Origin of the sequence: Stutzerimonas chloritidismutans (assembly GCF_051486945.1) — a bacterium.
Taxonomy (GTDB): Bacteria; Pseudomonadota; Gammaproteobacteria; order Pseudomonadales; family Pseudomonadaceae; genus Stutzerimonas; species Stutzerimonas chloritidismutans_B.
This window is the reverse complement of the sequence record NZ_JAHVDX010000001.1, coordinates 631,886-1,083,982: the sequence shown is the minus strand read 5'-3', so window position 1 is coordinate 1,083,982 and position 452,097 is coordinate 631,886. Positions and strand designations below refer to the sequence as shown.

Sequence of the window (452,097 nt, the reverse complement as noted above, 5' to 3'; positions counted from 1 at the left end):
TCGAATTCTTCAACAGGCGCCTGCAACGGATGGGCGAGAAAGAACGGGTAGGGCTGGCCGCCGCGCTGGGCGTGCTCGTGTTCGGATTCGTCGGCGATCAGCGCGCGGTAGCCCTCGGCGCTCGGGCGGTGCGACAGATCGGTATAGCCCACCAGCCGCTGCGCCACGCGCTTGGGGTCGAGGTCGACCAGCGAGGCCAGCGCGCGGGTGACCAGCAGCTTCGACACGCCGACGCGAAAGGCGCCGGTGATCAGTTTGATGCAGACCATCAGGCTCAGGCGGTCCAGCTGTTTCCACAGCGCGGGCAATCGCTCGGCCAGCTCGTCCGGTGGCAAGCCGCGCAACGGCAGCAACTTGTCCTGCATCCACACGGCGAGCCCGTCATCGGAGCTGTGCTCGGCTTCCGGCATCAGCAGCGAGATGGTTTCGGCCATGTCGCCGACTGCCTGGTAGCTTTCCTCGAACAACCATTCCGGCAGTTCAGAGGCCTGCATGGCGGTTTCCCGCAGTACGCGGGTCGGCACCAGCTGGCGCGGCCGACCACCGGCCAGGAAGTACACGGCCCAGGCCGCGTCGGCCGGATCGGCGTCGCGGAAGTAGTCGCGCATCGCCGCGAGTTTGGCGTTGCTTGAGGTTGTCGCGTCGAGGCGGCTGTAGAGGGTGGCGAAGGCTTTCATCTCGGTCCACCTTCAACTGCGGTGACAATCCGCTCGTGAGTAAGTCCGAGTCTGCGTTGTGATTCCGGATCGCGAGCAAGCTCGCTCCTACGGGGTAGGTGTTGTGCCCCAGCGCGGATGCTTTTCTGTAGGAGCCAGCTTGCTGGCGATCCGTGGCGGCGTGGCGGTCCTGGATCGCAAGCAAGCTCGCTCCTACGGGGCCGGTGGTGTGCCCCAGCGCGGATGCTTTTCTGTAGGAGCCAGCTTGCTGGCGATCCGTGGCGGCGTGGCGGTTTCGGATCGCGAGCAAGCTCGCTCCTACAAGGACGGTTGTGTCGAATCTCGACGCTGAAGCCTGTGAGTGGGACGCCTATGGCATGGCTGCGGGTCATTCGGCCTCCTGCGTGGGGGTGTCATCCTCCTCGCCATACTCGGTCTCGAACGCCTGCGCATCGAGCCCACGCATCTCTCGCAGGTAACGGACAAGGATCGGCACCGAACCGTGGGTGACCATCACCCGCTCGGCGCCGGTCTGTTCGATGGCCCAGAGCAGTCCGGGCCAGTCGGCGTGATCAGATAGCACGAAGCCGCGGTCCACGCCGCGCCGCCGACGGGTGCCGCGCAGCATCATCCAGCCGCTGGCGAAGGCATCGGCATAGTCGCCGAAGCGGCGCATCCAGGTGCTGCCACCGGCTGAAGGCGGCGCGAGGATGATGGCCTGCTTCAAACGGGGATCGCCTTTTTTCAGGTCACCGGCATAGACGGTCGGCGGCAGGTAGATACCGCCCTCGCGGTAGACCTTGTTCAGCGGCTCCACTGCGCCATGAACCACGATGGTGCCGATGCTCTCATCGAGTCCGTGGAGGATGCGCTGCGCCTTGCCGAAGGCGTAGCAGAACAAGACGCTGGCGCGACCGGCTGCGGCGTTGGCGCGCCACCAGTCGTTGATCTCGCGGAATACCTCAGCTTGCGACGGCCACTTGTAGATCGGCAGGCCGAACGTCGATTCAGTGATGAAGGTATCGCAGCGCACCGGCTCGAACGGCGCGCAGGTCCCGTCCGGCTCGACCTTGTAGTCGCCGGAGGCAACCCAGACTTCACCCTTATATTCCAGCCGCACCTGGGCCGAGCCGAGCACGTGACCGGCCGGGTGGAAGCTGAGCCTGACGCCGTGATGCTCGATGGATTCACCATAAGCGAGCGTCTGCAGGGGCATGTCCGCGGCGATGCGCGAGCGCAGGATGCCTTCGCTGTCGCGCGAGGCCAGGTAGTGGCCCATGCCCCAGCGCGCATGGTCGCCGTGGGCGTGGGTGATGACGGCGCGGTCCACGGGCCGCCAGGGATCGATGTAGAAATCACCGGGCGGGCAATAGAGGCCTTCGGGGCGGGCAACGACGAGGTCCATGGGTACAGGCACTTTGCGGGCTTGTAGGGTTGGAGCGCATCGGCCGACGTGGAGTTCGGGCGGGTCGCACCCGAAGGGTCAGTCCACCAACTTCAGGTGCGAGGTGTCGGGTACGGGCGCATCGCTGGCGCGACGGCGCTCGCCCATGTCGCTGCCAACCGGGGCGAGGCTGAATTGGGTCAGGTCGACCGCGGGCGGTTCGGTAGCAGGCCGGGCATCCTGCAAGTCGGTGCCGGCTGGCGCGACGCCAAAATCCGGTGCCTCGACGTCGACGAAAGCTGCCATGTACTCATCACGCGGCGCGACCTTCAACGGCCCAGGCCGAGTTCCACTCGTAGCCACGGATGGCGCGGGCGGCGCTGTGGTTTCAGGCGGTGGGGGCGCCAGTTCGATTTCCTCTACCTCGACCGGCATGGGACGCACTTCGGCGATCGCGCCCGCACGGGCCATGGCCTGTCGATACTTCTCGACGCTGGCGTGGTCGAGGTCCTGCTTGATTACCACCCGGCGTCCGGAAAAGAGCGCGGCGATGCGCTGGGCGTCGGCCTGGAACAGCTTGGCCAGGTTGGCTTCGACTTGTTCGAGCGTAGCGCCAGGGGCTAGCTCCCCGGAAAATGCGATTTCGTAGCGACTCATCTTTGTTCAGGCCTCTGGCGCGGAGCGATGGGCTGATCATAGGAAGTCGACCCGTCGTTGGAAAGCGGCGGTTTCGCGCTTCGAGCACCAAGCGGCACTGGCAAATGCGCACTCGACCGGATGCGCGCCACGTGCCGTCGGTCGGCGAGGTCGAGTGGTCATGCGAGCGGGGCGAACAGCGCCTCGATGTCCGCCTGTTCCAGCTGCCAGTTCGCGGCCTGGCCCGCATCCAGCACGCCGGCGGCCAACTCGGCCTTGCGAGCCTGCAACTGCTGGATTTTTTCTTCGACGGTGTCGCGAGCGATCAGCTTGTAGACAAACACAGGCTTGTCCTGGCCGATGCGATGCGCGCGGTCGGTTGCCTGGTTTTCCGCCGCCGGGTTCCACCAGGGGTCGTAATGAATGACGGTGTCCGCGGCGGTCAGGTTGAGCCCGGTGCCGCCGGCCTTGAGGCTGATGAGAAACAGCGGTACTTCGCCGGCCTGGAAGCGTTTCACCGGGGTGCGGCGATCCTTGGTCTCGCCGGTGATCTGTACATACTCAATGGCCCTGGTGCGGAGCTCATCTTCGATCAGTGCGAGCATTGACGTGAACTGGGAGAACAGCAGAATGCGCCGGCCTTCGGCCAGCTGCTCGGTGAGCAGGTCCATCAGGCTGTCGAGCTTGCCCGAGGCGCTGGCGCGTGAAACTCTAGCGTCGCGCTTGACCAGGCGCAGGTCGCAGCAGACTTGGCGCAGTTTAAGCAGCGCATCGAGGATGACGATCTGGCTGCGCGCCAGGCCTTTGCTGTCGATCTCCTCACGCACCTTGTCGTCCATGGCCAGCCGGACGGTTTCGTAGAGGTCGCGCTGCGCCGGGCTCAGCTCCACCCAGTGAGTGATCTCGTTCTTGGGTGGCAGTTCATGCGCGACCTGTTCTTTGCGCCGCCGCAGCAGGAAAGGTCTGATTCGCGCGGTCAGGTGCTCGAGCCGGTCGCTATCGCCGTTCTTTTCGATTGGATGGCGATAGTCACGGTTGAAACGCTTGGTGTCGCCCAACCAGCCGGGCATCAGGAAATGAAACAGCGACCAAAGTTCGCCCAGGTGGTTTTCGAGCGGCGTGCCGGTCAGGCATAGGCGCTGTCGGGCATCGAGCCGCCCGGCGGCTTGTGCGGCTTTGCTGCTGGCGTTCTTGATGTTCTGCGCTTCGTCGAGCACCAGCAGGTGCAGCGGGATCTCGATCAAGCGCTCGATGTCACGCGGCAGCAGGGCATAGGTCGTGAGCAGCAGGTCGCAGTCATCCAGGCGCTCGTATTGCTGTTGCCGGGCTGTGCCGTGCAGCGTGACGACTTTCAAGTCCGGGGCGAAACGCGCCGCCTCGTCCTGCCAGTTGGGGATCAGGCTGGTCGGCATGACCACCAGCGAAGGGCGGTCCATGCGCCCGGATTGCTTCTCCAACAGCAGGTGCGCCAGGGTTTGCAGCGTCTTGCCGAGGCCCATGTCGTCGCCGAGCACACCGCCCATGCCGAGCGCGCGCAAGGTCTGCATCCAGCGCAGGCCATCGAGTTGGTATGGCCGCAGCTGGGCTTTCAATGCCGTCGGCGGTTCGACCGGCTGCTGCTGGTAGTCGCGCAGCCGCTGGGCGAAGTCGCGCAGTTGTTCGCCACCGCTCCAGCGCAGGTCGAGTGCATCGAGTTGGGCCAGGCGGGCGGCATCGGCGTGGCCGAGGCGCAGAGGCTCGGCCGCGGCGTGCTCGGGAAGGTAAAGCTCGGACAGGGTGCCGAGGATTGGCTTCAAGCGGCCAAAGGGCAGCAGGACTTGCAGCGGCTGGCCGTCATCGTCGCGGCGCTTGTCGAGTTGAACACGCAGGGTTTCGCCGTCGGCTCGCTGCGAGAGGGCCGGCGGGGAAAGCATTGCCGGGTTGCGCCGGATCAGGCCCAGCAGGACGGGCAACAGGCTGATCCGTTCGCCCTCGACGATGATGCCGAGTTCGAGATCGAACCAGCTGTGCTCCGGTGACTCATCGACATCGACGTACCAGGCTTCCACGGGCGTGAGGTCATAGGCGAAGCCAGGTTGCAGGATGATTTGCCAGCCTTCCTCGCGCAGTGCCTGCAGGTGCGCCTGGGAGAACTGCAACCAAGCCGCCTCGTTGGCCAGTTCGAACATTTCCGCGGAATCCTTCGGCAGTGCCTGGCTCTGGCGCAGCGCCGGGCGAAAGCCGAGGTCTTTCATGCGCTGGCGCAGGGCCTGTTCCGCATCCGGTTGCCGCGCAATGCTGCGTACCTGCGCGCCCTTGGTTTCGCGTACGCGCTGATCAGGCCGAGCCTTGCCGTGAACGCTGGTCCTGCCGTAGAGAAAAGTCAGGCCGGCGCGGTGCTGGTGGTCCGCGACCATGCGACCGCTGCCTGGCTGGTAATTCACTGCATGGTGGCTGCCGAGGGTCAGGCGAGGGGTCGGCTGCACATTGTCCACCACGATTTCTTGCGGCCTTGGGGGCGCGGGCAGTTGCGGCGCGATCTCGTTGAGCGTCAGGCTGAACCGCGCGGCCTGGGCCGAGGGCACAGATGGGGCCTCAAGCAGGTGACGCGCAAGGGGCGCCGGCAGCCCGTGGTCGATGAGGCCGAGCTCGCCCTTCGTCTCGTCGATGTAATAAAGCGGGTCGAGCGCGTGCAGCGGTCGGGCCTGCGCGTCCGCCATCTCCAGCTCGGCGTCGTAGCTACCGTCGGGCTGCTGCTTCCAGTTGAAGCGGGCCTGGCGTGCATCGGCGAGCGTCAGCGCGGGTTGCCGCCAATCAAGAAAGGCCCGGCCGGTCTCGAGAATCAGACGCAGGGTTTCGCCACCGTTTTCCCCACCGAGCAGGAACCCGTTGCCGCTGGGTCGGCACAGGCCGAGTAGCGCGGCGATGCGCAGGTCAAGCGGCTGCATGAACGCGGGCTTGCGAAAACTGGCCTCGCGCATTCCATAGTAAGGCTGGTGCTCGCCCCAGGTACCGTCCTTGCGCAGGCGGCACTTGAACGCTTCGACCAACAGGTCCGAGCGAAGCCGGTAGTGGACGCACCAGCCGTGCTCTGCAGGAAGCGCGTCGCTCAGCGCTTGAGGCAGTTGTGACAGCCAATGTTCCAGCGTGCCTGGAAGGTTGGCGTCATCCGGCTCGCAGGTGTTGGGTGCACGCTCGGCCTGCTCTTCGATCGTCAGGATGAGCGCGACGCAATGCTTGCAGTTCAGGCCTACCGGGCAGTTGCAGACGCAACTGAGCGTGCCGTCACGGGAGAGTTGCAGGGATTGCCGGTACGTCGCACCGCCTGTTCCGGCACAGGTGCCTTCGACGAACTGCTCCGTGTCGCGCAGCACCCGGGCGCGCCGCTCGGCCGCATAGCGCTGGCCGCGAGCGAGCGCGTTATCGGAAAACGGCAGGCGCCACGCCGGCGGCAGGGCGGGGAGGAACCTAGCGGCCATCGTGCGGCCATTCCAGGTCGCGCGCCTGGTGGGCTCGCCGCATCAGGGAGTGCCCGCCGCCAGGCGTTCGAGCAACGCTTCGAGGGTATTGAAGCGTTCCTCCGGTCGCTCCATCGGCACCTGGAATTTGAACACCGTCGCGCCCTCGAACTTGTAGCGGTTGGGCTGGCTCTGGATCAGCTTGATGAGCACCATCGGATCGACTTTGGTTTCGGCCGCAAACTCGATGCGACCGCCCTGCGGGCCGGCGTCGATCTTGGTGATGCCGAGCTGTTCCGCCTGCAGCTTGAGCAGTGTCAGGCGCACCAGGTTTTTAGTCGGGTCGGGCAGCAGGCCAAAGCGGTCGATCATCTCGACCTGCAGCTCCTTGAGCCCATCCTCGTCAGTGGCGTTGGCGATGCGCTTGTACAGGATCAGCCGCGCATGGACGTCTGGCAGGTAGTCCTCGGGTATCAGCGCCGGCAGGCGCAGGTTGATCTCCGGGCCGCCGCCCAGCGGCTGATCGAGGTTGGGCTGCTCGCCTTTCTGGATGGCCTTGACGGCGCGTTCGAGCATTTCCATATAAAGGGTGAAACCGACGGCCTGAATCTGGCCGCTCTGGCCTTCGCCGAGCAGTTCGCCCGCGCCCCGGATCTCCAGGTCGTGGGTCGCCAGCACGAAGCCGGCGCCCAAGTCCTGCGCATTGGCGATCGCTTCCAGACGCTTCTGCGCATCATCGGTCATGCCCTTGCGCGGCGGCGTAAGGAGATAGGCGTAGGCCTGGTGGTGACTGCGGCCGACACGGCCACGCAACTGGTGCAGCTGGGCCAGGCCGAACTTGTCGGCGCGTTCGATGATGATGGTGTTGGCGCTGGGCACGTCGATGCCGGTCTCGATGATGGTCGAGGCGACCAGCACATTGAAGCGCTTGTGATAGAAGTCGCCCATCACCTGTTCGAGTTCGCGCTCGCGCATTTGCCCGTGGCCGACGCCGATGCGCGCCTCCGGCACCAATGCGGCGATGTCGGCGGCGCACTTCTCGATGGTTTTGACGTCGTTGTGCAGGTAGTAGACCTGGCCGCCCCGCAGCAGCTCGCGCAGCAGGGCTTCCTTGATGACCGCGTCCTGCTGTTCCATGACAAAGGTGCGTACCGACAGCCGGCGCGCCGGCGGGGTGGCAATGATCGACAGGTCGCGCATGCCGGCTACAGCCATATTCAGCGTGCGCGGAATAGGTGTCGCGGTGAGAGTGAGGATGTCCACCTCGCTGCGCAGCGCCTTGAGTTGCTCCTTCTGGCGAACACCGAAGCGGTGCTCCTCGTCGATGATGACCAGGCCCAGGTTGGTGAACTTGACGTCATCCTGCAGCAGCTTGTGGGTCCCGATGAGGATGTCGACCTTGCCTTCGGCCAGCTCCTGCACCGCGCCCTGGATTTCCTTGGCCGATTTGAAGCGGCTCATTACCTCGACGCGCACCGGCCAATCGGCGAAGCGGTCGCGGAAGCTGTTGTAATGCTGCTGGGCGAGCAGGGTGGTCGGCACCAGTACGGCGACCTGCTTGCCGCTGTGCACGGCGATGAAGGCGGCGCGCATGGCCACTTCGGTCTTGCCGAAACCGACATCGCCGCAGATCAGGCGATCCATCGGCTTGGCCGCGAGCATGTCGCTGCGTACGGCCTCGATGGCTGCCTGCTGGTCCGGCGTCTCCTCGAAGGGGAAGCCAGCGCTGAAGGTTTCATAGTCAACCTGTGGGTCTTGGAATGCATGACCCTTGCGTGCGGCGCGGCGGGCATAGATGTCGAGCAACTCGGCTGCCACGTCGCGGACCTGCTCAGCGGCCTTGCGCTTGGCCTTCTGCCAGGTTTCCGAACCCAGGCGGTGCAGCGGGGCCAGTGCATCGTCGCTGCCGGTGTAGCGGGCGATCAGATGCAGGCTGGAAACCGGCACATAAAGCTTGGCTTCGTCGGCGTACTGCAGCATCAGAAATTCGGCCGACTGACCTTCGATCTCCAGCGTCACCAGGCCCTGGTAACGGCCGACGCCGTGGTCGATATGCACTACCGGCGCGCCTTCGCGCAGCTCGGTGAGATTCTTGATGACGTTCTCGCCGGCGTCGCGGGTCTTCTCGCGGCGGCGACGCTGCATGATGCGCTGGCCAAACAGCGGGCTCTCGGCGATCAAGGCCAGCGCCGGGTCCTGCAGTAGAAGGCCATCGTCGAGCGGGGCGATGGAGATCGCCAGGCGCTCCTGACTAGCGACGAATTGCGGCCAGCCACCGACCTCTTGCGGGCGCAATTTGAGCCGGGCGAGCAGCTCGAGCAATACCTCGCGACGGCCGGCGGATTCGGCGGTGAACAGCACGCGGCCCGGGAATTCCTCAAGGAAGCGCCTCAGCGCGCCCAGCGGCTCGCTGGCCTTGGCGTCGATGGCCAATTCGGGAAAGCGGCTCGCGGCGAAGCGCTCGCGGCCAATGCCGGGCTCAACGTCATCCGGGCCGGCGACCACCCGCGGCCAGGTCTTGAGCCGGGCGAAACAGTCTTCCACCGGGATGAAGAGTTCAGCGGGCGGCAGCAATGGGCGTTCGGGATCGACGCGGCGGTCCTCGTAACGCGTGCGCACGTCCTTCCAGAACTGCTCGGCGGCCTGCTCGATACCGGGGAGCGAGAACACCTGGGTGTCTTCCGGTAAATAGTCGAAGAGCGTGGAGGTCTCGTCGAAGAACAGCGGAAGGTAGTACTCGATCCCAGCCGGCGTGATACCCGTCGACAGGTCCTGGTAGACCGGGCACCGGCGGAAATCGACGTCGAAGCGCTCGCGAAAGCGGGCGCGAAAGCCGGTCACCGATTCCTTCCGGACTGGAAACTCGCGTGCAGGCAGCAGCCGGATGGATTCGACCTTGTCGATCGAGCGTTGGTTTTCGGGATCGAAGGTTCGCAGGGTTTCGATCTCGTCATCGAACAGGTCGATGCGATAGGGGAGGGTGCTGCCCATCGGGAACAGGTCGATCAGGGCGCCGCGGACGGCGAACTCACCATGTTCGTAGACGGTATCGACGCACCGGTAGCCCGCCGCTTCCAGACGGCTGCGCATCTGCTCGACGTCGAGCTTCTGGCCGATGTCCAATACCAGGCTGGAACCGAGCAGAAAGCGCTTGGGCGCCAGCCTGTGTAGCGCCGTGGTGATGGGGACTACCAGTACGCCGTGGTCGAGTTCCGGCAGCTGGTAGAGTGCTGCGATCCGCTGCGAAATGATGTCTTGGTGAGGTGAAAAGACATCGTAGGGCAGGGTTTCCCAATCCGGGAAGTGAAGCACTGGCAGCTCGGGCGCAAAGAAGGCGAGCTCTTCCTGCAGACGCTCGGCGCTCTGGCTGTCGGCGGTAAGGAGAAGGGTGAATCGCTTTGCGTTGCTGGCTGCTTCGGCAATCGCCAGGCTCAGCGCGGCTCCGGGAAGGTTGCCCCATTGTTGCTTGCCGCTGGCGGCAGGCATGGGCGGAAGGCGCAATACGGACACGGGTGGGCGTGGCTCCGGTCGTTAAAAATGGACCGCGAGGATTGTAACTATCCGCGCGGGACGCTGTCAGTGTTTCCGCTGCACAGATTGCCCGCGCTAGGGTGCGCCGGCATAATGTAGCCCCTTTTCTCAGCCCCTACATGTTGGAAGGAACTGCCCGTGACTCAGAAGCCCGACCAGTGTCTTGGTGAATGGATTGATCGAGAAGCCCTCGCCGAAGCGATGATTCCGCTGATTGGTCAGCTGTATCGTAACAACAACGTGGTGACTTCCATCTATGGTCGCGGCCTGATCAACCGTTCGGTGATCGCGCTGCTCAAAGCTCATCGTTTCGCGCGCCATCGCCAGGCCGATGAGGCCGAACTGTGCGTCAACGAAACCCATCAGATTCTCACCACTATGAGCAAGATGGAGCTGGGCGCCGCGTCGGTTGACCTGGGCAAGCTGGTCGCCAAATTCAAGGCCGAGGGCAATGGTCGCAGCCTCGATCAGTTCGTCCGTGACGAACTGGCTGAAGTGGCTGGCAAGCGCAACACCACGGGCGTGCATAAAGGGACCGATGTCGTGCTCTATGGCTTCGGTCGTATTGGACGCCTGCTCGCCCGCATCCTGATCGAGAAGACCGGTGGCGGCGACGGGCTGCGCCTGCGTGCGATTGTCGTGCGCAAGGGCGCCGAGAACGACCTGGTCAAGCGCGCCAGCCTGCTGCGTCGCGATTCGGTGCATGGTCCGTTCGACGGCACCATCCACATCGATGCGGAAAACAACACCATTACCGCCAACGGCAGCCTGATCCAGGTGATCTACTCGAACGATCCGTCGACGGTCGACTACACCCAGTACGGTATCGAGAACGCACTGCTGGTCGATAACACCGGTAAGTGGCGCGATGCCGAAGGTCTCAGCCAGCATCTCAAGTGCCCAGGCGTTGCGCGCGTGGTGCTGACTGCGCCTGGCAAGGGCGAGCTGAAGAACATTGTACATGGCATCAACCATGACGAAATCACGGCAGATGACAAGATCGTCTCGGCTGCCTCATGCACCACAAATGCCATCGTGCCTGTGCTCAAGGCAGTCAACGACCAGTACGGCATCGTCAATGGTCACGTCGAAACCGTGCACTCCTATACCAACGACCAGAACCTGATCGACAACTTCCACAAGGGCAGTCGTCGGGGTCGCAGTGCCGCGCTGAACATGGTCATCACGGAAACGGGCGCAGCCACGGCTGCGGCCAAGGCCCTGCCGGTGCTCAAGGGTAAGCTGACCGGCAACGCCATTCGTGTACCGACGCCGAACGTCTCCATGGCCATCCTCAACCTGAACCTGGAAAAGGCGACGTCGCGCGACGAAATCAACGAATACCTGCGCCAGATGGCGATGCATTCGGATCTGCAGAAGCAGATCGACTTCGTCAGCTCGCAGGAGGTCGTCTCGACTGACTTCGTCGGCTCGCGTTATGCCGGCGTGGTGGATGCCGAGGCGACGATTTGCAGCGACAATCGTGTCGTGCTGTACGTCTGGTATGACAACGAGTTCGGCTACAGCTGCCAGGTGGTTCGAGTGATGGAAGACATGGCCGGGGTCAACCCGCCTGCATTCCCTCGCTAAGCGAATCGCTGCAATAAACGGGAGCTTCGGCTCCCGTTTTGCGTTTTTTGGGTTCGATGGACTGGCGAAGACGTCTTGCTGGCGTCACCCGCGCCATAGATGGTCAATTCCTGCCGCTTGTCCTCAGTCAAAATTTTGAAAGACCTTGGGTGGTCAGTGGCGGGTCACGGCCTCTATAATCGGGCGGATTTCTACCTGGGCCCGCGGCATAGCGTCGCGCTGATATCGCATCAGCGCGTGTTGTGCAATTCAACTTTGCGCTAGACCGCGAGGCTCGTAAAAAAAGCATTCAAAATCAGTGGTTAGGCGAACCGATGATCAATATAAAACGTGGGCTAGATCTGCCCATTGCAGGTGCGCCGGCGCAGCGTATCGAGGCCGGCAGGCCTGTGCGAAGCGTCGCCGTAATAGGGTTTGACTACCCGGGTATGAAGCCGACCATGGACGTCCAGGTCGGCGATCGCGTCAAGTTGGGGCAGGCTTTGTTTTCGGACAAGAAGACCCCCGGCGTGACGTTCACGGCGCCTGGCGCGGGTGTGGTAAGTGCCATCCATCGTGGCGAGAAGCGCGTCCTGCAGTCGGTTGTGATCGACCTTGAAGGCAACGACGAGCTGACATTCAGCCAGTATGCCGAGGCTGAACTTGAAGGCCTGAGCGATGCCCAGGTGCGTGAGAATCTCCAGCAATCAGGGCTCTGGGTCGCCTTGCGTACCCGTCCGTACAGCAAGGTGCCTGCGACCGACGCGGTGCCCCATTCGATCTTCGTTACGGCAATCGATACGCATCCGCTGGCTGCCGATCCTGCTGTGGTGATCGGTGAGCGCATCGCTGAATTCGAAGCCGGTCTGAAGGTGCTTGCACGCCTGGGCAAAGTCTTCCTATGCAAGGCTGAAGGTGCCTCGATCCCCGGTCAGCAGATTGCCAACGTACAGGCCGAGAATTTTGCCGGCCCTCACCCGGCCGGTCTCGCCGGGACCCACATTCATTTCCTCGATCCGGTCAGTGCCAGCAAGAGCGTCTGGACAATCGGCTACCAGGACGTCATCGCCGTCGGTGCGTTGTTCACGACGGGGCATCTGTCTGTCGAGCGAGTGCTTTCGCTTGCGGGCCCCGTGGTCGAAAAACCTCGTCTGATTCGTGCTCGTCTGGGCGCTAATCTTGACGAACTGACGGCCGGCGAACTTCAGTCAGGCGCCAACCGGGTGGTGTCGGGCTCCGTGCTGGGCGGTCGTACCGCGCATGGTGCCTTCGCCTACCTGGGGCGATACCACCAGCAGATCTCCTGCCTGCGTGAAGGCAAAGAACGCGAGATGCTGCACTACCTGCGTGCCGGTGCCGAGAAGCACTCGATACTCAACATCTATATCTCCAAGTTGATGGGCGGCAAGAAGTTTGCCTTCTCGACTTCCACCAACGGCAGCCCGCGGGCGATGGTGCCGGTAGGTAACTACGAAGAGGTCATGCCGCTCGATATCCTGCCGACCCAGTTGCTGCGATCGCTCATCGTCGGTGACACAGAGGTGGCGCAGAAGCTCGGCTGCCTGGAACTCGACGAGGAAGACCTGGCGCTGTGCACTTATGTTTGCGCCGGCAAATACGAATACGGCCCGATCCTGCGGGACAATTTAACCCGTATCGAGAAGGAGGGTTAAGGCATGGGCATTCGCGCATTCCTCGACAAGATCGAGCATCACTTCGAAAAAGGCGGCAAGTATGAAAAGTGGTACGCGCTTTACGAAGCGGCTGACACCTTTCTCTACCGCCCTGGCAGCGTAACCAAGACCACCGCCCATGTGCGCGACGGCATCGACCTCAAGCGGATGATGATCACCGTCTGGCTCTGCACATTCCCGGCGATGTTCTTCGGCATGTGGAACACCGGCTACCAGGCCAACCTGATCTACGCGCAGAACCCGGATCTGCTCGCCGCTCAGGCGGGCTGGCACATGGCGCTGATCAGTGCACTGGCGGGCTTCGACCCGAACAGCCTGTGGGATAACTTCATACAGGGCGCCGCCTACTTCCTCCCGGTGTATGCGGTCACCTTTATCGTTGGTGGGTTCTGGGAAGTCCTGTTCGCCTCGATCCGTAAGCACGAGGTCAACGAAGGATTCTTCGTCACCTCCGTGCTGTTCGCGTTGACGCTGCCCCCGAGCATTCCGCTTTGGCAGGTCGCGCTAGGCATCAGCTTCGGTATCGTGATTGGCAAGGAAATCTTCGGCGGTACCGGCAAGAACTTCCTCAACCCAGCGCTGACGGGGCGTGCCTTCCTCTTCTTCGCTTATCCGGCGCAGATGTCGGGTGACGCGGTCTGGACCGCAGTCGATGGTTTCGCCGGTGCTACGGCCCTGAGCCTGAGCTTCGCTGGCGGCATCGAGAATGTCGTGCAGAGCGGGATTTCCTGGATGGATGCCTTCGTTGGAACCATCCACGGTTCGATCGGCGAGACCAGCACCCTGGCGATCTTCATCGGCGGTGCGGTACTGCTGGCAACCAAGATTGCCTCGATGCGTATCGTCGCGGGCACCATGATCGGTCTGATCGCGCTCAGCACGTTGTTCAACCTCATCGGCTCCGACAGCAACGCGATGTTCGCCATGCCTTGGTACTGGCACATGGCGGTCGGTGGCTTTGCTTTCGGCCTGATCTTCATGACTACCGATCCGGTATCGGCGGCCATGACCAATACCGGTAAATGGGTCTATGGCATCGTCATTGGTGTGATGGTCGTGCTGATCCGTGTCGTCAACCCGGCCTTCCCGGAGGGCATGATGCTGGCGATCCTGTTCGCCAACCTCTGTGCACCCTTGATTGACCATTTTGTCATCCAGGCCAATATCAAGCGGAGGCTGGCACGCAATGTCTAGTCAAAAAGAATCCACTGCCCGTACGCTGGTAGTGGCCCTGTTGGTCTGCCTGGTGTGCTCGGTATTTGTTGCCGGCGCAGCGGTCGCGCTTCGCCCGACTCAGCTTGAAAACCGCCAGTTGGACAAGCAGCGCAGTATCCTGGCAATCGCCGGTCTCGGTGAGGTCGGCATGTCGGCCAATCAGGTCAAGACCTTGTACAGCGAGCGGATTGTGGCTCGCCTGGTTGATCTGGAAACCGGCGAGTTCAGCGATGAGTTCGATCCGAACAGCTTCGACCCACTGGTCGCGGCAAAGGACCCAAAGCTGTCTCAAGCGTTGCCAAGCGAGGAAGATATCGCCTCGATCAAGCGGCGCGAGCGGTACAGCGTTGTCTATATCGTCGAAGAGAATGATTCGATCGATACGCTGATCATGCCCATTCGTGGCTATGGGCTCTGGTCCACGCTGTACGGTTTCATCGCGGTCAAGGGCGACCTAAACACTGTGGAAGGCCTGGGCTTCTACCAGCACGGCGAGACCCCGGGTCTTGGCGGCGAGGTCGATAACCCGAAATGGCGTAGCCAGTGGCAGGGCAAGGAGCTCTTCAACGACGACGGCAAGCTGGCCATTCAGGTGGTCAAGGGTGGCGTCGATCCGCAAAGTCCGCGTGCCGACCACCAGGTCGATGCACTGGCCGGTGCAACCCTGACCAGTAACGGTGTGAACAACCTGTTGCGCTTCTGGCTGGGTGAAGACGGCTTCGGTCCATTTATCGCTAACCTACGCGATGGGGAGGCTTGATCATGTCGCAACCCACTATTAAGGAAGTCCTGTTCAATCCGGTCTTCAACAACAACCCCATCGGCTTGCAGATCCTCGGGATCTGCTCGGCCCTGGCCGTTACCTCCAACCTAAAGACAGCGTTGGTCATGTCCGTTGCGCTGACGCTGGTAGTGGCATTCTCCAACCTGTTCATCTCGATGATCCGCAGCCAGATCCCGGGTTCGATCCGCATGATCGTGCAGATGGTGATCATCGCTTCGCTGGTAATCCTCGTCGACCAGGTCCTGAAAGCCTATGCCTTCAGTCTGTCCAAGCAGCTTTCGGTGTTCGTTGGTCTGATCATCACCAACTGCATCGTAATGGGCCGCGCCGAAGCATTCGCTATGCAGAATCCGCCCATGCTGTCGTTCTTCGATGGGCTGGGTAACGGCCTGGGATACAGCGCTATGCTGATTGCTCTGGGGATCATCCGAGAGTTGTTCGGCGCCGGCAAGCTGATGGGCTACACCATCCTGCCGGTTGTCAACGACGGCGGTTGGTACTTGCCCAACGGCATGATGCTGCTGCCGCCTTCGGCCTTCTTCCTTATCGGCCTGTTCATCTGGGGCATTCGCAGCTGGAAGAGGGAGCAGGTCGAGAAGCCTTCCTTCAAGATGGCCCCGCAAGTCTCGAACAAGGAGGCTTATTAATGGAGCATTACATCAGCCTGTTCGTCCGCGCCGTGTTCATCGAGAACATGGCCCTGGCGTTCTTCCTCGGCATGTGTACCTTTATCGCAATTTCGAAGAAGGTCGAAACGGCGATCGGTCTAGGCATCGCGGTAATCGTGGTGCAAGCCATCACCGTGCCGGCCAACAACCTGATCTACACCTACCTTCTGAAAGCCGGTGCGCTGTCCTGGGCCGGCCTGCCCGAAGTCGATCTCAGTTTCCTTGGGTTGCTTAGCTACATTGGCGTTATCGCCGCCATCGTGCAGATCCTCGAAATGACGCTCGATAAGTACGTGCCGAGCCTCTATAACGCGCTCGGTGTGTTCCTGCCGCTGATCACCGTTAACTGCGCCATCATGGGCGGCACGCTGTTCATGGTCGAGCGTGATTACAACCTGGCCGAGAGCGCCGTGTACGGTGTCGGCTCCGGTTTGTCATGGGCGTTGGCGATCGCGTTGCTGGCCGGCATCCGCGAGAAGCTCAAGTACAGCGACGTACCGGATGGTTTGCAGGGGCTCGGGATCACCTTCATCACCATCGGACTGATGTCGCTGGGCTTCATGTCTTTCTCTGGCGTACAGCTGTAAGGACGGGATGAACTGATGAGTTACGAAATTTTCCTCGCCATCGGCATGTTCACCGCCATCGTGCTCGCGCTGGTAGTGATCATCCTCGCGGCGCGCGCCAAGCTGGTCTCCAGCGGTGATGTGAACATCGAGATCAATGGTGAACGCACCATTACCGTTCCGGCTGGCGGCAAGCTGCTGCAAACCCTGGCCGCGAACAATATTTTCCTTTCATCTGCCTGCGGCGGTGGCGGTACCTGCGCTCAGTGCAAGTGCGTCGTCGAAAGCGGCGGTGGTGAGATGCTGCCGACCGAGGAGTCGCACTTCACCCGCCGCGAAGCCGGGGAAGGCTGGCGCCTGTCCTGTCAGACTCCGGTCAAGGCAGACATGAAGATCGAGGTCCCGGAAGAAGTCTTCGGCGTGAAAAAGTGGGAATGCACGGTGGCGTCGAACCCCAACGTGGCCACCTTCATCAAGGAGCTGACGCTGCGCCTGCCTGAAGGCGAGAATGTCGACTTCCGCGCGGGTGGTTATGTACAGCTCGAATGCCCACCGCACACCGTCAATTACAAGGATTTCGATATCCAGCCGGAGTTTCGCGGCGACTGGGACAAGTTCAATCTCTGGAAGTATGTCTCCAAGGTCGACGAAACCACGATTCGCGCCTATTCGATGGCCAACTACCCCGAAGAAAAGGGCATCGTGAAGTTCAACATCCGCGTGGCTTCGCCGCCGCCGGGGCGTGACGAGCTGCCACCGGGCAAGATGTCGTCCTGGGTGTTCGGTCTCAAGCCGGGCGACAAGGTCACCGTATATGGTCCTTTCGGTGAGTTCTTCGCCAAGGACACAGACGCCGAAATGGTCTTCATCGGCGGCGGCGCGGGCATGGCTCCGATGCGCTCGCACATCTTCGATCAGCTGAAGCGCCTGAAGTCCAAGCGCAAGATGAGCTTCTGGTACGGTGCGCGCTCGATGCGCGAAGCGTTCTATGTCGACGAGTACGACCAGCTCCAGGCCGAGAATGAAAACTTCAAGTGGCACTTGGCGCTGTCCGACCCGCTGCCAGAAGATAACTGGGAAGGGCCGACCGGCTTCATCCATAACGTGCTGTACGAGAACTACCTCAAGGACCATCCGGCACCTGAGGACTGCGAGTTCTACATGTGCGGCCCGCCCATGATGAACGCCTCGGTGATCAAGATGCTTACCGACCTTGGCGTCGAACCGGAAAACATCCTGCTTGACGACTTCGGCGGATAGCATGGTTCTTGCGTCACTACGGCCCGTCATCGTTGTCGCTCTTGCGACAGCCCTGACGGGCTGTCTTTTTCAAGACAAGCTCGAAAGCTTCTCTGGCCCGACGATGGGCAGTACGTACACCGTGAAATACGTGGCCGGCTCTGGGACACCGGACAGGGCGACGTTGCAACGGGACACCGAGGTCATCCTGGCGGATATCGACAAACAGATGTCGACCTACCGTGCGGACTCTGACATCGAGGCCTTCAATGCTTTACCAGCGGGCACCTGTAGCGCAATGCCTGCGGGTGTGCTCGAGCTGGTCCAGGTCGGGCGGCAGCTGTCGGAAGACAGTAAGGGTGCCTTCGACCTGACCGTAGAGCCACTTCTCAACCTTTGGGGCTTCGGTCCACAGGGCAAGGGCGAAGTGGTCCCGACAGCAGAGCAGATTGCAGAAACCATGCAGATCGTCGGGCAGCATCACCTTCGCGTCGAAGGTGGAAAGCTGTGCAAGGACGCAGCCGTCCAAGTCGACTTCAACAGCATCGCTGCCGGTTATGCGGTGGACAGGGTGTCTGCCAACCTGGAGGCTGCGGGCGTGACGAGCTACCTGGTCGAGATCACAGGTGAACTGAGGGCTCAAGGTCACAAGCCCGACGGTATGCCTTGGCGCGTGGCTATCGAAGCGCCGCACGATAATGAGCGCGTGGCGCAGCGGATCATCGAGCTGGACGGCCTGGGCGTCTCGACATCTGGAGACTACCGCAACTACTTCGAGCGTGACGGCAAACGCTACTCGCATACGCTCGACCCGCAGACAGGCGCACCGATCGAGCATCGGCTGGCTGCGGTGACGGTCGTGAATGAATCGACCTTGATGGCGGACGGATTGTCTACCCTGCTCATGGTCCTTGGACCCGAGCGTGGCTTGGCTTACGCGTCCGAGCGGGATTTAGCGGCGTTCTTCGTGATTCACGAAGGGCAGGAATTCATCAGTAAGAGCACCGGCGCCTTCGACGGGTTGTTCGGTGCGGGAGCAGAGCAATGACCTGGTTACTGGTATTCATGATCATGCTGCTGGTGGTCTTTGGTATGGCCATAGGCGTGATCATGGGGCGCAAGCCTATCGCAGGTTCCTGTGGTGGCATCGCCAATCTTGGGATCGAGAAAGAGTGTTCGATCTGTGGCGGCAGCCGCGAGAAATGCGAGGAAGTGAACGAACAGGCGAAGCAGGGCGCTAAAGCAGATCTCGCATACGACGCGACCAGACGCTGAGCCTTGGCTCGAATCATCGCCTCCAGTGATCGAGGCGTATCGCGATGCGCTGGCATGTCCTTGTGTTGGCGCACAAGCGTTGCCTGAATCAATCGATTTTTGATAGTTGCGGCAGTAATGCCTGCCGCGTCAGGGGTGAATATGGCGGTTTACAACTACGACGTGGTGATACTGGGTTCCGGACCTGCCGGAGAAGGGGCCGCAATGAACGCGGTCAAGGCGGGGCGCAAGGTAGCGGTCGTCGACAGCCGCCCCCATGTTGGCGGCAACTCAACTCACCTCGGCACCATTCCGTCGAAAGCGCTGCGCCATTCGGTGCGGCAGATCATGCAATACAACACCAACCCCTTGTTTCGGCAGATCGGCGAACCGCGCTGGTTTTCCTTCCCAGATGTACTGAAAAGCGCTGAAAGCGTTATTGCCAAGCAGGTCACCTCGCGCACCGGTTACTACGCGCGTAACCGAATCGACCTCTTTTTCGGCACCGCGAGCTTTGCCGATGAGCAGACCGTTGAGGTCGTCAGTGCCAATGGTATGGTCGAAAAGCTTGTAGCAAACCAGTTCATCATTGCGACAGGCTCACGTCCCTACCGCCCGAACGACATCGATTTCACGCACCCGCGCATCTATGACAGCGACACCATCCTGACCCTTAGTCACACACCGCGTCGGTTGATCATCTACGGAGCAGGCGTCATTGGTTCTGAATATGCTTCGATCTTTAGTGGTCTTGGCGTGCTGGTCGATCTCATCGACAACCGTGACCAGCTGCTTAGTTTCCTCGACGACGAGATCTCCGATGCGCTGAGCTATCACTTGCGCAATAACAATGTACTGATTCGCCATCGCGAGGAGTACGAGCGTGTGGAGGGTGTCGACAACGGGGTGATCCTGCACCTCAAGTCAGGCAAGAAGATCAAGGCAGATGCGTTTCTCTGGTGCAACGGTCGCACCGGTAATACTGACAAGCTGGCACTCGAAAACATTGGGCTGAAGGTGAACAGTCGCGGGCAGATCCATGTCGATGAGCATTACCGTACCGACGTCGGCAATATCTATGCGGCGGGGGACGTGATCGGTTGGCCGTCACTGGCAAGTGCGGCTTATGACCAAGGCCGCTCCGCGGCGGGAAGTATTGTGGATAACGACAGCTGGCGCTTCGTCGATGACGTTCCGACTGGCATCTACACCATCCCGGAGATCAGCTCGATCGGCAAGAACGAGCGTGAGCTCACCGAGGCCAAGATTCCTTACGAAGTTGGCAAGGCATTTTTCAAGAGCATGGCCCGGGCGCAGATATCGGCCGAGCCGGTTGGAATGCTGAAGATCCTGTTCCACCGCGAATCCCTGGCGGTGCTGGGCGTGCACTGCTTCGGTTACCAAGCTTCGGAAATTGTCCATATCGGTCAGGCAATCATGAACCAGCCCGGCGAAGCCAATACCATCAAGTACTTCATCAATACGACGTTCAACTATCCGACCATGGCCGAAGCCTATCGCGTCGCCGCGTTCGACGGCCTCAACCGGCTTTTTTGAGCGGCTCCGACCGGTGGCCTGAGCCGGTCGGAGATGATCCCCGGACGTGGCGCTGGCCCAACCGGGAAAGTTTCTAGTTCAGGTACGCAAGCCGCCTCCATGCGACTGGTCCGGTTCAGCCCCTGCTGCGCAGGGTGCTGACCGCCAGTTCAGGGTAGTCGGTGATCAGGCTGTCTACGCCAAAGTCGGAGAGTCTGCGCATGAGCGCAGGCTCGTTGACCGTCCAGACCGAGACGTGCAAGCCATGCTGCTGCGCCTTGGCGATGCGTTCCGGCGTGCACAATGTCCATTTCAGGACAAGGTATTCGCACCCGTATTGCTTGGCCACCTTGATCGGGTCGAGCCAGGCGTACTCCGCGACCAGTCCGCATGAAAGCTCTGGTGCCAGCCGCTTGAGCGCCCTGAGCACCTCGCGTGAGCCGGAGGTGACGGTAATCTTGTCAAGCAAACCGTAGTGGTTGGCAAGCGCCCGGATCGCCTGTACCGAGCGTGCGGCCCGTACGCGCGAGGCGCTCTTGACTTCCAGTTGCCAGTGCTCGAAGTCACACTCTTCGAAGAGCTCCGCCAAGCGCGGGATGGGGCAGGGCTGCTTCCAGCCGGGGCCGCCCTGGCGTGCGTCATAGCGGACCAGGTTGTCGGCCTCCTGCTCGGCGACTTTGCCGCGTCGACCGGTCGTGCGTTTGAGAGTGGGGTCATGAATCACCATCAGCTCGCCGTCCTTCGACAAATGAAGGTCCAACTCGCAACGGCGCACGCCGTCCTCAAGGCATCGCTTGAAACCGATCAAGGTATTTTCGGGGGCTTCGCCCTTGGCGCCTCGGTGGCCATAGATGAGTGTCACGATACGTTTCTCGCTGTACTAGGGGTGCTGGCCCGCGGTGACGGGTTGACGGTGTCGAACGCTGTCGATGACCCGGTCGCCTTCGAAATAGACCGAAAATTCCCGATAGTCCCACCGGGTGATCGGAGGCCGGCCGACGGCTGGATGCTCTTCGTCCGCGAGGCCAAAGTGATCCAATACCCGGTTCTTTGAATCCCCACGGGCGGGCATCTCGATATTCGGTAGTCCTTGCTGGCCGACCGGTATTCGGACGACCTCGGCGTTGGCTGCAGTGCAGAGCAGAAGAGCGATCAAAGAGGGGAGGAAGCGCATGTTCAGGTTCCTTGCAGGGTTTCTCTAGCCAGGCGCCGTTGTGTCGCCTGTTTCTGCAGGATATGGCGCGCCAGGAGTTGTCGCTGTGCATCAGTCAGCGCTTCGAAAGACGTACCGATGGTGAAGCGTCCGTCACCCATTGCCTGGCAGCTGGCAATCCGCGCTCGCAGCAGCATGCCAAGCCCCTGCGGCATCAGCATGAACTTGAGTAGCCAGATCGAATCTTCTTGCAGCGGTTGATCATGGACGAAACTGATGCCGCCTTCTGAGAGGATTACCTCTCGTGTCGAGTCGATGTCGTTCAACAGCGTCTGAGCCAGCGCCTGGCCAACGAGATCGATACGCTTGTTCTGCACCTTGAGATAGCTCGCCAGGGTGCGGTTACGTTCGCTAATCTGGCGTATCAGATGCTGCGCCTCGAACTCCAGTTGATTGAGTTCGGCGAGCAGGTCGAACAATTTTTCGGACCCACCCTGAACGGCTGTCATAGCCCGGTCCGGAGGCAGGATTTCCAGTGCGATGACGTCCTCGATGCGATAGTATTCGCGTCGATCTTCAATGTCTTCGGTAGGCATGTCAGTCCCTGGGCTGCAGTGATGGCTTGATTGTATCAGCCTGCGTTGCCGCGTCATTCAGCTTGTTCCTCGTCAGCGAAAGCGAACCCGTCGATTTATGTTCAGACCGCTGTCCGTGTATATCGGGGCGCGTTACACACGCGCCAGACGTCGCAGCCTCTTCGTCTCCTTCATCTCATTCACGTCCATGATCGGATTGGCGCTTGGTGTGCTGGTGATGATCGTCGTTCTCTCGGTGATGAACGGCTTCGATCATGAAATGCGAACGCGCGTGCTGGGCATGGTCCCGCATGCCACGATCGAAAGCCCGGTGCCGATCGACGACTGGCGTACCTTGGGCGAACGATTGGCAGCGCATCCCCAGGTCGAAGCGGTGGCGCCTTTCATTCAGATGCAGGGGTTGTTGACCAACCAAGGCCAGGTCAGCAAGACCCTGATCAATGCGGTTGACCCGCAGCTTGAAGGGCAGGTTTCGATCATCGGGCAGTTCTTTCAGGAAGGCTCGCTCGAAGCGCTCGAACCCGGCGAGTTCGGCATCGTGCTGGGCGATAATGCCGCACGTAAGCTCGGCGTCGGCGTTGGCGACAAGGTGACGTTCGTCGCGCCGGAGGTTTCGGTCACGCCCGCTGGCGTGTTTCCCCGCATGAAGCGTTTCACTGTGCAAGGCATCTTCCATGTCGGCGCTGGCGAGATCGACGGCCACGTAGCGATGGCCAACATATCGGATCTGGCTCGGCTGCACCGCTGGCGGCCTGACCAGGTGCAGGGATTGCGTTTGCGCTTCGCCGATCTGTTCCAGGCGCCGCGAATCGCCTGGGAACTGGCGGGCGGTCTCGGCGAGGATTTCTACTCGCGTGATTGGACCCGAACGCACGGCAATCTCTACCAGGCGATTCGTATGGAGAAGGCCATGATCGGCCTGCTGCTGTTGCTGATTGTCGCCGTCGCTGCGTTCAACATCATTTCGACGCTGGTGATGGTCGTCACCGACAAGCGGGGCGATATCGCCATCCTGCGGACGCTGGGAGCGACGCCACGGCAGATCATGGCGATCTTTATGGTGCAGGGCACTGTGATTGGCGTCGTCGGCACGCTGGTAGGGGCGCTGCTTGGTATTTTCGCTGCGCTGAATGTCAGCGGGTGGATAGCGGCCCTGGAGCGCCTGATCGGCCATAAATTTCTCAACGCCGATGTCTATTTCATCGACTATCTACCGTCTCGGGTGATGACGGCGGATGTCGTCCAGGTCTGTGTCGCAGCTCTTGTCCTGAGTTTTCTCGCCACCCTGTACCCGGCCTGGCGCGCAGCGCGTACCCAACCGGCCGAGGCGCTACGTTATGAGTGAGCTGGTTATGAACGAGTGGTCACCGGAACAGGCGGTGCTCAGCTGCCGCAACCTCGGCAAACGCTACGAGCAAGGCCCCGAGTCGGTCAGTGTGCTGTCTGATCTGCAGCTCGAGCTCTACCCGGGCCAGCGAGTCGCCATTGTCGGTAGTTCTGGTTCCGGCAAGAGTACTTTGCTCAACCTCCTGGGTGGTCTCGACACGCCCAGCGAAGGAAGCGTCTGGCTGGCCGGTGAGGAGCTGTCCGCGTTGAGCGAGAAGGATCGCGGTCTGTTGCGCAACCGTGCGCTGGGATTCGTTTATCAGTTCCATCACCTGCTACCCGAGTTCACCGCGCTGGAAAACGTCTGCATGCCGTTGCTGATCGGCAAGGTGCCGATCCCCGAAGCGCGCCGCCGATCAAGCGAACTGCTCTCGCGCGTCGGCCTCGGGCATCGTCTCGCCCACAAACCCGCCGAGCTGTCCGGCGGCGAGCGCCAGCGTGTGGCCATTGCCCGGGCGCTGGCGAACCAGCCGGCCCTGGTCCTGCTGGATGAGCCCACCGGGAACCTCGATCACCATACGGCACAGGGCATACAGGACCTGATGCTCGAACTGAGCGTGTCGTTGCGTACCGCGTTTCTGGTCGTGACACACGATCCACAGCTCGCCGGGCAGATGGACAAGGTACTGCGCCTCGAAGATGGTCGCCTGGTGGAGGCGTGATGTTCAGACCCTTGAGCCTCTTCATTGGCAGCCGCTACACGCGCGCCAAACGTCGTAATCACTTCATTTCGTTCATCTCGTTGACATCCATGATCGGTCTGGCGCTTGGGGTGCTGGCGATGATCATGGTGCTTTCGGTGATGAACGGCTTTCAGCGTGAGATGAGCAACCGCATCCTCGGGATGGTGCCTCACGCCGTAGTTACAGGGGCAGGGCAGCCGCTGGACGACTGGCGGGCCATAGCCGAGCGACTCGATACCCATCCTCAGGTCTTGGGCGCGGCGCCGGTCACCCAGCTCGAAGGGATGTTGTCGTTCAAGGGCAACATGCAGCCCATCGAGATCAACGGGATCGATCCGCAGGCCGAAACGCAAGTCTCGATCTTAGGATCGAAGATGGTTGGAGGGCGTCTGGACGACCTTCGTCCCGGTGAGTCCGGCGTCATCATCGGCCTGATGACGGCGCGTCGGTTCGGTTTGAGGATTGGCGACAAGCTGACGCTCATCGTGCCGGAGCTTAGCGATGCGCCGGGTGGGATCACGCCGCGCATGCAGCGCTTAAACGTGGTCGGCGTGTTCAAGGTCGGTGCTGAACTGGACGGTAGTCTGGCCATGATCCATCGTGCCGATGCCGCGCGCATCCAGAAGTGGAATGCCGAGCAGGTCGAGGGCGTCCGGGTCCGGCTGGCCGATCTCTACCGAGCTCCAGAGGTGGCGGGTGAGCTGGTGGCGATGATGGGTGAGGGATATGGCGCGCGTGATTGGTCGCTGACTCAGGGCAGCTTGTTCAGCGCGATGAAGATGGAGAAAACCATGATCGGCCTGCTGTTATTGCTGATCGTTGCGGTGGCCGCGTTCAACATCATTGCGACGCTGATCATGGTGGTCGCTGACAAACGGGCTGATATCGCGATTCTACGGACGTTGGGCGCAACGCCACGCCAGGTCATGACCATTTTCATGGTACAGGGCAGCATCATCGGTCTGACCGGGACGCTCATCGGCACCGTGCTTGGCGTCATGGGGGCACTCAACGTCAGCGCGCTCGTCGGCTGGTTGGAGCGCGTCACCGGGCAGCACATCTTCAGCTCGGACGTCTACTTCATCAACACGCTGCCATCCGAATTGCGTCTTGAAGATGTCGTGCTGGTGACACTGGCGGCCTTGCTGCTGAGCTTCCTTGCGACGCTCTATCCCGCTTGGCGCGCGGCCCAGACACAGCCGGCCGAAGCCCTGCGCTACGAATAGGCCTAGCGGCGCGATCGCTGGCGCCTGCGCCAGTTTCGCGCCACCCACCAGCGCCAGTACGCCTGTGTCGCGACATAGCCAAATACGGCCACGCCGATCCCCACGACGAGCGAGCCGAGAAATAGCGGCTGCCAGTGGCTTTCCAGCATCTTGGTTACCCAGGCTAGGCTGAGCTCCATCGGCATGGGCGAGACGGGCGTGTCCATCAACCAGGCCCCCACCTTGTAGTTGCAATAGAAAACAGGCGGCATGGTCAGGGGGTTGGTCAGCCAAACCAGACCAACGGCGATGGGCAGGTTGGCCCTGGCCGGTACGGCGCACAGCGCGGCGACGAGCATTTGCATTGGCATCGGGATCATGGCCCAGAACAAACCGATCGCCATCGCGCGGGCCACCGAGTGTCGGTTGAGATGCAGCAGGTTGGGATCATGTATCAGCGTGCCGAGAAAGCGCAGGGATTTATTGGCCTTAATACGGTCCGGGTGCGGCATGTAGCGTTTGAAAAAACGACGCGGCATGAAGGTTCTCTGGCAGGCTGAGCGGGCGATTATGCCTGAAACGAGAAGCGTCGCTGGGCGCTGATTTTGTAACAGCTGCTACTGTCGACAGGCGACAGGAGGTCGCACGGTGAGCCTGGCGGGCTTACCTTGGAACGGAATCCGGGAGATCAGATGCGTTCAGCATTGCTGTCGCTTGCAGCGGGCCTGCTTTTGCTGCGTTTCCTACCTCAACTACCTCCGCTGTGGGGTGTTGCGTCACTGCTGCTCCTTGGTCTGGCGTTGCTGCGTACTCGCCTGTGGCTGGTGGCGTTTCTTGCGTTAGGTCTGGGCTGGGCGTGTTTGCAGGCGTATCGGTCGTTGGACGATCGTTTACCTCCCGGGCTCGACGGCCGAACGTTCTGGGTCGAGGGCACCGTGGTCGGGCTGCCCAGCACCCAGGGTGCCGTGGTGCGGTTCGAGTTGGAGCAGGTCACCTCCCGACATGCGGGGCTGCCGACGCGTATTCGGCTTGCCTGGTACGGCGGACCGTCGCTGCGATCGGGTGAACGATGGCGTATGGCAGCAACGCTCAAGCGTCCCCGTGGGCTGGTTAATCCGCATGCGTTCGATTACGAAGCCTGGCTGCTATCCCACCGGGTCGGTGCTACCGGGACGGTCAAGGCCGGCGAGTTGCGCGCTTCCCCGCCATATGCCAGCGGTTGGAGGGATTCCCTCAGGCAGCGTTTGCGGCAGGTGCCTGCGCAGGGTCGCTCCGGGGTGATCGCGGCGCTCGTCGTCGGTGATGACAGTGGGTTGTCCCAGACAGATTGGCAGGTGTTACAGGCCACAGGCACCGTCCACCTGATGGTCATCTCTGGCCAGCATGTCGGCATGCTCGCCGGGCTGCTCTACGGTTTCGTTGCCCTCCTGTCGCGGGTCGGGTTCTGGCCGGCTCGCTTGCCATGGCTACCTTGCGCTTGTTTGCTGGCCGGTTTCGGCGCCTTGGCCTACGGCTGGCTTGCCGGTTTCGACGTACCCGTGCAGCGTGCCTGCCTGATGGTGGTGCTGGTGCTGGCGTGGCGCTTGCGCTTTCGTCACCTGGGTGTCTGGTTGCCGCTTTTGATCGCGTTGAATGCGGTCTTGCTATACGACCCGCTGGTTGCCCTGCAGTCTGGGTTCTGGCTCTCCTTTCTGGCGGTGGCCTTCTTGGCGCTGGTGTTCCGCTGGCGCTTGGGCGTGCTGCCCTGGTGGCATACGCTCGGCCGCGCACAGTGGAGCATGTCTCTCGGTTTGCTGCCGATTCTCCTGGCTCTGGGCTTGCCGGTGAGCCTGACCGCTCCCTTGGCGAACCTGCTCGCCGTACCGTTGGTGAGCCTGTTGGTCGTGCCCCTCTCCCTGTTGGGTACGTTGCTGCTGGCGATTCCCTGGATAGGTGAAACGCTCCTTTGGATCGCTGGTGGCCTGATCTCACTGCTGTTCGAAGTGCTCGGGCTACTCGCGGCCTGGCAGCCGGCGTGGCTGGCGCCGGCCATGCCGCTCTGGGCATGGGCGATGGTCATGCTGGGTACGCTGATCGTTCTGCTCCCCGCCGGTGTACCGTCGCGGGCGTTGGGTTGGCTGCTGTTGGCACCGTTGCTTTTCCCGCCTGTTGAAAAGCCGGGCATCGGTGAGGCCGAAGTCTGGGTACTCGACGTAGGGCAGGGGCTCTCCGTGCTGGTTCGTACCGCCGAGCACGCGATGCTCTACGACGCCGGACCCCGCCATGGCGAATTCGACATCGGTGAGCGTGTCGTGCTCCCGTCGTTGCGCGGGTTGGGTGTCACGGGGCTCGACATAATGCTGTTGAGCCACGCCGACAGCGATCATGCCGGAGGGGCAGAAGCTATCCAGCGGGGGCTGGGACCGAGGCGGGTCATCAGCGGCGAACCTGGGCGACTCCCGGCCCCTCTCGGTGCCGAGCCGTGCCGCTCGGGTGAGCAATGGGAGTGGGATGAAGTACGCTTCAGCTTATGGCATTCGAATGCGAGCAAGGGCAATGCAGCGTCCTGCGTGCTGCTCATAGAGGCGAACGGGGAGCGCCTGTTGCTGACCGGTGATATCGATGCCGGCGCCGAACGGGCGCTGGTGGGCAGTACGATGCCGATCCAGGCTCGGTGGCTTTTGGTCGCGCACCATGGCAGCCGCAGCTCATCTTCGGCAGCCTTGCTCGACGCGGTCGGTGCCAGCGAGGCGCTCATTTCTCGCAGCTACCATAATGCGTTTGGCCATCCACATGCCGACGTTGTGGCGCGTCTGGCTCAAGCAGGTGCACGTATCCATGACACGGCGCTATCGGGTGCGTTGCGCTTGTCGCTTGGGCGTTTCGAGCCCGTCTCAACATCCCGCGACGAGCAGCGATTCTGGCGGGAAAAATGAGAACCCGCGCCGTCGGCGGCCTGCCGACCCTATGCTAGAGTGGCGCCACTTTTTAGTGGGGGATTCGTCTCGTGTGGGAGCTGGTCAAAGCAGGTGGCTGGATTATGCTGCCAATCATTCTTTGTTCCATCGCGGCTGCTGGCATCGTTGCCGAGCGCCTCTGGACTTTGCGGCCCAGCCGCGTCACCCCTCCGCATCTGCTCGGCCAGGTGTGGAAGTGGATAAAGGAAAAGAAGCTGAGCAACCAGAAGCTCAAGGAGCTGCGAGCCGATTCGCCCTTGGGTGAGATCCTTGCAGCCGGCCTGGCCAATTCGAAGCATGGCCGCGAAATCATGAAGGAATGCATCGAGGAAGCGGCGGCGCGCGTCATCCACAACCTCGAACGCTATCTGAATGCTCTTGGAACCATCGCCGGCATTGCGCCTCTGCTCGGGCTGTTGGGAACGGTGCTGGGCATGATCGAGATTTTCAGCGCCTTCATGGGCTCGGGGATGGCCAACGCTCCGCTGTTAGCTTCAGGTATCTCCAAAGCGCTGATCACGACGGCAGCAGGGCTGATGGTGGGCATTCCGGCGCTGTTCTTCCATCGCTTCCTCCTACGCCGGGTCGAGGAGTTGGTTGTCGGTATGGAGCAGGAGGCTATCAAGCTGGTCGAAGTCGTGCAGGGCGACCGTGACGTCGATCTGGGCGAGGGCAAAGCGTGAAATTTCGACGCAAGGTGCGGGATAACGTCGATATCGGGCTGGCACCGCTGATCGACGTGGTCTTCATTCTGCTGTTGTTCTTCGTGGTAACCACCACCTTTACTCGCGAAACGCAGTTGAAGGTTGACTTGCCCGAAGCGGCCAGCGGTACCCCACCGGATCAGGCGGAGAAGAAGCAGCTCGAAGTGGTGATCGACGTCGACGGTACGTTCTCGCTCAATGGCAAGGCCCTGATCAAGCACGATCTGGATACCCTGATGGCCGCACTGGCCAAGGAGTCTGCAGGCGACACCAGCTTGCCCATGATCATCAGTGCCGACGGGAAAAGCCCACACCAGGCTGTCATCACTGCCATGGATGCCGCCGGCAAGCTGGGCTTCGCCCATCTGCGTATCACCACCGTCGAGGCGCAGCCGGAGCCCTGATGTCGTTCGCTGATCGTCTCCAGCGCGCCTGGTACCAGGGCCATTCCGCCCTTTCGGTGTTAAGGCCGCTCGAGGCACTGTACCGCCACGTAGCCCGGCGACGCCGACAGCGCTTCCTGGACGGAGCCGCCCCTTCGTACAAGGCGCCAGTTCCGGTCATCGTCGTAGGCAATATCACGGTTGGCGGTACTGGCAAGACGCCGATGATCCTCTGGTTGATCGAGCACTGCCGAAGTCGTGGCTTGAGGGTTGGGGTCGTCAGCCGTGGCTATGGAGCCAAGCCACCTTCGCTGCCCTGGCGAGTGCAAGCCGAACAAACCGCCAGTGAAGCGGGCGATGAACCCTTGCTCATCGTCCAGCGCACGGGCGTTCCGCTGATGATCGATCCTGACCGGGCGAGAGCCGTGCAGTGCCTGTTGGCCGCCGAGCCGCTTGACCTGGTGCTGTCCGATGATGGACTTCAACATTATCAACTTGCCCGAGACCTTGAGCTGGTGTTGATCGACGCCGCGCGCGGGCTGGGTAATGGGCACTGCTTGCCAGCGGGGCCGTTGCGTGAGCCTGTTGAACGCCTCGAGGCGGTCGATGCCGTACTGTTGAACGGGGCGACCAGCGATTGCAAGGAGGGCTACGGCTTTGCCTTGCAGCCCTCGAGTCTGGTCGAACTAGCTTCCTTGCAGGCTTGGCCGCTGGATCATTTCCCGCCGGGGCAATCGCTCCATGCAGTGGCTGGTATCGGCAATCCGGAGCGTTTCTTCGCTACGCTCGAGGCGCTACACTGGCGGCCGATTCCGCATCCGTTCGCCGATCACGCCCGCTATAGCCTCGAGCAGCTGACATTCAGCCCTTCGCTGCCGTTGGTGATGACCGAGAAGGACGCGGTCAAATGCCGGGCATTCGCGCCTTCCGGCTGGTGCTATCTGCAGGTACAGGCCAAGCCTTCCCAAGCCTTTGTTGCCTGGTTTGACGCTCAGTTGGATCGGCTACTGCCCGATCACCCATAAGCCGCTCGCCTGCAACGCAGTCGGCTGCTTTCAAGGACTGCGCATGGACACCAAACTTCTCGATATTCTCGCTTGCCCGCTTTGCAAAGGCCCACTGAAGCTCGCTGATGACAAGTCTGAACTGATCTGCAAGGCCGATGGCCTGGCATTCCCGGTGCGTGAAGGGATTCCAGTGATGCTCGAGGGTGAGGCTCGTACGCTGGATGTCGATGAGCGCTTGGACAAATGAGTGCACCTTTTACTGTCGTCATTCCTGCTCGCTATGCATCGAGCCGCCTGCCAGGCAAGCCGCTGCTGGATATAGCTGGCAAGCCGATGATCCGCCGCGTTTGGGAGCAGGCCTGCCGCAGCGCCGCTGAGCGCGTTGTGATCGCCACTGATGACGAGCGCATTATGGCGGCGTGCAAGGAGTTCGGTGCCGATGCGGTTCTGACCAGCGCCGAGCACAACTCGGGGACCGATCGTTTGGCTGAAGTGGCGCGAGTGCTTGGGCTTGCGAGCGACGCAATCATCGTCAATGTGCAGGGCGACGAGCCGCTGATTCCGCCGGCCGTAATCAACCAGGTCGCAGAGAATCTGGCAGGTCATCCCGAGGCGGCTATTGCAACTCTCGCTGAGCCTATCGAAGACGCCGGTGCGTTGTTCAATCCGAACGTGGTCAAGGTGCTTGCCGACATCAACGGGCTTGCGCTTACTTTCAGTCGCGCGCCGCTGCCCTGGGCTCGTGACGAGTTCGCACAAGACCGTTCCATGCTTGCGGTGAACGTGCCGTATCGACGTCACATCGGTATCTATGCCTACCGTGCCGGATTTCTTCAGGACTTCGTCGGCTGGGGACCTTGCTGGCTGGAGAACACCGAATGCCTCGAACAGTTACGGGCGCTCTGGAATGGGGTCCGCATTCATGTCGACGATGCTGTCGAGGCGCCGCCAGCGGGCGTTGATACCCCCGAGGATCTCGAGCGCCTCCGGCAACTCCTGGGGGCGCAGGGGTGAGGGTACTGTTCGTTTGCATGGGGAACATTTGCCGTTCCCCTACTGCCGAAGCGGTCTTTCGTGCTCGGGTCGATGCGGCAGGTCTCGATGATCGTATCGTTATCGACTCGGCTGGTACGGGCGGCTGGCATGTTGGCAAAGCGCCAGATCCGCGTGCGTGCGAGGCAGCAGCGAGCCGTGGCTATGATCTTCGAAGCCTTCGCGCGAGGCAGGTGACGCGTGACGACTTTCATCGATTCGATTTGATTCTGGTAATGGATCACGACAATCTGGCCCTCTTGCAAGCAATACGTCCAAGCGACGCGACCGCAGAAGTCGATCTGCTACTTAGGCGCTACGGTGTCGATGAAGAAGTAGTCCCGGATCCCTATTACGGCGGGGCAGAGGGTTTTGATCATATGTTGGAATTGGTTGAGCAGGCTGCCGAAGGGCTGCTCGATGAAGCCAGGAGCCGCCTGTGAGCCTGTCGATCGAAACCGACCGTTCCTTGCAGCCCTTCAACACCTTCGGTATCGATGCGTCCGCGGCTCGCTACGCCGAGGCTAGGTCCGATGCGGATGTGCGTGACGCCATCGCTGAGGCGCGCGAACTCAGCCTGCCGTTGCGCGTCATTGGTGGTGGCAGCAACCTTGTCCTGACTGGCGACGTCGATGCGATGGTCCTGCGGATGGCGAGCCGGGGCATACGAATTCTGTCCGATGACGGTGATCAAGTTGTGGTTGAGGCTGAGGCGGGCGAACCCTGGCATCCTTTTGTAGGGCACTGCCTCGCGCTGGGCCTCGGGGGACTTGAGAACCTAAGCCTGATTCCAGGCACAGTCGGCGCGTCGCCGATCCAGAACGTCGGCGCCTACGGCGTGGAAATCAAGGATGTGTTTGCCGGATTGACCGCAATGGACAGGCAAACCTCCGAACTGCGCGATTTCGAACTGAGCGACTGCGAGTTCGATTACCGGGACAGCATTTTCAAGCGCGAACCTGATCGCTACATCATCCTGCGTGTCCGTTTCACGCTTAGACGAACACCAGTGCTCAGGCTGGACTATGGGCCGCTTCGTCTACGTTTGCAGCAGGAGGGCATCGAGACACCAACGCCCTCAGACGTCGGTCGCGCCGTGTGCGCGGTGCGTAGCGCAAAATTGCCCGATCCGGCGGTCCTCGGTAATGCCGGCAGTTTTTTCAAGAATCCGGTGGTCAGCCAGGCAGTTGCGGAAACGCTGCGTGAGCGCTTTCCTGATCTGGTCGCCTATCCGCAGCCGAACCGTCAGCTGAAGCTGGCGGCTGGTTGGCTAATCGAGAGGGCGGGCTGGAAAGGTTTTCGCGATGGCGCGGTCGGCGTTCATGAGCACCAGGCCCTAGTGTTGGTTAACTACGGCGGCGCAGAAGGGATGGAGGTTTTGCAGCTCGCTCGGCGGATACAGGCTGACATCTCCGAGCGTTTTGGCGTGCAACTCGAGATCGAACCGAACGTCCTCTGATGCAGAGCGGCGGTAGATCGCTATCGACATTTTCCATTTCCATGTGTCGCGAAAACAAAAAAGGGATGCCGCGAGGCATCCCTTTTTGCTTGCAAGGGCTTGATCAGTCCTGGTGCTTGCGCACGCTGTCCTGATCATCGGCCTCGGCGGGAGATTCGACCTGCTGGTCGTCGTCACCGGCCGGTGCCTTTGGCTCCTCTGGTGCTTGCTCCGCCGCTTCCCTCGCCGCTGGCGCTTCGATGATCTCGGCTACTCTGCCTTGTTCACTCAGCGTCGGCTCGGCTCCGGGTTCGTCCACCGTCAACGGCTGCTCGATTGCTTGCGCTTGTTGACGTTGTTCTGGCGTGAACGAGGTGGCCGGTGCCTGCTCTGGTGTCCCTGCCGACGGTTCCTGCGCATCGCCAGCTACGATTTCGGGACTCGCCAGCGGCTGTTCGGCGGCCAGCTTGGCTTCAGCGTCCGCTTTTGCCTTCGCTTCGGCAGCTTCTTTGGCAAGCCGCTCCTGCTCCAGGCGACGGCGGCGAACTTCGCGAGGATCGTTCGGTGCGCGGCCCGATGGCGTTGACACGGGCGTGGCCGGTTCAGCAGCGGGTGTCGGTTCGGCTGGCGCGTCACCTGCAGGCTCGCTGGACGCGGGCAGCGCGACAGGCTCGACGGTTACCGCCGGTGCAGGGGCGCGTACTTCCTGCTTGGTTTCGCTGATGTCGGTGGCCGCTGGCGCTTGGATCTCTTCGTCAGCGGATGGCGCTTCAACAGCCTGGGCAGCGGCTGGAGCCGGTTCGCTGGCGACAGGCGTCTGCTCTGGGGCGGGCTCAGCAGGCGTCTCGGTATCCGCAGTGTTCGCCGCCAAGGCCGCAGCGGTGGCGGCGATCGCAACCTGCTCCGACTTCACTGGCGCATGGCTTTCAGTGCCTTCAGCGACATTCGCAGCGGTGGCTTCACCTTCCTCTTCGATCTCGTTGCCGTTGGCATCACGTTGGCGGTCGCGGCGGTTGCTGCGACGGCGCTGACCACGGGAACGGCGACGCGGACGTTCGCTGCCCTCGGCATTGTCCTGATCGTCCTGGCTATTTTCGAGAGACTCTTCGTTCTGCTGCAGCCCGTCATCGGCTAACGCCTGCTCCACGCGAGGCTTGCGCTCTTCGCGTGGCGGGCGCGCCTTGCGCTCGATGGCTTCTTCAGCGACCGGAGCGGGGGTAGCCTGTGGCGCTTCATCCAGCGGGGCGCGGAGCTCGCGCTTACGCTCTTCGCGAGGCTGGCGATCTTCGCGTGGCGTGCGCTCGCGGCGAGCCTGCGGCTGAGGTGCGGTATCCGTGTTATCAGGCTGGGCTTCGCGCGGTTCACGTGGCTTGCGCTCTTCACGCGGTGGGCGTGGCTGGCGCTCTTCGCGTGCTGGGCGCTCTTCACGAGCTTGGCGTTCTTCGCGCGGGGCGCGCTCCTCGCGCGGCTTGCGCTCTTCGTCGCGATTGGCGCGCGAGTCCCGGCGGCGGTTCTGTTGGCGGCCGCTGCGGCGTTCATCATTGCGCTGCGAGCGATTACCGCCGTTGGCGGGCTTCTTCTCGGTTTCTGCCTGGGGCGTTTCCTGCTTGCCTGCGAACAGGCCAATCAGTGACTTGACCAAACCTTTGAACAGGCTGGGTTCTTGCGCGGCCGGAACGGCGACCGAGGCGGTCGGCACAGGTGTCGGAGTCGGGGCGGGCGCGGTACGCTGCGGCGCGGTCTTGACTGCGGCCTCCTGGCGAACAAGCGTGCGGGTGGCGCTGACTGGTTGGGCTTCTTCGGCTTCGCTCGGGCTCATCTCATAGCTGGCCTGGCCAGCGATGATGTCCGGGCTGTCGTCGCGTAGGCGCTGCACCTCGAAGTGCGGGGTTTCCAGATGATCGTCCGGCAGGATGAAGATGCGAGCACGGGTGCGCAGTTCTATCTTGGTAATCGCGTTGCGCTTTTCGTTGAGCAGGAACGCGGCGACCTGGAAGGGCACGCGGGCGCGGACTTCGGCGGTACGGTCTTTGAGGGCTTCTTCTTCGATCAGGCGAAGGATGGCGAGCGAGAGCGATTCGACGTCGCGAATGATGCCCTGGCCGTTGCAGCGTGGGCAGACAATGCCGCTTGTTTCGCCGAGAGATGGCCGCAGGCGTTGGCGGGACATCTCCAGCAGGCCGAAGCGCGAGATGCGACCGACCTGGATGCGTGCACGGTCGGCCTCGAGGGCTTCACGTACCTTTTCCTCGACAGCGCGCTGGTTCTTGGCTGGCGTCATGTCGATAAAGTCGATGACGATCAGGCCGCCAATGTCGCGCAGGCGCAGCTGGCGAGCGATTTCCTCGGCGGCTTCGAGGTTGGTATGCAGTGCCGTTTCTTCGATGTCGCCGCCTTTGGTGGCGCGCGCCGAGTTGATGTCGATAGACACCAGCGCTTCGGTCGGGTCGATTACGATAGAGCCGCCGGACGGAAGCTTCACTTCACGTTGAAAGGCGGTCTCGATCTGGCTTTCGATCTGGAAGCGGTTGAAGAGGGGAACGCTGTCTTCGTACAGCTTGATCTTGCTGGCGTACTGAGGCATGACCTGCTGAATGAAGGATAGTGCTTCATTCTGCGCTTCCACGCTGTCGATCAGCACTTCGCCGATGTCCTGGCGAAGGTAATCGCGAATGGCGCGGATGATGACGTTGGATTCCTGATAGATCAGGAAGGGCGCTGCGCGGTCCTGCGAGGCTTCCTTCACAGCGGCCCAGAGTTGCAGCAGATAATCCAGGTCCCACTGCAGCTCTTCGCTGGACCGGCCAAGGCCGGCTGTCCGTACGATCAGGCCCATGTCTGCCGGAATGTCCAGGCCATTGAGGGCTTCGCGAAGTTCGTTGCGCTCTTCACCCTCGATGCGGCGGGAAATGCCCCCGGCGCGAGGGTTGTTCGGCATCAGGACCAGGTAGCGACCGGCCAGACTGATGAAGGTAGTAAGGGCTGCACCCTTGTTTCCACGTTCTTCCTTCTCGACCTGGACGATAACTTCCTGGCCTTCGCTCAAAACATCCTTGATGTTGACCCGGCCTTCAGGCGCTTTCTTGAAGTATTCGCGGGAAATCTCTTTGAGCGGCAAAAAGCCGTGGCGGTCGGCGCCGAAATCAACGAAAGCGGCTTCGAGGCTCGGCTCGACGCGAGTGATCTTGCCCTTGTAGATATTCGCTTTCTTCTGTTCGCGTGCGCCAGATTCGATATCAAGATCGAACAGACGCTGGCCGTCGACCAGTGCGACACGCAACTCTTCGGGCTGAGTTGCGTTAATTAGCATTCTTTTCATGTTGTACCGTCGGTTTCCAGTGAGGCGGAAACAACGCTCGGCACACACGACTCTCGCGGTCGGTGTCAGGTGAGTCAGGAATGGTTGTGAGGCACTCCAGTGTCCAGCGATGTGAGGCCGACAAGGCCAGCGTCGCGACGACGTCTCCTGCATGCTGCCGAAACAGCTGCAATGGTTCGGGAGGAGGAATCAGCAAACGGTTGCGGACGAAATGATGCGTCTGCGAAAGCCTGTGCTACGCAACCGGTGGCTGTGCATCTCCACCCAACACTCATACTTTGAAAATCGGGTGCCGCTCGCAGAATCCGGGAGCGGGTTGTCGATTTCGCGATTCCCCATCGGGGGCACGCATCATGTCTTCAAGGCTTGTTTCGGTGCTTCACCGCTACTGAAGGGAAGCGCCGTCGGACGGCCTCACGTCCTCGAACATTGCTGGGGCGGGAATGGCGGTTTCGCTTGCATTCCGCAACCAGGCCACTTTTGGCGGCGCTCGGGACTATAACAGCAATGTTTAAGTGCTTCAAATCCATGAAAATTGATATGATCCGGCGATGACCAATATCCCTTCCCAGACCTCCGGCGTACAGATGCTCGAGGTCTCGCCGGAGCTTGCCGGCCAGCGCATCGACAACTTCCTTCGTACTCAGCTGAAGGGCGTGCCGAAGACCTTGATCTACCGCATCCTTCGTAAAGGAGAGGTGCGTGTGAACAAAGGGCGCATCAAGCCCGAATACAAACTACAGGCAGGCGATGTGGTGCGGGTGCCGCCATTGCGGCTGGCCGAGCGCGACGAGGTCGTGCCGCTGGCGCAGGGCCTGCTCGAGCGGCTTGAGGCGGTGATCGTCTACGAAGACAGGGCGCTCATCGTGATCAATAAGCCCGCAGGCATCGCCGTGCACGGTGGGAGCGGTTTGAGCTTCGGGGTGATCGAGGCGTTACGGCAGTTACGGCCGGACTGCAAGGAGCTCGAGCTTGTTCATCGCTTGGATCGCGATACGTCCGGTCTGCTGATGGTGGCGAAGAAGCGCAGCATGCTACGCCACCTGCACGAGCAACTTCGTGGTGACGGCGTCGACAAGCGCTATATGGCGCTGGTGCGGGGCCGCTGGGAGTCGGGCAAGAAACAGGTCAACGCGCCTCTGCTGAAGAACACGTTGCGCTCGGGCGAGCGAATGGTGGAAGTCACCGAAGAAGGCAAAGAAGCTTTGACGTTGTTCAGGGTGCTGCGCCGATTCGGTGATTTCGCGACGCTTGTAGAGGCCAAGCCGGTCACCGGGCGCACGCACCAGATCCGCGTGCACGCCCGTCACGCCGGGCATGGGATCGCCGGGGATAACAAGTATGGCGACGAGGAGTTTTCTCGTCTGATTCGAGAGCTCGGTGGTAAGCGGCTCTTCCTTCACGCTTATGCCTTGAAAGTGCCGCTGCCAGATGGGGCGGAACTGTGTCTCGAAGCGCCTGTCGATGAGCTCTGGGCTAAAACCCTGGAGAAACTGGGTGAGTAAGTACAAGGTACTGATCTTCGACTGGGACGGAACGCTTGCCGATTCGATCGCGCGTATCGTCCAGTCCATTTCCCTGGCAGCCGCAACTTGCGGGCTGCATCCGCTGGATGACGACTCGATCAAGGGCATCATTGGGCTTGGTCTGCCCGAAGCTATTGCCATGCTGTATCCGGACGTAACGGATGTCGCGATGGTTGAGGCGTTTCGTCGTGCTTACGCGGATCATTACCTGGCCCTTGAAACCGAACCGTCTGCGTTGTTTCCAGGTGTGCGGGAGGGGCTCGACCAGTTTCGCGAAAAGGGCTACCTGCTGGCGGTCGCCACCGGAAAAGGACGCCGGGGCCTCGATCGAATTTTGAGTGCGCATGGGTGGGGTGACTATTTCGATGTCACCCGTTGTGCGGATGAGACGGCCAGTAAGCCGGATCCGCTGATGCTGCGAGAAGTTCTCACACATTGCGGCGTGAGGTCGGATCAAGCCTTGATGGTGGGTGATTCGGTCTTTGATATAGAAATGGCGCGGCGTGCCGGTGTCGACAGTGTTGCGGTCTCGTATGGTGCTCAGTCGGCGGCGGTGCTTGGTGCCTGCAAGCCGAACGTAGCCATCGAGTGTTTCTCGGAACTTGGGGAGTGGCTATTGGCTCCTCGCATGGTCAAAGCAGGTGCGCATGTCTGATCAATGGAAAGAGTCCGTGCGGGATGAAAGCGAAGAGCGCAACAGCTGGCGGCTGCTCGAAAAAACGTTGCTCGCCAGTGTGCAGGAGCAGCGGCGAGCCAGGCGCTGGGGGATTTTCTTCAAGTTGCTGACGTTTACCTACTTGTTCGTTGCGTTGGCCTTGTTTTCTCCCTTGCTTCCCTTGGGGGGTGAGAAGCAGGCAGATGGCTCGCATACCGCTGTGATCAACGTCCGCGGCATGATTGCTGATGAGGAACCGGCCAGTGCAGACAATATCGTCGGCGCGTTGCGCGAGGCTTTCGAAGACGAGAGTACGAAAGGCATTGTGCTTCGAATCAACAGCCCCGGCGGAAGTCCGGTGCAGTCCGGTTATATCTTCGACGAGATTCGCCGACTGCGCAGTGAGCATCCGGATATCAAGGTTTATGCCGTTATCACTGATCTAGGTGCGTCAGGCGCCTATTACATAGCCAGCGCTGCGGATGAGATCTATGCGGACAAATCCAGTCTCGTTGGGTCGATAGGTGTCACGGCAGCCACGTTCGGGTTTGTCGGGACGATGGATAAGCTCGGCGTCGAGCGGCGGGTCTATACCTCAGGCGAGCACAAGGCTTTTCTAGACCCGTTCCAGCCGGAAAAGCCAGAAGAAACGGCGTTCTGGAAGGGGGTGCTCGGCACCACTCACCGTCAATTCATTGAAAGCGTCAAGCTCGGGCGTGGCGACCGGTTGCAGGTCGATGGGCATCCCGAGCTTTTTTCAGGCCTGATCTGGTCGGGCGAACAGGCGCTTGAGCTCGGTCTGGTCGACGGTTTGGGTAGCACCAGCTTCGTTGCGCGCGAGGTGATAGGCGAGCCGGAGCTGGTGGACTTCACTGTAAAGGATTCTCCCCTGGATCGTTTTACCAAGAAGCTCGGCGCAAGCGTAGGGGCTCAACTGGCGATGTGGATGGGGCTGCAGCAAGGGCCATCGCTGCGCTGACCTGGTCAGGGGATATCGAGGCCTGCCTTGTGAAGCATGCTGACGAGGCTTATCAGGGGTAGGCCGACCAGGCTGGTCGCGTCAGGACCGTCGGTCGATTGGAAAAGGCTGATGCCGAGCCCCTCAGCCTTGAAGCTGCCGGCGCAATCGAGCGGTTGCTCGGCTTGCAGGTAGCGCTCTATCTGCTTATCGCCCAGGTTGCGAAAATGCACCTTGAAACTTACGCAGTCGAACTGCTCACTGCCGTCGCGGCTGTCCAGCAGAGCAAGGCCGGTCAAAAATTCTACGGTTTTGCCACTGCTCGCCTTTAATTGTTCGGCAGCTCGGTCAAGCGTGTGTGGCTTGCCAAGTATGTGGGTGCCGAGTACTGCTACCTGATCAGAGCCGATGATCAGGTGATCCGTATAGCGGCCGGCGAGCGCGCCGGCCTTCAGTCTGGCGAGGCGGGTCACCAGGTCCGTCGGTTGTTCATCTGGCAGCGCGCGCTCATCAATATCGGGTGCGACACACTCGAAGGGGAGGCGCAGCCGTGACAGCAGTTCGCGTCGATAGGTCGAGCTGGATGCAAGTAGCAATTGACGCATTTTGTTCTTCCTTTATAAGGTTGCCGCTACCTGTCGGGTGGCGCCTTGGTGTGGGATGGAATTCCTTTGACAGTCGAGAGGTGCATCCCTAGAATGCCGCGCTTATGTTGAAAGGACCAATACCTCCGCACGTTGATCCGCGCAAGCTTGCAGACCGTGCAGCTCGCCTTGAGGGTGAGTTGCAGCTGTCGGAGCTAAAGCGGCTAGTCGATCCTCTCGAGGATGATCAAGGTGCGGTGCTCGCCAGTTTCGAGTTCGGGCGTGACGAGCAGCGGACCGTGGTGATCCATAGTCAGCTGGATGTTGCGGTCACAATGATTTGCCAGCGCTGTCTGGAGCCCGTTGTTCTTCCCATTCACAGCGAGTGTGATTACGCCGTGGTGAACGAGGGGGCGAATACCGAGCATTTGCCCAAGGGCTATGACGTGCTGGAAGTGGGGGAAGATCCTTTGGATCTGCTGGCGCTGGTTGAAGAGGAGTTGTTGCTCGCTCTTCCGATTGTTCCACTCCATGACCCAGAAATTTGCCAGCCGCCGACCGGGCCGGAAGTGTCCGAGTCGCGTGAGAACGAGGTATCGCGGTCCAACCCGTTCAGCGTCCTGGCGCAGTTAAAGCGTGACCCAAACGTTTAGGAGTTGTTTCAATGGCTGTTCAGCAGAACAAAAAATCCCGTTCCGCCCGCGATATGCGTCGCTCGCACGATGCGCTCGAGCCGAACGCGCTGTCCGTGGAAAAGAGCACCGGTGAAGTCCACCTGCGTCACCATGTGTCTCCGGAAGGCTTCTACCGCGGCCGCAAAGTGATCGACAAGGGCGCTGACGAGTAACTCTTGTCCGCTCCGATCATTGCGATCGATGCAATGGGTGGGGACTTCGGTCCCCACTGCATTGTTCCGGCCAGCCTCGACTGCCTGGCTGAGTCTCCCTCGCTTCACCTGGCCCTTGTCGGTCATTCCTCCATACTCGAAGAACTTGTGTCTCATCAGCGAGGCGTTGATCGCTCACGTCTGCAGATTGTGCATGCAGAGGAAGTGGTCGGTATGGACGAAAAGCCTGCTCAGGCGCTTCGCGGCAAGCCATGCTCATCGATGCGTTTGGCGCTTGAATTAGTCCGCGACGGCCAAGCGCAGGCATGTGTCAGTGCAGGTAACACTGGTGCGCTTATGGCGTTGGCGCGACTCGTGCTCAAGACGTTACCCGGCATTGATCGACCTGCAATGATGACGGCCCTCCCTACAAGCAAAGGTCCGTGCCTGCTGTTGGATCTCGGTGCGAATGTCGATTGCTCGGCCGAACAGCTTTATCAGTTTGGCGTAATGGGTTCAGTGGCGGCGCAGAGTCTGGGTATTGCCTCGCCTCGCGTCGCCTTGCTCAATGTCGGGATCGAAAACATCAAGGGTAATCAGCAGGTTAAAGGCGCGTCGCTCTTGCTGCAGGGCGTTCGTGACCTAAACTATCAAGGGTTCATCGAGGGCGATGGCCTTTTTCGTGGTGATGCTGACGTCGCGGTTTGCGATGGTTTCGTTGGCAATGTCTTGCTTAAATCCAGTGAGGGGCTGGCGCAGATGGTCGCGATGCGCGCCGAAACGTTGTTTCGCCGATCGTTGAGTTCCCGCGTCATCGGTGCGCTGGCGCTGCCACTGCTGCGGCAATTGCGGGCGGACCTGCAGCCAGCACAATACAATGGTGCGTCTTTTTTAGGGTTGCAGGGCATCGTGGTTAAGAGCCACGGTAGCGCTGGGCGTGAGGGCTTTCGTGCTGCCGTGCGGCGAGCGACCGACGACGTCCGTCAGAACCTGCCGGCACGCCTGCACGATCGTCTCGAGGCGTTGTTGAGGGTGCAGCGGGCTGGCGCCGTACAGGACGATGTGACTGCATCCCGGGGATCGCCATCCAACTGATTCGCCGCGCCGTTCAGGCGTGTTCTTCTGATCACAATCAAAAGAGAGCAGTTCATGTCCGCATCACTTGCATTCGTCTTCCCGGGGCAGGGCTCCCAGTCCCTGGGTATGCTAGCCGAGCAGGGTGCACAGCAGTCGGTTGTGCTCGACACCTTCGCCGAAGCATCTTCGGCGCTGGGCTACGATCTTTGGGCGCTGTGCCAGCAAGGCCCGGAAGAAAGCCTGAACCAGACTGACAAGACGCAGCCGGCGATTCTTGCTGCTTCGGTAGCCCTGTGGCGGCTCTGGCTCGCAGCGCAGGGAGCGAAGCCGGCGTTTGTCGCGGGCCATAGCCTGGGTGAGTATTCGGCGCTGGTCGCGTCTGGTTGCTTGTCGTTCGCCGATGCGGTGAAGCTGGTCGAGTTGCGTGGTCAGCTCATGCAGCAGGCGGTTCCCGCCGGTAGTGGCGCGATGGCTGCGATTCTGGGGCTGGACGATGCTGAGGTTATTGCAGCCTGCAGCGAAGCAGCGCAGGGCGAGGTCATCAGTGCGGTTAATTTCAATGCGCCTGGGCAAGTCGTTATCGCCGGCACTGCGGGTGCGGTGGCACGAGCCGTCGAGGTGTGCAAGGCCAAGGGCGCCAAGCGCGCCATGCCGCTGCCGGTCAGCGTGCCGTCTCATTGTGATTTGATGCGCCCTGCCGCGGAACGCTTCGCTGACGCTGTTAAATCGATTGCCTGGCAAGCGCCGGTGATTCCGTTGGTGCAGAACGTCAGTGCTGCGATCGTCACTGAGCTCGATACGCTGCAGGCGGATCTGCTGGCGCAGTTGTATAGCCCGGTGCGCTGGGTGGAAACGGTCGTGGTGCTCAACAACCACGGCGTGACCGAATTGGTCGAGTGCGGCCCGGGCAAAGTGCTCTCCGGCCTGAACAAGCGTTGTGTCAAAGGCATCAATACCTACAATCTCGATACCCCCGAGGCCTTTGCGGCGGCTCGTGACGCTCTGGTCTGAATCAAGGAGAACTAATATGAATCTTCAAGGCAAGGTTGCGCTGGTAACGGGCGCAAGCCGTGGCATCGGGCAGGCAATCGCGCTCGAGCTCGGGCGCCAGGGTGCCATCGTCATCGGAACGGCTACATCATCGGCTGGGGCGGAGCGGATTGCCGAGACCCTTAAGGAAAATGGTGTCGAGGGTGCCGGCCTGGTGCTTGATGTGAGCAACGACGAATCAGTCGCAAGCACGCTGGAACACATTCAGCAACATCTCGGGCAGCCAGCGATTCTGGTGAATAACGCTGGGATCACACGCGACAACCTGATGTTGCGTATGAAGGATGACGAGTGGTACGACGTCATCGATACCAATCTGAGCAGCCTGTATCGGCTGACCAAAGGCGTCCTGCGCGGCATGACGAAAGCGCGCTGGGGGCGGATCATCAATATCGGGTCGGTAGTGGGTGCCATGGGCAATGCGGGGCAGGTAAACTACGCCGCGGCCAAAGCCGGTCTCGAAGGTTTCAGTCGCGCATTGGCGCGTGAGGTCGGGTCGCGTGGCATCACGGTCAACGCCGTGGCGCCCGGGTTCATCGATACCGACATGACGCGCGAGCTGCCCGAGGCGCAGCGTGACGCGTTGCTTGGCCAGATACCCCTGGGGCGTCTGGGGCAGGCCGAGGAAATTGCCAAGGTCGTCGCTTTCCTGGCGTCTGACGGTGCTGCCTATGTCACCGGGGCTACGGTTCCGGTCAATGGCGGGATGTACATGAGCTGATGTGACGCCTGGCGCATCGAAGTAGTCAAACGGCAGTTTTGTTCAGTTATAAAACGGCGGCTGGTTTATAGACAGAAGGTTGAAAGCGGCATCATGCTTGCCTGCTTTCAGCTTGAAATGCGGAAAACGCTTTCTATACACTACCGCGCAGACCAGCTGCCTGGATTTTTCCATAGGAGTGAAAACAAGGTATGAGCACCATCGAAGAACGCGTCAAGAAAATCGTTGCCGAGCAACTTGGCGTTAAAGAAGAGGAAGTTACCAACAGCGCTTCCTTTGTCGAAGACCTGGGTGCCGATTCCCTTGACACCGTTGAGCTGGTGATGGCTCTGGAAGAGGAATTCGAGACCGAGATTCCGGACGAGCAAGCCGAGAAGATCACCACTGTTCAGGAAGCTATCGATTACATCAACGCGCACGCGCAGTAAGTTGTAATCCCGCTTCGAAACAGTAAAGCCGCACTGCCTTTGACAGGTAGTGCGGCTTTTGTTTGAGAATGAACACAATGCGGCGGGCCGGTTGCTCCGGCTGATGTCTGCGATGACTCACTTTTGGCGCTTTGCGTCGTCAGCTTCGGTGTGGGTCCAACCTAAGGGTAAGGAGAATTTCTGTGTCGCGTAGACGCGTCGTAATTACCGGGATGGGGATGGTCTCGCCGCTGGGTAACGATGTGCCAAGCAGCTGGCAGGGAATTCTCGCCGGCCGCAGCGGCATCGGCCTGATCGAGCACATGGATCTTTCCGCCTATTCAACGCGCTTTGGCGGGGCGGTCAAACACTTCGATGTCGAGCAATACTTGCCGGCAAAAGAAGCCCGCAAGCTCGATCTGTTCATTCAGTACGGGCTTGCAGCTAGCTTTCAGGCCGTCCGCGATTCCGGCCTGCAGATCACCGACGCCAATCGCGAGCGGATCGGTGTCGCCATGGGCTCGGGGATTGGCGGCCTGACCAATATCGAAAATAGCTGCAAGGCGCTTATCGAACAGGGTCCGCGGCGCATTTCGCCGTTTTTCGTGCCAGGCTCCATCATCAATATGGTGTCGGGTTTCCTGTCGATCCATCTCGGATTGCAAGGCCCCAACTACGCCATCGCAACGGCATGCACCACGGGTTCTCACTGCATTGGCATGGCTGCGCGCAATATCGCCTATGGCGAGGCCGACGTCATGGTTGCGGGCGGTTCGGAAATGGCCGCTTGTGGACTTGGCATCGGCGGCTTCGCAGCTGCCCGTGCGCTGTCTACCCGTAATGACGATCCGGCCGCGGCGAGTCGTCCATGGGACAAGGGGCGTGACGGCTTCGTGCTCTCTGACGGCGCTGGGGCAATCGTTCTGGAAGAGCTCGAGCATGCCAAGGCTCGAGGTGCGCATATCTATGCCGAGCTGATTGGTTTCGGTATGAGTGCCGATGCGTTCCATATGACGTCACCACCGGATGACGGTGCAGGCGCCGCACGTTGTATCCGCAATGCGCTGCAGGACGCCCGGATCGATCCGCAGCGCATCGATTATATCAATGCCCACGGCACCTCGACGCCGGCGGGTGACAAGGCCGAGGCAGCGGCAATCAAGAGCGTGTTCGGCGAGCATGCATACGAGCTTTCGGTCAGTTCGACCAAGTCGATGGTGGGCCACCTGTTGGGTGCTGCCGGGGCCGTTGAAGCGATTTTCACCGTGCTCGCCATTCGCGACCAGGTTGCGCCGCCGACGATCAACCTCGACGAGCCTGACGAGGGTTGTGATCTCGATTTCGTCCCACACGAGGCCAAGCCTCGCAAGATTGACGTGGCGGTGTCGAACTCGTTCGGCTTTGGCGGCACTAACGGCTCTCTGGTGTTCCGCCGGTTCACCGAGTGATTCTGAGCTGGGTAAACGGGCAGCCCAGTGCTGGAGTGCCCGTCCAGGACCGCGGTCTTGCCTACGGCGATGGCTTATTCGAAACCATACGGGTCCTGGGCAAGCAGCCGCGTCTGTTCGAGCGGCATCTGGCTCGGCTTGCGGCTGGATGCGAGCGCCTTGGTATCACAATCGATAGGTCGGTTCTGGCCCGAGAGGTGTTAGCGTTTTCCTCTCAACTGGAAAGCGGCGTCGTTAAAGTGATAGTGACTCGAGGTGACGGGCAGCGAGGCTATGCGCCGCCCAGTCTCGATGCGAGCGCCAGGCGCATCCTGCTAGGGGCGCCAGCGCCGGCCTACCCGGCTGAGCATGCCTGCTCGGGAATTCGGCTTCATGCGTGCGCAGTTCGGCTTGCAGAGCAGCCAGCGCTTGCAGGACTGAAACACCTCAATCGGCTTGAGCAGGTGATGGCGCGTGCTGAGTGGTCTGACGCCTCGTTCGCCGAGGGCTTGATGCGGGACACAAGCGGGCGAGTGATCGAAGGTGTATTCAGCAACCTCTTTTTAGTCGAGCCGAGCGGCTTGATCACGCCGGCGTTACATCGCTGCGGCGTAGAGGGTGTGATGCGCGCCGAGTTGATCGAGCGCGCGCGGCGGGACGGTATCGCTGTACGAATCGAAGACGTCACGTTCAGCCGGTTACTGGCTGCAGAGGAAGTGTTCTTCTGCAACAGCCTGTATGGGATATGGCCCGTGGTCGCACTGGAAGGGCATCGCTGGCCCCTAGGGCCGCTCACACGTAAACTTCAGGCCCTGATTTCCGACCTGTCGAGTGATGCGTGATCCGCAAATTGAATTTAGCGCTTCTGGCGGTCCTCCTGTTATGCGCTCTGAGCGCAGGCCTAGTCGCGTGGAAGCTACACGCATCTCTTGAGCAGCCGCTGCGGATCGAACAGGAAAGACTGCTCGATGTACGTCCGGGTGATACGCCCAGTGGCCTGCTACAGCGCCTCGAGCGAGAAGATGCCTTGGATGGCGCATTCTGGTTGCGTCTTTATTGGCGCTTGAAACTGTCCGGGCAGACGTTGCACAGCGGCGAGTACCGCCTGCAACCGGGCATGCCTGTCGCGGATATGATTGGCTTGTGGCAGCGAGGGGAGGTGGTCCAGCACAGCCTGACCATCGTTGAAGGCTGGAACTTCCGCCAGTTGCGCACGGCTCTTGGCAGTTTGGACACGGTCAAACAGACCATTGCCAGCTTGTCGGACCAGCAGGTAATGGAAAAGCTTGGGCATGCGGACCAGCATCCAGAGGGTCGATTCTTCCCCGACACCTACAGCTTCACGCGCGGCGTCACTGACCTCGAGCTATTGCAGCGCGCCCATGCGCGGCTTGAGTCGGTGCTGGCCGAGGAGTGGCAGCAGCGCAGTGAAGGCTTGCCCTACACCGCCCCCTACGAGGCACTGATCATGGCCTCGATCATCGAGAAGGAAACCGGCGTGCCGGCCGAGCGTGGCGAGATCGCGGGCGTCTTCGTCCGCCGCCTGGCGCAAGGCATGTTGCTGCAGACTGATCCCACTGTGATCTATGGCATGGGCGAGCAGTACCGCGGACGTATCACTCGCAACGACTTGCGCAGGCCGACACCCTATAACACCTATACCAACGCCGGACTGCCGCCGACGCCGATTGCCATGGTCGGGCGCGAGGCGATCCATGCCGCGCTTCATCCGGCGGATGGCACTAGCCTGTATTTCGTCGCACGCGGAGATGGTAGCCATGTCTTCAGCGATTCGCTGGAGGCCCATAACCGCGCCGTTCGCGAGTACCAGCTCAAGCGGCGTGCGGACTATCGCTCCAGTCCACCGCCCCGGCAAAACGCGCCGGCACCCGCCGAGACTCAACAGTGACAGGACTTTTCATCACCCTGGAAGGCCCCGAGGGGGCAGGCAAGAGCACCAATCGGGACTTCCTTGCCGAGCAACTGCGCGCGCGTGGGATCGACGTCGTGCTGACCCGCGAGCCAGGGGGAACACCGTTGGCCGAGCGTATTCGTGAACTGCTGTTGACGCCTACGCGCGAAGTCATGAACAGCGATACCGAATTGCTGCTGGTTTTCGCGGCACGCGCACAGCATCTTGCCGAAGTCATCCAACCGGCACTGGCTCGAGGCGCCGTGGTGATCTGCGATCGCTTTACCGATGCCACCTATGCGTACCAGGGCGGCGGGCGCGGCCTGTCTGTCGAGCGGATTGCCCTGCTCGAGACTTTCGTTCAGGGCGAGCTGCGCCCGGACCTGACCCTGATATTCGACTTGCCTGTGGAAGTCGGTCTCAGTCGCGCGGCAGCGCGTGGGCGGCTGGACAGGTTCGAACAGGAGGCAACGACCTTCTTCGATGCGGTCCGTCAGGCCTACCTCGCTCGCGCCGAGGGCTGCCCGCAGCGATACAGGATCATCGATGCGGCGCAACCGCTGGGCACCGTTCAGGCTGATCTCCAAGCCTTGCTACCCGAGCTCGTGGAGCGCGCCCTTGGCTGACGGCATTCTTCCGTGGCAAAAAGCGCTCTGGCAACGCTTGGCCGGGCGCGCCCAGCATGCTCACGCTTACCTGTTGCACGGGCCGGCCGGGATCGGCAAGCGTGCATTGGCTGAACATTTCATGCGATTCCTGCTGTGTCAGCAGCCGTCCCCAGTAGGCGCATGCGGTCGCTGCAAGGCTTGCCTGCTTCTTGCGGCGGGCACCCATCCGGATCACTGCGTCATAGAGCCTGAAGAGGCGGACAAGGCGATACGGGTCGACCAGGTGCGGCAGTTGGTGGGTTTCGTAACCCAGACTGCCCAACTCGGCGGACGCAAGGTGGTTTTGCTCGAGCCCACCGAATCGATGAACCTGAACGCGTCCAATGCCCTCCTCAAGAGCTTGGAGGAGCCTGCCGGCGACACTGTCCTGCTGCTGATCAGCCATCAGCCCAGTCGCCTGTTGCCGACTGTCAAGAGTCGCTGCGTCCAGCAGGCTTGCCCGCTTCCAGGGCGTGAAGCGAGCATTGCCTGGCTGGGCGAGCATCTCCCGACGTTAACTTCCGAGCAGCGCGAGGAGTTGCTTGCGCTTGCGGCGAATTCACCTTTGGCTGCCGTCAACTTGCATAGCCAAGGTGTGCTTGATATGCGCGCTCAGGTCGTAGACGGGGTAAAGAGGCTGCTCAAGCAGCAACAATCCCCCAGCCAGCTGGCCGAGTCGTGGAACCCGGTGCCCCTGATCCTGCTGTTCGACTGGTTCTGCGAATGGGCTCATCTTGTGCTGCGGTATCAGATGGCCGGTGATGAAGCTGGGCTCGGTTTGGCCGATATGCAGAAGGTCGTGCAATACCTGGCTCAGAAGAGCCCATCAGCGCGCGTGCTCTCCCTGCAAGACTGGTTGTTGGCGCATCGGCAGAAAATCCTCGGCAAGGCCAACCTCAACCGTGTCTTGCTTCTCGAAGCGTTGTTGGTGCAGTGGGCAAATCTGCCTGGGCCCAGCTAGAATCCACCGGAAACGATGTTAGGAATACCGCATGAGCCTGCCTGCAAATCTCGGTCCGCGTAATGGCATTCTGTCGCTGACGATCAAGGACAAGTCGGTGCTCTACGCGGCTTTCATGCCGTTCATCAAGCATGGCGGCTTGTTCATCCCGACGAACAAGAGCTACAAGCTCGGTGACGAAGTGTTCATGCTGCTCAGCCTGATGGATGAGCCTGAAAAGATTCCGGTTGCTGGAAAAGTGGTTTGGATCACACCGAAAGGCGCCCAGGGCAACCGTGCAGCCGGTGTAGGCGTGCAGTTCAACGAGGGCGACTCCACAGCACGCAACAAGATCGAGACCTATCTGGCCGGTGCCATGAAGTCGGACCGCCCGACCCACACGATGTAACAGCTTTCTCTTCGCCCCAAACCGTTACCTGTTCTGATTTTCCGCGACACTGCGAGCCCGGTCATGATTGGTCTACAATCGCCGGTTTCGCATCTGGACACGATTTCATGCTGGTCGACTCTCACTGCCACCTTGATCGTCTCGATCTGGCCGCGCACGGCGGTTCGCTCGATGCAGCGCTGGCGGCTGCGCGAGCGAGGGGCGTCGGGCATTTTCTATGTATTGGCGTCAGCGCTGACAACGCAGCGGCCGTGAAGGCCCTGGCGCGGCGCTATGACGATGTCGACTGTTCTGTTGGTGTGCACCCGCTCGATCTCCAGCCTGGTACCGAGCCAGCGCTCGATTGGTTGCTGGCAGAGCTGGACGATCCAAAAGTGGTCGCAATCGGCGAGACCGGGCTGGACTACCACTACGAGCCTGAAGCCGCCACGCTCCAGCAAGACTCCTTCCGGCTGCATCTGCAGGCGGCGGCTGTGTGTGGAAAGCCTGTGATCGTGCATACCCGCGCGGCGCGTGCCGATACGCTGGCATTGCTGCGCGAAGCCGCGTTGCCTCAGGCGGGCGTACTGCATTGTTTCACCGAAGACTGGGACATGGCCGCGGCCGCGCTCGACCTAGGTTTTTATATTTCACTTTCGGGGATCGTTACCTTCCGCAATGCCGAGGCCTTGCGTGACGTAGCGCGCCGGGTACCTGCCGATCGCCTGTTGGTTGAAACCGACTCACCCTACCTGGCCCCTGTGCCGCACCGGGGCAAGCCTAACCTGCCGCAATATGTTCGGGAGGTGGCGCAGTACCTGGCCGAATTGCGTGGCGTCTCGTTCGAACGGCTCGCCGAGCAGACGACCGAAAACTTCACACGCCTGTTTCCCCTCGCGCGGGTCAGGTTCTGAAACGCTGCTGCGCGATGCCACAGGCGGGCCCGTGACTGGGCGTGTACAATTCGCGCCGCTTAGCGCCATGGTGCCGGCCCAGTGCCATTCGCTCATGATTAGCGCCTGTTTTCTTTCCACCCGTTAGCGCGCTGCGATTTTCACCGTCACAGACAGTACCGAGGCGACGTGATGTCCCAAGACAGGTTGCACACCGGCCCGCTTCAGCGCGGCTTGAAGAATCGGCATATCCAGCTCATTGCTCTGGGCGGTGCCATTGGTACCGGCTTGTTTCTCGGCTCAGCAGGTGTGCTACGCAGCGCGGGACCCTCAATGATCCTAGGCTATGCGATCGGCGGGCTGATCGCGTTTCTGATCATGCGGCAGCTCGGTGAGATGGTCGTCGAAGAGCCGGTCGCCGGTTCATTCAGCCATTTCGCCCACACCTACTGGGCGCCCTATGCAGGCTTCCTGTCGGGTTGGAACTACTGGGTGCTTTATGTGCTGGTGGGCATGGCGGAATTGACCGCTGTCGGCAAGTATGTGCAGTTCTGGTGGCCCGAGGTGCCGACCTGGGCGACAGCCGCGGTCTTCTTCGTGCTGATCAATGCGATCAACCTCGTCAACGTCAAAGCGTTTGGCGAAACCGAGTTCTGGTTCGCCATCATTAAGGTCGCCGCCATCGCCGGGATGATCGCCCTGGGGCTGTACCTGCTGGTGAGCGGAGCCGGGGGCGAGCAGGCCTCGATCAGCAACCTCTGGGCTCACGGGGGGTTCTTTCCCAACGGTATAAGCGGCATGGTCATGGCGCTTGCCATCATTATGTTTTCCTTCGGCGGACTAGAGCTCGTCGGGATCACCGCGGCTGAGGCGTCGGATCCGCGAACAGTCATACCAAAGGCGATCAACCAGGTCGTCTATCGCATCCTGATCTTCTACATTGGCGCGCTGTCGGTGTTGCTCGCGCTTTATCCTTGGGACAGCCTGCTCGAAACGCTCGGCTCAGCAGGCGATCCCTACAGCGGCAGCCCGTTCGTGCAGATCTTTTCCTTGATCGGCAGCGATACCGCAGCACACGTGCTCAACTTCGTGGTGCTCACTGCGGCGCTGTCCGTGTACAACAGTGGCGTTTACTGCAACAGTCGAATGCTCTACGGGCTGGCAGAGCAGGGTGATGCACCGAAGGTGCTGATGACCGTGACTCGCCGGGGCGTACCTGTGTTGGCGATTCTTGTCTCAGCACTGATGACGATGCTCTGTGTTCTGGTCAATTACCTGCTGCCACAGAGCGCGCTCGAATTGCTCATGTCACTTGTCGTCGCGGCGCTATTGATCAACTGGGCGATGATCAGCCTGGCGCATCTCAAGTTTCGCCGCGCTCTAGTGGCTCGCAGGGTCGAGCCCAATTTCAAAGCGTTTTGGTATCCGCTGAGCAACTATCTGTGTTTGGCGTTCGTCGCCTTGATCGGGGCGATCATGCTCTCGATGCCCGGGCTGCGGGTTTCGATCATCGCAATGCCGTTCTGGATCGCGTTCATCTGGGTGTGCTTCCGCGTTCGTCTGGCGCTGCGCGGCCGTTGATCGACCGGTCGGCCGGGCAAAAAAAACCCGACTGCCAAGAGCCGGGCCAAGACCATTAGGAGTAAAAATGAGGTCGCGTTCCTCGCTGCCTCAGCTGGCCAGGCATTGGGGGGATTGCCTGGCCAGTGCTTTGAAGTATTGGTCTGGATCGACGACTTTGCAGAGCGAATCCGTGGCTTTTTAAAACGGATTTGGAATAGGCATCCGTACCTTGATCGCTCAGGCTTCGAGTACTTGCCGAACGGCCGCCAACGCATCATCCAGCACGCGGGCCGGCGTATAGAAATGCGGCGAGAAGCGAATCCCCCCTCCGCGTAGCGCGCAGACGACCTGTTGTGCTTTCAGCTGCTCGAACACCTCGGAATGGTCTTTGCCATCAGCGCTGAATGTGACGATGCCTGCTCGGCGTGCCGGGGCCGTGGGGCTTAGCAGGCGAACGCCAGGCATGCGCGCCAGTTCTCGCTGAAGATAGTCGACGCGCTCGGCGAGCCCTTTCCCGACCTGTTCAAGGCCTACCTCCTCGAGAAGCGAAAGGCTGGCCTCCAATGCGACCCCCCCGATCATGTTGGGGCTGCCGCATTCGAATCGCCGTGCGCTGCGTGCCGGCTGCCAGTCCGTTCGTTCGTAGTCGCCCGCGTGCTCAAGCATGTGCCAGCCGTATTCGTGCAGCGTCAGGCGTTCGCGAAGGTCGCTGCGACAATAAAAGGCGCCGAGCCCTTCTGGACCCAGCATCCACTTGTGTCCATCGGCCATGGCGAAGGCACAGCGGCTCTCCTGTACATCGAACGGCAATGCGCCCAGCTGTTGTATGGCGTCGATGCAGAGCAATACGTCGCGCCTTTCGCAGGCTTCGCCTAGTCGCGGCAAGTCCAGGCGCAGTCCGCTGGCGTATTGCACCGCGCTAATTGCCATAAGGCGTGTTTTTGGCCCGCAGGCGGCGATCAGTGCCGCTTCGGGGTCGTCGCCAGCCAGGCTCACCTGTACTACCTCGACGCCGCGCGGGCGCAACGCCTCCCACACCACGCGATTGGATGGGAATTCTTCGTCGCTGATGACGATTCGATCGCCAGCCTTCCAGTCGAGGCCGAAGGCAACGAATGAGAGCGCTTCGGAGGTGTTTTTGACGAGAGCGATGTCGGCGATCGCTGGTGTATTGAGCAGACGCGCAAGCCTTGCTCGCAGGCTGCTTTCTATCTTGAGCCACCGTGGGTAGTCGCGAGCGCCAATCGTCACATTCTCCCGGGCGAAGGCCGCTACGGCTTCTGACGCGCGGCGCGGCCAGGGTGCAACGGCGGCGTGATTGAGGTAGCACAACCCATCGGCCTGGGGAAATTCGTCATTCACTGAACTCATGCGTGTCGCCTCGTGCTTTTTCTGACCGGATAGGCATAATGGTCCGCTTCGAAACCTCGGCCGCAGCCCCTTATGCAAAATGAACCCCGCAAGGTTCGCGAGTTTCGCCGTCGCGAACAGGAAATCCTCGACACCGCGCTCCAGCTGTTCCTCGAACAAGGGGAAGACAGCGTAACTGTCGAGATGATCGCCGACATGGTTGGCATCGGCAAAGGCACCATCTATAAGCACTTCAAATCCAAGGCGGAGATCTACCTGCGCCTGATGTTGGACTACGAGCGCGACCTCAACGAGTTGCTTCATTCACCCAGCGTCGACCGCGACAAGGAAGCCCTGTCGCGCGCCTATTTTGAATTCCGCATGCGTGACCCGCAGCGTTACCGGCTGTTCGACCGACTGGAGGAAAAGGTGGTCAAGGGTAATCAGGTGCCCGAGATGGTCGAAGAGCTGCATCGGATTCGCGCATCCAACTTCGAGCACCTGACGCAGCTGATCAAGGGCCGGATCGCCGAAGGCAAGCTGGAGGACGTACCGCCATACTTTCACTACTGTGCAGCCTGGGCGCTGGTACACGGCGCCGTGGCGCTCTATCACTCGCCGTTCTGGAGCAACGTGCTGGAAGATCAGGAGGGGTTCTTCCAATTCCTCATGGACATCGGCGTGCGCATGGGCAACAAGCGCAAGCGTGACTAGGTGGCGACGGTAGCGGGGTAGATGATGCAGCAAGCGCTTCTGCGGGTTGCGGGCGCACTGCAGGAGGCAGATCGCATCCTGGTGATTACCGGTGCGGGCCTCTCGGTCGACTCCGGGCTGCCAACCTACCGGGGCGTCGGGGGCCTCTATAACGGGAGCACAGAGGAAGGTCTGCCGATCGAGACTGCATTATCCGGCCCGGTGCTGCAGCGTGACCCGGCGCTGTGCTGGAAGTATCTCGCCGAGATCGGTCGAGCATGCCTTGCCGGTCGACCCAATGACGGGCACATGGCGATTGCTAGCTTGCAGCAGCAAAAGCCTGAGTGCTGGGTGCTGACGCAGAACGTGGACGGCTACCACCTCGCCGCTGGTAGTCCTCGAGCGCGTGTGATCGAACTCCACGGCACCCTGGCGCCGCTGTATTGCGTCGACTGTCATGCCCATGGCGAGGCGCTGGCAGCGGTCTTGACCCGACCGCTGCCGCCTCGGTGCGACAGCTGTGGTGGCGTGCTAAGGCCGCCCGTGGTGTTGTTCGAAGAACGGCTGCCAGAGGCGGCGCTTGGAGTGTGGCGGGCGCAACTCGCGAGGGGCTTCGATGCGGTGATCACCGTGGGCACCTCGGCAAGTTTCGCCTACATCATCGAGCCCGTGCTGCAAACGCGCGCCGCTGGTGGCTTTGCTTGCCAGATCGATCCGGTAGAAAGCGAACTGTCCCGTCTGGTGGATGTGCATCTTCAAGCGGGCGCATCAGACGTTTTGCCACAGCTAATCCGTCACATTTTTTCCGATTGAATTTGCTCATCGGCGCAACGGCAGGCATAGTTCGGCCACTTCTCGCTTCGAACCTATCCGTGCCATGCGCCAACGCCTCGCACCCCTGCTGCCGATTTTCCTCGTTACGCTGCTGAGCGCCTGCGCCAGCCAGCCGCAACCTGCCGAGCCGGTCGTGGCCCTCGAAGGGTTTGGTTTCGAGCTGCCTCCGCTCAACGTGAGCGAACAGGGTGCCTACGATGCCGAGGCGGAGGCCTCGCTCGGGGCCCTCACCGATGACACCCGCTATGCCTTGCCCGCCTTGGCGGACAGCGTGCTCGAACGCGGTTTCAAGCTGGTGGGTACGCCATATCGTTATGGTGGTCGTTCGACCCGTACCGGCTTCGACTGCAGCGGCTTCGTAGGCTTCGTGTTCCGTAAGGAGGCCGGCATCGAACTGCCGCGCTCCACCCGTGAGATGATCAATCTCGACGTGCCCAAGATCAAACGCAGCGACCTGCAGCCGGGCGACGTAGTCTTTTTCAATAATCGCGGTCGTGGGCGGGTCAGCCACGCCGGTATCTACATCGGCGAGCATCGCTTCATACACTCGTCCAGCTCGCGCAGTGGGGGCGTGCGGGTCGATAGCCTCGATGATGCCTACTGGCGGTCCAGCTTCATGCAGGCCAAGCGTGTACTCGTGTTGGCCGGCGAGACGAAGGTAGCTGCCAACCACCACTGAGCGGCTCCGCGCCGAGCGGGGTTGCATCCATGGCAGCGTACCGGCAGAGTGATGGCTCGTTTCCCCGGACTGCTCTGCGATGCCCGTTCTGGCCCGCTCGATCCTGATTTCCTTCATTGGCCTGCTGGCCGCCTGTGCAGGCGACCCGCCCCGGCACGCGCCTCTCGTCCACGAGCCCATAGCGATACCGCAACCCTCCGGAACAGCTGAGGACGTGCTTTTCACTGCGCTGGGGCTCGTCGGTACCCCGTATCGCTACGGTGGCAACACGCCGTCCAGCGGCTTCGACTGCAGCGGCCTGATCGGCTATGTCTACCGGGGTGCAGCCGGCCTGGAACTGCCGCGTACCACCCGCGAAATGAGCGGGATGCGCGGTGTCGGGGTGCGGCGCGACGCTCTGCAAGCCGGCGACCTCCTATTCTTCGCCACGGCAGGCGGCCGGAAGGTCAGCCACGCAGCGATCTACGTCGGCGAAGGACGTTTCGTCCACGCCCCCTCGTCTGGCGGCACGGTTCGGCTCGATCATTTGTCAGATCGATACTGGCAGCGTGCATACCTCAGCGCCAAGCGCATCCTCGATACCGAGCAGTGGGCGAGCACGCGCTGACAGATGAGTTAACGCGTCTATCGACAGGCTGTTCAGCCACGCGGGCGCGGCCTGTATGGTTGAGCTACTGCCATGGTCACCGGGATCAAGCTGTGAAGCCTCTGCTGCGCCTGCCTGAACCGCCCGCTGCGTGCGAACTCTGTCAGCGGGCTGCACGGCTTACCCGCCATCACCTGATCCCCCGGGCGGTTCACAGCAAGAATTAGTCCGCAAGCGTTATTCGCGCGAGGAACGGATCACAGCAGCACTCTGGGTCTGCCGGCCTTGTCACGACGAGATTCACCGGCTATTCAGCGAAAAGGAGCTGGCGCTTAACTACAACTCCCGTGAGGCCTTGCTAACCGATTCACGTCTTCGCGCTTTCGTGGACTGGTTGGCGGCCAAACCGGCGGGCTTCGTACCGCGACATTGAGCGATCTGGGTGCTCGTCGGAATATTTGGAAATATTCCGCGGGTTGACTTTGGACAGGTGTCGAAATGTCGCACCTCGGCTATGATCGGCACCCCAAACTTCTCGGGTGCGCGTCCTGCGCACGAACCGTTTCCCCTTTTGCGTTAGGTGCCTTATGCCTGAAGTACTTCAGTACGTGCTGATCGGCCTCGCCGTGGCCGCTCTGCTCGGTGTCGTTCTTGAAGAGATCACTCACGTCAACAAAGCCAAAGTCACGCTATTCTTCGGCACCCTGGCCTGGATGCTGCTGTTCGTATTTTCTCCAGAAGGCGCCGAGCGTGAGCGGGTGCTCGAAAGCCTTAACGAAAACATCGCCGAGATCGCCGGGCTCTGGATCTTCCTGGTCGCTGCGATGACGTTCGTCGCTTACCTGAACAAGAAGGGCCTGATCGAAAACCTGATCTACCTCGTGCTGCCGCAGCGGATTAGTGAACGCGCCTTGTTGTTTCTCACAGCGACCTTCTGCTTCGTGTTCTCCTCCCTGGCAGACAACATCACCGCGACGCTGGTCTCCATCACCTTGATCATGTCGCTCAAGCTCAGTGCTGAGAAAACCATCAAATACGCCGCATTGGTGGTGTTCGCGGTCAACTCTGGTGGTGTTGCGCTGATCACCGGTGATGTCACGACGTTGATGATCTTCCTGGCTGGCAAGGTGAAGATTCTGCAGCTGCTATTGCTGGCAATTCCGGCATTCCTTGCCGTCATGCTGTTGGCGGCGATGCTCTCGGTCGGCATGGGCGGGCAGGTAGTCGTCGAGCGCAAGCGCACCGAGGTGCGGCGTGTGGACATTGCCATCGCGATGATTTTCCTGGCGACCATTCTGTGCACCATTGCTGGGAATTTCCTGTTCCAGATTCCGCCGGTGCTGACCTTCCTGACTGGCCTGTCGATCATGTTCCTGGTGGCACGCTTTTTCAGTGATGACATCGAGACGGATCCCATCCTCGAATACGTCCGCCAGGTTGAATTCGAGACCTTGCTGTTCTTCCTAGGCATCCTTCTGCTCGTCGGTATGCTCAAGGAGATCGCGGTGCTCGACGGTCTGGTGCGTATCTATGATCAGGTTCCGGCTGTCATGGCCAACTACTCGATGGGCGTGCTTTCCGCGGCAATCGATAACGTCCCTCTGACGGCCGCGCTGCTTAAATCGGGTTTGCAAATGGGCGTGGCCGAGTGGATGGTGCTGACCTATGCCGTCGGCGTCGGCGGCTCGCTGCTGGTGATTGGCTCTGCAGCCGGCATCGTGGCGATGAGCAAGGTGCGTGGGCTTACCTTCGGCAGCTATTTGAAGTACTTCGTCTTCCTGTTCATCGCATTCAACGCCGGTTTCGCAGGGGTGTACCTCATGGGGCGCACGATTGCCGGCTGAGCGCGCAATGGCCCGCCGCCGGCAACCGGCAGGCGGTTAGGGCCAATGCAGGTTGAAATGCGAGCCCAGGACGAAGCAGCCGTCCAGCAGGTCCCAGCGCTCGACGCATGCGTGTTTGTTCGGCCCGGCATGCAACTTCAATCGATTGAACGAATTGGGTGAGGTGCCACGCACCCGCGAGGACAGGGTGGTGCCCGCCTGGACCATCCAGATCTCACGCGACAGCGCGGTGTATTGCTTGGACAGCGGCAAGACGTAGGGCAGGTGGATATGCCCGCCCATTACCAGGTCAAGTCCTTCATCGGCCCAGCAATGCAGGGCTGCATCGGCACCGTGCTGCAAGTTGCTCAGATCGCTCAGCACCATGGCGCCGAATGGCTGATGGGCGACCACGATGCGTAGCTTGTCCCGGCTGGTCTGCCTCAGCCGCTCACGCACCGCTCGTACCTGCTGATCGGTGACCAGCCCGTCCTTATGGCGTCTTGGATGCGTGGTATTCAGGCCTATCACCAGCACTTCGCCATTTTCGAAGGTCGGCTCCAGGTCGTCTCCAAAATGCCTGCGGTAATTGCGGTAGGGCGTCAGGAAGCGTGCAAAGAGGTTGTACAGGGGGATGTCGTGATTCCCGGGAATCACTAGCGTCTCGGGAATGCCATGAGCGAGCAGGCGCTCGACGAACGCCTGCGCCGCTGCGAACTGGCTGGCACGGGCGCGTTGCGTGATGTCACCGGAAAAGACCAGAAGGTCCGCCCCGTGCTCGCGTACGTGGCTTTCCAGGGCCTCGACGACACCGGATTGCTCGGTGCCGAAATGGGTGTCGGATATCTGCACGATGGTCGTCATTAGGCTGGCGTCTTCTCGTTGGGATGCCGGGTTCGAAGGCACGTTACCTTATTCGAAGCCAGGATCGCCGAGGCGTTCCGGTAACGTCTCGTGACGAGCTTGCGGCGACGCTTCCGGTTGCGCCGCGCAGGGCCTTGGACTAACCTCCGCGCTGCTTCAGGTGCCCCCTGGCATAAAGCCAGTCGGGTGAAACAGGGAAGCCGGTCCATTCGTAGAAGATTCCGGCGCTGCCCCCGCAACGGTAGGCGAGATTGAGCCGCACAAAGCCACTGTGCTCCAGGCACGGGAAGGCGCGGCTTACAGGACGTTCGTCCACTCGCAAGCCCGGAGACCGGCCTGTCGCAATCCACGGCAGTGCGGCGGGCGCTGATCGGGGTGCGGCTGCTTGCACCTGCGCTCCCTTCGTATCCTCCGTCTGCCCTTATCGACTGTTGTCGTGCGGCGGGCACGACGGAGACCCCACCTTGATCTGCAAGACCCTCACTTCAACCGCGGCGTTCGCGCTGCTCGGCCTGGCTCCCTTTGCGCTCGCGCAGGCTGCGCAAGGCTCACTCGACCTGGATTCGACCGTCGTCACGGCGACGCGCGTCAACACGCCAACGCCAGCGCTGGCGGCAACCACCGTCATCGATCGTGAAGAAATCGAGCGCAGCCAGGCGACGTCGCTGCCTGATCTGCTGCGTCGTGTGCCGGGCTTGTCGTTAGCCAACAACGGCGGGCCAGGCAAGACGACCAACCTGTTCCTGCGCGGCACCAACTCGGACCACACCATCGTGCTGGTCGACGGGGTGAAGGTCGGTGCCGTCAGCAACGGCGCTGCCGCTTACCAGGATTTTCCGGTCGAGCTGATCGAACGTATCGAAGTGGTACGGGGACCGCGCTCGAGCCTCTATGGCTCCGAAGCCATTGGCGGCGTCATTCAGATTTTTACCCGTAAGGGCGAGGTGCACGGCATTCGCCCATTCTTCTCGGCAGGCTACGGCACGCATGACACCGCCACCGGCAGCGCCGGTGTCAGCGGCGGCGATGGCCAGGGCTGGTTCAACCTGGCGGTCAATAGCGAAGATACCGACGGTATTGATGCAACCAACCACAACAGTTTCTCCAACGACCCGGACGCCGATGGCTATCGCAACCTGGCCGGTTCGTTGAATGCCGGCTACCGTTTCGACAACGGGCTGGAGCTGGCTGGCAATGTGCTGCGTGCCAAGATGCACAACGAATATGACGGCGGCGACGATGCGTACATGGACGGCGAGCAGCACGTGGTGGGCGGTAGCGCGCGCTATGCCCCCGTCCAGAACTGGCTGGTCACCCTGCAGGCTGGGCGCAGCCAGGACAAGAGCGACGCGTACAGCGACGGCAGTTTTTCGTCACGGTTCGATTCGCGTCGCGACCAGTTCTCCTGGCAGAACGACATCCAGCTGGCGGAGCGGCACACCCTGACCCTCGGCTACGACTATCTGCAGGACGAGCTCAGTAGTGACTCGAACTATCAGATGAATTCACGACACAACAACGGCGGCTTCGCCCAGTATCTCGGCAGCCATGGGCGCCTGGACTGGCAACTCAACGCGCGCCGGGACGTTAACGAAACCTTCGGTGGGCACAATACCGGCGCGGTCGCATTGGGCTATGCCTTGACTGACGATGTGCGTGGCTATGTCAGCTACGGTACTGCGTTCAAGGCACCGACCTTCACTCAGCTTTACTACCCGGGATTCTTCGGCATGTATGAAGGCAATCCCGACCTGGACCCGGAGGAGTCCGAGAACCTCGAGGTCGGATTGGAAGGTCAGCCAAGCTGGGGTAGCTGGAGCGTCAATCTGTTCCGCAACGAGATCGACAACCTGATCGCCGCCACCGGCCCGAACAATGGCTATATAAACGTCGACGAAGCGCTGATCCACGGCGCCGAGCTTAATGTCGCGAGCGAGTGGCTTGGCTGGTTCTGGAATGCCAACGCGACGCTTCTTGAGGCCGAAAATCGCTCGGATGGCGCCAACAACGGCCGGAACCTGCCGCGTCGGCCACAGCAGCTGTTCAACCTGGAAATGGATCGCGCATTCGATCGCATCAGCGTAGGCGCTACGCTGCATGCCGAAGGCGCACGCTACAACGACGCGGCAAACCAGACCGAGCTGGGCGGTTTCGCTACGGTTGACCTGCGTGCTGAGTACCGCATCGATCAAGAGTGGCGCGTGCAGACGCGGGTCGCGAACCTGTTCGACGCCAACTACCAGACGATTGACGGCTACAACCAGCCTGGCCAAGCGGTCTATTTCACCGTCCGTTATCAGGCCCTCTGATTCGGACTCAACGGCGCACCTCGAAGGAGAACACGCATGATCAAACTGTCCCCACGAGCCCAAATGGCTGTCGGCGTTGCCCTGGTGGCGCTGATGGCGATGACCCGCGGGCAGCATCTTGCCTCGGTCAACTTGCCGAGCGCCTCTTGGGCGGTGTTCTTCCTGGCTGGTGCATTGTTAGCGCCGCGCTGGGTCTTCCCGGGGCTATTCGTCGAGGCTTCGCTGCTGGACCTGGCCTCGATGGGCTGGGAAGTCGCCGGTAGCTATTGCATGTCCCCGTCGTATTGGATGTTGCTGCCGGCCTACGGTGCGCTCTGGTGGGGCGGACGCACCTATGCGCGGTTGCACCAGCCACACTGGCGCAGCCTCGCGGTGTTGGCGGCCTGCATGGCAGCCAGTGCGTTCGTTTGCTATCTGTTCTCCGGCGGTGGCTTCCTGTTCTTCTCCGGCCGTTATGAAGAGCCGTCGTTGGCGCTACTGGTCGAACGTATCGTGCACTACTACCCGCGCAACCTTGGCACCATGGCGGCGTATGTGGGTATGGCGGCGCTGCTGTTCGTCGGGCTGCGGGGCTTTAGCGCTGAGCGCGCTGAGGCTCGGGCATGAGCGAATCGACTGAGCGCGACGCCCGGCACCGCGCACGTATGCAGCGCAAGAAAGCGGTGGTCGACGAAAAAATCGCCGCCGCACAGGACGAATACGGCCTTCTGTTAGTGCACACCGGCAACGGCAAGGGCAAGAGCAGCTCCGCCTTTGGCATGGTCGCTCGTGCGCTCGGCCACGGCATCAAGGTCGGCGTCGTTCAGTTCATCAAGGGTGCGGCCAGCACCGGTGAGGAGAATTTCTTCCGGCGCTTTCCTGACGAGATCCGCTATTACGTAATGGGCGAAGGCTTCACGTGGGAAACTCAGGATCGTCAGCGCGACATTGCCAAGGCCCAGGAGGCCTGGGCGGTTGCAGCGCAGCTGTTGGCCGATTCGAATGTCGGTCTGGTCGTGCTCGATGAACTCAACATCGCACTCAAATACGGTTATCTCGAGTTGGAGACCGTACTGGCCGACATCGAATCGCGGCCGCTATTGCAGCACGTGGTCGTGACCGGCCGAGGCGCCCCGCCTGCGCTGATCGACGCGGCGGATACCGTGACCGAAATGAACCTGGTCAAGCACGCCTTCAAGGCGGGCGTCAAAGCGCAAAAAGGAATCGAATACTGATGCAGGGGCTTGCAGCCGGCGCCGGGCGACGCGGGGCTATGGATGACTGAAGTGCGTCAATGTCCTGCATTGCTCATCGCCGCGCCGGCATCCGGTCAAGGCAAAACCACCGTGACGGCTGGCCTGGCCCGACTCCATGCCCGGCAGGGGCGACGGGTTCGGGTCTTCAAGTGCGGCCCCGATTTTCTTGATCCGATGGTGCTGGCGCGGGCCAGCGGCCACCCGGTCTACCAGATCGATTTGTGGATGGTCGGTGAGGCGGAAAGCCGGCGGCTGCTCTGGGAGGCCGCGCGCGACGCCGACCTGATCCTTATCGAAGGAGTCATGGGCTTGTTCGACGGTACGCCATCTGCAGCTGATCTGGCGCGCAGCTTCGGCGTGCCGGTGCTGGCGGTGGTGGACGGCTCCGCCATGGCGCAAACGTTCGGGGCGTTGGCGCATGGCCTGGCGAGCTACCAGCCGGACCTGCCGTTCGCGGGCGTGCTGGCCAACCGCGTCGGTAGCTCGCGTCATGGTGAAATCCTGCGTGATTGCCTGCCGGCGCACATCGACTGGTACGGAGCCATGCCGCGCAGCGAGCAGGTTGGGCTGCCCAGCCGACATCTCGGCCTGGTACAAGCGCAGGAACTGGCTGACCTGGATGCACGGCTGGATGCTGCAGCGGACGCTCTGGCCAGCAGTGCTGATAGCGAGCTGCCGGCACTGGTGAGCTTCGCGCCACCCCGGCAGGAAGCCATCCCGCGTTTGCTAGAGGGCGTTCGCATCGGTGTAGCGCGCGATGCCGCGTTCGCATTCGTTTACCAGGCCAATCTCGATCTCTTGCAGCAGCTTGGCGCCGAGCTGCTGTTTTTTTCCCCGCTCAGGTTCGCGCGGTTGCCGGCGGTGGACAGCCTCTATCTGCCGGGTGGTTACCCGGAGTTGCACCTCAAGGCCCTGGCTCGAAACCGCGCCATGGGCGAGGCAATCCGGGCGCACCACGAAGCGGGCAAACCGACACTCGCCGAGTGCGGCGGCATGCTTTATCTGATGGACGGGCTCACCGACCGCGATGGCCAGCGAGAGGCCATGCTTGGGCTGCTGCCTGGCGAGGCGCGCATGCAACCGCGCCTCGCCGCGCTGGCCTTGCAAGAGGTTCAGTTGCCGGAGGGCCGGTTGCGTGGCCACACGTATCACCATTCCGCCCTCGATACGCCGATGCGGCCGCTGGCACGGGGTGAGTGTCCAAACTACAAACGCACCGCCGAGGCGGTGTATCGTCAGCACCGCTTGACGGCTTCCTACATTCATTTCTACATGCCATCCGATCCGGTGGCCGCTGCGGCATTGCTGACTCCATGACTGATTCTGCGTTTACTGATGAGCAGCGCGCCGGCGTCTATCGTGCTATCGCCGAGCGGCGTGACATGCGCCATTTCTGCGGTGGCTCCATTGCGCCGGAATTGCTGGCGCGGCTGCTCGAGGCCGCGCACCAGGCGCCCAGTGTGGGGCTGATGCAGCCGTGGCGTTTCCTGCGTATCAGCCAGCCGGACCTTCGCAAGGCAATCGCTGATCTGGTGGAGAATGAGCGCCTGCAGACTGCTGAGGCGTTGGGCGAGCGCAGCGACGAATTCATGCAGCTCAAGGTCGAAGGCATCCGCGAATGCGCCGAGGTGCTGGTCGTCGCCCTAATGGACGGCCGCGAGCGGTACGTGTTCGGCCGGCGTACCCTGCCGGAAATGGACCTGGCTTCCGCATCCTGTGCGATCCAGAACCTTTGGCTGGCCGCACGGGCTGAGGGGCTCGGCATGGGCTGGGTGTCGCTTTTCGATCCGGAAGCGCTGGCCCAGTTGCTGCAAATGCCCGAGGGCGCCAAGCCGATCGCCGTGATTTGCCTGGGCCCCGTCGAGGCGTTCTACTCTGCGCCCATGCTGCAGCTCGAAGGCTGGGCCGAACCACGGCCGCTGGCTGAATTGAGTTATCTCGATCGCTGGGGCAACCCGGCGTGAGCTTGGCGCTGTCCTGCTTGGCCGGCATCGGCCTCGATGCTTGGCTCGGTGAGCCGCGGCGTGCTCATCCCTTGGTTGCGTTCGGTCGCTGGGCCGATACGTTGGAACGCCATTTCAATGGGCCGGATGGGCGCGGCTGGCGTAGCCACGGCGTTACCGCATGGTGCCTGGCAGTGCTGCCACTGACGGTGCTGGCCTGGCTGCTGGCGTGCCTGCCAGCTATCGGTGGGCTGGTCGAAATCGCGCTGCTTTATTGCGCGCTGGGCTTGCGCAGCTTGGGCGACCACCTGCTGCCAGTGGCGCGGGCACTGCGCCAGGGCGATCTGCATGAAGCACGTCGACGAGTGGGTTTCATCGTCAGCCGCGACACCCGCAACCTGGATGCGCAAGGTGTCGCCCGCGCGGCCACCGAATCGGCGCTTGAAAATGGCAGCGATGCGGTCTTTGCAGCGCTGTTCTGGTTCGCCGTGGCGGGCGCACCCGGAGTGGTGCTGTATCGCCTGAGCAACACGCTCGACGCCATGTGGGGTTATCGCAGCCCGCGCTTCGAGCGTTTTGGCTGGGCCGCGGCACGCATCGACGATCTGTTGAATTTCTTTCCGGCGCGGCTGGTGGCGCTCACCTATGCGTTACTCGGTCGTACGCGTCGCGCACGGTACTGCTGGCGAACGCAGGCGCCACAGTGGGACAGCCCCAACGCCGGCCCGGTGATGGCGGCAGGCGCCGGCGCACTTGGCGTCACGCTCGGCGGTGCAGCGATCTACCACGGCGAGGTGCACCCGAGGCCGATCCTGGGTGAGGGCCCAGCGCCAGAGGCGCGCGACATCGAGCGGGCGCTGGACATGGTGTGGGCGGGCGTCGGGCTCTGGCTGCTAGCGCTGCTGCTCGGAGGTTGGTTGCATGCTTGAGCACGGCGGACGTCTACGCGCCGCAGCGCGCGATTTCGACATCCCGCTGGCCGATTGGCTTGACCTCTCTACAGGTGTCGCGCCCTACGGCTTCGAGCTGCCGCCGGTCCCGGCCGAAGCCTGGCTCCGCCTGCCAGAGGTAGACGATGAGCTCAGTGCGGTTGCGCGTGGCTACTACGGTGTGGCCTCGCTACTGCCGGTGGCCGGCTCGCAAGCTGCAATCCAGGCGCTGCCGCGATTGAGGCTGCGTTCGCATGTGGGCATCGTCTCGCCGTGTTATGGCGAACACGCGCAAGCCTGGCGCCGCGAGGGGCATCGGCTCTATGAGTTCAGTGAAGGCAGCGTGTCGCGCGCGCTCGATCAGCTCGATGTGCTGGTGGTGGTCAACCCGAACAATCCTACCGGTCGCCTGTTGCCGGCCGAGCAGCTGCTCGACTGGCATGCGCGCCTCGCGGAGCGTGGTGGCTGGTTGGTGGTCGACGAGGCGTTCATCGATGCGACACCGGAGCATAGCCTGGCCGCGCATAGCCATTTGCCGGGGCTGGTGGTGCTGCGCTCGTTCGGTAAGTTCTTCGCCATGGCAGGGGCGCGGCTGGGTTTTGTATTGGGTGAGGGCGAATGGTTGCAGGTGCTAGAGCGTTCTCTGGGACCATGGCCAGTAGCCGGCCCATCGCGCTTCATCGGTGCCGCATTGCTTGCCGACCGGGATGGCCAAACGCGCCAACGCCAGCGCCTGCAGGCCGATACCGATCGGCTTGCGGCATTACTGACGGCAAACCGATTGCCGCCCAGTGGAGGCTGCGCGCTGTTCCAGTGGGTGCTGACCGAGGAGGCGAGCATGCTGCGTGAGTTCCTGGGTTGCCAGGGCATCCTGGTGCGTCACTTCGGACACCCATCGAGCCTGCGCTTCGGCCTGCCGCCAGACGAGGCGGGCTGGGCGCGTCTCGAGCGGGCGCTGACGCACTACCAGGCGCTGCGCGCATGACCAGTCTCATGGTTCAGGGCACGACCTCGGATGCTGGCAAGAGCACGCTGGTGACGGCGCTGTGCCGCTGGCTCATGCGCCAGGGTGTCGGGGTCGCCCCGTTCAAGCCGCAGAACATGGCGCTCAACAGTGCGGTGACGGTCGACGGTGGCGAGATCGGTCGCGCCCAGGCCGTGCAGGCGCAGGCCGCGGGGCTGGCGCCGCACACCGACATGAATCCGGTTCTGCTCAAGCCCAACAGTGACATCGGCGCCCAAGTCATCATTCATGGTCGCGCTGTGACCAGCATGGACGCGGCGGCCTACCACGATTACAAACGTGTCGCCCTGCAAGCGGTGCTGGAATCGCACCGGCGGCTGGAAACGGCCTACGACGTCGTGATGGTGGAGGGCGCCGGGTCGCCGGCCGAAATCAACCTGCGCGCTAACGACATCGCCAACATGGGCTTTGCCGAAGCGGTCGATTGCCCCGTCATCCTTATCGCGGACATCGACAAGGGCGGCGTATTCGCACACCTCGTGGGCACACTGGCGCTGCTGTCACCGAGCGAGCAGGCTCGTGTGAAGGGTTTCGTGATCAACCGTTTCAGAGGTGATATCGCGCTCCTGCAGCCTGGGCTGGACTGGCTCGAGGCGCGCACCGGCAAACCGGTGCTCGGCGTGCTGCCGTACCTGATGGATTTCCATCTCGAAGCCGAGGACGCCGTGGATGTACGGCAGATCGCCAAGGCCGAGCAGACCTTGCGCGTGGTGGTGCCGGTACTGCCGCGCATCAGCAACCACACCGACTTCGATCCGTTGCGCCTGCATCCTCAGGTGGACCTGCGCTTTGTCGGCCCGGGGCAGGCGATTCCCCCAGCGGACTTGATCATCCTGCCAGGCTCGAAAAGCGTTCGCGCCGACCTCGCATGGTTGCGCGAACAGGGATGGCCGCACGTGATCGAGCGGCACCTGCGCTACGGAGGCAAGCTGCTCGGTATCTGCGGCGGGTTGCAGATGCTCGGCCAGACCGTCGCCGATCCGCTTGGTCTGGAAGGCCCTGCGGGTACCAGCAATGGCCTCGACCTGTTGCCATTGAGCACAGAGCTCGCGGCTCAAAAGCAACTGCGTAACGTGCGCGGGCGGCTCTGCCTGGATGGCGTCGAAATTGCCGGATATGAAATTCATGCGGGCGTCACGCAGGTGGCCGACACTGCGCACGCTGCGGTTCAGCTGGATGACGGTCGCGCGGACGGCGCCGTCAGCGCGGATGGCCAGATACTCGGCACCTACCTGCATGGCCTGTTCGAGCTACCCGAAGCATGCGCGTCGCTGTTGCGCTGGGCCGGCCTGGACGAGGTCGAGCAGGTCGATTACCACGCCTTGCGCGAGCGTGACATCGAACGGCTCGCCGACTTGGTGGACGGCCACCTCGACACCCGTCTGTTGCGCCAACTCTGCGGCCTCTGAACTGCAACGCTGGAGACCCCTATGCTTGATCTGATTCTCGGCGGTGCCCGCTCCGGCAAGAGCCGGCTGGCCGAGCGCCTCGCCAGCGCGAGCGGCCTGGCCGTGACCTACATCGCCACCAGCCAGCCACTCGACGGCGAAATGGCGGCGCGCATCGCCCAGCACCGCGCCCGCCGGCCGGCTGCTTGGGCGCTCGTCGAGGAGCCGCTGGCGCTCGCGACAACCTTGCGCCAGCACGCCCATCAGGATTCCTGCCTGCTGGTCGACTGCCTGACGCTGTGGTTGACCAACCTGCTCATGTTCGAGGATTCGGCACGCCTGGTCGAAGAGCGTGACGCGCTGCTCGACTGCCTGGCTGCGCTGCCTGGGCGCGTAGTTATGGTCAGCAACGAAACCGGACTTGGCGTGGTGCCCCTCGGCGAGCTGAGCCGCCGTTATGTCGATGAGGCAGGCTGGTTGCATCAGGCCATTGCAGCGCGCGCTGATCGGGTCGTCTTCACCGTGGCCGGTCTGCCGATGATTTTGAAAGGAGAACCGCTGTGAACGAGCTTTGGTGGCAGTCGGCCTGCCGTATGCCGAATGCAGAGGCGCGGAAGGCCGCGCAGCTACGCGATGCCGAGCTGACCAAACCGCTCGGTGCGCTCGGTCGCGTCGATGCGCTGGTGCCGACGCTTGCCGCCCTTCAGGGCCAAGAGCGACCCAGCCTCGATCGAGTCTGGATCAGCATTTTTGCGGGCGACCACGGTGTCGCCGCGGAGGGCGTTTCCGCGTTTCCGCAATCGGTGACCGGGCAGATGCTGGCCAACTTCGTCGGTGGGGGTGCAGCGATCAGCGTGCTGGCGCGGGAGCTGTCGGCCGTACTCGAAGTCATCGACCTGGGCACAGCTCACCCGGTCGGGCCACTGCCGGGCGTGCGTCACCTGGCGCTTGGCCCGGGTACGGCGAATTTCGTCGAGGGCGCAGCGATGACCGCCGAAACCTGCCATCAGGCGCTTGCAGCGGGCCGTGAGAGCGTATGTCGAGCGCAGGCGGAGCAGGGCACTGAACTGTTCATCGGCGGCGAGATGGGTATCGGCAACACCACCACGGCGGCCGCCCTGGCGTGCGCCTTGCTCGGCTGCGGCCCGCACGATCTGGCCGGCCCTGGGACCGGGCTGGATGCGGCAGGAGTTGCACACAAACGCGCCGTGATCGAGCGGGCGCTGGCGCTTCACGCTGGTCCGCATGATGCGTTTGGCTGGTTGCAGCGCCTCGGTGGTTTTGAACTGGCTGCGCTGACCGGGGCCTACCTGGCCTGTGCGCAGCAGGGGGTGGTCGCGCTGGTCGACGGGTTTATCTGCAGCGTCGCTGCGCTCTGTGCGGTGCGCCTGAATCCGGGTTGTCGCGAGTGGCTGCTGTTCGCTCACCGCTCAGCCGAGCCCGGTCACGTTGCGGTGCTCGAAGCACTCGACGCCAAGCCTTTGCTGGACCTAGGCCTGAGGCTGGGCGAGGGCAGTGGCGCGGCGCTCGCGGTGCCGCTGTTGCGCATGGCCTGTGCGCTGCATGCCGGCATGGCGACATTTGCCGAAGCAGCGGTGGCTGGGCAGCACGCATGAACCTGCACCTGGACATGCTGCGTCACGGCGAGACGGTTTCCGGTGGCGGCTTCCGTGGTCGCCTGGACGACGAGCTGACCGCCGACGGCTGGCAGCAGATGCGCCGCGCTGTGATTGGGCAAGCGCCCTGGTCGCGCATCATCAGTTCGCCATTGAAGCGATGCGCCCGGTTCGCCGCCGAACTGGCCGAACAGCATGGCGTCGCGCTTGAACTGGAACCGGGCTTCCGCGAGCTGGATTTCGGTGAGTGGGAAGGGCTGACCGCAGCCGCCCTGATGGTCGACCGGAGCGAGCAACTGGGGCGCTTTTGGCAGGACCCGTATGGTTTCACGCCGCCAGGTGGCGAGCCGCTCGTCGATTTCGAGGCGCGAGTTTTAACGGCCCTTGAGCAGGTCACCGATCGGTGGGCCGGGGAGCAGATCCTGCTGGTAACGCATGCCGGTGTGATGCGGCTGTTACTTGCCGAAGCACGTGGCCTGCCGCGCGAGCGGCTGCTCGACGTCGAAGTGCGGCATGGCAGCCTGTTCGGATTGAAGGTGGGTTTTCGCGACGCCACGCTTTGGCTGGAGGAGACATGCAACCAGTCCTGATCGCGCTGCAATTTCTCACCTGCCTGCCCATTCGCCTGCGGCAGATGCCCTCAGCCCGCGCCATCGGCCACTCGCTCCCTTTCTACCCGCTGGTAGGGCTTCTACTGGGGGGTGTGCTCTGGCTCCTCGCCGCACTGCTCGACACCTCGGCGCCGCCTCTGGTGGCGGCGTTGATGCTCGCTGTGTGGGTTGCGCTGACGGGCGCGCTGCACCTCGATGGGCTGGCCGACAGCGCTGATGCCTGGCTTGGTGGGCTTGGCGATCGCCAGCGGACGCTGGCCATCATGAAAGACCCGTGCAGCGGACCGGTGGCCGTCGTGGTGCTGGTCCTGGTGCTGTTGCTCAAATTCATCGCGCTTTGGGTACTCCTTGCCGAAGGTGACCGGTCAGCCTTGCTGCTGGCTCCGGTGCTTGGCCGTGCGGCACTGCCTGCGCTTTTCCTGCATACGCCTTATGTGCGGCCAGGCGGTTTGGGCCAAGCGCTCGCCGAGCACCTGCCGCGGCGGCAGGTTGGTTTGGCTTTGCTCGTGGTGGTGACCGGCTGCGTGCTGTTGGGCAGCGACGGCTGGCTGGCGCTGGCCGTGGCCTTGCTGGTCGGCGCGTTGGTACGGCGTGCGATGTACCGCCGGCTGGGCGGCACGACTGGCGATACGGCAGGCGCCCTGTTGGAGCTGGTCGAATGTGCCGTGCTGGTCGCGCTGGCGTTATGGGCCTGACCTTCAGCCAAGCAGCGCAACCGATTTGATCTGTGCCCACATCGGCTTGCCGGGGCCGATCTCAAGCTGATCGGCCGAGCGTCGCGTGATCCGTGCAAGCAGAGGCGTGCCCTGCGCATCGAGCCGTACCAGCACATGAGCGGGCGTGTCGGCGTCGGCCAGTTGCTCGACGCGAACAGGCAGCAGGTTGCTGATGCTGGTGCCCTGCGCCCGCTCCAGCGCAAGGCTGACATCCCGGGCATGCACGCGAAAGCGTAGGGGGTGGCCGATGGGTTCGTCCCGCAGACCGACCAGCACCTCGCCGCCGCTGAATCCGAGGCGGGTCAGGTGGTAGTGCGCGTCGTGCTCGGTAATCCGCGATTCGATGACCACACCGGCGTCGTCGCCGAACGCGGTCGGCAGGTCAAGGCGCGCCAGGGTTTCCCTTAGTTCGCCGTGCGCGATGACTCGCCCGTTTTCCAGCAGCACCAGGTGATCGGCCAGCCGCGCCACCTCATCCGGTGCGTGGCTGACGTAGAGCATGGCGATATCCAATTGGGCGTGCAGTCGTTCCAGGTACGGCAGTATTTCCGCCTTGCGCCCGGCATCCAGCGCGGCCAGTGGTTCGTCCATGAGCAGCAGCCGCGGGCTGGTCAGCAGGGCCCGGGCGATGGCGACGCGCTGGCGTTCGCCTCCGGAAAGCCGGTCGGGCGCGCGCTCGAGCAGGTTGCCGAGCCCGAGCAAATCGACCGCCTGGTCCCAGACCACGCGGTGTGCCTTGGTCGGCACCCGCTTCATGCCGAACTCGAGATTGCGACGCACGGAAAGATGGCTGAAGAGATTGGCCTCTTGGAAGACATAGCCGATTGCCCGCCGATGGGGTGGAACAAGCACGCCGCGCGTGGTATCCAGCCAACAGGCGCCGTCGACTTCCAGGTATCCGCGGGCATGCCGCTCCAAGCCGGCGATGCAACGCAGCAGGCTGGTCTTGCCGGAGCCTGAGGCACCGAAGAGGGCGGTTACGCCACGTCCGCTCAGGTCAAGATCCACATCGAGTTTGAACCCTGGGTAATCCAGTCGCAGCTTGGCGCGTATCGCGCGGGTCGTCTGGTTCATCCGCGCCACACCTGAGCGCGGCCGCCCCCGTAGAGCATCAGCAGTACGACGAAGGCGAAGGCCAGCATGCCGCCGGCGAGCCAGTGCGCCTGGGCGTACTCCATCGCCTCGACATGGTCGTAGATCTGTACGGACACCACGCGCGTCTTGTCCGGGATATTGCCGCCAATCATCAATACCACCCCAAACTCACCCACCGTATGGGCGAATCCCAGCACGCTGGCCGTGACGAACCCGGGCCGGGCAAGAGGCAGTACGACGTGAACGAAACGGTCCAGCGGGCTGGCGCGCAAGGTGGCGGCTGCTTCGAGCGGTCGATCGCCGATGGCCTCGAACGCGTTCTGCAGCGGCTGGATGACGAACGGCATTGAATAGAACACCGAGCCCACGACGAGCCCGGCAAAGCTGAAAGCCAGCGTACCCAAACCGAGCCATTGAGTGAGCTGGCCGACCGGACCGTTTGGCCCCATCGCGATCAGGAGATAAAAGCCCAGCACGCTTGGCGGCAGAACCAGCGGTAGCGCGACCACGGCACCGACCGGGCCACGCAGGGGCGAAGCGGTGCGCGCCAGCCACCAGGCAATGGGGGTGCCGATCATTAGAAGGATCAAGGTGGTGACGCTGGCGAGCTTGAGCGTTAGCCAAATCGCTGCGATCCCAGCGTCGTCAATCGGTAGCATCGGCGGCGTCCAGTTCGTAGCCATAGGTTTCGATCAGCGCTCTGGTCGACGGACGTTGCAGGTAGGCGAGCAGGGCGCGGCCTGCCGGGTTGTCGGCACTGGCTTGCAGCAGCACGGCATCCTGCCGTATCGGTGGGTGCCGATCCGGCGGCACGACCCAGGCGGAGCCCGCGACGTTGCCAGCGCTGTCGATCACCTGGGACAAGGCTACAAAGCCCAGCTCGGCGTTGCCGCTGGCGACGAACTGATGGGTCTGCGCAATGTTTTCACCCTGCACCAGCCGGCCCTGCAGCCTGGATTCGAGCCAGAGCGACGCCAGGGTCGCTATGGCTGCCGCGCCATAAGGCGCCGTCTTGGGGTTCGCCACCGCAAGGTGTGCGAACCCCTGCTCGCGGAGCACGTGGCCCTGGTTGTCGACGTAGCCGACGCGGGGCGACCACAGCACTAGAGTGCCAATGGCATAGGTGAACCGGCTACCTGCGGCGACCAGGCCATCCTGCTCGAGTTGCGCCGGGACTTTCTCATCGGCGGCCAACAGCACATCGAACGGCGCGCCATTGCGAATTTGCGCGTAGAGCTTGCCGGTCGAGCCAAAGACGAGTCCTACCCGGTGGCCGGTGTCGCGCTCGAAGCGCTCGGCGATAGCCTGCATGGGCGTACTGAAGTTGGATGCAACGGCGACGCGCACCTCGGCGGCATGGCTGACCCAGGGCAGGCAGATCAATGCGAGAACCAGCAAAAGGCGAAACGGCATGCGGGGCTCCTAGTCGACGGCGATGATGACGTGCGAGGCCTTGATCAGCGCCGTACAGGGCTGACCGAGCGCCAGGCCCAGCTCGGCGGCGCTTTCGTTCGTGATCACGGCGCCCAGGGTGCGATTGCCCGCCAGTGCAAGCTTGACGTCGCAATTGACGGCGCCGGGCGTCAGTGCGCTGATGGTCCCGGTGAGTCGGTTACGCGCGCTGATCCGAATGTCCGGGTCGGGAGACAGCAGGACGAAGCTGGCCTTGATCAGCGCAATTGCAGGCTTGCCGGGGCTGAGCTGGAGCTCGTCGATACTGTCATTGGTGAGCGTGGCGGTGATGGTCTGCCCTTCACCGATGTCCAGCTGCAGGCTGGCGTTGACCGCACCTTTCTCCACATGGGTGATGCGGCCTCGAAACTGGTTGCGCGCGCTGGTTTTCATGGCGATGGCCTTGAGCAATCGGTCGATGTCATCGAACCCCTCGATACCCCGCGATACCTCAGCGAGAAAGCGTTCGTATTCGTGCTGCATGCGGCGCCAAACGTGCAGCATCTCGCGGCCGAAGTCGGTCAGCTGCGTACCGCCACCACCCGCTCCGCCAGCTGCACGCGTAACCAGCGGGCGCTCGGACAGGTTGTTCATCGCATCGACCGCATCCCAGGCGGCCTTGTAGCTGAGCTTGGCGGCCTTGGCGGCCTGACTGATCGAGCCGGTGGCTTCGATCTGCTCCAGGAGCTCGATGCGCTTGCCGCCGAGATAGCCCTTCTCGCCCCGGTTGAACCAAAGGTGGCCATCGATGCGTAGCGAATCGAGCGGAGGGGAGTGGCTCATGGTGCGCTCCTTTGTCGTGCGGCCATTCTGCCAAGCGCTATATGTTTTTGTATATAACGCTATTCGACCGAATCGTTGCCGAGCCGCCAGCGGCGGAGTAGCGTGGCGGCGATCAGTCCAGGAGAAATGCCATGAAGCGTCACCTGCTTGCTGCGCTGTCCGTTTTATACGCTGGCTCGCTGCTGGCGGCCGAATGCCCGGCCGTGCTCGATCATGAGCTGCCAACCTTGCGCGCCAAGGGGACGGTTGACCTTTGCGAGCGATACCGCGGCAAGGCCTTGGTTGTCGTGAATACAGCCAGCTATTGCGGCTTCGCGCCGCAGTTCGAAGGGCTCGAGGCGCTCTACCAGCGCTACAAGGACGAGGGGCTGGAGATCCTGGGTGTGCCTTCAGATGACTTCTTTCAGGAGTCGGACGATGCCGCTGAGACCGCCGAAGTTTGCTACGTGAACTATGGCGTGACCTTTCAGATGACCCAGACGCAGCCGGTGCGTGGCCGTGATGCGACGCCGTTGTTCAAGGTGCTGGCTGAGCAGGCGGGTGGCGCGCCGCGCTGGAACTTCTACAAGTACGTGGTCGATCGTGAGGGGCGGGTCGTCGAGTACTTTTCCAGCAAGGTCGAGCCGGACGATCCGGCGTTGATCGCGGCAGTGGAAAAGGCGTTGGAGAAATAGGGAGAGCCCCGGCCGATCGGCCGGGGCGGGGTGCATCAGAAGCGGTAAGTCAGCCCGGCACCGAAGCCGTGGGCGCTGTTCTTGAAAGTCGCGTCGTAGTTGGCTACGAGCGCACCACCCTGGTAGGAGCGGCTGCGGCTGATGTCGACTTCCTCTTCCCGTAGGTAGGAGTAGGCCAGGTCGAGCGTGACGTCGTCCGTAGGATTCCACGCCAAGCCGAAGCTGATCGCGGTGCGATCGCCCGTTGGAATACGCGGCGAGCGATGGACATTGTTGGTCGGGCTCTGGTCAAACGCGAGGCCAGTGCGCAGCGTCCACTCCTTGTTCAGCTTGTACGCCGCACCGATCGCGTAGGACCAGGTGTCGTGCCAGTCCTGCTCTTCGACGATGGGAGCAAGATTGCCCTGCAGCGCCAGCGGGATGCCGTCGTTCTCGATGACGATGGCTTCGAAGCGGCTCCAGCGGGTCCACATGGCGCCTGCATATACCGTCCACTGGTCGTTGAGGTCGTGCGTCACCGACATGTCAACAGACTCGGGCGTATCGAGTTCCAGCGAGGCGTCGTACTTGCCCGAGGCACCAGACAGATCGAAGCTGCCGCCGGAGAGCTTGGTGTCACCCTCGAGCTTGTAAGCGACTTTCGAACGGTAGGTGATGCCAGCACGGGTGCTAGGCGTGAACTCGTAAAGCAAACCCGCGTTGAAACCGAGGGCGGTATCGTCGCCTTGAACCTTGACCTGACCATCGTTCGAGCCAAGCGGACCGAACGGGTTCGGGGACGCGCTGCGCAGCTCGCCGTCGATGCGGTTGATCGTCGGGCCGAAGCCAACGGACAACTTTTCATTGAACCGGTAGCTGACAGTGGGCTGTACGGTGATCACGCGTACTTCGCTGTAGTCACCAAAATAACGGCCCTGGTAGCCGCTTTCGTAATCGGTTACCAGACCGAACGGCACATAAATGCCGACGCCCACGGCCCACTTGTCGTCGACCGGCTTGACGTAATAGCCCATCGGTACGGCGGTGACCGGCACCATGTCGCCGTCGTTGCTGCCGCCATAGGGCAGGTTCAGGCCGCCCAATGCAGGGCCGGAGAACGAGCCCGAATTATCCTTGATATCCGTTTTGGCATTGATCGCGGCCATGCCGAAGCTGACTTCTTCGCGCTTGAGGCGGGACATGCCGGCCGGGTTGCCGAACAGGGTGGTAGCGTCGTCGGCGGAAGATGAGCGGCCGGCAAAGGAGGTGCCCATGCCGCTGATGCTTTGTTCGTTGAGGGCGAAGCCGGCAGCCATGGCCTGGGTGGAAAGGGCGCCTACGGCTACGGCGATTGCAGTCTTCAACCAAGTTGTTTTCATTGTTGTACTCCGGGGGAAAAAGCGGCTCGGACCCTATCAAGCTTCATTGATTCGCGGCAAACGAAAGAGTGCAATTTTTCGTAAAGCACGACGATTGGCGCCGATAAACGGTTTAACGCGCAATAAAACCATCCAGGCGAGGGCTGACCGATCGGTCAATTGCAGGGTCAGGCGACCGGGCGCTGCGGGTCTGTGATCCACTCGCTCCACGAACCCGGATAAAGGCGTACAAGCGGATGACCGGCGAGGCATAAAGCGAACAAGTTGTGGCAGGCCGTGACGCCCGATCCGCAGTAGGCCACCAGGCACTCGGGTGAGCCTCCGGCCAGCACGGGTGCGAAGCGCTCGGCGAGCTCGTGGGGCGCGCGGAAGCGGCCATTGGCGTCGAGGTTGTCGGTAAACGGCATGCAGTGGGCGCCGGGGATGTGGCCGGCGACCGGGTCGATGGGTTCCACTTCACCCAAAAAACGCGGCAGCCCACGGGCATCGAGCAGCCTGTACGTCTGGGATGCGAGTCCGGCGCGGATGCGTTCCGCATCGATGGTAAGCGTCTCGTCCGGCTGGCCAGCGAAATCACCGGCCGCTGCCTCGGTCTGCTGCTGCTCGATGGGCAGCCCCGCCTCGCACCAGGCCTTGTAGCCGCCATCCAGTATGAACAAGCCGTCGCGTTTGCCCAGCCACGCCAGCAACCACCAAGCCCGCGCGGCAAAGGCACCCGGGCCGTCGTCGTAAAGCACGACGGTGCTGTCACTGCTGATACCCCACTGGCGCAATCGGTCGATGAGGGCTTGCGCTTGTGGCAGTGGATGTCGCCCCGTCTTGCCGGGAACGACCGGGCCGGACAGGTCACGCTCGAGGTCGGCATGCTGCGCACCTGGGATGTGGCCGTCCCGGTAGCACGCGCTGCCCTGGGTCGGGTCATCCAGCGCGAAACGGCAGTCGAGAATGCGTAGATCGGGCTGGGACAGGCGCGTGGTCAAGGCGTGTGCGTCGATCAGTTGCGCGAGTGGCATGTGGAGGGCTCCTTTCGGTGACGCGGCACGTTAGCACGCCGGCGAGGGGCGCGATGTTTGCGCGGCGAACCGGCGGTCGCGATATATACTGCGCGACTTTCGATCGGAAGCCGGTCGCAAGCCGATAACCAAAGGAGGGCCTAGTGGCCATCGAAACTCAATGGGTCCTGGATGACGCGCACCTGGCCAGCCTGTGCGCCGAGTGGCGTCGGCTGCCGTATGTGGCGCTGGACACCGAGTTCATGCGGGTCGATACCTTCTACCCGATCGCGGCCCTGCTCCAGGTTGGCGATGGGCGCTGCGCCTACCTGATCGACCCCCTGCGAATCGAGGATTGGTCTGCTCTAGCCGATCTGCTGGAAGACACCGCGGTCGTCAAGGTGCTGCATGCCTGCAGCGAAGACCTGGAAGTGTTGTGGCGGCTCACCGGCAGCCTGCCCACGCCCTTGTTCGATACGCAGCTGGCGGCTGGTTACCTGAACATCGGTTTTTCCATGGGCTATTCGCGTCTGGTGCAAGCCGTGCTCGGGCTCGAGTTGCCCAAGGGCGAGACCCGTTCTGACTGGTTGCAGCGGCCGCTCAGCGAGACGCAAATCCAGTACGCGGTAGAAGATGCGCAGCATCTGGCAGAGCTTTACCAGGCGCTGGTGCCGCGCCTGTCGGACGACAAGCGTGCCTGGGTGCTCGATGATGGTGCCGAGTTGGTGGCCAACCTGCAGCGAGAAGTCGATCCCGACGAGGCCTATCGCGACGTCAAGCAGGCCTGGCGGCTAAAACCTCGCCAACTGGCGGTGCTTCGCGCGGTTACCGCCTGGCGTGAGCGGCAGGCGAGGGCGCGCAACCAGCCGCGCAACCGCGTCCTGCGCGAGCCCAGCCTGTGGCCGCTGGCGCGCACCCAGCCTGCCGATCTGGTCTCGCTGGCGCGGATCGACGACATGCATCCACGTACTGTCCGCCAGGACGGCGAGACACTGCTTGAGCTCATTCGCACCGCGGCAGCGCTCCCGGAGTCGCAATGGCCCGCGCCGCTGCCCGAGCCGCTGCCGCTGGAATGCTCGTCGCTGCTCAAGAAGCTGCGCGCCGTCGGTCAGCGCGAAGCGGAGAAGCTCGATATCGCCCCTGAGCTGATGCTGCGCAAGAAAGTGCTCGAAGCGCTGCTCAAGACCGGTTACCCGGACGGCCCGTATTCACTGCCCGATTCGCTGCGCGGCTGGCGCCGTGAACGCATGGGCCAGGCTCTGCTCGACGCTCTGGAAGGACAGCCATGAAACGCATCTGCTCGATCTACAAAAGCCTTCGCAAGAATGAAATGTACCTCTACGTCGACCGTGCCGAGGCGCTGACGCGCGTCCCTGAAGGCCTGCTCGCTGCCTTCGGCCCGCCCCAGCATGCCTTCGATCTCGTGCTGACGCCTGAGCGCAAACTGGCGCGCGAAGACATCCATAAAGTGCTCGAAAACATCGAGGCTCAAGGTTTTCATCTGCAGATGCCGCCGCCTGACGACGACTACATCGAACACCTTCCAGAAGAGCTGCTCCGTCGCAACGACCCCGCCTGACGGAAGCCTTCGTGCCGACGGTCGGCGGTGGATGGCCGCAGGCCCCGGGATGCTTGGCCGCCCCTGTGGCAATGGCTAGACTCGCGTCTTTATTCAAGGCAGCACGATTCATGGCGGCGAAAGTCGAACCCTTCTGGAAGCGCAAGACCCTGGCCGAACTCGATGCCGAGGAATGGGAGTCGCTATGCGACGGCTGCGGCCTGTGTTGCCTGCAGAAGCTTGAGGACGAGGAAGACGGCAGCGTCTACTACACCCGCATCGCCTGCAAGCTGCTTGACCTGAAGAGCTGCCGCTGCAGTGACTATTCGAACCGCCGTGCCAGCGTGCCCGATTGCGTGCAACTCACTGCCGCCGATGCCGCGCAGTTCAAATGGCTGCCGCCGACTTGCGGCTACCGCCTGGTTGCCGAGGGCAAGGATTTGCCGCTCTGGCATCATCTCGTCTGTGGCGATCCTGACGCCGTGCATGCCGAGCGCATTTCACAATCCGGGCGGATGCTCGCCGAAGGCACCGTCGCGGAGGATGACTGGGAAGACCACCTGATTTTCCGCGCCGGCTGACGCTGGTTGCCGAATCGTCGCACCGAACCTGACTTGGAGACGCCTGATGCCCCTTCGCCAGCTTCTGCTGTTTGTCGTCCTGTCCTTTGCCGTTGGGCAAGGCCACGCTGCCAAGCGGGTCGATCTGGACATCAACGTCAAGTTCGTACCCGACGAGGACATAGCGGAAGTGGAGCTAGTTCTGGAAGAGGGCACGGCGGTCCGTTACGTCAACTTCAACCTGGGCGACGACGCGCTCTACAGCGACTTCGACGCCGATTCCGAGGCTGCATGGCAAGTTGAAGACGGGCGAGGTGTATGGCGGCCTGGCGAAGGTGAGGCCCGCTTGTCCTACCGGGTGAAGATCAGCCATCAGCGCAAGAGCGGGCGTTTCGATGCGCGCATGACGCCGGACTGGGCGCTGGTTCGCGGAGATGATCTGGTGCCGGCGGCGCGAATCGACCAGCAGGATGGCGTACGCCTGGTATCCCGGTTGGCCTTCTCGTTGCCCGACGGCTGGAAGAGCGTCGAAACCGGCTGGCCGCGCATCGGCAAGCATCGTTTTCGTATCGACAACAATGAGCGGCTGTTCGACCGCCCAACCGGTTGGATACTGGCTGGCAAGCTGGGCACGCGTCGAGCGCGGCTCGGGGAAACCGATGTAACGGTAGCCGCCCCAGTTGGCGAAGGCGTGCGGCGCATGGATATCCTCACGTTGCTCACGTTCGTCTGGCCGGAAGTACAAGGCGTCTTTCCGCGCGACCCGAAGAAGTTGCTGATCGTCGGTGCGGGCGATCCCATGTGGCGAGGCGGGCTGTCGGGTCCCAATTCGCTGTTCATGCATGCCGATCGACCGATGGTCAGCGAAAACGGCACGAGCTCTCTGGTGCATGAATTGGTGCACGTGTTCAGTCGGATATCCGATGCCGATCGCAGCGACTGGATCAGCGAAGGGTTGGCTGAGTACTACGCCATCGAGCTGATGCGGCGTGCAGGTGGGCTCAGTGAGGACCGCTACCAGCGGGTCCGCGAGCATCTTACTGAGTGGAGTCGAAAGGTCGACAGCCTGCGTGGGGAGCGATCCAGCGGGCCAGTCACGGCGCGCGCGGTCTTGCTGCTCCAGGAGCTCGACAAGGAGATTCGTCAGCGCAGCAAGAGCCGGCATTCGCTCGATGACGTGGCGCGCGGCCTGATGCGACTCGATCGCGTCACCACGAAGGATTTCATCGACATCACTGAAACCCTGCTTGGTGGTGCGTCGTCGGTGCTCGATACACGGCTGCTGCGCTAACCGGCGCGCGCGTCGGCGCTTTCGGCGCACGGCGTGACGCGCCATGTCCGATCTACTGGTGGTCCTGCTGTCAGCCCCTGGCCCTTGGCCTAGGCACGGGGCGGAGTCAGTGTCGAATAGCTTGATTCAATCTTATTTATCCTCTATGCGGGCGGCGTCGGCCCGATATAATGCGGCCCTTTGCCGGCGATCTGTTCGGTCGTGGCGAACCGGCTCCCGGTATCGCGTCGCCGCGTCGATCTTGCAGCTGTTCGGCCGCAGTCTTCTGGAAGAAAACTATGAAAAGCGCTGAAATCCGTGAAGCCTTCCTCCGATTCTTCGAAGAGAAGGGCCACACGCGTGTGGCCTCCAGTTCGCTGATCCCCGCGAACGATCCGACCCTTCTGTTCACCAATGCCGGCATGAACCAGTTCAAGGACTGCTTCCTAGGCCTGGAAAAGCGCGCCTATACCCGCGCCACCACCAGCCAGAAATGTGTACGCGCGGGCGGCAAGCACAACGACCTGGAAAACGTCGGCTACACCGCGCGCCATCACACGTTCTTCGAGATGCTGGGCAACTTCAGCTTCGGCGATTATTTCAAGCGCGACGCCATCGCCTACGCCTGGGAGTTTCTCACCTCGGATAAGTGGCTCAACCTGCCCAAGGAAAAGCTTTGGGTTACCGTCTACGCCAGCGATGACGAGGCCTACGATATCTGGACCAAGGACGTCGGAATCCCGGCTGAGCGCATGGTCCGCATTGGTGACAACAAGGGTGCGCCCTATGCATCCGACAATTTCTGGGCGATGGGTGACACGGGGCCGTGTGGCCCGTGCACCGAGATATTCTTCGATCACGGTGAGCACATCTGGGGCGGCCCGCCCGGCTCGCCGGACGAAGACGGTGACCGCTACATCGAGATCTGGAATAACGTCTTCATGCAGTTCAACCGCACGGCCGATGGCGAGTTGCATCCGTTGCCGGCGCCCAGCGTCGATACCGGCATGGGGCTCGAGCGCATCAGCGCGGTGTTGCAGCATGTCAATTCGAACTACGAAATCGATCTGTTCCAGAGCCTGCTGAACGCCTCTGCCGAAGCCATCGGCTGTCAGAACGAAGGGCAGGCCTCGCTCAAGGTCGTCGCCGACCACATCCGCTCCTGCGGCTTTCTCATCGCTGATGGCGTGACGCCGTCGAACGAAGGCCGTGGCTACGTGCTGCGTCGCATCATTCGCCGCGCTTGCCGACACGGCAACAAGCTCGGCGCGAAGGGTAGCTTCTTCTACAGGATTGTCGCGGCGCTTGTGGCCGAGATGGGCGACGCGTTCAGCGAATTGAAAACTCAGCAAGCGCACATTGAACGCGTACTGAAGAACGAGGAAGAGCAATTCGCCAAGACCCTGGAGCAAGGCTTGAAGATCCTCGAGCAGGATCTGGTCGAGCTGGAGGGCGGCGTCATCCCTGGCGAGGTCATCTTCAAGCTGTACGACACCTACGGCTTCCCGGTGGATTTGACCGGCGATATCGCCCGCGAGCGCGAGCTGACGCTCGACGAGGAAGGTTTCGAACGCGAGATGCAAGCGCAGCGCGAGCGCGCCCGGTCCGCCAGTGCGTTCGGCATGGATTACAACAGCTTGGTCAAGGTAGAGGGCGAGACCCGCTTCATCGGTTACCAGGGGACTCATGGCGAAGGCAAGGTGCTGGCCCTGTTCAAGGAAGGGATGGCCGTCCAGCACCTCGGTGCGGGCGAGGAGGGCGTGGTGGTTCTCGACCAGACACCGTTCTATGCCGAGTCCGGCGGGCAGATCGGTGATTGTGGCTTCCTCTCGGCCGAAGGGTTGCGCTTCGATGTGCGCGATACCAGCAAAGCGGGGGGCGCTTTCCTGCATCACGGGGTTCTTGATTGCGGCCAGCTTGTGGTAGGTGCCGCCGTCACGGCGACCGTCGATGCTTCGGTTCGCCAGGCGACTGCGCTCAATCATTCGGCCACGCACCTGCTGCATGCGGCCTTGCGTCAGATCCTCGGCGAGCACGTCAGTCAGAAAGGCTCGCTAGTCGACAGTCAGCGGCTACGCTTCGATTTCAGTCATTTCGAGGCCATCAAGCCCGAGCAGCTCAAGGCGTTGGAAGACAAGGTCAACGCCGAAATTCGTGGCAACTCGGCGGTGGAGATCGAGGAGACCGACATCGATACGGCCAAGCGCAAGGGCGCGATGGCGCTGTTCGGTGAAAAGTATGGCGATCAGGTTCGCGTATTGACGATGGGCGGCGGATTCTCGGTCGAGTTATGTGGCGGAACGCACGTGAAGCGGACCGGCGATATTGGTCTGTTCAAGATCATTAGCGAAGGCGGCGTTGCTGCGGGTGTCAGGCGTATCGAGGCGCTGACCGGCGATGCTGCGTTCGCCTATCTCGTAGGCGCCGAGGAGCAACTGAAGGAAGCGGCGGCGTTGGTCAAGGGCAGCCGCGACACGCTGGTGGACAAGCTCAACGGTGTGCTTGAGCGCAATCGCCAGCTGGAGAAAGAGCTCGAGCAGTTGAAGGCCAAAGCAGCCAGCGCGACCGGCAACGATCTCGCCGGCTCCGCGGTCGAGATCAATGGCGTGAAGGCATTGTCGGCGCGGCTGGACGGCCTCGATGGCAAGGCACTGCTTGCGCTGGTCGACCAATTGAAGAACAAGCTCGGCAGCGGCGTCATCCTGCTTGGCGGTGTGCACGATGAGAAAGTCGTTCTGGTTGCAGGTGTAACCCAGGATCTGACCAGTCGCTACAAGGCGGGTGACCTGATGAAACAGGCAGCCGCGGCCGTCGGCGGTAAAGGCGGCGGTCGCCCCGACATGGCTCAGGGGGGCGGCAGCGACGCGAGTCAGCTGGACGATGCACTGGCACTGGTCCGTTCGTTCGTCGAAGGCCAGTAGCGCCGGGCTGGCGGCTGCCCGAGCGGGGTGGCCGCTGGGGTCGAAAGTATCAATGAGCGCCCGTGACGGGCTTAGGCGGCAATGAAATGGCGTTGATCGTACAGAAGTTTGGAGGTACCTCGGTGGGCTCTGTAGAGCGCATCGAGCAGGTGGCTGCGAAGGTCAAGAAGTTCCGCGACAACGGTGACGACATCGTTGTAGTGGTTTCGGCCATGAGTGGTGAAACCAACCGGCTGATCGACTTGGCCAAACAGATTAGCGAGCAGCCCGTTGCGCGCGAGCTCGACGTCATGGTCTCGACGGGCGAGCAGGTAACCATCGCCTTGCTGGCAATGGCGCTCATCAAGATTGGTGTTCCGGCCGTGTCCTATACCGGCAGCCAGGTACGCATCCTCACCGATAGCGCTTTCACCAAGGCGCGAATTCTTCAGATCGATGCGCAAAACATCCACAAGGAGCTCAGGGCCGGCCGTGTGGTGGTCGTGGCGGGATTCCAGGGTGTCGACGAGGCCGGCAACATCACCACGCTGGGGCGTGGGGGCTCGGATACCACCGGCGTTGCGCTGGCGGCGGCGCTGAAAGCGGATGAATGCCAGATCTATACCGACGTGGACGGCGTTTACACTACTGACCCGCGTGTGGTGGCCAAGGCCCAGCGGTTGGACAAGATCACGTTCGAGGAAATGCTCGAGATGGCCAGTCTGGGCTCGAAGGTGCTGCAGATTCGCGCCGTGGAGTTCGCCGGCAAGTACAGCGTGCCGTTGCGCGTGTTGCACAGCTTTCAAGAGGGTCCGGGAACCCTCATTACCCTAGATGAAGAGGAATCCATGGAACAGCCCATCATTTCTGGCATCGCTTTCAATCGTGACGAGGCCAAGCTGACCATCCGTGGGGTGCCGGATACGCCCGGCGTTGCGTTCAAGATCCTCGGCCCGATCAGTGCGGCTAATGTCGAGGTCGACATGATCGTGCAGAACGTCGCGCACGATAACACCACCGATTTCACCTTCACCGTGCACCGCAACGACTACCATAACGCGCTGCAGGTGCTTGAAGGTATCGCTCGTGAAATGGGCGCGCGCGAAGTCATCGGCGACACCGACATCGCCAAGGTGTCGATCGTCGGCGTAGGCATGCGCTCCCATGCAGGTGTCGCTAGTCGCATGTTCGAAGCCTTGGCAAAAGAAAATATCAACATTCAGATGATTTCGACGTCAGAGATCAAGGTGTCCGTCGTGATCGAAGAGAAGTACCTGGAGCTCGCAGTGCGCGCGCTGCATACGGCTTTCGAACTGGACGCTCCCGCCGGGAAAGTGGAGTGATCATGCAGGAGAGCAGCCTGAACCGGCACCATCTGTCGATTCGGGCGGCATAAAAGGAACTTTAGGCTCTCGCAAGCTGGTCAATAGCTGGTGAAAGGCTCTAGGCTCAATGTCTTACGGAACATTATCCGTCTTTATCTTTGCAGACTGCTTACTGAACTGAATCCGTTTTTAAGGAGAAAGGAATGCTGATTCTGACTCGCCGGGTCGGAGAGACCCTGATGGTCGGTGACGATGTGACGGTCACTGTACTGGGTGTCAAGGGAAACCAGGTGCGCATTGGCGTTAATGCACCAAAGGAAGTCGCGGTGCACCGTGAGGAGATTTACCAGCGGATCCAGAAAGAGAAGGACTCGGAACCAAACCATTAATTTTGTTTGATTTTTGGCTTTGCAAACGGGGTGAAGATGGGTATGATGCGCCCCGTGTTGCGGAGAGGTGGCCGAGTGGCCGAAGGCGCTCCCCTGCTAAGGGAGTACACCTCAAAAGGGTGTCGGGGGTTCGAATCCCCCCTTCTCCGCCATATTGCATTGTGTGGTTGTGGTGGTTTTGCTGTAGCGGATGTGGTTGAAATCATTGAAGCAAATAGCTTGACCGAGAAAATCGCGAACATATAATGCGCACCCTCAGCGCACTCATAGCTCAGCTGGATAGAGTACTCGGCTACGAACCGAGCGGTCGGAGGTTCGAATCCTCCTGAGTGCGCCACACTGGAAGTTGGTTGCTGTCAGGCAACAAGCTTTTGAAACCAGAAGCGATCTGGTCTACCAAGCGCTAATGCACTCATAGCTCAGCTGGATAGAGTACTCGGCTACGAACCGAGCGGTCGGAGGTTCGAATCCTCCTGAGTGCGCCAACTAAAAGAAGGGCCTGCAGCGATGCAGGCCCTTTTTCATTTCGGATTATTTCCGCACGCAACCTTGTTCATCGAAGCTTACGGTCTTGCTGCCGCCTCGCTCGGCCTGGTAGCGATACTGGACGCGTCCGTTGCGCTGAGTGATGCCATCTGGCTTGCCCAGGGCGCTTTCCACATCCATGCGGGTCATGCCTGGCTGCACCTTGCCAGCAATGATCGCGCTACGCCGTTCGTTGCCGGTCACTCGGTTGCCGCAGCCATCGTCGCGCTCTCCAACCACTACAACCGAATCCTCGGACGAACGCCTGCGTGCTGTCTTGGGTACGGCGAGTGGTGTCATCCGTTTCGTACTTGGCGTTGGGTTACGGGCGTCCTGCAGGGCAAGCGCTTGATCGGTCGGGCAGCCCTGGCGGGTGAACGTCGTGTGGCCTGCACTGTCAACGCAGCGGTAGACCGTTGCAGCGGTTGCAGGTGTATTGCCTATCAATAGGGCGCAGAAGCACGCCGTAGCCATGGCCTTCATCAATGTCGTCCTCCTTGACGATTGAGGGGCCAGCCTAACCGACAAATTCGTCCTGTGCTTCCGTGCCTTCTTTCAACGTGAAGGCGTCGACAATGAGGATGTGCGGGTGATCACCACGCATCTTGTGCAAGCGGTTGTATTGCCGTGCATTTCGTGGGCTGATCAAGTGCGCGGTGTTAATATGCCGCCGTCCGCCCGTCCGGGTTTGTGGATTTCCCTCATGGACTTACCCAGTAGATACAAGAACAGTTTCGCTAGCCAACCGCGTATCGAATGATTGATCCCTGGCGCACGCCTGTTGCTGGGGTGGAGTGCGCCATGACCGAAGTAGAAGCAAAGAAGCCGCAGGAAAGTCTCCAGGATCGCCTGGCACAGGTCGTCGAGCTGCTCCATCGACACAAAATCGTCGAAGATCTGGCTCACCGTCAGAGCCAGGAGGGCCAGCATCAGGAGCTGGTCGATCAGCTGGTGCACCGGCAAAACCTGGTTGAGCTACAACGCCGCCTCGAAGTTCTTCACCCAGCTGATATCGCTCACATTCTCGAGGCGCTACCGCTCGATGATCGCCTGACCGTCTGGCAACTGGTCAAGTCGGAGCGTGACGGTGACATCTTGCTCGAGGTGTCCGACGCTGTGCGCGAGACGCTGATCGCCGATATGGACGATCACGAGCTGCTTGCCGCTGCGAAAGAATTGGACGCTGACGAGCTTGCCGACTTGGCCGCCGAGCTGCCGCGAGATGTTGTCCATGAGTTGATGGAAACCCTCGATGCGCAGCAGCGCGAGCGTGTGCGCTCCGCCTTGTCGTATGAGGACGATCAGGTCGGCGCGTTGATGGACTTCGAGATGGTGACTATCCGGGAGGATGTCAGTCTCGAGGTGGTGCTGCGTTACCTGCGCCGCCTGAAAGAGCTCCCCGGGCACACCGACAAGCTCTTCGTGGTCGATTACGACGGCGTTCTCAAGGGCGTTCTGCCGATCAAGCGGCTGCTCGTGAACGATCCGGACAAGCAAGTGGCCGATGTCATGGCCAGTGATCCGGTCACCTTCCACCCGGATGAGGATGCTTACGAGGCCGCGCAGGCCTTCGAGCGTTATGACCTCGTTTCCACGCCGGTCGTGGACAAGAGTGGCAAGCTGATCGGGCGCTTGACCATCGACGAGATGGTCGACCTGATCCGCGAGGAGAGCGAGAGCGAAGTCCTCAACATGGCCGGCCTGCGCGAGGAGGAGGATATCTTCGCCTCGGTTTGGAAGTCGCTGCGTAACCGCTGGGCCTGGCTCGCGGTTAATCTGATCACCGCCTTCGTGGCCTCGCGCGTGATTGGCCTGTTCGACGGTTCGATCGAGAAATTGGTTGCGCTGGCCGCCCTGATGCCTATTGTCGCCGGGATCGGCGGTAATTCGGGTAATCAGACAATCACAATGATCGTCCGGGCCATGGCACTCGATCAGCTTGGTACCGGCAACAGCACGAGATTGCTGCGCAAGGAAGCAGGCGTCGGCCTGCTTAATGGCCTGATATGGGGCGGCGTCATCGGGTTCGTTGTGTATTGGCTTTACGGAAGCTGGTCGCTCGGCGTGGTCATGACAGCGGCGATGACGCTCAATCTGTTGCTTGCCGCGCTTATGGGCGTGTTGATTCCGATGACGCTGGCGCGCCTGGGCCGCGATCCCGCGCTGGGCTCAAGTGTGATGATTACGGCTGTGACGGACAGCGGGGGGTTTTTCATATTCCTTGGGCTGGCAACGCTGTTCCTGCTCTGATTCTTGACGGGGTGCGTCCCCTTGACGTTTGCCTTGGGTTCGTAGTTCGGGCTACTGTTCTCGGGTTTCGCTTCTGGCGAGACCCAAGAACATGATGCGAATAACAGGCGGCCCGAGCTGCTGATCTAAAAGGGAAAGCCCAATGACCCCTAGCGAACTCCTGCTTGAAGGCGTCGAACTGATGCTATTCGGCCTGGGCTCTGTCTTCATCTTCCTCGTTCTGTTGATCGCCTGCATACGCCTGATGTCGTCGCTGGCAAGCCGCTTCGACACGGCAGCCCGTGCCCAGCCGCACAGTCCGGTGCCGGTTGCGGCAGCATCTGACGTAGATGCCGACGTTCTCGCTGCCATCCAGGCTGCCATCCATCAGCACCGCGCTCGTCGCGGTTGACCCGGAAAGGGAGTTCCCTTCGATGAATCCTGTATCCAAACCGCTCGGCATCACCGACGTGGTGCTTCGTGACGCCCATCAGTCCATCCTCGCGACGCGGGTGCGGCTGGAAGATATGTTGCCTATCGCCGCCAAGCTCGATCAGGTTGGTTTCTGGTCGGTCGAGTCATGGGGTGGGGCAACCTTCGATGCTTGCATACGCTACCTTGGCGAAGATCCGTGGGAGCGGATTCGTGAACTGAAGAGAGCGATGCCCAACACGCGTCAACAAATGTTGCTGCGCGGGCAGAACCTTCTCGGCTATCGGCATTACGCCGATGACGTGGTGGAAAAGTTTGTCGAGCGGGCTGCAAGCAATGGTGTCGACGTCTTCCGTGTGTTCGATGCTATGAACGACCCGCGAAACCTCGATACCGCGCTCCGTGCCGTGAAGCGGCAGGGCAAGCATGCGCAGGGCACCATTTCCTATACGACCAGTCCCGTTCACACGCTGGACATGTGGGTCGACCTGGCTAAGCAGATCGAGGACATGGGCGCCGATTCGGTCGCTATCAAGGACATGGCAGGCATTCTGGCGCCGTACACCGCGTACGAGCTGGTGTCCCGTCTGAAGACGAGCCTGGCGATCCCCATCCACATGCAATGCCATGCGACTGCCGGACTGTCGACCGCTGCGATCGTCAAGGCGGTGGAGGCGGGCATCGATAACGTCGATACGGCCATCTCGTCGCTCTCGATGACGTACGGGCATTCGCCGACCGAGTCTGTGGTCGCCATCTTCCAAGGCACCGAGCGTGACACGGGGCTTAACCTAGATCTGCTGGAAGAGGTTGCTGCGTATTTTCGTGAGGTGCGCAAGAAATATGCGAAGTTCGAGGGGACGCTCAAGGGCGTAGATTCCCGCATTCTGGTCGCACAGGTGCCGGGCGGCATGCTGACCAACATGGAAGGGCAACTGAAGGAGCAGGGCGCGCTTGGAAAGTTCGATCAGGTGCTGGCTGAAATCCCACGGGTACGTGAGGATCTTGGTTTCATTCCGCTCGTAACACCGACCTCGCAAATCGTCGGCACCCAGGCCGTCATCAACGTACTGACTGGCGAGCGCTACAAGTCGATCACCAAGGAAACGGCCGGGATATTGAAGGGTGAGTACGGCGCTGCGCCGGCGCCCTTCAATGCTGAACTGCAAGCGCGCGTGCTCGATGGCGCTGAGGTCATAAACTGCCGTCCTGCCGATCTGTTGCAGCCCGAAATGGACAAGCTCACCGCCGAGCTGCGTGGGCTGGCCAAGGAAAAGGGGATCAAACTGGCCGCCGACGAGCTCGATGACGTGCTGACCTATGCACTGTTCCCTCAGATTGGTTTGAAGTTTCTGGAAAACCGTGGCAATCCCACAGCCTTCGAGCCTGCACCTGGCAATGAGCCCGTAGCGTCGCGCGAAGCTGACAAGCCTTCGGTCTACACGGTGGAGGTCAATGGCCGCTCCTTCGTGGTTCAGGTCAACGAGGGCGGCGATATCGATGGGATCAAGCCCGTCGGTTCTGCTAGCCCCTCTTCAGCCGCAGCGCCAGTATCAGCGCCTGCGGCGGGCAGCGGTGCACCGCAGGCGGCCCCGCTTGCTGGCAATATATTCAAGGTGTTGGTGCAGCCAGGTCAGGTGGTGCAGGAAGGTGACCTGGTGATTATTCTGGAAGCCATGAAAATGGAAACCGAAATTCGGGCGTTCAAGTCGGGCACCGTCTCCGGCGTCAACGTAAAGGTCGGGGATGCGGTGGCTGTAGGCGATAGCCTGCTGACCATTGCCTAAGGGGGCGACATGGATAAGTTGCTCAAACTATGGCACAGCACAGGGCTTTATCATCTGGAGCTGGGCCAGCTTTTCATGATCGTGGTTTGCCTGGGGTTGATCTATCTCGCGGTTCGAAAGGGTTTCGAACCGCTTCTATTGATCCCGATCGGATTTGGCGGGGTGCTCGCTAACATTCCCGTCGCCAATATGGCCGACGGCGCCGGCATTCTGCATCTGTTCTACGAGGTCGGCCTGCCTACCAGCGTGTTCCCGTTGCTCATTTTCATGGGCGTCGGGGCCATGACCGATTTCGGCCCAATGCTGGCCAACCCCAAGACGTTGCTTCTCGGTGCGGCTGCGCAGTTCGGCATCTTCGCAACCCTGCTCGGTGCGCTGGCGTTGGCAGCTGCGGGCATCCCGGGTATGGAGTTCACGCTGCGGGAAGCGGCATCCATCGCCATCATTGGTGGTGCGGATGGCCCGACCTCCATCTTTGTCACGGCGAAGCTGGCACCTCACCTGCTTGGCCCGATTGCAGTGGCCGCGTACTCCTATATGGCTCTGGTGCCGCTGATTCAGCCACCGATCATGCGTGCACTGACGAGCAAGCAGGAGCGGATGATCGTTATGCAGCAGCTACGGCCGGTGGGTCAGATCGAGAAGATCGTGTTCCCGTTGGTGTTGGCGCTGCTGGTCGGCTTGCTGTTGCCGGATGCCGCGCCATTGGTGGGCATGTTCGCGTTCGGCAATCTGCTTCGTGAAAGCGGTGTGGTGGAGCGCCTGGCCGATACGGCACGCAACGCGCTTATCAACATCGTGACGATAGCACTGGGATTGACGGTCGGCTCCAAGCTGTCCGCCGAAGCATTTCTGCAAATGAAAACGCTTGGGATCCTGGTGCTCGGGATGGTCGCGTTTTGCGGGGGTACAGCGGCAGGCGTGCTGATGGCTAAGGGTATGAACCTGTTCAGCGCGAACAAAATCAACCCGTTGATCGGTGCGGCCGGTGTCTCGGCAGTGCCGATGGCTGCTCGCGTGGCCAATAAGGTGGGGCTCGAGGCCAATCCGCAAAACTTCTTGCTGATGCATGCGATGGGGCCGAACGTGGCAGGGGTCATCGGTTCGGCAGTAGCCGCGGGTGTCCTGCTGAACTTCGTTGGGTAATTGCACGCTTGCGTCGAATGCGATGCAGGCAAAGCGATTTCGGAGTTCTACCAGTCCGCTGCCACGCTCCACGCGCCAATAATGAAAACGCCTCGACAAAGCGAGGCGTTCAGATCGCGCAAGCAGGGTGGTTGCCAGAGTTACTCTTCGTCCCGGGCGGCCTCGGTATCCTGGGCGATCAATGCGATCAGAGCGTTCTGCTGCCGGTGCGCTAGTTGACGGAAGCGTTGGAGCAGCTCTCGTTCATGAAGCGTGAGTTCAGGGCTATCGAGTCGCATATTCAAGTCGTCATCCAGCGCGCCTTCTTGAAGCAGGCTTTGCTCCAGTCGCGCGATGATTTCCGAATTCATGCTGCGATGGTGGTTGCGAGCAACCTCAGCGATGCGTTCGCGCATCCCGTCCGGTAGCCGAACCACGAATTTGTCAGCCGTGCGGCTGGAATAAACTGCCTGCTTCATTGGGCGCATAGTTAACCGGTTAGTCAGGTGGACGATGGTGGCTCATTGCCGTTCTAGTCACGGTCTGACAACCGAACAGCGCCTGCTGTTCCGCGACCTGCAAAAAAGTTGCGAGACGGCTTAATGGCGCCAATCATACGTCGTTTAGCGTGGCAGTAAAGCTGCTTGTGATGGCAAGATGCCTCTAGTGTGACATGCGCCTTGTCTTGGTCTTCGACCACGTCATATTAGCGAAGGACGGGATCGAACTTGATTCTGCGCCCAAGCATCAGCGAAACGATGAAGAGCAAGCCAAACACGCCGCTCCCGCTTTTAAGTGCAACGTCCCATATACCGCTGGGGTCGAGGGTAATGGAAACGGCAATACAGGCGGAGCTCAACCCGAACCAGCAGAACGTTAGCAGTGACATATGAATCTCTCTGACAGGGCCTAGCGGTGGTCTTTTCGTCCTTAAAATACCCAACGCTGCGGCTGCGCAGGCGCAACGACTTGGCTGTGGTTAATCGTCTGGGCAGCTGGCAATGCTGGACGGCTGATATATGTGGGCATAACCAATTGACTGGCGGTAGCCGTTGAGGCGGCGTTATCCACACCATTTTCATTGAACTCAAGCGCGGCTAGCGCAATCAGTATCGATGTGCTCAACAAATAAGCCGGGCGTTGCATGGGCGTCTCCTTCGCGTTGCGGGATAGTCCTATCTATAGCATTCGCCGTGCCAGGCTTGATGGCGGATTAATTACTTAAAAATCAATCACTTAGATTCCATCGTATCTAGGGTTGCAGTGCGCTTTGCATGGTTGCCGGTCGGAAGTAGTGCAAATTGCAATGCGGAAGCCTCGTTGTCATTTTCGGTCGGTTCGCTGGTGAATGCGGACTCGACTGACGTGTGACAAAGCGGGCAGGGACGGCTAAGATGCTGCGCCAGCCGATTTGTCCCAGTAGCTCAATTGGATAGAGCATCCCCCTCCTAAGGGGAAGGTTGTGAGTTCGAGCCTCGCCTGGGACGCCAGATTCTATGCGGTTTTCGGCGATTTAGAGCCTGCATCGGTTCTCCTCCATGGGTGCAATGTGGGTGCAGGCGTAGGCTTTTCACAGCCCCATTTGGCTCACGATTACTGCGGGGTCTGTGCCTCGTTGCAAGGCGCGCCGCACGTCCCGGGTCATCTGGTCGATTGCCTCGTTCTCCAGCTTCTCTGCTAACCGACACGCCTTTTTCACGATTAGGACCGCGAGTTCTGCCGGAATCTTGATCGTTTCTTGCGCCGGTCGGCCGTATGCGAGTGACATCTGCTGTCCCTAAATTGTTGCGGTTAGTGAAAGCTGACTTTCGGAGGCGGTCTTGGAGCGGGGCGGTTTTGAGGATCGGGCCGCCCCTCCCTGGGTCACTCGGACAGGGCCTGCCGCAGTTCCCCACCGACGCCGAACAAGCGTCCTGCCGCAGCTACAAAGCGCTCCTTGCCTTGCTGCTCGTTGACTCGGATATCAAACGCCAGGTCGGCCGTGATCGGCCCGCTGTGAAGCGCGGCGGCCAGCATACGGCCGAACATCATTCCAGCTTGCTCAGCTATTGCTCGGATCTCGTGCATAGGTGTGGCCGCTGTAATCGTTGCGTATCCGCTCACCTCAGTTGCCAAGCGAGCCAGCTTCTCTTCTAGTTCAGTCACATCGTAATCAATCATCTCAACCTCCATTGGTTATCTACCGGCTGGGCTTAGGCCGAACTTCTGCGCGATTGCTCTGGCTCGCGGGCCATCGCCGAAGATATCCGACACGAATACGTTCACCTCTTCACGTCCATCTGCACCGGTGCGCCGTTCTGTTGTGCCGCGCTTGCTGGCGTCCTCGATCACGTTAACGGTGGTCCCGCCGCCAGTGTTCCCGCCTTGGATGTCGCTCAGCGTCTTGTCGAGCTTTGCGCTGGTTTCGGCCGTAGTGACACGCTCGCCCTTTTCCAGCAGCCAGGTTCCGGTCTGCGGAATGGAATCGATGCCCTCGTGCGCCATACCGATCGCGCCGATGTTGCTAACGATATTGGCTGTCGCCGCGGCTACAGACGCCATCGCGGCCAGGTTGGCAGGCCAAGGATTTGCCGCAGCCATCGCTATGCCTTGCTGAATGGCGACTGCAGATTGAGCGATTGCCGCGGCCTTCTGGACCGCAAACATAGCCTTGTAGAGCCCTGACTGCTCGCCGGCAAAGGTCTTTGTCAGTCCTGCCAGGTCTCCGAAGATGCTTTCTGCCGATGCCAGCTGCGCCATCTGGCGGGCCTGTTCGATCCGGGCAAGCTCGTCTTCGTGCTGCTGCTTAAGTGCTAGCTCTTCCTCATCCCACACTGCGGAGAGGTCGGCGCGGTCCTGGCGAAACTGTTCAAGCATCTCAAGCTGCGTGTCGTACCACTCCTGCAGCTTCTCCTCAGCCTCGTCGATCTTCAGCAGTTCGCCAAACGGGCCGCCCACAGCAGCATCTAGCCCGCCGAACTCTGGCGCGTCAGTTGTTGCGGCTCCGGCGATCCGGCCGGCAACCTTCATTCGCTCATCAGGCTCGATGCCCTGCATCGCGTCGAGCACAGCCAAGCGCTCGCGCATCTGGTCGGTTAGCTGTTCCTCGTCTGTTCGCAGCTCAGCTATCAGGCGCTGATAGGCCTCAAGCGCCTTGTTCTGCTCCTTGACCGCTTCGTCCTGGCTCTCGATGGCCTTGGTTGTGCTCGTGATAGCAGCCGGCAGAGCGCCGGGGGCCATAGTGGTTTGCAGCTCGTTAAATAGCTCGGTGAGTGTTTCCAGGCGGGTTGATCCGCCACCGCCGTTGCCCTGGCCGTCGAGCTTATTCAGGAACTCGCCGTAACCCTGCGCAAGCTGGTCGAGACCAGAGACGCTATCGCTAAAGGTCTCCTTGATCTCGTCCATACTCTCGAAGGCGCGGTAGATCCGTACCGGTGGCAGGTAAGTCTCCCACCAGGAACCGCCACCCTTGGACGCCTCGTTCAGGTCGTAGAGGTCCTTCAGTGCGCTGCCGGCAATGTGGATTGCTGCCACTGCGCCGACTGCTGCCTTGCCAACCGCTCGAAGCGATCCGGCCAGGTCTTCCGAAACGGTAGCGGCAAGGCTGCCATCCACAGTGACGCCGGAAAGCCCGTCTGCGAAGTCGCCCAGGACGGGTATCAGCGCGCTGCCTATCTGGTTTTTCAGACCTGTCGTTGCCTGGTCCATCAGGAACATCGCAGCCCGGAGCTTGTTGGCTTCCGCGATGGTCTGTTCACTCAAGATGGCGCCGGCGCGCTCGGCCTCATCGGCGAAACCCTTCATGGCTGCGCCGTTGTCCTTCAGTAGCGGAATCAGCGCAGTGGCATCAGATGCCAGGCTTTCCATATAGAACGTCATCTGCTGCTGACTTACGCCGGCCTTCTCCAGCGTGTCGACGTACAGGCCAAGCGCCTGCGGGCCGGATAGGGCGGCGAACTGGTCAGCCGTGACGCCAACCTGCGGGGCGATCTGCTCGAAAAAGTCTTTCATGCCGCCGCCGCCAGTTGCCGCGAACTCGCCGGCCTTGTCGGTTACGTCCTTCAGGATATCGGCGAGCTTGTCCTGCTCGATGCCGACGAGCTGAGCGCCGGCTGCGAACTTCTGGAACTCAGTGGACGACGAGCCAGCGATGGTCGATAGCTTGCTGATCTCAGCCGCTGCGTTCACCGTCGATACGGTGATGGCGGTGAGGCTTGCGATCGCCGCGGCAGATCCAGCGCCAAACGCTGTGCCGACTGCCTTCGCGTTCTTCTCTACTTCCTTGCGCCACTTCTCGGAGCTGCGTTCGGCCTTGTCCATACCACTGACAAACGAGCCGGTTCGGGCTACGAGATCGAGCGTCAGGGTTCCTAACGATTTACTCATTTGGGCCACCGATGGTGTTTAGTCTGTTAACGGGTTGGTTAACGTCTTCGTTAACAGGCAAAAAGTCTGCGAATGGGAGGGGGCGCGGTTTCCTGCACGGTTGAGCGCTAGGCTTTTGACCCACCCCTACCACCTGGCGGGCCATCGCTTGAGCTCGCTGACGGCCTTTGTGGATGGCGCGTAGTGGTACGCCTTGCCGTCCTGCTTGGGTGCCTTGGGCAGCGTCCTGGCGCGGTAGATACCGAGGAAATCGATCAGGTCTTTCATGGCTGCCTCAAGTGAATTAGTTGCCTGCCACCGTCTTGCGAGAATCTGAAGGAGTTGACGCGCAGGCTGTCGCGGTTCTTTCATGACCTGGTGACTCACGACTATACCCAGGGCCGGACTTTCCCTTACGGGCCGCTCCGGCAGCGGGACATCACCGTTTAAACAACAGCGTCAACGATCTTGCGAACGGCACCGGTAGCGAACACGGCCAGGCCATAGCGGGCTTCCGCCAAAATAGTGGTCTGGTTCGTGGTGAAGTTGGTCCCATCCTCACGGCTGGCCATCACGGTCACGCCTTCACGGTTCAGCACAGCAACTTGCGACTGATCGAGAATCAGCGTGGTACCAGAGGCGATGGCCGGGGTGGTTAGGACAGGAACGCCCCACAGGCTCGGACCGGCCGGGTCGCGCGGGCTGCCCAGAACATACTGCTCATCGGTGGCGCGCTCGGAAGCAACCACGAACCAGTCGGCCGGGTTCATCACGATCAGGCTCGGAACCCAACCATCGGCTTCCATTGCGGCCTTCGCTTCGCCGATCTTGTCTGCCTTGGCGGTCAGGGTCGGAACGAACGCTGTAGCCTGAGGCACGAGGCCCAGGATCTTGCCGGCACCGCCTGCGCCGTTGATAAGCTCGCTTTCGAGCCTGGCGGTCACGCCGTAGCGCAACAAGTTGTCGATCTGCATCGAGAGGGCGGGGGCGTCGGCCAAGATCTGGTTCGATGCCTTGATCCAGTGCGCGATGGTGCTGATGTTGGCCTGCACGATCTGGGTCGGCAGCGATGCCTCTGCCTTCACGTCGCCTTCCAGCACCTGCACGGCTGCAGCGTTGACGTAGCCGTTGAGCTGCATGAACTCGAACACGCCAGTGTTGACGGCCAGGCTCGGCAGAACCGACAGCAGAGACAGGGCGCGCTGCGGGTTGTTGAACAGGCCCGGTGCGCGTTCTGCCTGCACGTCATGGGTTGCGCTGGTGATGGTTGCCTTCACTTCCACGCGGCCAGTGGTAGGCGCGCCGGTCAGCATCGACTTGAACTGCGGCGATTGCACGAACTGCGCTGCGACCGACTCGTTATTGGCCTTCACGCCGAAACCGTTCGGAATTCCGCCTTTCTGCGCCAGGTCGATCATCTGCTCGCGCAGAGTCTTGATTTCGCCGTCGACTTTTTCCAGGCGGTTGGTGGCGAACTCGTTGATCTCCGCCAGTTTGCTTTTTACCTGCTCAACATAATCAGTCATTTGGTGTTCCTCGAAATTCTGTTGTGCCGCTGATGCGGCCGGATGCTCGTTGCTTCGCCGTGCCCCGAATCACTCGGCTTACGGGAAGTGCCGCCAATCAGGGGAGCTAGTCCTGCCAGGCGGTGTGAAAACCCACGAGCATCACGCACAGGGCTTTCGATGGTTCGTTTCATCGCAGATCGCTCTCCAGCAGATAGGCGAGATCGGAGACGCGAAGGTCTGACCTCGGCCCTTTAACGTGCCACCCGCCTGGGATGCGTTCAGCGGTTGCGCGGTAGCGCTTCAGCATCTCAGCGGCTTCCTCGCGCTTCTTCTGGTTCGACGGGCTGTTGACGGCGCTCATTTGGTTTCGAGCTCCTGTGCGGCCTGTGCGCGGTCCAGGGCTGCGAAGACCGTGCTGCGGAAACTGCCGATCGCGGCGTTCATGTCTTCTTGGGTTTGCCGCAGACGCTGGCGGGACGCCTCCGCCTCAACAGTGATGGTCAACCGGCGAATCTGTTTGCCGATTTCCTCGGTCGCTTCGATCTGCTCGGAGAGCTTGGTCAGGAACAGTGCGGACGCCATCGCGCTAAGGTCGCCCCGGTCAGCAGCCTCACGGATGCTTTTAAGGTAGGCGCGCTGCTCCGGCTGAGTTGGGAGAAGCTGGCGGCCGCGTGGCGGGGTGGTGTTCATGGGGAGCCCTCAATATGTAAAGTGACGCGACGTGACGTCGTAATGGCTACATATTAGGGGCTTTTTTGGTGCTGGCCAGCGCTGATTTATGGCTAATCCCGCTCTGCCGTCCGGGTTCGTTCGGTTTCGTTTTTGTCTTGAAAATTCCCGACGAACGGTCATCCGTTGTACGGCGAGTGAGCCGTTTTGGTCTCAGTGAGACGGTTCGGTCGCGGTGAGATATCCCCAGTTGTGGGGAAAACCCGCTGCCTTGATAGTGGGAAACCCCCGGTCTTGATCGTGGGAAAACTGCCGATCTGGTCCGAGTCGGACAGGTTGGTCTGTCTCGCGTGTCGATAACGACACAGTGTGTTGATTCCTACACAGTGGAAACCCAGCGATAACCCTGCCGGTTAGGGTTGGGTTTCAACGGGTGTTGAACAGTTGTTGAACGATCGGTGAACGCTTGGTGCACGAAACGTGCTCAGTTCTGAGCGCATTAAAAACCCCGCTCGGTGGCGGGGCTGGCGAGAGAGATACGCCGCGCTGATTTTACCGCGCGGTGCCGCGACGAACTGGACGGCGAATACTGCGAAAGTTTCGTAGTAAAGAATCCCCGCGGCCCGGCCTCTGAGGGGCTTCGCTTGGTGGGTCAGTGAATGCGCCTGGTGTCGAGTGTCGCCAGATCCTCGTCACTGAGCACGCCGGCAGCGAACAGACCCTGTAGGAATCCCGACAGCATCTTGGTATCTAGCTCGCCCCGGTCGGCGTCGGCCTGGTACATCTCCAGCGCGGCGACCGCTCCGTCACAGTGGGCGACCATTGGCGCGATCTTGGTGAACAGCGTGCGCTCCACGGCCTTCATGGTTCGTAGCGCTCCAGCAGCTTGCCCAGGCGGCTGGCGATCCCGTCCAGAGATACGGCCAAATCTGGACGCATCTCGCCGCCACGTAGCTGGCAGAGGTCGGAGAAGATTCCGAGCAGCATCACTTGGCCGAATGCGTCGATGTGCGCGCCTTGGTCGTCGACCACGATTCCGCAGTCAGGGTCGATATGAACGATGTTGGTCATGCGTGACGCTCCTCGTTTGTAGCCACTTGCTGCCCTGAATATCAGTAGATACCTGGCAGAATCTAAAAGGGTGTTCACTTTCTGAACACGTAGAACAGCGATTACGGTTCGGTTTCTGAACACGTAGGCAAAAGCGCCAAACGCAACGGGACAAAACCATACGAACCAATTTGTCTATGTGTTCACTAACTGAACCGGTACGTGTTCATTTTCTGAACAGGAAGAAATCGAATTGAGTAGTGTCGGCAAAGGGCGCAGCGGCGCCCTCGTCGGGCCTACCTCAAGGTCTTTGCCGGGGCACTCGTTTACCGGAAGCCAGGACAGTGCGTAGAGCGCGCAGCGGGCGCCGTGCTTGTTGAACAGACTGCTACGGGTCTGAGTGATCCAGCCTGCCGACTCCAGATCGCAGAGCGCCTTCTGTAGCGTCGATGGTGATCCGATGCCCCATTCCCTAGCCATCGTGCGCGTGGCTGACAGGTCGCCATTGTTGCCCCCGTTGTACTGCGACATGAGCTCTTGCAGCACCACGCGGGCAACGAAGCTCAACGCTCGATGCCCGGGCGATTGAACTAGGCGCCGCTCTAGCCGGAAAAAAGGTGGCCCCGATTTGGGCTTTGATTTGCCTGCCATATCGAACTCGCGCAATGGCTGGCAGGGCAGGGGCCCCGCCAGCGTTATGGCCGTTAGGCCGCCGCTTCCTGCATCAGGACGTACTGCCCCACACGGTGGGGTGGTCTGCCTGGCTCGGTGGCCTGATAGGCCCATTGCGTGCGGATATCAAAGCCACGCCGACGCAGACGGCGAACCGTTGACGGCGGGTGGACGATATCCAGGTCATTGGCTGCTTCGATGGTCGTCACTGGATGAATTCTCAGTGCTTCCAGAAGGCGCCGGTCTTGCTCGGTTGCGGAGTGTGATGGCATAGTTCAGTCCTCACTTGGTGCAGTCCAATGTGTTTGCCCTTGGCGGTGTTGGCGCACCGCTTCGGGTTTCCTTCCCGCTTCCTTTCTCATGTCCATTCGTCCCTGTCCGGGGCGGCGTAGCCCCATGCTTCGTTGGCGGCTGCGTAGATCATCGAGCCCAGGGCGGCCACTGCATACGCAAGGCTGCTCCGGTCGTCGTCGCTTAGGTGATGCTCCGATTCGTCGGCACCCAATAGCCGGCCGATACCTTCCAACCCTTTGCCGGCGTTCGTCAGCACCGCGGTGTTGCGCTGGATCATCTCGAACGCCTCGCGATCAGTGATGCGGCTCATTGCAGCCCCTCCACACGCTTGATGCGCTCCGCTTCGCAATCCATGTGGTTGCTCAGATCGTCGGCGAGGTACTGCGCAAGGTTGGCGAGCTCTAGCGCATCGCGGCCGTTCTTGTGCGCGCAGTTGAGCTGGATCGCTCTTGCTATCGAGCCAAGCCACTTGCCGTGTTCGCGCGCATAGGTCGCCAGGTCGTAAGCGTCGATCGCGTCCACTGTTTCAGTCGTTGCGGTGTTCATTTCGCTAGCTCCAGTCGAGAGGCGCCAAGGTGGCGCAGGTGTTCGAGGTCAATCAGTCGGGTATTGGTTGGCAGTGCCAGCCACCCAATGACTTTGCCGCTGCGGTCGATTAGATGGAAGGCCCGTTCCAGGGCCTCAAAACGGGCGCTCATCGTGCGTTGTCCTTCGCCATACGGTTCAGCCAGGCGCGCAGTTCCTCTACGAGAATCAAACGGCGCTTGCCTGCCTTGAACGACACAAGGTCGCCGCGGGCAATGGCTTCATAAACAGCGGAGCGGCTTGTGCCGGAAGCGCGGGCGGCTTCATCGGTGCCTACCGCAATTGGTTGCAGGCTTGCGATTTGGATCATGGTTTGCTCTCCATCTGGCCGGTTGTGTTTGGATAGCGGGATTGTCGACCAGATGTGTGCATCCTAGATGTAAGTAACAGTCATCGCAAGCATAAGTTGATACTTTCGTTAGCGTCGCTTACTGTGGCGCCATTAAGGAGACGGTGATGGCTAACAGATCAAAGAAGACAGTGCTATCGGTCAGGGTGTCGGGCTACGCCAAGTCATGCTTGGACGTGCTCGCTGCGATCGAGCAGAAGAGCCTTCCGGACACTATTGAGGGTTTGCTTGAGCACGCTTTCGACCGAAAGTCGATCGCGCCGCCGGCTTTCATCCGGCAAGACAAGCTCACAAAACAAGGCGAGCCGCGGATTTTGCTGGGCGAGCTTATGCGAGCCCTTTGGACGGAGGATCAGGAGCTTTTCAAGCTAAGGCTGCATTTGATTGAGCCTGCAGCGCTCAATGACCGAGACCAGGTCGTTACCGGAACAGTATTCAAGAATCTCGACATCTTCGCGGGTGATGACGATCTGTTCGATAAGAAGGCTCGTGAGCTGGTTGTGGAAAGCCCGGCAATTCCTAAGCTCAGCCTTTCGCTGGTCAGCATTTACTGGCCTTTGTTGAATGACTACGCGCGCTTTCTGGCGAACAATTCGCTCAATCTCAGCTTCCCTGACTATGTCGATATGCTTCGTAAAAGCGGTGAGCTCGACGAAATTTTCGAGGTGCTCTAGAGAAGTTCCACTGCGGCCGCCTTGCTGTCGGGTGCAAGGTGGGCATAGCGGAGCGTCATCTTGATATCCGCGTGCCCCAGCAGATCGCGCACCGTGTTCAGCGGTACGCCAGCCATCACCAGCCGCGATGCGAAGTCGTGGCGCATATCGTGCCAGCGGAAGCCGACGATGCCGGCGTTCGTCAGCAACTCCAGCCAGGCGGTTTTCACGTCCGTCATGGGCTTATTGTCTTCACCCGGGAAGATGTAGCCGTTACCGCTCGCCTGGTCGTACCATCCCTGAAGAGTGGCCAGCGCCTCGGCGTTCAGTGGGATATGCCGTGTCTCGCTGGTTTTTGCGCCTTCGCCGGCTACCGTCAGGGTCTTGGCTTGCAGGTTGGCGTGATGCCAGCGCAAATTGAACAGCTCGCCGCGCCTCATTCCAGTGTTGAGCGATAGCAGAACCATCGGCTTCAGGTGATCGGCGAAGGCGAGGGCGCGAAGGTCTGGCAAAGCCCCTCTGCCGCGTTTTGCGCGCCATTCGTTTGCGCTGTCACGCTCTGCCCTGATTCGCTCCTCGCGTGCGTCTAGCGCGTCCCTGAGTGCTTTGGCTTCGTCTTTCGAAAGGTAGCGGATGCGGCCGATTGAATCGACCTTCAGTTGCTTGACCTTCTCCAGGGGTGAGGCGGGCAGGTAGGCCCATTCCACGGCTCGGCTGAATACGCCGCTGATGCTGCCCATCTTGCGGTTAGCGGTGGCGGGTTTGTTGCCACCGTTGAGCCAAGCGGTTCGGATCTGCTCCAGATCGCGGCCGGTTATCTCATCGAGCCGGCGGTGCATGATCGGCTCGAAGCTGGTATCGAGCGTGTGCAGCGTCTTATCGTGGCCTTTGTGATGGGCCTTGAACCACGGCATATAGTGGTCATCGATGAAGCTGCGCAGGGTAGGGGTGCCGGCACCGCGGCGGCCTTGGGTGACTGCCAGCGGTTCGCCGTGCTTGCGGGCCTCATTGAGGTACTGCAGCGCCTCTTCGCGGGCCTGCTCAAGCGTCAGGATGCCGACACGGCCGAGCGTCTTCTTGCGACCGCGTGCCCAGGTCACAACGTAGGACTTCGCACCGGCCGCCGTCACGCGCACGAACAGACCGGGCACGGTGGTATCGTGGATTTCGTATTCTTTGCCGGTGACTTCCAGGCTGTTCAGTCGGCGCGCCGTTAGCTTCTCTCGCACGGTGTTCCCATGGGTGCAGTGTGGGTGCAAAAGTGACTATACGGGGCTGATTTACCGGATGCAACGGGACGCTAAGTGCCTGATTTATAACGTAAGTGCTTGATTTGGAAGGGGCTTGTTTGCCCCTCCTAAGGGGAAGGTTGTGAGTTCGAACCTCGCCTGGGACGCCATGGCCCTCCCTATCGAAGCGACTAGCTGCCGCCCGCTTCGCCTTAGTCCTATGTTTTTGCGATCGCCGTAGCCGGCTATAGCGTCTTACTACCCGTTGGATGCCGCATTTCGCTTCGGGATCGATTATGGAACGGCCCAACGCCCGCTTGGATGCGACGCCGTTAGACGTTGATGCGTTAGTGTTTGGCAAGCCAGTTGTCTGCGTGCTGCGGGTTAGCGGTTCACGTCGCGCTGGGTATCGCTGAAGGACGCTTTCCGCGTGCAGCTATGAAATAGCGTAGCGAGTGAGGCAATCACTGTGTTTTCGATCAGACTTGTTAGCTGAAACGATCCGACACCTGGTCGCGACGCGCCTCACGCTGGAGCTGATAGACGAAACGCTCAATGTTGCGCTGCGGCAAGCCGCTCAAGCGATAGAAGCGCAAGCCGCAATAGGTAACGTTGTTCTTTTCGTCATGGGAAAGGTGGCGTAGTTCGACGGCGGTTGTGATGTTGCCGATCGGTAAGGCTGCCGAGAGCTCGTACACCTGCCCGGTTTGTAAGCCACTCGGGATTAGACCGCCCAGGCTGATTTTGCAGCCTGTGGCTGACATGTCCAGCAGGCGGCCATCAAGGGGTTTCTTGATGATTTTACCGCTCAGCGCAACATTGACCGCTGGGCCGGAAATCGGTGCCCGGAATGCGTTGCGGCGTTGGTGATATAGCATTTCCGTCGGGACGGCGATCCAGTAACAGCGCGCATCGTCGAGTTCGCCGGCGTGGATGGGCAGGTCGTTTTGCCACGCGATGCGCACCCCGTCGTGGAAACCCTCCACTGAAAAGGGTTCGCCAGTCATCAATAGCCGCTCGCCATCGTTGGGTACGAGCTCGTCCAACGCAATCCAACCCTTTTCCGGGGCGAGATCGACCACGTAAGTCTGGTAGCGAACACTGCGTCCGGCGAAGTGGACCAGCAAAGGGGTGCGGTTTTCCTGTAACAACCGTAGATTCGAATGGATCTCTACGGTTGTCTTAAGAATCTTGGGCGGCTGCGGACCGTCGTCCTCGACGAAAAGGCTGGACACTTTGCTTGGCTCTCCGGCACCTGACGAGATGAAGGTCGCATAATAGCACTAGGCCATCAAAGGCCGTGCGTATGGTTCAAGCCTGACTGAGCGGGCGGTGATAAGTGCTCCGGGAGGCCGAGCCACGGCGATCGTACAGATCGGGGGTGTCGGCGCTGCCCTTGAGAATGCGCAGCATGCCCCCAACGGCCGTTTGGTTGGCACGGATGAGCTTGCCGTTGCGTTCATTCGCTTGGCGGCAGGCTTCCAGCAGCTGCTCGAGTCGCTGTGCACTTTCGAGCAGAGCCTCGCCGTTGGAAGCGTGGGCCGCATAGGCAGTCATGCCGTCCAGATCGGCGGTCAGGCCAGCCTGCCGAAGGGTCTGGCTGCGGAGCGCACCGTGCTGCCCGAGCAGCGCAAGCATCGTCTGTTTCTGCGTCAGCAGGGCCTCGAGGCCGGCCAGGTCGCGGTCGGCCAGCGCCTTGTATTCCTGGTCGATGAGCTCAAGAAGCTTTTGCGCATGGCCGATATCGTCTACAAGCTGCGCGAGTAGCTGGGAGTCTTGCATAACCGCCCCTGTAACGCTGTTGCCGCCGCGTCAGGTCAGCGCTGGCTCTCGAAAGCCAGAAGCTTGGACGCGACGCGCTTGCTGTCAACCTCATAGCTGCCATCGGCGATGGCCTGCTTGATTTGCGCGACGCGCGCCTGATCGACAGACGGCTGTTGATTCATTTTTTCCGTTGCCTGTTGAAGACGCTGCGCTTCAGGGCTGAGCTGGACGTTTTCGCCTGCCGCCGCGCTGCTCTTGCTGGCCTCGGTTGCTGGTGCTTGTGGAGCTGCGGGCCGCTCGGCATTCTGAACGCCGGAGGTACGCCCGCTGTTGGGCGCATTGGTTGGCCCGTTCGGTCGATTGAAGTCGATAACCATGATGAACCTCGAATAAGTCAGGTCGCTTGCCTGCTTTTCGGCAACCCTGGAAAAAACTTTAGCGTTTTTTTGGCGGGGCGCTATCGAGGTGACTACATCATGACTTCTACCTGACCCGGTCCAGTCACCCGAGCCTTGACCACACGTCCCGAGCTCTGATTCTTGACGCGGATCTGGATGCCGATGGCGCCGTCCGATAACGCTTCGCCGGGCATTCTGACATTAATGGCCGAATTTTTCGCGCTGATCACCACTTGGTCGCCTTTGCGAATGACATCGGCGAGCGATACGTAACTTTGTGGAACCACCTGGTCGGCGAGCAGCGGTCGCGACAGTTTATTGCCAACGACCTGGTCGATCGCGGTGAGATAACCCTGACTAAGCAAACTCACGTCTCGCTCGGCCAGGCTTACGTCTGAACTATCGACAAGGCTGTCGCGCTTGAGAGGGCGCAACGTGACGACCACCTCACGATAGAGATGCACCTGCCCCGGGACGAATACTGACCAGGGCGCAGAGCCTTCGCAGCTCACCCGGACCGTCGCGCGGCCGACCGGCTGCGCCGGGCTTTCAAGGCGCGTGCTCAACGGCTGATCACAGGCAGCCAGGCGCAGGCGAGGATCCAGCCGATTGACTTCCACCTGGTAGCGCGCCTGGATTTGGCTACGCTGCAGGTATTCCGTCACCTCACGCTCAAGAAAGGCTTGGGTCGCGTCGATAAGTTGTTCAGGGCGGGTTGCGGCTGTCGCCCCTGCACCCTCGGCCAGCACGCCTAAGGCGGGTAGGAGGGCTGCAAGGGCAATGCAGGAACGCCGGAAAAAAGTCATCAGTTCGCTCATGACCAACGATAAAGCAAGGGGCGTGCCGTCACGCCCTGGCTCACAACTGACTCAGCGCCTATCTGGCAAGCAAGAGGAACCTGGCATGGCCGGTGTATTGGATTCCGTAAACCAGCGTACGCAGCTGGTCGGGCAAAACCGTCTGGAGTTGTTGCTGTTCAAGCTCGATGGCAAGCAGCTGTACGGGATCAATGTGTTTAAGGTCAAAGAGGTCCTTCAGTGCCCGAAGCTGACCGTTATGCCTCGATCGAGCCCCGTGGTGCGTGGCGTCGCGAATATCCGCGGCAGCACGCTGTCGATCCTTGACCTGTCACTGGCCACCGGCAAGCCGGCCCTGGAAGACATTTCTAATAGCTTCGCGATCATTGTCGAGTACAACAACAAGGTGCTGGGCTTCCTGGTGCGCTCCGTCGAGCGCATCGTCAACATGAATTGGGAAGCCATCCTGCCACCACCCAAAGGGGTAGGGCGCGACCATTACCTTACTGCTGTCACCCATATCGATAGTCAGATGGTGGAAATCATCGATGTCGAGAAGGTGCTGGCCGAGGTTGCACCGGTGTCCGAGGCCGTTTCGGTCAGCATCACTGACGAAGAAACTCACACCAAGGCTGCGCTGTGCCGCGTATTGATCGTCGACGATTCTTCCGTTGCGCGGAAACAGATTATCCGTTGTCTACAGAACCTCGGCATTGAGGTCGTGGCCCATAACGATGGCCGCCAGGCGCTGACCTACCTTAAGGGCTTGGTGGCGCAGGGCAAGAAGCCGTCCGAAGAGTTCATGATGATGATCTCGGATATCGAAATGCCGGAAATGGACGGCTATACCCTGACGACTGAGGTTCGTCAGGACCCGGATATGCGGGATATGCACATTCTCCTGCATACTTCGCTCTCCGGTGTGTTCAACCAATCGATGGTTAAACGAGTCGGTGCGGATGATTTTCTTGCTAAATTCCAGCCGGACGATCTGGCGGGTCGAGTCATACAGCGTGTCCGGATGACGGATGGAAAATGAGGCGCGAGCCTCTCAACAAAACGACCTGTGGGGCGTGATTAGTGTCAGGTGATCTGGATTTCGATCAGTTCCGGGTATTCCTGGAAAAGACTTGCGGCATCTTGCTGGGCAACAACAAGCAGTACCTGGTGTCCAGCCGGCTTAATAAGCTGATGGAGCAACAAGGCCTCAAGACGCTGGGTGACCTGGTGAGGAAAATCCAGGCGCAGCCTCGTAGCGGCCTGCGCGAGCAGGTTGTCGACGCCATGACGACCAACGAGACGTTGTGGTTTCGCGATACCTATCCGTTCGAGGTCATGAAGAGTCGCGTCTTGCCGGAGCTGCTCAAATCGGCGCCAGGGCAGCGACTGCGCATCTGGTCGGCGGCTTGCTCGTCTGGTCAGGAGCCATATTCCCTATCAATGACGGTCGACGAGTACGAGCGCAACAGCCCGAGCCAACCGAAAACTGCCGTGCAGATCGTCGCGACGGAGCTGTCCGGCGCGATGCTGACTGCAAGCAAGGCGGCCGAGTACGACAGTCTCGCGATTGCTCGGGGATTGTCCACCGATCGCCTGCAGCGTTACTTCGACGTCAAGGCGCCTGGGCGCTGGGCCGTCAAACCGGCCATCCGCAGCCGCGTCGAATTTCGTGTGCAGAACCTGCTCGACAGCTATGCCGCGCTGGGCAAGTTCAACGTGGTGTTCTGCCGCAACGTGCTTATTTATTTCTCCGCGGATGTGAAGAAAGACATTCTTCGCCGTATCCATGCCACGCTCAAACCGGGCGGTTATCTCTTCCTCGGCGCGTCCGAAGCGCTGAACGGCCTACCTGAGCTGTACCAAATGGTGCAGTGCAGCCCAGGCATCATCTATAAGGCCAAATGACGGCCTGAGCGGCGGCGGTTTTCTGTCGTCACGCGGCGAAACAGCGGCAATGGAATCGGAAAAAACTTGCCGCTTTTGACGCCCTTGCCGCGACGTGTGCTCTGAATCCCTTGTAGATCAGTCGTTTGAACAAGTGGCACGCCCTTTGCTGATGTTCTGCCAGGCAGACTTGTATCCGGCAAAGGTCCAGATCATGAGCATCAGTTTCGACAAGGCACTCGGCATCCACGAAAAAGCGCTCGGCTTCCGCGCGCAACGTGCTGAAGTGCTGGCTAATAACATTGCCAACGCAGACACCCCCAACTACAAGGCCCGTGACCTCGATTTCGGCGCCGTGCTGGCTGCTCAACAGAGCAAGACCGAGGGTGGCTTCGGGGTGAGCGTCACCAACGGCAAGCATATCGCTGCCGAGGGGATGGAAATTGCCGATCCCGGTCTGCGCTTCCGCACGCCGGCGCATGCTTCGCTCGACCAGAACACTGTCGATGCCCAGGTGGAGCAAGCCGCTTACGCCGAGAACGCCATCGACTTCCAGGCCAGCTTCACTCTGCTCAACAGCAAGTTCAGGGGGCTGATGAGCGCCCTGCGCGGCGAATAAGAGGAGCCATTTCCATGTCCCTTAGCAACGTTTTCAATATCGCAGGTAGCGGCATGAGTGCGCAGAGCACTCGGCTGAATACCATTTCCAGCAACATCGCCAACGCCGAGACGGTGTCATCCAGCGTCGATCAGACGTACCGCGCACGTCACCCCGTGTTCGCGACCATGCTGCAACAGGCCAGCGGCGCGCCGAACGATTCACTATTCGCCGAGCAGGACCAAGCCGGCGCGGGTGTACAGGTGCTAGGCATCGTCGAAGACCAGAGCGAGCTGCAGGCCCGCTACGAGCCCAATCATCCCGCTGCGAACGCCGACGGTTACGTGTACTACCCGAACGTCAACGTGGTCGAGGAGATGGCCGATATGATTTCGGCCAGCCGCTCATTCCAGACCAATGCCGATTTGATGAATACGGCCAAAAGCATGCTGCAGAAAGTCCTGACCCTCGGTCAGTAATCGCTACGAGAGATCACCATGACCACGACAAGCGGCGTCAGCGGTACCGGTTCGGTACTAGACCAGTACCAGATCAAGGATCGCGAGGTTAAGAGCAACGACCTCGGCAAGAATGAGTTTCTCGAACTGCTGGTCACCCAGCTGAACAACCAGAACCCGCTCGCGCCCCAGGAAAACGGTGAGTTCATCGCCCAGTTGGCGCAGTTCAGTACGGTCGAAGGCGTAGAAAAGCTCAACAGCAGCATGGAAACAATGCTCTCGGGCTACCAGTCGTCCCAGGCGTTGCAGGCGTCTTCGCTGGTCGGGCGCAAGGTCATCGTGCCGACCGACAAGGCGGTGGTAGATACCAGCGAAACCTTCAAGGCAAGCCTGGTGTTGCCCACGACCAGCAGCAACGTGGCGGTCAACGTCTATGACAGCAGCGGTACCGTGGTGAACCGCATCAACATGGGCCAGCAACAAGCGGGCAACGTTTCGTTCATGTGGGACGGCAAGGATTCGAGCGGCAAGACTTTGCCGCCGGGCACCTACCGTTTCGAAGCACAAGCGACCTACCAAGGCGAGACCAAGGGGCTCTACACCATGCTTCCCGCCAACGTAGACAGCGTCACTCTCGGACAGAACGGCGGTGAGCTGATGCTCAATCTGGCCGGTGTCGGCAGCATCGGGCTGTCAAAAGTCCAGGTCATCGGTCAATAACCGCCGGCACGTCCCGGTAACAGGAGCTTTTCATGTCGTTCAATATCGGCCTTAGCGGCATGCGCGCCGCCAGCAAAGACCTCAACGTCACAGGTAACAACATCGCCAACGCTGGTACGGTCGGCTTCAAACAGTCGCGAGCGGAATTTTCCGACGTGTACGCTGCCTCGATGCTGGGCTCCGGCAAGAACCCAGTTGGCAGCGGCGTCCTGCTGTCGGACATTTCCCAGCAGTTCAATCAGGGCAACATCAACTACACGCAGAACGCCCTGGACCTGGCCATCAACGGCAATGGCTTTTTCCAAGTCAGCAATAACGGCGCGCTGAGCTATACCCGTGCGGGTTATTTCGGTACTGACAAGGAAGGCAATTTGGTCGATAACTTCGGTTATAACCTTCAGGGTTATGGTGTCGATGACAACGGCAACATCCGCACCGGGCAGGTCAGCGATCTGAAGATCCAGACCTCCAGCCAGGAGCCAAAGGCCACGACCAAGATCACCCAAGGGTTTAACCTGAATTCGACGAACACCGAGCCGGTCAACACTCCGTTCAATCCGTCTGATCCGTTGAGCTACAACTCCTCGACCTCGACCAACGTCTACGACGAGCAGGGCAACGCCCACGTCATGACCCAGTATTTCGTCAAGACCGGTACCGCCAACACCTGGCAGATGCACGTGCTTGTCGACGGTCGCAATCCGGCCGACCCGGTCAACAGCACTGCGCCGAGCACCACCAATCTGCAGTTCAGCCCCTCCGGCGCGCTGATCGACCCGGCCAGTGGTACGTCTGCCATTACCGGTTGGCAGCCGGCCGTAAAGAATACTGACGGCACCTGGTCGTTGAACAATGCTGCGCCGGCGGCTGGTTTGAACATGACACTCGATATGCGTGGCTCGACCCAATACGCCAGCGCGTTCGCCGTCAATAGCGTCAGCCAGGACGGTTACACCACCGGTGAGTTGGCAGGTCTGGAAATCAGCGAGACCGGCGAGATCTTCGCGCGCTACACCAACGGGCAATCGAAGGTGCAGGGGCAGATCATCCTGGCTAACTTTGCCAACGTCCAAGGCCTGACCCCGGTCGGCAAGACGCAGTGGGTGCAGTCGTTCGAGTCGGGCGAGCCGGTTCGCAACCCTCCAGGCAGTGGCACCCTGGGTTCGTTGCAGGCAGGTGCCCTGGAAGATTCCAACGTCGAACTCTCCGACCAGTTGGTCAACCTGATCGTTGCGCAGCGCAACTACCAGGCAAACGCCAAGACCATCGAAACCGAAAGCGCCATTACCCAGACGATCATCAACCTGCGCTGACGGCGCGCCGGCAACGGCAACGGCGGCGGGAAACTGCCGCTTCGTCTCAAAAGGGCCCTTCGGGGCCTTTTTGTTTTTCTGAAAAACCTTTTATTTCAATGGTTTGCGTATCTGTTTCGCCTGTGGCACGTGCTTTGCTTTGTCTCCTTCCGAAGATCTATCAAGCGTCAATTTGCGCGGCTCGGAGGTTCGATGGACAAGATGCTTTATGTGGCGATGACGGGGGCGAGCCAGAACGCTCGAGCCCAGCAGGCGCACGCCAACAACCTGGCAAACATCTCGACTACGGGCTTCCGCCGCGATTTCGAACAGGCGCGCTCGATGCAGGTGTTCGGCGATACCTTTCCCGCCCGCGTCTATGCAATGACGGAGCGGCCGGGCACGGATTTCAGTTCCGGCACCTTGCAGGAAACTGGCCGTGACCTGGACGTAGCCGTCGAGGGCGAAGGCTGGATCGCAGTGCAGGCGCCGGACGGCAGCGAGGCCTATGCCCGTACCGGCAGCCTCAATATCGACACCCTCGGCATGCTGCGCACCGGCGACGGTTTGCCGGTGCTCGGCAATGCGGGGCCGATTGCCGTGCCGCCGGAAGAGAAGGTCGAGATCGGAGCCGATGGCTCCATCAGCATTCGCGCGCTGGGCGAAGACCCGAACGTGGTGGTGACGGTCGACCGGCTGAAGCTGGTCAATCCCGATCCGAAGCAGCTGGAGAAAGGCACCGATGGCCTGATCCGCATGAAGGACGGCCAGCCCGTCGAGGCGGACGCCGCGGTTCGTGTCACATCCGGCTTCCTCGAGGCGAGCAACGTTAACGCCGTTGCTGAGATGACTTCGATGCTCGCGCTGTCCCGGCAATTCGAGCTTCACGTGAAGATGATGCGCACGGCAGAAGAAGACAGTGCCGCAGCGGCCCGAGTCTTGCAGAACAGCTAACAAACTAGGCGGCGTGCCTGATTTCCGGCGCGCGAGGAGAAGATCATGCTTCCAGCACTGTGGGTGAGTAAGACCGGTTTGTCCGCCCAGGACATGAACCTGACCACCATTTCCAACAACCTGGCGAACGTGTCCACCACCGGCTTCAAGAAGGACCGCGCCGAGTTCCAGGACCTGCTCTACCAGATCCGTCGCCAGCCTGGCGGCCAGTCCAGCCAGGACAGCGAACTGCCATCCGGCCTGCAGCTCGGTACCGGTGTGCGCATCGTCGGCACGCAGAAGCAATTCACCTCCGGCAGCCTGCAAACAACCGAGCAGCCGCTGGACATGGCCATCAATGGTCGCGGGTTCTTCCAGGTCTTGCTGCCGGACGGCACCGTGTCCTATTCGCGTGACGGCAGCTTCCACCTGAACGCGGACGGCCAGATCGTCACCTCCAACGGTTATTCGCTGGAGCCCGCCATCGTCGTGCCGCCGGAAACCCAGACCTTCACCGTGGGCGAGGACGGCACCGTGTCCGTCACCACGCTGGGCAACCCGGCGCCACAGGTCATCGGCAACATCCAGACCGCCGACTTCGTCAACCCGGCCGGCCTGCAGGCAATGGGCAGCAACCTGTTCCTGGAAACCGCCGCCAGTGGCGCGCCGCAGGTCAGCACCCCGGGCCTCAACGGCTTGGGCACGGTACTGCAGAACACATTGGAAAATTCCAACGTCAGCGTCGTCGAGGAGCTGGTGAACATGATCACCACCCAGCGCGCCTACGAGATGAACTCGAAAGTCATCTCCACGGCCGACCAGATGCTGTCTTTCGTTACCCAGCAGCTGTAACAGCCGTCAGCCGCTGGATTGAGGTGTATATGCGTCGCTTGTTGAATGTCCTGCCGCTGGTGCCTGCCATGATCCTGTCCGGGTGCATGGCGCCGGCTCCGAAACCCAACGATCCGTACTACGCGCCGGTGCTTCCACGCACGCCGCTGCCTGCTGCGCAGAACAACGGGGCGATCTACCAGGCGGGTTTCGAAACCAATCTGTACGACGACAGGAAGGCTTATCGGGTCGGCGACATCATCACCGTCACGCTCAACGAGAAGACCCAGGCGAGCAAGAACTCGAACTCCAAGATATCCAAAGAGAGCAAGGCCGATATCGGCCTCGGCTCGCTGTTTGGCGGCGCCGTCTCGATGGCCAACCCGCTGACCGGCAACAGCATGAGCCTCGGTGCCGAGTACGACGCGTCACGTGATACCTCCGGCTCCGGGCAGGCAGGGCAGAGCAACAGCCTGTCCGGCTCGATCACCGTGACCGTTTCGGACGTGCTGCCCAACGGCATCCTGGCGATCCGTGGCGAAAAGTGGATGACGCTCAACACTGGCGACGAGCTGGTGCGGATCGCGGGCCTGGTGCGTTCGGACGACATTGCGACCGATAACACCGTGCCTTCGACCCGTATCGCCGACGCCCGCATCACCTATTCCGGCACCGGCGCGTTCGCCGATGCCAGCCAGCCGGGTTGGCTGGACCGTTTCTTCATCAGCCCGTTGTGGCCGTTCTAAGCAGGTGTCGGCAATGAAAATGTTCAGCTCCGTATTGATTGCCCTGTTGTGCCTGGCTGGCGCGCCGGTGCATGCCGAGCGTCTGAAGGACATCGCCAGCATTCAGGGCGTGCGCAGCAACCAGCTGATCGGTTACGGCCTGGTCGTCGGCCTCAATGGCAGCGGTGACCAGACCACCCAGACGCCGTTCACCGTGCAGACCTTCAACAACATGATGGCGCAGTTCGGCATCAAGGTGCCTGCGGGCGGCAATGTGCAGCTGAAGAACGTCGCGGCCGTATCGATCCATGCCGAATTGCCGCCCTTCGCCAAGCCGGGTCAGACGATCGATATCACTGTCTCGTCCATCGGTAACGCCAAGAGCTTGCGCGGCGGCAGCCTGTTGATGGCGCCGCTAAAAGGGATCGACGGTAACGTCTACGCCATCGCTCAGGGCAACCTGGTCGTCGGTGGTTTCGATGCAGGTGGTGCTGATGGGTCGCGCATCACCGTCAACATTCCTTCGGCCGGGCGTATCCCGAACGGTGCGACGGTCGAGCGGCCGGTGCCGAGCGCGTTCAACCAGGGCACCACCCTGACGCTGAACCTCAACCGCCCGGATTTCACCACGGCGAAGAACATCGTCGATCACATCAACGAGTTGCTTGGCCCAGGCGTGGCTCAGGCGCTCGATGGCGGCTCGATCAGCATCACCGCGCCGCTGGATCCGAGCCAGCGCGTCGATTACCTCTCGATTCTGGAAAACCTCGAGGTCGACGTTGGCCAGGCGGTCGCCAAGGTCATCATCAACTCGCGTACCGGGACCATCGTGATCGGCCAGAACGTGCGCGTTCAGCCTGCCGCCGTGACACACGGCAGCCTGACCGTGACCATCACCGAGGATCCGCAGGTCAGCCAGCCTAACCCGCTGTCCGACGGCCAGACGGTCGTGGTGCCGAACTCGAAAGTGAAAGCCGAGCAGGAAGCCAAGCCGATGTTCAAGTTCGCCCCGGGGACGACGCTCGACGAGATTGTCCGTGCGGTGAACCAGGTTGGCGCGGCGCCGAGCGACTTGATGGCCATTCTCGAAGCGCTCAAGCAGGCCGGTGCGCTGCAAGCAGACTTGATCGTCATCTGAGGACCGGGACATGGAAAATCGTCTGGGAACGGCTCGGCGTACGCCTGACAGTGGCAGCTACTCCGACCTGAATCGCTTGAACCAACTCAAGGTGGGCAAGGACCGTGACGGCGCCGAGAACGTGCGCAAGGTCGCGCAGGAGTTCGAGTCCCTGTTCATGAACGAGATGCTCAAGTCGATGCGGTCGGCCACCGAGGTCATGTCCCAAGACAATCCATTCAACAGCCAGGCCAGCAAGCAGTACCAGGACATGCACGACCAGCAGCTGTCGGTCACCTTGTCCAAAGAGGGCGGCGGCATTGGCCTTGCTGATGTGCTGATTCGCCAGCTGAGCAAACAGCAGGAACCCAGCGCGAAGCCCAATCCTTTCGCCCAGGTTGCGCAGACACAAGGCTCGAAGTGGTCGAGCAGCCCCGACGCGGCCGTTGCGAAGGTGGACCCGGCGCGCAACGACGTGCAGATGCTCAATCAGCGCCGCCTGGCCCTGCCGGGCCGGCTAATCGAGCGCAACCAGGCGGATGTCGCCGCGGCCGATGCGCCTGTCGGGCAGACGGCTCAAACCGCGCAGGCCGAGGCGGCCAAGCCGCTGGTCAACCTCGACTGGAAACCGGCGATCGCTTTTGCAGCACCGGCTGAGGCGCCGTTGACGATCAATGGCGTCGAGGCGAGCGTACCGAGCGCGCCGAGCAAGACACGCTTCAGTTCGCCGGCCGAATTCATCGCGACCATGTTGCCCATGGCCGAAAAGGCCGCCAAGCGGCTGGGCGTCGAGGCGCGCTTCCTGGTGGCACAAGCCGCGCTGGAAACCGGATGGGGCAAGTCGATGATCAAGCAGAAGGACGGCAGCAACAGCCACAACCTGTTTGGCATCAAGGCCACCGGCTGGCAGGGCGAGTCGGCGAAGGTCACCACCACCGAATACGTCAACGGCAAGGCGACCAAGCAAGTGGCAGGCTTCCGCGCGTACGACTCGTTCGAGCAGAGCTTCAACGACTATGTGCGATTGCTGGAAAGCAACGATCGCTACAAGCCCGCCGTTCAAGTGGCCAGCACCTCGGGCGACTCCGAGCGTTTCGTCAAGGAATTGCAGCGGGCCGGCTATGCCACCGATCCGCAGTACGCGAGCAAGATCAACCAGATCGCCCGCAAGGTTCAAACCTACCAGACCATCGCCGATGCCAGCACGGCGCCCACGACACGGACTAGAGGCTAATCATGGCTGACCTGTTGAATATCGGCCTGTCCGGGCTAAGCGCCAGCAAGACCCAGCTGTCCATCACTGGCCATAACATCAGCAACGTCAACACACCCGGCTTCAGCCGCCAGGACGCCTCGCAGGCGACTCGCACCCCGCAGTTCAGTGGTGCGGGGTACGTCGGTTCGGGTACGACGCTGGTGGAAGTCCGCCGCAGCTACAGTGAATTCCTCACTGCTCAGTTGCGCAGCAGCACGTCGCTGAGCAGCGACGTGGAAGCGTACAAGAGCCAGATCGACCAGCTCGACTCGTTGTTGGCCGGCAGTACCACGGGGATTACGCCATCGCTGCAAAAGCTGTTCTCTGCCTTGCAGACGGCCGCTGAGGATCCGTCCAATATCCCGGCACGCCAGCTCGTACTGGCAGAGTCCGAGGGCCTCGCGCGGCGATTCAATACGGTTTCCGATCGGCTGACCGAGCAGAACAATTTCACCAACAAGCAGATGGCGGCGGTCACCGATCAGGTCAACCGCCTGGCCGGCAGCATCGGCAGCCTGAACAACGCCATCGCCATCGCGGCGGCCAATGGGAAACAGCCCAATGACCTGCTCGATGCGCGGGACGAAGCGGTGCGCCAGCTGTCGACTTACATCGGCGTGACCGTCACGCCGCAGGACGACAGCAGCTTCAACATTTCCGTCGGCACGGGCCAGCCCCTTGTCGTTGGTGCCACCGTCAGCCGGTTGGAGGTCGTCCCCGGCCAGAGCGACCCGAACCGTCACGAAATCCAGTTCGTCAGCGGCAGTTCCCGCCAAGGCATCACCTCGCAGATCACCGGAGGCGAGCTCGGCGGATTGATTCGCTATCGGGAAGAAGTGCTGGACCCCACCCTGAACTCGCTGGGGCGCTTGGCGCTTGCCGTGAGCGATCAGCTCAATTCACAACAGACCCAGGGGCTCGATCTCAAGGGGCAGGTGGGTGAAGCGATCTTCGGCGATTACAACGCCGCGTCGCTGATGGGGCTGCGAGCAACGCCGTTCAGCAGCAACACGTCGGCCGCGGATGCCTCGTTGCGCATTACCGATACGCAGAACCTGACGGCCAGCGACTACCGCATGGAGTTCGACGGCACGAACTATACGGCCCGGCGGCTGAGCGACAACGCGAACATCAGCGTCACGCAGAACGCGGGGCCGCCCGCATTCCTTAGCTTTGCCGACAGTGCGGGCAAGGATCAGGGTTTCACCGTAGCCATCAGCGGAGCGCCGGCTGCCGGGGACAGGTTCTCGCTGCAGCCCACCCGCCGTGGCGCGACAGATATCAAAGCGGTGCTGGATCAAGCCGATCAGCTTGCCTTCGCCGCCCCAGTGCGCGCAGGGAGCAACCTGCAGAATGTTGGGACCGGCGTCATCAGCCAGCCTGGCACGACTGAGAGCGTCGATATGGCGGCCTTAAAGGCGGCCTTGGGTAGCGACATTACCTTGACCTACAACGCCGGCACGCCGCCGAGCATTACGGGAGCAGGGGTCACGCAGGTAAGCCCCGCCACGTTCACGCCGGGGCAGACCAACGAGCTCGCCATCGAAATCGACGGGCGCAGCTTCACCTTTACCGTGAGTGGCCGGCCACAAGCTGGCGACACCTTCACCATTGGCTTTAACAGCAATGGCGTCTCGGACAACCGCAACGCTTTGAACATGGTCAACCTGCAAACCAAGCAGACCATCGGCGCGGACCCGAGCGTGCCAGGGTCCGGCAAAAGTTTCACGGACGGTTATGGCGAACTGGTCGAGCGCGTCGGCACGCTGACGGCGCAGGCACGTATGGACAGCGAGGCGACGGGGGCAATACTCAAGCAGGCCACCGATAATCGTGACTCGCTGTCAGCAGTCAACCTGGATGAGGAGGCGGCTAATTTGATCAAGTTCGAGCAGTACTACAACGCCTCGGCTCAGATCATTCAAGTTGCGCGCACCATGTTCGATACATTGATCAGCACCTTCAGGTAAAAGGCCGGCTTATGCGCATCTCGACCTTGCAAGCATTCAACAACGGCGTGAACGGTATCCAGCGCAACTACGCCAATGCCACGCGCACCCAGGAGCAGATCAGCACCGGCAACCGGATTCTCACGCCAGCGGACGACCCCGTCGCTTCGGTTCGCCTGCTGCAACTCGAGCAGCAGCAGAGCGTGCTTGGCCAATACGATGCGAACCTGACGGCGGCCAAGAACAGCCTGACCCAGGAGGAGGTAACCCTCAATTCGGTCAACACCGTGCTGCAGCGTGTGCGCGAGCTGGCCGTGCAGGCCGGCAACGGTGCGTTGGATCCGCAGGATAGGAAGTCGATTGCCGCGGAGCTGGGCGAGCGCGAGGACGAGCTGCTGGCGTTGATGAACACCCGTAACGCGCGCGGTGAATACCTGTTCTCTGGGTTCCAGGGCAAAACTCAGCCCTTCGTCCGCGCCGCTGATGGCAGCTACAGCTACCAGGGCGATGAAGGGCAGCGCAAATTGCAAATCGCGAGTTCGCTGAACATCCCGATCAGCGACAGCGGTAAAGCCGTGTTTCAGGCCGTGACGAATGCGGGGCGAATCTCGATGAGCCCCGCTTCGAGCACCATCACAGCGCCTGCGGTCCGGTTGTCCGCACCGTTGGTTGACGATGAGGTCGCCTTTGCCGCGACAGATTTCCCTGCTGCTGGCTTCGAGGTGCGTTTCGATGCGACCGACCCGAAAGCGTACGAGGTATGGGAGGTGGGCGGCACCGTAGCGCTGCAGAGCGGTCGCCTGGATGATGACGATAAAAACAGTGACAAGCTCGTGTTTCGCGGCATGACCATTCAGATCGACGGCGCTCCGGCGGGTGGCGAAACCTTTACGTTCGCGCGCAACGGCGAGGAAAAGCAGGGCGTTCTCGACACCATTGCCAACCTGCGCAAGGCGCTCGAAGCGCCGGCAACCGATAACAATGGCGTGCGTGATGCCGTTGGCGTCGCCCTGACCAACCTTGATCACGGCATAGTTAGTGTCGACGCTGCGCGGGGAAACATTGGGGCGCGGTTGAACGTCATCGAAACCACCCAGACCGACAACCAGGACGTGACGCTCGTCAACAAGGACGTCCAGGCTGAACTGCGTGAGCTGGACTATGCCGAGGCGCTGTCAAGGCTGTCGCTGCAGACCGTGGTGCTCGAAGCGGCGCAGCAGAGTTACGTAAAGATCTCGGGGTTGAGCCTGTTCAATGTCATGCGCTGACGGAACATGAATCCCGGCGGGGGCCGGTGTTGATGCCCGTCAGGTGACCGATTCGGTACGTTGCCCACAATTCGATCTAGTCATGGTTCACATTACGAAGCATGCCGTTTGACTTAGTACGCCCAGCCCTTACATTGGCCGGGCGGCGCATGGAGTACCGCGCCGGTTAATTCCGACTTTCAAAAGGATGTGAAGCATGACCAAGTCTTTTCTTACTGCAGCATTTTTTGCCTTGTTCGCCAGCGTCTCGGTGGGCGCCAGTGCCGCTGATGTAGCGTCCGCCAAGCCGGCCGCCGTTGTGGCTCAGGTGGCAACCATCAACCTCAACGCAGCCGACGCGGATACCCTGACCCGTGAGTTGAACGGCATTGGTGCTACCAAAGCCAAGGCGATCATTGACTACCGCGATGCGCATGGCCCATTCAGCTCGGTGGACGAGCTGCTCGAGGTCAAAGGCATTGGCGCCGCCACCCTTGAAAAGAACCGCGGCAAACTTAGCGTCAATTAAGCCTCAGCAATGCCAAAGGCCGGTCATATGACCGGCCTTTTCGTTTCTGCGCGATAGGTCCTTCCATTTGCGATCACGAACGACTCGCCTGCTTCCGTTGTCGTTGTTAGAACCCTGGCCGAACGCGTATGGCTGGCGCAACGCTAAAATCGCATGAAAAATGGATTGACAGGCGCCGGTTATACACATTTAGGTTGCATGCGATGCAGTGCTATTCCATCTGCGTTGTGGTCGCGTACCGTTTTAACTAAGGCATTGTTTATAAAAGACTTTTCTCGACTGGATAAGAAACCGCCGATTTAACGGAAGGCCCCGTGACACGGGCGTTCGAGCCAATCATCCAATCTCTGTTCACAGACTTATCCACAGGATCTGTGGATAAGATCCCAGCCCAGACGGGCCGGTTGTTAGCGAGGATTCGACATGCCTGCACCTTGGACATTCTTCCGATATTTGCCACTGGCCAGCCGCGTGATTGCAAAGGGCAGGCTGCCAGCTGTGCTGATCGCTGTAGCGCGCAAGCGGTCATCCAAGGGCGGACTTTTAAAAGGGCTACGGGAAGACTTAAGTCTTTTGCAGGCGCTTTGCCTCGCCTGGTGGCGAGGTGAGTATCGGTCAGTTAGCCGGCCGGCCTTGATCGCAGCGGTGGCTGGGCTGCTGTATTTTCTGTCGCCTATGGACGCCATACCGGACTGGCTCCCTGGGTTGGGCTTCGTTGACGACTTAGCCGTGCTGGGTTGGGTGATGCGCAAGTGGTCCGGTGAGCTGGAGGCGTTCAAAGCCTGGCGAGCCAGACAACCCGCTAGCGTGCGAGAAAGCTTGGCGCACATGCCAGACACGAATGAATCGCTCGATGACGAATACGTCAGCCCTGGAAAAGGGCGCTAACGCGACGCGATCTACAAGGATTAATACCTAACTGGTCGATAAGCGGAGCTTTCCGGCTTTCGCCAAGTGAGGCCTCCTTGGCTAAAAATCTCTGCCCAGGCTGTTAACATTCCGCTCATCAATTACGGCAATCGGAGCGGAGAAAGCGGATGAGCGTTCAGGTCATCATGCGGGATGGGTCGCCGGAATATGCAGTGTTGCCCTGGGACGAGTACCAGGCGCTTTTAAGTGCAGTGGGGCAGCGTCAGGAGGTGTCTCAAGCAACCCCCGTTTCGATGCCTCCCTTCCAACAGCTGGCGGCGCTGCGGGAGACGCGTCAGCTCAGCCAGGCTGACCTGGCGCGCGCGGTTGGCATCAGTCCGGCTTACCTGGCGCTAATCGAATCTGGTGAGCGCGACCCTGGCGATGCGATACGCAGCGCTCTGGCGCGCGCCCTACAGATTGGTGGGTGGGAGCAGCAAGCGTGAGCGACGCCGCTTCCTCGATCCGGATCAGCCGTTCACACTGGCAGGCGCTTGTTCATGAACTGTCCGAAGCGAGGCGTCAGCGCCACCTGGTGACCTACAGGGCGCTCGTCGAGCGACTTCAATTACCAACGCCGGCCATGCAGACGCTGACAGCAGCGCTCGAACACTTGGCCGCGCTCGATGCCCGCGCCGATCGCCCGTTGCGCAGCGCGCTGGTCATAAGCCAGGGTGCTGACCGGCTGCCGCGTACCGGGTTCTTCGAGTGCGCCACGCGCCTGGGCCGCTTCTCCGGGCCAGTGGATGGGCCGGTAGCAGCGTCCTGGCACGCCGGTGAGGTGGCCAGAGTTTTCGAGTTCGACTATCCCGAGGTTCCATGATGGTGTTGAAGCTACGAGCGCGCCTCGGCTATTGGACTGCGCGAAAACTCATGGCATCTCGCTGGGCAGTCCAGCAGCCCAAGCTGTGGCGCTGGATGGAAGGCCAGTTTGCGCGCAAGGCAGCACTGGGTGATCGCGCCGCGCAAAGTTTCTATGGGCATATCTTGCTTTTCCGAGGGCAAGGGTCCGGGGCCAGGCGAGAGGGCATCCGCCTGCTGCGCTTAGCCGCCGAGGCGGGCGATGGGAAAGCGGCGTACCAGATGGGGGTCGTTGCGCTAAGCGAGGACGCCACGCACGGGCCGGACGGCGCCCAGGCTGCTCGCTGGTGGAAACTGGCACTCGATGCCGGTCACCCACTCGCGGCGACGCGGTTGGCTCAGTTGTATCAGGCCGGAGGTCACGGGCTGGAAGCGGACCGTGACCAGGCGGAACGCTATAGGGCCAGCGCGGCGCGGGTCGGGCTTTGAAACGAGTGCTGGGCCAGGGATTGGGTGTCGAGCACGTGCATGCTGAACCCTGGCTTCTGCTTGGCGCTGCGCTTGGCCTCCGAGGCGAGTGCCGCCAGGCGGTCAGCATCCATATTCGTCCTGCTGCCAGGCCGCAGGCTGACAGCGCCAACGGATAGCGAAAGCAGCGAAAACTGCTCCTCACCCCCTTGGCGGCCCTCCGCTACGAAGCAGCCAGCGGCCAGATGGTCCTCTCGATAGAACGGCCTGCAGCGTTTTTCGAATGCCTCGAACAATTGTTCGATCCGGATCGACCAGTCAGTGGATTGCATCACCAAAAGGAAGTCATCCCCACCGATATGGCCCACGAAATCGCAACCGGGATCGATCTGTTCGTCGAGGCAGCGAGCCAGGCACAGCAACACTTCATCGCCCTTGGCGTAGCCGTAGAGGTCGTTGAAGGGCTTGAAGTGGTCGATGTCGACGTAGCAAATGACCGCCTCGCGGTCTTGCCTCAACAGGCGTGTGAGGCATTGCTGGATCGGGACATTGCCCGGGAGCAGGGTGAGCGGATTTGCATGGCGCGCCTGTTGGATCTTCATCTCGGTGATCAACTTGAGTACGTCGATCACCCGGCCAAGCCCGTGATAGCGGCCTTCCTGAGTGATGACGAAATCTTCTTCGATACGTTGCCGGGCGCGGCTGGTCAATAGGCGGCTGACCTGCTGAAGTGACTGGCTCGACTCCACGGCGAGAAAGTCATGGCTCATCAAGCGGCTGATAGGTTTGCGCGCGAGCAGGTCGGTTGCGAACGGCTTGAGCAGGGCGTCGGACAGTAGGTTTCGGTGCACGATGCCGACCGGCACCTCCATGGCGTCCAACACGGCGACTGAGTTCAGGTTGGCCTGCATGCGAAACAGCGTCAGCACATCGGCAATCGGGCACGTGGCCTGGACAGCTAACTGTTTGAGCACCAGGACCGAAAGATCCGGCTCGTCACTGAGCGATTCATCCCGTTCAGCGCTAGACGGCAAGAGCTTGACGAAGCCGGTATCTGGCTGCTCTACCGGGCGGCCGAGCAGGTAGCCCTGAACCAGGTCGATACCCATGTCAGCAAGCACGCGCAGCTCTTCGTGTAGCTCGATGCCTTCAGCGATAACCTGAGCTTGGGATGTTCGTGCGATTTTCAGAATGGACCCAACGAACTCACGCTTTACGGCGTCGCGGTGGATGCCGTCTATGAAGTAGCGATCGATCTTGACGTAGTCCGGCCGCAGTTCCGACCACATCCGCAGGCTGGAGTAACCGGCGCCGAGGTCATCCAGAGCGATGGAAAAACCCATGTCCCGGTAGTGGTGGAGCGCCGCGTCGAGCAGTTCGAAGTCATCCGTTGGGGTCTGTTCGGTCAGCTCGATGACGACCTGTGACGGTGCGATTCCGTACTGCTCCAATAGCTCCAGGGTGCGCCCTGGCTTATGGGTCACGTCGAGCAGCGTCTCCGGCGATACGTTCAGGAACAGCTTCCCTTGGAGATCGAGCTGGCTGTAGCGGCGCGAGGCGCATTCGCGGCAGGTCATCTCAAGCTCATTGAGGCGCCCGGCATGGCGCGCGGCTGCCAGCAGGTTGATCGGGGAGTGCAGCGAAGTGTTGGAAGGCCCGCGGCTCAATGCCTCGTAGCCGAGGATGCTACGACCTGAAAGCGAAACGATGGGCTGGAAGAGGGTAGTGATGTCGCCGTGAGCCAGAATGCCATTCAGCGTGCTCAACTGCTCGGTGACGGTCATGATCATCTCGATATGCGTGAAATGCGAGGGGCCGCACATGGCGGCCCCCGTATTTACGACGCAAATGATGTCACTTTGATGACAGTCTCGTGTTACGGCTCGCCAGTGTTGTTCTTGGCCATGGCGTGCTCGAGGTTGAGGTAGTCCAGCAGGATGTGGCCGCTCTCGGTGAGGTAGGCATCATCTTCCGGCTTGATTTTCTCCTCGTCATGCGGGGTGTTTTCATCCTCGCGCTCGAGTTTCGCCAGTGGCTCCTCACCCTTCGCCTGCCGCCGTGCATTCTCGAGCGTGAGCTGTTGCTGTTCGATGCGCTCTTGCTGCGCCTTGCGCTTTTCTTCGTTCAGGGTCACGGACGTTTCAAGGGCCAATTCCTGCGCAAGTGCCAGACGGTCACGGGTAAAGACGAAATCGGCATTGTCACCTGTCCGCTGGTCATGGCGAGACTTGAGCTCCGCCAGGAAAGGCTTGAAAGGATTCATGTCAGGCGTAATGGCGGCGCGAATGCTGTCCCAGGGCATGGCCTCGGGCAGTGCGCTCTCGCCGATTTCCTTGGTATCGACATCCGCTGGATATGAGATATCCGGAATCACACCCTGATGCTGCGTACTCTGTCCAGACACTCGATAGAACTTGGCCAGGGTCAGTTTGAGTTCACCATGGTTCAACGGCTGCACGGTCTGGACGGTGCCCTTGCCGAAGGTTTGACCGCCGAGGATCAGGGCACGGTGGTAATCCTGCATGGCGCCAGCAAAGATTTCCGAAGCGGAGGCCGACAGGCGATTGACCAGTACGGCCAGCGGGCCCTTGTAGAAGGCCCCCTTTTGCTCGTCAGCCAGCACGTCCACACGGCCGTCGCTGTTGCGGACCAGGACGGTTGGCCCTTGGTCGATGAACAGGCCGGTCAGCTCGGTAGCTTCCTGAAGCGAGCCGCCGCCGTTGTTGCGCAGATCAATGACCACGCCATCGACCTTTTCCTGCTCCAGTTCGGTAAGCAGCTTCCGCACGTCGCGCGTTGTGCTCTTGTAATCCTTGTCACCGGCGCGCAGCGCTTTGAAGTCCAGGTAGAAGGCCGGGATCTCGATGACGCCCAGCTTGAAGTCCCGCCCTTCATGCGTCAGGTTCAGCACCGACTTCTTGGCCGCCTGTTCTTCCAGCTTGACGGCCTCGCGGGTTATGGCAACCACTTTGCTGCTCTGGTCGTTGGGCGCATTGCTGGCGGGGATGATCTCCAGGCGAACGACCGAGCCCTTTGGACCGCGAATCAGCTTGACGACCTCGTCGAGGCGCCAGCCAATCACGTCGACCATTTCGTCGCCGCTCTGGCCGACGGCGATGATCTTGTCAGCGGGCGCGATCTGCTTGCTCTTCTCGGCCGGGCCAGCCGGCACCAGGCGCACGACCTTGACGTGTTCGTTGTCGCTCTGCAGGACTGCGCCGATGCCCTCCAGGGACAGGCTCATGTTGATGTCGAAGTTCTCAGCGTTGTCCGGCGACAGGTACTGCGTGTGCGGATCGTAAGACTGCGCGAAGGCATTGATGTAGGTCTGGAACACGTCCTCGCCGCGTGTCTGCTCGAGGCGTGACAGCTGCGCCTTGTAGCGTTTCGTCAGCAGTTCCTCGATCGCCTTGGGTTCCTTGCCGGCGAGTTTGAGGCGAAGGACCTCGTCTTTGACGCGCTTGCGCCACAGGTCGTCCAGCTCCGCCTCGTCCTTTGGCCAGGCAGCGTTTTCGCGATCGACCAGTAATTCCTCGTCAAGGGTGAAATCGAAGCTGTCGACGCCTTTGTCCAGCAGGGAAAGCGCGTACTGCAGCCGGTCGCGCAGCCGCTCGAGCTGAACCTTGTAGATGGCAAAGCCGGGCTCAAGGTTGCCGTTGCGCAGGAAATCATCGAACTGAGTGCGCCAAGCCTTGAATTGCTCGATGTCGCCAGCGGTGAAGTAGCTGCGCGCGGGATCGAGCATCTCGATATAGCTGTCAAAGATCTTTGCCGAGCGTGCGTCGTTCAGCGGCGGCTTGTTGTAGTGGTGCCGCTTGAGCAACTCGACGACGTTGAGGCTGGCGATGACCTGATCGCGGTCCGGCTGCAAGTAGTCCCAGTGTTGGCCCTCGTTGGGCTTGGCTAGCGTGATCGAGGCCTGCAGGCCCATCAGCAGCGCGAGTGCGCCTGCCGTCAAGCTGCGTTTCAGTTCGAAGGTACGGCGCGTGGCTTGGTTATAACGCATATAGGGCCATCATGTTCAGGGGCCGGGACGAGGTGTCCGACGGTAATAACAACAGCCCGATGGTAACTGCCCGCTGGCTTGCATGACAGATCGCGGTTCACAGTTGCAGGCAGCGTTACCTGAAGACACCGTGCCCCTCACCGAGGTTTCACGCGGGAGGATCGGCAGGTAGCCTTGTTCGGGCGATCTATCGAAAAGCCTGCATCGCCAGCGTAAAAGCGGTTGGGCGGGCACAGGTACGAATCACTATGGAGGCAGCATGAAGGCATTGCAAGGCATCGAAGGGCAGCTGGAGTGGACCGAGCGCAGCGCTCCGGAATGCGGGGCGGGGCAGGTTCGCATTCGCGTCGCGGCGGCCGGCCTCAACCGGGCCGACCTGTTGCAGCGGGCTGGGCATTACCCGCCGCCGCCAGGCGTTACCGATATCCTTGGGCTGGAATGTGCGGGCGTGGTCAGCGAAGTCGGCAGCGGGGTGACGCACCAAGTGGGCGACCGGGTGTGCGCTCTGCTGGCTGGAGGCGGTATGGCTGAAGAGGTCGTGGTCGATGGCCGTCATGCACTGCCGGTGCCGGAAGGGCTTTCACTGACCGAGGCTGCCGTGATTCCGGAAGTCTATGCAACCGCCTGGCTGAACCTGTTCCGCCTGGGAGCCATCCAGCCCGGCGAGAAGGTGCTGCTGCATGCGGGTGCCAGTGGCGTCGGGTCAGCGGGTATCCAATTGTGCAAGGTGTTCGGCAATCCGTGCTGGGTCAGCGTGGGGTCGGCAGAGCGGCTTGCGTACTGCGAATCCCTTGGTGCCCAGGGCGGTGTCCTGCGCGAAGAGTCCTTGGATGCACTCAAGGATTTCGGACCGTTCGACATGATCCTCGACCCGGTCGGCGCCAAATACGCCGCGCTGAACACTCAGCTGCTCGCCGTTGACGGGCGTTGGGTGATTATCGGTTTGATGGGCGGGCGCAAGGCCGAAATGGATCTGGCTGGGCTGCTCGCCAAGCGCATCCAGGTCATTGGCTCGACGCTACGCAGTCGTGACGCTGATTCCAAGGCTTCGCTGCTGGCCGAGCTGAAAGACAAAACCTGGAAGCTGTTCACCGACAAGACCCTCTCGACCCGACTGGAACGCAGCTTCGCGATCAAGGATGTCGAAGCTGCGTTCGCCGCGCTGGCAAGCAATCAGGTTTCCGGCAAGGTCGCGCTGGTCATCGACGACAGCCTCTGACGGCGGGGCGAGCCCGCCGCGGTGACTCAGGGCAGTTCGGCGCTCGAATAGAAGGCGCCGAGCACCTTGACCAGCTGCGCTAGATCCTGGCTGCCGGCCAGCTCGCGGATCGAGTGCATGCCAAACGTGGGCAAGCCTATGTCGACCGTGCGGACGCCGAGCTGGCTAGCCGTGATGGGGCCGATCGTCGAGCCGCAACCCATATCGCTTCGGGTCACGAAGCTTTGTACCGGCACTTCGTTCTCCAGGCATAGGTGACGGAAGAAACCGGCGGTTTCGCTGCTGGTGGCATAGCGCTGGTTGCTGTTGACCTTGATTACCGGGCCGGCGTTGAGTTTCGGGCCGTGATTACCGTCATGTTTGTCAGCATAGTTCGGGTGTACGGCGTGGGCGTTGTCGGCCGAGATGAGCAGCGAGCGGTTGATGCTGCGCTGGAAGCCATCGCCATCGGGCAGTACGCGACGCAGGACTTGTTCGAGAAACGGGCCGTCCGCACCGCAAATGGAGGCCGAGCCGACTTCTTCATGGTCGGTGCAGACGAGCACGCAGGTCTCTTCCCCGCCAGCACGCAGTAAGGCTTGGAGACCGGCAAAGCAGGACAGCAAATTGTCCAGGCGCGCACCGGCAATGAAATCACGGTTCAGTCCGACGACCGCTGCCGGCTGGGTGTCATAGAAGCTCAGTTCGAAATCCAGGACGACGTCAGCAACCAAGCCGTGCTCACGGCTCAACTGATCGGCGAGCAGCGCGCGGAAGTCCGGGCGCTCTTCGCTGGCTACCTGCGCGAGTACCGGTGGCAGCTCGTTCTGGGCGTTGATCGCCCAGCCCTGATTGGCTTCACGATTGAGGTGGATGGCCAGGCTCGGAATCACTGCGATCGGCAGCTGGAAGTCAATCAACTGGCTTTCGATTCGGCCATCGCGGCTGTAGGTGACGCGCCCGGCCAGTGATAGGTCGCGGTCGAACCAGGGCGCGAGCAGGGCGCCACCATAGACTTCGACGCCAAGCTGCCAAAAGCCTTGGCGTTGTAGCTCCGGCTGCGGCTTGACCCGAAGGCAGGGGCTGTCCGTGTGCGCGCCAACCAGGCGAACCCCGTGCTCGGTGACCGGCTTGGTGCCCAGTTGAAAGGCGATGATTGCTGAGTCGTTACGTGTGACGTAATAGCGGCCACCGGCTTCGGTCTCCCAGGTGTCCTTTTCGTCCAATGCCTTGAAACCGGCCGCCTGCAGGCTGCGAGCGAGGCTGCGTGTGGCATGGAAGGGCGTTGGGGACGCCTTGAGGTAGTCGATCAGACCCAGGTTGAGTTCGTCGCGCATGAGGAGCTCCTGACTGCAAGGCTTGAAAGTCTATCCCATTGGCTGTCGCTGTTGCTGCGGCGGACTGCATCGAGATCGCTCATCCATTGCGGCGGGCAATTACTTCGAAGAGATGCCAATGTTTGGCATGGCCCACGGCGGTTTTGCCGTCATATTCGAACTCGTTCAGCTCCAACACCGTCCAGCCTGCTGTCAGCTCCACCAGTTGGTCGCGGCTATGAATGATTAGGCCTCTTCCTGCCCAGTCATCACGCGGACCAAGAAAGTGTCCGCTGAACAGTCCCTCAGTGCGTAGAGCCGTGGCGATTCGTTGCCACACGCCTGAAAACTCATCGGGTTGGCAGAACGGCAATGCGAAGCTTGCATTGATGAAATCTGCCGCCGGTAGTGCCGTGCTGTCTTCAAACTCTCGGCAGAGCGTAGTGAGCATCTGGTCCTGATGGGCTGGCGCCTGCTCTCGAAGCGCCGCTAAAGCCCGTGGGTCCCTGTCGAGGGCAGTGACTTTCCAGCCGGCTCTGAGCAGCGCCAGGCTGTCGCGTCCTGCTCCGCAGCCGAGATCGAGCGCTCGACCTGGGGGTTGCGTCCATAGATGGAGCGCCTTGCGTAGGGTGGGATGCTCTGGGGCACCTCGAGTCGCATCCAGAAAATCGCGCATCAAAACGGCGCCGGGCACTCGAAACGCAGACGCTCGCCCGTTCCTGGGTGGGTCAGGGTGAGCATGCTGGCATGCAGGCAGAGCCGGTCATGCGCGGCGAGGGCCTGCTCATGAGCGTAAAGGCGATCGCCGAGCAACGGGTGGCCGATGGACAACATGTGAACACGCAATTGGTGCGAGCGCCCGGTGATGGGCGTCAGCTCGACCCGGCTGTAGTGACCCTGGCGTTCCAGCACGCGCCAGTAGGTGAGGGCGTGCTTGCCCAGTTCATGGTCGACGACATGGCGTGGCTTGGTTGGAGGGTCATAGCGCAAGGGCAAGTCGACACTGCCGCTGTCCTGTTCCGGCTCGCCCCAGCACAGGGCGGTATAGGCTTTCTCGGTTTCCCGGTCGTGGAACTGGCGAGACAGCTCACGATGGCTGTCGGGGTCACGGGCGAGGACGATCAGGCCGGATGTTTCCCAGTCCAGGCGATGCACGATCAGCGCTTCGGGAAAGCCGTTTTCCTGCAGGCGGGTAACCAGGCAATCCCTGTTGTCCTCGGCGCGGCCGGGAACGGAGAGCAGGAGTGTGGGCTTGTTGATCACCAGCAGGGCAGGGTCCTGGTGGACGATCTGGATATTGCTCAAGGGCATTTGGAATCCCAGAAACGAAATCGGCGACCGGGCAGCAATGCCCTGGTCGCCGATCAGCCGCAAGGCCGGTCTGTCAACGATCCGGCAAGGTGATGTTCAGCTCGAGGATCGAGCAGCTGCCTTGATCTTCGAGGGCAACCTGCACCTGGTCGTTGTCGATGTTGACGTATTTGCGGATCACCTCGACCAGCTCCTTCTGCAATGCTGGCAGGTAGTCTGGCTGAGTACGCTGGCCGCGCTCGTGCGCGACGATGATCTGCAGGCGTTCCTTCGCGATGTTGGCTGGCGTTTCCTTCTTCTTGCGTTCGCGGAAGAAGTCGAGGAAGTTCATTCGCGACCTCCAAACAGCCGTTGCAGGAAGCCCTGCTTTTTCACGTCAAGGAAGCGATGGCTGACTTCCTTACCCAGGAGACGGTCAACCGCGTCGCTGTAAGCCTGTCCGGCGTCGCTCTGGTCATCGAGGATGACCGGCACGCCCTGGTTCGAAGCCTTGAGCACGGCCTGGGATTCAGGAATGACGCCCAGCAGACGGATCGACAGGATTTCCTCGACGTCCTCGACGCCGAGCATCTCGCCCTTGACCACGCGCTCGGGGTTATAGCGGGTCAACAGCAGGTGCTCCTTGATCGGCTCTTCGCCGTTCTCAGCGCGGCGCGACTTGCTCGCCAGCAGGCCTAGCATGCGGTCGGAGTCGCGTACCGAGGAGACTTCCGGGTTGGTCACGACGATGGCTTCGTCGGCGAAGTACATCGCCAGGTGGGCACCTTTCTCGATGCCGGCAGGCGAGTCGCAGATGACGTATTCGAAGCTTTCGGCGAGCTCGTCGATGACTTTGCCAACGCCTTCCTGGGTTAGCGCGTCCTTGTCGCGGGTCTGGCTGGCGGCCAATACGTACAGGTTCTCGAGGCGCTTGTCCTTGATCAGGGCCTGGGTGAGCGTAGCGTCGCCCTGGATCACGTTGACGAAGTCGTACACCACGCGGCGCTCACAACCCATGATCAGGTCGAGGTTTCGCAGGCCGACATCGAAGTCGACGATGACGGTCTTGTGGCCGCGCAGAGCGAGGCCGGTACCGATGGCGGCGCTGGAAGTGGTTTTACCGACGCCACCCTTGCCGGAAGTGACTACGAGGATCTTGGCCAAGGTGATTCACCCTAAAAATGGAGGTCGGGTCCCGTGCCGTTTCGGCCTTGAGGATGCCCGTTCTGGTGCTTGAAAAATTGCGGCAGTATCCGTTAAAGGCGGGTGATGTTCAACACATCGCCGGATAGCTTCATCTGTACGGCTTCGGCCCAAAGAGGGTCCCGCCTGAGGTCCTCGGCGACCTTGTACTGCCCGGCAATCGAGACCATTTCCGCCGCCAGTTGCTGGCAGAAAATGCGTGCATTGACGTCGCCCTTGATACCGGCCAGGGCGCGCCCGCGCAGCGGACCGTACACATGGATATTGCCGTCGGCGAGAAGTTCCGCGCCGGGACTGACGGCGGATAGCACGATGAGGTCGCCGCCCTGGGCGTAGACCTGTTGCCCGCCGCGGATCGGCGTTGTCACCACGCGAGTCGGACGATACACCGGTTCGGCGGGCTTGGGCGGCTCCGCGGCGGCCTTGAAGATGTCGAGTTTGCGTTCGCGCGCGCCGGACGGGGGCAACACGGGCAGGTCCAGCCCGCCGGCGGCCTCGATGACCTTCGGGTCGCCGGCACGCAGCGCCAAGGTGCGCAGGCCGTGCTTGCGGCAAAGCGCGATGAGCGCCGGCAGGTCAGGCGTGGTATCGGCGGGCAACTTATCCAGCGCCAGCACGAGCGGCGTATTGTTGAAGAAGTCCGGCGCCTGCTCCACCTTCAGGGTCAGCTGCTGGTCGAGGCGTTCGAGGTCGTGTTGCGCGAGCTCCAGCACGGTGATGGCGAGCATGCTGCCCTTGAGCTGGAACACGGGCGTCTGGTCGTTGGATTCGGCTTGGCTCATGGTCTGCCTGCTGCGGTAAATGGCGAGGACTTATAACGGGGGTGACGATCGCCTGCAAGCCCACGCGCGGCAAGCGCAGCGCTGCCACGCATCGAGACGCAGCGGCATCGCCGGCTGGTTTGCCGCTAGAATGTCCGCTTTTATCGGTTCGAGCTTGCTGATGGATCGTCCCCGCTTCAGTACATCCTTCCTCCATCCACGCTTCTGGCTGCTATGGCTGGGGTTAGGCCTGCTCTGGCTGCTGGTGCAATTGCCTTATCGGGTACTGCTGGTGTTGGGGCGAGCGGTGGGGGCCGTCATGTACCGCGGCGCTCGATCGAGGCGCCACATCGCCCGGCGCAACCTGCAACTGTGCTTTCCAGAGCTCAGCGATGTGCGGCGCGAGGCTCTGCTCAAGGAAAACTTCGCCTCCACCGGCATCGCTCTGTTCGAGATGGCCATGAGCTGGTGGTGGCCCCGCGCCCGCCTGCAGCGCTTGGCACATATCGAAGGCCTTGAACATCTGCAGAAGGCTCAGGCGGAAGGGCAGGGCGTGATCCTCATGGCGCTGCACTTCACCACGTTGGAAATCGGCGCCGCGCTGCTTAGCCAGCGGCACACCATCGACGGCATGTACCGCGAGCACAAGAACCCCTTGTTCGATTTCGTCCAGCGGCGCGGCCGCGAGCGGCATAACCTGGACGCCAGCGCCATCGAGCGCGAGGACGTGCGAACCATGCTCAAGGTTCTGCGTGCCGGGCGCGCGATCTGGTATGCGCCGGACCAGGATTACGGTCGAAAGCAGAGCCTGTTCGTGCCCTGGTTCGGCATCAACGCCGCGACCGTGACGGCGACTACCAAGTTTGCCCGCTTGGGCCGTGCGCGGGTGATCCCCTACACCCAGGTGCGGCTGGCCGATGGAACTGGCTATCGGATGGTCATCCACCCGCCGCTCGGCGACTTTCCGGGCGAGAGTGAGGAAGCAGATTGCCGACGCATAAACGAATGGATCGAGGATGCGGTCAGGCAGCATCCCGAGCAGTACTTGTGGGCGCATCGCCGCTTCAAAACCCGGCCAGAAGGCGAGCCTAACCTGTACCGCAAATTGCCGAAGAAGCCGCTCAGCTTGTAAAGACGCCGTCGCGAACGTCGCGCAGGGCCTGCTCGATCTCCTCGCGGCTGTTCATCACGAAGGGGCCGTACTGCACGACAGGCTCGCCGATCGGCCGCCCGGCGATCAACAGAACCCGCGCTCCCGTGTCGCTCGAAAGCCTGAGCTCGCCTTCGTCGCTCAGCCGCGCCAGCTGGCGCGTGCCAACCCTCTTGCCGGCCACGGTCAAAGCGCCTTCGAATACGTAGAGCATGAGCCGGTGCCCTTCAGGAACCGCCGGCGATAGCGCCGCGCCGGCCGGCAAGGCCAAGTCAAAAAGCTGCGGTTCGGTATCGGGACGCTGCACGGCGCCGGGTTGCTCGACGCCCTCAGCGGCGAAAGTGCCGGCGACAACTACGGCCTCCACGCCATTGGGCAGGCTGATGCGGGGGATGTCCTGCGGGGCATAGTCTCGGTAATCCGGGGCCTGCATTTTGCTTTTTGCCGGCAGGTTGAGCCAGAGCTGAAAGCCGCGCATCAGGCCTTTTTCCTGTTGCGGCATTTCGCTATGGATCACGCCGCGGGCTGCGGTCATCCACTGCACGGCGCCAGGTTCGAGAAGCCCGACGTTGCCCAGATGATCCTCGTGGCGCATGCGGCCTTCGAGCATGTAGGTCACCGTCTCGAAGCCACGGTGCGGGTGAGGCGGAAAGCCGGCAATGTATTGGTCGGGATCGTCCGAGCCGAACTCGTCGAGCATCAGGAAGGGATCGAACCGCTCCAGGGCCGACCCGCCGAACACGCGAGTCAGGCTGACGCCAGCTCCATCAGAGGTGGCTCGACCAGTTTCGATGGCTATCACTTCGCGCAGGGACATGGATTTACTCCTCTATCGATGCGCGCCAGCCTAACGCGAGGCTGTCGATGCATTAGCGCGATTTCAGGATGTAACGCATCGAGCGGCTCGATCATTCGCTGATCTGCAATTCCCTCGCACGGGTGTAGACGTAGCGCACTTTCTCGTACTCGAACGGAGAGTTCAGTTGGCCATAGCGCAGGCTGGTGGTGTGCCGGATATCGATCAGGCGCAGCGCCGTAAGCCCGAATTCGCCGCCGCTGGCGTCGGCATAGCTGAAATAGTCCACCTGGCGCTCGATGCCGAAATCGGCGACCTGGCCAGTGGTGTCCCTCAGGTTGGACGGCCCCAGCGCCGGCAAAATGATGTAGGGGCCGTGTGGCACGCCATAGAAGCCAAGGGTCTGGCCGAAATCTTCCCGAGCACGTGGCAGGCCCATGCGGGTGGCCGGGTCCCAGACGCCACCAACGCCGAGGATGGTATTGAACAGCAGCCTGGCCGTGGTGGTCATCGCGCGTTCGCCCTTCAGTTGCGCAAGGCTGTTGAACAGCGTCGGGATCTCGCCCAGGTTGTTGAAGAAGTTGCTGACGCCAGTGCGCACGACCCTCGGCGTGACATAGCGATAGCCACGAACTGCCGGCAGCATCACCAATTGGTCCAGCCGGTAGTTGAAGTAGTACATCCGCCGGTTGAACGACTCCCAGGGATCATAGATGTTCAGGGCATCGAAGGTGGCGCGCTCGAATTCGCGCTGGTCCAGGCCGGGATTGAATTCCAGCGTGCGCAGTGGATGCGTGAAGCCGTCTTCGTCGGCGTTCGGCGTCTGGCCATGGGCAATGCTGCTGGCTAGCAGCAACAGGGCAAGCAGTTGACGTCTAGCCACGAAAGAACTCCAGCATGTGTTGAACGTTGACGCGGTAGTCGAGGTTGCCGCAGTGGCCGCCGCGCGGGTAGAGCGTCATGCGGTCGCCGAAGGTGCGCCGCAGGAACCCGAGGTCCCCTGCGCCCAGGATGATGTCGTCGGCGTTGTGCATGACGGCGATTTTCGGACTGTTGCGCAGGTAATTCTCCAGCGCGTATAGGCTGACCTGGTCGACCAGTTGGGTCAGGCTGCCCCCATCGGTTTGCGCCCGCCACATGGGGATTAGTTGCTCGGTGAGGTAGCAATCGAAGTCGCACTGTAGGGCGCGGCGGAAGAACGGCTCCAGGCTGGTGCCTTCATCGATCGGGTAATCCGGCGGCACGATCAGCCCGCGCCGATTAATGAGGTCGGACGTGAAGGCGATATCGGCCGCCGAGAAGCGAAATACCGAGCCGATCAGCATCGCCATCTGTTCATCGGTCAGGCGTAGCTCCGAGCGCTGGAAGTCGAACAGCAGGGCCGCGTCGAGGTCGATGCGACCTTGCTGATGGAAGTAGCGCGTCAGCTTTTCGAAAATCAGTTCGTAGAATGTCGTGGTGCTGTCCACGTCGGCGACGCGGGTCTGCACCAGTTTGTCGAGATTGTTGATAGACGTCTGCAAGTTGACCGGAGGGTTGATCAGCAGCACGCGATCGAAATCGAAGCTGCGCCGGGTTTCGTCGAGCTGGCTCACGAAGGCCGCGTTCAGCGCGCCAAGGCTGTAGCCGACAAGGTTGAAACCGGTCACGGGCAATTCATGCTGCTGCGCCCGAATCGCCTGCATCACGCGGTACATGTCCTTGGCATCGTTGGGGCTGTAACCGGGCGTGGCGTAGCGTGAGGCCGAGGCGATGAAGTCGAAGCTGGTCGGCGATGACAATTGCACGACGTGATAGCCCGCTCCATAGAAGATGCGCTTGAGCGTTTCGCTCTTGCCGGCCGAGTAGCTGGCGCCGGTGCCGGCAATGATGAACATCAGCGGGGCAGGGCCGCGCTGGCGGGCCAGCCGGTAGGTCAGCCGCTTAACGGCCCAGAAGTTGTCCGGCAGAGTGAATTCGCGCTCGGGGCGCAGCCGCAGGCTGTAGTCGCGCTGGTCGATATCGTCGTCGGTAGGGGTCTCGGCGCGCAGCTCGACAGGTGTCGTGGCAATGGTGGCTTCGAACGGATTACTCAGTGGGTAGCCGTAGTCTTCGACGCTGATGTCCGCCGCGAGGGTGGGCAAGCTCAGCAGCGCGAGCAGGGCCGTCAGGCACAGCGACAAACGCATGGATGTTCTCCGGGTGGCGGGTGGGGTATCCGGCGCGGCCGGATGGGCACGTCTGGGTATAGGCTCTATCGTCGTCGTCCTCAGTTTCCCTTGTGTTCGACCGCGCGCTGGTTGCAGCGCGTTTGTCGCTTGCAACGGCGCCGGGCTCGATTATGCTGAGCGCCGCCTGACTCCTGGAGCCTTCACGTTGCGCCTGTCCCCTTCGCTGATGCTGGTCCTGCTGCTGGTGGCCTGCATTGCTGCCAGCTACGAAGTTCGTTTCGCGCTGATGGAAGACCCTCGCTGGGTTGGGCTCTGTGCCGAGTCCGCAGCGCACTGGGCGTGCCAGGTACGGGCCGGGCTCGGCTGGCTCATCCACATGCGGGTGCTGGCCTGGTCGGCGCTTTCGCTTGCTGTGCTGGCGTTTTTCCTGCCACGGCGCACCGGCTGGTGGTTGGCCGCGTTGGGATTGCTGCTGGCGGTGCCTGCGTTGGTCCTCTACAGCGCCAGCCTGGCCGTGTTCGCGGTGGTCATCGCGGCGCTTCGGTTGGTCCGGGCGCCACGTGCTGCGCTAAGCATTGACCACGGCTAGGCCGTCTGGTTGCGTGAATCGGTCGCAGCGATAGCGATTTGCCGGTTTGACTGGTGCAGGCTTCGCCACAGCGCCAAGGTCACGAGTACGCAAACCAGCGCCCAGCCTATCGCCTGCTCGTTTTCCAATCCTTCCTGATAGAGCTGCGGCGCAATACAGGCGGCAATCAGGGCGGCCAGAAGGGTGGTCTCCCTGCGGGGCGCGATCGTTGGGCGGGCCAAGTAGACCAACGCCGGATAGAACAGCGCAGCGCTTGGAAAGCTTCGGTAACGCGCATCGAACACCAGCGCCAGGGCCATGACCGCGCCAGCAAAGCCGGTGGCCAGGAGAACGAGGCCGGCGTGGCGGTCCAGCCAAGCGCATGCACGGCGGCGCCACAGCGTGTCGTTGCCGAGCATCAGCGCCACATGCGCCAGCGCGACAGCGTTGAGCATCAGCAGGGCACCCGTCCAGAACCACTCGCCCAGGTAGCGGCTGGTTACCACGCCAAGTTCCAGCCAAAGCCCCATGCAGGCAGCGCCGGCGGCTGTCGCAAGCGGGAGGACGATGGCTGAGCGGCGTCGTGTCGGCTGGCCAGCTACAACTAGCGTAACCAGCCAGGCAACCGTGCTGATCGCCAGCCAGCGTGGCCAAGTCGGCAGGTTCGACACGGGGCCTGTGAGAATGCCTTTGTCTTGCCGATCGGCATCGAACAAGCCCCAGTAGCCGCCCACCGCACCTTCGCTGGCGCGCTTCCAGGGCTGGTCGAAGGCTTCGATCAGGTTGTATCGCCAACCGTTCGCTTCGGCCAGTTGCACGAACTCGCGGATGAAGCGGGCCTGGTTCTCTCGGCTGGGTACCGCGGTCTCCCGCTGACGCCCTTCGCTGGGCCAGCCGGTTTCACCGATCAGGATGTCCTTCGGCGCGTAACTGTTGCCGAACACCTGGCGTACCTCGGCGACTTCGCGTAGCGCGTGCTCGATTCCAGCGGGCTCGTCTTCCCAATAGGGCAGCAGGTGGATGGTCAGGAAGTCTACCGCCGGGGCGACTTCCGGATGTCGCAGCCAGAACTCCCAGACGTCGGCATAGGTCACCGGGACCTCGACACCGGCGCGCACCCGCTCGATCAGCGCGACCAGTTGCGCGGCTGTGGCTTCCTTGCGTAGCAACACCTCGTTGCCGACGATCACGGCGTCGACTACGTCCCGGTTGGCGTTGGCGCTGCGGATCAGCGCATCGATCTCCGCACCCGTCTGGACCGGATCCGCGCTAACCCATGCGCCCATCAACAGCCTAAGGCCGTGCTTGCGTGCCAGTGCAGGCACGTCTTCCAGGCCAGTCATCGAATAGGTCCGCACGCAGTCGAAGCGTTTGGCCAATAGCGCCAGATCCGCATCGATGCGTTCGGGGCGCAGCTGGAACGGCTGGTCGAATGGCGACTGGTCCTTGTCGAAGGGGCTATACGAGGCGCACTGCAGCTTTTCGCCCGGCGCGCTGGCATCGGCGATCGCGATCGGGCGGCCAAGGCCGTACCAGAAGGCGATCATGGCGGTCAGGGCGAACAGGCAGGCAAATGCGTAGGGCAGCAGGAAAGGGCGCGAGCGCGACGTCATTACAGCGATCTGCAAGGGGGCGGGGCGCGCATCTTAGCCGAGCGGCGGGCGGTTCGACAGCGGCCCTTGCGGGCCGGCGACGGTCAGGCCTGGTGGTGCAGCCAGGCATGAGGTGGGATGTCCTTCTTCGGTGTGTGCCGCCTGTCGAGGCGCTGCCAGATCTTTTCGTGAAAGTAGAACCCGACCGAGTTGCACAGCGGCTCGATCGCAGCGACCAAGCCACCGGCGGCCACGCTACCGGTCAGGGCATAAGTCACCGAAAAGGCGATGCAGAAATGCATCAGGGTGAAGGTGACGGTCTTGATCATGTTGGGCTCCGCTGAAACGAACAGGAATTGTTCTCCGTTGCGAATGGAGTTTGGTCATGCGGAGCGAGGCTGTGAAATGGCCGTCTTGCATGGTGCGCATAGCAGGCATCTATGGTCTGCCGAGGTGCGGCGAATTGACGCTGCAGCGGCTCTAGTCCGGTACTTTGATGCGATTGAGTACCAGACCATGGTCGAGTGGCGTTCGACCTCGGCGGCACTAAAGTAGCCGCCCTGTCCGCATGTGTGGGCAGTGATCGTGTGGAGACAATCCAATGAACAATGAAAACCTGTACCGGCAGATCGACGCCGACCCGCGCTTCCAGGATCTGGTCGCCAAGCGAGGCCGCTTTGCCTGGTTGCTAGCGACCATCATGCTGGCGGCTTACTTCGCATTCATCCTGATCATCGCATTCGATCCCGCCGTGCTCGGCACGCCGTTGACGACGGGCGCCGTGACCACTTGGGGCATTCCGGCCGGCCTCGGGTTGATCTTCCTGTCTTTCGTGCTAACCGGCGTGTACGTCCGGCGCGCCAATGGCGAGTTCGACCGCATCACCCAGGACATCCTCCAAGAGGCGCAGAAATAACATGCTTGCACGCTTGCTGACCGCGGCCGTCCTGATGACGGCTGCCCCGGCGCTGTTCGCCGATGCCCTGACCGGCGATGTTCAGAAACAGGCCACCAACTGGACCGCGATCTCCATGTTCGTGGTGTTCATCGTCTTCACGATGGGCATCACCAAGTGGGCGGCCAAACGTAACACCTCCACCTCCGATTACTACACTGCTGGCGGCAGCATTACCGGTTTCCAGAACGGCCTGGCCATCGCCGGTGACTTCATGTCGGCGGCGTCCTTCCTCGGCATTTCCGCGCTGGTTTTTACCAGCGGCTATGACGGCCTGATCTACTCGATCGGCTTTCTCGTCGGCTGGCCGATCATTCTGTTTCTGATGGCCGAGCGCCTGCGTAACCTGGGCAAATTCACCTTCTCGGACGTCGCCTCCTACCGCCTGGGCCAGACGCAAATCCGCATCCTCTCGGCATTCGGTTCGCTGATCGTCGTGGCCTTTTACCTGATCGCGCAAATGGTCGGCGCCGGCAAGCTGATCCAACTGCTGTTCGGCCTGGATTACCTGGTCGCGGTGGTCATGGTCGGCGTACTGATGGTGATGTACGTGATGTTCGGCGGCATGCTCGCCACCACCTGGGTGCAGATTATCAAGGCGGTTCTGCTGCTCTCCGGCGCAAGCTTCATGGCGATCATGGTTATGTATCACGTCGGATTCGACTTCGGTCGCCTGTTCTCCGAGGCCGTTGCGCTGCATCCGAACCACCAGGCCATCATGAGCCCGGGCGGTTTGGTGTCCGACCCGATTTCCGCGATTTCCCTCGGCCTGGCGCTGATGTTCGGTACGGCGGGTCTGCCACATATCCTGATGCGCTTCTTCACCGTCGCTGACGCCAAGGAAGCGCGCAAGAGCGTGTTCTACGCCACTGGCTTCATCGGCTACTTCTACGTCCTGACGTTCATCATCGGCTTCGGCGCGATCCTGCTGGTCAGCACCAATCCGAGCTTCAAGGACGCTTCTGGCGCCATCATCGGCGGCACCAACATGGTCGCGATTCACCTGGCCACAGCGGTGGGCGGCAACCTGTTCCTCGGCTTCATCTCCGCGGTTGCCTTCGCCACCATCCTGGCGGTGGTATCGGGTCTGGCACTGGCCGGCGCCTCGGCCGTGGCTCACGACCTTTACGCCTGCGTGATCAAGAAGGGCAAGGCCAAGGAAGAGGACGAGATGAAGGTCACCAAGCGCACCACGTTAGCGCTCGGCGTGTTGGCCATCCTGCTCGGCGTCGCCTTCGAGAACCAGAACATCGCCTTCATGGTGGGCCTGGCCTTCTCGGTCGCGGCCAGCTGCAACTTCCCGATCCTGTTCCTTTCGATGTACTGGAAGAACCTGACCACCCGCGGCGCGCTGATCGGCGGCTCGATGGGCCTGGCCACGGCGCTTCTGCTGACCATCCTCAGCCCGACTGTGTGGGTCGACGTGCTGCACTTCGAACAGGCGATCTTCCCGTACAAGTACCCGGCGCTGTTCGCCATGATCGCCTCGTTCGCCGGCCTGTGGTTCTTCTCGGTCACTGACAAGTCGAAGACGGCAGCGGAAGAGCGCGCACGCTTCTTCCCACAGTTCATCCGTTCGCAAACGGGCTTGGGCGCTACTGGCGCGGTCGCCCACTGACCGAACGCACAGCGGTACGAAAGGCAGCCTTCGGGCTGCCTTTTTTGTTTGCCACGGCTGCCAGATCGGGCCTGGAGCAGGGCGGTCATTCAGCATTTCGATAGAGGCCGGTTGTGGCTGTGGCTTTCGCTAGACTCGCCGCAACCCAACGAACAAAAGGTTACAAACGATGCAGAACCGCATGATGGTCACGGGGGCCGGTTCCGGCCTCGGGCGTGAAATTGCCTTGCGCTGGGCGCGTGAGGGCTGGCAATTGGCGCTTTCGGACGTCAACGAGGACGGCCTGGCCGAAACGCTGAAGCGGGTGCGCGATGTCGGCGGCGACGGCTTCACCCAGCGGTGTGATGTACGTGACTACAGCCAGCTCACGGCGCTGGCCCAAGCCTGCGAAAGCAAGCTCGGCGGTATTGACGTAGTGGTAAATAATGCCGGTGTGGCTTCGGGTGGCTTCTTCGAAGAACTGTCGCTCGAAGACTGGGACTGGCAAATAGCGATCAACCTGATGGGCGTCGTCAAGGGTTGCAAGGCCTTCCTGCCATTGCTGCAGCAGAGCAGGGGGCGGATCATCAACATCGCCTCGATGGCTGCCTTGATGCAGGCACCCGGCATGAGCAATTACAACGTGGCCAAGGCCGGTGTGGTGGCCCTGTCGGAGAGCCTGCTGGTCGAACTGCGACAGCAGGAAATTGGGGTTCATGTGGTCTGCCCGTCGTTCTTCCAAACCAACCTGATGGACTCCTACCGGGGCCCTACGCCGAACATGAAGGCGCAGATCGCCAAGCTGCTCGAAGCGTCGCCCATTACCGCGGCGGACATCGCCGATTACATCCATCGCCAGGTTGCCGAGGGCGTGTTCATGATTCTGCCCCACGACGAAGGGCGTATGGCTTGGACGATCAAGCAGCAGAATCCTCAGGCGATTTACGACGAGATGGCTGCGCTGGCAGAAAAGAAGCGCAACAAAAGTAAAACCTGACTGAAAGGTCCGAAAAACTTGCCGGAGCCGGCGCGGCGGGAGTAGGGTGCAGTCCCGTTTCGCTGCCGGTTCCCGATCGTGACCAATCCTGCCCGCTGGCTGCTCATGCTGGCCCTGGTGCTCGCCGCCATCAACTTGCGCCCTGGTATCACCTCGTTCGCGCCGCTGATCGAGCGTATCGCCGCCGATCTTCACCTCAGCCGAGGGCTGATCAGCCTGACCACCGCGCTGCCCGTCCTACTGATGGGATTGCTGGCCCCGCTGGCGCCACGTCTGGCGGTTCGTTTCGGTTTGGAGCAGACCATTCGTTTGTGCCTGGCCTTGATTGGGCTGGCGCTGATTTTGCGGCTGGTAGGTGATAGCGCCTGGCTGCTGATCGTCACCGCAGCCATGGTCGGGGCCGGTATTGCGGTGGCCGGTCCGCTGATTTCCGGCTTCATCAAACGCTATTTCCTCGATCGGGTGGGCCGGACGGCAGCGTTCTATTCGTTGAGCATGGCGGTCGGTGGCACGCTCGGCGTCGTATTGACCGCGCCGGCGACAGCGGTTTTCGGACAGCGCTGGACGCTGGGCCTGGCGCTGTGGGCGATTCCTGCCGTCCTGGCGCTGCTGGTCTGGACGCGCTTGCCCAATCGGCCGGAACCCGCCGCCGAGCGCAACGCCGGCTTGCCCTGGCGAGAGCCGCGGGCCTGGCTGGTGAGTATCTACTTCGCCCTACAGGCCGGTTTGTTCTATGCGCTGGCGACTTGGCTGGTGGCGCGCTACCACGAAGCGGGCTTCAGCACCGTGCAGAGCAATGCCTTCTTCAGCGGCTTCATGCTGATCGGGCTGCCGAGCGCTTTCCTCATGCCCTGGCTGGCGCAGCGATTCGGCAAGCGTCACCTGATGATGGCGGCGTGCAGCGCCCTCGCGACGGCCGCGCTGTTGGTGATCGCGCTGCTGCCGCAGGTCCAGCCCCTGCTGATTTGTATGCTGTTGGGCGTGGCCCTCAACGGCACCTTTTCCATGTCGCTGGTGCTGCCGATGCATGAGGCCACCACACCTCTGGCCGTCAGCCGATTGACCGCAATGATGCTGTGCACCGGCTACTGCTTGGCCTGCTTCGCGCCAGTGCTGACCGGCATCGGGCGCGACCTGGCCGGGAGCTACCAGGGACCTTTCCTTGTGCTGGCATCGCTCGCAGCCGTGATGTCGCTGCTAGCGCTGCGCCTCGCACCGCGACCTGACGCTGGCCGCGTGTCCTGACCGCCTGTGGCACAGGTCACCGCGTGAATGTGTGGCGCGTTGCAGAGCGGCTGAGAAGGCTAGCACGGCATCTCGATTTGGTTGAACATGTGCGGCCTTTCGCCCGGAGAGCAGCCTGTGGAGCAGGAATCGATCGTCTACGGCAGCATTCGTGACTGGCCGGCCGCCGACCTCGACGAGTGCCGCCGGCGTCGTGCCGTCAACCGCCGCGCGCTGGGCAACCTACCGCAGGGCGAAGGCTGGCCCTTCATCGGTCGCGAGATGTTTTCTTTCTGCACGGATGAGGGGTTATACCAAACCCAGGTCATTCATTTCGGCGCCAGCTACCGCGCCGTCGAATACGAATGGTCATTGTGGGTTCGCAGCTTCGAAGCGCTGCTCGACGAGCTCTACTGGACCCGCGCCGTGGTCCACCTCGAGACCGAGCTCAACGGCACGCACACCTTTCGTTGGGAAACCGAGAGTGGCAGCCATAGCCCCCGCCAGCGCGACGTGCGCATGCGTTGCGCCTGGGAGCGCGAGGGTGGCGTGCTGGGCTGATCAGTCTTGCAGCCACTCGCGAGGCACGTCGCGTCGTAACGCCAGCTGGCACTGCTGGCTGTCCGGGTCGAATACGATCACCGCTACGCCTTTGGTAAGTGCCTGGCGCACACGCTCGACACGCGTCTCAAGAGGCGTCTCGTCACCGTTGTCGGTGCCGTCGCGGGTCACGAAGTCCTCGATCAGGCGAGTGAGGGTGTCGGGTTCGAGCTGGTCGTGGGGAATAAGCATCGGCTGTCAGGTCGGCTGGGGCAGATCGGGTGTGAGTGAACCTTGCGGGCTGGCTTCGAGAAAGCGGTCCAGGCAGGCATAGAGTTGCTCGCTGTCCAATGGCTTGCCGATGAAGTCATTCATGCCCGCTTCGCTGCCCAGGCGGCGATGTTCCTCCAGCACATGGGCAGTCAGCGCGACGATAGGAACCGCAGCAAGGCCGTTTTCGGACTCGAATTGGCGAATTCGACGGCTCGCTTCGAAACCGTCCACTTCCGGCATTTCGCAGTCCATCAGGATGAGGTCGATGGCGGCCGGGTTCTGGCTGTAGGTTTCCACCGCGCGGCGACCGTTGTCGGCGATCAGCACGTCGTAGCCGCGCTTGCGCAGCAAGCTGGATACCACCATCTGGCTGACAGGATTGTCCTCGGCGGTGAGGATGCATGGCTGCGGCGCGCCTTCGCTAGGCCGCGTGCCGTTGCCCGGTGCCGTGAGGCTATTCGGCGCATAGAGGGCCTGTAGGGCTTCGCGCAAGGCGCCAAGCAGCAGCGGCTGATGCAGGCTGGTCAGGTTGACCTTGGAGGCCGACAGCACCGGCGTGACCTGGGGCGGCGTCACCAGCATCGTCGGCTGGCGAGGGTGGAGCTGATCCTTGACGGCCGACAGCCATTCCTTGGGCGTACCCGGCCAGGGCGCCAGAATCATCAACAGCGGAACGTTCGGCTGTTCGCCCAGGTGGCGAGCCAGGCGCCTCGGATCCTCACAGCGAACCACGCGCATGCCCCATCGCGCGAGCAGCTTGGCCATGGCCTCCAGGGCGGCGCCATCCTGCGAGGCGACGATGGCGGTGCGCCCTTCGAGCAGCGGCGTCAACGGGTCGCGGAAATCCCCCGCTTCGCGCAGCGGAATGTCGAAACTGAAGCGGCTGCCCTGGCCGGGTGTGCTCTGCACGCCGATCTGGCCGCCCATCATCTCGACCAGTTCCTTGCTGATCACCAGCCCCAGGCCACTGCCGCCATAGCGGCGTGTCGTGCTGGAATCGCCCTGGCTGAAGGATACGAACAGTTGGTTCAGCACCTCGGCGCGCATGCCGATGCCGCTGTCGGTGATGGAAAACAGCAAGTTGCGCGACTCGTCAGGACCTTGCGGCGAGACGTCCAGCACCACACAGCCGCGTTCGGTGAATTTCAGCGCGTTGCTCAGCAAATTCATCAGCACTTGCTTGAGGCGGGTCGGATCGCCGCGCACGTACCGTGGTACGCCGGGTGCGAGGCTGACGTGCAGACCGAGCTGTTTTTCCAGCGCCTGAGCGGTCAGCAAGCTCAGCGTTTCGGAAATCAACGCCTCCAGATCGAACTCGATGTCTTCGAGCACCAGCTTGCCGGCGCCGATGCGTGCGTAGTCGAGAATGTCGTTGATCACTGTCATCAGCGAGGTACTGGAGCTGGAAATCGTGTCCAGATAAAAGCGCTGCCGACGATCGAGGGAGGTTTCGCGCAGCAGTTGCAACATGCCCAGCACGCCGTTGAGCGGGGTCCGGATTTCATGGCTCATCTTCGCGAGGAAGCGGCTCTTGGCCTGGTTTTCGCTCTCGGCGCGCTCGGCGGCCTGGCGAGAGCGAAAGCCTTCTTCCTTGAGCAGATTGATCCGGTCGGCCAGACCGATCGAAAGGGTGATCAACTCGAATGCAATACCGATCTTGACTACCGGTGCGCCGTATAAGCCGAGCAGGTTGAAGCCCAAGGAGCCGGCGGTCACGATCACGAAGGTCGCCAGCAGCACCCCCCACGCGAGCGTGTAGTACAGGCCATAGCGTACGCCGCGGCTCCACACAAAGGCACCGGTGAACAACAGGCCGATCGACGAGCCGATCACCATGATGCTGGCGAGGATGCTCCAGACCTGCAGGTCGAGAACGAAACCGGATAGCAGCGCCCCAAGCGACAGCAGCAGGGCCACACGCAGGGTGAAATCGAGCCGGGGGAAGTATTGGCGCGTGTGCAGGAAGTGCCGGCTGAATTGGATAGAAATCAGGCAGTGGCTGAGCATGAGGGCGTAGATGCCCATGGCCACCGCGCCGCCGGCACCGCTCAGCCACTTGACCAGCATGCCGTCGAAGCTGAGCGCGAAGAGGCCGACGTTAAGGTTGTAGATCAGGTACCAGAAATAGGCGGGTTCGCGTAGCGAGAGAAACAGGAAGAAGTTGTAGCAGAACATCGCGAAGAGCACGCCATAGAACGCGCCGGCGAGCCCCGCACTGTCCTCGAGTGCCGCGACGTTGGCCGTGTGGGTGCTGAAGTACAAGGGCATGAACAGCGTGCTGGTGCTCTTGACGCGCAGCACTAGTGTCGAGACGCCCGGTTCGAGCTCGACGGGAAACCAGAAGTTAGCGACCTTGACCGCCCGCTCGGCAAAGGGATGGTCATCGCCCGAACGTTGGCGGCTCAGCCGGCCATCGGGGTGCTGCAGATACAGCTCGATGTCGTCGAGTAACGGGTAGTTGATCTCGAATACGCCGCTGACCGTTTCCGGCAACTGGTTATCCAGCTGCACCCGGAACCACCACACTGAATCGTTCTTGCCCTTGTTGGCGTGCTCGCCGGACACCTGCTCGAAGACCTTTTCCGGCAGCGTCATCACCTCGGCGGCATTCAGCTCGGCGCCAGGGTCACGCAGGAAGTAAGTCCATTGGCCCAGCGGTTCGCGGAAGGCGTCGGAGTCGATCGGAACGGTAGAAAATGCCCAGATCGGACCCGACAGGCAGTACAGGATGATGGCCAGGCAAAGACGCAGCAGCATGAAAAGACCCGGGTATGCGGCAGGGCGAGCCGATCGGGAGGGCTGTCAGCGCGACCTCGAACGGCAAGCCGGAACGCCTGTGCCCGGCTATGGCGGGCAGACAAGTTTTTCGGATGCCTGCGACTTTGCCTTGATCGTTGCCGCCTCGCAATCGGCAATTGCGTCAAGTTGGCTACGGATCATGAAACGCGGCGCTCACTTGCCGGTTTCGTCGTTCTGACGCTCGAAGATCTCGTCTACGGCGGGCACTCGCGTGTCGTTTTCCATCTGCGTGACATGCTCCAGTTGGTGGCTGAAGTTCTCCAGCGAATCCTTGCCGCTGCTCGCGTCGCTGGCAAACACCGGCGGGCTCAGCAGGTAGGCGCTGATCAGGCGCGTCATCGCGGTCAGGCTGTCGATGTGAGTGCGCTCGTAGCCGTGCGTAGCGTCGCAACCAAAGGCCAGCAGGGCAGTGCGGATGTCATGCCCGGCGGCGATCGCCGATTGCGCGTCGCTGTGGTAGTAGCGGAACAGGTCGCGGCGCACTGGGATCTCATTGCTGGCGGCGAGCTTGAGCAGGTGGCGCGAGAGATGGAAGTCGTAAGGGCCGCCTGAGTCCTGCATGGCCACGGTTACCGCATGTTCGCTGGACTCCTGACCTTTGGCGGTGGGTGCGATGTCGATACCGACAAACTCGCTGACATCCCAGGGCAGCGCGCCGGCCGCACCGGAGCCGGTTTCCTCGGTGATGGTGAACAGTGGATGGACATCGATTGGCGGTTCGCGCCCGCTTTCGACGACACCCTTCAGCGAGGTCAACAGCGCGGCGACACCCGCCTTGTCGTCCAGGTGACGGGCACTGATGTAGCCGCTGTCGGTGAACTCCGGCATCGGGTCGAAGGCGACGAAATCGCCCACGTTGATGCCCAGGGCGACGGTGTCCGCGCGGCTCTGCGTATAGGCGTCCAGCCTCAGTTCGACGTGATCCCAACTGATCGGCATTTCATCCACGGCGGTGTTGAAGGCGTGCCCAGAGGCCAGCAGGGGCAGTACGCTGCCGCGGAACACACCGCTGTCGGTAAAGACACTGACCCGGCTGCCCTCGGCAAAGCGGCTCGACCAACAGCCCACCGGCGACAGGCCCAGCCGCCCGCTGGGATGGATCTCACGCACGCTGGCGCCAATGGTGTCGAGGTGCGCGGCGATGGCGCGGTCCGGGCTGTAGCGTCGCCCCTTGAGCGTCGCGCGGATGGTGCCACGGCGGGTCAGTTCGAAGGGGATGCCCAGCTCCTTCAAACGTTCGGCGACGTAGCGCACGATGGTATCGGTGAAGCCCGTAGGGCTTGGGATTGCGAGCATTTCCAGCAGCACGCGCTGGAGGTAGTTCAGGTCCGGTTCGGGGAGCTTTGCGGTCATGATCTCTCCTCGGCGACGGATGAAACGGTCGCCCACGTCGGTGAATGGAGTCGAACTGCGTCCGCGTCGCCAGAAGGCGACACCGGGCGACGGGGTCGCCGCGGTGCGGGGAGGGCCTAGTTGGCGTTGTGGCTGAGCGGGAACAGCAGGTCGATGAAGCGTTCGGCGGTCGGTTGCGGATGGTGGTTGGCCAGGCCGACGCGCTCGTTCGCTTCGATGAACACGTACTCGGGCTGATCCGCTGCTTTGACGAGCAGGTCCAGGCCGACCACGGGGATGTCCAACGCACGGGCGGCGCGCACTGCGGCGTCCGTCAGGTCAGGGTGCAACTGGTCGGTGACGTCATCCAGCGTGCCGCCGGTGTGCAAGTTCGCCGTCCGCCGTACGGCAAGGTGCGTGCCCTGTGGCAGCACGCTGTCGTAGTCGTAACCGGCATCGACGATGCAGCGTTGGGTCTCGTTGTCGAGCGGAATCCGGCTTTCTCCACCGGTTGCCGCTTGGCGACGGCGGCTTTGCGCCTCGATCAGCTCGCGAATGCTGTGGCTGCCGTCGCCTACCACTTCGGCGGGGCGGCGAATGGCGGCAGCGACGACCTCATAGCCGATTACGACGATGCGCAGATCCAGGCCTGCATGGTAGCTCTCGAGCAGCACGCGCTGGTCGAACTGGCGGGCCCGCGAGATGGCGTCTTCGACATCGGCGGCGGTGCGCAGATCGACCGAGACGCCATGGCCCTGCTCGCCGTCGACCGGCTTGACCACCACGCTGCCATGCTCATCGAGAAACGCGGCGTTGTCTTCCGGCGCGCCGGCCAGCTGCTGCGCGGGGAGCTTGAGCCCTGCGCGCGCCAGGGTGCGGTGGGTCAGGCTCTTGTCCTGGCAGAGCGTCATGCTCACGGCCGAGGTGAGGTCGGACAGCGATTCGCGGCACCGGACCTTGCGCCCGCCTTGCGTCAGGGTGAAGAGGCCGGCTTCGGCATCGTCGATGTCGATCTCAATGCCACGGCGGCGTGCCTCGTCGACAATGATGCGGGCATAGGGGTTGAGCTCCGCTTCAGGGCCGGGACCGAGGAACAGCGGCTGATTGAAGGTGTTCTTGCGCTTGACGGTGAAAGTTTGCAGATCGCGGAAGCCGAGCTTGGCGTACAGCGCCTTGGCCTGCTTGTTGTCGTGCAACACCGAGAGGTCGAGGTAGGCGAGGCCGCGCCCCATGTAATGCTCGATGAGGTGGCGCACCAGGGCTTCGCCAACACCCGGGCGGGTGCAGCTTGGCGCGACCGCGAGGCACCACAGGCTGGAGCCGTTTTCAGGGTCGTTGAAGGCCTTGTGGTGGTTGATGCCCATCACGCTGCCAATGATCTGGCCGGAGTCGTCGTCCTCGGCGAGCCAATAGACCGGGCCGCCGTTCTCGCGTGGCGTGCACAGCTCGGGGTTGACCGGCAGCATGTGTCGCGACTGGTAAAGGGCGTTGATCGCCTTCCAATCCGCATCGCTCTGTGCCCGGCGGATACTGAAGCCGCGGAAGCTGCGGCGGGCAGGGCGGTAATCGGTGAACCAGATGCGCGAGGTGTCGGATGGGTCGAGGAACAGCTGTTGCGGCGCGTAGGCCAGCACCTGGTGCGGCGCAGCGACATAGAGGGCGATGTCACGTTCGCCGGCTTGCTCATGAAGCAGGTCGGCGGCCAGGTCTGCTGGGTCACTGTAGGTGTGGCCGATGAGAATGCGGCCCCAGCCACAATGCAAGGTGACCGGGCCCTTGGATTCGCCCTGGCCGTCTTCGGCCAGCCGGGCCTGCAGGCGTTCGTAGGTCGGTGTCTGCCCGCGCAACAAGCGCTGTCCGTAAGCCTGAGACTTCTGCATGGTGCTTTCCTTCGAGCTAGTCGTGCCACCGACGGGCGCAGCGCGCAGGGCCGGTGGCTTGATCGGTTCTTATAGACCCTGTTCGGTCAACCAGAGATTGACTGCCGCCAGCTGCCAGAGCTTGGAACCACGCAGCGGGGTCAGTTGGCCTTCAGGGTCATTGAGCAGCTTGTCGAGCATGGCCGGGTTGTAAAGGCCACGATCCTGGCTCGGGTCGGTCAAGAGTTCGCGCACCCAGTTGAGCGTGTCGCCCTGCAGGTGCTTGAGACCGGGCACCGGGAAATAGCCCTTCGGCCGGTCGATCACCTCGGCGGGGATCACCTTGCGTGCGGCTTCCTTGAGCACGTACTTGCCGCCGTCGGGCAGCTTGTACTTGGCCGGAATGCGTGCCGAGAGCTCGGCTACGTTGTGGTCGAGGAAGGGCACGCGCGCTTCCAGGCCCCAGGCCATGGTCATGTTGTCGACACGCTTGACCGGATCGTCGACCAGCATCACGGTGCTGTCGATGCGCAGCGCCTTGTCGACCGCGGCTTCGGCGCCAGGCTGGGCGAAATGCTGGCGCACGAAATCGCCAGAGAAATCGCCTTTGGCCCATTGCTGCTGCACGGTCTCGGTGTATTCCCCGTAGCTGCGGTCGCGGAATGCCTGGAGGTAGGCCGCCACCGGATCCTGGGCGCCATCGACTTGCGGATACCAGTGGTACCCGGCGAACAGTTCATCGGCGCCCTGGCCGCTCTGCACCACTTTGCAATGTTTGGAGACTTCCCGTGACAGCAGGTAGAACGCAATGCAGTCGTGGCTGACCATCGGCTCGCTCATTGCCCGGAACGCGGCCGGCAACTGCTCGAGAATTTCCTTTTCCTGGATACGCAACTGGTGGTGGCGTGTCTGGTAGTGGTTGGCGATCAGGTCGGAATACTTGAACTCGTCGCCGCGCTCGCCCCCGGCATCCTGAAAGCCGATGGAGAAGGTCAGCAGGTTGTCCGCCGCGCCAGCCTCGCGCAACAAACCGACCAGCAGGCTGGAATCGACCCCGCCGGACAGCAGTACGCCGACATCCACCGCGGCGCGCTGGCGCAGAGCGACGGATTGGCGTAGCGCACTCAGGGTGCGTTCCTGCCAGTCCTCGAAACTGTAGTTTTGTTCGTCAGCCCGCGCGCCGAACTCCAGCTGCCACCAGCGGTGCTGGCTGGCGTTGCCCTTGGCGTCGATACGCATGAAGGTGCCCGGGGGCAGCTTCTCGATGCCGGCGATGAGAGTGTCGGGGGCTGGCACCACCGCATGGAAGCTCATGTAGTGGTTAAGCGCGACCGGGTTCAGTACCCCGGCGATGTCGCCGCCCTGCAGCAGCGCGGGCAGTGTCGAAGCGAAGCGCAGGCGGTCGTTGGTCTTGGAGAAATACAGCGGTTTGATGCCCAGGCGATCACGGGCGACGAACAGTTCCTGGACGTCGCGCTGCCAGATGGCGAAGACGAACATGCCGTTCAGGCGCGGCAACAGGGCCTCGCCCCACGCGTGGAAGCCTTTGAGCAGCACCTCGGTGTCGCCGCCGGAGAAGAAGCTGTAGCCCAGCGCTTCGAGTTCGGCGCGCAGTTCAGGGTAGTTGTAGATCGCGCCGTTGAAGACCATCGACAGGCCCAGTGCCGAGTCGATCATCGGCTGCCCCGATGCCTCGCACAGGTCCATGATCTTCAGCCGCCGGTGGCCGAGCGCGACCGGACCTTGGCTGTTGAAGCCGCAGGCGTCAGGGCCGCGGGCAGTGAGATGTTGAGTGATGCGTTCAACCGCGGCCAGATCGGCCGGTTGATTATCGAAACGAAGTTCGCCAGCTATGCCGCACATAGGATCCTTACCGGGTTTTGCCAATGAGGGTGTGACTGGCAAGCGGCGGGTGAGTTCAGGTTTTTCGGCCCGGCTGCACCGTCCCGGAGCATCGCCTGGGAGCGCGGGTTACAGGCGAAAACCCTCGACAATGTGCTCGGCCAGGGCCTCGCTGACCTTCGACGGGTTACGCTCGCTACGCAGCAGCACGATACTGCTCAGCGGCAGTTCCGGCAGGCCTTCGGCTTCGCCGAGGATGCGCATGTCCGACGACACCAGGCTCTGGAATTGCGCCGTCACTGCCAGCCCGGCGCCGACGATCGCCATGAGCGCCGACAGGCTCGGGCTGGTATAGGCGACCCGGTAGGCAATGTCCCGGCCGTCCAGCGCGTTGCAGGCCCAGGCGCGGCAGAAGCATTCGGTGTTGAACATCGCCAGTGGCATCGGGCGCTGCTCGTGCGTGTTGAAGCCCGGCGCCTCGGCCCAGACGAAGCGCTCTCGGCGCAGCAGTTGGCCAATCTCGGTGCCCGGTTCGCGGGTGACGATGGTCAGGTCCAGGTCGCGACGTTGCAGTAGCTGGTAGGACGGCTCGCAATGCACCTCGACCTGGACCAACGGGTACGCTTGCGCGAAGCGCGACAGAATGCCCGGCAAGAAGCGCATCACGTAGTCGTCTGGCGTGCCGATACGCACCGAGCCGACCATGTGCGGCTCGCGCAGTGTCGTCAGCACCTCACCGTGCAGCTTGAGGATGCGCCGCGCATAGCCGAGCAGGACCTGGCCTTCGGCGGTCAGCCGCACCTGGCGGCCTTCGCGCTCGAACAGCGGGCGCTGTAGCACGTCTTCCTCGAGGCGTTTCATCTGCATGCTGATCGCCGACTGGGTGCGGTTGACGGCTTCGGCGGCACGGGTGAATCCGCCGTGATCGGCAATGGCGACAAAGCTGCGCAGTAACTCTGCATCGATGCTGGGGTAGTGGGCCATTCATCAATCTCCAAGATGGACGCCATCAGAAACATTCGTTGGATTGATCATAAGCCGGGCGGGAGACTGGCGCCATCCACCAGGAGGTGCCGTCATGAAAAGCCAGACGTTGGTCCACAATTGCCTCGATGCCCCGCGTGTTCGCTCGCCACTGGCTCTGGCGCGGGCGGTCGCCCAGCTATTGCGGCGCTGGTCGGCACTGTCGCGTCAGCGTCGGCAGCTGGCTGCGCTCAGCGACGATGCGCTGAAGGACATCGGCCTCAGCCGCGCCGACATCGAAACCGAGATCAACCGGCCCTTTTGGGACGAACCCTTTCGCTGCGGTTGAGTGCGCGTCCAGGCGTCTTCACTCGCGGCGAATCACTCGGCGCAGCAGGAAGCGATTGGGGTGACACGCCTCGGCAATGTCGCGCGGTAGCGGCAGCGGGCCGCCGTCGACCCAGGCGGCCAAGAGTTCGCCGGACAGCGGCGCGGTGATCAGGCCGCGCGAGCCGTGGGCGGTATTGATGAAGAGCCCGTCGAGCCAGGGGCAGGGCAGGTCCGGCACCTGGCGGGCGTCCTTGCCGAGGATGGCATAGTGGCTGGCGAAAGGTTGCGGGTCGGCTAGCGGCCCTACGATTGGCAGGTAATCGGGGCTGGTGCAGCGAAAGGCGACACGCCCTTGCAACGCCTCGACGGGCATGTTGCTGGTATCCAGCCGATCGCTCAGCTCGGCGGATATCTCGTCGAGCATGGCGAGGTTGGCACGGTGTTCGGCCTCACTCGGCTCGGGATGGGCGTCGGCGAAATTGAAGCTCGCCCCTAATGTATGGACCCCGTCGCGCGGCGGCGCGACATAGCCTTTGGCGCACAGCACGGTGCCCAGCCCTGCGCTGCGTGCCGTGGCAGGCAGAGCAGTGATCTGCCCGCGGATGCGCTTGAGCGGCAGCCAGGCGGCCTGGCTGAAGCGGGCTGCGTCGGCAGCGCCGCTGATCACAACCACAGGCGCTTCGGCGAGCACATTTCCGTCATCGAGGGCTTGCCAATGGCCACCTTCTCGTCGCAGTTCGAGCGGCTCGTGATGGCGCAGCACGGTGATGCCCGGCTGTTTCACGAACCATCGGCACAGCGCCGGCGGGTGTGCCCAGCCGGCATCGGGAAAGTGCAGGCCGCCGCTGCCGAGCGCCACGCCGGCGAGCCGCTCGGCCTCGTCGCGTTCGATGCGGCGTAGTAGACCGGGTGGGAAGGCGCCGGCCAGTTCGGCCTGGCGCGCCGCTTCCTTTTCATCGAAGGCCAGTTGCAGCACGCCGCAGGCGTCCCAATCGCGCCCTTGCTGCAGATGCTCCAGCAATCGGCGGGTGTAGCCGAAGGCGCTGACGACTAGGCGTGACAGTGGGGTGCCATGCGCCGAGAGTTTGAGATAGAGCACGCCCTGCGGATTGCCGGATCCCTCGGCGGCGATATCGGCATGCCGTTCCAGAACGGTGACGTCCCAGCCACGTGCCGCCAGGCTCGCCGCGCTTGCACATCCAGCCAGTCCCGCTCCGATGATCAGGGCCTTGCGCGGCCCGGGTTGACGGGCCGGCCGGGCGAACCAGGGCTTCTCCGCCTGGGGAAGCGCATCGATCCGCGCACCGCGAAGGCTTTCGCGCTTATGGCCAAAGCCCTGAATGCGCTCCACCTCGAACCCCACCGCCTGCAAGCCGCGGCGTACCAGCCCTGCGCTGGTGAAGGTAGCGAGCGTGGCACCCGGTGCGCTCAGGCGTGCCAGTTGATTGAAGAGTGCCGGCTGCCACATATCCGGGTTCTTTGCTGGGGCGAAGCCGTCCAGAAACCAGGCATCGACCTGGGCGTCCAGTTGCCCGAGCATTTCCAGCGCATCGCCGACCAGTAATGTCAGCACCACTGGACCGAATCGCAGCTGCTGAAAACCCGGATTGATCGCGACGTACTGGTCAAGCAGCTGCTCGGCCAATGGCGCGAGCGCCGGCCATAGCGATAGCGCGCGGCGCAGGTCTGCAGCGGTCAGTGGGTGCTTTTCCACACTGATGAAGTGCAGCGTGGCGCCGACCGGTGCGAGGCGTTCGAAACGCTGCCAGGCGCAGAGAAAGTTGAGGCCAGTGCCAAAGCCCGTCTCGCCGATCACCAGCCGTTCGCCTGCTCGCAGCGCCGTGAAGCGCTCTTGCAGGCGGTTCGGCTGGATGAAGACGTGGTCCGTCTCCTCGATGCCGGACGCTCGAGAGAAATAGACATCGCCATAGTGGCGGGACTGGGGCTGGCCATTCTCGTCCCATTCGAGTTCAGCGTGCTGGAAGTCGGCGGAGGAGGGAGCGGGCATCGGGCGCGTCCTGAAGCGAAAGGCGGCGATTCTATCAGCCGGCGGAAACCTCCTGCGGGCGCGCTTTGTCGCATCGCCAGCACGATGTAGAAAATCAGCATGCCCTGGCCAACTGCTAGGGTTAGCGCAACCACCGTCCGGGAGAATGCGATGTTCGAGTCTGCGGAAATTGGCCACACCATCGACAAGGACACCTACAAATCCGAGGTTCCCGCGCTGCGCGAGGCCTTGCTGCAGGCTCAGTACCGTCTGCGCGAGCAGGCACGGTTTCCGGTGCTGATCCTGATCAACGGCATTGAAGGTGCAGGCAAGGGCGAAACGATCAAGTTGCTCAACGAGTGGATGGACCCGCGCCTGATCCGCGTCGACAGCTTCGACGTGCCGACTGACGAGGAGCTGTCCCATCCGCCGGCGTGGCGCTACTGGCGCAAGCTACCGCCCAAGGGGCAGACAGGCATCTTCTTTGGCAATTGGTACAGCAAGATGCTGCAGGATCGCGTCCACGGACGCATCGGCAAGGTCGACCTGGAGCTGGCCACCGATCGCGCCCAGCGGCTCGAGCGCATGCTGTGCAATGAGGGCATGCTGATCTTCAAGTTCTGGTTTCACCTGTCGAAGAAGCAGATGTTCAAGCGCCTCGACTCGCTCAAGGACGACCCGCTGCACAGCTGGCGCATCAGCCCGCTGGATTGGCAGCAGTCCAAGACCTACGACAAGTTCGTGCGCTACGGCGAACTGGTACTGCGGCGCAGCAGCCGCGACTTCGCGCCCTGGTACGTCATCGAGGGCAGCGACGAGCGCTACCGCAGCCTGACTGCCGGCCGCATCCTGCTCGAGGGTTTGCATGCGGCGCTCGAGGCCTGCGAGCGGGGGCAGCCGGCGCAGCCACACACGGCCTCGCTTGACCTTAACCTCGATCGCCTCAGCCTGCTCGGCAGCCTCGACATGGAGCAGCGGCTCAGTAAGGACGATTACAAGGCGCAGCTGTTCGACGAGCAGGTGCGGCTGTCCCAGCTGTTGCGTGACCGGCGCATGCGCAAGCGCGGCGTGCTGGCGCTATTCGAGGGCCACGACGCGGCTGGCAAGGGCAGTGCCATCCGCCGCGTCACGGGTGCGCTCGATCCACGGCTCTATCGCATCGTGCAAATCGCCGCGCCCAGCGAAGATGAGCTGGCGCAGCCCTGGCTATGGCGCTTCTGGCGCAACGTCCCGGGGCGTGGCGAATTCACCATCTTTGATCGCTCCTGGTACGGCCGGGTGCTCGTCGAACGGGTCGAGGGCTTCTGCTCGCCGGACGAGTGGCTGCGCGCCTACACCGAGATCAACGAGTTCGAAGAGCAGCTCGTCGAGGCCGATATCGTTGTGGTGAAGTTCTGGCTATCGATCGACCAGGATACGCAGCTCGAGCGTTTCAAGGCCCGCGAGGAAACGCCGCACAAGCGCTTCAAGATCACCGAGGAAGATTGGCGCAACCGCGACAAATGGGACGACTACGATCACGCCGTCGCGGACATGGTCGATCGCACCAGCACCGAAATCGCGCCCTGGACGCTGGTAGAGGCCAACGACAAGCGCTTCGCCCGGGTCAAGGTGCTACGGACCCTCAACGACCGGCTGGAAGCGGCCCTCAAAGACGGCTGAAATCAGCCGCCATGGCCGGCCATATCCGCGCTGAATGGTCGTCGCGCTGGGCGATTGGCTGGAACTATGCTCCGGTCACAATCCAACAGACGGCCCATCGCCCGCGGTGCGGCGTCCGACACCTATCCGAGGTATGCCATGCGTGAAGTAGTGATCGTCGACAGCGTACGGACCGGCCTGGCCAAGTCCTTCCGTGGCAAGTTCAACATGACCCGTCCCGACGATATGGCGGCTCATTGCGTCAACGCGCTGCTGACGCGCAACGACCTCGACCCGGCGCTGGTCGAAGACTGCATCGTTGGCGCCGGCTCCAACGAAGGTGCGCAGGGCTACAACATCGGCCGCAACGTGGCGGTGTTGTCGAACCTTGGCATCCAGTGCGCAGGCATGACGCTGAACCGCTTCTGCTCCTCGGGCCTACAGGCCATCGCCATCGCGGCGAACCAGATCGCTTCCGGTTGCAGCGACGTCATCGTGGCCGGTGGCGTCGAGTCCATCACGCTGACCGCCAAGAGCAAAAACACCGACAACCTCTTCAACCCGATCCTGCAGGAGCGCGTTCCCGGTCTTTACCACAGCATGGGGCAGACCGCCGAACTGGTCGCCCGTCGCTACAACGTCACCCGCGATCAGCAAGATGCGTATTCGCTGCAAAGCCAACAACGCACTGCACGTGCCCAGGCCGAGGGGCTGTTCCAGGACGAAATCGTGCCGATGAACGTCCGTTACTACACTGAAGACAAGGCCACGGGTGCGCGCACCGAGCACGACGGCGTCGTCGACCGCGATGACTGCAACCGCGCGGACACGACCCTCGAGAACCTGGCGGCGCTCAAGCCAGTCTTCGCCGAAGACGGCTCGGTTACCGCTGGCAACGCTTCGCAATTGTCGGACGGCGCCTCGATGACGCTGGTCATGAGCCTGGACAAGGCCATCGAGCTTGGCCTTAAGCCACGCGCCTTCTTCCGCGGCTTCACCGTGGCCGGATGCGAGCCCGACGAAATGGGTATCGGGCCGGTGTATTCGGTGCCGCGTCTGCTTAAAGCGCGCGGGCTGCAGGTGGGTGACATCGATCTGTGGGAACTCAACGAGGCCTTCGCTTCGCAGTGCCTGTACTGCCGCGACACGCTGGACATCGATAACGAGAAGTTCAACGTCAACGGCGGCTCCATCTCCATCGGCCACCCGTTCGGTATGACGGGTTCGCGCACTGCTGGCCACCTCATCCGTGAACTGCAGCGCCGCAACCTGCGTTACGGCGTGGTGACCATGTGCGTTGGCGGCGGCATGGGCGCGTCCGGTCTGTTCGAAGCGGTGCGCTGACGGTTGTGAAGCGCTGCCCTGCAGCTCATGCCGCAGGGCAGGCGATCAGCCGTGCTGGCCTGAGCCCAGCATGGTTTCCGGCCGCACCCATTGATCGAATTCCTCGTCACTGAGATAGCCCAGCCCCAGCGCGGCCTCACGCAGCGTGATGCCTTCGCCGTAGGCTTTCTTGGCAATTTCGGCGGCTTTGTCATAGCCGATGTGCAGGTTGAGTGCGGTGACCAGCATCAGGCCGCGCTCCAGATGTTCGGCCATGCGACCGGCGTCCGGCTCCATGCCCACTACGCAATGGGTGTTGAAGTTGCGGCAGCCATCGGCCAGCAGCCGGATCGACTCCAGCATGTTGTGCACGATGACCGGTTTGAAGACGTTGAGCTGAAGGTGGCCCTGGCTTGCCGCAAAGCCGATGGTCACATCGTTGCCCATCACCTGGCACGCCAGCATCGAGAGTGCTTCGCACTGCGTCGGGTTGACCTTGCCTGGCATGATGGAGCTGCCGGGCTCGTTGGCCGGCAGGCGCACCTCGGCGAAACCGCCACGCGGGCCGGAGCCGAGCAGGCGAAGGTCATTGGCGATCTTCATCAGCGCGGTGGCGAGCGTCTTCAGCGCGCCGGATAGCGCCACCAGCGGCTCGTGCCCCGCAAGCGCCGCGAATTTGTTCGGTGCCGAGACGAACGGCAAGCCGGAGAGGGCGGCCAGCTCGGCAGCAATCGCCTCGGCGAAACCATGCGGTGCATTGAGGCCGGTGCCGACGGCGGTTCCGCCTTGAGCCAGTTCATAAACGGCCGGCAGCGCCTGGCGGATCGCTCGCTCGGCAATGTCGATCTGCGCGACGAAGGCCGACAACTCCTGGCCGAAGGTGACGGGTGTTGCATCCATCATGTGTGTACGGCCGGTCTTGACCAGCCCGTTGTGCCGCGCAGCCTGTTCGGCCAAACCGCCGGACAGCTCGGTGATCGCGGGCAGCAGCTGCTCGTGGACCGCTTTGGCGATGGCGATGTGCATCGCCGTCGGGAAACAATCGTTCGAGCTCTGCGCGCGGTTGACGTGGTCGTTGGGATGCACCGGGCTTTTTCCGCCACGGTTGCCTCCGGCCAGTTCGTTGGCACGGCCGGCGATCACTTCGTTGACATTCATGTTGCTCTGGGTGCCGCTGCCGGTTTGCCAGACCACGAGGGGGAACTGGTCGTCGTGTTGGCCGTGAAGGATTTCGTCGGCGGCCTGTTCGATCAGCCGGGCAATTTCCGGTGGCAGGTCGCCGATGCGGTCGTTGACCCGCGCCGCGGCTTTCTTGATGAGGGCGAGGGCGTGGCAAACGGCGAGCGGCATGCGCTGGTCGCCAATGGCGAAATTACCGAGTGAACGCTGCGTCTGTGCGCCCCAGTACGCCTGTTCCGGTACTTCAACTGGGCCTAGGCTGTCGGTTTCGGTGCGTGTCATGACCTGCTCCATCGCTGAGATATGCCTGTTAGGTTTCCGCTCGACGGCACAGGTTCAATCCGCCCGGCCGCCGATGTTGAGGGTTCAGAGCCTGGCGCGCAGAATGCGCGTCGAGCCCACTTGCCAGACATCAAGGAACACCTCATGCATCTCGTTCGTAAAATCGGCCTCTGCGGCGCGCTGCTGCTGCCGATCTTCAGCACGCAGGCCAGCGCTGACCAGGCCGGCCACGCGGCCAAGGCCGAACAATTCCTCGAGCTGGTCAATGCCGATCGCCTTTCCGTGCCGGTCTATGCCCAAGTCCAGCAGATGTTTGCAGAGCGTTTCGCTCAAGCCGGCGCGCCGGAAGACAAGCGTGCCTTGCTCGAGCGCTACCAGTCGCAGGCTGACGCTGCGCTTGATAAAGCGATCGGCTGGGAGCAGGTTAAACCCGACCTCGTCACGCTCTACACCGAGGCCTTCACCGAACAGGAGCTGGCCGACCTGAACGCCTTTTACCAGTCCGAGCTCGGACGCAAGATGCTGAGCCGCCTGCCGCAACTCAATGCCCGCTCGGCCCAGGTCACCCAGGCCAAGCTGGAGAGCGCAGTGCCGCAGGTGAACAAGCTGCTCACCGACATGACCAACGAACTCGCCCCCAAGAAGCCCTGACGGAGCACGCGCTCGATGAGCAAACTCGCCACCATTGAAACCACCCTCAACGCAGCCTTGGCCCCTCAGTTCCTGGACGTGCAAGACGAAAGCCACATGCACAGCCGCGGACAGGAAACCCACTACAAGGCGGTCATCGTCAGCGAGCAGTTCGCCGGGCTGAACGCCGTCAAGCGGCACCAGAAGGCGTACGGTGCCATGGGCGATCTGATGCAGCAGATCCACGCGCTGGCCCTGCACACCTACACGCCCGCCGAATGGGCAGAACAAGGCAGCGCACCGGATTCGCCCACCTGCCGCGGTGGCAGCAAGCACGATCTGTGATCGTGCAGCGGTAAGCGGCGCTGGCACTCGCGGTACGAGCTCAGTGCGCCCCGATAGCAGGTGCCTTCGGCTTGGAACCGCCTTTTGCTAGAATTCGCGCCCCGGCCGTATGGCCGGTTTTTCTTTTTCCCAGTCCGCCCTTTACGTGGGCGACTACTGCAGGATGAATTCATGACCCAGAAGATCGTCGTCGCGGCGCTCTACAAGTTCGTTTCGCTGCCGGACTATGTCGAATTGCGCGAGCCGTTGCTGGCTGTGCTCGAGGCCAATGGCATCAAGGGCACCTTGCTGCTCGCCGAAGAAGGCATCAACGGCACGGTGTCGGGCACTCGCCAGGCCATCGATGCATTGTTCGCCTGGTTCGCCCAGGACGCGCGCCTGGCCGATATCGACCACAAGGAGTCCTTCTGCGACGAGCAGCCGTTCTATCGCACCAAGGTCAAACTGAAGAAAGAGATCGTCACCCTCGGCGTTCCAGGCGTGGACCCCAATCAACGCGTCGGCACCTATGTCGAGCCGCAGGACTGGAACGCGCTGATCGAAGATCCCGAGGTTCTGCTGATCGACACCCGTAACGATTATGAGGTGGCCATCGGCACCTTCGACGGCGCGATCGATCCGCAGACCAAGTCCTTCCGTGAGTTTCCCGACTACATCAAGGCGAATTTCGACCCGGCCCGGCACAAGAAGGTCGCCATGTTCTGCACCGGCGGCATTCGCTGCGAAAAGGCGTCCAGCTACATGCTCGGCGAAGGCTTCGAAGAGGTCTATCACCTCAAGGGCGGCATCCTCAAATATCTCGAAGAGGTACCGCAGGAGCAGAGCCGCTGGACGGGCGATTGCTTCGTGTTCGACAACCGGGTGACGGTCCGCCATGACCTTAGCGAGGGCGATTTCGACCAGTGCCACGCCTGCCGCTTGCCGATTTCCGCCGAAGACCGCCAGTCGGAACACTATGTCCCTGGCATCAGCTGCCCACACTGCTGGAATACGCTCAGCGAGAAGACGCGCACCAGCGCGCGCGAGCGGCAGAAGCAGATCGAACTGGCGCTCCAGCGCAACCAGCCGCATCCGATCGGCTACAACTACCGAAAGCAGGACGCTTGATCCCATCCGCCTGACGCCTACCGGAGCCGCCATGAGCACTCGACTGATCTACGTGATGGACCCGATGTGCTCCTGGTGCTGGGGCTTCGCCCCGGTCGTCGATGCGCTCATGGAGCAAGCTGCTTCCCAGGGCGTATCGACCGACCTGGTCGTCGGCGGCCTGCGACACGAGCTTACGGCGATGGACCAGGCCGGACGGGACCGCACGGCGTCCTACTGGCGCGCGGTGCACGAGGCGACCGGCCAGCCGTTCAACTTCGAAGCAGGCCTGCCCGACGGGCTGGTCTACGACACCGAACCAGCCTGCCGGGCACTGGTGGCCGCCCGCCGGCTCGATCCGCACAGCGCCTGGCGCCTGGTCGGCCTGATTCAACAGGCGTTCTATGTGCAAGGGCGCAACGTGACGCTGCCACCCGAGCTGCTGGATCTGGCCGAGTCCGCTGGCATACCGAGGATCGAATTTTCCGAGCAGTTCAGCTCGCAGCCCGCGCGTGACGAGACCGCTGCCGATTTCGAATGGGCGCGTAACCTGGGCATCGCTGGCTTCCCGACGCTGCTCGCCGAGCATCAGGGCCAGCTCGCATTGCTCACCAACGGATATCAGCCGCTCGAGGCATTGGCGCCGCTGCTACAGCGCTGGCTGGAGCACAACCTGAATGCCTGACCAGCTCAGCTGGGCGGAGATCCGCCGTCTCGCGCTGCGCCATCGCCGGTCGCTGGTACTGGCGAACCTGGTGGCGGTGCTGGCGACGCTTTGCAGCGTACCGATCCCGTTGTTGTTGCCGCTGCTCGTCGACGAGGTGTTGTTGGGGCAGGGCGATACCGCGTTGCGCGTGATGGACCGCTTCCTGCCGGCCGGCTGGCAAACGGCGATCGGCTACATTGCCCTGATGCTCTGCGTCACGCTGCTGCTCAGGGCTTGCGCGCTGGTTTTCAACGTGCTCCAGGCGCGGCTGTTCGCACGGTTGTCGAAAGACCTCGTCTATCGCGTGCGCATTCGGCTGATCGAGCGGCTCAAGCGCATTTCCCTGAGCGAATATGAAAGCCTTGGCGGCGGTACCGTAGCCGCGCACTTGGTCACTGATCTGGAGACGATCGACAAATTCATCGGCGAAACCCTGAGCCGGTTGCTCGTCGCGCTGCTGTCGATCGCCGGCACGGCGGCCATCCTGATCTGGATGCATTGGCAACTGGCGATGCTGATTTTGCTGTTCAACCCGCTGGTGATCTATGCCACGGTGCAGCTGGGCAAGCGCGTCAAACACCTGAAGAAACTGGAAAACGACAGCACGTCGTTGTTCACCCAGGCACTCACCGAAACGCTGGACGCGATCCAGGAAGTGCGCGCCGGTAATCGCCAGGGCTTCTTTCTCGGCCGGCTCGGCCTGCGCGCGCGGGAGGTTCGCGATCATGCCGTTGCCTCGCAATGGAAGACGGACGCCTCGAACCGCGCCAGCGGGCTGCTGTTTCAGTTCGGCATCGATATTTTCCGCGCTGCGGCGATGCTCACGGTGCTGCTTTCGGACCTCTCGATTGGCCAGATGCTCGCCGTATTCAGCTACCTCTGGTTCATGATCGGCCCGGTCGAACAACTGCTCAATCTGCAGTATGCCTATTACGCCGCCGGCGGGGCTTTGGGGCGTATCAACCAGCTTCTGGCGCGCTCGGACGAGCCCCAGTACGCCGGCGGCCGGGACCCCTTCGCCGGGTGCGATACCGTGAAGATCGAGGTGCGGGATCTGCGCTTCTCCTACCAGGACGAACCCGTGCTGGAAGGGCTGGATCTGACCATCGAGGCGGGAGAGAAGGTCGCCATCGTTGGTGCCAGCGGTGGCGGCAAGAGCACGCTGGTCCAGCTGCTGCTGGGCCTCTATCAGCCCCAGGCCGGGCAGATCCACTTTGGGGGTGTGCCGATCGAGGCAATCGGTCTGGGCACGGTGCGCGACAACGTCGCCGTGGTACTGCAGCACCCAGCGTTGTTCAACGACAGCGTGCGCGCCAATCTGCTGATGGGCCGTGAGCGCGACGACCAGGCGTGCTGGCACGCGCTGGAAATAGCGCAGTTGGCCGACACCATTCGTCAATTGCCGGCTGGGCTGGACAGCATCGTGGGGCGCTCCGGGGTGCGCTTGTCCGGCGGCCAGCGCCAGCGCCTGGCCGTGGCGCGCATGGTGCTGGCCGAGCCCAAGGTGGTGATTCTCGACGAAGCCACCTCAGCGTTGGACGCGGCGACCGAATACGCATTGCATCAGGGACTGAACCGCTTCCTGCAAGGCCGCACGACGCTGATCATCGCCCATCGCCTATCAGCGGTGAAACAGGCCGACCGGGTGCTGGTGTTCGATGCCGGACGCATTGCCGAGCAGGGTGATCACCAGCAGCTCATCGCCGACGGCGGGCTCTACGCCAGGCTTTATGGGCATTTGCAGCAGCATTGAACGCATCTTCCTGCACGGCCTGTGACTGTCGATACGAGTTGCCGGCACTGTGCCATCAATGCCTGATTAAATCTGTCTGAATTCTTGTTCAACTTTCTCCGCCACCTGCCGACTCCTTGGGTGCGCCTCCCTTCAACTAGGAATTTCAGATGCAGTCCGATCTCTTCGCCAACCTTTCCGTAGGCAAGAAGCTGTTGCTTGGCTTCGCCATGGTCTTGTTGCTGACCCTGGGTGTCGCCGGCACCGGCTTCTATGCAGTGGACTCGATCCTGTCCCGTTCGTACCAGACGAACCAGCTCTCGCGCATCAACGCGGCGATCCTCGAAGCCCGCGGCCTGGAGCGCGACTACGCGCTGACCCGCAGCGAAGCCTCCGCGACAGCCCTGCGCAGCACACTGGACCGGCTCAACAACGAACTTGATGAGCTGACCGAGCGCTCCGACGAGCACGAGCAGGAACTGTTGCAGCGCATTCGCAGCGACGCCGCCGAATACGCCACGGAGTTTTCCGACTACGGCCGGCTGATCGACCGCGGCGCCCAACTGCGCGAGCGCATGGCCGAGGCGGCCCAGAAGAGTCGCGAAGAATTTGAATACATCGAGCTGGACATGTACGACGCGGTACGAGTGCTGCGTCTTGAGGGCGACCGCCTCAGAGGTAGCGACCCATTGACCATTGCCGAAGCAGCCTCAGGCCTGACCAAGAAAATCCTCGACCTGCGGACCTTCGAAAACGTCTTCATCGCCAACAACTCTGAGGAAGCGATCACCCGGTGGAGTGAAGCCTACGACGATGTGACCACCATCGGCACCAGCCTCAAGACCTGGCTCGACGACGACCAGAAGGCCACGATGGATGGTGCAATTGCCGCACTGGCCAGCTACAAACAGGCCTTCGACGAATTCCGCAACAGCCGTGCTTCGCGCATCGCGTTGGAGCAGGACATGGTCCGGCAGGCCCAGCGCATCCTCGATACCGCTAATGAGGCGCTTGGCGAGGCGACCGAGGCGATGCAGGCGCAGCGCAGCAACGCCTACATGCTGCTCGCCGTCATCGGGCTATTGGCGGTCGTCATCGGTATCGCCGCGGCGACGCTGATCTCGCGCATGATCGTCGTGCCGCTTCGCTACACCGTGCAGCTGGCGCAGCGCGTGGCCGATGGTGATCTGACCCAATCGCAAAAGGTGAGCCGTCGCGACGAGCTGGGCCAATTGCAGCACGCTATGTATGGCATGACCGACAGCCTTCGTGGATTGATTGGCCGAATTGGTGGCAGCGTTAGCCAGATCGCGACGGCGGCCGAGCAGCTGTCGGCTGTCACCGCGCAAACCAGCGCAGGCGTTCAGAAGCAGCGTGTCGAAACTGAACAGGTCGCCACGGCCATGCATGAGATGGCCGCGACTGTGCAGGAAGTCGCGCAGAATGCTGAGCAGGCGTCGCTGGCAGCGCGCGAAGCCGACCAGCAGGCTCGCCAGGGCGACCTGGTGGTGCAGGAAGCGATCGGCCAGATTGGCAGCCTGTCCGGTGAGGTCGAGCATTCGGCCCAGGCTATCGAGGAACTCAACAATGAAAGCGGGCGCATCGGCACTGTGCTCGAAGTGATTCGCGCCGTGGCCGAGCAGACCAACCTGCTAGCGCTGAACGCTGCGATCGAAGCGGCGCGTGCGGGTGAACAGGGTCGCGGTTTCGCCGTAGTGGCGGACGAGGTGCGCGCACTGGCGCGGCGCACGCACGACTCGACCGAGGAAATCGAAGGGCTGATCGGCAACCTGCAACGCGTCGCGCAGAAGGCGGTCGAGCAGATGCAGACCAGCCGCGACCTGACCCAACACACCGTCGACCTGGCCAACGAGGCCGGCAGCGCCTTGGGCCGCATCACCGAATCGGTGTCGACCATCGAGCAGATGAACCAGCAGATCGCAGCTGCAGCCGAGCAGCAAAGTGCCGTGGCCGAGAACATTTCCGAGAGCGTGACGCGCGTGCGTGACATCGGCGAGCAGAGCGCCAGCGGCAGCGAGCAGACCGCTGCTGCCAGCGCCGAGCTGGCCCGGCTTGGTGTCGAGTTGCAGGGCTTGGTGGCGCGCTTCCGCACCTGATCCTGTGGTTCCTCCCGTGGGAGCCGCGCACTCGAATGGGAGGTGGGTGCGGCTCCGGGGTAGAGCGCTTCGCCCCGAGGTTGGGGCTCCTACCGGGCGGTCTTTGGGATTCCCTAAAGGCCGTCCTGCAGTCGGCGATCCGTGGCCGAGTCCTGGCCTGTCATTTCCCGAGCTGAACTCCAGCGATCCCTCTTGGCTCTAGACATGTAACGCACATCGCGCTGCATGTTCTGGAGACGCCCGCTTGAAACCCCTTCCGTTCGCCCCCTGCCGCCGCACAGATGAGGCGCGCGCCAGATGAAAACCACGGCATTTGTCGCAGGTGAGTCCCGCCTCAAGCAGGCGATTACCGGCCCTGCATTGTTTCTGTTCATTCTTGGCGACGTGCTGGGTGCCGGCGTCTACGCGCTTGTCGGCAAGATTGCTGGCGAGGCGGGCGGAGCGGTCTGGGTGCCTTTGCTGGTTGCCCTGGGGTTCGCGCTGCTGACGGCGGCGTCCTACGCGGAGCTGGTCACCAAATACCCCAAGGCAGGTGGTGCGGCTGTGTTTGCCGAACGCGCTTTTGGCAAACCCCTGCTGTCGTTTCTGGTGGGGTTCAGCATGCTTGCGGCTGGCGTGACCAGTGCCGCCGGGCTGTCGCTGGCCTTCGCTGGTGACTACCTCGGCGCGTTTCTCGATACGCCGGCGGTGCCCACCGCGCTGGTCTTTCTGACCTTTGTCGCACTGCTCAATGCGCGAGGTATCAAGGAGTCGCTCGGGGCTAACGCGGTGATGACGGTCATCGAGGTGTCGGGGTTGCTGTTCGTGATCGTGCTGGCGGCTCGTTTTCTCCTCGGCGGGGCGGGCGAGCCCTCACGCGTTCTCGAATTCGCACCCGATGTGTCTCCCGCCATCGCGGTCCTCGGCGCTGCCTTGATCGCGTTCTATTCCTTCGTCGGTTTCGAGGTGTCGGCGAACGTTGCCGAAGAGGTCAAGAATGTCCAGCGCAACTACCCTCGCGCACTGTTCGGTGCACTGTTGGTGGCAGGGTTTGTGTATGTCGGTGTCGGCATGGCAGCGACCGCGGTGCTGCCGCCGGCAGTGTTGGCAGATTCTTCCGCGCCACTGCTCGATGTCGTACGGGCCACCGGCTATCGCGTACCGGACTGGCTGTTCGCCGCGGTGGCGCTGGTTGCGGTGGCCAATGGCGCGTTGCTGACGATGATCATGTCGAGCCGGCTGGCCTACGGAATGGCCGACGAGGGCTTGCTGCCTTCGGTGCTCACTCGTGTGCTGCCTGCGCGGCGTACACCCTGGCTGGCGATCATCGTCACCACGCTTCTAGCGATGATTCTGACTGTGACGGGCACGCTCCGCGCCCTGGCCGAGACCGTGGTGCTCTTGTTGCTGTTCGTCTTCATGTCCACAAACGTCGCCGTGTTGGTGCTGCGCAAGGACAGCGTCGCCACGCCGCACTTTCGCACCCCGACGGTTCTGCCCGTGTTGGCGATCCTGTCTTGCCTGGTGCTGTTGTCCCAGCAGAGCGCCGGCACCTGGCTGCGGGCGGCGCTGTTGATGGCTCTGGGTGCGGCGCTCTATGGCATTGGCCGCTGGCAGCAGCGGCGGCGCCCCTAGCGCCGCTCGAGTTCCGCTGCCCATTCGGCCAGCGGCAGGGCGGGCTGCTGAGCCCAGATGCGTCGCCAGATCAGCTTGAGCCGGTCCAGGTCGCCACGCTCGGCGGGCAGCCGCTCCACCTCGGAGATCAGCGCCCAGCCGTCGTCGCTACGCTCGGCCATGGGGAAACGGAACGGGTGAAAGCCGGTCATGCCCAGACGCAGGTCCGTCACCAGCAGGCGGTCGTCGATCTCGTCATAGCGCATCACGCCGCCGGTGAACCACTCCAGGCGGGCATGCTGCGGCGAGGCCGCGAGCGCGTCGGCGAGCCCGGCGCCACGGGGCAGGCGCACCAGTTGCGGTGGGTCCCGGTCGAACCAGCTGACCAGTGCCTCGTGGTAATCCTCGCCATCAATCACGATGACTCGCCACAGCAGGCTGTTGAAGGGCGTCGGGGTGCTAAAGACGCGCTCGGCCTGGATGCCTTGCTCAGCCATGGCGGCGTCGACACGATGCTCGGCCATCTGCTTGCCGGCCAGGGTGGAGCCCAGGTACAGCGTGGAAATAGCGAGTGCGACGATGGAAGGCGTAGGCTGGCGGCCCTTCATGCCGGCGAAGACGCTGATCAACACGGCCAACAGCAACGGTACGCTGTACAGCGGGTCGATGATGAACACGCTCGACCAGGCAACCGGCGGCGTGGTCAGCGGCCAGAACAGCTGGGTGCCATAGCTGGTGAAGGTGTCGAGCAACACATGGGTGACGAGCACCAGCCACACAGTGAGCAGGAGCCGGTTGGCGCTGTACGCTGGGTCGGGCCGTATCCGCCGCGCCAACCAGGTCAGCGCCACGGCCAACAGGCTGAGGACGAACAACGAGTGGCTGAAGCCGCGGTGGTAAGTCATGTTGGCGATGGCGTCGCCGAAGTCGAGCACGACGTCAAGGTCAGGCAGTGTGCCGAGTACGGCGCCGTAGAGCAGCGCCTTGCGGCCCTGCCAGCGCCCGAGTAGGGAGGCTTGAACGGTGGCGCCGAGAAGAGCCTGGGTGATCGAATCCATGCGTGGGTTCCGTCTGTTGCGAGCGGGCTACAGTAGCCGAAGCGGCCAGTCCTCATGTTCGGCAAATCTTGTTAAAACGTGTCGGGCGGGCGCGACTCGTCGACAATAAAGCGCCTTCGTACGTGGCGCCGACTCAGAGGGTTCGATGTTAGAAATTTCCAACAGCGTGCAGCTTCCCGATGCCGAGATCGAGCTGAACGCCATCCGATCCCAGGGCGCTGGCGGGCAGAACGTCAACAAGGTCTCCAGCGCAGTACACCTGCGTTTCGATATTCATGCCTCGTCATTGCCCGAGTTCTACAAGGAGCGCCTGCTGGCACTGCGCGACAGCCGCATCAACGGCGACGGCGTGATCGTCATCAAGGCCCAGCAGTTTCGTACGCAGGAGCAGAACCGCGCCGATGCCCTGGAGCGCCTCGCCGAACTGATCCGTAGCGTGAACAAGGTGGTGAAGGCGCGCCGCCCGACGCGTCCGACGCTGGGTTCGAAGACGCGCCGCCTGGATGGCAAGAGCAAGCGCGGCGCGATCAAGGCCGGGCGCGGCAAGGTGGACTACTGACACAGGGCGGACCTGCCGCTTGCCGGCAGGTTGCGCTCGATCAATGCGTTCCGGTACGGGGCTCGGCAGCCAGCTCCTCTTCGTCCCGCGGGACCTGGCCCTGATCCAGAACGTCCGCCTCGGCGACTTCGCCTTCCGGATTGTCCGGCATCAACTCCAGCACGGTTGGGCTGGTCCGCAGCATTGGCGTGAAGTGGCCGTGCGGCTCGGTGACAAGGTCGAAGACACGCCGCGCACGGAAGTATGAATACAGTGCGAGGAAGGCCAGCGTCACGGCGAAGAACACCGGCAAGGCCTTTGGCCCGAAGAAGCTCATCAGGCCACCCGCGACCACCGGGCCGAAGGCGGCGCCGAAGCCGTTGGCGAGCAACAGGCCGCTGGAGCCGGAGAGGATTTCGTCCGGATGCAACTGGTCGACCATCTGCGCGACGGCGATCGAATAGATCGAGAACGCAAGGCCGCCCCACAGGAACATCACGCCCAGCAGGGCAGGGCCAGCGGTGAGTGGCGTCATCGCCACTGCCAGCGCCGCGCCAACGCCCACCACCCACAGGAGTACCAGACGCCGGTCATGCTTGTCGGAGAAAAGCCCGATAGGCCACTGCAGCACGGCGCCGCCGAGGATGGTCACGCTCATCAGCAGGCCGACGCCAGAGGCATCGAAGCCGCTCTGTGACGCATACACAGGCGCCAGGCCCCAAAAACCGCCCAGGGTGAGCCCGGAGATACCAGCGGCCATCAACGGCAGCGGCGCGATACGCGCCAGTTGCAGCAGGTCGGTGGGCGGCATGTCCGGCTGTGCCGGCTGAGCCTGGCGGGTGAGGGTGATGGGCATCAGCGCGGCGCTGACGAGGATGGCGGCGAGCGCGAACAGCGTGAAGTTCATCGGGCTGTCCAGGCTCAGCAGCTGCTGAGCGGCGGCAAGCGCGCCGAGGTTGACGGCCATGTACACCGCGAACACCTGGCCGCGCTTCTCGCCACTGACCTGCGCGTTGAGCCAGCTTTCGATGACCATGTAAAGCGTGACCAGCGCGACGCCATACATCACCCTGAGCACCAGCCAGACCCAAGGGTTGACGATAATCACGTGTAGCAACACGGCGACCGAAGCGAGCGCGGCGTAAAAGGCGAAGGTGCGGATATGCCCGACCCGGCGGATCAGGGAGGGTGCCAGCCAGGTGCCGACAAGGAAGCCTGCGAAGTAGCCGGACATGAGCAGACCGATCAGGCCGGTCGAATACCCCTCGGCGACACCGCGCAGGGTGAGCAGTGTATTGAGCAGGCCGTGACCGAGCAGCAGCAAAGCTACTCCGCCCAGCAACGAACTGATGGGGGCAATCAAGGACTTCATGTCGAACAACCCTAGGCAAGTAATACGGTGATGGCAACCGGTTCGTCTGGCTGGCTGCCGTGAAACGTCAATCGCGGGCGCTGCGCCCCGCTGGGCTCCGCCCGTTGCTGCTTGGGCAGTTTTTCCCGGTCAGGATTCCGCGCATATCGTTTTTTCCAGCGGCCTATTGTGGCTAATGGCTTCGTTGAGCCGCTGTATGGCGGCGTCTATCGCCTCGCGGTCCGGTTGCTGGGCAATGTGCTCCAAAGCCTCGTCGACCACGGCTTGCGCATGCGCGAGCAAGACAGCTTCGGTCTCAGCACCCGGATCGCAAAACAGCAGGTTCTTGTAGCACTGCAGCAGGCTGAGCACGACCTGTGTATCGCCGGCGCCATAGTGGCGTGGTGGGCCCAGCACGGCCAGGAGCATCTGCGGCAGATCCAGCTCGCGGATGTATAGCCGAGGCGGCTCTTCGGGCTCGCAGGCAACATCGAAGTCTGGGAGCTTGAGGCGCTTGGCGAACAGCAGGCCAAGCATGTCGATGGCCTTGATCGCCGTACCCGGGTCGTTGATGCCGGGGCTGAGCGCCTTACTGGCGATTTCGGTGATCTGCTTGAAGCCAAAGAAGTAGTGCTGGTTCGCGTACTCCTCGACATAGAAATCAAAGGCATCGAGCAGCGTGTCGATCACTTCGTCGTCGGCTTCGCGATTGAGCCTGAACAAGGGGTGGCCGGGCATCACGAAAAAACCGTTGTGCACCTGGATGGTCATGCACAGGTCGTGCTCTTTCAGCAGTGCTTTGGCCGCTTCGCTGTTGAATGCCTTGAAGTAGCCGGCACGAGTCGAGCGGACCACCTTCCAGCCCCGGTCGTCCGGCCACTGCGGCTGGTCGCTCAGCTCATCGAGCTTGGCCTCCAGGACATCCAGTTCCTTTAGCGTCTTCTTGAAGAGGTTGTTGAGGATGAAGTCGACCTGGATCGACTGGGAAATCTCCCGGATGAACATGATGAAAAGGCACAGGCTGATGATGCCCAGCCCCAGCGCGAGAAAGATGCCAAGGCTGGGGATGTTGATGTCGTCGCCTTCCTGAATCGTGAGAATCAGCAGTAGCGAGTCGATGATCGTCCCAAGATAGATACCCAGGATGAACTGGTGATTGCGGCTGCTGATCAGGCTTGGAATCACACGCGGCGAGAGCGTCGAGGAGGCCGCGTTGAGCACCACCATCACCATGCTGAAGCTGAACACCATCAGCGAGATGATGCCGCCAACCAGCGTGCCGAGTATCAGCCTGGCGTTCTCGGCATTGTTGACCAGGCCGAGCTTGAGATCTTCCTTGTAGGCCTGCAGGTAAGTCATCTCTATCCAGATACTGACAACGCACAACAGCACCAGGCCGAGTGAAATCAGCGCGGGATAGAAGGCGATGCTGCTGACGATGCGCTGGTAGAGGCGAAACAGGCGGTTGTTCGGCGTGGCCATGCAGGGCTTCCAAGTTGCGATGCGTACCGGTTTCGGCAGTCGCCAGGCGCAAATGTTCGTCGAGCGCTGCAGTGGCTCAGGGTTTGGCCGGGGCGAGAGCGGCAATCAATGCGCGCACGCTACCGGGCAGGGCGTCGAATTCGCGGACGAGGATGCTGCGCTCGCGGATAGCCCAGGGCTCGTCGAGTTCGACCAGCGCCAGGCGCATCGTCCGGCTGTGCCGCTTGGCCGCAGATTCAGGAATGATGCCGATGCCGACTCCCGCCTCGATCATCCGGCACACCGCCTCGAAACTGGACAGCTGAATGCGTAGCGACAGAGTCGCGCCGAGGCGGTCCACCTGATCGCGCAGGAATGTCAGCAGCGTGCTGCCCTCATGCAAACCGATGTGCTGGTAGGCCAATGTTCGGCTCAGGTCGACGCGCGCTTCGCTGGCCAGCGGATGGCCGACCGGAACGGCCAACACCAGCCGGTCGGTGCTGAAGTGCAGCACCTCGAGCCCCTGCGCCTGGACCGGCCCGGCGATGATGCCGAGGTCGGTGCTGCCGTCGAGCACACCGCGCACGATGTCCCGGCTCAAGCGCTCCTGCAGGTCGACGGTCACGCCTGGCCGCTCGGCAAGAAAGCCCGCAAGAATCTCAGGCAGGAATTCAGTTACCGCCGTGGTGTTGGCAAAAATACGGATGTGACCCGCCGAATCGGCGCCGTGGTCGGTGAACTCGCTTTTCAGGTAATCGACCTGCCTGAGAATCAGCCGCGCGTGCTGCAGCAGCTTGTGTCCGGCCGGTGTGAGTTCGACGCCGCGGCTGTCGCGATAGAGCAGGCGGCTGTCGAGCTGCGCTTCCAGTGCCTTGATTCGCGCACTAGCCGCAGCAGGAGACAGGTGCGCCCGGCGCGCGCCCTGCGTCAGGCTTGGGCTTTCGGCGATATGGACGAACAGGCGCAGGTCGGGCAGATCGAAATGCATGGCGATACTCAGTGGGTTCGGCGTTCAGCATAGCCGAACGCCGGGGTCGGGAAATGCAAATTCACAGAATGCGAGGCGCGGCGCATGCTCTGGACACAACAACACAGCCGGAAGCCGAGATGACCGACGTCACCGCCTGGATAGGCCGCACCGAAGAAGTCCATGACCAGCTCAGCCGTAACCTGCTGATGCGCATCGCCGCCACCCTAGGCCAGGCCACGCCCGGCCATGGCGAAGCGCTCCCGCCCTTGTGGCAGTGGTGCTTCTTCCAGGAGCCGCTCGCCGAAACGGGGTTGGGGCAGGATGGGCACCCGGCCCGTGGCGGCTTCCTCCCGCCAGCGGATAACCGTAATCGGATGTGGGCCGGCGGGCGCGTCGAGTTCATCGAGCCGCTGCTGGCCGGGGCCGAGGCCACGCGCTTCTCCACCATTACGCGCATTGAGGAAAAGCGCGGCGGCACTGGTTCGCTCCTTTTCGTCACCGTACAGCACGACTACCTGCAGGATGGCCGCCTGGCCATTCGCGAGGAGCAGGACATCGTCTACCGCGAGCCGAGCCCGCCGAAGACCCGCAGCAGCGAAGCGCTGATCACTGGCAACTGGCGCGAAGCGGTGACACCGACCCCGACGCTGCTGTTTCGGTATTCGGCGGTGACCTTCAACGGCCATCGCATTCATTACGACTGGCCCTATGTCACCGAGACCGAAGGTTACGCCGGCCTGGTGGTGCATGGCCCGCTGATCGCCACGCTGAACCTGCGCGCGTTCTGCCGCGCCAACCCCGACGCCCGTCTGCGCCGCTTCACCTATCGCGGCCTGCGCCCGTTGGTGGTGCCGCAACCCTTCGAGGTGGGCGGGCGCATCGTTGCGCCGGGCAAGGCCGAGCTTTGGGCAGGCGACCACAACGGCTTGGCGCAGAAGGCTGAAGTGGAATTCGAGTGAGGTGTATGGCGGGACTCCGGCCCCTCACCCTAACCCTCTCCCCAAGGGGGAGAGGGGACTGATTTTGCAGGGTGGTCAGGGCCGCGCGAAATAGCCAGCCGGCCGGCTTCAAGATGATGGCGTTAGCAGTCGGCCCAGCCAAACGCCAAAAGCAGCCCCCTCTCCCTGAGGGAGAGGGCTGGGGTGAGGGGGAAGGTCGAGCCTACACACCATCGCCCGTTTTTCTAAGGAACCGAGATGAAACCGAACAAGACCGAAGAACTGAACTTCATCCGCGAAGGCGTGCGCGCCCTCTGCGCCGAATTCCCCGCCGACTACTGGCGCAAGCTCGACGAGGAGAAGGGCTTCCCGGAAGCCTTCGTCAAGGCGATGACCGAGGCCGGCTGGCTCTCAGCGATGATTCCAGAAGCATTCGGCGGCTCGGGGCTGGGTCTGGCCGAGGCCTCGGTGATCCTCGAGGAAGTGAACCGCTGCGGCGGCAACTCCGGGACCATCCACGGGCAGATGTACAACATGTTCACCTTGCTCAGAAACGGCAGCGAGGAGCAAAAGCGCTACTACCTGCCCAAGCTCGCCAGCGGCGAGCTGCGCCTGCAGTCCATGGGCGTGACTGAGCCGACCACCGGCACCGACACGACGAAAATCAAGACCACGGCGGTGAAGCAGGGCGACAAGTACGTCATCAATGGCCAGAAGGTGTGGATCTCGCGCATCCAGCATTCGGACCTGATGATCCTCCTGGCGCGCACCACGCCGCTCGCCGAGGTAAAGAAAAAGTCCGAGGGCATGTCGATATTTCTCGTCGACCTGCGCGAGGCCATCGGCAACGGCCTGACCGTCCAGCCGATCGCCAACATGGTCAATCACGAGACCAATGAGCTGTTCTTCGACAACCTGGAAATTCCCGCCAGCAGCCTGATCGGCGAGGAGGGCAAGGGCTTTCGCTATATCCTCGACGGCCTGAATGCTGAGCGCACGCTGATCGCCGCCGAGTGCATCGGCGACGGTCGCTGGTTCATCGAGAAATCCGCGCAGTACGCGCGCGATCGCGTCGTGTTCGGCCGGCCCATCGGGCAGAACCAGGGGGTGCAGTTTCCCATTGCCGAGGCGCATATCGAGGTGGAAGCGGCCGACCTGATGCGCTGGCGCGCCTGTGAGGAATACGACAGCGGGCGCAACGCCGGAGCCGCGGCCAACATGGCCAAGTACCTGGCGGCCAAGGCCAGTTGGGAGGCTGCCAACGCCTGTCTGCAGACCCACGGCGGTTTTGGTTTCGCCAATGAATACGACGTCGAACGCAAATTCCGCGAGACCCGGCTGTACCAGGTCGCGCCCATCTCCACCAACCTGATCCTGTCGTACGTGGCCGAGCACCTGCTCGAGCTGCCGCGCAGTTTTTGAGGGCGATTGTAGGAGCGAGCTTGCTCGCGAACGAGGTGCAAGGACGGCTTCGCGAGCAAGCTCGCTCCTACAGGTAAGCAACAGGACCGTAGGGTGGAAACGACCGTAGGTCTTTTCCACGCGTATCGAACAGGCGACACAGGTCGTGGAAATGCTTCGCGATTTCCACCCTACGAAAGAGGGACGTGCGTCATGAATATCAGCCACCTCGACCATCTGGTCCTCACCGTCGCCGACCTCGACGCAACGGTCGACTTTTATACCCGCGTGCTCGGCATGCAGGCGGTGACCTTCGGCGAGGGCCGCAAGGCGCTGGCCTTCGGCAACCAGAAAATCAACCTGCACCAGGCCGGCCGCGAATTCGAGCCCAAGGCCGCGCGGCCGACGCCGGGTTCGGCTGACCTGTGCTTTATCGTCGCCACGCCGCTGGAGCAGGTGATCGCGCATCTTGAAGTGCAGCAGGTCGCCATCGTCGAAGGCCCGGTCAAGCGCACCGGGGCGACCGGCCTGATCCGCTCGGTGTATCTGCGCGACCCTGACCACAACCTCATCGAACTGTCGAACCCGCTGGAGCTTCCCGCATGAGCCAACACACCCGCGCGCTCACCGAATTCCTCGCCGGGCTGCGTTACGAGCAGATTCCTGACGCGGTGCTGGCCCGCACCGAAGACCTGTTTCTCGACTGGCTCGGCTCGGCCCTCGCCAGCCACGGCGCGCACCCCATTCCCTTGTTCGAACGCTACGCACAGACGATGGGCCCGGCGGACGGTCCGTCACGCATTTTGGTCAATCGTCGCGGCAGCTCGGCCTATTTCGCCGCGCTGATCAACGCCGCCAGCTCGCATCTGGTCGAGCAGGATGACCTGCACAACAGCTCGGTGCTGCACCCGGCTACCGTGGTCTTCCCGGCGGCGCTGGCGGCGGCGCAACACCTGGGCAAGTCTGGTCGCGACCTCTTGCTGGCATCGGTCGCCGGCTACGAGGCGGGCATCCGTATCGGCGAATTCCTTGGCCGCTCGCACTACCGCATCTTTCACACCACGGCGACGGTCGGCACGCTGGCCGCAGCCGTGGCGGTCGGCAAGCTGATGGACTTCGATCAGCGGCAGTTCACTCACCTGCACGGTAATGCGGGTACGCAGGCGGCCGGGCTTTGGGAGTTTCTCCGTGACGCGGCGGATTCCAAGCAGCTGCACACCGCCAAGGCGGCTGCCGATGGGTTGCTCGCCGCCTATCTGACGCGTGACGGGCTGACCGGCGCGCAGGACATCCTTGAAGGCGAGCAGGGCATGGCCGCCGGTATGTCCAGTGATGCCGACCCGAGCAGGCTGTCCGACCGCCTCGGCATGCGCTGGGCGCTGGCCGAAACCTCGTTCAAATTCCACGCCTCCTGCCGCCACACGCACCCGGCGGCCGATGCACTGCTCGAGTTGATGCAGCGCGAAGGGCTCGGGGCCGATGACATCGCCTCGATCACCACCCGTGTGCACCAGGGCGCGATCGACGTGCTGGGCCGTGTGACGGAGCCGCAAACGGTGCATCAGGCGAAGTTTTCCATGGGCACCGTGCTGGGGCTGATCGCCCTGTACGGCAAGGCCGGCCTGACCGAATTCCACAGCCATGCGCTCAGCGACCCGCGCGTCGGCCAGTTCCGCGAGAAGGTCTCGATGACGCTCGATCCCGAGGTGGATGGCGCCTACCCGGCACGCTGGCTCGGTCGCGTCGAAGTGATCACCGCTGATGGCCGCACGCTGCACGGCGCCATCGACGAGCCGAAGGGCGACCCGGGCAACACGCTGAGCCGCGCCGAGCTGGAGGACAAATTTCGCCGCCTGGTGCAGTTCTCCGCGGCGCGCAGCGATGACGAGGCGGGCGTGCTGATCGACACGGTCTGGCGGTTGCGCGAAACAGATGATCTTGGCGTTATCGCGTGAGCCTAGGCAATACAGAACCTGTAGGAGCGAGCTTGCTCGCGAAGCCTGTCCTCGCTGATCGCGAGCAAGCTCGCTCCTACTAAACGGCAAGAATCGTAGGGTGGATGACGGCGAAGCCTCATCCACCAGAGTGACGCCAGAGTCCCCAGGGGCTGGAACAGACGCGTGGAAAAGGCGTTGCCGTTTTCCACCCTACGCCGAATTTGCAGGAACCGAACATGACCGACACCCAAGCCCAACCCCGCCCCCTCGACGGCATCACCGTGGTCAGCCTTGAGCACGCCATCGCCGCGCCGTTCTGCACTCGTCAGTTGGCCGATCTCGGGGCGCGCGTGATCAAAGTCGAGCGCCCGGGCGTGGGCGATTTCGCACGCGGCTATGACGAACGGGTAAGCGGCCTGGCGTCGCATTTCGTCTGGACCAATCGCTCAAAGGAAAGCGTCGCGCTGGACCTCAAGGCGCCCGAGGCCGGCGACGTGCTCGATGCGCTGCTGGCGCGCGCCGACGTGCTGGTGCAGAACCTCGCGCCGGGCGCCGCCGCGCGCATGGGGCTGTCGTTCGAGGCGTTGCACGAGCGATTCCCCCGGCTGATCGTCTGTGACATCTCCGGCTATGGCGAAGGTGGCCCCTACGAGCAAAAGAAGGCCTACGACCTCCTGATCCAGAGCGAAGGCGGCTTCCTGTCGGTGACTGGCGGGCCGGGCGAGAACGAGATGGCCAAGGCCGGGTGTTCCATCGCCGACATCGCCGCCGGCATGTACGCCTACACCGGCGTGCTCTCGGCGCTGATGTTGCGCGACAAAACGGGCGAGGGTAGCCGCGTCGACGTCTCCATGCTCGAAAGCCTGGTCGAGTGGATGGGCTACCCCATGTATTACGCCTACGAGGGTGCGCCGCCGCCCCCGCGCGCGGGCGCCGCGCATTCCACCATCTACCCGTACGGGCCGTTTCCCGCAGGCGATGGCGGCACCGTCATGCTGGGATTGCAGAACGAGCGGGAGTGGCGGCTGTTCTGTGAGAAGGTCCTGCTGCAGCCGGCGCTGGCGGGGGATGATCGCTTTTCAACGAACGCGAGACGTTCGGAAAACCGCGCCGAACTCCGCGCCATCATCGTCGAGACCTTTGCCCAGCTGACGGCCGAGCAGGTGATCGAGCGCCTGGAGGCGGCCTCGATCGCCAATGCACACGTCAACGACATGGCGGGTGTTTGGGCACACCCGCAGTTGAAGGCGCGCGGGCGCTGGAGCGAAGTGGACAGCCCGTCAGGACGCGTGCCGGCCTTGTTGCCCCCTGGTCGCAACGCCGCGTTTACGCCACGCATGGATCCGATCCCGGCGCTCGGTCAGCACACCGACACGTTGCTCGCGGAACTGGGTTACGCGCCGGCCGATATTCAGCGTCTGCATGAGCAGGGCGCGGTATGAAGGCCTTGGTAGGGCAGCCGCACCCTGTGGGGTCGGAGGCTCAGCGCATCCCGCACTGCATGGTCCCGCTCATGACGGTGCGTCCCGCCGTGGCAATGGTGGTGGGTTGCCTGCGCCCTACGAACCCATCTGAAAAGGTACGTCTATGACTCGCATAATCCGCACTGCGTTGTTCGTTCCGGCGAGCCGCCCGGAGCGCATTCCCAAGGCGCTGGCGGCGGGCGCTGACGCGGTCATCGTCGACCTTGAGGACGCAGTCGCGGAGCATCTCAAGGCCGAGGCTCGAGGCAACCTTGACGCCTTCCTGGCTGCCACGCCGGAGGCTCGCGTTCTGGTGCGCATCAACGCACCGACGCATGCCGAACAGGCCGCGGACCTGGCGCTTTGCGCCCGCCATTCCGGAGTCGCCGGTGTGTTGCTGCCCAAAGTCGAAAGCGCCGTGCAGGTCGCCCTGGCCGCAGCCTGCGGCAGGCCGGTGTGGCCGATCGTGGAAAGCGCACGCGGGCTGGCCAACCTTGCCGAAATTGCCCAGGCGCCCGGCGTCGAGCGGCTGTCCTTCGGCTCGCTGGACCTTGGGCTCGATCTGGGATTGTCCAGCGGCACTGCCGCAGCCGAACGCATCCTCGACCAGGCGCGCTATGCGCTGCTGCTGCAGTCCAGGCTTGCCGGGCTGGCTCCGCCGCTCGACAGCGTATTTCCCGACATCAAGGACCTCCCTGGCCTTGCCCGGTTCGCCGCCGACGCCCGCGACATGGGCTTCGGCGGGTTGCTGTGCATTCACCCCAGCCAGGTCGCTGTGGTGCACGAAACGCTGATGCCCAGCGTCGATGAACTGGCCTGGGCGCAACGCGTCCTCGCGGCCGGTGCATCCGGTGATGGGGTCTTCGTGGTGGATGGGCAGATGGTCGATGCGCCTGTCGTCGGCCGGGCCCGCCGCCTGCTCCAACGTGCGGGGCAAGCGGTCCCCTGACCGTCGCAACGCCCGCGAAACGTACCAACCGACAACAACAAAAGGGGTACTTCCATGCTGAGCAACAAACTCAAGGCGCTCGCCTGCGCGCTGTCGTTCACTCTCGCAGGCTTCGCGCAAGCGGAGCCGATCACCATCAAGTTCTCTCACGTCGTGGCGGACAATACGCCAAAGGGGCAGGGCGCCCTGCTGTTCAAGAAGCTTGCCGAGGAGCGCCTGCCGGGTAAGGTGAGGGTCGAGGTCTATCCGAACTCGTCGCTGTTCGGTGACGGCAAGGAAATGGAGGCGTTGCTGATCGGCGATGTCCAGCTGTTGGCACCCTCGTTAGCCAAGTTCGAACAGTACGCCAAGCCAATCCAGATCTTCGACCTGCCGTTCCTGTTCGATGATCTGGCTGCCGCCGATCGCTTCCAGAGCAGCCCGCAGGGCAAGGCGCTGCTGACGTCCATGGAGGGCAAGAACATCACTGGCCTGGCCTATTGGCACAACGGCACCAAGCAAATGTCGGCCAACAAGCCACTGCGCGAACCCAAGGATGCGCGCGGGCTGAAGTTTCGTGTGCAGGCTTCGCAGGTGCTCGAAGAGCAGTTCAAAGCCGTGCGTGCCAACCCACGCAAGATGAGCTTTGCCGAGGTCTATCAGGGCCTGCAGACCGGCGTGGTCAATGGCACCGAGAACACCTGGTCCAATTACGAAAGCCAGAAGGTGCATGAGGTGCAAAAGTACATCACCGAGTCCGACCATGGCCTGATCGATTACATGGTGATCACCAATACCCAGTTCTGGCGTGGCTTGCCCGAGGATGTCCGCAGCGAGCTGGAACAGATCATGGCCGAGGTGACGGTGGAGGTGAACCGCCAGGCCGACGAGCTCAACCAGAAGGCCAAGCGCGCCATCGCCGATTCCGGCAAGAGTGAGATCATCCAGCTGACCCCGGCACAGCGCGCCGAATGGCGTGAGGCGATGCGCCCGGTATGGACGAAGTTCGAAAACGAAATCGGCGCCGATCTGATCAAGGCGGCCGAGGCCGCGAACAGGCCTTGAGGTCGGTTTCGCCGGATGTCGCCGAGCTGGGGCCCGGTGGCATCCGGCGGGGCCGTTAGTACGTCATGCCGGCGTTGATCATCAGCATCAGGTCGTCGTTGCCCGCTTCGTTGTTGTAGTCCTCGATGCGCAGCAGGCTGCCCTTGAAGGTGATCGCCCAGACCGGCACGTCGTAGCGGAAGAACATCTCGTATTCCATGTGCCGGCCGCTCGCGTCCAGGTTCAGGTCGACCCGTTTCCAGCTGACGCTGTTATCGGGATTGATGCCGGTCGGTAGCGTTGTCGAGAGCGTGCCGTCCTTCATCCGCAGGGGTTGGTAGGCGAGCGCGCCGAGCTGCCAGCCAGTGGCCGGTCGACCGATGACGCCCAGCGTGAAGCTGTCGCTGTTCAAACGGCCGGCCTGCATCCAGCCGGAGCCAGCGAGCCGCGTCTGCCCGTGGTTGTAACGCCCGTAGAGCTGCCAGTCTTCATTCAACGGCAACGCCAGGTTCAGGCCGCTGAACAGGGTTCGTGCCTGCCCGTTGCTCAACAGGCCATCGCTTTGCGTACCGAGCAGCCGGTTCTCTTCATTCAGTACGCCCACCTGTACGCTGGCGGCCAGCCCAGACGGTGCGACGTAGCCCCATTCGGTCTGCACGCTCTGTTGCAGGTCGGATCCCTTGCGCTCGGCAAAATGCGGCGCCTCGCCGGCCTGAACCTGCACGCCGCCATGCCAGCGGCTGCCGAGTTGCCAATGCATGCCGGCGCCACTCGCGCGTTCATCCAGACTCAGGTAGGGGTTGCCCAGTGCACGCGTAAGGCTGGCGTATTTAAGTGACGGTGCCAGGGTCGCGAGGCCTTGGTTCCAGGAGGGATCGGTGTTGAAGCTGGCGGTCATCGAAAGGTCGGGACCCAGCGGCTGCCACGCCTGGACTTCGCCGAGTGCCGCGAGCCCGCTGCCTTCGCTACCCGCCGTGAAATCCAGGCGCAGGCCACCCTCGGTGGCCAACGATTGCACGCGGTATTCCTGGTCGAAACGCGCGAGGTAGCCGTCTGTGTCGATGCGGGTGCGGTCGGCCTGGGTGTTGCCGCTGAGAACGGTGCCGCTGTAGATGAACGGTGCATCCAGGCTGTCCTTGAGGACCAGGCTGACCTTGGCGAGCGAGTCGCGGATGGCGCTGCCCATCGCCGAGCTTTCGCTCAGCACGCTCGTACTGAAGGGCACGATCCTCCCGCTGCTGGTTTCGATCATTAACGCGCCGATCGGCTGCGTGGCAGCGTTCAGGTCCATCAAGCCCTGGCCGTAGACTGCCTGATTGGAGTAGGGCCCGGTCTTGCTGGCCGACACGAGCAAGCGCTGGACGATCTGCTCGGCACTGAGCGTTGGAAACCGGTCCATCAGCAGGGCGACCCCGCCGCTGACCTGCGGTGCGGCGATGGAGGTGCCCGCGACCCACTGCGGTTGGCCGTCTGCGCCGACATCGACAACGACCTGCCCGGGCGCGGCGATGCACCAGGCCGCGGCATCGCCGCAGCGGTTCGAGTAGCTGGAGATGTTGCCCGCCGACGTGCCGAGGTTGTCGACCGCGACCACGGCCAACCACTGGCCTTGCAGCCCCGGCACCAGCACGGGCAGTGCGGCGAGTGAGCTGGGCTGGCTGTCGGCGCTGTTACCCGCCGCCCACACGTAGACGATGCCGGCATCGACACCTTGCTGGTAGATCGGGCCGAAGTGATCGCGTACCCAGGCCCCGCCGTCGGCATTGTCCTCGATGCGAGAGGTTCCGCCGCCGGCGCGGGTCAGGCTCCAGCTGTTGTTTGAAACGCGCGCGCCGTACTGGATTTCCCGGGCGACCTGGTCGCGGTCGCTCAGCGCGCCACTACCCAATACCCGGATCGGCAGTAGCTTGGCGTCATAGGCCACGCCATGCCCGGCCGACTCGTTCTTCTCCGCGGCCAGGGCCTTGGCCACAGCCGTACCGTGGGTGCCGGTGTCGGACATCCGTTCGCCCCCATCGGTAACGTAGTCGCCACCGGGGGCGATCTGGTTGCGTAGCTCGGGGGCGTCGATATCGACGCCCGTGTCCTTCACGGCGACGATTATCCCTTCGCCTGTGGCACCACGCGCGTAGGCATGGTCGGCCCCAAGGATCGAAAGATGGTTGGCGCGGTTGAATTCGGCCGTCCGAAAATCTTCCGGGACGGCGACCCGAGGCGGCTCGGGTGCCGGTTCCGGTTCGGGCGTAGGATCCGGTTCGGGGGCTGGGTCTGGGGTCGGCGTTGGTTGTGGCTCAGGCTCAGGCGTTGGCGTTGGCGTTGGCGTTGGCGTAGGTGCAGGGTCGGGTGTCGGTGCTGGCGTGGGTTCTGGCTCGGGCAGCGGAGCAGGCCGGGCGTTTTCCACGGGAGCTGGCCGGTCGTCGTCAGAGTGGCGGCGGGCCACCAGCGCGGCGGCCGTCACCACGGTTCCGGCGGCTATGAGCCCGCGACCCCGAGGCGTCTGGAACCAGGCGATACGTTCCTGCTCACTGGCCTTGGCGATGCTGGCCAGCAGCGCCTGGCGTTCAGGACTGGCCTCCTGACCGAGGTACTGTACGAGCGTGCTGCGATATTCCGGGAAGATCTCGAGCGCCGGTTCGACTTGCAGGCGCAGCAGCGAATCGGGCAGCTCGTACAGGCGGACGAACTCCTGCTGGATTTCCGGCATCAGCTCGGGCGGTGGCAAAGGCGTGCCCCAGGCTGGGGTGCAAAGGGCCAGGCCGAGCAGCGTTCGAACTGTCAGCCTACCGGGTGCATAAGGCCGGCCTTTAGCGTGGTCCATGCAGAAGCTCCTGTTGTTTTTTGATCAAGGCTGCCCGGCAGCAGCAAGCGGTGCGCCACTTGTTTGGCGTATCGATAGGGATGAGTCGGTTTTGTGACGTAAGGCGTGGGGCGGGTTTCAAGAAGGCGAAGCGGTTAACGAAGCGGGCTGTTCACGCGGCGAGGCTGGCTTTGTCTGTAGGCTGACGAACTGACCTGAATGGTCAGTTTTGCCGGCGTTGCGACAGCGCGGAATGTGCACCGAAACCGGTACGTTTCAGTACATACATATGGTCTAGGCTTGCTTGGCCCCCTTTGAGCGAGGTTCGCCGATGCCAAACCCTGAATTTCTGCTGACCGCACTGATCGTCGTGCTCATTCCCGGTACGGGCGTGCTGTACACAGTGTCGGTCGGGCTAATGCTGGGGCGCCGCGCCAGCTTCTTCGCGGCGCTGGGCTGCACGCTTGGCATATTGCCGGCACTGGGCGCCAGCCTGCTTGGCCTGGCGCTCGTGCTGCATCTCAGCGCAGTGGCATTTCAGGTGGTGAAGTTCTTTGGCGTCGCCTACCTGCTGTATCTCGCCTGGACCATGTGGCGCGATATGGGTGCTCTAGCGGGCCCTGTCGCAGGAAGCGGCGCGCTCTGGCGAGTGGCGTTGCGCGGGCTGCCGATCAATATCCTCAACCCTAAGCTATCGATCTTCTTTCTCGCCTTTCTGCCGCAGTTCGTTGACCCGCATGCGGGCGGAGCGACCGTTCAGATGCTGACGCTGGGTGGCGTGTTCATGGCGATGACCTTCGTTGTGTTCGTTATCTACGGCCTGCTTGCCGGACGGTTGCGCGAGCGGGTAATCGGTTCACCACGAGCCTTGGCGTGGTTGCGACGCAGCTTTGCGGTCGCTTTCGCCGCGCTGGGCGCACGGCTGGCGCTTGCCGAGCGATAGGCGTGAGTACGCCTCATCCCGCAACCGGTGCGAAGGACTCGGCCCCGCACCCTAGCCTCAAACTGAGCCGTCCATCCACTTCGGCTTGGGGTAGCGTCGATCCGAGGTGCCGGCCTTGAGGATGGCGCCCGGCACGTCGTGGCCGAGCAGGTCGGGCAGGCTGGCCGCGCAGGCGAGCAGCCGATGCAGATCGACGCCTGTGTTCAGCCCCATGCGCTCGAACATGTGCACCAGATCCTCGGTGCAGATGTTGCCGCTGGCGCCGGGTGCGTAGGGGCAGCCGCCGAGGCCGCCGAGCGAGGCGTCGAAGCGGTCGATGCCGGCTTTCAGCGCAGCCAGCGCATTGGCGAGCCCCATGCCACGGGTATTGTGGAAGTGCGCGGTGAAGACGACCTTTGGATGGCGCGCGAGCAGGTCGCTGCAGAGGCGCTCGACCTGCGCCGGGTCGGCCATGCCGGTGGTGTCGCAGAGCGTCACGCCCTGCACGCCGATGTCCAGCAGGCGTTGTACCAGTTCATGCACGCGTGCCTGCGGCACCGCGCCTTCGAACGGGCAGCCGAAGGTGGTCGACAGTGAGGCGTTGATGAATACGGAGGTCCCGCGGGTAACCTCGATGATCGCCTCGAACTGTTCGAGCGACTGCTCGGGGGTCATGCGCAGGTTGGCCAAACCGTGGGTATCGCTGGCCGACATCACCAGGTTGATCTCGTCGACCTGGCACGCCAGCGCCCGCTCGCAGCCTCTCACATTGGGCACCAATACGGTGTATTCGACGCCCGGGACGCGGCGGATACCGCGCATCACATCTTCGGCATCACGCAGGTTGGGGATGGCCTTTGGCGATGTGAACGAGGTGACCTCGATCTTCGCCAGGCCCGTTTCGGAAAGGCGGTCGACCAGGGCGATCTTCTCCTCGGTGGGGACGAAGGTCGGTTCGATCTGGAAGCCATCGCGCGTGGCGACGTCCTGGATGTAAAGGCGTTGGGTCATGGTGTCTCCGGGCTAAGCCTTGGGTTCAGACGATGCCGCGCTCGCGTAGGCCGCGAACCTGGTCCTCGGTCAGGCCGAGGCCGGCCAGCACATCGTCGGTGTGCTCGCCCAGTTGCGGGCCGCCTTCGCCGATACGTCCCGGCGTGCGGCTGAGCTTGGGCAACACGCCCGGCACTTTCAGCGGCCCGGCGCTGGTCTCCACCTGCTCGATCATCTGTCGCGCGAGATAGTGGGGGTCTTTCACGATGTCGGCCGCGTTGTAGGGATATCCCGCCGGTACACGGGCGCCTTTCAGTGCCTCGATGACCTGGTCGCGGCTGTGCTTGACCGTCCACTCGCCAATGGCGGCATCGATCAGTTCGGCGTGCTGGGCGCGGCCGTCGTTGTGGGCGAAACGGGGGTCGTCGGCAAGGTCTTGCCGGCCGATGAGGTGCATCAGGCGCCGATAGATGCTGTCGCCATTGCCCGCGATAAGGACGTAGGCGCCGTCGTTACACAGGTATGAATTGGACGGTGTGATGCCTGGCAGCGCGCTGCCTGCCGGCTCGCGGATGTAGCCGAAGGCGTCATACTCCGGCACGAGGCTTTCCATCATGGCGAAGACCGATTCGTAGAGCGCCACGTCGATCTCCTGGCCTCGGCCGCTGCGCTGGCGCTCTTGAAGCGCAAGCAATACGCCGATCACGCCGTGGAGAGACGAAAGCGAGTCGCCGATGCTCACGCCGACCCGCACCGGCGGCTGGCCCGGGTAGCCAGACAAGTGGCGCAGGCCACCCATGGCTTCGCCGATCACGCCGAAACCCGGTAGGTCACGGTAAGGGCCGGTTTGGCCGTAACCCGAAATGCGCAGCATGATCAGCCGCGGATTGATGCGCGACAGTTCCTCCCAGCCCAGCCCCCAGCCCTCGAGCGTGCCGGGGCGGAAGTTCTCGACCAGTACGTCGGCGTCGGCGACCAGCTTGCGGACGATGTCCTGGCCCTCGGGCGCCTTGAGGTCGAGCGTGACGGACTGCTTGTTGCGTGACTGCACGTGCCACCAAAGCGAGGTCCCGTTCTTGAGCTTGCGCCACTTGCGCAGCGGGTCGCCGACGCCCGGCGGCTCGATTTTGATCACCTGTGCGCCAAACTCGCCGAGCATCTTGCTGGCAAAGGGGCCGGCGATCAGCTGGCCCATCTCGATGACCTTGAGGCCATGCAGCGGCATGCTGTCTTCGTTCTTCTGGTTCATCACAACACCTGTGCCGGTAGCTCTGTAGGCGCAGGATGACTCAGCGCGCGGCAGTGAACAATTATCCGATGACCAAGCAAGCCTTCGCGTACTGCGAAGGCAGAATCCTGATGCCGCCACGATCAAGGCGGTTTATGGTTGGCGCTTCGCCAGTCACGAACAGGGTTAGCCAGATGCGCCGGATCGATTTCGTCACCTTGCGGCTGTTCGCGGCGATTGCCGACGAGCGCAGCCTGACGCGCGCTGCGGAGCGCGAGCATCTGGCGCTGGCGGCCGTCAGCAAGCGCGTCAGTGATCTTGAAGGGCAGCTCGGGGTCAGCCTGCTTTATCGCCAACCCAAGGGCGTGGAGCTGACACCAGCCGGCCACGCGCTGCTGCACCACGCTCGCAATCTGCTCGACAGTCTCCAACAGCTGGACGCGGACCTCAGTGAGTTCAGCCAGGGCGTCAAAGGCCACGTGCGCATCCACGCCAACACCTCGGCCGTGATCGAGTTCCTGCCCGAGGACCTGAGCAGCTTTGCCAGGCGCCATCCCGAGGTGAAGATTGACCTCGAGGAACGTGTCAGCAGCGACACGTTGAGGGCGCTGCGTGAAGGGCTCACCGATATCGGTATCTTCGCCGGGCACATGGCCGCGGACGATCTTCAAGTGTTCAGCTATCGGCAGGACCAGCTTGTGCTCGTGACTCCGCGCGGTCATGCGCTGGCTGGGCAGTCGGCGCTGGCGCTGCGCGAAGCGGTCGGCTACGACTTCATCGGGCTGCAGCAAGACGCCTCGTTGCACGCGTTGCTGCACCAGTCCGCGTTGCAGCTCGGCACGCCCCTGCGCCTGCGTATCCAGGTGCGCAGCTTCGAGGCGATCTGCCGGATGATCCATACCGGCATGGGCATCGGTGTGCTGCCTGAGCAGGTCGTGCGTAACTACCTGCCGGTGCTGGACGTGGCGATGATCCCGCTGACCGACCCCTGGGCGCAGCGCGAATTGAAGCTCGGCGTGCGCAACCTCGATGCCTTGTCGGTGACGGCCCGACAGATGCTTGAGCACCTCACCAGCCGCGAAGGGAAGGGGTGATACTGCGACCTGCAGCGCGGTGCCTTCGCGTCGGGCGAAGCCTCGCTTGGTCAAATATGAATTTCAGGCCCAAATCACGCCGCGTAGAGTCCAGACCGTACCCAGCTCACCACAACTACAAGACGGAGCTTTCCCATGGCACGACTTTTTCTGCGCAGCGTTACCCGTTTACTGGCCGCGTCGGCCCTGTGCGCCGTGTTCAGCGCGCAAGCTGAGCAACAGCCGGCTGAGCCCATCCTCATCAAGTTTTCGCACATCACGGCTGACACCACGCCAAAAGGGCAGGGCGCCCTGCTGTTCAAAAGGCTGGTAGAGGAGCGAATGCCCGACAAGGTGAAGGTAGAGGTGTACGCCAACTCCTCGTTATACGGTGACGGTAAGGAGATGGAAGCGCTGTTGCTCAACGAGGTTCAGATGCTTGCCCCAGCGCCCTCCAAACTCGAGCAGTACACCAAGCAGCTGCAGTTGTTCGACCTGATGTTCCTGTTCGATGACGTCGCCGCAGCCCAGCGCTTTCAGCAATCGGACAAGGGCAAGGCGATGCTCAGGTCAATGGAGGACAAAGGCATCACCGGCTTGGCTTACTGGCTCAACGGCATGCGCCAGTTCACCGCCAACAAGCCGCTGCGCGAGCCTGGCGACGCGCGGGGGTTGAAGTTCCGCGTGCAGCCATCGGACCTGCAGGCGGCGCAGTACACCGCGTTGCGTGCCGTGCCGCGCAAGATGGCCTTCGCTGAGATTTACCAAGGGCTGCAGACCGGCGTGGTCAATGCGCAGGACAACCCCTGGTCGAACATCTACAGCCAGCGTTACTTCGAAGTGCAGAAGTACATGACCGAGTCCAATCACGGCATCGGAAACTACCTGCTGATCACCAACACGCAGTTCTGGAACGGTCTGCCTGCACCGGTGCGCGCCGAGCTCGAGGCGATCATCGAATGAAGTCACCACCGAGGTGAATCGTCAGGCGCAGGCGCTCAACGACAAGGCCCGTCAGGACATTCTCGACACCGGCAAGAGCGAAATCCTTGTGCTGACCGAAGAGCAGCGCAACGCCTGGCGCGACGCGGTGCGCCCAGCCTGGAAGAAATACGAGGCCGAGATTGGCCCGGACCTGATCAAGGCCGCGGAAGCTGCAAACGCTGGTAACTGACAGGCCCTGCAAACCGCGCCGCCTCCGTTGGCGGCGCGTGGGTTTCAGCCCAACCTTTCGTTCTCGACGGGTAAAAACGTGACGGCCGGATGCTTGCGTCCTTCGAGCCTGAGTAATCGATCGATTGCATCGTTCACCGCCTGCCGGTCCCGCCAGTTTGCGACTTCAGCGTCCGCCTGGTCGCGCAGCGCCCTTATTTCTTCGTGGATTGCCTCGATTTGCTCGTCGCTCGGGCTGTCGTGCAGCGCATTCTTCATGCACTGCAGCAGCGTGATGATCACCAGCGGATCCTGGCTGGCGTACACCCGAATAGGCGCGATAACCGTCTCCAGCATGCGTGGCATAGCCAGTTGCGGATAGAAAAGGCGCGGCACGCCCTCATCGAAACAGCCAACGTCGTAGGGCGGCACGCCCCCGATTCGCTGCAGCAGAACGCTGATGAGATTCACCGCTCGCATCGCCGTGCCGGGGTCGTTGATGGCGGGGCTGATGGCTTTAACCGCGATTTCCGCCATTTGCCGCATGCCGTAGGACACATTGGCACTGGCGAACTCGTTGTTGTGGAAGTCGAAACAATCGGTCGCCCAGGCCTGTTCATGCTCGTCGAGGGGCTCGCTGAACCGAATCAGCGGATGGCCTTCGACGAGAAAGAAGCCGGGCTCTACCTGGATCACTGCGACCAGGCCGCGCTTGCTCAGCAACTCGCCCAGCCGTCGCTCGTTCACAGCGCGTAAGTAGCCGGGGCGCGAGGCCGGGAGACACCACCAACCTGCTGCATCCGGAAAGGGCCCCGCATCTGAGAGCCGCTTTTTACGCTTCTCCAGGTTGGCGTAGGCGCCTTGGTAAAGCTGGTTCAACACCCAGTCGACCTGGATCGACTGCGACACCGAGCGGATGAACACGACGAACATCGCCAGGTTGAAGATGCCCATCAGTACGGCAAGGGCCACGCCTACAGAGGGGATGCTGGTCGAGTCTTTGGTATCGATCACGCTGATCAACAACAGGTAATACAGCGTACTGCCCAGATAGATGCCGAGTATGACCCTGTTGCGTGTGTCACTGATCAAGCCAGGCAGTACGCGGGGTGTCAGGCGGGCCGCGGCGCCATTGAGTACCACCATGACCATCGAGAAGCTGAATACGGTCAGCGAGACAATGCTGGTTACCAGCGTGCCGAGAATCTCGCGACCGGTATCAGGATCGCGCAGGCCCGCCGGTAGCCGCTCGCTGACCGGGGCAGCCATCGAGCTGTTCTCCAAGGTCAGCACCGCGGCGGCAATCAATGCATAGACGGCCGTAATGATCACCGGGTAGAAGGCGATGCTTTCCGTGATCCGCTTGAATTGGCGAAACAGGGTATTCGACGGGGCGGGCATTGGACATTCCTGGAGGGGCGATGAAGCTGAGACAGCCGTCAGCCGAGAAGTACGCCTGGCCGAACAGGTCTATGCTTGCAGAAGGCCGGTATTGCCCGGTGGAACACTTTGGCCCCGCGTAGCTCGAAGATGAAGTCTGCCAGGCGCTTGGTTTGGATTCGTATGGTTCGCCTGTAGGACAGGGGTTATTCGAAAGATAACGAGACCGACGAGTGAGGTACTGCCATGAGCGCTGCGTCCCTGTATCCCGTGAACCCGCAAGTCGCCGAACGGTCGCTGACCGACGAGGCCACCTACAAGGCCATGTACCAGCAGTCAGTGGTCAACCCTGACGGCTTCTGGCGCGAGCAGGCGGCGCGACTCGACTGGATCAAGCCCTTCACTCGCGTCAAGCAGACCTCCTTCGATGACCACCATGTCGATATCAAGTGGTTCGCCGACGGCACGCTGAATGTCTCGGCCAATTGCCTGGACCGTCATCTCGAAAAGCGCGGTGATGACGTTGCGATCATCTGGGAGGGCGATGATCCCGCTGAGCACCGGCGGATCACTTACCGCGAGCTCCACCATGAGGTCAGCAAGTTCGCCAACGCCTTGCGCGGACAAGATGTGCACCGCGGCGACGTGGTGACGATCTACATGCCGATGATTCCTGAAGTGGCAGTGGCGATGCTGGCGTGCGCCCGCATCGGCGCAATCCATTCGGTGGTTTTCGGTGGGTTTTCCCCCGAGGCGCTGGCCGGGCGCATCATCGATGGCAGCTCGAAGGTGGTGATCACGGCCGACGAGGGCCTGCGTGGCGGCAAGGTGGTTCCGCTAAAGGCCAACGTCGACGAGGCACTGACGAACCCGCAGACAAACTGCGTTCAGAAGATCATCGTGGTCCGGCGCACCGGCAACGCGATCAAGTGGAACCCGCATCGCGACATCTGGTACGACGAGCTGATGCACGTTGCGGGTGATGTCTGCGCGCCGAAAGAGATGGGTGCCGAGGAGCCGCTGTTCATCCTCTATACGTCCGGCTCCACGGGCAAACCCAAGGGCGTGTTGCATACCTGTGGCGGCTATCTGCTGTATGCCGCGCTTACCCACGAGCGAGTCTTCGACTACCGGGCCGGCGAGGTTTACTGGTGTACCGCCGACGTCGGCTGGATCACCGGCCACAGCTATCTGGTGTACGGGCCGCTAGCCAATGGCGCGACAACGCTGATGTACGAGGGTGTGCCGAATCATCCTGACGTCACTCGGGTCGCCCAGATTATCGATAAGCACAAGGTCAATGTGCTTTACACCGCACCGACCGCAATCCGCTCGATGATGGCCGAAGGCGTTGCGGCGATGCAGGGCGCCGATGGCTCCAGCCTGCGATTGCTGGGCTCGGTGGGCGAGCCGATCAATCCTGAGGCCTGGCACTGGTATTACGAGACGGTTGGCAAATCGCGCTGCCCGATCGTCGATACCTGGTGGCAGACCGAGACTGGCGGCATCCTTATCAGCCCGCTTCCCGGTGCGACAGCACTTAAGCCCGGTTCGGCAGCCCGGCCGTTCTTTGGGGTAGTGGCGGGCCTGGTCGACAACCTCGGCAACCTGCTTGAAGGCGCGACCGAAGGTAACCTTGTGATTCTCGATTCGTGGCCCGGGCAGATGCGCACCATCTACCGCGACCACGACCGCTTCGTCGATACCTACTTCAAGACATTCCGCGGCATGTATTTCACCGGTGACGGCGCGCGCCGGGACGAGGATGGTTATTACTGGATCACCGGGCGTGTGGATGACGTACTCAATGTATCGGGCCATCGCATGGGCACCGCTGAGATCGAAAGCGCGATGGTTGCGCATCGCAAGGTGGCCGAGGCTGCAGTCGTCGGGGTGCCGCATCCGTTGAAGGGGCAGGGCATTTACGTCTATGTCACGCTGGTTGCCGGGGAGGAGCCCACCGATCAATTGCGTCAGGAGCTGCAACAGTGGGTGCGTCGTGAGATTGGGCCGATTGCCGTACCGGATGTGATCCAGTGGGCGCCCGGGCTACCCAAAACACGCTCGGGCAAGATCATGCGGCGCATTCTGCGCAAGATCGCGACGGATGATTTCGATGCGCTTGGCGATGTGTCGACCCTCGCAGACCCAGGCGTGGTGCCGCAGCTGATCGAGGCGCACAAGCGCATCCAGTCACACTGACCAGTCGGCGGTGCCAGGCACCGCTTGATGTCAGGCGTTGGGCTGTAGCCGGGCGTCGGCGCCTTGCTGGTTGGCAGCCGGGCCTTGTTTCGGCACGCCGGCGACGTTCAATTCCGGGAAGCTGCCACCGATGAATTCGACACTGCGCGTGGGGAAGGCAAACTGCACGCCCATCTCGCGAATGCCATCGAGCAGCTTCAGGTTGATTTCCTGCTGGGCATCCATGTACGCGTTGTAGTCCGACACTTGCATGATGTAGACGACCTCGAAGGTCAGTTGGCTGTCGTCGAAAGCCAGGAAATGCGCACGGTCGAAGTTGGCATTTTCGATGCCGTCGATGATGCGTTTTACCAGGGCGGCAACTTCGCGCACCTTGTCGCTTGGCGTGTTGTAGGTGATGCCGAACTTGAACACGATCCGCCGGGTGTTCATGCGCTTGTAGTTGTGCAGGATCTGCTTGAGCAGGTCGGCGTTGGAGCACACCACTTGCTCACCGCTCAGGGCGCGGATTCGGGTGGTTTTCAAGCCGATGTGCTCGATGTTGCCAGCGACCGAACCAAAGACGACGAAATCCCCGATCTCGAAGGGCTTGTCCACACCAATCGAGAGCGAAGCGAAGATATCGCTGAGCAGCGTCTGCACGGCCAGCGCAATGGCGATACCGCCAACACCGAGGCTGGCGACCATGGCCGTGATGTCGACCCCAAGGTTGGCCAGAATCGAGAGCAGCATCATCGTCCAGATAACGATGCGGATCATGATGCCGATGATGGTCGTGGTGACCGGGTTCCGCGTCTTGCCGTCCCGGGTCAGGCTTTCCATCCATAGGCGAGCGGCAGTGTCCAGCCACAGGGCAATCTGGAACGCCAGCGCGATGAACCAGCCGTGTGCCATCGCCAGTTCCCAGCGAGCGGGCAGCTGCACGACCTTGAGCGCGATGAGCAGGGAAAGAGCGATCAGCAGGATATGGCTGGTGCGGCTGAGCATTTCCGCCGCGATACTGGCAAAGCCGGTGGTCGAGCCTTTCGAAAGCTTGCGCAGCCGATTGGTGATGATGCGCAGCACAGCCTGCATGACCAGGTAGCTGACAACGGTGATGCCAAGAACGATGGCGATGTTCATCCAGAGCTGTTCATTCAGCATCAGGTCCCAATTCATCAAGCGAGGCCTCCGGGTCTTCTGGCAAGGGCGATGACTCCTTTTTCAGTAGTCATGGCCGCGCATTAGTTCCCTGATCAGCCGCTTCGAAAGCGGACCGTTGTAGCAGACGGCGACGTCAGCGAGGTGGGACGAGGTCCTTGAGATCGTCGTACCCGCCGGCGTTGTACACCTGGCTGTAACCCATCGCTCGCAGCTTGTCCTGCGCCGCCGAAGAGCGAGTGCCGCTGCGGCAATACAGCACCACCGGCGTGTCTTTGTCGGGTGCGACGCTGGCAATACGATCGGCCAGTTCGCTGGTCTCGATGCGAGTGGAGCCGGGGAGGGCGCCCTGAGCGTGCTCCTGTTCGGTCCGTACATCGATCAGCACGACGCCGGGTTCCTGCAAAGCCTGCAAGGCTGCGGGCTGGTCGATTTGCCCGGCCATGGCCCAGTGGGTGAGGGCCATGAAAAGGATCAACACTCGATGCATGCCGGTTCTCCTTGACGTAAAGGTGTTCAGCTGATCAGTCGGCTGAGATTGGGCAGGATCAGCACCACTGCCGTGGCGATCAGAATCATTGTCGCCTGCCTGAATTTCTTGTGCTTGAACATGATGGCGGCCTTGTTGTCGTAGGCGCGGGCGTCGATCGGGCCGTCCCGCGTCTTGATGGCTTAACGGGTGAAACGAGCAGTACGGGAGGCCAGGCCGCGAAGTCGAGGGGCCTGTTCGACGCTGGGCACGCAAGTTTGGATCAGCATCGTTCCGCGAAAACTGAAGCAATATGTGGACCATGGTTAACGCGACAGGACTTACGCACGCCTGCGCCGCCGGGGTGTCCATCGTCATGTAAGCCACGAGAAATGGAGGCAACGCAGATGAACCGACTGCTGATTCCCATGCTTCTGGCGCCCTTGGCGCTGACCGGCCAAGTGCTGGCGCAGGAGCGGAACTTGACCCTGCAAGAGGAACGCGAACGCATCGGGGAGCGAATGGAAGCCGAGCGGCGCGAAACGGCGCGTGAAATCAATGCCATCCGCGAGCCAGAGGCTGCCGCCGGGAGCGAGCAGGGAGCGGCTGCCGGAGCGGCACGGCCGAACCGGGCGATCGGCCCGCGTGCCGCGGCCCCGCAGTCGGAGCCAACTCCAGGCCTGAGCAATGATCCAGTGGGCGATCCCGATCCGGTGCAGCGAGGCACGCAGCAACCGCCGATCACGACCACTGGTCCGGGCCAATCGACGACCGGTCCCGGGATCTCGACCACGACGGGTACACCAGGCGAATCCGCTCCCCGCAATGGTGCAAATGGAAACGCCGGCTCGACCGGTGGTGCACCAGCGGGTGGAATCGGAACATCGGGCGGTAACGGGAACGCAGGGCCAGGCGGAACGGGGCTGGGTGCATCGGGCGGCAACTGAGCGGCAGAGATGATGCCGGCGACAGGAAAGTTGGACTGCTGAAACGACAAAGCCCCGCATGGCGGGGCTTTGTATGGGGTCTGGCGGTGAGGGAGGGATTCGAACCCTCGATACGGTTTCCCGTATACACACTTTCCAGGCGTGCTCCTTCAACCGCTCGGACACCTCACCGGATCTCGAGGACAGGTCAGTCCGTCGAGGCGCGCTAATGTAGCCGAACACTTCGCCAATGGCAAAAACTTTTTGAGTTTTTTCATGCGGTTAAGCGGCGGTTTAAATACTGGCTAATTGCGCGTATCCAAGGAACCTCTGCATGTTCTAGGGTTCTGAGGTCAAGTTGGTGTACGCCGTTCGGCCTGATGACGACACCTGAATATGAAGAGCCGGGAAAGGCTTCGATGAAGTTATTCAAAAGCAAGCGCAAGCGACCAGATGCGGTGCTGGTTCCAACCAAGCGGCGCCTGCACGTCAGCCATCTGGAGCTTGGCATGTTTATCTGCGAGCTGGACCGCCCGTGGCGCCAGACCGATTTCCTGTTCCAAGGCTTTCCTCTGCTCAAACTGGAACACATCCAGGCAGTGCGCGAGCGCTGCGATTATGTCTTCGTCGATGACACCCGCCGCGTGCTGGTCGACGACGGGCAAGTGATCGTGTCATCGGCGACCCCGCTCAAGGTCGAGCGCAGGCTAAACCGCATCCCCCTCTCGCTCGAGGTGCAGGAGGCCAGTGCCGCCTATTACGACAGCGTAACGGTGCTCGATCAGGTCCTACTCGATGTGCAGCATGGGCGGGCAATCGACACCAAGGCCTGCCAGCAGTTGGTCAAGCGCAACCTCGAAAGCATGCTGCGCAACGAGAGCGCCATGCTCTGGCTGACGCGATTGAAATCCCAAGACGTCTACACCAGCCTGCATTGCCTGTCGGTGTCCATATTGGCGATGGGGTTTGGGACTCACCTGGGGCTATCGGACGAGAAGATCGAGCTGCTCGGCATCGCCGGTCTGCTGCACGACGTCGGCAAGATGAAGATCGATCCTCAGATCCTGAACAAGCCGGGCAAGCTCACCCAGGAAGAGTTCACTCTTATCAAGCAGCATCCGGCGTTCGGTTATCAGGCGCTATGCACGCAGGCCGATATCCCACCTGCTGCCGCCCAAGCGGCGCACGGTCATCATGAACGGCTCGATGGGCGTGGTTATCCGCTCGGTCTCGACCGTTACCAGATTCCGTTCACCACGCGGGTGATCACCATCGTCGACGCCTTCGATGCGATCACTAGCCATCGCTCCTACGACAATGCGCGGCCGATCCAGGCTGCCTACGACGTGCTGCGTAGCGGTGCGGACCAGCAGTTCGACGAAGCGCTCGTTCACGAATTCATCCGCTGGCTCGGGGTGTTTCCCGTGGGCACGCTGGTCGAGCTGCACACTGGTGAGGTGGCGCTGGTGCTGGAGAAGCACCCGCAACTGCATCTGCGACCCAAGGTAGTGGTATTGCGCAACGCGGCCAAGGAACCTTGCGAGCCCCGCTACCTGGACCTGGCGCAGCTCACCGTCGATGCCGAAGGCACGCCGTACCGGATCAGCAGCGGGCTGTCCGATGGCTCCTTCGGGTTGTATGTTTCCGATCCGCAGTTGCAGGGCATTCTTCACCCGGAGCTGCTTGCCGTGTTGGAACTCGAACCGGAACCGGACGCGATCCGCTAGTGCTTGCTCTCCCTTCGAAAGGCCCTGTTTCGTGACCGAGCGGTCGGTCGCCGTGCTTTACCTGACTCGGTTGGCTGGGTAACGTCTGGCGACTTCTAACAAGGAATTCTCGCCATGAGTGAACTGGTTTCCTACGAACTCGACGATGGCATCGCCACGCTGACCCTCAGCAACGGCAAGGTCAACGCGTTGTCGCCGGCCGTGTTCGATGCCCTCAATGCCGCGCTCGACCGCGCCGAGCAGGACCGCGCCGTAGTCATCCTCACAGGGCAACCCGGCATTCTTTCCGGCGGTTACGACCTCAAGGTAATGACCTCGAGCGCGGAGAACGCCATCTCGCTCGTTGCGACCGGCTCGACCTTTACCCGCCGCATGCTCGCCCACCCATTTCCGATCATCGTGGCCTGCACAGGCCATGCGATTGCCAAGGGCGCGTTCCTGCTGCTCAGCGCCGACTATCGGATCGGAGTGGAAGGCGCATTCAACATCGGGCTGAACGAAGTCCAGATCGGCATGACCATGCACCACGCAGGCATCGAGCTTGCGCGGGACCGGCTGCGCAAGTCGGCATTTCATCGCTCGGTCATTAACGGCGAGATCTTCGACCCGCAGGGTGCCGTCGATGCAGGCTTTCTCGACCGAGTGGTGCCAGCGGGCGAGCTGATGCCGGTCGCACGGGCCACCGCGGAGCAGTTGAAAAAGATCAACATGACGGCGCACCGCAATACCAAGCTGAAGGTACGCAAAGCGCTGCTGGAAACACTGGACAAAGCGATCGAACTGGATCGTCAGCATTCGCTGTCCTGACAGCCCGTAGAGGGTGTCCGGAGAATTTTCGCGGGGTCGCCCATTCCACTGGCCCTGCGTTTAAACTGCGCGGGCAACGCCCCGCCATGGCGGGGCGTTTTCATTTTTCATCGCAGGAGAGTCCTGATGTCCGCCCCGCATATCCCGGTAGATCGTGCCGATTTCGACCAGGTCATTGTTCCCACCTTCGCGCCGGCTGCGTTTATCCCGGTCCGAGGCGAGGGCTCCCGCGTGTGGGACCAGAGTGGACGCGAGCTGATCGACTTCACCGGTGGCATTGCCGTGAACGTGCTTGGCCACGCCCATCCGGCCTTGATGGCAGCCCTGACCGAGCAGGCCGGAAAGCTGTGGCACATCTCCAACATCTTCACCAACGAGCCGGCGCTGCGCCTGGCCAAGAAGCTTGTCGCCGCGACCTTCGCCGACCGTGCCTTTTTCTGCAATTCCGGCGCTGAGGCGAACGAGGCGGCATTCAAGCTGGCCCGCCGGTACGCGCACGATCGTCATGGGGCCGAGAAATTCGAGATCATCTCGGCAGTCAACAGCTTCCACGGGCGTACGCTATTCACGGTGACAGTGGGTGGCCAGCCCAAATACTCCGATGGCTTTGGCCCGAAAATCCAAGGCATCAGCCACGTGCCGTATAACGACCTGGCTGCGCTGGAAGCTGCTATCTCGGACAAGACCTGTGCAGTGGTGCTGGAACCGATCCAGGGCGAAAGCGGTGTGCTGCCCGCCGAGCAGGCCTACCTGGACGGCGCACGGGCGCTCTGCGACAAGTACAACGCGCTGTTGATCTTCGACGAAGTTCAGACCGGCATGGGCCGCACCGGCGAGCTCTATGCCTACATGAATTACGGTGTGACGCCGGACATCCTCACCAATGCCAAAAGCCTCGGTGGCGGTTTCCCCATTGGTCTGATGCTGACCACGAATGAAGTGGCCAAGCACTTCAGCGTGGGCACGCATGGCACCACCTACGGAGGTAACCCGTTGGCCTGCGCCGTGGCTGAAGCGGTAGTCGATATCGTCAACACGCCGGAGGTGCTATCGGGCGTCAAGGCGCGCCACGAGCGCTTCAAGCGCGGATTGCTCGACATCGGCCAGCGCCATGGCTTGTTCGATCAGGTGCGCGGCATGGGATTGCTGATCGGGTGTGTGCTGAACGAGACCTGGAAAGGGCGCGCACGCGAGATATTCGATGCGGCCGAGAAGGAAGCGCTGATGATCCTGCAAGCCGGCCCTGATGTGATCCGACTGGCGCCCAGCCTGGTGATCGAGGAGGCCGACATTGCTGAGGGCTTGGCCCGCTTCGAACGCGCAGCCGCCAAGCTGGCGCAGGCCTGAGTACTCCGGGGCGCCAGAGGCGCCCTTCCTATACCTCCAACGAGACGAGATGTCATGAGCGATAGCCTGCAACTGATCCTGGAAGATGTTGATGGAACCCAGCTGGAAACCTCCTGCACCCGCTTTGCCGTGATGTGGCAGGGCCGCGAGGTGTGGATTCAGCAGGTTGGCAACAACCAGTTGATGATCGGCGTGGATGTCGAGGACGGCGACACCGAGTACGCAAACCTGCTGCTGCGCCCGCTGGCAACCAACCTGGTCAGCCTTGAGCTGGAAATGGAGCCGGTCGAGGCGGGCGGCGACGATCATGTCCACGGCCCTGACTGCAATCACGATCATTGACATCCGTGTCCCTGCTCGCCGACCTCCTGCCGTTGACCCTCGCCGGTAGCGAGCCGGCTGAGCGGGAAGTGTTTACGCCTGCCGGCGCGCGGGTTCGCTGGCTGGCCGAAGGCTCGCTCGAGCTGACGCCCGTCGCGGCTGATGACGCAGGCCTGGACCTGGTGCTGTCGGCCGGGGTGCATGGTTGCGAGGTGGTACCGGTCAAACTACTCGATCAATTGCTGCAGCGGATCGGGCGAGGGGAGATTCGTCCCCGGGCGCGCCTGTTGCTGCTGCTGTGCAACCCTCCGGCGATGCGCGCGGGTGTGCGCCGTATCGGGCAGGACCTGAACCGGCTGTTCTGTGGCGCTCATGCCGGTCAAACCGGCTGGGAAGCTGAGCGTGTAGCCTTGCTGGAGCGGCTGGTCGCGGCATTTTTCCAAGTGCCCGGAAGAGCGCGTTGGCACTACGACCTGCATTCGGCCATGCGCCCGTCATGCCTACCCCAATTTGCCGTATGCCCCTGGGTCGCCGGGCGAACGGTATCTGAAGCGAGCCTATGGCGGCTGGGTGATGCCGCAGTTGATGCCGTTCTCGTTCAGGAGCGGCCGTCAGCCACGTTCAGTGCCCATACCGCCACCCGCCACGATGCCGACGCCTATACGGTGGAAGTCGCCGAGGCGCCTGGAGGCGGCTGGCCTGCTTGCCTGCCTCAACTCTTGGCAACGGTGCAAGGTTGGATCGAGGCACGCCCGCGGTCGCCCGATCTGCCTTTAAAGAAGCCGCAAGGGTTTCGTCTGGCTCGGGAAATCATCAAACGCAGCGAGGCGTTCGTCCTGCGCCTGCCCGCAGACATTCAAAATTTCACACCATTGCCTGCGGGCATGCTGCTTGCCGAAGACGGCACTCACCGGTGGGTCGCCGAAGGCACAGATGAGCGCATCCTGTTTCCGCTGGCGGATGTAGCGGTGGGTGAGCGTGCTGGCTTGCTCGTGGTGCCCAGACAGCTGTAGCTGCTGGGTCAGACACCCGTCGGCGGATTACGCAGCGATTCGTTTCCGGTCACTGTCGCGGTTTCCGTCGCGGCGCGCGCGTTACGTTCGAGCTGCTGCTGGTCCGATTCATGACGGTGCAGCGGCATGCTGTGGGAGCGCCCCTCTGCGAGTCGTGTGTGTTCCTCGAGTTCGCAGAGCACCCGCTTGGCTTCGCAGTGGCCGGTAAATCCGCGGGCTAGCGCCATACCGCCCATCGCAACCTGCAGGATGCCCCCCAGGCCGCCGCGGCTAAGGCCCTTGCCAAGAAAGAACAGCCCTCCGGCGATGGAGGCGGCGCGCTCCCAGCCCTGGACGTTCTGTGGGGTGTGTTTGTTGGATCCGAGGTTCATGGTCCTTCACTCCGTTGTGGTGTGAATCAGATGACCCTCCAGGCCGCCAGCCCGTTCCGCAACGCTTACGTCAGGCGTAAGCCGGTCCGACCTGCGGCCATTCCGGCTTACGCCTGGGTTAGATCGAAAACCTTGAGCAGGAACGCATATTCCAGGGCTACGTCCTTCAACGCTTGGTAGCGGCCGCTCATGCCGCCGTGCCCGGCGCCGAACTCGGTCTTGAGCAACAGCAGGCTCTCGTTGGTGCGGGTGGCACGCAACCTGGCGACCCACTTGGCCGCTTCCCAGTACTGCACACGGCTGTCGTTGTAGCCGGCAACTGCGAGCACCGGCGGATAGACCTGGGCCGTGATGTTCTCGTAGGGCGCATACGCCTTGATGCGCGCGTGGACGTCAGGCTGGTTCGGATCACCCCACTCGTCGTACTCGGTGACCGTCAGCGGCAGGTCCGGGTTGAGCATGGTGTTGAGAACGTCGACGAAGGGCACCTCGGCGATCGCCGCGCCGAATAGCGACGGTTTCAAGTTAAGGACCGCGCCGATCAGCAGGCCGCCCGCGCTGCCACCGCTGATGGCAAGTTGTGACGACGTGGTTAGCCCGTCGGCGATCAGTTGTTCGGCACAGGCAATGAAGTCTGTAAACGTGTTGGTCTTGTACTCCAGCTTACCCGCGCGGTACCAGGCTTCGCCAAGATCGCCGCCGCCGCGTACGTGAGCGATTGCAAACACGAAGCCGCGGTCGAGTAGCGAGAGGCGCGCATGCGAGAACCACGGGTCCAGGCTATGGCCGTAGGCGCCATAGCCATAGAGGTAGAGTGGGGCGGCCGAGGTAAAGGCGTCGCGGCGTCCAACCAGGCTGATCGGGACGCGGGTTCCGTCGGCCGCAGTGGCCCATATGCGCCGGCTTTCGTAAGCCTCTGCATCGAAGGGCCCTTCAACTGGCGTCTCCTTGAGCACCTGCTGTTCGCCGCTACCTAGCGTGAGCTGACGAATCTGTGCCGGGCGATTGAGCGCTTCGTAGCGCACGCGAATGACCGGGCTATGGAACTCCAGGGTGTTGTGCACGTGCAGGCTGTAGGCCGCGTCAGGCAACTGTAGGCGATAGGGCGGCGCGGCTTGCGGGCGAACCTCAATGATGGGCAGCCCGCCTTCGCGCAGGCTCAGCGTAAGCGCCGTTGCGTTCAGGCTGATGTCTTCCAGCATGACCGTGTCGTTGTGGGGAACGAGCACCTGCCAATGTTGGCGCTGCGGACTGGATTCAGGCGCTTGGTACAGCGCGAAATTGATGCCGGCCTGGTTACTGCGGATCAGCCAGCAGGGCTGCCCATCGAGCAGCCCATGATCGGGGAAATACTCGTGATCCTCTTCGCGCGGTGCCAGGCAGACCCACTCGCCCTCAGGGTAGTCCGCTGATAACACCCAGGCTTCGCTGGTCGTCTTGCTGTTGGCAAGGATGATCAGCTGGCGTTCGGAACTGGCCCGGTAGCAGTGGACGAAGTAGCGGCCGTCCGGGTCGTGGAAGGTTTCATGGCTGCCCGGCTCGCCAAGACGGTGGCGAAAGATCTTGTGTGGGCGGTGGGTTTCGTCGAGCTGTCCATAGAACAGGGTCTGGCTGTCATTCGCCCAGGTCATGCTGCCGTCGCAGTCATCAAAAGGCAGTTCACTGACCTCGCCGCTGGCCAGGTCTTTGACATACAGGCGATAAATCTCATCGCCCTCGCGGTCGAGGCTGTAGGCGAGTTTGCCGTGGTCCTGGCTGATGCTGAACGCACCCAGCGAAAGAAAGCCACCGGCGGCCAATTCGTTAGGGTCGAGTAGAAGCTGCTCGCTCTGCTCGTCGACGGTCAGTGAGCCATCGAGTGGGCGGGCGCAGCGGTAGTGGCGCGGGTATTCGTCGCCAGCGGTGGTGCGCTGGTAGTACAGCCACGGTCCCCAAGGCGACGGCAGGGACAGGTCGGTCTCGCGGATGCGGCCTTTGATTTCCTGAAACAGCTTTTCACGCAGCTCGGCCTCGCCAGCCAACTGCTCGTCAAGGTAGGCGTTTTCGGCCTTGAGGTAATCGAGCACATCCGGCGCGTCGCGGCTTTCCAGCCACTTGTAAGGGTCGGAGCCCTGGTCGGCACGGGCAATGGGGGCGGACATTCGAAACTCCTGGAGATGCCTGCGCGTGGAGGCGCGGCCGTGAACGTAAAGCGCGCAGTGTACTCGGCGCGTCGTGAATTTGTGACGACCAGCCGCAGGCGGGGTTCCAGTGCGTGGCGAAGCGGGCATCACGCATATGAATGATGATTGATGGATGCTGATCCGCCGGTTCGAATCGCACGCGTTGGGCGTCGGCTAGTCTTATCGGACTGATTGGCCGTGAGCCGAGTCGGCGGGCTGTTGGCGCCGATTGACAATGGCTCGCTTTTCCATGAAGGTGTGCTCACCCAAATCAAACGGGCGTATGAATCGAGCGTTTGCCCTGCAAGCGCCGTCTGCCCGGATTATCGTGTCGGTGGGTGTCGTTTCTCTGGGTCGCTTCCGCGGCCCGGTGGCGGTTCAAGGCCGCAGACGTGCGACACGTAACGTTCAGCTTCCATACCGTGGAGATCAGTTGATGATTTACGAAGGTAAAGCCATCACGGTTAAGGCTCTTGAGAGCGGCATCGTCGAATTGAATTTCGACCTCAAGGGTGAGTCCGTCAACAAGTTCAACCGCCTCACTCTCAATGATCTGCGCCAGGCCGTCGATGCCATCAAGGCGGATACCTCGGTCAAGGGCGTCATCGTCACCAGCGGCAAGGACGTATTCATCGTCGGCGCCGACATCACCGAGTTCGTCGACAACTTCAAGCTGCCGGACGAAGAGCTGGTCGCCGGTAATCTCGAAGCGAACAAGATCTTCAGCGATTTCGAGGACCTCGGCGTACCCACGGTCGCCGCGATCAACGGCATAGCCCTGGGCGGTGGTTTCGAAATGTGCATGGCGGCCGACTATCGCGTCATGTCGACCAACGCCAAGGTGGGTCTGCCTGAAGTCAAACTGGGCATCTACCCGGGCTTCGGCGGCACCGTTCGTCTGCCGCGCCTGATCGGTGTGGACAACGCTGTCGAGTGGATTGCCTCGGGCAAGGAAAACCGCGCTGAAGACGCCCTAAAGGTGCGTGCGGTCGATGCCGTGGTCGCCCCTGAGAAGCTGCAGGACGCTGCTCTGGACCTGATCAAGCGCGCCATCTCCGGTGAGCTGGATTACAAGGCCAAGCGTCAGCCCAAGCTGGACAAGCTCAAGCTCAACGCCATCGAGCAGATGATGGCCTTCGAAACCTCCAAGGGCTTCGTTGCCGGTCAGGCGGGTCCGAACTACCCGGCCCCGGTCGAGGCGATCAAGACCATCCAGAAAGCTGCCAACTTCGGCCGCGACAAGGCCATCGAAGTCGAGGCTGCAGGCTTCGTCAAACTGGCCAAGACCTCGGTTGCGCAGAGCCTGGTCGGTCTGTTCCTCAGCGATCAGGAACTGAAGAAGAAGGCCAAGGCCTACGACAAGCAGGCCCGCGACGTGAAACTGGCTGCGGTACTGGGCGCTGGCATCATGGGTGGCGGTATCGCCTACCAGTCGGCTGTCAAGGGCACGCCGATCCTGATGAAGGATATCCGCGAAGAGGGTATCCAGATGGGGCTGGACGAGGCCTCCAAGCTGCTCGGCAAGCGTGTCGAGAAAGGCCGTCTGACCGCTGACAAGATGGCTCAGGCGCTTAACGCGATCCGCCCGACCATGTCCTACGGTGATTTCGGCAACGTCGACATCGTCGTCGAAGCCGTGGTCGAGAACCCGAAGGTCAAGCACGCCGTGCTGGCCGAAGTGGAAGGCCACGTTCGCGAAGACGCGATCATCGCTTCCAACACCTCCACCATCTCCATCAGCTACCTGGCTCAGGCGCTCAAGCGGCCGGAAAACTTCTGCGGCATGCACTTCTTCAACCCGGTGCACATGATGCCGCTGGTGGAAGTCATTCGTGGTGAGAAGACCAGCGAAACCGCTATCGCCACCACCGTCGCCTACGCCAAGAAGATGGGCAAGAGCCCGGTCGTGGTCAACGATTGCCCAGGCTTCCTGGTCAACCGCGTACTGTTCCCGTACTTCGGCGGCTTCGCTCGCGCCATCGCCCATGGCGTCGACTTCGTTCGCGCCGACAAGGTGATGGAGAAGTTCGGCTGGCCCATGGGCCCGGCGTACCTGATGGACGTTGTCGGCATGGACACCGGCCACCACGGCCGTGACGTGATGGCCGAAGGCTTCCCGGACCGCATGAAGGATGACAGCAAGACCGCTGTTGACGTCATGTATGAGGCCAACCGCCTCGGTCAGAAGAACGGCAAGGGCTTCTACGCCTACGAGATGGACAAGAAGGGCAAGCCGAAGAAGGTGGTCGATCCCCAGGCCTATGAGCTGCTCAAGCCAATCGTCAGCGAGACCCGCGAGCTGTCCGACGAGGACATCATCAACTACATGATGATCCCGCTGTGCCTGGAAACCGTTCGGTGCCTGGAAGACAACATCGTCGAAACAGCTGCCGAAGCCGACATGGGTTTGATCTACGGCATCGGCTTCCCACCCTTCCGTGGTGGTGCGTTGCGCTACATCGATTCGATCGGCGTCGCCGAATTCGTCGCGATGGCCGACAAGTATGCCGACCTGGGCCCGCTGTACCACCCGACCGCGAAGCTGCGTGAGATGGCTGCCAACGGCCAGCGCTTCTACGGTTAATCGAGGAAAGAATATGAGCCTTAACCCGAGAGACGTCGTCATTGTCGACTTCGGCCGTACCCCGATGGGTCGTTCCAAGGGCGGCATGCACCGCAACACCCGCGCCGAGACCATGTCCGCGCACCTGATCGATGGCTTGCTGGCACGTAACCCCAAGGTCGACCCGGCCGAAGTGGAAGACGTGATCTGGGGCTGCGTCAACCAGACCCTGGAGCAGGGCTGGAACATTGCCCGCATGGCCTCGCTGCTGACCCGCATTCCCCACACCAGCGCCGCGCAAACCGTCAGCCGCCTGTGTGGCTCGTCGATGAGCGCGCTGCACACGGCCGCCCAGGCGATCATGACCGGCAACGGTGATGTCTTCGTCGTCGGTGGGGTCGAGCACATGGGCCACGTTGGCATGATGCACGGTGTCGATCCGAACCCGCAGCTGTCGCTGTATGCCGCCAAGGCGTCCGGCATGATGGGGCTGACCGCCGAGATGCTGGGCAAGATGCACGGCATCACTCGCGAACAGCAGGATGCCTTCGGTGAGCGTTCGCATCGCCTGGCGCATCAGGCAACCGTCGATGGCATGTTCAAGGATGAAATCATCCCGATGGAAGGCTACGACGAGAACGGCTTCCTCAAGGTCTTCGACTACGATGAAACCATTCGTCCGGAAACCACACTCGAGAGCCTGGCCGCGCTCAAGCCTGCCTTCAATCCGAAGGGTGGCACCGTCACTGCGGGTACCTCCTCGCAGATTACCGATGGTGCCTCGTGCATGATCGTCATGTCGGCGCAACGCGCGCAGGATCTGGGCATCCAGCCGATGGCCGTGATCCGCTCCATGGCCCTGGCAGGTGTCGACCCGGCCATCATGGGCTACGGCCCGGTACCGGCGACGCAGAAGGCGCTCAAGCGTGCCGGTCTGACCATGGACGACATCGACTTCGTCGAGCTCAACGAGGCTTTCGCCGCCCAGGCCCTGCCTGTGCTGAAGGACCTGAAGCTGCTCGACAAGATGGAGCAGAAGGTCAACCTGCACGGCGGCGCCATCGCGCTGGGCCATCCGTTCGGTTGCTCGGGAGCACGTATCTCCGGCACCCTGTTGAACGTGATGAAGCAGAAGGGCGGTACCCTCGGCGTGGCCACGATGTGCATCGGGCTGGGCCAAGGTATCACCACGGTGTTCGAACGCGTCTAAGCTGTCGGGAACGCGAAGACCGGGGCCACGCGCCCCGGTTTTGTTTTTCAAGCAGTGCTCGGACGGAGAATTCAGATGCAAGTAACGCCTGGCCGTTACCGCCATTACAAAGGCCCGGAATACCGGGTCTACGCGGTTGCCACCCATTCCGAAACGGAGGAGCCCGTGGTGTTCTACCAGGCGCTCTATGGCGATTTCGGGCTATGGGTACGGCCCCTGTCGATGTTCGTCGAAACGGTCGATGTCGATGGTGAGACGCTGCCGCGCTTCGCCTTGATCGAGGCGGAACCCAGCCGCTTTTGAAGGCCATGGATGAGCCTGGGCTTAACCCTCGTGCTTGACCTTGCGTCCGTCGCCACTATATATAGCGGTGCTTTTCCAGCAGAGCGTGCATCGCCGTGCGCTGCCGGGATTGGTAAAAAGACCCACCGGGCAGCGGCGCTGCCAAGGGATTTCGCAGTGGGTATGGAAGATTTCCGAGGCATTTCGTTGCCTCACCGCAGCGCTGGACTGGCCTGCTTCGCTTCTTTCTGCGGTACCGATCTGTGGTGTGCTGCGCCGCCGATCCACTCTTAAAGCCATCTCTAGATTCAGGAACCTTCCTCTCCATGGGTAAATCGCTGGTCATCGTGGAATCACCGGCCAAGGCCAAGACAATCAACAAGTATTTGGGCAACCAGTACGTGGTGAAGTCGAGTATCGGCCACATCCGCGACCTTCCCACCAGCGGCTCGGCCGTTCGCGAGCCGGCCAAGCGGGGCAAAGCCGCCGCCGAGGCACCTGCTTTGTCACCGAAGGAGAAGGCCAAGCGCCAGTTGGTCGCGCGGATGGGCGTCGATCCTGAGCATGGCTGGAAGGCTCGCTACGAAATTCTCCCTGGCAAAGAAAAGGTCATTGACGAACTGCGTAGGCTGGCCAAGGAAGCCGACACCATCTATCTCGCGACCGACTTGGATAGAGAGGGGGAGGCCATCGCCTGGCACCTACGCGAATCGATAGGCGGCGATGACAGCCGATACAAGCGCGTGGTGTTCAACGAAATTACCAAGAAGGCCATCCAGGAGGCCTTCGCTCAGCCGGGCGACCTGGACATCAACCGTGTCAATGCGCAGCAGGCGCGGCGCTTTCTTGACCGTGTGGTTGGCTACATGGTCTCCCCGCTGCTGTGGGCCAAGATCGCCCGCGGCTTGTCTGCCGGCCGCGTGCAGTCCGTCGCCGTAAAGCTGGTCGTCGAACGCGAGCGCGAGATCCGCGCCTTCGTGCCGGAGGAGTACTGGGAAGTTCATGCCGATCTTGCAACCTCTAGCGACGCCAAGGTTCGCTTCGAGGTGGCGCGTGAGAACGGCGAGGCTTTCAAGCCGCTGAATGAGAGCCATGCCATGGCAGCGCTGGAGCAGCTCAAGGGCGCCAGCTACAGCGTGGCCAAGCGCGAGGACAAGCCGACCAGCAGCAAGCCCTCGGCACCTTTCATCACCTCGACGCTGCAACAGGCGGCGAGCAATCGCCTCGGTTTCGGCGTGAAGAAAACCATGATGATGGCGCAGCGACTCTACGAAGCGGGCTACATCACCTATATGCGTACCGACTCGACCAACCTGTCCGCCGATGCATTGACCATGGTCCGTGGCTTTATCGAAGGCGAGTTCGGCGACAAGTACCTGCCGGAGAAGCCCAACTTCTATTCCAGCAAGGAGGGTGCACAAGAGGCCCACGAAGCCATCCGCCCTTCGGACGTCAACCTTCGGCCGAACCAGCTGTCTGGCATGGAGCGCGACGCGGAGCGCCTCTATGACCTGATCTGGCGCCAATTCGTGGCCTGCCAGATGCCGCCGGCTCAATACCTGTCCACCAGCGTGACTGTGACAGCCGGCAACTTCGAATTGCGTGCAAAGGGGCGCATCCTCAAGTTCGACGGGTATACCAAGGTGATGCCGCAGCAGAGCAAGAGCGGTGAGGACGATGTACTGCCGGAAATGAACAAGGGCGACGGGATGAAGCTGGTCAAGCTCGACCCGAGCCAGCACTTCACCAAGCCGCCGGCGCGTTACTCCGAGGCCAGCCTGGTCAAGGAAATGGAAAAGCGCGGCATCGGCCGGCCGTCGACCTATGCGGCGATCATCTCGACCATCCAGGACCGCGGCTACGTCTCGCTGCACAACCGCCGCTTCTATTCCGAGAAGATGGGCGACATCGTCACCGAGCGGCTCTCCGAGAGTTTCAATAACCTGATGGACTACGGCTTCACTGCCGGCATGGAAGAGCACCTCGACGACGTGGCCCAGGGCGAGCGTGAGTGGAAGCACGTACTCGATGAGTTTTACGGTGACTTCCGCAACAAGCTTGAGCTTGCCGAGGGCAGCGAGAACGGTATGCGCGCCAACCAGCCGACGCTGACCGACATTCCCTGCAAAGTTTGTGGCCGGCCGATGATGATCCGTACGGCTTCGACCGGCGTATTCCTGGGTTGCTCGGGCTACAGCCTGCCTCCCAAGGAGCGCTGCAAGTCGACCGTCAATCTGGTTCCGGGTGACGAGATCGCCGCGGATGACGAAGGCGAGTCCGAGTCCCGCGTGCTGCTGGGCAAGCATCGTTGCCCGATCTGCAGCACCGCGATGGATGCTTATTTGTTAGACGAGACGCACAAGCTGCATATTTGTGGCAACAATCCCGACTGTACTGGTTACGAAATCGAAGAAGGTCAGTACCGGATCAAGGGCTACGAAGGCCCAAGCCTCGAATGCGACAAATGCGGTAGCGAAATGCAGCTCAAGACTGGGCGCTTCGGCAAGTTCTTCGGTTGCACCAACGCCGAATGCAAGAACACGCGCAAGCTGCTACGCAATGGCGAGGCGGCGCCGCCGAAGATGAATGCAGTGAAAATGCCGGAGCTCAAGTGCGAGAAGGTGGATGACACGTACGTCCTGCGCGATGGCGCGTCCGGCCTGTTCCTGGCGGCGAGCCAGTTCCCGAAGAATCGCGAAACCCGTGCACCGTTGGTCAAGGAGCTCATTTCTCACCGCGACGAGATCGATCCGAAATACCATTTCTTGCTCGATGCGCCGCAGCAAGACCCGGAGGGGCGCCCCGCAGTCATTCGCTTCAGCCGCAAGACCAAAGAGCAATACGTGCAATCGGAGGTCAACGGAAAGCCGACCGGCTGGAAGGCATTCTTCGATGGCGGCAAGTGGAAGGTCGAAGACAAGAGCACTCCGAAGTAACATCCACTTGGGCCGGCCGCCACATAGGTGCTCCGGCTCAACCTCAACTCAGTGGAGACCACCGCCATGGCGCACGAGCTCTATACGCGGACCAACCAGAAAATCTACTTTGCCGGTTTGTCCCTTGAAAGCTGGCGACGCGCCGAGGAAAAGAGCGGGCTGAATGCGCCCGGCCTGATCCAGGCCGAGCGGGAGGCGAGCTTATTCCACCTGTATGGCGCCGTGCTTGGCTTGTGCCATGAGGTCGCCGGTTACTACCGCCTGCCCAACGCCGGCGAACCCCGTGTCGAGGCGATGCTGATTGGCCAGGCCAGCCCCAGCCCGGAGTTCAGCGAACTCATGGAGCTCACGGCGAACGACGAAACCTGGCTTGCGCAATTGCTCAAAGCGCATGCTGGATTGTTCGAGCCACCGCGCGCACCCGCAAAGGCCAAGACAGACCCAAGCCTGCCGATCATCGAAGCGGTGAGCATTGGCGAAGAACGCCCGGCGTTGTCTCGCGAGCAGGTCGAAACCTGGCGGCAAGACCTCAAGGCACTGGCGCTGCGTTTTCGTGAGGCGCTTACCGAGTGGTAACGCCTCGGGTTCGCTGCCGTGGAAGAAGCACGAGCGCGATGCCCCCGAGAATGGCCAAGCCGGCGAGCACGATGCGCCCGGTAAGGCTTTCACCCAACAACAGGCTTCCAGCGAGGGCTGTGATCAGCGGTACGCTCAACTGGACACTGGCACCCTGAACGGCGCTGAGTCCCGGTAGTGCGGCATACCAGATCGCGTAGCCGATCCCCGACGTCAGGGCGCCGGACGCTAAGGCATACAGCGCGCCGGTCGAATCCCAGTCTAGCCGCGCCATCGCGGCCACGCACAAAGCTGCCGCGATAGGCGTCCCGCGCGCGAAATTGCCCGCTGTGGTTGCCAGCGGGTTCGGCCTTCCTTTGCCCATTAGCGAGTACGCCCCCCACGCGACGCCTGATACAACCATCAGCAGCGAAGCTACCAACGGGGGCGCGCTTGCACCCGGAAGCAGGAGCGCGACCACGCCGGCGGCAGCCAGAAGCATGCCGCCGATCTGCATGGCCACTAGGCGTTCGCCGGACAATAGGCCCCACCCGATCATGCTGAGCTGGACTGCTCCGAATAGCAGTAATGCCCCAGCGCCGGCGTCGAGCTGGACGTAGGCATAGGAAAACGCAGCGGCGTACGCGAACAGGGCGAGCGCGCCGCGCCAGCTCCCGGCGGGCGCGGTTGTCTTCGCTCGCATACGCACGATTAACCAGAGCACACCGGCGCCAGCGAACAGGCGTAACGCCGTGAACGTGGCCGGATCGATTGTGCTGTCCCGCAGCGCGGCGCGGCACAGCAATGAGTTACCGGCGAAGGCAAGCATGGCCAGAGCGGTGAGCAAGTAGGTCCGCGACGTCATAGGGGTTGGGTCCGCATGGCTGGGCTGCACAAGCCCCGACGGGCCATGCTACTGCGCGGTGAAGGTCCGGTGCATCCGCGATCGAATGCCAGTCCGTGGATCTCGAAGGTGAGGGCTGGCGGTCAAGTCGGTGGCTGCTACAATGCCGGCCTTTCACGAGAGAGCCAGTCCTATGCCAACCTCATTTCTTGAAATCGTCGAGCTCCCCGATGGCAGCATCGTGTTGCGTCGCGCCGATGACGAAGGGGTGCTGGTAACGCTGGATTTCTCCGACGACGCGAAAGCATTCCTGCAAGGGCAGCATGTGGAAATCGCCAAAGCGATGTTCAATGTGGGTGTTCAGATGGCGGGGCGGATGTCGGAAGGGGAAATCGAGCAGGAAGAGGCGCCACGCGTCCTGCATTGAGTGAGAGGGGCGTTGCGCCCTGATTTAACGTCCGGCACTTTCCATGTGCCGTTTCCATGGCCGGGTTCAGGCCATTCGGATGTTCAAGCTTTGAGCGCCGCCCTGTTCGGCCGCGGCGCGTAGCTTGGCCCTGCTGTTACGGTCCAAGCGGTCGAACCAGGTAATCACTGTATGGCTGCAACCGGACATCAGCGCTTTGCAGGCAAGGTCAAGTGCGCCTTGAGTGGCTTTCTCGGGCAAGAGCAAGATGCGGTCTCGGTTGAAGCCGCTTTCCTTCAGCCAACCATGCGAAAGTGAGCCGGGCGGTGCGATCAGCGTTAGCCAACGGGTGTCAGCAGCCTGGCTAAGATCGCGAAGAATAGGTGCAATCAGCAGCCGGCAATGCGCTTCGCTACCGGTCAACATCATTTCGCTGAGACGTTCTTCAGCGGGGGCTGTCACCTGAATCTTGCTGAAGGGGCTTACGGCTTGGGAAAGCATTCCCTCGAACAGGGACAGCTGTGGCGGGTTGCCTGCAACGGGTAGTGGTTGATACTGCATGAACCTCTCCTTAACGGCGAATCACGCCGACACTCAAGCCTTCTATCACCAGTTCCTGCTGCTCAAGGTCGACTTCAATTGGGGCGAACTCGGGATTTTCGGCCAATAGCCAGACCTTGTTGCCCTCTCGCTTGAAGCGTTTGACGGTCACTTCATCATCCAAGCGTGCTACCACGACCTGGCCATTCCGGGCTTCGCGCGTGGTGTGCACTGCAAGCAGGTCACCATCGAATATCCCGATATCCTTCATGCTCGTTCCACGGACGCGCAAAAGGTAATCGGCACGGGGATGGAAAAATGCAGGGTTGATCTGACAAGATTCTTCGATGTTCTGTGCTGCAAGAATGGGGGCGCCGGCCGCCACTCGCCCAATCACTGGTAGCCCGCTGTCCTCTGCGGCAGGTTCGAAGCCTGGCACCCTGATGCCACGAGAGGCGCCAGGGGTCATCTCGATAGCGCCCTTGCGCGCCAATGCCTTAAGGTGCTCCTCGGCGGCATTCGGTGACTTGAACCCTAGCTCCTGCGCAATTTCTGCACGTGTCGGTGGGTAGCCGTTGTCTTCGAGGCAGCGCTTGATGAAGGCGAGGATTTCCGACTGCCGCGGGGTCAGTTTGATCATGGAGGCACTCTGTTCTTATATACAGGTGCTGGGATTATATACAGTGTATTGGTCATGGCAATCGTTGTGTGGTTGAGCCAGGTGCGGGCATGGTGCAAGCTTTCGGCCTCCGAGCCGGGTGTCCAGGGGTTTCAGGTTGACTTGGTAAAGGCCGGAACGTAAGTTTCAAACACTTGTTTGGTGTGCGGGAGCAGGCATGGCGCAGTCGGAAACAGTCGAGCGAATTCTGGACGCAGCGGAACAGCTGTTTGCAGAAAAAGGCTTCGCCGAAACGTCACTTCGCCTGATCACCAGCAAGGCCGGGGTCAACCTCGCTGCGGTCAACTACCACTTCGGCTCGAAGAAGGCGCTGATCCAGGCAGTGTTCTCCCGGTTTCTCGGCCCCTTCTGTGCCAGCCTGGAGCGCGAGCTCGACCGGCGCGAAGCGCAGTCCGATAAGACCGATACGCTCGAAGAATTACTGGAAATCCTGGTAGAGCAGGCGCTCGCGGTAAAGCCACGCAGCGGCGATGACCTGTCGATCTTCATGCGCCTGTTGGGACTGTCGTTCAGCCAAAGCCAAGGTCACCTGCGTCGCTATCTGGAGGATATGTACGGCAAGGTATTCCGCCGTTACATGATGCGTGTGCACGAGACCTCGCCGGCTATCCCGCCTATCGAGCTGTTCTGGCGCGTGCATTTCATGCTTGGGGCCGCTGCGTTCAGCATGTCGGGAATCAAGGCACTCCGTGCGATGGCCGAAAACGACTTCGGCGCAAAGACGTCGACAGAGCAGGTCATGCGTATGATGGTGCCGTTCCTCGCTGCCGGCATGCGTGCCGATTCAGTCGGGCTCGACCCGTCATTGGCGCAGGCTCATCCGATCGCCAGGCGTAATGCGTTGGCATTGCCTGCCAAGGGTTGAGTTCACCGGCCTGGGTCGATCGGATAAGCTACCGGCCTATGTCCGAACTCGATCTTCTCCATATATCTATCGCTGACCAACAGCTGTACGGCTTCGCCCGTAATCAGATGCGGGTTCGCATCCCGGTCTCTACGGCGCTCAACGGCGCTGGCGAGCAAAACGGCTCCGGTTGCACACCTCGTGGGCGTCACCGGGTTCGTGCGCGCATAGGCGACGGTTTGCCAGAAGGTGCCGTGCTTCGGGGCCGTCGCTGGACAGGCGAGATCTGGAGCCAGGCGCTGCATGCTCAATTTCCCGGCCGCGACTGGATTCTGTCCCGTATCCTCTGGCTCAGCGGCTGCGAACCAGGCTTCAACCGCATGGGGCAGGTCGACACGTTCCGTCGCTACATCTATTTGCACGGCACGCCCGATACCGAGCCCATGGGCGTGCCGCTTTCTCATGGCTGCATCCGGCTGCGCAATGCGGATTTGCTCGCTCTCTTTTCTCTCGTGCCGGCCGGTTGCGAAGTGAGGATCGAGGAGGCGGCATGCCCGACGTGGGCAAGCGCAGTGCTGGATGAAGGAACCACATCCTGATGCAAGGTTCGTTGATGCTGGACATCGCCGGCACTTGGTTAACTGCGGAAGACCGTCATCTTCTGCGGCAACCGGAGGTAGGTGGCCTGATTCTCTTCGCTCGCAACATCGAGCACCCAAAGCAGGTGAGCGAGCTCACGCGTGCTATTCGCGCCATTCGTCCTGATCTGCTCCTCGCCGTAGACCAGGAGGGCGGGCGTGTACAGCGCTTGCGCCGGGATTTCGTACGCCTCCCGGCAATGGGGGAGCTGGCCAGTCGCGACGATGCTCCACAGCTGGCCGAAACCTGTGGTTGGGTCATGGCCACGGAGGTGCTGGCCGTCGGGCTGGATTTCAGCTTCGCGCCGGTCCTGGACCTGGATTACCAGCGCAGTGCGGTGATTGGCGCTCGGTCGTTCGGTGGCGACCCCCAGCGCGTCGGCGAACTCGCCGGAGCATTCATCCGTGGCATGCGCCGTGCGGGGATGGCAGCGACCGGCAAGCATTTCCCTGGACATGGCTGGGCTGAGGCCGATTCGCATGTTGCCATTCCGGTTGATGAGCGCCCGTTAGAACTGATTCGCCAGCAGGACATGCTGCCGTTCCGTCAGTTGGGTTTCGAGCTGGATGCTGTCATGCCCGCGCATGTCATCTATCCCGCCGTTGACGACCAGCCGGCCGGCTTCTCCCGCCGCTGGTTGCAAGACATGCTCCGTGGCGAGCTCGGCTTCGGCGGGGTGATCTTCAGTGACGATCTGTCGATGGCCGGCGCGCACGTTGCGGGTGATGCGGCCGGTCGCATCAAGGCCGCATTGCAGGCTGGCTGTGACATGGGCCTCGTCTGTAATGATCGTGCTGCTGCCGAGCTGGCCCTGACCGCGCTGCAGCGGATGGAGGTGCGGGCGCCCGGGACGCTGGCGACCATGCGCCGACGCGTGATCGGCACCCTGGAATACAAGCAAAATCCGCACTGGCGAGCTGCCATCGAACGTCTCAAAGCGGCTGGCCTGATCGCCTGAGGCAAGGAAAACGCATGACTGTCCACGCCATCATCGGCGGTACTGGCCTGACTGAATTAGCTGGCCTGGCCCTGAGCGAAGCACATTTCATCGAGACGCCTTACGGTCCGCCGTCTGCCGATATCCTGCGCGGCGAGTATGCCGGTAACGAGGTGTTGTTTCTTGCACGTCATGGGCACCCGCACCGGCTTCCTCCGCATCAGGTCAACTATCGCGCCAATCTGTGGGCGTTGAAGCAGGCGGGTGCCGAGGCAGTCATCGCGGTCAACGCCGTCGGCGGCATTCACGCTGCGATGGCGGCCGGTCACCTCTGCGTGCCGCGTCAGCTGATCGACTACACGCACGGGCGCGAGCACACCTTCTTCGATGGCGACATCGAGCACGTCACCCATGTCGATTTCAGCTTTCCCTATGATGAGTCGTTGCGCCAGCGATTGATTGCCGCGCTTGCCGCCGAAGGTTATGCGTACAGCAGCCACGGCGTTTATGGCTGTACGCAGGGCCCCCGGCTGGAAACGGCTGCCGAAATCGCGCGGATGGAGCGAGACGGTTGCGACATCGTGGGCATGACCGGGATGCCCGAAGCGGTACTGGCACGTGAACTCGGCCTGCCTTATGCGTGCCTGGCGCTGGTGGTCAATCCTGCGGCGGGCAAGACAGCCGGGATCATCACCATGGCGGAGATCGAGACGGCGCTCAATGAAGGCATTGGCAAGGTCCGTGGCGTGCTCGCGCGTGCCTTGCTTGGCTAGGCCCCGCGGCCGAAGGCGTGAAAGGAGGCAATCCACCCGCGATGATCGCGGCTTCAGGCTCTAGCAGGCGGCGGTAGCAAAGTCGTAGCACAGACGTGCTAAATTCGCCCACCAGTGCATTGCAGGCCGAAGTCCGCTTGCTACACTTGGCCGTCCTTTGGAGTACCGGAATGCTGTACCACGCGCCTATAAAAAGAATATCCAGAGTTGTGGTCCTGCTAGGGTTGCTGTCCGTCAGTGCGGGCTGCTCGACCTGGTTCTCCAGTGACTTTGAGGATCCTGAAGTCCAGCTGACGGATGTCGAGATCATTAAGGCGCGATTGCTCGAACAGCAATTCATGCTGCGCTTTCGTATCGACAATCCCAACGAGCGGAGCCTGCCGGTACGCGGGCTCGTCTATCGCGTCCATCTCAACGAAATCGAACTGGCCAGTGGAGAATCCAGCGCATGGGCGACGGTCCCGGCCCATGGGTTCGAGTATTACGAAGTACCGGTGCATACCAATCTCTGGCGTCACATGAAGTACATCGTCCGGCTGCTGGAAAAACCGGACAGGCCAATCGCCTATCGTCTGGATGGCGAGCTGAAAACCGGTTTGATGCTCGGTCGGGGCGTGCACATCTCAACCAATGGCGAGATAATCCCCGGCAACTTTCTTCCGGAGTAGCGACACTGATGAACCAGCAGCAACCTCATGTGCACGGGCCCGATTGCAACCATGACCATGACCATGACCATGACCATGACCACGCCCACCACGTCCACGGGCCGCATTGCAACCATGGCCATGATCCCGTGCGTAATCCGCTGAAGAGCATCGGCCGCAACGACCCCTGTCCGTGCGGCAGTGAGAAGAAATTCAAGAAGTGCCACGGAGCCTGACGCGCATATGACGTCCTGGGCCATCCTCCTGATCGTCGCCGGGCTGCTTGTCGTTGCAGCGCTGGCAGGTTATGCCCTGTACCTATGGCGCAAGGTTTGGCGACGTGAGCAGCAGTTGGCTGACCTGCAGGCCAGCCAGCACGCTGCGCTGGCGGAGGACCTTCGTATCCTTGCAGGCAGCCTGCTCGACGAGCAGGTTCCGCTCATCGAAGGGGCCATCCGCATCAAGGTGTTACTCGACAACTACGACGCGCAGTTGGGCCAGGACCCGCGATGCGAAGTCTTCCAGCGTCTGTTCGATGCCACAGCGACCGTGCCGACGCACGCCGCCTGGAACGCCCTGGACAAGACCGACCGCCGTCGCCACGAAGCGTCGTTCAGCGCGTTGGAACTGCAGCACAAGGCCGAAGCCCGGCGCTCAGCGCGCTGGCTGCTCGACGAAGCCCTGCCTAAAGGGCGACAGGCTGCCTGATCTGGTGCGCCGCCAACCTCTATTCTCTTGTTTCCCTATCGGGTTTGCGTGCGAGGAGCCTTCGATGTCCCTGCGTCTGCCACATGTTGTGCTTCGCCTTGCCCTGGGGGCTGCGTTGGCGGCCGGGGGGCTCTCAGGGTGCCAGGCCTATCTTGATAGCCGTTACAGTGACAGCCTGCCGCCCGCGCAGGGTGTTCAGGCGATCACTGGCCTCGACAAGAGCGTCAGCATCAGGCGCAACGCGCTTGGTATGCCGCTGATCGAGACGGCGACTTTCCACGATGCACTGTTCGGGCTGGGCTATATCCATGCTACCGATCGCTTGAGTCAGATGGTCAGCCTGCGGCTCATGGCGCAGGGTCGCCTGGCGGAAATGGCAGGCCCTGGCGTGCTCGACGTCGACCGTTTCATGCGGGCAGTGAATCTGCGTCAGAGCGCGTCGGTCCTTTATCGAGACAGCTCGCCGCGTCTCAAGCAGTTCTTCGAAGTCTATGCGCGTGGCGTCAACGCTTACCTGTTCCGTCACCGCGACCGCTTGCCTATGGATCTCGCCGCTGCCGGCTACCAGCCGGAATACTGGAAGCCGGAAGATTCGGTGCTGGTGTTCTGCCTGCTCAACTTCGGACTTTCGATGAACCTGCAGGAGGAAATCGCCTCACTGGTGCTGGCGCAGAAAGTCGGCAGCGACGCGCTTGCGTGGCTGGTGCCGACCTATCCAGACGAAGCCTTGCCGGTCGAGGAGGCGCAGAAGCTCGCGGGGCTGGACCTGAGCGGAACCATCCCGGGGCTCGCTGCCGTGGAAGGGGCGGCCAGGCATGTCGCGGGGGTGAACATGCTCGGCGTGGCGGCCTCGAATAACTGGGCGGTCTCGGGCCGCCTCACCCGCAGTGGCAAGCCATTGCTGGCCAATGACACGCATCTTCCGTTGTCGATGCCTTCGTATTGGAACTACGTGCAGATCAGAGCGCCGAAATTTCAGGCTGCCGGGGTGACCATTGCGGGCGTGCCGGCCTTGGTCGCTGGCTTCAACGGCAAGCTGGCGTGGGGCATGACCATGGTCATGGGCGATACCCAGGATCTGTTCCTCGAGCAGGTGCGGCGTGAAGGCGGCCAATGGCGCTACCTCGCAGACGGCAAGTGGTTGCCGATGCGTGAGCGGCACGAAACCTTCATTGTCAAAGGCCAGCGGCCGATCCGCGAGACGATCTACGAAACCCGTAACGGTCCGTTGCTCAATAGCGTGCTGGGTGAGCGACGGCATCCACTACAGCCGATCCGGATGAACAGCGGTTACGGCATTGCATTCAAGAGCCTCCCGTTCGAGGGGGATCGTTCGTTGGACGCCTTCTTCGATCTCTCCCGAGCGCAGTCGGTCGACCAGGCGTTCGAGGCGACGCGAGAGATTCGCGCGGCCGCGCTGAACATTCTGTTTGCCGATGAGCAGGGTATTGGGTGGCAGGTAACGGGGCGCTTCCCCAACCGTCGCGAAGGGCTCGGTCTGTTGCCGTCGCCGGGTTGGGAAGGCCGCTACGACTGGGATGGTTTCGCCGATCCGATGCTGCATCCCTATGATCAGGACCCCTCGCAAGGGTGGCTGGCTACGGCCAACCACCGCACGGTGCCCAAGGGTTACGGCATGCAGTTGTCCAATTCCTGGTATTACCCGGAGCGTGCCGAGCGCATCGCCGAGCTGCTTTCCACAGGCAAGCAGGACACTCGCAGCACGATCGCGATGCAATACGACCAGACGACGCGCTTCGCGGCCAAGCTGAAGGCGATGTTCGATGCGCCAGGCATGGCCGGACCGTTGACGGCAGCGATCGACGCGCTTGCCGAGCCAGCGCGTAGTGACGCACGCCTGGCGCTGTCCCGGTTAATGCGTTTCGACGGCGTACTGGCGCCTGACTCTGCCGATGCGGCCTTGTATGAGGCATTTCTGAGCGAATCGGCGCGTGCGATTTTTCTCGATGAGTTAGGTCCAGACACGAGCCAGGCATGGCAGGCGCTGGTGGAAATGGCCAACGCGTCCTACTCGGCACAGGCTGACCATCTGCTGGGCCGGGACGACAGCCCATTCTGGAATGACGTCTCCACAGCCGAGCAGGAAGATAAACCCAGGATTCTGGCACGCTCACTGGCTGCCGCGGTCGCTTACATGAGGCAGGCCCAGGGTGCGAACCCCGACGCTTGGCGCTGGGGAGGCCTGCACACCTACCAGTGGCGCACAGAAAGCAGCCGGCTGGCGCCCTATCTGCCGCTGGGCCAACGCAACAGCCTGAAAGCGATTTCTGGCTATCTGGACCGTGGCCCCTACGCGGCGGGTGGGGACTTCAGCACGTTGAACGTGTCGGCCTATCGTTGGGGTGACAGCTTCGATACCTGGCTGATCCCGGCGATGCGCATCGTGGTGGACTTCGGGCGGGACGAACCCATGATTGGGCTAAACAGCTCGGGCCAGTCCGGCAACCCGGCGAGCCCGCACTATGCGGACGGGATCGATGCCTGGCTGAAGGGTCAATACCAGAGCTTTCCATTCAGGGGTGATAACCTGGACAAGGTGTACGGCAACCAACGGCTCTTGCTGACGCCGGCACCGCAACAGGCAGCACCCGCGCGCTGATTGCTGCTAGGCGCGCACCACTTCGATCACTCGGATCGTATGAAGATCCGGATAATGCCAGCGCACATCGACATCCCATAGCCGAGTGCCGTATCGACGGTCTGGCGGTGGCGTCTGGTACGCCGGACGCGGATCCTGACTTAGGCACTGCCTGATCAGCTCAACGAGCGGCTCGCCGAGCCGCTGTTCCTCCTGGCTGGCCTGCGCCAGTGCTTCGTCAGACCAGATGACGTCGATCATCTCCGGTGCGCTGGTCGCAAGGCCGTTGTGCGCCTCGGCAATCGAGTCGGCGTAGGGCACGTACGGCTTGATATCCAGCACAGGTGTGCCGTCGAGCAAGTCGATGCCGGAGAGAAATAGCCGACCGGGTTCGATGCGCTCCAGCCGGACGACCGACTGCCCGATGCCGTTGGGACGATGCGTCGCCCGCGTGGCGAAAACACCGACCATGCGATTGCCACCCAGGCGCGGCGGGCGAACCCGCAGTCGCGGTTGCTGCTCAAGGGTTTCGTGAAAAAGAAAGAGCAGCCAGACGTGGCTGACCCGCTCGAGCCCTTCGACGGCTGTCGGTTGGTCAAACGGGGCAATCAATTCCAGCACGCCTCGCGCGGCTGGCGCCAGGTGGGGTTGGCGCGGGATGGCGAATTTTTCCTTGAAGCAGGAGCGGACGAAGCCAATGGGCGAGACGTAATAAGGCATGTCGGCAAGCAGCGTTGGTAGGGGCGTCTATCTTAGCGAACGCAGCGCGTCACAAGGGCGCGCAATGAAGCGCGTGTCGGCTATAACGCGCCTAAAGCCAGGGTTGGCGTGCAGAGTTGCCGATATTCGTGTAGGATAGCCGCCCTTTTTTAGAACATAGGCTATTTTTGATTTACGGCTGCATGGCTGCACCTGTTTCCGCGCCAAGATCGCGACGATCTTTGGTGGCATTCGGCGTACCGCACCTCGGTATGACTTCTTTTGGCAGCGACCTTCGCTGCCTCCAAGGCAGCGCCCCGGTCTGCCGCTTCCATCGCACCGCGATGTCCCCAAGCCAGAACAAGTTCAGGAGAACGAACTGATGAACGAGGCTGAGCTCTCACCCAATGACAAGGATCCATCCCCTGACCGTATCAACCCGGTCGTCTTCTACAGTTCCGCGATTGCCATCGTTGCCTTTGCGCTGTGGACGATGTTTTCCACCGACGCATCGCTGAACGTGATCAATGCCGTGCTCGGCTGGATCTCCGACACCTTCGGCTGGTTCTACTTTCTCGCCGTTGTGGCCTACCTGACCTTCGTCGTGGTGATTGCGACAAGCCGCTACGGCAAGATTCGGCTCGGGCCCGATCACTCGAAGCCGGAATTCAACGTACTGACCTGGGCGGCCATGCTGTTTTCCGCCGGGATCGGGATCGACTTGCTGTTCTTCTGCATCGCCGAACCCATTACCCAATTTCTCGAGCCGCCGATCGGTGAAGGCGGCACCTACCAGGCGGCGCGCCATGCCATGGAGCTGACATTCCTGCATTGGGGGTTGTCCGGGTGGGGCGTTTATACGTTGGTTGGCATGTCGCTGGCGTACTTCAGCTTTCGCCAGGGGTTGCCGCTGTCGATCCGCTCGTCGCTCTATCCCATTTTCGGCAAGGGCATCTATGGACCGATCGGGCACACGGTGGATACCGCGGCGGTGTTGGGCACCGTGTTCGGCATTGCGACCAGTCTAGGTATCGGCATTATCCAGCTCAATTTCGGCCTCAATTACATTTTTGGAGTGCCGGAAGGGACCTTCACGCAGGCTGTCCTGGTGGTGCTCATCGTCGTGTTCTCGGCGATATCTGCCGCGACCGGTGTCGAGCGAGGCATTCGCCGCTTGTCTGAATTCAACATGCTGCTGGCCGTTCTGCTGTTGCTCTTCGTGCTGTTCGCTGGCGAGACGACCTTCCTGCTCAACGCGCTGGTGATGAACATCGGCGACTACTTCTCGAACTTCATTAGCCTGTCGTTCGATACCTATGCCTATGAGCAACCCACTGACTGGCTAAACGCCTGGACCGTGTTCTTCTGGGCCTGGTGGATCGCGTGGGGGCCTTTCGTTGGCCTGTTCCTGGCACGCATCTCGCGCGGCCGGACGATTCGCGAGTTCGTCGTCGGCACGCTTTTGCTGCCGCTGGCTTTCATGATGGCCTGGATGTCGATCATGGGTAACAGCGCGATCGAGATGGTCATGCAGGGCGCGGTGGAGTTCGGTGCCCAGGCGGTCAGCAACCCGGGATCGTCGATTTACCTGTTCTTGCAAAGCCTGCCCTGGGCCGGACTGACCACGACGGTTGCGACTGTGCTGGCGATTGTCTTCTTCGTCACCTCGGGCGACTCGGGCTCCCTGGTGTTGTCCAACTTCACGTCGATCCTCAAGGATGCCAACAGCGATGCGCCCGTGTGGATGCGCGTGCTCTGGGCCGCGATCATCGGCGTCTTGACGTTGGCCTTGTTGATCGCAGGCGGACTGACCGCGCTCCAGGGCACGGTTGTAATCATGGGCCTGCCATTTTCAATCGTGCTGGTGTTCATGATGGTGGGCTTGTTCAAGGCGCTGCATGTCGAAGGGGTAATGGCGGACAGCTACCAGAAAAGCCTCGCCGGGCATCTGTCCGGTCGCGCGACGCTGGAGCATGCACAGATGAACTGGAGCCAGCGGTTGTCCCGTGCCATGAGTTTTCCGAGCCTGTCGCAGATCCGTCGCTACCTGAAGGAGACCTGCCGGCCCGCAATGGAAGAGATCCAGAAGGCCCTCGGCGAGAAGGGCGTGCCGGTGGAGATCATTGAAGGTGAGGCCGGCAATGAACATCTCATCCTCAACGTGAACCTCGGCACGGAGCTGGATTTCACCTATCAGATCTGGCCGCTGCGCAGCGCCATGCCGTCCTTTGCCGTACGCACCTCCAGCAGCAGCGCGCACTACTACCGGCTCGAGGCGCACCTGCGCCAAGGCAGCCTGGGCTACGACCTCATGGGGTATTCCAAGCGCCAGCTGATCGAGGACATTCTCGACCACTACGAGCATCACATGCAGTTCCTGCACCTGCAGCGCGAGAAAGGGACCTTGGCAGACGGCGCATCCGAGCCCGGCACTACCGGCAGTCATTGACGCGCTCGCGCAGCGGCTTACCCGTCGGTGCGCGGCAACTCCAACCGCGGCGGCGTCCACGAGACGCCGCCAAACGGACATCCGCAAGAGGTACATCATGGCCCGTTACCCACGGCAACAACTGTATATCCACGGCGCCTACGTCGACGCCAGCAGCGGCCGCCATTTCGAAAGCATCAACCCCGCCAATGGCGAAGTGCTCGCCGAGGTGGCGCAGGCGTCGGCCGAAGACCTCGAACGCGCAGTCAGCAGCGCAGAACAGGGGCAGCGGATCTGGGCATCCTTCACCGGCATCGAACGCGCACGAGTGATGCGCAAGGCCGTGGATATTCTGCGTGAACGCAACGACGCGCTGGCACACCTGGAAACACTGGACACCGGCAAGCCGATCAGTGAAACACGCACGGTCGACATCGTCACCGGCGCCGACGTGCTCGAATATTACGCAGGCTTGGCGCCGGCCATCGAAGGCGAGCAGATCCCGTTGCGTGACACCAGCTTCGTCTACACACGCCGCGAGCCGCTTGGGGTGGTTGCCGGCATAGGTGCCTGGAACTACCCGATCCAGATTGCACTGTGGAAGGCCGCGCCGGCACTTGCAGCCGGCAACGCAATGATCTTCAAACCGAGCGAGGTGACGTCGCTCAGCGCGCTCAAGCTCGCCGAAATATTTACCGAGGCGGGCCTGCCCGCTGGCGTATTCAACGTGCTGACCGGCACGGGAACCGAAATCGGCGCATGGCTGACCGAACATCCACGCATCGCCAAGGTGTCCTTTACCGGAGGCGTGGCGACCGGCAAAAAGGTCATGTCGACTGCCGCGGCGTCCTCGCTCAAGGACGTGACCATGGAGCTGGGCGGCAAGTCGCCGCTGATCGTGTGCGAAGACGCGGACCTCGATCGGGCCGCGGACATCGCCGTGATGGCCAACTTCTTCAGCTCGGGTCAGGTGTGCACCAACGGCACGCGTGTGTTCGTACCGCGGCACATGGCGGCGGAATTCGAAACCAGGCTGCTTGAGCGGATCGGGCGTATTCGTATGGGCGACCCGTTGGACGAACAGACGAACTTCGGGCCAATGGTCAGCTTCGCCCATATGCAGAACGTGCTCGGCTACATCGAAAAGGGCAAGGCGCAAGGCGCGCGGTTGCTGTGTGGTGGCGGTCGAGCGACGCAAGGCGATCTCGCTCGGGGGGCTTACGTCGAGCCGACCCTCTTTGCCGACTGCACGGACGAGATGACCATCGTCCGCGAGGAAATTTTCGGGCCGGTGCTCAGCCTGCTTACCTACGACGATGAAGAGGATGTGATTCGGCGCGCCAACGACAGCGATTACGGCCTCGCGGCCGGTCTGGTCACCCGCGATCTGGCGCGCGCGCACCGGCTCATTCACCGGTTGGAAGCGGGTATCTGCTGGATCAACACTTGGGGCGAGTCGGCCGCGCAGATGCCGGTGGGTGGTTACAAGCAATCCGGCATCGGTCGTGAGAACGGCATCTCGTCGCTTGCGCACTACACCCGGTTGAAGTCCGTACAGGTGGAGCTGGGCGAGTTCGCCTCGGTGTTCTGACGGGCAGGCCGCGCCGGTGCACGAGTCGCGCGCGGCAACAGGAGGAAGCATGGAATACGACTACATCATCATCGGTGCCGGCTCGGCGGGGAACACGCTGGCGGCGCGATTGACCGAGGACGCCGACGTCAGCGTTTTGCTGCTGGAGGCGGGCGGCCCGGACTATCGTCTGGACTTTCGCACCCAGATGCCTGCAGCGCTGGCGTATCCGCTGCAAGGCACCCGCTACAACTGGGCCTACAAGACCGACCCCGAGCCGCACATGAATAACCGCCGCATGGATTGCGGGCGTGGCAAGGGGCTGGGCGGCTCGTCGCTGATCAATGGCATGTGCTATATCCGCGGTAACGCGCTGGACTACGACAACTGGGCCAAATCACCCGGTCTGGAGGATTGGACCTACCTCGACTGCCTGCCGTACTTCCGCAAAGCCGAAACGCGGGACATTGGCCCGAACGACTACCATGGCGGCGACGGCCCGGTCAGCGTGACCACTCCCAAGGCGGGCAATAACGAGCTGTTTCACGCCATGGTGGAGGCTGGTGTGCAGGCGGGCTATCCACGCACGGACGACCTCAATGGCTACCAGCAGGAAGGCTTCGGGCCGATGGATCGAACCGTCACCCCGAACGGACGTCGGGCCAGCACGGCCCGAGGCTACCTCGACCAGGCCAAGGGACGGCCGAACCTGCAGATCGTCACCCATGCAGTGACCGACCGCGTGCTGTTCGAGGGCAAGCGCGCGGTCGGGGTGACCTATCTGCGTGGCCGCGAACAGCCCGCGACAGCCCGGGCCCGCCGCGAGGTATTGCTTTGCGGCGGTGCTATCGCCTCGCCACAGGTGCTGCAACGCTCCGGTGTCGGCCCAGCCGCCTTGCTCAAGGGGCTTGGTATAGCAGTCGTCCATGACCTGCCAGGCGTTGGCCAAAACCTTCAGGATCATCTGGAGATGTACCTGCAATACGAATGCAAGCAGCCCGTTTCGCTCTACCCCGCGCTCAAATGGTGGAACCAGCCTGCCATCGGTGCAGAGTGGATGTTCCTGGGCTCCGGCGTCGGCGCCAGCAATCAATTCGAGGCCGGCGGCTTCATTCGCAGCCGGGACGAGTTCGAGTGGCCGAACATCCAGTTCCACTTCCTGCCGGTCGCGGTCAGCTACAACGGCACCAATGCGTATGACGGCCATAGTTTCCAGGCGCATGTCGGCTCGATGCGCTCGCCTAGCCGCGGACGGGTACATATTCGCTCGACCGACCCGCGGGTCGACCCCAGCATCCTGTTCAACTACATGGCGTACGAACAGGACTGGCAGGAATTCCGTGACGGCATTCGGCTGACGCGCGAGATCATGAACCAGCCAGCGCTCGACCCGTATCGCGGGCGCGAGCTCAGCCCGGGCATCGAGGCACAGAGTGACGCGGACCTGGACGCCTTCGTCCGCGAGCACGCCGAGACGGCCTACCACCCATCCTGCTCGTGCAAGATGGGCACGGACGACATGGCCGTGGTCGATGGTCAGGGCCGGGTGCATGGCGTGGAAGGGCTGCGTGTAGTGGACGCCTCGATCATGCCGCAGATCATCACCGGCAACCTCAACGCGACCACTATCATGATCGCCGAGAAGATTGCCGATCGGATCCGCGGGCATGATCCGCTCCCGCGCAGCACGGCTGACTACTATGTGGCCAAGGGCGCCCCGGTGCGGCAGCCACCGCAGCGTGGCTGACGGGCTTGCAGAAACGAAAACGCCCCGCAGAAGCGGGGCGTTTTCGTTAATTGGGGCCGCTCAGATCACTTCGGCCCACAAATCGTACTCATCGGCGTTGGTGACGCGGACGCGCACTTTGTCGCCCGGCTGCAGCGGTTTATCGCTGTCGACATAGACCATACCGTCGATTTCCGGGGCATCGGCCCAGGAGCGGCCAATGGCCCCGTCTTCGTCCACTTCGTCGATCAGTACGTCCATTTCCTTGCCGACCTTCAGCTCCAGGCGCGCGGCGCTGATGGCCTGCTGATGCGCCATGAAGCGGTCCCAACGGTCTTGCTTGATCTCGTCCGGTACGGCTTCAAGCCCCAATGTTTCAGCGGGCGCGCCGTCGACTGGCGAATATTGGAAGCAACCGACGCGGTCGAGCTGCGCTTCGGTCAACCAGTCCAGCAAGTACTGGAAGTCTTCCTCGGTCTCGCCGGGAAAGCCAACGATGAAGGTCGAACGGATGGTTAGCTCGGGGCAGATCTCGCGCCACTGTTTGATGCGCGCCAGCGTCTTGTCCTCGAATGCCGGGCGTTTCATCGCCTTGAGCACCTTGGGGCTGGCGTGCTGGAAGGGGATGTCCAGGTACGGCAATAGCTTGCCGGCGGCCATCAGTGGAATGACGTCATCGACGTTGGGGTAGGGGTATACATAATGCAGACGCACCCAAACGCCCATGCCCGACAGCGCTTGGCAGAGCTCCAGCATGCGCGTCTTAACCGGCTGACCGTTCCAGAAATCGGTCTTGTACTTGACGTCCACGCCATAGGCGCTGGTGTCCTGGCTAATCACCAGGATTTCCTTGACCCCTGCCTTTACCAGGCGCTCAGCCTCGGACAGCACGTCGCCCACCGGGCGGCTGACAAGCTTGCCTCGCATGGACGGGATGATGCAGAAGCTGCAGCTGTGGTTGCAGCCTTCGGAAATCTTCAAATAGGCGTAGTGGCGCGGAGTGAGCTTGATGCCTTGAGGCGGCACCAGGTCGACGAAGGGATCGTGATCGATGCTGGGCGGTACCACTTCGTGCACGGCATTGACGACCTGCTCGTATTGCTGCGGGCCGGTGACGGCCAGCACGCTGGGGTGCACGCTGCGGATGTTGTCTTCGGCGACGCCCATGCAGCCGGTGACGATCACCTTGCCGTTTTCGGCGATCGCCTCACCGATGGCATCCAGTGATTCAGCCTTGGCGCTGTCGATGAACCCACAGGTGTTGACGACCACCACGTCGGCGTCCTGGTAAGTGGGCACGATCTGGTACCCCTCCATGCGCAACTGGGTCAGGATGCGTTCGGAATCCACCGTGGCTTTGGGGCAGCCAAGCGAAACGAATCCGACGGTAGGTGCTTTGCTCATCGAGTTACCTCAGGACACCGTGCATAAAAGGCGCGGGAGTATACAGGTATTTGTGCAGGGCCGAACCTGCCTTGGGAGGCCAGGCGTCGGCTGGTTGCCGGGGCGGGCGCCGGTCAGATCGCGCCCATGGCGTCCGGTTCGGCGATCTCCGAACGGTTGCGGCCGCGCTGCTTGGCCTTATAGAGCGCGCCGTCGGCGAGTTTGAACACGCGGTCGATGTGCACGGCGTGATAGGGCCACAGCGCAATGCCCAACGAGATGGTGATGTGCCCCACGTCGGGGAGGTCGTCCTGCTCGACGCACTGGCGCAGGCGCTCGGCGACGAGCAGGGCCGATTCCAGGTTCGCTTCCGGCAGCAGGATGAGAAACTCTTCGCCACCGCTGCGGCACAAGATGTCGGCGCCGCGCGAGCAGGCCGTCATCAGCTGTGCCACGTAGCGGATCACGTTGTCGCCAACGTCATGCCCGTGGGAGTCGTTGATGCGCTTGAAATGATCGAGGTCCAGGGCGATCACGGCAAAAGGGCGGCGCTCGGTTCCGAGTGCTTCGAGCGCCAATTGCAGGCCCCGGCGGTTGTGCAGGCCAGTGAGCGGGTCGGTCTGGGCATCCAGATTGAGCTTGCCGATGCGCTGGTGTAGCAGGCTGATGCCCAGCTGCATGGCGCGCTTGAGTTGTGCCGCCTCGAAATACCATGAGCGGATGCGCTGGATGCGGTCGGCACTGTCAGGGGCGTCCATTTCGGTGGCGCTCTGCGCCAGTTGCCAGAGCGGACGGGTAATCAGCCTCGCCAGCCCCCAGATGCAGAGCAGGGTCAACAGGGCGAGCGGTGCTGTTTCACGCAGCACCTTGAGCATCAGGCCGTCGAGCGGGTGGAGCGTGTCGGCCGTCGGCCGCTGGGCGACTACGCCCCAGCCGCTCGAGCGCGACGAGGCATACCCGGCCAGCATGTCCACGCCCTGGCTGTTGATGACGCGTTCGCTGCCCGCGTTGCCTTGCAATACCTTGTCGATGACCGGGTTGTCGCCCACGACGGTGCCCAGCCGTGCCGGGTCGGGGTGATAGAGGAGCCGGCGCGAACGATCGACCGCATAGAGATAGGAACCGTCGAGGTAAAAGTGATCGCCCAACAGACTGTTGAGAATGTTGCGATCCTTTAGGTAGATGGCTCCGCCGATGTAGCCGAGGTAGGTCCCATCCTCGGCCGTGATCGGATGGGAAATGAGCACCACCAGTTCGCCGATGGCCGACACGTAGGGGCTGCTAATCAGAGGCCGGCGCTCTAGCAATGCCTCGCGCGCTCCAGGCGAATCGAGCTTCTGGCCGACCAGTCGGCCCGTATTTGGTGCGGTCGCACGTACTACGCCGTGGGCATCGGTGATGAGTACGGCGTTGAAGCTGTCAGTCTGCCGTCGCAGTCGGTCCGCTTCGTGAATCAGGGCGGTGTCATCGAAGCGTGTGGCGAGCCATTGTGCGCTCACGGCCAGCTGCTGCTGCGCGCCCCTGAAGAAGAGCTCGGTGCTGTCCGCAAGCTTGGCGGCGTAGGCTCGGTTGGCCTCGAGCGTGCTGTCGATGAGCGATTCGCGCTGCACCTTGTAGCTCGCATAGAAGCCGATGCTGAGCGTGATCAGTCCGCTGAGCATGGCGAGCAGGATGATCAGTCGGCGCAAGTCCAGGCGCGGCAGGCGGGCTGAGTGCATAGGTGCGTTTGTTGTTGTCCTCTGGTTCGCGGCGCATGGTAGGGGTTTTGTGCTGGCGGCTCCAGTATGGCTGCTCATTCGCTGACCAGCTGGCCTGGCCGGCAGCGCCGTTTCGCCGATAGGCAGGTCGACCTCGAAACGACATCGAAATCGCGTTGTCGATCCATGTGCGGCTGACCCGGGCTACGGCCGGTACATTTGTTAACATGCCTCCGATTGTTCTGAACGAGTGACTGTCGTGAGCGAAACCGATTCCCCTGTGACTTCAGGCCCGGCGCGCGTGCCAACTGGCGTGCCCGGCCTGGACGCCGTGCTCAAAGGTGGCCTGCTGCCCCGAGCGGTTTACATCGTTCAGGGCGGCCCGGGTGAAGGCAAGACAATTCTCGCCAATCAGATCTGTTACAGCTGGGCCGCCCGTGGCGAGCGGTCGCTGTATGTGACGCTGCTGGCCGAAACCCATCACCGCCTGCTGCGCCACCTGCAGAACATGGCGTTTATGGACAACCGGCACGCGGGAACGTCCGTCACCTACGAAAGCGCCTTCGACATTTTGCGCAATGAAGGCTTGGAAGGCGTGCTGCGTTATCTCTCGCGCAACGGGAAGCGCCAGCAGGCATCGTTGATCGTCGTCGACGGGCTCTTCGCGCTGGAAGAAAACGCCCATTCGGAGCGAGCCTTCCGGGAGTTCATCAACGACCTGTCGGTGTATGCCGATGTGGTCGGCTGCACCATTCTGTTGCTGACCAATAGCAAGCGTGACTCCGGCAGTCCGGAATTCACGATGGTCGACGGTTGGCTGCAACTGGGCAGCGACGAAGACTATTTCCGCACCTACCGCTACCTTCAGGTTCGCAAGTTTCGGGGCAGCGATTTTGTCGCCGGCCGCCATATGACCTCGATCTCCAACGCTGGTTTTCGTGTGTTCCCTCGGCTGGAAGCCATCACAGGGGAGTTGCGATCCGTGCCAATGCGAGGCCAGCGGCTCTCGACGGGCGCGGCGGGCCTCGACGAGATCATCCACGGAGGCATCCCCTATTCGTCGACGACCTTGTTGGTCGGGCCAACCGGCGTCGGCAAGACGACCCTTGGGTTGAGCTTCATCTGCCAGAGCACGCTCGAGGAGCCGGGCCTGGTGTTCGGTTTCTATGAAGATGCGCATCGCCTGCGCCGACGCGCCAGCGCACTTGGGCTGGACCTGGGTTCGCTCATCGATCAGGGCGCCGTCGAGGTGGTCCATCATTCACCGACCGAATTCCTGCAAGACGAGGTCGCCGAGAAGATCATCGCTGCGGTTCGTCGTCGTGGCGCGAAACGCCTGTTCATCGACGGCGTCGACGCCTTCAAACAGGCCTCGATCAACACCCAACGGCTGGGTCGGTTCCTCAGTACCCTGACTGCCATCCTGCGCTGCGAGGGAGTCACCACCTTTTTCACCGCCGAGCTCGCCGAGATTGTCGGCGATCAGCGTGGGCTTCAGTTCGCCACCATATCGGCGATCGCCGAAAATATCGTGCTGCTGCGTTACGCCGAACTCGAGTCGCGTCTCTACCGCACCCTGGCCATCCTGAAGATGCGCGAAAGTGGCTTTGACCCCTACGTCTATGAATTCATGCTCGACTCGAGTGGATTCCGGCTCGGCGAGCGGATGTCCGGCACCGAGGGGGTCGTGACGGGCCGCGCCCACCGCCTGTCATCGGCTGGGGAACGGGATGTGTGACAACGGCCAGGACGGACTAGCGCCGCTTGTGCTGCTGGTCGAGGACGAGCTTGGGCTGAGTAAGCTGATGGTCATGATCCTGGAGGAGGAGGGCTATCGCGTTACCGAGGCGGCAAACGGGGCGCAGGGTCTTGCCAGGCTTGAACAAGAGATGCCGGCGCTCATCATCACCGATTACATGATGCCCGAGCTGAACGGCGTGGAAATGGCGCGCGCCATCCGCCGGCAGCCGGTCTACGACGCCGTGCCCATTCTGATGATGAGCGCTGCGATGCCCCAGCAAGTACCCGGCCGTGATCTCGTCGATGCATTTCTTGCCAAGGGCACTGGGCTCGAGCGACTCGTCACGACCGTCCGCGCGCTGATCGAGCGGCCGAGGGGCGACGAATCGGGTTGAGTGGCTGGTGGTAGCTCGGGGCGCGAGAAGGAGGGTCGAGGAAGGTTTTCAGCGCACTTACCATCCTCGACTTGGTACTGGCCGCTAGGCTGCATCTGGCTGCGAGATCTCAGGTGCTGTCTCCGTTTCGTGCAGGGCGAGCGCTGAGCTCAATCTCGCAGTTCGAACCGAGCGATCCGTGGAAAACTCGGATCGCTAGAGGCGAACCCCACAACGTCTCGGTCGTATCGAGTGCTTGGAAGATCTCGGTGTACGAGTACCCATCGGCTAACACGAGTGGCTGGCCCCGATGAGGATTGCGCATCGTTGTCTTCACAGCGTTCTCCTAGAAGATGTACCGAATCGTTTTGCTTGAGCGGAGGTTGTAGTTCTCGGAGAGAGGCTGAGCGATGTGAATCGGCGCGCTGGGCTGGGCGCTGGGTTTGCAGGTCTGCGCCTCTCTTTTTCCCTGAAGTGAAGTGCGCCCCTCTGACGGAGCAGTGCATGCGCTGCGGGAGCGGGTACTGACCTCGTAGGCGTTGGGGTGGTCGTCGCGATTGGCAAGATCGGCGCGAGAGCTCGCGACGGTGGTTCCGCTTATCAGCAAGGCGATGCCGATGGCGCAGCCGGTGGGAATACGCTGGGTTGAAATCGCTGTGTTCATCCGTGAGCCCTCGCAATAGCCAGGCATGCTCCTACGGTTTGCAACCATGCAAGCGGCGTAGTAGCACGTCCTATCTTTAAGAAATTTTCACGCGGATTATTGATTAAGCATTTCCACCCAGCATGAATCGTTTGGCTGATCCTCATTCGACAGCGTTAATTACTAGGGCAGCGAGCGGGCGTGTAGGGGCGGATGGATGCTAGGTTCGTACATCGGCTTTAGGGCTACAGGCAAGAGCGGCGTGTCTACTTGGTGCGCCAGTCCCAGTCAGAAAGGGCAAGCTGGGGAAAGAAGGGCGAAAGAAGCCGGTTACTATGTAACGGGCAAAAAAAAGCCACTCCTAAGAGTGGCTTTCTGATTTGGTTGCGGGAGCCGGATTTGAACCGACGACCTTCGGGTTATGAGCCCGACGAGCTACCAGACTGCTCCATCCCGCGTCTGTGGGCCGGCATTCTACAGCGTGACGTTTCCCTGTCAACCGTTAAACAATATTTAGGCGTTTTGTTTCAAATGCTTAGCGACACGCACTTGCAGTCGTCAGCGTGAGGAAACGAAAAAGGGCCACTCTTGGAGTGACCCTTTCGATTTGGTTGCGGGAGCCGGATTTGAACCGACGACCTTCGGGTTATGAGCCCGACGAGCTACCAGACTGCTCCATCCCGCGTCTGTGGGCCGGCATTCTACAGCTTTATGGCGAGCTGTCACCCCCGGGTAAGAAAAAAGCCGGGCAATTCTCAGGCGCTTAGCGAGATTTCAGCCTTGTGCGGTTCGCTGCAGCAGGGGCTGGGCCGGCCTTTAGGCAGCGGGGATACGTCTTGGTAGTGATGACGAAGGACGCGTAACAAGCCCCAGAGCATGGCGATGGCAGCGCTGCCCCATCCCAGAACGACCAAGGCAATTACCAGTGCGGGATTGATCATGTTGAATTCCTTTCTGCCGGTGTCGGCTGATCATCGAACGCCGAGCCGCGTTCATGCGGCTCTAAGTAGTGGACCCGCCTCGCCCGATCAGGTTCCGCCTCTGCCATTGGTCGCTGATCGTCCGCGTTGGCGCACTGTTCGCGCCGCGGCCTGCCTAATGACAAAACACGCATACCAAGGAGGCAACATGCGCACCTACGCGATGAAATCTTCATTCATTTTCGTCGTCGCCATGACCTTGTCGGCATGGGCCATGGCCGCACCGATCGACCGGCCGGGCCTGCACTTGGCTCAGCAGGGGCCAGCACCGGCGGACCGCTCGTTAGGCAACGGCTCGATGGGCATGGGCGAGGGCATCGAACGGCTTCCGGACGACGAGCCGGACCGCGAGGGCAACCAGGCTCACTACGACCAGCCTGAGCACGGCGACACTGACACTGATATGGAGCACCGCCCGCGCCGTACCCTCGGTCACGAGGCAGATGACTGACCAACACGACGGAGGACAAATCGATGAAATCTCTACATGCAATAGCGGCCTGCACGTTACTGATGTCAGGACTGGCGATGGCCGACGCGGACGGTGATCTCAGTAACCCATCGACCACCGGAACCGGGGCGATGGAAGCGCCGACTTCAACTATCGGAGCTGACAATCGCGATGCCGGGGACACCCGCGACGACGGGCAGGGTAACGATGAGGCGCTCGGCACCATGGGTACCGGTGCGGCCGGGACTACCGGAGGCATGGGGGCAACGACCGGCACAGATACGATCAAGGGCACCGACGAAGCGGAGCAGTAGCCGCGTACAGGCCCGGGTGGGGCGTGTCCAACTAGCCGGCGGCCCCGTACAATGCGCCCCTTTTCGGGCTGAGCAGTTACTGATGCAAATCGCTTTGGCGCCCATGGAGGGGCTCGTCGATGAAATCCTTCGTGACATTCTGACGAGCGTGGGCGGTGTGAATTGGTGCGTCACGGAATTCATTCGCGTGTCGGACCGGCTGCTGCCTCCGTCCAGCTTCCACAAACTAGCCCCGGAACTTCAGCGCGGCGCCATAACCCGAGCAGGCACGTCGTTGCGCGTGCAGTTACTGGGTTCGGACCCGATCTTGCTGGCGGAAAACGCCGCGCTTGCCTGCAGCCTTGGCGCGCCGGCGATCGACCTCAATTTCGGTTGCCCGGCCAAAACGGTCAATAAATCCCGCGGCGGTGCGGTGTTGCTCAAGGAACCGGAGCTGCTGCACGACATCCTGTGTGAGGTTCGCCGATCTGTTCCGCCGTCGACTCCAGTCACTGCAAAGATGCGCCTCGGGTTCGACAGCCCCGATATCGCGCTCGACTGCGCCCTTGCTCTAGTTGAGGGCGGCGCTGAGCAATTGGTTGTACACGCCAGAACCAAGGTCGAAGGATACAAGCCGCCGGCGCACTGGGAGTGGGTGGCTCGGGTGCAGGAGGTGGTGTCCGTTCCGGTGTACGCGAACGGGGATATCTGGTCGGTTGAAGATTGGCAGCGGTGCCGCGAGGTCAGCGGCGCGCAAGACATCATGTTAGGGCGCGGCCTGGTCTGCCGCCCTGATCTGGCGCGGCAGATCGCGGCGGCGAGGCGAGGGGAGGCGGTGCAGCCGATGAGTTGGACTGATCTGCAGCCCTTATTGGCCGAGTTCTGGCGTCAGGCACGCCGAAAGTTGTCGCCACGCTATGCACCCGGGCGGCTCAAGCAGTGGCTGTCGATGCTTACCCGAAGCTATCCCGAAGCGGTCGAGCTTTTCGCGCGCGTGCGCCGCGAGAACGATTGCGAACGGCTGGATGCGCTGCTGGGAATAAACAGGCCGGTTCTAATGGACGCGGCGTTCTAGCGTCCCCCGCTAATATCCAGCAGCGCGCCGGTGACATAGCTAGCGCGTTCACTGGCGAGCCAGAGGATCGCCTCGGCAACTTCGTCCGCGCGACCGCCTCGTCCCATGGGTACGCTGCCTTTCACTCGCTCGACTCGGCCCGGCTCACCGCCGCTGGCATGTATCTCGGTATCGATGATCCCAGGTCGAACCGCGTTGACCCTGATGCCCTCGCCGGCGACTTCTTTTGCCAGGCCCAGCGTCATGCTATCGATCGCGCCCTTTGCGGCGGCGTAATCGATGTACTCGTTCGGTGCGCCTAGCTTCGCTGCGATGGACGAGACGTTGACGATAGCACCGCCCTGTCCGCCATGCCGCGTGGACATACGCTTCACTGCGCGTGCCGCGCAATTGAAGCTGCCCAGTACGTTGACTCCGAATACGCGCGCCAGACGAGCGGCGTCCATCTCGTCGAGGCGCATCTGGCGTTCGAGCATGCCGGCATTATTCACCAGCACATCGAGCTGGCCGAAACGGTCGTCGAGTGTCTGGAACATCCGTTCGACCTGCGCCTCGTCCGCGACATCCGCAGCGATCGCAACCACCTCGGCGCCGGCCTCGCGCAGCTCATCGACCAGCCTGTCGATGGCATCTTGGCGCTGATGATAATTCAGGCACAACGCATAACCTTCAGCGGCTGCAAGCCGGGCAGTTGCGGCCCCAATGCCACGGCTGGCGCCGGTGATCAACATGATTTTGGACATGAAATTACCCCCGACGGACGGTCTTGAATTGTGCCGAGCGGCACCTATTTAGGGGATCATGGAATGCCGAATTCGGGTTCCGCAATCACAACTCGCTGATTTCAGGAGATAGCACCATGAGCAGCTTTTCAATGGCTCCCTTGTTTCGCCAATCCATTGGCTTCGATCGTTTCAACGACTTGTTCGAGTCAGCGCTACGCAACGACGCGAACAGCTCGTTTCCACCCTACAACGTGGAAAAGCATGGTGATGACCAGTACCGCATCATCGTAGCAGCGGCTGGCTTTCAAGAATCCGATTTGGACCTGCAGGTCGAGCGTGGCGTGCTGACCATCAGCGGCGGCAAGCGGGAGAACGGTGGCGAGAACGTCACCTATCTTCACCAGGGCATCGCCCAGCGCGCGTTCAAACTGTCGTTCCGCCTCGCCGACCACATCGAGGTCAAGGGCGCAGCGCTGAATAACGGCCTGTTGAGCATCGAGCTCGAGCGTGTCGTACCGGAAGAGGCCAAGCCCAAGCGTATCCCGATCAACGGTGAACGCCTGGCGCTGGAAGAGGCCTGATCTGAGGGCGTCGCAAGACGCCCTTTTTCATGTCTACGGCTGGGCCTCAGTAGCCGCTTCCTCGAGCAAGGCCATGAATGCTTTGGCCGCGTTCGACAAGGTGCGCTCGCTGTGACTGATGTAGCCCAATTGCCGTGCAAGCTGCACCCCTGGCAGCGGTAGGCGGACGACTTGCTCATCCAGCATGGTGCGAGGCAAGACGCTCCAGGCGATGCCGATCGACACCATCATCTTGATCGTTTCCATGTAGTTGGTGCTCATCGCCACGTTCGGCTTGAGGCCTTTCTGCTCGAACAGGCGGTGGACGATGTGGTGCGTAAAGGTGTTTTCGCCGGGAAACACCGCGGGAAAGGTTGCAATGTCCTCCAAGCTGACAGCCTTTCTCTGTGCCAGGGGATGCTCCGGCGCCACCACGAAGTCGAGCGGATCGTCCCAAATGCCATGCGCCAAAACAGGCGGCGCCGTCTCCGGTGCGAGGGTGATCACCGCAAGCTCGGCGCGTCCGTGCAAGATGTCTTCATAGGCGATTTCCGAATCGAGAAAACGAATGTCCAGGTTCACCTCGGGACAGGCCCGGGTAAAGCGGCGAAGCAAGGGCGGCAGGCGGTGCAGCCCGATGTGATGGCTGGTCGCGAGCGAGAGCTGGCCGCTGATATTACCGTTGAGGTTGGTCAGCGCGCGGCGCGTGTCGTCCAGCACATTGAGGATCTGGTAGGCGCGGGGAAGCAAGGCACGGCCAGCCTCTGTCAGGCTGATTTCCCGGCCGAGCCGGTCGAACAGGCGAACAGCTAGTTGGTTTTCGAGTGAGGCAAGCCGTTTGCTGATAGCCGGCTGCGTCAGGTGTAGCCGTTCGCCGGCAAGCGAAAAGCTGCCGGTTTCGGCGATTGCTATGAAAGCGCTGAGGTTGGCCAGATCCATATCGAGTCCTGACGGCAGATAACATTCTATTCCAACACGGAATGAGTCGGATGAAAAATATGAATTTGAGTAATCCGAGGGCAGGCCATAGGATCACCCCATAAGCAGCAGGGCTAATGCCCGAAGAACTGATGAGGAAAGTCCGATGGCCGGCAAGACGCTGTATGACAAGCTCTGGGAAATGCATGAGGTAAAGCGCCGCGACGACGGCTCTTCGCTAATCTACATTGACCGCCACATCCTCCATGAAGTGACGTCCCCGCAGGCATTCGAAGGCCTGCGTCTGGCTGGCCGAAAGCCTTGGCGTATCGATGCCAATATCGCTACGCCGGACCATAACGTTCCGACCACCGCAAGCGAGCGCAAGGGCGGTATCGAGCAGATTGCCGATGAGGTCTCACGTCTGCAGGTGCAGACGCTCGATGAGAACTGCGACGATTTCGGCATTCTCGAATTCAAGATGAACGACGTGCGCCAGGGCATCGTTCACGTGATCGGCCCGGAGCAGGGCGCCACCCTGCCGGGCATGACGGTCGTCTGTGGTGACTCGCACACCTCGACCCACGGTGCCTTCGGTGCCTTGGCGCATGGCATCGGTACGTCCGAGGTCGAGCATGTGCTCGCTACCCAGTGCCTGGTCGCAAAGAAGATGAAGAACATGCAGGTGCGCGTCGAAGGCCAGCTGCCGGCGGGCGTCACCGCGAAAGACATTGTCCTGGCGGTGATCGGCAAGATCGGCACTGCCGGTGGCAACGGGCATGCGCTCGAGTTCGCAGGTAGCGCGATCCGCGACCTTTCCATGGAAGGCCGGATGACGCTTTGCAACATGGCCATCGAAGCCGGCGCGCGCGTGGGCATGGTGGCGGTCGATGAGAAGACCATTGCCTATGTCGAGGGCCGGCCGTTCGCCCCGAAGGGCGCCGACTGGGAGCGGGCGGTGGCGTTGTGGGAGGGGCTGGTATCCGATGCCGACGCGGTGTTCGATACGGTCATCGAACTCGACGCCGCGCAGATCAAGCCGCAGGTGAGCTGGGGCACGTCGCCGGAAATGGTGTTGCCCGTCGATCAGCGCGTGCCGGACCCAGCTGCCGAAGCCGACCCGGTCAAGCGTGGTTCGATCGAGCGCGCGCTCAAGTACATGGGCTTGACCGCGAACCAGCCGATCACCGAGATTCGCCTGGATCGCGTCTTCATCGGCTCCTGCACCAATTCCCGGATCGAAGACCTGCGTGCCGCGGCTGAAGTCGCCAAGGGCCGCAAGGTCGCCGCGACCGTCAAGCAGGCGATGGTGGTTCCTGGCTCTGGTTTGGTCAAACAGCAGGCTGAAGCTGAGGGCCTGGACCGCATCTTCATTGAGGCCGGTTTCGAGTGGCGCGAGCCCGGGTGTTCGATGTGCCTGGCTATGAATCCGGACAAGCTCGGTAGCGGAGAACATTGCGCTTCGACGTCCAACCGCAACTTCGAAGGCCGTCAGGGTGCCGGCGGACGCACGCATCTGGTGAGCCCGGCCATGGCGGCGGCCGCGGCGGTGGCCGGCCATTTCGTCGATGTTCGTGATTTGCTCAATGCGGGAGCCCAGCAATGAAAGCCTTTACCCAGCACACCGGTCTGGTCTGTCCGCTCGATCGCGCTAATGTCGATACCGATCAGATCATCCCCAAGCAGTTCTTGAAGTCGATCAAGCGGACCGGTTTTGGTCCGAACCTGTTCGACGAGTGGCGCTATCTCGACGTCGGTCAGCCTAACCAGGACTGTTCCAAGCGCCCAATCAACCAAGAGTTCGTTCTGAACTTTCCCCGTTACCAAGGCGCGAGCGTGCTGCTCGCGCGGGAGAACTTCGGCTGCGGCTCCTCGCGTGAGCATGCGCCCTGGGCGTTGGATGAATACGGCTTTCGCACCGTGATTGCGCCAAGCTTTGCCGATATTTTCTACAACAACAGCTTCAAGAATGGCCTGTTGCCGATCGTGCTGAAGGATGAAGAGGTCGATGCGTTGTTTCAGCAGTGCGAGGCCGCCAAGGGTTACCAATTGACGGTCGATCTGGCGGCACAGACCGTTACCAGCCCGGACGGCAAGCAGTACGCATTCGAGGTGGACGCGTTTCGCAAGCACTGCCTGTTGAACGGCCTGGATGACATTGGCCTGACCTTGCAGGAAGCTGATTCGATTAAGGCCTTCGAGACTGGGCACCAGCAGCGTCAGCCCTGGTTGTTCGGCGCCATCAAATAACAGGAGCGCCAGTCGTGTTTTTTGCATCGGGCTAGTTGGCGCCCGATGCCCATGGCTTCGCCCGCAGCGTTTTTCTCAAGGACCAAACGATGAGTAAACAGATTCTGATTCTTCCCGGTGACGGTATCGGCCCGGAAATCATGGCCGAGGCGGTGAAGGTGCTGAAGCTGGCCAATGACAAGTTTCAGCTCGACTTCGAGTTGATCTATGACGAACTAGGTGGCGCGGCAATTGATAAGTACGGCGTCCCGCTTGCTGACGAGACGCTTGAACGTGCGCGCAACGCGGATGCAGTTCTGCTTGGCGCCGTTGGTGGTCCCAAGTGGGATGCCATCGATCCGGCGATTCGCCCGGAGCGCGGTTTGCTCAAGATTCGTTCGCAGCTGGGCCTCTTCGGCAACCTGCGGCCCGCGTTGCTTTATCCGCAGCTCGCCGACGCGTCCAGTTTGAAACCCGAAGTGGTTGCCGGCCTGGACATTCTGATCGTCCGTGAGCTGACCGGCGGCATCTACTTCGGCCAGCCGCGCGAAAGCAAAGTGCTCGAAAACGGCGAGCGCATGGCCTACGACACCCTGCCGTACAGCGAGAGCGAGATCCGTCGCATCGCCAAGGTCGGCTTCGACATGGCCCGGGTACGCGGCAAGAAACTTTGCTCGGTAGACAAGGCCAACGTGCTGGCCTCCAGTCAGCTCTGGCGCGCCGTGGTGCAAGAGGTTGGCAAGGATTATCCAGACGTGGAACTTAGCCACATGTATGTCGATAACGCTGCCATGCAACTGGTGCGTGCGCCGAAACAGTTCGACGTGATCGTAACGGACAACATGTTCGGTGACATTCTGTCGGACGAAGCCTCGATGCTTACAGGTTCGATCGGCATGCTGCCGTCGGCCTCGCTGGATGCGAGCAATAAAGGCATGTACGAACCCTGTCACGGGTCTGCGCCGGACATCGCAGGCCAGGGTATCGCCAACCCGCTGGCGACGATCCTCTCGGTTTCCATGATGTTGCGCTACAGCTTCAATCAGGCGCAGGCTGCCGATGCAATCGAGCGGGCCGTCAGTGATGTGCTTGAGCTGGGGCTGCGCACCGGAGATATCTGGTCCGACGGCTGCCAGCGGGTCGACACCCGAACCATGGGCGACGCGGTAGTCGCCGCGCTCGCGAAGTTGTAGTCTTCTAAGCCCCCTTGCGCTAGCCGTCGTCAACGCTTGCGATCGACGGCTAGCGGGTGATGCTGATGGTGCGGGTGCGGACCAGGTTCGCCTCGCATCGAACATGCAAACTCAGTCTGAGTTCGACGGTCTGCACGGCGGGCCACTTCATATATAGGTGTAGTTGATGAAACGCGTAGGTCTGATCGGTTGGCGCGGCATGGTTGGTTCCGTGCTCATGCAGCGGATGCTGGAGGAGCGGGATTTCGACCTGATCGAGCCAGTGTTCTTTACCACTTCCAACGTGGGTGGCCAGGGGCCCTCGATCGGCAAGGACATCGCGCCGCTCAAGGATGCCTACAGCATAGAGGAGCTGAAAGCACTCGATGTGATCCTCACCTGCCAAGGGGGTGATTACACCAGCGATGTATTTCCCAAGCTGCGCGAGGCGGGCTGGAAAGGTTATTGGATCGATGCGGCGTCCAGCCTGCGTATGCACGACGATGCGGTGATCGTGCTTGATCCGGTGAATCGCAAGGTCATCGACCAGCAACTCGATGCCGGCACGCTCAACTACATCGGCGGAAACTGTACGGTCAGCCTGATGCTGATGGGCCTTGGCGGCTTGTTCGAGCATGGGTTGGTCGAATGGATGAGCGCCATGACCTATCAGGCAGCGTCCGGTGCAGGTGCACAGAATATGCGCGAGTTGATCAAGCAGATGGGCAGCATCAATGCCTCGGTTGCTGATGACTTGGCCAATCCCGCGAGCGCAATCTTGGACATCGACCGCAAGGTCGCTGAGTGCCAGCGTTCCGAAACGTTCCCGGTCGACAACTTCGGAGTCCCGCTGGCTGGCAGTCTGATTCCCTACATCGACAAGGAACTGCCGAATGGGCAGAGCCGCGAGGAGTGGAAGGCGCAAGCCGAGACGAACAAGATTCTTGGGCGCTTCAAAAGTCCGATCCCGGTCGACGGTATCTGTGTTCGAGTGGGCGCTATGCGCTGCCACAGCCAGGCCCTGACCATAAAGCTGAACAAGGACGTGCCTATTTCGGACATCGAGGGCATGATCAGCCAGCACAACCCTTGGGTAAAGCTTGTGCCTAACCATCGCGACGCCAGCATGCAGGCGCTCAGCCCGACTTCCGTTACCGGTACGCTGACCGTCCCGGTGGGGCGTCTTCGCAAGCTCAATATGGGGTCGCACTATCTCGGCGCCTTCACCGTGGGTGACCAATTGCTATGGGGTGCCGCCGAACCGCTGCGTCGTATGCTGCGAATCCTGCTCGAACGCTAATCGTCGGTTATGCGTCAAATAGAAAACGCCACGCTTGTCGTGGCGTTTTCTATTTGCGGTTTGTGAAAAACGACGAACACAGCTTGTTTGTGACGCATGAAACATAAGCGCCTCACGTTCGTCGGGCTGCAGCCGATATAGGCGGAACGAGCGTGATTTTCCGATAGAGTCCGGCACGTCGAGGCGTGACCTTGAACGAGTCGATGCGGCAATTGCTCTCGCGGTCAGGCGCCACCTGGGTCGTGACGTTGCGCATGGCGCGGATGGTGGCCAAGGCTCGACCCGAGCGGCGCCCACTAAAGTGTGGAGTGTGTCTGATTACGTGCGAAAAGGCCTGAGGCTTAATGCGGTGCAGTCGGGTGGGTTGTTGATAAAACACTATCTGTAAAAGATACTTACTGAAAGTTCGAAGAACTATTCTAGCTGACAGTGTTAACAGGCTTGTCGCTGACGGGGGCCGCCATCCGGGTGGCAGGGCAGTGAATATCAGGCCTCTCTCGAAGATCCGAGAAAGTTAAAAAACAAGGGATTACATCAATGGTTCGGGTTCGCAATCTGGTGCTGGCAATCGCGGCTGCAACCGCGTTGACTTCCGAAATGGCTTACGCGCTAGGGTTGGGCGAAGTCACCTTGAAATCAGCGCTAAATCAGCCGCTTGTCGCTGAAATCGAGCTGCTCGATGCTAAATCCCTTGCGCCAGGAGAGGTTGTTCCGGCGTTGGCCTCGGTCGAAGAGTTCAATAAGGCGGGTGTAGATCGCCAGTACTTTCTGACCGATCTGACCTTCACCCCTGTACTTCGTCCCGATGGCAAAAGTGTCATTCGCGTGTCGTCGACGAAGCCTGTTCGCGAGCCCTACCTAAATTTCCTCATCGAAGTCCTCTGGCCTAGTGGGCGTCTGCTGCGTGAGTACACGCTGCTTCTCGATCCGCCACTTTATTCTCCCGAGATTGCCGCCGCGGTCGCTCCTCAGTTGCCGGTATCGGCTCCTGCATCTAAGCCGTCTTCCCCAGTGCGGGCACCGTCGGCGTCTCCAATGAGTGCGCCTTCAGCTACTCCGAGCGCCTTGCAGGGCGATCAATACAAAGTCACGCCAAATGACACGCTTTGGGAGGTTGCCGAACGCGCCCGCCAGGGCGGCACCGTCCACCAAGCCATGTTGGCTATCCAGGACTTAAACCCGGATGCTTTCATCGGTGGAAATATCAATCGCATGAAGAATGGCCAGGTGCTGCGCCTGCCGACTGAAGAGCAGGTGCGGAGCCGGTCCCAGGCGGAGGCGATCCAGCAGGTCGCCCAGCAGAACGCAAGCTGGCGACAAGGTGCAGGTCTTGCAGGCGAGGGTTCTCGTCAGCTCGATGCCACCCAGCGCGGCCAAGCCGGAAACGCGCCGACACGCAGCGAAGCGGGCGACAATCTTCGCCTGGTCGCTCCAGAGGCTGGTCAAGCCACTACGGGCAGTGATAGCGGTGGGGCTGACGATACCAAGTCCTTGCGCGACAAACTGGCCGTCACCGAAGAAAGCCTCGACTCCAGTCGCCGCGAGAATCTGGATCTCAAGGACCGCCTGAGCGATCTCCAAGGCCAGCTGGACAAGCTACAGCGCCTGATGGAGCTCAAGGACAACCAGTTGGCCAAGCTGCAGGCTCAGATCGGGGCCGATGCTGCACCGGCAACGGGCGCTCCTGTAGGCGGCGAACCGCAAGCCGAAGCTGCCCTGGCGAATCCTCAGGTTGATGCGTCGCCCGCCGATACAGGCGAGCCGGCTGACGTCGAGGCACAGACCAGTGATGCCGCTCCGTCGGAGCCGGAACAGGTTAAGGCCCAACCGGTAGAGCCTGCTCAGCCGGCACCGGCCCCTGCTGCGGAACCTAAACCTGAGCCTGTTGCAGCAGCCCCAGCCTCAGCGCCCGTTGCCGACGAGCCGGAGTCGGGTGGTTTTGTCGATGATCTAATGGCCGATCCGGTCATGCTGGGCGTAATTGGTGGCAGCGCGTTGCTGTTGCTGTTGGTTGGTCTGATGGCATTGTCGCGCCGCAATGCGATGAAAGAGGCTGAGCTTCAGGAAAGCCTTCTCGCCGACAGCGAGACCAACAACTTTTACGCAGCCGATCACGATGAGGCTGTGTCCCAAGGCAAGCCGGCTGCCCAGCCGATTGCCGATGCCAGCCCCGCCGACGCGCTGGCCGGTGCCGCGAACGATCCGCTGGCTGAGGCGGACATCTATATCGCCTACGGCCGTTTCAATCAGGCAGCCGAATTGCTGCAGAACGCATTGAACGACGAGCCCCAGCGTAGCGATCTTCGCTTGAAGTTGATGGAGGTGTATGCCGAACTTGGCGATCGGGAGGGTTTCGCTCGTCAGGAATCTGAGCTGCGCGACATCGGTGGATCGACATCAGCAATCGATCAGCTCAAGACCCGCTACCCTGGCATGGCCGCAGCTGCCACCGCGGGGTTTGCCGCAGGTGCATTCGGTTCCAATCAGGATGATCTTGATAACCTCAGTCTGGACGATCTTGATCTGGATGGCCCGTCAGCAGCCGCGCCGGCCGTATCCGAGGAAGCCGACAATGCGTTCGATCTCAGCCTGGATGATCTCGAGCTGGATCAACCCTTGCCGTCAAGTGAGCCAGTTGGAGAGACACGCGGTTTCTCCGAAGTAGACGAGCTGAGCTTTGACGAACTCTCTCTTGAAACGGCTGCGCAGGAAAAGGGTACCGATGAGTTCGCCCTTGAGCTTGACGAGTCGACTACGAGCAGCGACGTATCGTTCGAACAAGAATTAGCCGCTTTCTCACTGGACCTGGATGAGGAGCAAACCCAGCCGGCTGCCTTGCAGCGCGACGATGAACTTAGCCTGAGTCTCGATGAGACGCCCCAGCCTTCCGTGGACAGCTTCGATTTCGAGTTGCCAGAGCTCAACGAGCCCGCGTCGATGCCTGATGAATTCGACTTGTCTCTGGAAGAGGAGGTCGCTTCGGCCGAGCCGGAAACCTTCGCCTCCCGATTGGAAGAGGTTGAGGCAGAACTGCAGGACCTGTCTCGAGATATTGACGAGTCTGCTGAACTGACGAGCGCTGCGCCGGCCATCGAGCCGGTCGCTCCCTCGGCTGAATCCATCGATGAGCTTGGAGATGACTTCGACTTTTTCTCCGACACCGATGAAACGACCACCAAGTTGGATCTTGCCCGCGCTTATATCGACATGGGTGACGCTGAAGGTGCGCGTGACATCTTGGATGAAGTGATGAGCGAAGGAAGCGACGTTCAGCAGCAGGAGGCGCGCGAGATGCTCGCCAAGCTCGCCTGAGCATGACCGAAGCAGTACCCGAAGCGGCAGCCTCAGTGGCTGCCGCTGGCATTTCCAGGATTGCACTTGGCGTTGAGTACAAAGGGTCTCGCTATCGCGGTTTCCAGCGGCAGCGAGACGGGGTGCCGTCGATCCAGTTGTCCCTGGAAAATGCGCTGAGCAGAGTGGCTGGGGGGCATCCAGTTATATTGAGTTGCGCAGGGCGTACCGACGCGCTGGTACATGCCTGTGCGCAGGTCGTTCATTTCGATACCGCCGTGACCCGTTCAATGCACGCCTGGGTCATGGGTGCCAACATGAATCTGCCGGGCGATATCAGTGTCACCTGGGCCAAGGAAATGCCGATGCATTTCGATGCACGCTTCAGTGCCATGGCTCGCCGTTATCGTTATGTCATTTACAACGACCAGATTAGGCCGGCTCACCTTGCTGAGGAGGTCACCTGGAATCACCGGCCGCTGGATATCGAACGCATGCGGGAGGCCTCGAAGGTTTTCGTCGGCACGCACGATTTCAGCGCCTTCCGCGCGCGCCAATGCCAGGCCAAGTCTCCGATCAAGACCATTCATCATCTCGAGCTGCTACAGCATGGGCGGCTTATGGTCATCGATGTTCGGGCAAACGCCTTCCTTCACCACATGGTGCGCAATTTTGCCGGTGTGCTGATGACGATTGGAGCAGGAGAACGCCCGGTCGAGTGGGCGGGGGAAGTATTAGAGTCGCGTGTGCGGCGAACCGGTGGCGTGACGGCTCATCCATATGGTCTCTACCTGGTCGAGGTCGACTACCCGGACGAATTCGAGCTGCCCAGCCGTTACTTGGGCCCGCACTTTCTTTCAGGCCTGCCGGACGTAAGGAAGCGTTAATAAACGCGCTTCACGCCTTGTGTGGCTTGCAGCTAGCGGCGCTTTTGTTACCATCCAAAGTCTTTTATCGCAGGTAGACGACCGTTGCCCATCGTTCGTACCAAGATATGCGGCATTACCAACGTTGACGACGCCCTCTTGGCCGCTGAAGCAGGCGCGGACGCGATCGGGTTGGTGTTCTACAGGCCCAGCCCGCGGGCGGTCGACGTTCAACGCGCTCGCCAGATCGTGGCGGCGCTCCCGCCATACGTATCCACGGTCGGCTTGTTCGTCAACGCATCGCGTTGTGAGCTCACCGAGACGTTGGAAGCGGTCCAACTGGACATGTTGCAGTTTCATGGCGATGAGTCCCCAGCTGATTGCGAGGGTTACCACAAACCTTGGTACAAGGCGCTACGTGTCAAGCCTGGCGAAGATATTCGCGCCCAGGCCGCGCATTACCGGGGAGCTTGCGCGATTCTTCTTGATGCTTATGTGCCGGGTCTACCTGGCGGTACCGGTGAGTCGTTCGACTGGTCATTGATTCCGCGGGACCTGGATAAGCCGTTAATTTTGGCCGGCGGACTGAACCCTCAGAACGTAGAACGTGCCATTTCCCAAGTGCAGCCCTATGCCGTGGATGTGAGTGGGGGGGTGGAGTTGCGCAAGGGTGTCAAGGATGCCGAAAGCGTTCGTGATTTCATTCGAAGAGTCCGAGGCGCAGTGTGACGAACCGGTGCCGTGCGCCGTCCAGTTACCGCTCGCTGGTGAGACCTGTCAGCGTTTCGTGCGGCCTGGCTGGAAGCAAGCTGGCCGCTAGCACTATAGATCTTGCCTCGTTGGCATATCGTTTTCGCGGTGAGGACGGCTCCGGTAGCGTCCGTGCCGCCATGATGAATTCGCCTGTAGCGCACAGAGTTGCGCTCGGGACAGACAAGCTGTGGAGAATAAAAGCATGAGCAACTGGCTGGTAGACAAGCTGATCCCCTCGATCATGCGCTCTGAATCGCAGAAAAGCTCGGTACCGGAAGGGCTTTGGCACAAGTGTCCGTCTTGCGAGGCGGTGCTTTATCGCCCCGAGCTGGAAAAGAGTCTGGACGTCTGCCCCAAATGCCAGCACCACATGCGTATTGACGCTCGGACCCGCCTGGACATCTTTCTCGACAAGGACGGGCGGCAGGAAATCGGGGCAGACCTAGAACCGGTTGATCGCCTCAAGTTTCGTGACAGCAAGAAGTACAAAGATCGCCTCTCGGCTGCGCAGAAGCAGACCGGCGAAAAGGATGCTCTGATCGCCATGAGCGGCACGCTGATGGATATGCCGGTCGTGACCTGTGCGTTCGAGTTCTCTTTCATGGGGGGCTCGATGGGTGCGATTGTCGGCGAACGTTTCGTCCAAGCCGCCAACTCAGCGCTAGAGCAGCGCTGTCCGCTGGTGTGCTTTGCAGCGTCCGGTGGTGCACGGATGCAGGAGGCGCTGATCTCTCTCATGCAAATGGCCAAGACCTCCGCCGTGCTGGCTCGTATGCGCGAAGAGGGCTTGCCTTTCATTTCGGTGCTTACCGACCCGGTTTACGGTGGTGTCTCGGCGAGCCTGGCAATGCTGGGTGATGTGATTGTCGCTGAGCCCAAGGCGCTGATCGGCTTCGCCGGGCCGCGTGTCATTGAGCAGACGGTGCGCGAAAAACTGCCGGAGGGCTTTCAGCGCAGCGAATTCCTGCTCGATCATGGTGCTATCGACTTGATTATCCCGCGTGCCGAGCTGCGCCCCCGGCTGGCGCGCTTGCTCGCTCAGTTGCAGCAATTGCCGGCCCCCGCCGAGCCAGTCATGGTCAACGCGCCTGCATGACCGAGCGGAGCCTGAACGACTGGCTCGCCTATCTTGAGCGACTGCATCCGAGCGCGATCGACATGGGCCTCGATCGCAGCCGCGCAGTGGCGCAAGCGTTGGGGCTCGGGCGCCCCGCGCCGCGTGTGGTAACCGTCACAGGTACCAATGGCAAAGGCTCGACCTGCGCCTTCATTGCTCAACTATTTGCAACCCACGGGCTGAAAACAGGCCTGTACAGCTCACCGCACTTGCGCAGGTATAACGAACGCGTCCGTATTGCGGGGCGCGAGGCAAGTGATTCAGAGCTATGCGAGGCCTTTGAAGCGGTCGAGCGTGCTCGCGGTGACATCTCGCTAACCTATTTCGAAATGGGGACACTAGCGGCGTTCTGGTTGTTCGAACGTGCGCGGCTCGATGCTGTTGTGCTCGAGGTTGGGCTGGGTGGACGCCTGGATGCGGTGAACCTGGTCGATGCTGACGTGGCGGTGGTTACGAACATCGGTCTCGATCATGCCGAATGGTTGGGTGATAGCCGTGAAAGCGTAGCGTTCGAAAAAGCCGGGATTTTTCGAATGGGTGCCCCGGCGGTATGCGGCGACCCCTTGCCGCCCGCAACCTTGCTCGAGTCGGCCAACCGTTTGTCCGCTCCGTTGAAACTTCGCGGCCGTGATTTCGATCTGTGCGTGGATGGGCAGCGCTGGCGCTGGCATGGGGTCAGTGCAACAGGCGAGCCGCTATTGCTTCAGGATCTTCCGCCGCTTGACCTCCCGCGAGAAAACGCCGCTGTTGCGTTGCAGGCCTATGCGATGCTCGACCTTCCTTGGGAGGCTGAGCGGCTGAAGCAGGCCCTGGCGACTACACAAGTCGTCGGCCGGCTCGATCGCCGGCAGGTCATCTGGCATGGCAAACAGCTCGATCTGTTGCTCGATGTCGCGCATAACCCACATGCCTCCAGCTATCTGGCCGGTCGCCTCGCCTCTTGTCCACTCAGGGGCCGTAGATTGGCCGTGTTCGGACTGCTAGCGGACAAGGATATCGCTGGCGTTGTAGAGCCTCTGCTCGGAGTGGTTGAGAGTTGGGCGGTCACCCCGTTGCCCAGTCCACGCTCTTGCTCGGCGGAACGGCTTGCTCAGACGTTGAACGAGCGTGGCGCCTCGGTCAGTATCTATCCTGACGTGTCCCACGCGATCGAGGCGCAATGCGACGCTGCTGTCGAGGGGGATGAGCTCTTGATATTTGGGTCGTTCTACTGCGTTGCAGAAGCGCTGGAGTGGCTTGATCGTAACGCGGTGAACGGAGGGCGACGCATTGCTGGATAAGGGATTGCTACAACGAATCGTGGGCGCCCTGGTGCTGGTTGCGCTGGCGGTCATTTTCGTGCCGATGTTGTTCAATCGGGAAGACGCGGGGCGCGAGGTTGCGGTCGACGCGCCTCGGATGCCTGAGGCACCCGTGGCCCCCGATATCGAGCCTGAGCCTGTGGACTTGCCGGAGCCCGCACCGGATGATTTCGAGATCATAGAAGAGGGGTCGGTTGGAGAGGGGGCGTCACCGGCCGCCGGCGAGCCCGAACGGCCATCGGCACCGATCGCCGATGCTCCTGAGGCGGCGCCTTCCTCCGAGCCGGCTCCGGCACCGTCGCAGCCCGTTACAGCGCCGGTCGAGACCGCGGCTAGCCCAGTGCAGCCTGCCAAACCGTCGCCGAAGAGCGCCGAAGAGCAGCGCCTCGACGCGTCGGGCCTCCCGGTGAGTTGGTCTGTGCAGTTAGCGAGCCTGTCGAGCCGCGAGAATGCCGAGAAACTGCAAAGCACGCTGCGCTCTCAAGGCTACAACGCATATGTGCGCACGGCGGATGGGATGAATCGCGTTTTTGTCGGTCCGCTGGTCGAGCGCGCCGAGGCGAATCGCTTGCGTGACCAGCTACAGCGCCAACAAAAGCTCGATGGTTTCGTGGTGCGCTTCAAGCCCGAGCAACAATAGCGTCTTGTTTACCGGCGCGGCGACAGGGTTTAGGCGTCTGATCGCCGAGTCGCCTCGAATGCACCAGGGAGGCGTATTCCTCCTCGAGGGGCTCTGCTAAAATGCGCCGCCTTTCTTCCTTGCAGGACAGCCCGTGGCATTCACCTGGGTCGATTGGGCGTTTGTCGCCGTCGTGGTCATTTCCAGTCTCATCAGCCTGAAGCGTGGTTTCGTCAAGGAAGCGCTTTCGCTGCTTACCTGGATCATCGCCGGCGTCGTGGCCTGGATGTTCGGTGGTTCGCTGTCTCATTATCTGGCCGAATACATTGAAACCCCCTCGTTTCAGGTCATCGCCGCCTGCGCGATCCTGTTCGTGGTGACCTTGCTAGTCGGGGCGCTGGTCAACTTTCTCATCGGCGAGCTGGTCCGGGTGACGGGCTTGTCCGGTACCGATCGATTTCTTGGAATGGTCTTCGGAGCGGCCCGGGGCGGCCTGCTCATCGTTGTGCTGGTTGGGCTGCTCAGTCTTGCCCCGGTGCAGCAGGACCCCTGGTGGCGCGAGTCTGCGCTCGTTCCGCATTTCCTGTTGGTGGCCGACTGGTCTAAGAATCTCATCCTGGGATTCGGTAGCCGCTGGGTCGCCGGCTCGTTCGACTCGGGTGCCTGAGCCGACGGATATTCACAACGGGCGCTGGGGATTCCCGAGCGTCCGGATCAGCCTGAAATGAGAGGTTCCTTGCATGTGTGGCATTGTCGGCATCGTCGGTAAGTCGAACGTCAACCAGGCGTTATATGACGCTCTTACCGTACTGCAACATCGCGGGCAGGACGCGGCTGGAATCGTGACCAGTGATGGAGGCAAGCTGTTCTTGCGCAAGGACAACGGCCTGGTCCGCGACGTGTTCCAACAGCGCCACATGCAGCGTCTGGTGGGCAATATGGGGATCGGTCACGTTCGTTATCCCACCGCCGGCAGCTCCAGCTCCGCCGAGGCCCAGCCCTTCTATGTCAACTCACCATACGGCATCACGCTCGCGCACAACGGCAATCTCACCAACGTCGACCAGTTGACCAAGGAAATCTACGAATCCGATCTGCGCCATGTGAACACCAATTCTGATTCCGAAGTGTTGCTCAACGTGTTTGCCCACGAGTTGGCTGTGCGCGGCAAGTTGCAGCCTACCGAGGAAGACGTATTCGCGGCCGTGACGAAGGTGCATGAACGTTGCGTCGGTGGTTATGCGGTGGTGGCCATGGTCACCGGTTACGGCATTGTCGGCTTCCGCGATCCCAATGCCATTCGCCCGATCGTGTTTGGCCAGCGCCATACCGACGAAGGCGTGGAGTACATGATCGCGTCTGAAAGCGTTGCGCTCGACGTGCTGGGCTTTACGCTGATCCGTGATCTGGCGCCCGGCGAGGCGGTATATATCACCACCGACGGCAAGCTCTTCACGCGCCAATGCGCGGCCAATCCACACTACGCACCCTGCATCTTTGAGCACGTCTACCTGGCACGTTCCGACTCCTTGATGGATGGCGTTTCGGTCTACAAGGCGCGCCTGCGGATGGGCGAGAAGCTGGCGGACAAGATTCTGCGAGAGCGGCCCGAGCATGACATCGACGTGGTCATTCCGATTCCTGACACCAGCCGCACCGCCGCGCTGGAGCTGGCCAACCGGCTCGGTGTCAAATTCCGCGAAGGCTTCGTCAAGAACCGCTACATCGGCCGCACGTTCATCATGCCCGGGCAAGCGGCACGCAAGAAGTCGGTGCGTCAGAAGCTCAACGCTATCGAGCTGGAGTTCCGCGGCAAGAACGTAATGCTGGTGGACGACTCCATCGTGCGGGGCACGACCTGCAAGCAAATCATCCAGATGGCGCGCGAGGCGGGGGCGAAGAATGTTTATTTCTGCTCCGCTGCGCCAGCGGTGCGCTACCCGAACGTCTATGGCATCGATATGCCCAGCGCGCATGAGCTCATCGCGCACAACCGCACCACCGAGCAAGTTGCCGAGCTGATTGGCGCCGATTGGCTGGTCTATCAGGACCTGCCCGACCTGATCGATGCGGTCGGGGGGGGCAAGGTGAAGATCGATAACTTTGACTGTGCCGTGTTCGATGGCAAGTACGTGACCGGTGATATCGACGAAGTCTATCTGCATAAGATCGAGCAGGCTCGCAACGACCTCAGCAAGGCCAAGTCGGCCGTCGCCAGCGCTATCATCGACCTGCATAACAATTGACCGGTGCGTCGGCGATTCAGCGCCGGAGCGAGGAGAATCACTATGGCACATGATTGGGATGCGGGGCGCCTCGACAGCGACCTGCTAGGCGTCGGCCCGGATACCCTGGCGGTACGCGCTGGTCAGCGGCGCACGCCAGAGGGCGAACATGGCGAGCCGTTGTTCTTCACTTCTAGCTATGTGTTCCGCAGCGCCGCGGATGCTGCGGCAACCTTTGCTGGCGAAAAGCCGGGTAACGTCTATTCACGCTATACCAACCCGACGGTGCGGGCGTTCGAGCAGCGCATTGCTGCTATGGAAGGGGCCGAGCAAGCCGTGGCGACCTCGTCCGGCATGTCCGCCATCCTGGCAACCGTCATGAGCCTGTGCTCGGCCGGCGACCATGTGCTGGTTTCCCGCAGCGTATTCGGTGCAACCGTCTCGCTGTTCGAGAAGTATCTCAAGCGTTTCGGGCTCGAGGTGGACTTCGTGCCGCTGGTTGACCTTCAGCGTTGGGAGGGTGCCTTCAAGCCGAACACCAAGCTGGTGTTCGTCGAGTCACCGTCCAACCCGCTGGCCGAGTTGGTCGATATCGAGGGGCTTGCCACCCTTTGTCGTGCGAAGGGCGCCTTGTTCGCGGTGGATAACTGCTTCTGCACGCCCGCACTGCAGCAGCCGCTGGCACTGGGCGCTGACATCGTCATCCATTCGGCGACCAAGTACATCGATGGGCAGGGCCGTTGCCTGGGCGGCGTGGTCGCCGGCCGCGCGGAGCAGATGAAGGAGTTGGTCGGCTTTCTGCGCACCGCTGGCCCGACCATGAGCCCGTTCAACGCTTGGGTGTTTCTCAAGGGGCTGGAAACCCTTCGCCTGCGTATGCAGGCCCACTGCGCGGGTGCCCAGGTGCTTGCCGAGTGGCTTGAGCAGCAGTCTGGAGTGGAGAAGGTTTACTATGCTGGCCTTCCGAGCCACCCGCAGCACGAGCTGGCCAAGCGGCAACAGAAAGGTTTTGGCGCGGTGCTGAGTTTCGAGATCGCTGGCGGCAAAGAAGCCGCTTGGCGTTTCATCGATGCGACACGTCTGATTTCCATTACGGCGAACTTGGGCGATAGCAAGACCACCATCACTCATCCCGGCACGACGACGCATGGCCGCCTCACGCCCGATGAGCGGGCCAATGCGGGCATCCGCGACAGCCTGATCCGCGTCGCGGTAGGGCTCGAAGATGTCGAGGATCTCAAGGCCGATCTCGCCAGGGGTCTGGCTGCGCTATGAGCTATTTGCGGCACCTACGGTGCCGCATCCTCCTGGGCTGACCGGCTACTCCCCAGCCGTTTCGACCTTTACCAAGAAACCGTCCAGGCGCTGCTCGGCGGATAGCCGCTGAAGTAGGCGACTGGCCTCGGCGCGCGCTTCGACCGGTCCCACGAATACGCGGTGGGTGTTGCCGGTCGTTTTGACATAGGCCTCATAACCCTGGCTGCTGAGCTTCTCCTGGAGCGCCTGCGCGCTGGTGGGATTTTGAAAGCTCGCCAATTGCACGGACCACCCTGCTCGGGGCGCCGCCGTTGCCGTGGGTTCCGGCCGCGGGACGACCTGAACGGCTGAGGCAGGTGCGGCTGCTTTACCCGAGCGCAGATCGATGGCCGGTGCCGGCTGGCCTTGCCCGTCGAATAACCGCTCCGGTGTTGCGGGGAGGATGCTCGGGCTGTCTGAGTCCGTTTCGATGACCCTTATATCGCTGTACTTCTTACCGGACAACGCAGCCAGGCCAGCACGGTCGCGTACGACGGTCGGCCGTAGAAATACCATTAGGTTACGTTTGACGTGCGTTTCCTGGGTGGAACGGAAGAGGGCACCGAGCAGGGGGATATCACCGAGCAGCGGGACCTTCGAATCGGTACGGGTGACGTCGTCCTGTATCAGGCCGCCAAGCACAATCACCTGCCCATCCTCGGCGAGGATGGTGCTCTTGATGGAGCGTTTGTTGGTCACGAGGTCGACGGCCTGCGCGGAAAGCGACGCTGACGGGGCGATCGATGAAATTTCCTGCTCGATCTCCAGGCGCAGCGTCGCGCCATCATTGATGTGTGGCACGACTTTGAGCGTGACGCCGATATCCTGCCGTTCGATAGTGGTGAAGGGGTTGTTCGCACCGGATGCATCGGTTGTATAGGTGCCCGTCTGGAAGGGCACGTTCTGACCGACCAGGATCTCCGCCTCTTGGTTGTCCAGCGTGAGCAGGCTGGGTGTCGACAGCAGGTTGCTCTTGCTATTGGCCGACAGCGCGGTGATCAAAGCGCCGAAGCTGCTTGTGCCGAGACCGATAATGGCGCCATCGGGCAGGTTCGAGGGGATCTCGTTTTCACTGATCGCCGACAGAACGCTGCCAACGGAAAGGCCAGTATTGGAGAAACTGACGCCGCCCACGCCGCCTGTGCCGCCGCGAGCGTCGACCGCCCACTGCACGCCCAGGGCGTCGGTAATGTCTCCGGATACTTCGACAATGGCCGCCTCGACCATTACCTGTGCCCGCGGGATATCGAGTTGCCGAACGATGGACTCGAGGGTGCTGATCACCTCGGGCTCGGCCAGCATGACCAGTGCGTTGAGGCTCTCGTCGGCGCGGATGAGGATATTTTGCTGACGGGTGCTTTGAGTTTCACCCTCGCCGGGCTCGGATAGTCGTTCGGAAATGTCGCCCAGCGTCTCGGCCAGCGCTTTCGCATCGTTGTGCCGCAGGCGTATGACTCGGGTGTTGGCCGAACGGGTGCTCGGCGTGTCCAGCGTCTTGGCGAGGTTGGCGAGTTTCTGCCGAGCCTGTTCCGGGCCTGTGAACACCAGGCGGTTCGTGCGGGAGTCGGCGATGATCTGTGCGCCAGCGGTGTCCCGCGCTTCGCCACGGGCGAGCGTGTTGCGCAGCACCTCGGCAATATCCGTTGCCCAGCCGTATTGCAGGTTCACCACGCTGTGGTCGTCACTCTGCGCGCGGTCCAGCTGACGGACGATATCCTCGATGCGCGAAATGTTCGCGCTGCGGTCGCTGATAATCAGCGCGTTGGCGGAGCCGACGGCGGCGAGGTGCCCGTATTGAGGCACCAGCGGGCGTATCAACGGAATCAGTTCGGTCGCGGAGGTGTGCTGGACCTGGATCACGCGGGTTTCCAGCAAATCCCCGCCGGTCGGTCCGCCTCCGGCTTCGGACTTGGCTTCCGCGTTCGGTACGATGCGGGTCACTTCGCCCTGCGTGAGGACGCTGTAGCCGTGCGTCGCCATCACAGAAAGAAACAGCTGGTAAACCTCTGACAAGGACAGTGTCGTGGATGAAACCACGCTGACCTGGCCTTTTACCCGCGGGTCCACGATGAAAGTCTGGCCTGTCAGCTGGCTGATCTGGTCGACGAATGCGCGGATGTCGGCGTCCTTGAGATTGATCGTCCAGCCATCCTGCTGGGTTTCGCTCGGTTCGATGCCAGGTTCCGCCGCCAGCAGGGGCAGCGGTGCAATGAGCAAGCTGGCGGCAAGGAACGCAACGAGCGGACGAGAGGAGAAAGGCGGCATCAGTCAGTCATCTTCCATGTTCTGTTCATCGGTGGGCAGTGTTTCCGGCGATTCCGCCGAGCCTTCCATCTGCTGGCGCAGTGCTTCCATCTGTTGCTGAAGCATCTCCGCTTGCGGATCGATGGCATCCATTGGGGCGGGCTCGCTGTAATCCGGCAGATTGTCCGGTACGGCTGTTACGGCTCGGGTAGTCGGAAAAAATAAATTCTCGATCCGCCCATTGCGTTGGATTTCGACGCGGTCAGGATGAACGCTCTTCAGGCTCAGCCCCGATTGAAGTTCCTCGCCGACCCTGTACAGCTGAGGCGGGCTGCCGGACAGCTGAACGATCGCGGTGGAGCGAGCCGGGTCCGCATGCACGAAGCTGCCGAGCAAGGTTAGATCAGAATGAGCCGTGTCGGGGGTGTAGGCAGAGTTCGCCGGGGTTCCGAACAGGGTGGACATGCGCTGCAGGTCCGGCACAACGCCGGCAGGTTGGGCTTCGCCAACAGGCTGCTTCGCAGGTTCGCGTATCAGCTGGAGCCAATCGGCAACCTGTGCGGCCAGATAAAGGCCAAACACGACGACCACCAGCGCGCTTACGAGGATAGGCGCGTGTGGGCGAATACGCTGGAGGGCAGCAGGAAAAGCCAAGCGAGGCACTCCAATGACGGTGATAACGGACATGACCCTCCAGGGTGCGTGAGCCGATGCCTGTCTGACAGGCTAGCCGCAGAGCCGGATCATGGCGAGGAAGCGCCTGAGTATGCCAGGCCAACTGACTGTTTTTCAGGCAAAAGGTGCCCAGCGGTTGGCCGAATTACTGGCGCGGTTGCAAGGTGCCGGCATTTCTACGAAAAAAATGTTGCAACCTGTTGACTTGCCGGGGGTGGGTGCGTAAATTGCGCGCCTCGCAGGGCGAACGGCCATTATCCGAAAGGAAAAAGCCAGATCATAGCCTTGTGATTCGGACGCAAGTCCGGCCGACGCGCAGCGGTAGTTCAGTCGGTTAGAATACCGGCCTGTCACGCCGGGGGTCGCGGGTTCGAGTCCCGTCCGCTGCGCCATATCTGCTTCCGATGGAAGCCTCGCTAAAAGCGGCCTCAGGGCCGCTTTTTTCGTTCCGGCGGTTTATCCGCCTTGCCTGTAGCACCGCGCCGGTCCAGTGCGCCAGGTTCTTCCGGACACCTAACTAAACAGTGCGGCCCGATCGCCACGCGGGCGTCGCCTGCGCGACAACCTAGCTAACCCATGTGCCCAAGTCGGCGCCATGCTAGCGTCTCGCTGACCGATGTAGCGGCTGGCTTGCAGCCTGCGTTTTTGCTCTCTCACAACAAGCTTGATCCAGGTCATTTCGCCTTGCCTGCGTCATCTGGTAGCGCGCCAGGTGCGCACCCTTGGGTTTTAATGCTGTCACTAATGCGTGACTAATTAACAAGCCAGGTGCAAGCGGCTGCTGACGAGGGGTAGTGAATGTTCGGTTTGGAAGCTCTCGAGCTTGCGCGGATCCAGTTCGCTTTTACCATTTCCTTCCACATCATTTTTCCGGCGATCACCATCGGGCTGGCAAGCTTCTTGGCGGTGCTGGAAGGTTTGTGGCTGAAGACCAAACGCCAGGTCTACCGTGACCTTTATCACTTCTGGTTAAAGATATTTGCGGTCAACTTCGGGATGGGCGTGGTGTCGGGCATCGTCATGGCTTACCAATTCGGGACCAACTGGAGCGCCTATTCGGAGTTCGCCGGCAGCGTGACGGGGCCCTTGCTGGCCTACGAGGTCCTGACGGCGTTCTTTCTTGAGGCGGGCTTCCTTGGCGTCATGCTGTTCGGCTGGAACCGGGTCGGGCCGGGGCTGCATTTCTTTTCCACGTTGATGGTGGCGGTCGGCACCCTGATTTCGACCTTCTGGATTCTCGCCTCGAATAGTTGGATGCACACGCCTCAAGGGCACGAGATCATCGACGGCGTGGTGGTTCCGGTCGACTGGCTGGCGATCATCTTCAATCCCTCGTTTCCCTATCGCCTGACGCACATGGCGATCGCCGCGTTCCTGGCGACGGCCTTCATGGTGGGTGCCTCCGCGGCCTGGCACTTGCTTCGAGGCAACGACAACCCGGCGGTCCGCAAGATGTTTTCAATGGCCATGTGGATGGCACTGATCGTCGCGCCGATCCAGGCAGTGGTCGGTGACTTCCACGGGCTGAATACCCTCGAACACCAACCGGCGAAAATCGCGGCGATGGAAGGTCATTGGGACAACAGTTCCGGCGAGGCGACGCCTTTGCTGCTCTTCGGCTGGCCTGACATGGAGCGCGAGGAAACACGGTACAAGGTGGAAATCCCCTACCTTGGCAGCCTGATCCTCAAGCACAGCCTGACCGAGCAGGTGCCCGCGTTAAACGAGTTCCCTGCCGAAGACCGCCCCAACGCCACGATTGTGTTCTGGACCTTCCGGATCATGGTTGCGTTGGGCCTGTTGATGATCCTGACCGGCTTCTGGAGCCTTTGGCTGCGGCGCGGCGGTCGGCTTTACCGGACCCGGCCGTTCCTGCGTCTGGCCTTGTTGATGGGGCCGTCCGGCATACTGGCGATCCTCGCGGGTTGGTTCACGACCGAGATAGGCCGACAGCCCTGGGTCGTCTATGGCGTGATGCGCACCGCCGATGCCGTGTCCAACCACAGCGCCGAACAGCTTGGCCTCACACTAGCGCTCTTCGTGCTGATCTACTTCGCGGTGTTCGGTATCGGCTTCGTCTATGTGCTGCGGCTGATTGCCAAAGGCCCGATTATCAACGAAGGCAACGAGAAGGGCGCGGGTGGCCCTGGTGAGAAGCGCACCCCGATGCGGCCGCTGTCGGCAGCCGACGAGGCGATCCCTCATGATCATGGTGACGAACTGGGCGAGAGGAACTGAGCAATGGGCATCGATCTTTCGCTGATCTGGGCGATCATCATCATCTTCGGAATCATGATGTACGTGGTCATGGATGGTTTCGATCTGGGCATCGGTATTCTCTTTCCATTCCTGGCCGACACCTCCGAGCGCGACGTGGCGATGAATACCGTCGCGCCGATCTGGGACGGTAACGAAACCTGGCTGGTACTTGGCGGGGCCGGATTGTTCGCCGCGTTTCCCTTGGCCTATTCGGTGGTGCTCTCGGCGCTGTACCTCCCGATCATTTTCATGCTGATGGGTTTGATCTTTCGCGGTGTGGCCTTCGAGTTCCGTTTCAAGGCTAGCGCGAATCGCCAGCACATCTGGGACAAAGCATTCGTCGGTGGTTCGCTTGCGGCGACCTTCTTTCAGGGCGTGGCCCTGGGGGCGTTTATCCATGGTTTTCCGGTCGAGGATCGCGCCTATGCAGGCGGCGCACTGGACTGGCTGACGCCGTTTTCGGTGTTTTGCGGACTGGCGCTGATCGTTGCCTACGCCTTGTTGGGTTGCACCTGGCTGATTATGAAAACCGCAGGCGACTTGCAAAAGCGCATGCATGACATCGGCATTCCGCTGGTTTGGGCCGTGCTTGCGGTCACCGGGATCGTCAGCATCTGGACGCCTCTGACCCACCCCGACATTGCCGAGCGTTGGTTCAGCATGCCTAACCTGCTGTTGTTCATGCCAGTACCCATCCTGGTACTGGTTTGTACGTTCGGGCTTCTGCGGTCGATCGCCCGTTACGCGCATTACTCACCGTTCCTGTTTACGCTGGCGCTGATTTTCCTGGGCTACAGCGGGCTGGGGATCAGCCTCTGGCCGAATATCATTCCGCCCTCGGTGAGCATCTGGGAGGCTGCCGCGCCGCCACAAAGCCAGGGTTTTGCCGTCGTGGGCGCGTTGCTGATCATTCCGTTGATCCTGGTGTACACCGCCTGGAGCTACTACGTTTTCCGCGGCAAGGTCAGCGTCGAAGACGGGTACCACTGAGGTTGCATGGAGCGCGCCATGAAAAACGAGCCCAATGATGGTGCACAGAAGCCAAAGCCCCTTTGGCAACGGATGACGTGGTTGGTGGTTATCTGGTCGGCCAGTGTGCTGACACTTGGCGTCGTGGCCTGGCTGCTGCGGCAATTCATGACTGCCGCCGGTCTGGCCACGCCCTAGCCGAATTCGCCCGAGGTCGCGCCGCCTGCGGGTGCGGCGATCGGGCGCGTTGCGACTTCCTCAACCGAGCGCTATTTCTCGATCCTAACGTGGCGGGTTCATGTGCTGGTCATGTGAACGCGTTAGCGTCATGGCACGGTCTTTGTAGCGATCGGGTCGACAATCGAGAGGAGACGCCAATGGACGATTATCAAGACGAAATCCTCGAATGGCATGCCACCGAGCAGGACGGCCCGGAGCCGGCTGACGATGCCTTCGAGCTTTAGACGTCGCGCCGTTGCGCGCGTCTGTACTCACCGGGTGTCTGGCCGCACCAGCGTTTGAACGCTCGTTGAAACGCCTCGGCTGACGAGAACCCGAGCAGCCACGCGATTTCCCCAAACGCCGATTCGGTGTCCCTGATATAGGCCATTGCCAGGTCGCGCCGGGTGTCATTGACGATGGCGCGATAGGTGGTGCCTTCTTCTTCCAGCTTGCGCCGCAGCGTCCAGGGTGGCAGCTGCAGGCGCGCGGCGACTAGATTGAGGTCCGGCTCCTGGCCCTTGAGCATCGGCCCGAGCAATTGCGCGACGCGCTCGCGCAAGCTGCGGGTGCGGGTGCGCTGGTCCAGTTCGGCTTCGCACAGCGCCAACAGCTGCCGCCAGGTTCCGGGGCAATGTTCGGGATTACGCAATGCCAGCGAGGCCTGATCGAGGCGTAGCTGGTTATGTTCGGCGCCAAACTCGACGCCGAGGCCGAAGAAAGCTTCGTAGCGGGCGGCATGGGCAGGGCGGGCGAATTCGATGTGCACCGCTGCGGGAATGAACGGTTGGCAGGCGATTGCGCCCAGCTGGGAAAGCCAGCTGGCCAATACCGTATCGACGACAAAGCGGTTGTAACTGTTATAGGGGCTGATCGAATAGAAGCGCAGCCAGGCGCCCGTGGTGTCTTCCTGAAAACTGGAGCTACCCCGGTAGTTCGATGCGTAGAGCGGTTCGAAGCGGACGAGCGTGCGCGCGGCCTCACGCACGGTCGGCGCCTGGGCGGCCGTGACGCCGACCAGCCCGAGATGACCAGGTTTGCGCAGCCGGCCCATGTCCAGGCCAAGCCCGGGTTCGCCGGCCAACTGAATGGCGGCGTGGCCAAGGCGCATGTAGCGGGGGATGGACAATCGCGCCTGTGGCTCGGCGAGCCGCGCCTGGTCCAAGCCGTAAGCGAGTAACAATGGTTGCGGATCGATTCGCCGTTCTTCCAGGGCGCTGGCCAGGCTGTGCACGAAGCCGACGGAAAGGTCGCCTAAGCGCACCTTCTGGTGAGATGGCCTCACTGTGGCGGCAACCAGAGGTTGGTAATACGTACCGGCTCGCTGTGCAGGTGCCGCGTCGGGCGGCGAGGTGAGCCGACGAGGTTCCACGGCAAACCGAGGGTGCTGACGCTGAGTGTCGGTAATCCGCTTGCGCTGGGATCCCCGGGAGGGCAGGGCGGCGGCAGGGTCTGTCCCGCGCCGATGATGACGGCCAGCTGGGCGTTGTTGGCGGGCATGCCGCGGTAGCCATCACAGCCGATCAACACGGCCAGGCGGCCGGCTGGCGTCTGGATCGGTGCGTTGGCCGCCTCCGTCGGCGCTTCGCTGTAGCGTCGCTCGTAACGGCTCAGGTTCAGCTTGTACTGCAGCGGCGCCAGAGGCGCGCCGTCTGGCGCGAAGGTAACGCTCACCTGTCGCAGCGGGCCGCTTCCGGCCAGAAGGCGCCCGTCTTTGAGCCGTGGCTCGGGAAGCACGATGGAGCCGGCAACGAGAGTAACGCCGTAGCGCCTGGCCAGGTCGCCGAAGACATCCTGATAGTCGCGTGCCATCTGCCGGGCCTTGATCTTCAGGACGGCTTCGGTACGGCGATCGCTGCCTTGGTGATCGAGCAGCGCGCGCAAATAGTCCCAAGGGTTGCTCAAGGCCATCCACTGCATCGCGTCGCGTAGCGTCCGGGCTTGCTGCACCTCCGGCTTCTCGTCCGTAGCGAATAGCCCAGTGCCCACGTGTTCCGGAAGCGCCACGACGGTATGGGCATTGAGTAGCCCTGCGTCCCTCGCTTGGTCAAGGTAGGTGGCGAAGCGCAATCGCAGGCGCTCTGCGTCCTGGTAGTCGGCCGGCAGCAGGCGGGTTTCGATCGCCACCAGGTTGCCGGCGCCACCGGGATGGCCCTGGCTCTCGATGGGCAGCGTACGCAGGTCGGACAGCAACGGGCCGCCAGGCCTTTCTCCAGTCCAGTCGAGATAGAGAATCAAGGCGGCGAGCGCAATCAGCGCAAGGGCGAAAAATTTACTGTGCGTGGGCATAGGCAGCTAAGGGCTAGGACGGCCCAGAGTAGACAGTAACCTCTGGAATGCCAAGCGGTTTTGTACGACAGGGTCAGGTGGTTGTTAGTTTCGATCATTGAGCGAGCCGCGCCGGCTGTTTATCGTCTTGGCATTCGGACCGTGCTCGACAGAGGCGCGGCCATAGACCGCTGAATGCTTGCACGTGCTTCGTGCCGCCTGACTCGAGGATTGACCATGACCGCCTTTCCCCATCTGCTTGCCCCGTTGGACCTGGGCTTCACCACTTTGCGCAATCGCACCTTGATGGGCTCGATGCACACCGGCCTGGAGGAGATGCCCAATGGCTTCGAGCGTATGGCGGCCTTCTTTGCGGAACGCGCGCGGGGCGGGGTCGGGCTGATCGTTACCGGTGGCGTGGGACCCAACGAGGAAGGTTCGGTACGCGCCGGGGCTGCAAAACTTTCAACCGCGGCGGAAGCCGAGGAGCATCGGATCGTCACCCAAGCGGTTCATGAAGCGGGCGGCAAGATCTGCATGCAGATCCTGCATGCAGGGCGCTACGCCTACAGCCCACAACTGGTAGCGCCGAGCGCCATCCAGGCGCCGATCAATCCCTTCACGCCGCGCGAACTGGACGAGGCGGGCATCGAGAAGCAGATCGGCGACTTCGTCAATTGCGCGAGCCTGGCCAAGCAGGCCGGGTACGACGGCGTCGAAATCATGGGTTCGGAAGGGTATTTCATCAACCAGTTCCTGGTCGCGCATACCAATCACCGAGACGACCGCTGGGGTGGAAGCTACGAAAACCGGATGCGCCTGCCGGTCGAGATCGTCAGTCGGGTGCGAGAGGCAGTGGGCACGGATTTCATCATCATCTACCGGCTGTCCATGCTCGATCTCATCGAGGGTGGCAGCACCTGGGAGGAGGTGGTGCTGCTGGCCAAGGCGATCGAGCGTGCCGGTGCGACCTTGATCAATACCGGTATCGGTTGGCACGAAGCGCGGATTCCGACGATCGCCACCAAGGTGCCACGCGCCGCCTTCACCAAGGTCACCGCCAAGCTGCGCGGCGAGGTGAGCATCCCGTTGGTCACGACCAACCGCATCAACACGCCAGAAATTGCCGAGCAGGTGCTGGCCGAGGGCGACGCGGATGTGGTCTCGATGGCGCGCCCGTTTCTGGCTGATCCTGATTTCGTCAACAAGGCCGCCGCCGGTCGTAGCGACACTATCAATACCTGTATCGGTTGCAATCAGGCCTGCCTCGACCACACCTTTAGCGGCAAGCTCACCACCTGCCTGGTAAACCCGCGGGCCTGCTACGAAACCGAGCTGAACTACATCCCGACCACCCAGGTGAAGAAGATTGCTGTGGTAGGTGCTGGTCCGGCAGGCCTGGCGGCGGCCACGGTAGCGGCAGAGCGTGGCCATGAGGTGACGTTGTTCGATTCGGCGAGCGAAATCGGCGGCCAGTTCAACGTCGCCAAGTGCGTTCCCGGGAAGGAGGAGTTCTACGAAACGTTGCGCTATTTCGAGCACAAGGTGCGCGACACTGGTGTGACGCTCCGGCTGAACACCCGGATCGGGGCGGCGGAACTGCTGGCCGGCGGTTTCGACGAAATCGTGCTCGCCACCGGTATTGCGCCCCGCACGCCGGACATTCCGGGCATCGAGCACCCGATGGTCATCAGCTACCTGGATGCCATTCTGCAGCGCAAGCCGGTGGGGCCGCGCGTTGCGGTCATCGGCGCGGGCGGCATCGGTTTCGATGTATCGGAGTTCATCACCCACGACGGCCAGTCGACCAGCCTTGACCGCGAAGCGTTCTGGAAGGAGTGGGGCATCGACCTGGGGTTGCAGGCGCGTGGCGGCATCGCCGGTATCAAGCCTGCTCCGCATGCACCGGCGCGACAGGTTTACCTCCTGCAACGCAAGAAGAGCAAGGTGGGTAACGGGCTTGGCAAAACCACCGGCTGGATTCACCGCACCGGCCTGAAAAACAAGCATGTGCAGATGATCAGTTCCGTGGAGTATCTGCACATCGATGATCAGGGGCTGCACGTCCGCGTGGCCTCGGGAGAACCGCAGGTGCTGCCCGTCGATACCGTGATCGTCTGCGCCGGTCAGGATCCTCTTCGCGAGTTGCAGGGTGAACTCGAGGCAGCAGGCCGCACGGTGCACCTGATCGGCGGAGCCGACGTCGCGGCTGAGCTCGATGCCAAGCGTGCCATCAATCAGGGCTCGCGCCTGGCGGCCGAACTCTGATCATCGGCGCCCCACACCGGGGCGCTTTACCCGAGGGACTAGCCATGAATGCACCATCGGAACCTGCGATCGCCCGAAGCTTGCAATGCTGGCACCAGATGGTCGAAGCGCGGCGGTTGGATCGTCTGCCCGAGTTGCTGCACCCCGAAGTAGTGTTCCGCTCGCCCATGGCGCATACGCCTTACGCGGGCGCGCCGACAGTTCAACTCATCCTCTCCACCGTGCTTGGCGTGTTTGAAGATTTCGCCTATCACCGGGAGCTTTTCAGCGAGGACGGCACCAGCGTAGTCCTCGAGTTCAGCGCCAGGGTTGGTGAGCGGCAGCTCAAGGGCATCGACCTGATTCGCTTCGATCAACACGGCGCCATCGTCGAGTTCGAGGTCATGGTGCGCCCTATGAGTGCGCTGCAAGCCCTGGGCGCTGAAATGGGACAACGGCTGGCGCCTCTCCTGTCCGCGAGCAAAAACTGAGCAGCCAACCCGGTCACAAATTCCCGGCACGAGCACCGTGCGGATTTGCCGCCGCCGGATCGGCTGCCAACCCAATCACATTGCCCGTTCGTCTTTTTCCCCTACACTTGCCGCCACACAGCGCAGTTCGGGTGCGCTACGAGATCAGCCGTGAAGGATGCCGAGCATGCAGATCAAGCCGCAGACGGTCGAGGCCGTACTGTTTTTCAACGACAGCGGTATCTGCAAGGAAATGCTCTACCCCGAATTCGAAGCCATGTTGGACGGGCTCGTTTGCATGCCAGAGTTCGCCGACCAGCAGATGCGCGTCGCTTATGTCCTGGTCAATGCCCGGCTGCAAATCCGCGCCGCGGTGTTCTTCTATCTCGATTTCAACGACGACGGCTCGGCCGACAGCGGCTGGAACATTCCGCTGCGCAGTCTGGCCGAACGCACCGGCCGTGGCCCTGACCTGGGTGCTGGGCCCATTCGCCTGGCATGCCGCAGCCAGTGTCCTGTCTCCTGGCATCAGATGCACCTTTGGGACCCGCAGATGACCCAAGGTGCCAATCACTTCGTCATGCTGCGTGACCGCATCAAGCGCAACCAGCTTGGCTTGCTGGTCGAGGACGAAGTGCCGGCGCCAGTACCGACCGAGCGACTGCAAATGGTGGCTGAGGACACTTGGTATGCAACCGACACAGGCAAGGATGTTGCGACGCGCCGGGCCGAAAAACTCGAGCAGGAGCAACGCCTCAAGGCGGCACAGTTAATTAAGCAGCAGCGCCTGCGCATCGCTAATCTCGAGCAGGCCCGCGAACTTGAAAGTACGAAGCTGAGAGAACTGGCTGCGCAGCAGCAGGCACGCCTGGAAGAGGTGATCGCCTCGCTACGCGCAGAGCTGACCCAACAGGAACGCTTCGCCGACGAGTTGCGCGAGCAGCTGACGGCGCAGGCCGAAGGCTTCCAGAAGACCCGTGAAGAAATGAGCCGCCAGCTTCGCGCGCTGGAGCAAAACAGCCGTGCTGAAGCCGAGGCCGCGCGCGAGCGCTTTGTCGAGGACCTGCAAGTGCAAGTCGACGCTGCGGTTGCCGAATACAAGGAGCAGGTCGCCATCCGTGACGTCGAGCTGGCTTACCGCAACGAACTCGACACCCAGCTGCAGGAAGAAATCGAACAGTTGCAAAAGCGCTGCGAAGCCTTGGCCGAACAGAGCGGCGAGCGAACGCTCGAGGCCCTGTCACGAATCGGCGTGCTGTTCATGGCGTATCACCCTGGCGCTGGGCATCTCACCATTCCACTGCAAGACATGGCGCGCTATCAAAGCAACCCGCTGGCCTACGCGGCGACGAAATGCGGCGTGTCCGAAGAGCAGTACCGTCAGTGGGTTCAGCATTTCCAGCAGCCGACCTGCGTCGCCTCGCTTCCCAGCGGAGAGCGTTGCAGCATGCCGCTGGACAAGGTCGACGCACCGTCGCGTTTCGTCGTTGGCGAATCCAATTGCTGTGCTCGCCATCGTACGCTCGACCGCCTACGTACCGGCAGCTGACATTCCCCCATCTTGTCATTCGACATTTCCACTCCACCCTTGGAGCCGCTCCGCTTGGGCTGGCTTGACGAAGCCGGCGTCCAGGTGGCGGTGCTGCGGCTCGATCAGGTCGATCCACTGCTCTCCGGCAATAAAGGGTACAAGCTCGCCCACCACCTTGAGGCGGCGCGCTCAGCGGGCGCCACGGGGCTGATCAGTCTCGGCGGCGCGCACTCCAATCATCTTCACGCCCTTGCTGCCGCAGGCCAGCGCTTTGGGTTCGCAACCATCGGCCTGCTGCGGGGCGAGCCGCAAGTCACCCCGACGACCGACGATCTCCAGCACTTCGGCATGACCCTGCACTGGCTCGGCTATGGCGGTTACCGCGCCCGCCACCAGGCTAATTTCTTTGACGCTTGGCGACTGCGCTATCCAGGCCTCTACTGCATTCCCGAAGGAGGGGGCGGGCTACCAGGCGCACGAGGCTGCGCACCCCTGGTGGCCTTGGCCGAGGTGCAGCTGCCGCGCCTCGGCTGGGCCGATCACCAGGGCTGGTGGCTTGCGGCTGGCACCGGAACCACCGTGGCCGGTTTGGTGATTGGCGAGGCCGCGAGTACGCGGCGGCCGGTCTTCGGCGCGCTCGCCGGGCCTGCATCGCACCAGCTTGATGATGCCGTTCGGCAACTGGTGAACGAAGCCGGCGTCGATGCCGGGCCCTACCACCTGCTCGACGCCAGCCGCGGTGGCTTCGCGCGCTTCGACGCCGGGCTTGCCCGGTTCATGTTCGAGACCGAAGCTGAAAGCGGCCTACCGTTGGAACCGGTCTACACCGCCAAAGCGATGATGGCATTGCGCCTTCATGTCGAGGCCGGGTATTTTGTCCGCGGTACGCGGCTCGTTTTCGTGCACACCGGGGGCCTCCAGGGTAGGAGAGCTGCCCTGCCACGCCTGAACGAACTGCTGCGCTGATCCAACGCTCTGTGGAATACATGGATGAACAAGTCGCTGCTCGCAGACCAGGTACGTACTTTTTTCCCGCTCAATGCGCTGGCGCCGAGGCAGCTTCAGCAGCTGCGTGATCAACTGGCGCCCCGGAGGTTGGCTCGTCATGAAGCCCTCTTCGAAGGCGACGCCGGTACGGAGACGAGCTATTTCCTGGTAAGCGGTGCGCTGGTGGTGCAGGGCGCTGACGGCGAGCGCATCCTGGCAGCGGGTTCGCCGGAAAGCGGTTGCGCGATCGTGCCAGGCGTTACGCTGAGGCGGGCCGTCGCCGCAGAGGAATCGAGTGTGCTGCAAGTCGACAGCCAACTGCTCGACGGCCTGGTCGCACGGCAGCAAGCGGACGCCGACCTGCTGCTCGAACTCGCAACGGCAGGTGAGCTGACCGAATGGCTCGAGGAGTTGCTCGACAATCCGCTGTTTGCCAAGGTCCCCGTCGAGAACGTTCGTCAGATGCTTGGAAGGCTCCACGAGATCGAATTGCCCGCCGGCTACGTCCTGCTGAAGGAAGGCGAGGCCGGTGACTGCTGCTACTTCCTCAAGCGCGGCCGGGCAGAGGTGATTACCGGCCTGGGCAGCCAGCGCCAAGTGGTGGCGGAGCTGGCCGTCGGTGCCTGCTTCGGCGAAGAGGCGCTGCTTACCGAGGCTCCACGCAACGCTACCGTTTCGCTGCTCGAGGATGGGACAGTACTGCGCCTGGCTCGCCAGGACTTCATCGCGTTGTTGCAGGAGCCGGTAGTCGCTGAAGTCGGCTTGCATGATGCCGAAGCGCTGATCGAGCAAGGGGCGCAATGGCTGGACGTTCGCCTGACCGACGAGTACGAGCGTGGGCACGCGGCGCGTTCGCTGAATATGCCGTTGCATCTGCTGCGCCTGAAGACCCGCCTGCTGGCGTCCGACCGGGTGTACCTGTGCTATTGCGACAGCGGCAAGCGCAGCGCCAACGGGGTCTTCCTGCTGACCCAGTTGGGGTTCGCTGCCTACCACCTGCGTGGTGGCTTGAACGCACTTGGGCCTGAGCAGCTCAACGTCTTTCTATGCGAGCGGGGTAGTGGATACCTGGCTCGCTCCGGCGGGCGGACCGAGCGCAGTGGCTGATTAGACGCCGGGCAGAAGCCAGCCGAGCAGCCCCCCACCGAGCACGACCAGCCACGGTGGCATTTTCCAGGAAACCAAAGCGGCCAGCGCCAGCAAGGCGAGCGCGAAGTCGGTAGCGTCGTGGATGGCGCTGGTCCAAACCGGGTCGTACAGCGCCGCCAGAAGCAGCCCGACCACCGCCGCGTTGACACCTGCAAGCGCGCTCTGCAGGCTTCGGTTCGCGCTCAGGCGAGCCCAGAAGGGAAGCACACCCATCACCAACAGGAACGAGGGCGCGAACACCGCCACCAGGCAGGCCGCTGCATAAAGCGGGCTTCCACCGACCATCGCCCCGCCGAGAAATGCCGAGAAGGTGAACAACGGCCCGGGCACTGCCTGCGCAGCGCCGTAGCCGGCCATGAAGGTGTCCTGGCTGACCCAGCCGCTCGGTACTACCTCGGCTTCCAGCATGGGAAGCACGACGTGCCCGCCGCCGAACACCAGCGCGCCGACACGATAGAACGTGTCGAGAAGCGCGATCAGCGGCGCGTCCGATGCCGCAGCCAGTACCGGCAGTATCAACAGCAAGCCGAAGAACGCCGCCAAAAGCAACGCGCCCGTGGTCCGGCCGATGCGCGGGGCAATGGTCAGCCGCGCCGCGTCCTTGCCCGGCCGGAACAGCGCAAGCCCTAGCAACCCGGCGATCAGGATGACGCCGAGTTGTGCCCAAGCGGCCGGTAATAGCAATGTCAACATTGCCGCCACCACCGCTATACCGACGCGGATGCCGTCGCTACAAAAGCTGCGAGCCATGCCCCAAACCGCTTGCGCTACCACGGCGACGGCGACGATCTTCAGGCCGTGCAGCAGGCCACTGGCCATGGCGTTATCCCAGCTTGTCAGGCCCAGCGCGAACAGCGTCAGTGCGATGGCCGAGGGCAAAGTAAAACCCGCCCAGGCTGCGAATGCTCCTGCTTTACCGCCGCGCAGCAGGCCGAGGGCGATGCCGACTTGGCTGCTCGCAGGCCCAGGTAGGAATTGGCAAAGGGCAACCAGCTCTGCGTAGCTGCGCTCGTCCAGCCAGCCGCGCCGGGTGACAAAGGCGTCTCGAAAGTAGCCTAGGTGCGCCACTGGCCCGCCAAAGGACGTCAGGCCGAGCCGCAGGAAGATCAGAAAGATGCGCCAAGAGCTGTCGGTACGTCCAGGAGGACAAGAGGTGGCTGGATCGGTCATGTAAAGGTTGTCAGCGTCAATGGGACTAGACCGCGCAGTATCGTCGCTATGGATGACAGTTCAAGCGTCGCCGCCGGTGCTCTCCGGCCAGGTATCGGGGACGACGAAACACCGCTCCTGCTCGATCCAGTAACCGTCGGCCGTCTCGACGAGCCTGACGATCAGTCGTGCCTGGTTACGCCGGGCAAACGCTTCGTGCCAGCGCTGCCAGTCGTCCGTACCGCTCAGCTGTTCTGCTTCGAACCGTGCCGGGGCCAGCCAGGCGGGCCTTGCCAGGGGTTGCCAGCAGGCCTGCTCGGCATCGCCCGAAGCGAGCCAATGCTGATAGCGAATCCAGCTGCCGCCGAGGTGGTCTGGATTCGCGCCTTCAGGCAGTTCGCCGAGATGGAACATCGGTCGGAACAGGTAGCCACCGAGCCACAGCGCGCTTGCGATGTCGCGGCAGGTCAGCTCGCAGAGCAGCGCACGGGCCTCGAGCGTGTCGCACAGGCGCAGTTGATGGGCGCAAAGTCGTTCCAGTTTGATGTCCAGCCGGTCGTGGCTGCCGGGGCCCAGCCAGTGGTCGTGACGGCGCCGCTCACCCGTGTCCTGGCCGAGATAGAACTTGACCGCCAGTTCGACATGATGAACGCCCTCGTCGTCACGCAGGATCAGGTCCAGCTCGCCTAGTGTCTGACCGCCATTGCGGATCGGCAGGTTGGCGACCAACAGTTCGACATCGGGCGCCTGGCTTACCGCAAATTGCCAGAGGCGCTCGTAGTACAGGCCAAGGCGGCGGATGCTGTGCTGCGCGAGCCAGGCCAGAAGCAGATCGGGGCGACGATCGAGCGACAGCAGCCAGTCGGCCAGGCCATCGGGCCGCATCGCCCAGTGACTGGCAGCCAGCGGATGCCGCTGCGGTGCGGGCACCTGGCTAAGCATGGGCGGCGACAGGACCGTCCAGGCAAGATCCCGCACTTGCGGGTGCGCGAGGATCGGCATCAGTTCGTCGAGTCGGGGGAGTGTCATGAGAGCAGCATAGCCGAGGATGGTTTGCTGCCACTTCCGGCTTTCGCCCATAATCGCGCAGCCGCAGCCTCGCGCGGCCTGGCACTGCCGAGGCGTTGAACTCGAACACCCCCGCGTGACACCAATCTAGTGCCTGTTACGCTTCGGCCGGCCCCGGCCCGTTACACGTCACGCCTACCAGGGAGCTTCAATGGATCAGTTCCGCAACATCGGCATCATCGGGCGCCTTGGCAGTTCCCAGGTCCTGGATACGATTCGCCGACTGAAGAAATTTCTCGTCGAGCGCCACCTGCACGTGATCCTCGAGGAGAACATTGCCGAAGTGCTTCCCGGTCACGGCATGCAGACGTCCTCGCGCCAGCGCCTGGGCGAATCTTGCGATTTGGTGATTGTGGTCGGCGGTGACGGCAGCCTGCTTGGTGCGGCACGCGCCATGGCCCGTCACCGCGTCCCGGTGCTCGGCATCAACCGCGGCAGCCTGGGCTTCCTGACCGACATCCGCCCGGATGAACTGGAGCAGAAGGTCGCCGAAGTGCTGCGAGGTGAGTACACGCTGGAAAATCGCTTCCTGCTCGAGGCGCAGGTCAGGCGGCTGGAAGAGTCCATCGGTGAAGGCGACGCGCTGAACGACGTGGTGCTCCACCCAGGCAAGTCCACGCGGATGATCGAGTTCGAGCTCTACATCGACGGCCAGTTCGTCTGCAGCCAGAAGGCCGACGGCCTGATCATCGCGACGCCTACCGGTTCTACCGCCTACTCGCTGTCGGCAGGCGGGCCGATCATGCATCCGCGCCTGGATGCCATCGTCGTTGTGCCGATGTACCCGCATACGCTGTCCAGCCGGCCCATCGTCGTCGATGGCAACAGCGAGCTGAAGATCGTTGTCTCACCCAACATGCAGATATATCCGCAGGTGTCCTGCGACGGTCAGAACCATTTCACTTGCGCGCCGGGTGACACCGTCACGGTGCGCAAGAAGTCCCAGAAGCTGCATTTGATCCATCCGCTGGACCACAACTACTACGAGGTCTGCCGCACCAAGCTGGGCTGGGGCAGCCGCCTCGGTGGAGGGGAATAGTGATTGTCGACCCGGAGCGCGGCTACGACCTGATCGGTGATGTGCATGGCTGCGCCCACACCCTGGTGCACCTGCTCGACCTGCTCGGGTACCGGCAGCACGGCGGTGTTTGGCGTCATCCCCGGCGTCAGGTGATCTTCCTTGGCGACATCATCGACCGCGGGCCGCGTATCCGCGAGGCATTGCACCTGGTCCATGACATGGTCGACGCCGGGCAGGCGATCTGCATCATGGGCAACCATGAATTCAACGCCCTGGGCTGGTTCACGCCGGCACCGCCAGAAAGTGGCCGGACCTACGTTCGCGACCATACGCCGCGCTATGCCAAGCTGCTGGAGCAGACCTTCGAGCAATTCGAGCACTACCCGGACGAGTGGCGTGCATTTCGCGAGTGGTTCCTCGAGCTGCCGTTGTACCTGGAAAGCGAGCGGTTTCGCGTAGTGCATGCCTGTTGGGACAACCAGGTCATCGACCCGCTGCGCGAGCGCCTCCAGGACGGTCGCATCGACCCGGCCTTTCTGGCCGACGCGGCGTTCCCGGATCGCTTCGCTGCCAAGGCGCTCGACCGCCTGTTGCGTGGGACGGACATGCCGCTGCCCAAAGGCGTGACCCTGACCAGCGAAGAAGGCTTCACACGCAGCGTCTTTCGCACCAAGTTCTGGGAAGAAAACCCGCAGACCTATGGCGACGTGGTCTTTCAGCCTGACGGGCTGCCCGAGCAGGCCGCACGCATGCCGCTGAGCCAAAGCCAGAAGAGCCGCCTGTTTCTTTACGGGCCGAATGATCCCCTGCTGTTCGTTGGGCACTACTGGCGCAGCGGCACGCCTGCGCCGATCCGGCCGAATCTGGCATGCCTGGACTACAGCGCGGTCAAGTACGGCAAGCTGGTGGCTTACCGCCTGGACCGCGAGCACCTGCTCGACCCGGCCAAGTTCGTCTGGGTGGAAGTGGAGCAATAGATGGTGATCGTCGAAGCGCTGCGCTTGCCGCTGTCGGAGGATCTCAGTGGTTTCATCGCGCTGCTGCAACGCCTCCGGGTGCCTTGTCGCGTGTCCGAGGAGGCAGGCGAGCAGGTGCTCAGGGTGCCAGCCGAGACAGCCGAGCAGGTCCGCGAACTCTATCAGCGTTATCCGCACGGGGATGGTGCTGTCGTGGCTGAGCAATCGCCCCGGCGTGGAGGCGGCTTCGTCGCCAGCCTCAAACGCAGCCCCCTGACCACCGCGGTACTCGTGCTGACGCTGATCGCTGCGGTCATCACGATGCTTGGCGAAAATCTGGACACCATCCGCTGGCTGACCTTCAGCGATTTTCGTGTTGACGGTGAGTACGCCTACTTCGCGACGCTCGGCCAGACGCTTGCTGCCGGGCAATGGTGGCGGCTTATCACCCCAATATTCGTGCACTTCGGCATCCTGCACCTGGCGATGAACAGCATGTGGTACTGGGAGCTTGGCCGGCGTATCGAATACCGCCAGGGTGCCTGGATGCTGCTCGCGCTGACGTTCCTGTTCGGCGTCGTCTCCAACCTGTCGCAGTATGGCTTTGGCGGGGCGGGGATTTTTGGTGGGCTGTCCGGTGTGCTCTATGGGTTGCTCGGGCACTGCTGGCTGTTCCAGAAGCTGGCGCCGGACGACGCCTATCGCCTGCCACCGGGTGTGGTTGTGCTGATGCTGCTCTGGCTGGTGATCTGCCTGACCGGGCTGATCGAAGTGGTGAGCTTCGGTGCTTTGGCGATTGCCAACGCGGCGCACGTCGGCGGGCTGGTTGCCGGCTGCCTAACCGGCGTCATTGGCGGCGTGCTGTCGCGCCGGCGGATGGCCTGAGGGCTTCGTGCCGCTTTTCCGTTAGAATGCCGGCTTGTTTTTTCCGGGAGCCCGGCCATGTCGTCCTTTATCGAAGCTATTGAAAACATCACCCCCGAAATCTACGAAAACCTGAAAACCGCTGTCGAGCTGGGCAAGTGGAGCGACGGTCGCAAGCTCACCCCCGAGCAGAAGGAAACCTGCCTAGGCGCCATGATCGCCTGGGAGATGAAGAACCTGCCGGAAGAAGAGCGCACCGGCTACATGGGTGGCCAGGAATGCGCCTCCAAGAGCAAGAACAAGGCGCCTATCGATACCAGCTTGTTCGCTCCGGCTTCCGGGACCCGTCACTGATGCTCGAACTGGGACGTGGCGCGCTGAGCAAAATGTCGATCCAACTGGGCGAACAGGCGCAGTACGCGTTTCGCCTCGACGACCAGCAGGTGCCGGTCAACCCGCTGATCGGCAAAACCCTGCGGCTGGAATACCTCGGCGCTATCAATTGCACCCATTGCGGACGCAAAACGAACAAGAGCTTTAGCCAGGGCTACTGCTATCCCTGTTTCAAGAAACTGCCGCAGTGCGACATTTGCATCATGAGCCCGGAAAAGTGCCACCACGACTTCGGCACCTGCCGTGACCCGCAGTGGGGCATGGATTTCTGCATGACCGACCATGTGGTGTACCTGGCCAATTCGTCGGGCATCAAGGTCGGCATCACCCGCGCCACGCAGCTGCCGACGCGCTGGCTGGACCAGGGCGCCAGCCAGGCGCTGCCGATCATGCGGGTCGCTACACGGCAGCAATCGGGGATGGTCGAGGACCTGCTGCGCAGCCAGGTCGCGGACCGCACCAACTGGCGTGCGCTGCTCAAGGGAGAGGCCGAGTCGATCGACCTGATCGAAACCCGCGAACGCATTTTCGACGCCTGCGCCGACGGGCTGCAGGGCTTGCAGCAGCGCTACGGTCTGCAGGCGATTCAGCCGATTGCCGACGCCGAGGTGCTGGAGATCCGGTACCCCGTCGAAGCCTACCCGACCAAGATCGTCAGTCTAGACTTGGAAAAGACGCCGGTGGTCGAAGGCACCCTGCGCGGCATCAAGGGTCAATACCTGATCCTCGATACCGGCGTGATCAATATCCGCAAGTTCACGGCCTACCAGGTCGCGGCCAGCACCGCGGCGTAGGTCGTTCCGGCGGATCGGTCCGCCAATCGAACGTATTCACCTGCAGCGCCGGGCTAAGGCCCGAAGCTGCCTCGAAGAGGCCATCCCATGCGCACCGAACAACCGAAAGTCATTCATCTCAAGGACTATCAGGCTCCGGACTATCTGATCGATGAAACCCACCTGACCTTCGAGCTGTACGAGGATCGTACCCTGGTGCATGCGCAGTTGATCATGCGCCGCAACCCTGAAGCGGGTACTGGCCTGCCGCCGCTGCAGCTGCACGGGCAGGATCTTGAACTGATGTCGCTGTCGATCAATGACCGCCAGCTCGGCCTGGGTGATTACGAAGTCGCCGAGGAAAGCCTGACTCTTCAGCCCGATGCAGCCAGCTTCACCCTGGACAGCACCGTGGTGATCCACCCCGAAAGCAACACCGCGCTGGAAGGCCTCTACAAGTCCGGCAAGATGTTCTGCACCCAGTGCGAGGCCGAGGGCTTCCGCAAGATCACCTATTACCTCGACCGTCCGGACGTGATGAGCACCTTCACCACGACGGTTAGCGCCGATAAGCAGGCTTATCCGATCCTGCTGTCCAACGGCAACCCCATCGCCAGCGGCGACGAAGAAGACGGCCGTCATTGGGCGACCTGGGAAGATCCGTTCAAGAAGCCGGCGTATTTGTTCGCCCTGGTAGCGGGCGACCTCTGGTGTGTCGAAGACAGCTTTACCACCATGAGCGGGCGCGACGTGGCGCTGCGCATTTACGTCGAGCCGGAAAATATCGACAAATGCCAGCACGCCATGGACAGCCTGAAGAAATCCATGAAGTGGGACGAGGAGGCCTACGGCCGCGAATACGACCTGGACATCTTCATGATCGTCGCGGTCAACGACTTCAACATGGGCGCCATGGAAAACAAGGGCCTCAATATCTTCAACTCCAGCGCCGTGCTGGCGCGTGCCGAAACGGCTACCGACGCTGCACACCAGCGCGTCGAGGCCATCGTCGCTCACGAGTATTTCCACAACTGGTCGGGCAACCGTGTGACCTGCCGCGACTGGTTCCAGCTGTCGCTGAAAGAAGGCTTCACGGTTTTCCGCGACTCGCAGTTCAGCGCCGACATGAACTCGCCAACGGTGAAGCGCGTCGAGGATGTGTCTTATCTGCGCACCCACCAGTTCGCGGAAGACGCCGGCCCCATGGCCCACTCGGTGCGCCCGGAATCCTTCATCGAAATCTCCAACTTCTACACCCTGACTGTGTACGAGAAGGGCGCCGAAGTGGTGCGCATGATTCAAACACTGTTGGGCGAAGAGGGCTTCCGCAAGGGCAGCGACCTCTACTTCGAGCGGCACGATGGCCAGGCCGTGACCGTCGATGACTTCGTCAAAGCGATGGAAGATGCCAACGGCGCCGACCTGACCCAGTTCAAGCGCTGGTACAGCCAGGCCGGCACGCCGCGGCTGGCTGTCAGCGAGCAATATGACGCCGCTGCGAACACCTACAGCCTGACGTTCCGCCAGAGCTGCCCGCCGACACTAGGGCAGAGCGAGAAGCTGGCATTTGTCATCCCGGTCTCGCTGGGCCTGCTGGACGGGCAGGGCAACGAAATCCCGCTGCGGCTGCAAGGCGAAAGCGCTGCGGTCGGCACGACCCGCGTACTGGCAGTCGATCAGCCGGAGCAGACCTTCACCTTCATCGACGTACCAGAGCAGCCGCTGCCGTCACTGCTGCGCGGGTTCTCCGCACCGGTGAAGCTGGACTTCCCCTACAGCCGCGATCAACTGATGTTCCTGATGCAGCACGATTCCGACGGCTTCAACCGTTGGGAAGCGGGCCAGCAGCTGTCGGTTCAGGTTTTGCAGGACATGATCGGCCAGCACCAGCGCGGCGAAGCGCTGCAGCTGGACCAGCGTCTGGTGGCGGCGCTTCGCAGCCAGTTGGAGGACGAAAGCCTCGATCAGGCGATGGTCGCGGAGATGCTGTCGCTGCCGAGCGAGGCCTACCTCACTGAAATCAGCGAGGTGGCGGACGTGGATGCCATTCATGCCGCTCGCGATTTCGCTCGCGAAGGTATCGCAACGGCGCTCTTCGATCTGTTCTGGAAGCGCTACCAAGCCAACCGTGAAGTGTCCCGGCAGACGCCATACGTCGCGGAAGCCAGCCACTTCGCCCGCCGCGCGCTGCAGAACATCGCCTTGTCGTATCTGATGCTGAGCGGCAAGCCGGACGTCGTCGCCGCCTGCGTCGAACAGTTCGACCAGGCCGACAACATGACCGAGCGGCTGACCGCGCTGGCGGTGCTGGTCAATTCGGACTTCCAGGCCGAGCGTGACAAGGCCTTGGAAGCCTTTGCCGAGCACTTCAAGGACAACCCGCTTGTCATGGACCAGTGGTTCAGCGTACAGGCAGGCAATACACAGCCGGGCGGGCTGGAGCGCGTCCAGCACCTGATGCAGCATCCGGCATTCACGCTGAAGAACCCGAACAAGGTCCGCGCCTTGATCGGCGCCTTTGCCAATCAGAACCTGGTCAACTTCCACCGTGCCGACGGTGCGGGCTACCGCTTCCTCGCCGACCAGGTCATCGTGCTGAACACGCTCAACCCGCAGATCGCCTCGCGCTTGTTGGCACCGCTGACTCGCTGGCGCAAGTACGACACTGCCCGCCAGGCGTTGATGCGTGGCGAACTCGAGCGGATTCTTGCCTCCGGCGAGCTGTCCAGCGATGTTTACGAAGTCGTCAGCAAAAGCCTCGCCTGATGATCACGACGGCATCGCGCTTCATTGCGCGGTGCCGTCGTCTCCGTTAACAAGTTCCCGCCAAAACCTCAGTTATTGTCGCCCGCGATACCGCGCACAGGGCCAATCAACGCCATCAGACCGGGCCTCGGTAGCTTCTTTCTGAGCCCTGCCATAACGCCCATCTATTGGGCAATATCAATCAGCCTGGCTTAACAAAACATAACGTCCAGCCGATTGCTGCTGCTTTCGAAAGCCCTATAGCATGGCTCCGCCTGTTCCCATACGCAGGCCTTACCTAATAAGAATAAAGGGGGTATGTATGAGTGAGCCCGTCATGTGGCGCACCCAGTTCGGCCGCGCGGTAAAGCTGCTCGGCAGGTCGTCATCCAGTCACCTGAGGCTCACCAGAACGCTTCCGCTTTGCGGATTACTCTGCATGCTGCCCTTCCTGACCCCGGCTCACGCTCAGAGCCCGACCGAGCCTGGCGCACGCTATGCCATCCAGTCCAAAAAGGCCGTTAGCAACCTGTTGCTGGACATCACCCATGCGGGCACCCGCCTGGTCGCGGTAGGCGATCGCGGGCACATCCTCTATTCAGACGACAGTGGCAACACCTGGACCCAGGCCAAAGTGCCGACCCGGCAGTTGCTTACCGCTGTACATTTTGCCGACGACAAACTCGGCTGGGCCGTTGGTCACGATGCGCTGATCCTCGCCACTACCGACGGTGGCGAAACCTGGACCCATCAGTACGAGAACCGTGAGGGCGAGGTACCGCTGCTCGACGTCTGGTTCGAAGATGCCGAGCACGGCTTCGCGACCGGCGCCTACGGTGCCCTGCTGGAAACCACTGATGGGGGCAGCAACTGGGAAGACGTCGCCGACCGCCTCGATAACGAAGACGGTTATCACCTCAACGCAATCAGCGAGATACCCGGCTCCGGGCTGTTCATCGTTGGCGAAATGGGCGGCATGTTCCGGTCGACTGACAGCGGCGAAACCTGGGAGCGCGTGGAGTCACCGTATCAAGGTTCGTTGTTCGGCGTGGTCGGCGGGGGAGAGCCCGGTGTCGTCGTGGCGTTCGGCCTGCGCGGCCATCTGTTCCGCTCCACCGATTTCGGCGACAGCTGGGAAGAGATTCGGTTGGGCGATGGGCAGGACGCACTGGAAACCGGGCTGGCCGACGGCAACCTGCTCGAAGACGGTCGCATCGTCGTTGTTGGCCACGGCGGCACGGTGCTGACCAGCCGGGACAAGGGGCAGACATTCACGCTGTTCAGCCGCCCTGACCGGCGATCGCTTTCGGGCGTCGTGGATGGCAAAGACGGCAATCTGGTGCTGGTAGGGCAGAGTGGCGTCAGGGTCGTCTCGCCGGAAGGCGCCAACTTGCCCGTACAACAATAAGAGCCGGAGCCAACATGACCAAACATCAGCAGAAGCCGGCATCCTTCCTGGAGCGCCTGATATTCAATAATCGACCGGCCGTGATCATCCTCTGCCTGTTGATCAGCGTGTTCCTGTTCTTCCAGGCCGCGCAGGTTCGCCCATCGACCAGCTTCGAGAAAATGATTCCGCTGGGCCATCCCTTCATCCAGAACATGCTTCAACACCGAGACGACCTGGCCAACCTGGGTAACACGGTGCGGATCTCCGTTGCAGCGAAGGATGGCGACATCTTCTCCAAGGAATACATGGAGACGCTGCGCCAGATCCATGACGAAGTGTTCTACATCCAGGGTGTTGATCGCTCGAACATGAAGTCGCTCTGGAGCCCCAGCGTGCGCTGGACGGAGGTGACCGAGCAGGGCTTCGCCGGGGGCGAGGTCATTCCGCAGACGTACGACGGCTCGCCCGAGAGCCTTGATGACCTGCGGAGCAACATTCTCAAGTCCGGCCAGATCGGCCGCCTTGTGGCCAATGACTTCAAGTCCAGCATCATCGATGTGCCGTTGATGGAGTCCTACTCGGACCCGGAAGACCGCAGCAAGCTGATCAAGCTGGACTACCAGAAGTTCTCCCACGAGCTCGAAGAAAAGATTCGCGACAAGTACGAAGCGCAGAATCCTAACGTCGAGATCCACATCATTGGCTTCGCGAAAAAGGTCGGTGACCTGATCGACGGCCTGGTCGGCGTCGCCCTGTTCTTCTTTGTCGCGATCGGTATCACGCTCGCGCTGTTGCTGTGGTTCACCCGCTGCTTCAAGAGCACCATCGCCGTGGTGGTCACCACGCTGATCGCCGTAGGTTGGCAGCTGGGCCTGCTGCATACGCTGGGCTTCGGGCTCGACCCCTATTCGATGCTGGTGCCGTTCCTGGTCTTTGCCATCGGCATCTCCCACGGCGTGCAGAAGATCAACGGCATCGCCATGGCATCGGGCGAGACTGACGATCCGTTGGCCGCTGCGCGCATGGCGTTCCGCCAGCTGTTCATTCCCGGCATGGTGGCGCTGGCGTCCGACGCCGTCGGCTTCGTGACCTTGCTGTTGATCGATATCGGCGTGATCCGCGAGCTCGCCATCGGCGCCTCCCTGGGCGTTGCAGTAATCATCCTGACCAACCTGATCCTGCTGCCGGTGACCATCTCCTACCTGGGCATCAGCCAGCGCGCAGTCAAGCAGGCGCGGGAAGAAGCCGCGCGCAATCATCCGTTCTGGCGCGCACTGTCGAACTTTGCGAGCCCGACGGTCGCACCGATCTCCATCGTCATTGCCCTGGCGGCGGTCGGCGGTGGGCTCTGGTATGGGCAAAATCTAAAGATCGGCGACTTGGATCAGGGCGCCCCGGAGCTGCACCCGGACTCGCGCTACAACCTCGACAACGATTTCGTCATTCGCAACTACTCGACCAGCTCCGACGTACTGGTGGTGATGGTCAAGACGGCGCCTGAAGGCTGTGCCCACTACGACACGCTCGCCGCCATGGACGAGCTGATGTGGAAGATGGAGAACACCGAAGGCGTGCAGTCAGCGGTGTCGATGGTTACCGTCGCGCGCCAGAGCATCAAAGGCATGAACGAGGGCAGCCTGAAATGGGAAACACTGTCGCGTAACCAGTTCGTGCTTAACAGCTCCATCGCTCGGGCCGAGGGCATGTACAACGGCGATTGCTCGCTGGCCCCGGTGCTGGTGTTCCTCAACGATCACAAGGCCGAGACGCTGGAACACGTCGTCTCCGCGGCCCGCGAGTTCGCCGAGGAAAACAACCGTGAAGGCCTGGAGTTCGTGCTTGCGGCGGGTAACGCCGGTATCGAGGCGGCCACCAACGAGGTCATCGCGGCGTCCGAAACCACCATGCTGATCGCGGTCTATCTCGCCGTGAGCATCATGTGCCTGCTGACCTTCCGCTCCATCGCCGCCACGCTCTGTGTGATCCTGCCGCTGGTGCTCACCTCCATCCTCGGCAACGCCTTGATGGCGTTCATGGGCATCGGCGTGAAGGTTGCAACCCTTCCCGTGATCGCGCTCGGCGTCGGCATCGGTGTGGACTATGGGATCTACATTTACAGCCGGCTCGAATCCTACCTGCGTCAGGGTATGACCTTGCAGGACGCCTACTACGAAACGCTGAAATCGACCGGCAAGGCGGTAATCTTTACCGGCATCTGCCTGGCGATTGGCGTGTTCACTTGGGTGTTCTCGGCGATCAAATTCCAGGCCGACATGGGCCTGATGCTGACCTTCATGTTCCTCTGGAACATGGTTGGCGCCATCTGGCTGCTGCCGGCGCTGGCGCGCTTCCTGATCAAACCGGAGAAACTGCGGCAGAAGGCGTAATGCTTGAACCGTGACGAAAAAGCCGTGGCCCTCGGGCCGCGGCTTTTTTATGCAAATCAGAGCAGCGCCTCGTAGCGGTTAGCGTCGACGGGCGGATCACCCGCCCGGATTCACGCGCTCTGGCGTAGAGCCTGTGCAACCGCTTGTGCGGCGACTTCGCCGATGACCAGGATCGCGGGGCTCTTGAGTTGGAAAGCGGCGGCATCGGTAACCATGCTGCCCAGTCGCGAGCGGCATTCGCGCTGTTGGGGCAGTGAAGCGTTTTCAATCATTGCAATGGGTGTGTGGGCAGGCAGCCCGCCTTCCATGAGCCCCGTTTGCACCTGCTGCATGCTACTGACGCCCATGTAGACGACGAGTGTGGTCCCGGTCTTCGCCAGCGCATGCCATTCGGGGCTGCTTCCGTCGAGCGTATGCGCGGTGACCAGCGTCACGCCGCGCGCCACGCCGCGCTGGGTCAGCGAGATGCCGCACTGAGTGGCACCCGCGAGGCCTGCGGTGATGCCGTTGACCAGCTCGACCTCGATGCCGCGCTCAGCCAGCCATTCGGCTTCCTCGCCGCCGCGCCCGAAGATGCAGGGATCGCCGCCTTTGAGCCTCACCACGCATTTGCCCTGGCGCGCGTAGCGCAGCATCAGACGGTGGATGAATGCCTGGGGCGTCGAGCGGCATCCGCCGCGTTTGCCGACGGGGATGACCCGCGCAAGCGGGCAGTGTTCGAGCACGGCGGGGTTGACCAGATCATCGATCAATACCACTTCGGCCTCGCCCAAGGCGCGCACGGCCTTGAGTGTCAGCAGTTCCGGGTCGCCGGGGCCTGCACCTACTAGCCAGACTTTTGCGCTCATGTCGTTACCTCTCGTGTTGCAGTGGCGATGCGTCGTGCATCGCCGGTGGAGTCAGGAATCAGGCGACTGCGGGTTGCACCAGCAAGCGCTTGATTTCGGGTACGCAGGAGCCGCAGCTGGTGCCGCAGCCCAGCTCCCGTTTCAGGCCGTCGAGGTCCAGGCCGCGCGCGATACCGGCGCAAATCGCGTCCTCGCTGACGTTCATGCAGTTGCACAGAGTCTTGGCGGCACGCACCTGGCCGCCGGGCGGCGCGCTCAAAGGGGCCAGCAACCAGCGATGCAGCGCTTGATCGGCCGTGCCGTCCTGCCAGAGCTGCTTGAGCCAGTCGCGTGCTGCGGTCTCGCCGGACAGGCTGAGGGCGACGATGCGGCTTTCCTCGATGCGCACGCGTTTGCCGATGGCCCGTTGCGGGTCCTGGTAGACCAGTACCGGCCCCTTGTTCAAATTCAGCATCGCGTCGAGTTTTGCCAGCACCCACGCCTCGGGTGCCGCATGGCAGGCGGCGCGGATGACCAGCGCCGGACGGTCGCGGCCGGTCAGCGCGAAGCTGGCGAAGGCAAACTCATCGAACACCGGGCGCAAGGCCTCGAAGCGCTGCTGCACCGAGCCCTCGACCAGTGCGAAGTACTGCCAGGGCAAGTCGACCTTTTCGACCTCGATACCGGCGTGCTTGAGCTCGGGTTGTTTGGAGATCGGGTCGAATGCCGGCAGGGTAAGGCGATTGATGCCCAGCCCCTTGAGAAACCGGTCGCCCCAGTGCATCGGCACGAAGGCCTGCCCGGCGCATAGCGTCTCATCCGCCTGCACCGGCAGCAGGATCTCGCCACGGCGGCTGCGGACCTTGACCAACTGGCCATCGTGCAACTGGCGCTCACGCATGTCAGTAGGGTGCATGCCGAGCATGGCCTGCTCGACATGGCCGAACAGGCGCGCAGCGGTGCCGGTGCGGCTCATGCCGTGCCAGTGGTCGCGCAGCCGACCGGTATTGAGTGTGAGCGGAAAGCGTGTGTCGCGTGTTTCCGTCGGCGGCTGGTAAGGCTCGGCGAGAAAGCGCGCGCGGCCATCCTCGGTAGGAAAACGACCATCGGCATAAAGTCGCGGCGTCCCCCGGGCGCTCCCAGGGGGGAAGGGCCACTGTTGTGGGCCAATGCGGTCGATCAGTGCATGGCTGAGGCCAGACAGGTCCAGGTCGCGGCCTGCCGTCAGTTGTTTGTATTCGTCGAACAGTGCGGCCGGCGTGTCGAAGGCAAACAGGCTGGGCTGGTCGGGCCGCAGCTGCGCCTCGAGCCTGCGCGCGAAATCGCAGGTGATCGACCAGTCCGCGCGCGCCTCGCCGGGTGCGGCGATGGCCGGCCGCACATGGCTGACACGGCGCTCGGAGTTCGTCACCGTCCCTTCCTTCTCGCCCCAGCTGGCGGCAGGCAGCAGCAGGTCGGCATAGCGACACGTCTCGGTGGTGAAGAACGCCTCCTGTACAACCACGAACGGGCAAGCCGCCAGAGCGTCATGGACCGCGCGCTGATCCGGCATCGACTGTGCCGGGTTGGTGCAGGCGATCCAAAGCGCCTTGATCTGGCCGTTGCGCACGGCCTCGAACAGCTCGATGGCTGACAGGCCCGGCGCGTCCGGTAGGGCGGGCACGCCCCAGTAGTCAGCGACTTCTCGACGGTGTTCGGCATTGCCGGCATCGCGATGGCCGGGCAGCAGATTGGACAGGCTGCCGGTTTCGCGCCCGCCCATTGCGTTCGGCTGCCCCGTCAGGGAGAACGGACCGGCGCCCGGCTTACCGATCTGGCCGGTGGCCAGGTGCAGGTTGATCACCGCACTGTTCTTGGCGCTGCCGGCGGTGGACTGGTTGACGCCCATGCACCAGAGCGAGAGGAATCGGGGCGAATTTCCGATCAGCCGTGCGCAGCGCTGCAGCGCACGTTCATCGATGCCGCAGAGTTGCCCGACCCGAGCGGGATCGTAGTCGCGGACCAGGTCTTCCAGCGCCTCGAAGCCAGCGGTGTGAGCGTGGATGAAGGCGCGGTCGATCTGCCCGCTTTTCAGCAATAGATGCAGGATGCCGTGAAACAGGGCGACGTCGGTGCCAGGCTGGACGGCCAGGTGCAGGTCGGCCAGCTCGCAAGTGTCGGTGCGGCGCGGGTCGACGACGATAATCGTCATCTCCGGCCGACGGGCCTTGGCTTCTTCGAGGCGGCGGAACAGCACCGGATGGGCGTAGGCCATGTTGCTGCCAACAATCAGCAGGGTGTCGCTCTGCTCGATGTCCTCATAGCTGCAAGGTGGGGCGTCGGCACCCAGGCTGCGCTTGTAGCCAACCACGGCAGACGACATGCACAGGCGTGAATTTGAGTCGATGTTGTTGGTGCCGACCAACGCGCGGGCGAGCTTGTTGAAGGCGTAGTAGTCCTCGGTCAGCAGCTGGCCGGAGATGTAGAAGGCGACGCTGTCCGGGCCGTGCTCGGTAAGGGTGTCGGCAAATACCTTGGCGGCGTGGTTCAGCGCGCTGTCCCAGTCGGTCCGCGCGCGCGCCAGGGTTTTACCCAGGCGCAGCTCGGGGTAGAGCGCACGGGCATCCAGATCACCGGTCAGGTGCAGCGTCGAGCCCTTGCTGCACAGTTTCCCGAAATTGGCGGGATGCGCCGGGTCGCCGGCCACATCGAGGATGCGTTCGCCGTCGTGCTCGATCAGCACGCCGCAGCCAACGCCGCAATAGCAACAGGTCGAGGCGGTCACGTGGCGCATGGTCAGCTCCTCTACAGGGTCGTCTTCGCCAACCATCAGGCGTGCTCGACGGTGGGAGATGAAGCCTGCGTAGGCTGGCTTTCGCTGGCGAGCGCGGCACCGAACATCAGCCGGTCGCGGATATCGCTGATGTCCCGGCCCTCGCGGACCTGACGGAAGTACCAGCTGCCGTCAGCCGTGTCGCCGTAAAGGCAGGCGCCGACGAGCACGTTCTGGCGAATCACGAGCTTCTTGTACACGCCGTCGATGGGGTCGGAGAGGGTGATTGTCTCGGTGCCTTCGCCGCCCATGAAGTCGCCTGCTGAAAAGAGGTCAATCCCGGTGACCTTGAGCTTGGTTGACGTCACCGAACCGAGGTAGCGCGAGAAGCCGAGCATCGCGAGATGGTTGGCGCACACCTTAGCCTGCTCGAACAAGGGGGCGACCAGGCCATAGGCGGTGCCGCGATGGTTCGCGCATTCGCCGACGGCGTAGATACGCGGGTCGTAGGTCTGCAGCGTGTCGTTGACCAGAATGCCGCGATTGCAGGGCAGGCCGGCACGCTCTGCGAGTTCGACGTTCGGCCGGATGCCTGCGGCCATGACGACCAGATCCGCACCGATCACTTCGCCATCGGCAAACCGCACGGCCGTGACCCGGCCGCCTTCGTTGCCGATCAATTCGGCCGTCTGCCGGTTCATCTTGAAGCCCAGGCCACGCCGCTCCAGTTCGTTCTGAAGCAGAGTGCCGGCGGTCCGGTCGAGCTGGCGCTCCATTGGCCATTCGCCGATGTGCACCACGGTGACGTCCATGCCTCGCAGCTTGAGGCCATTGGCCGCTTCCAGGCCGAGCAGCCCGCCGCCGATGATCACAGCGTGCGTGTGGGTCCGGGCAGCTTCCATCATCGATTGGGTATCGGCGATGTCGCGGTAACCGATGACGCCGTCCAACTCATTGCCAGGGATCGGCAGGATGAAGGGCGTTGAGCCAGTAGCGATCAGCAAACGATCATAAGCCGCTTCGCTGCCGTCCTCGGCAGTCACACGGCGGCGGGCGCGGTCGATCTTGACCACCTTGCGGTTGAGCATCAGGCGGATGCCGTGCCGGGCGTACCAGTCGAGGTCGTTGAGCACGATCTCGTCGAACGTCTGCTCACCTGCGAGCACAGGGGAGAGCAGGATGCGGTTGTAGTTGGGATGAGGTTCGGCCCCGAACACGGTGATGTCGTACAGATCCGGTGCGAGCTTGAGCAGCTCCTCGAGCGTACGGACGCCCGCCATGCCGTTGCCGATCACTACCAATTTGAGCTTCTTCATGCCGTTCTCCGCGCCGGACCGAGCATCACGCCCCGGCCGTACTTTTTGTTCCAGCAACGAAAAAGGCGCCCCACTGGTTTACCAGTGAGGACGCCTTTGTCCTTGCTTTCCGTATTCGGAGCCCGGCCCTCCACGTTGATGGCCCGGCTTGATGTGCCTGTCAGAATGCAGGGGTTGTGCCAATCCCCGCAGGCGCATGGCATTTGCGGGTTCTAGCGGCCGTCCGGGGCGCAATCCGGTCGCCTTTTGCACCCATATGAAGCGCGCCCGAGCAGTGCTGGTGCACGACGGCTGGCGTACTGGCTGACGCGGGCGTTGACAGCCGCCGCCCGGCTTTTCTATTGTTCTGCCCCATGCGCCGATTTAGTCAGCTACTTGCGGGGCGCCGGGAGCCTAGGCTTCGAAATACCGCTAAAGCGCTGGTTCGGTGTCGCCTCCCACCGCTGCCCAGCGGAATTCTCGAGGCGGGATCTCTCTGATGAATGCACTACAACGCGCACCCCTGCGCCTGGCTCCGATTACCAGTGGCCTGGTTCGTAGCAATCCCAAAATACTGCTGGGTGGCAGCCATCAGCCATCGCTGTTGCGCTATCTGGATGGCTGGTCGCGCCGGACCTGCAGGCCACGCGCCTTTCTTGTTCAGTTCACCGGAGCGGATGAGTCGCTGGCGCATTTCGCTGCGAACAGCTTCGACCTTGCAGTCGTCCAGGCACCCTCGCGCGAGAACCTGGAAAGAAGTGTGCACGAGCTGATTCGGGTCGCCCGGCAGGGGCTGATCGTCAGGCGCTGACTCGTCAACCGCCCTTGGCGAGCCAGGCTAGCAAGCCGAGGTTCAGCAGCAGCGAGCCCAGCGCTAGCGTACGCCAGACCTTCAGCGGTTCGCGTTCGAGCAGCGGCCGCGTCGGTGCTTGGCTCGACAGCCGTTCGCCTTGCTCCAGTGCCAGCAACCATTCCTCGGCTGTCTCGAAACGCTGTGAAGGATCGATCGCGACCGCGCGCTTGAGCTGATCGTCCAGCCATGGCGGCAGATCGGGTCTGTAGCGACTGGCGGGCACCGATTGGCCGAAGCGCGGCCGCTGGAACGCCTCGACTTCACCATAGGGGAAGTGGCCGGTCAGCAGTTGATAAAGCGTGACGGCGGCTGCGTACAGGTCCTGCTGCCGGCTCGGGGCAGCACCCGTGAACGCTTCGGGTGCGAGGTAGCTCGGTGTGCCGGGCAAAGTGTGTGGCAGGTCATGGGACAGGCCCGGGCAGTACGCCAGGCCGAAGTCCAACACGCGCAGCTCGCCATCCTCGCCGAGGTGCAGGTTCTCCGGCTTGATGTCGCGGTGCAGGATGTTGCGCCGGTGCAACATGCCGAGCGCGCGGATCAGGCGCGGTGCCAGCGCCATCCAGTCCGCCAGAGGCATCGGGCCGTGATCCGCGAACTGTGCGGATAGCGTTTTTCCGCGGTACTCGCGCTGCACGTAATACAGGTGCTGGCGCTGGGGTACACCGTGGATTTCCGGAAAGGCGCGCCCGGCGACGCGGCGCAGGAACCACTCTTCCTGTAACAACGCCGGACCTGCCGCGGGTTCGTCATACCGACTCGGCGGTAGGGTTTTGAGTAGCCAATGTTGAGCCTGTGCGTCACTGACTCGGTAAAGGAGTGATTGCCGCGATTCGCCTACCAGCGCCTCGATCGTCCAGCCTTCGAACGTCTGGCCCGGTCGCAGGCGGGGCGGCAGCGGCCAGTCGGCCAGTTGTGCCAGTGAGTCGGCGAGTGCGGCTTCCGGCAGCGCCTCGACCCGCAGCAGCAGGGCGCTGGCATTGTCCTGGCTGCCGGTCTGGTGCGCCAGGTTGACCAGCGCTCGCGCGGCGTTCGGCAGGTCCGGTTCTGCGCGCAGGATGTTCTGGATGTCGCCCTCGGTGATGCTCGCCCAGACGCCGTCGCTGAGCAGCAGAAAGCATTCGCCCAGGCGCAGCTCGCCGTCGAGGTAATCGACGACCAGATGCTGGTCCAGCCCCATGGCACGCTTGAGTACGTGTTGCATGTTTGGCTGTTCCCAGACGTGATCCTCGCTGAGCCGTTGTAGCGTGCCGTCATGCCACCGATAGGCGCGGCAGTCGCCAACATGGGCAAGGGTGAAGCGCCGTCCGCGTAGTACCAGCGTCGTCAATGTGGTCAGTAGCGGCTGGCCGCCACCGTTGGCTTGCAGCCACCGGTTTTGCGCTACGAGCAGGCGGTCCAGTGATTGTGCGATGGTCCAGGTTTCTGGGGTGGCGTAGTAATCGGTCGCCAGCGCCTGCAGCGTTGCACGTGCCGCCAGACCGCCGTCCGCACATTGACTGACGCCATCGGCGATGGCGAACAGCGCACCCTTGCTCGCGGCTAGGCCGGGTGTCGGCGTGACGATGCGCAGCGCGTCCTGATTTTCTTCACGAGGGCCGGTGGCGGTGGCTTCGCCGAATGACAACTGCAAGGGCATCAAGGATCACTCGGAATGGCGTGGGCACGGTGGGACACGATCAGGCAAGCCCGGCAAGCCTGCCTTTGCTCACATGTTGATACTCAGACCCGCGCAGCGGTCATTGCGGCAGAGCCCCAGGTCGTTCTCCAGCGCCGCTTGACGCCATAGAGGCCAAACCACGCCAGCGCACCCAGGCTTGCGAACAACCACAGGCCCATCTGGTAATCGCCCGTAGCCTGCTTGACCGCGCCCAGCCCGGCGGTCAGCAGAAAGCCGCCAATGCCGCCCGCCATGCCAACGAGCCCCGTCATCACGCCGATTTCCTTGTTGAAGCGCTGCGGCACCAGCTGAAACACCGCACCGTTGCCGGCGCCGAGGCTGAGCATGGCGACCACGAACAGAGCCAGGGCTGCGGTGGAACTCGGTAGGTTGAAGCCCACAACAAACAGGCAAGCGGCGGCTACGGTGTACATCACCAACAGCGAGCGGATGCCGCCGATGCGGTCCGCCAGTGCTCCGCCGAGGGGACGCAGCAGGCTGCCAGCGAATACGCAGGCGGCGGTGTAATAGCCCGCTTTGACGGGATCGAAGGCGTACTGATCATGGAAATAGCCTGGCAGCGTACTGGCCAGGCCGAGGAAACCACCGAAGGTCACGCTGTAGAAGAACATGAACCACCAGCTGTCACGGTCGCCCAGCGCCTTCATGTAGTCGGCGAAGGATTTAGGAGCAGGGCGGTTAGGCGCGTTCCTGGCGAAGCTGGCAAAGATGATCAGCGTCAGCACCAGTGGGATCAGGGCCAGGCCAAACACGTTCGTCCAGCCGAACATGCTGGCCAGTACCGGGGCGAAGAGGGCTGCGAAGACGGTGCCGGAATTGCCTGCACCGGCGATACCCATGGCCTTGCCCTGGTGCTGTGGCGGATACCACTGCGAGGCGAGCGGCAGCGCGACGGCAAAGGACGCGCCCGCCATGCCGAGGAACAGGCCCAGCAGCAGCGCTTGCTCGTAGCTGTGGATGCCGTTCAGCCAGGCGATGAAGAGCGCCGCGATCACCACGATCTGCCCGAACAGGCCGGCGGTTTTTGGCGAGGTCCGGTCGGCGAGCATGCCCAGCGCCAGGCGTAGCACGGCGCCGGAGAGGATGGGCGTCGCCACCATGAAGGCGCGTTGCTGGGTGGTCAAGCCGAGGTCGGCGGCTATCTGCACACCCATTGGGCCAAGCACGTACCAGACCATGAAGCTCAGGTCGAAGTAGAGAAAGGCGGAAAAGAGGGTCGGCGTGTGGCCGGCTTTCCAGAAACTCGTATTCATCGAACACCTCACTAGACAAGTTGTACCGGCGCGCCTGTTGGGTGCCGGGGAATGCCGCGCTGCCGGACGGCAGCAGAATCCGTGCGGGAATGCCCGCGCCCCTGCTCGTTGGGGCCAAACGAAAAAGGCGCCGCGAACCACCGTCTGTCTCGACGGGGCAACGCGACGCCTTTGTCATGTCTGTGAGTAACCGCCTTTGGCTACTTGCCGTTGCAGCAAGCAGGAGATGTGCCAACCGCAACGGCCGGGCGGCATGGGGGCTCTGGAGCCGGGATACGGGTGGATGCGCTCAAAGCGCGCGCAGCGGTGGTGCGTCGTGCATTGAAGTGGGGCGTGTCAAGCGATGCGATTGACCTTGGGGAACTTCGCCGCGAACTCGGCCGGCATCGGCACGACCTGGGTTTCAAGGTAGTTGTAAAAGACGAAACCGGACTTGGCCATGGCGATCAGCGTGCCGTCGGCCGGGCGGGTGATGCGAAAGGTGATATCGCCGCCGTACTTGTTGAAATCCATGACGCCGACTTCGAACAACAGCACGTCCCGAGCGTGAGCTTCGGCCTTGTAGGTGGTGGCCAGGTCCGTAACGATGATGCCGCTGCCGTCTTTGCGAGACTCGGCAATGCCGTAGGCAAAGAGGAAACGGGCACGGGCTTCGGAAATCATCGAGATCATCGAGTCGTTCGCCAGGTGGTTGGCGGCGTTGATGTCGGTGATACGTACCGTCAGTTGCGTGGTGAAGCAGAACTGGTCTTCGGGAAACTGCAGGGACAGGCGGGCCATGAAGGTCTCGTTTGGCTGGAAACAGGGGCCGGCGTCGATCACCGGTTTGCCGGCCCGCGCGCGGACGCCCATTCTACGTGCCGGCCCTCGACGGCCAAGCTGGATTCAGCACCTTGATGACCCCGTTCGCACCGAGGCTTCAGGCGATGCTGTGGCGGATGCCTTGCAGGCGTTCGTCGATGATCGGGGTGATCAGCGCGTAGCACTCGGCCGGCGCCAGGCTGACGCGTGGCGCGTCGATCAGGTTGCGTTGCAGGTGCTCGACGAGCTTGGCCAGGGTAGTGCCGCCGATAGGATCGGCGAGGCGCTGGCACAGGTAGCGCATCTGCACCTGCATCTCCAGCGGGCAGGTTTCGAAGTTGGCGGCGCGCACCGCCAGGCCGCGCAGCTGGCCGAGGTCTTCCAGTGCACGGCAGGCGTCGCACAGGCCGGTCACTTGCGGGTTGCCCTGGTACGCCAGACGCAACTCGAGCACGTGGATGCTTTCGAGCATTTGCTCGATCAGAATGCAGTGCGGCTCGAATTCGGTCGGGTTCTGGCGTATCTCACGCCACAGCGCGCGCATGGCGGGGCGGTTCTCCTCGCCTTGCCAGCCCTGCCAGAGCCGGTCGATGCGGTTGGCGACGTCCAGCCGCTGGGCGACGGCCGCCGCGTCACGCTGGCCGCCCAGGCCGCGGTGCTTCTGCACGAACTGCAGCACCTCGAGCACCATTTGCAGGGCGTGGAGGTCCTTGGCGCTGATCCGCTTGCGATGCCGATCGGCGGCGACGCGACTGAGGTGGTTGCCAAGCAACACCAGGCAGGCGGCCAGGGTCAGGGCGATGGAAACTTCCATGGTCAGGCTTCCTTACGGCTGAGACGAGTGAGGTAGAGGGTGAGGCTGTGCAGCTGAGCGGCCTGGGCGCGCTGCTGCTGCACGCCTGCAAGCCGGTCGCACAGCAGGTTGTCGCCCTGGCGTTGTCGTTTTTGGGGGCTAAGGGCACCGTCCACGTCGTGTCACCTCGATCCGGTCACGCAGCTGGCCGCTGCTGGCGCTGGTAGAGAAATTCCAACACCTGGGCGCGGAAGGCGTGATAGCCGGCGTCATGGGCCAGCGCCATACGATCCCGCGGGCGCGGCAGGTCAACCTGGAGGATCTCGCCGATAGTGGCGGAGGGCCCGTTGGTCATCATCACGATGCGGTCCGAGAGCAGCACGGCTTCGTCGACATCGTGGGTGATCATGATCACCGTGTTGCCGAGGTCGGCGTGGATCTCCATCAGCGAGTCCTGCAGATGCGCGCGGGTCAGCGCATCGAGGGCACCGAAGGGCTCGTCCATCAGCAACACCTTGGGTTGCATGGCCAGTGCACGGGCGATGCCGATGCGCTGTTTCATCCCGCCGGAGATCTCGCTGGGGCGTTTGTCGCGGGCGTGGGTCATGTGCACCAGCTCGAGGTTGTGCTCGATCCAGTCGCGCATTTCCCGTTTGCTCTTCTGGCCCCGGAAGACTTCCCGTACCGCCAGTTCGACGTTTTCGTAGCAGCTGAGCCAGGGCAGCAGGCTGTGGTTCTGGAACACCACGGCGCGCTCCGGACCGGGTTCGTTGACCTCGCGGCCGTCGAGGATCACGCCGCCGGTGGTGGCCTGATACAGTCCGGCGACGATGTTGAGGACGGTCGACTTGCCGCAGCCGGAATGGCCGATCAGCGAGACGAACTCGCCCTTGGCGATGCGCAGGTTGACGTTCTGCAGCGCGCAGTAGAGCCCCTTGTCGGTGGGAAAGCTGATACCGACGCCGGTGAGTTCGAGATGGGCGTTGTTCATGTGATTTCCTCAGCGCAGGTCTGCGTTCTTGTCCCAGCTCACGCGGCGCTGGAGCATCAGCATGATGCGGTCCAGGGCGAAGCCGATCAGGCCGATGACGATCACCGCGACCATGATCCGGCCGAGCGAGTTGGAGCTGCCGTTCTGGAACTCGTCCCAGATGAATTTCCCGAGACCGGGGTTCTGCGCCAGCATTTCCGCGGCAATCAGGACCATCCAGCCGGTCGCCAGCGACAGGCGCAGCCCGGTGAAGATCATCGGAATGGCGGCGGGCAGGACGATGCGGCGCACGTGGCTGAGGGGCGACAGGCGCAGCACGCGGCTGACGTTGGTCAGGTCCTTGTCCAGGTTCGCCACGCCGACCGTGGTGTTGATCACCGTCGGCCACAGGCAGCACAGCGCCACGGTCAGCGCCGAGGTGACGAAGGACTTGGCGAATAGTGGGTCCTCGCTGACATAGACGGCGCTGACCACCATGGTGACCAGCGGCAGCCAGGCGAGTGGTGAGACCGGCTTGAACACCTGGATCAAGGGGTTGATGGCGTTGTACACCGGCTTGCTCAGGCCGCAGACGATGCCCAGCGGCACGGCGATCAGCGAGGCGAGGGCGAAGCCGGCCATCACGGTGTACAGGCTGGTGAAGATCTGCTCGAAGAAGGTCGGCTTGCCGGTGTAAGGGCGAATCTTGACGGTGGCATCGGGGTTCTTCGCCAGCGTCGCGGCGTTGCGTTCTTCCTGGCGCTGGTAGAAGGCGGCGGCCTTTTCCCGCGACTGGATGTGCGCATCGGCCAGCCCGGTGAACTGCTCGGCGACCTGGCTCGGCCCGGGAAACTGGCCGAGGCTGGTCTGAATGTTCGATGCCACCAACTGCCAGAACAGCAGGAAGGCAAGGACGCCCACCAGCGGCATGATCACTTGCGGCAGCCAGCGCTTGAGCCGCGCCTGACGGCCAGCCTCCAAGGTCTCTTTGATGTTTTGCACGACGGCTGGGTTGCTCATCGATGTGTCCTCCTGGATCGGGAGGCCTGCGCCTCCCATGCGCGGGATCAGAGCGTGGTATCGCCTTTCAGGCCGATCGCGAACTGGTCGAGGTAGGCGTTAGGCGTATGGCCGTCGTAGGTGATGCCGTCGATGGTGTCGGCCAGCGGCGCGCGAATGCCGTCTTCATCGGCGGACGGCACGTCTTCGGCGCTGAGCAGGCCGTCGGCGATCAGCTCGTCGGCCGCCTGGCGGTAGATGTCCGGGCGGTAGACGCGCTTGGCGGTGTCCAGGTACCAGCTGTCCGGCTTGGCCTCGGCGATCTGGCCCCAGCGGCGCATCTGGGTCAGGTACCAGATGGCGTCGGAGTAGTAGGGGTAGGTCGCGTGGTAACGGAAGAACACGTTGAAATCCGGCACTTCGCGCTTATCGCCCTTTTCGAACTCGAAGGTGCCGGTCATCGAGTTGGCGATGACCTTGGCATCGGCGCCGACGTATTCCGGACGCGAGAGGATCTCCACGGCTTCCCGGCGGTTGGCGTTGTTGTCTTCATCGAGCCACTTGCCAGCGCGGATCAGCGCCTTGACCAGCCGCTTGTGGGTCTCCGGGTTCGCTTCGGCCCAGGCCTTGGAAACGCCAAAGACCTTTTCCGACATGTTCTTGCGGATCGCGTAGTCCGCCACGACCGGCACGCCGATGCCCTTGAACACGGCCTGCTGGTTCCAGGGCTCGCCGACGCTGTAGCCATGGATGGTGCCGGCTTCCATGGTCGAAGGCATCTGCGGCGGCGGGGTGACCGAGAGCAATGCCTGGGCGTCGATCTGGCCGCTGATGTCGCCCTTGGCGGGCGCGTAATAGCCCGGATGGATGCCACCGGCTGCGAGCCAGTAGCGCAGCTCGTAGTTGTGAGTCGAGACGGGGAACACCATTCCCAGATTGAACGGCTTGCCGCTGGCCTGGAACTGTTCGATGACCGGCTTGAGCGCGTCGGCCTTGATCGGGTGCACGGGCTTGCCATCGGCCATCGGCACCTGGGGCTTCATTTGTTCCCAGACGGCGTTGGACAGGGTGATGGCGTTGCCGTTTAGGTCCATGGTGAATGCGGTGATGATCTCGGCTTTGGTGCCGAAGCCGATGGTGGCACCGATCGGCTGGCCGGAGAGCATGTGCGCCCCGTCCAGCTCGCCGTCGATGACACGGTCCAGCAATACCTTCCAGTTGGCCTGGGCTTCGAGCGTGACGTAGAGCCCTTCGTCCTCGAAGAAGCCCTTTTCGTAGGCGATGGCGAGCGGCGCCATGTCGGTGAGCTTGATGAAGCCGAGTTTGAGTTCTTCCTTTTCCGGCTCGGCAGCCCATGCCGTTAATGGCAATAGCGGTAGCAGGGCGGAGGCCGCTAGCGTTTTCAGCAGCGTACGGCGGGTCTTGCGCATGATTTATCCCTCAATCGCGAAACGAAAAAAGGCGTCGCGGACGCACCCTCCGCATGAGCAGAGCGAGCACCGTCGACGCCTTTGTCAATTCGTCCCGATCACCGCCGTTGGCGACCCGAAGACGTTGTGCCGAGGTGATTGCAAGGGGCTTGCCAAAGTCGTTTGGCTGGATGCGGTTTGAAGAGAACCGGTTTAAAAATCAGAGAGATAGGATGGCTAGTCGAGTCGTTTCGGAATGACGATCGCCATCTTAGCGGAGGCGCTGCACGTTATCGGTTCACTATCGGCCGCCGTATAACCCGTTGGCGCCGTTTTGGTTCGCTGAGGCAACGCTTTCATTACGCGTCATTCAGCCAGCAGCGTGTCCCGCAGCTCCGCTGGAATCGCGGCGCTTTTCAGCTCGCCAAGGCGATCCGGGTGCTTGACCGCCCAGACCCGCTTGTCGATACCGGTCACGGCCAGGCGGTCGTCGTGTTTGAACAGTTCGTGGCGGATCGCGAAGCTCGACTCGTTAACCTCGGTCACGCGGCTGACGATGCGCACCTGTTCGCCGAAACGTGCGGGCAGTTTGAAGATGGCCTGGCTATCGACCATCGGCCAGCCAACCGCGCCATGGCGCTCGAACAAGGTGCCGACATCCAAACCGGAATTAGCGACCATGAGATCAGTCGATGCGTTGAACATGGCGAAATAGCGCGGATAAAAGACGATACCCGCCGGGTCGCAATCGCCCCATTCGATGATCAGGTCGCGGCTGAAGCTGAGCATTTGTACTCCTTGTCGTGTCTGTTTGGTGTACGGCCATGATGCCTGCGAGCTGCACAACGGGACCACCTGCGGATATGGCGGAGGCATGCGCATCCGCCGCATGGCCTAGAAAGGCAGCCGCGCCTGCAGCCAGAGGCGGGTGCCTTCCGGCCGATTCTCCGCATCGAATTCCTTCTGCATCTTGGCCACCAGTGCGAAGTTCGGCGCGAAGCGGTAGGAGACGTATGGGCCGAGCGCCTTGACATTGCCGCGATTGCCGCCATCGGCGAGTGCTTGCCCGTCGATCTCATCGTCGGTGGTCTGGTTGAACCAGTAGCCATTGAGGCCCATCGAGAGATTGTCGGTCAGGCGGTAGCCGCCGCTGAACTCAAGTGTCAGCTCGTCACCGGAGCGGTAGTCGGTATCGGTGTTGGTCGAGTTGAATGCGTAGCGAACCTTGGCGCTGGCTTCCCAGTGCTTGTTCGGAAACCAGGTGACGCCGTAGAAAGGCGCTACCTGAAACTGATTACGCCCCGCGTTGACTGGTTCGTCGGCATCGTATTCGCCGGTGGGCAGGAAGCTCTCGACGCCGGCAATCTGGTGCAGCGTCGGGCTGTGCCAGCCGAGCAGCACGGGCGCGAATGTCGTGTCGCCCAGATTGGTTGTCGAGCCGCCACGGTCCAGCGGTGGCAAACCGCCTGGACGATTTACATCCAGCGTGAGGTCCAGCGTCGGCACGACCAGCACCAGGCGCGTCTCGACATTCGCGCCGAGCCAGCGCACACCCGGCCAGACATAGCTGAATCGGGCTGCGACCACGTCCGCCTCGATCTTGTAGCGCGCCACGGCGGCGCGCTCGTCGCCGTTGCCATCGGTGATCTTGTCCGCCGAATAGTGCGAGTAATAGAGCAGGGTGTTGAGCCCTTCGGGCAGCATCAGGCCGCTGAGATTGGTGTCCACGCCAACCGGGTACGGGCTGCCGTTGGTTTCGGAGGCGCCGGCGAGTGGCGCTATCAATGGAAGCGCCAGCAACGCGAAAGTGGCGCCGCGACGGGGCGCTGAGAGGTGCTTTTTCATCATGGTTTCCTTTTTTGTTTTTGTTGTTCAACCGGGAGGCGTCGGGCGGCGATCAGCTAGTCATGGCAGACCTCGAACAGCCCGGCCAGGCCCTGGCCGCCACCGACGCACATGGTGACCACCACCAGGCGCGCACCACGACGGCGCCCTTCGAGCAGTGCATGCCCGACCAGCCGCGCCCCCGACATGCCGTAGGGATGGCCCAGCGCGATGGCGCCGCCGTTTACGTTGAGCCGGTCCAGCGGGATGCCGAGCTGGCGCTGGCAATGGAGCACTTGCGAGGCGAAGGCTTCGTTGAGCTCCCACAGGTCGATGTCGCGCACCGAAAGCCCATGCCTGGCCAGCAGCCGAGGGACGGCGAGAACGGGGCCTATGCCCATTTCATCCGGTGCGCAGCCAGCACTGGCCAAACCGCGGAAGAACCCGAGTGGCTTGCGACCATGACGATCCGCCTCCTCGCGGCTCATCAACACGCACGCGGCCACGCCATCGCTTAGCTGGGACGCGTTGCCGGCCGTGACGGTGCGGCCGTCCCCGTCGAGCACCGGCTTCAACCCACGCAATTGCTCCGCGCGGGTGTCGGGGCGGTTGCATTCGTCTCGGTCCAGTCGTATGGATTCCTGCCGGCATTCGTACTGGGATTTGTCCAAGACCTGCTTGACCGTCTCGATCGGCACGATTTCGTCGTCGAACAAGCCGTCGCGCTGTGCCTGTGCGGTGCGCCGCTGGCTGCTCAGTGCGTAGTCGTCCTGGTCGGCGCGGCTGATGCCATAACGCTGCGCCACGACTTCGGCCGTTTCCAGCATGCTGATATAGGCGTCGGGGCGATGCTCCAGCAGCCATGGATCGCGGCCATGGAATTCATTGGTGTGTTCGTTCTGCACCAGGCTGATCGACTCGCCACCGGCGGCGAGCATCGTCGGTGTGCCATCGACAATGATCCGCTGCGCTGCCGCTGCGATGGCTTGCAGCCCTGAGCCGCAATGTCGGCTGACCGTCACGGCCGCAACGCTGTCTGGCAGACCGGCCCGCAGCAGCGCGATGCGGGCGACGTTCTTGCCTTGGGTGCCTTCAGGGCGTCCGCAGCCCATGATGACCTCTTCTATGCTTTCCCCAACCAGCCCGGCTCGCGCCAGTGCGGCCTGGAATACCGGCGCGGCGAGACTGGGCATGGGCGTGATGTTGAACGCCCCCCGGTAGGCTTTTGCGATGGGCGTTCGCGCATAGGAAACGATGCAGGCTTCGTTCATTTCGGCATTTCTCCTGGCATCAAAGCGACTGCATGATCGCCCTGTGGTCCTCGGTGTGATGGGAAAGGGCCTGGTAGGCCGCGGACAGTTCGAGGATCGGCTCAAGGCGTTGATGCTGACTTTCGCGCAGCAGCGTCTTGGTCAGGCGCAAGGCGTGTCCGGGGTTGGCAGCGATGCGTTCGGCCAGCGCTTGCGCCGTCTGCATCAGCGCGTCCGGCTCGACGACCTGCGAGACCAGCCCGTAGTCCAGGGCCGTCGCCGCATCGATCGCATCCCCGGTGAAGGCCAGTTCATAGGCGCGCGACAGGTTGTCCAGTGCCCGTGGCAGCAGCCAGGCGCCGCCGTCGCCGGGGATGATCCCAAGCTTGACGAAGCTTTCGGCAAACCGCGCGCGGGTCGAAGCGATGCGCATGTCGCACATCAGCGCCAGGTCGCAACCGGCGCCGATGGCAGGGCCGTTGATTGCAGCAATGGTCGGCACCTCCAGCCGGTACACCGCCAGCGGTATCTGCTGAATGCCGTGGCGATAGCCCTGACGCAGGCGATAGGGATCGCCCGCGAACAGGCCGGCGCGCGCCTTCATGTCCTTGACATTGCCGCCGGCACAGAAGGATTTGCCAGCGCCGGTAAGGACCACCACCTTGACGTCAGCGTCCCGGTTGATGCGGTCGCACACCTCGCCGAACGCCTCGAACTGCGCCTGGCTCGTCAGTGCGTTGTGCTGCTCTGGCGCTTGCATGGTCAGCGTGACCACGGCACCTTGCTGCGCGTACTCGATGAAGGTACTCACGCCGCTTCCTCCTGCAGCTTGGCGGTGACCCGCTCGACCAGGTCCTTCTTCGAGACTTTGCCGAAGGTCGAAAGCGGAAAGCTGTCGACCACTTCCAGGCGCTCGGGCAGTTTGAAACGGGCGATTTCCTCAGCCTGGAGGAATTCCACCAGCTCCAATAGCGCCAGGCTGCGACCGGGCTTGAGAATGACGAACGCGCACATCTTCTCGCCCAGCACCGGGTCCGGCATGGCGACGCAGGCGACGTTGGTCACCGCCGGATGGCCGAGGATGAGGTTTTCAATCTCTTCGGCAGAGATTTTCTCGCCACCGCGGTTGATCAGGTCCTTCTTGCGTCCCTCGACCACGAAATTGCCCGAGGGCAGGCGCCGCATCATGTCGCCTGAGCGGTAAAAACCTTCCGGGGTGAAAGCGCGGGCGTTGTGCTCGGGGGCGTTAAAGTAACCGCGCAGGGTATAGGGGCCGCGGCAGCACAGCTCGCCCGGCACGCCGTCCGGCACCGGCTGATCGTTATCGTCGAGCAGCAGAACTTCGTCGGCTTCGCATACCGGCCGGCCGACAGACTGGCGCCGCACGTCGAGCGGGTCGTCCAGACGCACGAACATCAGCAGCCCCTCGGCCATGCCGAAGTTTTCCTGCACGGTGCAGTTGCGCAGCACCTTCTCGGTCAGCCCACGTGTTTCGGGTTGCAGGCGTTGGCCGCCGGACTGGATCACACGCACGCTGTCGAGGTTGTACTCGCCGACTTTCGGATCGTTCATCCACATGATCAGCAGCGCCGGCACCACGTGGATGTGGGTGACGCCGAACCGCTCGATCAACGGAAAGACTTCCTCGGCGCGGGTGCTGTTGTGCACCACTACCTTGGCCCCCTTGAGCATGAAGCCCTGCAAGCCGGGGCAGGCCAGCGGCAGATTGTGTGCGATGGGCAGTACATCGAGCAGCACCGAATGCTCGTCGATGCCGGTGTAGCGGGTCGCCAGCGTGGAGTTGCAGATGTAGTCGTTATGGGTGCGCGGGATCATTTTCGGGATGCCCGTGGTGCCACCGGAGAGCAGGAACAGTGCGGGGCTGCACGGGTCGATGCCGGCCTGGATGGCATCGAGCTCGGCAACGTCACGGCGCGGTTCGGCGGCGATCAGCTCACGCAACGAAACGAAGCCCTCGGGCGTGTCGCCGAGGACAATCTTCAGGCGAATGCTGTCGGTGTCGGCCTCCACGCGGTTGACGATATCGATGAAATCGCAGTCCTTGGCCCGGTCCGCGGTGATCGTGGCGGTAGCGCCGGACAGCGCCACGAACTGGCGCAGCTCACGATAGCGATGGGTGTGCAGGGCCAGGATCGGTCGCACGCCAATTTTTTGCAGGGCCAGGTAGACCTGCACGAACTCCAGCACATTGCCCAGCTGCAACACGACGATGTCGCCGGGCTCAAGGCCGGTGTCGAGCAGGTTGAGTGCCAGGCGCGTGGCACTCTGGTCCAGTGCGTGGTAGGTCAGTTCGGTATGGGCATCGCATACGGCGACGCGCTCCGCGTAGCGCTCGCAGACTTCGGCAAGCGTCTGGGCAATGGTTCTGTCTTTCCAGTAGCCCTCGGCGCGATATCGCTGAGCGTAGCTTTCCGGAAACGGCACAAATCCGTCCATCGTCTGAATCCTCGATGTTGTCGTTGTTGTTCAAGGCATTCGAAGCGGGGCTTCGAGGGGCGCGGGCGCGCTCAGGTGGTCTTGGCGAAGCCGCCGTCGATAACGATCGTTTCGCCGGTCACGAAGTGCATGTGCTCGATGAGAGTGAGCACGACTTCGGCGACATCTTCCATGGTCACGCAGCGCTGCAGCGGGGTGGCGCGGGCACGGCGGGTCATGAGCTTGTCGTAGTTGTCCTGAAGCATCCACTTCATCCAGTCGCCTTCCATCCAGCCGGGGGCGATGGCATTGACCCGCACTTTTGGCCCCAGCGCATTGGCCAGCGTCTGGGTCATGCTGATCACCGCAGCCTTGGAGGCCGAGTAGGGCAACGGCTGCGCGCCGGGCCGCATGCCGACGATCGACGCGGTGTTGACCATGCAAGGCTTCTCGGCTTCGAGCAGCAGCTCGCGCGTGTGCTTGGCCACGAGGAACAGGCCACGGACGTTGACCGAAAACACCCGATCCCAGTCATTCACATCGATTTCGTGAAAGCGCTTGGGCGGAGTGTCGATGGAGACGCCTGCGTTGCTGCATACCACGTCCAGGCGGCTGTAGTGCTGTTTGATGGTCTCCATCATCGCTATGACGCTTGCCTCGTCGGACACATCGCACTTGACCAGCAGCGTCCGCGCGCCGGCCGCCTCGCATGCAGCGACCGTGGCCTGTGCCGATTCGGCGTTGCGACTGTAGTTGACGATCACGTCGTAGCCCGCTTTTGCCAGCGTGACAGCCACCGTCGACCCGATCCCAGAAGCCGAGCCCGTGACCAGGGCAACCTTGTTATTCTTGTCCATGTTCAACTCCGGTTTTTGTTTATAAGTGAACATGTTCAGTTTTAGGTGTGATACAAGTGGTTGTCAACGTCCGCTCGCCAAAGATTTCCCGCGAAACGCTGTGCTGAGCTGCAACCTTTTGATAGGAAAGAATTAAATGCTTAACGAAAAGCCGCCGATGAACCTGCGCGAGCGCAACAAACTGGACAAATTCCTGCGTATCCGCGCCGCGGCCCGCAAGCTATTTACCGAAAACGGCTTCGAGCCGACCACCACACGGCAGATCGCCCAGGAAGCTGACGTGGGGCTCTCCACGCTGTTCCTCTACGCGACTGACAAGCGCGACCTGCTGTTCATGGTGGTCAATGACGACCTCGCGGAGCTGACGGACAGGGCGTTTTCCGGCTGCGATCCAACGTCCGGTCTGCTGGATAACCTGAAGCTGGCGCTGCGCCAATTCTTCGAGTTCTACGGGCAGGACAAGGTGCTGTCGCGCGACGTTACCCGCGAGATCACCTTCTATACGACCGGCATGCAAAGCGAGCGCTTTCAGGCGACACGCGCGAAGACCATCGAGTGCATAGCCGAACTGGTAAAGCAAGCACGCGAGCGGGGAGAGGTGACCGCGGGCGAAGATGACGCCTTTATCGCTAAGACGATCTTCTATCTGCTGGCCGCGGAGATCCGGATGTGGCTGGCCGACGCATCTGTAAACCCTGAAGACGGGCTGAATGAGCTAATGAAGCGCCTGCATTTGCTCATGCACGGCCTGGTTTGAGGCCGCGCACGAGCAGGTTGCGTCAGGAAGGCAGTGCGGAGCTGGCCTGGCCTTGCGCGGCCGTGGGCGATTCGGGCTGCGACAGGTCGGGGTAGCGGCCTACGCAGCAGATCAGCACGCAGGCGGCGAGCATGCAGCCAACGAACAGCAGGAGCACCAGGTCGTAGCTGCCGAGCAAGGTCTGCCCCGTCCCCATAAGCAGCGGGCCTAGCGCAGTGCCGACACAGAAGATAGCGAAGAGGTAGCCGTAGACTTCGCCGAATGCCTTCAGGCCGAAGTAGCGGGAGGCCAGATAGGCAATCAGGTCGACTTCGGCACCGACACCCAGCCCGATCAGCGCGGCGCAGAGCACCGCCTCGCCACCGGTGGCACCGCCGTAGAGCAACAGGATGCCAATCACCGGGCCGCTGAAGAAAAACAATGTCACGAAGGGGGCGAACAGGTAGTCGAGCAGAAAGCCTGCAGCGACGCGCCCGACAATAAGGGCCATACCGATCACGGCTGCGGTCTGCGCGGCATCCTGCGGGCTGACGCCTCGGTCGGTCAGCATCGGCACGAAATGGACTGAGCACCCATTGATGGCCAGCGCCGCGAGAAAAAACGAGACAGCAATCAGCCAGAAGTTTTTGGTGCGCATCGACTGGCGACTGCTGAGGCCGGCGACGACGCGTTGTTTCCCGGAGATTGGCTGGTCGTTGTCCGCGTGCAGGCCCATGTCTGCCGGACAATTACGCAGTTTCAACGCAACGATCAGCATGCCGACCAGCACTACCGCACCGATGACGGCAAATCCCCCACGCCAGCCGATCGCACCTACGGCGTGTTGCGCGACGATAGGCATGAAGGCTGCGCCAAGCCCGATACCGGCCATGCTCAGACCCAGCGCGAGGCCACGTCGACGAATGAACCAATGACTGATGGCTTTGGCGTAAGCAGTCGGTGTGCCACCGGCAGACAAAATGCCGATGCAGCAGAACCATAGGTAGAAAACCACCAGGTTTGCAGGCAGGAACGCCAGGCTCGCTACACCGAGGCCAAACAGTATCAGCGCCGGAATCGTTACCTGGCGTGCCCCGTAACGGTCGACCAGTCGGCCAACCCAGGGTGTAAAAAAAGCAGCAGAAAGAATCGAGACGGTCAGCGCCAAAGAGATCTGCGAGCGGGTCCAGCCGAATTCGGCGCCCAGTGGCTTCATGAAAATGCCGAAGGTAAAGACCAGGACCGGACCCTGGCTGACGATCATGCCGACGACGGAGGCGCAGACCACCCACCATCCGTAGAACCAGCCTCGATTGGAGCGTTGTGACGTGTTCATGAGTAGCACCTGTGATTGTTTTTATTCAGGTAGCAGCACCGTCGCGCTGCCATGCGAACAGCGATCTTTTTCTTTTCGGTCAAGCAATCGGGGCGATGCGGGTCGCCGGTCAACAATCGTGGAATTGCCTACCGGCGCCCCGATCACTCATTGGCCAAGCCAGCGCGGCGGCCGTTTCTGTGCGAAGGCGCGCGGGCCTTCCACGCTGTCCTGACTCCTTTGGCGAATGGTCTCCGCTTCATACTGCCGTGCCATGGCTTCACGCAGGGGCAGGTCCAGCCCCTGCATTGCGCACGCCTTGGTCGAGCGAACCGCGAGCGGCGCACAGGCGAGAATGTCGTCTACCCATGCGGCGACCGCATCGTCCAGCTCGGCTGAGGGCACTACCTGGTTGATCAGACCCAACTCGTAGCCGCGCTGAGCGGTCATGGAACGCCCGGTCAAGAGGAAGCCCATGGCCGCTTTCAAGCCGATCTGCCGTGGCAGACGGTGCACGCCGCCCGCGGTTGCAATCAGACCACGCTTCGGCTCGGGTAGGGCCAGTTCGGCATGCTCGACTGCAACAATGATGTCGCAGGCCAATGCCAACTCCAGGCCGCCGCCGTAGGCGGACCCATTGAGCCGCGCCACCAGCGGCTTGGAGAAATCGAAGCGATCGGTCAGGCGTGTGGTGCTGCGCCAAAGCTGTGCCTCTTCTTCCTTCTGTTCGTCAGTGGCCTCGGTCATGGCGGCGAGTTGCTTGAGATCCCGACCTGCGCTGAAGGCTTGCTCGCCGGCACCGGTCAAGACACCCGCCCATAACGCCGAGTCGTTTTCCAGCTCATCCAGCGCCAGGCTGAGCTGGTGATACGTGCTCGGCGCCAGCGCATTACGCACCTCGGGCCGGTTGATGCAGATATGCAACACATGCCCGCGGCGCTCGGTGGTGACCTGCAGCGTGCTCACGGTTACAGTCCCAAGACGCGTTCGGCGTTCTTGTGGAAGAACAGCTCGAGCATTTCGTCCGAGTAGCCCAGCTCGCTCCACTCGCGGAACAGCCGCTCGTGAGGGATGCTCGGGTAGTCGCTGCCGAACATGACCTTGTGCTTGAGCCGCCCGCGGATATCGCGCTTGAGCGCTTCGGGCAGATATTTCGGTGCCCATCCGGACATCTCCCAAAACACGTTGCCCTTGTGCAGAGCGCACACAGTGGTTTCGTCGATCCAAGGATAACCGGGATGGGCCATGACGATAGTCATGTCGGGAAAGTCCGCAGCCAGCGTATCGATGGAGGAGGGGTGTGCATGTCGAGTCTTGGCGCCCATGCCGCCTGGCATCCCTGCGCCCATGCCGGTCATGCCAACGTCGATCATCACCGGCACCTTCATCGCACTGATCTCTTCCCAGAGCGGGTAGTAGCGCTGATCGTCGACGCTGAAGTGCTGCATGATCGGATGGAAATGAAAGCCGAGCATGTCAAGGTCGCGAATGGCGTGCTTGGCCTCGTCAATCGCCATCTGGCCCATGGCAGGTTCCACCGCGCCCCAGGCCTGGATGATGCAGTCGTGACGATCCCGCATTCCGGCCACGTAGTCGTTGTCGCACGGCACCGTGTTGATGGTGGTGCGAAGGTCCAGCGCAACCAGCACGGCTTCGATGCCGGCTGCCTGAAATTCGCGAACTACGTCTTCCTCGGTCTTGGCTGACCAGTCGCGGTTCCAGTATTCCGCAAGGGCCTTGACATAAGGTCCCTGACAATCAATCCAGCGCTGAGTGTTGGGGTAGCAATGCAGGTCGATACGGCGCATGTGACACGTCCTTTATTGTTGTTGATCATTTATGAACATGTTCGTTATAGGTCGATACGGTGGGTGTGTCAATGCTGCCTATCTACAAGCGCAAAAAGGGTGTGCCTCGTTGAAGCAACTGGGCAGGAGCAGCTAGCAGTTATCTAACTGACTGATTTGCGACGGGTCAGCAGCCAGGTCAGAGCGACAACCGCGCATGGGACAGCCACGTGGTCACTGCGACGGCCGGAACACATAGGGTCTACTGCCCACCGGACGGTGGCCAGGGTAGTTCGAGTGCTACTGCCCCAGCAGATCATTCATCGCGATGATCTGTTCGGCCACCTGGATCAGTTTCTGTTGGCGGCTCATGGCCTGGCGGCGCATGAGGGTGTAGGCCTCTTCCTCGTTGCAGCTGCGCATTTTCATCAGCATGCCTTTGGCCAGCTCGATGCGCTTGCGTTCGAGCAGTTGTTGGTCACGTGCGTGGAGTTGGGCGCGGATGGCCTGGTCGCTTTCGAAGCGAGCCATGGCGACCTCAAGGATGGGTTTGAGGCGCTGGGCCTGGATGCCTTCGACAATGTAGGCGCTGACCCCTGCGCGGATCGCCTGGCGCATGGCGTCGGGATTACTGTCATCAGTAAACATGACGATGGGTCGGGGCTGGTCGCGGCTGACCATGACGACCTGTTCCATTACGTCGCGGCCGGGCGAGTCGGTATCGATCAGCACTACGTCCGGGCGGATGGCTTCGACGCGCTCGGGCAGGTCAATGGTCAGGCCGGACTCCTCTATGACTTCGAAGCCGGCTTCGATGAGGGCGGCGCGCAAGCGGCCGACCTTGCGTGGAGTGTCGTCGATCAAGAGGACGCGGAGCATGGCGATCTCCCTAGCAAGGCTCTGGGTAGGCGAGGTGGTCGGCCAGTGCATGCAGGGCGAAGCTGCGCGCATAGCCGGCTGGATCGCTGCCATCCCAGCGGCTGCCATCCATTAGCACCGCGCTGCGCATTGCCGAGGCGGGTACGGCGATGTCCAACGCTGACGCGGCATCCCTATACAGGCTTGTCTGTTGAACGCGCTGGGCGATTGCGAGGTAGTCGGGATCTTCGCGAAGCAAACCCCAGCGGCGAAGCTGAGTCATGAACCAGAGGCCGTCGGAGTGGTAGGGCATGTTCACTTCGCCGTTGCCGAAGAAGCGCAGCGGGTGCTTGTCCAGCCACGCATGGCCAAGCCCATCCTCGTATTGACCGAGGAAGCGCGGTTCGATGGCCGAAAGGGGCGCGTCGACATACTCGTGCCCGGCGATGAGCTGGGCAGTGCTGCGGCGGTTTTCCTGGCTCTCGTCGATGAAACGGCTGGCTTCTAGGATCGCCATGACCAGCGCGCGTGCAGTGTTGGGGTACTGCTCGACGAAGGCGCGGGTGCAGCCGAGCACTTTTTCTGGGTGGTCTGGCCAGATCGACTGGCTGGTTGCCAGCGTAAAGCCCATGTCTTCCTGAATCGCCTGCGCTCCCCAGGGCTCTCCCGCGCAGAAGCCGTCGATTCGTCGTGCACGCAGGTGGGCGACCATCTGCGACGGCGGCACCACGAGGGTGCGTACGTCCTTGAGCGGGTGGATGCCGTACGCGGCAAGCCAGTAGTAGAGCCAGAGCGCGTGGGTGCCAGTGGGAAAGGTCTGGGCGAGGGTCAGCTTTGCACCACTCTGGCGCACGCAAGTGCCGAGCGCCTCGGGATCGGTCACGCCAGCAGCCTTGAGCGTGCTGGAGAGGCTGATGCTCTGCCCGTTCTGGGCTAGGCCCATGAGCACGGCCATGTCTACCGGTGCGCTGCCACCGATGCCCAGATGCACGGCGTAAATCAATCCGTACAGGCCGTGGGCCGCATCCAGTTCGCCCTCGATCAGCTTGTCCCGGATGTTCGACCAGGAGCTTTGCCGCTGCAGATTCAGAGTCAGGCCGTAAGGTTGGGCGAAGCCCTGGGTCGCGGCGACAATCAGTGAGGCGGCGTCGGTAAGCGCCATGAAGCCGAGGTTGACGACGTGCTTTTCAGGCGCGTCGCTGCCAGCGACCCACGCATACGGGTCGGGCCGGGGAGCGAAGGGTAGATCGGTCATGGATGCGCTGCCTTGTCATGCGGCGCGCGGGCTGTAAGGCCAGACGCGCGCTTGCTGAGAATATGGCTGGCAAAGCAAGCCACATGCCAAGGCTTGGAAGGATGCAGGTGGGCTCAGCGGGGATATAGCGGAGGAAGCGGGGTGGCGTCCTGCTCGGTTTCGCCCGCTTGCCGGGGCGGCAGGTTCTTGATGGCCAGCCACAGCGCCTCGCCCTGCCAGCGCTGGCCGGTCTCGCTGTAGAGCGCGCCATTGAGGCCATCGAGCGCGTCGGACAGCGGCACGAAGCGGGCCGCCATATCGGCAAGCGTCTCAGGCTGCTGACGAGCCCAGGCATCCAGTGCGTGGCGAGTCGCCTGGGTGTCATTGGCGAGGCAGGCGCGCTTGAGGTCTTCGAGCAGCGAGCGCGGGGTCGGCCCAACCTGGACGTTGCGGGCCACGGCCGGTTGACGGCGCGCATGTAGCCAGAGCCCGAAGCCGAGCAGGGTGGTCAGCAAGAGCAGCGCGCTGCTCAGTTGCCAGGGCCAAAGCAGGGCCTGCCGTGTGGGTTCGGTCGCCTGCGAGACGTCGATGTCCGGCTGCTGCAGGTCGGGATTGTCGGCGACGAGCAATGGCCGAGCCGGTAGGGTGGTGCGCTCCAGGCGATCCTCCCGGGTGTTCCACCAGACCAGCTCGACTGTCGGCAGCTCGAAATCACCTGCGCGGGTGGCGACGAGGGCTTCGCGTTGCTCGCGGCTACCGGTGATGCCCGCTGCACCAATCTCATTGTTGAGGCTGGGCTGGTCGGGGTAACCGCGCAGGCCGGCAACCTTGGGTATGTCGATCGGCGGCAGTTGGGAGGCGGAAAGCCCCTCGGCCTTGAGCAAGAGGCTACGGGTCAGAGCCTCGCCAAGCTGGGCGTCGGCGGGCTCAGGGCTCCAGGCTTCGACCAGCGTCAGGTTGCTGGCCGGCAACCAGGGTGCATCCGCTGGGTATTCGGCCGGTTTGGGTTTGACCTGAAGCGGTATGGTCGGCGACTTGACCTGCGTCGAGCGGCCGAAGCGTGAGCCAAAATAGTCGCCGGTGGCGGGGGCGACGGTGGTCGCGCTGAACAGTTGTGCCGGAATGGTCAGCTCACCGCTTTTTTGTGGGAAGAGTGCATAGCGCACCTCGATCACACCGTGGCGGATGCCGTTGATGTCCTTTTCGTAGGTTCTGGGCTCACCCAGACGCTCGACCAGCGCATCGGGCATCTGCAACGGCGAGAGGGTGCTGTCGTCGTAGAGCGAGACGGAATGGTAGATCCTCAGTGTCAGCACGACCTGGGCCTGCACATAGACGCTGTCCTGGTCGAGGCTGGCATCGATAAAGATTGGGGCGAGCTGGCTGCTGTCATCATCGCCCGGTTCGCTGACATGCAAGGTAATGGGTTCGCTGCGCCAGTCGCCCAGTTGTAACGGCGGGATGATCACGTAGCCGGCCTGGCGCGGTTGCAATGTGACCTGCCACTGAGTGACCGCACGTGCTTCGCCGCTGCTGCCGGACAGCTGGTTCGATTGCCGCGTGCCGAATACCTTGAACAGTGCGTGCAACGGCTGCAGGTCCGGCTTGCCGAATACGGTCGCGTCGCTGGACTCGAGGGTCAGTTCGACTGTCTCGTCAAGGCTGAGCTGGGTGCGGTCGACTCGCGCGCTCAGACCGGTCGCCTGGCCCGGCAGGCTGAGCAGCAGGAGGACTGCCAAGAGGGTTGCACGGATCATCGAGCCAGCTCCTGGCGCTTACGTTGTTCGTAGAGGAATTTGCGGCGCAGCAGCTCGCCGGGATTGTCGGGAATCTTGCGTAGCCACTGGTTCATGGCCTGGTCCTCTTCGGGGCTCAACGGCGGCGCTTCGCCCTGCGCCAACGCCTGCTCATCGCCTGCTTGCGAAGTCTCGGTGGCTTGCGACTCGGCCTGCTCGGGCTGCAATGGCTGCTGCGCCTGTTCCTCGGCTGCCGCGCCGCTCGGATTGCGTTCATTGGGTTGGCGCGGCGGTGTGGATTGCCCCGCTTGGCGTTCGTCGTCCTGGGGTCTGTCGTCGGCGTCAGTCTCGCTCGACGAGGCATCCTCGCTTGTGTCTGCCTGCGACGCCTGGCTGCGCTCGTGCAACGCTTGCTCGACGAGGGCGCGGTTGCGGCGGGCCGATTCGAGCCCCGGGTCTTGCTCGAGGGCCTGGTCGTAGGCTTCGATGGCCGCTTCCAATTGATCATCGCCCGCTAACGCATTGCCGCGGTTGTAGTGATCTGCCGCGGTGTCGCCATGCGTGAAACTCTCCACGGCACCGGAATAGTCACCGGCCTGGTAACGCGCAAAGCCCTGCCAGCGCGGGTTCTCGAAGCGTTCCGCCGCTTCGGCCGCGCGCTGCGACTGGAGCAGCCGTTCGCCTTGCTGATCCGGCCTGAGCCACAGGTCCTGCAGCGTCACGGCGTAGCCCGGTTGAGGCAGCCAGACGAGCAGCGCCAGGCCGAACAACCAGCCACGGCGCCCGGCGCAGGCGGCGAGCAGCAGCACCGGGACCAGCAGCCAATGGCCCTGGTCCAGCCAGGCGCTCAGCTGCACGCTGTCCTCACGGGCGCTCAGGTTGCCCTGGCTGTCGAGCAGGCCGAGGCCGCGCAGGTCTTCGTCATCGAGACGCGACTGCTGATAGCGCCCACCGATGCTGCTGGCGAAGCGACGGATGCCGGGGCTGTCCAGCCGCGGGATTAGAATGGCGCCGCGTTCGTCCTTGATAAAGCTGCCGTCCTCGCGAGCGATGGGCGCGCCCTGTTCGGTGCCGATGCCTAGGATCATCAGCCGCAGAGGACTGTCTTCCAGCTGTTCTTCAATGCCGGCGCGCTCCTGTTCGGCCAAGCTGCTGCCAATCAGCAGCAGGCGCCCACGACCGTTAGCGCCTCGCTCCAGCAGCTCGATGCCTTGGGCGACGGCCAGGTCCGCCCGATGGCCAGGCTCGGGCATCAGGTCAGGCTCGAGGGCATCGAGCAGGTTGCGTGCGGTGGCCACGTCGTTGCTCAGCGGCACCAGCGTGTGTGCGCTGCCGGCGTAGACGACGATGGCCGTCTGCGCGTCCTGGCGGACCTGCAGGAGGTCGACGACCTTGCGCTTGGCCGCTTCCAGGCGGGTCGGACTGACGTCGGAGGCCAGCATGGTCGGGGTCAGGTCGAGCAGAATGACCAGCGGATCGAGCCGCGACATGCCGGGTTGCTCGGCTTTTTGCCAACTCGGCCCGAGCAGCGCGAGGCAGGTCAGCAGCCAGGCGCTGCCGAGAATAAGCCAGGGCAGGCGGCTATTACGCAGCTTGCCGCGTGTCAGCAAGGCGGCATGGAAATGCGGCGGCAACAGGCGTTGCCAGCGGCCGATGCGGCGCTGCCGGTGCCATAGGCGCCACAGCAGCCAGGCCAATCCCGGTAGGGCGAGCAGCCAGTACGGCCGCATCAGGTGGGGAAGCCATTCGCTCATGGGCGTTGGCCTCCAGCCGGGTTCCACAAGGGCCAGAGCCGACGCACCACCAGCGCGACGCTCAGCAGCAGCGCAGCGGCGAGTGGCCATGCGTAGAGAGTGTCGGCGAGGCGGGCCTGGGCGGGCTGCTGAGCCGCGGGCTCGATGCGGTCGAGGGTGGCGCCTATGGCGCGTAGTTCCTCAGAGGAACGGGCGCGAAAATACTCCCCGCCGGTGATGTCGGCGACGGAGCGCAGGGTGGTTTCGTCCAGGTCGCCGCCGGGGTTGAAACCAAAGCGGTCGATCACGCCACCGGGTTCGATGTCGGCGCCGATGCCCAGCGTGTGCACTCGCACCTGCTCGCTGGCAGCCATGCGCGCCGCAAGCAGCGGTTCGACTTCGCCGCCGTTGTTGGCGCCGTCCGTGATGAGAATGAGCACACGGCTGTTGGCGGGGCGCTCACGCAGGCGCTTGACGCCAAGCCCAATGGCATCGCCAATTGCCGTATTGTTGCCGGCGATGCCAATCACGGCCTCGTCGAGCCAGGTGCGAACGGTCTGCCGGTCGAAGGTCAGGGGGGCTTGCAGATAGGCTTGGCTGCCAAAGAGGATCAACCCGACGCGGTCTCCATTGCGCTCGGTGATGAAGTCGCCGATCAATCGCTTGACCAGATCCAGACGGCTAATTTCCTCGCCTTCCCACAGCATGTCGGGGAAATCCATCGAGCCGGAAACGTCGACCGCCAGCAGCAGGTCGCGACCTGTGGTCGGTAGGGGCAGCGGCTCGCCCAGCCATTGCGGACGCGCCGCGGCGCTCAGCAGCAACAGCCAGACGAGCAGGTAGGGCAGTTGCAGGCGCCACCCGGGCAGCGATGCTTGGGCGCGGCGCCCGGACAAGGCTTCCAGCTCACCGAGGAAGCTGACTTTGAGCGCCGCGTCGCCGCTGTCCGCGGCGGGCAGTAGCCAGCGCAGCAGCCACGGCAGCGGCATGAGCAGGAAAACCCACGGCCATGCCAGCTCAAACATGTTTGCGAATCCAGATCTGCACCGCTTGCTCCAGCCCTTCGATGGCTTTGTCGTCCAGCCGGCACTCGGCGCGGTAGAGCCCTTCGACCAGCACCATCCAACGCGTCAGGCCGGCGGAGGGGCAGCGGCTGTCGAGAAAGGCCAGCCAGGCTCGGCCGCTCAGCGTATGGGGGCTGTCGTCCGGGTAGCGGATGCGGCAGAGGCGCTTTAGCAATCCGTTGAGTTGTTGCAACCACTGGTTGGCCGGCTGGCCGTCGTAGGGTTTGCGAAGTTGGGCCAGTTCGTCGAGCGCGATCTGGCGTTGCGGGTCGAGCGGGGTGCCGGGTGCCGCCTGGGGCGTGCGGACCAGGCGGCGCCAGGGGCGGGTGCGTACCAGGAGAAGGAGCGTCAACGCGAAGGCGGCGAGAAACCACCAGCCAGGCGCCGGCGGCCAGGCGCTCACCGGTGCGGGCTGAATCAGCGGGTCCAGCTGTGCGACGAGGCTCATCGGGATGCACCTGGGAGCTGCACGCTCAAGTGTTCGCGCAGTTGCTCGATCAGCTCGCGATGCGCATCCAGAGGCATCAGCGGCAGGCGCAGGCGGTCAGCCAGGCGCTGCCAGCGCGCACGTCTTTCTTCGCCCTGGTCTCGGTAGGCCTGACGCAGGGCCGCGTCATGGGTGTCGAGCTCCAGTCGGGCACCGGCCTGGGCAAAACGCAGCAGGCCGGCTGCCGGCAGGGCACGGTCCAGGGGATCGAATACGGGAATCAGGAGCAGGTCGACATGGCGGGCCAAAAGGGCCAATTGCTGCTCGGCGGCGTCGCCGAGGGTGCGCTCGTCGCAAACGATGACGGCCAGGCTCCCGGGGCGCAGCACCTCGCGTGCGCGGCGCAGCGCCATGCCAAACGCATCCGGGTAGTGGAACGCGTCGGCTTCCAGCCGAGCGTTGGCGCGGGCCAGGCGGTCAAGCAGCTGGAGCAGGCTCTGCTTGCTGCGGCGCGGCTTGATCTCGTGGTGATCGCCCTGGCCGAATACCAGGCCGCCGACACGATCGTTGTGGCTCAGAGCCGCCCAACCGACCAGGCTCGCGGCCTGCGCGGCCAGCACTGATTTGAAGGCCAGGCCGCTGCCGAAAAACAGTCGGCTGCTCTGTTCAACGAGCAGGTAAATCGGCCGCTCGCGCTCCTCATGAAAGAGCTTGGTATGGGGTTCCTGCGTGCGGGCGGTGACGCGCCAATCAATGGTGCGGACATCGTCTCCGGCCTGGTAAATACGCACTTGATCGAAGTCGACGCCACGACCGCGCAACTTGGAATGGTGCAGGCCGACCAGCGGGCTGCGGCGATGTGGCGTGGAGAACAGCGGTACTTCCCGAATGCGATGGCGGATGTCGATCAGTTCGGCGAGCGTAATGCGAATGCCGGATGGGCTTCCCGCATCCAAGCCGTTGCTGCTCCGGCCCGCCTGGGCCGAGGGTGCCGGTTGCATCAGGCCACCGCGACCACGTCGAGAATGCGTTGCAGCACGCGATCCTGGTCGATTCCGGCGGCTTCCGCCTCGAATGACAGAATCAGGCGATGGCGCAGTACGTCGAAGAACATGGCCTGGATGTCTTCCGGGCTGACGAAGTCCCGACCCGCCAGCCAGGCATGCGCACGGGCGCAGCGATCCAGCGAAATCGAGCCGCGCGGGCTCGCGCCGTAGGCAATCCAGCTGGCCAGCTCGGCATCGAATTTGGCCGGGGTGCGGGTCGCCATGACCAGTTGCACCAGGTATTCCTCCACCGCATCGGCCATGTAGAGCCCGAGGATTTCCTTGCGCGCGGCGAAGATCGCTTGTTGCGACACCCGGTGCTCGGGCGGCGTTTCGCCGTTGATGGCTTCGCCCCGTGCCTGTTGCAGGATGCGCCGCTCCACGGAGGCGTCCGGGAAGCCGAGCTTGACGTGCAGAAGGAAGCGGTCGAGCTGCGCTTCCGGTAAGGGATAGGTGCCTTCCTGCTCGATGGGGTTCTGCGTCGCCATGACGAGAAACAGTGGCGACAGGTCATAGGTGCTGCGCCCGACGCTGACCTGCCGCTCGGCCATCGCCTCGAGCAGCGCGGACTGCACCTTGGCTGGCGCGCGGTTGATTTCATCGGCCAGCACGAGGTTGTGGAAGATCGGCCCCTGTTGGAACACAAAGCTCCCGGTTTCGGGGCGATAGATCTCGGTGCCGGTGATGTCGGCGGGCAAAAGGTCCGGCGTGAATTGGATACGATGGAACTCTGCCTCTAGCCCACCTGCCAATTCCTTGATAGCGCGCGTCTTGGCCAGGCCCGGTGCGCCTTCGACGAGCAGATGGCCGTCGGCGAGCAGTGCGATCAGCAGGCGCTCGACCAGCCGTTCCTGGCCGAAAATTTGGGAGGAAAGGAACTGTCGCAGGGCGACCAATGCGTCACGGTGATCCATCGCTGAGCTCTTCTTGAGGGGCGTGCCGGCATGGCTGCCGGGCGTTCACGACTTTAATCGATTTGCCTGGCCCCAGCTATGCGCCGCTCGGCAACTTCAGGCACCTGGGGCGGGTTCGAACGAGGCGCGTCCGGACGTTGCCGGTGCGCTATGCAGGTCGCGCTTGACGATGATCAGGCCTGAGCACGATCGGTTGTCATCCGCGGCAATTAAATGTGACCGCAACCGGTTCGCCAGCGTAAGAAGAAGGTGGGCCGGGGCCCGCATCGCTGTCTGCTTAACTAACGTTGAACTTACAGGTTGCGTTGCCAGTCAGGTGCCGCGACTGCCTTAGTCGAACCCAAGCCAGAATGGAGCTAACAAATGGCGTTCTTTACCGCTGCCAGCAAAGCCGACTTCCAGCAACAACTGCAAGTGGCGCTGGCGCAGCATGTCGACGAGAAGCTTCTGCCACAAGTGGGACTTTTCGCCGAGCAATTCTTCGGGATCGTCGCGCTACCCGAGCTAACCCAGAGGCGGATGACCGACCTGGTCGGCTCGACCCTCGCCAGTTGGCGCCTGCTGGAGCGTTTCGACCCGGGCAGTCCAGAAGTTCATGTATTCAACCCCGACTATGAGAAGCATGGCTGGCAGTCGACGCACAGCGTGGTCGAAGTACTGCACCCGGACATGCCGTTCCTGGTCGACTCGGTGCGCATGGAGCTGACCCGCCGTGGTTACGCCATCCATACGTTGCAAAACAGCGTGCTCCAGGTCCGTCGCGATGCTGAGGGCAGCCTGATCGAGCTCTTGCCCAAGGGTAGCGCTACCGAGGACAGCAAAGCCGAGTCGCTGATATTCGTCGAAATCGACCGCTGCGCCAGTGCCGCTGCCTTGCGCGAGCTGGAGCAATCCCTACAGGGCGTATTGGCCGAGGTTCGCTTGGCGGTGAACGATTTTCCCGCCATGAAGGCCAAGGCCGAGGAGCATCATGCTCGCCTAGCGGCGCTGCAGCAGGCCGACGACGCCCAGCTTGCCGAAAGCATGGACTTCATGCGGTGGCTGGCCGACGATCACTTCACCTTCCTCGGCTACGAGGAGTTCACCGTCGTCGACCAGGGCGAAGGCGGGCGCATCATCTACGACGAATCGTCCTTGCTGGGCTTGTCGCGCACGCTGCGCACTGGCCTCGACGAAGATGACCAGCTGATCATGCCGCCGGCGCTGGCTTACCTGCGCGAGCCGTTGTTGCTGTCCTTCGCCAAGGCCGCCACGCCCAGCCGGGTACACCGGCCGGCCTATCCTGACTTCGTGTCCATCCGTGAGTTCGACGAGCAGGGCCGGGTCACCCGAGAGTGCCGCTTCCTGGGCCTGTTCACCTCGTCGGTCTACACCCAGAGCGTACGGCGCATCCCCTATATTCGCAGCAAAGTGGCGGAGGTGATCAAGCGCTCGAACTTCGACGATTCAGCCCATTTGGCCAAAGAGCTGACCCAGGTTCTCGAGGTGCTGCCGCGCGACGAGCTGTTCCAGATGACGCTCGACCAGCTGTTCAACACGGCCATCGCCATCGTTCAGATCCAGGAGCGCAACAAGCTGCGCCTGTTCCTGCGCACCGACCCCTATGGGCGCTTCTGCTACTGCCTGGCCTATGTACCGCGCGATAGCTATTCGACTGAGACCCGGCTACGCATCCAGCAGGTATTGATGGACCGGCTCGAAGCCAGTGGTTGCGAGTTCTCGACCTATTTCTCCGAGTCGGTGCTGATCCGTGTGCAGTTCCTGCTGCGGCTGGATCCGAACAAGCAGGTGCAGTTCGATCCGGTTCAATTGGAAAACGAGGTCGTACAGGCCTGCCGGACTTGGCAAGACGACTATTCCAGCGTGGTTATCGAGCGCTTCGGCGAGGCGCGTGGCACCGGCATCCTCGGCGACTTCCCCAGGGGGTTCCCGGCCGGCTACCGCGAGCGCTTCGCCCCGCAGTCTGCCGCGGTGGACATGCAGCACCTGATGAGCCTGAGCGAGGATCGCCCGCTGGTCATGAGTTTCTACCAGCCGATGACGGCGGTTGAAAACCGGCTGCACTGCAAGCTCTACCACATGAACACGCCGTTGCCGCTGTCGGACATGCTGCCGATTCTGGAGAACCTGGGGCTGCGGGTGCTTGGCGAGTTTCCGTTCCACATGCGCCACAAGGACGGCCGCGAATACTGGATCCACGATTTCGCCTTCACCTATGCCGAAGGCCTTGAAATCGACCTGATGGAAATCAACGAGCCGTTGCAGGATGCCTTCATCGCCATCCACAACGGCCAGGCCGAGAACGACGCCTTCAACCGCCTGGTCCTCACCGCGGGGCTGACGTGGCGCGAGGTCGCACTGCTGCGTGCGTACGGCCGGTATCTCAAGCAGATCCGCATGGGCTTCGACCTGGGCTACATTGCCAGCGCGTTGCTCAATCACACCGATATCGCCCGCGAGCTGGTGCGCCTGTTCAAGACGCGCTTCTACCTGGCCCGCAAGCTTGGCGAGGATGACCTGGCTGACAAGCAGGCGCGCCTGGAGCAGGCCATCATCGCGGCGCTCGACGATGTTGCCGTGCTCAATGAAGACCGCATCCTGCGGCGCTACCTGACGCTGATCAAGGCGACCCTTCGCACCAACTTCTACCAGACCGACGCCAGCGGCAAACCCAAGGCGTACTTCAGCTTCAAGCTGGACCCTCGCTCCATTCCGGAGATGCCGCGTCCGGCGCCGAAGTTCGAGATCTTCGTCTATTCGCCGCGCGTCGAGGGTGTGCATCTGCGCGGCGGCAAGGTCGCACGCGGTGGCTTGCGCTGGTCCGACCGCGAAGAGGATTACCGCACCGAGGTGCTCGGGCTGGTCAAGGCGCAGCAGGTCAAGAACGCCATCATCGTGCCGGGCGGTGCTAAAGGCGGTTTCGTGCCGCGTCGCCTGCCGACCAGTGGGTCGCGCGACGAAGTGATGGCTGAAGGCATCGCCTGCTACCGCATCTTCATCAGCGGGCTGCTGGACATTACCGACAACCTCAAGGACGGCCAGGTCGTGCCACCTGCGAACGTGTTGCGGTATGACGAGGATGACCCCTATCTGGTGGTGGCCGCGGACAAGGGCACCGCGACGTTCTCGGATATTGCCAACGGCATCGCTGCCGAATACGACTTTTGGCTAGGCGACGCCTTTGCGTCCGGCGGCTCGGCTGGTTACGACCACAAGAAGATGGGCATCACCGCCAAGGGTGCCTGGGTGTCGGTGCAACGGCATTTCCGCGAGCGTGGCATCGACGTGCAGCGCGACGCCATCAGCGTGATTGGTATCGGTGACATGGCCGGCGACGTGTTCGGCAACGGTTTGCTGATGTCCGAAACGCTGCAGCTGGTCGCTGCCTTCAACCACATGCACATCTTCATCGATCCGAACCCGGATGCGGCACGCAGCTTCGTCGAGCGCAAGCGCCTGTTCGACCTGCCGCGCTCGGCCTGGACCGACTACGATGCCGCGCTGATTTCGGCAGGTGGCGGGGTCTTCCCGCGTTCGGCCAAGCGCATCGCCATCACCCCGCAGATGAAGGAGCGCTTCGATATCGAGGCCGACTACCTGACGCCGGCGGAACTGATCCACGCATTGCTCAAGGCCCCTGTCGACCTGCTCTGGAACGGCGGCATCGGTACCTACGTCAAAAGCACGGCCGAGAGCCACGCGGATGTTGGCGACAAGGCCAACGACGTGTTGCGCGTCAACGGCAACGAGCTACGTGCGAAGGTCATCGGCGAAGGCGGTAACCTGGGCATCACCCAGCTTGGCCGGGTCGAGTACTGCCTGCATGGCGGCGCGGCGAACACTGACTTCATCGATAACGCCGGTGGGGTGAATTGCTCCGACCATGAAGTCAACATCAAGATCCTGCTCAACGAGATCGTCGGCGCCGGGGACATGACCGGCAAGCAGCGTGATCAGTTGCTGTTCGAAATGACCGATGCGGTCTCCGACCTAGTCTTGCATGACAACTACAAGCAGACCCAGGCACTGTCCCAAGCCGAGCATCGCGCCCGGGAGGGCAGTGGCGAATACAAGCGGTTGATCAGCTCGCTGGAGTCGGTCGGCTTGCTCGATCGCGCACTCGAGTTCCTGCCAAGCGACGACGCCCTGGCCGAGCGTGCCCAGATGGGCAAGGGCCTGACGCGCGCCGAGCTGTCCGTATTGATCTCCTACAGCAAGATCGAGCTGAAGGAGGCGTTGCTGCAGTCGCGTGTGCCGGATGATGCGTATCTGGCCCGCGAGATGGAAAGCGCCTTCCCGCAGATGCTCGCCGAGCGTTACCGCGACGCGATGCTGCAACATCGGTTGCGTCGGGAGATCGTCAGCACACAGATCGCCAACGACCTGATCAACAACATGGGCATTACCTTCGTCCAGCGCCTGCGCGAAGCGACTGGCTTGAGTGCAGCGAATGTGGCGGGCGCCTACGTGATCGTGCGCGATATCTTCCATCTGCCTCACTGGTTCCGCCAGATCGAGGCGCTGGACTACAAGGTGCCGGCCGAGCTGCAGCTCAACCTGATGGCTGAGCTGATGCGCCTCGGCCGACGGGCCACACGCTGGTTCCTGCGCAACCGCCGCAACGAGCTCGACGCGGCCAAGGACGTTGGCCATTTCGGGCCACGCGTGGCTGCCCTCGGGTTGAAGCTGGACTCGCTCTTGCAGGGCGGCACCCGTGATCTGTGGCAGGCGCGCTACGAGCGGTACACGGAGGCGGGCGTACCGGAGTTGCTGGCACGCATGGTCGCCGGTACCAGCCACCTCTACACGCTGCTGCCGATCCTAGAGGCGGCCGACGAGACCGGCCAGCCGCCGGCAGATGTGGCGGCGGCCTACTTCGCCGTCGGCGGTGCGCTGGAGCTGCCGTGGTACCTGCAACAGCTCACCGCGCTGCCGGTCGAGAACACCTGGCAAGGCTTGGCGCGGGAGAGTTTCCGTGACGACCTCGACAGCCAGCAGCGAGCAATCACCGTCTCGGTATTGCAAACCGGCGGCGCACCTGAAGATCTGGATGCACGCGTTCAGCAATGGTTGGACCAGCGGGCCTATCAGGTCGAGCGTTGGCGGCGGATGTTGGTCGAGTTACGTGGCGCCACGAACGTGGATTACGCCATGTATGCCGTGGCGAGCCGTGAGCTGCAGGACCTGGCCGGCGAGCCGCCGCGCCAGTAAGGGGGAGCCGACCCGGACCGGGTCAGTGCTGTACGGAACGCCGGGGCCAATGCCCCGGCGTTTTACTTTGAGGGCGCGGGTTGCCGAAATTAGCTGGCGCGATAGGTGCAGGTTATGAAAGGCGGTAGGGGGAGTCTGGCACTCTCGGGCCAATCAACCGCGCGGCTGGGCCTGATGGCCGAGGCGAAAACGGGTGATCTGCGGCAGGTCGCGCATGTAATGCACCATGTCAGGCGCCCCGGCGAACTTGAGCCCTTCACCCAGGGCATTGGCGGCCGCATCGCGCTTGTCCAGCAGGAGCAACTCTGAATTGTTGGCGTTGCGTAGCAGCGTCAGTCTTGCGTAGGGGATCTTCGTTTCCAGCAGCAGCCCCATGAAGGCGCGGTCACTCCACGCCTGGGCGGGCATGGTCACGGCGTGGTAGCTCTCATCCAGTGCCTGCAGCCCGCTGGGATCGAGTCGATAGTCGGTCAGCTCGCAAGGTAACAGCACTTCGAGGCCGCGCAGGCGCGCATAGGCCACGGCGCAGGCGAAGGCCTCAGGGTGGTGCTCACCGGACCAGTAGAGGCGCTCGCCAAGCCAGCTGGCCTGGCGCAGTTCAATGGGTGCGTTGCGCTGGAATCCTGGCAACGCCGCGCTCAGCGTACGCACGAAATCCTTGTAGCTGATGACGCGCAATTGACGGCATGCCGGGGTCGCAGCGAAGGCTTCGAAGGTGGGGTAGAGCTTGCCATCGGCGCTCTGGCCGCCGAGGCCGTCGATTTGCCGGATGTCCAGCGCCGGGTAGCGGCTCACTTCCTTACGAACCAGGCGTGTCAGCGCCGCGTGCGCGCGGGCCTTGTCTTCCTGGATGGGCCCAGAGAGTGCGCCACGGGGAAGGTCGACGAACTTCTGCAAGCTGGGTCCGTCTTGCCAAAAGATGCTGGGCGCGGGTTCCTCGAGCGCGGCGAAGGGAAGCCGTACCTGACTCGCATGATCGAGTATCTGGCGCGGTGATTGTCCGGTCAGGCCCAGGCGCTGTACGAACTTGGAGATTCGGGAGGTCACGGTCGGCATCGACTCTGGCAGGCTCATCATCATGGATGAACTCGTTGAACTACGATCGGAGTTTGGCAGAGCCCGCCAGCCGGCGCACCGGCTTTAGTTGACCTTTTCGCGTCGAAACGACGCGTGAACGCATCACCGATGACGCGAAGGGGTGGCAAAATCGACGTACTGATCATTGAGGAGCCTCCATGCCGAACCTCGTACTGGACATCGCATTGCCTGCCGACAGGCTGTTGGCTGTCTACCAGGGCCGCGCTAATCGTATCCTGATCAAGAGCCGGGAAGGGGCGAGTGTTAGCCTGCCGGCCCATCATCTGCGCCCATTTCTGACCACCGCCGGGGTTTTTGGTTCATTCGAGCTGGAGTTCGTCGAAGGTCGCCTGGTCAGCCTTCGCCGCTTAGGCTGAAACCTCACCCGCTCGGCCGCCCGCTTTGATCGCAGCCGGGCCTGCTATACTCCCGCGCCACCCTTCGAGTAACAAGGTTTCGTATGTATCACCTGGCCCGCCAGCTGCTGTTCAAGTTCACGCCTGAGACGTCCCACGAACTGTCACTGGATCTCATCGGGGCTGGCGGCCGGCTTGGCCTCAATTCGTTGTTCAATAAGACCCCGGCGAGCCTGCCGGTTCGCGTTATGGGGCTGGATTTTCCCAACCCCGTCGGTCTTGCGGCCGGGCTGGACAAGAACGGCGAGGCGATCCATGGCCTGTCCCAGCTGGGTTTCGGCTTCGTCGAAGTTGGCACCGTGACTCCGCGCCCGCAGCCGGGCAATCCGAAACCTCGTATTTTTCGTCTGCCCGAAGCCGAGGCGATCATCAACCGTATGGGCTTCAACAATCACGGGGTCGACGCGCTGCTCGAACGGGTCGACGCGGCGCGTTTCAAGGGCGTGCTGGGTATCAACATCGGTAAGAATTTCGATACGCCAGTCGAGCGGGCCGTCGATGATTACCTGCTGGGACTGGACAAGGTCTATCACCAGGCGAGTTACGTGACGGTCAATGTCAGTTCGCCGAACACACCCGGGCTGCGCAGCCTGCAGTTCGGCGACCAGCTCAAACATTTGCTCGATGCCCTGCGTTTGCGCCGCGAAGACCTCGAGGTGCTGCATGGCAAGCGGGTCCCGCTGGCGATCAAGATCGCCCCCGACATGACGGACGACGAGACCGTGCTGGTTGGCCAGGCGGTGCTGGACGCGGGTATGGACGCCATCATCGCGACGAACACCACCCTGGGGCGTGAAGGCGTAGCCGGTCTGGCGCACGCCGACGAGGCGGGTGGCCTGTCCGGCGCGCCGGTTCGAGAAAAGAGCACGCATACCGTTAAGGTACTGGCTGAAACTCTGGCCGGGCGGCTGCCGATCATCGCCGTGGGCGGCGTGACCGAAGGGCGCCATGCAGCCGAGAAGATCGAGGCCGGTGCGAGCCTGGTGCAGCTCTATACGGGGTTCATCTACAAAGGGCCGGCGTTGATACGTGAAGCTGTGGACGCCATTGCGGCGCTGCCGTCCCGTAAACAGGGGAGTCAGTGATTGCCCGGAGGGGCTCCCGGTGGGAGCCCCAGGGCCTTAAGCCCGCCGCCCGGGTGGGGCGTGCCAGTCGAAGTCGGTGATGGGTGTGTTAACCGACCGCGTGAAGTTCGTTCAATCTATGAATACCGGCCGCGCCGGTCAGACCGTCCCAGTTGTCGCCGCGACCCTCCCGCCAGCCGTTCATCCAGGCCTGACGTACTTCGGTATGGGAAAAGGGACATAAGTCGCGAGATTTGCCTTGAATGCCATGCTGATAACCGCGCAAAAAAGCTCGTTCCATCGGATCACGCTTGAGTCTTCTCATTGGGTATTGCCCTCAGTGGTTGACTGGTGTTCCTGTGACCTCAAGGCGAGGTCTGGCAGTAGACTGCCAACGAACCCCGCTGCCGGCGTGGCGGGGTTCTACCGCGCGTCATTGCGACGCCGGACTGAGTCGATTTCTAACGCAATGCCTTCGAGGCGGGAATGATCGTTTTGTAATAAGCACGTAACGAAACCAAGGTCTGTCCCATAAGGGAGGCCAGACCTATGTGTTGAAGTTATCGCTATCGTGCCGCAATGCCCGGCGCGGCCACCTTTAAGCGCTTGCTCGGTGTAATGCCGGGTAAGCCGGTCCGCATGTAACTGCTGACCGACCACCCATCTGGATTCGCCATGACTGACCGCCACGAACTCATCCTCACCTGTCCCAAGGGGCTCGAAGGCCTGCTACTTGAGGAGGCCTTGAGCCTCGGGCTCGAAGACGCTCGCGAGCAGACCGCCGCGATCCGTGGGACGGGCTCGATGGAGGTCGCCTATCGGCTCTGCCTCTGGTCGCGTCTGGCAAACCGCGTATTGCTGGTGCTGCACCGCTTCGCCACGAGCAATGCCGAGACGCTTTACCAGGGCGTGCAGCAGGTGGAATGGGCTGATCACCTGCTGCCCAGCGGGAGCCTGGCGGTCGAATTCAGCGGTCATGGCTCTGGTATCGACAACAGTCATTTCGGTGCGTTGAAGGTTAAGGACGCCATTGTCGACTGCCTGCGCACACCGACTGGCGAGCGGCCAAGCGTCGACAAGGTCGATCCGGATGTACGCGTCCATTTGCGGCTCGATCGTGGCCAGGCGGTGCTGTCGTTAGACCTGTCCGGCCACAGCCTGCACCAGCGCGGCTACCGATTGCAGCAAGGCGCAGCGCCACTCAAGGAAAACCTCGCCGCGGCGGTGCTGACCCGTGCTGGCTGGCCACGTATCGCTGCTGAAGGCGGCGCGTTGACCGACCCCATGTGTGGCGTGGGTACCTTTCTGGTTGAAGCCGCGATGATGGCTGCCGATATCGCGCCCAATCTGCGGCGAGCGCGGTGGGGCTTCACCGCCTGGCTAGGGCACGTGCCAGCGATCTGGAACCGCCTGCACGAACAGGCTCAGGCGCGAGCGAGCGAAGGGCTGGCGAAGCCGCCACTGTGGATTCGTGGCTACGAGGCCGATCCCCGCCTGATCCAGCCAGCGCGCAACAACGTAGAGCGCGCTGGGCTGAGCACTTGGATTCGAATCTATCAGGGTGATGTGGCGACTTTCGAGCCGCGTCCCGATCAGAATCAGAAGGGCCTGGTCGTCTGCAACCCGCCCTATGGCGAAAGACTCGGTGACGAGGCCAGTCTGGTGTACCTCTACCAGAACCTGGGCGAGCGCCTCCGCCAGGCATGCCTTGGCTGGGACGCAGCGGTCCTCACGTCCGCGCCAGAGCTGGGTAAGCGAATGGGCATTCGTAGTCACAAGCAGTACGCGTTCTGGAACGGCGCATTGGCGTGCAAGCTGTTGCTGATCCGCGTTACGCCGGAGCAATTCGTCACGGGCCAGCGCGGCGCGCAGCGCGCAACGGAGGCAGGCGAGCCAGGTATTGTCGAAACAGCCCGGCTCAGCGAAGGCGGGCAGATGTTCGCCAATCGACTACAGAAGAATCTGCGCCAGCTCGGCAAGTGGGCGCGCAAGCAAGGAATCGAATGCTACCGCCTCTACGATGCGGACATGCCTGAATACGCGCTGGCGGTGGACCTATATGGCGATTGGGTTCACGTGCAGGAGTATGCGCCGCCGCGGTCGATCGACCCGGACAAGGCGCAGGCGCGGCTGTTCGATGCGCTCGCGGCGATTCCGCCTGCACTGGGTATCGGGCGTGACCGAGTTGTGGTCAAGCGGCGTGAGCGCCAGAGCGGTACGCGGCAGTACGAGCGCCAGGCGAGCGAAGGTGCCTTCCGCGAGGTCAGGGAAGGTGACGTGCGGCTGCTGGTCAACCTGACTGACTACCTGGATACCGGCCTGTTTCTCGACCACCGCCCGATGCGCCTTCGCATCGCCCGAGAAGCCGCCGGCAAGCGCTTCCTCAACCTGTTCTGCTACACCGCGACGGCGACAGTGCATGCAGCCAAAGGCGGTGCGCGCAGTACCACCAGTGTGGACCTGTCGAAGACCTACCTCGACTGGGCTCGACGCAATCTGGCGCTCAACGGTTTATCGGACCGTCAGCGTTTGGAACAAGCCGATGTCATGGCCTGGCTGGAAGCCGATCGCGGCGAGTACGAGCTGATCTTCATCGACCCGCCGACGTTTTCGAACTCCAAGCGCATGGAAGGGGTGTTCGACATTCAGCGTGACCACGTAGCCTTGCTGGACTTGGCAATGGCACGGCTTGCGCCGGGCGGCACGCTGTATTTTTCGAACAACTTCCGCAAGTTCGCCCTCGATGCAAGTATTGCCGAGCGCTATGCGGTCGAGGACATCAGCGCAACGACGCTAGACGAGGATTTCCGGCGCAATCCGAAGATTCATCGCGCCTGGAAGATTCAGGCGCGATGACTCCCGGGGCGGGCCGGTTCAACGTTGGGCCGTACTCTGTCTCGGGCGGTTGTAGAGGCTGACCAGGACCTGGTCGAGCACGGCCGAGGCGCCCCATGGGCGTGGGTGATTGAGGATCGCGACCACCGCCCAGGTGCTGCCATCGCCGTCGCGGCTGTAGCCAGCAATTGCGCGCACGGTGTTCAACGTCCCGGTCTTGATATGCGCCTTGCCGGCGACCGCCGTATTACGCAGCCGCTTGCGCATGGTGCCGTCGACCGCTGCCAGCGGCATCGACGAGATGAATTCCGCCGCATACGGACTCTGCCACGCCGCCTGCAACAGCGACGCCATCTCGCGCGCACTGACGCGCTCTGCGCGTGATAGCCCCGAACCGTTTTCCATCACCAGGTGCGGCGAAATGATGCCCTTCTTCGCCAGCCATTGACGGATGACGCGCTGAGCGGCCTTGGCATCGTCCTGGTCCGCGTCGGTGCGCATGGCGGCGCCCAGGCTGAGGAACAGCTGCCGCGCCATGGTGTTATTACTGTACTTGTTGATGTCCCGAATGATCTCGACGAGGTCAGGCGAATAGGCACGAGCGACCATCCGTGCATCGTCCGGCACCTGCGCGACACGGTCATGCCCGAGGATGCTGCCGCCCAGTTCCTTCCAGATGGCGCGTACCGCGCCGGCCGCGTAGCGCTGGTGGTCGAGCAACGCCAGGTAGCTTTGCCCGCTGCAACCAGCGGCCAGCTTGCCGGTTGCAACGACTGTCACGCTGCCGTCCTCGTTTTCCATCGGGTTGTAGCGGACATCGGGCCAGCCCGGGCATTTCGCGCGGGGCAAGGCCTGGATGCGGTTATCGATGCGCACTGAGGCAATCGGTGGTTCGACCATCACCTGAACGTCACCGCTCTCGTTACGGGCAATGAAACGCAGCGCCTTCAGATTGACCAGCAACGAGTCGGGGCCGACCAGGAAGGGCTTGTTCTTGTCGTTGCCGTCATCGTCGAACACCGGCAGGCTGGGCTGCACGAAGTGGCTACGGTCGAGCACCAGATCCCCTGTGACCGTTTTTACGCCGTTGGCGCGCAGGTCACGCAGCAACAGCCAGAGCTTTTCCATATTGAGCTTCGGGTCGCCGCCACCTTTGAGGTAGAGGTTGCCGTTCAGGGTGCCGTCTTCCACCGGGCCGTCGGCGTAAAACTCGGTTTTCCACTGATGATTTGGCCCCAGCAGTTCGAGCGCGGCGTAGGTGGTCACAAGCTTCATTGTCGAGGCTGGATTGACCGACACATCGGCGTTGACGAAGGTCGGCGCTCCGTCGCCATTGAGCGGCAACATGACGAGAGACAGGGCACTGCTTTCGATTTTGTTCGCCTTCAGTGCTTCCGCGACCCGGGGCGGAAGTGCCTGGTTGACTGTCGCGGCTGCCGCCGGGAACGCCAGGGGCAGGGCAAGCGCAAGTGCGGCAAGATGCTGCAAAAATGGAAAGGTGCGGCTCCGATGAACGGGAGCGGCAGGTACAGCGATTGGTTTCGATGACATGAAAATTCCCTACAGCGGTCAGGGAAGGGGCGAGCTTTCAGGCTCGCCACCCAGGGTGACGTACGTCTCAATGACAAGCGTAGCCGTGTGTCTGGGTTGTCTGCAAAAGGAGCATGCGCCCAAGCAGCAATTCCAGACGGACTGCTACCTCAGGGCGAGCTGTAATCGCGCTGCATCCGGGTTGCTGTTAGAGTGCGCGCCGTTAACCACCGAGAAAAAGGACCGTACCAATGGCTACCAATCGCTCGCGTCGTCTGCGCAAAAAGCTGTGCGTCGATGAATTTCAGGAGCTGGGCTTCGAAGTGACACTGACTTACCAGGACGGCCTCGACTCGAAGGCGGTCGACGCGTTCCTCGAGACCTTCCTGACGGACGCCATCGAGGCCCACGGCCTGGGCTATGTGGGTGGCGAAGATTACGGGTTCGTCTGCCTGGCGAGTCGCGGTTCGGTCAGCGAAGAGCAGCGCGCTCAGGTCGAGGCCTGGCTGAAAGGGCGCAGTGAACTGGCTGAGGCCAACGTCAGCCCCTTGATGGATGTCTGGTATCCGGAGAACGAGATCAACGTCAAGGCGTGATCGAATCGTTCCGGTCGATTGTCGGCCCGGCTCTGCGCAACGCGATCCGGGCCGCCAGGCGACGCAACAGATACACCAGCAAGGTCGTGGCCAAGGCCACGCCGACACCGATGCTGGCATTGACCAGCCTTAGTTGTGGCAACTCCCAGTCTTGCGCCAGCGTCTCGGCGAGCAAGACAAAGCTCAGTGTCGTCTGCAGGACGAACAAACCATAGTGATGCGCCTGAAAAGCGCGGCTGAGCATTACCAACGGCAGCATGATCATCACCATCATCGGCGGATCGGCCAGGCTGTGCCCCATGTATATCAGGATGGCCGCCGCGCCGAGAATGCCAAGGCTCGCCTGCATCGCACGGATGAGGCTGCGTTGCAGATCCATTTGAAGCGTGGTGAAAACGGCCAGCGTCAGCCAGTAGCCACGGGGCAAATCTGCCAAGGTTACGATCAGCCCACCCAGGGCTGCGGCAAGGATGTAGGTGAGGGCGTGCAGCCGCCACTGGCGGATTGGCGTTCGCCTGGCACGCCGGCGCAACACTTTGAGCAAACTCAGCAGCCGGGGCATGTAAGGCCACATGCGCAGCCCGTGCATGCCTCGTAGACCGAACGCCAGTAAGGTCACCCAGAGCCCGCCCAGCGCGAAGAGCATCGCGATCGCTTGCGGGTTGTTGAAATCACCAATGCCGTGCTGCCCTTGGCCTAGGCACAGGCAGATGGCCAGGCCAATGCCGAGTTTCCCCGCTTCGGCGCCGTAACGTTGCAGCCAGGCGAGCAGCAAGCCGTAAAACGCAAACAACCCGAGGCTGATCAATGAGTGCGTGGCGGACCAGAAGCCAAGACCGGCGCTGGCCGCCCCCAGTGCAATCAAGAGCAGCATCCGCAACATGCCGAAGCGGTGCAGAGGATTGGCCTTCGCCGCCTGAAAGGCACCGACGGTAGCCCAGAGGAAGCCCGGATGGCCACTGAACAGCCCAAGCAGCAATGGCAACGCGCAGCCCAAGCCGGCAACCATGGCCGGTCCCCACGCAGGGCGGCCGGGTTGCCAACCGAGGTACCGCCAGAACGATTTACGCATATTGCTCACGTCGGGCTCGAGCGTCCGGTCATCTCGCCCGCCATTTCCGTTGCGTAGCTGTCGGTCATGCCGGCAATGAAGTCGATCATCCGCATGAAGGACTGGTACAGGCTCCAATCAGGCCTGGGCGCGTTGCTACCCAGCAAATCGAGGATGCGGCGGTTCTTGAACGAAGGCGTGCGCCCGCCATGTTGCTCGAGCGCGGCCCCGCAAAAGGCGTTCAGCAAGATTTCGAGTGTGGTGTAGGCGCCGATCTCGTGAAGCGTCTTGCGCTTGTCTTGAAAAATCTTCTGCCGGGCGATGGCCTTCGCCTGGACGACGCATTGCTTGGCGGGGCCGTGCATGTGTTCAACCAGGTCTCCAACGAGCTTGCCGGCCAGTAACGCCTCCTGTTGTTCGACGAAGGCGCGTGCCGCGGCGTTGGTCAGATGCTCGATCGCCTTGCCCCGAAGGATGGCCAGTTTGCGGCGCCGGGATTCGTTGGGGCCGAGCTGCCGATACGTTTCCGGCAGGTCGTCGCCGACCAGATTCAACAGCAGCGATTCGACCTCGGCATATTCGAGCAGGTCCATTTCGAGCCCGTCTTCCAAATCGATCAGGCCGTAACAGATGTCGTCAGCCGCCTCCATGAGATAAACCAGTGGGTGGCGCCCCCAGCGGTGGGCGTCGATTTGCGGAAGGTCCAATTTGGTGGCGATCTGCTCGAGTAGCGGAAGCTCGCTCTGGTAACAGCCGAACTTGTGTTTCTTGTAACCCAGCGCCTCGGCATGCCGTGACGTCCAGGGGTATTTCAGGTAAGTCCCAAGCGTTGCGTATGTCAGGCGGGTGCCGCCATCGAACTGGTGGTATTCGAGTTGGGTCAGTACGCGAAAGCCCTGAGCGTTGCCCTCGAAGTTGAGAAAGTCGCCGCGTTGCGCATCGCTCATGTCGTCCAGCCAGCCGCGGCCAGCGGCCTGCTGGAACCAGTAGCGAATGGCGTCTTCGCCAGAATGGCCAAACGGCGGGTTGCCAATGTCATGTGCCAGACAGGCAGACTGCACGATCATGCCCAGGTCCGCCGTGCTGCACCATTCGGGTAGCCGGTCACGTAACACTTCGCCGACACGCATGGCCAGTGAACGGCCGACGCAGCTCACCTCGAGCGAGTGGGTCAGACGTGTATGGATATGATCGTTGCTGGAGACGGGATGCACTTGGGTCTTGCGGCCGAGGCGCCGGAACGCCCCGGAAAAGATGATCCGATCATGATCTTTGTGGAAGGGGCTTCGGCCGAGCTCGTCGGTGCTATGAACGGACTTTCCGAGTCGTTCACGGTTCAGCAGCGTTTGCCAGTCCAAAACCCTCTCCTTGTTCCAGCCTAAGAATCGCCGCCGCACTGTTTCCCAGGCGGCCGGTGCCGTCAGCGTATCGCACTGCACGACGAATCGACACCGGTCGGTGGCCGGGTTTTCGCTTATGACCTGGCGTGACGGCGATGAGCGCCTACATTCATCGTCGCAGGCGCCGTGCCAGTGGATACAGCGTGATACCCAGCCTGGCCAGCGTTCCTACCTTGCCGAGCCGTTTGCCGAACAGGGCGAGCAGAACGGTAGCGGCAATCATCAACGGACCTTTGACTGTGTGCGGCGATTCGTGGTGACCACGGTTACCGCCCATACCGACCATGCTGGACAGACGCTGAAAGGGATGCGCCAGTGGCTGCGAATGGTAAAGGATCTGTTGGCGATTCATTTCCATACGCAGGCGAACCAGATCCTTACGCATGGCTAGATCACTGGACGAGCTCAGGGGAAGGCTCATGGCATCAGTCGCTCCCTGTTGCGTGACAATTCTTCGACCGTTGCCTGGAATGGCGCTGCGCTTTCCTTGGCCAGTCTGGCGGCGCGGATCACACAAATGATCATGCCGATGGCGTATGCCAGGCAAAGCACCAGGATCGCCCCGATGGGGTGCGTGTCCCAGAACAAAATCACCACGGCGGCCGACAGCCCTACCAAGATCAGCAGGCCCAGGATTAGGCTGATACTGGCAAGCAGGAACAGCTTGAAAACCCGTACCCGCTCCTCCTGGATCTCGATGCCGATCAGTTCGAGGTGGCCCTGCAGCAGACCGGCGATGGCACCACCCAGTCTCTTGATCGAAGGTGTCGGCGCTTCATCGGTTCTATCGCCTTGCATTGGCTCGGCCCCCATTAGCGGCGGGTGATCAGGCCCAGGAGAAAGCCAACCCCGGCGGCGATGCCGATCGACTGCCATGGATGCGTATGCACATATTCCTCGGTGCACTGAATGGCCGCCTGGCCTTGCTCCCTGAGCGTGCCTTCTTGATCTTTCAACATCTGGCGGGCCCGGCCGAGGTTCGCATTGATCTTGCCGCGCAATTCTTGCGTCTGGGTGCCAGCCGTATCCTGGGTGTGTTTGAGCAGCCGCTCGGTATCGGCGATCAGGGTGTGGAACTCCTTGATCATCGCGTTTTGCGCGGCCTGAAGGTTGCGACGATGCGCTGACATGTTGATCAGCGACGAAGTGGTGCTCTCGGTATTTCCATCAGGGATTGGGGTGTTGTCGGTGGTGCCGAAAGTCGATTCGGTAGACATCTGCAGCTCCTCTCGAGTCTTCCAGGGACAAAAGGTCCCGGTGCCTCAAGGTCAGAGCCCGGATTGCCGCCTAAGGTTCCCGCTTCGTTAACCGAGCGAATCGGTACTGGCAGAGCGTGATCACAGGCAAAAAGAAACCCGCCGAAGCGGGTTTCTTTTACAGCATTGGCCAGTCTCGCTTACATCAGCGGGATGGTGTAGCTGACGATCAGACGGTTCTGGTCGATGTCGCGAGTGGAGTTGCTACGGTATGTACCGTTGCGCCACTTAATACCAAGATTCTTAAGCGAGCCTTCTTGGAAGACATAACCGATATCGGTGTTACGTTCCCATTCCTTGCCGTTACGGCCAGTGTTGGTTCCGAAGTCAAAGTTGTCTCCGGTGACGTATCGGGTCATAAACGTTAGGCCGGGAATGCCGATTGCAGCGAAGTTGTAGTCGTAACGAGCCTGCCAGGACTTCTCGTCAGCATTGGCATAATCCGAGCTGATCATTACGTAGTTGACAAGGTACGGGTCCGTGCCATTCAGGTATGCGAAGCCAGTATCGCCGCTCATTTTTTGGTAGCCGAGACCAAAGCTGTGACCACTCAAGGAATAAGTGACCATGGCGCCGAAGGCCTTGTTGTCAACTGTGGACGAACCGTCGTCAGTTGACCGAGCGTAACGCAGATCGGTCTTTAGAGACTGTCCTTCGCCAAGTGGCTGCACGTGAATCAAATTAAAGGAGTGCTGCTTGTATGCTTCTTCCAGGTTGCTGTAGTAATAGCTGCCTGTCAGATTCTCCAGAAGCTTATAGCTAGCGCCAGCGAAGATAAAATTATCGATCTCGTTCTGGGTAGCACCGCCTCTGAGCTGCGCTTGGAGGTCGTCGTAGTGGGAGTCGTTGCGCTCGTTCACTTCAGTCAGATACCCAACGTCAAGCGTCAAGCCTTTTACTTCTTGAGAAACTAGCTGGCCGCCTTTGAAGGTCTGTGGAAGCAGGCGCGAATCGCTGCGAGCAACGGCCATGTTCTTAGGCTCAAGAGTGCCAACCTTTAGAACCGTATTAGAAATCTTCGCCTTAGCGGTTAGGCCAAGTTCGGAGTATTCATTTGGAGCCGAACCATCATTGTCGATAGGGAGCAGGCCAGTCCCAGTGCGACCGCGACCGGAGTCCAGCTTAACGCCCAAAAGACCAAGCGCGTCTACGCCGAAGCCGACGGTGCCCTCTGTATAGCCAGACTCAGCGCGCAGGATAAAGCCCTGCGCCCACTCTTCTGATTTGGACTGTTTATCAGATGCAACTGAGCGGTTATCGCTGTTGTAGTAAAAATTCCGCAGTTCCAAGTTGACTTTGCTGTCGTCAACGAATGCAGCTTGGGCCATGGTCGGGATGGCCAGGGTTGCTCCCAGAGTGGCGAGTGCCACGCCACGCGCGATGGGGGTCTTGAGCATTTCTTGTTTCTCCTCGTTGGATGATGCTCTGAAGTCGCTCTAACGGCGCCATGCAATAAAGCATTACATACATGATTAAGCCTTTAGACCTTAGTCTTTCGGGCGTACCTGGCGACGTGGTAGCTGTTCAGACTTCCTGCGCTCGTGCTGGTAAGGGATCACTTGTTGATCTTTCCCGCCAACGATACGCCAGCTCTCACGGCCGACCCTGCAGCTCTCCGCCTGCTTGGGCTGCCGCATCCTAGCGTTTTGCTTCCGCTGAGTCGATTCCCTTAATCAAACCGTCGTTCGACTGAGGGGAAGTTCACAGTTCTTGAGGCAGTGGAATGCAACTCGCGCTATCTGAAAATCCATTCCAGTTGAGTGCGGCTGCTAAAATTCAGCTTTTTGAACTGCCGGAAATTGCAATGTTGCCTGAATGTCAACTTTTCGGGACGCTGGGATGCCACCTCTGCGAGCAGGCCGAGGCCGAAATCATGCCGTTGGTGGAGCATGGCTTACTGGTGGAACTCGTCGATATCGTAGATAAGCCGGAGTGGATCGATGCGTACGGTTTGCGAATTCCGGTACTGCGGCGGGTGGACACCGGCGCCGAGCTGGATTGGCCATTCGAGGCGGAGCAAGTCGTGCGATTCGTGAGCTGATTACCGGCACAGCGCTGGCAATACACTTGCGCTAAATCACAGGCATAAAAAACCGGCTTATTGGCCGGTTCTTTCATGCCTGCATATCAGCAGGGCGGGATATGGTCGGAGCGACTGGATTCGAACCAGCGACCTTCTCGTCCCGAACGAGACGCGCTACCAAGCTGCGCTACGCTCCGAAGCTGGCGCGCATTCTACAGAAAAAATGTGCGTCGACAAGGGGTTGGAAAGGCCATTTTGAAGAGGGCGGAGCGGGGCTCCGCCGTGCTGTTTCGTGTGTTTAAAGCTCCTGAACGGTCCGAACCTGATCCTTGTTGACCTTTCCGGGTTTGCCGTCGAGCCCTTCGTATTCGTAGAAGCCGGAGTCGTCGTCATAGTCCGGTCGGTCGAGGGTCTGGATTTCTCGTCCATCGTTGAGCGTGATCACGGTGGGGGTCGAGCAGCCGCCCAGCAACGATAACCCGGCGATCAATGCCACTACCAAACCGGTTCTTGAACGCATGTCGAATTCTCCTCTGTGGTTGCGGTTGTGACGGTGCGCCAAAGGCCTAAGTTCCCCCTGCAGGTGCATGCAGCGCCATCACATCCGCGGAGTTCAGGTTGACCAATCGCTCATCGTCAGGCTCGAGGTCGAGTGCTTGGGCGCCGAGGCGCTCGAGGACTCGGTAGTTACTCCTCTCTCCGGCGTGCCATGCCGCTTCGATCTCAGCGGATAGATGCGTTGGGATGACGCAAAACAATGGTTGCCAGCGACCGCTCTGCCTGACCATCAGCGGTAGGCGGGGGGTGAGCAAAGCCGTTTCGTACATCTGTTGCAGTAGGCTCTGATCGATGCGGGGCGAGTCGCACGGGAGTGTCAGGGTCCACCGCCCACGTGAGGCGGCCAGGCCTGCCATGATGCCCGCGAGCGGACCGGGATAGCCCGGTTCGGCATCGCCCACGAGGCGATCGGCGAAACAGGCATAGCGGTCTTGATTTCGGTTGCAAGAGATCAGCAGCTCGTCGGTCAGCGGACGCGCTACGTCATGGATCCAGGCTACGAACGGCTTGCCGTGCCAATCGACCAAGCCCTTGTCTAGGCCACCCATGCGGCTGCCTTGACCTCCGGCAAGTATCAGGATCGAGCAGTGTGCGAGTGTGGCGGTCCCCATGGGCTGCTCCGGCAAAAGCCTGTGATATAACACCCAAAAATCACCTCAACAACCGGATGCCCGCTTCCATGAGCCATCTCGCCGATCAGTTGTTCGTTCCCCTCAATATCGCCGTCCTGACGGTAAGCGATACCCGCTCGCTCGAAACTGACACGTCGGGGCAGCTGTTCGTGGACCGCTTGCAGACGGCCGGTCATCGGCTCGCTGCTCGTGTTCTGCTCAAGGACGACCTGTATCGCATTCGGGCGCAAGTCGCGACCTGGATTGCGGAGGAGGAAGTACAAGTGGTGCTGATCACGGGGGGGACGGGTTTCACTGCCCGTGACAGTACGCCCGAAGCAGTCGCCTGTTTGCTGGACAAGCAAGTCGATGGGTTTGGTGAGTTGTTCCGCCAGATATCGGTCGCCGACATCGGCACCTCGACTGTTCAGTCCCGAGCATTAGCAGGTTTGGCCAATTCGACGCTCGTATGCTGCCTGCCCGGCTCGACCAATGCTTGCCGCACTGCCTGGGATGGCATCCTTGCCGAGCAATTGGACGCTCGACATAGCCCCTGCAACTTCGTGGCGCACCTGAAAAAGGCTCAGCCTTGCGAGTCGCGCGGATGATGCCTGCCGGACTGATGTCGGTTGAGGATGCGCTCGCTGAGCTGCTGGCACAGGCCGATGCAGCGCCTTCGCTTGGCCAGATTCCGGTCAGCCTCGATCAGGCGCATGGGCGCGTGCTTGCCGAGCCATTGATTGCGTCACTCGATCTGCCGCCGTGGCCTAACAGCGCCATGGACGGTTACGCGTTGCGCGCCGGCGACGAGGCGCAGCCATTAGTGGTGTGTCAGAAGATTTTCGCTGGCACTCATCCGCTCCCGCTTCAGCCTGGATGCTGCGCGCGTATCTTCACCGGGGCTCCGATCCCTGAGGGGGCCGACAGCGTTGAGATGCAGGAAAATGTAGAGGTGCTCGACGACGGGCGAGTCCGGTTTCAGCAGCCTGTCCGTGCCGGTCAGCACGTCCGCCCACGGGCGGGTGAAGTGACGCAGGGTGCCACGGTACTGCATGCGGGTGCACGGCTGGGGCCGGTGGAACTGGCGCTGGCGGCGTCCCTGGGGTGTGCTGAGCTGCGCGTCAGCCGCCACCTTCGTGTTGCCCTGATCTCGACTGGTGACGAACTTGTCGAGCCGGGCAAGCCGCTGATGCCCGGTCAGATTTATAACAGTAACCGGACCCTGCTGCGGGACTGGCTCCGTCGCCTCGGTTGCGACGTGATGGACATGGGCATCCTGCCGGACGACTTGCAGGCGGTTCGCCAATGCCTTGGGTCGCTGCATAACGCAGACCTTATTTTGTCCACCGGTGGAGTTTCGGTCGGCGAAGCGGATTTTCTCGGGCAAGCGCTTCGAGAGGCAGGTGAGCTCAATTTCTGGAAATTGGCAATCAAGCCCGGCAAGCCGCTTACCTTTGGACGTTACAACGGCATTGCCGTGCTCGGGCTGCCAGGCAATCCAGCGTCCACTTTGGTTACCTTCGGGCTCTTGGCACGCCCCTATATCCTGCGCCGGATGGGCGCAAAGGCTGTCAGGCCGATGAGCTTCACGGTCCCCGCTGGGTTCGACTGGCCACGCCCGGGTAGTCGCCGTGAATATCTCCGCGTGCGGCTGGAGGAGGGTAGGGCTGTACCTTATACAAACCAGAGCTCGTCGATACTGCGTAGCGCTGTCTGGGCAGATGGCTTGGTCGAGGTTATCGAACACCGCACCGTGGAAGTGGGAGAACCGGTCCGCTTCATCCCGTTCTCTGAACTCTTCTCTTGACCGGGTACCCGCCTCCGCCCAGGGCCAGCGTCCGGGCGGCGGGTGTCGTTTCGTTCGTGCAGTTCATGTCGTTCATCGCCTGTTTCGATCGGTAATAAACCGATAGCGCTTTTGATTGTCTATTGCTGCCAACTCGCGCCAGTTCTCGCTGGTACCCGTCCGGTAAGGCATTGGACAAGGAGAATGCAATGCAGGAACGTAACGCTTGGGTCGACTATGCCAAGGCCATCGGGATCATTCTGGTTGTATATGGGCACGTCGCTCGCGGCGTCTTCAACGCAGGGTTACCCATGGAAGAGACGCGTTATGTGCTCGTCGATAGCATCATCTACAGCTTCCACATGCCGCTGTTCTTTTTCCTCTCCGGCTTGTTTTTCTACGACTCCCTGATTAAACGCGGCAAGACTGGGTTGATCGTCAATAAGATCGATACCGTGGCGTACCCCTTCATTATTTGGTCGCTGCTGCAGGGTTTCATCGAGGTTGTGCTATCGAGGTATACAAACGGGGACGTTACGGTTGCCGAGGTGCTGTCGCTGTTGTGGTCGCCGCGCGCGCAGTTCTGGTTTCTGTACGCGCTGTTTTTTATCTTCGTCGTTTGCTCATTCGTCTACTGGAGAGCAAGCCGTAGGTTGTTTTTGCCGATCACGCTCGGCTTTGCTGTCCTCTATATATTCAAGGCGGAACTGGCGTTCGGAACGATTTCTTCGTTTGTATTTGGCAACGCGGTGTTCTTCGCCCTTGGCGTTTTCTTCAACGAAATAAAGCAGTACTTTCTGGCGCGCCACGTCCAGCTGACATGGATATTCGGTGCGCTATTTGTGATCGGCCAGTACCTCTTCCATATAACGTTCGGCTTGAACTGGACAGTCGGCGGGATGCCCGTGTTGGCGCTCGCGGCGATATCGATCCTGTTCATGGTCTCGCTGTCGATGTGGCTCGGGCGGGTGCGGATCGAGTGGCTGTTGTTCATCGGTGCATCGTCAATGACGATCTACTTGGTGCACATTCTGGCGGGTAGCGGGCTGCGTGTAGTCTTGGCTAGCTTCTTAGGCATCGAAAACATCCCGGCGCATCTCATTCTCGGAACCTTGGTCGGCATCGCCGCGCCGCTTGTTGTGCAGGCATTCGTCAAACGCTACGGCTTTACTTTCCTGCTGACTCCGCCAAGGCCAGTTTCCGCGACTCATTTTCACGTGCGTCGCGCCGTACCTCAGTAGCTTCTTATAGCGCGGTGTACCAGGTGAGACGCGAGCATTAGCGATGCGCCCTGTGGCGGTACAGGGCGCGGCTGAACCTAGCCGCAGCTGATTCGCTGAACCTGCAGGGCTTCGTCCGTATACAGCGTCAGGCGCTGGCCGTTGTACTCGAGCGTGACAACGTCGTCCGGGCGGATGATTCGCGCCGTCATCGCGCCGCTCTGTTCCCGTGCTTCGTCGAGCAGTTCCGGTGTTGCGCGCTCGCCGACCAGCTGCCGCACCGCAGAAGCGTCGCACCGGTCTGGCGGTGCCTGTGTTACTACAGGCTGTTCGACGCTGGTCTGGCAGCCTGCTGCAGCCAGCGCGAGTAAAAGCCCTGCGAAAGTCTTGATTGGTTGCATGAGATCTCCTTCTGATGATTCGAACCCTCACTATAGCGAGGGGCCGCGGCCGATGCAGGGGGCGTGAGGCGAGGCAGCTTGTCGGGGAACTGGCGGAACCTGGATGACGTCTTAGCGGTGATGGCTCTTTGCGACCGAGCGGAGCCAATAACAATCAAGGAGTTTCGCCATGTTCAATTCCCCTCTTCTCAAGCGTGTGGCCGGTGTTCTGGCAGCTTTGCACTTCATGTTGTTCGCCCAGATTCCGTTCGCTCAAGCTGCAATGATCGGCACGCCCGAAATCGTGGCGGAACATCAGCAGCAAATTGACCGGGAACAGTTGCGGGTAATGCTCGATGACCAGGACGTACAGAAGAAGCTCGAATCGATGGGTGTCGATCGTGCCAAGGTAGAGCAGCGAATCAACAGCCTGACCCCGGCCGAACTTGCGCAATTCAATCAGCAGCTCGACCAGGCGCCTGCGGGCGCAGGCGCCGTAGGCATCATCGTGCTTTTTCTGGTGATCTTCATCATCACCGACATGCTCTGCGCAACTAATATTTTCAACTTCATCAACTGCATTAACCGTTGATTCGAGCATTCGTATCGCTGTTGATGCTCGGCCTGCTCGGGGCCTGCGCGCGGTCTCCACTCGTGCCGCTTGACACTGCGCAGCTCCCGACCAGGTTCGAGCTGGAACAAACGCCGTTCTTCCCGCAGGAGGACTACCAGTGCGGTCCGGCGGCACTCGCGACCGTGCTGGCCCAGCGGGGGGTCGATACCGATCCCGAGCGTCTCGTCGGGCGGGTCTATATTCCGGAGCGCAAAGGCAGCTTGCAGGTAGAGATGGTTGCGGCTGCGCGTGCGCATGACCTGCTGGTTTATCGCCTGTCGCCACGCCTCGAGTCGGTCTTGGCGGAAGTCGCGGCCGGCAATCCTGTTCTGGTGCTGCAGAACCTGGCTTTCGACCGCTGGCCGCAATGGCACTTTGCGGTGGTGGTGGGCTATGACCTGACTAATCAAACCATCGTGCTGCGATCGGGTACGACGCGCCGCTGGGTTGGTAGCTTTCGCCAGTTCGAGCGCAGTTGGATGAAAGGTGACAGATGGGCCGTCGTGACGACGCCGCCAGACATGTTCCCGTCGACAGTCGAGGAGGCCCGCTGGTTGCAGGCTGCAAGCGACCTCGAGCAGACCGGGCGCAACGAGGCAGCGCGGCGCGCTTACCGTGCGGCCGTAGACCGATGGTCGAGCGGATTGTCTTGGTTTGCGCTGGGTAATGGCGCCTATGCGGCCGGCGACAGAGAGGACGCCGAGCTGGCGCTGCGACGCAGCGTCCAAAAAGAACCGGGCTTCGCTGCTGGCTGGTCTAACCTAGCCCACGTACTGGCTGAGCGTGGTTGTCGAGCACAAGCCATTCAGGCGCAGCAGTGCGCGGCCCGACAGGCGCCAGCGGAGGCGCGGTTCGTCACTGGTGGGCTTCCCGCGACGGTCGAGGTGGCGGCGTGCAGTCCGGTTCCGGAGTGCCCGCGCTAGAAGCCGAATCGGTCGCGCAAGTTGTAGTAGAGCGCCCCTAGTGCGCTAAGGGGCACACTGAAGCGCTGACCGCCGGGGAATGGGTAGTGCGGCAGCTTGGCGAAGGCGTCGAATCGCTCGGCTTGCCCGCGCAACGCCTCGGCGAGAACCTTGCCCGCGAGATGGGTGTAAGTTACGCCATGCCCGCTGCAGCCTTGCGAGTAGTAGATATTGTCTCCAATCCGACCCACCTGCGGCAGGCGAGATAGCGTGAGCAGGAAGTTGCCGGTCCAGGCGAACTCTGTCCTTACGCCCTCTAGCTGAGGGAAGGTCTTGAGCATTTTCGGCCGAATGATGGCATCGATGTCTGACGGGTCGCGGGCACCGTATACGACGCCGCCGCCATAGATGAGCCGCTTGTCCGCAGAAAGCCGGTAATAATCCAACAGGTAGTTGCAGTCTTCGACGCAGTAATCCTGTGGCAGCAGAGTTGCGGCAAGCGAATCGTCGAGCGGCTCGGTTGCGATGACCTGTGTGCCGCAAGGCATAGATTTAGACGCAAGTTCGGGGATCAATTCGCCCAGGTAGGCGTTGCCGGCTACCACGATGTATTTGGCTGATACCTGTCCCGTTGCGGTGTGGACGCGAGGCGATGGGCCGCGCTCGATCCTGACGGCCGGGCTTTGTTCGTGAATGATTCCACCAAGCGACTCGAATGCCTCCGCTTCGCCTAGCGCAAGGTTTAGAGGATGAATATGGCCGCCGCCATGGTCGAGCATGCCGCCGATGTACCGCTCGCTTGCGACCGCGTTGCGTATGCCCTTTGTGTCGAGTAGTTCAAGCTGGTCATAACCGTAGCTCTGCCAGAGGCTGCGCTGGGCCTCGAGATGACGCATTTGCTTGTCGTTGAAGGCCGCGAATACCCCGCCATTTTTAAGGTCGCATTGGATGTTGTATCGAGCAACCCGCTCTCGGATGATGCGGCCGCCCTCGAACGCCATTGCACCGATTAGCTGGGCGTCGCGGGCGGGAACGCTGCGCTCGACGCTATCGATGTCCCGGCTGTAGCTATTGACGATTTGTCCGCCGTTGCGGCCGGATGCCCCGAAGCCGACCTTGGCTGCCTCCAGAACGATGACCTTGAATCCCTGTTCGGCCAGGAACAACGCTGTCGAAAGTCCTGTATATCCAGCGCCAATGACGCATACATCCGTTTCGACCGACGCCACAAGGGGCGGGCGCTGCGGGGCTTGGTTCGCTGAAGCAGCGTAATAGGACGCGGGATAGGATGTGTTCGGCATTTTGAAGAAGCCTGTTCTGAATATTTGACGAAGATCGTAACGCTGCGGACCGGTGGTTGCCACCAATGACACGGTTTACAGCCTCGCTTCATTCAAAAAATTCAACTATTCAGTGGCTTAGCGAAAAAAGTACTTGACTCCCTCGGGCGTATCTCTAGAATGCGCGTCCATCGGAGGCACATAGCTCAGTTGGTTAGAGCACCACCTTGACATGGTGGGGGTCGTTGGTTCGAATCCAATTGTGCCTACCAATTCCGAAAAAAGGGTCGCAGTAGCGACCCTTTTTTTATGCATTGCTTGTCAGTTGGGCTGCTTCCCTGGAAGTATCTCGGCTTTCTAAATGTTTCCAGTGACTTCGGTTCGGTCGATCAGCTTTAGAGCTCCTGCCATTGTACGGCGGGCTAATCGGCTGGCCGCTTTCCTGGCTCATCCCAACCCACGTGGCCTTTGGTAGGGGTCACCACTAGGAGAGGAGGCGCCATGCCCATCATCACTCTTCCCGACGGCAGTCAGCGTTCATTCGATCAACCGGTCAGCGTAGCTGAGATTGCTCAATCCATTGGGGCTGGTCTCGCCAAGGCAACGCTCGCGGGCAGGGTCGATGGTCGCCTGGTCGATGCGTGCGATCTGATCGACAAGGATGCAAGCCTGCAAATCATCACGCCAAAGGATGAAGAGGGGCTGGAGATTATTCGGCACTCCTGCGCTCACCTGGTTGGGCATGCAGTTAAGCAATTGTATCCCTCAGCCAAAATGGTCATCGGCCCGGTAATCGCTGAAGGATTTTATTACGACATCGCATTCGAGCGCCCCTTTACTCCTGACGACATGGCGGCGATCGAGGCGCGCATGAGGGAGCTTATCGATACCGAATATGACGTGATCAAGAAGGTCACGCCTCGTTCGGAAGTGATCGATGTATTCCGGTCGCGCGGCGAAGATTACAAGCTGCGTCTGGTCGACGACATGCCTGATGAACAGACTATGGGTCTCTATTACCATCAGGAATACGTGGACATGTGCCGCGGCCCGCACGTGCCGAACACGCGATTCCTCAAATCTTTCAAGTTGACCAAGCTGTCCGGCGCCTACTGGCGTGGCGACGCGAAGAATGAACAGTTGCAGCGGATCTATGGCACTGCCTGGGCAGACAAGAAGCAGCTTGCAGCCTATATCCAGCGCATCGAAGAAGCGGAAAAGCGCGATCACCGCAAGATCGGCAAGCGCCTCGATCTCTTCCATACACAGGAAGAGGCGCCGGGTATGGTGTTTTGGCACCCCAACGGCTGGACGCTATACCAAGTGCTCGAGCAGTACATGCGGGGCGTGCAGCGTGATAATGGGTATCAGGAGATCCGTACGCCGCAAGTCGTCGATCGTAGCCTTTGGGAGAAGTCCGGGCACTGGGCGAACTATGCGGAGAATATGTTCACCACGGAGTCCGAAAGTCGGGATTACGCAATTAAGCCCATGAATTGCCCTTGCCATGTGCAAGTGTATAACCAGGGCCTTAAAAGCTATCGCGAGTTGCCTCTGCGACTTGCGGAGTTTGGCGCGTGCCATCGCAACGAACCCTCCGGTGCGCTCCATGGAATCATGCGCGTGCGGGGCTTTACGCAGGACGATGCGCACATCTTCTGTACCGAAGAGCAGATGCAGTCGGAATCAGCCGCTTTTATCAAACTCACCCAATCTGTCTATTCCGATTTTGGTTTTGACAATATTGAGCTCAAGCTGTCGACTCGTCCCGAAAAGCGTGTCGGTTCAGACGACTTGTGGGATCGGGCGGAGGCCGCGCTAGCCGCTGCGTTAGATAGTGCCGGGCTGCCCTACGACCTGCAGCCAGGTGAAGGCGCATTCTACGGGCCGAAGATCGAGTTTTCTCTTAGGGACTGCCTCGGCCGGGTGTGGCAGTGCGGGACGCTGCAGCTGGACTTCAACCTCCCGATTCGTCTCGGCGCCGAATACGTCAGTGAAAACAACGACCGTCAGCATCCGGTCATGCTGCATCGCGCCATTCTAGGCTCGTTCGAACGTTTCATAGGTATCCTCATCGAGCATTACGAAGGTGCGTTCCCTGCGTGGCTGGCACCGACGCAAGCGGTGATCATGAATATCACTGACAAACAGGCCGATTTCGCTGAAGAAGTGGAGCGGACGCTGAATCAGCGCGGCTTCCGTGCCAAGTGCGACTTGAGAAACGAGAAGATCGGCTTTAAAATCCGCGAGCATACCTTGCTCAAGGTTCCCTATCTTCTGGTTATCGGAGATCGGGAAGTCGAGACACGAGCCGTTGCTGTGCGTACCCGTGAAGGCGTTGATTTGGGGTCCATGCCCCTGGATGATTTCGCCCAATTGCTGGCACAGGCGGTTTCCCGGCGTGGTCGCCAAGAATTGGAGTAATGACTATTAAGCGTGAAATGAGACAGGATAAACGAGCTGCACCCAAGGCCCCGATCAACGAGAATATCTCGGCTCGTGAGGTCCGTTTGATTGGTGCTGATGGCGAGCAGGTTGGCATCGTCTCTATTGATGAAGCGCTTCGTATTGCTGAAGAAGCGAAATTGGACTTGGTGGAAATCTCCGCCGACGCGGTTCCTCCCGTTTGCCGGATTATGGATTACGGCAAGCACCTGTTCGAAAAGAAGAAACAGGTCGCAGCGGCGAAGAAGAACCAGAAGCAGATTCAGGTTAAAGAAGTAAAGTTTCGTCCAGGGACGGAGGAAGGGGACTATCAGGTCAAGTTGCGTAACCTGGTGCGTTTCCTGAGTGACGGGGACAGGGCCAAGGTATCGTTGAGATTCCGCGGTCGTGAGATGGCCCATCAGGAGCTGGGGATGGAACTATTGAAGCGGGTCGAAGCTGACTTAGCTGAATACGGTTCGGTCGAACAGCATCCGAAGATGGAAGGACGCCAGCTGATCATGGTCATCGCTCCCAAGAAGAAAAAGTAACCTCCAGGGCACTGGCAGGCCTTGCGGTTATTTGTAATCACCCACACTGTGGAGTACCGAACATGCCAAAGATGAAGACCAAAAGTGGCGCTGCAAAGCGCTTCAAGAAAACAGCGAATGGCTACAAGCATAAGCACGCTTTCAAGAGCCACATCCTGACCAAAATGTCTACCAAGCGTAAGCGTCAGCTGCGTGGTACATCTTTGATGCACCCGTCTGACAACGCAAAAGTAGAGCGCATGCTGCGCGTTCGTTAATTCGGTCAAGACTAGAGGAATAACTCATGGCTCGTGTTAAGCGTGGCGTCGTCGCTCGTCGCCGTCACAAGAAAATCCTGAAACTCGCCAAAGGCTATTACGGTGCTCGTTCGCGCGTGTTCCGTGTCGCCAAGCAAGCGGTAATCAAGGCTGGCCAATACGCCTACCGTGACCGCCGTCAGCGCAAGCGTCAGTTCCGCGCTCTGTGGATCGCTCGTATCAACGCCGGCGCGCGTGTAAACGGTCTGTCTTACAGCCGTTTGATCGCTGGTCTGAAAAAAGCAGCCATCGAGATCGATCGCAAGGTTCTGGCCGAGTTGGCAGTGAACGAAAAAGCAGCCTTCGCTGCGATTGTCGAAAAAGCCAAAGCTTCTCTGGCCTAAGCCCATCGACAGTCGAATCTTCGGATTCGTAGCGTCACCGATAGGGGAAGAGCCTAGGGCTCTTCCCCTATTTCGTATCTGAAGGGGTCTTTTCAAAAGTGCACTCGGGCGGTTTCATGCTGGCGGGTGCGGTTCTGCAAGAACCTCTGGAGGTTGTACATGGAAAACCTGGATGCATTGGTCTCGCAAGCGCTCGAGGCAGTGCAACAAAGTCAAGACATCAATGCTCTGGAGCAGATCCGAGTTCAGTATCTGGGTAAGAAGGGAGAGTTGACGCTCCTCATGCAGACCTTGGGCAAGCTTTCTGCCGAAGAGCGACCCAAGGCCGGAGCCCTGATTAACGCCGCCAAGGCTAAGGTCCAGGATGCGCTAGGCGTCAAGAAAGCCGAGCTCGAAGAAGCTGCTCTAGGTGCCAAGCTTGCGGCTGAGCGTATCGATGTCACCCTGCCCGGGCGTGGCGAGGTTTCCGGGGGGCTGCATCCTATTACCCGGACGCTAGAGCGTATTGAACAAATCTTTTCTCACATCGGTTATACCGTTGCCGAAGGGCCTGAAGTCGAGGATGACTATCACAACTTCGAGGCGCTCAATATCCCAGGTCATCACCCTGCTCGGGCGATGCACGACACTTTCTATTTCAATGCCAGCATGTTGCTGCGTACCCACACCTCCCCAGTGCAGGTGCGCACCATGGAGTCCAGTCAGCCCCCGATTCGCATCATTTGCCCTGGCCGGGTGTATCGCTGTGACTCGGATCAAACTCACTCTCCGATGTTCCATCAGGTGGAAGGATTACTGATCGACGAGGGCATTAGCTTTGCTGACCTCAAGGGCACTATCGAACAGTTTCTGCGGGCGTTTTTCGAGGCTGATCTCGAGGTGCGTTTTCGCCCTTCTTTCTTCCCCTTCACCGAGCCTTCAGCGGAAGTAGATATTCGTCGTGTGGTTCGCAAGGGGGATCAGGAGTCTCAGTCCTGGCTCGAGGTATTGGGGTGCGGAATGGTGCATCCCGACGTGTTGCGGATGTCAGGCATCGATCCCGAGCGCTACCAGGGCTTTGCCTTTGGCATGGGCGCCGAGCGCCTGACAATGCTGCGGTATGGCGTCAACGACCTGCGCATCTTCTTCGATAACGATCTGCGCTTTCTTGAGCAGTTTCGCTAAGCGCAGATCGCCAAACACGTTTAGGAGAGCAGGATGAAATTCAGTGAACAGTGGCTGCGGAGCCTCGTCAATCCGCAGGTTTCCCATGATGAGCTCGTGGCTCGGTTGTCGATGGTCGGTCTTGAAGTCGACGGTGTAGAGCCTGTCGCCGGACAGTTCAGCGGCGTCGTGGTCGGTGAGGTGCTTAGTACTGAGCAGCACCCAGATGCGGACAAGTTGCGCGTGTGCCAGGTCAGCAATGGCAGCGAAACCTTCCAAGTGGTCTGTGGCGCGCCTAATGTGCGGCCCGGCTTGAAGATTCCGTTCGCGATGATCGGCGCGATTCTGCCTGGCGATTTCAAGATCAAGAAGGCGAAGCTGCGCGGTGTCGAGTCCAACGGCATGTTGTGCTCGGCTTCTGAGCTACAGATATCCGAAGACAACGATGGCCTGATGGAGTTGGCGGCAGAGGCACCTGTAGGCGCCGACATCCGTACAGCCCTGAACTTGAACGATGCCACCATTGAGATAGGCCTGACCCCTAACCGAGGCGACTGCCTGTCCATTGCTGGCCTTGCGCGTGAAGTGGGTGCGATCTATAGCGTCCCGGTGACATCGATTGATGTGACGCCCGCCTTGGTAAGTCATCAGGACGCCCGCTCTGTCGAAGTGCTCGCGACTGATGCGTGCCCGCGCTATCTGGGTCGAATCGTGCGCAACGTCGACCCGTCTCGCCCTACGCCAACCTGGATGGTCGAGCGTCTACGGCGTTCGGGTATTCGCTCGATCGATGCGATTGTCGACATTACCAACTACGTGATGCTCGAACTGGGTCAGCCGCTTCATGCGTTCGATCTCAATGAGATCAACACAGGCATCCGTGTGCGTATGGCGGAGGAGGGGGAGGACTTGGTGTTGCTCGATGGGCAGACCGTCAAGCTGCGTGCCGACACCCTGGTTATTGCCGACCATCAGCGTGCGCTGGCAATTGCTGGTGTCATGGGCGGCGAGCATAGCGGCGTGAATGCCGAGACCCGAGACATCTTCCTCGAAAGCGCTTACTTCGACAGCATTGCGCTGGCGGGCAAGGCGCGTTCCTATGGCCTGCACACCGATGCGTCGCACCGCTACGAGCGCGGCGTGGATCCTCAGCTCACCCGTACCGCCATGGAGCGAGCCACAGCGCTCCTGCTTGAGGTTGTCGGTGGAGAAGCGGGGCTTATCACCGAGGTGATCAATGAGGCGGGCATGCCGCAGGTGGCGCCCATCCTGTTGCGCCGGGAACGGATCGAGCAGATGTATGGTCTGGAGCTTGGTGTCGATGAGATCGAGCGGGTGCTGAGCGCGCTGGGTATGAGTCTGGCAAGCGACGGCGAAGGGGAATGGCGCGTAACCGTGCCGAGTCACCGCTTCGATATTTCCCTTGAAGTCGACCTGATCGAAGAGATCGGCCGCCTGTATGGTTATGATCGTCTGCCGGTGCGCTACCCGCAGGCGAGGCTCGCACCAACTTCCACAACCGAATCTCATGTGACTCTTCCCTCGCTTCGCCGGCTATTGGTGGCTCGCGGATACCAGGAAGCGATCACTTACAGCTTCATCGATCCGAAACAGTACGCCCTATTCACGCCTGATACCCAGCCACTGATGCTCGCCAACCCCATTTCGGTCGAGATGAGTGCCATGCGTGCCTCGTTGTGGCCTGGCTTGGTCAGTGCGCTGCAGTACAACGTCAATCGCCAACAAACGCGTGTTCGCCTGTTTGAAAGTGGGCTGCGGTTCGTGGGTCAGCTCGACGAGCTCAAGCAGGACGTCATGCTGTCGGGTGTAGTAACGGGGACTCGCTTCAGTGAAGCTTGGAGCAACGGTCGAGCCTCGGTGGATTTCTACGACGTGAAGGCCGATGTCGAGGCGCTATTGAGCGGAGCGGGCGGTGCGCTCGCATTCAACTTTGTCAGCGGTGAGCATCCCGCGCTTCATCCAGGCCAGTGCGCGCGCATCGAGCGTGAAGGGCGTCTAGTCGGATATCTGGGTAGCCTGCACCCTCAGCTGGCGGCCACGCTTGGAATCGAACAGCCGGTTTACCTGTTCGAGCTTTTGATTGCCGAGGTTGTAGAAGGTCGATTGCCGCGTTTTACCGAGCTTTCGCGCTTCCCGGAGGTGCGTCGTGATCTGGCTGTTCTGGTGGCGCAGGACATTTCTGCTCAATCAGTGTTGGGCTGCATCCGCGAAGCGGCGGGCGGGTACCTCAAGGACCTCAAGCTATTTGATGTTTATCAAGGTAAAGGTATTGATCCGCTTAGCAAAAGTATGGCAGTCGGCTTGACCTGGCAGCACCCTTCGCGCACTCTAAACGACGACGAGGTGAGCACTGCGATGCAGCAGATCCTTGCCTCCCTGGAAAAAAGGTTCAACGCCACGTTAAGGAAATAGCGTATGGGGGCTCTGACGAAAGCTGAGATGGCCGAACGTCTATATGAAGAGCTTGGCTTGAATAAGCGTGAGGCCAAGGAGTTGGTCGAATTATTTTTCGAGGAGATACGTCAGGCGCTCGAGCATAACGAACAGGTGAAGCTGTCCGGTTTCGGTAACTTCGACCTACGTGACAAGCGTCAGCGCCCCGGACGTAACCCGAAAACCGGCGAGGAGATACCCATCACGGCGCGTCGCGTCGTGACATTCCGGCCAGGGCAAAAATTAAAAGCCAGAGTCGAAGCCTATGCTGGAACCAAGTCATAACGACGAATTGCCATCCATACCCGGCAAACGGTACTTCACGATCGGTGAAGTGAGTGAGCTGTGTGCGGTCAAGCCGCACGTACTGCGCTATTGGGAGCAAGAGTTTCCACAGCTCAACCCGGTCAAGCGCCGCGGCAACCGGCGATACTATCAGCGCCAGGATGTGCTGATGATCCGTCAGATTCGCTCTCTTCTGTATGAGCAGGGTTTCACCATTGGTGGCGCGCGACAACGTATGTCGGGTGACGAAGCGAAAGACGATACGACTCAGTACAAACAACTCATTCGTCAGATGATTGCTGAACTCGAAGACGTGCTCCACGTGCTGAAAGCTTGATTCACAACCCGACAAAAACCTTCACACATTCAGAAGCTTAATGTATAGTGCCATCCGCTTTCGGGCATTACCGAAGCGATGTCGGGGCGTAGCGCAGCCTGGTAGCGCACTTGCATGGGGTGCAAGGGGTCGAGTGTTCGAATCACTCCGTCCCGACCAAAAAACCCTAGAAAATCCAGTCACTTAACGGTGACTGGATTTTTTTATGGTAGATGGATTTTGCCTGCCTCTGAATTTTGCCCCACTTTTTGCCCCACTGCTGATTTTCTAAAGTTTGCGCGCCTCGGTCTTGCAGAGCTGTCTGTATGGAGATCTTTTTCGCGTGGCAATGAAAGGTCTGTTAGACGGGGCGCGCGCTCTTTCAAACTGGGCACTGTCGCCTTGTTAAGTTAGAGACTCAGCCAATCGTCAGAACTCTTGAGGTGGGCGGTATTGCGCTGTACGGCATTCCTCTCCGTAGTGCTTGATCGCGATCGCAATGACTAGGCAGGCAGGGGGGGGCCGCTTGACGGGCGTTTCTCAATGACCTCCAGCATTAAGTGACGGACATCAGTCACCACTAAAGTCGTATCGGCTGGCCGACGTCTTCCCGTCTTCAGTGGCAGCTGGCTTTAGAGTCCTGGATCAATTTAACGGCTTTCGCGATCAGTTGCTTGGCATAGGCAGACGGGGTTAACCCGCCGAGACCCTTCTTTGGCCTTTCCTCGTTGTATTACCGTCGCCACGCTCCGACGCCCACTTGGGCGTGTGGTGGGCTGGTGAACCAGTGCTCGTTCAGGCGCTCGTCACGGAAGCGCCCGTTAAACGATTCGATATAGGCATTCTGATTGGGCTTACCTGGTTCAATCAGGAACAGCTGTACACCTCGCGGATGAGCCCAGGTCAGCATGGCTCGACCACAGAATTCCTTGCCGTTATCCGTGCGGATGGCTTTGGGCAGACCGCGTGACATGGCCAGACGCATCCAGGATGCGCGTCAACGAAAGCCCGCCAATCGTTCTTTCCGGCACGATGGCGACAGCTGCGAAATTGCACTCATCTGACCAGGCAATTGCATTGATGCTGACCACCCGCTTGCATTCGACTTGAACAGCGGGCGGCAGAGACGCGGAGGCAGAGACCGCCCCATTGCTGCCGGTAGCAATAGGCAGCAACCGGCCAAGAGCTGACTTCCGATATCTGTGAGAGAATCCAAATCAGAATACTCAAGCTAGAACGGACTCCCCCCTTATATGGAATTGAATCGCCCAACTCTCTACGACATCGCATGTCACTTCTGCGTCAGTGGCATAACCGGCGCGACCATTCCCTACACTCGTCTGAGCAATATCCTCGAAAGCATGTTTCATCAGCGACCGCTCACTGCATTGTCGCTGAGCTACCTACGGCAGCAAAATCTCAACGAACTGCATCAACTTGCGAGCGGTCAGATCACATATGAAGCCTTCATCGCGGCTTTAGACCCAGTGTTAGTAGCTCGCGAGCAGGCGGCCAGATTAGAGCACCAAACCAAGGAAGTTGAACGACTGGCCCAGGAGGCCGAGCAGGCAAAACGCAAGCGCGAAGCAGCAAAGGCTGCCCGTATTGCTCGCAAGGCGAAGTATGATCGAGAGTACGAGGCTGCTGAGACAGCTCGCGTTGCCCGAGAAACCGAGTGGGAGGCGCAGCGCAAGCGTAATTGCGAGGTTGCTGAAGCCATGTACAACGCCCGCATGAGCGACCCCGGCTCCATAGCTCCGACCCCCAACGATATTGCCCGGCACTACCGGGTGAGCCACCTGCAAGGTGCGGTTGCCTCCCCACTGAGCAATATCCTGGAAGCTCTCTATCGAGGCCGTCCGCTTTCCGAGGCCTATCTGAACTACCTCAAGGTCAAGGGGTACCCCGGGCTGTTTGCGCTGGCGACTGGTCAAGCCAGCTACGAGTCCTATATTTCAGACCTCGATGCTGCTGACGCTGCCGCAGCTGCTCGCCTAGAACTGGTCGAGGCAGCCAAACGCCGGCGAGAAGCTGCGGAGGCCGATCGCCTTGCTCGCGAAAGCGATCCGGCATACATCCTGCGCAAGAAGTACGGAATTTTCGCCAACGCTCAGTCATTGAAGCCACGATTGATGGATATCCTCCAGAACCTGGAGGCCGGCAATCGAATGGCACCTGACGATCTTGTTTGGCTCAAAACCGAGGGCCATGTGTATTTCACTGAGGTGCTGCGTGAAACCTACCATCTGCGCGAAGCCGAATTCGCCAGCAATGAGTACCGGCGCACCCAGGACCCATGGAACGCAATCAACGCCAGTGGTCACTTTCGAAAGTGCAATCAGCCCGAGTCAGCACTTGAACTACTCGCTAGTGTGCCGGCCAACAGATTCAAACAGCCCAAGATCCACTCAGCCATTTGCACTACCCGCGGTGGTGCCATGCGCGATCTTGGGCGGCGGGAAGAGGCACTTCAGCTCGGCAAGCAGGGGCATGAGTTACAACCCAGAAACTTCCGACCATGCACGCTGATAGGTGCTGTTTGTATGGAGCTTGGCGACTATGCGGCCGGGCATGGCTGGTACGCCAAGGCTGAGGAGCGCGGTGCCAGCAAACAGATCATTGACACCGAACTACGGGGCATCTTCCTCCGGGCGGACAACGCTTGGCGAGAAACAATGCGGACGTCCTTGCTGGAAAAAGATCCAGACCGTTATCACTGGGTGAATGACAAGAAATTTCTGAGTGGATCGTTGCCAAGTTCGCAGGCTAAACCAAACGTCCGCTGAGGGTTGGCAGGAGTCCAATAAATGGCTGCTCGTGGCCGGTTGCTGCCTGTCGCGACCGGCAGCTTGAGGTCGACTTCGGCCGGTCGTCACTACGGCGTGTATTGGTCAAGCCGCATGCAATCGGGTGGTCAATACGAATGCAATTGCCTGGTAAGCTGGAATGCAATTCGGTGGTCAAGTCAGTGCAATTTCGCAGACAGCCTCATGGGTGGCATCATCCACCATTGTCAGGATATTCATGACACGCTCTTCAGCCGTGCGATCAAATACAAAGTCCATCGACCAGACCTGGTTGGCGGCCCGAGGGCGGTCCAGCGGCTGTCGATCTGCAATCGGGATCTTCTTGCGCTTACGCCTTCTCACCTGCAAGCGGGCTTCGGCATACAGACGTTCCACCCGCTTGTGGTTGACTACTGCGGATTCCTTTCCAACGAGAGCCTTGCTAGACATGAACCGTATGCGTAGAGCTTTGATGCCGGCTTCAAGCTGCACGTGGCCCAGATGATCCGAGAGCAAGGTGAAGTGGGGCGAGTTCGACCTGGAGCGTGCACAGTGGCGCATTCCTGCCGAGCGCATGAAGATGCGCGAGCTGCACATAGTTCCGCTCTCCAAGCAGGCGGTCGAGTTGTTGCGTGAGTTGCACACCCATACTGGCGGTCGTCCGCTGCTATTGCCGAACTATCGCAATCCAACGAATGCATGACGGCAACGACACTGAACCGTGCGTTTGAGCGCATGGGGTTCAATGGGAAGGACAGTATCGGTTTTTCGGCCCATGGCTTCCGCGCAAACAGCTTCGACAATGCTGAACGAGATGGGCTATCGCGCAGATGTTATCGAGCGTCAGTTGGCGCATGCCGAGAGAAACAAGGTGCGCGCAAGCTAAAACCAGGCAGAATATCTGGAAGAGCGACGTCAGATGATGCAGGCATGGGCTGATGAGATTGAAGCACTCAGTTTTCGGAGTAGCGGCTCAGAAAAGTGATTGATCTACCGCTGGGGGCCGCGAGTCGGTGAGACTTGGTATGAATGACTTTCAGGGGGGGCGTTCACTGGGCTGCTGTCGCTTTGCCAGAATTCACCTCTGTGGCAGCAAGCTACCGGATGGTTTTAATTGCATTTAACGAATCGGAGTTGCTCTGAGGGGATGCACCAGCATTAACACTATGCCCTCGGCCATGGCTACGAGTCCTGCGGCCTGAGCACGGCTAATTAAACGGCCGCGTGGAAGCAAGTCTATCTGCAGTCATGGTCGCGTTTATTAGGGGCTGTATGAAGGACGGCAGAACGCTGCTGGACGCGCTATATGGAGGGGCTGGCTAAATACTAAAGTCAGTCAGATACATATTACGACTTCAGACGGTCCTTAGATTTTGTCGCAGCCTTCAATTGACCACGACACTTGCTTGGACCGTTGCCTATTGCTTCTCAGGAGTAGGTTAGCCTGTGACGGGAGTGGGAAATAACAGCCGTAGGTGATGCATCGCTGAGGCTGGAACGATAAGCTGTTTGTGGTCTGGCTTGCCTTTCCATGAGTCGAGAAAAATTTGTTCATATTCGCCTGACTAGCTCGGATTTAATCGTTAATCACTGGCTTGGATTCGAAATGATGTGGTGTAGTTAATTAGATGATTACTTCTCGTCGGTGCGTTCCCTACCTTTTTCTGGTCAGCGTGAGTGTGCTTAAAATTGTCGGAGGTCTCGGTAAGTGCGAGGGGTTACTTCATGCGGAAGGTCAATTAAATTAGTTTGGTTCTAGATTTAAGAGGTTTTTCAAATTTAATCCTGATCAGTGAAGGCTCTGCTCATTTTTTCGAGAGATTCATTAAGTTTGTCTGAATTAAAGTTTGGATGCTGTAGGGCTTGGTGAAATTTATGTGGTAATAGTGGGTTTGGGTTGATTTCAGTCTTAAGTGCAATTGGTGTTTGGTTGGTAGTCTGGACAAGATTTTTAAGTCTTTTTTCTATTAGGGTGCGTTTTGGAGGGATGGCCTGGTTGTTCAGCGTAATATTTGACATTCGCCGTTTGAGGCCTTCGTTACCTTCTTTAAGGAATTCTTCCAGTAGGTTAGTGCTTAGTCGCTCTATTTCGGAGATCTCGGCTTCAGAGTCTAGCCGTGCACTGTGCCTTATCTTTAATATGCTTAGATCTATAAGGCTAAGAGTCAGTAGTTCGGCAAATATTTCCGAATTTTCCCGATAGTCGTTAGCATCTCTGCGAATATTGTCGTCAGCACGTTTTTGGTGAAGTTTTTGGCGTTCATTGTCGAAATAAAATTCCTGCTGTTCTTTGCTCGATGGGATTAGTTTTTCAATTGTCTCAGCCAGACTTAAACTAAGCTCTTTTGAAATACGATCAAGTTGCTGCTTTGTTTTTACTTGCAGAACGATGCTGTATGCCCTCTTGTCTTTATTCTTTCCTCTGTGCTTTTTCTGGGCCCATGCACCCCGCATGCGCCTTAAGAATTCTCTATATTCCGCGCTTTCAATCTGACCCTGATCCCACTTGATGAGCTGTTGGTAAGCCGTCTCCCCTATGTAACGGGTGTGCCAGAATCCGGGATTGCCGCTCTTCTCCTTCAGATAACTCAAGGCCCATTGGATCTGGGACGTGTTTTTGGGGGATATCCATTTCATTCGTTCGGACATGCGGGTTCTCAAGGAGATTTTAAGATGACACGTTATATCACGCGTGATGTGACACGTGATGTGATGCGTGATAGTTTTCCTTATAACAGGGTGTGATATCATCAAAAAAGGCTTTGATGCGGGTTTCTGAGCATGAGTTATCTATCACTTCTTCGACTTCACCTACCTGATATCAGCCCTGAAGCTAAATTTTTGCTGCTCAGATTTCTACAGAAGTACGGTGAAGGTCGATCAGTTCGTCGAGGGGTGGCTGCCTTTGCTGCCGATTTAGGCGTTTCTGGGCCGATGGCTAAGCGCGGGTTGCACGAATTGACGGCTGGAGGCTTTCTTAGCCAATGTGAAAGTCGCTCGGAATGTGAGTGCTCCCAGACTCTGCGAGAAACCCTAGCCTCCGAAAGCGTGAAAGGTGTAGCCGGTTCTTTGTATCAGCTAGCAGATCATGTTCTAAATCCTGCCACGGAGTTGATCAGCCTCAAGTCTTACGATCGGCGGGAGAGCGGTATGAGTCTTGATTCTGTTACGCCTGCTGAGCGAAAAGAAGCTGCAAGGAAGATGCTCAGGGAAGCTGCAAGTGGTACGAATCGATTGCTGCTCGCTGTCCTCCTAATTCATGCTGACGAATTTGGGGTAGTTCGTGGGTTGGGTATTTCTGATCTGTGCACCCTGACGGGGCTCAAACGAGAAAGGCTTGAAATGCATCTTTTCAAGCTCAACGAACTGGGCGCAATACGCTTCAAGATTGCTGGATTTAGCGGTTCAAGGATCCTGGGCAGCCTGAAAACGATTTACTATCTAAATCTGCATCACCGATGTTTTTATAATTCCAACAGCACCTTGATGGTCTTCGTTTTAAAAGCAAAAAGTGATTATAGAAATAATGTAGATCTGCTGGCAGAGAAAATTTTCTTAACCGAAGAAGGTGCTTGTGGTTTTTACTGGCCGCTCACTGCGGTGGAGCCCTTGGGGCCAGTAAAGTTATTTGATGATATCGTGGTGTCGTCCCTGCTTAACTCGAAGTTGGCGGGTGGCGGGCGCGCTGAGCTATTAATGCTGCGGGCGATTGTAGATCAACATGTCTCCTCACTTCTTTCAATGCACTGGAATAAACTTTGCGCTAAGGAATTGTTTACGGATCTGGGGTTGTTAGAAACTATAAAATCACAGGTTAAGCTCCCTTGGTTAAAATCCGTGGCTATTGATGCTTTGTCGGGAAGGAGTGCTGAAGAAGTTGTTTATAACATGGTTTTTTACCTAGCATGTCAGTACAAAGTGCTTCTGGGTTCGGCGGGCGATCATGTAAGTGAAGGCATGAAGTTTCATATTCTCCCATTTTCTGATCAATGCCGTGGGCGGAGAGCGGTGTTGGCTTTGCGTAAAGATGGCGCGCTGGATCGCAGGTGCTTGGTCATCACTGAGGCGGAGAGCGAAATTCAATCATATGAGTGCGAGGCCGTAATGACTGTTGACCAACGCTTTGAGTATGGATTGTTTGGTGAGTTTCACGCTCTGAAACGCTATGGTAGGTCAGTGACTCGCTATATGCCCGTTTTTAGGCAGTAATTATCTACAGGTTCTCCTAATCCTCTGAACCAATATTCAGAGGTGCGGGATCATGAAAATCATTCGTCTGAAGGCTGTCATCGATGCCACTGGCCTGGCTAGGTCGACTGTATACAAGTACGTTGCGCAGGGCTCGTTTCCGAAACCGATTCCGCTGGGTGATCGATGTGTGGGCTGGCTAGAGGGCGAGGTCCAGGATTGGATCCTGGCCAGAATCGAGGAGCGAGATCTAGCTTGACTATCGGATAGTAATGGCCAGAGCCCGAGAGTGCTCACTCCACCTTAGGTGAGAAAACATCATGCCCGGATATTCTCCGGGCATGATGCTTTTTTGCCGGAGTAGAAGTCTGCTTGGTTTAGCCGGGGCTTGAAGCGAATTTACCTGAAAATCAGCATAAAAAGCAGAGCTGCTTTTTCGGTATTGGTAGTATGCTCTTATAGCCTATATAGTTCCAATGTTAGCTGTAAGAGATAACAATGCTAAGTCAGGTATCTCCAAGATGCCTGATGTGTGAATGTTGTTTAGGTTAATAAGTGTATAGTGCTATTAAGGTATGTATTCAAGCTTTGTAAGAGATAACAATGCTAAGTCAGGTATCTCCAAGATACCTGACGTGTGAATGTTATTCAGGTTAATAAATACATGGTGCTCCTAGGATATGCATTCAAGCATTGGAGTATTAAACATGATTCGACATTCGCAGAATAGTAATCTCATTATTCATAATGAGCTTGACTATCGTGGCTTGCCTATTCAGGTAGATAAAGGGCCTTTCATTCGACAGTATCTGCAAAAGTTGCATACTACGATTGATCGAGCTCTTCAACAGTATTCTCGTGTCTTTGCCTTCAGGGTTGATCTTAGGTTTCCAGCAGCGTTTGTGAACGGCAGAGACGAAAATGCAAGTCAAGTGTTTAAAAAGTTTTTAGATTCCTTTAAGTCCAAAATACACCACAATCGTTGTATGGCGCTTAGGGAAAACAAACATGCGCATCAGAGCCGCGTGCGGTACGTTTGGGCTAGAGAATTTGGGCAGCATGGGAAGCCGCATTACCATGTTGCATTCGTTCTCAATTACGATGCATTCAACGCTTTGGGTAAGTTTGAGCCTGGAAGGGATAACATGTTCAATCGACTCCAGGAAGCTTGGGCAAGTGCCTTGGGAACGTCGGTTGAGGCAGTGAGGGGTTTGGTTGAGATTCCTGACAATCCGAGCTATAGCCTGCGTCGCGATGGTCTAGGGGTTGAAGAGTTTTTCTATCGAGCCAGTTACCTATGCAAGGCGCCTACCAAGGTTTATGGCGATGGCAGACATGGGTTTGACAGCAGTCGAATCTAACTGCTGAAGCTAAGGATGGTCTGAAGGTAGTGAAGAATTTTTGCGTAGCTGCCTGCCAGAAAATGTCCGGATCAGCGTGGAATCACTGTCCGAATGTGCGTGAAATGGGTGTCCGAGCCAGCGTGGAATCCGCAATCAGCACCTGCGCTTGAAACCTGCAGGGGCGCGCTGTCTGCGTAAGGGGACTCTGAACCGTGCTCGTCGCGGATAAGTGAATGCGAAGGCTACTTGGCTTTTGCGACCATTAACTCAGACCAGCGAGTGGTGTAAGCCGGGGAAAGCAACTCTCTGCGCATTGCCCACTCGACTGGCTTGGCTATGCGTCCTGGCTGCAGTGTGCCGCGTCCCCAGCGATTGTTGATCGCGTCCAGGGTGCTCATCAGTCGCTCGGTTTTCACGGGCTGTTCAGGGGCGAAAAGATCCGGCGTGTACTCATTCTTGCGACACAGATCCAACAGCATCACCTGAGCCTTGGCGTAGCTGAATCCCTCTCTGTAGACCTGCTGCAATCCAGCCTGGACGGCCTTGATGATCAGCCTGCTGTCATCGGTTGGATAGGGCAGTTGGCATAGGACGCCATTGGCATATTTCGCTTCAGCTGGATTGAACATCCCGGTGCGCAGACTGACCCGCACTTGTCTGCAGAGCGACTCCTGCTTGCGGAGCTTTTCAGCAGCGCGCGTCGCATAGCTGGTGACGGCCTCTTGGATAGGCGCTAACTCTCGCAGGCGCTTGCCGAATGAGCGGCTACTGCAGATCTCTTGCTTGGGTTCGATTTCGTTCTCGATCTCTAGGCACGCCACACCGCGCAGTTCACGCACAGTTTTCTCGACCACGACATTGAATCGCTTGCGCAGTGTCCAGGCATCCATCTGTGCCAAGTCCCAAGCTGTCTTGATTTGCATGCCTTCCAAGTGAGCCCGCAACCGGTGACCAACGCCCCAGACTTCCTCGACAGGCATGGCCTTGAGCAGCTTGTCGCGCCGAACCGGATCGCGGATGTCAACGACGCCACCAGTTTGCTTCTGCCAGCGCTTGGCGGCGTTATTGGCGAGCTTGGCCAGTGTCTTGGTCGTGGCGATACCAATGCCAACAGGGATGCCGGTCTTCTGTCTGACTTCTGCCTGTACCTGGCGACCTATCGACTCCAGCGGTTCGGGTAGACCGGTCATATCGGCAAAGGCCTCGTCGATGCTGTAGACCTCGATGCTTGGAAAGCAGCCCTCCAGGATCGTCATCACGCGCTCGCTCATGTCGCCATAGAGGGCGTAGTTGCTGCTGAAGGCGACGATCCCATGGCGCTTGAGGTCGCCTCTGATCTCGTGGAAGAGGGCGCCCATTTTCACGAACGGCTTGGCATCGGCAGAGCGGGCAATCACGCAGCCGTCGTTGTTGCTGAGCACCACGATGGGCGTGCGCAACAGGTCAGGACGAAACACGCGCTCGCAACTGGCGTAGAAGCTGTTGCAGTCGACCAGTGCGTACACAGGATCAGCCATGAGTGAGGTGGTTCCGCAGGCTGTGAGTGACGACGCCCCAGATCGTCAGCTCATCGTTTTCCAGGATATAGCGCGGAGAGTAGGCCGGGTTCTCCGACTGCAGGATGAACTGGCCCTGTTTCTGGGCCAGGCGCTTTACCAGGACATCGCCGTTTAAGCAGGCAACGACCACATGGCCCGGTTTTGCTGGGATGGCGCGGCTGACGATCAGATAATCGCCGTCGAAGATGCCAGCCCCGCTCATGCTGTCACCGCTCACGGCAACCACATAGGTGTACGGTGCTTGCAGATCCATCAGAGCATCAAGCGACAGCTTATGTTCCATGTGATCCAGCGCTGGGCTGGGAAAGCCGGCCGGAACACGTGCATCAAAGAGGGGAAGGACTGCCCTGCTGCGCTGCAGCGGGCCGAGGATAAGTGCGGTGCTCATAACGGGCTGCTCGATTACTGTATTTATATACAGTAATCAGCGCTCCGCCATACAGGCAAGGTGCGTTCGTCGCCGGTGTCTGGGGTATGCGCGGATTGTTTACAGGCGAAAAGTAGACAGATCGCGCTGTAGGGTCGATTTAGCTAGGTTGATGAAAACCGACTAGGAGGATCTCTTATGAGCATGCTGCCAACCCTTAACGATCTTTTGCCACTGGCGCTGTTGCTGCCTGCACTACTCGTGCTGGCCAAGCTGGCCTACGGTGGTACGACGGTCTAAGAGATAGCCTCGCCTGCGGCATCGACTCAAAGCCCGGCGTGCCTGCCGTTAGTCAGTGATACAGCCAGGGCTGTAGCTCTTCCAGGTTGGCGACCACGATCTGCTGAGCCGTGGCCTTGGCATGCACCTTGGTCGGATCGATCTGATAGCGCTGCAGCACGTACTGCACCAACGCACCTCGTGTCTCGATCACCAGCTGTCCGTCACGCATGCCGTAGTCGGCTTCGATAATCGTTCGCTGCTCGGGTTTCAGGCGCGAGTCCGGTTCGATGATGACCTGCACCTGCGTACTCCAACCCGGATCTTGCTCGCGAGTATTCTCGGTCTTGTCGTCCATCAACTCCGGCACACCGCGAAAGCGGCTGAGCACGAAGTCGCGGTAATCTCGATTCTTCTCGCAATAGGCGCGTACGTGCCAGCGCATACCGGTGTAGATCAGCGTATGCGGCGCGATCAGACGGGTTTCGCCGTCCGGCGTCGTGAAGGACACATACTCGCACTCCAGTCGCAGCCCATCGCGGCAGGCCTTGATGAGTGGACGCAGCACCTCCGGGCGTACTGAGCGATCCGGTACATCCAGTACCTCAGTGTGCGCATAGGCCAGCGCCAGTCCTTCTATGTGCGGTGCCCGGTCGTGATTCTGGTTGAGCAGGTGCAGGTAGGCGCTGGCGCTGTCATCGATAAACAGTGGTTTGAAGTGGCGGCTCGGCACATACCCCTTCAAATGCTTGTCGTATTCCAGGTTCTTCGGCGCGTAGTCGGTGATGTAGGAATTGATGTCCTTCGACGCTTGCTGGCGGCTGATACCGAAGCTCTGCATCAGATGTCCGGTGGTTAAGCGTCCTTCCCACCACACCACCGTTTCGATCAGGCGATAGCGCAGCGCCAGATCCCAGCGCACGGACTCGATTTCCTGTTTGCGTTTCATGCCGGCCTCACTTGCTCGAAAACTTTACCTGTACGGACGCACACTCTAGATACGTCAAGCCACGCTACATATCTTGATCCTGACAAACAAGCCGGCCAATCCAGGCTGGCTCAGGAAGTGCAATCAAGGAGTAGTGAAATGGCATTGATCAACTGCGGCGAGTGCGATCGCATGGCCAGCGACCAGGCGGTTGCCTGTCCGCATTGTGGTGCGCCTATCGCTAAGCAGACTGCCACCGTTCAAATGCATCCCGCCCAAGCTATGAGCCGCAACGTCGGCTTCTGGCTGGGCGTCGGTATTTTTCTGTTTCCGGTCATCTTTGTTTGGTTCCTGCTGCGCCAAGGGCATAGCACTACCAGCCGGGTGATCGGCTTTGTCTGGCTCGCGCTGATGGTGGTTGCGATGGCCTCGGGGGATCGTCCGTCCAGCAAGCCTGCTCCAGCCTCAAGCAGTCAGAGCCAACCGGCGAAAGTGGTTGCTCCTGTTGAGCCACTGCTAGAAGTGAGCGCTCAGCAACTGGCCCAGGCCTATGACCGCAATACGGTCGCGGCGGACCAGCAGTTCAAAGGCAAGACCTTCAAGGTCACTGGCGTGGTGGATTCCATTAATACCGATCTGTTCGGCAACCCCTACGTCACTCTGCGGGGCGGGGTAAATCAGTTCATGGAGCCGCAATTCGAGCTGGATGAGGCGCACGCCAACTATGCGGCTGGTTTGCAGTCGGGCATGCGCATCAGCCTGGTCTGTACGGGCCGTGGCGATGTGGCGAAAACGCCCATGTCCGAGGACTGTATTCCCGCCAACTGAGTCTTCAGCGTGATTTCACTTGGCAGATAAATCCGTCTTAATCCTGCTCAATCAGCTAAGATCTGTACTTCCTATTCGATATGGATCTGGAAATGACCGATCGGTGGTTGAGCGTAGAGGAAATCGGCGAACACTTGGGCGTGAGTAAGGACACTGTCTATGCATGGATCGCAAAGCGGCACATGCCTGCGCACAAGGTGGGGCGGCTCTGGAAGTTCCAGAAGGCTGAGGTCGATGCGTGGGTTAAAGCTGGCGGTGCCAGTGATGATACCTCCTCGGAGTCGGCGCATGGCTGATCCATACCGCTTGTCATTCACCACAGGTGGGCTCTTCATTCAGGAGTCACCGCCTGTGGCTGAGCTTTTCCTCATGAAGCGTGACTGGCAAGAGGCTCGTGATCAGGTTCGTGAGATGAACCTGCTGCAGGTGCGTACTACAGCGGCTGCCACGCGTATTAGTAAAGAGATTGTCGCCCGATTGGAGCACCTGGATGTAGGTGAGCTTGAGGCCTTGGTTGAGGGGAACAGGAAAGATCAGGGATACCTTCTCTGGGCTGCCTGTTCCCGGCGCTACACCTTTATCCGCGAGTTCGCGATGGAGGTGCTTCGTGAGCATCTTCTGATGAGGCGGCGCGTCCTATCCTCGATCGACTTCGACGCATTCTGGAGCAGGAAAGCTCTGTGGCACGTTGAGCTAGATCAGATCGCTGAGTCGACGCAAAAAAAGCTCAAACAAAATCTATTTCGAATGATGCGAGAGGCGGATCTGATTGGTGATTCGCTACAAATTCAGCCGGCCCTATTGTCGCCGGCGTTGGCCCAGCTGTTGGCCAAAAGGGGTAAGGAAGAGTTGCTTATCTACCCCGTAACTGATCAGGAGATTACGCGTTGGCTTCAATGAACCGGAAAATCAGCGAGCAGCCAATGGCCGCTCGCTTCGATCATTTGCTAGGCGTAATCAGTGGTCAGCGTTTCCTTGAAATGAGGGGGCTGAACAACGATCTGCCCTTTTACATCTGCGAGTTCAAGGCTGCTGAAGCGGTGGAGATGGAGCGTGTACGCCGGCAGCTGGTAACGCGGCTGGCGCACATGAGCATTCCCTGTCTTCAGGGAAGAGGCATCCAGGTTCTGGAAATCAACCTGTATGACTTGTCTATTGAGCTGCTCAAGGCCCGAGAGGGCAGTAGTGAACAGGGCTGCCTCTGGGATGACCTACTCGCCATTGAACCTGAGGTAGAGAAAGAGCAGCTGTTGGAGACTCTGCAGAACGTCTTGGGTATCGAGGAGTATCTGATCCCCGCTATCGGTGAGCGATTAGCGGCTGCTGAGTACGACGTTTTATTTCTCTCCGGCATCGGTGAGGTGTTTCCCTACATCCGTTCACACAACGTGCTGAACAACCTGCAAAGCACTGCCAAGTTCAAGCCTACGGTTATGTTCTTCCCTGGCGAGTACCGGTACTCGCTGGAGCAGGGGGCTTCTCTGGAGCTGTTTGGCTTGCTGCATGACGATAAGTACTACCGCGCATTCAACATTTTCGAGACACAGGCCTGAGGAAGCAGTAGATGGAACTCAACGGCATTTTCCTGAACCCCGTCAGTCGTCCTATTGAAGGGGTGATCAAGGCTGATGATGAAGCCAGCCTGTACAACGAGCTGAGCGAGTATGTGCTGACCGACGAGGTCGCCAAGCGCCTGGAACACTTTCTTGACGCTTACACCGACTATCACGGCGCCAATGGCGTGTGGGTGTCAGGCTTCTTCGGGTCGGGTAAATCTCACTTGTTGAAGATGCTGGCGCTTCTGTTGGAAAACCGCCGCATCGATGGCTCCTCTGCCCTGGATATCTTCCTGCCAAAGATCCACGAGGACGATGCACTGCTGCGCAGCAAGCTTAAGCAGGCTGTCGCCATCCCCTCGAAGAGCATCCTGTTCAACATCGACCAGAAGGCCGACATCATCAGCAAGACGCAGATCGACGCCTTGCTGTCGGTCTTCGTCAAGGTCTTCAACGAGATGTGCGGTTACTTCGGCAAGCAGGGCTACATTGCCCAGTTCGAACGTGATCTCGACAGCCGTGAGCAGTTCAACGCCTTTAAGGACGCCTATCAGATCATCGCCAAAAAGCCCTGGGAGCGTGGGCGCGAGCAGGCCCTGCTGGAGTCTGGCAACATTGCCAAGGCCTATGCGCAGATCACCGGTGAAGATCCGACTCTGGCCAAGGGAATCCTCGACAAGTACCGCACCCAGTACAGCGTCTCCATCGAGGACTTCGGCAACCAGGTCAAAGCCTGGCTAGACAAGCAGCCAGCCAATTTCCGCCTGAATTTCTTCGTCGATGAGGTAGGCCAATACATCGCCGAAAACACCAAGCTGATGACCAACCTGCAGACTGTCGCCGAAAGCCTGGCGACTAAGTGCCAGGGGAGGGCTTGGATCATCGTCACCGCCCAGGAGGATATGAACTCCGTGCTCGGTGACATGAGCAAGCAGCAGAGTAACGACTTCACCAAGATCCAGGCTCGCTTTGCCAACCGTCTCAAGCTCACCAGTGCTGACGTGGCTGAGGTGATCCAGAAGCGTCTGCTGACCAAGAACGATAGCGGTGCAGATCTGCTGAAAACTGTCTACGACCAGCAGTTCAACAACTTCAAGACCCTGTTTGAGTTCGCCGATGGCGGCCAGCATTACCAGAACTTCCGAGATCTGGAGCATTTCACCTACTGCTATCCGTTTGTGCCGTATCAGTTCCCGCTGTTCCAGTCGGCCATCCGTGGCATTTCTTTGCACAATGGCTTTGAAGGTAAGGCTAACTCGGTGGGTGAGCGTTCCATGCTCGGCGTGTTCCGCGAGGTGGCCATCGCCATTGATAACGAGCCGGTTGGGCAGCTGGCCACCTTTGATCGAATGTTTGAAGGCATTCGTGGCGCACTGAAAAGCGCGATCCAGAGTGCAATCAACACTGCCGAGCACCACCTGGGCGACGAGTACGCCGTTCGCGTCCTGAAGGCTCTGTTTCTGGTCAAGTACGTCAAGGAGTTCAAGGCCACCCTGCGCAACCTCAGTGTGCTGATGCTGGAGCGTTTCGGCGAGGACGTGCCCGCCCAACGCAAGAAGCTGGAGGCTGCACTCAATTTGCTTGAGCAGCAGACCTACATTCAGCGCAACGGCGATCTCTACGAGTACCTCACGGACGAAGAGAAGGACATTGAGGAGGAGATCAAAAACACCGAGGTGGAGTCTGCGGATATCCTCAAGGAGTTGGAGGTTCTACTGTTTGATGGAGCAATCAGGCAGCGCAAGATCCGCTACGAGAACGGTCAGGACTACTCCTATACCCGCAAGATGGATGATCGGGTGCTCAGTCGGGAGCATGAGCTCACTATCCACGTCATAACACCGCTCAGCGACAACTTCGACAATCTCACCGTGCAGCGCATGCAAAGCATGGGGCGTGACGAGCTGCGTGTCGTGTTGCCTGCCGATGCTCGCTTCATGCAAGACCTGACTATGTACAAGCGCACTGAGACGTACATTCGTCAGAACAGCAGCACTCAACAGGAGGCTGTTAAACGAATCCTAGACTCCAAGAGCTTCCAAAACACCGAGCGCCTTGCGGATATCCAGGAGCGTGCCAAGCAACTGTTGGCAGGTGCCCAGCTGATCATCAATGCTGCCGACATCGAAGCCCCTAGCACCGATGGGCAGACACGCATACTGAAAGGTTTCTACCAGCTCATCGAAACCACATATCCGAACCTGCGTATGTTGCGGGATGTGCCCTTCAGCGAGGCTGATATCGGCAAGTACTTACGCCAGGGGCAGGACGGACTGCTTGGCAATGATGCCACCAGCCTGAGTGAGCCCGAACAGGAGCTGTTGGCTTTTATCCAGACCAATGCTCGCAGTGGCGTTCGCACAACGGTCAAAAGCCTGCTGGAGCGCTTTGAGCGCAAGAGTTACGGCTGGTACTACGCCGCAATTCTCTGCAACCTCGCCCTGCTTTGCGCGCGAGGAAAGGTAGAGGTGCGTCAGGACAGCAATCCCCTGGAAGGGGATCTGCTGGAGCGTAGCCTGCGCAATACCAATGCCCATGCCACCTTAGTTTTGGAGCCGCAGATTGAGTTCAGCGCTTCCCAGGTACGTGCGCTGAAGGATTTTTTCGCGGACTTCTTTGACCGGCCGGCCAGCAGCAATGAAGCTCGTGCTCTGGCACGTGAAACCATAGACGCCATCAAGGAACTGGAGATCGATCTTGCTGAGTTGCACGGTCAGAAGGTGCAGTATCCCTTCCTCAGTGCTTTGGACGGTGTGCTGGCGACTCTCAAGGAAATAGCTGCCAAGAATCCAGCCTGGTTCCTGACGGATCTCGCTCGCGCAGAAGATGCGTTGCTCGAAGCCAAAGAGCAGGTCATCGATCCTGTGCAGCGCTTTATGAAAAGCCCGCAGAAAGAGATCTACGATCAGGCTCGTCTGCTTGTGCAGGAACAGCAAGAGAATTTTGCATACGTCGGCTCGGCGGAAGTTGACGCCATTCGAGCCGTGCTCGCAGATGCAAAGCCCTGGCAAGGCAATCGTCTTCAACAAGCTCGGCAGCAGTTGGAGGCGCTTCAGCTTGCCATTGCCAACCAACTGGCCAGCGAGCAAAAAGCCAGTGAGCAGTTGCTCGACGATCTGGAGCAGCGCCTGCAGGGCGCTGAGGGTTACGGGGCTCTCGACGCGGCGCAGAAACAGCAGTTCTCAGCCGCCTTCGCACAGGCTAAGCAGCAGCTGAAAGGGCAAAAGCTCATTGCGGTCATTCGTGACCAGCGCAATCGCTTTGAGGACGAGCAATACCCTCAGCTGTTGCTCAAGCTCGATCAGCTGGCGCGTCCCAAGCAGGCCCCTTCTGAGTCGCCTGCGCCATCTAGCCGACCGGAGAGCACTCAAGCGCCAAGCACTGACATGCCTAAGCAGCCGGAGATGGAGGTGGCGGAGCCGCGTATTGTGCAGTCTCGTCACATCAAAGTCGGCTACGCAAAGCCCTGGTTGACCAGTGAAGCCGAGCTGGACGAATACCTGCAGAAGCAACGTGAAGCCTGGCTGAAGGAAATCCAGGCTGGCAACCGAGTGCAGATCTGACACGGAATAAATACAACTGGCCCGTCAGGTGCGAGGCCAAGTCTAGGGCCGTTCGGTTGAATGGCTGAGTGGGGGATAGATGGATACCAGCAAACTCAAGAAATTTGCCCAATTCGCGCGTCGCATCTTGCTTGATCAGGTGAGTGGTAAGTTGGACGTGGTACTGGCACCGCAAAGTGCTGCACGCCGCGAGCGAGCCCAGGTAGTGGCTGAGCTGGAAAAACTGATAAGTAGCTCCGGTCGCGAGCATGTGGAAGAGCGTGTTGCCTACACCTGGTTTAACCGCTTCTGTGCCTTGCGCTTCATGGACGTAAACCGCTACACCCGCATCGGTGTGGTGTCTCCAGCTGAGGGGCAGTTCCAGCCTGAGATCCTGGCTGAAGCCAAGATGGGGCATATTGACGAGGAGATGGTGCCGAGTCAGATTCGTCAGAAGATCCTGGATCTGCTAGCGGGCCGCGCACCAAGCAACGACTCGCAAGGCGAAGCCTACCGCCTGTTGGTAGTTGCTGCGTGCAACGCTTGGCACCAGTCGATGCCCTTCCTGTTCGAGCGCATCGATGACTACACCGAGCTGCTGATGCCCGACGATTTGCTTTCGGGCAACTCTATCCTGGCCTACACGCGGGAAGCCATGACGCCTGACGCCTGCAAAGATGTTGAGGTGATCGGCTGGCTGTACCAGTTCTACATCTCCGAGAAGAAGGACGCGGTGTTCGAGGGGTTGAAGAAGAATCAGAAGATCACTCCAGAGAACATCCCGGCTGCCACTCAGCTGTTCACCCCGCACTGGATTGTGCGCTATCTGGTGGACAACTCGCTGGGCCGACTCTGGCTGCTCAACCGGCCCAACTCACGGCTGGCAGAGCAAATGGAGTACTTCATCCCGCCAGAGAAGCCTGAGAGTGATTTCCTCAAAATCACCGGCCCAGAGGACATAAAAGTCTGCGATCCGGCGTGCGGCTCCGGTCACATGCTCACCTACGCCTTCGACCTGCTGTATGCGATGTACGAAGAGGAGGGCTATGACCCGGCTGAGATCCCGGAAAAGATCCTCACCCACAACCTTTTCGGCATCGAGCTGGACGAGCGTGCAGGAGAACTGGCTGCCTTTGCGCTCACCATGAAAGCCCGAGCTCGCCAGCGGCGCTTCTTCAATAAAGGCGTCGAGCCGAACATCACCGTGCTGGAGAAAGTGATCTTCAGCAGTGAAGAGCTGGACGAGTACATCGGTTTTGTTGGCCGTGACTTGTTCACCTACGGCCTGCGCGAAACGTTGCAGCAATTCAGCGAAGTCGACAACTTCGGCTCGCTAATTGTGCCCAAGGTCGCCAACGTGGCCGATGTGCTGACCACGCTGGAGAGCAAGGACATGAGCAGCAACCTGTTCCTGGCCGAGACGCACAAAAAAGTGCTGAGTGTTCTACGTATGGCTGAGGCTCTTAGCCCACGCTATGCCGTGGTGGTGGCCAACCCGCCCTATATGGGCGGCAAGGGCATGAATCCAAGGCTTGGTGCATGGCTGAAAGAAAACTACGAGCCCGTAAAGACAGACCTGTTTTCAGCATTTGTTGTACGCAATCTGGAGCTCTCTCTCCCCAAAGGCCAGCTTGGCTTCATGACCCCGTTTGTCTGGATGTTTATTTCCAGCTACGAAAAACTGCGCACCATTCTGATCGACCGGAAAACGATCACTTCACTCATCCAGCTTGAATACTCCGGCTTTGACGGCGCGACCGTGCCCATCTGCACTTTCACCGTTGAGAATGCTCACAAACCTGACTTCCGCGGCGGATATGTGCGTCTCTCGGACTTCCGAGGTGCCGACCAGCAAGGGCCTCGGGCGTTGGAGATCATTCAGGCGGCACGCAAGGTGGGCAAGTGAGCTTGATCACCAGCCTGCAACACAAGAACTTTACGGCCTTCATCGATCTGACCATCGATTTCTCGCAGTGCATCAACATCGCCATTAGCGAGAACGGCGCCAGAAAGATCCAGCTGCTCAAGGCCATTCTTGTTCAGGGCGGGCCAAAGGCCGCGCGTGAGGTTGATTAGTGATCAATATTGTCGCCGAAGAGAACCAACTGCTACTGATGTATCAGCCTGATCGCTTCAACGATGCGCGTTGGCTCGATGAGAAGCTTCGGCAAGACGGCGAAGTGACTTTGCGTCGCACGTTCACCTTCACTGGCGCAGATCTGCTGACCCCGTCTGCATCCTCTGAAGAGGGGGACGACAGCGAACGCATCTTTTTGCTCGGCCTATTGGAGGACGGCTACTACAAGATCAATAGTGACGTGCTTGGCCTTAAGCACGACCTTCTGCTCGACAGTGGGATGACGCTGGTACCGAGCACATTCATTGCGCAGCGCGATATTTCGGTGTTCCGAAGAATCGATGAATTGATTGATGAACCTATCGTCGTTGGCGGTGACAACGAAAGCGCCATCCCGTTGGCGGACTTTGAGCAGCTTCTAAAAACCTTTCCGACCAGCACCGAGCTCACCCATTACGCCCGAGCCCGTATTGTGCGGGTTCTCAAAGACTATTTTGGAACGATCTCGGATGCCGAAGGCCAGCTGAATCAGTACCTGAAGCGCAAGAAGAAGCTCCCTGCCGCGTCCCGTGAAAGCATTGTTTCCAACTTTGAGCTGCAGAAGTTTGAGTATGTTCATGCAGAATTGGAGTCCATGCTGAAGCAGGTGGATGCGTACTCTGAGAAGGACTGGCAGGCCAAGATATTGGGCTTGCTGTTGTTTGTTTTCCCCAAGTATGTTGCGGTACTTGAGAATGTCCATATCAAGGACTTCTACACCAATGCTTCCAAAACCACCGACCGTTACATCGACCTGATGCTGGTCGATGCGAATGGCAACATCGACATCATCGAAGTCAAAAAGCCCTTTCCGAATGCAATGGTGTCCCGCAGCACATACCGCGACAGCCACACGCCGAAGAAAGAATTGGCCGGATCTGTCATGCAGGCGGAAAAATACCTATTCCACCTGAGTAAATGGGGCCACGCGGGTGAGCAGGAAATCTACAACAAGCGGAAAAGTGAGTTGCCAACTTGGATTGAGCTCAAGATCACCAATCCCAAGGCAATGATCCTGCTCGGGCGTGATAACGATTTTGTGGGGCAGCAGCGTTTTGACTTTGAAATCATCCGGCGTAAATACGCCAACATGCTCGACATCATGACTTATGACGACCTATTGCGCCGGGTGGGGAACATCATTGAAATGATGAGGCGTCAGAAGTCAGCAGGGAGTGTGGCACCAAACCGGAGAGGCGCATGACTTCCCTCCAAGCCCTAGGTCTGGCTTACCGCAAAGCCAAGGTGGATCTGTACTACTCGTCTCATGCATCGCTGGACGCGATTGCGCACTACGAGGATGCACTCCATGCCAACCTGACCGCTTTGCTCGCGAAGCTGCTTAGCGATGATGAGTCCTGGGTCACGCAACCCGAGTTTATCGGCGGCTGGACTCTGGCCACCAAGTCGGTGGACATGTCTTGCTGGGATGAATATCGCAAGCAGAATGGCAATGGCCTGATCTTTTCATCTCCGGCCGAGGAGTGGGCTCACGCCTGTGGCCTGCTGGCTGAAGGCGAGCATCCCCAAAAGCCCAACGCTGAATTTCGAGTGATGGCCCAGTGCAGCCTGGATTTTCATGTGCTGTCCACCCTCTGGATGCTGGAGGTTGGCCATCTGTTCGATGACAAGTTGACCGACTGTGCCTATGGCAACAGATTGCGGCGCACGCAAGACAAGAAAGGCATCAACGCGCTCTCGCTGGGCTCTTTTCAGCCGTACCTGAAGCCTTTCCGCGACTGGCGTGACCAGGGTATCGAGGCCATGCGTACTGCGTTGGACGCAGACAAGAAGATCGTAGCGCTCACTGCGGATGTCAGCTCTTTTTATCACGAGTTGAATCCTGGTTTCATGCTCAATCCAGCCTTCGTTACGGATGTGCTGGGGCTGGAACTGTCTCCCGCTCAATCTAAGCTGCATCGCCTCTTCATTCAGGCGCTGCAGGCATGGGCGGCAGCCACGCCGCTGAAGAAGGGCCTGCCCGTAGGTCTGCCAGCTTCAGCCGTGGTGGCGAACGTTGCGCTTATTGAGCTGGATCGCGTCGTCGAGCAGCAGATTGCGCCGCTGTACTACGGCCGCTATGTAGACGACATCCTCCTGGTCATGGAGAACCGTGCCAGCTTCCGTTCCACGGCTGAGCTGTGGGAGTGGTTGTTCGCCCGCTCCAGCGGCATGCTGGCGTGGGTGCTAGGTGAGGAGTACAAGCAGATCGGTTTTCAGCCCGTCTATTTGAGCGACAGCCAGATCCGCTTTGCCAACGCCAAGAACAAGGTGTTCATGTTGGCAGGTGAGCCGGGAAAAACCCTGGTGGATGCCATTGCTCACCAGATTCACGAGCGGGCTAGCGAATGGCGCGCTATGCCTCGTTTGCCGCGCGCTGCCAGCCATGTGGGCACCGATCTTTTGGCTGCCACGCAAAGCGACGGTGAGGCCGCCGACAACCTGCGCAAGGCGGATGCCCTGACCATGCGCCGCGCGGGCTTTGCCATCAAGCTGCGTGACTTTGAAGCCTATGAACGTGACCTGCAGCCAGGCGCGTGGCGCGAGCATCGCCAGGCTTTCTTCCTTGCCTTTATTCAGCATGTGCTGGTGCTGCCGCAGTTTTTTGATCTGTCGGTCTACCTACCACGGGTTATTCGCCTCGCTACGGCATGCGAAGACTTTTCAGCCTTGCGCCAGATTTTGCGAGGGCTGGAGCAGCTGTGCACGCAAGTGTCACAAGGTTGCGAGCTCAGCATTAAGGCCTGCCCCGCAGAAGACAAACCAAGCCAGAGCGAAATGCTGGATCGCTGGCAAAAGCAGCTTTTCACCACGGTACGCGAGAGCATCAGCGCTGCCTTTCCGCCTCGGCTATCGAAAGACGGTAAGGCGGCCTGGCTGGCACATATGGAGGGCTACGCGCCGGCGAAGATCGATGCCTTCCTGAATTGGTATTTTTTCCCCATCAAGGGCTTCCAAACTCAGCAAGCACGGCTGTTCTCATTTGATCTGGCGCATATGCCGTTCCGTTTCCTTGGCCTGCCCGAGGAAATGGTGGCCCAGCGCGGAATCCCGGCCAGGAGGACCGCTACATCCTGCACCCATTCGACCGATTTGCTGCCAGGCACTGTGCTGGAAGGCAACCAAGTGCTTGCCAAGTGGATCCGCTTCAAAGGTTTGCCGCATGGGCTGTTGTTTGCCACCCGGCCTTACAACCTGCCGGAGCTGTTTATCCTGAACAAGGCGGCCTACGATGCTGCGGCGCACGGCGCCATGCAAGCTGTCGTCCTCGCCGTACGCGGCTTCGAGCTTGGTAATGCCGCGCCTGCTTTCGATAAGCACGGCGTGCTACAGATCCCGGATGGCCAGCCCCAGCCCAAGTACGGGATCGCCGTCTCCAGTTGGAAAACGCAGATGGCGAGCTGGACAGCTTCGGTCATGCGCATGCCCGATCCTGATGCCGAGCGTTACGCGCGCTTGTGCCGTTTGCTCGATGCTGTGATTGCTCAGCCACGGCACAGTCGTTATCTGGTGTTGCCCGAGCTGGCCTTACCCGCGCACTGGTTCATCCGTATTGCCCGCAAGCTTCAGGGGCGTGGCATTTCGTTGATCACTGGCATTGAATACCTGCACGCCAGTAAAGGGCGCGTGCGCAACCAGGTTTGGGCTGCGCTGTCGCATGATGGACTGGGCTTCCCTTCGTTGATGATCTACCGGCAGGACAAACAGCGCCCAGCCCTGCATGAGGAGCGGGAGTTGCAGCGTCTGGCTGGGCTGGAGTTGAAACCCGACAAGGCTTGGAAAACACCGCCCATTCTGCAGCACGGAGACTTGCGTTTTGCTCTGCTGATTTGCAGCGAGCTGACCAACATCAGTTATCGCGCCGCCCTGCGCGGCAAAGTGGACGCGCTGTTTGTGCCTGAGTGGAACCAGGACACCGAAACCTTCAATGCCCTGGTGGAGTCCGCCGCGTTAGATATGCACGCCTACATCATCCAGTGCAATGACCGTCAATACGGTGATAGCCGCATTCGCGCTCCCGCAAAAGACAGTTGGGCGCGTGATGTGCTGCGGGTTAAGGGCGGTGTGACCGACTATTGCGTGATCGGCGAGATTGATGTTCAGGCCCTGCGCCAGTTCCAGAGCAGCTATCGCTCCCCGGCCAAACCGTTCAAACCGGTGCCGGATGGATTTGAAATTGATTATGGCCGAAAGGTATTGCCGGCGGGAGAAATAAATGAGTGATAACCGTAGCATCTGCCGAGAGCTGGGTATGGAAGACTTTTTTTTTCGAGCTTCGGCTGTTGATTTTGCGAAGATTCCAGGAAAACCAATTGCTTATTGGTTTTCAGAGAATGCATCGGATAACTGTGCTAAATATCCGTTGCTTTCAAAGTTTTCGGATGCAAAGTCAGGAATGTCGTCTTGTAACTCCGACTTGTTTTTGAGGCAGTGGTTTGAAGTCTCACTTGTATCAATAAACAGGACTTCTAAATCTCATGAAGATGCCCGTGGCTCCAGTAGAAAATGGTTTCCCTACAATAAGGGTGGTGGAAATCGAAGATGGTTTGGTTATAACGATGTTGTTATTAACTGGGGGGGTGAGGGAGCTGATATAAAAAAATTCGTTGTCAATAATCTGAAGGATCCGAACACTACGCACTGGTCAAGGAGGCTTTTTAATCTTGAGTATTTTTTTCAGGTAGGCTTAACTTGGTCAGCCGTTACCTCTGGGAGGTTTTCTTGCAGAGAAGTTTCTGTTGGTATAATTCCTGGAACGGGTAGCAAAACTTTGTATGATCTAAGCGGCGCCACAAAAGAGGTGGTTTTTTGTCTGCTAAATACGGTTGTCTCCTCGCACTATCTGTCCGTGTTCTCTCCAACATTGAATTTTGAAGCTGGTGATGTCGTAAAACTTCCAGTAAATGACTCAATTCAATCAGATGAGTTAAAGAGCGCGAGCTTGGTTCAGCTTTCAAAAAACGATTGGGACTCCTACGAAACCTCCTGGGACTTTACCAACCTTCCGTTGCTGGATCCCGAAAACCGCCAGCTCACGCTCCTGGCTGCTTACCAAAGGTTAATTGTTCAGTGGCGCGAGATGACCCAGGAAATGAAGCGTCTGGAGGAAGAAAATAACCGCATCTTCATCGACGCCTATGGTCTGGAGGATGAGCTGACACCCGACGTGCCGCTGAACGAGATCACGCTCACCTGCAACCCGTATTACCGCTACGGCGGTGATAAGAGCGATGAAGAGTTGGAGGCGGTGCTACTGGCCGACACCATGCGCGAGCTGGTGAGCTACGCCGTGGGCTGTATGTTCGGTCGATATAGCCTGGACAAGCCGGGGCTGATCTTGGCCAACCAGGGTGAAACGCTGGCGGACTATCTGGCCCAGGTGCCGCAGCCTACGTTCCCGGCCGATGACGATAACGTGATCCCGCTGCTCGATCGTGACTGGTTCCCCGACGACATCACCCTGCGTTTCCGTCAGTTCCTGCGCGTGGCCTTTGGTGATGCGCACTATGAGGACAACCTAGCCTTTATCGAACAGGCGCTAAACGTCAAGGGCAAGCGAAACTTCAGCCTGCGCGACTACTTCCTGGGCGAGTTCTATACCGATCATGTGAAGCGCTACAAGAAGCGTCCAATCTATTGGCTGTTCAGCAGCCCCAAGGGCACCTTCAGCGCATTGGTCTACCTACACCGTTACCGTCCGGACACCGTCAGCGTAGTGCTCAGCTACCTGCGCGATTTCCGCAAGAAGCTCGCTTCGCGTCTGGATTATCTGCAGCAGGTAGCTATCAACCCCTCTTCCAGCCAAAGCGAAAAGACCAAGGCCAGCAAGGAAGCCGATGCCATCAAAAAACAGCTCATTGAGCTGGATGATTACGAGCGCGATACGCTTTATCCGCTGGCGACAGAGCAGGTCGAGCTGGATCTGGACGATGGCGTTAAGGTCAACTACCTCAAGCTGGGCGCAGCCCTGAAGAAGATCGTCGGGTTAGACGCCAAGGGCGAGGACTGATCCGTACATGAGTAACCTCAAGATTACCCAGGCGCTGACGAACCTATTTGAGAAGCAGCGTATTGTCTTTTGGTACGACAACCGTCTGGAGTTTCGTGCAGATTTCGAATCGCTAGAGCTGCCGGGTGTCGAGAAAGTCGAGCTGGCCAACAACGAGTTCGGTGTTAAGTACCGCATCCTGCGCGAGCAGCCCGAGCAGAAGTTTCTGCTTTATCGCGAAGGTGCCGAGCCGGCCTATCTGGAGAACTGGTTACTTGATGTACAACTGGCTAGCGGCAACACCTTCCGTACGGATCAGCTTGCCCTTTGGCTGGCTGAGCTGGAGTTAGGGCCTGACTGTTATCCGGTGCTGGAGGAGCATGCAGCATTCTTCGCTGCGGCCAAGCGGCGCGAACAGTTGCGTAAACTGCTGCAGTCGGGCGACTCGCACAGTATGCTGCGCTTCAAAATGCTCGCCGTGTGTACAGGCTCCGAGCCACGATTGGATGTGATTCTTGAAGAGCTGCTGGCTGAGCTCGCCAATGCGGAAGTCACACGCATCAAGCTTATTGAAACAAGTGGCCTGGATAGCTTCCTCTGGGAGCAGATGAAGCGCGCCTACGGTTATGTGTCGCAGCAGCCGGGACTGCACGATTTCGTGATCGAGCTGTTCAAGGCTTGCTTCATGATGGGCACGGATCCTGAGTACAAGTCGCGCTTGTCTGCAGAGTCCTTAGTCTTTCTCCGGCGCTGGAAGGACAGTCGGTCACACGAAAGCAGTTTTGAAATGCTGTCTACGCAGTGTGCAGAGGTGCTACAGATTGGTGACAAGCTGCATAAGCTTGATTATCGAGCCCTCCTGGATCTTGATTACTTTGAGCTGATCGACCGTAAGATCCTCAGTGAGCTGGTTCGCGCGACTGTTGCCCGAACGGCGACTGCTGCCGATGTCGAGCAATCTGTGCGTCAACGGCGCCAGAGCCATTGGTTCAGCCATTTCGAGGATGTCTATCTGGCTCTGGATCAGGCTGCGCAGTTCTTGCAGACGCTGGATGCTGCCAAGCTGGAAATGACCTCCTTGGCCGATGGCGTGGAGAAGTATGCCAAGAGCTGGTACAGGCTGGATCAGCTGTATCGCAAGTTTGTCTATCACGCGCGCAAGTCTGGCCAGGCCTCCTTGCTAGAGGCGCTAAGCGCCCAGATCGAAAACCAGTACACCAACAACTATCTAGCGCGTCTCAATGATCGTTGGCAGCAGTTTGTGGACTCTGCTCCGAGCTGGACGGCTGCTCCGATCATGCTGCAGCGGAATTTCTTTAGCCGCTGCGTAAAACCTTTCCTGGAGCGCAAGACCAAGGTCTGCGTGCTGATCTCGGATGCCTTCCGTTATGAGGTGGGTGAAGAGCTGCAGAGCCTGATTCGCCGTGAAGACCGCTTTGAGGCCGAGCTTGAGCCGGCGCTTTCCATGCTGCCGAGCTACACGCAACTGGGCATGGCTGCATTGCTACCTAATCAGGCACTGCAGCTGGCTGAAAATGATAGTGGTGACGCGTTGGTGGATGGTCAAAGCGCTCAGGGCTCGGCAAATCGCGGAAAGATCCTGGCCGCTGCAGTGCCGACTTCCGCTGTTGTGTTGGCCAAGGATCTGCTGGCTATGAATCAGGCGGACTCGCGGGCGCTGCTACGGGATCACGATGTGGTTTACGTCTACCACAACCTGATCGATAAGACTGGCGATACTCGAGATACCGAGGAGCGGGTATTTGCTGCGGCAGAAGAGACATTGTCCGAGCTTGTCCGCCTGGTGAAGAAGCTGACCAACGCCAATGCCAGCAACCTGCTGGTCACTGCAGATCATGGCTTCATCTACCAGCACCGACCGCTGGAGGAGAGCGACTTTCTCAGCAACGTCCCGGAAGGCGACGAGGTGCTCTATCGCGACCGGCGTTTTGTCCTGGGGCGCGGTCTGCGCAACCAGGCCGGTTTCCGAACCTTCACCCCTGAACAGCTGGGACTTAAAGGATTGCTGGATGTACAGATCCCTAAGTCGATCAACCGCTTGCGTCTCAAAGGCTCTGGCAGTCGGTTCGTACATGGCGGTGCCACGTTGCAAGAAGTGGTGATCCCGGTTGTGCGTATCAACAAAAAGCGCCAAAGCGATGTGGGCAGTGTGGACGTCGAGTTCATCGGTGGCGGCAGCAGAAGCATCACGACTGGCCAGTTGGCCGTTGTGCTGTATCAGTCCGAGGCGGTCACGGAGAAGAAACAAGCTCGCCGATTGCGTGCTGGGTTGTACACCTTAGACGGTGAGTTGATTTCCGACTCGCATGAGCTGACGTTCGATTTCGCCTCCGAAAACCCGCGTGAGCGCGAGCTGTCGGTACGCTTCATCCTGAGCCGGAAAGCCGATGAGTCCAACAATCAGCAGGTCGAGCTACGGCTTGAAGAGCAGGTGGAAGGCACCTCGCATTTCACCCAGTACAAGGCCGCTCGGTATACGATTCGTCGTTCGTTCACCAGTGAATTCGACTTTTAATATAAGGAATTTAATTTGTGAAAATAATAAGGAATATATTTTTTATATTAACTTTATTGCCTGTGTGGGCTGTTGCTAGTGAGTCGCAGGGGGTTGTGGATGTTGAGCCGGTTCACTCCAATAGTCCGGAGTTTTCTAATCCTGAATGGGAGTATGGTGGATTTCAAATTTCTGTTGGGTTTGATTGCGATTCTGTTGAAAGTTTTTTGTGGCGGCCTGAGGTTTCTTGTGATGATCCATATTTGCAGGTGAGTGGATCGATAACTGTATATGGTGAGGCTTTTGTTAGGGTCGGTGATGTGCGGCTTGATGCCGAAGATTCGTGGGGGAGAACCGGCTCGACAAGTATGGGTGTTAAGATTTACAAAGAGATTGTCGCAAGTCATGATCCTGTGATTTATTTTGAGGCTGTTGGTCGGGACGTCTATTCGCAGTATGGCTCTAATAGGGAAGGGGCTTATGGGCGGAATATTAGGTTAATTGATTTTGAGTCACGGGTCGCAGAGTACATGTCTGCTCGGGAAAAGAGACAGCATGCCATTCTGGAGGATGATGTAAGGTACTGGTTTCTTTCTGTGGTTGCATGGGCTTTTGGAGTTCCACTAGCTATATTTATTTTTTGGTGGTTGATACGCAGGGTTGCCCCAGTTGCTGCTGGAATAAAGGATGGTTGTCCCGGGGTTATAAGGCGTGTCCGTAGCGGTATTTTTGATTTTAAAATCAGGCAGGCGGTGGTCGATGAGGCAGTGCGCCAAGTAACCCGCCAAAAGATTTCTGAAGTGGATGATAAAGACAAGGAGTCGTTGGTCAGGAGAATGCAGGAGGCGCTTGATAGGGATGATATTAGTGCGGCCAAAGAAATTTCTTTGATTCTTACAGAAAATAGTCGTGATAAAGATGTTTGACGGTTTGGGTTTGTTCGGGATTTAGAGGCCTTGGTGCTATGAGTCAGCTCGATGACAAGATCAACCAGTATTTCGCCGGTCTGGTCGTCCGCAAGGATCTGGTCAAGGCGGTGAAGGGTAACGCCATCGTGCCCTCCTATGTACTGGAGTACCTACTGGGGCAGTACTGCGCAACGAATGACGAGTCGACGATTCAAACCGGCATCGAGACAGTTAAAGAAATCCTGCGCAAGCACTATGTGCATCGCAACGAAGCGGGACTAGTGCGTTCGACCATCAAGGAGAAGGGGCGCCACAAGGTCATTGACCGGATAAGTGTTTCCCTCAACGACAAGGACGATGTGTACGAGGCCGAATTCGCCAACCTCGGGATAAAGAAGGTGCTGATCGACTCCAGCACGGTCAAGGCACATCAGAAGCTGTTGGTCGGGGGCGTGTGGTGCATCGCTGACTTGGAGTACGACTACACCGAAGACAAATCTGCTTCTCCCTGGGTGCTTGCCTCGCTAAAGCCTATCCAGATCTCCCGTTTTGATTTCGACGGTTATCTGGACTCCCGCAAGCAGTTCACTACGGACGAGTGGATTGATCTGCTTATCCAGAGCATCGGCTTCAATCCGCAGATGTTCGGCAAGCGCAACAAGCTCTTGCAGCTGATCCGTCTGATTCCATTCTGCGAGCGGAACTATAACCTGATCGAGCTAGGGCCGAAGGGCACCGGCAAGTCGCACGTCTACTCCGAGTTTTCGCCCCACGGCATCCTGATTTCCGGCGGTGAGGTGACGGTGCCCAAACTGTTCGTCCACAACGGTACGGGCAAGCTCGGCCTGGTCGGCTACTGGGATGTGGTGGCCTTCGACGAGTTCGCCGGCAAGCAGAAGCGGGTGGACAAGGCGCTGGTCGACATCATGAAGAACTACATGGCCAACAAGTCGTTCTCGCGGGGTGTGGAAACTCTTGGGGCCGAGGCCAGCATGGTGTTCGTGGGCAACACCGATCACACCGTTCCGTACATGCTCAAGCACAGCGACCTGTTCGATCCGCTGCCGGAGAAATTTCACGACTCGGCTTTCCTCGATCGCCTGCACAGCTACATACCGGGCTGGGAGGTGGACGTCATCCGTGGGGAGATGTTCTCCAGCGGCTATGGCTTTGTCGTCGATTATCTGGCCGAGATACTCCGTTCACTGCGCAGCCATGACTTCTCGGATCGCTACAAAGGTCTGTACACGTTGTCGGATGAAATCTCCACGCGTGATCGTGACGGTATCAACAAGACTTTCTCCGGGCTGATGAAGATCCTCTTCCCTCATGACGAGGCGACTGAGTCGGAGGTCGAGGATGTGCTGCGCTGTGCTATCGAAGGGCGTAAGCGGGTCAAGGATCAGCTGCTGCGCATAGACACCACTTATCCAGCTGTGCGTTTTGCCTATCAAGGAAAAGATGGTGTAGAGAGGCTGGTCAGCACTCTGGAGGAAGGGGAGTACCCGAACCAGTACCACCGGCGAGTGGCGAGTGAGGTTTCGGAGTCTGATCTGTTCGATACGGCTAATGTCGCTCCTCGCGAGCCGGTTAGCGATGCGGCCAGTCCTCAGCCCATTCAACAGCTTGCTGGCTCGGTGAGCAAAGAGCCGGAGCTGAAACCTCAGCACCTTGTTATTCAGGAGAACCAGCGCGGTGTCACCTTCGATAGGCTGTTTGGGCCCTATCTGAAAGGGGCTAAGCGGATCATCGTTATTGATCCGTACCTGCGGATGTTCCATCAACTGCGCAACCTCATGGAGCTGATGGAGACGATCAGCAAGCAGTTGGTTTCAGGTGAGGAAGTAGCTGTACATGTGGTCACCGTGGAGGATGAGTTCAATGGTGATCGCCAGACCGAAAGCCTGCAGAAAATTGCTGACGCATGTGCAGGGGTGGGTATCAAGTTCACTTGGGCGTATGACACGACAGGGACTAAGCATGATCGTGACATCACCACTGATACGGGCTGGAAAATCGTGCTTGGACGTGGGCTGGACATCTTCCAGCGCTTCGAACTGAACGACGCGTTTAGCTTTGCGAACCGGTTGCAGCAACACCGGCAATGCAAGGAGTTCAGTGCAACGTTCGTTAAGGTTGAGGATGCCAGCGAGTGAGTGATCTTGCTCCTGGTAACCAGGCAGAGCAAAAAAAAAGCAGACAGTGGCATGGTTACAGCCTTTCAGCTGTAACCACGTTTTCTGACCAACTAGCGTTCAGACTTCGGTGGCCGATTGAAGATCCAGCACGCCAACACCACAGCGATCAGTAATGGCGGAAAGCGCACCACCAGAATCACCAGTAGCAATATCGCAAGGCAGCCAGCCAGGATCCCGGCAAACATGAACGCGGCTGCGAACGTGCGTAGCAGTAGCTTCATATCGCCTCCTTACAGGTAGCCCAGTTCTGCCAGTGACACGCAGCCTTCGTTCCCCACCACGATGTGATCGAGCGTGCGCACACTGACGAGATTCAGCGCGTCTTGCAGTTTCGTGGTGAGGTTGCGATCCGCCATGCTGGGCTCAGGGTCACCCGAAGGGTGGTTGTGCACCAGAATCAGGGCAGCGGCGTTGTGCTCCAGGGCGAGCTTCACGACCTCCCTTGGGTAGACGCTGGCGCTATCCAGCGTGCCGCGAAACACTTCCTCAAATGCGATCACTCGGTGCCGGCTGTCGAGCATGAGCAGCGCGAACACTTCGTGCTCATAATCAGCCAGCAGCGCCTGCAGGTGACTGAATACCTCCTTCGGCGATGTCAAGGCACGTCCTTTGCGCAGGCGCAGACTGGCCAGTTGCCTGGCCATCAGTAGAATGTCGTTTTCCGTCACCGGCGAATCGACCAAGTAGGTGCCGGTCGTGTCACTGGCTTTCAGCTTGTGCAGGCGCATGGCGTCCTCCTTGGTCTGAGGGTGTGTTTTGACGAGCGGCCTGTGCATCGAGCTTTTCAGCCAGGCTGGGTTTGGTTGGGTGGAGTGAAGCGGTGGGCGCTGATGCAGGTGCCTCACCCTCGGGGTAGAACTCTTCCACGATGGCACTGACATCCTCCTCGCTGTCCTCGAAGGCACCATTACCGAAGCCACGTCGTGCAGCTTCATCTAGCGCGGCCTGATTGAAGCCGGCAGCTTGGCGCCGTGAATCGAGTTCATTGGCGGTCACCAGAGCTTCAGCCATGTCCATGCCGCCGCGTACCGTCAGATCGGCGTAGAAGATTGGCGTGCCATGGCTCTGGCGAGTCGACTTCCCGCGTAGACGTAACTCCAGCGGCAGACAGGCCAGGCGGTTACCCGAGATGGCCTGGAAGTAATGCAGGCGAGCGGCGAGGGTGCGGATGCTGTTGAAGCCGGTGGTGCGGAACACGAAGCTGCCCAGCGGATCCTCATCGCCAATGACCACGTTCAGTCGGCCGTAGGGCTTGCAGGCACCGCCTTTGGCGAGCGGACAGGCATCCGGCGAAGGGCAGGGCAGCGACTGCATGCCGTCCTGGGTAACGCGCTTACAGGTCTCACCATTGCCCACGCACAGTGGCCGGCCAGACTGCCGGTCGAACAGCGTGTAGTCAGCCCGGAAATTCAATTCCGGCTCGTTGAACAGTAGGCGTACCGGGATGCTGCGCAGCTTGTCGTCCTTGCTCTGCCGCAGCTCGTCATTGAGCGGGTGCAGTAGCCAGCCGTCCTTGCTTTGCACCTGGGACGTGATGGTGAATTGGTCATCCTTCTCCGGCAGGCGCTTGCCGTTCTTCTCGATGACCTTGCCGATGGAAATCCGCCCGAGTACCGGCGGAGTGATAGCCAGACCTTTGAGCATAGTCGTTCTCCTGAAAATGAAAAAAGGCCAGCCACGCAGCGCAAACTGCATGGGCTGGCCAAGGGGAGGGAGTGATGAGAAGAGGTTGGAATCAGCTGATCAGGAAGCGCCGTGCTCCGGGTTTGATCAGTGAGTATTTGGATTGCAGGTGGGGCCGTTCCTGATCCTCGGGATCGGCCTTGGGTATGGCAGAGTCGCGTCCAGTTTTTCTAGCCACAGCCCTGCTGCCATTTGTAGAAGTAAGCCCCACAGCGGCAGCGGCATCCGAACTGCCGATACCTTGCTTGCGGATCTACAGCCGGTCCTCGCGGGGCAGCCCCTTGGTACTGACCAAGCGCAGGGCAGGACGCGGCTTGCTGGTGCGGTCCATTGAAGTCGCTTTCATGATGCTCACCTTGCAGGCATAAAACACCCTGTGAAGGCAACCTTCACAGGGTGTTTGCGGGTGGCTCTTTAACCAGAAATGTCGGGTAAAGATGTCCTGTTAGGACTATTGCTTTGTTACATGACTCTGCCGTTAAAAACGAACATGGTTTCGCCTTCTTTCTTGATGCTGAGTTTGTTGCCTTCAGCGAAGCTCTCGACTTCCTCTGAGCAGCCATCAATGCTGGCCTTTCCATCGACATGTTCACCTTTGGTATCGAAACTCACCACGTAGGTGGTAGCCGGACAGCTCATGCCTGACTCCCCCGTGGATACAATCAGGATGTACTTGTCAGGACCAAAAGCGTAAGCCTTATTGATAACGACGTAGCCAGTACTATCTGCGTACTCAACGACTGACTCCAGTAGGTTCATAATGCCTGCTCGGGATTGGTAAGTAATGGCGTTTCCACTTTCCATAGGCGTGACTGTAAAAGGCCCTGCTGCTCCGTCAGTAACCAAAACGGATTCATAGATAGCACTGTGGGCAGCAGTCGAGTGCTTGTCTTGCCAATCTGTCCAAGTGAGTCCCGTTCTACGCTTGAACAATGTGTCGACAGCTCCAGCGTTTGCTCCGCCGCGAGTATAAAAGTCTCTAAGTTCACGCCCTGCTTGAGCATAGGATATTGCCGGCTTTCCAAACAGAGGACCTTCCCCAGATCTGTGGGCTACAATCTCGTCTCCGGAGCCTTGTATGTAATACATTAATTCGGTTTGCGCCAAAATAGTACCAGGCACCTCTGCAAAAACTTCACCTGTGACGCTGTTTATACAAGATCCGTTGCTGCAGTACCCTTCTTGCCAATTAGGACCTACATGTGGGGTTCCCTTGGAGTCTGTATATGAGACCTCGCGCGGCCAGGCAATAATTGTGCAGTTTAGAACCTTTGTAATGTCTTTTCGGCTGGGGTCGTGGATTCGTTGCCAAACACAAGGAATTGCTTTTGGATAAGCTTCAACGTCATGTTCCGGGGGGTAGTTAGGAACTTGGTTTTCATAAGGGATGTTGTAAGCCATCGCTGAGCCGGTTGATGTAGTGAGGGCGAAGGCTAAAATGTTAATAAATTTTCTCATGATACTTCCTTATGTTTCATTGTTAATAAGCGTCTGTGTTAGCCTGGTGGCATGTTGATATCATTTTTGACAGATGCCAGCAATCGGTCCCAACGCAAATTGCATGGGTTTGCCAAAGATTTTTGTCAGCCGACTATGAAGCGCCGCGCACCGGGTTTCAGTAGTGGGTACATGGCCTGCAGGTAGGGCTTGTCCTTGAGCAGTTGAGCGACATCGAGACCGATGCTGTCCTTGGCCTTGCGCCAAGTGATGTAGCCGCTGGAAAACTCCGCCCGGCAGGCTTCGCCCATGGCCTGTTGCAGCATCTGCTTGAGCTCGGCTTCACGCTTTTCCTTGTCAGCAATCGACTGACGCACGGCTTTCAGCTCGATGTACGCAGCAGAGAGCCCAGCATGCTGGCTGAAGTCGATGACTTGGCCGTTGTCCTCCGGGTAGAGGCAACGCAGTGCCGACTCAGCTGAGGCTGTGCCATCTGCTGGCGGTGGGGTGTCGGTTTCTACGTAGTGCCAGAACTGGCGCTCCAGCTCGATCAGGCGAGCAATCATCTGCTCATCTCGCTCGATGCGGTGGATCTCCAGTGTCTGACCACCCAGCAGTACCGCTACATCCGCCGCCTGCTTGCCCGTGACGGCGAGCTGGTGCATCACCTGCAGCTGGACATACTCCGGCACGCCCTCTTTCCATAGGCGTGCGCCGTTTATGCCGGCTGTCTTGCATTCGAGGATCTGCACATCGTCTGCCCCGATTACCTCGCGGTCGATGTTGGCCAGCATCCAGGGCAACTCCGGATCAGGATGCTGCAGCACAGCGTTGATGCGCCGTACCTTGTTCTTCGTGCGCTTGCTGTAGTGCCAGGCCACGATGGGTTCCAGGACGTTGCCCCAATACATCGGGCTTTCCTCATCCTGTGGGTCGGCCTTGGGCAGGCCAGCATCACGACCGGTCTTCTCCATCCAGAGTTCCAGCTGCGATTTGTAGGGGTTCAGACCGACTGCAGCTGCAGCATCCGAACTCCCGATGCCTTGCTTGCGGATCTGCAGCCAGTCCTCGCGTGGCAGTTCCTTGGTGCTGACCAGGCGCAGAGCCGGGCGGGATTTGCTGGTGCTGCGGTTCAATGAAGTAGCTTTCATCATGTTTCTCCTGCAGGCATAAAAACGCCCAGCCAGCACAAGGCTGACCGGGCGTTTATGGTGGTAGGTGGATGGCTAGTTAGGGATATGCCTTTGACATATCCCGCTTGATTGGCACAATGGGCTATACGTAAGGCATATCCCCAGGAGGTTTCCATGGAACAAGGTGCAGTTTTTCAGAGCAACCGCAGTCAGGCGGTGCGTTTGCCCAAGGCGGTTGCGCTGCCTGAGGATGTGAAGCGGGTGGATGTAGTGGTAGTTGGTCGGGCCCGAATCATCACGCCGGCAGGCGAGGCCTGGGACGTCTGGTTCGATGGCGAAGGTGTGACCGCTGACTACATGGCGGATCGCGAGCAGCCTGCAGATCAAGAGCGAGATGCGTTCTGATGCTGAAGTACATGCTTGATACCAACATGTGCATTTTCACGATCAAGAATCGCCCTGAGCAGGTGCGGGAAGCCTTCAAGCGCCATTCAGGGCAGCTGAGCATCAGCACTGTCACCCTGATGGAGCTTATTTACGGCGCCGAGAAGTCCGCTAATCCCGAGCGTAATCTGGCGGACGTTGAAGGTTTCGCTGCGCGCTTGGAAGTACTGCCTTACGACGCTCAGGCAGCGGCTCATTCCGGGCAATTGCGAGCTGAGTTGGCTCGTATCGGCAAGCCTATTGGCCCGTATGATCAGATGATTGCAGGACACGCACGTGCCCAGGGACTGATTCTGGTCACGAATAATCTTCGTGAGTTCGAGCGAGTCCCAGGTTTGCGCGTCGAGGATTGGGTGAACGCCTGATTAAGGGCGATCATTTAATGCAGAGCAGCTGAACAACCCCTGATCACCCTTGTGGCGATCAGGGGTTGTGTTTATGCCGCATCAGCTTAAGCGGCGAGCTGCAGCGCTGCGTCCAAGGCGCGTTGCTTGATCTGCGCGCCCTGGCCGAACCAGGCAGAGTCCAATCGATACTCAATGCTGCGCGCCCGGCGTTCGTGATCGACGTACTCGGTCACGGCATTGAGCAGGCCCCAGCCAGTGCCGCGTGCCGAGTCGAGCTGACTGCCCCGGCCACGGCCTTCGTACAGCTCCTGCACTTTGCGCAGAGCGCGCTCGTTCGGCAGCTGTTCAGGAAGCGGACCGGTCGGGCTGGTCTCACACATCACGTTCATAAAGAAGCCCAGTGCCTCATGCCACTGCACCTTGCGTTCCGCCAGGTGGCGCATGCGGTACATGAAGTCGTCCCATTGCGAGGCGGCGACACCAAGCTGCTTTTTCACCAGCTCACCATCGAAGCGGGTGCTGTGCGGCACCTTGATCGCACGGCTGGTGCCGTCCAGGGCGATGGTGAGGGTGTTATTGCAGACCACGCGAATGGTGGTGGGCGTTGCCGTGGTGGCCAGAGTGCCGTCGCAGGAAGTGGCCAACAGTAGGTAGCCATTCACCTGGTCGTTACCCTTGAGTGCAGCGCCCTGGCCGGTGCGTGCCAGCGCCCAGAACTTGCGACCCCCCTTGAGCACGCCAGCAGTTTCCAGCTCGTAGCCGGAGACCTCGGTCAGGTCGCGATAAAACTCCAGGACATCCTTTGGCTGCACAGTGTGATAGCGCTGCGAGACCACCGACAGCGGTGCCTTGGTGTCCGAGCGGTAGAGCACTTTCTGTTCCTGGAATGAGTGGATCGCGCCCAGATGGCCGATGGCATCCGACTTGAAGTGCACAGGGCTTTCCAGGATCTGCCAGTCCATGCCGGCTTCGCGTTGCCAGACTTCGATGGATTGTTTCTGCGGCAGGTTGTTGCCCAGACCGTGCCACGGGGTAGCGCCAGCGTAAGCCATGGTTTCGATGAGATGAGCCATTACAATACTCCTTCTACGTATGTATACGTAATAACGTTTCGTATATCGGTACGATGAGTTCAACGCTCATTTTGTGTAAAGGCAGTGCCGCAGTGATGGCACTCATAGTTGTCGAGTACGTGAGAATCGAACTCTTCACCCATCTTGGCGCCGGCCAGCCCCCCGGCAGTTCCACCTGCCAGGCCGCCCAGAATCGCCCCAGCCAGGCTACCCAGCGTAATACCCACGGGGCCAGCGAAAGCACCTATAAGCGCGCCGCTTTTTGCGCCAGCCATAGCGCCTGCTGCTCCGCTCGCCGTGCCGCCAACGGCACCAATAGCGCCCCCGACTTTCCGACCATGATTGCGCGCTACAACTCGAAGAGAACCGCAGGAAGGACAGCAAATACTCATCATTCAGACTCCTGTTCAAAAGAGGATACCCAGAGGTAGAAACGAGCCTTTCGTGCTCGTCTTCCCATGGGTAATAAAGGTCTGAAATATTTTTGAATCGCGCAGCGTGTTAGCAGCGTTCATGATTCCCGGCTCGTTGGCCAGCGAAGTATCCGCTGCACTGCGTGGATTCACGCATTGCCGGTTTCGAGGCTGAAACTGCCCCTTTCGGGGGGCGCCGTCTGGTTTAAGTTTAATGAAAGCGCTCGTACCAAGATCCTGAAGATGACTCAGCTATACCGGTGCGAGTGACCCGGCCGAACCTCCAGCATCGTGATCTGTTTGTGAGCATCGGATAGACAGCTTTCACGACTGCTGCTACCTTATTGAAAGGTAATACCTTTAGATAAAGAGGGCTAACCATGGCCACTTCAATCAAAATTGATGACAAGCTAAAAGGCCGCATTCAGCAGTTGGCGAGCCAACGCCAGCGCTCGTCTCACTGGATCATGCGCGAGGCAATCACCCAGTACGTCGAGCGTGAGGAGGCCCGTGAGAGCTTCAAGCAGGAAGCCCTGGCATCGTGGGCGGCGTATCAGGAAACCGGACGGCATTTGACCAGCCAAGAAGCTCGGACCTGGCTCGGTAGCTGGGGTACAGATACTGAGGCAGAGTTGCCCAAGTGCCACGACTGATCGTCACGGAAGGCGCGGCGAAGGGCCTGGAGCGTTGCCGGCGATTTCTCTCCGATAAAGATCCGCAGGTCGCGCGCCGTGCTGCACAAGCAATCGAGCGCCAATTCGCTCGATTGGAGGAAAGTCCGGAAGTAGGGCGTCCATTTCCAGATCTGCCAGAGCTGCGTGAGCTCATCATTGAGTTTGGTGACTCAGGTTACGTCGCGTTGTACCGCTATGAGCGCGCAGATGACACCGCCTATGTCTTGGCCTTTCGCCATCAAAAAGAAGCTGGCTACTGAGGCTGGACAGCAGCTTTCGGGCTCCCGGCAAGAATCGACTCCAGCCTCTCTCCCAATAACCGCCATGCTTCGGTCTTTTCCTTGGCGTAATCGTGGTGCAGGTAATGCCGGCGTACCTTGGAGCCACCCAGCAGGTGGTTCTGGCAGCGATCAATGATTTCCAGCGTGACACCGAGCTCCTGCATCATGGTTGCACCTGTGCGACGCAGGTCGTGTGGTGTCCATTCGCCCTTTATGCCCTTGCTCAGTACCAGTGAGTCGTCATGATGTCGGCCAGCCAAAGGCTTGGTACGGTTTTTGAACCGGCACTGCCGGTCTCCGATTAGCTTGCTGACAGTCTTGGTATCAACGTGGCTTTTACCGTCCTTGCTGGGGAAGCAGAACGGTGTATTACCGGTTTCTTTCTGCAGTCGCTGGAACTGCGCGATGGAAAAAGCTGATAGGAACACATGGTGATCCTGACGTTTGCCTTTATGGCCTTTGGTAGCCTCGGCAGGGATGAACCAGGTGCCTTTCTTCAGGTCCAGGTAGCGCCACTCGGCCTTAAGCAGTTCGCCGATACGACATAGGGTGCTCAGGCAGATCCACAGAGCGCACTGGACTCGCGTGTTGACCGGGCGAATGCCGGAATACTTCTGGCCAGCGGGAAGCTCTTCGTAGTCTTTCTCTAGGCGTTCGAGGATGTCACGCAGCTCGCGAATCTCGTCGGGGGAGAGCAGGCGGTCGCGTTGTTCTTCATAATCGTGATCGAGCAGCTTGCTGACATCTATAAGATCGGCTGGATTGCCGTCAGTCATCAGGCCTCGCCAGGGTTTGCGTTTCTCACCCCAGCGGAGCATCTGGCCAATGTCGTTGTTGCGGATAACGACGGTGCGGTTCAGGCCACGGGCTTTGACTGAGCGCAGCACCGCGAGTAGATCCTTTTCGGTCAGGTGGCGCAGTGGTTTCTTGCCAATCAGCGGTAGGACATCTTTCTTGAAGCTGCGGGTCAGTTCGGCATTGCCATCCTGGCGGGAGACGCCGTCGCGAATCCATTCGTCGAAGAGGTCCGCCACCGTCTTGTTTTCGGCCGCTTGGCGTTCGGCTTCGGCGATGGTCGCTGCTACTGCGGCTTGAGCTTCTATCTTGGAAGCTTTGCGAGCAGCGGTTGGATCGATGCCTTTTGCGGCCGTCGCTCTAACCTCATCACGATCGGCGCGAATCTGAGCCAGAGACTTTTTCGGCCAGCTACCCAGGCGGTGGTCGCGTTTGACTCCGTCCAGTTTGAACTCATAGCGAAACAGGACAGTGACTCCGCGAATACCGGCGCGGACTTTGGCGACAAGGCCGCCATCCTCGCGAAGTGTCTTGCCATCGTCGGCTGCGGTTAGTGCCTCCAACTGTTTCGCTGTCAGCTTTGCCACTCTCTACCCCTTGCTTGATTCGGTTGACTACGAATTTTGCCCCACTTTTGCCCCACCGAACTGCGTGGCTGGTGGTGGACGGTATTGGACGCTATGGGATGTGATATTAGCCTGTAAGCCCCGTATTTACTAGGCTTAAGCTTGTCCGTCAGTGTCCGATAGGATCTATTGGAATCCACCAAATAAGCGCATGGGGTGCAAGGGGTCGAGTGTTCGAATCACTCCGTCCCGACCAAAACTATACGATTTAGGCCCGTTCAGGAATGAACGGGCCTTTTTCGTTTTGCGCATGGGGCACATAGGGGGACCCATCCCCTATATTTGTTCCGCTGCATGTTCAATGCGGTGCTGTGGCGCTGCACGGTAGCCTGTCTAGGCAAGGGCGAAGGTGTCGCCGCTGCGATCTGGGCGGGTCGGTCCTGCCTCACGCTCCGGGCGTTGGGCTGGCCCACTGGGCAACAAATGCACCGATTCTTTCCGCGATGCGGCTCTCGACCGTGCGCAGGCGCAGAATGGGGATGCCGCTTTTCGCTAGGACGCCATTCTTTATAGCGTCCCGCGCCGCCTGGTCGGGCCGATCGTGGGAGCCGCCATCGACGTCGATCACCCCCACCGGGGTTTTACCTACTTTGAAATAAATCACGAAATCACAACTGGCGCGCGCCATGAAGGCCCGCTCACGGTCGGTCCAATCCTGACTAATTGGCGATGCGATCTGATCCAGCTTGATCTGCGCGTGGTACATCAACGGCCGGTACGCCGGAGCGGACAGCACCTCGCGCAACAGTTGCGCCACGATCTGCTCGGACTTGTAGCGTGAGTCACCAAGCCGCAGGCGGGCATCCAAGCGCGCCAGAGACAGGTCAAACTCCCGATACAGCAAGTCAAAGGCCGATACCACAGGGGCATGCACGATTTGCTCGTCCTGCGCGTAATAACTGATATAGCGCATCAGGGCCGCGATGTGGCCGTTATTGGCGGTAAATACTTCATCGCCCGTTACCAGCGTGAAGCGGTGCTTGGCGCGCGATACCGCCACATTGATCATGCGAGGGTCATCGACAAAATCCAGACGTTTACGCTCTTGGTTGTAGCGTTTCTTGTCCAACACGGTGGAGAAAACAATCTCGTCGCACTCTCGGCCCTGGAACTTGTGCACGGTGTCTCTGACGAAATCCGCTGGCAGGTGCGTGCCGGAGAGGTTTACTTGTGCCCGGAACGGCGCGATGAAGCCGCGCCCGTCGCCGTCCAGTCCGACCGGCTCTCCCTCGTTCTCAAGCAGCTTGAGCAGAGAGTCCAGCTCGCGCAGGTTGACGTTTTGGCGGGTGTGATTGCCCTTGGCGGTCACCACCAGACGCAGTGGCGCTTCGCCCTTGTCCTCGGTCATCGGCACCCGTGCGTTGTTATAGAACTGTTGGTTGCAGAACTGAATGATCCTGGGATGGCAGCGGTAATGCTCTTTCAGCAGGGTTCTGGGAAGCGCTTCCTTGAACACGCCAATGCACGAGTCGAGGAGGCTGTAGCGCTCGCAGTCGTAGGCATCGGCGGGTGCCTTGAGGCCCACTGCCGCGGGAATATGTGCCAACTGGCGGTTGTCGCCGACGATGATCAGATTTCTCGCGCAGCCCAGCGCTAGAATGCCCGGCACGATGTCTTGCAGCGAGGCTTCGTCGATGACCACGTAGTCAAGGATTGCCCCCGGCGCGATCGAATTGACGATGGAGTGCGTGCCGCTGCCGAGGATCGGGAAGCGCTTCACGAAGGCATCGAACCGTTGGCGGTACGTGTTGGCATCGAAGCTGTTCGACGGCGGCGTCTGGCGTTGTAGTTGCTGCTTAAGATGACGCATCGACGCCGTTTTCAGTTCATCTAGCAGGGCCGTGAAATTTCCCCGTGCCAGCGATTCGCGGCACACCTGCAGCTCTGCTGTCGTGTCTTGCACCGCCTTGTCGTAGTAATGCAGTTGCAGGGCATGAAAGACGGACAGGCGCGCATCGCCCTGGGCGAATGGTTTGGCGCGGAAAATCCTGAAGTTGAACAGCAGCTCGACGCGATCCTTGAGGCGGATGCGTTGCTCACCGAGATAGGCCAGGTAGGCCATTAGGTCTGCTGTCTTGCGCGGCGACAGTCTGTACTTATCCAGTGAGTTGGCAGCCTGTATGCCGCTGTCTGCCAGCCACTGCTGCAAGTGGCGTCGCTCGATTGCTAGCTCATCGAGCTTGGCCTGCAGTTGCGCCGCCCGATTGTGGTCGCGCAAGTGTTGCTTCAAGCGGCCCAGCAAAATTTGAATCTCTTCCAACGACGGTGCGGGTTCGGGCTCGCTCAAAGGCCAAGGCGGCAGATCTGCAAAGAAGCCCTTGCGGTTGTCTTGATTGCCGAGTTTGGCGATCAGATGGCCCAGGCCGCATTTCTCCAGCTTCTCGTAGACGTTTTCCACCGCCGCATTATTGTTGGACAGCACGGCAACCGTCTGTCTACGCAGCAGGATATTGGTGAGGATGTTGAGGATGGTCTGGGTCTTGCCCGTCCCCGGTGGGCCCTCGATCACGCTGACCTGTGCGCGAAAGGCTTGCTCGACTGCCGCGAGCTGACTCTCGTTCAGACCGAACGGATAGATCAGCCCCTGACCCAGCGCCAGCGTGCCATTGCGCCCGGTACAGTAGGCCTGCAATGCGGTGTCGGCACTGGCGGGTAGTTTTTCCAGTTGGCGCACTACATTCGCGGCAATCTCACGCTCGGTCCTTGACTCGGCGCGATCCTTCCGGGCATTCGCCACGGCTAAGAAATATCGAAAGACTGGCGAATCCTTCATTGCGGTTGGCGCGGCAAAACCGATGCCCTCTGTCTTATAGACATAGGGCTTTTCGGCATCTGGATAGTGCACGACCGCATATCGCTCGCCGTAGATCGTAGCTTTGGCAATAGGCTTGACTATCGTGCTGCCGGGCTTGGTCAACAACATCTCACCTAACTCGCGGGTGGGCGAAACCCGACAGTCGCTAAGTGGACGCGTATAAGTTTTCTTGGAAGGGTAGCAACACGTTAACTGCAGGGTTTCGTACTTGTCGCTCCAGCGGATCGACCAGTCACTAATTTTCGCAGTCTTGTCCTCACCACCCATCTGAATCGAAACCATACATCTCTTATTCATGTGCGGATGACATCCGGCTGCGCCTGACGGCGAACATCGAGTTTCGCTAAATCACCAAGAAGAGTCATCTTGCCCTCATGACGTATAGAGCCGATAGGCAGCCCTGCAGTAGTTCATCAGCCTAGCTTCTATACCTGTTGAATGTAGGAGGCTCTTCGACTCCAAGCCGAAACGGGCGAGGTGTGCCAAGTGACCTAAGCACCCCGAGCTTTGCAGAACAACCTTTCAGCTAAGAAAGCATCGGTCGCTTTTGCTGAAAGCAGAGGTTTGCAGACGGGCAGATCGATTTGCCGCGTTGCCCTGCCAAACGGTGCGTTTCGCTGCACTTTTGGAATGCACTCCATGCCATATATCTTCCCCGTTTTATTTCGCGCATTCAGTGATGGCAACTAGGCTCCAAACTGAGCGTGCTATAGCTTCGAGTGTTCGATTCACTCTTCCTGAGCCAATGTGAATTTCAAAACGCGCCTATTCGGGCTGTTGCCAGTTTTAATGTCCGTCAGGCGTTTCTTAGTTAGGAAGTCACTCCCACTGGCTTAGCCCGGTAGCGGCGCTTTACCGTTGAGCCTGTTGCGGTTGACCAAGGTGTCTTGGCTGGCTTGAATGAGTGCGCAGGCCGCAATATCTCGCGCTGGTCGCCACTTTGCCCAGGCTAAAGGGCAAGCCGATCGCGTCGTGATGGGGCTGTGTTGGCAGTCTTCATTCGCTGCGCTAATCCGATACGGGCCTTTCGTTTTGTCAATTCGCCGCCGTCTTGTTTGGTTGGTCCTGGCCATTCTGCTGCCGACCTTGCTATTTGCGTTGTTCATCACCTACTCGGTTTATCAATCGCAGTGGAAGCGGGTTTCGGCCAGCATGCAGGAGACGACCCGGGCGGTAGCGCTGGCGGTAGATCGGGATCTGGCGCGTTATGAGGCAATCGCCTCGACGATCGCGATTTCGCCGGGCCTGGTTCAAGGCAACCTGGCGACCTTCCATGCGCGAGTACGCGAAGCAGTGGAGCCGTTGGGCTCCAGCGTGACGGTATTCGATCTCGACGGCATTCCTTTGATGGACACCCGTCAACCTTTTGGGGCGCCATTGCCGATGCCGCCGAGCCTGCCGCGGTTGCTTCCCAGCGCGGGTATGGATGTCAGCCCGTTGTATACCGATCCGGACGATGGCTCGCTTGCCTTCGCTATACATACCCCGGTGATGCGGAATGGCCGTGTCGTTTACTACCTCTCGATGGAATTCTCTGCGGCACAGTTGGGCGCGGTGCTGGTCGAGCAAGGATTGCCTGAACGTTGGCTTGGCGTCGTGCTGGACAGCCAGTATCGGATCGTGGCGCGTACACGCGATCCGGCGGCGCATATTGGCGAGCGTGCCAGCGAACATATTCGCAAGGAGCTTGTTGCACAGCCGGCTGGCGGCGGTGCCACCGAGTCGGTGACCCGTGATGGTGTGGAGGTCGTGACGTTCTTCAGTCGAGGCGGCAAATCCGGCTGGACGGTGCTGATCGCAATACCGCGTCATGAGTTACTGCAGAATGCGTTGGCCCCGCTTGGTGCCGTGCTGGTCGGTTTCATGCTGGTTCTGGGCTTGGCGTTAGCGCTCGCCTTTATGGTCGGACGAACGATCACTCGGCCGCTCGGGCAGCTGGATCGAGCGGCACAGGCATTGGCACGCGGGGAACGGGTAGATGCCCCTCCGACGGGAATGACGGAAACGGACAGAACGGCTTGGGTGCTGGCTGATGCGAGTCAGAAGATTCATCGCGCCAATGCGGAAATGGCCGAGCGGGTTGCCGAGGCGTTGGGCCAGGCGGAACGTTCGCACCAGGCGCTGTTGCAGGGGCAAAAGCTCGAAGCGCTGGGACGGCTGACCGGTGGCATTGCGCATGATTTCAACAACCTGCTGCAAAGCATGAACATGGGGCTTCAGTTGGCCTACATGCTGTCCACGAACGAGCGGGTAAAGCGTGCGTTGGAGTCGTGTCAGCGCTCCGTCACGCGGGGCACTCAGCTGACTCGCCAGCTGATGACCTTTAGCCGTAACCGGGCCGATGAGGCCAAGCCTGTCGATTTACGAGACCTTATTCTGGGCATGAGCGAGCTGCTCAACGGTGCCTTGCCGCGTCGCGTGCAGACGGTCCTGCATTTACCTGAAGGGGGCTGGCCGACGGTCGTCGATCCGTTGCAGTGCGAGCTGGCCATTCTGAACATCGCGCTGAATGCTCGCGATGCGATGCCTGATGGTGGGTGCCTGACCATCGGGCTGGTGGCTGCCCGGCTTGAAGTCGGTAATGAGCAGGGCTTAGCGGAAGGCCCCTACATCGAGCTCAGCCTGACCGATACCGGGCAAGGCATGACGAAGGATGTGATCGCCAAGGCGTTCGAACCGTTCTTCACCACCAAGGGCGTCGGGGAAGGGACCGGCCTCGGGCTTGCACAGGTTTACGGTTTCGCGCGGCAATCGAGCGGCGCCGTGACGATTCAGAGCGAGTTGGCACGAGGCACGCGCGTTTCGGTGTGGTTGCCTTGGGTCGACAAGGATGAAGTGCGAGACCTGCCTTGCGAGGCTGAAACGCCTATGACGGGCACTGCCCGCGTGCTGCTCGTGGATGATGACGCCGAAGTGCGGGACGTGGTGGCGCCGATGCTCGAACAGCTTGGTTATCGTGTCGAAGTAGCGGGAGATGCGGATGCGGCTCTTGCGCGGTTCGATGCGGCCAACCAGCCGGAAATCGACGTGCTGTTCTCGGACATCCTCATGCCCGGGAGTATGGATGGAGTCGGGCTGGCACAAACGGTGCGCGCGCTGTTCCCGGACATGCCGATCCTGCTGGCGACCGGCTATACCGAGCGGGCACCAGGGGAGCACGGCTTCAAAGTCCTGGCCAAGCCTTTCGATATCGAGGTGTTGGCCGCAGCGCTTCGTGACATCGCGAATACAGGGCGGCAGGGCGGGGCGGCCACTCCTAGTTAGATCGCCGCAGCGGCGGCTGGCTGCTATTGGAAATCCCGGCTGCGGACATCTAGCCCGGTCAGCAGAGGTGTGAGGTCGCTCAGGCGGCCTGCGATGACATGCCGAACGCCGCTGGCAGACTCCAGGTGCCCATCGACACGAAGCAGTCGCGACTGGATCAGCGGGCGCCGTTGGCGTTCGGCCAGGTCGCGCCAGACTATGACGTTGACCATGCCGAATTCGTCTTCGAGCGTGACGAAGATGACACCACTGGCGGTTTGCGGGCGCTGCCGCCCGATGACAAGACCGGCCACGCTAACCGGGCGACCATGCTCGATCATGGCCAGCTCCTGTGAGCTGCGGCAACGTCTGGCGTTCAGTTGGTCCCGCAGCATGAGCAAGGGGTGAGGGCCGAGCGTGGTGCCGAGGGTGGCGTAATCGTTGAGCAAGTCCTCACCGGCCGAAGGCAAAGGCAGGGTGATGGATGCTTCTACTGGGGTGGGCAAGCCGGAGAACAGGGGCAGCTGCGGCTCTACGCCAGCGATGACCCAGCGGGCCCGGTGCCGGTGACCAGCCAAACCACGTAAGGCCCCAGCATCGGCAAGCTGTTCGCGGGCGCGCGCTTCGAGGCCGGTGCGCAGGCAGAGATCAGGGATGTCCACAAAGGGCTGATGTTCACGTGCGGCCTCGATGCGGCGAGCATCGGCTTCACGAAGCCCGCGCACTAGACGCAACCCCAGGCGAATGGCAGGTTGTGCCTGGCCACATGGCTCGAGACTGCAGTCCCAGCCGCTATGACGGACGTCCACGGGGCGGATATCCAAACCATGGCGTCGGGCGTCCTGTAGCACTTGGTCGGGGTTATAGAAGCCCATTGGCCAGCTATTGATCAGGGCGCAGGCAAATGCGGCGGGTTCGTGGCGCTTGAGCCAGCAACTGGCATAGGTCAGCAGGGCGAAGCTCGCGGCGTGTGATTCGGGAAAGCCATAGCTGCCGAAGCCCTTGATCTGTTCGAAGATCCGCGCGATGAATGCTTCGTCGTAGCCTCGCGCAAGCATGCGTTGGCTGAGCCGGATGCGGTGGGGTTCGAGGCTGCCGTGGCGCTTCCAGGCGGCCATTGCTCGGCGCAGCTGGTCGGCCTCGTCCGGTGTGTATTTGGCTGCGACGATGGCCAGTTCCATCACCTGCTCCTGGAACAGCGGCACGCCGAGGGTTCGCTCGAACACCGGTTGCAGTTCTTCGGAGGGGTAGACCACCTTCTCTTCGTTGTTGCGCCGCCGTAAATAGGGGTGAACCATATCGCCCTGTATCGGGCCAGGACGCACGATGGCGACCTGAATAACCAGGTCGTAGAAGGTCTTCGGTCGCAGGCGCGGCAGCATCGCCATTTGCGCGCGGGATTCGATCTGGAAAACGCCGATAGTGTCCGCCCGGCTGATCATGTCGTAGGTTTGACGGTCATCCGCGGGCAGTGTGGCAAGCGTCCATCGGGTGCCACGATAGCGTTCGATCAGGTCGAAGCAGCGTCGTATGGCGCTGAGCATGCCCAGCGCAAGTACATCCACCTTCAGCAGGCCGACCTGGTCCAGATCGTCCTTGTCCCACTGAATAACCGTACGATCGGCCATGCTGGCGTTCTCGACCGGCACCAGTGTGTCCAGTGGGTGCTCGGAGATCACGAAACCACCGGGGTGCTGAGAAAGGTGACGTGGAAATCCGATCAGCTCCCTGGTCAGCACCAGCACCCGGCGCAGGACTGGGCTGTCCGGATCGAAGCCCGCCTCGATCAATCGCGTGTTAGCGGGTATGTCCTCGCTCCAGCGGCCGCAACATCCTGCCAGCGCATTGATTTGGTCCGGCGGCAAGCCCAGGGCTTTGGCAACATCGCGTATGGCACCGGTGGCGCGGTAGCTGCTGGCGACAGCGGTCAGGGCGGCGCGGTTTCGGCCGTAACGGCGAAAAACGTACTGAATGACCTCTTCTCGCCGGTCGTGCTCGAAGTCGACATCGATGTCCGGCGGTTCCTTGCGCTCACGCGAGAGGAAGCGTTCGAATAACAGCCGGCTGCGCATGGGGTCGAGCTCGGTGATGCCGAGCACGAAACACACACTCGAATTGGCCGCCGAGCCTCGACCCTGACAGAGAATGCCGCGCTCACGGGCGAAGCGGACAATGTCATGAACGGTCAAAAAGTAGCTTTCGTAGTTCAGGTCGGTAATCAGCTCGAGTTCATGTTCGAGCTGAGCGCGGGCCTTTTCCGAAAGGCCGTCCGGCCATCGCCAGAGTGCTCCATCCTCGACGAGTTTGCGCAGCCAGGAGCGGGTGTCGTGGCCGGGTGGTACCAGTTCATGAGGGTACTGGTACTTCAGTTGATTCAGCTGAAAATGGCAGCGCTCGCTGATGCGCAGCGTTTCGGCCAGCAATTCGGGCGGGTAGAGCTGGGCCAGTTCGTCACGCGGGCGTAGATGGCGTTCGCCGTTGGGAAAGAGGTGACATCCGGCTTCGGCCACCGGCAGATGGTGACGGATGGCTGTCATGCAATCCTGTAGCGCGCGGCGACCGCGAGCATGCATGTGAACATCGCCACAGGCCACGGCAGGTATGCGCAAGCGTCTGGCCAGGGCCTGCCAGTGTTCAAGGTGTCGCGCATCGTCCGGGCCTCGGTGCAGTTCGATGCCCAGCCACAGGCGTTCACCGAACCGCTCATATAGCCGCTGGCCTTCAGCATCGGCTTTCTTGTCCATGGGGAGCCAGATCGCGAGTCCGCCTTCGCCCATTTCGTCCAGGTCTTCCCAAAGGGCCTGGTAGCGGCCCTTCTCGGCACGGCGACGGGCACGGGTGATCAAGCGGCACAGGGCCTGATAACCCGTCAGGTTTTCCACGAGCAGTACTAGCTTCGGGCCGCCCTCGATCTGGACTTCACTGCCGATGATCAGTGGCAATCCGGTGTCTTTCGATGCCTGCCAGGCGCGCACGATGCCGGCCAGTGTGCATTCATCGGTGATCGCCAGGGCTCGGTAACCCTGGCGCGCGGCGCGATCGAACAGCTCGCGCGCACTGGAGGCGCCGCGCTGGAAACTGAAGTTGGACAGGCAATGCAGCTCGGCGTATTCGGTGTTCATGCGAACCAGCCGTGCAGCAATAGCGGGCCGCCGGTGACTGGGCGAAACGCCCAGCCGCGTTGGCCGGAGGAAGTCAATACGAGGTAATAGTCGCGCCGCGCATCGGCACCGTCCCACCAGCCGGACTCGATGCGCTCGGGGCCGGCCAGGATGCGCAAGCCTTCTTCTCGTAGCGGCTGAGGCTTGTGCAGTAACCAACCTGGTCGTGGCCCTTGGCTCGGCAGCGGTTCGGGGCGAAGGAGGGTGCGTTCCTGCCAAGCGCATTCGGGGCGATGATCCGCACGGGCGCTCAAGGGGACCACGGCGTTATCACCCAGCCGCGCCCGCAGGCGTTCACGCAGTTGCTCCCAGGGCAGGTTCTGCTGGGGGCGCTCATCGAATAACGGCTGATGGACGGGTGTGAAGCGCGGTAGGTCTTGAGCCAGCAGGCGGACGGCGAGCACCGGCGCGGGCAGTTGCAGGTGCTCGAGGCGACCCCGGGTCAGCTCGAACAGCATGGCGGATTCACGTTCGGCGCTGAGCAGGCCGACCGGCACTTCGCTGTCGGGCAGATTGCGATGCTCCAGATACAGGCTGAAACGCTGTACACCGCAGTCGCGCCCTGAGAGAAACGCGGCCAGATCCGCAGTCAACCTTCGCAAGGGAAACAGCAATGCCTGGTTGGACTCGACCTCGAAGTTCAGTTCGATGCGTGTGTCGAAGACGTCCGGCGGCCGGTAGAACTCGAGAAGCAGCGGGCGCTGGCCAAGCAAGGTGTCGATGTGCATCAGCACGCCGGTGGAGGCGCGCTTTGCCAAGCTGTCGCGGGGCAACGCCAGGGCTTGCTGCAGCGTCCGCACACCCATTCGGGACAATGCCGTAGCTGTCTCACGTGGCAGGCCGATGCGCTCGATAGGCATCTGCCCGAGCACCTCGTGCAGTTGGGAGGCTTCGGTCACTGCCAGGCCGTCATGTGCATTGACGAGTGCGCGAGCTGCAGCCGGGTTGGGTGCCAAGCAGATGCGATGGCGAAACCCCAGTTGCTCCAGTTCGCCGCGCAGGCGGGCCTCGAATCGTGGCCAGGGGCCGAACAGGCCGAAACTGGAGTGCACCTCAAGCAGCAGGCAGCGCGGAAAATGCAGGCTGACTTGCGAACTGTAGCCATAGGCCCAGGCGGCCAGTAGTTGCTGCCAGGATTCAACCGCTGCCAGGTCGTATTCGACCATGGCGAAATCGCGCGTCAACGCGAGCGCCGCAGCGAGTGGTTGGCCGGGTTTGAGGCCAAGTGCACGGGCGGCGGGATTGACAGCATGCAGCAGGCGACGCTGTGCGGTACCGCTGAGCAAGGCCAGTGGTGATTCTCGTTCGGCGCGTGTGCGCAATACGCCGTCCATGGCCAATTGTGGCAGCAGGATGCAGGCCCACATGCTCAATGCCATCCTGAAGCCGGAATCGGCTGTACCGGCGCCAGCCCGCCGCGGCATTTGAGAATTCGTAATTGCGTCGGGTGGCCTTCGATGGCCAGGCGCAACGCTGCCGGGGATGGGTTAACGGCATCACGCAGCGGGCGATAGGCGAAGGCCAGCGTTTGGCCCGTTTCGGCGGCGACCTGCAGCCGTCTCAGCGAGCGATCATCGGCCTGTTGCGGCCAGCACAAGACCGCACCACAACTGCCTGAGCGCACGCATTGCTCAGCCGCCCACAGGGCCTCCCGACCCGAGGCGCGCACGAGACCGATCTGGCGCAAATCAACTCCAGCGGCAAGCCAGGCTGGAGGGAAGGGGATATGAGGTGGTGCGATCAGCATGACGCGCTCGCCGGCAGCGGTCAGGCGGGCTAGGGTCGGCCAGAGCAGCTGCAACTCACCGAGCCCAGGCGTGGCAATCAGCAGCTCACTCAGTGCGGCGTCTGGCCAGCCCCCGCCGGGCAACGCCGCGTCCAGTGCCGCATGCCCCGTTGGCTGGTGGCTGGTCGCGGCGGTGTTGTGCTGCTGGCCGCGCCAGAGTTGGCGGGCGTCGAGCAGGCGATCGAGGGAAACGACGGTGGACATGGCAGACAGCAAATCCATGGATACTGTATGTTCGTACAGTATTCTGCTTTGCTCGCGCCGTGGTCAAGTCGAGGTGATGAAGTGTTGCGCTCCGTTCAGATCAGCGCGATCACCGCGCCGGCAAGGCTGAGTACGGCACCGGTAGGCAGCAGCAGGCGCTCACGCCAGGCAAGCGTCAGACCGACGAGCAGGCCGGCACACATCAACTGTGCCAAGGCGATGACCAGCCCGATCGCCCACCCCAGCGACGCCACGTTGAGCGCGGTTGTCGCCGCCAAGAGCGCAAGTGCCAGCAGTCGTAGACCGCGCTGTCGGTTGGGCTGCGGCGCTGTATCGAACAACTGGCGATGATGGCGTGGTATCGCCAGGCAGAGCGCAATCATGGCTACGTACGCCACCGGAAAGGTCAGCAGGATCATGGCGACACCTCCTGGACGCGGCGAGCGGCACGCAGGCGCTGTTCAGCCGGTCGGGCGCAGGCCCGCCAGGCGCAGAGCACGCCGGTGCCGAGCAGTACCAGATCGATACCAGCCAGCGCAGCGTCTCCTCTCCCAAGGCTGGCAAGCACGTGACCATTTGGTGTGAACAGGCCGCCCAGCGCAGGCAGCCCTAGCGCCAGCACGGCCATCAGGCAGAACAGTTGGCGTTGTAGCTGGGTCGGGTGGCCAGCACGCAGCACGGCAAACGCGGCGACTGCCACCCAGCTCAGTGCGAAGCACCAGGCTTCGGTTGCCGCCCGCGAGGGCATGTCATCGGGTAGTAGGCGATTGGCCCAGAGCAGAACCAGGGAGGCTATTGGCAAACCGAAGTACACCGCCCCGTTGAGTGCCCGGACTACGCTCAAGCCCTTGGATTGCCGTGCTTCGCGCTTGCGCAGCCAGACGGCCGAGCCGGCGATCAGCATCGCGCAGCCAGCCAGGCCAAGCAGGCCATAAAGCACCCGGACGATTTGCCCGCCGAACTGGGCCATGTGCAGGCCGACTAGCCAGGTGTAAGCCTCGTAGGCGGCGGGGGCCTGCTGTTGGTGAAGCAGTTCGCCGGTGAAGGCGTCATAGTGAAGCGCGTCCTGCGGCGAGCCGATGCGAGAGGGGTCCAGCTGGCGAATGCTGACAACAGCGGAAGCGTCGAAGGGGTGTTCGACGATGATCCAGCCCGGCTCGCCGCCTTCCCAGCGCTGACGCGCGTCGCGGAGCAACCCGTCGATGGAGGTCAGCGTGCCTGCTGGTTGCTCCAGCTCGTTGCGGTGGTAGCCACCTTGGACTTCTTCATAGAAGGTCAGTGGATTGCCGTCATAGGCCATGAGCGCGCCAGCGGGCATATAGGAAGCCACGAACACGGCGACGCCGGTGTACGCCAGGATCAGGTGAAAGGGCAGGCCGATGACGCCGAAGAGGTTGTGCGCATCGAGCCAGGCCCGCTGGCCGTTGGCCTGGGGCCGCAGCGTGAAGAAATCCTTGAATATCCTTCGATGAACGATGACGCCCGAAACCAGCGCCACCAACATGAACATTCCGGCCAGGCCGACGATGTACATGCCCGCTTGGCCGGCATGCAGGTTGTAATGAAGGGTGAAGAAAAACTCGCCGCCCAGCGTCTCCGGCATTGGCTCACCGCTCGCTGGGTCGAAAACGACTCGACCACGCTTGCCGGTGCCGTCCTCTTCCCAGCCCAGCCGCCAGTAAGGTTCACGTTCTGTCGGTCCGTGCAGCCAATAGGCATGCAGTTGTTCTTTGACATGGGTTTCGAGCCATTGCTTGACGTGGTCGGCGTCGAGGCTGCTGGCAGCAGCGGCAGGTGAGTGAAGCGCTGGACGCATCCAACGCTCCAGCTCCTTGTCGAAACAGGCCAGGGTGCCGGCGAAGAGAATCACGAACAGCAGCCAGCTGGGTAGCAGACCGCCCCATGTATGCAGGCCGGCCATGGATTGACGCAGATTCATGGGCGAGTCCTCAGTTCGGTGGGCAGGTAAGCGAGCAGGCCAAGCGACAAGGCCAGCAGCGCCAGCCAGAGCCAGGCTCGCCAGGCGCTGCGGGCGGCAAATGCATAGATGACGGCGGCGACCCAGACGGCGAAGCACAGCAGGCTTGCGGTCACCACCCGGTCCGGCCGTGACAGCGGTAGATAGACGGTTAGAAAGGCCGTGACGCCAAAGGCCAATGCATAGCCGCCGAACAGGGCAGCGGTAATTCGGCCGGCCAGGTCCAGTCCTCGTTGCTGTGACAGGGTCAGGTTCATCGCATGAGTTCCTCAGGCGAAAGCGGCCTTGGCGGTCGTTACGTTGCTAGCGCCGATGCCGGGGTGCAGGGTGAGAGGTCCGCCCGCTTCATTGAGGCGGCAGCCTTCCGTGGTCAAGGCAAGCATGTTAATGGGAATTTTTATTATTTGTAATCATTCAATTGAGCGCCAACCACTTTCTAGCCTGGGCTCTGCGGCGCGGCACCTTGCTTGTACTCAAAAAATCAGTCGATTAGGATTCGCGCCCGGGTAAAACGGTGCGAAGGCGAACACATGCCGCCGTCCCGATTCCATCAAGCAGAGAAGCCCGGCTCGGAAGCGACCGGGCTTCTTTGTCTCTCGGCCTCGCGACGGGGCCGTTGCCGATTAATACAGAGGATTGCTATGCGTGAGCGTTTGCTGGCCGCGGAAAAGGTCAAGGCCATCGAATGGCAAGCGGGGCAACTTCGTTTGCTCGACCAGCGCCAGCTGCCGCTGCGGGAGGTCTGGAGTACCTATGATTCGGTTGCCGCGGTTGCGACCGCTATCACTGACATGGCCGTGCGTGGAGCCTCAGCGATCGGCATCAGTGCGGCCTATGGGTTGACACTGGCGTTGCGCGACCGGCTGGCCGAAGGGGGTGACTGGCGAGCAGCATTGGAAGCCGACTATCAGCTGCTGGCAAATTCCCGCCCCACGGCCGTCAGCCTTTTCTGGGCACTGAACCAGATGCGCGGGCGTCTTGACCGGCTCAAGCCGGGCGAGGATCCCTACACAGCCGCCGAAGCCCACGCCGTATCGATTCACGCCAGTGATCGCGAAGCCAACCTGACCATGGCGCAGTACGGCGTGGACATCATCCGCAAGCACCAAGGCAACCCGCAGAACCTGCTCACTCATTGCAACACCGGTGGCCTGGCTACCGGTGGCTTCGGTACCGCGCTGGGCGTGATTCGTGCCGCGCATCTGGAAGGGCTGGTCGAACGTGTCTATGCCGATGAAACACGGCCTTGGTTGCAGGGCTCGCGCTTGACAGCCTGGGAGCTGGCGGGTGAGGGAGTACCGGTCACCCTCAACGCCGACTCATCGGCGGCGCACCTTATGAGAAGCCGGGGTATCACCTGGGTCATCGTAGGCGCGGACCGAATCACCGCCAATGGTGACGTGGCGAACAAGATCGGCACCTACCAACTGGCGGTGCTAGCCATGCATCATGGCGTCCGCTTCATGGTTGTGGCGCCTAGCTCGACGATCGATATGGAGCTGGAGAGCGGCGAGGAAATCCCCATCGAAGAGCGAGCCGGTAGCGAACTGCTCGAAGTCAACGGGCAGCGCTTCGCTGCCGACGTCGAGGCGTTCAATCCGGTCTTCGACGTGACCCCAGCCGATCTCATCGACGTGATCGTTACTGAAAGAGGCGTAGTGGAGCGGCCCAGCAAGGCCAAGCTCGAGGCGCTCATGAGTCGCAAGCGGCTGCATTGATGCCCTGCCTGCGTCATAGTCGTCATGCCTCTGCCGTACATGCTGGAGCCTTCCGGCTCCTTAGCTGTGTTACCATTCCGCGCTTCATCGCAGGACCCTGCTGACTAAAGGAACCAGGCTTCCATGGGCGAACTGGCCAAAGAAATCCTCCCGGTCAATATCGAAGACGAACTCAAGCAGTCCTATCTCGACTACGCCATGAGCGTGATCGTCGGTCGTGCGCTGCCGGATGCTCGTGACGGATTGAAGCCGGTGCATCGCCGTGTGCTGTATGCCATGAGCGAGCTGGGCAACGACTGGAACAAGCCGTACAAGAAATCCGCCCGTGTCGTCGGTGACGTGATCGGTAAATACCACCCCCACGGCGACTCGGCGGTCTACGACACCATTGTCCGGATGGCTCAGCCGTTCTCGCTGCGCTACATGTTGGTCGATGGACAGGGCAACTTCGGTTCGGTGGACGGCGACAACGCCGCGGCCATGCGATACACCGAAGTGCGCATGGCCAAGCTGGCGCACGAGCTGCTGGCCGATCTGGACAAGGAAACCGTCGATTGGGTGCCGAACTACGACGGCACCGAGCAGATCCCGGCCGTCATGCCGACCAAGATCCCCAACCTGCTGGTCAACGGTTCGTCCGGTATCGCGGTAGGCATGGCGACCAATATCCCGCCGCATAACCTCGGCGAGGTAATCGATGGTTGCCTGGCGTTGATCGACAACGCCGATATCACCATCGATGAGCTGATGCAGTTCATTCCCGGCCCCGATTTCCCCACCGCGGGCATCATCAATGGTCGCGCCGGCATCATCGAGGCTTACCGCACCGGCCGCGGGCGCATCTACATGCGGGCGCGCTCGACCATCGAAGATATCGATAAGGTCGGTGGCCGCCAGCAGATCGTCATCACCGAGCTGCCCTATCAGCTGAACAAGGCTCGGTTGATCGAGAAGATCGCCGAGCTGGTGAAAGAAAAGAGGCTCGAAGGCATCACCGAACTTCGCGACGAGTCCGACAAGGACGGTATGCGCGTTGTCATCGAGCTGCGCCGCGGCGAAGTGCCGGAGGTCATTCTTAATAACCTTTATGCGCAAACCCAGCTGCAGAGCGTGTTCGGTATCAACGTCGTGGCCCTGGTCGATGGCCAGCCGCGCACCTTGAATCTCAAGGAGCTGCTCGAAGCCTTCGTTCGGCATCGTCGCGAGGTGGTCACTCGCCGTACCGTCTACGAATTGCGCAAGGCGCGCGAGCGTGGCCACATTCTCGAGGGTCAGGCGGTCGCGCTGTCGAACATCGACCCAGTGATCGAGCTGATCAAGCGCTCGCCGACACCTGCTGAAGCCAAGGATGCGCTCATCGCGACCGCGTGGGAGTCCAGTGCGGTCGAAGCGATGGTCGAGCGCGCCGGTGCTGATAATTGCCGCCCCGAAGGGCTCGATCCGCAGTTCGGGCTGCGCGACGGCAAGTACTACCTGTCGCCGGAACAGGCCCAGGCGATTCTGGACCTGCGCCTGCATCGTCTGACGGGTCTGGAGCACGAGAAGCTGCTGAGCGAATACCAGGAAATCCTGGCGCAGATCGGCGAGCTGATCCGCATCCTCACTAACCCGGTGCGCCTGATGGAGGTGATCCGCGAGGAGCTCGAAGGCGTCAAGCGCGACTTCGGCGATGCGCGCCGCACCGAGATCATGGAGTCTCGCCATGACCTGACGCTGGCCGACCTGATCACCGAGGAAGAGCGCGTCGTCACCATTTCCCACGGCGGTTACGCCAAGTCCCAGCCTCTGGCAGCCTACCAGGCGCAACGCCGCGGCGGTCGCGGCAAGGCGGCTACCGGCGTCAAGGAAGAGGACTACATCGAGCATCTGCTGGTCGCCAACAGCCACACCACGTTGTTGCTGTTCTCCAGCAAGGGCAAGGTTTACTGGCTCAAGACCTATGAGATTCCCGAAGCTTCGCGCACCTCGCGTGGTCGCCCGCTGATCAACCTGCTGCCGTTGTCCGAAGGCGAGCGCATCACGGCCATGCTGCAAGTCGACATCGAAGCGGCACGTCAACAGCAGAGCAGCGAGGACGATGTCGAAGACGCCGAAATCATCGCCGACGTTGATGAGGCAGAAGAGTCGGTCGAAGGGGATGAAGCCGACGAGTCGGAAGACGAGCCGACCGGTACCTACATCTTCATGGCAACTGCCAAGGGGACAGTGAAGAAGACCCCGCTGTCGCAATTCAGTCGCCCGCGTAGCGTTGGCCTCATCGCGCTCAGCCTGGAAGAGGGCGACACACTGATTGCAGCCGCTGTCACCGACGGCGCGCGTGAAGTCATGCTGTTCTCCGACGGCGGCAAGGTCATTCGCTTCAAGGAGAAGCACGTACGCACCATGGGCCGTACCGCCCGCGGCGTGCGCGGCATGCGTCTACCCGAAGGTCAGCGGCTGATCTCCATGCTGATCCCCGAGCCCGACGCGCAGATCCTCACCGCCAGCCTCAACGGCTACGGCAAGCGCACCATCATCAATGAGTTTCCGCGTCGCGGGCGTGGTGGCCAGGGCGTGATCGCCATGGTGACCAATGAGCGTAATGGCCCGTTGGTCGGTGCCGTTCAGGTACAGCACGGCGAGGAGATCATGCTGATCTCCGATCAGGGCACGCTGGTGCGCACACGTGTCGATGAAGTGTCGTCGCTGGGCCGCAATACGCAGGGCGTCACCTTGATCAAGCTGGGCAAGAACGAGCATCTGGTCGGCCTCGAGCGGGTGCAGGAACCTTCTGCCGAGGATGTCTTGGAAGAGGTCGAGACGGCGTCGGACGAGGACGCGCTGGCCAAGGAAATGCCGGTTGTCAGTACCGAGCCGAATGAAGATGAGCTGTTGGGTGGCGGTGGAGATGTGCCACCCGACGTAGTGCCGACTGACGACGACTGATGTGAAGGGCGGTGGGCTGATGGCCCTCCGCCTGATCGGCCTACGCCGGACAGAGGGAATGCAAGCACGCCCCTGCACGCCTCGGCGGCGGACGGTGCGAGCATGGTATCGACCGTTTTGAGAGTAAGAAGATGAGCAAACGCGCCTACAACTTCTGCGCAGGTCCCGCCGCGCTGCCCGAAGCCGTGTTGCAGCGTGCACAGGCCGAACTCCTGGACTGGCAAGGCAAAGGCTTGTCCGTCATGGAAATGAGCCATCGCAGCGACGAGTACACGGCGATCGCCGAAAAGGCCGAGCAGGACTTGCGTGACCTGCTGAGCGTGCCGTCGAACTACAAGGTACTTTTTCTCCAGGGTGGCGCCAGCCAGCAATTTGCCGAGATTCCCCTGAACCTGCTACCGGAAGGAGGCGTAGCCGACTACGTCGATACGGGAATCTGGTCACGCAAGAGCATCGAGGAAGCCCGGCGGTTCGGTCACATCAATGTTGCTGCCAGCGCCAAGGGGTATGACTACTTCGCCATTCCCGGGCAAAACGAGTGGGCACTGAACGATAACGCTGCCTACCTGCACTACGCCAGCAACGAAACCATTGGCGGCCTGCAGTTCGATTGGATTCCCGAACTGGGAGACACCCCGCTAGTCGTCGACATGTCCTCCGATATCCTCTCGCGCCCGATCGACGTCTCGCGCTTTGGCCTGATCTATGCGGGTGCACAAAAGAACATCGGGCCGTCCGGCTTGGTTGTCGTGATCGTTCGCGAGGATTTGCTGGGCCAGGCGCGATCCAGCTGCCCAACGATGTTGAACTACAAGATCGCAGCCGATAACGGCTCGATGTACAACACGCCTGCGACTTTCTCCTGGTACCTGTCGGGCCTGGTGTTCGAGTGGCTGAAGGAGCAGGGCGGCGTCGAGGCGATGGAGCAGCGTAACCGCGCCAAGAAGGACATGCTCTACGGCCTGATCGATAGCAGCGATTTCTATTCAAACCCGATCGCCAGAAATGCCCGTTCCTGGATGAACGTGCCGTTCAGGCTCGCCGACGAACAGCTGGACAAGGTCTTTCTAGCCGGTGCGGATGCGCGTGGGTTGCTCAACCTCAAGGGGCACCGTTCGGTGGGCGGTATGCGCGCCTCGATCTACAACGCCGTGGGGCTCGATGCCGTCGAGGCGCTGGTCGCCTACATGCGCGAGTTCGAGAAGGAGCACGGCTGATGAGTGACGCTGATCGCCTCAAGGCGCTGCGGCTGCGCATTGACAGCCTCGACGAGAAAATCCTCGAACTGATCAGTGAGCGTGCACGCTGCGCCCAGGACGTCGCCAGGGTGAAGACAGCCTCGCTGGCTGAAGGAGAGGAAGCAGTCTTCTACCGGCCGGAGCGTGAGGCCTGGGTGCTAAAGCACATCATGGAGCTGAACAAGGGCCCACTGGATAACGAAGAGATTGCCCGGCTGTTCCGCGAAATCATGTCCTCGTGCCTGGCACTGGAGCAGCCTCTGCGGGTCGCGTACCTAGGGCCGGAGGGCACGTTCTCGCAAGCCGCCGCGCTAAAGCACTTCGGTCATTCGGTAATCAGCAAGCCGATGGCAGCGATCGACGAAGTGTTTCGCGAGGTGGTTGCCGGTGCGGTCAATTTCGGTGTGGTGCCGGTAGAGAACTCTACCGAAGGCGCCGTAAACCACACGCTCGACAGTTTTCTCGAGCACGACATCGTTATCTGCGGCGAAGTGGAGCTTCGGATTCACCATCACCTGCTCGTGGGTGAAACGACCAAGACCGATCGCATTACTCGTATTTATTCCCATGCCCAGTCACTGGCGCAATGCCGTAAGTGGCTGGATGCCCACTATCCGAATGTTGAACGGGTTGCGGTCTCCAGCAATGCCGACGCAGCCAAGCGCGTGAAGAGTGAATGGAACTCGGCGGCGATTGCCGGCGACATGGCAGCGCAGCTCTATGGTCTGACCAAGCTTGCCGAGAAGATCGAGGATCGCCCGGATAATTCCACACGCTTCCTCATCATCGGCAATCAAGCAGTGCCGCCGACCGGCGACGACAAGACCTCGATCATCGTCTCCATGCGCAACAAGCCCGGTGCCTTGCATGAATTGCTGATGCCGTTCCACTCGAACGGCATCGACCTGACACGTATCGAAACCCGCCCGTCGCGTAGCGGCAAATGGACCTATGTGTTCTTCATCGACTGCATTGGTCATTACCAGGACCCACTCATCCGTGATGTCCTGGAAAAGATCGGTTCCGAGGCTGTGGCGCTGAAAGTCCTGGGGTCCTATCCAAAGGCGGTACTTTAAAAAGGCGGCTGAAAGCTGGAGGCCGAGCTGGTGGCCCTGGGCAGCGCCGATTGCTCAGGCCCTGCTTAACACTCCACGCTTTCAGCTCTGCGGAGCTGAACATGACCTGTGATTTTCTCGCCCTGGCGCAGCCAGGTGTGCAGCAGTTGTCCCCCTACGTGCCCGGCAAACCCGTCGATGAGTTGGCCCGCGAGCTTGGCCTCGATCCGCTGGCCATCGTCAAGCTGGCAAGCAATGAAAACCCGCTGGGTCCCAGCCCACTGGCGGTCGAGGCGATAAAAGCCGAGCTCGACGAACTGACTCGCTATCCCGACGGCAATGGCTTCGTGCTCAAGCAGCGCCTGGCCGAGCGCTATGGCGTCGCGATAGATCAGGTAACGCTCGGCAACGGTTCGAACGATATCCTCGAGTTGGTCGCCCGCGCCTTCCTGGCGCCCGGTCTCAATGCGGTTTTCAGTGAGCATGCCTTTGCCGTCTATCCCATCGCCACTCAGGCGGTCGGCGCCCAGGCCAAGGCCGTCCCCGCCAAGCAATGGGGGCACGATCTCGAGGCCATGCGCTTGGCAATCGACGAGAACACCCGTGTGGTGTTCATCGCCAACCCGAACAACCCAACCGGCACCTGGTTCGGTGCAGAGGCGTTGGCGGGTTTTCTTGCCGCAGTCCCCGAGCGGGTCTTGGTCGTGCTGGACGAGGCGTATATCGAGTATGCGGAGGGGGGTGAGCTCCCGGACGGGCTCGCCTTCCTGGCGCAGCATCCCAACCTGCTGGTTTCGCGGACGTTCTCGAAGGCCTATGGCCTGGCCGCGCTTCGCGTCGGTTATGCGATCTGCGCTCCAGCCATCGCCGACGTGCTTAATCGTGTTCGCCAGCCCTTCAATGTCAACAGCCTTGCATTGGTCGCGGCCTGTGCCGCGCTGAATGACACCGAGTACCTGGCTCGGTCTCGCGCCTGCAACGAAGCGGGCATGCGGCAACTGGAGGCAGGCTTCAGCCAGCTGGGTCTGCAATGGATCCCGTCACGCGGCAATTTCATCGCCGTGGATTTGGGCTTCGAGGCGGCACCGGTCAACCAGGCGCTGCTGCGTGAAGGCGTTATTGTGCGGCCGGTTGCCGGTTACGGCATGCCGACGTTCCTGCGCGTGTCCATTGGCACCGAGGCCGAGAACGCTCGATTCCTTAGCGTTCTTGCGCAGGTGCTGGCGCGGTGACTCGCGCGGACGATGAATTACATGCTCCGCTGATCGATCGCCTGGCGGTGATCGGCTTGGGCTTGATCGGGGCGTCGTTTGCCAAAGGGCTGCGCGAGCGCGGGATGTGCGGTGAGGTGGTCGGTTTCGATCTGGACGTCGAGTCCCGTAGGCAAGCCGTTGAGCTCGGTGTGGTGGACCGTTGTGCCGATGATCTGGCCAATGCCTGCCGAGGCGCAGACGTCATTCAGCTTGCCGTTCCGATACTAGCGATGGAGCGGGTGCTGGAGCAGTTGGCGTCGCTTGACCTGGGCGAGGCGGTACTGACCGACGTCGGCAGCGCCAAGGGCAACGTGGTCCGATGCGCTCGGGAGTGTTTCGGGAAGATGCCGGCGCGCTTCGTGCCCGGGCATCCGATTGCAGGTTCGGAACGCAGCGGCGTGACGGCTGCCCAAAGCACGCTGTTCCGACGCCACAAGGTAATCCTGACGCCGGTCGCCGAGACCGATCCGGTTGCCTTGGCACTGGTCGACAAGCTTTGGCGGGCCTTGGGGGCTGATGTCGAACACATGGACGTCGCGCATCATGACGAAGTCCTTGCAGCGACCAGCCATCTTCCGCACCTCTTGGCGTTCGGGCTGGTCGATTCGCTGGCCAAACGTAACGAGAACCTGGAAATCTTTCGCTACGCTGCTGGTGGTTTTCGCGACTTTACCCGTATCGCGGGCAGTGATCCGGTGATGTGGCATGACATCTTCCTCGCCAACCGCGAGGCGGTGCTGCACACGCTGGACGATTTTCGTGCCGACCTTGAGGCATTACGTACGGCGGTTGATGAAGGAGACGGGCACACCTTGCTCGGCGTGTTCACGCGCGCCAGGGCTGCCCGGGAACATTTCAGCAAAATTCTGGCTCGCAGAGCCTATGTGGACGTTATGCATTCCAAAGACCTGATTTTTCTTGCCAATCCCGGTGGCAGCCTGAGCGGCCAGCTGCGCGTACCCGGGGACAAGTCCATTTCCCATCGTTCGATCATGCTCGGCTCATTGGCCGACGGCGTGACCGAGGTCGAGGGCTTTCTCGAAGGCGAAGACGCCCTGGCGACGATCCAGGCCTTCCGTGACATGGGCGTCGTGATCGAGGGCCCAAGCCAGGGTCGCGTCACGGTCCACGGCGTCGGCCTGCATGGCCTGAAGGCCGCCCCGGGCCCCATCTATCTCGGCAATTCCGGTACTTCGATGCGCTTGTTGTCCGGACTGCTGGCAGCGCAGCCGTTCGACAGCACGCTGACCGGTGACGCTTCGCTGAGCAAGCGCCCTATGAATCGGGTAGCCAAACCGCTGCGTGAGATGGGGGCAGTGATCGAGACCGGCCCCGAAGGCCGCCCGCCGTTGACGATCCGTGGGGGCCAACGGTTGTCGGGCATGCATTACGACATGCCCATGGCTAGCGCCCAGGTTAAGTCATGCCTGTTGCTTGCTGGGCTCTACGCCGCTGAGAAGGTATCGGTCACCGAGCCGGCACCGACCCGCGACCATACCGAGCGCATGCTTCAGGGCTTTGGTTATCCAGTCCAGGTCGACGGCAGCACCGTGACGGTTGAGTCGGGTCATACACTGCGTTCGGCGCGCATAGAAGTTCCGGCGGACATTTCCTCCGCCGCGTTCTTCATGGTTGCGGCCAGCATCGCACCGGGCTCCGATATCACGCTCGAACATGTTGGAGTCAACCCGACACGTACCGGCGTCATCTCCATTCTCAAACTGATGGGCGCCGATATCGAATTGAGCAACCCGCGGGAGGTTGGCGGTGAACCGGTTGCCGACGTCCGCGTGCGTGCCGCCCAGCTGAAGGGCATCGACATTCCCGAGGATCTGGTTCCCCTGGCCATCGATGAGTTTCCCGTGCTTTTCGTTGCCGCCGCCTGTGCCGAAGGGCGCACCACCTTGCGCGGCGCCGAGGAGCTGCGGGTCAAGGAGTCTGACCGTATCCAGGTGATGGCCGATGGTCTGCAAACGCTCGGCGTGAATGCCGTACCAACACCGGATGGGATTATCATCGAGGGCGGCAAGATCGGCGGCGGCGAGGTTTGGGCTCATGGCGACCATCGTATCGCCATGTCCTTCAGCGTCGCCTCGCTGCGCGCGAGCGCGGCCATCCGTATCCACGACTGCGCGAACGTGGCCACGTCGTTCCCGAATTTCCTCGCGCTAGCCGAGCGGGCCGGCATGCGAGTGGCTGTGGAGGGTAATTCATGATCAGGTCTGTCCCGGTTGTCACCATCGACGGTCCGAGCGGTTCCGGCAAAGGTACTGTGGCGGCGCTGCTGGCGGCGAGGCTGGGATGGAATTTCCTGGACTCCGGTGCGCTATACCGTCTGCTGGCGTTCGCCGCACGTAATCACGGTGTCGACCTGACCAATGAGGAAGCGCTAAAGGTGCTAGCGGCCCACCTCGACGTGCAGTTCGGCGCAGCGAAGGATGGCCGCGGCATGGAAATTGTGCTTGAGGGCGAAGAGGTCACCAGCGCGATCCGTAACGAGCAGGTCGGTGCTGGGGCCTCGCAGGTGGCGGCGCTCCCGGTGGTGCGTGAAGCCCTGCTGCAGCGGCAGAAGGCGTTCCGCGAGCCCCCGGGGTTGGTCGCCGACGGGCGCGACATGGGTACGGTCGTGTTCCCGGATGCACCGCTGAAAATTTTTCTGACCGCCAGTGCTGAAGAGCGGGCGCGCCGCCGTTACCTGCAGTTGAAGGGCAAGGGTGATGATGTTAATCTCGCGAGTCTTCTCGATGAGATACGGGTGCGTGACGAGCGTGATACCCAGCGTGAGGTGGCACCGCTGAGGCCGGCTGATGATGCGGTTCACGTGGATTCCACCGATCTTTCCATCGAGCAGGTGCTGGAAAGCATCATGGGCGAGGCCGTCAAACGCGACCTTGCTTGAGGAATGACCGCCGAGAGGCGGCCTGATGGCATTGCCAACGATGCCATTGACAAGGAGGCATGCGGGATACCAGATCCAGGCCCGCACGCCTTTTTTTATATGAATGAACCCATGTCTATCTGGGATATGGAGATTGGGCGGCTTCTCGCCCGAAAACAGCAGGAATAAACATGAGCGAAAGCTTTGCAGAACTTTTTGAAGAAAGCCTGAAGTCCCTCGACATGCAGCCGGGCGCCATCATCACCGGCATCGTGGTCGACATCGATGGTGACTGGGTCACCGTCCATGCTGGCCTCAAGTCCGAGGGCGTCATCCCGGTCGAGCAGTTCTACAACGAGCAGGGCGAGCTGACCATCAGCGTGGGTGACGAAGTTCACGTTGCGCTGGACGCGGTTGAAGATGGCTTCGGTGAAACCAAGCTGTCCCGCGAAAAAGCCAAGCGTGCCGAGTGCTGGATTGTTCTGGAAGCGGCTTTCGCAGCTGAGGAAGTGGTCAAGGGCGTTATCAACGGTAAGGTTAAAGGCGGCTTCACTGTCGACGTTAACGGCATCCGTGCGTTCCTGCCAGGCTCCCTGGTTGATGTCCGTCCAGTGCGTGATACCACTCACCTGGAAGGCAAAGAGCTCGAGTTCAAGGTCATCAAGCTGGACCAGAAGCGCAACAACGTCGTCGTTTCTCGTCGCAGCGTCCTGGAAGCCGAGAACAGCGCTGAGCGCGAAGCGCTGCTGGAATCGCTGCAGGAAGGCCAGCAGGTCAAAGGTATCGTCAAGAACCTCACCGATTACGGCGCCTTCGTCGACCTGGGCGGCGTGGACGGCCTGCTGCACATCACCGACATGGCCTGGAAGCGCATCAAGCATCCGTCGGAGATCGTCAACGTTGGTGACGAGATTGACGTTAAGGTGCTGAAGTTCGATCGCGAGCGTAATCGCGTATCGCTGGGTCTGAAGCAGCTGGGCGAAGACCCATGGGTTGCTATCAAGGCTCGTTACCCGGAAAACACCCGTGTCATGGCCCGTGTTACCAACCTCACCGACTACGGCTGCTTCGCCGAGCTGGAAGAGGGTGTAGAAGGCCTGGTACACGTTTCCGAAATGGACTGGACCAACAAGAACATCCACCCGTCGAAGGTCGTACAGGTCGGCGACGAAGTGGAAGTCATGGTTCTGGACATCGACGAAGAGCGTCGTCGTATCTCCTTGGGCATCAAGCAGTGCAAGTCCAACCCGTGGGAAGACTTCTCTGGTCAGTTCAACAAGGGCGACCGCATCTCCGGCACCATCAAGTCGATCACCGATTTCGGTATCTTCATTGGTCTGGACGGCGGCATCGATGGCCTCGTTCACCTGTCCGACATCTCCTGGAACGAAGCTGGCGAAGAAGCCGTGCGTCGTTTCAAGAAGGGCGACGAGCTGGATACCGTCATCCTGTCGGTCGATCCGGAGCGTGAGCGCATCTCCCTGGGTATCAAGCAGCTGGAAGACGATCCGTTCTCCAACTACGCCGCCGTTAACGACAAGGGCAGCATTGTTCGTGGCACCGTGAAAGAAGTTGACGCCAAGGGCGCCATCATCGATCTGGGCAACGACATCGAGGCTACTCTGAAGGCGTCGGAAATCAGCCGTGATCGCGTCGAAGACGCGCGTAACGTTCTGAAGGAAGGCGAAGAAGTCGAAGCCAAGATCATCAGCATCGACCGCAAGAGCCGCGTCATCAATCTCTCGATCAAGTCCAAGGACGTTGAGGATGAGAAAGACGCGATGAAGGAACTGCGTACCAAGCAGGACGTAGAGCCGTCGGCCGGTCCGACCACCATCGGTGATCTGATCCGCGCACAAATGGAAAACCAGAACTAAGTTCTGGCGATCCATCTAAAAAAGGGCGACTTCGGTCGCCCTTTTTTGTGTCTGTGTGCCGCCTAATTAAGGCTTGCGCCTTTGCCTTATTCATACAATGAGGCTCATCGCACACGCTGCGCGACGCAGTTTGCGTGCTTATTAGCCGACCCCGTCACGACCCTCTCCTCACTTGTTCACCGAGAGGCTTCCTAGGGTCCGCTCGGCTTCAAGCGTAACCCGTCGGTCCGTACGTCCTAATTGCGGGTCGTACCAGCTGCCAGCGCCTGGTTGACTGCCATCCATCCTGCCACCGCTTCTTCGCCGCTTTGCTCGAAAGCACGTTGAAGCAGGCGAACCTGTTCCCGGCGCAACGCCTGTTCGAGCTTTGCACCTTCGGCCGTGAAACGCAGCATGCGCCTGCGCTTGTCGTCTTCCGCGGTTCGGCTTTCAACGAGATGCATCTCGATCAGCTGCCTTAAGGGCGTATTCAGCGCCTGCTTACTGACACCCAGATGGCCAAGCAGCTCGGTTACGCTCAGGTCGGGGTAAGCGGCGATGAAAAAAAGGATGCGGTGATGCACGCGGGACAGGCCTCGGCGGGCGAGCATTTCGTCAGGCTTCACTGTGAACGCCTGGTAGCCATGAAAGAAGGCTTCCATGATCTGCCGTTGCACAGTGCTTTTTTTTAGGTCAGGCATGTTGACGTATTAACCGGGGGCGGCGTAATTTTGGTCAAGAAGTTTGACTCATTTTCCATGCCTCTGCATCTGGTGCACCAATGGCCTTCTCCGAACGCGTCGACCGTCTTAAAAGCTCGCTGATCCGTGAAATTCTGGCCGCTGCGCAGCGGCCAGATGTCATGTCCTTCGCCGGCGGCTTGCCAGCCGAGGCGATGCTGCCGAAAGTGGATTGGGCACCGATGCCGGCCAGTGTGGGGCAATACGGAATGAGTGAAGGCGAGCCGGCATTACGCGAGGCTATCGCGGCTCAGGCGCGTGAGCTTGGCATCGATTGCTCTGCCAGCCAGGTACTCATCGTCAGCGGCTCGCAGCAAACGCTGGATCTCGCGTCCAAGCTGTTCATCGACAGAGGTACGGAGGTTTTGCTCGAAGCGCCTACCTATCTCGCCGCACTGCAGGCCTTTCAGTTGTTTGGCGCCAGCTGCCTTTCCGTGCCGCAAGAGGCCGATGGGCCTTCGCTCGTTGCGCTGCGCGAACGGCTCGAGCGGCATAAGCCTGCGTTCGCCTATCTGATCCCGACATTCCAAAACCCGTCGGCGGTGAGATACAGCGAGCATAAGCGCGATGCCGTTGCCGCCTTGCTGGACGAGTTCGGTGTCACCCTGATCGAAGATGAGCCTTACCGGGAGTTGGTGTTCGACGAAGGCTCCGCACGGCCGATTGTCAGTCGTCTCGCCCGGGCCAGCTGGATTTACACCGGCACGGTATCGAAAACGCTGTTGCCTGGGTTGCGGGTCGGCTATTTGATCGCGACGCCGGACCTTTTTCCTTACTTGCTGCGTCTCAAGCAATCGGCTGATCTGCATACCAACCGAATCGGCCAGTGGCTGGTGTTGCAATGGCTGGGCAGCGAGCAGTACCGCACCCATCTAGACACGCTTCGTGCCTTCTATCGGCAGGGGCGAGATGCCATGCAGGCCGCGCTGGAGGCGAATTTTGCCGATCTCGCCGACTGGCAGGTGCCGGAGGGCGGGTTGTTCTTCTGGCTTCGCCTGAAAAGACCAATCGACACTCGCGCGTTGCTTGATCAGGCACTGGCTCAAGGTGTCGTGTTCATGCCGGGCGAGCCGTTTTTTAGCGAGCCCGACCAAAACCCGGGCTACTTGCGGTTGAATTTCAGCCACGTAGCGCCGGAGCGGTTAGGTGAAGGGGTGCGGCGCCTGGCTGCAGTCATCCGCCAAGCGGGAGTGGACGAGGCGGCCTGACAAGCCCCCGGGAGGATCTTATGGGTTACAAAGTTTACGGCGATCATCGGTCTGGCAACTGCTACAAGGTCAAGTTGATGCTTCACCTGCTCGGGCGGCCCTATGAATGGGTACCGGTCGATATCCTCAGGGGCGAGAGCCGTGACGAAGCGTTTCTGAAGAAGAACCCGAACGGTAAGATTCCCGTGCTGGAGCTTGAGGACGGCTCCTGCCTGTGGGAATCGAACGCGATCCTGCACTTCCTTGCCGAGGGAACCGAGTTCATTCCCGACGACGCGCGGTTGCGTACCCAGGTGCTGCAATGGCAGTTCTTCGAACAGTACAGCCATGAGCCGTACATCGCCGTGGCTCGCTTCATCAAACTGTACCTGGGCATGCCCGATGACCGTCTCGACGACTATGCCGCCCGGCAGCTGGATGGTTACCACGCCCTTGACGTAATGGAGCAGCAGCTTGCCAGGACGCCCTATCTGGTAGGTGATCGATATTCAGTGGCGGATGTGGCCTTGTACGCCTATACGCATGTTGCAGATGAGGGCGGATTCAACTTGGCCGGTTACCCGGCCATCCGCGCCTGGTTGCGGCGGGTGGCGAGTCATCCGCGCCATGTAGGCATGTACGACGCCTAGCGCAATCGCTAGGCGGGAAGGGCGACGACCGTCGCCCTGTGGCTTATTTGACTAGACCGAGAAATTCACTGCGGGTAGCTGCGTTTTCGCGGAACTGTCCGAGCATGACCGAAGTCACCATCGAGGAGTTCTGCTTCTCGACGCCGCGCATCATCATGCACATGTGCTGGGCCTCGATGACCACCGCCACGCCCCACGCGCCGGTAACCTGCTGAATCGCCTCCGCGATCTGGCGCGTCAGGTTCTCTTGAATCTGCAGCCGGCGGGCGTACATGTCGACGATGCGGGCGACCTTGGAGAGTCCCAGAACCTTGCCATTAGGCAGGTAAGCCACGTGCGCCTTGCCGATGAAGGGCAGCATGTGATGCTCGCACAGCGAGTAAAGCTCGATGTTCTTCACCAGCACCATTTCGCTGTTGTCAGAACTGAACAGCGCGCCGTTGGTGACTTCCTCTAGCGTCTGCTGGTAGCCCTTGCACAGGTACTGCATGGCTTTGGCAGCGCGCTTGGGCGTGTCGAGCAGACCTTCGCGGGAGACGTCCTCACCGAGTTGACCAAGGATCGCTGTGTAGTGTGTTTCCAGGGACATTGAATTACCTGTAGGCAATAACGCGAGTGCGAAGGTTAGGGGCTAGGCGTTCGGGCTGCAAGCGGCGTCGGCGCTAACCACCTGCACGGGTTGCGTTACTCGTCGCGCCCTTCGAGCATGGTGCGCTTAAGCAGAATATAGACGGCGCCGGTTCCTCCGTGCCGCGGCTGGCAGGAGGTAAAGCCGAGCACCTGTGAATGCTGCCGCAGCCACGTGTTGACATGGCTTTTGATCATGGGCCTACGACCATCGAGGCGCGCTGCCTTGCCGTGGGTCACGCGGACGCAGCGGATCTCGAACTTGCACGCCTCGGCCAGGAAATCCCAAAGCAGTTCACGTGCTTTCTCGACGCTCAGGCCGTGCAGGTCGAGGCTGCCCTCGAATGGGATTTGCCCGGCCTTGAGCTTGCGAATCTGACTGTCCTGGACACCGTCGCGCGACCAATACAGTTCGTCTTCGGCCCCTACGTCGATCACGAATTGGTCGGATAACCCATCGATTCGCGGCTCGCCATCAAGGACCACGGCATTAGCCCGGCGCGTCGCGACCTGAGCCTTGTTGCTCCGGGGCTTTCCGGTGTCGGCCCGGTCGTGTTGCATGGGTTTGACCCCACGGACTGCCGAGCGGAAGAGAGAAAAGTCGTCGTCGTGCATGAGGCCTCCGCGTAGGCGGGCGATTCTAGCGCAAGGTGCCAGGTCGCGCATGGCTCGCCGGCCCGGAAGGCACGCCGCGATCAGTTGCGCTTGCGCAGTAGCCGTGGGGAAAGGTTGAGATCGTTGGGTTTGAGGGCCCGGCGGCGAATGCGACGGCGGATTGCCACCCCAGCCCAGGCCAGCACCAGTCCGGTGGCGATGAAAGTGATCGCTGTGCTGCGTTCCGGTGCGATGTTGGTTAGCGCTTCGTGCACCTGCAAGAACGAGGTAGCGCCGCCCAGCAGCAGGAGGAGCCCGAGCAGGATCAGCAGCATGCCGAAGAAGGCACCGATGCGTGATCCCCAGCTCCGGTGCGGTCGGGGACGAAGGCGGCGGGCATCGAAGCCGTCGGTTCGTTTCATTCGGTTACCTCGTCGGGTTAGGGGCTGTGACCGGGAGCGTCCCGGTCAGGTTCCTTCGCCAACAGGTAACGCCGTGCCGCAAGAGGCGTCAAGCCAGGGCAGCAGCATCCGCCACGCAGACGGCGAAGTTATCCGCCAGTATGGTCATTTCCATGCGGTGGACCTGCTCGGCATCGATGGCACCATCGCCCATCGGCAGATCGCGCGTCGCGCATGCCTTGTCAACCAGCGTGCAGCGGTAACCGTAGTCCTTTGCTGCGCGGACCGTGGTGCTCACACTGGAGTGGGTCATGAAGCCGCAGACGATCAGGTCCAACCGGCCGTGTTGCTGCAGCAGTTCGTGAAGGCGGGTGCCAGCGAAGGCGTTGGGCAACGTCTTGCCGATTACTTCTTCACCGGACAGCGGTGCTGCTTCCGGCATGATCTGTCCGCGCAGGCCTTGCGGATCGAACAAGCCGCCTGGAATACCCAGGTGGTGAACGTGAACGACGGGGGTGCCAGCCTCTCGAGCCACCGCCAGCAGGCGCGTAATTTCGTCGAGTGCCGGCTGCAGCTTCGGCAGCGCCATCGCACCCGAGCGGTATTCTTCCTGAACGTCGATGACCAGAAGGGTCGCGTTAGCCAGAGTCGCCGGTGCATAACTGCGGCCACTGAGCTGAAGCAGGGTCTGTGGCTTCGACATGACTGACTCCTTGTTGTGAGAGGGGCCTGATTGTGGCGCCAGATGACCGAGATGTGAACTGCCCAAACCGACGATTAACACGTCGATAGGCTGTAAATTGGCCAAATGTCGGAGGCCGGCATCGTCTGCACGAAGAACTCCCTATCGCCTTCGGCTAAACTTCCGCGCTTTTAAAGGAGACCCGCCAGTGACCGCTTCGCCTTCCCGTTTGCGCACGTTACGTGACCATATCCGCTGGGCTGTCAGCCGGTTCCAGGCCGAACAGCTGTTCTTCGGTCACGGCACGGACAACGCCTGGGACGAGGCCCGTCAATTGGTGCTGGGTGCGTTGCATCTCCCGTGGGAAATGGCGGACGCCTACCTGGATTGCCGCTTGGAGGACGACGAGCGCGAGCATCTAAAGGGCTTGCTTCGCCGCCGGATCGAAGAGCGCGTACCGGCGGCGTACCTGCTCGGTCAGGCATGGTTTTGTGGGCTTCCTTTCATCGTCGATGAGCGGGTGCTGGTGCCGCGCTCGCCGATCGGCGAGCTCATTGACCGACGGTTCGAGCCCTGGCTGGCGCATACACCGTCACGCATCCTGGACCTTTGCACCGGCTCCGGTTGCATCGGTATTGCCTGCGCCTATGAGTTTCTCGAGGCAGAGGTGGTGCTGGCCGATCTTTCGTTCGATGCGTTGGAAGTGGCCAACCGGAACATTGAGTTCCACGGGCTGGAGGACCGCGTCTACACCGTGCAAGGGGACGGGTTCGGCGGGTTGCCTAAGCAGCGCTTCGACCTGATCGTGTCCAACCCGCCCTATGTGGATGCGGAGGACTTCGCCGACATGCCCAGCGAATACCATCACGAGCCCGCGATGGGGTTGGCCTGCGGCGACGATGGGCTGGACTTGGTGCGGCGCATGCTGTCCGAAGCGGCGGATCACCTGACCGAGCAGGGCGCGCTGATCGTCGAGGTTGGCAATAGCCAGGTGCATGTCGAGGCACTGTATCCGGAAGTGGATTTCACCTGGCTGGAGTTTTCCAAAGGCGGCCATGGCGTGTTCATGCTGGCGGCGAGCCAGTGCCGTGAGCATCAGGCGCTGTTTCGCGAGCGCGCCGCTGGCTAAACCGACGCGGCGAGTCGGTTAGCGTGTCGCGATCCAGATCAGCAGGCCGGCCTGGAACAGGGCGAAGACGACCAAGCAGGCGATGCTGAAACGCAGCGTACCGTCTTCGCGCCGTAGCCGGCTCATGCGCTCCTGCATGTCGCGGATGCGGTTTTCCTGCTCGAACAGATGCTGGTCGGCCTGCTCGAGCATGGCAGCCGCCTCGGTCAGGTCGATGATTTGCACCTTATCGGCGTTCCAGTCGGGGCGCAGGGTGCTGACGCGCGGCACGCTGTAACTCGCCTTCTGCTCGGAATCGGTGTAGGTGACCTCGATGCCTTGGCTTTTCAGGCAATGGTCACGACGCAGGCGCATGTCGTCACGTGGCACGTCCTTGACAGGCAGTGCTCCACCCTCCACCAAGTAGTGAGCCCAGCGGCGCTGCGCCCACTGTGCGCCCTGAGCCAGTAAAAAGCGCCCCAGCCCTCGGTTGGCCGGTTCGATATGCAGGCCTGTATCGGGACCGAAACGCAATTCCTTGGCGCTGTGGTCGGCCCAGACTTCCACCACGTTGTATTTTCTCGACAGCATTTGCCCCGGCAGCCGGACGAACAGCTTCAGCACGCTCTGCCTTGGGGTATGGCGTTCGACCTGGCCGAGCTCGACGAACCGCAAGGGCCGGGCGCCAGTATCGCGATCGGTTGGCAGGGGCGCCAGGCGCAGCAGGCGAAAGCGGTCAGGCCCGAGCTCCGTCCAAGGATGGGGTGGTTGTGGGGTGGCGGTATCAACGGCCTCTGTGGGTGTCTGGTTGTCTGTCATGATCGGCGTCCATGGGGCCTGCGTGACTGGCATGGGCAGGCACGGAAGCTATCGGCCGCCCGGCGCCTAACTGGAGGATGGCAAAATGCCTTGCGCTTGAAGGAAGCTGACGATGCGTGTCGTCAGGCCACGCGCGAGCGGCCGCTCTGGCTCGTTGTAGGTGCCGGTCTGTTCGTCCCGCCCTTGCGGAGCGATTCGTAGCACATGATTCATGCCGCTGATCATTGCTAGCGTCGCGTCTGGCTTGGCGCTCTTCAGGGCCTGGGCATCACGGGCATTGACCTGGATGTCATGTGTGCCCTGGACGATCAAAGCGGGTGCCCGCACCGCTGCGAACGCTTGCGCCGGATCGCGGCGAAACAGCGAGATGAGGTACGGCTGCACGCTGGGACGAAACAGCACCTGCAATGGCTGGGGTACGTCCGGCTGCGCGCGCCCGGCTTCCAGTTCATCGATCAGAAATTGAGCATTCGCCAAGAGCGGTGGCGGCAAGCGACCTTGCAGTTGCTGGCGAAGGAGCTCGCCAATGGGGCGGCCGCTTCCGGCAATGCTCACCACTGCGGCCGGATCGACCGCGGGCGCTACGAGGCTCGCGATCAGTGCGCCTTCGCTGTGACCGATCAGGATCAGCGACGAAAAGCGCGCATCGCCTTTCAGGTGGCGCGCCCAGGCTTGGGCATCTTCGACATAGTGGTCGAGGGTCAGTTGGCTTTCCTCCAGTGCCAGCGCCTGGCTCTGGCCTACGCCGCGCTTGTCGTAGCGCAGGCTGGCGATTCCGCGGGGGGCGAGCGCCTGCGCCAGGCGTTTCAGGCTGTCGTTGTGCATGCCCGGTTGGTTGCCGTTGCGATCCGTCGGCCCCGACCCAGCGATCAACAGCGCCACTGGCACCGGCTGGTCATGCCGGGGCAGCAGTAAACTGCCATGCAACTGACCCTCCGGGAGGTCGAGTGTCATGGGTTGGTTGAGCAACGTCAGCGGTTCGGCGTGGCCCACGGTGGGCAGAATCGCCAGCAGGGCGACAAGAATCAGGCGCATAAATGAGGTCAGGCTGGAGGAGCGGATTGGACGTCATTGTGCCCGCCAGGTTCGCGGACTGGTATCGAGCGGTGCGCGAAGCGGCGAAACGGCTGGTGGCTCGGGTATACTTCCGCCCCCTGTTTTGGTCGATCGCGGAGCGCCCTGCATGTCCGGCAACACATTCGGCAAGCTGTTCACCGTCACCACCGCTGGTGAAAGCCATGGCCCGGCGCTGGTCGCCATCGTCGACGGCTGCCCGCCCGGCCTGGAACTGTCGGTTGCGGATCTGCAGCGCGACCTGGATCGCCGCAAACCTGGCACCAGCCGGCACACCACCCAGCGGCAGGAGCCCGACGAGGTCGAAATCCTCTCGGGCGTGTTCGAGGGGCGCACGACCGGTTGCTCGATCGGCCTGCTGATTCGCAACACGGATCAGAAGTCCAAAGACTATTCGGCCATCAAAGACCTGTTTCGGCCGGCCCATGCTGACTACACCTACCACCACAAATATGGCGTGCGCGACTACCGCGGCGGCGGCCGCAGCTCGGCGCGGGAGACTGCCATGCGCGTCGCGGCGGGGGCCATTGCAAAGAAATACCTGGCGACGCTGGGCATCCAGGTGCGCGGCTACATGAGCCAGCTGGGGCCGATCGAAATCGGTTTCGAGAGTTGGGACGGGGTCGAGCAAAACGCCTTCTTCTGTCCCGATCCGGCCAAGGTGCCGGAGCTGGAGGCCTACATGGATCAGCTGCGCCGCGACCAGGATTCGGTCGGCGCGAAGATCACCGTCGTGGCAGAAGGCGTTCCGCCGGGCCTGGGCGAGCCAATCTTCGATCGACTGGATGCGGATTTGGCGCACGCGCTGATGAGCATCAATGCGGTCAAGGGCATTGAGATTGGCGCAGGGTTCGCCAGCGTTGCCCAGCGCGGCACGGAGCATCGCGACGAGCTCACGCCGGGCGGCTTTCTTTCGAACAATGCTGGCGGTGTGCTCGGCGGCATTTCGTCTGGCCAGCCGATCGTTGCTCACCTGGCGCTCAAGCCGACCTCGAGCATTACCACGCCAGGCCGCTCGATCGATGTCGATGGCAACCCGGTCGAGGTCATCACCAAAGGTCGGCATGATCCCTGCGTCGGCATCCGCGCCACGCCGATTGCCGAAGCCATGATGGCGATAGTGCTGCTCGACCACCTGCTGCGTCACCGCGGCCAGAACGCCGACGTCCTGGTCGGCACGCCGGTCCTGGGGCAACTCTGAGCCAGAACCTGGAGGCGCGCGCCGGCAGCGTGCGCCGTGCCGTTCGGGGTTTCGAGCATCCAGCGTATGGCTAGCGTTCCTTATTGGCGCCTGTCCGGCTTTTACCTGTTCTATTTCGCCGTGTTGGGCGCCGTTGCGCCATTTTTCGGTCTGTATTTCGATCACCTGGGCTTTTCTGCCGAGCGCATCGGTGAGCTGGTGGCGATCCCCATGCTGATGCGTTGCCTGGCGCCTAATCTCTGGGGGTGGCTGGGTGATGTCACTGGTCGGCGCCTGGCGATCGTGCGTATCGGCGCGCTCTGTACGCTGGTGTCGTTCAGCCTGATCCTGCTCGACAAACGCTACGAATGGCTTGCGCTGGTGATGGCGCTGCACGCGTTCTTCTGGCATGCCGTGCTGCCGCAATTCGAGGTCATTACCCTGGCCCATCTGCGTCATGAGGCGGCTCGCTACAGTCAGGTGCGGGTGTGGGGCAGCGTTGGCTTCATTCTGGCCGTGGTCGGGCTAGGGGCGTTGTTCGAACGCTTCGGCCTGGATATGTATCCGGCCGCGCTGATAGTGATCATGTTCGGCATCCTGATCAGTAGCGCCTGGGTCCCTAATGCGATACCGGAGGAGCGGCCGGAGACGGTCGGGCAGGGCGGGTTCCTCCAACAACTATGCAGGCCTGGCGTACTGGCGTTCTTCGCCTGCGTTGCGCTGATGCAAGTCAGCCATGGACCGTACTACACCTTCCTCAGCCTGCACCTGGAAGCGCTTGGCTATGGGCGTGGGCTGATCGGTTTGCTCTGGGCGCTGGGAGTCGTGGCCGAGGTCTTGCTGTTTATGGTGATGTCCAGGTTGCTGGCGCGGTTCTCGCTGCGCCAGGTCTTGCTCGCCAGCTTTCTCATCGCGGCCGTGCGCTGGCTGCTGCTCGGCACTCTAGCTGACCATCTCGTGGTGCTGATCCTTGCCCAGCTGATGCATGCCGCCACCTTTGGCAGTTTCCACGCGGCCGCCGTTCACTTTGTCCAGCATAGCTTCGGCCATCGCCAGCAAGGCCAGGGGCAGGCGTTGTATGCCAGCCTGGCCGGCATCGGCGGCGCGCTCGGTGCGTTGTATTCGGGGTACAGCTGGGCCAGTCTTGGGCCGGCTTGGACCTTCGCCATCGCCAGCCTGGCCGCCGCGGCCGCCGCCGTGATCATTGCCATCCCAACGCAGGGGAGCCGGGTATGACAGGCGCCCGCAAATGTCTCTTCCAGGCCATTATCGAGGCGGGGCGTTTTTTTGGTCGTGGTTGTTCATCAACCCACGTCAGGGAGCGGCTGGCAGCGGTTGCAACCTTGGCTGGAGGCACACCCGGATTGCGTTGGATACCTGATTCGACGGCACGGCCTCTGTACCTGGGGTGCGCAAATGAGCAATGCGCTTGGGGAGGGCGAGCCGTTCGAGTTTCTCTCGAACCCGAACTCAGGATGCGGACGTCGAAGCGACCCTAAGCCTAACCACGCGCGGCCCCTCGCGCGTTTCGATGAATCATGAGCTAGCCCGGGCGAAACCGGGCGGGAGACCAACCGGATGACTGTACTCAGCGTCTACCAGGACACAATGCCCGAGCAGCCACTCAAGGTGCTCACCCATATCGAGGACATTGCCGCCACGCTGGCCGAGGTTGGTGTCGGCCTGGAGCGTTGGGAAGCCCGCCAGCCCATCGGTGCGGGCGCGAGCCCCGACGAGGTGATCACCGCCCATCGCCCGCAGATCGATCGCCTGAAGGCCGAGCGCGGTTACGTCACGGTCGAAGTTACCAGCCTCGACAGCAGCCATCCGCAAAAGGCCGAGCTGCGCGCCAAGTTTCTCGAGGAGCATTGCCACGCCGCGGATGAGGTGCGCTTCTTCGTCGCTGGGCGCGGTCTGTTCACGCTGCACATCGAGGACAAGGTCTACGTCGTGCTGTGCGAGAAGAACGATCTGATTTCGGTACCGGCTGGCACCCGGCGCTGGTTCGACATGGGCGAACATCCGCGCTTCGTCGCCATTCGCCTGTTCAACGACCCGGAGGGCTGCATCGCACACTTCACCGGCGAAGACATTGCCGGCCGCTTCCCGCGCCTGGAGGACTGACGCAGGCCAAGCGCTGCGCCAGTGGCATGCCGAGGGGCTTGGGCTCTACGTCTGCTCCTCAGGTTCCGCGCAGGCGCAAAAGCTGAACTTCGGTTGCGCCGACGCTGACGACCTAACACCGCTGTTCTCCGGCGACCGGCTCCGGGCACAAGCGTGAGCCCACGTTCTACGTGCGCATCGCCGAGTCGATCGGGCTGCCGGCGGCGCAAATTCTGTTTCTTTCCGCCGTGGTCCAGGAGCTGGACGCCGCGCGGGAGGCGGCCAATGCACACTTGTGGTTTGGCGCGCGAAAGCGGCGAGCTCCAGGGAGACAGGGCCGTAGACAGTTGCAATGCCATCGATCCGGCCAGGTGCGGAGCCAATAGCCCGGACTGAACCCTCCCACCGGCTTGGCATCCTAATCTTGAACCCATTCAGATTTGGAGTTTCGCCATGACCGATGCCTTCGGCGGTATCTTCGGACTGCTAATCCTGGCTCTAGACATCTGGGCCATTGTCAGCGTCCTGCGCAGCGACAGCACCACCGGGAAGAAAGCGCTCTGGGTGCTGCTTATCGTCATCCTGCCGGTACTCGGCCTGATCATCTGGGGAATCATGGGCCCGCGCGGCAACCGTCCCGACGCGCGTAGCGAAATCCGACGCTAGATGATGGAGACCGCAAGCGGTGTGCTTGCCGTTCTCGTCCTGATCCTCGATGTGCTGGCCATCGCCCAGGTCTGGCGAAGCGGCATCGAGGTGGGCCGCAAGATCATCTGGAGCCTGGTCATCATCCTGCTCCCAGTGGTCGGCCTGGTGATGTGGTTCATGGCGGCGAAGTCACAGGGGAAGGTCAGGTTGTGATGGGCCGACTGCTGTGCCTGGTGGTGCTCTGCTCGTGCTTTGCCATGGCACAGGCCGGACCGGACGAGGCGTGGGAGGCGCTGCGTAACGGCAAGGCCGTACTTTTGCTTCGTCACGCAACTGCGCCTGGCCTGGGCGACCCGCCGGGTTTCGTGCTCGAGGATTGCGCTACACAGCGCAACCTCAATGGAAAGGGGCGCGAAGAAGCGCGCCGGTGGGGCCGTTTGTTGCGGGATCGGGGTATCGACTCGCCGCGCCTGCTCAGTAGCCGCTGGTGTCGAGCGCTCGAAACGGCACGGGAAATGAGCCTCACGGAGGTCGAGCCGTTGCCCTTGCTCGACTCGTTCTTTACCCAATCCGGCCAGGCGGAGGAACAGACCCGCAACTTGAAGGCTTACCTCGATCAGTTGCCAGCTTCGCAGCCGGTGGTCATGGTCAGTCACCAAGTCAACATTACGGCGCTGACCGACGTTTTTCCCCGCTCGGGCGAAGGCGTCGTGCTGGCCTTGCCGGTCAGCGAACCGGTTCGCGTCCTGGCGCGCATCCCGCCGCCTTGATCCGAGCGCGGCTCGCTTCAGAATTCGCATAGGCCTGCCAAAGGTGCATGGCCGCGTAGGCGCGCCAGGGACGCCAGGCTTCGGCGCGCTGACCGAGCGCTTTTGCGCTGAGGCCCGTTTCGCCCCATACCGGCGCCTTGAGCAGGCCCAGGTCGCTCGCGGGGAAGGCATCCGCCTCGGCAAAGCCGCGAAGCGCGATGTATTGCGCCGTCCAGGGGCCGATGCCCGGCAACTGGCACAGGCGCTCGATCAGGTCCTCGGCGCCTCTGTCGGCGGCGAGTGACAACGCACCCTCGGCCACGGCTCGCGCGAAATGTTGCAAGGCAGCGACCCGCTTGCCTGGCATGCCAATGGCGTCCAGGCTGGCGTTGGCTATTGCCTGGGCTGTCGGGAATAACCAGCGCAACTCAGGAATCCCAATTCCAGGCGCTGCGGGCGCGGGCTCGCCGAGCCGCTCGATCAACCGCCTGGTGATGGTCACCGCTGCCTTGACGGAGACCTGCTGGCCCACGATGGCCCGCACGGCGACTTCGAACGGATCGAACGCATTCGGCAGGCGCAGCCCGGGCGTGGCCGCGACCAGCGGACCGAGCTGCGGATCGGCGGCGAAGTGCCGGGTGAGCACGGCTGGGTCCATGTCGAGATCGAACATCCGGCGCACTTGCGCGGTGACGTAGGGTGCGGCCTGGCAAAGCGACGGGCTGATGGACAGTTCGAGGGCATCGGGTCCGGGCCTCACGCTGAACCAACCCACGCGGCCATCGACCGATAGCGTGCGTGCGTAGCGGTCTGCTGTCAGCGCCTCGACACCCGGCATCAGGCGCAGGCTGAAATACTGATGGAATTGGGACCAATCCCAGGGCGGGATGAAAGGCAGTTCGACAGAGATGCTCATGCCATCACCATAGCTGCGGTCCATAGCGGTGTCTTTACCGGATACGCTTTCAAAGCTGCCCTCCATCCATCACGGAGACAGCCGATGAACGAGTGATCAAGGCATTGACGCCTTGACGGACGGCGCTTCGGTATCGATGCGGGCCGTTGTGCTTGTGCGATTGACCGGGCTCGAACAGCAACGCTGCGACTTGCCCTGCATCCCACGGGCGGAACTGCCGCCGGGTGCGGGGTTCTATCTTGACTGAGGCACTCGGTTTTCCCTTGGCTGAGCTGGCCTCTTCGCGACGTCGGGCGCGCAGGGCTGGTGCAGCGGGCTCGCATACTGCTAGCTTTGAATCAGCGCGCAAGCATGCCGCGTCGCTCAGAGAGGTCGCCCTTACCCGTTGAGTCTGCCCGCCCGCCCTTGGGTGTAGTCCCGGGCCGATACCATCCAGGCTGAGAGGAGGTTGTTTTATGAGTACCACCTTCCATGAGGATGTCAGCAGCAACGTTCTGATGCGTATGAAGGAGGGCGGTTTCGATTTCGCCCGTGTCCATCCCATCGAGTTCTACGCCGTTTTTCCTGATAAGGAGCAGGCCCTGTCGGCGGCTAGCAATTTTCGTGGTGAAAGCGTCAATACCCAGGTGTCACCGCGTGACGACGGCGCCTGGGATCTGCAGGTCAGCAAGGTCATGTATGCGACCTTCGATGGCATCGGCGCGTTCGAGCAGGACCTTGAGGACCTGATCGAGCCGCTCGGCGGTGTCGTCGATGGGTGGGGCGTGACGCAGGAACTCACCGGCTGTCACCCCTGACGGTATCTCAGTGCCGCTTCAGACCGCTTAGCAGCGCCTGGTCCCACGGCGGGACCGGGCCAAAGCGATTCTTCAGGAATTCCAGCAGCAGCCGCCTGCGTGAGTCCGCCTCCCGGGTCAGTCGCAGCGCGTAGATGCCGCTCGGCTCGGGTTGCGGCAAACCGTCCTCGCAAAACAATGGCAGCAGTTCCCCACGCAGCAGGTGATCGCTGATCAGCCACGTCGGGAGGTGGGCGACGCCCAGCCCCGCCAACGCACCGCTGAGCAAGGCTTCGGCATTATTGGCAACCAATCGTTTACGGCGCGGCCGCAGATGCTGTCGTCTGCCTTCATGCTCGAAGCGCCAGGCATGTGGCGGCGCCAGCGAATCCCAGTCGAGCCCGTCATGTTCCGGTAGCTCGGCAACCGAACGCGGTATGCCGCGACGATCCAAGTAGGCGGGGCTGGCACAGACCACACGGACAAGCGGCGACAACGGCGTGGCGACCAGGCGGGTATCCGCCAACGGGCCAATGCGCAGGATAAGGTCGACCTCGCCCAGATGCTCGCCTTCCAGGTCGACGAAGCTGTCGATCAGGCGCAGCTGGATGTCCACCTCGGGGTAGGCCTGGAGGAACTCAGCCAGTGCCGGAGCCAGGTGCCGTCGCCCGAAGGGGGCGGGTGCGTCGATGCGAATCAGTCCTCGCGGCGCGGTTTGCGCCGAAGCCAATTCGGCCCGCGCGAGTTGCAGTTCCTGGACGATGCGTCGTGCTCGCTCGGCGAACGCGACACCCGCACTGGTTGGCTTGACTGCGTGGGTGCTGCGGCTGACGAGCTGGCAACCGAGGGTGGATTCGAGTGCATCAATTCGCCGCGCGACGGCAGAGGGGGTGATCCCGTACAGCCGTGCAGCAGCAGAAAAACTCTCGGTCTCGAGCACGTCCAGGTACAGACGAAACTGTTGCGTAAGGCTATCGGACGGCATGCTGGCCGGTGCTCCGCTGTGCGATATGGGCAAAGGCATTGTGCGTGGCTGTGCATTTCGCCGCTAGCCCGCTGCCGGTAGCATCGCGTTTTTTCTTGGAAGCGTAGCCATGGACTTTGTCGCAACTGCCTTGAATGTGGTGCTGGGCCTGATGCTTGGCACCTTGGGCGGTTTGTTCGGCATCGGCGGAGGCTTGATCGCGATCCCGGTCGTGGGCGTCCTGTTCGATCTGGACCAGCAGGTGGCGCAGGGCACGGCGCTGGTGATGGTGGTGCCCAACGTGCTTCTCGCCATCTGGCGTTACCACCAGCGCAACCGGATCAACGTGCGTCACGCGCTCGCGCTTGGCGTGACGAGCTTCTGCTTCGCTATTGCAGGCGCGGCGATTGCTGTCTCGCTGGATGCGACGCGCATGCGTATTGCCTTTGTGGGTTTTCTCCTGGCGCTTGCCGCCTACACCATGCTTCGTGCCTTTTTACGACCTCAGCCGGGCGGCACCGAGCTGCGCTATCCCTGGCCTTGGCTCAGCGTGCTCGGCGCTGGCGCCGGTGCGCTGGGCGGACTGTTTGGTGTCGGCGGTGCGGTACTCGCCACGCCGGTGCTGACGGCTGTGTTCGGCACCTCACAAGTCGTGGCGCAGGGTTTGTCACTGTCGCTGGCGGCACCGAGCACTGCCGTAACGCTCTTCACCTACGCCACTCACGGCCAGGTCAACTGGGCGTTGGGGTTGCCACTGGCAGTCGGCGGATTGCTGAGCATCAGCCTGGGCGTGAAACTGGCGCACTCCTTGCCCGAGCGGCTGCTGCGCGTGCTGTTCAGTACCTTCCTTGTCCTCAGTGCCGTCTTGCTGGCGCTGGAGGTTTGAGGCTCAACGGCTGCGCAGTTCCTGCTTTCGGATCTCTCGTCGCGCACTGCGAACCAGGCGAAAGGTCAGCAACAGCGCGGCGCAGCTAAGCCCGGCGATCAATCCTTGCCATAGACCGGCCGGGCCGGTCGGCTCGCCGAGCCGGTCGGTGAGCCCCAGCAAGTAACCCACCGGCAAGCCGATCCCCCAGTAGGCGAACAGGGTGAAAACCATGGTCATGCGGGTGTCCTGGTAGCCACGTAGCGCACCTGCGGCGGTCACCTGGACCACGTCCGAAAACTGAAAAAGTGCGGCGTACAAGAACAGGCTTGCCGCTACCGCAATCACGGCGGGGTCCGTGGTGTAGATTCGCGCGATCGGCTCACTGAACAGCAGCATGCTACCGGCCGAGAAGCAGGCGTAGACCAGGCTCGAGGCGATGCCTACGCCCGCCACGAAGCGGGCGTCCCTTGGCGCGTCACGCCCGAGTGCCTGACCGATGCGCACGGTAATGGCCATGCCGAGCGACAGCGGAATCATGAAGATCAGCGACGTGAAGTTGAGCGCGATCTGGTGGCCGGCAACGACCGTCGCCCCCAGTGCGCCGATCAACAAGGCAATGACCGAGAAAATGCTCGCCTCGGCGAATACTGCTACGCCAATCGGCACGCCTACCGATAGCAAATGCCGGAGGACCGGCCAGTGTGGCCTGTCGAAGCGTGCGAACACCTGGCTTGGGCGGTAGTAGGATGCCCGGCGGACCCAGAACAGCATGGCGCAAAGCATGAAGCCCATCACCACGGCAGTGGCCCAGCCGCACCCCACGCCGCCCATCGCTGGCAGGCCGAACTTTCCATAGATGAAGATGTAATTCAGCGGCACGTTGAGCATCAGCGCGAGGATGCCGATGACCATGCTCGGGCGTGTATGGCCCAGCCCATCGCTGTAGCAACGCAAGACCTGGTACAGCGCGACCGCTGGAAAGCCGCACGCCACCGCGCGCAGGTACGCCATGCTGGGCTCGATGAGGGCGGCCTCGACTTGCATCAGGCGCAGCACCGGTTCGGCATTCCACATCAACACGGCGAACAGCAGGCCGATCCCGAAACCCATCCAGAGCGCCTGACGCACCAGCGGGCCGATCGCCTCCTGCGTGCCACTGCCGAAACGCTGCGCCACGTTCGGCGTCGTGGCCAGGATCACGCCTGTGACCAAGAGGAACACGGGCACCCAGATCGAATTACCGAGCGCCACTGCCGCCAGGTCCTCAGGGCTGACGCGCCCGGCCATCAGGGTATCGACGAAGCCCATGGCAGTATTGGCCAACTGGGCGATCATCATGGGCAGGGCGAGAGCAAACAGGGTACGCAGTTCGACGCGAACCCGTCTGAGTCTTGGCTCAGCTGGCATTGCGGGGCTATCCGATTGTATACAGGAAACCAGCTAGTCTACGCCGCCGACCCTGGTCGCGAAAGGCAGCGTCGGTGCGCCAGGCCGTCTAGAATGCCCCGACTACCGATGGAGCCAACCGATGCGCATCCTTGCTGACGAAAACATACCCCTGGTCGACGCCTTCTTCGGAGCCTTTGGCGAGATCCGCCGCATGCCTGGGCGCAGCATCAATCGAGCCGCGCTGGAGCAGGCCGATCTGTTGCTGGTGCGTTCGGTCACCCGAGTGGATCGAGAGCTGCTCGAAGGCACTCCGGTGCGCTTTGTCGGCACGTGCACCATCGGTACGGATCACCTGGACCTCGACTACATCGAGCAGGCCGGGATCCGCTGGGCCAGTGCGCCTGGCTGCAATGCGCGAGGGGTGGTCGACTACGTGCTGGGGAGCTTGCTCGCGTTGGCTGAAGGCGAGGGCGTGGCGCTGGCAGAGCGCCGGTATGGTGTGGTGGGCGCCGGGGAAGTCGGTGGCCGCCTGGTAGCGGTTTTGAAGGGGCTGGGTTGGGACGTCCGAGTTTGCGACCCGCCGCGGCAAGCGCGGGAGTTAGGCGAGTTCGTCGAGTTGCAGGAGATTATCGACGAGTGCGACGTAATCAGCCTGCACACACCGCTGACCTTGCAGGGGGAGCATGCGACGTTCCATCTGTTTAACGAAGCAAGGCTACGCGAACTGCGACCCGGCGCTTGGCTGATCAATGCCAGCCGCGGGGCCGTCGTCGACAATGCCGCCCTGCGCCGGGAACTGGCATGTCGGACGGATATCCAGGCGGTACTCGACGTTTGGGAGGACGAGCCGCTGGCCGATATCGAACTGGCGGAGCTTTGCTGGATCGCCACGCCGCATATTGCCGGCTACAGCCTGGAGGGCAAGCTCCGGGGAACGGCGCAGATCTACGAAGCCTACTGCGCAAGCCAGGGATTGGCGCCTTCGGTACCCCTGCAAGGGCTGTTGCCCAACGCACCGTTGCGTGGGCTCGCGTTTGACCGAGGCGCCGATGCCGAGCAGATGCTGGCGACGCTTTGCCGCGCCGTATATGACCCACGCAGCGACGATGCCGCGTTCCGCCGTAGCCTGGTCGGCGACGAGGCGCAGCGACGAGCCGCGTTCGACCAGCTACGCAAGCAGTATCCGCCGCGCCGGGAGATAGATGGACTGCACGTCACGCTCGATGGTGACAATGCGGCCCTCGAGCGGGTCGTCACCGCGCTCGGCGCGACGTTGCGCAGCGGCTGACCGAGCGGCGCGTCCGACGGGCCGGATGCATTTTCCGGGCTGCTCCGCTAGCATTACCCGTCCTCTGCTTTAGCCGCGATGGTGTTATGAGTTATCAGGTCCTAGCCCGAAAATGGCGTCCGCGCTCGTTCCGCGAAATGGTCGGCCAGACGCATGTGCTCAAGGCCTTGATCAATGCCCTGGACAGCCAGCGCCTGCACCATGCCTACCTGTTCACCGGTACGCGCGGCGTGGGCAAAACCACCATCGCGCGCATCATCGCCAAGTGTCTGAATTGCGAGACGGGCGTCAGCTCGACGCCCTGCGGCCAGTGTTCGGTATGCCGCGAAATCGACGAAGGCCGCTTCGTCGACCTGATCGAGGTCGATGCCGCGAGTCGCACCAAGGTGGAAGACACGCGCGAGCTGCTGGACAACGTCCAATACTCGCCCACGCGCGGCCGCTTCAAGGTCTACCTGATCGACGAAGTGCACATGCTCTCGTCGCACTCGTTCAATGCCCTGCTGAAAACGCTGGAAGAGCCGCCGCCGCACGTCAAATTCCTGCTCGCGACCACCGACCCGCAGAAATTGCCGGTGACCATTCTGTCGCGCTGCCTGCAGTTCTCCCTGAAGAACATGCCGCCAGAGCGCGTTGTCGAGCATCTAACGCACGTGCTCGGTGCCGAGCAGGTGCCCTTCGAAGAGGACGCGCTCTGGTTGTTGGGCCGCGCCGCCGATGGTTCGATGCGCGATGCAATGAGCCTCACCGACCAGGCGATCGCCTTTGGCGAGGGCAAGGTGCTGGCTGCCGATGTGCGCAGCATGCTGGGCACGCTCGATCACGGCCAGGTATTCGGGGTCCTGCATGCGTTGCTGGAGGGTGATGCACGAGCGCTGCTCGAAGCCATCCGTCAGTTGGCTGAGCAGGGGCCTGATTGGGGTGGGGTACTGGCTGAAATGCTCAACGTGCTTCACCGCGTTGCCATCGCTCAGGCGTTGCCCGAGGCGGTCGATAACGGACAGGGCGATCGTGATCGCGTCCTGGCGCTAGCGCAGGCGCTGCCCGCCGAAGACGTGCAGTTCTACTACCAGATGGGGCTGATCGGGCGCCGCGACCTGCCGCTAGCGCCAGACCCGCGCAGTGGTTTCGAAATGGTGCTGCTGCGCATGCTGGCGTTTCGGCCTGCCGATGCCGAGGGCACACCCCGAACCTCACTAAAGAGCTTGGGGGTCAGCCCGGCCACGGCTGATCCCGACCGGGAATCGGTGGCCGAGCAGCCTGCGCCGGCGGCCAGGCCGATCACCGAGCCAGCAGCACCGGTGCAGACAGTGCCGGTGCCGGTGTCGGCGCCAGTTGAGCCTGCCCACACGCAGCCGTCAGTTCCGATGCCGAGCAGCTCCGCAAGCCAGCCTATCGAGACGCTCGCTGAGCAGCCCGTCGCTCGGGCGCCGGCACCGGCCGAACCGTCGCCTTCGTTTGTCGACGTGCCTTGGGACGAGCCTCCCTCCACGCCCCCCGTCGCGGTTGAGCATGAAGCGGTTGTCGCTGCGGCCGCCCAAGTGGCCGAGCATCACGCCGCCGTGGTCGAAGTCAATGAGCCGGAAGACGATGAGCCACCGCTGACCGATGAAGATTATTTCGAGGTCGAGACGCAGGCCGAGGCTTTTCTTGACGTGCTCGACGATGCGCCAGAGGCCGCCATCGCCGAGCCGGCGCCGGCCGTACAGCCCGCGACGGGGCTGGCAGCTCAGTGGCTAGATCTTTATCTGAAGTTGGGCCTGACCGGCCTGACTGGCAGCATCGCGGCCAATTGCACGTTGATTGCGGTCGAGGGCGATCGCTGGTTGATGCATCTCGATCCTGCGCAAAGCGCGTTATTCAATGCGACGCAGCACCGGCGGCTGAACGACGCCTTGAGTGAATACCATGGGCGTAAGCTGCAACTGGACATCGAGTTGCAGACGCCGGAACAGGAAACCCCCGCGCAAGCGGCCGCACGGCGCCGTAACGAGCGGCAGCTCGAGGCTGAGCGATCGATCCAGAGTGATCCGCTGGTGCAGCAGCTGATGCAGCAGTTCGCGGCTGTTATTCGCGAAGGCACCATCGAGCCCGTAGAACAACCCGTACCCTGATTAACGAGGTGAACCCCATGATGAAAGGTGGCATGGCCGGCCTGATGAAGCAGGCGCAGCAGATGCAGGAAAAGATGCAAAAGATGCAGGAAGAGCTGGCAAACGCCGAGGTGACCGGGCAATCCGGCGCCGGGCTGGTCAGCGTTGTCATGAACGGGCGCCACGACGTCAAGCGTGTCAGTCTCGATGACAGTCTCATGCAGGAAGACAAAGAAATTCTCGAGGACCTCGTTGCCGCCGCAGTGAATGACGCCGTCCGCAAGATCGAGCAGAACAGCAAGGAAAAGATGGCAGGCATGACCGAGGGCATGCAGTTGCCGCCAGGCTTCAAGATGCCGTTCTGAGATACCGCTGGAAGCTGAGCGCCTGAGCAGGGTGTGCATAAACGTCACATCCTATCGTTCGATAAAGCTTCCGGCGCTCTTGCTTTCATATCCCAGCGTCGAGACCCAAATGAGCTTCAGCCCCCTGATTCGCCAACTCATCGATGCCTTGCGCATTCTTCCCGGAGTTGGCCAAAAAACAGCCCAGCGCATGGCCCTGCAGATGCTCGAGAGGGACCGCAGCGGGGGACTGCGGCTGGCGCAGGCGTTGACGCACGCTATGGAGAATGTCGGTTATTGCCGCCAGTGTCGCACCCTCAGCGAAGACGAACTTTGCCCACAGTGTGCGGACCCAAGGCGCGACGATTCATTGCTGTGCATCGTGCAAAGCCCGGTCGACGTCTTCGCTGTCGAACAGACGGGTTTCCGTGGCCGATATTTTGTGCTCAAGGGGCATCTGTCGCCGCTTGACGGGCTCGGACCGGAAGCGATCGGTATACCGGAGTTGCTGGCCCGCGTCGGTGAAAGCCAGTTCAGCGAGGCAATTCTCGCGACCAATCCGACCGTCGAAGGTGAGGCCACTGCTCATTACATCGCGCAGCTATTGATCCCTAAAGGCCTCACGCTTAGCCGTATTGCCCACGGGGTACCGCTTGGCGGCGAGCTTGACCTGGTCGATGGCGGAACCCTTGCCCATGCCTTCGCAGGGCGTAAGACCATCACGCTTTGATAGCACAGCTGTCATTTTTCTGAGCTATTCATAACTGTTGGTTAGCGGCATATGGCTATCTGATAGTGCAGTTCGTCTCTGTCTTCAGGTAAAGTTCTAAGCCACTAACGACTAATAACTTAATGTAAGGTCTTCCTTTCATTTTGTTATAAGACTTTTTCGGCTTGCGTACATCGAGGTTCAAATGAAAGCACGGCATTGGTTGCTTCCGGCTCTGCTCCTGGTCAGCGCATTTGCGCAGGCGGAGGAGACGTTCAAGGTTGGCTACATCCGGGTAATGGATGATGCTCAGGCGATGGTTGCCCACGAGGCCGAGCTATACAAAAAGCACGGTCTGGACGTTGAGCTGGTCGAGTTCAGCTCGGGGACTGACCTGATCAAGGCGATTGTTGGCGGGCAGCTCGATACCGGTGTGCTGGGTTTCACCAATGCTGTCGCCTGGGCTTCCAAAGGCGCGGATCTGAAAGTGGTAGGGGGCGCTCAGCAGGGTTACCACTCGATCGTGGCGCGTGAAGGGACAGGTATCGAAGAAGTCGCGGATCTCAAAGGCCACATCCTGGCGTCGCAGAAAGAGGGCAGCACCGCCGATGCCGTGTTGCGTGGCGTGACGTTCAAAGCCGCAGGTTTGAAACCGAGCGAGGTGAACATCATGGGCACCAGCCCGGCCGTGGCCGTGCAGTCGCTCGTATCCGGGCGTGCCGATGCTGCCTTTTTGTTCGAGCCCTACGATCGCATCGCCCAGCTGGTCGCACCGGTCAAGCAGGTGTACGAGATCGGTGAGGTATGGCCCTTCCCATGCATGGTCGTCATCACCTCGGGCGAGACGCTGGAAAAGCGCAAGGACGATGTTTGGAAGTCGCTCGACGCCCAGCGTGAAGCTATCGAACTGCTGGAAAACCAGCCGGCCGAAGCTGCCAAACTGATCGCCGACTACTTCATCGCTGAGCCCACGCTCAAGACGCTTAATCGCGGTGATCTGCCGCGCGAGACGGTCATCGAAGAAGCGATCGCCACCCAGACTTTCAGCGCGAAGCTGGGCGAAGAAGACCTGGCCCGTATCCAGGAGCTCGCCGACATCCTGCAGGAACTCGGTTCGCTCAAGACCCGCGACGGCAAGCCGTTCGATACCAGCGCCATCCTCGACCTGTCCTGGCAGCAGGCTCGCGAACTCTAATTTCGGCGCGTTACCGTTCGAACACTGCCCGGCCGAGTGCCGGGCAGTGTCATTAAGTCCCAGGCCAGGGTTATCGAGGTCGCAGCACAGCATGCAGCTCAGGTTCGAAAACGTAGACAAGCAGTTTGGGCAATTGGAAGTCATCAAAGGCTTCAGCGGCGAGTTCGCCCAAGGCGAGCTGGTTGCCCTGGTCGGGCCTTCCGGCTGCGGAAAATCCACTCTGTTGCATTTGGTCGCTGGGTTGGAAAACCCAACCGCCGGCCATGTGCTTGCCGACGGCAAGCGTATTCCCGGCCCAAGCCCTCGTCGTACGCTGGTGTTTCAGGAGCACGCTCTGTATCCGTGGCTGAACCTCCAGGCTAACGTGGCGATGGCGCTTGAACTCCAGGGTGTGGCCAAGGCCAGCGCGTTCGATCAAGCCAAGACCTGGCTGGCACGGGTAAGCCTTGAGGGGTTCGAGCACTACTACCCGCACCAGGTTTCCGGAGGCATGCGCCAGCGTACTGCCTTGGCACGTGCCTTCATCGCAAAGCCCGAGGTGCTCCTGCTAGACGAGCCATTCGGAGCGCTCGATGCCCTGACGCGGATGGCGCTACAGGACGTGCTACGAGAGCTCATCGACGAACATCTACCGACTGTGCTCCTAGTGACGCACGATGTCGACGAGGCGCTTTACCTGGCCGACCATATTCTCGTGTTCAGCGCGCGCCCGGCGCGGGTGCTGAAAACGTTCAATTTCACCCACTGCGAGAAGAGCCACGATCTGTCTGAATTCGCGGCGGAGCGGCGTGAAATCCTCAGCCTGCTGGGCATCAAGACGGAGGTTGGACACTGATGAGTCAGGGGCGTCGTCTAACCGGTCCGAAGAAATATCTCGCTGTTGTTCTGGCGATCCTGTTCATTCTGTTGATCTGGCAAGCGGCTGCCTGGAGCTTGCCCGCGTTTCTCATGCCCGGCATTCCAACCGTGTTCGACCGGCTGCTGGCAACCGTACAGGAGCCTGAATTCCGCGAGGGGCTGTACGGCAGCATGAGCCGCCTCGGAAGCGGCTATAGCTTCGCCTTGCTGTTCGGTATCGGCTTTGGCCTGGTCGGAGGGGTGTTGTTCTTCTTTCGCGAGATCCTTCGTTCCGCCATCGTCATCCTTCAGTCGATCCCCTCGATCGCATGGGTGCCACTGTTTCTCATCGTGATGGGCTTCGGCAACCTGCCGATCATCGTGGTGGTCGCACTGGCTGCATTCTTCCCGATGGCGCTCTCGGTGATGAATGCGACCGAAAGCGTGCAGCCGGTACATGTATCGGCCGCGCGGGTCATGGGCGCTTCACGTTGGCAACTGCTCAAGCGGGTTTATTTGCCTGCCGTGATGCCGGAGTTGATCACCGGCGCGCAATTGGCGTTCGGCAACGCCTGGCGTGCGTTGATCTCCGCCGAGATGCTGATCGGATTTGGCCAGGGGCTGGGCCGTTCGCTTGCCTATTCCGGAGAGATCGCCGACATGACCGGCGTGATGATGAATATTCTGGTTATCGCCATCCTGGCCACGATCATCGATCAGGTGGTGCTGGAAAAATTCAAGCAACGGATGCTTCGCTACCAGTACGTGTGACGGGAGGCTCCGTGTTCAAGACTGCTGCTCGGTTTGCGTTGCTTGCACTAGTACCTTGTGCCGTATTGGCTGAGCCCCTGCGCGCGTCGTTGACCGGCGATTATCGACCGCTGACCGCCAGCGAAGCCGAGGCGTCGCAAGAGGGTTTTGAGGCTGCGTTACTGGCGATGCTGGCAGGCTCGCGGGGTTTCATGCTCACGGACGATTCGACTGCGGAGCTGCGTCTCGGGTCGGGCGAGGCGGGCGAGACCTATTACGCAAGCGAAGCCTCGGCGCTGGCGGCCACCGAAGGTGGCCCCAGGGATTGGTCGGCGCTGGCGGGGCAAACATTCTGCATTCGCGCTGGCAGCCCTTACGAGGCAGACATTGCGGCGCGTTTCGATGCCCAGCCACGCCGTTACCCCAGTGCGGCGCAGGCGTTGATCGGGCTCAAGCTCGGCGAATGCAGCGTGGTCGTCGAGGATCGGCTGTTGTTGGAGAATATCGCCGCGCTACCCGAGTGGCAGCGCTATAACCATCAGTTTCCCGTGCTTGAGGATCAGACTGTGCGGCTGCAGGTCACCGCAACGGACGCCCCCGACCAGTCCGCCCTAGCGCAGACGCTGACGAACTGGCGCGACGAAGGCAAGCTGGCGGAGCTGACCCAGTATTGGATAGATGAGGTCGCGTTTCAGGCTTATGTGCTGGCCGATACCCTGGACTGCCACTAGTCGGCTGCGGCGCTTACTTTGCTTGCATGATGTCTGGCAGCGCCCGCTGGAGGCCCTCCAGCGCTAGCGGTGCCCGAATATGACCCTGCAGCTTGCCCTCAGGGCTTACGAGGGCAATGTTGCCGCTGTGGCTCACGCTGTAGTTGCCTTGCGTCTCCTTGACAGGAACGAACGGCAGGCCCAAGGCGCGAGATAGCTGTTGCAGTGCGGCCATTTCGCCCGTAAGCCCCTTGAAGCCAGCCCGGTAGTAGCTCAGGTAGGTCTCAAGTTTGTCGGGTGTGTCGCGCGCCGGGTCGGCGGTGACCAGTACTAACTGCAGCTCTTTGCGTACTTCGTCCGGCAGGGTGCTGAACAGGCGGCGCATGTCGCTGAGCGTCGTCGGGCATACGTCGGGGCAGGACGTAAAGCCAAAGAACACCAGGTGCCAGCGACCTAGCCATTGCTCCGCGGAAAAGGGCTTCCCCTGTTCATCGACCAACGTGATCGCCGGCAGGTTGCGCTCGCGTGGTAGCAGCAGGATATTCGCTTCGTCCAGCAGGGCGTGGCGGTCGACGGCGATGGTGGGCAGTGGCAGGGCCAACATCCCAATCAGCACAGCGGAGATCAGATAGCTAGGCATCCGACGGCGTTTTTCCTCGCTCCGCATGCCCAGCATGGCTGTCAACGCTCGTTCAGCGTGAAAGCGGTAAGGGTGAAGGTCGGAATGCCCATGTCCTGTAGTTTGCGTGAGCCACCTAGCTCCGGCAGGTCAATGATCGCAGCCGCTTCATGGATACGCGCGCCCATGCGCCGTACCAACTGAGCCGCAGCAACCAGCGTGCCGCCCGTGGCGATCAGGTCATCGATCAACAGTACTGAGTCGCCTTCGCACAGGCTATCGGCATGGACCTCCAGAAAGGCTTCACCGTATTCGGTCCGGTACGACTCTTCCAGCACGTCCGCGGGCAATTTACCTTTCTTGCGGAACAGGATCAGCGGACGGTTGAGCTCGTAGGCGAGGATAGAGCCAATGATGAAGCCGCGTGCATCCAGGGCGCCGACGTGGCTGAAGTCGGTTTCGACGTAGCGTTGGATGAGGCTGTCCGCCACCATGCGCAGAGCTTTGGGTGACTGCAGCAACGGCGTGATGTCGCGAAAGATCACGCCTTCGCTAGGGAAATCCGGGACGGGGCGGATCAGCGTCTTGATCGAGAATTCGTCAAAAATCATGAAGGCTCCTGGCTTCAGGCATCCATGTTGCCGCCGGCTAGGGCGCACAGGCGAATGGAGTCGAGGATGCGCACTTCCTTGCCTTCGGCTTCGATGAGGCCGTTCGACTGGAAGCGGGTAAAGACGCGCGATACGGTCTCGACGGCGAGGCCTAGGTAACTGCCGATCTCGTTGCGCGACATGGGCAGCCGGAACTGGTTAGCCGAGAAACCCCGCGCGCTGAAACGGGCGGAAAGGTTGATCAAAAACGTGGCGATACGCTCGTCTGCAGTCTTCTTCGACAGCAGCAGCATCATCTGCTGATCATCACGGATTTCGCGGCTCATGATGCGCATCAGCTGGCGACGCAACTGCGGCAATAGCACGCTCAACTCATCCAAACGCTCGAACGGAATTTCGCAAACCGATGTGGTTTCCAGAGCCTGCGCGGACACCGGGTAGGCCTCGGTGTCCATGCCGGACAGGCCAACCATCTCACTGGGCAGGTGGAAACCGGTGATCTGCTCCTCGCCGGCATCGGTCACGCTAAAGGTACGCAGCGCACCGGAGCGAATCGCGAATACGGAGTTGAAGGCATCGCCCTGGCGGAACAGCATGTCGCCTTTCTTCAGCGGGCGGCCGCGCTTGACGATCTCGTCGAGTGCCTCCATGTCCTGCATGTTGAGCGAAAGCGGCAGGCACAGGCCGGACAGGCTGCAATCCTTGCAGTTGGCTTGCCGCTGTGCGCGGACCTTGATCGACTCGGACATCGGGGGATTCCTGGAAAGCCTTACGTGGCACGCAAGATTAACTCAGGAACCGAGTCAGGCCAATTGGGCACCGAGGTCGCAGGGTTGTCGATCCGCTGAGTGACCGGTCCGTCAGATCACCCGCGAGAAGCGGCTCTGCGCATGCTCCGGTAGGTAGTGATCGAACTGCATGCAGATGGCGCGAATCAGCAGGCGACCGGCAGGCAATACAAGGAGCCGGTCGTCGCCGAGCTGGATGAGACCGTCCGACGCCATTTGCTCGAGGCCGGGCCAGGCCGTAGCAAAGTACTCGTGGAAGCGGATCTCGAAGCGCGCATCGATCGGCGCGAATTGCACCTCGAAGTCACAGATCAAGCGCTGTATGACCTCTTGCCGGATCCGATCGTCATCGTTGCAACGCAAGCCGCGGGACGTGGCGAGCTGGTCCTGGTCGAGCGACTGTTGGTAGAGCGTGATGTCGCTGTGATTCTGGCAAAACAGGTCCCCGACCTGGCTGATGGCGGAAACGCCAAGCCCAACCAGGTCGCAATGGCCATGAGTGGTGTAGCCCTGGAAGTTTCGCTGCAGCGTGCCGTCTTCCTGGGCCATGGCAAGTTCATCGTCCGGCAGGGCGAAATGATCCATGCCGATGTAGCGATAGCCCGCGCGGGTCAGACGTTCGACGCTTTCCTGCAACATTTGCAGCTTGTCCGCAGATGCGGGTAGCTGCATGGGGTCGATACGTCGTTGCGCCATGAAGCGCTCGGGCAGGTGAGCGTAGTTGAACACAGAGATGCGATCGGGCTGCAGCGCGATCACTGTATCGAGGGTCTGCGCGAAACGCGCCGGCGTCTGCAGCGGCAGTCCATAGATCAGGTCCATGTTGATGGAGCGGTACTGCAATGTGCGGGCTGCTTCGACGATGGTTTGTGTCTGCTCCAGCGTCTGCATGCGGTTCACAGCACGCTGGACCTCGGGGTCGAGGTCCTGGACGCCGATGCTGACCCGATTGAAGCCGAGCTCACGCAGCACGCCCATGGTTGGCCAGTCGGCCTCGCGCGGGTCGATCTCGATGCTGAAGTCGCCGTGGTCGTCGTCCTGCAGGGTGAAATGTCGACGCAGGTGGGTCATTAGCCGACGCAGCTCGTCGTGGCTGAGGAATGTCGGCGTCCCGCCGCCCAGATGCAATTGCTCGACCACCTGCTCGGCTGCCAGGTGGCAGGCAACCGATTCGATTTCTCGCTCGAGCCGCTCCAGATAGGGTAGGGCGCGGCCGCGGTCTTTGGTAATCACCTTGTTGCAGCCGCAGTAGTAGCAGACGTTGGCGCAGAACGGCAGATGAACGTAGAGCGACAGCGGCCGGTGTGCCTGGCGACTGGCGCGCAGCGCGGCGAGGAGGTCGAACGACCCCACCGAGCCGTTGAACTGGAGCGCAGTCGGATAGGAGGTGTAGCGCGGCCCGGCCTGGTCGTAACGGCGTATCAGGTCGGTATTCCAGCGGACGGCGTCTAGCATCTTGGCGTCTCGGTGTGACTGCAGTGGGCCAGATTCTAGGGGGCGTGCCATCCCACAGACTTGACCTGTATCAAGCCACTCTGGAGCCCAAGACCGCGTGCGGGACGAGTGGCATCTCGGGGAAGATTTATTTCGCCAGATGTGGTCGGATTGTCAGAACAGGTAAATCAACGCATCGACCTTTCACAGGAGATCAGTTCATGCACAGCCGCCAGCAAGAGATCGCTGCTGCACTCGGCGTCCGCCCGGCCTTCGACGGGGCGCAGTCCATCCAGGCCGAAATCGACCGGCGCATAGCCTTCATCCAACGCTGCCTGCGTGAGTCCGGCATGAAGACATTGGTGCTCGGCATCAGTGGTGGTGTCGACTCGACCACGGCCGGCCTTTTGGCGCAGCGGGCAGTCGAGGGGATGCGCGCCGCGGGTGACGGTGACGACTATCGGTTCATCGCGGTTCGCTTGCCGTATCAGGTTCAGCACGACGAGGACGAAGCACAGCTGGCCGTCGATACGATCAAGCCGGACGAGTGCCATACGGTGAACATCGGTGCGGCTGTTCAGGGGTTGTCGCGTGCGACCGAGGCGCTCGACGTGCTCGATCCCAAGGCTCGGGATTTCGTTCTGGGCAATACCAAGGCGCGGATGCGCATGGTGGCGCAATACACGATCGCCAATGCCCGCCAAGGACTGGTCATTGGCACTGACCACGCGGCAGAGGCCGTGATGGGATTCTTCACCAAGTTCGGGGACGGCGCGTGTGATTTGACGCCGCTAGCCGGATTGGTCAAGCGTCAGGTCCGGGCGCTGGCCGCTGCGCTCGGCGCACCTGAGCAGCTGGTCAAGAAAGTCCCGACAGCGGATCTGGAGGAGTTGTCGCCCGGCAAGCCGGACGAGGAAGCGCATGGAGTCAGCTACCAGCAGATCGACGATTTCCTACAGGGCCTCGAGATCGATGACGAAGCGGCGGGAATCATTGTCGCGGCTTACGACAAGACCGCGCACAAGCGTCAATTGCCGAAGGAGCCCTGAGGCCGCCAGTCAGTGGCTATGCTGGTGGGTGGGAACTTCATGCGCCGGCGTCGTCGCGCCGCCGTGCCCCATCAGCCATTGCTGATGCGGGCCGGGTAGCGTCCAGAGTCCGAATAGCATGACCACGACACCGCCCAGCCTCCGGACGTTGCGCTTGCGCAGCAGGGCAGTGATACGTTCGGCCGCGAGGCCGGTCGCGAGCAACACCGGCCAGGTCCCCACACCGAACGCCAGCATCAGCAGCGCGCTGTCCAGTGCGTCGCCTTGGCTGGCCGACCATAGCAGCGTGCTGTACACCAACCCGCAAGGCAGCCAGCCCCAGAGCGTACCGAGCAGCAGCGCCTGCGGCAGGTTGCGCACCGGCATCAGCCTGCTGGCAATCGGCTGGATGCGTTTCCACAGACCGCGCCCGATGGCTTCCACGCGTGTCAAGCCGTTCCACCACCCAGCCAAATAGAGCCCCATGCTTATCAACAATGCTGCGGCGAGTACGCGCAAGGCCGTGGCGGCAGGGCTGTTGGCGACCGCCCAGCCTGCAAGCCCGATGACCAATCCGGCCACGGCATAACTCAGGACGCGGCCCAGGTTGTAGGCGAGCAGCAGGCGCAGCCGGCGGTTGCGTTGCTCGGGTGGGATCGCCATGGTCAGCGCACCCATCAACCCACCGCACATGCCCAAACAGTGGCCGCCGCCGAGTAGGCCGAGCACGAAGGCAGACAGCAGCGCGGGCAACAGCTCAATCACGCTTGGTTCGCTCCTGGTCCGATTGGTCAGCCTGTTCGAGGCCGGCCTTGTGCTTGGGGTCCTCATCATCGAACAGAATGCTGTGGGCGGGGCCGTCCAGATCGTCGTATTGTCCGCTATCGACGGCCCAGAAAAAGACCCAGATGGCGAGGGCGACGAGCACCACCGCGACGGGAATCAAAATATAGAGTGCGGCCATGTCGGCTCCGTGCTGCAGGAAGGGTCAGTTAGGCGTTGCCGACCATCCTACGCCAGGCGTCTCGGGCTGTCCTACGCTAGGGGCGACAGGGGTTCGGGTCAGGCGCAGAGCGTTCAGGACGACAAGCAGCGAGCTGGCGGACATGCCTAGCGCCGCCCACATCGGCGTCACCCAGCCGATCGCGGCGAAGGGCAGAATAAGGCCGTTGTACAGGCTGGCCCAGGCCAGGTTTTCAATGATGATACGGCGGCTGCGACGGGCTACGTCGAAGGCCTGGACAAGGCTTTCCAGCCGGTTGGATAGCAGGACGGCATCGGCGCTGGTCTTGGCTAGGTCCGTGGCCGAGCCCATGGCGACGCTGATGTCGGCTGCGGCCATCACCGGTACGTCGTTGACGCCGTCACCGATCATCAATACACGTCGCCCTTCGGCTTGCAGCGCGTGCAGGCGGCTCAGCTTGTCAGCTGGGGTGAGGCCGCCATGCGCGGTGTCGAAAGCCAGTAGCTGAGCGATTTCCCCAACCATGGGTGAGCTGTCACCGGATAGGAGAACGGTGTGCCAACCGCGCCGGCGACAGGTTTCCAGGAGCGCTGGTGCATCGCGGCGCAGGCGATCATCGAGCACTAGCCACGCCAGCGGGCCGTTGCGGTCGCCGAGCAGCAACCATTGACCTTGCTCGCCCGGAATTGACAGTGCCTGGCCACCATAACCTTCGGCCACGAAACCCGGTTGGCCGATGCGCAATGTGCGGTCGCCTACCGAGCCCTGCAGGCCGAGGCCCGGCACGCTCTCGACCGAGTCGGCCGCCTGGGGCGCACGGCCGAACGCTTTGGCAATGGGGTGCTCGGAGCGGTTTTCCAGTGCTGCCGCCAGCTCCAGGCAGGCATCAACATCAAGCGTGCCCAGCGGCCTGATTTCGCTAAGGGTGAGACGGCCCTCGGTGAGTGTGCCGGTCTTATCGAAAATCACGGTATCGATGTGGTTGAGCCCTTCGAGCACATGGCCGCGAGTTAGCAGCAGGCCCAGCTTGTGCAAGGTGCCCGTCGCGGTAGTGAGGGCAGTGGGCGTGGCCAGCGAGAGCGCGCAGGGGCAGGTCGCGACGAGCAGCGCCAGTACGATCCAGAAGGCACGCGTCGGGTCGATCAGCCACCAGACCAGGCCGACAACGACCGCGGTACCCAGCACGATGAGCAGAAACCATTGCGCAACCCGGTCAGCCAGCTCGGCCAGCCGCGGCTTGTCCGACTGGGCGCGTTCGAGCAGGCGGACAATGGCGGACAGGCGAGTATCGTCGCCCAGGGCCTGTACCTGCACCACGAGCGCGCCTTCGACATTGAGGGTGCCAGCGGTGACTTGCTCGCCTGCGCTGCGTGCCTGCGGCAGGTATTCCCCAGTCAGCACCGATTCGTCGACGCTCGAATGGCCGTCAAGAATGAGCCCATCCGCCGGGATCAGTGCCCCGGGCTGGACCAGCACGCGGTCACCGATGTGCAGATCGCTGAGCAGGATGCGATCCGCTTGGTCCGCATCCGACAACCGCAGGCACGAAGCCGGGAGCAGATTGACCAGCTGCGCCGTGGCCGCGGCGGTCCGCTCGCGTGCACGGCGCTCGAGGAAACGCCCTGCGAGCAGGAACAGGGCGAACATGCCGACAGCATCGAAATACAGCTCACCGGTGCCGGTCATCGTCGACCAGATCCCGGCCAGGTAGGCGCCGCCAATGGCGAGCGAGACGGACACGTCCATGGTCAGGTGGCGGGTGCGCAGATCTCGCACGGCGCCCTTGAAGAAGTCGGTGCAGCAATAGAAGACGATCGGCGTGGTCAGCAGCAGGGCCGTCCAACGCAGGATGGTCGCCATGCCCGGTGTGAGGTCGATGTTGAATTCGGGCCAGGTGGCCATGGTCGCCATCATGACCTGCATCCACAGCAGACCGGTAACGCCGAGCTGGCGCATGCTGCGGCGATTTTCCCGAGCAAGGCGCTCGGCGGCCTGGTCGGCCTGGTAGGGGTGGGCGGCGTAGCCGATGCGCCTGAGTTCGGCGAGCAGCTCGCTTAACGGGAGCTTGGCATCGCTCCAACGCACCCGCAGGCGGTGATTAGAGAGGTTCAGGCTGGCTTCGGCGACACCGTCGAGCCCGCGCAGATGACGTTCGATCAGCCAGCCGCAGGCGGCACAGCTGATGCCCTCTATCATCAGTGCGGTGCTGGCGTACTCGCCCTCGTGCTCGACGAAGGGTTCCTGAACGTCCTTACGGTCATACAGTGACAATTCTTCGCCCAGCGCCTGGGGCAGGGCGCCAGGGTTGATCGACGCATCGCTGCGGTGCAGGTAATAGCTCTGCAGGCCGCCCTGGACGATCGCTTCGGCCACGGCCTGACAGCCTGGGCAGCAAAATGCGCGCGCCTCGTCGAGAACCCGTGCGTGGTAATGGCTGCCGGCTGGCACCGGCAACCCGCAGTGATAACAGGGGGTCGGGGTCGCCATCAGATCAGTGGGTCAGATCCATGGCGTGCCCGCTGGCAACCTCGTTTTCTTCGAAAAGACGCCAGTCCTGATCGCCTTCGCGACCGAGCAGTTCGACGAACCGCCGACCGGTTACCGCCTCCTGCATCTGCCCCTGATAGATGCCGTCGCCTTGGGGTTGCAGGACCACCCGGCGATCGCGCTCGGGTTGAGTGGGGGAGAGCAAGTTGAGCACGAGTTGCTGCGGGCGGCTGTTGCCGCTGAGCTGAACTTCGGCCAAGCCACGGTCCTCATCCAGGGTCACGCGGGCCTGAACCTGCAGGCGCTCGGCGAGCTTTTCGCGTTCGAGCGACTGGTTGATGCCCTTTCCGGCATCGTAGTAGTTGTCGGAGACCAGGCTATCGGCGTTGCGAATCGCAATGGTGAGCATGGAGGTGCCGAGGATCACCGAAATCAGCAGGATGCCGATCACGAACCAAGCCCAGAACTGCGTGTACCAGCGTGTCTGCTTTTCGTTATCTGAAGCGTTCATATACACCTGTCAGCGAATGCTCGGGCCGATGAAGCGGCTCTCTGCATCATCTTCGATGGAAGGATCGTCTGCCGAGCGGATGTGGAAGACAATGTCGTTGGTGCTTGAGGGCAGCTTCTCGGGCGCGACCGACAGTTCCACCGGAATCGTCATCAGCTCCCCGGCCGCCGCCTGGATTTCGTTGCGTCCGCTGTATTGCAGCCCGTCCAGGCCGGTCGCCTCGATGACGAAGGTCTGTTCGTTCTGGGCCTTGTTCATCACCTTGAGCGTGTAGACGTTCTCGATCATGCCCTGCTCGTTCTCGCGATAGAGCACACGGTCCTTGAGGACGTCGAGCTTGACCAGGGCGCGGTCGGTCACGGCAAAGGCAAACACGCCCATCATCGCGACGAGCGCCACGGCATAGCCGATCAGTCGTGGCCGTAGCAGGTGGGTCTTCTGCCCGGAAAGGTTGTGTTCGGTGGTGTAACTGATGAGCCCGCGCGGGTAGTTCATCTTGTCCATGATGGCGTCGCACGCATCGATACAGGCCGCGCAGCCGATGCACTCGATCTGCAGGCCGTCGCGGATGTCGATGCCGGTCGGGCAAACCTGAACGCACATGGTGCAGTCGATGCAATCACCCAGGCCCATGGCCTTGTAGTCCGCATCCTTCTTGCGCGGTCCGCGACGCTCGCCGCGGCGAGGGTCATAGGACACGATCAGCGTGTCCTTATCGAACATCACGCTTTGGAACCGCGCGTAGGGGCACATGTAAATGCACACCTGCTCGCGCAGATAGCCAGCGTTGCCGTAGGTCGCCAAGGTGAAGAAGCCCACCCAGAACAGCGCCCAGCCACCGACCTGAAAAGTCAGCAGATCCGGCACCAGGTCGCGAATGGGGGTGAAGTAGCCGACGAAGGTAATGCCGATCGCCAGCGACACCGCCAGCCAGATGGCGTGCTTGGCGGACTTGCGCAGAAACTTGTTGGCACTCATGGGCGCCTTGTCGAGCTTCATACGCTGATTGCGGTCACCCTCAGTGACCTTCTCGGCCCACATGAACACCCAGGTGAACACGCTCTGCGGGCAAGTATAGCCACACCAGACTCGTCCGGCGAACACCGTGATGAAGAACAGGCCGAAGGCGCAGATGATCAGGAGTGCGGACAGCAGGATGAAGTCCTGTGGCCAGAAGGTCGCGCCGAAGATGTAGAACTTGCGCTCGGGCAGGTCCCACCAGACGGCCTGACGCCCGTTCCAGTTCAACCACACGGTTCCAAAGTACAGAACGAACAGCAGGGCTCCGCCACCGAGCCGCAGGTTGCGGAAGATGCCTTTGAAGGCGCGGGTATAGATTTTTTCGCGGGCGGCGTAGAGGTCGGCTGACGCATTGACCTTGGCAGGAGGGGTTACATCACGAACGGGGATTTGCTCAGTCATCGATTGCGTACCACGGCATTGGGTGAGTGCCCCGGTTGATACATGCCAACCGGGATCATTATCTGACCTGCTGCGAATGGTACGCCCCGATGTCTGGAGTCAGGTGCGACCGTGGGTCGCGCCTGGTTGTCTCCGATCAGTTCTCCGCTTTTTGCGAGAGGCTGTACACATAGGCAGCCAGCAGGTGGACCTTGTCGTTACCCAGGGTGTTCTCCTGAGCCGGCATACGGCCGTTACGGCCATAGCGAAGGGTCTGCTGTATCTGTCCAAAGCTCGATCCGTAGAGCCAGACGTTGTCGGTGAGGTTCGGTGCGCCCATGGCCTGGGTGCCTTTGCCTTCAGGACCGTGGCAGGCTACACAGTTGGCGGCGAAGATCTTTTGACCCTGCTCAACGTCACTCTCGGTGCCCTGGGGAACTTCACGGCCCGATAGGCTCATGACATAGCCAGCCACGTTGCGAATGCCGTCTTCGCCGATGACGTCGCGCCATGCCGGCATCGCTGCCTGGCGGCCGCCAAGGATGGTGGTCTTGATGGTTTCGGGTTCACCGCCCCAGAGCCAGTCGTGGTCCGTCAGATTGGGGAAGCCGTAGGCGCCCTTGGCGTCGGAGCCATGGCAGACCGAGCAGTTGGACGCGAACAGGCGACCGCCCATCTTTAGCGCCTGCGGATCCTTGGCGACTTCCTCGACTGGCATGGAAGCGAATTTGGCATACAGCGGGCCGTACTGTTCGTTGGCGCGGTCGACTTCACGCTGCCATTCCTTCACTTGGGTCCAGCCGTCCTCATAGCCAGGCAGCATGCCTTTCCAATTGCCGAGGCCCGGATATAGAGCGAGATAGCCCAGCGCGAACACCACCGTGGCGACGAAAAGCATGAACCACCAGCGCGGAAGCGGGTTGTCGTATTCCTCGATGCCGTCATAGGAATGGCCGACGGTTTCTTCCGTGGTGTCGTGGCGTTGTCCCTTGCGCGTCGCGAGCAGCAGCCAGACCAGTGCGGCAATGGTCCCCAGGCTCAGCAGGGTGATGTACCAACTCCAAAACGAGGTCATTTATTTATTACTCCTGGAAGCTTCTTCATCACGCTTCTTGGATTCGGGCTCGTCCGCGAACGGCAGGTTGGCGGCTTCGTCGAAGCTTTTCTTGCGCTTGCTGCTATAGGCCCAGAGCACGACGCAGATGAATGCGACGAAAACCAAAATGGTGCCCAGACCGCGGAGAGTCCCGATTTCCATGGTGCGTTACCGTTTGTTGGTGAGTGCGGTGCCAAGTACCTGGAGGTAGGCGACAAGGGCGTCCATTTCGGTCTTGCCCTTGACCGCGTCCTTCGCACCGGCGATGTCTTCTTCGGTGTAAGGCACGCCTACGCTGCGCAGTGCTTCCATCTTCTTGGCGGTGTCGCGGCCGTCGAGCGTGTGCTCGACCAGCCAGGGGTAGGCCGGCATCTTGGATTCGGGCACTACGTTGCGCGGGTTATAGAGGTGCGCACGGTGCCAGTCGTCGGAGTAACGGCCGCCGACACGAGCCAGGTCCGGGCCGGTGCGCTTGGAGCCCCACAGGAATGGGTGATCGTAGACGCTCTCACCCGCAACCGAGTAATGGCCGTAGCGCTCGGTTTCGGCGCGGAACGGGCGAACCATCTGCGAATGACAGCCGACGCAGCCTTCGCGGATGTATAGGTCACGGCCTTCGAGCTGCAAGGCGGTGTAGGGCTTCATGCCTTCGACCGGCTCGTTGACCACGTCCTGGAAGAACAGCGGGACGATCTGGGTCAGGCCGCCGATGCTCACCGCCAGGATCATGAACAGGGTCAGCAGACCGATGTTCTTTTCGAGTATTTCGTGATTCTTCATCTATCCCTTTCCTCAGGCGATCTGTGCAGCAGCGTCGATCTCGGACGCTTTGGATACGCGAACGGTACGCCAGGTGTTGTAAGCCATCAGCAGCATGCCGCTGAGGAAGAACGCGCCGCCGAGGGCCCGCACGATGAAGCCGGGGTGGCTGGCTTCCAGTGCCTCGACGAAGGAGTAGGTCAGGGTGCCGTCCTCGTTGATCGCACGCCACATCAGGCCTTGGGTGATGCCGTTGACCCACATCGAGGCGATATAGAGCACGGTGCCGATGGTCGCCAGCCAGAAGTGCGCGTTGATCAGGCCAATGCTGTGCATCTGCTCACGGCCGAACACCTTGGGAATCAGGTGGTAAAGCGAGCCGATGGAGATCATCGCAACCCAGCCGAGCGCGCCGGCGTGAACGTGGCCGATGGTCCAGTCGGTGTAGTGGGACAGGGCGTTGACGGTCTTGATCGCCATCATCGGACCTTCGAAGGTCGACATGCCGTAGAACGCCAGGGAGACGACCAGGAAGCGCAGGATCGGGTCGGTGCGCAGCTTATGCCAGGCGCCGGAGAGGGTCATCATGCCGTTGATCATGCCGCCCCAACTCGGTGCGAGCAGGATGACCGACATCACCATGCCCAGGCTCTGTGCCCAGTCCGGCAACGCGGTGTAGTGCAGGTGGTGCGGGCCGGCCCAGATGTACAGGGTAATCAACGCCCAGAAGTGCACGATCGACAGGCGATAGGAGTAAACGGGGCGTTCGGCCTGCTTCGGCACGAAGTAATACATCATGCCCAGGAAGCCGGTGGTCAGGAAGAAACCTACTGCGTTGTGGCCATACCACCACTGAACCATGGCGTCGGTCGCACCCGAATAGATCGAGTAAGACTTGAACCAGCTCACCGGGACTTCCAGGTTGTTGACGATGTGAAGCATCGCGGTAACCAGGATGAAGCCGCCGTAGAACCAGTTGCCCACATAGATGTGCTTGGACTTGCGCTTCATGATGGTGCCGAAGAACACGATCGCGTAGCTGATCCAGACGATGGCTATCAGGATGTCGATCGGCCATTCCAGCTCGGCGTATTCCTTGGAGCTGGTGAAGCCCTGCGGGAGCGTGATCACGGCGAGCACGATGACGGCCTGCCAGCCCCAGAACACGAAGGAAGCCAGCGTGTCGGAGAACAGCCGTACCTGAGAGGTACGCTGGACCACATAGAAGGAGGTCGCCATCAAGGCGCAACCGCCGAACGCGAAAATCACCGCGTTGGTATGCAAGGGACGCAGACGGCCGAAGCTGGTCCACGGCAGGTCGAAGTTCAGCTCAGGCCACACCAGTTGTGCGGCGATGAACACGCCCAGACCCATTCCGATAATTCCCCACACCACCGTCATGATGGCGAATTGGCGAACCACCTTATAGTTATATGCAGTCTCACTTATTGCTGTGCTCATGCAAGGCTTCCACGCTAATGGCATTTCAGGGGGCAAAAACGGCGGCAAGTATGGAGAAAGGAGGGGGGCAATGCAATCAAGGCCCAGGCCATCTCGCGCCGTCCGGACCCTGATCCCAGGCGTTTTCCATGCTCTTTGCAGGGTCGTTTTTCACATCACGCCGATGTGCCGAATCGAGAGTGTCGCCGTCTAGTTCTGCGGGGTGCGGCGAACGGGGAAGAATATAGAAGCGCGTGGCTTTTCAGGCCAAGCGGAGATGGACCGGGCGGTCTGCGACAGAGCGTCGCACGGCCGCATTTTGGGGCGGGACTTGATCCGAAACAGGGCGATAGCAGGTATCGCCCTGTAATGAGCGGTCAGCGCTTGGCGACCTGCTCGGGCTTCTGCGACAGGCTATAGACATAGGCCGCCAGGAGGTGGACTTTGTCGTTGCCCAAGTAGGGTTCCTGCGCAGGCATCTTACCGTTGCGACCATGACGGATAGTCTGCTGCAGTTGAGGCAGGGTCGAACCGTAGATCCAGCCAGCAGCAGAGGTCAGTTTGGGTGCACCCATGGCCGGCATGCCCTGACCGTTGGCGCCGTGGCACACCGAGCAGTTCTGCGCAAAGATCTGACTCCCGGCGTCGAGGTCGACGTCGCTGCCGTCGGGCAGCGGTAAGCCGGCAAGGCTGTTGCGTACATAGCCAGCGACATTCTTCACGCCTTCTTCGCCGATCACTTGGCCCCAAGCCGGCATCGTTGCGACACGGCCATGCAGGATCGAAGTCTTGATAGTCTCGGCGTCACCACCCCAGCGCCATTCTGTGTCAGCCAGATTGGGGAAGCCATTGGCACCCTTGGCATCCGAGCCGTGGCAGACCGAGCAATGGTTGGCGAACAGGCGCCCGCCGATCTTCAGCGCGCGTTCATCGTCCGCGACCTGGGCGACGCTCATGGCCGAATACTTGGCGAAGATCGGGCCGAACTTGGCTTCGGCCTGGTCGACTTCACGCTGCCACTCCTTCGTCTGTGTCCATCCCCCTTCGTAGCCCGGCAGCACACCTTTCCAGTTTCCCAGCCCCGGGTAGAGGATCAGGTAGCCGATGCCGAACAGCAGCGTCGCGATGAACAGCACGAACCACCACTTGGGCAAGGGGTTGTCGTATTCCTCGATGCCATCGAATGAATGGCCCATGGTCTTGTCGGTCGTGCCGGCCGACTCGCCCTTGCGCGTGGCGAAAATCAGCCAGAACAGAGCGACGATGGTGCCCAGCGTCAGCAGGGCGATGTATCCACTCCAGAAAGCGTTCATCTGTTACTCCTGAACAGCCCGAGCGCCGGGCTGCCCGCGATATTGGTTCCTGGCGGCTGCTGTCAGCCGCGTGTTCGATTGCGTCGTCCTGGCTCAGCGCTTGTTCTGCAGCGCAGTACCGAGCACCTGCAGGTACGCGACCAGGGCATCCATCTC

418 protein-coding genes, 11 tRNA genes, 9 pseudogenes and 1 riboswitch (2 of these 439 only partly in view) are annotated in these 452,097 nt (G+C 61.3%); of the genes and pseudogenes, 256 read left to right on the top strand and 182 right to left on the bottom strand.

The window, feature by feature from the left end:
* From KXR72_RS04900 to mfd, 5 genes are all read right to left on the bottom strand, one after another.
* Window positions 1-677 carry the 5' portion of an ATP-dependent DNA ligase gene (locus tag KXR72_RS04900; protein WP_437419957.1) on the bottom strand. The gene continues 1,033 nt to the left of window position 1, outside the view, so the window shows 677 of its 1,710 coding nt (coding positions 1-677); its start codon is at window positions 675-677; its stop codon lies off the left edge, out of view.
* Between the two features lie 367 nt (window positions 678-1,044).
* On the bottom strand, window positions 1,045-2,061 hold the full coding sequence (locus KXR72_RS04895) for a ligase-associated DNA damage response exonuclease (protein WP_437419956.1): 1,017 nt from the start codon (window positions 2,059-2,061) through the stop codon (window positions 1,045-1,047).
* Window positions 2,062-2,139: 78 nt separating this feature from the next.
* Window positions 2,140-2,697 (bottom strand): hypothetical protein, encoded by a 558-nt coding sequence (locus KXR72_RS04890; RefSeq protein WP_437419955.1) that lies wholly within the window; start codon window positions 2,695-2,697, stop codon window positions 2,140-2,142.
* 158 nt (window positions 2,698-2,855) lie between these two features.
* Window positions 2,856-6,134, bottom strand: coding sequence for an SNF2-related protein (locus KXR72_RS04885; RefSeq protein WP_437419954.1), 3,279 nt, complete (start codon window positions 6,132-6,134; stop codon window positions 2,856-2,858).
* Window positions 6,135-6,176: 42 nt separating this feature from the next.
* Entirely contained in the window at window positions 6,177-9,623 is a 3,447-nt protein-coding gene (mfd, locus tag KXR72_RS04880) for a transcription-repair coupling factor (RefSeq protein WP_437419953.1), read from the bottom strand.
* A gap of 159 nt (window positions 9,624-9,782) precedes the next feature.
* On the opposite strand from mfd, the gene KXR72_RS04875 reads away from it, so the two are divergent.
* The 10 genes from KXR72_RS04875 (at window position 9,783) to sthA (ending at window position 20,190) form a co-directional block, all read left to right on the top strand.
* Entirely contained in the window at window positions 9,783-11,234 is a 1,452-nt protein-coding gene (locus KXR72_RS04875) for a glyceraldehyde-3-phosphate dehydrogenase (RefSeq protein ID WP_437419952.1), read from the top strand.
* A gap of 314 nt (window positions 11,235-11,548) precedes the next feature.
* On the top strand, window positions 11,549-12,886 hold the full coding sequence (locus KXR72_RS04870; RefSeq protein ID WP_437419951.1) for a Na(+)-translocating NADH-quinone reductase subunit A: 1,338 nt from the start codon (window positions 11,549-11,551) through the stop codon (window positions 12,884-12,886).
* A 3-nt stretch (window positions 12,887-12,889) separates the two neighbouring features.
* A complete protein-coding gene (locus KXR72_RS04865; protein ID WP_437419950.1) occupies window positions 12,890-14,101 on the top strand; it encodes an NADH:ubiquinone reductase (Na(+)-transporting) subunit B in 1,212 nt (403 codons plus the stop codon).
* Window positions 14,094-14,882: a Na(+)-translocating NADH-quinone reductase subunit C gene (locus tag KXR72_RS04860; protein ID WP_437419949.1), complete on the top strand. Its 789-nt coding sequence runs from the start codon at window positions 14,094-14,096 to the stop codon at window positions 14,880-14,882. The genes KXR72_RS04865 and KXR72_RS04860 overlap by 8 nt, the downstream gene beginning before the upstream one ends.
* Window positions 14,879-15,553, top strand: coding sequence for an NADH:ubiquinone reductase (Na(+)-transporting) subunit D (locus KXR72_RS04855; protein WP_437419948.1), 675 nt, complete (start codon window positions 14,879-14,881; stop codon window positions 15,551-15,553). Before KXR72_RS04860 ends, KXR72_RS04855 begins: the two co-directional genes overlap by 4 nt.
* Window positions 15,553-16,161, top strand: coding sequence for an NADH:ubiquinone reductase (Na(+)-transporting) subunit E (nqrE, locus tag KXR72_RS04850; protein WP_437419947.1), 609 nt, complete (start codon window positions 15,553-15,555; stop codon window positions 16,159-16,161). Before KXR72_RS04855 ends, nqrE begins: the two co-directional genes overlap by 1 nt.
* A gap of 12 nt (window positions 16,162-16,173) precedes the next feature.
* The gene (gene nqrF / locus KXR72_RS04845) at window positions 16,174-17,400 is read left to right on the top strand and encodes an NADH:ubiquinone reductase (Na(+)-transporting) subunit F (RefSeq protein WP_437420379.1); all 1,227 of its coding nucleotides are present in this window, start codon (window positions 16,174-16,176) and stop codon (window positions 17,398-17,400) included.
* A 1-nt stretch (window position 17,401) separates the two neighbouring features.
* Window positions 17,402-18,427 (top strand): FAD:protein FMN transferase, encoded by a 1,026-nt coding sequence (locus KXR72_RS04840; RefSeq protein ID WP_437419946.1) that lies wholly within the window; start codon window positions 17,402-17,404, stop codon window positions 18,425-18,427.
* Complete coding sequence (nqrM, locus tag KXR72_RS04835; protein ID WP_437419945.1) at window positions 18,424-18,654, top strand: (Na+)-NQR maturation NqrM; 231 nt, start codon at window positions 18,424-18,426, stop codon at window positions 18,652-18,654. Before KXR72_RS04840 ends, nqrM begins: the two co-directional genes overlap by 4 nt.
* A 141-nt stretch (window positions 18,655-18,795) precedes the next feature.
* Window positions 18,796-20,190, top strand: coding sequence for a Si-specific NAD(P)(+) transhydrogenase (gene sthA, locus KXR72_RS04830; RefSeq protein ID WP_437419944.1), 1,395 nt, complete (start codon window positions 18,796-18,798; stop codon window positions 20,188-20,190).
* 115 nt (window positions 20,191-20,305) lie between these two features.
* Here the strand turns inward: sthA and KXR72_RS04825 are convergent, their stop codons facing one another.
* From KXR72_RS04825 to KXR72_RS04815, 3 genes are read right to left on the bottom strand one after another with little or no spacing between them, the layout of a single operon-like run.
* The gene (locus KXR72_RS04825; protein WP_437419943.1) at window positions 20,306-21,031 is read right to left on the bottom strand and encodes a glycerophosphodiester phosphodiesterase; all 726 of its coding nucleotides are present in this window, start codon (window positions 21,029-21,031) and stop codon (window positions 20,306-20,308) included.
* Window positions 21,032-21,049: 18 nt separating this feature from the next.
* Window positions 21,050-21,343 (bottom strand): phosphodiesterase, encoded by a 294-nt coding sequence (locus tag KXR72_RS04820; RefSeq protein ID WP_437419942.1) that lies wholly within the window; start codon window positions 21,341-21,343, stop codon window positions 21,050-21,052.
* Window positions 21,344-21,345: 2 nt separating this feature from the next.
* On the bottom strand, window positions 21,346-21,918 hold the full coding sequence (locus tag KXR72_RS04815) for a PilZ domain-containing protein (RefSeq protein ID WP_437419941.1): 573 nt from the start codon (window positions 21,916-21,918) through the stop codon (window positions 21,346-21,348).
* 97 nt (window positions 21,919-22,015) lie between these two features.
* Here KXR72_RS04815 and KXR72_RS04810 point away from each other — a divergent pair, with 97 nt between their 5' ends.
* The 3 genes from KXR72_RS04810 to KXR72_RS04800 are packed head-to-tail and all read left to right on the top strand — an operon-like array spanning window position 22,016 to window position 25,213.
* Entirely contained in the window at window positions 22,016-23,263 is a 1,248-nt protein-coding gene (locus KXR72_RS04810) for a lipoprotein-releasing ABC transporter permease subunit (RefSeq protein WP_437419940.1), read from the top strand.
* Window positions 23,264-23,270: 7 nt separating this feature from the next.
* Window positions 23,271-23,966 (top strand): lipoprotein-releasing ABC transporter ATP-binding protein LolD, encoded by a 696-nt coding sequence (lolD, locus tag KXR72_RS04805; RefSeq protein WP_437420378.1) that lies wholly within the window; start codon window positions 23,271-23,273, stop codon window positions 23,964-23,966.
* On the top strand, window positions 23,966-25,213 hold the full coding sequence (locus tag KXR72_RS04800) for a lipoprotein-releasing ABC transporter permease subunit (RefSeq protein WP_437419939.1): 1,248 nt from the start codon (window positions 23,966-23,968) through the stop codon (window positions 25,211-25,213). Before lolD ends, KXR72_RS04800 begins: the two co-directional genes overlap by 1 nt.
* 2 nt (window positions 25,214-25,215) lie before the next feature.
* Here KXR72_RS04800 and KXR72_RS04795 read toward each other — a convergent pair whose 3' ends face one another.
* Window positions 25,216-25,731, bottom strand: a complete 516-nt coding sequence (locus tag KXR72_RS04795; protein ID WP_437419938.1) for a DUF2062 domain-containing protein — start codon at window positions 25,729-25,731, stop codon at window positions 25,216-25,218.
* Between the two features lie 153 nt (window positions 25,732-25,884).
* On the opposite strand from KXR72_RS04795, the gene KXR72_RS04790 reads away from it, so the two are divergent.
* The 8 genes from KXR72_RS04790 (at window position 25,885) to murB (ending at window position 32,713) form a co-directional block, all read left to right on the top strand.
* Window positions 25,885-28,107, top strand: coding sequence for a DNA internalization-related competence protein ComEC/Rec2 (locus tag KXR72_RS04790; RefSeq protein ID WP_437419937.1), 2,223 nt, complete (start codon window positions 25,885-25,887; stop codon window positions 28,105-28,107).
* A gap of 71 nt (window positions 28,108-28,178) precedes the next feature.
* Window positions 28,179-28,811, top strand: a complete 633-nt coding sequence (locus KXR72_RS04785) for a MotA/TolQ/ExbB proton channel family protein (RefSeq protein ID WP_437419936.1) — start codon at window positions 28,179-28,181, stop codon at window positions 28,809-28,811.
* Window positions 28,808-29,236, top strand: a complete 429-nt coding sequence (locus KXR72_RS04780; RefSeq protein WP_437419935.1) for an ExbD/TolR family protein — start codon at window positions 28,808-28,810, stop codon at window positions 29,234-29,236. Before KXR72_RS04785 ends, KXR72_RS04780 begins: the two co-directional genes overlap by 4 nt.
* Entirely contained in the window at window positions 29,236-30,240 is a 1,005-nt protein-coding gene (lpxK, locus tag KXR72_RS04775; protein ID WP_437419934.1) for a tetraacyldisaccharide 4'-kinase, read from the top strand. Before KXR72_RS04780 ends, lpxK begins: the two co-directional genes overlap by 1 nt.
* A gap of 43 nt (window positions 30,241-30,283) precedes the next feature.
* Window positions 30,284-30,469: a Trm112 family protein gene (locus tag KXR72_RS04770; protein ID WP_437419933.1), complete on the top strand. Its 186-nt coding sequence runs from the start codon at window positions 30,284-30,286 to the stop codon at window positions 30,467-30,469.
* Complete coding sequence (kdsB, locus tag KXR72_RS04765) at window positions 30,466-31,236, top strand: 3-deoxy-manno-octulosonate cytidylyltransferase (RefSeq protein ID WP_437419932.1); 771 nt, start codon at window positions 30,466-30,468, stop codon at window positions 31,234-31,236. The genes KXR72_RS04770 and kdsB overlap by 4 nt, the downstream gene beginning before the upstream one ends.
* On the top strand, window positions 31,233-31,697 hold the full coding sequence (locus KXR72_RS04760; RefSeq protein ID WP_437419931.1) for a low molecular weight protein-tyrosine-phosphatase: 465 nt from the start codon (window positions 31,233-31,235) through the stop codon (window positions 31,695-31,697). Before kdsB ends, KXR72_RS04760 begins: the two co-directional genes overlap by 4 nt.
* On the top strand, window positions 31,694-32,713 hold the full coding sequence (murB, locus tag KXR72_RS04755) for a UDP-N-acetylmuramate dehydrogenase (protein ID WP_437419930.1): 1,020 nt from the start codon (window positions 31,694-31,696) through the stop codon (window positions 32,711-32,713). The genes KXR72_RS04760 and murB overlap by 4 nt, the downstream gene beginning before the upstream one ends.
* 103 nt (window positions 32,714-32,816) lie before the next feature.
* Here the strand turns inward: murB and rne are convergent, their stop codons facing one another.
* On the bottom strand, window positions 32,817-36,011 hold the full coding sequence (gene rne / locus KXR72_RS04750; RefSeq protein ID WP_437419929.1) for a ribonuclease E: 3,195 nt from the start codon (window positions 36,009-36,011) through the stop codon (window positions 32,817-32,819).
* Between the two features lie 551 nt (window positions 36,012-36,562).
* Between rne and rluC the strand changes: the two genes are divergently transcribed.
* Genes rluC through KXR72_RS04735 form a run of 3 tightly spaced genes read left to right on the top strand, consistent with a single transcriptional unit; the run spans window position 36,563 to window position 39,171 of the window.
* Entirely contained in the window at window positions 36,563-37,516 is a 954-nt protein-coding gene (gene rluC / locus KXR72_RS04745; protein WP_437419928.1) for a 23S rRNA pseudouridine(955/2504/2580) synthase RluC, read from the top strand.
* The gene (locus KXR72_RS04740; protein ID WP_437419927.1) at window positions 37,509-38,192 is read left to right on the top strand and encodes an HAD-IA family hydrolase; all 684 of its coding nucleotides are present in this window, start codon (window positions 37,509-37,511) and stop codon (window positions 38,190-38,192) included. Before rluC ends, KXR72_RS04740 begins: the two co-directional genes overlap by 8 nt.
* Window positions 38,185-39,171 carry a S49 family peptidase gene (locus KXR72_RS04735; protein WP_437420377.1) on the top strand — a complete coding sequence of 329 codons (987 nt, stop codon included), beginning with the start codon at window positions 38,185-38,187 and terminating at the stop codon, window positions 39,169-39,171. Before KXR72_RS04740 ends, KXR72_RS04735 begins: the two co-directional genes overlap by 8 nt.
* Window positions 39,172-39,176: 5 nt before the next feature.
* Here the strand turns inward: KXR72_RS04735 and KXR72_RS04730 are convergent, their stop codons facing one another.
* Window positions 39,177-39,755, bottom strand: coding sequence for a Maf family protein (locus KXR72_RS04730; RefSeq protein ID WP_437419926.1), 579 nt, complete (start codon window positions 39,753-39,755; stop codon window positions 39,177-39,179).
* Window positions 39,756-39,859: 104 nt separating this feature from the next.
* Here KXR72_RS04730 and KXR72_RS04725 point away from each other — a divergent pair, with 104 nt between their 5' ends.
* The 14 genes from KXR72_RS04725 (at window position 39,860) to KXR72_RS04660 (ending at window position 51,603) form a co-directional block, all read left to right on the top strand.
* Entirely contained in the window at window positions 39,860-40,387 is a 528-nt protein-coding gene (locus KXR72_RS04725; protein ID WP_437419925.1) for a YceD family protein, read from the top strand.
* An 11-nt stretch (window positions 40,388-40,398) separates the two neighbouring features.
* A complete protein-coding gene (gene rpmF, locus KXR72_RS04720) occupies window positions 40,399-40,581 on the top strand; it encodes a 50S ribosomal protein L32 (RefSeq protein ID WP_019342480.1) in 183 nt (60 codons plus the stop codon).
* Window positions 40,582-40,584: 3 nt separating this feature from the next.
* Window positions 40,585-41,655, top strand: coding sequence for a phosphate acyltransferase PlsX (plsX, locus tag KXR72_RS04715; RefSeq protein ID WP_437419924.1), 1,071 nt, complete (start codon window positions 40,585-40,587; stop codon window positions 41,653-41,655).
* Window positions 41,656-41,709: 54 nt separating this feature from the next.
* Window positions 41,710-42,648 (top strand): ACP S-malonyltransferase, encoded by a 939-nt coding sequence (fabD, locus tag KXR72_RS04710; protein ID WP_437419923.1) that lies wholly within the window; start codon window positions 41,710-41,712, stop codon window positions 42,646-42,648.
* 16 nt (window positions 42,649-42,664) lie between these two features.
* Window positions 42,665-43,408, top strand: coding sequence for a 3-oxoacyl-ACP reductase FabG (gene fabG, locus KXR72_RS04705; protein ID WP_437419922.1), 744 nt, complete (start codon window positions 42,665-42,667; stop codon window positions 43,406-43,408).
* A 191-nt stretch (window positions 43,409-43,599) separates the two neighbouring features.
* On the top strand, window positions 43,600-43,836 hold the full coding sequence (gene acpP / locus KXR72_RS04700; protein ID WP_003283670.1) for an acyl carrier protein: 237 nt from the start codon (window positions 43,600-43,602) through the stop codon (window positions 43,834-43,836).
* A 182-nt stretch (window positions 43,837-44,018) separates the two neighbouring features.
* Entirely contained in the window at window positions 44,019-45,263 is a 1,245-nt protein-coding gene (gene fabF / locus KXR72_RS04695) for a beta-ketoacyl-ACP synthase II (protein ID WP_437419921.1), read from the top strand.
* The gene (gene pabC, locus KXR72_RS04690) at window positions 45,263-46,084 is read left to right on the top strand and encodes an aminodeoxychorismate lyase (protein WP_437420376.1); all 822 of its coding nucleotides are present in this window, start codon (window positions 45,263-45,265) and stop codon (window positions 46,082-46,084) included. Before fabF ends, pabC begins: the two co-directional genes overlap by 1 nt.
* The gene (mltG, locus tag KXR72_RS04685; RefSeq protein ID WP_437419920.1) at window positions 46,081-47,151 is read left to right on the top strand and encodes an endolytic transglycosylase MltG; all 1,071 of its coding nucleotides are present in this window, start codon (window positions 46,081-46,083) and stop codon (window positions 47,149-47,151) included. The genes pabC and mltG overlap by 4 nt, the downstream gene beginning before the upstream one ends.
* Entirely contained in the window at window positions 47,148-47,780 is a 633-nt protein-coding gene (gene tmk, locus KXR72_RS04680) for a dTMP kinase (RefSeq protein WP_437419919.1), read from the top strand. Before mltG ends, tmk begins: the two co-directional genes overlap by 4 nt.
* On the top strand, window positions 47,773-48,762 hold the full coding sequence (locus KXR72_RS04675) for a DNA polymerase III subunit delta' (RefSeq protein ID WP_437419918.1): 990 nt from the start codon (window positions 47,773-47,775) through the stop codon (window positions 48,760-48,762). Before tmk ends, KXR72_RS04675 begins: the two co-directional genes overlap by 8 nt.
* A gap of 31 nt (window positions 48,763-48,793) precedes the next feature.
* Window positions 48,794-49,150 carry a PilZ domain-containing protein gene (locus tag KXR72_RS04670; protein WP_019342489.1) on the top strand — a complete coding sequence of 119 codons (357 nt, stop codon included), beginning with the start codon at window positions 48,794-48,796 and terminating at the stop codon, window positions 49,148-49,150.
* A 107-nt stretch (window positions 49,151-49,257) separates the two neighbouring features.
* Window positions 49,258-50,043 carry a TatD family hydrolase gene (locus KXR72_RS04665; RefSeq protein WP_437419917.1) on the top strand — a complete coding sequence of 262 codons (786 nt, stop codon included), beginning with the start codon at window positions 49,258-49,260 and terminating at the stop codon, window positions 50,041-50,043.
* 171 nt (window positions 50,044-50,214) lie between these two features.
* Window positions 50,215-51,603 (top strand): amino acid permease, encoded by a 1,389-nt coding sequence (locus KXR72_RS04660; protein WP_437419916.1) that lies wholly within the window; start codon window positions 50,215-50,217, stop codon window positions 51,601-51,603.
* 219 nt (window positions 51,604-51,822) lie between these two features.
* On the opposite strand, the gene KXR72_RS04655 is transcribed toward KXR72_RS04660, so the two are convergent.
* A complete protein-coding gene (locus KXR72_RS04655; protein ID WP_437419915.1) occupies window positions 51,823-52,956 on the bottom strand; it encodes an aminotransferase class V-fold PLP-dependent enzyme in 1,134 nt (377 codons plus the stop codon).
* Window positions 52,957-53,028: 72 nt separating this feature from the next.
* On the opposite strand from KXR72_RS04655, the gene KXR72_RS04650 reads away from it, so the two are divergent.
* From KXR72_RS04650 to nhaD, 6 genes and pseudogenes are all read left to right on the top strand, one after another.
* Window positions 53,029-53,649: a TetR/AcrR family transcriptional regulator gene (locus tag KXR72_RS04650; RefSeq protein ID WP_243606434.1), complete on the top strand. Its 621-nt coding sequence runs from the start codon at window positions 53,029-53,031 to the stop codon at window positions 53,647-53,649.
* A gap of 21 nt (window positions 53,650-53,670) precedes the next feature.
* Window positions 53,671-54,441 (top strand): NAD-dependent protein deacylase, encoded by a 771-nt coding sequence (locus KXR72_RS04645; RefSeq protein WP_437419914.1) that lies wholly within the window; start codon window positions 53,671-53,673, stop codon window positions 54,439-54,441.
* A gap of 64 nt (window positions 54,442-54,505) precedes the next feature.
* Entirely contained in the window at window positions 54,506-55,141 is a 636-nt protein-coding gene (locus KXR72_RS04640) for a C40 family peptidase (RefSeq protein ID WP_437419913.1), read from the top strand.
* A gap of 79 nt (window positions 55,142-55,220) precedes the next feature.
* Window positions 55,221-55,748, top strand: a complete 528-nt coding sequence (locus KXR72_RS04635) for a C40 family peptidase (protein ID WP_437419912.1) — start codon at window positions 55,221-55,223, stop codon at window positions 55,746-55,748.
* A 92-nt stretch (window positions 55,749-55,840) separates the two neighbouring features.
* Window positions 55,841-56,160: pseudogene (locus KXR72_RS04630) on the top strand (hypothetical protein).
* Between the two features lie 154 nt (window positions 56,161-56,314).
* Window positions 56,315-57,571, top strand: a complete 1,257-nt coding sequence (gene nhaD, locus KXR72_RS04625) for a sodium:proton antiporter NhaD (RefSeq protein ID WP_437419911.1) — start codon at window positions 56,315-56,317, stop codon at window positions 57,569-57,571.
* A gap of 36 nt (window positions 57,572-57,607) precedes the next feature.
* On the opposite strand, the gene KXR72_RS04620 is transcribed toward nhaD, so the two are convergent.
* On the bottom strand, window positions 57,608-58,414 hold the full coding sequence (locus tag KXR72_RS04620; RefSeq protein WP_437419910.1) for a metallophosphoesterase family protein: 807 nt from the start codon (window positions 58,412-58,414) through the stop codon (window positions 57,608-57,610).
* A 141-nt stretch (window positions 58,415-58,555) separates the two neighbouring features.
* Window positions 58,556-58,768, top strand: a riboswitch (cobalamin riboswitch).
* 113 nt (window positions 58,769-58,881) lie between these two features.
* Between KXR72_RS04620 and btuB the strand changes: the two genes are divergently transcribed.
* From btuB to KXR72_RS04560, 12 genes are read left to right on the top strand one after another with little or no spacing between them, the layout of a single operon-like run.
* Entirely contained in the window at window positions 58,882-60,723 is a 1,842-nt protein-coding gene (gene btuB / locus KXR72_RS04615; RefSeq protein WP_437420375.1) for a TonB-dependent vitamin B12 receptor, read from the top strand.
* Window positions 60,724-60,759: 36 nt separating this feature from the next.
* Window positions 60,760-61,329 carry a hypothetical protein gene (locus KXR72_RS04610; protein ID WP_437419909.1) on the top strand — a complete coding sequence of 190 codons (570 nt, stop codon included), beginning with the start codon at window positions 60,760-60,762 and terminating at the stop codon, window positions 61,327-61,329.
* Window positions 61,326-61,937 carry a cob(I)yrinic acid a,c-diamide adenosyltransferase gene (gene cobO / locus KXR72_RS04605; RefSeq protein WP_437419908.1) on the top strand — a complete coding sequence of 204 codons (612 nt, stop codon included), beginning with the start codon at window positions 61,326-61,328 and terminating at the stop codon, window positions 61,935-61,937. Before KXR72_RS04610 ends, cobO begins: the two co-directional genes overlap by 4 nt.
* 42 nt (window positions 61,938-61,979) lie before the next feature.
* Window positions 61,980-63,275: a cobyrinate a,c-diamide synthase gene (locus KXR72_RS04600; RefSeq protein WP_437419907.1), complete on the top strand. Its 1,296-nt coding sequence runs from the start codon at window positions 61,980-61,982 to the stop codon at window positions 63,273-63,275.
* Window positions 63,272-63,922: a 5,6-dimethylbenzimidazole synthase gene (gene bluB / locus KXR72_RS04595; protein WP_437419906.1), complete on the top strand. Its 651-nt coding sequence runs from the start codon at window positions 63,272-63,274 to the stop codon at window positions 63,920-63,922. The genes KXR72_RS04600 and bluB overlap by 4 nt, the downstream gene beginning before the upstream one ends.
* Window positions 63,919-64,830, top strand: coding sequence for an adenosylcobinamide-phosphate synthase CbiB (cbiB, locus tag KXR72_RS04590; RefSeq protein ID WP_437419905.1), 912 nt, complete (start codon window positions 63,919-63,921; stop codon window positions 64,828-64,830). Before bluB ends, cbiB begins: the two co-directional genes overlap by 4 nt.
* Entirely contained in the window at window positions 64,823-65,815 is a 993-nt protein-coding gene (gene cobD / locus KXR72_RS04585) for a threonine-phosphate decarboxylase CobD (protein ID WP_437419904.1), read from the top strand. Before cbiB ends, cobD begins: the two co-directional genes overlap by 8 nt.
* Window positions 65,812-67,263 carry a cobyric acid synthase gene (locus tag KXR72_RS04580; protein WP_437419903.1) on the top strand — a complete coding sequence of 484 codons (1,452 nt, stop codon included), beginning with the start codon at window positions 65,812-65,814 and terminating at the stop codon, window positions 67,261-67,263. The genes cobD and KXR72_RS04580 overlap by 4 nt, the downstream gene beginning before the upstream one ends.
* 21 nt (window positions 67,264-67,284) lie before the next feature.
* A complete protein-coding gene (gene cobU, locus KXR72_RS04575) occupies window positions 67,285-67,806 on the top strand; it encodes a bifunctional adenosylcobinamide kinase/adenosylcobinamide-phosphate guanylyltransferase (RefSeq protein ID WP_437419902.1) in 522 nt (173 codons plus the stop codon).
* Entirely contained in the window at window positions 67,803-68,858 is a 1,056-nt protein-coding gene (cobT, locus tag KXR72_RS04570) for a nicotinate-nucleotide--dimethylbenzimidazole phosphoribosyltransferase (protein ID WP_437419901.1), read from the top strand. Before cobU ends, cobT begins: the two co-directional genes overlap by 4 nt.
* Complete coding sequence (gene cobC, locus KXR72_RS04565) at window positions 68,855-69,448, top strand: alpha-ribazole phosphatase family protein (RefSeq protein ID WP_437419900.1); 594 nt, start codon at window positions 68,855-68,857, stop codon at window positions 69,446-69,448. Before cobT ends, cobC begins: the two co-directional genes overlap by 4 nt.
* A complete protein-coding gene (locus KXR72_RS04560; RefSeq protein WP_437419899.1) occupies window positions 69,433-70,164 on the top strand; it encodes an adenosylcobinamide-GDP ribazoletransferase in 732 nt (243 codons plus the stop codon). The genes cobC and KXR72_RS04560 overlap by 16 nt, the downstream gene beginning before the upstream one ends.
* A gap of 3 nt (window positions 70,165-70,167) precedes the next feature.
* On the opposite strand, the gene modC is transcribed toward KXR72_RS04560, so the two are convergent.
* The 4 genes from modC to KXR72_RS04540 are packed head-to-tail and all read right to left on the bottom strand — an operon-like array spanning window position 70,168 to window position 73,515.
* Window positions 70,168-71,259, bottom strand: coding sequence for a molybdenum ABC transporter ATP-binding protein (modC, locus tag KXR72_RS04555; RefSeq protein WP_437419898.1), 1,092 nt, complete (start codon window positions 71,257-71,259; stop codon window positions 70,168-70,170).
* Window positions 71,256-71,939, bottom strand: a complete 684-nt coding sequence (gene modB / locus KXR72_RS04550; RefSeq protein WP_437419897.1) for a molybdate ABC transporter permease subunit — start codon at window positions 71,937-71,939, stop codon at window positions 71,256-71,258. The genes modC and modB overlap by 4 nt, the downstream gene beginning before the upstream one ends.
* A complete protein-coding gene (gene modA, locus KXR72_RS04545; protein ID WP_437419896.1) occupies window positions 71,926-72,693 on the bottom strand; it encodes a molybdate ABC transporter substrate-binding protein in 768 nt (255 codons plus the stop codon). Before modA ends, modB begins: the two co-directional genes overlap by 14 nt.
* A gap of 9 nt (window positions 72,694-72,702) precedes the next feature.
* Window positions 72,703-73,515, bottom strand: coding sequence for a TOBE domain-containing protein (locus tag KXR72_RS04540; protein WP_437419895.1), 813 nt, complete (start codon window positions 73,513-73,515; stop codon window positions 72,703-72,705).
* A gap of 131 nt (window positions 73,516-73,646) precedes the next feature.
* On the opposite strand from KXR72_RS04540, the gene KXR72_RS04535 reads away from it, so the two are divergent.
* A complete protein-coding gene (locus KXR72_RS04535; protein ID WP_437419894.1) occupies window positions 73,647-74,189 on the top strand; it encodes a glutathione peroxidase in 543 nt (180 codons plus the stop codon).
* 35 nt (window positions 74,190-74,224) lie between these two features.
* On the opposite strand, the gene KXR72_RS04530 is transcribed toward KXR72_RS04535, so the two are convergent.
* On the bottom strand, window positions 74,225-75,547 hold the full coding sequence (locus KXR72_RS04530; protein ID WP_437419893.1) for an OmpP1/FadL family transporter: 1,323 nt from the start codon (window positions 75,545-75,547) through the stop codon (window positions 74,225-74,227).
* A gap of 167 nt (window positions 75,548-75,714) precedes the next feature.
* On the bottom strand, window positions 75,715-76,560 hold the full coding sequence (locus KXR72_RS04525) for a sulfurtransferase (protein ID WP_437419892.1): 846 nt from the start codon (window positions 76,558-76,560) through the stop codon (window positions 75,715-75,717).
* A 143-nt stretch (window positions 76,561-76,703) separates the two neighbouring features.
* On the opposite strand from KXR72_RS04525, the gene rnd reads away from it, so the two are divergent.
* The 10 genes from rnd to KXR72_RS04475 all read left to right on the top strand — a co-directional run bounded on the left by rnd (window position 76,704) and on the right by KXR72_RS04475 (window position 85,026).
* Window positions 76,704-77,828: a ribonuclease D gene (rnd, locus tag KXR72_RS04520; protein ID WP_437419891.1), complete on the top strand. Its 1,125-nt coding sequence runs from the start codon at window positions 76,704-76,706 to the stop codon at window positions 77,826-77,828.
* Entirely contained in the window at window positions 77,825-78,118 is a 294-nt protein-coding gene (locus KXR72_RS04515) for a YcgL domain-containing protein (protein WP_437419890.1), read from the top strand. Before rnd ends, KXR72_RS04515 begins: the two co-directional genes overlap by 4 nt.
* Window positions 78,119-78,228: 110 nt before the next feature.
* On the top strand, window positions 78,229-78,678 hold the full coding sequence (locus tag KXR72_RS04510; RefSeq protein ID WP_437419889.1) for a YcgN family cysteine cluster protein: 450 nt from the start codon (window positions 78,229-78,231) through the stop codon (window positions 78,676-78,678).
* A gap of 46 nt (window positions 78,679-78,724) precedes the next feature.
* On the top strand, window positions 78,725-79,948 hold the full coding sequence (locus KXR72_RS04505) for a hypothetical protein (RefSeq protein WP_437419888.1): 1,224 nt from the start codon (window positions 78,725-78,727) through the stop codon (window positions 79,946-79,948).
* Between the two features lie 278 nt (window positions 79,949-80,226).
* Window positions 80,227-82,848, top strand: a complete 2,622-nt coding sequence (gene alaS, locus KXR72_RS04500; RefSeq protein ID WP_437419887.1) for an alanine--tRNA ligase — start codon at window positions 80,227-80,229, stop codon at window positions 82,846-82,848.
* 86 nt (window positions 82,849-82,934) lie between these two features.
* Window positions 82,935-84,170 (top strand): aspartate kinase, encoded by a 1,236-nt coding sequence (locus KXR72_RS04495; RefSeq protein WP_437419886.1) that lies wholly within the window; start codon window positions 82,935-82,937, stop codon window positions 84,168-84,170.
* Between the two features lie 185 nt (window positions 84,171-84,355).
* Entirely contained in the window at window positions 84,356-84,541 is a 186-nt protein-coding gene (csrA, locus tag KXR72_RS04490; protein ID WP_243606469.1) for a carbon storage regulator CsrA, read from the top strand.
* 61 nt (window positions 84,542-84,602) lie between these two features.
* A tRNA-Ser gene (locus KXR72_RS04485) sits at window positions 84,603-84,693 on the top strand.
* A 108-nt stretch (window positions 84,694-84,801) separates the two neighbouring features.
* Window positions 84,802-84,878, top strand: a tRNA-Arg gene (locus KXR72_RS04480).
* A gap of 71 nt (window positions 84,879-84,949) precedes the next feature.
* A tRNA-Arg gene (locus KXR72_RS04475) sits at window positions 84,950-85,026 on the top strand.
* A 46-nt stretch (window positions 85,027-85,072) separates the two neighbouring features.
* On the opposite strand, the gene KXR72_RS04470 is transcribed toward KXR72_RS04475, so the two are convergent.
* A complete protein-coding gene (locus KXR72_RS04470; RefSeq protein ID WP_437419885.1) occupies window positions 85,073-85,549 on the bottom strand; it encodes a DUF4124 domain-containing protein in 477 nt (158 codons plus the stop codon).
* A gap of 318 nt (window positions 85,550-85,867) precedes the next feature.
* Between KXR72_RS04470 and mgtE the strand changes: the two genes are divergently transcribed.
* The 4 genes from mgtE to KXR72_RS04450 all read left to right on the top strand — a co-directional run bounded on the left by mgtE (window position 85,868) and on the right by KXR72_RS04450 (window position 90,660).
* The gene (gene mgtE / locus KXR72_RS04465) at window positions 85,868-87,316 is read left to right on the top strand and encodes a magnesium transporter (RefSeq protein WP_437419884.1); all 1,449 of its coding nucleotides are present in this window, start codon (window positions 85,868-85,870) and stop codon (window positions 87,314-87,316) included.
* A 142-nt stretch (window positions 87,317-87,458) separates the two neighbouring features.
* Window positions 87,459-87,707: an OadG family protein gene (locus KXR72_RS04460; RefSeq protein WP_437419883.1), complete on the top strand. Its 249-nt coding sequence runs from the start codon at window positions 87,459-87,461 to the stop codon at window positions 87,705-87,707.
* Window positions 87,708-87,729: 22 nt separating this feature from the next.
* Complete coding sequence (gene oadA / locus KXR72_RS04455) at window positions 87,730-89,514, top strand: sodium-extruding oxaloacetate decarboxylase subunit alpha (protein WP_437419882.1); 1,785 nt, start codon at window positions 87,730-87,732, stop codon at window positions 89,512-89,514.
* A gap of 9 nt (window positions 89,515-89,523) precedes the next feature.
* Window positions 89,524-90,660: a sodium ion-translocating decarboxylase subunit beta gene (locus tag KXR72_RS04450; protein ID WP_437419881.1), complete on the top strand. Its 1,137-nt coding sequence runs from the start codon at window positions 89,524-89,526 to the stop codon at window positions 90,658-90,660.
* A gap of 140 nt (window positions 90,661-90,800) precedes the next feature.
* Here KXR72_RS04450 and KXR72_RS04445 read toward each other — a convergent pair whose 3' ends face one another.
* The 3 genes from KXR72_RS04445 to KXR72_RS04435 all read right to left on the bottom strand — a co-directional run bounded on the left by KXR72_RS04445 (window position 90,801) and on the right by KXR72_RS04435 (window position 91,785).
* The gene (locus KXR72_RS04445) at window positions 90,801-91,127 is read right to left on the bottom strand and encodes an Arc family DNA-binding protein (protein ID WP_243606475.1); all 327 of its coding nucleotides are present in this window, start codon (window positions 91,125-91,127) and stop codon (window positions 90,801-90,803) included.
* Window positions 91,128-91,345: 218 nt separating this feature from the next.
* Window positions 91,346-91,528, bottom strand: coding sequence for a PA3371 family protein (locus KXR72_RS04440; protein WP_437419880.1), 183 nt, complete (start codon window positions 91,526-91,528; stop codon window positions 91,346-91,348).
* A gap of 41 nt (window positions 91,529-91,569) precedes the next feature.
* The gene (locus KXR72_RS04435) at window positions 91,570-91,785 is read right to left on the bottom strand and encodes a hypothetical protein (protein ID WP_437419879.1); all 216 of its coding nucleotides are present in this window, start codon (window positions 91,783-91,785) and stop codon (window positions 91,570-91,572) included.
* Window positions 91,786-92,052: 267 nt separating this feature from the next.
* Between KXR72_RS04435 and KXR72_RS04430 the strand changes: the two genes are divergently transcribed.
* Window positions 92,053-92,129 (top strand) — tRNA-Arg (locus KXR72_RS04430).
* 373 nt (window positions 92,130-92,502) lie between these two features.
* Here the strand turns inward: KXR72_RS04430 and KXR72_RS04425 are convergent.
* From KXR72_RS04425 to KXR72_RS04365, 13 genes and pseudogenes are all read right to left on the bottom strand, one after another.
* Complete coding sequence (locus KXR72_RS04425) at window positions 92,503-92,799, bottom strand: hypothetical protein (RefSeq protein WP_319297717.1); 297 nt, start codon at window positions 92,797-92,799, stop codon at window positions 92,503-92,505.
* Window positions 92,800-92,814: 15 nt separating this feature from the next.
* Entirely contained in the window at window positions 92,815-95,004 is a 2,190-nt protein-coding gene (locus tag KXR72_RS04420) for a phage tail tape measure protein (protein WP_437419878.1), read from the bottom strand.
* A gap of 126 nt (window positions 95,005-95,130) precedes the next feature.
* Window positions 95,131-95,271 carry a hypothetical protein gene (locus KXR72_RS04415; protein ID WP_165362549.1) on the bottom strand — a complete coding sequence of 47 codons (141 nt, stop codon included), beginning with the start codon at window positions 95,269-95,271 and terminating at the stop codon, window positions 95,131-95,133.
* Between the two features lie 158 nt (window positions 95,272-95,429).
* A pseudogene (locus KXR72_RS04410) lies at window positions 95,430-96,524 on the bottom strand (phage major capsid protein); the annotation flags it as partial.
* Between the two features lie 154 nt (window positions 96,525-96,678).
* Window positions 96,679-96,852 (bottom strand): hypothetical protein, encoded by a 174-nt coding sequence (locus tag KXR72_RS04405; protein WP_437419877.1) that lies wholly within the window; start codon window positions 96,850-96,852, stop codon window positions 96,679-96,681.
* Complete coding sequence (locus KXR72_RS04400; protein WP_437419876.1) at window positions 96,849-97,181, bottom strand: hypothetical protein; 333 nt, start codon at window positions 97,179-97,181, stop codon at window positions 96,849-96,851. Before KXR72_RS04400 ends, KXR72_RS04405 begins: the two co-directional genes overlap by 4 nt.
* A 631-nt stretch (window positions 97,182-97,812) precedes the next feature.
* Window positions 97,813-98,025: a hypothetical protein gene (locus KXR72_RS04395; RefSeq protein WP_437419875.1), complete on the bottom strand. Its 213-nt coding sequence runs from the start codon at window positions 98,023-98,025 to the stop codon at window positions 97,813-97,815.
* Window positions 98,022-98,231 carry a hypothetical protein gene (locus KXR72_RS04390; protein ID WP_437419874.1) on the bottom strand — a complete coding sequence of 70 codons (210 nt, stop codon included), beginning with the start codon at window positions 98,229-98,231 and terminating at the stop codon, window positions 98,022-98,024. Before KXR72_RS04390 ends, KXR72_RS04395 begins: the two co-directional genes overlap by 4 nt.
* 683 nt (window positions 98,232-98,914) lie before the next feature.
* Window positions 98,915-99,154, bottom strand: coding sequence for a helix-turn-helix domain-containing protein (locus tag KXR72_RS04385; protein WP_125885646.1), 240 nt, complete (start codon window positions 99,152-99,154; stop codon window positions 98,915-98,917).
* 86 nt (window positions 99,155-99,240) lie between these two features.
* Window positions 99,241-99,486: a hypothetical protein gene (locus tag KXR72_RS04380; RefSeq protein ID WP_045632001.1), complete on the bottom strand. Its 246-nt coding sequence runs from the start codon at window positions 99,484-99,486 to the stop codon at window positions 99,241-99,243.
* Entirely contained in the window at window positions 99,483-99,722 is a 240-nt protein-coding gene (locus KXR72_RS04375) for a hypothetical protein (RefSeq protein ID WP_437419873.1), read from the bottom strand. Before KXR72_RS04375 ends, KXR72_RS04380 begins: the two co-directional genes overlap by 4 nt.
* Window positions 99,719-99,874, bottom strand: coding sequence for a hypothetical protein (locus tag KXR72_RS04370; RefSeq protein ID WP_165362553.1), 156 nt, complete (start codon window positions 99,872-99,874; stop codon window positions 99,719-99,721). The genes KXR72_RS04375 and KXR72_RS04370 overlap by 4 nt, the downstream gene beginning before the upstream one ends.
* Entirely contained in the window at window positions 99,871-100,071 is a 201-nt protein-coding gene (locus tag KXR72_RS04365) for a helix-turn-helix domain-containing protein (protein ID WP_437419872.1), read from the bottom strand. Before KXR72_RS04365 ends, KXR72_RS04370 begins: the two co-directional genes overlap by 4 nt.
* 146 nt (window positions 100,072-100,217) lie before the next feature.
* Between KXR72_RS04365 and KXR72_RS04360 the strand changes: the two genes are divergently transcribed.
* On the top strand, window positions 100,218-100,784 hold the full coding sequence (locus KXR72_RS04360) for a hypothetical protein (protein ID WP_234174911.1): 567 nt from the start codon (window positions 100,218-100,220) through the stop codon (window positions 100,782-100,784).
* Here the strand turns inward: KXR72_RS04360 and KXR72_RS04355 are convergent.
* The 5 genes from KXR72_RS04355 to flgA all read right to left on the bottom strand — a co-directional run bounded on the left by KXR72_RS04355 (window position 100,781) and on the right by flgA (window position 104,960).
* Window positions 100,781-101,992: a tyrosine-type recombinase/integrase gene (locus tag KXR72_RS04355; RefSeq protein ID WP_437419871.1), complete on the bottom strand. Its 1,212-nt coding sequence runs from the start codon at window positions 101,990-101,992 to the stop codon at window positions 100,781-100,783. The two genes, KXR72_RS04360 and KXR72_RS04355, sit on opposite strands and share 4 nt — an antisense overlap.
* A 488-nt stretch (window positions 101,993-102,480) precedes the next feature.
* Entirely contained in the window at window positions 102,481-103,227 is a 747-nt protein-coding gene (locus KXR72_RS04350; RefSeq protein ID WP_437419870.1) for a flagellar brake protein, read from the bottom strand.
* Between the two features lie 76 nt (window positions 103,228-103,303).
* Entirely contained in the window at window positions 103,304-103,774 is a 471-nt protein-coding gene (locus KXR72_RS04345) for a flagella synthesis protein FlgN (RefSeq protein ID WP_437419869.1), read from the bottom strand.
* A gap of 35 nt (window positions 103,775-103,809) precedes the next feature.
* Window positions 103,810-104,133, bottom strand: a complete 324-nt coding sequence (flgM, locus tag KXR72_RS04340) for a flagellar biosynthesis anti-sigma factor FlgM (RefSeq protein WP_437419868.1) — start codon at window positions 104,131-104,133, stop codon at window positions 103,810-103,812.
* Window positions 104,134-104,225: 92 nt separating this feature from the next.
* The gene (gene flgA / locus KXR72_RS04335; RefSeq protein WP_437419867.1) at window positions 104,226-104,960 is read right to left on the bottom strand and encodes a flagellar basal body P-ring formation chaperone FlgA; all 735 of its coding nucleotides are present in this window, start codon (window positions 104,958-104,960) and stop codon (window positions 104,226-104,228) included.
* A 97-nt stretch (window positions 104,961-105,057) separates the two neighbouring features.
* Between flgA and KXR72_RS04330 the strand changes: the two genes are divergently transcribed.
* From KXR72_RS04330 to KXR72_RS04245, 18 genes are all read left to right on the top strand, one after another.
* Entirely contained in the window at window positions 105,058-105,990 is a 933-nt protein-coding gene (locus tag KXR72_RS04330) for a chemotaxis protein CheV (protein ID WP_437420374.1), read from the top strand.
* Between the two features lie 41 nt (window positions 105,991-106,031).
* Window positions 106,032-106,856 carry a protein-glutamate O-methyltransferase CheR gene (gene cheR, locus KXR72_RS04325; RefSeq protein WP_437419866.1) on the top strand — a complete coding sequence of 275 codons (825 nt, stop codon included), beginning with the start codon at window positions 106,032-106,034 and terminating at the stop codon, window positions 106,854-106,856.
* A 193-nt stretch (window positions 106,857-107,049) separates the two neighbouring features.
* The gene (gene flgB, locus KXR72_RS04320; protein ID WP_437419865.1) at window positions 107,050-107,454 is read left to right on the top strand and encodes a flagellar basal body rod protein FlgB; all 405 of its coding nucleotides are present in this window, start codon (window positions 107,050-107,052) and stop codon (window positions 107,452-107,454) included.
* A gap of 14 nt (window positions 107,455-107,468) precedes the next feature.
* On the top strand, window positions 107,469-107,912 hold the full coding sequence (gene flgC, locus KXR72_RS04315; protein ID WP_437419864.1) for a flagellar basal body rod protein FlgC: 444 nt from the start codon (window positions 107,469-107,471) through the stop codon (window positions 107,910-107,912).
* An 18-nt stretch (window positions 107,913-107,930) separates the two neighbouring features.
* Window positions 107,931-108,611, top strand: a complete 681-nt coding sequence (gene flgD, locus KXR72_RS04310) for a flagellar hook assembly protein FlgD (protein WP_437419863.1) — start codon at window positions 107,931-107,933, stop codon at window positions 108,609-108,611.
* Between the two features lie 32 nt (window positions 108,612-108,643).
* Window positions 108,644-109,924 carry a flagellar hook protein FlgE gene (flgE, locus tag KXR72_RS04305; protein ID WP_437419862.1) on the top strand — a complete coding sequence of 427 codons (1,281 nt, stop codon included), beginning with the start codon at window positions 108,644-108,646 and terminating at the stop codon, window positions 109,922-109,924.
* Window positions 109,925-110,116: 192 nt separating this feature from the next.
* Window positions 110,117-110,857, top strand: a complete 741-nt coding sequence (gene flgF / locus KXR72_RS04300) for a flagellar basal-body rod protein FlgF (RefSeq protein ID WP_437419861.1) — start codon at window positions 110,117-110,119, stop codon at window positions 110,855-110,857.
* Between the two features lie 45 nt (window positions 110,858-110,902).
* Window positions 110,903-111,688, top strand: a complete 786-nt coding sequence (flgG, locus tag KXR72_RS04295) for a flagellar basal-body rod protein FlgG (protein ID WP_437419860.1) — start codon at window positions 110,903-110,905, stop codon at window positions 111,686-111,688.
* 29 nt (window positions 111,689-111,717) lie between these two features.
* Complete coding sequence (gene flgH / locus KXR72_RS04290; protein WP_437419859.1) at window positions 111,718-112,413, top strand: flagellar basal body L-ring protein FlgH; 696 nt, start codon at window positions 111,718-111,720, stop codon at window positions 112,411-112,413.
* 13 nt (window positions 112,414-112,426) lie between these two features.
* Window positions 112,427-113,530 carry a flagellar basal body P-ring protein FlgI gene (locus KXR72_RS04285; protein WP_437419858.1) on the top strand — a complete coding sequence of 368 codons (1,104 nt, stop codon included), beginning with the start codon at window positions 112,427-112,429 and terminating at the stop codon, window positions 113,528-113,530.
* Window positions 113,531-113,540: 10 nt separating this feature from the next.
* Window positions 113,541-114,743 (top strand): flagellar assembly peptidoglycan hydrolase FlgJ, encoded by a 1,203-nt coding sequence (gene flgJ, locus KXR72_RS04280; protein ID WP_437419857.1) that lies wholly within the window; start codon window positions 113,541-113,543, stop codon window positions 114,741-114,743.
* Between the two features lie 2 nt (window positions 114,744-114,745).
* Window positions 114,746-116,734 carry a flagellar hook-associated protein FlgK gene (flgK, locus tag KXR72_RS04275; protein WP_437419856.1) on the top strand — a complete coding sequence of 663 codons (1,989 nt, stop codon included), beginning with the start codon at window positions 114,746-114,748 and terminating at the stop codon, window positions 116,732-116,734.
* An 11-nt stretch (window positions 116,735-116,745) separates the two neighbouring features.
* Window positions 116,746-117,981, top strand: a complete 1,236-nt coding sequence (gene flgL, locus KXR72_RS04270) for a flagellar hook-associated protein FlgL (protein WP_437419855.1) — start codon at window positions 116,746-116,748, stop codon at window positions 117,979-117,981.
* A 196-nt stretch (window positions 117,982-118,177) separates the two neighbouring features.
* Window positions 118,178-118,489, top strand: coding sequence for a ComEA family DNA-binding protein (locus KXR72_RS04265; protein WP_437419854.1), 312 nt, complete (start codon window positions 118,178-118,180; stop codon window positions 118,487-118,489).
* 423 nt (window positions 118,490-118,912) lie between these two features.
* A complete protein-coding gene (locus KXR72_RS04260) occupies window positions 118,913-119,377 on the top strand; it encodes a YkvA family protein (RefSeq protein ID WP_437419853.1) in 465 nt (154 codons plus the stop codon).
* 149 nt (window positions 119,378-119,526) lie between these two features.
* On the top strand, window positions 119,527-119,844 hold the full coding sequence (locus KXR72_RS04255) for a helix-turn-helix domain-containing protein (RefSeq protein WP_437419852.1): 318 nt from the start codon (window positions 119,527-119,529) through the stop codon (window positions 119,842-119,844).
* Window positions 119,841-120,221, top strand: coding sequence for a hypothetical protein (locus KXR72_RS04250; protein ID WP_437419851.1), 381 nt, complete (start codon window positions 119,841-119,843; stop codon window positions 120,219-120,221). Before KXR72_RS04255 ends, KXR72_RS04250 begins: the two co-directional genes overlap by 4 nt.
* The gene (locus KXR72_RS04245; RefSeq protein WP_437420373.1) at window positions 120,221-120,688 is read left to right on the top strand and encodes a sel1 repeat family protein; all 468 of its coding nucleotides are present in this window, start codon (window positions 120,221-120,223) and stop codon (window positions 120,686-120,688) included. Before KXR72_RS04250 ends, KXR72_RS04245 begins: the two co-directional genes overlap by 1 nt.
* Here the strand turns inward: KXR72_RS04245 and KXR72_RS04240 are convergent.
* Together KXR72_RS04240 and KXR72_RS04235 are read right to left on the bottom strand one after the other, a co-directional pair.
* Complete coding sequence (locus KXR72_RS04240) at window positions 120,655-122,451, bottom strand: bifunctional diguanylate cyclase/phosphodiesterase (protein WP_437419850.1); 1,797 nt, start codon at window positions 122,449-122,451, stop codon at window positions 120,655-120,657. The two genes, KXR72_RS04245 and KXR72_RS04240, sit on opposite strands and share 34 nt — an antisense overlap.
* A gap of 92 nt (window positions 122,452-122,543) precedes the next feature.
* A complete protein-coding gene (locus KXR72_RS04235) occupies window positions 122,544-124,637 on the bottom strand; it encodes a carboxy terminal-processing peptidase (RefSeq protein ID WP_437420372.1) in 2,094 nt (697 codons plus the stop codon).
* A 295-nt stretch (window positions 124,638-124,932) separates the two neighbouring features.
* Here KXR72_RS04235 and KXR72_RS04230 point away from each other — a divergent pair, with 295 nt between their 5' ends.
* Window positions 124,933-125,892: an NAD(P)H-quinone oxidoreductase gene (locus tag KXR72_RS04230; RefSeq protein ID WP_437419849.1), complete on the top strand. Its 960-nt coding sequence runs from the start codon at window positions 124,933-124,935 to the stop codon at window positions 125,890-125,892.
* 26 nt (window positions 125,893-125,918) lie between these two features.
* Here KXR72_RS04230 and KXR72_RS04225 read toward each other — a convergent pair whose 3' ends face one another.
* The 6 genes from KXR72_RS04225 to minC form a co-directional block, all read right to left on the bottom strand.
* The gene (locus KXR72_RS04225) at window positions 125,919-127,208 is read right to left on the bottom strand and encodes a M18 family aminopeptidase (protein WP_437419848.1); all 1,290 of its coding nucleotides are present in this window, start codon (window positions 127,206-127,208) and stop codon (window positions 125,919-125,921) included.
* A 79-nt stretch (window positions 127,209-127,287) separates the two neighbouring features.
* A complete protein-coding gene (locus KXR72_RS04220) occupies window positions 127,288-127,863 on the bottom strand; it encodes a class I SAM-dependent methyltransferase (protein WP_437419847.1) in 576 nt (191 codons plus the stop codon).
* Window positions 127,863-128,498 carry an RluA family pseudouridine synthase gene (locus tag KXR72_RS04215; protein ID WP_437419846.1) on the bottom strand — a complete coding sequence of 212 codons (636 nt, stop codon included), beginning with the start codon at window positions 128,496-128,498 and terminating at the stop codon, window positions 127,863-127,865. Before KXR72_RS04215 ends, KXR72_RS04220 begins: the two co-directional genes overlap by 1 nt.
* Window positions 128,499-128,571: 73 nt before the next feature.
* Window positions 128,572-128,829 carry a cell division topological specificity factor MinE gene (minE, locus tag KXR72_RS04210; protein ID WP_437419845.1) on the bottom strand — a complete coding sequence of 86 codons (258 nt, stop codon included), beginning with the start codon at window positions 128,827-128,829 and terminating at the stop codon, window positions 128,572-128,574.
* Window positions 128,826-129,641 carry a septum site-determining protein MinD gene (minD, locus tag KXR72_RS04205; protein WP_437419844.1) on the bottom strand — a complete coding sequence of 272 codons (816 nt, stop codon included), beginning with the start codon at window positions 129,639-129,641 and terminating at the stop codon, window positions 128,826-128,828. Before minD ends, minE begins: the two co-directional genes overlap by 4 nt.
* A gap of 92 nt (window positions 129,642-129,733) precedes the next feature.
* On the bottom strand, window positions 129,734-130,462 hold the full coding sequence (gene minC / locus KXR72_RS04200) for a septum site-determining protein MinC (RefSeq protein WP_437419843.1): 729 nt from the start codon (window positions 130,460-130,462) through the stop codon (window positions 129,734-129,736).
* Between the two features lie 160 nt (window positions 130,463-130,622).
* Between minC and KXR72_RS04195 the strand changes: the two genes are divergently transcribed.
* Window positions 130,623-131,573 (top strand): lipid A biosynthesis lauroyl acyltransferase, encoded by a 951-nt coding sequence (locus KXR72_RS04195; RefSeq protein WP_437419842.1) that lies wholly within the window; start codon window positions 130,623-130,625, stop codon window positions 131,571-131,573.
* On the opposite strand, the gene KXR72_RS04190 is transcribed toward KXR72_RS04195, so the two are convergent.
* The 3 genes from KXR72_RS04190 to KXR72_RS04180 form a co-directional block, all read right to left on the bottom strand.
* Window positions 131,563-132,408, bottom strand: coding sequence for a pirin family protein (locus tag KXR72_RS04190; protein WP_437419841.1), 846 nt, complete (start codon window positions 132,406-132,408; stop codon window positions 131,563-131,565). The genes KXR72_RS04195 and KXR72_RS04190 overlap by 11 nt on opposite strands.
* Window positions 132,409-132,499: 91 nt before the next feature.
* Window positions 132,500-133,255, bottom strand: coding sequence for an MlaA family lipoprotein (locus KXR72_RS04185; RefSeq protein WP_437420371.1), 756 nt, complete (start codon window positions 133,253-133,255; stop codon window positions 132,500-132,502).
* A gap of 7 nt (window positions 133,256-133,262) precedes the next feature.
* Entirely contained in the window at window positions 133,263-134,555 is a 1,293-nt protein-coding gene (locus tag KXR72_RS04180; RefSeq protein ID WP_437419840.1) for a serine/threonine protein kinase, read from the bottom strand.
* Window positions 134,556-134,763: 208 nt separating this feature from the next.
* Here KXR72_RS04180 and KXR72_RS04175 point away from each other — a divergent pair, with 208 nt between their 5' ends.
* A complete protein-coding gene (locus KXR72_RS04175; protein WP_437420370.1) occupies window positions 134,764-135,126 on the top strand; it encodes a hypothetical protein in 363 nt (120 codons plus the stop codon).
* Here the strand turns inward: KXR72_RS04175 and KXR72_RS04170 are convergent.
* Complete coding sequence (locus KXR72_RS04170) at window positions 135,123-136,718, bottom strand: glycosyl hydrolase family 17 protein (RefSeq protein WP_437419839.1); 1,596 nt, start codon at window positions 136,716-136,718, stop codon at window positions 135,123-135,125. The two genes, KXR72_RS04175 and KXR72_RS04170, sit on opposite strands and share 4 nt — an antisense overlap.
* A gap of 83 nt (window positions 136,719-136,801) precedes the next feature.
* On the bottom strand, window positions 136,802-137,026 hold the full coding sequence (locus KXR72_RS04165; RefSeq protein ID WP_437419838.1) for a DUF2061 domain-containing protein: 225 nt from the start codon (window positions 137,024-137,026) through the stop codon (window positions 136,802-136,804).
* A 272-nt stretch (window positions 137,027-137,298) separates the two neighbouring features.
* Here KXR72_RS04165 and KXR72_RS04160 point away from each other — a divergent pair, with 272 nt between their 5' ends.
* The 5 genes from KXR72_RS04160 to KXR72_RS04140 all read left to right on the top strand — a co-directional run bounded on the left by KXR72_RS04160 (window position 137,299) and on the right by KXR72_RS04140 (window position 142,031).
* Window positions 137,299-137,613, top strand: coding sequence for a DUF485 domain-containing protein (locus KXR72_RS04160; RefSeq protein WP_437419837.1), 315 nt, complete (start codon window positions 137,299-137,301; stop codon window positions 137,611-137,613).
* 1 nt (window position 137,614) lies between these two features.
* Window positions 137,615-139,270 carry a cation acetate symporter gene (locus KXR72_RS04155; RefSeq protein WP_437419836.1) on the top strand — a complete coding sequence of 552 codons (1,656 nt, stop codon included), beginning with the start codon at window positions 137,615-137,617 and terminating at the stop codon, window positions 139,268-139,270.
* A 169-nt stretch (window positions 139,271-139,439) separates the two neighbouring features.
* Window positions 139,440-140,246 carry an SDR family oxidoreductase gene (locus tag KXR72_RS04150; RefSeq protein WP_437419835.1) on the top strand — a complete coding sequence of 269 codons (807 nt, stop codon included), beginning with the start codon at window positions 139,440-139,442 and terminating at the stop codon, window positions 140,244-140,246.
* A gap of 105 nt (window positions 140,247-140,351) precedes the next feature.
* Window positions 140,352-141,491, top strand: coding sequence for an MFS transporter (locus tag KXR72_RS04145; RefSeq protein ID WP_437420369.1), 1,140 nt, complete (start codon window positions 140,352-140,354; stop codon window positions 141,489-141,491).
* 117 nt (window positions 141,492-141,608) lie between these two features.
* Complete coding sequence (locus KXR72_RS04140) at window positions 141,609-142,031, top strand: hypothetical protein (protein ID WP_437419834.1); 423 nt, start codon at window positions 141,609-141,611, stop codon at window positions 142,029-142,031.
* Here KXR72_RS04140 and KXR72_RS04135 read toward each other — a convergent pair whose 3' ends face one another.
* The 6 genes from KXR72_RS04135 to KXR72_RS04110 all read right to left on the bottom strand — a co-directional run bounded on the left by KXR72_RS04135 (window position 142,032) and on the right by KXR72_RS04110 (window position 151,099).
* Complete coding sequence (locus KXR72_RS04135; RefSeq protein WP_437419833.1) at window positions 142,032-142,262, bottom strand: YheU family protein; 231 nt, start codon at window positions 142,260-142,262, stop codon at window positions 142,032-142,034.
* Between the two features lie 6 nt (window positions 142,263-142,268).
* Window positions 142,269-145,040, bottom strand: a complete 2,772-nt coding sequence (locus tag KXR72_RS04130) for a 7TM-DISM domain-containing protein (protein ID WP_437419832.1) — start codon at window positions 145,038-145,040, stop codon at window positions 142,269-142,271.
* 195 nt (window positions 145,041-145,235) lie between these two features.
* Window positions 145,236-146,435: an osmoprotectant NAGGN system M42 family peptidase gene (locus KXR72_RS04125; protein ID WP_437419831.1), complete on the bottom strand. Its 1,200-nt coding sequence runs from the start codon at window positions 146,433-146,435 to the stop codon at window positions 145,236-145,238.
* Window positions 146,436-146,551: 116 nt separating this feature from the next.
* On the bottom strand, window positions 146,552-148,294 hold the full coding sequence (gene ngg, locus KXR72_RS04120) for an N-acetylglutaminylglutamine synthetase (protein WP_437419830.1): 1,743 nt from the start codon (window positions 148,292-148,294) through the stop codon (window positions 146,552-146,554).
* A 69-nt stretch (window positions 148,295-148,363) separates the two neighbouring features.
* Window positions 148,364-150,136, bottom strand: a complete 1,773-nt coding sequence (locus KXR72_RS04115; protein ID WP_437419829.1) for an N-acetylglutaminylglutamine amidotransferase — start codon at window positions 150,134-150,136, stop codon at window positions 148,364-148,366.
* A 108-nt stretch (window positions 150,137-150,244) separates the two neighbouring features.
* Window positions 150,245-151,099 (bottom strand): LysR substrate-binding domain-containing protein, encoded by an 855-nt coding sequence (locus KXR72_RS04110; protein ID WP_437419828.1) that lies wholly within the window; start codon window positions 151,097-151,099, stop codon window positions 150,245-150,247.
* A gap of 94 nt (window positions 151,100-151,193) precedes the next feature.
* Here KXR72_RS04110 and KXR72_RS04105 point away from each other — a divergent pair, with 94 nt between their 5' ends.
* Entirely contained in the window at window positions 151,194-151,427 is a 234-nt protein-coding gene (locus KXR72_RS04105; RefSeq protein WP_437419827.1) for a DUF1127 domain-containing protein, read from the top strand.
* Between the two features lie 18 nt (window positions 151,428-151,445).
* On the opposite strand, the gene mnmC is transcribed toward KXR72_RS04105, so the two are convergent.
* Window positions 151,446-153,416: a bifunctional tRNA (5-methylaminomethyl-2-thiouridine)(34)-methyltransferase MnmD/FAD-dependent 5-carboxymethylaminomethyl-2-thiouridine(34) oxidoreductase MnmC gene (gene mnmC / locus KXR72_RS04100; protein ID WP_437419826.1), complete on the bottom strand. Its 1,971-nt coding sequence runs from the start codon at window positions 153,414-153,416 to the stop codon at window positions 151,446-151,448.
* Window positions 153,417-153,566: 150 nt separating this feature from the next.
* On the opposite strand from mnmC, the gene pap reads away from it, so the two are divergent.
* On the top strand, window positions 153,567-155,057 hold the full coding sequence (gene pap, locus KXR72_RS04095; protein ID WP_437419825.1) for a polyphosphate:AMP phosphotransferase: 1,491 nt from the start codon (window positions 153,567-153,569) through the stop codon (window positions 155,055-155,057).
* Window positions 155,058-155,195: 138 nt separating this feature from the next.
* Window positions 155,196-156,380 carry a thiolase family protein gene (locus KXR72_RS04090; protein WP_437419824.1) on the top strand — a complete coding sequence of 395 codons (1,185 nt, stop codon included), beginning with the start codon at window positions 155,196-155,198 and terminating at the stop codon, window positions 156,378-156,380.
* A gap of 45 nt (window positions 156,381-156,425) precedes the next feature.
* On the opposite strand, the gene KXR72_RS04085 is transcribed toward KXR72_RS04090, so the two are convergent.
* Window positions 156,426-157,820, bottom strand: a complete 1,395-nt coding sequence (locus KXR72_RS04085) for a class II fumarate hydratase (RefSeq protein ID WP_437419823.1) — start codon at window positions 157,818-157,820, stop codon at window positions 156,426-156,428.
* 144 nt (window positions 157,821-157,964) lie between these two features.
* On the opposite strand from KXR72_RS04085, the gene KXR72_RS04080 reads away from it, so the two are divergent.
* The 7 genes from KXR72_RS04080 (at window position 157,965) to KXR72_RS04050 (ending at window position 166,050) form a co-directional block, all read left to right on the top strand.
* Entirely contained in the window at window positions 157,965-158,471 is a 507-nt protein-coding gene (locus tag KXR72_RS04080) for a DUF2059 domain-containing protein (protein ID WP_437419822.1), read from the top strand.
* 15 nt (window positions 158,472-158,486) lie between these two features.
* Window positions 158,487-158,795 (top strand): BolA family protein, encoded by a 309-nt coding sequence (locus KXR72_RS04075; protein WP_437419821.1) that lies wholly within the window; start codon window positions 158,487-158,489, stop codon window positions 158,793-158,795.
* A 171-nt stretch (window positions 158,796-158,966) separates the two neighbouring features.
* On the top strand, window positions 158,967-159,902 hold the full coding sequence (trhO, locus tag KXR72_RS04070) for an oxygen-dependent tRNA uridine(34) hydroxylase TrhO (RefSeq protein WP_437419820.1): 936 nt from the start codon (window positions 158,967-158,969) through the stop codon (window positions 159,900-159,902).
* Between the two features lie 31 nt (window positions 159,903-159,933).
* The gene (locus KXR72_RS04065; RefSeq protein ID WP_437419819.1) at window positions 159,934-160,566 is read left to right on the top strand and encodes a DsbA family protein; all 633 of its coding nucleotides are present in this window, start codon (window positions 159,934-159,936) and stop codon (window positions 160,564-160,566) included.
* Window positions 160,559-162,340 (top strand): ABC transporter ATP-binding protein, encoded by a 1,782-nt coding sequence (locus tag KXR72_RS04060; RefSeq protein WP_437419818.1) that lies wholly within the window; start codon window positions 160,559-160,561, stop codon window positions 162,338-162,340. Before KXR72_RS04065 ends, KXR72_RS04060 begins: the two co-directional genes overlap by 8 nt.
* Before the next feature lie 149 nt (window positions 162,341-162,489).
* Window positions 162,490-164,436, top strand: a complete 1,947-nt coding sequence (locus KXR72_RS04055) for a HAMP domain-containing methyl-accepting chemotaxis protein (protein WP_437419817.1) — start codon at window positions 162,490-162,492, stop codon at window positions 164,434-164,436.
* Window positions 164,437-164,733: 297 nt separating this feature from the next.
* The gene (locus KXR72_RS04050) at window positions 164,734-166,050 is read left to right on the top strand and encodes an APC family permease (RefSeq protein WP_437419816.1); all 1,317 of its coding nucleotides are present in this window, start codon (window positions 164,734-164,736) and stop codon (window positions 166,048-166,050) included.
* On the opposite strand, the gene KXR72_RS04045 is transcribed toward KXR72_RS04050, so the two are convergent.
* Complete coding sequence (locus KXR72_RS04045; RefSeq protein WP_437419815.1) at window positions 166,047-167,087, bottom strand: metal-dependent hydrolase; 1,041 nt, start codon at window positions 167,085-167,087, stop codon at window positions 166,047-166,049. The two genes, KXR72_RS04050 and KXR72_RS04045, sit on opposite strands and share 4 nt — an antisense overlap.
* Before the next feature lie 145 nt (window positions 167,088-167,232).
* Here KXR72_RS04045 and arfB point away from each other — a divergent pair, with 145 nt between their 5' ends.
* On the top strand, window positions 167,233-167,646 hold the full coding sequence (gene arfB, locus KXR72_RS04040; protein ID WP_437419814.1) for an alternative ribosome rescue aminoacyl-tRNA hydrolase ArfB: 414 nt from the start codon (window positions 167,233-167,235) through the stop codon (window positions 167,644-167,646).
* Between the two features lie 40 nt (window positions 167,647-167,686).
* On the opposite strand, the gene KXR72_RS04035 is transcribed toward arfB, so the two are convergent.
* From KXR72_RS04035 to KXR72_RS04025, 3 genes are all read right to left on the bottom strand, one after another.
* On the bottom strand, window positions 167,687-168,997 hold the full coding sequence (locus tag KXR72_RS04035) for an MFS transporter (RefSeq protein WP_437419813.1): 1,311 nt from the start codon (window positions 168,995-168,997) through the stop codon (window positions 167,687-167,689).
* A 129-nt stretch (window positions 168,998-169,126) separates the two neighbouring features.
* A complete protein-coding gene (locus KXR72_RS04030) occupies window positions 169,127-170,458 on the bottom strand; it encodes a DUF2254 domain-containing protein (RefSeq protein ID WP_437419812.1) in 1,332 nt (443 codons plus the stop codon).
* Between the two features lie 76 nt (window positions 170,459-170,534).
* A complete protein-coding gene (locus tag KXR72_RS04025) occupies window positions 170,535-171,425 on the bottom strand; it encodes a LysR family transcriptional regulator (RefSeq protein ID WP_437419811.1) in 891 nt (296 codons plus the stop codon).
* A gap of 119 nt (window positions 171,426-171,544) precedes the next feature.
* Between KXR72_RS04025 and KXR72_RS04020 the strand changes: the two genes are divergently transcribed.
* The 7 genes from KXR72_RS04020 (at window position 171,545) to KXR72_RS03990 (ending at window position 179,139) form a co-directional block, all read left to right on the top strand.
* The gene (locus KXR72_RS04020) at window positions 171,545-172,366 is read left to right on the top strand and encodes an FAS1-like dehydratase domain-containing protein (RefSeq protein WP_437419810.1); all 822 of its coding nucleotides are present in this window, start codon (window positions 171,545-171,547) and stop codon (window positions 172,364-172,366) included.
* A 237-nt stretch (window positions 172,367-172,603) separates the two neighbouring features.
* Window positions 172,604-173,767: an acyl-CoA dehydrogenase family protein gene (locus KXR72_RS04015; protein ID WP_437419809.1), complete on the top strand. Its 1,164-nt coding sequence runs from the start codon at window positions 172,604-172,606 to the stop codon at window positions 173,765-173,767.
* A gap of 192 nt (window positions 173,768-173,959) precedes the next feature.
* On the top strand, window positions 173,960-174,352 hold the full coding sequence (locus tag KXR72_RS04010; RefSeq protein WP_437419808.1) for a VOC family protein: 393 nt from the start codon (window positions 173,960-173,962) through the stop codon (window positions 174,350-174,352).
* Entirely contained in the window at window positions 174,349-175,701 is a 1,353-nt protein-coding gene (locus KXR72_RS04005) for an MmgE/PrpD family protein (RefSeq protein ID WP_437419807.1), read from the top strand. Before KXR72_RS04010 ends, KXR72_RS04005 begins: the two co-directional genes overlap by 4 nt.
* Window positions 175,702-175,919: 218 nt before the next feature.
* Entirely contained in the window at window positions 175,920-177,125 is a 1,206-nt protein-coding gene (locus KXR72_RS04000; RefSeq protein ID WP_437419806.1) for a CaiB/BaiF CoA transferase family protein, read from the top strand.
* A gap of 145 nt (window positions 177,126-177,270) precedes the next feature.
* Window positions 177,271-178,095, top strand: a complete 825-nt coding sequence (locus KXR72_RS03995; RefSeq protein ID WP_437419805.1) for an HpcH/HpaI aldolase/citrate lyase family protein — start codon at window positions 177,271-177,273, stop codon at window positions 178,093-178,095.
* Between the two features lie 54 nt (window positions 178,096-178,149).
* Window positions 178,150-179,139: a TRAP transporter substrate-binding protein gene (locus tag KXR72_RS03990; RefSeq protein ID WP_437419804.1), complete on the top strand. Its 990-nt coding sequence runs from the start codon at window positions 178,150-178,152 to the stop codon at window positions 179,137-179,139.
* Window positions 179,140-179,194: 55 nt separating this feature from the next.
* Here the strand turns inward: KXR72_RS03990 and KXR72_RS03985 are convergent, their stop codons facing one another.
* Window positions 179,195-181,936: a S8 family peptidase gene (locus tag KXR72_RS03985; protein WP_437419803.1), complete on the bottom strand. Its 2,742-nt coding sequence runs from the start codon at window positions 181,934-181,936 to the stop codon at window positions 179,195-179,197.
* A 310-nt stretch (window positions 181,937-182,246) separates the two neighbouring features.
* Here KXR72_RS03985 and KXR72_RS03980 point away from each other — a divergent pair, with 310 nt between their 5' ends.
* On the top strand, window positions 182,247-182,858 hold the full coding sequence (locus KXR72_RS03980; protein WP_437419802.1) for a LysE family translocator: 612 nt from the start codon (window positions 182,247-182,249) through the stop codon (window positions 182,856-182,858).
* Window positions 182,859-182,915: 57 nt separating this feature from the next.
* Here KXR72_RS03980 and KXR72_RS03975 read toward each other — a convergent pair whose 3' ends face one another.
* Both KXR72_RS03975 and KXR72_RS03970 read right to left on the bottom strand, forming a co-directional pair.
* Entirely contained in the window at window positions 182,916-183,848 is a 933-nt protein-coding gene (locus KXR72_RS03975; protein ID WP_437419801.1) for a hydroxymethylglutaryl-CoA lyase, read from the bottom strand.
* Between the two features lie 25 nt (window positions 183,849-183,873).
* Window positions 183,874-185,076: a CaiB/BaiF CoA transferase family protein gene (locus KXR72_RS03970; protein ID WP_437419800.1), complete on the bottom strand. Its 1,203-nt coding sequence runs from the start codon at window positions 185,074-185,076 to the stop codon at window positions 183,874-183,876.
* A 173-nt stretch (window positions 185,077-185,249) separates the two neighbouring features.
* On the opposite strand from KXR72_RS03970, the gene KXR72_RS03965 reads away from it, so the two are divergent.
* Window positions 185,250-186,149 (top strand): LysR family transcriptional regulator, encoded by a 900-nt coding sequence (locus KXR72_RS03965; protein ID WP_437419799.1) that lies wholly within the window; start codon window positions 185,250-185,252, stop codon window positions 186,147-186,149.
* A 135-nt stretch (window positions 186,150-186,284) separates the two neighbouring features.
* Window positions 186,285-187,302: pseudogene (locus tag KXR72_RS03960) on the top strand (DctP family TRAP transporter solute-binding subunit).
* 44 nt (window positions 187,303-187,346) lie between these two features.
* Here KXR72_RS03960 and KXR72_RS03955 read toward each other — a convergent pair.
* Window positions 187,347-188,681 carry a DUF2254 domain-containing protein gene (locus KXR72_RS03955; protein WP_437419798.1) on the bottom strand — a complete coding sequence of 445 codons (1,335 nt, stop codon included), beginning with the start codon at window positions 188,679-188,681 and terminating at the stop codon, window positions 187,347-187,349.
* A 225-nt stretch (window positions 188,682-188,906) separates the two neighbouring features.
* Here KXR72_RS03955 and acs point away from each other — a divergent pair, with 225 nt between their 5' ends.
* The gene (gene acs / locus KXR72_RS03950; RefSeq protein WP_437419797.1) at window positions 188,907-190,862 is read left to right on the top strand and encodes an acetate--CoA ligase; all 1,956 of its coding nucleotides are present in this window, start codon (window positions 188,907-188,909) and stop codon (window positions 190,860-190,862) included.
* A 30-nt stretch (window positions 190,863-190,892) separates the two neighbouring features.
* Here acs and KXR72_RS03945 read toward each other — a convergent pair whose 3' ends face one another.
* Both KXR72_RS03945 and KXR72_RS03940 read right to left on the bottom strand, forming a co-directional pair.
* Entirely contained in the window at window positions 190,893-192,020 is a 1,128-nt protein-coding gene (locus tag KXR72_RS03945) for a mechanosensitive ion channel family protein (protein WP_437419796.1), read from the bottom strand.
* 118 nt (window positions 192,021-192,138) lie between these two features.
* Window positions 192,139-192,492: a rhodanese-like domain-containing protein gene (locus KXR72_RS03940; RefSeq protein WP_437419795.1), complete on the bottom strand. Its 354-nt coding sequence runs from the start codon at window positions 192,490-192,492 to the stop codon at window positions 192,139-192,141.
* 386 nt (window positions 192,493-192,878) lie between these two features.
* On the opposite strand from KXR72_RS03940, the gene KXR72_RS03935 reads away from it, so the two are divergent.
* The gene (locus tag KXR72_RS03935; protein ID WP_437419794.1) at window positions 192,879-193,418 is read left to right on the top strand and encodes a hypothetical protein; all 540 of its coding nucleotides are present in this window, start codon (window positions 192,879-192,881) and stop codon (window positions 193,416-193,418) included.
* Between the two features lie 81 nt (window positions 193,419-193,499).
* On the opposite strand, the gene KXR72_RS03930 is transcribed toward KXR72_RS03935, so the two are convergent.
* Window positions 193,500-193,589 (bottom strand) — tRNA-Ser (locus KXR72_RS03930).
* 227 nt (window positions 193,590-193,816) lie between these two features.
* On the opposite strand from KXR72_RS03930, the gene KXR72_RS03925 reads away from it, so the two are divergent.
* The 5 genes from KXR72_RS03925 to KXR72_RS03905 all read left to right on the top strand — a co-directional run bounded on the left by KXR72_RS03925 (window position 193,817) and on the right by KXR72_RS03905 (window position 198,612).
* The gene (locus KXR72_RS03925; RefSeq protein WP_437419793.1) at window positions 193,817-195,124 is read left to right on the top strand and encodes an HD-GYP domain-containing protein; all 1,308 of its coding nucleotides are present in this window, start codon (window positions 193,817-193,819) and stop codon (window positions 195,122-195,124) included.
* Between the two features lie 114 nt (window positions 195,125-195,238).
* Window positions 195,239-195,931 carry a crotonase/enoyl-CoA hydratase family protein gene (locus KXR72_RS03920; RefSeq protein WP_437419792.1) on the top strand — a complete coding sequence of 231 codons (693 nt, stop codon included), beginning with the start codon at window positions 195,239-195,241 and terminating at the stop codon, window positions 195,929-195,931.
* Window positions 195,932-196,057: 126 nt separating this feature from the next.
* Complete coding sequence (locus KXR72_RS03915) at window positions 196,058-197,278, top strand: aspartate aminotransferase family protein (RefSeq protein ID WP_437419791.1); 1,221 nt, start codon at window positions 196,058-196,060, stop codon at window positions 197,276-197,278.
* Between the two features lie 54 nt (window positions 197,279-197,332).
* Window positions 197,333-197,620 (top strand): topoisomerase II, encoded by a 288-nt coding sequence (locus KXR72_RS03910; protein WP_437419790.1) that lies wholly within the window; start codon window positions 197,333-197,335, stop codon window positions 197,618-197,620.
* A 5-nt stretch (window positions 197,621-197,625) separates the two neighbouring features.
* Window positions 197,626-198,612 carry a succinylglutamate desuccinylase gene (locus KXR72_RS03905; protein WP_437419789.1) on the top strand — a complete coding sequence of 329 codons (987 nt, stop codon included), beginning with the start codon at window positions 197,626-197,628 and terminating at the stop codon, window positions 198,610-198,612.
* Between the two features lie 8 nt (window positions 198,613-198,620).
* Here the strand turns inward: KXR72_RS03905 and KXR72_RS03900 are convergent, their stop codons facing one another.
* Both KXR72_RS03900 and KXR72_RS03895 read right to left on the bottom strand, forming a co-directional pair.
* Window positions 198,621-198,983: a YgaP family membrane protein gene (locus tag KXR72_RS03900; RefSeq protein WP_437419788.1), complete on the bottom strand. Its 363-nt coding sequence runs from the start codon at window positions 198,981-198,983 to the stop codon at window positions 198,621-198,623.
* Window positions 198,984-199,090: 107 nt separating this feature from the next.
* Window positions 199,091-201,124, bottom strand: a complete 2,034-nt coding sequence (locus KXR72_RS03895; RefSeq protein WP_437419787.1) for a S9 family peptidase — start codon at window positions 201,122-201,124, stop codon at window positions 199,091-199,093.
* Between the two features lie 457 nt (window positions 201,125-201,581).
* Between KXR72_RS03895 and fadB the strand changes: the two genes are divergently transcribed.
* From fadB to KXR72_RS03870, 5 genes are all read left to right on the top strand, one after another.
* Entirely contained in the window at window positions 201,582-203,729 is a 2,148-nt protein-coding gene (fadB, locus tag KXR72_RS03890) for a fatty acid oxidation complex subunit alpha FadB (protein ID WP_437419786.1), read from the top strand.
* A 13-nt stretch (window positions 203,730-203,742) separates the two neighbouring features.
* Window positions 203,743-204,918, top strand: coding sequence for an acetyl-CoA C-acyltransferase FadA (gene fadA / locus KXR72_RS03885; protein WP_437419785.1), 1,176 nt, complete (start codon window positions 203,743-203,745; stop codon window positions 204,916-204,918).
* A 75-nt stretch (window positions 204,919-204,993) separates the two neighbouring features.
* Entirely contained in the window at window positions 204,994-205,221 is a 228-nt protein-coding gene (locus KXR72_RS03880; RefSeq protein ID WP_437419784.1) for a DUF1653 domain-containing protein, read from the top strand.
* Between the two features lie 305 nt (window positions 205,222-205,526).
* Window positions 205,527-208,136, top strand: a complete 2,610-nt coding sequence (gene topA, locus KXR72_RS03875; protein ID WP_437419783.1) for a type I DNA topoisomerase — start codon at window positions 205,527-205,529, stop codon at window positions 208,134-208,136.
* Between the two features lie 66 nt (window positions 208,137-208,202).
* Window positions 208,203-208,712 (top strand): DUF6586 family protein, encoded by a 510-nt coding sequence (locus tag KXR72_RS03870; RefSeq protein WP_437419782.1) that lies wholly within the window; start codon window positions 208,203-208,205, stop codon window positions 208,710-208,712.
* On the opposite strand, the gene KXR72_RS03865 is transcribed toward KXR72_RS03870, so the two are convergent.
* Entirely contained in the window at window positions 208,699-209,556 is an 858-nt protein-coding gene (locus tag KXR72_RS03865) for a DMT family transporter (protein WP_437419781.1), read from the bottom strand. The two genes, KXR72_RS03870 and KXR72_RS03865, sit on opposite strands and share 14 nt — an antisense overlap.
* Before the next feature lie 172 nt (window positions 209,557-209,728).
* Between KXR72_RS03865 and KXR72_RS03860 the strand changes: the two genes are divergently transcribed.
* Entirely contained in the window at window positions 209,729-209,962 is a 234-nt protein-coding gene (locus tag KXR72_RS03860) for a hypothetical protein (RefSeq protein ID WP_437419780.1), read from the top strand.
* Window positions 209,963-210,028: 66 nt separating this feature from the next.
* On the opposite strand, the gene sulA is transcribed toward KXR72_RS03860, so the two are convergent.
* Together sulA and lexA are read right to left on the bottom strand one after the other, a co-directional pair.
* A complete protein-coding gene (gene sulA, locus KXR72_RS03855; RefSeq protein ID WP_437419779.1) occupies window positions 210,029-210,502 on the bottom strand; it encodes an SOS-induced cell division inhibitor SulA in 474 nt (157 codons plus the stop codon).
* 10 nt (window positions 210,503-210,512) lie between these two features.
* The gene (lexA, locus tag KXR72_RS03850) at window positions 210,513-211,121 is read right to left on the bottom strand and encodes a transcriptional repressor LexA (protein WP_437419778.1); all 609 of its coding nucleotides are present in this window, start codon (window positions 211,119-211,121) and stop codon (window positions 210,513-210,515) included.
* A gap of 196 nt (window positions 211,122-211,317) precedes the next feature.
* Between lexA and KXR72_RS03845 the strand changes: the two genes are divergently transcribed.
* The 8 genes from KXR72_RS03845 (at window position 211,318) to KXR72_RS03810 (ending at window position 218,328) form a co-directional block, all read left to right on the top strand.
* The gene (locus tag KXR72_RS03845) at window positions 211,318-212,025 is read left to right on the top strand and encodes a TetR family transcriptional regulator (protein ID WP_437419777.1); all 708 of its coding nucleotides are present in this window, start codon (window positions 211,318-211,320) and stop codon (window positions 212,023-212,025) included.
* A 38-nt stretch (window positions 212,026-212,063) separates the two neighbouring features.
* Window positions 212,064-212,603 (top strand): L,D-transpeptidase family protein, encoded by a 540-nt coding sequence (locus KXR72_RS03840; RefSeq protein ID WP_437419776.1) that lies wholly within the window; start codon window positions 212,064-212,066, stop codon window positions 212,601-212,603.
* The gene (gene nagZ, locus KXR72_RS03835) at window positions 212,603-213,601 is read left to right on the top strand and encodes a beta-N-acetylhexosaminidase (RefSeq protein WP_437419775.1); all 999 of its coding nucleotides are present in this window, start codon (window positions 212,603-212,605) and stop codon (window positions 213,599-213,601) included. Before KXR72_RS03840 ends, nagZ begins: the two co-directional genes overlap by 1 nt.
* Before the next feature lie 14 nt (window positions 213,602-213,615).
* Window positions 213,616-214,353: an S-methyl-5'-thioinosine phosphorylase gene (locus KXR72_RS03830; RefSeq protein ID WP_437419774.1), complete on the top strand. Its 738-nt coding sequence runs from the start codon at window positions 213,616-213,618 to the stop codon at window positions 214,351-214,353.
* Window positions 214,354-214,523: 170 nt separating this feature from the next.
* Window positions 214,524-215,021 (top strand): LEA type 2 family protein, encoded by a 498-nt coding sequence (locus KXR72_RS03825; RefSeq protein WP_437419773.1) that lies wholly within the window; start codon window positions 214,524-214,526, stop codon window positions 215,019-215,021.
* 8 nt (window positions 215,022-215,029) lie between these two features.
* Entirely contained in the window at window positions 215,030-215,236 is a 207-nt protein-coding gene (locus tag KXR72_RS03820; RefSeq protein WP_437419772.1) for an SEC-C metal-binding domain-containing protein, read from the top strand.
* Between the two features lie 7 nt (window positions 215,237-215,243).
* Window positions 215,244-215,708: a DUF2489 domain-containing protein gene (locus KXR72_RS03815; RefSeq protein WP_437419771.1), complete on the top strand. Its 465-nt coding sequence runs from the start codon at window positions 215,244-215,246 to the stop codon at window positions 215,706-215,708.
* A 64-nt stretch (window positions 215,709-215,772) separates the two neighbouring features.
* Window positions 215,773-218,328, top strand: coding sequence for a penicillin acylase family protein (locus KXR72_RS03810; RefSeq protein ID WP_437419770.1), 2,556 nt, complete (start codon window positions 215,773-215,775; stop codon window positions 218,326-218,328).
* Between the two features lie 6 nt (window positions 218,329-218,334).
* Here the strand turns inward: KXR72_RS03810 and tsaA are convergent, their stop codons facing one another.
* Window positions 218,335-219,027 (bottom strand): tRNA (N6-threonylcarbamoyladenosine(37)-N6)-methyltransferase TrmO, encoded by a 693-nt coding sequence (gene tsaA, locus KXR72_RS03805; protein ID WP_437419769.1) that lies wholly within the window; start codon window positions 219,025-219,027, stop codon window positions 218,335-218,337.
* 361 nt (window positions 219,028-219,388) lie between these two features.
* On the opposite strand from tsaA, the gene betT reads away from it, so the two are divergent.
* From betT to betA, 3 genes are all read left to right on the top strand, one after another.
* Window positions 219,389-221,455 carry a choline BCCT transporter BetT gene (gene betT / locus KXR72_RS03800; RefSeq protein WP_437419768.1) on the top strand — a complete coding sequence of 689 codons (2,067 nt, stop codon included), beginning with the start codon at window positions 219,389-219,391 and terminating at the stop codon, window positions 221,453-221,455.
* Between the two features lie 97 nt (window positions 221,456-221,552).
* Window positions 221,553-223,025 (top strand): betaine-aldehyde dehydrogenase, encoded by a 1,473-nt coding sequence (betB, locus tag KXR72_RS03795; protein WP_437419767.1) that lies wholly within the window; start codon window positions 221,553-221,555, stop codon window positions 223,023-223,025.
* A gap of 49 nt (window positions 223,026-223,074) precedes the next feature.
* On the top strand, window positions 223,075-224,751 hold the full coding sequence (gene betA / locus KXR72_RS03790) for a choline dehydrogenase (protein ID WP_437419766.1): 1,677 nt from the start codon (window positions 223,075-223,077) through the stop codon (window positions 224,749-224,751).
* A gap of 60 nt (window positions 224,752-224,811) precedes the next feature.
* On the opposite strand, the gene rimO is transcribed toward betA, so the two are convergent.
* Together rimO and KXR72_RS03780 are read right to left on the bottom strand one after the other, a co-directional pair.
* Window positions 224,812-226,134 (bottom strand): 30S ribosomal protein S12 methylthiotransferase RimO, encoded by a 1,323-nt coding sequence (gene rimO, locus KXR72_RS03785; RefSeq protein ID WP_437419765.1) that lies wholly within the window; start codon window positions 226,132-226,134, stop codon window positions 224,812-224,814.
* 113 nt (window positions 226,135-226,247) lie between these two features.
* Window positions 226,248-227,831, bottom strand: coding sequence for a diguanylate cyclase (locus KXR72_RS03780; protein WP_437419764.1), 1,584 nt, complete (start codon window positions 227,829-227,831; stop codon window positions 226,248-226,250).
* Window positions 227,832-228,069: 238 nt separating this feature from the next.
* On the opposite strand from KXR72_RS03780, the gene KXR72_RS03775 reads away from it, so the two are divergent.
* Window positions 228,070-229,548, top strand: a complete 1,479-nt coding sequence (locus KXR72_RS03775) for an RAD55 family ATPase (protein ID WP_437419763.1) — start codon at window positions 228,070-228,072, stop codon at window positions 229,546-229,548.
* A complete protein-coding gene (locus KXR72_RS03770) occupies window positions 229,541-229,945 on the top strand; it encodes a response regulator transcription factor (protein ID WP_437419762.1) in 405 nt (134 codons plus the stop codon). The genes KXR72_RS03775 and KXR72_RS03770 overlap by 8 nt, the downstream gene beginning before the upstream one ends.
* Window positions 229,946-230,270: 325 nt before the next feature.
* Here the strand turns inward: KXR72_RS03770 and KXR72_RS03765 are convergent, their stop codons facing one another.
* The 4 genes from KXR72_RS03765 to KXR72_RS03750 all read right to left on the bottom strand — a co-directional run bounded on the left by KXR72_RS03765 (window position 230,271) and on the right by KXR72_RS03750 (window position 231,508).
* Complete coding sequence (locus tag KXR72_RS03765; protein ID WP_437419761.1) at window positions 230,271-230,588, bottom strand: hypothetical protein; 318 nt, start codon at window positions 230,586-230,588, stop codon at window positions 230,271-230,273.
* Window positions 230,589-230,948: 360 nt separating this feature from the next.
* Window positions 230,949-231,025 (bottom strand) — tRNA-Met (locus tag KXR72_RS03760).
* Between the two features lie 150 nt (window positions 231,026-231,175).
* Window positions 231,176-231,252: transfer RNA gene (locus tag KXR72_RS03755), tRNA-Met, on the bottom strand.
* Window positions 231,253-231,322: 70 nt separating this feature from the next.
* Complete coding sequence (locus KXR72_RS03750) at window positions 231,323-231,508, bottom strand: hypothetical protein (protein ID WP_437419760.1); 186 nt, start codon at window positions 231,506-231,508, stop codon at window positions 231,323-231,325.
* A gap of 187 nt (window positions 231,509-231,695) precedes the next feature.
* On the opposite strand from KXR72_RS03750, the gene KXR72_RS03745 reads away from it, so the two are divergent.
* The 3 genes from KXR72_RS03745 (at window position 231,696) to KXR72_RS03735 (ending at window position 233,366) form a co-directional block, all read left to right on the top strand.
* Window positions 231,696-231,998, top strand: coding sequence for a hypothetical protein (locus KXR72_RS03745; protein ID WP_437419759.1), 303 nt, complete (start codon window positions 231,696-231,698; stop codon window positions 231,996-231,998).
* Window positions 231,999-232,021: 23 nt separating this feature from the next.
* On the top strand, window positions 232,022-232,312 hold the full coding sequence (locus KXR72_RS03740) for a hypothetical protein (protein ID WP_437419758.1): 291 nt from the start codon (window positions 232,022-232,024) through the stop codon (window positions 232,310-232,312).
* 82 nt (window positions 232,313-232,394) lie between these two features.
* Complete coding sequence (locus tag KXR72_RS03735) at window positions 232,395-233,366, top strand: tRNA dihydrouridine synthase (RefSeq protein WP_437419757.1); 972 nt, start codon at window positions 232,395-232,397, stop codon at window positions 233,364-233,366.
* On the opposite strand, the gene KXR72_RS03730 is transcribed toward KXR72_RS03735, so the two are convergent.
* A complete protein-coding gene (locus KXR72_RS03730) occupies window positions 233,363-234,109 on the bottom strand; it encodes an SDR family oxidoreductase (protein WP_437419756.1) in 747 nt (248 codons plus the stop codon). The two genes, KXR72_RS03735 and KXR72_RS03730, sit on opposite strands and share 4 nt — an antisense overlap.
* A gap of 116 nt (window positions 234,110-234,225) precedes the next feature.
* Between KXR72_RS03730 and KXR72_RS03725 the strand changes: the two genes are divergently transcribed.
* The gene (locus KXR72_RS03725) at window positions 234,226-234,672 is read left to right on the top strand and encodes an Hsp20 family protein (RefSeq protein ID WP_437419755.1); all 447 of its coding nucleotides are present in this window, start codon (window positions 234,226-234,228) and stop codon (window positions 234,670-234,672) included.
* A gap of 33 nt (window positions 234,673-234,705) precedes the next feature.
* On the opposite strand, the gene KXR72_RS03720 is transcribed toward KXR72_RS03725, so the two are convergent.
* Window positions 234,706-235,590 carry a LysR family transcriptional regulator gene (locus KXR72_RS03720; protein ID WP_437419754.1) on the bottom strand — a complete coding sequence of 295 codons (885 nt, stop codon included), beginning with the start codon at window positions 235,588-235,590 and terminating at the stop codon, window positions 234,706-234,708.
* A gap of 145 nt (window positions 235,591-235,735) precedes the next feature.
* On the opposite strand from KXR72_RS03720, the gene leuC reads away from it, so the two are divergent.
* From leuC to KXR72_RS03655, 13 genes are all read left to right on the top strand, one after another.
* Window positions 235,736-237,175 carry a 3-isopropylmalate dehydratase large subunit gene (gene leuC / locus KXR72_RS03715; protein ID WP_437419753.1) on the top strand — a complete coding sequence of 480 codons (1,440 nt, stop codon included), beginning with the start codon at window positions 235,736-235,738 and terminating at the stop codon, window positions 237,173-237,175.
* On the top strand, window positions 237,172-237,819 hold the full coding sequence (leuD, locus tag KXR72_RS03710) for a 3-isopropylmalate dehydratase small subunit (RefSeq protein WP_437419752.1): 648 nt from the start codon (window positions 237,172-237,174) through the stop codon (window positions 237,817-237,819). Before leuC ends, leuD begins: the two co-directional genes overlap by 4 nt.
* Window positions 237,820-237,908: 89 nt before the next feature.
* Entirely contained in the window at window positions 237,909-238,991 is a 1,083-nt protein-coding gene (gene leuB, locus KXR72_RS03705) for a 3-isopropylmalate dehydrogenase (RefSeq protein ID WP_437419751.1), read from the top strand.
* Between the two features lie 166 nt (window positions 238,992-239,157).
* Complete coding sequence (gene asd / locus KXR72_RS03700; protein WP_437419750.1) at window positions 239,158-240,270, top strand: aspartate-semialdehyde dehydrogenase; 1,113 nt, start codon at window positions 239,158-239,160, stop codon at window positions 240,268-240,270.
* Between the two features lie 537 nt (window positions 240,271-240,807).
* A complete protein-coding gene (locus tag KXR72_RS03695) occupies window positions 240,808-243,582 on the top strand; it encodes a FimV/HubP family polar landmark protein (protein WP_437419749.1) in 2,775 nt (924 codons plus the stop codon).
* A 2-nt stretch (window positions 243,583-243,584) separates the two neighbouring features.
* Complete coding sequence (gene truA, locus KXR72_RS03690) at window positions 243,585-244,448, top strand: tRNA pseudouridine(38-40) synthase TruA (RefSeq protein WP_437419748.1); 864 nt, start codon at window positions 243,585-243,587, stop codon at window positions 244,446-244,448.
* A gap of 84 nt (window positions 244,449-244,532) precedes the next feature.
* A complete protein-coding gene (locus KXR72_RS03685) occupies window positions 244,533-245,156 on the top strand; it encodes a phosphoribosylanthranilate isomerase (RefSeq protein WP_437419747.1) in 624 nt (207 codons plus the stop codon).
* Window positions 245,157-245,382: 226 nt separating this feature from the next.
* Window positions 245,383-246,276 (top strand): acetyl-CoA carboxylase, carboxyltransferase subunit beta, encoded by an 894-nt coding sequence (accD, locus tag KXR72_RS03680; RefSeq protein ID WP_437419746.1) that lies wholly within the window; start codon window positions 245,383-245,385, stop codon window positions 246,274-246,276.
* Window positions 246,273-247,577 carry a bifunctional tetrahydrofolate synthase/dihydrofolate synthase gene (gene folC / locus KXR72_RS03675; protein WP_437419745.1) on the top strand — a complete coding sequence of 435 codons (1,305 nt, stop codon included), beginning with the start codon at window positions 246,273-246,275 and terminating at the stop codon, window positions 247,575-247,577. The genes accD and folC overlap by 4 nt, the downstream gene beginning before the upstream one ends.
* A 31-nt stretch (window positions 247,578-247,608) precedes the next feature.
* Window positions 247,609-248,238: an SPOR domain-containing protein gene (locus KXR72_RS03670; protein WP_437419744.1), complete on the top strand. Its 630-nt coding sequence runs from the start codon at window positions 247,609-247,611 to the stop codon at window positions 248,236-248,238.
* A 133-nt stretch (window positions 248,239-248,371) separates the two neighbouring features.
* On the top strand, window positions 248,372-248,884 hold the full coding sequence (locus tag KXR72_RS03665) for a CvpA family protein (RefSeq protein ID WP_437419743.1): 513 nt from the start codon (window positions 248,372-248,374) through the stop codon (window positions 248,882-248,884).
* Between the two features lie 73 nt (window positions 248,885-248,957).
* Entirely contained in the window at window positions 248,958-250,463 is a 1,506-nt protein-coding gene (gene purF / locus KXR72_RS03660) for an amidophosphoribosyltransferase (protein WP_437419742.1), read from the top strand.
* Window positions 250,464-250,505: 42 nt separating this feature from the next.
* Window positions 250,506-251,717 carry an O-succinylhomoserine sulfhydrylase gene (locus KXR72_RS03655; protein ID WP_437419741.1) on the top strand — a complete coding sequence of 404 codons (1,212 nt, stop codon included), beginning with the start codon at window positions 250,506-250,508 and terminating at the stop codon, window positions 251,715-251,717.
* Between the two features lie 45 nt (window positions 251,718-251,762).
* Here KXR72_RS03655 and gspD read toward each other — a convergent pair whose 3' ends face one another.
* Window positions 251,763-254,003 (bottom strand): type II secretion system secretin GspD, encoded by a 2,241-nt coding sequence (gspD, locus tag KXR72_RS03650; RefSeq protein WP_437419740.1) that lies wholly within the window; start codon window positions 254,001-254,003, stop codon window positions 251,763-251,765.
* Window positions 254,004-254,006: 3 nt separating this feature from the next.
* A complete protein-coding gene (locus KXR72_RS03645; RefSeq protein ID WP_437419739.1) occupies window positions 254,007-254,669 on the bottom strand; it encodes a type II secretion system protein N in 663 nt (220 codons plus the stop codon).
* Between the two features lie 303 nt (window positions 254,670-254,972).
* Here KXR72_RS03645 and KXR72_RS03640 point away from each other — a divergent pair.
* The 4 genes from KXR72_RS03640 (at window position 254,973) to KXR72_RS03625 (ending at window position 258,083) form a co-directional block, all read left to right on the top strand.
* A tRNA-Asp gene (locus KXR72_RS03640) sits at window positions 254,973-255,049 on the top strand.
* A gap of 406 nt (window positions 255,050-255,455) precedes the next feature.
* Window positions 255,456-256,895 carry a cytochrome ubiquinol oxidase subunit I gene (locus KXR72_RS03635; RefSeq protein ID WP_437419738.1) on the top strand — a complete coding sequence of 480 codons (1,440 nt, stop codon included), beginning with the start codon at window positions 255,456-255,458 and terminating at the stop codon, window positions 256,893-256,895.
* Window positions 256,896-256,898: 3 nt separating this feature from the next.
* Window positions 256,899-257,906, top strand: a complete 1,008-nt coding sequence (gene cydB / locus KXR72_RS03630; RefSeq protein WP_437419737.1) for a cytochrome d ubiquinol oxidase subunit II — start codon at window positions 256,899-256,901, stop codon at window positions 257,904-257,906.
* 18 nt (window positions 257,907-257,924) lie between these two features.
* Window positions 257,925-258,083: a DUF2474 domain-containing protein gene (locus KXR72_RS03625; protein WP_437419736.1), complete on the top strand. Its 159-nt coding sequence runs from the start codon at window positions 257,925-257,927 to the stop codon at window positions 258,081-258,083.
* 262 nt (window positions 258,084-258,345) lie between these two features.
* On the opposite strand, the gene KXR72_RS03620 is transcribed toward KXR72_RS03625, so the two are convergent.
* Both KXR72_RS03620 and KXR72_RS03615 read right to left on the bottom strand, forming a co-directional pair.
* Complete coding sequence (locus tag KXR72_RS03620) at window positions 258,346-259,389, bottom strand: AraC family transcriptional regulator (protein ID WP_437419735.1); 1,044 nt, start codon at window positions 259,387-259,389, stop codon at window positions 258,346-258,348.
* A complete protein-coding gene (locus tag KXR72_RS03615) occupies window positions 259,386-260,393 on the bottom strand; it encodes a carbon-nitrogen hydrolase (protein ID WP_437419734.1) in 1,008 nt (335 codons plus the stop codon). The genes KXR72_RS03620 and KXR72_RS03615 overlap by 4 nt, the downstream gene beginning before the upstream one ends.
* A 216-nt stretch (window positions 260,394-260,609) precedes the next feature.
* Here KXR72_RS03615 and KXR72_RS03610 point away from each other — a divergent pair, with 216 nt between their 5' ends.
* From KXR72_RS03610 to KXR72_RS03590, 5 genes are all read left to right on the top strand, one after another.
* Entirely contained in the window at window positions 260,610-262,640 is a 2,031-nt protein-coding gene (locus KXR72_RS03610; protein ID WP_437419733.1) for an FAD-dependent oxidoreductase, read from the top strand.
* Window positions 262,641-262,738: 98 nt separating this feature from the next.
* Window positions 262,739-263,110 carry a nuclear transport factor 2 family protein gene (locus KXR72_RS03605; RefSeq protein ID WP_437420368.1) on the top strand — a complete coding sequence of 124 codons (372 nt, stop codon included), beginning with the start codon at window positions 262,739-262,741 and terminating at the stop codon, window positions 263,108-263,110.
* A gap of 166 nt (window positions 263,111-263,276) precedes the next feature.
* Window positions 263,277-264,638 (top strand): chromosome partitioning protein ParA, encoded by a 1,362-nt coding sequence (locus tag KXR72_RS03600; protein ID WP_437419732.1) that lies wholly within the window; start codon window positions 263,277-263,279, stop codon window positions 264,636-264,638.
* A gap of 54 nt (window positions 264,639-264,692) precedes the next feature.
* On the top strand, window positions 264,693-265,586 hold the full coding sequence (locus KXR72_RS03595; RefSeq protein ID WP_437419731.1) for a 1-aminocyclopropane-1-carboxylate deaminase/D-cysteine desulfhydrase: 894 nt from the start codon (window positions 264,693-264,695) through the stop codon (window positions 265,584-265,586).
* A 24-nt stretch (window positions 265,587-265,610) separates the two neighbouring features.
* On the top strand, window positions 265,611-266,714 hold the full coding sequence (locus KXR72_RS03590) for a cyclic nucleotide-binding domain-containing protein (RefSeq protein ID WP_437419730.1): 1,104 nt from the start codon (window positions 265,611-265,613) through the stop codon (window positions 266,712-266,714).
* On the opposite strand, the gene chrA is transcribed toward KXR72_RS03590, so the two are convergent.
* On the bottom strand, window positions 266,715-267,926 hold the full coding sequence (gene chrA, locus KXR72_RS03585; protein WP_437419729.1) for a chromate efflux transporter: 1,212 nt from the start codon (window positions 267,924-267,926) through the stop codon (window positions 266,715-266,717). It lies immediately after the preceding gene.
* 60 nt (window positions 267,927-267,986) lie between these two features.
* Entirely contained in the window at window positions 267,987-268,934 is a 948-nt protein-coding gene (locus tag KXR72_RS03580) for a DUF1853 family protein (protein ID WP_437419728.1), read from the bottom strand.
* A 190-nt stretch (window positions 268,935-269,124) separates the two neighbouring features.
* Between KXR72_RS03580 and KXR72_RS03575 the strand changes: the two genes are divergently transcribed.
* The 8 genes from KXR72_RS03575 (at window position 269,125) to KXR72_RS03540 (ending at window position 279,502) form a co-directional block, all read left to right on the top strand.
* Window positions 269,125-270,012: an NAD(+) kinase gene (locus tag KXR72_RS03575; protein WP_437419727.1), complete on the top strand. Its 888-nt coding sequence runs from the start codon at window positions 269,125-269,127 to the stop codon at window positions 270,010-270,012.
* Complete coding sequence (locus KXR72_RS03570; RefSeq protein WP_437419726.1) at window positions 270,012-270,971, top strand: metallophosphoesterase; 960 nt, start codon at window positions 270,012-270,014, stop codon at window positions 270,969-270,971. Before KXR72_RS03575 ends, KXR72_RS03570 begins: the two co-directional genes overlap by 1 nt.
* The gene (locus tag KXR72_RS03565) at window positions 270,972-271,835 is read left to right on the top strand and encodes a rhomboid family intramembrane serine protease (protein WP_437419725.1); all 864 of its coding nucleotides are present in this window, start codon (window positions 270,972-270,974) and stop codon (window positions 271,833-271,835) included. It begins immediately after the preceding gene.
* A 57-nt stretch (window positions 271,836-271,892) separates the two neighbouring features.
* The gene (locus KXR72_RS03560; RefSeq protein WP_437419724.1) at window positions 271,893-272,168 is read left to right on the top strand and encodes a YeaC family protein; all 276 of its coding nucleotides are present in this window, start codon (window positions 271,893-271,895) and stop codon (window positions 272,166-272,168) included.
* Window positions 272,168-273,001, top strand: coding sequence for a DUF2797 domain-containing protein (locus KXR72_RS03555; RefSeq protein WP_437419723.1), 834 nt, complete (start codon window positions 272,168-272,170; stop codon window positions 272,999-273,001). The genes KXR72_RS03560 and KXR72_RS03555 overlap by 1 nt, the downstream gene beginning before the upstream one ends.
* Window positions 273,002-273,088: 87 nt before the next feature.
* A complete protein-coding gene (gene pepN, locus KXR72_RS03550) occupies window positions 273,089-275,746 on the top strand; it encodes an aminopeptidase N (RefSeq protein ID WP_437419722.1) in 2,658 nt (885 codons plus the stop codon).
* Between the two features lie 301 nt (window positions 275,747-276,047).
* The gene (locus KXR72_RS03545) at window positions 276,048-277,133 is read left to right on the top strand and encodes a WD40/YVTN/BNR-like repeat-containing protein (RefSeq protein WP_437419721.1); all 1,086 of its coding nucleotides are present in this window, start codon (window positions 276,048-276,050) and stop codon (window positions 277,131-277,133) included.
* A 14-nt stretch (window positions 277,134-277,147) separates the two neighbouring features.
* Window positions 277,148-279,502: an efflux RND transporter permease subunit gene (locus KXR72_RS03540; RefSeq protein ID WP_437419720.1), complete on the top strand. Its 2,355-nt coding sequence runs from the start codon at window positions 277,148-277,150 to the stop codon at window positions 279,500-279,502.
* A gap of 110 nt (window positions 279,503-279,612) precedes the next feature.
* Here KXR72_RS03540 and cobA read toward each other — a convergent pair whose 3' ends face one another.
* From cobA to KXR72_RS03525, 3 genes and pseudogenes are all read right to left on the bottom strand, one after another.
* A complete protein-coding gene (gene cobA / locus KXR72_RS03535; RefSeq protein ID WP_437419719.1) occupies window positions 279,613-280,350 on the bottom strand; it encodes a uroporphyrinogen-III C-methyltransferase in 738 nt (245 codons plus the stop codon).
* A gap of 58 nt (window positions 280,351-280,408) precedes the next feature.
* Window positions 280,409-283,102, bottom strand: coding sequence for a nitrate reductase (locus KXR72_RS03530; protein ID WP_437419718.1), 2,694 nt, complete (start codon window positions 283,100-283,102; stop codon window positions 280,409-280,411).
* 53 nt (window positions 283,103-283,155) lie between these two features.
* Window positions 283,156-284,397: pseudogene (locus tag KXR72_RS03525) on the bottom strand (NAD(P)/FAD-dependent oxidoreductase); the annotation flags it as partial.
* A gap of 478 nt (window positions 284,398-284,875) precedes the next feature.
* Between KXR72_RS03525 and KXR72_RS03520 the strand changes: the two are divergent.
* A complete protein-coding gene (locus tag KXR72_RS03520) occupies window positions 284,876-285,187 on the top strand; it encodes a class I SAM-dependent methyltransferase (protein ID WP_437419717.1) in 312 nt (103 codons plus the stop codon).
* A gap of 4 nt (window positions 285,188-285,191) precedes the next feature.
* On the opposite strand, the gene KXR72_RS03515 is transcribed toward KXR72_RS03520, so the two are convergent.
* The 14 genes from KXR72_RS03515 to KXR72_RS03450 all read right to left on the bottom strand — a co-directional run bounded on the left by KXR72_RS03515 (window position 285,192) and on the right by KXR72_RS03450 (window position 299,499).
* Window positions 285,192-286,865 (bottom strand): protein kinase domain-containing protein, encoded by a 1,674-nt coding sequence (locus KXR72_RS03515; protein ID WP_437419716.1) that lies wholly within the window; start codon window positions 286,863-286,865, stop codon window positions 285,192-285,194.
* Between the two features lie 83 nt (window positions 286,866-286,948).
* Window positions 286,949-288,160 (bottom strand): nitrate/nitrite transporter, encoded by a 1,212-nt coding sequence (locus tag KXR72_RS03510; protein ID WP_437419715.1) that lies wholly within the window; start codon window positions 288,158-288,160, stop codon window positions 286,949-286,951.
* A gap of 336 nt (window positions 288,161-288,496) precedes the next feature.
* On the bottom strand, window positions 288,497-288,940 hold the full coding sequence (locus KXR72_RS03505) for a thioesterase family protein (RefSeq protein WP_437419714.1): 444 nt from the start codon (window positions 288,938-288,940) through the stop codon (window positions 288,497-288,499).
* 139 nt (window positions 288,941-289,079) lie between these two features.
* Window positions 289,080-289,775: a hypothetical protein gene (locus tag KXR72_RS03500; RefSeq protein ID WP_437419713.1), complete on the bottom strand. Its 696-nt coding sequence runs from the start codon at window positions 289,773-289,775 to the stop codon at window positions 289,080-289,082.
* 2 nt (window positions 289,776-289,777) lie between these two features.
* Window positions 289,778-289,930, bottom strand: coding sequence for a hypothetical protein (locus KXR72_RS03495; protein ID WP_437419712.1), 153 nt, complete (start codon window positions 289,928-289,930; stop codon window positions 289,778-289,780).
* 20 nt (window positions 289,931-289,950) lie between these two features.
* Entirely contained in the window at window positions 289,951-290,745 is a 795-nt protein-coding gene (locus KXR72_RS03490; RefSeq protein WP_437419711.1) for an ABC transporter ATP-binding protein, read from the bottom strand.
* Window positions 290,746-290,754: 9 nt separating this feature from the next.
* Window positions 290,755-291,744, bottom strand: a complete 990-nt coding sequence (locus KXR72_RS03485) for an ABC transporter permease (RefSeq protein WP_437419710.1) — start codon at window positions 291,742-291,744, stop codon at window positions 290,755-290,757.
* A gap of 47 nt (window positions 291,745-291,791) precedes the next feature.
* Window positions 291,792-293,153, bottom strand: a complete 1,362-nt coding sequence (locus KXR72_RS03480) for a CmpA/NrtA family ABC transporter substrate-binding protein (protein WP_437419709.1) — start codon at window positions 293,151-293,153, stop codon at window positions 291,792-291,794.
* A gap of 345 nt (window positions 293,154-293,498) precedes the next feature.
* Window positions 293,499-293,921 (bottom strand): acyl-CoA thioesterase, encoded by a 423-nt coding sequence (locus tag KXR72_RS03475; protein WP_437419708.1) that lies wholly within the window; start codon window positions 293,919-293,921, stop codon window positions 293,499-293,501.
* A gap of 105 nt (window positions 293,922-294,026) precedes the next feature.
* A complete protein-coding gene (locus KXR72_RS03470) occupies window positions 294,027-294,977 on the bottom strand; it encodes a SphA family protein (RefSeq protein ID WP_437419707.1) in 951 nt (316 codons plus the stop codon).
* Between the two features lie 56 nt (window positions 294,978-295,033).
* Complete coding sequence (locus tag KXR72_RS03465) at window positions 295,034-296,227, bottom strand: acetyl-CoA C-acyltransferase (RefSeq protein WP_437419706.1); 1,194 nt, start codon at window positions 296,225-296,227, stop codon at window positions 295,034-295,036.
* 19 nt (window positions 296,228-296,246) lie between these two features.
* Complete coding sequence (locus tag KXR72_RS03460; RefSeq protein ID WP_437419705.1) at window positions 296,247-297,017, bottom strand: crotonase/enoyl-CoA hydratase family protein; 771 nt, start codon at window positions 297,015-297,017, stop codon at window positions 296,247-296,249.
* Entirely contained in the window at window positions 297,014-298,663 is a 1,650-nt protein-coding gene (locus KXR72_RS03455) for a (2,3-dihydroxybenzoyl)adenylate synthase (RefSeq protein ID WP_437419704.1), read from the bottom strand. The genes KXR72_RS03460 and KXR72_RS03455 overlap by 4 nt, the downstream gene beginning before the upstream one ends.
* Before the next feature lie 71 nt (window positions 298,664-298,734).
* Window positions 298,735-299,499, bottom strand: a complete 765-nt coding sequence (locus KXR72_RS03450; RefSeq protein WP_437419703.1) for an SDR family NAD(P)-dependent oxidoreductase — start codon at window positions 299,497-299,499, stop codon at window positions 298,735-298,737.
* A gap of 136 nt (window positions 299,500-299,635) precedes the next feature.
* Here KXR72_RS03450 and KXR72_RS03445 point away from each other — a divergent pair, with 136 nt between their 5' ends.
* Window positions 299,636-300,256 carry a TetR/AcrR family transcriptional regulator gene (locus tag KXR72_RS03445; RefSeq protein WP_437419702.1) on the top strand — a complete coding sequence of 207 codons (621 nt, stop codon included), beginning with the start codon at window positions 299,636-299,638 and terminating at the stop codon, window positions 300,254-300,256.
* A 22-nt stretch (window positions 300,257-300,278) separates the two neighbouring features.
* Here KXR72_RS03445 and KXR72_RS03440 read toward each other — a convergent pair whose 3' ends face one another.
* The 11 genes from KXR72_RS03440 to KXR72_RS03390 all read right to left on the bottom strand — a co-directional run bounded on the left by KXR72_RS03440 (window position 300,279) and on the right by KXR72_RS03390 (window position 312,349).
* Window positions 300,279-301,571: an MFS transporter gene (locus tag KXR72_RS03440; RefSeq protein ID WP_437419701.1), complete on the bottom strand. Its 1,293-nt coding sequence runs from the start codon at window positions 301,569-301,571 to the stop codon at window positions 300,279-300,281.
* Between the two features lie 147 nt (window positions 301,572-301,718).
* Entirely contained in the window at window positions 301,719-302,516 is a 798-nt protein-coding gene (locus KXR72_RS03435; protein ID WP_437419700.1) for an enoyl-CoA hydratase-related protein, read from the bottom strand.
* 2 nt (window positions 302,517-302,518) lie between these two features.
* On the bottom strand, window positions 302,519-303,358 hold the full coding sequence (locus tag KXR72_RS03430; RefSeq protein WP_437419699.1) for an amidohydrolase family protein: 840 nt from the start codon (window positions 303,356-303,358) through the stop codon (window positions 302,519-302,521).
* Between the two features lie 279 nt (window positions 303,359-303,637).
* Window positions 303,638-304,216, bottom strand: coding sequence for an ANTAR domain-containing response regulator (locus KXR72_RS03425; RefSeq protein ID WP_437419698.1), 579 nt, complete (start codon window positions 304,214-304,216; stop codon window positions 303,638-303,640).
* Window positions 304,217-304,226: 10 nt separating this feature from the next.
* Window positions 304,227-305,450: a CmpA/NrtA family ABC transporter substrate-binding protein gene (locus KXR72_RS03420; protein ID WP_437419697.1), complete on the bottom strand. Its 1,224-nt coding sequence runs from the start codon at window positions 305,448-305,450 to the stop codon at window positions 304,227-304,229.
* Window positions 305,451-305,563: 113 nt separating this feature from the next.
* Window positions 305,564-307,186, bottom strand: a complete 1,623-nt coding sequence (locus KXR72_RS03415) for a BatD family protein (RefSeq protein WP_437419696.1) — start codon at window positions 307,184-307,186, stop codon at window positions 305,564-305,566.
* Entirely contained in the window at window positions 307,183-308,919 is a 1,737-nt protein-coding gene (locus tag KXR72_RS03410; protein WP_437419695.1) for a VWA domain-containing protein, read from the bottom strand. Before KXR72_RS03410 ends, KXR72_RS03415 begins: the two co-directional genes overlap by 4 nt.
* A complete protein-coding gene (locus tag KXR72_RS03405) occupies window positions 308,916-309,923 on the bottom strand; it encodes a vWA domain-containing protein (RefSeq protein WP_437419694.1) in 1,008 nt (335 codons plus the stop codon). The genes KXR72_RS03410 and KXR72_RS03405 overlap by 4 nt, the downstream gene beginning before the upstream one ends.
* Window positions 309,916-310,410 carry a DUF4381 domain-containing protein gene (locus tag KXR72_RS03400; protein WP_437419693.1) on the bottom strand — a complete coding sequence of 165 codons (495 nt, stop codon included), beginning with the start codon at window positions 310,408-310,410 and terminating at the stop codon, window positions 309,916-309,918. Before KXR72_RS03400 ends, KXR72_RS03405 begins: the two co-directional genes overlap by 8 nt.
* On the bottom strand, window positions 310,407-311,390 hold the full coding sequence (locus tag KXR72_RS03395) for a DUF58 domain-containing protein (RefSeq protein WP_437419692.1): 984 nt from the start codon (window positions 311,388-311,390) through the stop codon (window positions 310,407-310,409). The genes KXR72_RS03400 and KXR72_RS03395 overlap by 4 nt, the downstream gene beginning before the upstream one ends.
* A complete protein-coding gene (locus KXR72_RS03390; protein WP_437419691.1) occupies window positions 311,390-312,349 on the bottom strand; it encodes an AAA family ATPase in 960 nt (319 codons plus the stop codon). Before KXR72_RS03390 ends, KXR72_RS03395 begins: the two co-directional genes overlap by 1 nt.
* Before the next feature lie 363 nt (window positions 312,350-312,712).
* On the opposite strand from KXR72_RS03390, the gene KXR72_RS03385 reads away from it, so the two are divergent.
* Entirely contained in the window at window positions 312,713-317,560 is a 4,848-nt protein-coding gene (locus KXR72_RS03385) for an NAD-glutamate dehydrogenase (protein WP_437419690.1), read from the top strand.
* Window positions 317,561-317,713: 153 nt separating this feature from the next.
* On the opposite strand, the gene KXR72_RS03380 is transcribed toward KXR72_RS03385, so the two are convergent.
* Window positions 317,714-318,637 carry a DUF6685 family protein gene (locus KXR72_RS03380; RefSeq protein WP_437420367.1) on the bottom strand — a complete coding sequence of 308 codons (924 nt, stop codon included), beginning with the start codon at window positions 318,635-318,637 and terminating at the stop codon, window positions 317,714-317,716.
* Between the two features lie 158 nt (window positions 318,638-318,795).
* Between KXR72_RS03380 and KXR72_RS03375 the strand changes: the two genes are divergently transcribed.
* Window positions 318,796-319,014 (top strand): DUF2835 domain-containing protein, encoded by a 219-nt coding sequence (locus tag KXR72_RS03375; RefSeq protein ID WP_437419689.1) that lies wholly within the window; start codon window positions 318,796-318,798, stop codon window positions 319,012-319,014.
* Window positions 319,015-319,097: 83 nt separating this feature from the next.
* Window positions 319,098-320,138 (top strand): quinone-dependent dihydroorotate dehydrogenase, encoded by a 1,041-nt coding sequence (locus tag KXR72_RS03370; RefSeq protein ID WP_437419688.1) that lies wholly within the window; start codon window positions 319,098-319,100, stop codon window positions 320,136-320,138.
* 88 nt (window positions 320,139-320,226) lie between these two features.
* Here the strand turns inward: KXR72_RS03370 and rmf are convergent, their stop codons facing one another.
* On the bottom strand, window positions 320,227-320,442 hold the full coding sequence (rmf, locus tag KXR72_RS03365; protein ID WP_437419687.1) for a ribosome modulation factor: 216 nt from the start codon (window positions 320,440-320,442) through the stop codon (window positions 320,227-320,229).
* A gap of 350 nt (window positions 320,443-320,792) precedes the next feature.
* Here rmf and rlmKL point away from each other — a divergent pair, with 350 nt between their 5' ends.
* Complete coding sequence (gene rlmKL, locus KXR72_RS03360; RefSeq protein ID WP_437419686.1) at window positions 320,793-322,973, top strand: bifunctional 23S rRNA (guanine(2069)-N(7))-methyltransferase RlmK/23S rRNA (guanine(2445)-N(2))-methyltransferase RlmL; 2,181 nt, start codon at window positions 320,793-320,795, stop codon at window positions 322,971-322,973.
* 18 nt (window positions 322,974-322,991) lie between these two features.
* Here rlmKL and dacB read toward each other — a convergent pair whose 3' ends face one another.
* Window positions 322,992-324,503, bottom strand: coding sequence for a D-alanyl-D-alanine carboxypeptidase/D-alanyl-D-alanine endopeptidase (gene dacB / locus KXR72_RS03355; RefSeq protein WP_437419685.1), 1,512 nt, complete (start codon window positions 324,501-324,503; stop codon window positions 322,992-322,994).
* Window positions 324,504-324,733: 230 nt separating this feature from the next.
* Between dacB and KXR72_RS03350 the strand changes: the two genes are divergently transcribed.
* Window positions 324,734-325,078 (top strand): YggL family protein, encoded by a 345-nt coding sequence (locus KXR72_RS03350; protein WP_437419684.1) that lies wholly within the window; start codon window positions 324,734-324,736, stop codon window positions 325,076-325,078.
* Here KXR72_RS03350 and KXR72_RS03345 read toward each other — a convergent pair.
* The 6 genes from KXR72_RS03345 to KXR72_RS03320 all read right to left on the bottom strand — a co-directional run bounded on the left by KXR72_RS03345 (window position 325,068) and on the right by KXR72_RS03320 (window position 330,182).
* Window positions 325,068-326,150, bottom strand: a complete 1,083-nt coding sequence (locus KXR72_RS03345; protein WP_437419683.1) for an FUSC family protein — start codon at window positions 326,148-326,150, stop codon at window positions 325,068-325,070. The two genes, KXR72_RS03350 and KXR72_RS03345, sit on opposite strands and share 11 nt — an antisense overlap.
* A 5-nt stretch (window positions 326,151-326,155) precedes the next feature.
* Window positions 326,156-327,487: a deoxyguanosinetriphosphate triphosphohydrolase gene (locus KXR72_RS03340; protein ID WP_437419682.1), complete on the bottom strand. Its 1,332-nt coding sequence runs from the start codon at window positions 327,485-327,487 to the stop codon at window positions 326,156-326,158.
* Between the two features lie 151 nt (window positions 327,488-327,638).
* Complete coding sequence (locus KXR72_RS03335; RefSeq protein ID WP_437419681.1) at window positions 327,639-327,950, bottom strand: hypothetical protein; 312 nt, start codon at window positions 327,948-327,950, stop codon at window positions 327,639-327,641.
* Window positions 327,947-328,327, bottom strand: coding sequence for a phage holin family protein (locus KXR72_RS03330; RefSeq protein WP_437419680.1), 381 nt, complete (start codon window positions 328,325-328,327; stop codon window positions 327,947-327,949). The genes KXR72_RS03335 and KXR72_RS03330 overlap by 4 nt, the downstream gene beginning before the upstream one ends.
* A 14-nt stretch (window positions 328,328-328,341) precedes the next feature.
* A complete protein-coding gene (locus tag KXR72_RS03325; protein ID WP_437419679.1) occupies window positions 328,342-328,746 on the bottom strand; it encodes a DUF883 family protein in 405 nt (134 codons plus the stop codon).
* A 179-nt stretch (window positions 328,747-328,925) separates the two neighbouring features.
* Entirely contained in the window at window positions 328,926-330,182 is a 1,257-nt protein-coding gene (locus KXR72_RS03320) for an OprD family porin (protein ID WP_437419678.1), read from the bottom strand.
* Window positions 330,183-330,589: 407 nt separating this feature from the next.
* Between KXR72_RS03320 and KXR72_RS03315 the strand changes: the two genes are divergently transcribed.
* On the top strand, window positions 330,590-330,826 hold the full coding sequence (locus KXR72_RS03315) for a glutaredoxin family protein (protein WP_437420366.1): 237 nt from the start codon (window positions 330,590-330,592) through the stop codon (window positions 330,824-330,826).
* A gap of 102 nt (window positions 330,827-330,928) precedes the next feature.
* On the opposite strand, the gene KXR72_RS03310 is transcribed toward KXR72_RS03315, so the two are convergent.
* The 3 genes from KXR72_RS03310 to mobA form a co-directional block, all read right to left on the bottom strand.
* Window positions 330,929-331,005 (bottom strand) — tRNA-Pro (locus KXR72_RS03310).
* A 101-nt stretch (window positions 331,006-331,106) separates the two neighbouring features.
* Window positions 331,107-331,328, bottom strand: a complete 222-nt coding sequence (locus KXR72_RS03305; RefSeq protein ID WP_437419677.1) for a YgdI/YgdR family lipoprotein — start codon at window positions 331,326-331,328, stop codon at window positions 331,107-331,109.
* Between the two features lie 46 nt (window positions 331,329-331,374).
* Window positions 331,375-331,977 carry a molybdenum cofactor guanylyltransferase MobA gene (gene mobA / locus KXR72_RS03300; protein ID WP_437419676.1) on the bottom strand — a complete coding sequence of 201 codons (603 nt, stop codon included), beginning with the start codon at window positions 331,975-331,977 and terminating at the stop codon, window positions 331,375-331,377.
* 68 nt (window positions 331,978-332,045) lie between these two features.
* On the opposite strand from mobA, the gene moaB reads away from it, so the two are divergent.
* From moaB to KXR72_RS03285, 3 genes are all read left to right on the top strand, one after another.
* Entirely contained in the window at window positions 332,046-332,585 is a 540-nt protein-coding gene (gene moaB / locus KXR72_RS03295; RefSeq protein ID WP_437419675.1) for a molybdenum cofactor biosynthesis protein B, read from the top strand.
* Window positions 332,582-333,784 (top strand): molybdopterin molybdotransferase MoeA, encoded by a 1,203-nt coding sequence (locus KXR72_RS03290; protein ID WP_437419674.1) that lies wholly within the window; start codon window positions 332,582-332,584, stop codon window positions 333,782-333,784. Before moaB ends, KXR72_RS03290 begins: the two co-directional genes overlap by 4 nt.
* 188 nt (window positions 333,785-333,972) lie before the next feature.
* Complete coding sequence (locus KXR72_RS03285) at window positions 333,973-335,004, top strand: acyltransferase family protein (protein ID WP_437419673.1); 1,032 nt, start codon at window positions 333,973-333,975, stop codon at window positions 335,002-335,004.
* 77 nt (window positions 335,005-335,081) lie between these two features.
* On the opposite strand, the gene KXR72_RS03280 is transcribed toward KXR72_RS03285, so the two are convergent.
* Window positions 335,082-335,384 (bottom strand): I78 family peptidase inhibitor, encoded by a 303-nt coding sequence (locus tag KXR72_RS03280; RefSeq protein WP_437419672.1) that lies wholly within the window; start codon window positions 335,382-335,384, stop codon window positions 335,082-335,084.
* 169 nt (window positions 335,385-335,553) lie between these two features.
* Between KXR72_RS03280 and KXR72_RS03275 the strand changes: the two genes are divergently transcribed.
* The gene (locus KXR72_RS03275) at window positions 335,554-335,955 is read left to right on the top strand and encodes a PA2779 family protein (RefSeq protein WP_437419671.1); all 402 of its coding nucleotides are present in this window, start codon (window positions 335,554-335,556) and stop codon (window positions 335,953-335,955) included.
* Between the two features lie 23 nt (window positions 335,956-335,978).
* Window positions 335,979-336,899, top strand: a complete 921-nt coding sequence (locus tag KXR72_RS03270; RefSeq protein WP_437419670.1) for a PA2778 family cysteine peptidase — start codon at window positions 335,979-335,981, stop codon at window positions 336,897-336,899.
* Here KXR72_RS03270 and KXR72_RS03265 read toward each other — a convergent pair.
* Window positions 336,896-338,179, bottom strand: a complete 1,284-nt coding sequence (locus KXR72_RS03265; protein WP_437419669.1) for an NAD(P)/FAD-dependent oxidoreductase — start codon at window positions 338,177-338,179, stop codon at window positions 336,896-336,898. The two genes, KXR72_RS03270 and KXR72_RS03265, sit on opposite strands and share 4 nt — an antisense overlap.
* 174 nt (window positions 338,180-338,353) lie before the next feature.
* Here KXR72_RS03265 and KXR72_RS03260 point away from each other — a divergent pair.
* The 10 genes from KXR72_RS03260 to KXR72_RS03215 all read left to right on the top strand — a co-directional run bounded on the left by KXR72_RS03260 (window position 338,354) and on the right by KXR72_RS03215 (window position 346,151).
* Window positions 338,354-338,430: transfer RNA gene (locus KXR72_RS03260), tRNA-Val, on the top strand.
* A 229-nt stretch (window positions 338,431-338,659) separates the two neighbouring features.
* Complete coding sequence (gene thrS, locus KXR72_RS03255; RefSeq protein ID WP_437419668.1) at window positions 338,660-340,582, top strand: threonine--tRNA ligase; 1,923 nt, start codon at window positions 338,660-338,662, stop codon at window positions 340,580-340,582.
* On the top strand, window positions 340,582-341,133 hold the full coding sequence (infC, locus tag KXR72_RS03250) for a translation initiation factor IF-3 (RefSeq protein ID WP_177493022.1): 552 nt from the start codon (window positions 340,582-340,584) through the stop codon (window positions 341,131-341,133). Before thrS ends, infC begins: the two co-directional genes overlap by 1 nt.
* 62 nt (window positions 341,134-341,195) lie before the next feature.
* Window positions 341,196-341,390: a 50S ribosomal protein L35 gene (gene rpmI / locus KXR72_RS03245; RefSeq protein WP_019339386.1), complete on the top strand. Its 195-nt coding sequence runs from the start codon at window positions 341,196-341,198 to the stop codon at window positions 341,388-341,390.
* A gap of 26 nt (window positions 341,391-341,416) precedes the next feature.
* Window positions 341,417-341,773 (top strand): 50S ribosomal protein L20, encoded by a 357-nt coding sequence (gene rplT, locus KXR72_RS03240; protein ID WP_131648508.1) that lies wholly within the window; start codon window positions 341,417-341,419, stop codon window positions 341,771-341,773.
* A gap of 159 nt (window positions 341,774-341,932) precedes the next feature.
* Window positions 341,933-342,937, top strand: coding sequence for a phenylalanine--tRNA ligase subunit alpha (pheS, locus tag KXR72_RS03235; RefSeq protein WP_437419667.1), 1,005 nt, complete (start codon window positions 341,933-341,935; stop codon window positions 342,935-342,937).
* Window positions 342,938-342,970: 33 nt separating this feature from the next.
* A complete protein-coding gene (gene pheT / locus KXR72_RS03230) occupies window positions 342,971-345,349 on the top strand; it encodes a phenylalanine--tRNA ligase subunit beta (protein ID WP_437419666.1) in 2,379 nt (792 codons plus the stop codon).
* Window positions 345,350-345,352: 3 nt separating this feature from the next.
* On the top strand, window positions 345,353-345,655 hold the full coding sequence (ihfA, locus tag KXR72_RS03225; protein WP_003282572.1) for an integration host factor subunit alpha: 303 nt from the start codon (window positions 345,353-345,355) through the stop codon (window positions 345,653-345,655).
* Entirely contained in the window at window positions 345,636-345,992 is a 357-nt protein-coding gene (locus tag KXR72_RS03220) for a MerR family transcriptional regulator (protein ID WP_437419665.1), read from the top strand. Before ihfA ends, KXR72_RS03220 begins: the two co-directional genes overlap by 20 nt.
* Before the next feature lie 82 nt (window positions 345,993-346,074).
* A tRNA-Pro gene (locus tag KXR72_RS03215) sits at window positions 346,075-346,151 on the top strand.
* 452 nt (window positions 346,152-346,603) lie between these two features.
* On the opposite strand, the pseudogene KXR72_RS03210 reads toward KXR72_RS03215, so the two are convergent.
* Window positions 346,604-347,017: pseudogene (locus KXR72_RS03210) on the bottom strand (integrase core domain-containing protein); the annotation flags it as partial.
* Between the two features lie 207 nt (window positions 347,018-347,224).
* Here KXR72_RS03210 and KXR72_RS03205 point away from each other — a divergent pair.
* Complete coding sequence (locus KXR72_RS03205; RefSeq protein WP_169922253.1) at window positions 347,225-348,757, top strand: hypothetical protein; 1,533 nt, start codon at window positions 347,225-347,227, stop codon at window positions 348,755-348,757.
* Between the two features lie 195 nt (window positions 348,758-348,952).
* Here KXR72_RS03205 and KXR72_RS03200 read toward each other — a convergent pair.
* A pseudogene (locus KXR72_RS03200) lies at window positions 348,953-349,171 on the bottom strand (IS3 family transposase); the annotation flags it as partial.
* A 103-nt stretch (window positions 349,172-349,274) separates the two neighbouring features.
* Between KXR72_RS03200 and KXR72_RS03195 the strand changes: the two are divergent.
* Complete coding sequence (locus KXR72_RS03195; protein WP_222105517.1) at window positions 349,275-349,460, top strand: tyrosine-type recombinase/integrase; 186 nt, start codon at window positions 349,275-349,277, stop codon at window positions 349,458-349,460.
* Between the two features lie 1,076 nt (window positions 349,461-350,536).
* On the opposite strand, the gene KXR72_RS03190 is transcribed toward KXR72_RS03195, so the two are convergent.
* On the bottom strand, window positions 350,537-351,406 hold the full coding sequence (locus tag KXR72_RS03190) for a hypothetical protein (RefSeq protein WP_437419664.1): 870 nt from the start codon (window positions 351,404-351,406) through the stop codon (window positions 350,537-350,539).
* Window positions 351,407-351,538: 132 nt separating this feature from the next.
* On the opposite strand from KXR72_RS03190, the gene KXR72_RS03185 reads away from it, so the two are divergent.
* The 3 genes from KXR72_RS03185 to KXR72_RS03175 all read left to right on the top strand — a co-directional run bounded on the left by KXR72_RS03185 (window position 351,539) and on the right by KXR72_RS03175 (window position 354,306).
* Window positions 351,539-352,966, top strand: a complete 1,428-nt coding sequence (locus KXR72_RS03185; protein ID WP_186416172.1) for a hypothetical protein — start codon at window positions 351,539-351,541, stop codon at window positions 352,964-352,966.
* Window positions 352,967-353,018: 52 nt separating this feature from the next.
* Complete coding sequence (locus KXR72_RS03180; RefSeq protein ID WP_023127663.1) at window positions 353,019-353,204, top strand: helix-turn-helix transcriptional regulator; 186 nt, start codon at window positions 353,019-353,021, stop codon at window positions 353,202-353,204.
* Between the two features lie 448 nt (window positions 353,205-353,652).
* A complete protein-coding gene (locus KXR72_RS03175) occupies window positions 353,653-354,306 on the top strand; it encodes an inovirus Gp2 family protein (protein ID WP_423704878.1) in 654 nt (217 codons plus the stop codon).
* A gap of 224 nt (window positions 354,307-354,530) precedes the next feature.
* On the opposite strand, the gene umuC is transcribed toward KXR72_RS03175, so the two are convergent.
* The 3 genes from umuC to KXR72_RS03160 all read right to left on the bottom strand — a co-directional run bounded on the left by umuC (window position 354,531) and on the right by KXR72_RS03160 (window position 357,442).
* The gene (gene umuC / locus KXR72_RS03170) at window positions 354,531-355,805 is read right to left on the bottom strand and encodes a translesion error-prone DNA polymerase V subunit UmuC (RefSeq protein WP_437419663.1); all 1,275 of its coding nucleotides are present in this window, start codon (window positions 355,803-355,805) and stop codon (window positions 354,531-354,533) included.
* Window positions 355,798-356,235, bottom strand: a complete 438-nt coding sequence (locus KXR72_RS03165; RefSeq protein ID WP_437419662.1) for a LexA family protein — start codon at window positions 356,233-356,235, stop codon at window positions 355,798-355,800. The genes umuC and KXR72_RS03165 overlap by 8 nt, the downstream gene beginning before the upstream one ends.
* 331 nt (window positions 356,236-356,566) lie before the next feature.
* Window positions 356,567-357,442, bottom strand: a complete 876-nt coding sequence (locus KXR72_RS03160) for a WYL domain-containing protein (RefSeq protein ID WP_437419661.1) — start codon at window positions 357,440-357,442, stop codon at window positions 356,567-356,569.
* A gap of 138 nt (window positions 357,443-357,580) precedes the next feature.
* On the opposite strand from KXR72_RS03160, the gene KXR72_RS03155 reads away from it, so the two are divergent.
* The 13 genes from KXR72_RS03155 to brxL all read left to right on the top strand — a co-directional run bounded on the left by KXR72_RS03155 (window position 357,581) and on the right by brxL (window position 377,031).
* Window positions 357,581-358,249 carry an OB-fold protein gene (locus tag KXR72_RS03155; protein WP_437419660.1) on the top strand — a complete coding sequence of 223 codons (669 nt, stop codon included), beginning with the start codon at window positions 357,581-357,583 and terminating at the stop codon, window positions 358,247-358,249.
* Window positions 358,250-358,341: 92 nt separating this feature from the next.
* The gene (gene mads1, locus KXR72_RS03150; protein WP_437419659.1) at window positions 358,342-358,545 is read left to right on the top strand and encodes a methylation-associated defense system helix-turn-helix domain-containing protein MAD1; all 204 of its coding nucleotides are present in this window, start codon (window positions 358,342-358,344) and stop codon (window positions 358,543-358,545) included.
* Window positions 358,538-359,149, top strand: a complete 612-nt coding sequence (locus tag KXR72_RS03145) for a DUF1819 family protein (protein ID WP_437419658.1) — start codon at window positions 358,538-358,540, stop codon at window positions 359,147-359,149. The genes mads1 and KXR72_RS03145 overlap by 8 nt, the downstream gene beginning before the upstream one ends.
* Before the next feature lie 23 nt (window positions 359,150-359,172).
* Entirely contained in the window at window positions 359,173-359,802 is a 630-nt protein-coding gene (locus tag KXR72_RS03140) for a DUF1788 domain-containing protein (protein WP_437419657.1), read from the top strand.
* An 11-nt stretch (window positions 359,803-359,813) separates the two neighbouring features.
* Window positions 359,814-363,368 carry a BREX system P-loop protein BrxC gene (gene brxC / locus KXR72_RS03135; protein WP_437419656.1) on the top strand — a complete coding sequence of 1,185 codons (3,555 nt, stop codon included), beginning with the start codon at window positions 359,814-359,816 and terminating at the stop codon, window positions 363,366-363,368.
* Between the two features lie 79 nt (window positions 363,369-363,447).
* Window positions 363,448-365,253: a BREX-1 system adenine-specific DNA-methyltransferase PglX gene (pglX, locus tag KXR72_RS03130; RefSeq protein ID WP_437419655.1), complete on the top strand. Its 1,806-nt coding sequence runs from the start codon at window positions 363,448-363,450 to the stop codon at window positions 365,251-365,253.
* Window positions 365,250-365,423 (top strand): hypothetical protein, encoded by a 174-nt coding sequence (locus tag KXR72_RS03125; protein ID WP_282336973.1) that lies wholly within the window; start codon window positions 365,250-365,252, stop codon window positions 365,421-365,423. Before pglX (KXR72_RS03130) ends, KXR72_RS03125 begins: the two co-directional genes overlap by 4 nt.
* The gene (locus KXR72_RS03120; protein WP_437419654.1) at window positions 365,423-366,667 is read left to right on the top strand and encodes a Shedu immune nuclease family protein; all 1,245 of its coding nucleotides are present in this window, start codon (window positions 365,423-365,425) and stop codon (window positions 366,665-366,667) included. Before KXR72_RS03125 ends, KXR72_RS03120 begins: the two co-directional genes overlap by 1 nt.
* On the top strand, window positions 366,664-369,687 hold the full coding sequence (locus KXR72_RS03115; protein ID WP_437419653.1) for a reverse transcriptase domain-containing protein: 3,024 nt from the start codon (window positions 366,664-366,666) through the stop codon (window positions 369,685-369,687). Before KXR72_RS03120 ends, KXR72_RS03115 begins: the two co-directional genes overlap by 4 nt.
* Window positions 369,680-371,473, top strand: a complete 1,794-nt coding sequence (pglX, locus tag KXR72_RS03110; RefSeq protein WP_437419652.1) for a BREX-1 system adenine-specific DNA-methyltransferase PglX — start codon at window positions 369,680-369,682, stop codon at window positions 371,471-371,473. Before KXR72_RS03115 ends, pglX (KXR72_RS03110) begins: the two co-directional genes overlap by 8 nt.
* 7 nt (window positions 371,474-371,480) lie before the next feature.
* Window positions 371,481-373,988, top strand: a complete 2,508-nt coding sequence (gene pglZ, locus KXR72_RS03105; protein ID WP_437419651.1) for a BREX-1 system phosphatase PglZ type A — start codon at window positions 371,481-371,483, stop codon at window positions 373,986-373,988.
* Between the two features lie 17 nt (window positions 373,989-374,005).
* A complete protein-coding gene (locus tag KXR72_RS03100; protein ID WP_437419650.1) occupies window positions 374,006-374,893 on the top strand; it encodes a hypothetical protein in 888 nt (295 codons plus the stop codon).
* Window positions 374,894-374,931: 38 nt separating this feature from the next.
* Window positions 374,932-377,031 (top strand): BREX system Lon protease-like protein BrxL, encoded by a 2,100-nt coding sequence (brxL, locus tag KXR72_RS03095; protein ID WP_437419649.1) that lies wholly within the window; start codon window positions 374,932-374,934, stop codon window positions 377,029-377,031.
* Window positions 377,032-377,123: 92 nt separating this feature from the next.
* Here brxL and KXR72_RS03090 read toward each other — a convergent pair whose 3' ends face one another.
* From KXR72_RS03090 to KXR72_RS03065, 6 genes and pseudogenes are all read right to left on the bottom strand, one after another.
* Window positions 377,124-377,294 (bottom strand): hypothetical protein, encoded by a 171-nt coding sequence (locus KXR72_RS03090; protein WP_169713330.1) that lies wholly within the window; start codon window positions 377,292-377,294, stop codon window positions 377,124-377,126.
* Window positions 377,295-377,303: 9 nt separating this feature from the next.
* Window positions 377,304-377,801, bottom strand: coding sequence for a RadC family protein (radC, locus tag KXR72_RS03085; protein WP_219806873.1), 498 nt, complete (start codon window positions 377,799-377,801; stop codon window positions 377,304-377,306).
* Window positions 377,773-378,717, bottom strand: a complete 945-nt coding sequence (locus tag KXR72_RS03080) for a recombination directionality factor (RefSeq protein WP_437419648.1) — start codon at window positions 378,715-378,717, stop codon at window positions 377,773-377,775. The genes radC and KXR72_RS03080 overlap by 29 nt, the downstream gene beginning before the upstream one ends.
* Window positions 378,718-378,868: 151 nt before the next feature.
* A pseudogene (locus KXR72_RS03075) lies at window positions 378,869-379,102 on the bottom strand (alkaline phosphatase); the annotation flags it as partial.
* Window positions 379,103-379,218: 116 nt separating this feature from the next.
* Window positions 379,219-380,214 carry a hypothetical protein gene (locus KXR72_RS03070; RefSeq protein WP_437419647.1) on the bottom strand — a complete coding sequence of 332 codons (996 nt, stop codon included), beginning with the start codon at window positions 380,212-380,214 and terminating at the stop codon, window positions 379,219-379,221.
* A gap of 125 nt (window positions 380,215-380,339) precedes the next feature.
* Window positions 380,340-381,344: a YqaJ viral recombinase family protein gene (locus KXR72_RS03065; protein WP_437419646.1), complete on the bottom strand. Its 1,005-nt coding sequence runs from the start codon at window positions 381,342-381,344 to the stop codon at window positions 380,340-380,342.
* A 156-nt stretch (window positions 381,345-381,500) separates the two neighbouring features.
* On the opposite strand from KXR72_RS03065, the gene vapB reads away from it, so the two are divergent.
* The gene (vapB, locus tag KXR72_RS03060) at window positions 381,501-381,731 is read left to right on the top strand and encodes a type II toxin-antitoxin system VapB family antitoxin (RefSeq protein WP_003285520.1); all 231 of its coding nucleotides are present in this window, start codon (window positions 381,501-381,503) and stop codon (window positions 381,729-381,731) included.
* Window positions 381,731-382,135 (top strand): type II toxin-antitoxin system tRNA(fMet)-specific endonuclease VapC, encoded by a 405-nt coding sequence (gene vapC / locus KXR72_RS03055; RefSeq protein ID WP_020308731.1) that lies wholly within the window; start codon window positions 381,731-381,733, stop codon window positions 382,133-382,135. The genes vapB and vapC overlap by 1 nt, the downstream gene beginning before the upstream one ends.
* Before the next feature lie 86 nt (window positions 382,136-382,221).
* Here vapC and KXR72_RS03050 read toward each other — a convergent pair whose 3' ends face one another.
* Complete coding sequence (locus tag KXR72_RS03050) at window positions 382,222-383,190, bottom strand: DUF932 domain-containing protein (RefSeq protein ID WP_437419645.1); 969 nt, start codon at window positions 383,188-383,190, stop codon at window positions 382,222-382,224.
* Window positions 383,191-383,249: 59 nt separating this feature from the next.
* Entirely contained in the window at window positions 383,250-383,465 is a 216-nt protein-coding gene (locus tag KXR72_RS03045; RefSeq protein ID WP_003285516.1) for a hypothetical protein, read from the bottom strand.
* Window positions 383,466-383,983: 518 nt separating this feature from the next.
* On the opposite strand from KXR72_RS03045, the gene KXR72_RS03040 reads away from it, so the two are divergent.
* Window positions 383,984-384,256, top strand: coding sequence for a CopG family ribbon-helix-helix protein (locus KXR72_RS03040; RefSeq protein ID WP_437419644.1), 273 nt, complete (start codon window positions 383,984-383,986; stop codon window positions 384,254-384,256).
* Window positions 384,244-384,537 carry a type II toxin-antitoxin system RelE/ParE family toxin gene (locus KXR72_RS03035; RefSeq protein WP_010953434.1) on the top strand — a complete coding sequence of 98 codons (294 nt, stop codon included), beginning with the start codon at window positions 384,244-384,246 and terminating at the stop codon, window positions 384,535-384,537. Before KXR72_RS03040 ends, KXR72_RS03035 begins: the two co-directional genes overlap by 13 nt.
* Here KXR72_RS03035 and KXR72_RS03030 read toward each other — a convergent pair.
* Together KXR72_RS03030 and KXR72_RS03025 are read right to left on the bottom strand one after the other, a co-directional pair.
* Entirely contained in the window at window positions 384,531-385,940 is a 1,410-nt protein-coding gene (locus KXR72_RS03030) for a tyrosine-type recombinase/integrase (protein WP_437419643.1), read from the bottom strand. The genes KXR72_RS03035 and KXR72_RS03030 overlap by 7 nt on opposite strands.
* A gap of 424 nt (window positions 385,941-386,364) precedes the next feature.
* Complete coding sequence (locus tag KXR72_RS03025; protein WP_437419642.1) at window positions 386,365-389,076, bottom strand: AAA domain-containing protein; 2,712 nt, start codon at window positions 389,074-389,076, stop codon at window positions 386,365-386,367.
* A 750-nt stretch (window positions 389,077-389,826) separates the two neighbouring features.
* On the opposite strand from KXR72_RS03025, the gene KXR72_RS03020 reads away from it, so the two are divergent.
* Window positions 389,827-392,058: a response regulator gene (locus KXR72_RS03020; RefSeq protein WP_437419641.1), complete on the top strand. Its 2,232-nt coding sequence runs from the start codon at window positions 389,827-389,829 to the stop codon at window positions 392,056-392,058.
* Window positions 392,059-392,081: 23 nt separating this feature from the next.
* Here the strand turns inward: KXR72_RS03020 and KXR72_RS03015 are convergent, their stop codons facing one another.
* From KXR72_RS03015 to KXR72_RS02990, 6 genes are all read right to left on the bottom strand, one after another.
* Complete coding sequence (locus tag KXR72_RS03015) at window positions 392,082-395,180, bottom strand: error-prone DNA polymerase (RefSeq protein WP_437420365.1); 3,099 nt, start codon at window positions 395,178-395,180, stop codon at window positions 392,082-392,084.
* The gene (locus KXR72_RS03010) at window positions 395,156-396,565 is read right to left on the bottom strand and encodes a Y-family DNA polymerase (RefSeq protein WP_437419640.1); all 1,410 of its coding nucleotides are present in this window, start codon (window positions 396,563-396,565) and stop codon (window positions 395,156-395,158) included. Before KXR72_RS03010 ends, KXR72_RS03015 begins: the two co-directional genes overlap by 25 nt.
* A gap of 2 nt (window positions 396,566-396,567) precedes the next feature.
* Window positions 396,568-397,188, bottom strand: coding sequence for a translesion DNA synthesis-associated protein ImuA (gene imuA, locus KXR72_RS03005; RefSeq protein ID WP_437420364.1), 621 nt, complete (start codon window positions 397,186-397,188; stop codon window positions 396,568-396,570).
* Window positions 397,189-397,283: 95 nt separating this feature from the next.
* Window positions 397,284-397,607, bottom strand: coding sequence for a DUF3325 domain-containing protein (locus KXR72_RS03000; RefSeq protein WP_437419639.1), 324 nt, complete (start codon window positions 397,605-397,607; stop codon window positions 397,284-397,286).
* The gene (locus tag KXR72_RS02995) at window positions 397,604-399,127 is read right to left on the bottom strand and encodes a PepSY-associated TM helix domain-containing protein (protein WP_437419638.1); all 1,524 of its coding nucleotides are present in this window, start codon (window positions 399,125-399,127) and stop codon (window positions 397,604-397,606) included. Before KXR72_RS02995 ends, KXR72_RS03000 begins: the two co-directional genes overlap by 4 nt.
* Complete coding sequence (locus KXR72_RS02990) at window positions 399,124-399,423, bottom strand: DUF3649 domain-containing protein (protein WP_437419637.1); 300 nt, start codon at window positions 399,421-399,423, stop codon at window positions 399,124-399,126. The genes KXR72_RS02995 and KXR72_RS02990 overlap by 4 nt, the downstream gene beginning before the upstream one ends.
* A gap of 384 nt (window positions 399,424-399,807) precedes the next feature.
* Between KXR72_RS02990 and mtnA the strand changes: the two genes are divergently transcribed.
* The 8 genes from mtnA to rpsA all read left to right on the top strand — a co-directional run bounded on the left by mtnA (window position 399,808) and on the right by rpsA (window position 412,110).
* On the top strand, window positions 399,808-400,884 hold the full coding sequence (mtnA, locus tag KXR72_RS02985) for an S-methyl-5-thioribose-1-phosphate isomerase (protein ID WP_437419636.1): 1,077 nt from the start codon (window positions 399,808-399,810) through the stop codon (window positions 400,882-400,884).
* 123 nt (window positions 400,885-401,007) lie between these two features.
* A complete protein-coding gene (gene gyrA / locus KXR72_RS02980) occupies window positions 401,008-403,809 on the top strand; it encodes a DNA gyrase subunit A (RefSeq protein ID WP_437419635.1) in 2,802 nt (933 codons plus the stop codon).
* A 131-nt stretch (window positions 403,810-403,940) separates the two neighbouring features.
* Window positions 403,941-405,026 carry a 3-phosphoserine/phosphohydroxythreonine transaminase gene (gene serC, locus KXR72_RS02975; protein ID WP_437419634.1) on the top strand — a complete coding sequence of 362 codons (1,086 nt, stop codon included), beginning with the start codon at window positions 403,941-403,943 and terminating at the stop codon, window positions 405,024-405,026.
* Window positions 405,026-406,123 carry a prephenate dehydratase gene (gene pheA, locus KXR72_RS02970; RefSeq protein WP_437419633.1) on the top strand — a complete coding sequence of 366 codons (1,098 nt, stop codon included), beginning with the start codon at window positions 405,026-405,028 and terminating at the stop codon, window positions 406,121-406,123. Before serC ends, pheA begins: the two co-directional genes overlap by 1 nt.
* 101 nt (window positions 406,124-406,224) lie before the next feature.
* Complete coding sequence (gene hisC, locus KXR72_RS02965; RefSeq protein WP_437419632.1) at window positions 406,225-407,334, top strand: histidinol-phosphate transaminase; 1,110 nt, start codon at window positions 406,225-406,227, stop codon at window positions 407,332-407,334.
* A complete protein-coding gene (locus KXR72_RS02960) occupies window positions 407,331-409,571 on the top strand; it encodes a bifunctional prephenate dehydrogenase/3-phosphoshikimate 1-carboxyvinyltransferase (protein WP_437419631.1) in 2,241 nt (746 codons plus the stop codon). Before hisC ends, KXR72_RS02960 begins: the two co-directional genes overlap by 4 nt.
* The gene (gene cmk / locus KXR72_RS02955) at window positions 409,568-410,254 is read left to right on the top strand and encodes a (d)CMP kinase (RefSeq protein WP_437419630.1); all 687 of its coding nucleotides are present in this window, start codon (window positions 409,568-409,570) and stop codon (window positions 410,252-410,254) included. The genes KXR72_RS02960 and cmk overlap by 4 nt, the downstream gene beginning before the upstream one ends.
* Window positions 410,255-410,424: 170 nt before the next feature.
* Window positions 410,425-412,110, top strand: coding sequence for a 30S ribosomal protein S1 (gene rpsA / locus KXR72_RS02950; protein ID WP_437419629.1), 1,686 nt, complete (start codon window positions 410,425-410,427; stop codon window positions 412,108-412,110).
* Between the two features lie 236 nt (window positions 412,111-412,346).
* Here rpsA and KXR72_RS02945 read toward each other — a convergent pair whose 3' ends face one another.
* Complete coding sequence (locus tag KXR72_RS02945; protein ID WP_437419628.1) at window positions 412,347-412,790, bottom strand: MarR family winged helix-turn-helix transcriptional regulator; 444 nt, start codon at window positions 412,788-412,790, stop codon at window positions 412,347-412,349.
* A gap of 80 nt (window positions 412,791-412,870) precedes the next feature.
* Between KXR72_RS02945 and KXR72_RS02940 the strand changes: the two genes are divergently transcribed.
* Both KXR72_RS02940 and KXR72_RS02935 read left to right on the top strand, forming a co-directional pair.
* Complete coding sequence (locus tag KXR72_RS02940; RefSeq protein ID WP_437419627.1) at window positions 412,871-414,037, top strand: PLP-dependent aminotransferase family protein; 1,167 nt, start codon at window positions 412,871-412,873, stop codon at window positions 414,035-414,037.
* 20 nt (window positions 414,038-414,057) lie between these two features.
* Window positions 414,058-414,666 (top strand): glutathione S-transferase family protein, encoded by a 609-nt coding sequence (locus KXR72_RS02935; RefSeq protein ID WP_437419626.1) that lies wholly within the window; start codon window positions 414,058-414,060, stop codon window positions 414,664-414,666.
* A 43-nt stretch (window positions 414,667-414,709) separates the two neighbouring features.
* Here KXR72_RS02935 and folE read toward each other — a convergent pair whose 3' ends face one another.
* The 4 genes from folE to KXR72_RS02915 all read right to left on the bottom strand — a co-directional run bounded on the left by folE (window position 414,710) and on the right by KXR72_RS02915 (window position 416,991).
* Complete coding sequence (folE, locus tag KXR72_RS02930; protein ID WP_437419625.1) at window positions 414,710-415,255, bottom strand: GTP cyclohydrolase I FolE; 546 nt, start codon at window positions 415,253-415,255, stop codon at window positions 414,710-414,712.
* A gap of 95 nt (window positions 415,256-415,350) precedes the next feature.
* Window positions 415,351-415,908 (bottom strand): Smr/MutS family protein, encoded by a 558-nt coding sequence (locus KXR72_RS02925; protein ID WP_437419624.1) that lies wholly within the window; start codon window positions 415,906-415,908, stop codon window positions 415,351-415,353.
* An 80-nt stretch (window positions 415,909-415,988) separates the two neighbouring features.
* The gene (locus KXR72_RS02920) at window positions 415,989-416,309 is read right to left on the bottom strand and encodes a hypothetical protein (protein ID WP_437419623.1); all 321 of its coding nucleotides are present in this window, start codon (window positions 416,307-416,309) and stop codon (window positions 415,989-415,991) included.
* Between the two features lie 88 nt (window positions 416,310-416,397).
* Window positions 416,398-416,991 (bottom strand): cysteine hydrolase family protein, encoded by a 594-nt coding sequence (locus KXR72_RS02915; protein ID WP_437419622.1) that lies wholly within the window; start codon window positions 416,989-416,991, stop codon window positions 416,398-416,400.
* Window positions 416,992-417,178: 187 nt separating this feature from the next.
* Between KXR72_RS02915 and prmB the strand changes: the two genes are divergently transcribed.
* Window positions 417,179-418,099 carry a 50S ribosomal protein L3 N(5)-glutamine methyltransferase gene (gene prmB, locus KXR72_RS02910; RefSeq protein ID WP_437419621.1) on the top strand — a complete coding sequence of 307 codons (921 nt, stop codon included), beginning with the start codon at window positions 417,179-417,181 and terminating at the stop codon, window positions 418,097-418,099.
* A gap of 18 nt (window positions 418,100-418,117) precedes the next feature.
* Here prmB and KXR72_RS02905 read toward each other — a convergent pair whose 3' ends face one another.
* Window positions 418,118-418,897, bottom strand: coding sequence for a hypothetical protein (locus KXR72_RS02905; protein WP_437419620.1), 780 nt, complete (start codon window positions 418,895-418,897; stop codon window positions 418,118-418,120).
* Between the two features lie 66 nt (window positions 418,898-418,963).
* On the bottom strand, window positions 418,964-419,932 hold the full coding sequence (locus KXR72_RS02900; RefSeq protein WP_437419619.1) for an alpha/beta hydrolase: 969 nt from the start codon (window positions 419,930-419,932) through the stop codon (window positions 418,964-418,966).
* Between the two features lie 148 nt (window positions 419,933-420,080).
* Between KXR72_RS02900 and aroC the strand changes: the two genes are divergently transcribed.
* From aroC to KXR72_RS02860, 8 genes and pseudogenes are all read left to right on the top strand, one after another.
* Window positions 420,081-421,172, top strand: a complete 1,092-nt coding sequence (gene aroC, locus KXR72_RS02895; protein ID WP_437419618.1) for a chorismate synthase — start codon at window positions 420,081-420,083, stop codon at window positions 421,170-421,172.
* 66 nt (window positions 421,173-421,238) lie between these two features.
* A complete protein-coding gene (locus KXR72_RS02890; protein ID WP_437419617.1) occupies window positions 421,239-422,387 on the top strand; it encodes an MFS transporter in 1,149 nt (382 codons plus the stop codon).
* A 96-nt stretch (window positions 422,388-422,483) separates the two neighbouring features.
* A pseudogene (locus tag KXR72_RS02885) lies at window positions 422,484-422,650 on the top strand (methylthioribulose 1-phosphate dehydratase); the annotation flags it as partial.
* A 79-nt stretch (window positions 422,651-422,729) separates the two neighbouring features.
* On the top strand, window positions 422,730-423,275 hold the full coding sequence (locus KXR72_RS02880) for a 1,2-dihydroxy-3-keto-5-methylthiopentene dioxygenase (protein ID WP_437419616.1): 546 nt from the start codon (window positions 422,730-422,732) through the stop codon (window positions 423,273-423,275).
* Window positions 423,274-423,650 (top strand): annotated as a pseudogene (locus KXR72_RS02875) (acireductone synthase); the annotation flags it as partial. The gene KXR72_RS02880 and the pseudogene KXR72_RS02875, both read left to right, overlap by 2 nt.
* Before the next feature lie 57 nt (window positions 423,651-423,707).
* Entirely contained in the window at window positions 423,708-423,920 is a 213-nt protein-coding gene (locus tag KXR72_RS02870; RefSeq protein WP_437419615.1) for a PLD nuclease N-terminal domain-containing protein, read from the top strand.
* Window positions 423,921-423,923: 3 nt separating this feature from the next.
* Entirely contained in the window at window positions 423,924-424,115 is a 192-nt protein-coding gene (locus KXR72_RS02865; RefSeq protein WP_437420363.1) for a PLD nuclease N-terminal domain-containing protein, read from the top strand.
* Complete coding sequence (locus KXR72_RS02860; RefSeq protein ID WP_437419614.1) at window positions 424,112-424,672, top strand: histidine phosphatase family protein; 561 nt, start codon at window positions 424,112-424,114, stop codon at window positions 424,670-424,672. The genes KXR72_RS02865 and KXR72_RS02860 overlap by 4 nt, the downstream gene beginning before the upstream one ends.
* On the opposite strand, the gene KXR72_RS02855 is transcribed toward KXR72_RS02860, so the two are convergent.
* Window positions 424,629-425,567, bottom strand: coding sequence for a DNA-3-methyladenine glycosylase family protein (locus KXR72_RS02855; protein ID WP_437419613.1), 939 nt, complete (start codon window positions 425,565-425,567; stop codon window positions 424,629-424,631). The two genes, KXR72_RS02860 and KXR72_RS02855, sit on opposite strands and share 44 nt — an antisense overlap.
* A gap of 455 nt (window positions 425,568-426,022) precedes the next feature.
* Between KXR72_RS02855 and KXR72_RS02850 the strand changes: the two genes are divergently transcribed.
* Complete coding sequence (locus tag KXR72_RS02850) at window positions 426,023-426,364, top strand: ribonuclease E inhibitor RraB (protein WP_437419612.1); 342 nt, start codon at window positions 426,023-426,025, stop codon at window positions 426,362-426,364.
* Between the two features lie 7 nt (window positions 426,365-426,371).
* Here the strand turns inward: KXR72_RS02850 and KXR72_RS02845 are convergent, their stop codons facing one another.
* Window positions 426,372-427,328 carry a LysR family transcriptional regulator gene (locus tag KXR72_RS02845; RefSeq protein ID WP_437419611.1) on the bottom strand — a complete coding sequence of 319 codons (957 nt, stop codon included), beginning with the start codon at window positions 427,326-427,328 and terminating at the stop codon, window positions 426,372-426,374.
* Window positions 427,329-427,437: 109 nt separating this feature from the next.
* Here KXR72_RS02845 and KXR72_RS02840 point away from each other — a divergent pair, with 109 nt between their 5' ends.
* Window positions 427,438-428,193 carry a sulfite exporter TauE/SafE family protein gene (locus tag KXR72_RS02840; protein WP_437419610.1) on the top strand — a complete coding sequence of 252 codons (756 nt, stop codon included), beginning with the start codon at window positions 427,438-427,440 and terminating at the stop codon, window positions 428,191-428,193.
* Window positions 428,194-428,196: 3 nt separating this feature from the next.
* Here the strand turns inward: KXR72_RS02840 and KXR72_RS02835 are convergent, their stop codons facing one another.
* Entirely contained in the window at window positions 428,197-429,582 is a 1,386-nt protein-coding gene (locus tag KXR72_RS02835) for an MATE family efflux transporter (RefSeq protein ID WP_437419609.1), read from the bottom strand.
* Window positions 429,583-429,703: 121 nt separating this feature from the next.
* Between KXR72_RS02835 and pdxB the strand changes: the two genes are divergently transcribed.
* The 8 genes from pdxB to KXR72_RS02795 all read left to right on the top strand — a co-directional run bounded on the left by pdxB (window position 429,704) and on the right by KXR72_RS02795 (window position 437,511).
* Window positions 429,704-430,852 (top strand): 4-phosphoerythronate dehydrogenase PdxB, encoded by a 1,149-nt coding sequence (gene pdxB, locus KXR72_RS02830; RefSeq protein ID WP_437419608.1) that lies wholly within the window; start codon window positions 429,704-429,706, stop codon window positions 430,850-430,852.
* 86 nt (window positions 430,853-430,938) lie between these two features.
* Window positions 430,939-432,966 carry a DNA polymerase III subunit gamma/tau gene (gene dnaX, locus KXR72_RS02825; protein ID WP_437419607.1) on the top strand — a complete coding sequence of 676 codons (2,028 nt, stop codon included), beginning with the start codon at window positions 430,939-430,941 and terminating at the stop codon, window positions 432,964-432,966.
* 17 nt (window positions 432,967-432,983) lie between these two features.
* The gene (locus KXR72_RS02820) at window positions 432,984-433,310 is read left to right on the top strand and encodes a YbaB/EbfC family nucleoid-associated protein (protein ID WP_437419606.1); all 327 of its coding nucleotides are present in this window, start codon (window positions 432,984-432,986) and stop codon (window positions 433,308-433,310) included.
* Window positions 433,311-433,419: 109 nt separating this feature from the next.
* On the top strand, window positions 433,420-434,019 hold the full coding sequence (gene recR / locus KXR72_RS02815) for a recombination mediator RecR (protein ID WP_437419605.1): 600 nt from the start codon (window positions 433,420-433,422) through the stop codon (window positions 434,017-434,019).
* A gap of 184 nt (window positions 434,020-434,203) precedes the next feature.
* Window positions 434,204-435,193, top strand: coding sequence for an ABC transporter substrate-binding protein (locus tag KXR72_RS02810; protein WP_437419604.1), 990 nt, complete (start codon window positions 434,204-434,206; stop codon window positions 435,191-435,193).
* A 91-nt stretch (window positions 435,194-435,284) separates the two neighbouring features.
* Window positions 435,285-436,028, top strand: a complete 744-nt coding sequence (locus tag KXR72_RS02805; RefSeq protein WP_437419603.1) for an ABC transporter ATP-binding protein — start codon at window positions 435,285-435,287, stop codon at window positions 436,026-436,028.
* Window positions 436,028-436,801, top strand: coding sequence for an ABC transporter permease (locus KXR72_RS02800; RefSeq protein ID WP_437419602.1), 774 nt, complete (start codon window positions 436,028-436,030; stop codon window positions 436,799-436,801). Before KXR72_RS02805 ends, KXR72_RS02800 begins: the two co-directional genes overlap by 1 nt.
* 11 nt (window positions 436,802-436,812) lie before the next feature.
* A complete protein-coding gene (locus tag KXR72_RS02795) occupies window positions 436,813-437,511 on the top strand; it encodes an amino acid ABC transporter substrate-binding protein (RefSeq protein ID WP_437419601.1) in 699 nt (232 codons plus the stop codon).
* A gap of 13 nt (window positions 437,512-437,524) precedes the next feature.
* On the opposite strand, the gene KXR72_RS02790 is transcribed toward KXR72_RS02795, so the two are convergent.
* The 4 genes from KXR72_RS02790 to hemN form a co-directional block, all read right to left on the bottom strand.
* Window positions 437,525-438,130: an SCO family protein gene (locus KXR72_RS02790; protein WP_437419600.1), complete on the bottom strand. Its 606-nt coding sequence runs from the start codon at window positions 438,128-438,130 to the stop codon at window positions 437,525-437,527.
* A gap of 41 nt (window positions 438,131-438,171) precedes the next feature.
* Window positions 438,172-438,720: an adenine phosphoribosyltransferase gene (locus KXR72_RS02785; RefSeq protein WP_437419599.1), complete on the bottom strand. Its 549-nt coding sequence runs from the start codon at window positions 438,718-438,720 to the stop codon at window positions 438,172-438,174.
* A gap of 14 nt (window positions 438,721-438,734) precedes the next feature.
* Complete coding sequence (fnr, locus tag KXR72_RS02780; RefSeq protein ID WP_437419598.1) at window positions 438,735-439,469, bottom strand: fumarate/nitrate reduction transcriptional regulator Fnr; 735 nt, start codon at window positions 439,467-439,469, stop codon at window positions 438,735-438,737.
* A gap of 111 nt (window positions 439,470-439,580) precedes the next feature.
* A complete protein-coding gene (gene hemN, locus KXR72_RS02775) occupies window positions 439,581-440,963 on the bottom strand; it encodes an oxygen-independent coproporphyrinogen III oxidase (RefSeq protein WP_437419597.1) in 1,383 nt (460 codons plus the stop codon).
* Window positions 440,964-441,163: 200 nt separating this feature from the next.
* On the opposite strand from hemN, the gene nadE reads away from it, so the two are divergent.
* Window positions 441,164-441,991 (top strand): ammonia-dependent NAD(+) synthetase, encoded by an 828-nt coding sequence (nadE, locus tag KXR72_RS02770; RefSeq protein WP_437419596.1) that lies wholly within the window; start codon window positions 441,164-441,166, stop codon window positions 441,989-441,991.
* A gap of 9 nt (window positions 441,992-442,000) precedes the next feature.
* On the opposite strand, the gene KXR72_RS02765 is transcribed toward nadE, so the two are convergent.
* From KXR72_RS02765 to ccoO (KXR72_RS02715), 11 genes are all read right to left on the bottom strand, one after another.
* The gene (locus tag KXR72_RS02765; RefSeq protein WP_437419595.1) at window positions 442,001-442,735 is read right to left on the bottom strand and encodes a sulfite exporter TauE/SafE family protein; all 735 of its coding nucleotides are present in this window, start codon (window positions 442,733-442,735) and stop codon (window positions 442,001-442,003) included.
* Complete coding sequence (ccoS, locus tag KXR72_RS02760; protein ID WP_437419594.1) at window positions 442,728-442,934, bottom strand: cbb3-type cytochrome oxidase assembly protein CcoS; 207 nt, start codon at window positions 442,932-442,934, stop codon at window positions 442,728-442,730. Before ccoS ends, KXR72_RS02765 begins: the two co-directional genes overlap by 8 nt.
* 24 nt (window positions 442,935-442,958) lie before the next feature.
* Window positions 442,959-445,421: a heavy metal translocating P-type ATPase gene (locus KXR72_RS02755; protein ID WP_437419593.1), complete on the bottom strand. Its 2,463-nt coding sequence runs from the start codon at window positions 445,419-445,421 to the stop codon at window positions 442,959-442,961.
* 4 nt (window positions 445,422-445,425) lie between these two features.
* A complete protein-coding gene (locus KXR72_RS02750; protein WP_437419592.1) occupies window positions 445,426-445,932 on the bottom strand; it encodes a FixH family protein in 507 nt (168 codons plus the stop codon).
* 9 nt (window positions 445,933-445,941) lie between these two features.
* Entirely contained in the window at window positions 445,942-447,354 is a 1,413-nt protein-coding gene (ccoG, locus tag KXR72_RS02745; RefSeq protein ID WP_437419591.1) for a cytochrome c oxidase accessory protein CcoG, read from the bottom strand.
* A gap of 136 nt (window positions 447,355-447,490) precedes the next feature.
* Complete coding sequence (gene ccoP, locus KXR72_RS02740) at window positions 447,491-448,408, bottom strand: cytochrome-c oxidase, cbb3-type subunit III (protein ID WP_437419590.1); 918 nt, start codon at window positions 448,406-448,408, stop codon at window positions 447,491-447,493.
* On the bottom strand, window positions 448,409-448,591 hold the full coding sequence (locus tag KXR72_RS02735; protein WP_437419589.1) for a cbb3-type cytochrome oxidase subunit 3: 183 nt from the start codon (window positions 448,589-448,591) through the stop codon (window positions 448,409-448,411).
* A gap of 6 nt (window positions 448,592-448,597) precedes the next feature.
* On the bottom strand, window positions 448,598-449,209 hold the full coding sequence (ccoO, locus tag KXR72_RS02730) for a cytochrome-c oxidase, cbb3-type subunit II (protein WP_437419588.1): 612 nt from the start codon (window positions 449,207-449,209) through the stop codon (window positions 448,598-448,600).
* Window positions 449,210-449,221: 12 nt separating this feature from the next.
* Window positions 449,222-450,649, bottom strand: coding sequence for a cbb3-type cytochrome c oxidase subunit I (gene ccoN, locus KXR72_RS02725; protein WP_437419587.1), 1,428 nt, complete (start codon window positions 450,647-450,649; stop codon window positions 449,222-449,224).
* Window positions 450,650-451,005: 356 nt separating this feature from the next.
* A complete protein-coding gene (gene ccoP / locus KXR72_RS02720; protein ID WP_437419586.1) occupies window positions 451,006-451,941 on the bottom strand; it encodes a cytochrome-c oxidase, cbb3-type subunit III in 936 nt (311 codons plus the stop codon).
* A gap of 93 nt (window positions 451,942-452,034) precedes the next feature.
* On the bottom strand, window positions 452,035-452,097 hold the end of the coding sequence (gene ccoO / locus KXR72_RS02715; RefSeq protein ID WP_437419585.1) for a cytochrome-c oxidase, cbb3-type subunit II. It continues 549 nt past the right edge of the window; 63 of the gene's 612 nt are visible here — the last part of the coding sequence; its start codon lies beyond the right edge, outside the window; its stop codon occupies window positions 452,035-452,037.

Excerpts from the sequence above, each read along its gene's own strand:
- KXR72_RS04895 (WP_437419956.1), bottom strand. The coding sequence starts at position 2,061 with ATGGACCTCGTCGTTGCCCGCCCCGAAGGCCTCTATTGCCCGCCCGGT.
- KXR72_RS04890 (WP_437419955.1), bottom strand. The coding sequence starts at position 2,697 with ATGAGTCGCTACGAAATCGCATTTTCCGGGGAGCTAGCCCCTGGCGCT.
- KXR72_RS04885 (WP_437419954.1), bottom strand. The coding sequence starts at position 6,134 with ATGGCCGCTAGGTTCCTCCCCGCCCTGCCGCCGGCGTGGCGCCTGCCG.
- KXR72_RS04870 (WP_437419951.1), top strand. The coding sequence starts at position 11,549 with ATGATCAATATAAAACGTGGGCTAGATCTGCCCATTGCAGGTGCGCCG.
- KXR72_RS04865 (WP_437419950.1), top strand. The coding sequence starts at position 12,890 with ATGGGCATTCGCGCATTCCTCGACAAGATCGAGCATCACTTCGAAAAA.
- KXR72_RS04860 (WP_437419949.1), top strand. The coding sequence starts at position 14,094 with ATGTCTAGTCAAAAAGAATCCACTGCCCGTACGCTGGTAGTGGCCCTG.
- nqrE (WP_437419947.1), top strand. The coding sequence starts at position 15,553 with ATGGAGCATTACATCAGCCTGTTCGTCCGCGCCGTGTTCATCGAGAAC.
- KXR72_RS04840 (WP_437419946.1), top strand. The coding sequence starts at position 17,402 with ATGGTTCTTGCGTCACTACGGCCCGTCATCGTTGTCGCTCTTGCGACA.
- nqrM (WP_437419945.1), top strand. The coding sequence starts at position 18,424 with ATGACCTGGTTACTGGTATTCATGATCATGCTGCTGGTGGTCTTTGGT.
- sthA (WP_437419944.1), top strand. The coding sequence starts at position 18,796 with ATGGCGGTTTACAACTACGACGTGGTGATACTGGGTTCCGGACCTGCC.
- KXR72_RS04820 (WP_437419942.1), bottom strand. The coding sequence starts at position 21,343 with ATGCGCTTCCTCCCCTCTTTGATCGCTCTTCTGCTCTGCACTGCAGCC.
- KXR72_RS04815 (WP_437419941.1), bottom strand. The coding sequence starts at position 21,918 with ATGCCTACCGAAGACATTGAAGATCGACGCGAATACTATCGCATCGAG.
- KXR72_RS04810 (WP_437419940.1), top strand. The coding sequence starts at position 22,016 with ATGTTCAGACCGCTGTCCGTGTATATCGGGGCGCGTTACACACGCGCC.
- lolD (WP_437420378.1), top strand. The coding sequence starts at position 23,271 with ATGAACGAGTGGTCACCGGAACAGGCGGTGCTCAGCTGCCGCAACCTC.
- KXR72_RS04800 (WP_437419939.1), top strand. The coding sequence starts at position 23,966 with ATGTTCAGACCCTTGAGCCTCTTCATTGGCAGCCGCTACACGCGCGCC.
- KXR72_RS04795 (WP_437419938.1), bottom strand. The coding sequence starts at position 25,731 with ATGCCGCGTCGTTTTTTCAAACGCTACATGCCGCACCCGGACCGTATT.
- KXR72_RS04790 (WP_437419937.1), top strand. The coding sequence starts at position 25,885 with ATGCGTTCAGCATTGCTGTCGCTTGCAGCGGGCCTGCTTTTGCTGCGT.
- lpxK (WP_437419934.1), top strand. The coding sequence starts at position 29,236 with ATGTCGTTCGCTGATCGTCTCCAGCGCGCCTGGTACCAGGGCCATTCC.
- KXR72_RS04770 (WP_437419933.1), top strand. The coding sequence starts at position 30,284 with ATGGACACCAAACTTCTCGATATTCTCGCTTGCCCGCTTTGCAAAGGC.
- kdsB (WP_437419932.1), top strand. The coding sequence starts at position 30,466 with ATGAGTGCACCTTTTACTGTCGTCATTCCTGCTCGCTATGCATCGAGC.
- rne (WP_437419929.1), bottom strand. The coding sequence starts at position 36,011 with ATGAAAAGAATGCTAATTAACGCAACTCAGCCCGAAGAGTTGCGTGTC.
- rluC (WP_437419928.1), top strand. The coding sequence starts at position 36,563 with ATGACCAATATCCCTTCCCAGACCTCCGGCGTACAGATGCTCGAGGTC.
- KXR72_RS04735 (WP_437420377.1), top strand. The coding sequence starts at position 38,185 with ATGTCTGATCAATGGAAAGAGTCCGTGCGGGATGAAAGCGAAGAGCGC.
- KXR72_RS04730 (WP_437419926.1), bottom strand. The coding sequence starts at position 39,755 with ATGCGTCAATTGCTACTTGCATCCAGCTCGACCTATCGACGCGAACTG.
- KXR72_RS04725 (WP_437419925.1), top strand. The coding sequence starts at position 39,860 with ATGTTGAAAGGACCAATACCTCCGCACGTTGATCCGCGCAAGCTTGCA.
- rpmF (WP_019342480.1), top strand. The coding sequence starts at position 40,399 with ATGGCTGTTCAGCAGAACAAAAAATCCCGTTCCGCCCGCGATATGCGT.
- fabD (WP_437419923.1), top strand. The coding sequence starts at position 41,710 with ATGTCCGCATCACTTGCATTCGTCTTCCCGGGGCAGGGCTCCCAGTCC.
- fabG (WP_437419922.1), top strand. The coding sequence starts at position 42,665 with ATGAATCTTCAAGGCAAGGTTGCGCTGGTAACGGGCGCAAGCCGTGGC.
- acpP (WP_003283670.1), top strand. The coding sequence starts at position 43,600 with ATGAGCACCATCGAAGAACGCGTCAAGAAAATCGTTGCCGAGCAACTT.
- KXR72_RS04670 (WP_019342489.1), top strand. The coding sequence starts at position 48,794 with ATGAGCCTGCCTGCAAATCTCGGTCCGCGTAATGGCATTCTGTCGCTG.
- KXR72_RS04665 (WP_437419917.1), top strand. The coding sequence starts at position 49,258 with ATGCTGGTCGACTCTCACTGCCACCTTGATCGTCTCGATCTGGCCGCG.
- KXR72_RS04660 (WP_437419916.1), top strand. The coding sequence starts at position 50,215 with ATGTCCCAAGACAGGTTGCACACCGGCCCGCTTCAGCGCGGCTTGAAG.
- KXR72_RS04655 (WP_437419915.1), bottom strand. The coding sequence starts at position 52,956 with ATGAGTTCAGTGAATGACGAATTTCCCCAGGCCGATGGGTTGTGCTAC.
- KXR72_RS04650 (WP_243606434.1), top strand. The coding sequence starts at position 53,029 with ATGCAAAATGAACCCCGCAAGGTTCGCGAGTTTCGCCGTCGCGAACAG.
- KXR72_RS04645 (WP_437419914.1), top strand. The coding sequence starts at position 53,671 with ATGATGCAGCAAGCGCTTCTGCGGGTTGCGGGCGCACTGCAGGAGGCA.
- KXR72_RS04640 (WP_437419913.1), top strand. The coding sequence starts at position 54,506 with ATGCGCCAACGCCTCGCACCCCTGCTGCCGATTTTCCTCGTTACGCTG.
- KXR72_RS04635 (WP_437419912.1), top strand. The coding sequence starts at position 55,221 with ATGCCCGTTCTGGCCCGCTCGATCCTGATTTCCTTCATTGGCCTGCTG.
- nhaD (WP_437419911.1), top strand. The coding sequence starts at position 56,315 with ATGCCTGAAGTACTTCAGTACGTGCTGATCGGCCTCGCCGTGGCCGCT.
- KXR72_RS04620 (WP_437419910.1), bottom strand. The coding sequence starts at position 58,414 with ATGACGACCATCGTGCAGATATCCGACACCCATTTCGGCACCGAGCAA.
- KXR72_RS04610 (WP_437419909.1), top strand. The coding sequence starts at position 60,760 with ATGATCAAACTGTCCCCACGAGCCCAAATGGCTGTCGGCGTTGCCCTG.
- cobO (WP_437419908.1), top strand. The coding sequence starts at position 61,326 with ATGAGCGAATCGACTGAGCGCGACGCCCGGCACCGCGCACGTATGCAG.
- KXR72_RS04600 (WP_437419907.1), top strand. The coding sequence starts at position 61,980 with ATGACTGAAGTGCGTCAATGTCCTGCATTGCTCATCGCCGCGCCGGCA.
- bluB (WP_437419906.1), top strand. The coding sequence starts at position 63,272 with ATGACTGATTCTGCGTTTACTGATGAGCAGCGCGCCGGCGTCTATCGT.
- cobD (WP_437419904.1), top strand. The coding sequence starts at position 64,823 with ATGCTTGAGCACGGCGGACGTCTACGCGCCGCAGCGCGCGATTTCGAC.
- KXR72_RS04580 (WP_437419903.1), top strand. The coding sequence starts at position 65,812 with ATGACCAGTCTCATGGTTCAGGGCACGACCTCGGATGCTGGCAAGAGC.
- cobU (WP_437419902.1), top strand. The coding sequence starts at position 67,285 with ATGCTTGATCTGATTCTCGGCGGTGCCCGCTCCGGCAAGAGCCGGCTG.
- cobC (WP_437419900.1), top strand. The coding sequence starts at position 68,855 with ATGAACCTGCACCTGGACATGCTGCGTCACGGCGAGACGGTTTCCGGT.
- KXR72_RS04560 (WP_437419899.1), top strand. The coding sequence starts at position 69,433 with ATGCAACCAGTCCTGATCGCGCTGCAATTTCTCACCTGCCTGCCCATT.
- modC (WP_437419898.1), bottom strand. The coding sequence starts at position 71,259 with ATGAACCAGACGACCCGCGCGATACGCGCCAAGCTGCGACTGGATTAC.
- modB (WP_437419897.1), bottom strand. The coding sequence starts at position 71,939 with ATGCTACCGATTGACGACGCTGGGATCGCAGCGATTTGGCTAACGCTC.
- modA (WP_437419896.1), bottom strand. The coding sequence starts at position 72,693 with ATGCCGTTTCGCCTTTTGCTGGTTCTCGCATTGATCTGCCTGCCCTGG.
- KXR72_RS04540 (WP_437419895.1), bottom strand. The coding sequence starts at position 73,515 with ATGAGCCACTCCCCTCCGCTCGATTCGCTACGCATCGATGGCCACCTT.
- KXR72_RS04535 (WP_437419894.1), top strand. The coding sequence starts at position 73,647 with ATGAAGCGTCACCTGCTTGCTGCGCTGTCCGTTTTATACGCTGGCTCG.
- KXR72_RS04530 (WP_437419893.1), bottom strand. The coding sequence starts at position 75,547 with ATGAAAACAACTTGGTTGAAGACTGCAATCGCCGTAGCCGTAGGCGCC.
- KXR72_RS04525 (WP_437419892.1), bottom strand. The coding sequence starts at position 76,560 with ATGCCACTCGCGCAACTGATCGACGCACACGCCTTGACCACGCGCCTG.
- KXR72_RS04515 (WP_437419890.1), top strand. The coding sequence starts at position 77,825 with ATGAAACGCATCTGCTCGATCTACAAAAGCCTTCGCAAGAATGAAATG.
- KXR72_RS04510 (WP_437419889.1), top strand. The coding sequence starts at position 78,229 with ATGGCGGCGAAAGTCGAACCCTTCTGGAAGCGCAAGACCCTGGCCGAA.
- KXR72_RS04505 (WP_437419888.1), top strand. The coding sequence starts at position 78,725 with ATGCCCCTTCGCCAGCTTCTGCTGTTTGTCGTCCTGTCCTTTGCCGTT.
- alaS (WP_437419887.1), top strand. The coding sequence starts at position 80,227 with ATGAAAAGCGCTGAAATCCGTGAAGCCTTCCTCCGATTCTTCGAAGAG.
- KXR72_RS04495 (WP_437419886.1), top strand. The coding sequence starts at position 82,935 with ATGGCGTTGATCGTACAGAAGTTTGGAGGTACCTCGGTGGGCTCTGTA.
- csrA (WP_243606469.1), top strand. The coding sequence starts at position 84,356 with ATGCTGATTCTGACTCGCCGGGTCGGAGAGACCCTGATGGTCGGTGAC.
- KXR72_RS04470 (WP_437419885.1), bottom strand. The coding sequence starts at position 85,549 with ATGAAGGCCATGGCTACGGCGTGCTTCTGCGCCCTATTGATAGGCAAT.
- mgtE (WP_437419884.1), top strand. The coding sequence starts at position 85,868 with ATGACCGAAGTAGAAGCAAAGAAGCCGCAGGAAAGTCTCCAGGATCGC.
- KXR72_RS04460 (WP_437419883.1), top strand. The coding sequence starts at position 87,459 with ATGACCCCTAGCGAACTCCTGCTTGAAGGCGTCGAACTGATGCTATTC.
- oadA (WP_437419882.1), top strand. The coding sequence starts at position 87,730 with ATGAATCCTGTATCCAAACCGCTCGGCATCACCGACGTGGTGCTTCGT.
- KXR72_RS04450 (WP_437419881.1), top strand. The coding sequence starts at position 89,524 with ATGGATAAGTTGCTCAAACTATGGCACAGCACAGGGCTTTATCATCTG.
- KXR72_RS04445 (WP_243606475.1), bottom strand. The coding sequence starts at position 91,127 with ATGCGCCCAATGAAGCAGGCAGTTTATTCCAGCCGCACGGCTGACAAA.
- KXR72_RS04440 (WP_437419880.1), bottom strand. The coding sequence starts at position 91,528 with ATGTCACTGCTAACGTTCTGCTGGTTCGGGTTGAGCTCCGCCTGTATT.
- KXR72_RS04435 (WP_437419879.1), bottom strand. The coding sequence starts at position 91,785 with ATGCAACGCCCGGCTTATTTGTTGAGCACATCGATACTGATTGCGCTA.
- KXR72_RS04425 (WP_319297717.1), bottom strand. The coding sequence starts at position 92,799 with ATGATTGATTACGATGTGACTGAACTAGAAGAGAAGCTGGCTCGCTTG.
- KXR72_RS04420 (WP_437419878.1), bottom strand. The coding sequence starts at position 95,004 with ATGAGTAAATCGTTAGGAACCCTGACGCTCGATCTCGTAGCCCGAACC.
- KXR72_RS04415 (WP_165362549.1), bottom strand. The coding sequence starts at position 95,271 with ATGAAAGACCTGATCGATTTCCTCGGTATCTACCGCGCCAGGACGCTG.
- KXR72_RS04405 (WP_437419877.1), bottom strand. The coding sequence starts at position 96,852 with ATGAGCGCCGTCAACAGCCCGTCGAACCAGAAGAAGCGCGAGGAAGCC.
- KXR72_RS04400 (WP_437419876.1), bottom strand. The coding sequence starts at position 97,181 with ATGAACACCACCCCGCCACGCGGCCGCCAGCTTCTCCCAACTCAGCCG.
- KXR72_RS04395 (WP_437419875.1), bottom strand. The coding sequence starts at position 98,025 with ATGAAGGCCGTGGAGCGCACGCTGTTCACCAAGATCGCGCCAATGGTC.
- KXR72_RS04390 (WP_437419874.1), bottom strand. The coding sequence starts at position 98,231 with ATGACCAACATCGTTCATATCGACCCTGACTGCGGAATCGTGGTCGAC.
- KXR72_RS04385 (WP_125885646.1), bottom strand. The coding sequence starts at position 99,154 with ATGCCATCACACTCCGCAACCGAGCAAGACCGGCGCCTTCTGGAAGCA.
- KXR72_RS04380 (WP_045632001.1), bottom strand. The coding sequence starts at position 99,486 with ATGAGCCGCATCACTGATCGCGAGGCGTTCGAGATGATCCAGCGCAAC.
- KXR72_RS04375 (WP_437419873.1), bottom strand. The coding sequence starts at position 99,722 with ATGAACACCGCAACGACTGAAACAGTGGACGCGATCGACGCTTACGAC.
- KXR72_RS04370 (WP_165362553.1), bottom strand. The coding sequence starts at position 99,874 with ATGAGCGCCCGTTTTGAGGCCCTGGAACGGGCCTTCCATCTAATCGAC.
- KXR72_RS04365 (WP_437419872.1), bottom strand. The coding sequence starts at position 100,071 with ATGATCCAAATCGCAAGCCTGCAACCAATTGCGGTAGGCACCGATGAA.
- KXR72_RS04360 (WP_234174911.1), top strand. The coding sequence starts at position 100,218 with ATGGCTAACAGATCAAAGAAGACAGTGCTATCGGTCAGGGTGTCGGGC.
- KXR72_RS04345 (WP_437419869.1), bottom strand. The coding sequence starts at position 103,774 with ATGCAAGACTCCCAGCTACTCGCGCAGCTTGTAGACGATATCGGCCAT.
- flgM (WP_437419868.1), bottom strand. The coding sequence starts at position 104,133 with ATGGTTATCGACTTCAATCGACCGAACGGGCCAACCAATGCGCCCAAC.
- flgA (WP_437419867.1), bottom strand. The coding sequence starts at position 104,960 with ATGACTTTTTTCCGGCGTTCCTGCATTGCCCTTGCAGCCCTCCTACCC.
- KXR72_RS04330 (WP_437420374.1), top strand. The coding sequence starts at position 105,058 with ATGGCCGGTGTATTGGATTCCGTAAACCAGCGTACGCAGCTGGTCGGG.
- flgB (WP_437419865.1), top strand. The coding sequence starts at position 107,050 with ATGAGCATCAGTTTCGACAAGGCACTCGGCATCCACGAAAAAGCGCTC.
- flgC (WP_437419864.1), top strand. The coding sequence starts at position 107,469 with ATGTCCCTTAGCAACGTTTTCAATATCGCAGGTAGCGGCATGAGTGCG.
- flgD (WP_437419863.1), top strand. The coding sequence starts at position 107,931 with ATGACCACGACAAGCGGCGTCAGCGGTACCGGTTCGGTACTAGACCAG.
- flgE (WP_437419862.1), top strand. The coding sequence starts at position 108,644 with ATGTCGTTCAATATCGGCCTTAGCGGCATGCGCGCCGCCAGCAAAGAC.
- flgF (WP_437419861.1), top strand. The coding sequence starts at position 110,117 with ATGGACAAGATGCTTTATGTGGCGATGACGGGGGCGAGCCAGAACGCT.
- flgG (WP_437419860.1), top strand. The coding sequence starts at position 110,903 with ATGCTTCCAGCACTGTGGGTGAGTAAGACCGGTTTGTCCGCCCAGGAC.
- flgH (WP_437419859.1), top strand. The coding sequence starts at position 111,718 with ATGCGTCGCTTGTTGAATGTCCTGCCGCTGGTGCCTGCCATGATCCTG.
- KXR72_RS04285 (WP_437419858.1), top strand. The coding sequence starts at position 112,427 with ATGAAAATGTTCAGCTCCGTATTGATTGCCCTGTTGTGCCTGGCTGGC.
- flgJ (WP_437419857.1), top strand. The coding sequence starts at position 113,541 with ATGGAAAATCGTCTGGGAACGGCTCGGCGTACGCCTGACAGTGGCAGC.
- flgK (WP_437419856.1), top strand. The coding sequence starts at position 114,746 with ATGGCTGACCTGTTGAATATCGGCCTGTCCGGGCTAAGCGCCAGCAAG.
- flgL (WP_437419855.1), top strand. The coding sequence starts at position 116,746 with ATGCGCATCTCGACCTTGCAAGCATTCAACAACGGCGTGAACGGTATC.
- KXR72_RS04265 (WP_437419854.1), top strand. The coding sequence starts at position 118,178 with ATGACCAAGTCTTTTCTTACTGCAGCATTTTTTGCCTTGTTCGCCAGC.
- KXR72_RS04260 (WP_437419853.1), top strand. The coding sequence starts at position 118,913 with ATGCCTGCACCTTGGACATTCTTCCGATATTTGCCACTGGCCAGCCGC.
- KXR72_RS04255 (WP_437419852.1), top strand. The coding sequence starts at position 119,527 with ATGAGCGTTCAGGTCATCATGCGGGATGGGTCGCCGGAATATGCAGTG.
- KXR72_RS04245 (WP_437420373.1), top strand. The coding sequence starts at position 120,221 with ATGGTGTTGAAGCTACGAGCGCGCCTCGGCTATTGGACTGCGCGAAAA.
- KXR72_RS04240 (WP_437419850.1), bottom strand. The coding sequence starts at position 122,451 with ATGACCGTCACCGAGCAGTTGAGCACGCTGAATGGCATTCTGGCTCAC.
- KXR72_RS04230 (WP_437419849.1), top strand. The coding sequence starts at position 124,933 with ATGAAGGCATTGCAAGGCATCGAAGGGCAGCTGGAGTGGACCGAGCGC.
- KXR72_RS04225 (WP_437419848.1), bottom strand. The coding sequence starts at position 127,208 with ATGCGCGACGAACTCAACCTGGGTCTGATCGACTACCTCAAGGCGTCC.
- KXR72_RS04220 (WP_437419847.1), bottom strand. The coding sequence starts at position 127,863 with ATGCGCGATTTTCTGGATGCGACTCGAGGTGCCCCAGAGCATCCCACC.
- KXR72_RS04215 (WP_437419846.1), bottom strand. The coding sequence starts at position 128,498 with ATGCCCTTGAGCAATATCCAGATCGTCCACCAGGACCCTGCCCTGCTG.
- minE (WP_437419845.1), bottom strand. The coding sequence starts at position 128,829 with ATGAACTTCCTCGACTTCTTCCGCGAACGCAAGAAGAAGGAAACGCCA.
- minC (WP_437419843.1), bottom strand. The coding sequence starts at position 130,462 with ATGAGCCAAGCCGAATCCAACGACCAGACGCCCGTGTTCCAGCTCAAG.
- KXR72_RS04195 (WP_437419842.1), top strand. The coding sequence starts at position 130,623 with ATGGATCGTCCCCGCTTCAGTACATCCTTCCTCCATCCACGCTTCTGG.
- KXR72_RS04190 (WP_437419841.1), bottom strand. The coding sequence starts at position 132,408 with ATGTCCCTGCGCGAAGTGATAGCCATCGAAACTGGTCGAGCCACCTCT.
- KXR72_RS04180 (WP_437419840.1), bottom strand. The coding sequence starts at position 134,555 with ATGCGTTTGTCGCTGTGCCTGACGGCCCTGCTCGCGCTGCTGAGCTTG.
- KXR72_RS04175 (WP_437420370.1), top strand. The coding sequence starts at position 134,764 with ATGCTGGTCCTGCTGCTGGTGGCCTGCATTGCTGCCAGCTACGAAGTT.
- KXR72_RS04170 (WP_437419839.1), bottom strand. The coding sequence starts at position 136,718 with ATGACGTCGCGCTCGCGCCCTTTCCTGCTGCCCTACGCATTTGCCTGC.
- KXR72_RS04165 (WP_437419838.1), bottom strand. The coding sequence starts at position 137,026 with ATGATCAAGACCGTCACCTTCACCCTGATGCATTTCTGCATCGCCTTT.
- KXR72_RS04160 (WP_437419837.1), top strand. The coding sequence starts at position 137,299 with ATGAACAATGAAAACCTGTACCGGCAGATCGACGCCGACCCGCGCTTC.
- KXR72_RS04155 (WP_437419836.1), top strand. The coding sequence starts at position 137,615 with ATGCTTGCACGCTTGCTGACCGCGGCCGTCCTGATGACGGCTGCCCCG.
- KXR72_RS04150 (WP_437419835.1), top strand. The coding sequence starts at position 139,440 with ATGCAGAACCGCATGATGGTCACGGGGGCCGGTTCCGGCCTCGGGCGT.
- KXR72_RS04145 (WP_437420369.1), top strand. The coding sequence starts at position 140,352 with ATGCTGGCCCTGGTGCTCGCCGCCATCAACTTGCGCCCTGGTATCACC.
- KXR72_RS04135 (WP_437419833.1), bottom strand. The coding sequence starts at position 142,262 with ATGCTTATTCCCCACGACCAGCTCGAACCCGACACCCTCACTCGCCTG.
- KXR72_RS04130 (WP_437419832.1), bottom strand. The coding sequence starts at position 145,040 with ATGCTGCTGCGTCTTTGCCTGGCCATCATCCTGTACTGCCTGTCGGGT.
- KXR72_RS04125 (WP_437419831.1), bottom strand. The coding sequence starts at position 146,435 with ATGACCGCAAAGCTCCCCGAACCGGACCTGAACTACCTCCAGCGCGTG.
- ngg (WP_437419830.1), bottom strand. The coding sequence starts at position 148,294 with ATGCAGAAGTCTCAGGCTTACGGACAGCGCTTGTTGCGCGGGCAGACA.
- KXR72_RS04115 (WP_437419829.1), bottom strand. The coding sequence starts at position 150,136 with ATGTGCGGCATAGCTGGCGAACTTCGTTTCGATAATCAACCGGCCGAT.
- KXR72_RS04110 (WP_437419828.1), bottom strand. The coding sequence starts at position 151,099 with ATGGCCCACTACCCCAGCATCGATGCAGAGTTACTGCGCAGCTTTGTC.
- KXR72_RS04105 (WP_437419827.1), top strand. The coding sequence starts at position 151,194 with ATGAAAAGCCAGACGTTGGTCCACAATTGCCTCGATGCCCCGCGTGTT.
- mnmC (WP_437419826.1), bottom strand. The coding sequence starts at position 153,416 with ATGCCCGCTCCCTCCTCCGCCGACTTCCAGCACGCTGAACTCGAATGG.
- pap (WP_437419825.1), top strand. The coding sequence starts at position 153,567 with ATGTTCGAGTCTGCGGAAATTGGCCACACCATCGACAAGGACACCTAC.
- KXR72_RS04090 (WP_437419824.1), top strand. The coding sequence starts at position 155,196 with ATGCGTGAAGTAGTGATCGTCGACAGCGTACGGACCGGCCTGGCCAAG.
- KXR72_RS04085 (WP_437419823.1), bottom strand. The coding sequence starts at position 157,820 with ATGACACGCACCGAAACCGACAGCCTAGGCCCAGTTGAAGTACCGGAA.
- KXR72_RS04080 (WP_437419822.1), top strand. The coding sequence starts at position 157,965 with ATGCATCTCGTTCGTAAAATCGGCCTCTGCGGCGCGCTGCTGCTGCCG.
- KXR72_RS04075 (WP_437419821.1), top strand. The coding sequence starts at position 158,487 with ATGAGCAAACTCGCCACCATTGAAACCACCCTCAACGCAGCCTTGGCC.
- trhO (WP_437419820.1), top strand. The coding sequence starts at position 158,967 with ATGACCCAGAAGATCGTCGTCGCGGCGCTCTACAAGTTCGTTTCGCTG.
- KXR72_RS04065 (WP_437419819.1), top strand. The coding sequence starts at position 159,934 with ATGAGCACTCGACTGATCTACGTGATGGACCCGATGTGCTCCTGGTGC.
- KXR72_RS04060 (WP_437419818.1), top strand. The coding sequence starts at position 160,559 with ATGCCTGACCAGCTCAGCTGGGCGGAGATCCGCCGTCTCGCGCTGCGC.
- KXR72_RS04055 (WP_437419817.1), top strand. The coding sequence starts at position 162,490 with ATGCAGTCCGATCTCTTCGCCAACCTTTCCGTAGGCAAGAAGCTGTTG.
- KXR72_RS04050 (WP_437419816.1), top strand. The coding sequence starts at position 164,734 with ATGAAAACCACGGCATTTGTCGCAGGTGAGTCCCGCCTCAAGCAGGCG.
- KXR72_RS04045 (WP_437419815.1), bottom strand. The coding sequence starts at position 167,087 with ATGGATTCGATCACCCAGGCTCTTCTCGGCGCCACCGTTCAAGCCTCC.
- arfB (WP_437419814.1), top strand. The coding sequence starts at position 167,233 with ATGTTAGAAATTTCCAACAGCGTGCAGCTTCCCGATGCCGAGATCGAG.
- KXR72_RS04035 (WP_437419813.1), bottom strand. The coding sequence starts at position 168,997 with ATGAAGTCCTTGATTGCCCCCATCAGTTCGTTGCTGGGCGGAGTAGCT.
- KXR72_RS04030 (WP_437419812.1), bottom strand. The coding sequence starts at position 170,458 with ATGGCCACGCCGAACAACCGCCTGTTTCGCCTCTACCAGCGCATCGTC.
- KXR72_RS04025 (WP_437419811.1), bottom strand. The coding sequence starts at position 171,425 with ATGCATTTCGATCTGCCCGACCTGCGCCTGTTCGTCCATATCGCCGAA.
- KXR72_RS04020 (WP_437419810.1), top strand. The coding sequence starts at position 171,545 with ATGACCGACGTCACCGCCTGGATAGGCCGCACCGAAGAAGTCCATGAC.
- KXR72_RS04015 (WP_437419809.1), top strand. The coding sequence starts at position 172,604 with ATGAAACCGAACAAGACCGAAGAACTGAACTTCATCCGCGAAGGCGTG.
- KXR72_RS04010 (WP_437419808.1), top strand. The coding sequence starts at position 173,960 with ATGAATATCAGCCACCTCGACCATCTGGTCCTCACCGTCGCCGACCTC.
- KXR72_RS04005 (WP_437419807.1), top strand. The coding sequence starts at position 174,349 with ATGAGCCAACACACCCGCGCGCTCACCGAATTCCTCGCCGGGCTGCGT.
- KXR72_RS04000 (WP_437419806.1), top strand. The coding sequence starts at position 175,920 with ATGACCGACACCCAAGCCCAACCCCGCCCCCTCGACGGCATCACCGTG.
- KXR72_RS03995 (WP_437419805.1), top strand. The coding sequence starts at position 177,271 with ATGACTCGCATAATCCGCACTGCGTTGTTCGTTCCGGCGAGCCGCCCG.
- KXR72_RS03990 (WP_437419804.1), top strand. The coding sequence starts at position 178,150 with ATGCTGAGCAACAAACTCAAGGCGCTCGCCTGCGCGCTGTCGTTCACT.
- KXR72_RS03985 (WP_437419803.1), bottom strand. The coding sequence starts at position 181,936 with ATGGACCACGCTAAAGGCCGGCCTTATGCACCCGGTAGGCTGACAGTT.
- KXR72_RS03980 (WP_437419802.1), top strand. The coding sequence starts at position 182,247 with ATGCCAAACCCTGAATTTCTGCTGACCGCACTGATCGTCGTGCTCATT.
- KXR72_RS03975 (WP_437419801.1), bottom strand. The coding sequence starts at position 183,848 with ATGACCCAACGCCTTTACATCCAGGACGTCGCCACGCGCGATGGCTTC.
- KXR72_RS03970 (WP_437419800.1), bottom strand. The coding sequence starts at position 185,076 with ATGAACCAGAAGAACGAAGACAGCATGCCGCTGCATGGCCTCAAGGTC.
- KXR72_RS03965 (WP_437419799.1), top strand. The coding sequence starts at position 185,250 with ATGCGCCGGATCGATTTCGTCACCTTGCGGCTGTTCGCGGCGATTGCC.
- KXR72_RS03955 (WP_437419798.1), bottom strand. The coding sequence starts at position 188,681 with ATGCCCGCCCCGTCGAATACCCTGTTTCGCCAATTCAAGCGGATCACG.
- acs (WP_437419797.1), top strand. The coding sequence starts at position 188,907 with ATGAGCGCTGCGTCCCTGTATCCCGTGAACCCGCAAGTCGCCGAACGG.
- KXR72_RS03945 (WP_437419796.1), bottom strand. The coding sequence starts at position 192,020 with ATGAATTGGGACCTGATGCTGAATGAACAGCTCTGGATGAACATCGCC.
- KXR72_RS03940 (WP_437419795.1), bottom strand. The coding sequence starts at position 192,492 with ATGCATCGAGTGTTGATCCTTTTCATGGCCCTCACCCACTGGGCCATG.
- KXR72_RS03935 (WP_437419794.1), top strand. The coding sequence starts at position 192,879 with ATGAACCGACTGCTGATTCCCATGCTTCTGGCGCCCTTGGCGCTGACC.
- KXR72_RS03925 (WP_437419793.1), top strand. The coding sequence starts at position 193,817 with ATGAAGTTATTCAAAAGCAAGCGCAAGCGACCAGATGCGGTGCTGGTT.
- KXR72_RS03920 (WP_437419792.1), top strand. The coding sequence starts at position 195,239 with ATGAGTGAACTGGTTTCCTACGAACTCGACGATGGCATCGCCACGCTG.
- KXR72_RS03915 (WP_437419791.1), top strand. The coding sequence starts at position 196,058 with ATGTCCGCCCCGCATATCCCGGTAGATCGTGCCGATTTCGACCAGGTC.
- KXR72_RS03910 (WP_437419790.1), top strand. The coding sequence starts at position 197,333 with ATGAGCGATAGCCTGCAACTGATCCTGGAAGATGTTGATGGAACCCAG.
- KXR72_RS03900 (WP_437419788.1), bottom strand. The coding sequence starts at position 198,983 with ATGAACCTCGGATCCAACAAACACACCCCACAGAACGTCCAGGGCTGG.
- KXR72_RS03895 (WP_437419787.1), bottom strand. The coding sequence starts at position 201,124 with ATGTCCGCCCCCATTGCCCGTGCCGACCAGGGCTCCGACCCTTACAAG.
- fadB (WP_437419786.1), top strand. The coding sequence starts at position 201,582 with ATGATTTACGAAGGTAAAGCCATCACGGTTAAGGCTCTTGAGAGCGGC.
- fadA (WP_437419785.1), top strand. The coding sequence starts at position 203,743 with ATGAGCCTTAACCCGAGAGACGTCGTCATTGTCGACTTCGGCCGTACC.
- KXR72_RS03880 (WP_437419784.1), top strand. The coding sequence starts at position 204,994 with ATGCAAGTAACGCCTGGCCGTTACCGCCATTACAAAGGCCCGGAATAC.
- topA (WP_437419783.1), top strand. The coding sequence starts at position 205,527 with ATGGGTAAATCGCTGGTCATCGTGGAATCACCGGCCAAGGCCAAGACA.
- KXR72_RS03870 (WP_437419782.1), top strand. The coding sequence starts at position 208,203 with ATGGCGCACGAGCTCTATACGCGGACCAACCAGAAAATCTACTTTGCC.
- KXR72_RS03865 (WP_437419781.1), bottom strand. The coding sequence starts at position 209,556 with ATGACGTCGCGGACCTACTTGCTCACCGCTCTGGCCATGCTTGCCTTC.
- KXR72_RS03860 (WP_437419780.1), top strand. The coding sequence starts at position 209,729 with ATGCCAACCTCATTTCTTGAAATCGTCGAGCTCCCCGATGGCAGCATC.
- sulA (WP_437419779.1), bottom strand. The coding sequence starts at position 210,502 with ATGCAGTATCAACCACTACCCGTTGCAGGCAACCCGCCACAGCTGTCC.
- lexA (WP_437419778.1), bottom strand. The coding sequence starts at position 211,121 with ATGATCAAACTGACCCCGCGGCAGTCGGAAATCCTCGCCTTCATCAAG.
- KXR72_RS03845 (WP_437419777.1), top strand. The coding sequence starts at position 211,318 with ATGGCGCAGTCGGAAACAGTCGAGCGAATTCTGGACGCAGCGGAACAG.
- KXR72_RS03840 (WP_437419776.1), top strand. The coding sequence starts at position 212,064 with ATGTCCGAACTCGATCTTCTCCATATATCTATCGCTGACCAACAGCTG.
- nagZ (WP_437419775.1), top strand. The coding sequence starts at position 212,603 with ATGCAAGGTTCGTTGATGCTGGACATCGCCGGCACTTGGTTAACTGCG.
- KXR72_RS03830 (WP_437419774.1), top strand. The coding sequence starts at position 213,616 with ATGACTGTCCACGCCATCATCGGCGGTACTGGCCTGACTGAATTAGCT.
- KXR72_RS03825 (WP_437419773.1), top strand. The coding sequence starts at position 214,524 with ATGCTGTACCACGCGCCTATAAAAAGAATATCCAGAGTTGTGGTCCTG.
- KXR72_RS03820 (WP_437419772.1), top strand. The coding sequence starts at position 215,030 with ATGAACCAGCAGCAACCTCATGTGCACGGGCCCGATTGCAACCATGAC.
- KXR72_RS03815 (WP_437419771.1), top strand. The coding sequence starts at position 215,244 with ATGACGTCCTGGGCCATCCTCCTGATCGTCGCCGGGCTGCTTGTCGTT.
- KXR72_RS03810 (WP_437419770.1), top strand. The coding sequence starts at position 215,773 with ATGTCCCTGCGTCTGCCACATGTTGTGCTTCGCCTTGCCCTGGGGGCT.
- tsaA (WP_437419769.1), bottom strand. The coding sequence starts at position 219,027 with ATGCCTTATTACGTCTCGCCCATTGGCTTCGTCCGCTCCTGCTTCAAG.
- betT (WP_437419768.1), top strand. The coding sequence starts at position 219,389 with ATGAACGAGGCTGAGCTCTCACCCAATGACAAGGATCCATCCCCTGAC.
- betB (WP_437419767.1), top strand. The coding sequence starts at position 221,553 with ATGGCCCGTTACCCACGGCAACAACTGTATATCCACGGCGCCTACGTC.
- betA (WP_437419766.1), top strand. The coding sequence starts at position 223,075 with ATGGAATACGACTACATCATCATCGGTGCCGGCTCGGCGGGGAACACG.
- rimO (WP_437419765.1), bottom strand. The coding sequence starts at position 226,134 with ATGAGCAAAGCACCTACCGTCGGATTCGTTTCGCTTGGCTGCCCCAAA.
- KXR72_RS03780 (WP_437419764.1), bottom strand. The coding sequence starts at position 227,831 with ATGCACTCAGCCCGCCTGCCGCGCCTGGACTTGCGCCGACTGATCATC.
- KXR72_RS03770 (WP_437419762.1), top strand. The coding sequence starts at position 229,541 with ATGTGTGACAACGGCCAGGACGGACTAGCGCCGCTTGTGCTGCTGGTC.
- KXR72_RS03765 (WP_437419761.1), bottom strand. The coding sequence starts at position 230,588 with ATGAACACAGCGATTTCAACCCAGCGTATTCCCACCGGCTGCGCCATC.
- KXR72_RS03750 (WP_437419760.1), bottom strand. The coding sequence starts at position 231,508 with ATGATCAATCCCGCACTGGTAATTGCCTTGGTCGTTCTGGGATGGGGC.
- KXR72_RS03745 (WP_437419759.1), top strand. The coding sequence starts at position 231,696 with ATGCGCACCTACGCGATGAAATCTTCATTCATTTTCGTCGTCGCCATG.
- KXR72_RS03740 (WP_437419758.1), top strand. The coding sequence starts at position 232,022 with ATGAAATCTCTACATGCAATAGCGGCCTGCACGTTACTGATGTCAGGA.
- KXR72_RS03735 (WP_437419757.1), top strand. The coding sequence starts at position 232,395 with ATGCAAATCGCTTTGGCGCCCATGGAGGGGCTCGTCGATGAAATCCTT.
- KXR72_RS03730 (WP_437419756.1), bottom strand. The coding sequence starts at position 234,109 with ATGTCCAAAATCATGTTGATCACCGGCGCCAGCCGTGGCATTGGGGCC.
- KXR72_RS03725 (WP_437419755.1), top strand. The coding sequence starts at position 234,226 with ATGAGCAGCTTTTCAATGGCTCCCTTGTTTCGCCAATCCATTGGCTTC.
- KXR72_RS03720 (WP_437419754.1), bottom strand. The coding sequence starts at position 235,590 with ATGGATCTGGCCAACCTCAGCGCTTTCATAGCAATCGCCGAAACCGGC.
- leuC (WP_437419753.1), top strand. The coding sequence starts at position 235,736 with ATGGCCGGCAAGACGCTGTATGACAAGCTCTGGGAAATGCATGAGGTA.
- leuD (WP_437419752.1), top strand. The coding sequence starts at position 237,172 with ATGAAAGCCTTTACCCAGCACACCGGTCTGGTCTGTCCGCTCGATCGC.
- leuB (WP_437419751.1), top strand. The coding sequence starts at position 237,909 with ATGAGTAAACAGATTCTGATTCTTCCCGGTGACGGTATCGGCCCGGAA.
- asd (WP_437419750.1), top strand. The coding sequence starts at position 239,158 with ATGAAACGCGTAGGTCTGATCGGTTGGCGCGGCATGGTTGGTTCCGTG.
- KXR72_RS03695 (WP_437419749.1), top strand. The coding sequence starts at position 240,808 with ATGGTTCGGGTTCGCAATCTGGTGCTGGCAATCGCGGCTGCAACCGCG.
- truA (WP_437419748.1), top strand. The coding sequence starts at position 243,585 with ATGACCGAAGCAGTACCCGAAGCGGCAGCCTCAGTGGCTGCCGCTGGC.
- accD (WP_437419746.1), top strand. The coding sequence starts at position 245,383 with ATGAGCAACTGGCTGGTAGACAAGCTGATCCCCTCGATCATGCGCTCT.
- folC (WP_437419745.1), top strand. The coding sequence starts at position 246,273 with ATGACCGAGCGGAGCCTGAACGACTGGCTCGCCTATCTTGAGCGACTG.
- purF (WP_437419742.1), top strand. The coding sequence starts at position 248,958 with ATGTGTGGCATTGTCGGCATCGTCGGTAAGTCGAACGTCAACCAGGCG.
- KXR72_RS03655 (WP_437419741.1), top strand. The coding sequence starts at position 250,506 with ATGGCACATGATTGGGATGCGGGGCGCCTCGACAGCGACCTGCTAGGC.
- gspD (WP_437419740.1), bottom strand. The coding sequence starts at position 254,003 with ATGCCGCCTTTCTCCTCTCGTCCGCTCGTTGCGTTCCTTGCCGCCAGC.
- KXR72_RS03645 (WP_437419739.1), bottom strand. The coding sequence starts at position 254,669 with ATGTCCGTTATCACCGTCATTGGAGTGCCTCGCTTGGCTTTTCCTGCT.
- KXR72_RS03635 (WP_437419738.1), top strand. The coding sequence starts at position 255,456 with ATGTTCGGTTTGGAAGCTCTCGAGCTTGCGCGGATCCAGTTCGCTTTT.
- cydB (WP_437419737.1), top strand. The coding sequence starts at position 256,899 with ATGGGCATCGATCTTTCGCTGATCTGGGCGATCATCATCATCTTCGGA.
- KXR72_RS03625 (WP_437419736.1), top strand. The coding sequence starts at position 257,925 with ATGAAAAACGAGCCCAATGATGGTGCACAGAAGCCAAAGCCCCTTTGG.
- KXR72_RS03615 (WP_437419734.1), bottom strand. The coding sequence starts at position 260,393 with ATGCCCACGCACAGTAAATTTTTCGCCCTTGCGCTGATTGCGCTCGCC.
- KXR72_RS03610 (WP_437419733.1), top strand. The coding sequence starts at position 260,610 with ATGACCGCCTTTCCCCATCTGCTTGCCCCGTTGGACCTGGGCTTCACC.
- KXR72_RS03605 (WP_437420368.1), top strand. The coding sequence starts at position 262,739 with ATGGTCGAAGCGCGGCGGTTGGATCGTCTGCCCGAGTTGCTGCACCCC.
- KXR72_RS03600 (WP_437419732.1), top strand. The coding sequence starts at position 263,277 with ATGCAGATCAAGCCGCAGACGGTCGAGGCCGTACTGTTTTTCAACGAC.
- KXR72_RS03590 (WP_437419730.1), top strand. The coding sequence starts at position 265,611 with ATGAACAAGTCGCTGCTCGCAGACCAGGTACGTACTTTTTTCCCGCTC.
- chrA (WP_437419729.1), bottom strand. The coding sequence starts at position 267,926 with ATGACCGATCCAGCCACCTCTTGTCCTCCTGGACGTACCGACAGCTCT.
- KXR72_RS03580 (WP_437419728.1), bottom strand. The coding sequence starts at position 268,934 with ATGACACTCCCCCGACTCGACGAACTGATGCCGATCCTCGCGCACCCG.
- KXR72_RS03575 (WP_437419727.1), top strand. The coding sequence starts at position 269,125 with ATGGATCAGTTCCGCAACATCGGCATCATCGGGCGCCTTGGCAGTTCC.
- KXR72_RS03565 (WP_437419725.1), top strand. The coding sequence starts at position 270,972 with ATGGTGATCGTCGAAGCGCTGCGCTTGCCGCTGTCGGAGGATCTCAGT.
- KXR72_RS03560 (WP_437419724.1), top strand. The coding sequence starts at position 271,893 with ATGTCGTCCTTTATCGAAGCTATTGAAAACATCACCCCCGAAATCTAC.
- KXR72_RS03555 (WP_437419723.1), top strand. The coding sequence starts at position 272,168 with ATGCTCGAACTGGGACGTGGCGCGCTGAGCAAAATGTCGATCCAACTG.
- pepN (WP_437419722.1), top strand. The coding sequence starts at position 273,089 with ATGCGCACCGAACAACCGAAAGTCATTCATCTCAAGGACTATCAGGCT.
- KXR72_RS03545 (WP_437419721.1), top strand. The coding sequence starts at position 276,048 with ATGAGTGAGCCCGTCATGTGGCGCACCCAGTTCGGCCGCGCGGTAAAG.
- KXR72_RS03540 (WP_437419720.1), top strand. The coding sequence starts at position 277,148 with ATGACCAAACATCAGCAGAAGCCGGCATCCTTCCTGGAGCGCCTGATA.
- cobA (WP_437419719.1), bottom strand. The coding sequence starts at position 280,350 with ATGAGCGCAAAAGTCTGGCTAGTAGGTGCAGGCCCCGGCGACCCGGAA.
- KXR72_RS03530 (WP_437419718.1), bottom strand. The coding sequence starts at position 283,102 with ATGCGCCACGTGACCGCCTCGACCTGTTGCTATTGCGGCGTTGGCTGC.
- KXR72_RS03520 (WP_437419717.1), top strand. The coding sequence starts at position 284,876 with ATGAATGCACTACAACGCGCACCCCTGCGCCTGGCTCCGATTACCAGT.
- KXR72_RS03515 (WP_437419716.1), bottom strand. The coding sequence starts at position 286,865 with ATGCCCTTGCAGTTGTCATTCGGCGAAGCCACCGCCACCGGCCCTCGT.
- KXR72_RS03510 (WP_437419715.1), bottom strand. The coding sequence starts at position 288,160 with ATGAATACGAGTTTCTGGAAAGCCGGCCACACGCCGACCCTCTTTTCC.
- KXR72_RS03505 (WP_437419714.1), bottom strand. The coding sequence starts at position 288,940 with ATGGCCCGCCTGTCCCTGCAGTTTCCCGAAGACCAGTTCTGCTTCACC.
- KXR72_RS03500 (WP_437419713.1), bottom strand. The coding sequence starts at position 289,775 with ATGGAAGTTTCCATCGCCCTGACCCTGGCCGCCTGCCTGGTGTTGCTT.
- KXR72_RS03490 (WP_437419711.1), bottom strand. The coding sequence starts at position 290,745 with ATGAACAACGCCCATCTCGAACTCACCGGCGTCGGTATCAGCTTTCCC.
- KXR72_RS03485 (WP_437419710.1), bottom strand. The coding sequence starts at position 291,744 with ATGAGCAACCCAGCCGTCGTGCAAAACATCAAAGAGACCTTGGAGGCT.
- KXR72_RS03480 (WP_437419709.1), bottom strand. The coding sequence starts at position 293,153 with ATGCGCAAGACCCGCCGTACGCTGCTGAAAACGCTAGCGGCCTCCGCC.
- KXR72_RS03475 (WP_437419708.1), bottom strand. The coding sequence starts at position 293,921 with ATGCTCAGCTTCAGCCGCGACCTGATCATCGAATGGGGCGATTGCGAC.
- KXR72_RS03470 (WP_437419707.1), bottom strand. The coding sequence starts at position 294,977 with ATGAAAAAGCACCTCTCAGCGCCCCGTCGCGGCGCCACTTTCGCGTTG.
- KXR72_RS03465 (WP_437419706.1), bottom strand. The coding sequence starts at position 296,227 with ATGAACGAAGCCTGCATCGTTTCCTATGCGCGAACGCCCATCGCAAAA.
- KXR72_RS03455 (WP_437419704.1), bottom strand. The coding sequence starts at position 298,663 with ATGGACGGATTTGTGCCGTTTCCGGAAAGCTACGCTCAGCGATATCGC.
- KXR72_RS03450 (WP_437419703.1), bottom strand. The coding sequence starts at position 299,499 with ATGGACAAGAATAACAAGGTTGCCCTGGTCACGGGCTCGGCTTCTGGG.
- KXR72_RS03445 (WP_437419702.1), top strand. The coding sequence starts at position 299,636 with ATGCTTAACGAAAAGCCGCCGATGAACCTGCGCGAGCGCAACAAACTG.
- KXR72_RS03440 (WP_437419701.1), bottom strand. The coding sequence starts at position 301,571 with ATGAACACGTCACAACGCTCCAATCGAGGCTGGTTCTACGGATGGTGG.
- KXR72_RS03430 (WP_437419699.1), bottom strand. The coding sequence starts at position 303,358 with ATGCGCCGTATCGACCTGCATTGCTACCCCAACACTCAGCGCTGGATT.
- KXR72_RS03425 (WP_437419698.1), bottom strand. The coding sequence starts at position 304,216 with ATGCTCCGCGTCCTCTTGATCGACGACACTCCACGCAAGGTCGGCCGC.
- KXR72_RS03420 (WP_437419697.1), bottom strand. The coding sequence starts at position 305,450 with ATGACCGATCTACCCTTCGCTCCCCGGCCCGACCCGTATGCGTGGGTC.
- KXR72_RS03415 (WP_437419696.1), bottom strand. The coding sequence starts at position 307,186 with ATGATCCGTGCAACCCTCTTGGCAGTCCTCCTGCTGCTCAGCCTGCCG.
- KXR72_RS03410 (WP_437419695.1), bottom strand. The coding sequence starts at position 308,919 with ATGAGCGAATGGCTTCCCCACCTGATGCGGCCGTACTGGCTGCTCGCC.
- KXR72_RS03405 (WP_437419694.1), bottom strand. The coding sequence starts at position 309,923 with ATGTTTGAGCTGGCATGGCCGTGGGTTTTCCTGCTCATGCCGCTGCCG.
- KXR72_RS03400 (WP_437419693.1), bottom strand. The coding sequence starts at position 310,410 with ATGAGCCTCGTCGCACAGCTGGACCCGCTGATTCAGCCCGCACCGGTG.
- KXR72_RS03395 (WP_437419692.1), bottom strand. The coding sequence starts at position 311,390 with ATGCAACCGGCACCCTCGGCCCAGGCGGGCCGGAGCAGCAACGGCTTG.
- KXR72_RS03390 (WP_437419691.1), bottom strand. The coding sequence starts at position 312,349 with ATGGATCACCGTGACGCATTGGTCGCCCTGCGACAGTTCCTTTCCTCC.
- KXR72_RS03385 (WP_437419690.1), top strand. The coding sequence starts at position 312,713 with ATGGCGTTCTTTACCGCTGCCAGCAAAGCCGACTTCCAGCAACAACTG.
- KXR72_RS03380 (WP_437420367.1), bottom strand. The coding sequence starts at position 318,637 with ATGATGAGCCTGCCAGAGTCGATGCCGACCGTGACCTCCCGAATCTCC.
- KXR72_RS03375 (WP_437419689.1), top strand. The coding sequence starts at position 318,796 with ATGCCGAACCTCGTACTGGACATCGCATTGCCTGCCGACAGGCTGTTG.
- KXR72_RS03370 (WP_437419688.1), top strand. The coding sequence starts at position 319,098 with ATGTATCACCTGGCCCGCCAGCTGCTGTTCAAGTTCACGCCTGAGACG.
- rmf (WP_437419687.1), bottom strand. The coding sequence starts at position 320,442 with ATGAGAAGACTCAAGCGTGATCCGATGGAACGAGCTTTTTTGCGCGGT.
- rlmKL (WP_437419686.1), top strand. The coding sequence starts at position 320,793 with ATGACTGACCGCCACGAACTCATCCTCACCTGTCCCAAGGGGCTCGAA.
- dacB (WP_437419685.1), bottom strand. The coding sequence starts at position 324,503 with ATGTCATCGAAACCAATCGCTGTACCTGCCGCTCCCGTTCATCGGAGC.
- KXR72_RS03350 (WP_437419684.1), top strand. The coding sequence starts at position 324,734 with ATGGCTACCAATCGCTCGCGTCGTCTGCGCAAAAAGCTGTGCGTCGAT.
- KXR72_RS03345 (WP_437419683.1), bottom strand. The coding sequence starts at position 326,150 with ATGCGTAAATCGTTCTGGCGGTACCTCGGTTGGCAACCCGGCCGCCCT.
- KXR72_RS03335 (WP_437419681.1), bottom strand. The coding sequence starts at position 327,950 with ATGAGCCTTCCCCTGAGCTCGTCCAGTGATCTAGCCATGCGTAAGGAT.
- KXR72_RS03330 (WP_437419680.1), bottom strand. The coding sequence starts at position 328,327 with ATGCAAGGCGATAGAACCGATGAAGCGCCGACACCTTCGATCAAGAGA.
- KXR72_RS03325 (WP_437419679.1), bottom strand. The coding sequence starts at position 328,746 with ATGTCTACCGAATCGACTTTCGGCACCACCGACAACACCCCAATCCCT.
- KXR72_RS03320 (WP_437419678.1), bottom strand. The coding sequence starts at position 330,182 with ATGCTCAAGACCCCCATCGCGCGTGGCGTGGCACTCGCCACTCTGGGA.
- KXR72_RS03315 (WP_437420366.1), top strand. The coding sequence starts at position 330,590 with ATGTTGCCTGAATGTCAACTTTTCGGGACGCTGGGATGCCACCTCTGC.
- KXR72_RS03305 (WP_437419677.1), bottom strand. The coding sequence starts at position 331,328 with ATGCGTTCAAGAACCGGTTTGGTAGTGGCATTGATCGCCGGGTTATCG.
- mobA (WP_437419676.1), bottom strand. The coding sequence starts at position 331,977 with ATGGGGACCGCCACACTCGCACACTGCTCGATCCTGATACTTGCCGGA.
- moaB (WP_437419675.1), top strand. The coding sequence starts at position 332,046 with ATGAGCCATCTCGCCGATCAGTTGTTCGTTCCCCTCAATATCGCCGTC.
- KXR72_RS03290 (WP_437419674.1), top strand. The coding sequence starts at position 332,582 with ATGATGCCTGCCGGACTGATGTCGGTTGAGGATGCGCTCGCTGAGCTG.
- KXR72_RS03285 (WP_437419673.1), top strand. The coding sequence starts at position 333,973 with ATGCAGGAACGTAACGCTTGGGTCGACTATGCCAAGGCCATCGGGATC.
- KXR72_RS03280 (WP_437419672.1), bottom strand. The coding sequence starts at position 335,384 with ATGCAACCAATCAAGACTTTCGCAGGGCTTTTACTCGCGCTGGCTGCA.
- KXR72_RS03275 (WP_437419671.1), top strand. The coding sequence starts at position 335,554 with ATGTTCAATTCCCCTCTTCTCAAGCGTGTGGCCGGTGTTCTGGCAGCT.
- KXR72_RS03270 (WP_437419670.1), top strand. The coding sequence starts at position 335,979 with ATGCTCGGCCTGCTCGGGGCCTGCGCGCGGTCTCCACTCGTGCCGCTT.
- KXR72_RS03265 (WP_437419669.1), bottom strand. The coding sequence starts at position 338,179 with ATGCCGAACACATCCTATCCCGCGTCCTATTACGCTGCTTCAGCGAAC.
- thrS (WP_437419668.1), top strand. The coding sequence starts at position 338,660 with ATGCCCATCATCACTCTTCCCGACGGCAGTCAGCGTTCATTCGATCAA.
- infC (WP_177493022.1), top strand. The coding sequence starts at position 340,582 with ATGACTATTAAGCGTGAAATGAGACAGGATAAACGAGCTGCACCCAAG.
- rpmI (WP_019339386.1), top strand. The coding sequence starts at position 341,196 with ATGCCAAAGATGAAGACCAAAAGTGGCGCTGCAAAGCGCTTCAAGAAA.
- rplT (WP_131648508.1), top strand. The coding sequence starts at position 341,417 with ATGGCTCGTGTTAAGCGTGGCGTCGTCGCTCGTCGCCGTCACAAGAAA.
- pheS (WP_437419667.1), top strand. The coding sequence starts at position 341,933 with ATGGAAAACCTGGATGCATTGGTCTCGCAAGCGCTCGAGGCAGTGCAA.
- pheT (WP_437419666.1), top strand. The coding sequence starts at position 342,971 with ATGAAATTCAGTGAACAGTGGCTGCGGAGCCTCGTCAATCCGCAGGTT.
- ihfA (WP_003282572.1), top strand. The coding sequence starts at position 345,353 with ATGGGGGCTCTGACGAAAGCTGAGATGGCCGAACGTCTATATGAAGAG.
- KXR72_RS03220 (WP_437419665.1), top strand. The coding sequence starts at position 345,636 with ATGCTGGAACCAAGTCATAACGACGAATTGCCATCCATACCCGGCAAA.
- KXR72_RS03205 (WP_169922253.1), top strand. The coding sequence starts at position 347,225 with ATGGAATTGAATCGCCCAACTCTCTACGACATCGCATGTCACTTCTGC.
- KXR72_RS03190 (WP_437419664.1), bottom strand. The coding sequence starts at position 351,406 with ATGTCCGAACGAATGAAATGGATATCCCCCAAAAACACGTCCCAGATC.
- KXR72_RS03185 (WP_186416172.1), top strand. The coding sequence starts at position 351,539 with ATGAGTTATCTATCACTTCTTCGACTTCACCTACCTGATATCAGCCCT.
- KXR72_RS03180 (WP_023127663.1), top strand. The coding sequence starts at position 353,019 with ATGAAAATCATTCGTCTGAAGGCTGTCATCGATGCCACTGGCCTGGCT.
- KXR72_RS03175 (WP_423704878.1), top strand. The coding sequence starts at position 353,653 with ATGATTCGACATTCGCAGAATAGTAATCTCATTATTCATAATGAGCTT.
- umuC (WP_437419663.1), bottom strand. The coding sequence starts at position 355,805 with ATGGCTGATCCTGTGTACGCACTGGTCGACTGCAACAGCTTCTACGCC.
- KXR72_RS03165 (WP_437419662.1), bottom strand. The coding sequence starts at position 356,235 with ATGAGCACCGCACTTATCCTCGGCCCGCTGCAGCGCAGCAGGGCAGTC.
- KXR72_RS03160 (WP_437419661.1), bottom strand. The coding sequence starts at position 357,442 with ATGAAACGCAAACAGGAAATCGAGTCCGTGCGCTGGGATCTGGCGCTG.
- KXR72_RS03155 (WP_437419660.1), top strand. The coding sequence starts at position 357,581 with ATGGCATTGATCAACTGCGGCGAGTGCGATCGCATGGCCAGCGACCAG.
- mads1 (WP_437419659.1), top strand. The coding sequence starts at position 358,342 with ATGACCGATCGGTGGTTGAGCGTAGAGGAAATCGGCGAACACTTGGGC.
- KXR72_RS03145 (WP_437419658.1), top strand. The coding sequence starts at position 358,538 with ATGGCTGATCCATACCGCTTGTCATTCACCACAGGTGGGCTCTTCATT.
- KXR72_RS03140 (WP_437419657.1), top strand. The coding sequence starts at position 359,173 with ATGGCCGCTCGCTTCGATCATTTGCTAGGCGTAATCAGTGGTCAGCGT.
- brxC (WP_437419656.1), top strand. The coding sequence starts at position 359,814 with ATGGAACTCAACGGCATTTTCCTGAACCCCGTCAGTCGTCCTATTGAA.
- pglX (WP_437419655.1), top strand. The coding sequence starts at position 363,448 with ATGGATACCAGCAAACTCAAGAAATTTGCCCAATTCGCGCGTCGCATC.
- KXR72_RS03115 (WP_437419653.1), top strand. The coding sequence starts at position 366,664 with ATGACTTCCCTCCAAGCCCTAGGTCTGGCTTACCGCAAAGCCAAGGTG.
- pglX (WP_437419652.1), top strand. The coding sequence starts at position 369,680 with ATGAGTGATAACCGTAGCATCTGCCGAGAGCTGGGTATGGAAGACTTT.
- pglZ (WP_437419651.1), top strand. The coding sequence starts at position 371,481 with ATGAGTAACCTCAAGATTACCCAGGCGCTGACGAACCTATTTGAGAAG.
- brxL (WP_437419649.1), top strand. The coding sequence starts at position 374,932 with ATGAGTCAGCTCGATGACAAGATCAACCAGTATTTCGCCGGTCTGGTC.
- KXR72_RS03090 (WP_169713330.1), bottom strand. The coding sequence starts at position 377,294 with ATGAAGCTACTGCTACGCACGTTCGCAGCCGCGTTCATGTTTGCCGGG.
- radC (WP_219806873.1), bottom strand. The coding sequence starts at position 377,801 with ATGCGCCTGCACAAGCTGAAAGCCAGTGACACGACCGGCACCTACTTG.
- KXR72_RS03080 (WP_437419648.1), bottom strand. The coding sequence starts at position 378,717 with ATGCTCAAAGGTCTGGCTATCACTCCGCCGGTACTCGGGCGGATTTCC.
- KXR72_RS03070 (WP_437419647.1), bottom strand. The coding sequence starts at position 380,214 with ATGAGAAAATTTATTAACATTTTAGCCTTCGCCCTCACTACATCAACC.
- KXR72_RS03065 (WP_437419646.1), bottom strand. The coding sequence starts at position 381,344 with ATGAAAGCTACTTCATTGAACCGCAGCACCAGCAAATCCCGCCCGGCT.
- vapB (WP_003285520.1), top strand. The coding sequence starts at position 381,501 with ATGGAACAAGGTGCAGTTTTTCAGAGCAACCGCAGTCAGGCGGTGCGT.
- vapC (WP_020308731.1), top strand. The coding sequence starts at position 381,731 with ATGCTGAAGTACATGCTTGATACCAACATGTGCATTTTCACGATCAAG.
- KXR72_RS03050 (WP_437419645.1), bottom strand. The coding sequence starts at position 383,190 with ATGGCTCATCTCATCGAAACCATGGCTTACGCTGGCGCTACCCCGTGG.
- KXR72_RS03045 (WP_003285516.1), bottom strand. The coding sequence starts at position 383,465 with ATGGCTGGCGCAAAAAGCGGCGCGCTTATAGGTGCTTTCGCTGGCCCC.
- KXR72_RS03040 (WP_437419644.1), top strand. The coding sequence starts at position 383,984 with ATGGCCACTTCAATCAAAATTGATGACAAGCTAAAAGGCCGCATTCAG.
- KXR72_RS03025 (WP_437419642.1), bottom strand. The coding sequence starts at position 389,076 with ATGGTTTCGATTCAGATGGGTGGTGAGGACAAGACTGCGAAAATTAGT.
- KXR72_RS03010 (WP_437419640.1), bottom strand. The coding sequence starts at position 396,565 with ATGTGGGCCTGCATCCTGCTGCCACAATTGGCCATGGACGGCGTATTG.
- imuA (WP_437420364.1), bottom strand. The coding sequence starts at position 397,188 with ATGTCCACCGTCGTTTCCCTCGATCGCCTGCTCGACGCCCGCCAACTC.
- KXR72_RS03000 (WP_437419639.1), bottom strand. The coding sequence starts at position 397,607 with ATGATCCTGCTGACCTTTCCGGTGGCGTACGTAGCCATGATTGCGCTC.
- KXR72_RS02995 (WP_437419638.1), bottom strand. The coding sequence starts at position 399,127 with ATGAATCTGCGTCAATCCATGGCCGGCCTGCATACATGGGGCGGTCTG.
- KXR72_RS02990 (WP_437419637.1), bottom strand. The coding sequence starts at position 399,423 with ATGAACCTGACCCTGTCACAGCAACGAGGACTGGACCTGGCCGGCCGA.
- mtnA (WP_437419636.1), top strand. The coding sequence starts at position 399,808 with ATGCGTGAGCGTTTGCTGGCCGCGGAAAAGGTCAAGGCCATCGAATGG.
- gyrA (WP_437419635.1), top strand. The coding sequence starts at position 401,008 with ATGGGCGAACTGGCCAAAGAAATCCTCCCGGTCAATATCGAAGACGAA.
- serC (WP_437419634.1), top strand. The coding sequence starts at position 403,941 with ATGAGCAAACGCGCCTACAACTTCTGCGCAGGTCCCGCCGCGCTGCCC.
- pheA (WP_437419633.1), top strand. The coding sequence starts at position 405,026 with ATGAGTGACGCTGATCGCCTCAAGGCGCTGCGGCTGCGCATTGACAGC.
- hisC (WP_437419632.1), top strand. The coding sequence starts at position 406,225 with ATGACCTGTGATTTTCTCGCCCTGGCGCAGCCAGGTGTGCAGCAGTTG.
- cmk (WP_437419630.1), top strand. The coding sequence starts at position 409,568 with ATGATCAGGTCTGTCCCGGTTGTCACCATCGACGGTCCGAGCGGTTCC.
- rpsA (WP_437419629.1), top strand. The coding sequence starts at position 410,425 with ATGAGCGAAAGCTTTGCAGAACTTTTTGAAGAAAGCCTGAAGTCCCTC.
- KXR72_RS02945 (WP_437419628.1), bottom strand. The coding sequence starts at position 412,790 with ATGCCTGACCTAAAAAAAAGCACTGTGCAACGGCAGATCATGGAAGCC.
- KXR72_RS02940 (WP_437419627.1), top strand. The coding sequence starts at position 412,871 with ATGGCCTTCTCCGAACGCGTCGACCGTCTTAAAAGCTCGCTGATCCGT.
- KXR72_RS02935 (WP_437419626.1), top strand. The coding sequence starts at position 414,058 with ATGGGTTACAAAGTTTACGGCGATCATCGGTCTGGCAACTGCTACAAG.
- folE (WP_437419625.1), bottom strand. The coding sequence starts at position 415,255 with ATGTCCCTGGAAACACACTACACAGCGATCCTTGGTCAACTCGGTGAG.
- KXR72_RS02925 (WP_437419624.1), bottom strand. The coding sequence starts at position 415,908 with ATGCACGACGACGACTTTTCTCTCTTCCGCTCGGCAGTCCGTGGGGTC.
- KXR72_RS02920 (WP_437419623.1), bottom strand. The coding sequence starts at position 416,309 with ATGAAACGAACCGACGGCTTCGATGCCCGCCGCCTTCGTCCCCGACCG.
- KXR72_RS02915 (WP_437419622.1), bottom strand. The coding sequence starts at position 416,991 with ATGTCGAAGCCACAGACCCTGCTTCAGCTCAGTGGCCGCAGTTATGCA.
- KXR72_RS02905 (WP_437419620.1), bottom strand. The coding sequence starts at position 418,897 with ATGACAGACAACCAGACACCCACAGAGGCCGTTGATACCGCCACCCCA.
- KXR72_RS02900 (WP_437419619.1), bottom strand. The coding sequence starts at position 419,932 with ATGCGCCTGATTCTTGTCGCCCTGCTGGCGATTCTGCCCACCGTGGGC.
- aroC (WP_437419618.1), top strand. The coding sequence starts at position 420,081 with ATGTCCGGCAACACATTCGGCAAGCTGTTCACCGTCACCACCGCTGGT.
- KXR72_RS02890 (WP_437419617.1), top strand. The coding sequence starts at position 421,239 with ATGGCTAGCGTTCCTTATTGGCGCCTGTCCGGCTTTTACCTGTTCTAT.
- KXR72_RS02880 (WP_437419616.1), top strand. The coding sequence starts at position 422,730 with ATGACTGTACTCAGCGTCTACCAGGACACAATGCCCGAGCAGCCACTC.
- KXR72_RS02870 (WP_437419615.1), top strand. The coding sequence starts at position 423,708 with ATGACCGATGCCTTCGGCGGTATCTTCGGACTGCTAATCCTGGCTCTA.
- KXR72_RS02865 (WP_437420363.1), top strand. The coding sequence starts at position 423,924 with ATGGAGACCGCAAGCGGTGTGCTTGCCGTTCTCGTCCTGATCCTCGAT.
- KXR72_RS02855 (WP_437419613.1), bottom strand. The coding sequence starts at position 425,567 with ATGAGCATCTCTGTCGAACTGCCTTTCATCCCGCCCTGGGATTGGTCC.
- KXR72_RS02850 (WP_437419612.1), top strand. The coding sequence starts at position 426,023 with ATGAGTACCACCTTCCATGAGGATGTCAGCAGCAACGTTCTGATGCGT.
- KXR72_RS02845 (WP_437419611.1), bottom strand. The coding sequence starts at position 427,328 with ATGCCGTCCGATAGCCTTACGCAACAGTTTCGTCTGTACCTGGACGTG.
- KXR72_RS02840 (WP_437419610.1), top strand. The coding sequence starts at position 427,438 with ATGGACTTTGTCGCAACTGCCTTGAATGTGGTGCTGGGCCTGATGCTT.
- KXR72_RS02835 (WP_437419609.1), bottom strand. The coding sequence starts at position 429,582 with ATGCCAGCTGAGCCAAGACTCAGACGGGTTCGCGTCGAACTGCGTACC.
- pdxB (WP_437419608.1), top strand. The coding sequence starts at position 429,704 with ATGCGCATCCTTGCTGACGAAAACATACCCCTGGTCGACGCCTTCTTC.
- dnaX (WP_437419607.1), top strand. The coding sequence starts at position 430,939 with ATGAGTTATCAGGTCCTAGCCCGAAAATGGCGTCCGCGCTCGTTCCGC.
- KXR72_RS02820 (WP_437419606.1), top strand. The coding sequence starts at position 432,984 with ATGATGAAAGGTGGCATGGCCGGCCTGATGAAGCAGGCGCAGCAGATG.
- recR (WP_437419605.1), top strand. The coding sequence starts at position 433,420 with ATGAGCTTCAGCCCCCTGATTCGCCAACTCATCGATGCCTTGCGCATT.
- KXR72_RS02810 (WP_437419604.1), top strand. The coding sequence starts at position 434,204 with ATGAAAGCACGGCATTGGTTGCTTCCGGCTCTGCTCCTGGTCAGCGCA.
- KXR72_RS02805 (WP_437419603.1), top strand. The coding sequence starts at position 435,285 with ATGCAGCTCAGGTTCGAAAACGTAGACAAGCAGTTTGGGCAATTGGAA.
- KXR72_RS02800 (WP_437419602.1), top strand. The coding sequence starts at position 436,028 with ATGAGTCAGGGGCGTCGTCTAACCGGTCCGAAGAAATATCTCGCTGTT.
- KXR72_RS02790 (WP_437419600.1), bottom strand. The coding sequence starts at position 438,130 with ATGCCTAGCTATCTGATCTCCGCTGTGCTGATTGGGATGTTGGCCCTG.
- KXR72_RS02785 (WP_437419599.1), bottom strand. The coding sequence starts at position 438,720 with ATGATTTTTGACGAATTCTCGATCAAGACGCTGATCCGCCCCGTCCCG.
- fnr (WP_437419598.1), bottom strand. The coding sequence starts at position 439,469 with ATGTCCGAGTCGATCAAGGTCCGCGCACAGCGGCAAGCCAACTGCAAG.
- hemN (WP_437419597.1), bottom strand. The coding sequence starts at position 440,963 with ATGCTAGACGCCGTCCGCTGGAATACCGACCTGATACGCCGTTACGAC.
- nadE (WP_437419596.1), top strand. The coding sequence starts at position 441,164 with ATGCACAGCCGCCAGCAAGAGATCGCTGCTGCACTCGGCGTCCGCCCG.
- ccoS (WP_437419594.1), bottom strand. The coding sequence starts at position 442,934 with ATGGCCGCACTCTATATTTTGATTCCCGTCGCGGTGGTGCTCGTCGCC.
- KXR72_RS02755 (WP_437419593.1), bottom strand. The coding sequence starts at position 445,421 with ATGGCGACCCCGACCCCCTGTTATCACTGCGGGTTGCCGGTGCCAGCC.
- KXR72_RS02750 (WP_437419592.1), bottom strand. The coding sequence starts at position 445,932 with ATGAACGCTTCAGATAACGAAAAGCAGACACGCTGGTACACGCAGTTC.
- ccoG (WP_437419591.1), bottom strand. The coding sequence starts at position 447,354 with ATGACTGAGCAAATCCCCGTTCGTGATGTAACCCCTCCTGCCAAGGTC.
- ccoP (WP_437419590.1), bottom strand. The coding sequence starts at position 448,408 with ATGACCTCGTTTTGGAGTTGGTACATCACCCTGCTGAGCCTGGGGACC.
- KXR72_RS02735 (WP_437419589.1), bottom strand. The coding sequence starts at position 448,591 with ATGGAAATCGGGACTCTCCGCGGTCTGGGCACCATTTTGGTTTTCGTC.
- ccoO (WP_437419588.1), bottom strand. The coding sequence starts at position 449,209 with ATGAAGAATCACGAAATACTCGAAAAGAACATCGGTCTGCTGACCCTG.
- ccoN (WP_437419587.1), bottom strand. The coding sequence starts at position 450,649 with ATGAGCACAGCAATAAGTGAGACTGCATATAACTATAAGGTGGTTCGC.
- ccoP (WP_437419586.1), bottom strand. The coding sequence starts at position 451,941 with ATGAACGCTTTCTGGAGTGGATACATCGCCCTGCTGACGCTGGGCACC.